We start from the raw sequence: 456982 nt of genomic DNA, 5'->3' as shown, positions 1-456982 counted from the left end.
CTGAACAACAGCACGGTCACCGGAATTGGTCACGACCTTGTCGTTGTTCTTGAGCAGCTGGCTGATTGCCAGTGCGCCGGCGCCGAGGATGGCAATCTTGCCAAGGTCCGAGATGCCGTCATCGTCGTCTTCGACGACCTGATTGGCCGTGGTGTTGAATTCCTGGCTCGAGCTGCGCACATCGCCTTTTTCGATCCGGCGCGTAGTGACATTGCCTTCGCCTTCGCTGCTGGCGGCAGCGGTTTCGGTCTGGATCTCGGCGGCGGCATCGGCCTGTGCCTGACTATCCATTTCCGGCGCCGCATCCTGATCGGCGGCGCGTTCTGCCTGACGTTCGGCTTTGCGCTCTGCTTTACGCTCGGCCTTGCGCTCTGCCTGACGTTCCGCTTTGCGTTCCTCGGCAGTCATCTCCGTGGTCGCTTCGGTCGTGTCGGCATTTTGCTGATTTGCGTCTGCGGCCTGCTGTTGCTCGGTCTCTACAGCCTGCTCCGTTTCAGCGGTTGCTTCCTGTGCGGCAATGGCGTCAGCAGCGGCCTTTTCGGCCTCGGCTTCGCGTTCCGCCTGACGTTCAGCTTTCCGCTCTGCCTTACGTTCCGCTTTACGCTCGGCCTTTTCGGCGGCCTTCTGGGCTTCGGCCTGATTTTCAAGACGCTCTTGCTGTTCGGCCTTTTCCAACTTGGGATCGGCGTCGCCCTGCGCATAGAGCGCGTGCGGCATGGCAAGGGATCCGGCGATCAGCAGCGCCGTCGTGGATTTCAAAACCTGTTTCATCATACTCGTCCTTGTACAAACTAAACTTTCGACGTGTCGGTAAACGCAACGGACGGCGTTGGGTTGCATCACAATCAAGTAAATGCCCGCTTTAAGCGTGCGATCAGGAGTCGAGAAGATCCATAAGACGTTGTTTTTCCCCGTGATCTGCGCTGCGAGATATCTGGGCGGCCAGTTCTTCGAGCGATGCGATGGAATGGCCCGCGCGAAAACTGTCCACATGGGGCAGCATCGCCGCGATGCCGCGGGCCTTTGGCGCGAAGCCATCCCAGCGCAACAGCGGATTGAGCCAGATCAGCCGCCGCGCCGAAAGGTGCAACCGTTCGGTTTCGCGAGCCAGCGCTTCGGGGTCGCCCCGGTCGAGCCCGTCGGTGATCAGCAGCACGACGGCGCCCTGCCCCATCACCCGACGCGACCAGTCGCGGTTGAATTCATGCAGGCAAGCGCCGATGCGCGTGCCGCCCTCCCAGTCCTGCGCATCGGCCCCGGCGGATTTCAGCGCCGCGTCCACGTCGCGGGTGTGAAGGTGACGGGTGATGTTGGTGAGCCTTGTGCCAAAGGTGAAGGCGTGCACCCGCGACCAGCCCGCCCCGCGATTATTGGCGACCGCATGCAGGAAATGCAGGATCAGCCGGGAATACTGGCTCATCGAGCCCGAGATATCGCAGAGCGCGACGAGGTTGGGCCAGCGCGGTCGCGGTTCGCGCCGCGCGAGCGTGCGGAATTCGCCGCCCTGCCGCAGGGAATTGCGCAAGGTGCCACGCCAGTCGATCCGGGGGCCGAGTGGCGCGGCCTGCAAACGTCGCGACAGGATCGGTTTGACCGGCAGGGTCAACCGGGCGAGCATCCGTTTGGCCTCGGCGATTTCCTCGGTGCTCATCTGTTCGAAGTCGAGGCTGCGCAGGCGTTCCTCGCCGGACATGGTCTGGCTCGCGTCGATCTCGATCAGGATCTCGTCTTCGGCGGCTTCGTCGCTGTCGGGCGGTTCCGGCCCCTGCCCGTCGAGCAGCGCTTCGGCTGCGCGTTTCTCCGCCGCGTCGGCGGTGCGCTCCTCCTGCACCCCCCGGATCGCGGGCAGCATCATCGCCATCATGTGTTCGAGATAGCGCGGATCGCGCCAGTAGAGCCGGAACACCTGCGCAAAGACGAGACGATGTTCCGGGCGCGACACGAAACAGGCGTGCAGCACCCAGTAGAAGTCCGCCTTTTCGGTAAAGCCCGCCGCCTCGACCGCGCGGATCGCGTCGATCACCCGCCCCGGCCCGACCGGCAGCCCCGCCTTTCGCAGCGCGCGGGCGAAATGGAGGATGTTCTGCGCCAGTTTCGGGTTGTCCGGCAGATCGAGGGGGATGTATTCGGTCATGCCGGATCGGATATAGGGGGCTCTGCCCCCCCGCGCTTTGCGCGGTCCCCCGGGATATTTTTAACCCAAAGAACCATCAGGCCGGGGCGAGCGAGGCGCGAGCCTGATCGAGAATGCGTTTGGCCTCGGAGCCCTGCAGTTTGCGGATGTCGTCCTGATATTTGAGGATCGCGCCCAGCGTGTCCGAGATCAGTTCGGGGCTGAGATTGATCACGTCGAGGGCGAGCAGGCATTTCGCCCAGTCGATGGTTTCCGCGACGCCGGGTTTCTTGAAGAGGTCCTCGGTCCGCAATTCCTGCACGAATGCGATGATTTCGCGACTGAGGGTTTCGGCGGCTTCGGGGGCGCGGGCCCTGAGGATGTCCAGTTCGCGGTCGAAATCCGGGTAGTCGACCCAATGGTAGAGGCAGCGGCGTTTCAGCGCGTCATGGACTTCGCGGGTGCGGTTGGAGGTGAGGATGACGATGGGCGGTTCGGGGGCCTTGATCGTGCCGATTTCGGGAATGGTGACCTGGAAATCGGAGAGGGCTTCGAGCAGGAAGGCCTCAAACGGTTCATCGGTGCGGTCGAGCTCGTCGATGAGCAGGATCGGGGCGCCGCGCGGATCGGGGCGCATGGCGTCGAGCAGCGGACGTTCGGTGAGGAATTCATCGCTGAAGAGTTCCTCCTGAAGCGCCTTGCGGTCGGCGGTGCCGCTGGCCTCGGCGGTGCGGATCGCCACCATCTGGGCGGGGAAGTTCCATTCATAGACCGCGCTTGCGGCATCGAGACCTTCGTAACATTGCAACCGGATCAGACGGCGGTCGAGACCGGCGGCGAGCGCCTTGGCGATCTCGGTCTTGCCCACGCCTGCCTCGCCTTCGAGAAAGAGCGGGCGGCCCAGTTTCAGCGACAGGAACACGACCGTCGCAAGGGCGCGACCGCAGATATAGTCCTGTCCGGCCAGCATGGTCTGTACCGCGTCGATGGAGTCTGGAAATTTCATGTTGCCTCCCCGTGATCGGGTCAGGAGGCCATGAACCATCGCAGAGGTCAACAGCGGCGATATGTGCCGGGCCGGCGATGAGGCCCGCGTTATTGACGCAACGGACGGCAAATGTCATGAATCGGCAAGAAAATTGCGCCAGGCGCAGCCATGTGGACACCACGGGCAACAGGGGCAGAATGAACAGCGGCGAGGCCAGAGGCGATCTTACGATCACCGCCATCACCTGTGTCAAGGACGAGGGGCCGTTCCTTTTGGAGTGGATCGCCTATCACCGACTGATCGGCGTCACCGACTTCCTGATTTATTCGAACGATTGCAGCGATGGCACTGCCGAGTTGCTTGATGCTCTGGCGGTAAAGGGTGGACTGACCCATCTGCCAAACCCGGCCAAGGGCCGCAATTACCAGATGGAGGCGCTGAAACATGCCAAGGAGTCCGGGCGTGCCGCGCGGTCGGACTGGGTGTGGATCGCCGATGTGGACGAGTTCCTGAACATCCATGTGGGCGATCACACGATTCCGGCGCTGATCGCGGCCTGTGGTGCGGCGCAGGCGATTTCGGTGAACTTCCAGTTTTTTGCCAATGATGGGGTGGAGGCATTCGAGGACAAGCCCGTAATCGCGCAATTCAGCCGCTCGCATAACCCGGATATCTGGTGCGGCGAGATGGCGATCGAGGTCAAGACACTGGTTCGGAAGGATTTTCCTCTGAAGTATTACGGGGCGCACCGGCCGTTCGCGCGCGGCGATGCACGCCCCACTTGGGTGGATGGTTCGGGGCGTGCGGTGCCGCACCGGTTTCTCGTGGCGGCGAACCCGCGACGGATCCGGCGCTTTCCGGCGCGCGGGGCGCGGGAATTTGCGACACTGAACCATTATGCGCTGCGCAGTCTCGACAGCTATCTCGTCAAGAACGACCGGGGCGATGTGAACCGCGAAAACCGTGCGTTCGACGACCGCTATTGGCGCGAGCGCAACGACCCGGCCTGGCGCGACGACAGCATCCGCCGGATGCTGCCCCGGCTCGAGGCGCTGCTGGCCGAGATGAAAAGCGACCCCGAGATCGGTGCGTTGCATGCGCAGGCAGTGGCGCGGCATCGAGCGCGTTGTGCGGAACTGATAACGCAGCCGGGCTATCAGAAAATGCGGGCACAACTGCTGGGCGCGCCGATGCTGCCGCCGCAGGAAGAAGAGCTGCTGCGCGATCTGGGGATCGTCGCGTGAGTGGCGCGACTGTCCGGGGCGCTGGTTGATGCGTATCCTACTGCTGATCGGGCCGGAGGAACGGGTGCTTGCGCCGCTTGAGGCGGTGCTCGGCCAATCTCGCGACGTTCTGCGTGAGAGTGGGATCTGGTATCCCGAGCCGGAGGATCAGGCAAAGATCCTCACGGCGCTGGTGAAGGGCGCAGCGCCCCGCATTCTCAATAGAGAGAAGGCGCCGGATTTTCTGGTGCTGAGCGCGTCGCGACTTGGTTCGACGCTGCATAACCCCGACCAATTGCGGCATCTGCGCGAGGGACTGGAGCGGATCGGGGGCGAGCTGCGGATCGTGGCCCATCTAGATCACCAGTCACGGGCGCTGGCTGGTGTCTATGAAGCACAGGTAATGGCTGGGCGGGTGGCGCCGCTGACGCGCGAGATTAGCCTGTGCGAGCAGCCGGATTGGTGGCAAGCCTGCCTTGCGAGCGCTGGAGACGGCGCGAAAGAGCGGGCCAAGGCCCTGCCTTTCTGGCTGGATTACCGCGCCTTTCTCGCGTTTTGGGAGACGGGGTTTGGCAAAGGTGCCGTTGAAATACGGCCCCGCCCCAGTGATGCGGCCGGAGAGATCGAGGATTTGATCGGTGTCTCGCTGGACCCCACGGCGGGACAGCCTGCCCCGGCCTCGGCGGCGGCCTCGCTGGCGCGGGCGCGGCAATTGAACGGGCTTCTCTGGCAGGTGGTCGCTCGACGCGGCCAACCGATACCTGCCGATGTCTGGCACGGGATGCTGGAAGAGATCGCCGTGGATGGCCCAGCACTAAATCCGGGCAGCCTGTTTCCCGTGGCCGACCGCTTTGCGGCAGACAACACGGCGATAGTGGCGGAGCATCCGCAGCTGGCAACGGCGCTTTCGCCCCCCGAAGCGGGCCCCGAATGGCAGGAGGCCGATCCGGATTTCGGTTTTCGCGCCTCGCAATACCTGCTGGCTTTCATGTGGCGCATCGACCGGGCCATGCGCGCGCCGCGCCGGGTCGAACCGGCCGCTGCGCAACCGGCGGCTCCGAACCCGATCCTGCCGCCGAAAGCGCGCGAGAAATTCGCGAGCCTCGGAAAATCGCCCTTTCGACCGCACAACCGGATCGGATCGGTGGACGAAGAATTGACCGCCCTGCCCTATGACATGCCGCCTCCCCGCGATCTTCCCGCCGGATCCACGGGCCGGGTCATCGTCGGCTGCATGAAGAACGAAGCCCCCTATATCCTCGAATGGATCGCCTATCACCGCGCCATCGGGGTGGATAACTTCCTGATCTATACCAATGGCTGCGAGGACGGGACGGATGAAATCCTTGGCCGGTTGCAGGAGATGGGGGTCGTGCAGCACCGGCTGAACGATGACTGGAAGGGAAAATCGCCGCAGCAATACGCGCTTAACCGGTCGCTGAAAGAGCCGCTGATCGAAAGAGCCGAATGGATCATCCATATCGACGTGGATGAGTTCATCAACGTGCGCTGCGGCAACGGCACGTTGGATGATTTCTTTGCGCTGGTGCCGGGGGCGACGAATGTCGCGATGACATGGCGGCTGTTCGGCCATAACGGCGTGACGGCCTTTGACGATCGGTTCGTCATCGAACAGTTCGACCGGGCGGCGCCGAAATACTGCCCCAAGCCGCATACGGTCTGGGGCTTCAAGACGATGTTTCGCAATATCGGGGCCTACGGAAAGATCTCGTGCCATCGCCCGAACAAGCTGGACGAGACGTTTCGTGACCGGGTGCGCTGGGTCAATGGCTCGGGTCAGGATATGACGGATGAGGCGCGCGACCGGGGCTGGCGCAATTCGCGCGCCTCCGTCGGCTATGACCTGATCCAGGTGAACCATTACGCGCTGCGCAGTGCGGACAGTTTTCTGATCAAACGCCAGCGTGGCCGCGCGCTGCATGTCGACCGCTCGATCGGGCTCAACTACTGGATCCGCATGGACTGGTGCGATCACCGCGACGTCACGATCCAGCGCAACCTGCCGCGCCTGCGTACCGAATACGACCGCCTGCTGGCCGACGACCGCTTGCGGCAGGCCCACGAGGACGGGGTGGCATGGCATCGCGCCAAGGCCCAGGCCCTGCGACAGGAGCCGGAATTTCGCGTGCTTCTCGAACAGGCGGTAAAGATCCGGTTGACGGAAACGGAACGTGCGGCCTATGCGCTGGCTTTGGACATGGAAAGCTGATGGCGGCGCCGGGGGAGAGCCACGCCTTGAAGATACTTGCTGTTCTGACGATCCGAAACGAGGCCGCCTTTCTTGTGGAATGGCTGGCCCATCACCGGGCGGCGGGCGTGACGGATTTCCTCGTCTTCTCGAACAATTGTCAGGACGGCAGCGATGACATGCTTGACCTGATGGACGAGGCGGGCTGGCTGACCCATGTGCGCAACGACGGCCCCTATGACAAGCGCGGCGTGCAGTTCACCGCGCTCAAGATGGCGGAAAACTTCGATATCGTCGCCGGGGCCGACTGGATCGTGACGCTCGACATCGACGAGTTCGTGAATGTGCATGTGGGCGATCACACCCTGCCCGCCCTGATCGACGCCCTGCCCGAGGCGACGGCGATCACCCTGACATGGCGGCTTTTCGGCAATGGCGGCATCGCCAGTTACACGGATGCGCCGGTGACCGAGACCTTCAGGCTTTGTGCCCCCGAGATCATGTACTGGCCGTGGCGCTCGGCCATGTTCAAGACGCTTTACCGCAACAACGGGATCTACCGGAAACTGGGCGTGCACAGGCCGCGGAACCCAGACGAGACCCGGATGCACGAGGCGCGCTGGTTCGACGCGCATGGCCGGGAGCTGCCGCGCCATTTCAAGACGCGCCGCCTGTTCTCGAACTACGGGCAGCCCATGTACAAGCTGGCGCAGCTCAACCACTACCCGCTCGGCTCGATGGAGGGCTTCGTACTCAAGGCCGACCGGGGCCGCGCGGTTCACGCCGAGGATCCGCTTGGGGCCGATTACTGGGTCGACCGGAATTTCAACACCGACACCGACGACAGCATCCTCGCCCTGAAAGCGCCGGCCGAGGCGCTTCGCACAGAGCTGTTCGATATCCCCGGCCTGCGCGATCTGCACGAGGCGGCGGTGCAATGGCGGCATGACCGGTTCCGCATCCTGATGGAACGGGAACCGATGCGCGCGCTCTTTGCGCGGCTGCTGATGACACCGCCGTCGCAACCCCTGACACCGCATACCGCGCGCATGCTTTCGCGCTTTGCAAAACGCGGCAGAAACCGCGCAAATAGCGCGGATGGAAACAAAGCCGGCAGCGATGGCTGATTGTAACGCCACAGAAGGGTAATTTTCAGCATTTTCTGGCCATAACCCCAAGGCCCGGCTAACAAAACCGGGCCGCTGGGAACCATTAAATGCAAGATAATACCAACAATTTCGACACGCCGATGACCGGGCTGGATGCCCGCACCTGGAGGGTGCGGCTGGCCGAACTGGCCGAGGAAATGGGCAGTTACCGCCCGCTGGGAGAGCGCCATTTCGCGACCCTGATCGGCAACCGCAAGACATTGCTTGTGACCTTTGAAACGGTGCAGGGAATCCGGTCGCTTTCGCCCAACGCCCAGCCCTTTGGTTTCGACATGGTCCGCGCCCGGGGCTGGTCGCATCTGGGGCTGATTTCTAGCGGTGACACATGGTTCCGCGACCCCGAGGTCTATGCCTATTTCGACGAGCTGATCGATGACGGTTTTTTCGAGCAGTTCGACCGCGTGCTATTTTACGGCGCTGGTCCCTGCGGCTACGCCGCGGCGGCGTTTTCCGTGGCCGCGCCGGGATCGCGCGTCGTCGTCGTTCAGCCGCAGGCGACGCTGGATGCGCGGATGACTGAATGGGATCCGCGCTTTGTCGAGATGCGGCGCACCTCTTTCACCGACCGCTACGGCTATGCGCCGGATATGCTCGACGCGGCGCATGAGGCTTTCGTGATCTACGATCCGCGTCAGGAGCTGGACGCGATGCATGCCTCACTGTTCCAGCGCCCGAATGTCACGCGGTTGCGGATGCCGCATGTGGGCGCGGCGCTTCAGACGCAGATGATCGAGATGGAAATGCTCTACCCCGTGCTGTCGCTGGCGGGCATCGGCAAGCTGACACCGCGCGGATTCGCCCGGCTGTTCAGGACCCGGCGGCAGAACGCGACCTACCTGCGCAACCTGATGGGTCATCTCGATGCCGAGGACCGGCCCTATCTCAACATGCTGCTCTGCCGGAACGTGACATCGCGGATGAACGCCCCGAAATTCCGCCGCCGGCTGGACCAGCTTGAAAAAGCCGCCGAGGAAGGCGAATTCCGCGCCCCGCCCAACGGCCTCTAGCGCCAAGCGAACTGGCGCAGCCCTTCGGGCTGTGCTAGCAGCGCGACCATGAGCGATACTCTGACCCTGCGCCGTCCTGACGACTGGCATCTGCATCTGCGCGACGGCGACATGCTGCGCGCGGTTCTTCCCGAAACCGCCCGTCATTTCGCGCGTGCGATCATCATGCCGAACCTCGTGCCGCCGGTTGTCACTGGCGCACAGGCAAGCGCCTATCGCGACCGCATCCTTGCCGCCCTGCCCGAGGGCACGGCGTTCGAACCGCTGATGACGCTCTACCTCGCCGAGGACACCGACCCCGAGGACGTGGCCGCGGCCCATGCCAGCGGTCTGGTCAAGGCGGTAAAGCTCTACCCCGCCGGCGCGACGACCAATTCCGCCAGCGGCGTGAGCCATTTCGACCGGGTGCGCCCGGTGCTGGAAAAGATGGCCGAGATCGGCCTGCCGCTTTGCGTGCATGGCGAGGTCACGGCGTCGGATGTCGATATCTTCGACCGCGAGGCGGTATTCATCGACCGCGTGCTCGACCCGATCCGGCGCGCGACGCCGGGCCTGCGCGTCGTCATGGAACATATCACCACCTCGGACGCGGTGGAGTACGCCCGCGCGCAGGGCGACGATCTGGGCGCGACGATCACCACGCATCACCTTGTGATCAACCGCAACCATATCCTCGCCGGGGGGATCAAGCCGCATTACTACTGCCTGCCCGTCGCCAAGCGCGAAAGCCACCGGCTGGCGCTGCGCGCCGCCGCCACCAGCGGCGAGGAGCGGTTCTTTCTTGGCACCGACAGCGCGCCGCATACCGATGCGAACAAGCTGCTGCCCTGCGGCTGCGCCGGGTGTTTCACCGCGACGAACACCATGTCGATCCTCGCCCATGTCTTTGAGGAAGAAGGCGCGCTTGACCGCCTTGAAGGCTTCACCTCGCTGAACGGTCCGGGCTTTTACGGCCTGCCCGTGAACGAGGAGAGCTTAACACTTCGGAAAGGCGAATCGGTCACCTATCCCAAACAGATCGACACGAATGATGGGCCTGTCACGGTATTTGATCCAGGTTTTCCGCTTTCTTGGCGCGTCGAAACAGTCTGACGTGCGCAGGGGATTATTTCCGGGCTAGAAATTGTCTTGCTGATGCGCAGGAATAGTTGCTGCTTGCGCTGTGCAAACACGTAACAATCCGGGATTTTTGGTCTTGTAAGTATTAATTTGCTGTCGTTCTCAACTATACCTGCCGCAGGGACATTCTGGGAGACAGATTTAGAGATGACGACATACACAATCCAAGGCATCCGCGTGGATGTTGAAGACCGCGATCCGGTATCGGTATCCACAACGGAATTGACCGTTGTCGTGCCAGACAACTCTGCCGGATTTTCCTATAAATACCTAGGCCTCGACGACGGCGCGCCGATGGTCGAAATCGAAGACGACCTGATTTTCGGTTCTATCGGTGGCGTGCCGCTGGACCAGTTGAACGGTGGCGAAATCGACGCGTTGATGGCAAGGGTCACCTGGAGCGGCGGCGTAACCACCATTCTTGGTCTTGAATGGGAGTCCGGCAACAATAGCGACGTTCTGACCTATTACGTCCTCGACGGCACGCCTCTCCCCTCGAACCTGAGTTCGGGCGCGGATTGGGAAGCGTTCGACGCCTCCATCCAAGATATAAAACTGCCCTCCGGTATTTTCGCGTCAGATACCAACATCGCATGGACCGAGTTCGACAACGTCTCCTCGACCGAGGACGACGAAATGGGTGGAACGGACGGCAACGACACTCTGAACGGCGGCATTGGCGACGATTACTTCGTGTCGAGCAAAGGCGCCGACACCTACAATGGTGGCGCAGGCTGGGATCAGGTCGCGTTCCATATCGACGATCCGGCAGGCGTATACGCCAACCTCAAGACCGGGCTGGCGGTCGATGGCTGGGGCTTTAGCGATACGCTGAACAGCATCGAGATGCTGCGCGGATCGATGTATGATGACGAACTGATCGGCAGCGACGGCAACGACATCATGCGCGGGGTCAAGGGCCGCGACGATATGGATGGCGGCAAGGGCAAGCACGACGAGGTGCGCTATGACCGTGACGAACGTTACGGCGGCACCGATGGCGTCAAGGTCAATCTCAAGAAAGGCTTTGCCATCGACGGGTTCGGCGACCGCGACAAGCTGTCCAATTTCGAAGACGTCCGTGGCACGATCTACAAGGACAAGCTGATCGGATCGAACGCAAAGAACGAAATCGAAGCCGGTGACGGCAATGACGTGATCAAGGGCCTTGGCGGTCGCGACAAGATCTATGGCGGCATCGGCCGCGACAAGATCGACGGCGGCAAGGGGAAGGACAATCTCTGGGGTGATCGGGGCGCGGACAAGTTCATCTTCAAGGGCAAGTTCGGCAACGACAAGATCAAGGATTTCGAAACCGATAATAAGGGGGAAAAGATCGTCCTCAAGAAAATCGGCGCCATCGAGTCTTTCGACGACCTGATGAACAACCATATCTCGGACGTCAACGGCAGCGCCGTGATCGAGGATGGAAACGGCAATTCGATCACCATCGACGGCATCACGATGTCCGAACTGGCAGCGAACGACTTCCTGTTCTGAAGCATCTGAGAAACCTAAACAAATTGCCCCCGCGCCGGAACAGCGTGGGGGCTTTTCCGTTTTGCGCGCGGACCGCTCTCAAGCCGCCGTTGCAAAACCACACCACTCTCGAAATCGGGGCGAAATCCCGGCCTTTCGATTGACACCCAGAGGGCCATGGGCAATCCAATCCGTTACCGAATGACACGTTCCAAGGCACTGCTCGCCCTTTGGACGGTCGGCCCCGCGATACCGCGTGTTGGCCCGGACCCCGCCCCGCCTGCCACCGGGGCGGGCTTTTCTTTTTTGCGGGGCTGTTCTATGCGCAGGAAACGCCGTTTGCCGCCAACAACAGGACCCCTGCCATGATTCCGACCGCCTTTCCGCCCCGCGAAGAGATTGCCCGCCTGAGCGCGCGGATGCTGCTGGAAATCGGCGCGGTACACCTGAACGCGGACGAACCCTTTACGCTTGCCTCGGGTCTGCCCAGCCCGACCTATATCGATTGCCGCAAGCTGATCTCTTATCCGCGCATCCGCGCGACGCTGATGGATTTCCTGACCGTGACGATCATGCGCGACGCCGGGTTCGAGGCGTTCGACAATATCGCCGGGGGCGAAACGGCCGGCATTCCCTTTGCCGCGCTGGTGGCAGAACGCATGGGCCTGCCGATGACCTATGTGCGCAAGAAACCCAAGGGCTATGGCCGCAACGCCCGAATCGAAGGCGTGATGACCGAAGGCGAGCGCGTGCTGCTGGTCGAGGACCTGACCACCGACGGCGGCTCAAAACTCAGCTTTGTGGACGCGATTCGCGAAACCGGCGCGAGCTGTGCCCATACGGCGGTAATCTTCTATTACGGCATCTTCCCCGAGACGATCAAAACCCTGTCGGATCATGGCGTTCAGCTGCACCACCTCTGCACCTGGTGGGACGTCCTGGCCGAGGCAAAAAGCTCGGGCGCCTTCTCGGAAACGACGCTGTCCGAGGTCGAGACGTTCCTCAACAACCCGCGCGCATGGCAGGACGCCAGACAAAAGAGCTGAGCCTTTTTCCGCCAGTTCAACAGGCAAGTGCCCCGGTGTTTCTGTTGGGGTGACCTACCAGATATTGACCGGTTGACCGGTGCTGATGCAATATAAGTCCTCAAGCCGGGTTCGTTAAAATTATCCACATTTTATACAATTTGCGCCGGCTGCAACGCATGGGCTATGCACTTCGAACCATAGAGAGACCGCGCGGACGCGGCGATTTTCGAGAGGCGACATGAACACGATCACCAGTTTCGACGCGACCGAATCCAAGGCCGAACCGCAGGATGCCATGCCGCATTCCGTCGAAGCCGAGCAGCAGTTGCTTGGGGCGATCCTGAACAACAACGACATTTATGACCGGGTTGCCTCGGTCATCACGGCGGACCATTTCTATGACCCGGTCCATGCCCGCATCTACGAGGTCGCCTCGGCGCGGATCGCCAAGAACCAGCTTGCCTCGCCGGTGACGCTCAAGGCGTTTCTGGAAGACGACGAGGGGCTCAAGGAACTGGGCGGCTCGGCCTATCTGGCCCGGCTGGCAGGGACCGCGATCAGCGCCTTTGCAGTGCGTGACTATGCGCAGATGATCTATGATTTCGCGATCCGGCGCGAGCTGATCGGACTGGGCCACAATATCGCCGACAAGGCAGGCCGCGTGGATGTGGCCAGCGAACCGCGCGAGCAGATCGTCGAGGCGGAACAGCATCTCTACAAACTGTCGGAACAGGGCAAGGCTGAAAGCGGTTTCCAGAGCTTTCTCAAGGCGGTGACGGAGGCGGTCAATGTCGCCAACGCCGCCTACCAGCGCGACGGCGGGCTGGCCGGGATTTCCACCGGTCTGACCGATCTCGACAACAAGCTGGGCGGGTTACACAAGTCTGACCTTCTGATCCTTGCCGGGCGTCCCTCGATGGGGAAAACCTCGCTTGCCACGAACATCGCCTTCAACGTCGCCAAGGCCTACAAGAGGGGCCGCCTGCCCGATGGCACCGAAGGCGCGGTTCAGGGCGGTGTCGTCGGATTCTATTCGCTGGAAATGAGTGCCGAGCAGCTGGCCGGGCGTATCCTCGCCGAAGCCTCGGAGATTTCCTCGCACAAGATTCGTCAGGGTGACATGACCGAGGGTGAGTTCCGCCGTTTCGTCGAAGCGGCAAAGGCGCTGGAAGCCTGCCCGCTCTATATCGACGACACGCCTGCCCTGCCGATTTCGCAGCTGGCCGCACGGGCGCGGCGTCTGAAACGGACGCAGGGGCTCGACGTGCTGATCATCGATTATCTTCAGCTTGTGCGCGGCACCGGCCGGTCCGACAACCGGGTGAACGAGATCAGCGAAATCACCATGGGCATGAAGGCCATCGCGAAAGAGCTGAACATCCCGGTCATCGCACTGTCGCAGCTGTCGCGTCAGGTTGAATCCCGCGACGATAAACGACCGCAGCTTTCCGACCTTCGTGAATCGGGCTCGATCGAACAGGACGCGGACGTGGTGATGTTCGTGTACCGGGGCGAATACTATAAAGAACGCGAAAAGCCTGGCGAAGAGAATGTCGAGGCGATGGCGCAGTGGATCGAAGAGATGGAACGCCTACACGGCAAGGCCGAAGTCGTCATCGGCAAGCAGCGCCATGGGCCCATCGGCACGGTCGAACTGAGCTTTGAAGCGCAGTTCACCCGCTTTGGCAACCTTGTCAAACCCTGGCAACAGGGTGGCGGCGAGGCTGAATTCTGAGCGTAAATCGGGCATACACGCCAAGGTTGAGCGGAATCCCCCAACCCACAGGAATTTGACTGGACAGCACAGACCGGGCTGGGCGCAAATGAACCATGCTGCGCGTGCTCGCCCCTTTCCTGTCCTGTCTCCTGACCGCCACCGGGCTGGCTGCGCAGAACGAGAATCTGGAAGTCGATGTCGAGCTGTTTCTCGCCGTCGACGTCTCCCGCTCGATGTCGCCCTTCGAACTCGAAATCCAGCGCCGTGGCTATGCGGCCGCCCTCGGCAGCGATGAGGTCAAGGACGCAATCGGCGGCGGGATGATCGGACGGATCGCGCTGACCTACGTTGAATGGGCCGGGCAAGGTTCGCAGACCGTGATCATTCCCTGGACGCTGATCGACACCAACGAGCAGGCGGACGAGGTCGCCGAAAAGCTGACCGTGATCTTCAATTACGGGATGCGCCGCACCTCGATCTCGGGTGCGCTGGACTATGCGGTCGAAGCTTTTGAACTGAACGAATTCTCGGGTCTGCGCCGGGTAATAGACATTTCCGGCGACGGGCCGAACAATCACGGTCTGCCCGTGCTGGGCGCGCGTGATGCGGCGCTGGCCAAGGGGATCGTCATCAATGGTCTGCCACTGATGACGCAGGACGAATTCTCCTCACGCTGGGGCATTCCCGATCTCGACGTCTATTACCGCGAATGCGTGATCGGGGGGCCGGGCTCATTCGTGGTGCCGGTGCTGAGCTGGGACCAGTTCGCCGAGGCCGTACAGCGCAAGCTGGTGTTGGAAATCGCCGGAAACGATGTGCCGGCTCAGCACCGGATTATCCCGGCGAGCGGCTATGACTGCCTCGTGGGCGAAAAGCTCTGGCAGCGCAATCAGCGGGACTTTTCCTTGCCTTAAGCAAACTGTCGCTACCTCAACAGGTGTTTGTGCTTGACGCCCCCGCCCCCCGTGTCAAGAACGGCCCCATGAGCACTGGACACCTTACGATCGATCTGGCCGCACTGGCCAGAAACTGGCAAACCCTCGACTCCAAAAGCCGCAGCGAAACCGGCGCTGTGGTCAAGGCCGATGGCTATGGGCTTGGCGCGGGACGCGTCGCGCGGGCACTCGCCGAGGCGGGCGCACGACGCTTTTTCGTGGCCGCCGCCGAAGAAGGCGCGGTGGTGCGGGCCGCGCTTGGGCCGGGGCCGATGATCGGGGTGTTCTCCGGCCATATGGAAGGCGACACGGCGCTGATCCGCGATCATGACCTGACGCCGATGCTGAACTCGGTCGACCAGATGCTGCGCCATGTCGAGGCGCTGCCCGGCCATCCCTTTGGCATCCAGCTCGACACGGGCATGAACCGGCTGGGCATGGAAGCCTCGGAATGGGCGGCGCTGCGCGAGATCGCCCTGTCGCAGAACCCGGTGTTGATCATGTCGCACCTTGCCTGCGCGGATGAGCCGGGCCATGCGATGAACGAGCGCCAGCTTGACACCTTTCTCGACATGACCAGCGGGCTGCGCGTGCCGCGCTCGCTTTCGGCCACCGGTGGCATCCTGCTGGGCCCCGCCTATCATTTCGACCTGACCCGTCCCGGTGTCGGTCTTTACGGCGGCCAGCCCTTTGCCGAGGCCGAACACGTTGTCACGCTCGACCTGCCCGTTATCCAGGTGCGCGACGTGGACCCGGATGAAACCGTCGGCTATGGCAATACTTGGACGGCGAAACAGGCCACCCGTGTGGCGACGATTGCCGCGGGCTATGCGGATGGGCTGTTCCGGGTGATGGGCAACAGCGCCATCGTTTATTCCGGCGCCACCCCCTGCCCCGTGGTCGGGCGCGTTTCGATGGATCTCATCACCGTCGATGTCTCCGCGCTTGAGGGCGACCCGGACTACCTCACAATCCTCGGCCCGCATCAGGGTGTCGACGATCTGGCAGCCGCAGCCGGGACAATCGGCTACGAGGTGCTGACCAACCTTGGCGGGCGCTACAGCCGGAGCTTCGTGAAATGAGCGCCCTGCTGCACCCACTGGCCTTTATCGGGGCGCTCGCCCTTGGAATATGCGGGACCATCGGCAAGGTCGCCATCTTCATGGCGCGCAGTTTCAGCCATATCCTGCGCCCGCCGTTTTACACAAAGGAACTTGGCGTGGCGCTACTGAACATCGGCTGGCTGTCCCTGCCGGTGGTGGGCCTGACTGCGATTTTTACCGGCGGCGCGCTGGCCCTGCAGATTTATTCGGGCGGCTCGCGCTTCAGCGCCGAGGCAGTGGTGCCGCAGATCGTCGCCATCGGCATGGTGCGCGAACTAGGCCCTGTTCTGGTCGGGCTGATGATCGCCGCGCGGGTGACCTCCTCCATCGCGGCGGAAATCGCGACGATGAAAGTGACCGAGCAGATTGACGCGCTGGTGACGCTTTCGACCAACCCGATGAAATACCTCGTGGTGCCGCGCCTGCTGGCCGCGCTGATCACCGTGCCGATGCTGGTCGGGATCGGCGATATCATCGGGATCGCGGGTGGTTATACGGTGGCGGTGCAGAACCTCGGGTTCAACCCCGCGACCTATCTCAAGAACACGGTCAATTTCCTTGAACCGCTCGACGTGATTTCGAGCCTCGTCAAAGGGGCCGCCTTTGGCGTGATCGCCGCGCTGATGGGATGCTACTATGGGATGAAATCCGAACGCGGCGCGCAGGGCGTAGGCCAGGCCACCAAGAACAGCGTCGAAGCCGCCGCGATCCTGATCCTTGCCGCCAACTTCGTGCTGACGGGGATGTTTTTCTAGCAATGATCGAACTCGACAACCTTCATAAACGCTTTGGCGACAATCGCGTGCTGCGCGGGCTGACACTGAACGTGGAGCGCGGCACCTCGATGGTGATCATCGGCGGCTCCGGCACCGGGAAATCCGTGGCGCTGAAATGTATCCTCGGGCTGGTGACGCCTGACAGCGGCACCATCAAGGTCGACGGGCAGGATGCCACCACCGGCGACAGGGACGCGTTCCTCGCCCGTTTCGGTATGCTGTTCCAGGGCGGTGCGCTGTTTGACTCGCTGCCGGTCTGGCAGAACGTGGCCTTTCGCCACCTGCGCGGCTCGCTCAAGAAACCGCAGGCCGAGGCGCGCGAGCTTGCCATAGAGAAACTGCGCCGCGTCGGGCTGAAGCCGGAAACCGCCGACCAGCTGCCCGCCGAACTTTCGGGGGGCATGCAGAAACGCGTCGGCCTCGCGCGCGCCATCGCCGCCGATCCCGAGATCATCTTTTTCGACGAACCGACCACCGGGCTTGATCCGATCATGGCCGGGGTGATCAACGACCTGATCCGCGAGATCGTCGTGGAAATGGGTGCGACCGCGATGACCATCACCCATGACATGACCAGCGTGCGCGCGATTGCGGATAACGTGGCGATGCTGCATGAGGGTGTGATCAAATGGACCGGTCCGGTGTCGCAGATGGATGCCTCGGGCGATCCCTATCTCGACCAGTTCATCCATGGCCGCGCCGAAGGGCCAATCGCTGCCGTCCGCTAAGAGGGCAAGAAAATTCAATTTTCTTGGGAAATTTCTGAACAGAAATTTATCCCGCACCGCGCGGACTTGCGCTTGACCCGCGACCTCAATACCAAGGGTCAACCGCTCCCTGAAAGCCGATCATGCTTCTCCGCCTCGCCAACCTGACGCTGCTGGTTCTGTTCCCCCTCGCCTGGTTTGCACCCTTGATGCGGGCGGGCATCGCGCTGCCGCTGTTCGGCCTGTCGGAAATCAGCGTGATTTCGGGGCTGCAATCGCTCTGGCGCAGCGACGTGATCCTCGCCCTGCTCGTCACCTTCCTCGCGATCTTCGCGCCCTATATGAAAACCATCGGTCTCGCCCTGATCCATTTCGGCATGTTGCGGCGACGCGTACTCCCGGTGCTCGAAGCCTTGGGCAAACTCGCTATGGCTGATGTCTTCCTGATCGCCCTCTACGTGGTCATCGCCAAGGGCATCGGGCTGGCGCGGATTGAAATCGCCTGGGGGCTCTATCTTTTCACGGCCTGCGTGCTCGCCTCTCTGGCGATCAGCCATTTGACGGCCAAACGAACAGGCGGCACAAGACAGCATGGCTAAATCCAAGACTTTCATCTGTTCCGCCTGCGGCGCCACCTCGACCAAATGGTCAGGCCGGTGTGAAGCCTGCGGCGAATGGAACACGATCCACGAGGAAACTCCGCTTTCGGCCGGTCCCGCCTCGAAATCGCTCGGCGCAAAACGCGGCAGCTCCATCCCGCTCACCTCGCTCGCAACCGAGGAAACCCCGCCCCCGCGCACCCATTCCGGCATCGAGGAACTCGACCGCGTACTCGGCGGCGGTCTCGTGCCCGCCTCTGCGATCCTCGTCGGTGGCGACCCCGGCATCGGCAAATCCACCCTGCTCTTGCAGGCCGCCGCACGCTTTGCCGAAAGCGGGCTGAAAACCCTCTATATCTCGGGCGAGGAAGCCTCGGCACAGGTGCGCATGCGCGCCCAGCGTCTTGGCCTTGCGCAGGCGCCGGTGCAGCTTGGCGCCGAAACCAACCTGCGCGACATCCTCACCACGCTCGAAGCCGAACGCCCGCAGCTTGCGATCATCGATTCGATCCAGACCATGTGGGCCGACAATGTCGAAAGTGCCCCCGGCTCGGTCAGCCAGGTTCGCGCCGCCGCCCATGAACTCACCGCCTTCGCCAAACGGCGCGGCACCTCCGTCATCCTCGTCGGCCATGTCACCAAGGAAGGCCAGATCGCCGGCCCCCGCGTCGTCGAACATATGGTCGACACGGTGCTCTATTTCGAAGGCGAACGCGGTCACCAGTTCCGCATCCTGCGCGCGGTCAAGAACCGCTTCGGCCCCGCCGATGAAATCGGCGTCTTCGAGATGACCGGCGGCGGTCTTGCCGAAGTCACCAACCCCTCCGCCCTCTTCCTCTCCGAACGGGGCGAACCCAGCCCCGGCTCCGTCGTCTTCGCCGGCATCGAAGGCACCCGGCCCGTGCTGGTCGAGGTGCAGGCGCTTGTCGCCCCCTCGCCCCATTCGCAACCGCGCCGCACCGTGGTCGGCTGGGATGGCGGGCGGCTCGCGATGATCCTGGCCGTGCTCGAGGCGCGCTGCGGCATCCCCTTCGCCGGGCTCGACGTTTATCTCAACATCGCGGGCGGCCTGAAAATCTCCGAACCCGCCGCCGATCTCGCCGTCGCCGCCGCGCTGCTCTCGGCGCGCGAAGATGCCGCACTTCCGGCGGAAACCGTCGTTTTCGGCGAAATAAGCCTGTCCGGCGCCCTCCGCCCGGCCCCACAAACCGAAAACAGGTTGAAAGAGGCGCAAAAACTTGGTTTTACCTCCGCGATTGCGCCTGCGGGTGGCAAATCCGTTACAGATGGCGGTCTGTCGCTGACCCGCGCCACGGATTTGACAGGTTTTGTTGGCGAAGTATTCGGGGCCGGGTAAAAGCCCCCCATAGACGATTACAAAAAGGCGAAGGCAGCTTATGGAAGGTTTCACCATCATCGACGGGGTGGTCGCGCTGATCATCGTTCTCTCTGCGCTGCTGGCCTACTCCCGCGGCCTGGTACGCGAAGCGATGGCGATTCTCGGCTGGGTCGCCGCAGGCGTCCTCGCCTTTCTCTTCGCCCCGGCGGTCGAGCCCCTGATCCGCGAACTCCCGGTCGTCGGCGAATTCCTCGCCGACAGCTGCGAACTTTCGGTCATCGGTGCTTTCGCAGTGGTCTTCACCATCGCCCTGATCATCGTCTCCTTCTTCACCCCGCTCTTTTCCACGCTTGTCCGCCGCTCGGCGCTCGGCGGTCTCGATCAGGGCTTCGGCTTTCTCTTTGGCGTGGCGCGCGGCATCCTCCTCGTCACCATCGCCTTCTTCGTCTACCAGTCCGTCATGACCACCGAAACGGTCCCGATGGTCGACAACAGCCGCTCGGCGCAGGTCTTCACCCGCCTCACCACCCAGATCGAGGAAAGAAACCCCGAGCAGGCGCTCGGCTGGATCACCCAGCAATATGAATCGCTGGTCGGCAAATGCGCCGCCCCCTCCACGCCAGTCGACACAACGCCGCCCGCAACCGATACCCCCAGCGAATAACCCCACGGTCACCCCGAACTCCACAAGCTCAAACGCCCCCCTTTTCCTCTTGCCGGAAATACTCTCGGGGGGCCCGGGGGGCAGACAGCCCCCCGCCGCGCACAAGCAGCGCAAGGCCGGCGGAATATCCCTGCCGTGGCCCCAAATCCTCGCCAACCGAACCGCAAAGCCCCGCCCATTCCTTTAAAGGGCACAGCGACCTGGCAAAATCTTCACGATTGCCTTCTGCGGTGCGGCAATTTGTGATCCTTTGATGACAGCGGCGGAAAGAGTGACTATGTGGAGGGTAAACAAGCCACCGGATTCGGAGCTGCCCTTGTCCCAGCCGCATATGCCCCCCGCCCACCCCTTTGACGATGACAAGCTCAGGGAAGAATGCGGGATTTTCGGCGTCATTGGTGTCAACGACGCCGCCAATTTCGTCGCCCTCGGTCTTCATGCCCTTCAGCACCGCGGTCAGGAAGCCGGCGGTATCGTCGTGCACCATCCCGAGCACGGGTTCAATTCGGCCCGCCGCTTCGGCTATGTCCGTGACAATTTCACCTCGGCCAGCGTCATGGAAACCCTGCCCGGTCCCATCGGGATCGGCCACGTGCGTTATTCCACCGCCGGCAACAAGGGCAACACCGCGATCCGCGACGTCCAGCCCTTCTTTGGCGAATTCTCCATGGGCGGCGCCGCGATTGCCCATAACGGCAATATCACCAATGCCAACACGCTCCGCCGCGAGCTGATCGAGCGCGGCTCGATCTTCCAGTCCTCTTCGGACAGCGAATGCATCATCCACCTGATGGCCCGATCCATGGGCCGCTCGATCCCCGACCGCATGGAGGAAGCGCTGCGAAAGGTCGAGGGCGCGTTCTCGGTCGTCGCCATGACCCGCACCAAGCTGGTCGGTGTGCGTGACCCGCTGGGCGTGCGCCCGCTGGTGCTTGGCAAGCTCGGCGATGGCTGGGTGCTCAGCTCGGAAACCTGCGCGCTTGACATCATCGGCGCCGAATTCCTGCGCGAAATCGAACCGGGCGAGATGGTCGTGATCAGCGAGCAGGACGGGGTGCAGAGCCATTTCCCCTTCCGCCCCCGCAAGTCGCGCTTCTGCATCTTCGAACATGTCTATTTCTCGCGCCCCGACAGCGTTCTGGGCGGCCGTTCCGTTTATGAAACGCGCGAGGCGATCGGCCGCGAACTGGCCAAGGAAGCGCCGGTCGATGCCGATCTGGTCTGCCCCGTGCCCGACAGCGGCACGCCCGCGGCCATCGGCTACAGTCTGCAATCCGGCATTCCTTACGCGATGGGCATTATCCGCAACCAGTACATGGGGCGGACCTTCATCGAACCCTCCGAGCAGATCCGCAACATGGGCGTCCGGCTCAAGCTGAACGTGAACCGCGCCCTGATCCGCGGCAAACGCGTAATCCTCGTGGATGACTCGGTGGTGCGCGGCACAACCTCGCGCAAGATCAAGGAGATGATCCTTGATGCCGGCGCGAAAGAGGTGCACTTCCGCATCGCCTCCCCCCCCACGGCCTGGCCCTGTTTCTACGGCGTCGACACGCCACAGCGCGAAAAGCTCCTTGCCGCCACCATGAGCGAAGAGGAAATGCGCGAGCACCTTCAGGTCGACAGCCTCTCCTTCATCTCGCTCGACGGTCTTTACCGTGCGGTCGGCGAGGCCAATGGCCGCGACCCGAAACAGCCCCAGTACTGCGACGCCTGCTTCTCGGGCGAATACCCGGTTCGTCCGGCGGATATGCTGGAACAGGGTTTCCAGATGAAAGCGGCCGAGTAACCGGCCTTAAAAGCGCCCGGCGCCGTGAGTTTGGCGGTGCCGGTAGCTCTTCCTACGCCGAACAAGTAGCGCTCCCGCCCCGGCGCGGGTAGCAATCCCGCGCGGTATATGACGATCCTACGTCGGAAGAGTTCAACCGTCAGGTCTTTTGGTCGTCTTCCTCTTTCTCGGCATTGCGCTCATTGTAGTCGCTGGGATCAAACTCTTCGATATCATAGGCCTCTTCGTCTTCCGCAATCCCGGTCACATGTGTCGTGCCGGTCTCTTCGTCATAGACAAGGCCGTAATTCGCGCGGCCGTCGGCCTTGTAGCGCCGAAACTCGTGGATCCCGGCATAGACAAAGGCCGCGGCGAATGGCGTGATGATAAGGGCGGCGATTGTTTGAGCTTCCATGGAAGTCTCCTTCTGCCTGTTCGGTCGACGTCTCTCGGGGCACCGTATCTCCGGGCTCAACCGGGCCAGTCCCATCCTGCGTCGCTGTGTATATGAATAAAAGCTGGCTCATACCTCTGATTTGTCAATCTGCGCGTAGATTCCAGCTACCAAGGCCCATCCAATCAAGTGAAAAAGGGCTTGCATGATCAGAGTGGCGGAGGATTGCGGATAGATAACGTCGGAGGTGGCGAAAGTATTCGGTCGGTCCCTCGTAGCCTTCCCAGCGGATCGCAGGTATGGCGACGTCGCCAGAAGGCACTATGACATCATGTGAATGACCGCTTAATATCTGTTCAGCAACTGGCTCCGTTTTCTTCCCATTCAACGAATTTCGTCTCACCAAAAGACCAAATGAACAGTTTTCCGTCTCTGGAGGCAGTTGCGTGCGGTATGTAAAACATCCGCTCATCCGAATGAAGCGCCAGACCGGCCTTTCGTGCGCGCAAGGCGATAAACTCTCGGGGTTCGATACATTTCAGGCCCTGTTTCTCTGCATCCTGTGCCATGGCCCATCTCCAACTTATCTCAGCGCTCACAGCGACAACCAAATAGGTGGAGAAGCAGGAGAGTAGTGCGAACATAATGGCGGACCAGATTGTATGTTTGCGCAGGACCGTAAAGAGCAAGAAGCAAAGATAGGTCATTATCCCGAGCCAGGCCGGAATCGCTAAGACTTCGTATTTTTCAGCTTCTGTGACAATTAAAAACGGGACTGCCAAAAGCCCTACGCCAAGGGTGAAAACGACGAATAGCAAGCTCAGGGGAAATGCGAACAAGGTAACGATGCATAGAGTGAGGTAGTTCAAAAGAACCGGAATCGTATTTCCCAAGGATGACGTCCTTTTCGAAACGTAAAGCCGAACCAGAAGCTCATTGGCGGTAATAGGATCGCAGTCATGCAGCTATCACTTTCTTGCAATTGCCAGACAACATTCTTCGCCGTCGCCGGAAGCGAAATGATCCGCGTGGCACAAAGGTCCCGTATTCCGGGCCGGTTTCAATAGAGTTACTTTCAAAGCAATCACAGCGATCCGCACCCAGTCGACGACCGGCCAACTGTGGGCCAGAACAGGAAGCAAGCATTGTTCTTTCGTCCAGCGCAGCCCCAAGACCCAAGCCGACGGCCGGTGCAGGAGATACCCCATAAGCAAGCTTCAGCCGAGCCAGCCGGGATGACGCGGCCTCCCCCTTTAACCCAGGATTAATCTTTGAGAAGAGGAGCGCGCAAACGACTCTCTCCCTCATAGGTTTCCATGCCCTCGACATCCGCCCTCGTCGCGCAGACCGCGACCGAGAAGAATGCCCTTCCTTCTGCCGATATCACAGTTATCGGAACTCTGACCTCTCCGAAGGGCGATATTGCCCTCCTGCGTACCCGCAACGGGCGCATTCACCGCGTGCAACGGGGGGATACGGTGTCGGGTCACACGGTTGCTGTCATCACCGAGGGGCAGGTTCACCTCGTGCAGCGCAACATCGCAAAGGTCTACGCGATCCCCTGATCCGGCCCGTTGCGGCATTGGTGGGGCGAAACCGGCGCGGCAGGTCTTGACCTTGCCGGAAATCGCGCCCAAACCCGCGCGCATGACAAAAACAGCCCTGATCACCGGTGCCTCGCGCGGGCTTGGCGCCGCCCTTGCCGAGGCGCTCGCCCCGACCCATCACATCATCGCCGTGGCGCGCACCACCGGCGCGCTCGAAGAGCTGGATGACCGCATCAAGGCGAAAGGCGGCAGCGCCACGCTGGCGCCGATGGACATCACGGTTCCGCAAGCGATGGCGACGCTTTGCCGGGGCATTCACGACCGGTGGGGCACGCTCGATCTCTGGCTGCATACGGCGATCCACGCGGCGCCGCTGTCGCCTGCGCATTTCACCGATACCCGCGACTGGGAGAAATCCATCGCCGTGAACGCGACCGCGACCTCGGTGCTGATCCCCTATATCACGCCGCTCTTGTCCCCCGAGAGCCAGGCGGTGTTCTTCGACGACCCGCGCGCGGGCGAGAAGTTCTTTGCCACCTACGGCGCGACCAAGGCGGCGCAGATCGCGATGGCGAAAAGCTGGCAGGCCGAAACCGTCAAGACCGGCCCCCGCGTCCATGTGCTGACCCCCGCGCCGATGCCCACCGCCACCCGCGCGCGCTTTTTCCCCGGCGAAGATCGCGACGCGCTTGCCAACCCGGCTGACGAGGCCGCGCGGCTGCTTGGCGAACTGAGTCTCTGACGACACGGCGCCTGTGAAACAAGGGCCGCGCCCACCTGTCGCGCGGCTCTTCACTTGCTCCGCCATGCCCGCTCGCCTATCAAGGCGCGAAAAGGGGCAGGCCATGCGAATTCTCATCACCAATGACGACGGTATCCAGGCGCGCGGACTGAAAGCGCTCGACAAGATCGCGCATGAACTGGCCGGGCCGGATGGCGAAGTCTGGACCGTGGCGCCCGCGTTCGAGCAATCCGGCGTGGCCCATTGCATCAGCTACACGCACCCCATGCTGCTCGCCAAGATGGACGAGCGCCGCTTTACCACCGAGGGATCGCCCGCCGATTGCGTGCTCGCCGCGCTGCACGAGGTGATGATCGACTCGCCCCCCGATCTGGTTCTGTCGGGCGTGAACCGGGGCAACAACTCGGCCGAGAACGCGCTTTATTCCGGCACGCTGGGCGGCGCGATGGAGGCCGCCCTGCAGGGGCTGCCCGCGATTGCGCTCTCGCAATACCTTGGCCCTAAGATTTTCGAGGCCGAGAACATGTTCGAAGCGGCCGAGCAGCACGGCGCCGATGTGATCCGCAAGATCCTTGCCAACACGCCCTGCACCGGCGAAGACTACCGGCTGTTCTACAATGTGAATTTCCCCCCCGTCGCCGGGGCCGAGGTCAAGGGCATCCGCGCCACCACGCAGGGTTTCCGTCCCGATACCACCTTTTCGGTCGAGCCGCATAACTCCCCGTCGGGCAAGCGTTTTCTCTGGATCAAGGGCAGCCAGCAACACGTCAACACGGCGCCCGGCAGCGATGCACAGGCCAACCTCGACGGCTATATCTCGGTCACCCCGATGCGCGCGGATCTCACGGCCCATGACGCGCTCGATGCGCTGAAAGCGATTGAATGAGCGGCACCGACCCGGAAACCAAGATGCAGTTTCTCTATGCCTTGCGCTCGCGCGGGGTCACCGACAAACGCGTGCTGAACGCGATGGAAACCATCGACCGGGGCATGTTCATTACCGGGCTTTTCGCCGAACGCGCCTATGAGGACACGCCGCTGCCCATCGCCTGCGGGCAGACGATTTCGCAGCCTTCGGTCGTGGGCCTGATGACACAGGCGCTGCAGATCAATCCGCGCGACAAGGTGCTCGAGGTCGGTACCGGTTCGGGCTATCAGGCGGCGATCCTGTCTCGCCTCGCCCGCCGGGTCTATACGGTCGACCGCCACGCCCGGCTGGTACGCGAGGCGAACGAGGTTTTCTCGCAGCTCGGCTTTGTGAATATCACCGCGATGACGGCGGATGGCTCACACGGCCTGCCCGATCAGGCGCCGTTTGACCGGATTCTGGTCACCGCCGCCGCCGAAGACCCGCCCGGACCGCTCTTGGCTCAGCTCAAGATCGGGGGTATCATGGTCGTACCGGTCGGCCAGTCCGACGCGGTGCAGACGCTGATCCGGGTCCGTCGCGGCGAAGACGGGTTCGATTATGACGAAATTCGCCCCGTCCGCTTTGTCCCCCTCCTTGAAGGTCTGGGCAAGGACGGTACATAAGCGGTACACGAGACCGAAAGCATATGTGCTGCGACCTCCCGGCGAAACAGGGGGGCGCATGTTGAGGAAGCCGAGATGACCAAGTCCACAGGACGCCCTTCATTCCGAATTCTGACCGCCGTTTCCCTGCTTGCCCTGCTCGCAGCCTGCGACGAGCCGCTCGATTTCGACATGCGCGGCAAGATCGGAGCGTTTTCGACGGCCCCCGCGGCCCAGTCGGCAACCGGCACCCGCCCCGCCGCGGACAATCGCGGCGTGATCTCATATCCGAATTATCAGGTGGCCGTGGCGCGTCGCGGCGATACGGTGACCGCCGTGGCCAACCGGGTCGGCCTGCCCGCCTCGGAACTGGCGCGCTACAACGGCCTGACGCCGGGCGATACCCTGCGCGACGGTGAGGTTCTTGCCCTGCCGTCCCGAGTCGCCGAACCCTCGGCCGCGACCGGCGTGGATATTGCCAGCCTTGCAGGGAGCGCTATCGACGCCTCACCCAGCACAAGCAATTCGGTCCAGACCACCGCCCTGCCCCCGGCAGCCGCGTCCAAACCCGCACAGGTGCAGACCGCCGAGCCGGTGCGCCACCGCGTGGCACGCGGTGAAACCGCCTATACCATCGCGCGGCTTTACAATGTGCCGGTCAAGTCGCTGGCCGAATGGAACGGGCTTGGCTCCGATTTCTCGATCCGCGAAGGCCAGTACCTGATGATCCCCGTGGCCGGTGCCGCCGCGCCGAAACCCGCGCCGATCGTCGCCGATACCACGGTGACCGAACCGGGCGAAGGCAGCCCGACACCGCTGCCCCCGAGCGCAGCCAAACCGCTGCCGGCTGAAAAGGTCGCGCCGCGCACCGAAGAGGTCGCCCAGACTGTCACCATCGACAAGCCCACCAAAAATCCCGCGTCGAATGCCGCGATGGGCATGCCGGTGCAGGGCAAGATCATCCGCACCTATTCCAAGGGCAAGAACGAAGGCATCGACATTGCGGCCAGCCCCGGCTCTCCCGTCAATGCCGCCGCCGATGGCAGCGTTGCCGCGATCACGTCAAGCGCCGATCAGGTGCCCATCGTGGTCGTGCGTCATCCCGACAACCTGCTGACCGTTTATGCCAATGTCGAAGGCATCAAGGTCAAAAAGGGCGATACGGTGAAACGTGGCCAGCAATTGGCCGAACTGCGCGGCGGCGACAATGCCTATGTGCATTTCGAAGTCCGCAACGGGTTCGACAGCGTCAATCCGCAGCCCTACCTCGAATAAGGCCCCGGCGGGCGCTTTCAGCCCGCCTGAGCATACTCCGCAACCAGCGTCTTGAACTGCTCCCTCGGTGGGAAGCCCTCAAAGCTGTGCTTGGCCGGGGTCTTGGCCCATGCCAGCTTTTCCTTTGTCACCGTTTCGATAAAGGGCGTGAACCATGACATGTCGTCCAGCATTGTCGGATGCACGTTGACGAAGACATCGTTTCCGGCGATCCGCGTGAACATCCATGCCTTGCAGTCCGGACAGCACATATGGCTCAGCGCCTCGCTGGGCGCTCCGCCGACCACCGGCTCTCCGTCGATAACCTCAAAGGCCCCGACCGGGAACATGGCGGTCAGGGAATAGGCGCTCGCGGCCATCTTCTGACATCCAACGCAGTGACAGGCCGCTGTCATCATCGGCTTGGCCGTGACCCTGATCCGCACCTTGCCGCAGCGGCAGGAACCTTCCATCGGTAGTGACATTTCCCCCATTGCGCTCCCCTCCTCCGGTTTCGCCTTTACCCGATACGTACCCCGTGACGCCCCGCGAGGTCGACAAAGAACTGCCATGCCACCCGGCCCGAACGTGATCCGCGCGTGGCCTGCCATTCAATCGCCTCGGCGCGCAGATCATCCGGGGCCACGTCGACGCCATGCTCCGCGCAATACCGATCGATCATCGCAAGGTATTCGTCCTGCGAACAGGGATGGAAGCCCAGCCACAGCCCGAACCGGTCGGAAAGCGAAACCTTCTCCTCGACCGCTTCCGACGGGCTGATCGCGCTTGAGCGTTCGTTCTCGATCATGTCGCGAGGCATCAGGTGGCGCCGGTTCGAGGTGGCATAAAGAACCACGTTATCCGGCCGCCCCTCGATGCCGCCATCCAGCACCGCCTTGAGCGACTTGTAATGCTCGTCATCATGGCTGAACGACAGGTCATCGCAGAACAGCACGAACCGCTGCGGCGCTTCCCTCAGGTGCGTGAGCAGACGTCCGACCGATGGCAGATCTTCGCGTTGCAGCTCGACCAGTTTAAGATCCGGATTTTCCGCGCAAACCTCTGCATGGATCGCCTTGACAAGGCTCGACTTTCCCATGCCCCGCGCGCCCCAGAGCAGCGCGTTATTGGCAGCGAACCCCTTGGCGAACCGCCGCGTGTTGTCCAGCAGCGTGTCGCGCGACCGGTCGATCCCGACCAAAAGGTCCAGCCCCACCCGGTTGACCACCGGCACCGGCACCAGCCGCTCCGGGTCCACGTGCCACACGAAAGCGGGCGCGCCGCTGAAATCCGGTGCCGGCAGCGGCGCCGGAGACATCCTCTCAAGCGCCGCCGCAATTCTCGTCAGTTGTACTTCACTCACTTGCCGTCTTCCCGCTCTTCGTCGAATTCAGCGGCAAGCGGGTCGTCGAACTCTTCTTCATCGTCGTAATAGCCCTGCGCCCGCAGCTCGGCCTCACGCTTGGTCTCGACCCGGCGCACAAGGAATATCGAAATCTCGTAAAGCCCGTAGACCACCACAAACAGGATGACCTGCGTGATCACGTCCGGCGGCGTCACCAGCGCGGCCAGCACGAGGATGGCCACCACCGCATATTTGCGCACGCCCTTAAGCCCGTCCGCGCTCACCAGCCCGGCCTTGCCCATCAGGGTCAGCAGCACCGGCAGCTGGAAACACAGGCCAAAGGCCACGATGAATTTCACGGTCAGGTTCAGGTATTCCTGCGCCGAGCCCTGGAACACCACGCTCAGCCCCGGCTGCGCCATCTCTGGCTGTGCCACGACCGCCTCGCCCTCAGCGCCGAACTGCTGAAAACCAAGGAAGAAATCATAGGCCAGCGGTGTCACCACGTAAAAGGCAAAGGACGCCCCCAGCAGGAACATGAAAGGCGACGCGATCAGGAAGGGCAGGAAAGCGCCCTTTTCGGACTTGTAAAGCCCGGGCGCCACAAAGCGCCACATCTGCAACCCGATATAGGGAAAGGCGAGGATGAACCCGCCCAGAAGCGAGATCTTGATCGCAACGAAAAAGCCTTCCTGCGGGCTGATGAAGATCAGGTCGCAATCCTGTCCGCGCGTGGCCAGTACCTCGCAAAGCGGGTTGGTCAGGAAATTGAACAGCGGCGTCGCCACGGTGAAACAGATCACCATGCCAACGACAAAGGCGACGACCGAATGGATCAGCCGGTTGCGCAGTTCCGCAAGGTGTTCGATCAGCGGCGCTGCGCTGTCGTCGATGTCGTCATTCGCCATCTGGCTCATTCTTTGGGTCCGGTTGGTTCAGGGCTGGCCGTCTCTGCGGTCACATCGGCCTCGGCCGCATCCGCCTGAGCTGCCGCTTCGGCCGCTTCGCGCGACTTGCGCTCGGCCGCGGCCCGCGCGGTGGCTGCCTTGATCTTCTTCGCGTTCTCGTCCCGGTCCGCGGCCAGCTTGCCGGTCTCGCTCCCGGGTTTGTATTTCTTGGGATCGAACCCGCTTGTCAGATCGCGGGTCGCATCCTTGACGCTGTCCATCGCGCTCGCCATCGGGTTGGAGGCGGTCTTGAGCCCCTTGGCGATGTCGCGCACGCCAGATTCATCCGCCGCATCCTCCATCGCCCGCGAGAACTCCCGCGCCATACCCTTGGCCTTGCCGACAAAGCGGCCGACGTTCCGGAACAGCACTGGCAAATCCTTGGGCCCCACCACGATCAGTGCCACAACGCCGATCAGCAGAAGCTCCGTCCAACCCAGATCGAACATGTCAGATCAGACCTTGTCTTTTTCCGCGTCCGTCGGCGTCACGTCCTTGGCCGCCAGTTCATCCTGTTCCTCGATCTCTTTCGAGCCATCGGAAACGCCCCTCTTGAAAGCGGTGATTCCCTTGCCAACTTCGCCCATGAGCGAGCTGATCTTGCCGCGTCCGAACAGCACCAGCACCACGACCGCGATAAGCAGAAGGCCCGGAAGGCCAATATTATTCAACATGTTCAACTCCTTGTCAGTTCTTATTCGCCTCGTGCCGCAGATCGCGCAGGGGCGTGTTCGGCATCGTTTCTAAATCCGCCCCAGCGCCGGGAAAAGCGCAAACCCGACCGGAGACGCCCCGCCCAAGCCGGTTTTCCGCCGCCTCCCCCTCCCGAAATCGAAACTGACATGTTTTTGTCAGTTGCACTCGACTTCCTGACCCCTTCGGCACAGAATGCCCCCATGTCCCGCGCCGACCGCCTCTTTCAACTCCTAGGCATCCTGCATGACGGCAGGCTGCATCGCGCCGCCGATCTCGCCACCCGCCTCGGCGTCTCGCAGCGGAGCATCTACCGCGATATGGAAACGCTTGCGAAAAGCGGCGCGGCCATCACCGGCACACGCGGCACCGGCTACCGGCTCGGCGATGAAATCCTGCTGCCGCCGCTGAAACTCGCCCCGCCAGAACTCGAAGCGCTCCATCTCGCCCTCGCCATCGTCGCCGAATCGAGCGATCCCGACTTGTCGGCCCATGCCCGCACCCTCGCCCAAAAAATCGACGCCGCCCTGCCCGAGGAACAGACCGCCCCCGCTGATGCTTGGAAAACTGCCGCCCTCCCGGCCGCCCGCGCCGCCCGGAGTTTTTCGCATCTCCCCGCCCTGCGCAGCGCCATCCGCGCCCGCCAGAAACTGCAAGTGACCGAAACCGGCCAGCAGCCCGAAACCATCCGCCCGCTCAGGCTCGAAAACTGGGGTCGCAACTGGATTCTCACCGGCTGGAGCGAGACATCGAACCGTTTCACGCAGATCCGCACCGACCTGATCGAAACCGCCACGCCGCTGCCGGAACTCTTCGTTGACGAACCGGGCCGGCAGCTCTCCGATTTCAACGCCGCCGATTAACGCCAGCCCCGCTGACCGGACGCATTCCCTCTCTCTTCTTTGGGTCAAAAATATCCCCGCCGGGGGCATGGCCCATCGGGCCATTCATCTCACGTGGCGGCGGGAAACACGAAACAACGATCACGCGGAACGGTCAGCCACATCACCTTGCCGGGCTTGGGCAGGAAAACATTCGGCACGGTGGCTTTCAGCACCGACCCGTCGAAATCCATCACGAATTCGACCAGCGATTCATGCCCCATGAAACGCGACCGCTTGACCACGCCCCGCGCCGCCACACCGTCGGTCTCGGTCGGGCGCGGACCGTTGCCGCCCCGGTCGAAATCGATGCGCACATGCTGCGGGCGGAACACGATATCGACCATCGTCCCATCCGCCACGCCCGGCGCAAGAAACTGGCCAAAGGCGGTTTCGGCCAGCGCGCCCGTCACCTCGGCCTGCAACACATTGGCATCGGAAAAGAAGGACACCGCCGCCCGGTCGACAGGGCGGTTGTATACATTGTACGGCGCGCCCTGCTGAACGATCTTTCCGGCACGCATCAGCGCGATCTCGTCGGCCATGCGCATCGCCTCGTCCGGCTCATGGGTGACCAGCAACACGGCGGTATCCTCGTCCTTGAGCACACCAAGGGTCTCATCCCGGATGCCATCGCGCAGCCGGTTGTCCAACCCGGAAAACGGCTCGTCCATCAGCATGATGCGGGGACGCGGCGCGAGCGCGCGGGCCAGCGCAACGCGCTGCTGCTCACCGCCGGAAAGTTCATGCGGGTAGCCATCGATATGGCGCAGCAGGTCGACCCGTTCCAGCAGGCTTTCGACCCGGGCGCGCTTTTTCTCGCGCGACGCGCCGCGCAGACCGAATGCCACGTTATCGGCGACGCTCAGATGCGGGAAGAGCGCGAAATCCTGGAACATCAGCCCGATGCCGCGCCGCTCGGGCGGCACCCGGTAATGGGTGTCGCAGACCAGCTTGCCATCCACCCAGATTTCGCCGCTGTCCTGCATTTCGACCCCGGCGATGATCCGCAGCGTCGTGGATTTGCCACAGCCCGATGGCCCCAGAAGACAGGTCACCTGTCCCGGCAGGATGGTCAGCGACACATCATCCACCACCACGCGCCCCTCGTAGCGGCGCACAAGGTTGCGGATTTCCAGCCGGGGTTGGGTCTTCAGGTCTTGCAAGCGGGCCTCACTGGCGGTGCCGAGCATTTCTGTCGGGTAGAGGCGCGGATAGCAACCCGCAAGCCCCCGCGCAAGTCACTCCGCCGCAGGCAAGAGCGTGAAATCCGCCCGCGCGCACAGCTTTCCGTTCACCTGCATCCCCACCGCATGGCGTCCAGGGCTCAGCCGAAAGGTGGTCGCGTCCCCCTTCAGCCGATGACTCTTTTGCAGGATCAAAGGTTTTCCGGCTGTCAGCTTGCCCTGTTTGAGCTTGAACACCTTGGACCGCTGGCCTCCATCCGGCTTGACGAACCAGATGATGTAATCGACCAGCACCGGCATAGCCTGCGCGCCCGTGATCTCGCACCCGATGTCGAGCGCCTCGCCGATGCGCAGGCTGTCTCGCCCCAGCCGCAGCTTGCATTCCAGATCGGCCTCGGCGTCAAATCCCAGCATCTCAAGCGCGCCGGGATGCCCCGCCTTGATCAGCCCCCGCAGCGCATGGGCCGTCATCCAGGCCAGCTCCTTATCCGCCTGACGTCCTTGGTCCCGCCAATCCGCCAGCCGCGCCAGAACCAGATCCGGTTCCTTCTTGGTGATGTCGTTGAGATGGTTCGCGACCGAACGGGTCACGAAACGCGTCGGGTCGCCATGTAGCCGATCCAGCAGCGGCAGGCCCGCATCAAGCGGCAGCGACACGCCCTGCCCCCAAGGCAGACGCGGCCGCGTCCCTTCACTCACCAGCCGCCGCACATGGTAGTGATCGTCTTCGGCCCAGCCCTCCAGCCGGGCCAGCACAAGATCTGGCCAGCGGTTCAGAAAGGGCCGGATCGCCCATTCCATCGAAAATCGCTGCGTAATCTCGCGCAGCAGGTCCAGCCCGCGATCCGGGTCTTCCAGCCCGGTGTTCACCACCCATTCGCCTAGCGGCGCAAAGATGAAACTACCGAAATCATCGTCGCTTTTCGTCGGGTCCAGCGGCGACGGCAGCGCATTTCTTATCGCCGGACCAACCACTGAAAGATCGCCCGGAATGGCCTCTTCCAGACATTCCGCGATCCATGCGATGCGCGCTTTCAGCTCCAGCTCGGGCAGGCGTTCCATCACCCGCGCTTCGAACCGTGCCGCCCCAAACCCCGGCGCGTCGGAAAAAAGGCCCGCCAGATAGCGGACCCTTTCAAGGTTGAACAACTGGTCTTTCAGGGAAAAACCGCTCGCCATGTCAGATCGTGATGTTCGAGGCCCCGCCATCGATCAGCAGGTTCTGACCAATGATGAACTTCGCCTGCTGCGAGCAGAGAAAGGCGCAGGCCGCACCGAAATCTTCTGCGGTGCCATAGGCGCGGGCCGGGATCGTCGCCTGACGCCGGGCGCGGGCCTCTTCCATCGAGATATTCTGTTCACGGCTCACACCGCCATCAAGCGATTCGGCGCGGTCGGTGTCATGGATGCCCGGCAGAATGTTGTTGATGCAAACCCCCTTGGGCGCCACCTGCCGCGAGGTACCTGCGACATATCCCGTTAACCCGGCGCGCGCGGAATTGGACAGGCCAAGCACGCCGATCGGCGCGCGCACCGACTGGCTGGTGATATTCACCACCCGGCCCCAGCCACGATCCATCATCCCCGGCAACAGCGCCTTCATGAAAGCGATCGGCGTCAGCATGTTCGCATCCAGCGCCTTGATGAAATCGTCACGATCCCAGTCGCTCCAGAGGCCCGGAGGCGGTCCGCCCGCATTGGTCACGAGGATATCGACCTGCCCGGCCACTTCGAGAACCTGCGCCTGCCCCTCGGGCGTGGTCACGTCGCAGGCAACGGTTTCCACATTGACGCCGAAATCCTCGCGGATCGCCGAGGCTGATGCTTCGAGAGCCTCTGCCCCGCGGGCGTTCATGACAAGATCGACGCCGGCCTCGGCCAGAGCGCGCGCGCAGCCCAGACCCAGCCCTTTGCTGCTGGCGCAGACCAATGCCCGTTTACCCTTAATTCCCAAATCCATCGGTTAACTCCTTGTGCACTTTTTAGCAGGACTATCCTCGCAAATGATGTAATGCCAGCTTTTCACCGGTGTCTTGACCACAATAGGTCACATTCATCTCCTAGGAAGAGTGCAACATAAACGACAGACGCAGCCCAAGAAGATGCAGAACTATCCAGAAAGCGCCTTCCAGAACAATGTGATTGCAGCCGATTTCGCGGGTTGCGACCGGCTGTTTACCCAATCCGTTCCGGTTCATGATGCAAGCGCCTTCTGCGCGGTCGAGGGCGTGAACGAAGGGGATTCGCTTTCGGTTCTGGATGAGCTGGTGCCGGACGATGTCTACGTTCTTGCCGCTGGCAGCACCACGTCCAGCCTCGCCTTTCACATGACATCAGGTCACGTGCCGGAAATCGCCGGGTCTTCGGAAACCGGCACCGCCGGAGCATCCCTGCATCTGGATGGCACGGTTACGCTGATGTCTGCGGCGGGGCGGATCGCGCGGGCCATCATCCTCGTCGAAACCGACACGCGCGACCATATCGCGGGAATCTACCTTGCCCCCATCGACCCGATTGCACCCGGCACGCCGTTCAGCATTATCGCGCTGGATCGCCTTTCGACCCGCGCCGCCTTCGATGAGCTGATCGGACATGCAGCAGTCAATCCGGTGATGAAGCCCGCGAAGAACGCCGCGCCTTCCGCCGGTATCCGCGCCTAATCCTCATCCGGCCCGGCATCCTCGCCGTCGTCGTCCGTCGCATCCTCATCCCAGCAGTCCTCCGGCTCTGACTTGCGGGGTTTTCTTCGGGCGCCTTCCTTGATCTCGCGTTCCATCGCTTCGGCCTGCAGCCAGAGCTGAGGAATCGTATCATCCTGAAAATACCGGTCGATTTCGCCCGACAGCAATGCGGTCCAGTACAGCCGCAGCACCATGTTGATACGTGTGCTGTAACCCGGCCCCAACTTGCGGAACCAGCGCACCATGTCGCTGTCGAGCCGAATCGTCACGCGCGTCTTGTGCGGCGTAACCGGGTGCCAATGGTCCAGCGCGTTCCAGTCCACCGGGAGGCTGCGGACCAGCCATTTCTGCTTGATCTCACGCTGAAGCTGCTCAAGCGTCGCCAGCATTTCGCTATGGGCATCCGATTTATTCATCGCGCTCTCCGGTGACTTGGAATCACCCCCGTCTAGAGCGCCAGCGTTAAAGTCGGGCAATGCGAGCGTCCGATGGGTTGCCCGACGGCCTGACAATTCCTTAACGCAAGGCAGGCTGCCGTCCGGTGTACAGGGGGTGTACAGCTTGTGCATCACCAGTGCCGCCGATTTTCTTGCTCTTGGCGAAAACCTTACCTATACGCGCGCTATGCTGGATACCGCTCAAAATCGCCCCGACCTGCCCGCCGAAATTGCCCGGCGGCGCACCTTTGCCATCATCTCGCACCCGGATGCGGGCAAGACCACGCTGACCGAGAAATTCCTCCTTTACGGTGGTGCGATCCAGATGGCCGGACAGGTCCGCGCAAAGGGCGAAGCGCGGCGCACGCGGTCGGACTTCATGCAGATGGAAAAAGACCGCGGGATCTCCGTCTCGGCATCGGCAATGTCTTTCGATTTCAACAACTTCCGCTTCAATCTCGTGGACACGCCCGGCCACTCGGACTTTTCCGAAGACACCTATCGCACGCTGACGGCGGTGGACGCGGCGATCATGGTGATCGACGGCGCGAAGGGCGTGGAAAGCCAGACCCAGAAACTGTTCGAAGTCTGCCGGTTGCGCGACCTGCCGATCCTGACCTTCTGTAACAAGATGGACCGGGAAAGCCGCGACGTCTTTGAGATCATTGACGAAATTCAGGAAAACCTCGCCATCGACGTGACACCGGCAAGCTGGCCAATTGGCCAGGGGCGCGATTTCGTCGGCTGCTACGACATCCTGCGCGACCGGCTTGAACTGATGGACCGCGCCGATCGCAACAAGATCGCGCAAAGCATTGAAATCAAAGGGCTGGATGATCCGAAACTGGCCCAGCACGTTCCCGCTCACCTGCTGGAAAAACTGCAGGAAGAGCTTGAGATGGCGCGCGAACTGCTGCCGCCGCTCGACAAGAAGGCCATGCTCGAAGGCACGCTTACCCCGATCTGGTTCGGCTCGGCGATTAACTCCTTCGGCGTCAAGGAACTGATGGACGGCATCGCCAATTACGGCCCCGAACCGCAGATTCAGGCCGCCACGCCGCGCCAGATTCTTCCTGAAGAATCAAAGGTTTCCGGCTTTGTCTTCAAAGTGCAGGCCAATATGGACCCCAAGCACCGCGACCGCGTTGCATTTGTGCGCATGGCCTCGGGACATTTCAAACGCGGCATGAAGCTGACCCATGTGCGGTCAAAAAAGCCAATGGCAATTTCGAACCCGGTAATGTTTCTCGCTTCCGACCGTGAATTGGCTGAAGAAGCATGGGCTGGCGACATCATCGGCATTCCGAACCACGGCCAGCTTCGCATCGGCGACACGTTAACCGAAGGTGAAGATCTTCGTGTTACTGGTATCCCGTCCTTCGCCCCCGAACTTTTGCAGGGCGTGCGCGCGGGCGACCCGATGAAGGCAAAGCATCTGGAAAAGGCGCTGATGCAGTTTGCCGAGGAAGGTGCCGCAAAAGTGTTCAAGCCCTCGATCGGGTCGGGATTTATTGTCGGCGTCGTCGGAGCCCTGCAATTCGAAGTGCTCGCCAGCCGGATCGAGATGGAATACGGCCTGCCGGTACGCTTTGAACCGTCGCAGTTCACCTCTGCGCGGTGGGTGAACGGTGACAAGCAAGCCATTGAAAAGTTTACCAATGCGAACAAGCAGCATATCGCCACCGACAATGATGGCGACACGGTTTACCTCACACGCCTCCAATGGGACATCGACAGGGTCGAGCGTGACTACCCCGACATCAACCTGACAGCGACCAAGGAAATGATGGTCTGATCGTTTCCAAAGACACTTGCAGGAGGCAAGCAAGCGATTGCAACAACCCTCGCGTGCTGCCATGGTGTTGCCACATTTGCTTTTGTAAACGGGAACGAGAATATGAGTTTGATTGGTAGCACTCTGGAATGGACGACCGTATTCCCAACACGGGACAACGTCTTTTTCGGACCTTACGAGGTGACACCGGGCCCTGGAACCGAAGATTTCGAATTTATCGAAGAAAACGGAATCGACGAAGTCTGGGACATCTCGAAGAACAAGATCGAGATCACATACACCCAGGACGCGCTCGCGGCGAACAAGGATGCGCAGGGCCAGACGGCAACGCATAACGCCGAGATCCTGAGCGATGTCGGCAATACGGTGCAGGATTTCCAAAAAGTAAAGATTCTCTCCAAGCAAACCACGGGACCATGGGACAACTCCATGATCGAGTGGACCGACGATGAGATCGTCATCAATTACATCAATGACGGCGAAGGGATTTCCCTGGTGTCCGGCGATGTTCTGACCCTCAAGGTCGTCTTTGACCGCACCTCCGCTTCGCTCGGCGACGACCTGATGAAGGGCACGGGCGGAAACGACAAGTTCAAGGGTCTCGCCGGCGATGACAAGATCATCGGCCGTGGCGGAGACGACAAGCTGTTTGGCAGCAAGGGTGACGACGTCATCAAGGGAAGCAAAGGCAATGACAAGGTCGTCGGTAACGGCGGCGCGGATTCGCTCTATGGCAATGGCGGCAAGGACAAGCTGGTCGGTGGCAAGGGTAACGATTCCCTGGCCGGGGGCGGCGGTGACGACGTTCTCATCGGCGGCAAAGGCAAAGACGACCTGAAAGGCGGCGGCGGTAACGACAAGTTCGTCTTCAAGAAAGCGACCGGTCGTGACGTGATCGAAGATTTCCAAGACGGCAATGACATGATCGTCTTGAAGAAATGGGGCGTCGACAACTTTGACGACCTCACGATCAAGGATCATGACGACGGTGTCCTTCTGAAAAGCGGCAAGAGCACCATTCTGCTGCAAGACATGGACATTGCCGATATCGGCGCCGATGACTTCATCTTCTAAGGGCCAGTGACCTGGCTGGAAGACCTGAGCAAAAACCGGATGCGGGGCCCCGATGGGGCCTCGTTTCAACTGTAAAGGCCGACGCGTCAGCGATCCTCGGCTTTGCCGCGCATCACCTCGAGCTGGGCTGCCATCGGCTTTACCTTTATCTCGACACCCCCTGCCCCGAAGCCGAACCATTTCTGGCCGAGCACCCCAAGATCCGCGTCATCCAATGCGACGCGCAATACTGGAAAAGACGCGGCATCCAGCGTCCGGCGAAGCATCAGGTCCGCCAGTCCCGCAATGCGACCCATGCCTACCAGCGCAAGCCCGAGGTTGACTGGCTTGCCCATATCGATGTCGATGAATTCCTCTGGCCAGCCGATGACATGGCGAATGCACTTGCCGCCGTGCAAGGGCCCCCGAACGTGGCGCGGGTCCGCCCTGCGGAGTCCCTCGGTGGAAGTTCCAGGCATTTCAAAGCCTTCCTCCCCAATGACGGTAATCGAGACGCAACAGTCGCCGGGCTCTATCCGGAATTCGGCGCTTATGTGAAAGGCGGCTTCCTCAGCCATGTCGTGGGCAAGATCTTTGTCCGGACCGGCCTCGATAACGTGGTATTGCGCATTCACCGCGCCTTTATCGATGCATCGCCCGCCGATGGCACCGAATTGCCCGACGTTGACTTGCTGCACTGCCACGTCGGCGATTGGGAGGATTGGCTGACGGCCTACCGCTACCGCGTCGAAAAAGGCTCTTACCGTGCCGAGCTAAGCCCGGCCCAGCCCCGCGCCCTTGGTGGCGCCACCCTGCACGAGTTGTTTACCTTGCTTGAAGAAGAGGAAGGTATATCCGGCCTCCGCCGTTTCTACGACGAGGTCTGCGCCGATACACCATCGCTGCGCGACCGGCTCTCGGGCCACGGCCTGCTGCTGCACCGCCCGCTTGACCTCGCGGGGGCTATCAACAAACACTTCCCGACATGGCAGGATTGCGTCGCTGACCGTGATAATTGAGCCAGATTGTTTCCGAACAGCCGCCAATGCCCCTGTAAAATAGCAGAAATCCATTGTCGGTTTGACGATCACGCACGATTTTGTTAATGGCAGCGACAAGAGCCATCGTGTGCACTAGCACAGGACCGTACGGGTCCGGCTCCGACCATAGGTGCGGGCCAAGAAAGTGTCCGCAAACAGCGGATACAAATGACAAAATTTTCTGACCTCAAACTGAATCCCAAGGTGCTCAAGGCGATCGAAGAAGCCGGGTACGAAACCCCGACTCCGATCCAGGCTGGCGCCATTCCCCCCGCTCTCGAAGGGCAGGACGTGCTTGGGATCGCCCAGACCGGTACCGGCAAGACGGCAAGTTTCACCCTGCCGCTGATCACCCTGCTGGCCCGTGGCCGCGCCCGTGCGCGCATGCCCCGCAGCCTCGTGCTCTGCCCGACCCGTGAACTCGCCGCGCAGGTGGCCGAGAACTTCGACGTCTATGCCAAGCACGTCAAGCTGACCAAGGCGCTGCTGATCGGCGGTGTCTCGTTCAACGAACAGGACAAGCTGATCGACAAGGGCGTGGACGTGCTGATCGCCACACCGGGCCGACTGCTCGACCATTTCGAACGCGGCAAGCTGATCCTGTCGGACGTCAAGATCATGGTGGTGGACGAAGCCGACCGGATGCTCGATATGGGCTTTATCCCTGATATCGAACGCATTTTCGGGCTGACGCCATTCACGCGCCAGACCCTGTTCTTCTCGGCCACGATGGCGTCCGAGATCGAGCGGATCACCAACACCTTCCTTTCCGCTCCGGCTCGTGTCGAAGTCGCGCGGCAGGCCACAACCGGTGAAAACATCACCCAGGGCGTGGTTATGTTCAAAGGCTCGCGCAAAGACCGCGAGGCCAGCGAAAAGCGCCGCGTCCTACGCGCGATGATCGACGCCGAGGGTGAGAAACTGACCAACGCGATCATCTTCTGCAACCGCAAGATGGATGTGGATATCGTCGCGAAATCGCTCAAGAAATACGGCTATGACGCCGCCCCGATCCACGGCGATCTGGACCAGTCGCAACGGACCCGGACCCTCGAGGGTTTCCGCAATGGCGAGCTCAAGATCCTCGTCGCCTCGGATGTCGCCGCTCGCGGTCTTGATGTGCCAAGCGTCAGCCATGTCTTCAACTTCGACGTCCCCTCGCATGCCGAGGATTACGTGCACCGCATCGGCCGCACCGGGCGCGCCGGGCGCGACGGTGCCGCGATGATGATCTGCGTGCCGCGTGACGAAAAGAACCTCGCCGATATCGAAGCGCTGGTGCAAAAGCAGATTCCGCGTATCGATAATCCGGTCGCCACCTCAAATGACGCGGTTGAACCCGATAGTGCAGAAGAACCCGCGCCGAAAAAGCGCAGCCGCTCCTCCTCTCGCCGCGCCGCCAAAACCGACGCGCCGCAAGAGCCTGCCGAAGCTCCTGCGGCAGAGCCTGCGGAGACACCGCGCAAATCGTCGCGGGGCAAGGGCAGCAAATCCGACAGCGAACGCGGCTCGGGCAAGGTTGTTGGCATGGGCGATCACATGCCCAGCTTTATCGCGCTCAGCTTCGAAGAGCGGCGCGCTGGCTGATACGAAAAACCGCAAGGGCGGCAAACGCCCCTGCGGTAATCATTGAACTGACGATTTCGCGTGGATCAACCCAGCTTGGCATCCATCGTGATATCGGCGTTCAGCACTTTCGACAGTGGACAGTTCTCCTTGGCGGTTTCGGCCGCCTTCTGAAAATCTTCGTCGGAAGCACCGGGCACGCTGGCGGTCACATCCAGATGCACGGCCGTAATGGCGAATCCGCCGTCCTTCTCCTCAAGCGAAACCGTCGCGCGGGTCTCGATTTTATCGGCAACAAGATCGCTCTGCCCGAGGATCATGCTCAGAGCCATCGAGAAACAGCTCGCATGAGCAGCCCCCAGCAGCTCTTCGGGATTGGTCCCCTTCTCACCTTCAAAACGTGTGTTGAATCCGTAGGGCTGGTCACTGAGCACGCCTGTCTCGGTCGAGACATGGCCCTTGCCGTCCTTAAGACCACCCGACCATTTTGCCGATCCGTGTTTCTTGATCATGGCTACCTCCAATTCTGCCGGACGTCATCGCCCGGCTTCTCCCCCCAACGCCTCTCGTCAGGAAAGGTTGCAGGCCCCCGCCAATCCTCTTCTTTGGGTCTGAAATAATCCCGGGGGAGACGCCCAAAGGGCGGCGGGGGCAGCGCCCCCCCTTCCGGCGAAAAGTGAGCATCTCGCCCAAGGCGCAGATCGCAGCAAGAAAAATGCCCGCCCAATCCCTCGGGCGGACAACTTACAGAGTTTTACGCCAGCCGGCTGATGACAATCGTCACTTCCGGCTTCTTTCCGATCTCGCTCTGGGCCGTCTGACGGATCGCGCGACGCAGCGCCTCCTCCAGCGCATCATCGTCGCGCAGAGTCTTTGGCTTGGCACGGCCCAGCAACTGGCTGAGGTCTTCTTCCATCACCTCGACCAGTGGCGCGCGCGAGGATCCGGTTTCCGGCAGGCCCCTGATCTCGCACCACGGGTCGCCCAAAAGTTCGTCTTCCTCGTCAAGGATCAGCGTCACGGTCACGTGACCGTTCAGCGCCATGCGGATCCTGTCGCGCACCACGCCGTCCATCGCGCCGATCTGGACCGAGCCGTCCAGATAGGTGCGCCCGGTCTCGATATATTCGGCGACGCGCAGCTCATTGCCCGACAGGTCCATCATCATGCCATTCACGACAACCATGGACTGCATACCCGAGTCCGACGCGATGCGCGCATGTTCGCGCAAGTGGCGGTGTTCGCCATGCATGGGGATCAGGATCTGCGGCTTGACCAGCGCGTGCAGCCGTTCGAGATCGGGCCGGTTCGCGTGGCCGGAGACATGGTAAAGACCGGATGAATCATCGACCACATCCACGCCTTTTTCCGAGAAGGCGTTGATGATCCGGATTACGCCGCGCTCATTGCCCGGGATCGTCTTCGAGGAAAACAGAAAGAGATCGCCCTCTTTCATCTCGAGTCCCAGATATTTGCCGCGGGCCAGTTGCGCGCTGGCGGCCCGACGTTCGCCCTGGCTGCCCGTCACAAGCAGCATCAGGTTCTCGCGCGGAATATCCTGCGCCGCCTCGGGCGAGACGACACTCGGGAAGTCCTGCAGCACGCCCGTTTCGACGGCGGCTTCGACCATCCGACGCATAGCGCGGCCCAGCAGAACAATGGATCGTCCGGCGCGGGCACCGGCCTCGGCCAGCGTTTTGACGCGGGCGACGTTGCTGGCAAAAGTCGTGGCCACGACCATACCTTCCGCTTGACTGACGAGGTTCACGATCTCGGGACCGACGGTGATTTCCGAGCGCCCGGCAAGCGGCGAGAAGACGTTCGTGCTGTCGCAGATCAGCGCCCGCACCCCGTCCTTGCAGACTTTGGCCCATAAATCGGGATCAAAGGCCTCGCCCACGACCGGCGTGGCGTCCAGTTTGAAATCGCCCGAATGAATCACCCGGCCTTCCGGCGTGTCGATCACGAGCGACGCGGATTCAGGGATGGAATGCGAGATCGGCAGGAAGCTGACGGCAAAAGGCCCGAGCTTGATCTGTTCCGGCCATGCGGACACCGTACGCACCGCGTCTTCGGGATGGCCGAATTCATCCATCTTGCGTCGCGCGATATTGGCGGTGAAGGGGCGCGCATAGACTGGCGCGCCAAGCGCTTGGTAGAAATGGGCCACTGCCCCGATATGGTCTTCATGCGCGTGAGTGATGAATATCCCGTCGAGCCGGTCAGCGCGTTCCTTTAGCCAGGTCATGTCGGGCATGATCAGGTCGACACCCGGTGTGCCGTCCATGTCGGGGAAGGTAACGCCAAGATCGACAAGGATCAGGCGTTCCTTGTCCGGTGCGCCATAGCCGTAGACATAGGCGTTCATACCAATTTCGCCCGCCCCACCGAGAGGCAGGTAGATCAGTCTTTCACTGCTCATCGTTTCAGGTTTTATCCTTGTTATAGGCGTGGATCACGGTCAGGCCGTGCATTGTCAGGTCTTCTTCGAAGAAATCGAACAGCACTTCGCTTTGCTGGAACAGGGGCGCAAGACCACCTGTCGCTATAATTTTCATGTCCGTGTCTCGTTCAGCGCGGATTCTACTGCAAATCTCGCGGACAAGACCGACATACCCCCAAAACACGCCCGACTGCATACATGCAACCGTATTCGTACCGACCACGGCCTGTGGCTTGGCGATATCGACATGCGGCAGGGCAGCGGCGGCCATGTGGAGCGCTTCGAGGCTGAGGTTGACGCCCGGGGCAATGACGCCGCCGACATAGGCGCCGTCGCTCGCGACCACATCAAAGGTCGTGGCGGTGCCGAAATCGACAACGATCAAATCGCCCCCGTGCCGGTCAAACGCGCCGGCAGTGTTCACAAGCCGGTCGGGTCCGACCTGCGTGCCTTCATCGACGCGAGGCGCATGGGGCAGCAGGCATTCCGGCTTGCCGACGACCAGCGGGCGACAGTTGAAGAAACGGTCGGCAAAGACGCGCAGGTTGAACACGACGCGCGGCACGGTCGAAGAGATAATAACATCGGTAATGTCCGGCTCGATTCCGTAGTGCTTGATCAGCGTCGAGAACCACGTGAAATAGGCATCTGCCGTACGCGCATGGTGCGTCGAGGTCCGCAGGGTACAGAGAAATTTCTCGCCGTCCCAGATGGAAAAAACGGTATTCGTGTTGCCACAGTCAATCGCCAACAACATGGGCCAGAGGCTCCTGTTCAGAAAAAGATCTCGGCCGCAGGCAGGCTGACGCGGCCATTGTCCGTCTGTAAGACAAGATTGCCCCGCCCGTCTACCGTTTCAAAGATGCCAGTGGTTTCCGAATTGCTCAGCCGTGCCGTGATCCGCTCACCAATGCGGGCCGCGCGGGCAAGCCACGCCTGCCGGATCGGTTCGAACCCGTAGGTGGTGAACTGGGTTTCATAGCGGTCATAGGCGACGGCCAGATAGGTAAGGAAGTCTTCGGGTGAGACCGCCGCCCCGGTTTCCGAGAGCAGCGACACGGGCCGCACGGCGCCGGGTTCCAAACCTTCCGGGCGGGGCGCATCGGCAAGGTTCACCCCGATCCCTATGGCGAGGTAGTTGCCCTGCCCCGGTGCGCCGGTGCTTTCCAGAAGGATACCGGCGAGTTTGCCGCCGTTCAGCAGAACATCATTGGGCCATTTCAGCGAAAAGCCCTCGGCGCGGCCAGTGACAGTGACGCAGGCATCGAAAAGCGCGAGGGAGGTCACGAAACTGCGCAGGGCAGCCTGTTCCGGCCCGCCGGTTGGTCGGATGACCAGCGTCGCGGCAAAGTTGCCTTTGGGATGGGTCCAGGGCCGTCCTCGCCGTCCCCGGGCGGCGGTCTGGTGCAAGCCAAGGATCCACTCCGGCCCGGTCAGGCCCGGTGCGATCCGGGCCGCTTCGCTAAGCGTGGAATCGACGGTTTCGAAGATTCGACGGCCATAGCCGTCCGGCCAGTCGGTCATCGGGGGCCTCCGTTACAGACAGGCCCCCGGTGTGGATCAGTTGACAAGCGTTGCTGCCGCTGCCGCGGCCGCGCCTTCGACGCCGAACATGTTGACCACGCCCAGCAGCATTATGACAGCCGAAGCCATGAGGAAGACCCAGAGCACGGGCGAGCGGTTGGTTTCCAGCTCGGACCCTTCTTCGCCGAAGTACATGTAGTAGACGATGCGCAGATAGTAGAAAGCACCGATCACGGAGGCGACCACACCGGCCACGGCGAGCCATGCCAGCCCGCCTTCATAAGCGGCCCGCAGAACGTAGAACTTGCCGAAAAAGCCGAGCATCGGCGGCACACCAGCCAGCGAGAAAAGGAGCACCAGCATCGCCAGCGCCCGGCCCGGTTCACGCTTGGAATACAGGTTCAGCGCATTGATATCCGTGACCGGCTGCCCGTCGCGTTCCATCGAGAGAATGAAGGCAAATGTGCCAACATTCATGGTGATGTAGATCGCCACGTAGATCAGCATTGCCTGCACACCGAACACAGTGCCCGCCGCAAGGCCCATCAGGGCAAATCCCATGTGGGTGATCGAGGAATAGGCCATAAGGCGCTTGATGTCGCGCTGACCGATGGCGGCAACGCTGCCGAGGAACATCGAGGCGACGGAGAGCAGCGCGATCACCTGTTGCCAGTCGCTGACGGCGGCACCGAAAGCGTCATGCAGAAGCCGGGCGAAAAGACCCAGCGCCGCTACCTTTGGCGCTGTCGCAAAAAACGCGGTGACCGGGGTCGGCGCGCCTTCGTAAACGTCGGGCGTCCACATGTGGAAGGGCACGGCCGAAACCTTGAAGGCCAGACCGGAAATCAGGAAGATCAGGCCGAAGAGGAGACCAACCGAAACCTCGCCATGGATCGCCGTCTGGATGATGCCCGAGAACAGCGTGGTACCTGCGTAGCCATAGGTCAGCGACGCACCGTAAAGCAGCAGACCGGACGACAGCGCACCCAGCACGAAATACTTGAGACCCGCCTCGGTCGACTTGGCGCTGTCGCGGCGCAGCGAGGCGACAACGTAGAGCGCGAGCGATTGCAACTCGAGCCCCATGTAGAGCGACATCAGGTCTCCGGCGGACACCATCACCATCATGCCCACAACGGAAAGTGCGACGAGAAGCGGATATTCGAACCGCAGCAGGCCGCGACGCTTCATGTATTCCTGGCTCATCACCAGAACGCAGGCGGCGGAAAGCAGGATCGCGATCTTGGCGAAACGCGAAAAACCGTCATCGATGAACATGCCGTTAAAGGCAATCTTGTCGACGCCGCCGGCAGCACCGATCCAAATCGCCAGCAGGACCATAAGGATGCCGGTCACCCAGACAAGCGCGGGGGCGAGCTTGTCCTTGGAGGTATAGACAGCGGCAACCAGCCCGAGCATGGCAAAGACAGCCAGAATGATTTCCGGCAGGATGGTGTTCAGATCAGCCTGGATCATCTACCCGGCCCCCTCAGTTCGATGCGGTCTGCGTCGCGGCCTGAGCCGCGGCAACCGCGTTGTCATAGCTATCGACCAGCGCCGCTGTACTCGGGCTGATGATATCGGTGATAAGCGACGGGTAGACGCCCAGAAGCAGCGTCATCACGATCAGCGGCGCAAAGATGAACCGTTCGCGTGCGTTCATGTCCGAGATCGTCTTGAGGCTTTCCTTGATGAGATCGCCAAAGACCACCCGACGATAGAGCCAGAGCGCATAGGCCGCCGAGAAGATCACACCGGTCGTTGCCACAGCCGCCACCCAGGTGTTGACCTGGAACGTGCCCATCAGCGTCAGGAATTCACCGATGAAGCCCGAGGTGCCCGGAAGGCCGACGTTCGCCATGGTGAACAGCATGAAGACCAGCGCGTAGGCAGGCATCCGGTTCACCAGACCGCCATAGGCGTCGATGTCGCGGGTGTGCATCCGGTCATAGATCACCCCGACGCAGAGGAAGAGCGCGGCCGAGATGAACCCGTGCGAGAGCATCTGGAAGATCGCGCCGTCAACGCCCTGCTGGTTGGCCGCAAAGATGCCCATGGTCACGAAACCCATGTGCGCGACCGAGGAATAGGCAATCAGCTTTTTCATATCCTCCTGCACCAGCGCGACGAGCGAGGTGTAGACAATCGCAATGGCCGACATCCAGAGCACCAGCGGGGCAAGGATTTCTGACCCGACCGGGAACATCGGCAGCGAGAAGCGCAGGAAGCCATAGCCCCCCATCTTGAGGAGGATCGCCGCCAGAACCACGGAGCCCGCGGTCGGTGCCTGAACGTGCGCATCCGGAAGCCAGGTGTGAACAGGCCACATCGGCATCTTCACCGCGAAAGAAGCGAAGAAGGCGAGGAACAGAAGCGTCTGCAGACCGCCGACGATCTGGAAGCCCATCAGGCTGAAGGTTTCGCTGGCAAATTCGTGGGTCAGCAGAACTTCGATATCCGTGGTGCCCGCGTCGGCGAACATTGCCACCATCGCGACCAGCATCAGCACCGAGCCGAGGAAGGTGTAAAGGAAGAACTTGAAGCTCGCGTAGATGCGGTTCGCCCCGCCCCAGATACCGATGATGAGGAACATCGGGATCAGACCGGCTTCGAAGAACAGGTAGAACAGCACCAGATCCAGCGCCATGAAAACGCCGAGCATCAGCGTTTCCAAGAGCAGGAAGGCGATCATGTATTCCTTGACGCGGGTCTTTACATCCCAGCTCGCCAGAATGGTGAGCGGCATGACAAAGGTGGTCAGCATCACGAAAAGGACCGAGATCCCGTCGACGCCCATCTTGTATTGCAGGCCAAGCAGCCAGTCGCTTTGCTCGACGAACTGGAAGCCGGGATCGGCGGGGTCGAATTCAAAATAGATGCCGAGCGAGATCAGGAAGGTGATCGTGGTTGCAAACAGTGCCACCCACTTGGCATTGCGATGCGCCGCGTCGTCTTCTCCGCGCAGGAAGATCGCAAGGATCAGGGCCGCGAGCGCGGGGATGAAGGTGACAATGGAAAGAAGATTGTCCATCAGTTGCCTCCTCCGATCGACATCCAGGTGACAAGCGCGGCTATGCCGAGCACCATCCAGAAGGCATAAGTAAAGATATAGCCGGTCTGTGCGCGGCCCGCGAGCCGGGTGAAGAACGGTACGACATTGAGCGCGACGCCATTCAGGAAGCCGTCGATGATGCTGCCATCACCGCGTTTCCAGAAGACCTTGCCGAGCCCCACGACAGGGCGCACGAAAACCGCGTCATAGATTTCGTCGAAGTACCACTTGTTCTTGAGGAACAGGTACAGCGGACGCTGGTTTTCGGCCAGACGACGGGGCAGTTCCGGGTTCACGATGTAGAACAGGTAGGCAACCGCAAAACCAAGAACCATCGCGATAAAGGGCGAGAGCTTGACCCAGATGTTCGCGGCATGGGCGTTGTCCAGAACGTGGTTGTCCGGACCGAAGTACAGCGCACCGTCACCGGGTTCGCCGCCAAACTGAGCATGATGTTCGCCCGCCTCGCCGTGATCCTCGGTCGCGGCATCCGCGTGGGCGGCTTCTTCGCCTTGGGCCTCTTCGGTCGCTTCTTCGCTGTGACCCGCTTCATCGGTCACCGCATGGTCATCGCCATGGGCCGCGGCCTCGGCGGCCATCGGAATGCCGTAGAACTTACCGATCTGGTCGGCATGGCCGAAGAAGTTGGAATACCACAGCATCCCCGAGAAGATCGCGCCAAGCGACAGGACACCCAGCGGTATCAGCATGACCATCGGGCTTTCATGCGCGTGATCATGCGTATGCTTGTCGCCACGCGGGGTGCCGTAGAAGGTCAGGAAAATAAGGCGCCACGAATAGAAGGACGTGAAACAGGCAGCAACGACCAGCAGCCAGAAGCCATAGGACGACCCGCCGCCCCAGGCGCTTTCGATGATCGCGTCCTTGGAAAGGAAACCGGCAAAGCCGATATGGGTCAGCGGGATGCCGACACCGGTGATCGCCAGCGTGCCGATCATCATCGCCCAGAAAGTATAGGGGATCTTTTTGCGCAGACCGCCATAGTTGGTCATGTCCTGCTCGTGGTGCATCGCGTGGATGACCGAGCCTGCCCCGAGGAACAGGAGCGCCTTAAAGAAGGCGTGGGTCAGCAGGTGGAACATGGCCGCCGAATACATGCCGACACCGGCGGCAACGAACATGTAGCCAAGCTGTGAACAGGTCGAATAGGCGATGACGCGCTTGATGTCGGTCTGCACGAGGCCAACCGTTGCGGCAAAGAATGCCGTTGTCGCGCCAAGCACGGTGATGAAGGCGGTCGCTTCGGGCGCGAATTCCATGATCGGCGACATTCGGCAGACGAGGAACACGCCTGCGGTCACCATCGTAGCGGCGTGGATCAGGGCCGACACCGGGGTCGGGCCTTCCATCGCGTCGGGGAGCCACGTGTGCAGCAGGAGCTGCGCGGATTTACCCATCGCGCCGATGAACAGCAGGAAGGCCACGAGGTTCGCCGCGTTCCATTCGGTCCACAGGAAGGAGACCTGCGTTTCCGCGAGCGTCGAGGCTTCGCCGAAGATGACGTCGAAATCGATGCTGTCGGTCAGGAAGAACAGCGCAAAGATACCCAGCGAAAAGCCAAAGTCACCGACACGGTTGACCACGAAAGCCTTGATCGCGGCCGCGTTGGCCGAGGGCTTGCGATAGTAGAAACCGATCAGCAGATAGGAGGCCACGCCCACGCCTTCCCATCCAAAGAACATCTGGACGAGGTTGTTGGAGGTGACCAGCGCCAGCATCGCGAAGGTGAAGAACGACAGGTAGGCAAAGAAACGCGGCTTGTAGACCTCTCCCTCTTTCCACTGGGGGTCGTGATCCATGTAGCCAAAGCTGTAGAGGTGCACGAGGCTGGAAACCGTGGTGATCACGATCAGCATGATGGCGGTAAGGCGGTCGAGCCGGATGGCCCATTCCGTCGCCAGCGTGCCGGATTCGATAAAACGCAGCACGGTGATGTGCTCGGTCACGCCGTCGAAGGTGAAGAATACGATCCAAGAGAGTAGCGCCGCCAGGAAGAGCAGCCCCGTGGCAACCCATTGCGCGGCGGTTTCGCCGATGAACTTCCAGCCAAAGCCGCAGATCAGCGCGCCAACAAGCGGGGCGAAGAGGATGATGGTTTCCATGTGACGTTAGCCCTTCATCACGTTGACGTCTTCGACGGCGATGGTGCCGCGGTTTCTGAAGAAACAGACGAGGATGGCAAGGCCGATCGCGGCCTCGGCGGCGGCGACGGTCAGCACGAAGAGCGTGAAGACCTGCCCGACAAGATCCCCGAGGAAAGAGGAGAAGGCCACAAAGTTGATGTTCACCGAAAGCAGGATCAGTTCGATGCTCATCAACAGGATAATGACGTTCTTGCGGTTCAGGAACAGCCCGAAGATGCCGATGACGAACAGCGTCGCCGCGACGGTGAGATAATGTTCAAGTCCGATCATGTCGTCCCTCGGTTTCTTTTCCGTGTCGGCCTTTCCGGCCCTTGTCTTGTTTCGCCCCCGACGATGTCGGGATGTTTCGGCCCGTCCCGGGGCCGGGATGTCTGCCGCTAGGTCAGCGGCGGCACCCCGATGTGCCTGCCCTTGTCGGGCGCGACCGCGCCGGAGAGCCGCGCCCGGCGGCGTTTCCAGACCCGGAAGGCCGAGTAGCTGAGCGCCGCCTTGGCGGCCCAGAGCCCGGCAAAGCCCGCGACCCCGACCGAAGCCAGGTGATCGTGGACGATCTGGATCACAGCCCCTGCCCCGGCTTGACGTCGCGAAGCTCCATCGCCTTGGCCGGATCGCGGTACATCTGGGCCAGTACGTTCTGGCGCTTGACGTCCTGACGATGGCGCAGGGTCAGAACGATTGCCCCAATCATCGCGACCAGCAGGATGAGACCTGCAAGCTGGAACAGCAGGAAGTACTGATCATAAAGGATGAGGCCAAGCGCCTGCGTATTGTGTTTGTCGACGGGCATCACCTGCGTGCGCATCGTTTCGGCGGCGGCATTGGATTCCCACGCACCAAAGGCCATGACGAACTGCATTAGGATGATGAGGCCAATCAGCAGGGCCAGCGGCATGTATTTCGCCATCTCCGCCTTGAGCTCGGCGAAATCCACATCAAGCATCATGACAACGAAGAGGAAGAGCACGGCGACCGCGCCCACATAGACGATCACCAGCAGCATCGCGACGAATTCCGCGCCCAGCAGCACGAAGAGCCCCGCCGAAGACAGAAACGCAAGGATCAGCCAGAGCACCGAATGCACCGGCTGTCGCGCGGTGACAGTGAAAAAGCCGCCAAGGATGGCGCTTATCGAAAACAGGTAAAAGGCAAATACGCTCATGTTTCGGGTTCCTCGTTTTCGCCCATAGTCTCTTGCGCAAGATCGAGCGCGCGGGTCATCGCGGGTATGCCCGCAAAAACCGACATCTGACCGATCGTCTCGACGATTTCCTGCTTGCGTGCCCCGGCTTCGATCAGGTGACGCACGGTCTGGCGCACGGCTGTGTCAGCCTGCGCGCCCTGCATGGTGAGCCCGGCCAGCGTCAGCAACAGCCGCGTCTTGGCATCCAGCCCGTCCTTGTTCACCGTGTTGCCGAACCAGAATTCCATCGCTTCCTTGGGCATGGTCGGCCACAGCGCCTCGAACCCCTTGGGCGAGAAGGTTTCAAGCGCGGGATTGAGCGCCCGCGCCATTTCCTGCGCCTGCGTCATCATCGCTTCAAAGGGGTTGCGGGGGTCGCTCATCGGTAGGGCGCATCCAGTTCCAGGTTGCGGGCAATTTCAGCTTCCCAGCGTTCGCCGTTCTCAAGCAGCTTGGCCTTGTCGTAGAACAGCTCTTCGCGGGTCTCGGTCGCGAATTCGAAATTCGGACCTTCGACGATGGCATCCACCGGGCAGGCTTCCTGACAGAAACCGCAGTAGATGCATTTTGTCATGTCGATGTCGTAGCGCGTTGTCCGGCGCGAGCCATCTACGCGTGGTTCGGCATCGATGGTGATGGCCTGAGCCGGACAGATCGCTTCGCAGAGTTTGCAGGCGATGCAGCGTTCTTCCCCGTTGGGATAGCGGCGCAGCGCGTGTTCGCCGCGGAAACGGGGCGACAGCGGCCCCTTTTCATGCGGGTAGTTAATCGTCGATTTAGGGGCCACGAAGTATTTCATGCCGATCCAGAGACCTTTGACGAAGTCGCTGAGCAAGAAATACTTGGCGGCGCGGGTATAGTCGATTTGGGTCATATCAGCTCCCAGTGCTCCAGCGCGCGAAGGCGCCCCAGAACCAGTCGAATTTTGCGGCGAAGGCCACGAAGACCACCCAGACGAGGCTGAACGGGAGGAAGACCTTCCAGCCCAGACGCATCAGCTGGTCATAGCGATAGCGCGGCGTGATCGCCTTGATCATCGAGAAGAAGAAGAACACCAGTCCGATCTTGGCGATCATCCAGAAAATGCCGTCAGGAAGGCCGGGGATCGGCGACAGCCAGCCGCCAAGGAACAGGAGCGAGATCAGCGCGCACATCAGCACGACGGCAACCAGTTCCCCGATCATGAAGAGAAGGAAGGGGGTCGAGGAGTATTCCACCTGATACCCGGCAACGAGTTCCGATTCCGCTTCGGGAAGGTCGAACGGCGGGCGATTGGTTTCGGCCAGCGCCGAGATGAAGAAGAGGATCATCATCGGGAAATGCGGCAGCCAGTACCAGTTGAGCAGACCGAGGTTGCCGTCCTGCGCGTTGACGATGCCGCTAAAGTTCATCGAACCGGTCGAGATGATCACGCCGATGATGATCAGGCCCAGCGAGACCTCGTAAGAGATCATCTGCGCGGCCGACCGGAGTGAGCCGAGGAACGGGTATTTGGAGTTCGACGCCCAGCCGCCCATGATGACGCCATATACTTCGAGCGAGGAGATGGCGAAGACGAAAAGGATTGCCACGTTGATGTCCGAGAGCACCCAGCCATCGTTGAACGGGATCACCGCCCAGGCGACGAGCGCCATGACAAGGCTGATCATCGGCGCAAGGAAGAACACCGCGCGGTCAGCACCAGCGGGCACCACGATTTCCTTGAGGATGTATTTACCGAAATCCGCAAAGCTTTGCAGCAGGCCGTAGAATCCGACCACGTTGGGGCCACGGCGCATCTGGACGGCGGCCCAGATTTTGCGGTCGGCATACATCAGAAATGCCAGCGCCACCAAGAGCGGGACGACGATCAGTAGGATCTGGCCCAGTATCAGCAGCGCGATTCCCGTGCCCGTTGTCGTAAAGAATTCAGCCATAAGTCCTCACACCGTCGGTATCCCGTTTTCCGCGCAGTTTTCGACCACGACTTCGGCGTCGATGGTTTCCAGTCCGCGCGGCAGCGATGGCGAGATGGTGTAAACAGCATCCGCCGCCCACACGCCACCCTTTTCCTGTACTTTTGTGCGCAAATGACGCGCAAATCCGTATCCACGGATCAGCGCATATTGCGCGGCGGCGCATTCCGCATACCCCGCCACATCATTGTCGTTCCGGGCGCCTTTCATCACGACGCCAAACTGCACCAGATCACCATCCAGAAGCCGCGTGTCGACCCCACCATAGACGGGCCGGTAACCCGATCCGCCCGAGGTCGCACCCGCATCGCAGCCGGTCAGGACCAGCGCCGATATGATCGCGGTGCGAATCATTCAGCCGCGATCTGCTGAGCGCGTGCTTTGACGCCTGCGGAAAGTTCCGCCATCAACGCGCTTGCCCGTGCGATCGGGTTTGTCAGGTAGAAATCGGTGATGGCAGGACGGAAGCTCGCCTTGCCCAGTTCACCGGCCTCGAGCTTCTCAACCGCGTTTTCAGGTATTTCGTCCACCTTCGCGAGATGCGGTACGGCTTTGACAAGTTCCTGACGGAGCTGTGCGATGCTGTCGAATGGCAGCACATCGCCGATCTCGCCTGAAAGCGCCCGGAGGATCGCCCAGTTTTCCTTGGCTTCACCCGGTGCGAAACCGGCGCGCTGCGCAAGCTGCGGGCGACCTTCGGTATTCACGAAAAGACCGGTTTCCTCGGTATAGGCCGCTCCCGGCAGGATGATGTCGGCGCGATGCGCGCCGCGGTCGCCGTGGCTGCCTTGGTAGATGACAAAAGCGCCTTCGGCGATGTCGACCTCATCCGCGCCAAGGTTATAGATGACCTCGGCCTCGGACACCTCGGCCATGCCGCCGTCGCAGGTGGCACCGATATCCATCGCCCCGACCCGGCTGGCTGCCGTGTGCAGGATGAGAAGACCGCTATTGGTTGCCTCGGCGATGCTTTGCGCCGCGGCGAGAACGGCCGCACCGTCTGCTTCTTGCAAAGCGCCCTGCCCGACGATGACCATCGAAGATTTTTCGCGGATCTCGTCCGAGCCGCCCATGTCGACAACTTCCTGCAGCGCGGCGCGGTCGTTGCCCATATGGGTGTAGTCAAAGGTCAGGTCCGCCGCATCGCCAACCAGAGCCACATTTGCACCACGGCTCCATGCCTTACGGATACGGGCGTTGAGCACGGGCGCTTCGACCGCCGGATTGGTGCCGATCAGCAGGATGCTTTCCGCCATGTCGATGTCTTCGACAGCGGCGGTACCGACATATGCCCCCCGGTTTCCGGCGGGCAGTTTCGCCCCGTCGGTACGGCATTCGACAACACCGCCCATGCCTTCGATCAGCTGTTTGAGCGCAAAGGCAGGTTCGACAGAGACCAGATCGCCAACGATTCCGGCGACTTTCTTGCCCTTCATAGCGGCGGCAGCGGCGGTCAGCGCCTCGCCCCAGCCCGCTTTGCGCAGCTTGCCGTTTTCGCGGATATAGGGCGTGTCGAGACGCTGGCGCCGCAACCCGTCCCAGACAAAGCGCGTCTTGTCGGAAATCCATTCCTCGTTCACGCCGTCATGGTTGCGCGGCAGGATCCGCATGACTTCGCGGCCCTTGGTATCCACGCGGATGTTCGAACCAAGCGCGTCCATCACGTCGATGCTTTCGGTCTTGCTGAGTTCCCACGGACGGGCGGTGAACGCGTAGGGTTTCGACACCAGCGCTCCGACCGGGCAAAGATCAATGATATTGCCCTGCATATTCGAATTCAGCGTCTCGCCCAGATAGGACGTAATCTCGGCATCTTCGCCGCGACCGGTCTGGCCCATCTGGTGAATGCCTGCGACCTCGGTGGTGAAACGAACGCAGCGCGTACAAGAGATGCAGCGCGTCATGTGGGTTTCGACCAGCGGACCAAGATCCAGATCCGTCGAGGCCCGCTTGGCTTCGCGGAAACGCGAGAAGTCAACGCCATAGGCCATCGCCTGATCCTGAAGATCGCATTCGCCGCCCTGGTCGCAGATCGGGCAATCGAGCGGGTGGTTGATCAGGAGAAACTCCATCACCCCTTCGCGGGCCTTCTTGACCATTGGCGAGTTCGTCTTGACCTGCGGCGCCTGCCCTTCGGGACCGGGGCGCAGATCGCGGACCTGCATCGCGCAGGAAGCGGCGGGTTTCGGCGGACCGCCCACGACCTCGACCAGACACATGCGGCAGTTACCGGCGATCGACAGCCGTTCGTGGTAGCAGAAACGCGGAATCTCGACCCCGACCTGCTCACAGGCCTGGATCAGGGTCATTGCCCCGTCGACTTCGATTTCGGTTCCGTCAATGTTGATCTTGCGGAGGTCAGACATGGTCTATTTCGCCCTCAGTAGCACACCAATCGCGCTGGATTTGGCAATTTCCGCACGCCCAAAGGTGCAGAAGGTTTCAGGTTTGTCATAGGATACGCCGTTCTGAGCGAGGAATTTCTCGCCTTTTGCGCGCATCCGGGCCTTTTCGGTATCGGATTCGACATAGGCCCTGATTTCTTCGTCGCTGTAGCCCAGATCATTAGCCTGGGCCTTGATCTTGCGCAGCGTGTTCAGCGCGCGCAGCACACGCGGGCTGATGTCGTCGCAGCGGTCGCGGATCGCATCGGCAATCGCAACGGCAAACAGCGTATTCTCGATCTCGGGCACATCGCGCAGCGCCGGTCGCGCAGTGGCCGAAACCGGCAGCGCAACGGTGCAGGCGAGCGCGGCGGAGATAACGGTATTGGCAATTCTCATCGGGTTTTCCTTTCGTGTGAAAGGCAAACCTCGGACGAGAATCGTTCCGTTAGGCAATAACAACCGCCCTTGGCCCCGGTGATATGCAAATACCCGCTCACGGATTGCATTCTCCGGCCAGTGTCAGCGTATCGTTCACGACCGGCAATTGCTGCAAGGGTCTGTGCGGCCCGGCGGACCAAATGATCCGCGAGGTGCCGTAGTTCGTGATGCAATAGCGGGTCGCCTCGAATTCGCCAGCCTCGATCGCGCCTTGCGGGGCGAGAGACATGTTCTTGACGGAAACGGTGAAACGCTGACGGTTATCGTCGACTTTGCTCGCCTTGGTCTTGAAGTAGACCCCCTGGAACGCCAGCCGGGTTTCATCGTCCTGGGCACATGCGGACAGGGTCACGGCAAAGGCCGCTACAGCAAGACCACGGCCGGTCTGCCTGACGATTTGAGGCAGTGTTTTCATAATCTTCCGCCTTGCACCGCGCTGTTGCGCTCCGGTCGTTTCGATTGCCTGCATCTACTTCACCCGCGAATGCACCGGTCGGTGCACCTTTTCCTTTTCGATGACGACCATCGAGTCATGAATGTGAAAGCCCGCGAAAGCACCCTCCATGGCCGGGAACCGCAGGCCCTTGCGATGATACCAGTGGTGCATGTCATCCACCATGCGCCGTAGCAAGTTGAAAAAACTGGTTTTTGCCCGGTACCCGCCGCCGTACTTGGGAAAATAGGCGGTGTGAAGATCTTCGATCACATAAGCACCGCCGGGTGAGAGCCGGGGATAGAGGGCCATGAGCGAGGCCTCGATATGTTTCATCCGGTGGCTGCCGTCGTCGAGAATCAAGTCGACGCCGCCCATTTCATCGACCACCTCGGACAGAAACTCGGGATCGGCCTGCGAGCCGATCCGCACCTGCCCCGACTGTCCGTCGTAGCGCGCGCAATCCGGGTTGATGTCGATGCCGAAGATCTTCGCTTCTTTTCCAAAGTATTTCCGCCAAAGCTGCAGCGAGCCGCCGTGATTGACGCCGATTTCGAGAAACCGGACCGCCGTGCCGCGAAATTTTGAGAAATACCGGTCGTAGAGCGGAATATAATGATGCCACTTGTGGACGGTCGCGCCCTCGTTCGAGGCATAGATCTGTGCCAGATCGCCAGCATAGCCATATTTGTCGAGGATATCCCCGGCAATATCGCCATCTTCTTCAAAGCGGAATTTCCTCATCTCCCCAGAACCTTCGTTCTGCGGATGATCCGGTCAGCGCTTTGAGCCCCGAACACCATCTTAGCCCCGCTTGTACACGAGAACGCTGACAGGGGTCCGCCGTGCCGTTTCATCATCGAGCACCGTACAGGTGTTCAGCCTGCTGTAGCTGGTGCCATATTTCGCGGCCAGCGACCGGCGTTTAACATCGGTTTCCAGCTCAGCCGCTTCCCGGACCTGCTGCGCAACCAGTTGGCCGTTTTTCACGCGTTCGTTGGTGATCGCAGCAGCCAGAACCTCATCATAGGAATACGCGGGGCAGCGTCCGACCATTTCCCGCGCGATGGTCCGCACGGCATAATGCTCCGGCGCAGACAGGGCCATCAGTTCGGCCGTGCGCGGGTCGTTCAGATTGGCGCTGCCACCGCAACCCGCCAAGAGAACCAGCCCGACCGAAATGAAAAACTGCCTGCGCATGCCCTGCCCTTACTCTGCCGCGACCGCGCTGACGCGCCCGGTGCGTTTGTGTTTGATGCGATCTTCGATCTCGTTGCGGAAATGACGGATCAAGCCCTGGATCGGCCAGGCTGCCGCATCGCCGAGCGCACAGATCGTATGACCCTCGACCTGCTTGGTCACGTCGAGCAGCATGTCGATTTCCTCGACCTCGGCATCGCCGGTTACCAGACGATCCATCACGCGCATCATCCAGCCGGTGCCTTCGCGGCAAGGCGTACACTGACCGCAGCTTTCATGTTTGAAGAACTTGGAAAGACGCCAGACGGCTTTGATCACGTCGGTGTTCTGATCCATGACGATCATGCAGCCGGTGCCAAAGGACGACTTGTTTTCGCGCATCCAGTCGAAATCCATGATCGCGTCTTCCAGCGCTTCCTTGGGAAGAACCGGGCAGGACGCACCACCGGGGATGATCGCCTTTAGGTTATCCCAGCCGCCGCGAATACCGCCGCCGTGTTTTTCGATCAGCTCGCGCACGGGCAGCGACATAGCTTCTTCGAATACACATGGATTGTTCACGTGACCGGTCAGCGCGAAGAGCTTGGTGCCCACGTTGTTAGGACGGCCAAAAGAGCTGAACCATTCCGGGCCACGCCGCAGGATCGTGGGCACAACAGCAATGGATTCCACGTTGTTAACCGTGGTCGGGCAGCCGTAAAGCCCCGCACCCGCCGGGAACGGCGGCTTCATCCGCGGCATTCCTTTTTTGCCTTCGAGGCTTTCGAGCAGCGCGGTTTCCTCGCCACAGATATAGGCCCCGGCCCCATGCGCCAGATACAGGTCGAAATCCCAGCCGGACTTGCAGGCGTTCTTGCCGATCAGGCCCGCGTCATAGGCTTCGTCGATGGCCGCCTGTAGCGCCTCGCGCTCGCGGATGTATTCACCGCGGATGTAGATGTAGGAGGCATGCGCGCCCATCGCGAAAGAGGCAACCAGCGCCCCTTCGATCAGCGTATGCGGATCGTGGCGCATAATTTCACGGTCCTTGCAGGTCGCCGGTTCCGATTCATCCGCGTTGATCACGAGATAAGCCGGGCGACCGTCGCTTTCCTTGGGCATGAATGACCACTTCAACCCAGTCGGAAAGCCCGCGCCGCCGCGTCCGCGCAAGCCGCTGTCCTTCATCTGCTGGATGATCCAGTCGCGACCCTTTTCAAGGATGCCCGCGGTGCCATCCCAGTGGCCCCGCGCCTGCGCGCCTTTGAGCGTGCGATCATGCATCCCGTAGAGGTTGGTAAAGATCCGGTCCTGGTCTTTCAGCATCTCATTAGCCTTTATCATTCCGGCGTGTGCGCCAGAGATTGTACGTCTGCCAGAGCGCAAAACCGAAACCGGCCAGCGCCATGAGGTCGAACAGGGCTTGGGTCCGGTTGGACCAGCCCAGGATGGACCCGGCGAAATTGGCGCAGATCCAGAGCAAGCCAATCCCGGCTATCAGCAACGCAAGGCGCTGACCCGTTTTTGTCGTCGATCTGGTTTCCGTGCTCATTCTTGAATTGTGCCCTTACGCAGTTTTCTCAGTCTTGGTAGGTGCCGTCTTCTTTGGCGCGGCGCGAGAATTCGGTCTCGCCCCCACCCTGCAATTCCTTGGCCTGTGCAACCCAGTCATCGCGGGTCACGCGGCCTTTGAAACCCTGCAAGTTCTGATCGACCCAGGCGATTTCCTTGTCCGTCCAATTAGCGATCTGGTCGAAATGGTAAAAGCCCATGGAATGCAGCAGGTCTTCGAGTTTCGGGCCGACGCCCTTGATCATTTTGAGATTGTCAGGCTGACCGTCACGTGCGGAATCGAGAGAAGCCGGACGATCCGCGTCATCGGCAACCGGCGTAGCGGCGGGTTTCGCCTTGGCCGATTTCGATTGGGTTGCAGAGTCTTCTGTTACATCCGTCTCTTTTGCGTCAGGTTCGGCCGATTTCGGCTTTCCCTTCTCGACCGCCTGCGCTTCCTGCTCGGTCACGCCGGTTGCATCTGCGGGCTCACCTTCTGCCGGACGTGGTTCATTCCGCGCGACAAGTTCCTCGTTTTCGGCAGCAGCGCCGCCATCCTTTGGATTGTCGCGCCATGGTGTCAGGAGCGGTACCTCGGTACCGTCGATCCGCTTGACCGTGTCGCCGATGTCCACGGCAAGTTGCACCGACGCATTATACTGGGTCCGACCGCTGTCATATTCGGTCAGCGTGACCAGCCCCGAAAGAGGTTCGGAGGCATAGCGGCCGTTCTGTGGGCCCGGAACCGGCACCTTGCCAGCCGCCAGTTCGTCGATGATCTCGCCAAGACGTTCGGCGGTCAGGTCTTCGTAATAGTCCTTGCCGATCTGGGCCATGGGCGCGTTGGCACAGGACCCGAGGCACTCGACCTCTTCCCAGCTGAACTTGCCGTCATCCGACAGCATATGCGGCTTGGGCGCGATCTTTTCCTTGCAGACGGCCATCAGGTCTTCGGCACCGCAGATCATGCAGGACGTGGTGCCGCAGATCTGGATATTGGCAATAGAACCAACCGGTTGAAGCTGGAACATGAAATAGAAAGACGCCACTTCAAGCGCGCGGATATAGGCAAGGCCCAGCATTTCAGCCACGTGCTCGATCGCGGGGCGGGTCAGCCAACCCTCTTGTTCCTGCGCGCGCCACAGCAGCGGGATGATCGCCGAAGCCTGACGGCCTTCGGGATATTTGGTCATCTGCGCTTCGGCCCATTTCTGGTTGGCCGGCGTGAAGGAGAAAGAGTCGGGTTGGTCAGGATGAAGACGACGAAGCATTAGAGAGCGGTTCCTGATGTAACCAGTGCAAGGATCGAGATGCCAAGGGCACCAAGGGCCAGCAGCCCGGTTATCGTGTGTTTGAAGTGCGGCAAATTGCGGCTGCGATAGATCCAGCCATCGTAGAGGCCCATAAAGGCGCAGACGGCAAAGAAAAATGTCGAGAACTTGGCGTTGTCCAATAGCAGGACGCCAAAAGCGAATAGGAACATGACGATATATCGACCGGTCATTACATTCGGCAACAGCTCTGGCCGGTGCGTTGCACGTACCATGGCCGTTTCAGGATCGCGGATAAAGAGGACCGCGTAATAGCCTGTAATGATGACCGTAATGGCCAGCGCGATATATGTGAGTTGCCCCATCATCGATTAGCGGTCGACCTCGCCGAACACGATGTCCATCGTGCCGATGATCGCCGCGACATCTGCAAGCTGATGCCCGCCGGCCACGTGATCCATCGCCTGCAGATGCAGGAACCCGGGTGCACGCAGCTTGGCGCGGTACGGCTTGTTGGTGCCATCGGCAACAAGGTAGACGCCGAATTCGCCTTTGGGGGCTTCGACCGCGCAGTAGACTTCGCCGGCAGGGACGTGGAAGCCCTCGGTATAAAGCTTAAAGTGATGAATCAGAGATTCCATCGAGGTCTTCATATCGGTCCGCGACGGGGGCGTGATCTTGCCCCGTGCCAGAACATCGCCCGGCTCTTCGCGCAGCTTTGCGATGGCCTGCTGGATGATCTTTATCGACTGGCGCATCTCTTCCATGCGGACGAGATACCGATCATAGCAGTCGCCGTTCTTGCCAACCGGGATTTTGAAGTCGAATTCATCATAGCATTCGTAGGGCTGCGAACGCCGCAGGTCCCAAGCGAGGCCCGAGCCGCGCACCATAACGCCGGAGAAGCCGTATTGCTGGATTTCTTCCTCGGTAACGATGCCGATGTCGACGTTACGCTGTTTGAATATGCGGTTTTCGCTGAGCAACCCGTCAATATCGTCAAGCCGTTTTGGAAACCTGTGCGACCAGGCCTCGATATCGTCGATCAGATCATCGGGAAGGTCCTGATGGACCCCGCCGGGACGGAAATACGCCGCGTGCAGACGCGCGCCACATGCCCGTTCGTAGAAGATCATCAGGTCTTCGCGTTCCTCAAACCCCCAGAGCGGCGGCGTCAGCGCCCCCACGTCCATCGCCTGCGTCGTCACGTTCAGCAGGTGGTTCAGAATGCGTCCGATCTCTGAAAAGAGCACGCGGATCAGCGAGGCGCGGCGCGGCACCTGAACTCCGGTCAGCTTTTCGATGGCCAGACACCAGGCATGTTCCTGGTTCATCGGCGCAACGTAATCGAGCCGGTCGAAGTAAGGCAGGTTTTGCAGATAGGTCCGTGATTCCATCAGCTTTTCGGTACCACGGTGCAGCAGGCCGATATGCGGGTCGCAGCGTTCGACGATTTCGCCGTCAAGCTCGAGAACAAGCCGGAGAACCCCGTGCGCCGCAGGGTGTTGCGGGCCGAAGTTGATGTTGAAATTGCGGATCTTCTGTTCGCCTGTCAGGGCGTCTTCGAAACCTTTGGAGCCGTCCATCACTTGGCCTCCGTTTTCTCATCGCCGGGCAGGATGTATTCGGCACCCTCCCATGGGCTCATGAAATCGAACTGGCGATATTCCTGCACCAGTGAGACAGGTTCGTATACGACCCGCTTCTGGGTCTCGTCATAACGAACTTCGGTATATCCCGTAGTCGGGAAATCCTTGCGCAGCGGATGCCCCCGGAACCCGTAGTCGGTCAGGATGCGGCGCAAATCCGGATGACCCGAGAAGATGATGCCGAACATATCATAAACTTCGCGCTCGAACCAATCCGCAGAGGGGTGAACCTCGGTGATCGAGGGCACGAGATCTTCTTCGCGGATCGAAACACGCAGGCGGATACGGTGGTTCTGATACATCGAAAGGAAGTGATAGACGACGTCGAACCGCTTGGGGCGTTCCGGATAGTCGACACCGGTGATGTCCACCAGCGAACTGAAACGGCAAGTCGCGTCCGTTTTCAGGAACTCGACAAAGCCCTTGATGTTGGCCGGGGTCACATCGACGTTCAGCTCGCCATGGGTCACGTCCCAAGACAGAACACAATCCGGGCGCTTCAATTCGATATGTTCGCCCAGTTCCTTGAGTGCATCGCTCATCGTACGATTGTCCCCGTGCGGCGAATTTTCCGTTGCAGCTGCATCAGCCCGTAAAGCAGAGCTTCGGCGGTCGGCGGGCAGCCCGGCACATAGATGTCGACGGGCACGATCCGGTCGCAGCCGCGCACGACGGAGTAGGAATAGTGATAATAGCCACCGCCGTTGGCGCAGGAGCCCATCGAGATCACATAGCGCGGCTCGGGCATCTGGTCGTAAACCTTGCGCAGGGCCGGTGCCATCTTGTTGGTCAACGTGCCCGCCACGATCATCACGTCAGACTGGCGCGGAGAGGCGCGCGGCGCGATGCCAAAGCGTTCGGCGTCGTAGCGCGGCATCGAGGTGTGCATCATTTCGACCGCACAGCACGCGAGACCGAAGGTCATCCAGTGCAGCGAACCGGTCCGCGCCCAGTTGATCAGATCCTCGGTCGAGGTCAGGATAAAGCCCTTGTCCTGAAGATCCTTGTTTAGGCTCTGAACAGCGGTCTCGCCTTCGAAAACAGGCGGCTGGTGCTGGACATCCGCCATGTTGGACGGGCCGGATTTCACGCGCGGGGTCTGATCGCCCTGCCCCTGTGTCCGCGTAACGAGGGCGTCCTGATTGTTATCTACTGCCATTCCAGCGCCCCTTTCTTCCATTCATAGGCAAAGCCGATGGTCAGCACGCCAAGGAATACCATCATCGACCAGAAACCGACCATGCTCACATCCTTGAACGACACGGCCCAGGGGAAGAGGAAAGCGATCTCGAGATCGAAAATGATGAAGAGAATCGAGACGAGGTAGAAACGCACGTCGAACTTCATCCGCGCATCGTCGAATGCGTTGAACCCGCATTCGTAGGCAGACACCTTTTCCGGGTCCGGATTACGGACCGCCAGAACAGCCGCCGCGAGGATCAGGATTGCTCCGAGACCTATTGCGACAGCCAAAAACACCAGAATGGGGAGGTATTCCCGCAACATCTCTTCCACGAGTGGCTCCTTTTGCTACGCACCCCTGAAAGGTTGCGCCGTCAAGTGGCATGTTGACCTTGGCCTTGTGTATCCCTGTGTTCCGGGAGGGTCAACGGGGCCAGACCGCTCTTGATGCGGCTCATATCGCCGCAGAAGCGGAATATGTTCAAATGATTAACACTTTTCGCGCCGCATTGCGGCGAATGCGCGTCTTTACGGCTACGTCACGATCCACGGCGCCTTTTCCTTGCGGAAAAATGCGCCGACTCCCTCGACCGCTTCGGTGGTTTCCCATTGCCGGGCCAGCGCACGAATGGTGCGGTCGATGACCTCTTCATCGATCGTCAGCCCGAAAGAGCGGGCAAGCCGCTTGGATTCGGCCACGGCGCTTGGCGCACAGGAAAGATACGGCACGACCTCGGCTTCGACGGCCTGTTCGAGATGGTCAGGCGCGACGACTCGTGAGATCAGGCCAAGGTCGATCGCTTCGGTCGCGTTAAAGATACGCGCGGACATGAAGACGCGACGCGCCATCGCCTCTCCCATCCGGGCAAGGCAGTATGGGCTAATCGTCGCCGGGATCAGACCCAGCCGGGTTTCAGTAAAGCCAAGCTTGGCGTGATCCACCGCGATGGCGACGTCGCAGACGCTGATCAGACCGAGACCCCCACCAAAGGCGTTCCCCTGAACGGCACCGATAACGGGCTGAGGCAGCGTGTTCATCGCAAAAAGCATGTCAGCGAGCTTGCGCGCTTCTCGATAGCGGGTATCGCCATCTGCCGCCATTTGTTGCTGCATCCATTTCAGGTCGCCACCGGCGCAGAAGGTTTTACCCGCCCCGGTGAGCACAACAACCCGGATCGCGGAATCGGCAGCGATGCTTGCGGCGGCCTCGGTCAGCTCGGCGATCATCCGGCCCGACATGGCATTATGCTTTTCCGAGCGTTCCAGCGTCAGATGCGCGACGCCTCGCTCATCCGTCGTCAGTGAAATTTCTTCAAACATGCGCTTCCTGCTCTCCGCGCATGGAACGGGCCATCTGGGCCGCTTGGCTGATCAAGTCCATGTCGAGACCGGTATCGTAACCGAGCCGCTCAAGATGCGTCGCGACAGCCTCGGTCGCGACATTTCCCGCCGCGCCGGGCGCATAAGGACAGCCGCCGAGCCCGCCAACGGCCGCGTCGAAGACCCTCACGCCAAGGGACAGGGCGGCGTCGATATTGGCGAGCGCGCGGCCGGAGGTGTCATGGAAATGCCCGGCCAACCGCCCCACCGGGATGACATCCCGCACTTTCAACAGCATGCGCGCGATACTGTCCGGGGTGGCCTTGCCCAGCGTGTCACCGAGGGAAATCTCATAGCATCCCATGGCAAAGAGGCGGTCCGCAACCGCAGCCACCTGCGACGGTGCGGTGGGACCGTCGAACGGGCAGTCTGTCACGCAGGATACATAACCCCGAACCGGGAGATCGATATGGCGAGCGGCCTCTAGGATCGGCGCAAAGCGGTCGAGCGATTCCTCGATGCTGGCATTGATGTTGGCGCGGCTGAACCCTTCACTGGCCGAGGCGAAGACAGCGATTTCGTCAGCCTTTGCAGCAAGTGCATCCTCGTAGCCACGCATATTTGGCGTCAAAGCGGCATATCGCACACCATCGGCACGCTTGATACCCAGAAGAACCTCGCCACTGCCTGCCATCTGCGGCACCCACTTGGGGCTCACGAAACTGGCGCATTCGATGCGCTTGAAGCCAGCGTTGCTCAGACAATCGACGAGTTCGATTTTTTCCGAAACCGGAATTTCGCGTTTTTCGTTCTGCAGACCGTCGCGCGGACCGACCTCAAAGATTTCAACATATCCCGTCATGTCAGGTTCTCCCTCTCTGGGCCGGTAGGTCAGATTATCTCCGACCGCGCACCGCCATCTTGATCATTCCAACGCTTCCAGCCGGACCAGCGCTGCACCGCTGTCGACCTGATCGCCCGCCTTGGCCAGCACTTCTGCCACGACGCCATCGCGGGCGGCCAGCAGTGAATGCTCCATTTTCATCGCTTCGAGAACCGCCAGCCGATCTCCCTCGCTGACAGAAGCACCTGTCTCTGCATAGATCGCCTTGACGAGTCCCGGCATCGGCGCTTCGATCAGATTGCCGTCGCCATGACTGCCTGCCACGCGATCAAACGGATCGACCGCTTCAAAAGCGAACCCGTAGCCATCAAACACCGTAACCGTCGATCCGGCAATGGCGAAATCCGGCATTGCCCGGTGGCCCACCAGCCACGTGCCCGAGATGCGTTCGGCGATCACTTTGGCACCATCCACGTCCCAGGCCTGACGGTTCTGCCCTTCGGCATCGACTTTCAGGGTCAGGATTTCTCCCTCCCCTAAAAGCCGGACCGTTTGCGACAAGGGTGACCATAGGGAAAAGCCGCTTTCCCAGCTTGAGTCGACCAGACTGGTTACCGCCATGGCTGCCACTACCGCATGGCGGGGTTCGGGTTCAGGCGCAGAGACGAGTGCGTCGATGTCGCGGCCGATCAAACCGGTATCGACGTCGCCTTTGGCGAATCCCGCGTGTCCCGCGAGCGCGCCCAGAAAGGCGAGGTTGGTGACGGTTCCCCCGACCTTCGTGCCCGCAAGCGCGCGTGAAAGGCGTTTCAACGCGATAGCGCGGGTCGGCCCATGCACGATCACCTTGGCAATCATCGGATCGTACCAGGGGCTGATCACGTCCCCTGCCCGCACGCCGCTGTCGGCGCGGGCATCCGCGGGGAATTCCAGATAGGTCAGCTCACCCGTTGCAGGCAGGAATCCCTTCGGCACGTCCTCGGCGTAGAGGCGGGCCTCGAAGGCGTGCCCGTCGATGGCCAGTTCATCCTGTTGTTTCGGAAGTTCCTCTCCGGCGGCAACCCGCAACTGCCATTCCACGAGATCGACGCCTGTAATCGCCTCTGTCACCGGGTGTTCGACCTGCAGACGGGTATTCATCTCCATGAAATAAAAACGGTCGCTGCGCAGCCCCTCGGAGGCATCGACAATGAATTCCACCGTGCCTGCCCCCTTGTAACCAATGGCTTCGGCCGCGCGCACGGCGGCCTCGCCCATGGCAGAGCGCATTTCCTCGGTCATGCCGGGTGCCGGGGCCTCCTCGATGACTTTCTGGTGGCGGCGCTGCAGGGAACAGTCCCGTTCGAAGAGATGAACCGCGCGCTTGCCATCACCAAAGACCTGAACTTCGATATGCCGGGGCTTGGCGACAAATTTCTCTACCAGCACATCCGTGTTTCCGAAAGCGGTACGGGCCTCACCACGGGCGCTTTCCAGAGCGGCGGCGAAATCGCCGGGCTTTTCAACCTGCCGCATGCCTTTACCGCCACCGCCAGCGACCGCCTTGATCAGAACCGGATAGCCAATTTCGTCGGCACGCTCAGAAAGAAAGGCGTCACCCTGATCTTTGCCATGATAGCCGGGCACGACCGGGACACCGGCCTTTTCCATCAGCGCCTTTGCCGCGTCCTTGAGACCCATCGCACGGATCGCTTTCGCCGACGGGCCGATGAAAACCAGCCCCGCCGCTTCGACCGCTTCGACGAAATCGGGATTTTCGGACAGAAACCCATAGCCGGGATGGATCGCCTGCGCGCCGGTTTCCAGGGCGGCGCGAATGATCACCTCGGCTTTGAGGTAGCTATCAGACGGCGCTGCGCCGCCGATATGGACCGCGTGATCGGCCATCTGGACATGGCGCGAACCGGCGTCCGCGTCGGAATAGACCGCCACGCATCTGACACCCATTCCCCGCGCGGTCTCTATGACCCGGCAGGCGATTTCGCCGCGATTGGCAATCAGAATCGTGTCAAACATCGATCTTTCCTTCGAGGCTGCAGGATGGACCGGGGGCTGTCTGCCCCCGGACCCCCGAGAGTATTTCGTGCAAGAGGAAAAGGCAGATCATGAACCGGTCCTACATGCGGAAGACGCCGAAACGCGTCTCTTTGATCGGGGCGTTGAGCGTAGCAGACAGAGAGAGCGCAAGGACGTCGCGGGTCTTGCGTGGATCGATGATGCCATCGTCCCAGAGGCGCGCGCTGGCATAGAGCGGATGTGATTGGCGAGTGAACATCTCGAGCGTGGGGCGCTTGAATTCTGCCTCTTCTGCCTCGGACCACGTTCCGCCTGAGCGTTCGATGGAATCGCGCCTGACGGTTGCGAGGACTCCGGCAGCCTGTTCGCCGCCCATGACCGAGATGCGAGAGTTCGGCCAGGTCCAGAGGAAGCGCGGGTCATAGGCGCGGCCACACATGCCGTAATTGCCCGCGCCGTAAGAGCCCCCGACGAGCATCGTAATCTTCGGGACTTTTGTCGTTGCAACGGCGGTCACGAGTTTGGCGCCGTGACGGGCGATGCCTTCGGCTTCGTATTTGCGTCCGACCATGAATCCGGTGATGTTCTGCAGGAAGATCAGCGGGATGCCGCGCTGGCTGCAAAGTTCGACGAAATGCGCGCCCTTGGCGGCGCTTTCCGAGAAAAGCACGCCGTTATTGGCGATGATGCCGATCGGACAGCCGCGGAGGTGGGCGAAACCGCAGACGAGGGTTTCTCCGAAGCGGGCCTTGAATTCGTCAAAGCGGGAACCGTCGACGATCCGGGCAATCACCTCGCGGATGTCATAGGGCGTGCGCAGGTCCTTGGGCACCACACCGAGAATTTCCTCGGGATCATAGGCGGGTTCTTCGGAGGGTTGCCAGGCGACGCTGCCGATCTGTTTTCGGTTCAGGCCGCCAACGGCGCGCCGGGCCAGCGCAAGGGCGTGGGTATCATCCTCGGCGAGGTAATCCGCGACGCCGGACAAGCGCGTATGAATGTCGCCGCCACCAAGGTCTTCGGCGGTGACGACCTCGCCGATTGCGGCTTTCACCAGCGGGGGACCGGCAAGGAAGATCGTGCCCTGTTCCTTGACGATGATCGTGACGTCGGACATGGCCGGAACATAGGCCCCACCCGCCGTGCAGGAGCCCATGACAACGGCAATCTGCGGAATGCCCTTTGCGCTCATATTCGCCTGGTTGAAGAAGATCCGTCCGAAATGCTCTCGGTCAGGGAACACCTCGTCCTGATTTGGCAGGTTGGCGCCGCCGGAATCGACGAGGTAAACACAAGGCAGGCAATTTGTTTCCGCTATTTCCTGGGCGCGCAGGTGTTTCTTGACGGACATCGGGTAATAGGTGCCGCCCTTTACCGTCGCGTCATTACAGACGACCATGATATCGCGACCATGAATACGCCCGATGCCGGCAATCAAGCCTGCCGCCGGGGCCGCATCGTCATACATGCCATGCGCCGCCGTTGCCCCGATTTCGAGAAAGGGAGAGCCGGGATCGAGAAGGTTGGCAACCCTCTCGCGCGGTGGCATTTTCCCCCTGCTGACATGACGCTCCCGCGCTTTTTCGCCACCGCCTTCGGCCGCTTTGGCGGCAGCTTCCCGAATCTCGGCCAGCGCCTCCAGATGGGCCGAGACATTGGCCTTGAAATCATCGGAGGTAGGAAGGGCTTTCGATTGCAGTTTCATGTGATCTCCAGATCGATCCGATCGCTGGCGTCATGGCGCCGCTGTTTTTAGGAGCCGGCAAAGCCGGCGTCCTTCGCCGTTCAGGCCATCGCCGACATGAGTTCCCGGCCAACCAGCATCCGCCGGATTTCCGACGTGCCAGCCCCGATTTCCATGAGCTTCGCATCCCGGAAAATACGGGCGACCGGCGCGTCGTTCAGGAACCCTGCGCCGCCAAGGGCCTGAACCGCCTGATGCGCCTGTTTCATTGCCTCCTCGGAAGCATAGAGACAACAGGCCGCCGCATCCTGGCGGGTGACATCGCCGCGGTCGCAGGCCTTGGCAACCTCGTACACATAGGCGCGGGCGGAGTTCATCGCGGTGTACATATCGGCGATCTTGCCCTGCATCAGCTGAAAGTTCCCGATTGGCTGGCCGAATTGCTTGCGTTCGACCATGTAAGGCATGATCTCATCCATGCAGGCGGCCATGATACCGGTTCCGATACCAGCCAGGACGACGCGTTCGTAGTCAAGACCAGACATCAACACCTTAACGCCTTTGCCCTCTTCCCCGAGCACGTTTTCGAACGGAACTTCGCAGTCGTCAAAGATCAACTCGGCCGTGTTCGACCCACGCATGCCCAACTTGTCGAAATGCGGCGAGGTCGAGAACCCCTTGAAGCTTTTTTCGACGAGGAAGGCGGTTATGCCTTTGGACCCCGCATCCGGGTCCGTCTTGGCATAAACGACCAGCGTATCCGCGTCGGGGCCGTTGGTGATCCAGTACTTATTGCCGTTCAACCTATAGTGATCGTTGCGTTTTTCCGCGTGGAGCTTCATCGACACCACGTCCGATCCGGCGCCGGCCTCGCTCATCGCGAGCGCGCCGACATGTTCGCCGGAAACAAGTTTTGGCAGGTATTTTTCTTTCTGCTCCTGCGACCCGTTCAGCTTGATCTGGTTGACGCAGAGATTCGAATGCGCGCCATAGGACAACGAGACAGACGCGCTGGCGCGTGCGACTTCTTCCACGGCGACGGTATGTGCCAAGTAGGACATGCCCGCGCCGCCGAATTCCTCGGGCACAGTCACGCCCAGCATGCCGAGTTCGCCCATTTCTCGCCACAGCTCGGCAGGGAAATTGTTAGACCGGTCGATTTCGGCGGCCATCGGTTTCACCCGATCCTGCGCCCAGCGGTGCACCATTTCGCGCAGCGCGTTCACGTCCTCGCCAAGATCGAATTGCATAGCTGCTGTGAACATACGCCGCCTCCCCGATTTATTGAACACTCGTTCATATCCTACGCTTCCGGTTTCCGCCGGTCAAGCAGAAGGAACAAGAGTGCCGTGGCGGCGTTGTCAGGAAAGATCGAAAGCTGAAAGGAATGAATCATGGCAACGGATCTTAAAGCCGACTTCTGGAAACGGATCGATAATGTACAGGCAGGCCTTCTGACCGCGAGTGGAGAGCGCCCCGTTCCAATGGCGCCGCAAGCCGACGCGGACGACAACGCAATCTGGTTCATTACCGCTGCGGGCACGGACCCCGAAAAAGCCGCCCATGGCGGCGCCGAAGCCGCGTTTTATGTGGCCGATCCCAAAGCAGACATTTATGCGAATGTGGAAGGTCGGCTGGAGATATCGAACGACAGCGAAAAGCTGGACGAGGTATGGAACGCCTTTGCCGCCGCGTGGTTTGAAGATGGCCGTGAAGACGAGGATGTTCGCCTGATCAAGTTCACCCCGCACAAGGCAGAAGTCTGGCTGACGGAAAGCTCTGCCGCGTTCCTCTATGAAGTCGCAAAAGCGAATTTAACGGATGACACGCCGGACGGCGGCGAGCATGGTCAGATCACCTTTTGACTGAAACGAAAGTCTGACCGATGATTAATATCCGCGCCGTTTTCGCCGCCTTGCTGATTTGTGCCGGGCCCGTCTGGGCCGAGGAGGTCGGAGAAGTCGGCGTGGATTGGGTTGGCAATGACATCATGATCGAAGCCATTGCCGACCCCAAGGTCGAGGGTGTGACCTGCCACATCGCATATTTCGACCGCGGGCTGTTCGACCGCCTGTCAAAGGGGAACTGGTTCGAGGATCCCTCCAACGCGTCTATTTCTTGCAGGCAGACCGGACCGATAAAAATCGGAGACATCGACCGCGACGAGGACGGTGAAGACGTTTTTCGAACGTCCCGCTCGATTATTCTGAAATCCTTGCGCGTCAAACGGATCTTTGACGAAAAGAACCAGACGCTGATTTACCTTGCCCACGCAGCTGAACTGACCGACGGCTCCGCCAAGCTGTCGATGTCGACTGTCCCGCTTTACAATTCGGACTGAGGGCTCAGGCCGGTTCCGACTGGAATACCGTGCTTACCTCTGACCGGATGATCCGAGCGATGAGCGCACAATCTTCCTCGCTGAATGTCAGCGGCACGCGCATGTCGAGTATTGCGGACAGGACGCGATCACTCTCTGGCATCGGCGCTGAAGGTGCATATCGCCAGCTGTCATAGCGCGAAGTGAACGCCTTCGGCTCAGACGCACCGAACCATTTCAGCTCGACACCGCGCTGAGCGCATCCCGAAACAACGTCTTCGACCTTTTCCGCCGGCCAGTCTGACAACAGAAACTGGATCGAGGAGCCCACGAAATGTTCTTCCGGGGGACGCTCGACGACCGTAAGACCGGGCGTTTCGCGCAGACCTGCCTCAATGGTCCTGTAGCGCTTGTTCCAGCGTTGGACCTGTTCGGGCAGCGCCGCCAGTTGCGGGCGCAGAAGCGCCGCCCTAAGGTTATCCATCCGTCCGGAGACATTCGGCGTGTCATACTTAATCTGCGCGAAAGTGTCCGGCGCGGGCGCCGCCAGATGGCGTTCGTAGAGCATGTAAGACCCGGACAGGATGATGGCACGCGCGGCCAGTTCTTCGTCATCGGTCACGAGGAACCCGCCTTCGCCCGAATTGATGTGTTTGTACGTCTGGCAGGAATATGCGGCGGCGAGGCCGTGACGCCCGGATGGAACGTCGCGCCAATGCGCCCCCATCGTATGAGCGCAATCCTCGATCACTGCGATACCGTTTCCGTCGCAAATCGCCATCAGCCGGTCCATGTCACAGATATGGCCACGCATATGCGACAGAAGCAGGTAATCCGCCTGATCTGCCTTTGCCTCAAGGTCGGCAAGATCGATTGTAAGGCTCTCGGACACGCCAACGAATACAGGGACAGCCCCCAGCGAAGCGATCGCGCCGGGCACAGGCGCCAGCGTGAAGGTGTTTGTCAGTACCCTGTCGCCCGGTTTGACACCGGCCGCTCGAAGCGCGGTCGCCATGGCGTAGCCCCCCGAAGCAACGGCCACGCAATACCTGGCACCAGTGAATTCTGCGAACTCCTGCTCCAAAAGCGCTGTTTCGCCAAGCTCGTTATCGGCAACGTTGTATCGATGTAACCTCCCGCTTTGCATGATGCGCACGGCGGCTGCGATAGCCGCATCGGGGATCGGTTCTTGCTGGGTAAAACTACCCTTGAAAATCTCTTTCATGCCTCTTTCTGCGCCTGGGCCAAACATGCGTCAAGTGACCTTGCAGGGTTGGTCGGGAACCGCATCGCGACGGCACGAATTTGGCTCACTTCTATGCCGTTGCTTGATCGGCATTTCCGTTGCGTCCGATCAAATTTCCCACCACGTCGGCAAGGTCGGCAAAGTCGTGGAGCAGCGCTTCGGGTTCCAGCGCAGCCATGTCGTCGCCCGCCGGACCAAAGGTCACGAGAACCGAGGGGACCCCGGCGGCGCGCGCCGTATTCCGGTCCGTGTCGCTATCTCCGATCAGAACGCAAAGTGCCGGATCGCCCCCTGCCCGCCGTGCCGCTTCGCGCAGGGGCTCCGGATCAGGTTTGCGCACCGGCAGCGTGTCGGCACCGACCATCGACGCGAATACATCACGCACACCTAAACTCTGCAACAGCTTCTCGGCCAGAGCTTCGGGCTTATTCGTACAGATGCCGACGCCATACCCAAGTCGGCGCAGGGTTTCGACTGCATCCATCGCACCGGGATAAAGCGTTGTGTGGCTGGCGATGTCCTGATCATAGGCTTCCAGTAGGATCGGGTAATACTGATCGACCGTCGCCGCATCGAAGAGCGTAAGCCGGTCCAGCCCTTCGCTCAGCATACGGCGGCCGCCCCGCAAGGCAATCGCGGCATCCTTGACCGGATCAAGTATGTCTCCCAGCCCCATTTCGCGAAAACAATAATTGGCCGAGGCGATCAAATCGCGCGACGTATCGGCAAGCGTTCCATCAAGGTCGAAAATGACCGTCCGCATGAAATCCCCTTCTGTCGGCGTGAATCCGCCTCTGCCTGTTGCAACGTGCAACCTAGATTGATCCCGGCGCGGCTTGCGCCGCGGTATTCAGCGGATAAAACGGTCGGAATCGAAATACAAAGAGAAAACGCCCATGGACACCGCACTTGTCATCCTCGCCGCCGGAAAAGGGACGCGGATGAACTCAGACCTGCCAAAAGTGCTGCATCCGATTGCACAGGCCCCGATGCTGGCCCATGCGATGCGCGCAGGGGCGGCGATTGATCCGGTGCGAACAGTCATCGTGGCGGGCCACGGCGCGGATCAGGTTCGCGCGGCGGTGCAAGAGATCGACGAAGACGCGGTTGTGGTCCTTCAACGCGAGCAGAATGGCACCGCACACGCGGTGGACCAGACGCGGGACGCGCTGGCCGGGTTTTCCGGCGATATCATGGTTCTTTACGGCGATACGCCGTTCATCACCGCCGGGACGCTAAGCGCCATGACAGAGGCGCGCGAACATCATGACCTCGTCGTTCTGGGCTTTGACACCGCTGATATTGCGGCCCGATACGGCAGACTTGTCCTCGAAGGTGACAAGCTCCTGAGGATCGTTGAATACAAAGACGCCACGGATCAAGAGCGCGCCATAAGCCTTTGCAATAGCGGCCTATTGGTTTGCAATTCGGATACCCTTTTCGAGCTGATCGCCGAAGTCGGCAATGAAAATGCCTCGGGAGAATACTACCTGACGGATATTGTCGAACATGCGAATGTACGGGGCTTGAGCGTTACGGCTGTCAAATGTGATGAGGCCGAAACGCTTGGTGTGAATTCCCGCGCAGATCTGGCGGCCGCCGACGCGGTTTTCCAGACAAGAGCGCGTAATTCCTTGCTCGAAGACGGGGTAACCCTGCTTGCACCTGAAACGGTCTACCTTGCCTATGATACGGTCATCGGTCGCGACAGTGTGATCGAGCCGAATGTTGTCTTTGGCCCCGATGTAACAATCGAGTCCAGCGTCACGATCCGCGCTTTTTCGCACCTAGAAGGTTGCCACGTCAGCCGTGGGGCAACCATAGGGCCGTTTGCACGGCTCCGCCCCGGCGCAGAACTTGCCGAGAACACTCACATCGGCAACTTTGTCGAAATCAAGCAGGCAAACATTGCCGAGGGCGCCAAGATCAACCATCTGAGCTATATCGGCGATGCCGATATAGGCGAGAAAACAAATATCGGCGCAGGTACGATCACCTGCAACTACGACGGCGTGATGAAGCATCGCACCGTAATCGGCGCGAACGCATTTATCGGTTCGGACACGATGCTGGTCGCTCCAGTGACACTGGGCGACGGTGCGATGACAGCGTCCGGTTCGGTCATAACAAAAGACGTCGAGGCAGAGGCAATGGCGGTCGCTCGCGCCCGTCAGGTGAATAAACCGGGATTTGCGCGTAAATTGTTCGAAATATTAAAGGCGCGCAAAGCTCAGCAGGGAAAAGGGTAAGAAAGATGTGCGGAATTGTTGGCGTTCTCGGCAAGCATGAAGCCGCCCCGATCCTTGTCGAGGCCCTGAAACGCCTTGAATATCGCGGATATGACAGTGCCGGTATCGCCACGGTGAATGACGGTGTGCTTGACCGTCGCCGTGCTGTCGGAAAGCTCGTCAATCTGTCCGATCTTCTGGTTCACGAGCCGCTGACAGGTAAGTCCGGCATCGGTCACACCCGCTGGGCAACCCATGGCGCGCCAACAGTTACGAACGCCCACCCCCATCAGGCTGGCAAAGTCGCGGTTGTCCATAATGGCATCATCGAGAACTTTCGCGAATTACGCAGTGAGCTGGCCGAAGCCGGGGTGAAATTCGTCACCGAGACGGACACCGAAACCGTTGCGTTGCTCGCCGAGCAATATATGCGCAGCGGTGACAGCCCGACTGATGCCGTGTTCAAGACGCTTGATCGGCTGCAGGGTGCGTTTGCGCTCGCATTCCTTTTTGAAGGTCAGGACGATCTCATCATCGCCGCGCGCAAGGGATCGCCGCTTGCCATCGGACATGGCGACGGCGAGATGTACGTGGGATCGGACGCTATCGCCCTCTCGCCGCTGACCGACCGGATTACTTATCTCGAAGAAGGTGACCGCGCCGTTGTGACCAGGAGTTCGCTGCAAATCTACGATTTGAATGGCGCACCGGTCGAACGCGATATCCAGGAAATCCAGATTGCTTCCGCCCGCATCGACAAGGCGGGGCACAAGCATTTCATGGCAAAGGAAATCTCTGAACAACCGCATGTGATCGCCGAAGCACTGGGGCACTATCTGCCCGCAGGCGGCGGATCGGTCGAACTGCCGGACCCCAGCATCGATTTTTCCAAGATCCAGCGCATGACGATGGTCGGCTGCGGCACCGCCTATTACGCATGCCTCACGGCGAAATACTGGTTCGAGCAACTCGCGCGCCTGCCCGTCGAGGTCGATATTGCTTCGGAGTTCCGTTATCGCGAACCGCCGGTAACCGATGGCACGCTTGCTTTGTTTGTCAGCCAGTCCGGTGAAACCGCCGATACGCTCGCCGCGCTGCGTTACGTTTCCGGCAAGGCAGACAAAATCGTTTCGGTCGTCAACGTGCCGCAGAGTTCAATCGCGCGCGAAAGCGATCTCGTGCTGCCCATTCATGCCGGGGTGGAAATCGGCGTGGCCTCGACCAAGGCGTTCACCTGCCAGCTTACCGTTTTGTTGATGCTGGCACTGAAGGCCGCAGCAGACCGTGGTACGCTAAGCGAGGATGAACTGGCCGATCACGTGGCCACCTTGCGCGGACTTCCCGCCCTGCTTGGCTCGGCGCTGGATGAAAGCGAAAACGTCAGGCGCGCTGCGCAGCAATTGAGCGAGGCGCGGGATGTCCTGTTTCTCGGTCGCGGCCCGATGTATCCTCTCGCACTGGAAGGTGCGCTGAAACTAAAGGAAATCAGCTACATCCACGCCGAAGCTTATGCCTCCGGAGAACTGAAACATGGCCCGATCGCGCTAATCGACAAACATATGCCTGTCGTGGTAATGGCCCCTTGCGACGCGCTTTTCGACAAGACCGTTTCGAACATGCAGGAAGTAATGGCACGTAAAGGACAGGTCGTGCTGATTTCCGACAGCGACGGGATCGCCGAGGCGAGCGACGGCGTATGGTTATCGATCAAGATGCCGAAAATCGCACCGGCCCTGACACCAATTCTTTATGCGATCCCGGCCCAGTTGCTCGCCTATCACACGGCGGTAGCCAAAGGCACAGACGTGGACCAGCCCCGCAACCTGGCGAAATCCGTTACCGTGGAGTGAGCGATGGCCAAGCAATTTCCTGCACTTACCGTAGATCATCGTGTGTTCATCGAACAACAGCACATGTTCTTTTCCGGTTCGGCAGGGCCGAGCGGTCGGGTCAACATTTCGCCGAAGGGCATGGATTCATTACGTATCTTGGGCGAGAACCGCATATTGTGGATGAACCTGACCGGGTCCGGCAATGAAACGGCGGGTCACCTGAAGCAGGATCCGCGCATGACGCTCATGTGGTGTTCTTTCACGCGGCGCCCCCTGATCCTTCGCTGCTATGGCACTGCAGCGACCTATCACCCCGGAGATGAAGGATGGGACAACCGCGCCGTCGAATTTCCCGCTCACCGCAGTGCGCGGCAGATCTACGACGTGACCGTCGACATGGTGCAGACATCCTGTGGTTATGCCGTGCCGTTCATGGATTTTGTGCAGGACCGGGACACCATGCAATCCTGGGTCGACGGAAAATCTGACGAAGACCTGCGCCAATATTGGCGTGACAAGAACACCACTACGCTGGACGGGCAGGAAACCGGTATCCCTGTGTAATTACTCGCCACCTTCTTGCTTGAAAGCGTCCAGAGCGCGCCGGTCTTTTTTGGTGGGCCGCTCTCCAACCCGTTCGACAGGCTTGGCCTGTTCCTCCGATTCAGTGAGATCTTCGTAGAGTGTCTGGGCTTCGGGCGCTGGCCCGCGTCTGTTCCCAATTGCGACTACACGAACGACCCGGACGCGCGCTCCTTGAGTAAAGGTCAGCACGTCTTCGGGAGAAATCACCTGTGATGCCTTACTGACGCGCGTGCCATTCAGCCTGAGGTTGCCGCTGCCGACTTCTTTCGTCGCCAGCGACCTCGTTTTGAAAAATCGGGCATACCAGAGCCATTTATCGACGCGCAGTTTTTCCGACGCGTCGCTCATGGCGATTACTTCTTGTCCTTAAGCCCCATTAGAGCGGCGGCAAAAGGATTATCCGGGTCGATTTTCTTTTCGTTCTTCGGCGGACGAGCAGAGTAATTGCCGCCCGACTGGGGTTTGCCTTTGCCCTGCGGCTTCTTCCCGCGCGGCTTACCTTTACCCTGCGGTGCTTTGCCTGCCCCTGCCCCTCTCGGGCCCTTGGAACGTGCGTTGTGATTGGGCGTACGGCCCCAGGTGAAGGTAAAGTAAACTTCGGTCTCGGGACCGGCAATCTCTGCATCGGCAGCTGTTCCGGGCGCAACCTCTGTTTCCGACATCTCCGGAATTTCAGCCGGAACTTCGGGCTCTTCGGCCTTTTCCTCGGCGATCGGCGCAATCCCGTCTGCGGGAATGTCTGCAGTTTCTTCGACAATATCTGCCGGTGCCGGTGTTTCCGGTGCTTCGACGACTCCGCCAGCCGGCGCATCATCGCCGCGATCCATAACGGGCGTGTCTTCAGATACCGTTTCGTCTTCTGTTCCGGTGCCTGCGGGTGCTTCTACCGGGTCCGGCATGACCTTATCAGCCGGTTTAACCTTCTCCCGCTCACCCCGTTCTGCGCGGTAACCAAGACCACCCATGAGATCGGCGAACTGTTCCAGCGTCATGCCGGTAATCGACAGCATATCGGGTTTCGCTTCAAAGCCAGCGCGGCTGTTTTCGGCCCGCAGCATGTCGGCGAGACGTTCCAACATATCGATACGGATCGCCCGTTCGCCTGCCTCGCGGTAACCACACATGGTATGGTAGCCACCCGGCGCATCCTTGACCGCCGGTACGGTCACCAGACCCGGCGGCGGAGCTTCGGGAAATTCCTGCAGGTTCTTCGCCAGCGCCCAGAGCACAAGCCGAAGCCGGGTCGGTGCAGGCTTGAGCAGCAGCGGCATGAAAATAGTAAACTGGCCAAACCGCATGCCATGCTTGCGCAGCGCGGCCCGTGCATCCTGATCAAGGTCTTTCACTTCCTGCGCCACTTCGGACCGGGGCAAAATGCCGTAGGCTTCGACCATGCGGAACGCAAAGCCCCTTGCGAGGCCGTTCAGAGTTTCATCACGCTGAAGATTCAGCAGCGGCTCAAACAGTGCGGCGATCTTGCGGTCGATGAAATGCTGAAGGCGGCGTTCGACCTTCTGGATGACTTCTGGTCCGGCAACGTCATCAACAAAGACTTCGATTCGCGGCTTCAGCGGCTCAGACCCGGCGACCAGTTTGCCGATCGCACTGTCGCCCCACATAAGGCCACCCTGCTCCGTAAAGTCGATCTCGGTATCGGGGGCATTGTAAAACCGGTCAGCCCGCAGATGGAATTGCGGCGCAAGCGCCTGAAGCGACGCCGATTTCAGCGCCTTTTCTTCTGCACCCGCCGCGCCCTTGTCAGCACGGAAACGGAAACCCTCAAGACGTCCGACAAATTCGCCCTCGACGGTTACATCACCTTTTTCGTTCACCTCGGCCAAAAGGGCCTCCTTTTGTTTGAGCCGGCGCAGAAGTACAGACGTACGCCGGTCCACAAATCTTTGCGTCAAACGCTCATGCAGAGCATCGGACACCCTATCTTCTACAGCGCGTGTATGACCGCGCCAATGGCTTTCGTCCCGCGTCCAGCCTTTGCGTTGAGCCACATAAGTCCATGTGCGAATAAATGCCAGACGTTTGCTTAACGCATCGATATCCCCATCGGTTCGATCGATGCGTTTGATTTGTCGCGCGATCCAATCATCAGGCACCTGACCGTTCTGATGCAGGTGGTTAAAGATGACCTCAAGCAAGGCGGCGTGTTCGGCATGGCTGATGCCACGAAAATCCGGGATACGGCAGACGTCCCAGAGCAGACGAACAGAGACGGCATCGCTGGCGCGGGCCGCGACCTCGGCGCTGGCAGACAAGGTACGCAGCGCTACCAGATCGTCCGCATCGCGCGCCTTGACGAGATTCTCGTTATCGGGCGAGGCTTCGAGCGACCGGATCAGCGCGTCGCAGGAGCCGAATTGCAGACCTGGGTTGCGCCAGTTCAGCTTTTTCAAAGGCGTGAAACGATGTTCCATAATCGCCTGCGCAACACCGTCATCTAGGGGACGCGCCTCGCCGGTGACGCCGAATGTCCCGTGCGACATGCCCCGCCCTGCGCGGCCCGCGATCTGCGCCAGTTCGTTCGGCGCCAAAGGGCGCATGCGGCGACCATCGAATTTGGTCAGAGAGGAAAATGCCACGTGGTCGATATCAAGGTTCAGCCCCATCCCGATCGCATCCGTCGCGACGAGATAATCGACTTCGCCGTTTTGATACAGCGCGACCTGCGCGTTCCTCGTTCGCGGGCTAAGCGCCCCCATCACGACGGCGGCACCGCCTTTCTGACGACGGATCAACTCTGCAATGGCATAGACGTTGTCGACGGAGAACCCAACGATGGCACTGCGCGGCGGCATCCGGCTGACCTTTTTCGCGCCGGAATAGACCAGTTGAGACATGCGTTCACGCTGGACGAAACGTGCCTCGGGCACCAATTCGGCAATCGGCCCCCGCATCGTGTCCGACCCAAGGAAAAGGGTCTCATGCAGTCCCCGTGACCGCAGGAGACGGTCGGTAAAAACATGCCCCCGTTCAGGATCGGCACATAGCTGAATTTCGTCGACCGCAAGGAAATCACACCCCATGCCTTCTGGCATAGCCTCGACCGTACAGACCCAATATTGCGTGCGTGGGGGGACGATCCGCTCTTCGCCGGTGACAAGCGCCACGACCGACGGCCCGCGGATCGCCACGATACGGTCGTAAACCTCACGCGCCAGCAGGCGAAGCGGCAGTCCGATCACCCCGGTACGGTGGCCCAGCATACGTTCGATAGCGTAATGTGTCTTGCCGGTATTCGTGGGGCCAAGGACGGCCATGACCCGTGATGATCCTGTCACCATCTGCTTCCTGACATTGAAGTGAATGGATCGCTCTTAGAGAGACGTACCTTCGATACGTCCCTGTAACCGCTCCACCGCGGCAGCAACAGGTTCGCTGTGCGGATTTATCGCCAGGGCACGCACATAGGCATTATAGGCGCGCTGGGGGTAATCAAAGGTTTCCAACATTGCCCCCAATCCGTAGATCGCATCGTAGTTATTCGGGTTCAGCGCCAGCGCCCGTTCGATATCCGCCATGGCAGGCCCAAACAATTCCTTGGCAAAATAGGCCGACGCACGCGCATGATACCCTTCGGCGAATTCCGGCGCATGATCGGTCAGGGCTGTCAGGTGTTCAATCGCCGCATCCACATCTTCCTGTTCCAGTGCTTCGCGACCACGCTTGAGCAGCAGATCCAACGCCGGAGAGCCACTCTTGCTCCAGAGCGCCTGAAGCTGCCGGTCAAGGCGTTTTGCTTCGGTCGAATCGGCCTTTTTCAGCTCTTCGAGAAGCGCCGCTTCATCTGTTAAATCAGCGGTTTGACTACTCAAAGGTAAGGAATACATGACTAGAGCGAAAGCTGCCGCCACGGTACGTTTGAGATTGGGATGATGAATGCTCATAACGGGTCACAGTGTAACGTGGCGCGCGGCGAAGGCCAGAGACAAGCGTGTCAATTTTTCAACGAGAGGTAAAATATGAGCGAGTTTATGGAGCAGGCGACGGCGGAACTGAACGCCAAGATGGCGGCAGCTGATTTCGACGGCACTGCAAAACTGAATATTTCCGACATGGGCACCATCATGCTCGACGGCACCGGCGCACGGATCGGCGATGAAGAGGCCGACGTGACGCTGACTGCCGATTCCGACACATTCAAATCGATTTTCGAGGGCGACATGAACCCCACGAGCGCCTTCATGACCGGCAAGCTGGCTGTCGATGGCGATATGGGCATGGCGATGAAACTGGCATCGGTGCTGGGCTGATGACACTTGCGCAGGCCCCCTTCTTTGCAGAACTCGCAGATGGTCCCGATGGCGGGGCCGCCTATTGGTGCACTGCCGAAGACGGGGTTCGCCTGCGTGTAGGCTATTGGCCATGTGAAAATGCGCGGGGGACGGTTCTTTTGTTCCCCGGGCGTACGGAATTCGTCGAGAAATACGGACGTACCGCCGGTGAATTAGCCGAACATGGATATGCGACCCTCGCGATCGACTGGCGCGGTCAGGGGATGGCAGACCGCTTGATCGAAGATCGGCGTGTCGGCCATGTCATTGAATTCACCGACTACCAGCGCGATGTACGTGCAGCCCTGAAAGTTGCCGAGGCGCTGGGAGCGCCTAAAGGCTGGCATCTTCTTGGTCATTCGATGGGCGGTGCCATTGGCTTGCGCGCGGCGCTTGAAGGCTTGCCAATCGAAACCTGCAGTTTCACCGGGCCGATGTGGGGCATCTACATGTCCACGCTTGTTCGTCCTTTCGGCTGGGCGCTGCCGCGTATGGCTAACCTCGTCGGTATGGGGACCCGCCTGCCCCCCAGCACCCGCTATGAAAGCTATGTGCTGGTCAATCAGTTCGAAGACAACGTGCTGACCCGCGACCTTGAAACCTATGAATTCATGCGCAATCAGCTAGTCGACAAACCGGAACTGGCGCTAGGCGGGCCAAGCATGATCTGGCTGCGCGAAGGTCTGGAAGAATGCAAATACCTTGCGCGGCAAGCTTCGCCCGATATGCCTTGTCTGACCTTTATCGGTGACAATGAACGTATCATCGACACGGTTGCCGTTCATGACCGGATGCGGCGGTGGCCGAACGGCACGCTGGATGTCGTCCCGAATGCCGAGCACGAGGTCCTGATGGAACGCCCGGAAACCCGCAAGCGGATCATGGAAATGCTCCAGGCGCATTTCGACGGCGCATTCGATCACGGCCAGAACAAGGCGCACTGCGCCTAGATCTCCGGGATTGCTCTGCACATGCGGCGACCTAGGTTTGCCGCATGAGCAAGTCGCAAGTTCTTACTTTCACGGATCGCGGGATCTATTGCCCCGCCGGGGATTTCTATATCGATCCCTGGCGACCGGTTGACCGGGCGCTGATCACCCATGGTCACGCGGATCATGCGCGCCCCGGTCACAACCGATACCTCGCCACGCAGGCCGCCGCGCCGATCCTGAAGCATCGCCTCGGCGACATTCAGCTCGAAACGATATGCTACGGGGAAACCCGCAACATTGACGGGGCCAAGGTATCTTTTCATCCCGCAGGTCACGTCCCGGGTTCAGCACAGATACGCGTCGAGGTGGACGGCGAGATCTGGGTCGTTTCTGGTGATTACAAGCTCGAACCCGACGGGCTGAGCGAGCCTTTCGAGCCCATCAAATGCCACAGTTTCGTGACCGAAAGCACCTTTGGGCTGCCGATATTCCACTGGCAGGCGCAGGATGACATCTCGGCTCAGATAAACGCTTGGTGGCGCACCGCTATAGCCAACGGGATTACCCCGATGCTGGGCGCCTACTCCCTTGGCAAGGCACAGCGCCTTTTGTCACTGCTCGATACGGACATAGGCCCTATTCTCAGCCACGGTGCGGTTGAAAACACGACGGCAATCCTGCGTGAACAGGGCTACAGGCTGCCCGACACGGTTCTGGTCCAGCCCGACACGAAAGGCACCGAATATCCCGACGCGCTTGTCATCGCGCCGCCCGGCGCACTTGGCAGCACATGGGCGCGGCGGTTCGGTAAGGTTTCCACAGGTTTTGCCAGCGGCTGGATGCAGATGCGCGGCGTGCGTCGTCGCCGTTCGGTGGACCGAGGATTCGTCATCTCGGATCACGCCGACTGGGACGGGCTTAACCGCGCAGTGACCGAGACCGGCGCCGAGAATGTCTTTGTCACGCATGGCTACACAGACATCTTCGCGCGCTGGCTAAAGGATCGCGGCCTGAACGCAGGTATCGTCAGCACGGAATATGAAGGCGAAGCGGCGGAAGGCGCAGAGACCGAATGAAACGCTTCGCAAAGCTCTTCAGAGAAATAGATGGCAGCACCAAAACGACGGTGAAGGTGGCGGCCCTTGCGTCCTATTTTCAGGAAGCACCGGATGACGACAGGTTGTGGACGATAGCTCTCTTTTCAGGCCGCCGCCCGAAACGGGCGATCACGACGACCCGTCTCAGGGAGTGGGCCGCGGAAAAAGCGGGCTTGCCGCTCTGGCTTCTCGAAGAATGTTACCCGGTTGTCGGGGATCTGGCAGAAACCATCGCGCTCTTGCTGCCGGAACCAGATGCGGCGCTCGACCTCAGCCTGACGGAATGGATCAATAGACTGCGCGATCTGGCGCAACAGCCCGAAGAAACGCGCAAAACCATCATTCTCGACGCTTGGGACAAGCTGGACACGACCGAGCGGTTTCTGTTCAACAAGCTGATAACTGGCGGTTTCCGCATTGGCGTCAGCCAGAAATTGATGACCCGCGCCCTGTCGCAGGCAACCGGCAAACCCGAGCCCGAACTTGCGCATCGCCTCATGGGTAACTGGACCCCGGACGACACGAGCTGGCATGACCTGATCGAATCCGAAGACGGCTCGACGGACGACTCCAGGCCCTACCCGTTCTATCTTGCCTACGCGCTGGAAGACGAGCCCGACTCGCTGGGATCGCCCGAGCACTGGCATGCGGAATGGAAATGGGATGGCATTCGTGGCCAGCTGATCCTGCGCGGTGGCGAGCAATATCTCTGGTCACGCGGCGAAGAACTGATCACCGACACTTTCCCCGAGTTTTCGCGCGCAAAGGATTTTGTGCCCGAAGGCACGGTACTGGACGGCGAAATTCTCGTCTGGAATGATGGGCCCGAACCGTTCAACGCCCTGCAGAAAAGGCTCGGTCGGAAATCGGTCTCGCGCAAAATGCTCAGTGATTTGCCCGTGGTGCTTTATGCCTACGATCTGCTTGAATTCGCGGGCGAAGACATGCGCCAGCGGCCGCTTGAGGATCGCCGTGCGAAACTGGCCACGATCTTTGATCAGCTGCCGGAGGAAGCGCCCCTTCGCCTTTCTCCGCGACTGCCATTTGCCGCGTGGGACGAGCTCGGCGAACTCCGGGAAACGGCCCGGGACAACCGGGCCGAAGGCCTCATGCTCAAGCGCAACGACAGTCCCTATCTGGCTGGCCGCAAAAAGGGCGACTGGTGGAAATGGAAACTCGCCCCGCTGACCATCGACGCGGTGATGATCTATGCGCAATCGGGAAGCGGACGTCGGGCCAATCTTTTCACCGATTTCACCTTTGCGGTCTGGAACGGCAATGATCTCGTGCCGTTCACGAAAGCCTATTCCGGGCTAAGCGATGAAGAATTCCGCAAAATTACCGCCTGGGTCCGCAAGAATACGCAGCAGCGTTTCGGTCCCGTGCGACAGGTGACACCCGAGCATGTCTTTGAAATCGCTTTCGAAGGCATCCACGCCAGTCCGCGACACAAGTCCGGCGTCGCATTGCGCTTTCCGCGTATCTCCCGATGGCGTCAGGACAAACCCCTGCAAGAGGCGAATACGCTCGATGACCTCAAGGAAATGCTTGCCATTTACGGTTAACCCTTTCCTTCTATTTAACCCCAAGCCACGCGCCATTGTTATCCGATCCGGTGGCGACTAGATGTTGGTCGAACGATAAAAGAGGATTCAGATGTTTCAGCTGCCCTTCCCTGTCCGTGATGCAAATGCCGCCGGTGGTGACAAGAACCTTGGCGACCTGCCCGAATGGGATCTGACCGATCTTTACAGCGACGCAGACGCGCCGGAACTCAAGCGTGACCTCGACTGGCTCGAGCAGGCCTGCGCGTCTTTCGCGACGGATTACGAAGGCAAGCTGGCCGAACTGGATGCCAAGGGCATGCTCGACTGCGTACTGCGCAACGAGCGTATCAACGCCGTGGCCGGTCGTATCATGTCCTTTGCAGGTCTGCGCTATTACCAGCTCACGACGGACGCTGGCCGGGCCAAGTTCCTGTCGGACATGCAGGAAAAGATCACCAATTTTACAACCCCGCTGGTGTTCTTCACGCTCGAATTGAATCGTCTTGACGACGGCCATCTCGACAAGCTTTTTGCCGAAAATCAGGCCCTCGCGCGCTACAAGCCTGTCTTTGACCGCATCCGCGCGATGAAGCCCTATCAACTGAGCGACGAGCTGGAAAAGTTCCTACACGATCTCGGCGTGGTAGGCGACGCATGGGAGCGGCTCTTCGACGAAACCATCGCCGGTCTTGAATTCATGGTCGATGGCGAACCGCTGAACATCGAAGGCACCCTGAACCTGCTGACCGACCAGAACCGCGACAAGCGCGAAGCCGCCGCACGCGAGCTGGCAGATGTCTTTGCCGACAACATCAAGACCTTTGCCCGTGTCCACAACACGCAGGCCAAGGAAAAAGAGGTTCTGGACCGCTGGCGTGGCATGCCCACCCCGCAAACCGGTCGGCACCTCTCCAACCATGTCGAACCAGAGGTGGTCGAGGCGCTGCGCACTGCCGTGGTCAACGCCTACCCGAAACTGAGCCACCGCTATTACGAGCTGAAGCGTAAATGGCTGGGTCTCGACAAGATGCAGGTCTGGGACAGAAACGCCCCGCTGCCGATGCAGACCGAACGCACCGTGACGTGGAGCGAGGCCGAAGAAATGGTCATGTCCGCCTATAACGCTTTCGATCCGCGCATGGGCGAGATTGCCGAGCCATTCTTTCGCAAGGGCTGGATCGATGCAGGTGTAAAACCCGGCAAAGCACCCGGGGCCTTTGCCCATCCGACCGTTACCGAGGTTCATCCCTACGTGATGCTAAACTACCTTGGCAAACCGAGGGATGTGATGACGCTGGCCCACGAATTGGGTCATGGCGTCCATCAGGTTCTGGCCGCCGGTCAGGGCGAGATGCTGTCTTCCACACCTCTGACCCTTGCCGAGACGGCTTCGGTCTTTGGCGAAATGCTGACCTTCCGCAAGATGCTGGACAACGCCAAGACAAATGCCGAGCGCAAGGTCATGCTGGCCGGCAAGGTCGAGGACATGATCAACACGGTCGTGCGCCAGATCGCGTTTTATGATTTCGAATGCAAACTGCATGAGGCCCGCCGCAGCGGAGAACTGGTGCCCGAAGACATCAACGCGCTGTGGATGAGCGTGCAAGGTGAGAGCCTTGGGCCGGCCTTCGAGTTCATGGACGGCTATGAAACCTTCTGGTGCTACGTGCCGCATTTTGTCCACTCGCCGTTCTACGTCTATGCCTACGCCTTTGGCGACGGTCTCGTGAATGCGCTCTACTCCGTCTACGCGGAAGGCAACGAAGGCTTCGAAGAAAAGTATTTCGACATGCTTCGCGCGGGCGGTTCCAAGCACCATAAAGAGCTTCTGGCGCCCTTCGGTCTCGACGCCTCGGATCCGCAATTCTGGGACAAGGGTCTCGACATGATCTCGGGCTTCATCGACGAACTGGAAGCGATGGAAGACTAAGAATGCAAATTTCTTTCCGCCCGCTTGGGCCGGGCGACTATCATATGGTCGCCCATATCGCGGTCGCACCGGAACAGGTGCGGTTTTCCGGCACAGTCGAGGAGGCTTTTGCCTCACCGAGCCCCACGCTGGATTTCTACGCCATCGAGCTCGATGGAGACCCGGTGGGATTCTTCAAGATCGACCTCGATTACCAGCGCGAGCACGACTTTGCCCTACCGGGAGAACTGGGCCTGCGCACCGTCATGCTTGAAACAGCTCAGCAGGGAAAAGGCGTTGCCAGTCAAAGTCTGCGTGCCCTGCCCGCATTTCTGAACAAGCACTATCCCGAGGCAACCAGCCTCGCCCTCACGGTCAATACGGCCAATGCGGGCGCGATCAGGTGCTACATCTCCAGCGGTTTCAGCGACACGGGTGAACTTTACCTTGGCGGTGATCAAGGACCACAGCATGTCATGCGCATGGCACTGACCTAACGCAGTTGGCTGTCCTTGCTGCCGCGGCGGTTGATACCGCCGCGCGCTTTGTAGGACCCATCGCGTTCCTGCTGGCAGTCGATGCACAGTTTCACGCCCGGCAAGGCGATACGACGCTTTTCCGGGATGGGTTCTTCGCATTCGGCGCAATGGGTCAGGCTTTCGCCCGACGGCCCGCGCCGCGATTTCATCCGCGCCAGTTCGTCGTTGATAGAATCTTCGATCTGTTCGCTTACAGCGCCATCGCGCGCCCATCCGCCTGCCATGACCAATCCTCCTGAGAATTGAATGTAAGGCTGACCTTGGATCTTTCCAATACCGTCAATCCGCAACGGCCTTGGCATAAACGGCATCAATGAGCGATTGCGTTGCCTGCGCGTCTTCCAATGACCACGCAAACGGTTTGTCTTCGGCCACGGATCGGCAAAAGGCCTCGACCTGTAACACGTAGTGATTGACGCCCGGGAACCGTTCGACGGTCACCACCTTATCACCATGATGCAGTTCTACTTGGGCTTCGCCGAACACGCCCGCATTAAAAGGCGCGGTTAGCCGGATCACTCCCGCGTCGCCCACGAAACTCATCATCTGCGCCGGGTACATACGCATCGAATTCACCCAGCTTGCCGAGAATGTCTCAAACCGCGCTTCGACTCGCGCCAGCGTATCGACTCCGTTCTCGTAATCGAGATCCGCGTGGGTGATCGCTGTAATCTCTTCACCTGTGGCGAACCTAGTCGATCCATAGGTATAGACACCTATATCAGGTATCGCTCCACCACCCGTTTCAGGCGTGTTTCGGATGTTCCCGGGCTGATCGGCGTTGTTGTAGCTGAACACTCCCTGCACATGCACCAGCTTGCCAATGGCTCCGTCCGCAATCAGCGCTCGTGCGCGCTGCCACTGTGGATGATGCACGATCATAAAAGCCTCGGTTGCAAGCAACCCGGTCCTGTCACGCATCGCAATCAGGGCATCAATTTCGACCGCTTCCATCGCGACCGGTTTTTCACTCAACACGTGCTTGCCCGCCTGCAAAGCCTTCATGGTCCATTCGACGTGAAGCGTGTTGGGCAGGGGAATATAGACCGCGTCGATGTCCGGGTCGCCAAGCAATTCCTCGTAAGACCGATGTATGCGCAGGTCCGGGAAATACGCCTGAAACGCCGAGGCCTTTTCGCTGGATGACGTCGCCAGAGCGGTCAGACGCGCGCCCTTGGCCGAATGAATTGCCGGCGCCATCTGCGCCAGCGCGAAGGCCGAGCCGCCAAGTATTCCCCAGTTCAATGCCATCGCAGCGCTCCATCATTTTACTTGCCCCACAGAGTGAAGCATTTCCCCCCGCGTAACCATTGCCTTTTTCCCATTTCCCAATAGCCTGAGAAAAAAATCGGGGTGATGTTCGCATGCGCAGTGTTGGGAAATGGCTGGGAAGAATTCTCCTGGTTCTTGTGGTGGCGGTTATTGCGCTGCTCTACTTTGGTCCGGGATACGTGGAACGGTCGCGAAACTCGGTTATCGAACACGATCCCTACCCCGTCAGCCCAGAGGCCCGCGCGCTTCACGACACGCTGATCGTCGGGGACTGGCATGCCGACAGCCTTCTGTGGAACCGCGACTTGCTTGCACGTGGCAGCTATGGGCAGGTCGATATCCCCCGCCTTCTCGAAGGCGGCGTCGCGATACAGGCTTTCACGGCCGTCACGAAAAGCCCCTCTGGTCAAAACTATGACAGCAACTCTGCCGAAGCTTCGGATAACATCACTCCCTTGGCGATTGCCCAGCTCTGGCCCATCCGGACTTGGGACAGCCTTTTACAAAGGGCGCTGTACCAGGCTCAAAAGCTTCGCGAATTCGAAAACCGTGCGCCGGACTTACTGAAAATCATCCGCACGCGGAAAGACCTTGAAACGATGCTCGACCTGCGCGAACGCGGCGTCATTATGGTCGGCGGTATCTTGGGGATCGAGGGCGCCCACCCGCTCGAAGGCAAGCTTGAGAACTTGGATGCCATTCAGGCGGCCGGCTACCGTATCGTCGGCCTTCAGCATTTCTTTGACAACGAATTGGGCGGCTCATTGCACGGCGAGAGCGATACCGGACTGACCGAATTCGGCCGGTCCGTCGTGGCCGAAGTTGAAAACCGGAACATGATCCTCGACCTTGCGCATTCAAGCCCACAAGTTGCGCGCGATGTATTGGCTATGACCGACATGCCGCTTGTCGTCAGCCATTCCGGGATACACGGGTTTTGCCCGGCCAAGCGCAACTTTCCCGACGATCTTATGCAAGAGATCGCTGCAACCGGTGGCGTTATCGGCATGGGCTACTGGGCCGAAGTGGCCTGCGACCGCATCGACCCGGCCGGTATCGCCGCTATGATCGTTACGGCCATTGAAACCGTCGGGGAAGACCATGTCTCGCTTGGCTCCGATTTCGACGGCTCGGTCGAGACCGCTTTCGACACGTCCGAACTGCCTGCCCTGACGAGTGCGCTGCTCGACGCCGGTCTGAACCAGACACAGATCGCCAAGGTCATGGGGGAAAACATGCTGCGCGTCCTGCGGGAACGGCTTCCCGCAGAATAATTCGCCGCTCATGTCTTGGTATCGTCAGTCTCAAGGGCCGGCGGACGAAATGCAAAACGCGCGAGCAGTGCAAGGTAGGCAAGCTCGGTTGCCAATACGACCAGCCAGGGCCAGGTAAAGAAAGCTGCGACGAACGCAATCAGTGCGACCATCAGATAGGCCGCCTTGTCGCGGGAAATGCGAAACATCTTCAGCGATGGTGTCGGCACACGCGAAATCATCATCAGCCCGACCGCACAAAGCCAGAAGCCGGTGAACAGGGTAAGGCCCGTGCTCTTCATCTCGGGAAAGATACGCGACAGAACCAACGGCATCAGAACAAGAAGCGCCCCGCCCGGCGCAGGCACTCCGGAAAAGGTCTTGCGCGGCGTGCCCGGCGCGGCTGCCCGGGACATTACGTTGTACCTTGCCAGACGCAGCGCACAGCAGATGCCAAAAATAAGAACGGCAATCCAGCCGACGCTGCGGCTCTCCTGCAGCGCCCAGAGATATAGCAACACCCCGGGTGCGACCCCGAAGTTCAGAAAATCCGCAAGGCTGTCCAGCTCGGCACCAATAGCGCTTTCGCTGCTCAAAAGCCTTGCCATCATGCCGTCAAGACCGTCCAGCACGGCCGCCAAAACGATCAGCGACATCGACAGGACAACATCCCCGTCAAATGCTGCCCGCATGGATGTCATGCCGGCGCAGATCGCGCCCAGCGTCATCAGGTTCGGCAGCAGATACAGCGGTCCGATCGCACGGTTCCTTTTGGCGGGTTTGTCGGTCAGGTTATCTTCGTTCAATCTATTCGCTCCGTGCCTGTCGCGCAGGTTCATCGGCAGTCAGATCGGCCAGAACCGTTTCGCCTGCCACCATGGTTTGCCCCAGCGCCACCAGCGGCGACACTCCTTCCGGCAGGTATACGTCAAGACGCGAGCCGAACCGGATCAGACCGAAACGCTCACCGGTCTGAAGAAATTCGCCTTCGCTGACAAATGGCACGATCCGCCGTGCTACAAGCCCCGCGATCTGCACCACCGGCAAAACGCGCCCGTCTTCGAGACGCAGCAACAGGCTGTTTCGTTCATTGTCTTCGCTGGCCTTATCCAGCGATGCATTCAGAAACTTGCCGGGCCTATAGGCCATCTTTTCAAGGGTCGAGGCAATCGGCGTACGGTTCACATGGCAGTTGAATACAGACATGAAAACGCTGACCCGCATCAAAGGCGTATCGTCGAGGCCAAGTTCCGCTGGCGGCACGGCCGGTTCGATCAACGAAACGATTCCATCGGCCGGAGAAACAATCAGGCCATCACGGACCGGCACGCTGCGGTTCGGGTCGCGGAAAAAGTAGTAGCACCAGACCGTGATACCAGCGCCAATCCAGCCCAATGGCTCCCACAGAAGGAACAGCGCGAGCGTGATTGCCGCAAAAATCGCCACGAAGCGTCGCCCTTCCGGGTGCATCGGCTTGATGAATGTTTCGTGCATTTTCACGGATGGTGTTCCTTTCCTTCGGGTGCCCCTAGCTACAGTTCACTTAGAACGGGATCAACGGATATCGATGTCACAATAAAGAAAGGGCCGGCGACATTGCCGCCAGCCCTTCCATAATTCTATTGATGCCTTGGCTTACGCCTTGGTCAACATGCCTTTTTCACGGGCAAGGTCGCGCATTTCCTTTTGCAGCTTTTCGAACGCCCGCACCTCGATCTGGCGAATGCGCTCACGGCTCACACCATATTCAGCGGACAGATCTTCCAGCGTCACGTTTTCCTCGGCCAGACGGCGCTGAGTCAGAATGTCTTTCTCACGATCATTCAGCACACTCATCGCCTGAGCGAGCAACTCACGGCGCGCGACGAGTTCATCGCGTTCCTCGTAATCTGTGGCCTGGTTGGCGTCTTCGTCTTCGAGCCAGTCCTGCCACTCCATCGTGCCTTCGCCCTCAGAGCCGACAGTTGCGTTCAGCGACGCATCGCCGCCCGACATCCGCCGGTTCATCGAGATGACCTCGTCCTCGGTCACGCCAAGATCGGTCGCGATCTGCTTTACGTTGTCGGGGTGCAGGTCACCCTCTTCGAGCGCGCCGATACGGGCCTTCGCCTTGCGGAGATTGAAGAAAAGCTTCTTCTGCGCCGAGGTCGTGCCCAATTTCACAAGGCTCCACGACCGCAGGATGTATTCCTGGATCGATGCCCGGATCCACCACATCGCATAGGTCGCAAGACGGAAACCGCGTTCCGGGTCAAACCGTTTGACGGCCTGCATCAGACCAACATTTGCCTCGGAAATGACTTCGGCCTGCGGCAGACCATAGCCGCGATAACCCATCGCGATTTTGGCCGCGAGCCGCAAGTGCGACGTCACCATCTTGTGCGCCGCCTCGGTGTCCTGCTCTTCGACCCAACGCTTAGCAAGCATGTACTCTTCTTCAGGCTCGAGAAGCGGAAACTTTCTTATTTCCTGCATGTACCGGTTCAGACCGCCTTCGGGGGTCGGGGCCGGGAGATTTGCATAATTAGCCATGAGATTAGTCCCCCTTGCTTATGTTTATTCTCTTAACATCCCATATGGGTGGCCCGCCAAGGCGGTTCAAGAGACAGGCAACATATGTACCTTAATTTCGGGTAAACACACCCGAAACTATGTGCTCTCACACACATGGGAAGTTCATTTCAGACCCGCACAATCCAGTGGTCAGTTCTGCACAGTCTCTAACTGCTCGATCAACTGCGCCATATCGTCGGGCAAGGACGCCTCAAAGCGTAACTCCTCACCCGACACCGGATGTGTAAAGCCAAGCACCGCCGCATGCAGCGCCTGTCTTGAAAACGCCTGTACCGCCGCTGCGGTTTCATCGCTCAGCGCGCCTTTGGGCAGTTTCCGCCGACCGCCATAGACCGGGTCGCCAACCAGCCCGTGCCCGGCATGGGCCATATGAACCCTGATTTGATGCGTCCGTCCTGTTTCAAGCCAGCACTCGATCCGCGCGATTACCGGCGGCACTCCAAAGCGTTCGACAACGCGCGCCCGCGTCACCGCATGGCGTCCGCCCTGAAACAGGACCGCCTGTCGCTGTCTGTCCGTCTTGTGACGCGCCAGTTGCGTTGTCAGGCAAAGGATGTTTCCGGCTTCAAAGCGCGCGCCCTTGACCCCGCGCAGGCGCGGATCGTTCGCATCCGGCACGCCGTGACACAAGGCCTGGTAGTATCTCTCGACACTGTGAGCTTCGAATTGCGCCGCGAGCCCGTGATGCGCCGCATCGGTCTTGGCAACGACGAGGAGGCCGCTTGTTTCCTTGTCGATCCGGTGAACGATGCCCGGACGTTTGACCCCGCCAACCCCGGACAATTCGCCGCCGAAATGGTGCAGCAACGCATTCACAAGCGTACCCGAAGGGGTCCCGGGCGCCGGATGCACCACCATGCCCGCAGGTTTGTTCACGACAATCAGGTCGTCATCTTCATGGACCATATCCAGCGGAATATCTTCCGGACCGATGTGGCTTTCCTCCGCCTCTTCCAGCGAGATGGAAATCTCAGCCCCCTCCTCGACCCGCGCTTTCGCGTTCACCACGGCGACGCCGTCTACTTGCACCAATCCCTCTTCGATCAAACGAGCGATACGCGTACGCGACAGGGCTGCCTCGTCTGGCACATCCCGGGAAAGCGCCTTATCAAGGCGGGGTGGCGGGTTGTCCGCGATAACGAAAGTAATCTGACGGGTGGCCATGAGTGATCCTTTGAACACGGAATCCGAACCGGCCAACCTGCGCCTCTTGCGGGTGCTGGTCACGGTACTGACGACGGTAATGATTGGCGGGCTTTTAGTGATAGTCGCGCTGTTTGTCATCCGTTTCTCGGCAAGCGCCCCGGTTGTCCCTCAGGCGATCACCCTGCCCGATGGTGTAACCGCCGAATCCTTCACCATGACACCGGGTTGGTACGCGGTGGTTGTCGAAGGCGGCACGCGTATCCTGATCTTCAACCGCAGCAACGGTGAACTAGCACAAACAGTCGACGTAAACGTCACTGCCGACTGACCGAGTAAAGTACGCTTGGTATTTTGAGGATGGTACCGCCTCCCTGGCTTGAACAGGGGACCTCTGGATCCACAATCCAGCGCTCTAACCAACTGAGCTAAGGCGGCACTGAGGGGCGATGTACTCAAGCCGCAAATCGAATGCAAGTCCCCCAGCGCAAGTTCCTGTTCAAAGATCGGTACGCCAGTGCTGTTCCACGACGTCAACGCCAAAGGAGCGCGCCGGTTCGCTCGACATCAGCGTCCACCCGTTGCGCCTGTATAAAGCGCAAGCCGCGCGGTGGCTTTCATGGGTCCATAGCACCATTTCCCTGCACCCGATTTCACGCGCAAACCCCGTACATGTCTCAAGAAGTCTTTGCGCAAGCCCGCTGCCCCGCACTTCTGGCTTTACCAGGAACAGGCGCAGCTTTGCCGTTTCCTCACTGAGCGATACGCAGAAAATACTGCCGAGCCGGTCTCCGTCGCGCTCGGCTATCCAGCCCGACTCGCGGTCCGGGTTATGGTTCTCGACGAAATCCTCAACTATTTCCGCAACCAGATCGCCAAAGCTGTCGTCAAAGCCTTCGTCGCGGGCGTAAAGCTCGCGATGTTGCTGAACGAGCCACTCTGCGTCGGATGGCTCAAAGGATCGAATCACGACTGCGGACATGCCGGATGAAACACCCAAGACCGCTTGATTCTCAAGACAACGCGGGATAGCACCCTCGCTTATTCACGCGAGAGGGACTCATGGGTATCAACAGCGAACGCGACGTCGAGGCGAATCTTCAGATCGGACCGACGGACAAAGGCATGGTGCGCATTTTCGTCGAAGCACAGGGTGTCGAGATACCGATGGATTTCGAACCGGACGAAGCCGAGGAAATCGCAGAAGAGATCCGTGCAGCGGCCAAAGCCGCTCAGTCGATCAGGAAGTAAACCCGCCCGTTACGAATCCCGGGTCACGCAGCGCCTGCAATCGCCGCGCCGCGTGGGTTGCAAATTTCTGAACGATGACTTTCCGGCGGGCCGGCGCGACCTTGTCTTCGGGCGCCATGCGGATGATCTCTGCATCGTAGGAGTCCGCGATGATCAGCCCCGTCTCGTCCGGAAGAAGGTCGGTCGGAAAATCCTGATCGACCGCCCAGAAATACCGGTCGCACCATTCCAGATATCCCTGCCACTTGAAATCCGACTGGAAATCAGCGCGCGATGATTTGCATTCGATGACCCAGATTTCACCTTTGGGTCCCAATCCGATCACATCGACGCGCAATCCGCGTGCGGGTACGAATTCTTCTACGGAAACAAACCCGTGCCCGTGCAGGAACCGGGCAACGCCACGCGCCAAGAGCTGGCCGGGCTTGATATCGGGGGCGAGTAGATTGCTCATGCGCCAAACATGAACAATACGTGAACAAAATTCAAGCCCAAGGTCGGTTCAAGATATGACACGAAGGATCATGGGCGCGGATACAGTTTTTTGACTGGCCCCTTGTCCCGCCCGTCGCGCCAGCCTATGTCAAGCGATGGCGGGTTCTGCCCTTCCCGTGAATGGTAGCATTCCGGTGGCCTTAAGCAAATCCGAGGGAACTGGCTCTGTTCGGATCCTGGTCCGTTTACCTGGTGCCCACCTGTATACACAGGTCCTCGGGAATCAAAGCCTAACGGTTGCGGTGGTCCCGCCACATCGCCTTTTCCAAGGCAGATCACCCGAGACGATTGAGAAACAAAAAAAGGCGCGATCATCAAATCGCGCCTTGTCCTATTTCTATATCGCTCAGGGTCTCAGAACGGCCGACGCTTGTCTTCGACCCGGACGGGAATGGCTACCTCATCCCTGCGCAGACGCACACGCATCCCGCCGCGCGGTTCGTTGTTTTCGCTCATCGACATCACGGCCCAAGCGAATTGCACGCCGGCGAAAACGATGCCATTCATGAACCATAAGAGGAAGAGAGCCAACATACCATCCTGCGACCCAAAGATCAGCGACCGGAGGTTCTGCACATCGAATCCTAGCAGGAGAGCCACGAAACCGCCCGCGATAGCGAACCCGATAGCCGTATGACGCATGTAGAGTTTGACGAGTTCGGGCATGGCAGCCTCCTTTTTCGTAAAATCTTACCTGTCTTGATTACAACCTAATACGTAGACGGTCCGAAAAAAGGGCAAAATTGTGAAAGCGGCAGAATGCCGCTGCGTTATTTGGATCGACGGGAACCCATTGCCGCTCCGCTCCCCGGCTTTAGAAAGCCTCTGGCCGAGCCTCGCGCGCCATGTGGTCAAGAACCGCGTTGACGAATTTCGTTTCCTTGCCGTCGGGAAAGAAAGCGCCGGCGATCTGGACGAATTCAGAGATGACGACACGCGGCGGCGTCTTTGTCTGGGTGATCTCTGCACCGGCAGCCCGGAACAGCCCCCGCAATGTCGGATCGATGCGCCCAATCGGCCATTTGGCAACCAGCGCGCGATCGGTCATCTGGTCGATCAGTGCCTGATTGTTCACAGCATCCTCGACCAACTGCCGGAACAGGTCGATATCCCCATCCAGCATCTCTTCGCCCTCGTAAGTGGCGCCAAAACGGTGGTCGAGAAATTCGCGAATGACGGCTTCTGTCGTCATCCCCGAATGCTCCATCTGGAAAAGCGCCTGCACCGCGTAGAAACGGGAAGCGGATTTCATTTTGCGTTTCTGATTGCCCGACAGGGTCTGGTCCGATGTCATGCGCTTTGGCTCCCGTCATTGCTGCCAGCGATGCGGTAGGTTTCCGAGGACGGCTTGAAGCCCACGCCCTTCGACTGACCCCGCCACTTACGGCTCAACGCGATCAGGTGCAATGCTGCCGCTGCGGCGCCACCACCCTTGTTTTGCTGTACAGGATCGGCACGCACCTCGGCCTGTTTCTTGTTTTCGACCGTCAGGATACCGTTGCCGATGCAGAGACCTTGCAGCCCCATCAGCTGCAAAGCCCGGCTCGAGTCATTGCAGACCGTATCGTAATGCGTGGTTTCGCCCCGGATGACACAGCCAAGCGCGACAAATCCGTCAAAGTTCGAGGTGCGATCGGCAATCGCGATCGCCGTCGGCACTTCCAGCGCGCCGGGCACCTCGATTAATTCGCAACTCGCGCCAGCCGCTTCGATTTCGGCCTTTGCCCCGGCGACAAGGTTGTCGGCGATGTCCTTGTAATAAGGCGCGACGACGATCAGCAGCTTTACCGGCTTGTCGAATTCAGGACGCGGCAGGATGTAATGAGTTTCTGTTCCGGCCATTTCAGCTCTCCGACATGATGGGGCGGGTGCCGATGATCGAGAGCCCGTAGGCATCCAATCCGACATACTTGGTTTGCGGGGAATCGGTCAACAGAACCAGCTCGTGCAGCCCCAGCTTGGACAGGATCTGCGCGCCAAGACCGGTCTGCTTGATCGTACGCGGCCCGTCATCCTCGCGGGCATAGAGCGTCTTTCGCGGTTCGCGGAAAAGGCAGACGACGCCCCGCCCCTCGCGCGCGATGATTTCCATCGCCCGTGGCACCTCATGTACCGAACGCGGGCCGATGCCGAGAATGTCAGACGCTTCGTGCATCGCATGTGTACGGGTAATGACAGGCTCAGGCGTGGTGATATCGCCCTTGATCAACACCACATGTTCGATGCCATGGATCTGGTCGGTATAAAGCCGCATATCCCATTCACCGCCGAATTCGGACTGAACCTTTTGTCGGCTGGTTTCGACCACGAGGTTGTCGTTGCGGCTGCGAAAGGCGATCAGATCCGAGATCGTCCCGATCTTCAGCCCATGTTCGGCTGCAAAGCCGACAAGTTCAGGCAGCCGGGCCATCGTCCCGTCCGGGTTCATGATCTCACAGATCACACCGGCGGGTTTAAGACCGGCAAGGCGCGAGATATCGACAGCGGCCTCGGTATGACCGGCACGCACCAGTACCCCGCCTCGGCGCGCGCGCAGGGGAAAGATATGTCCCGGGGTCGCCAGCGATGCCATCGTATTCTGTTCATTGATCGCCGTCGCCACGGTCAGGGCGCGGTCGGCGGCGGAAATCCCGGTGCTCACACCTTCCCGCGCCTCGATGGACACGGTGAAGGGCGTTTCGTGACGCGAAGAGTTGTTGACCGCCATCATCGGCAACCCAAGGCTGTCGACACGCTCGGCAGTCATCGGCAGGCAGATCAAACCGCGCCCGTGGGTCGCCATGAAATTGATCGCTGCCGCATCGGCAAACTCCGCGGCAATCACAAGGTCGCCTTCATTCTCGCGATCTTCGTGATCGACCAGAATGAACATCCGCCCCTTGCGCGCCTCTTCGATGATCTCCTCGATCGGGCTGATCGAATCGCGAAGATTGGCTTCGACGGGACCGGGGGTTTCAAAACTCATGGCGCAGCCTTTCAGGACAGGGTGCGGCGCAGATAAACCAGCCCCGCAACGATTGCCAGACCTCAGCAGATGATATGCTGTGTTTCAATGCAGACCAAACCAAACGTAATTACACAGCCGCAATGCTATCCCGCACGCTGGTCAAAGTATTGATCGGCAGAAACGTACCCGCCAGCCTTGGCCGCTGCCGTCCAGCTGTCCTCAAGCGGCGCGTCGCCGATCACCAGCACCTGATTGCCCGGCAACCGCCGCGCCCGCATGAAACTCTGTAGCCGCGCCCGCATATCCGACCAGCTGTCGGTAAAGAGAGGTGCCGCTTCGGTCGCGTCGATGACCGGGTTGGCGGCAAGCGCATCCTCGGGCCGTACCGGTCGATGCACGAGTGAAAGTTTCTGCGCCGACTTGATCGCTTCGAGCGCGCGATTGCGATCTTCGGGCATCTTCGCCCCGTTCGCCATGATCCGCAGCGCGTTCGAAGAGAACAGCAGCCCCATGATGTCCTGCCCCGACGTCTGCCGTATCGACGCGTAGGTCTTGTAATCGAGGCCAAGCTCTGCGGCGCGTTTGACCCGCATCCGCACAATCATCAGCGGGATGGTATTGGGCATCAATTTCTGCTGAGCGCGCCGCCACTGATAGCTGCGCCACGTGTGACCCCGCTCCATTGCCGGACCGTTGTTGTGACCGATACCCGCCATCATTCCATCTCCTTCAGCCGCGCGACATAGCGCGCCAAGGTGTCGATCTCGAGGTTGATCGCGTCACCAATGGCCACCTCGCCCCAGGTCGTCACTTCCTTGGTATGCGGGATGAGATTGACGCCGAAATCGCAATCCGAAACCTCGTTCACGGTCAGCGACGTACCATTGAGCGCCACCGACCCTTTCGGCGCGATGAAACGCGCAAGCTCTCGCGGGGCGCGAAAGGTGAAACGCGTGCTATCGCCTTCGTCCCGGATATCCAGCACTTCGGCGGTGCCGTCCACATGCCCCGACACCACGTGGCCGCCCAGTTCATCACCGACCTTGAGTGCACGTTCGAGGTTGAGCCGTTTGCCGACCTTCCAGCCATTCTTGCCGATATTCGTCTTTGACACGGTCTCGGCACTGATCTGCACATCGTACCAGTCAGGTCCAAGATCAATCACCGTAAGGCAGACGCCATCGCTGGCGATCGATGCCCCCATGTCGATGCGGGAGGTATCGTAAGACGTCGAAATCCGCGCCCGCAGATCGCCCTGCTGATCCAGTTCCGCGACCGTTCCAATATCGGTGACGATACCCGTGAACATGCAAATTACTCCTTAATCTCTGTCCTTCATCACGTAACTACAGGACGCCAAGGCGGCAAGTCTGCATCTTGCCAGAATTTGCCGCAGCGGCCATAGTTTCTTTCAACGGGCACAATAAGTGTCGATAGCGAAGAATAAGACGTGAGCAGTCATCAAATGCCAGGCACCAGCCCGCAGGAGCGGGTCTTTCTCTTTCTGCAGGGACCCCATGGGCCATTCTTCGACAATCTTGCGCGAATGCTGGAATCCGCCGGATGCGAAGTCTGGCGCATCGGTTTCAATACGGGTGACCGTGTATTCTGGTCTCGCCGCGACCGCTATATTCCGTTTGATGGCACACCTGATGAATGGGTTCAGGCATTTGCCAAACAAATCGAAGAACACGGCATTACTGATATCGTCCTCTACGGAGATACCCGCCCGATCCACGCCGTCGCCGTGACCGAGGCGAGACGCCGAGGCCTGAACGTGCATGTATTCGAGGAAGGGTACATGCGCCCATACTGGGTAACCTATGAACGGGACGGCTCGAACGGCAACTCGCGGCTCATTGATATGGACGTGGCCGGGATGCGCGCTGCTCTCGACATGAGCGATATCGATAGCCCGCTGCCGCCGTCGCATTGGGGCGACATGCGCCAGCACGTATTCTACGGCGCTCTCTACCACTTCTTTGTCATGTTCATGAACGGCCGCTACCGTAACTTTGCGCCGCATCGCAGCTTGCCGGTATCTCAGGAATTCAAGCTATACCTTCAACGCCTTCTGCTCATGCCGCTTCACAGCCTGGACAGGCGCATTGCGACCCGGCGCATATGCAATGGCGGCTTCCCCTACCACCTCGCACTTTTGCAACTGGAACATGACAGCTCGTTCCAGCAGCATTCACCTTTCTCCTCCATGACCGACTTCCTCGAAGAGATCTTTGAAGGTTTCGCGAGCGGCGCACCGCAACACCATCATCTTGTGATCAAGGCGCATCCCCTCGAAGACGGCCGCCGCCCCCTCAGGAAAGAAACCGACAGGCTGGCCCGGAAACACGGACTCGCAGGCCGCATTCACTACGTGCGGGGCGGCAAGCTGGCCCGGCTTCTGAACGATGCGCGCAGCGCCGTCACCGTAAATTCCACCGCCGCACAGCAGGTGCTCTGGCGCGGGATTCCGCTCAAGGTTTTCGGACGCGCCGTATACGACAAGCCAGAATTCGTCTCGAGCCAGCCCCTGCGCGATTTCTTTCGCGGTGCGACGCGTCCCGATACCCGCGCCTATCGTGATTATCGCCGCTATCTTCTTGAAACCAGTCAGGTTCCCGGCGGTTTCTATTCTTCGCGCGGACGCCGTCAGTTGCTCCGGTTGGTGGTGGACATGATGCTTGCCGCCGAAGACCCTTACGACGCGTTGAAATCCGGCACAGCGGCCCCGCGGCAACAGTTGCAGGTCGTCAAATGAGCTTTCTCCTCTAGGTGCTGGATTTTTATACATGAATCCGGTATCCACTCGGCAAAAGACTGAGGCAGAAAAAAACAGGTCGAGGAGACCGGGCAGTGGCACTCCTTAATAAACGATGGGCTGGACCCGTCGCCATTCTCGTTGTGTTGACGCTTCTGGCCGCTTGCGGCCTGCCTCAGGTCGGCCCGAACAAACGCCAGATTTTCGCGGGCTCCGTTCAGAAAGAAGGCGATGCTTTCATCGTCGCCGTCAATGACCGGGTGACGCGCGCCACAGCGGTCGTTCCTGCCCTTGGCTTTTCGCAATCCCTGATCAGCGCTGGCCAGTTGACATCCGACACCATCCGGCCCGGCGATGTGCTGGGTATGACAATCTGGGAAAACGTCGATGACGGCCTGATTGTCGGGCCCACGGGAAATTCCACCGCGCTCGAAGAGGTTCAGGTCGACAGTTCCGGTTTCATCTTCGTCCCCTACGCGGGCCGCGTGCGCGCTGCCGGGAATACCCCGAACCAGCTGCGCGAGATCATTACCTCGAAACTCGAAGACCAGACGCCCGATCCGCAGGTCGAGGTGCGCCGGATGGCCGGTGACGGATCGACCGTCTCACTGGTTGGTGCGGTGGGTGCGCAGGGTGTCTACCCGATTGAGCGCCCGACAAGAACCCTCAGCGCGATGCTCGCCAAAGCAGGCGGCGTAACGATCGAACCGGAAATTGCCCAGGTCAAACTGCTCCGCAACGGTCAGACCGGCACGATCTGGTTTCAGGATCTTTACAACAACCCGCAACTCGACGTCGCCTTGCGCGGCGGCGACCGCATTCTGGTTGAGGAAGACACGCGCTCTTTCACAGCCCTTGGTGCGACCAGCCAACAGGCCCGTGTCGGGTTTGAATCGCAGGATCTGTCCGCACTTGAAGCCATCGCGCAGGTGGGCGGTCTGGTGCCAAGCGCATCCGATCCGACCGGCGTTTTCGTCTTTCGCAACGAACCGCCGGAAATCGCCAATCAGGTGCTGGGCCGAACCGACCTGCAAGGCGCGCAACGCATCGTTTATGTCCTTGATCTTACCGAACCAAACGGGCTTTTCCTTGCACGGGATTTCGTAATCCGCGATGCCGACACGCTCTATGTGACCGAAGCGCCCTATGCCCAATGGAGCAAGACCATCACCCTGATCACAGGTGCTCTGACCCCCGTCGCCAACGTCGCGACCCTGACCGAATAAAGGTCGAGGCGTGGCCCGACGCCCCGCTGCCAGCAACAAACGGCTCTACGTCTACAACGGGGGATTCCTGGCTCAGAAACGGTTGCGGCGCATGCTGCACCTGGCCGGATATGACATTCGCATCGGCATGCCCTCTGATGGTGACACGGTCGGTATCTGGGGCAACAGCCCAACGGCGCACCGCGGTCTGTCCATCGCAGAAAGAAAACAGGTACCGGTCCTAAGGGTCGAAGACGCATTCCTGCGCTCCCTTCACCCCGGGCGCAGCGGCGACGCACCACTGGGCCTTCTCCTGGATCGGGCTGGCGTCCATTTCGATCCGAGTGTTCCCTCTGACCTTGAAGAGATCCTTGCCAAGAACCCGCTCGACGATTCAGCGCTGCTCGACCGTGCCCGCGATGCGATGTCCCGCATTCAGGAAAACCATCTGAGCAAGTACAACGCCTTTGAACCGGACCAGCCGGTGCCACCGCCGGGTTACGTGCTGGTTGTCGACCAGACGCGCGGCGATGCTTCGGTGACGGCGAGCGGCGCGGATCGGGCCGATTTCATCGAGATGCTCGTCTTCGCGCAGGAAGAAAACCCCGGGGCGAAGATCCTGATCAAGACGCACCCCGAAACAGTTGCAGGCTACCGAGCTGGTTATTTCGATGAAACGGACGCCTCCGACAGGGTAACCCTGTTCACCGAAACCGTCAGCCCTTGGAACCTGCTTCAGGGCGCGGTGGGCGTATACACGATGTCGTCGCAGCTTGGGTTCGAGGCCGTTCTCGCCGGGCACAAACCGCGCGTCTTCGGACAACCCTTTTATGCGGGTTGGGGGCTGACACAGGACGAAAACCCGGTCCCTCGGCGGGAAAGGCGTCTCACCCGGTCACAACTGTTTGCGGGAGCGATGATCCTTTACCCGATCTGGTACGACCGGTATCGCGACCGGCTCTGCGAAATCGAGGATGTGTTGGCGACGCTCGAAGCGCAATCGCGGGCATGGCGCGAGGATCATCTCGGCTGGGTCGCCAGCGGCATGCGCCTGTGGAAACGAAACCACCTGCAAAAGATGTTTGGCCGCGAGAAGCGTGTTGTATTCAGCGACGACATCCAGAACCGCCAGCCAGACGGGCGCCGACATATGGCATGGGCCAGCAAACTGTCAGAACCGACAGGCACGATCACCCGCGTCGAAGATGGTTTTCTGCGCTCGCGGGGTCTTGGGGCGGAGCTCGTGCCGCCACTGTCCCTGATCACGGATGACAAGGGCATCTATTATGATCCCCGCCACCCCAGTCGGCTGGAAGACCTGATTGCCAAACGCAGCACCCTTACCGCCGGGCAAGAACGCCGCGCGGAAAGGCTGATTTCGTCCCTGGCTTCCCAGAAACTCAACAAATACAACCTCGGTGGCGACCTCCCCGATCTTCCCAAGGGCCGACGCATCCTTGTGCCCGGACAGGTCGAAGACGATGCGTCGATCCTGACAGGAGCCAGCGCAATACGTGACAACCTCGCCTTATTACAGGAGGTTCGCGCAGCCGCCCCCGAGGCTGTCATCATCTACAAGCCTCACCCTGACGTTGAAGCATCGCTACGCAAGGGGGCGATAGAGGCCGATCCTCTGACTGATGTGATTGCAAGCAACGCGGATGCTGCCGCGCTCCTTGATATGGTAGACGAAGTCTGGACCATGACCTCGCTTCTGGGGTTCGAAGCGCTCTTGCGGGGCCTGCCAGTCACCACCTTTGGCGCGCCCTTCTATGCAGGTTGGGGGCTGACACGTGATCTGGGCGAAACACCCGACCGTCGACGCGCCCGGCCAAGCCTCAACGGTCTCGTCCACGCGGCCCTGATCGATTACCCAAGGTACCGGGACCCGGTAACCGGCTTGCCCTGCCCTGTCGAAGTAATCGTTGAACGCCTTGCGAGCGGGGATATACCGACGCCCGGACCATTCAACCGAACGATTTCGAAACTTCAGGGGCTCTTTGCCAGCGCGTCGCCGTGGTGGCGCTAGGTCATCGCGCGCTGCCAACGATGCATGACGTCGGGACCGACCGCGCGGGTTTCCAGCAGATCGTATCGCGCCGCCTCCTCAAGCTTGTCCAGTCCAAGCGCGCCAAGCGCGGGCGTCCCCTCGGCGCCGATCGCGAGTCCGGCGGTAAAACCGATGAGTTCATCCACCATGTCCGCCGCCAGAAGAGAGGCTGACAAAGCCGCGCCCCCCTCACAGAAAACCCGTGTAAGTCCGCCTTCGCCGAGCTTGCGTAGCATATCCGCAGCGTCGATCTGGGCACCATCCAAGGCACAGGGAATGAGCTTGGCTTTCATCCCCTCCCACGCCCGCATGCGCTCGGGGTCAACACCTTCACCATAGCAGAGCCACAGAGGAGTTTCAGCAGCCGTCCTCGCAAGGTTGCCCAGCAACGGCACATCCAGACGCCGCGACACGACGACCCGTACGGGCTGATGTTCGACCCCCAGATCGCGCACAGTCAGCGAGGGATCATCGGCGCGCGCCGTCCCTGCACCAACGAGAACAGCGTCATGCCGGGCGCGCATCGCATGAACCATCCGGCGCGCGGCTGGACCCGTTATCCATTTGCTCTGTCCCGTCGCAGTCGCGATGCGCCCGTCAAGACTGCCTGCGAACTTCAACGTGACAAAGGGTCGAGACATCTCGGTGCGCAGCAGAAACCCGGCGTGATCCCGATAGGCTTCTTCCGACAGGACATCCGTCGTGATTTCGATCCCGGCGTCGCGCAGCTTGGCAAAGCCGCGCCCCGCGACCCGCATGTCGCTGTCTTCAAACGGCGCCACAACACGGGACACGCCCGCCGCGATCAAAGCCTCCGCGCAGGGCGGCGTCTTGCCGTGATGCGCGCATGGTTCGAGAGTGACATAGGCGGTGGCACCCTTTGCCGCCGCACCCGCCTGACGCAAGGCTTCGGTTTCCGCATGCGGACGACCGCCCGGCTGCGTCCAGCCCCGACCGACGATCCGGCCACCGTTGACAATGACGCAACCGACTGCCGGATTGGGCCAGCAACGCCCCATGCCGCGCCGCCCCAGCGCGAGGGCCAGCGCCATGTATCTTTCGTCTTGTCGGCTCACTCTTCCGGCATCACCGGCGGGCGAAGTTCATGCACGAAGTCTTCAAAATCATCCGCCGCCTGGAAATTTTTGTAGACGCTGGCGAAACGCACATAGGCCACGGTATCAATCCGGGCGAGCGCCTCCATGACGATTTCGCCAATCTTGCTCGACGGGATATCTGTTTCGCCCATGCTTTCGAGACGTCGTACGATGCCTGAAATCATCTGGTCGATACGCTCGGGTTCAATCGGGCGTTTCTGCATGGAAATCCGGATCGACCGTTCCAGCTTATCGCGGTCGAAATCCTCGCGTTTGCCGGAGGACTTGATGACGACGAGATCACGCAGCTGAACGCGTTCATAGGTGGTGAAACGCCCGCCACAGGCGGGGCAAAACCGCCGCCGTCTGATAGAAACATGGTCTTCCGCCGGACGGCTGTCTTTCACCTGAGTATCGATATTGCCGCAAAACGGACAACGCATGCCGGTCCCCTATTGTCTGCTTTTGGGGCCGCGCCCCCTATGCTCCACATCGACTATAGGGCGCAGGTCACGCATTGTGTAGTGCAATTTCTTCCCCACCATATCCTGTGGCGATCTTGCGACTTTTGGGCCAACGACGACCTCTAACCCCCGAGATGCGCGGCAACTTTCCGGTTATGCGGGGCCTGGCGATGCTCAAAAAGATAGATGCCCTGCCAAGTTCCGAGCACCATCTTGCCGTCACGGACAGGAATGCTCAGAGAGATCGGCAGCATTGCCGCCTTGATATGAGCGGGCATGTCGTCGAGGCCTTCATAGGTATGGCGCAGGTATGACATCGACGGATCACTGGATGGCGGCACCAGCCTGTGGAAAAACGCCGCCAGATCGTCGCAGACCTCCGGATCGGCATTCTCCTGAATGAGCAGCGAACAGGAGGTATGACGCACGAATAGGGTCAGCAACCCGTCCTGCGCCCCCTGCCCCCTCAGCCATTCCGCGACCGGACGGGTGAACTCATAAAGCGCGGCACCGCGCGTTTCGATGGTGAATTCGGTCTGCATCATCGCGTCGCCGGATAGCCGCTAAAATTGCAGATCAAAATTCGAGGTTCTTGCGGTCATAACAATAGTTGCGCGCAAAGGACGCGTTCAGGTTATCGCCCACCTTTTTCATCGACAGGAAAATCCCGGTGTCAGCTTCCTCTCCCGACGGAAGCGAAAGCGAGAACTGGACACTGGATTTCCGATCTGATGTTTGCGGCTCTCCCCTTCCCCGGGTAATGAAAATGCGGTCATTGTTCTGGGCCCCGAGCACGGTCAGCGCATAATCCCCCGCCGCGCACCAATAGTCCGATCCGGCGGAGCCGGGCGCACCGATGACTTCAAAAGATCCATCGGGAAGAGGATTCACCGTCAGCCGGTTGTCCGCGACCCAGGCCATTGCCAGAGCGGGAAGAAACGAAAGTGCGACCGCGCATGTAAGGGTTTTCTTCATTATCTCGCTCCAGTCCTAGGGGTGCCAGATGCCCGGGTCTTCCGGCCCGTTGCCAAAGCAGTATTGCTGCGCCGATCCGGCTCTCATGTTGTCGCCTTCCGCCTTTACCGAGAGCGTATAGCCCGGCTGAGTGCTGACACCTTCGGGAGGAGTAAGCGAGAACTGGACCGCCTTCTTGCCCGGTCGGTTCACACTGGGGCCGATGCCCCGCCAGATATAGACGCGTTGGACGGCTTCGGTTCGCATCTCCCGATAGGCGTAGTCCCCCGCGGAACACCAGAAATCGGCAGCGCTCGAGGCGACATCGTTCACAACTTCGAACACACCTTCGGACACCGGCAGAACCTCTTGCCGATTGAACGATCGCCACGCCTGCCCGGCTTCGGGTATCAAAATGAGGGATGCGCAGGTCAGGGCAAACAGATGTCGGATCATCGTGAACCTCCTTTGGCGTCGCAGTCAGAACAACCTGAAAGGTAATGGGGTTTCAAGGCAAAGCAACATGATCTGCTTCACTTCTTTGGCAGCCATTTGCGGTCGGCGACCGTCCGGCCCCGACGATTTGCCCTGCAAGGGTAACGCAATTCCAAAAGAAAACCGCGCCCCGTATGGATACGAGGGCGCGGTTTGCAGATCTTTATTCTGACTTACTGGTCTAGGAAGGAGCGCAGCTTGCGCGACCGGCTCGGGTGCTTAAGCTTACGCAGCGCCTTGGCCTCGATCTGACGAATCCGTTCGCGCGTCACGCTGAACTGCTGACCAACCTCTTCAAGCGTGTGGTCGGTGTTCATGCCGATGCCGAAACGCATCCGCAGAACCCGTTCCTCGCGCGGCGTAAGCGACGCCAGAACGCGGGTCGTCGTTTCCTTGAGGTTCTCCTGAATCGCGGAGTCGAGCGGCAAGACCGCGTTCTTGTCCTCGATGAAATCGCCAAGCTGGCTGTCTTCCTCGTCGCCGATCGGCGTTTCGAGCGAGATCGGCTCCTTGGCGATCTTCATCACCTTACGAACCTTTTCCAGCGGCATCTGCAGCTTTTCCGACAGTTCTTCCGGCGTCGGCTCGCGTCCGATTTCATGCAGCATCTGGCGACCGGTGCGGACCAGCTTGTTGATCGTCTCGATCATGTGGACTGGGATACGGATAGTCCGTGCCTGGTCCGCGATAGAGCGGGTGATCGCCTGACGGATCCACCACGTCGCGTAGGTCGAGAACTTGTAGCCGCGGCGGTATTCGAACTTGTCCACGGCCTTCATCAGGCCGATGTTACCTTCCTGAATAAGATCAAGGAATTGCAGACCACGGTTCGTGTACTTTTTGGCAATCGAGATCACGAGTCGAAGGTTCGCTTCGACCATTTCCTTCTTGGCTTGGCGGGCTTCTTTCTCGCCCTTCTGGACCTGCTGGACGATGCGGCGGAATTCGCTGATGTCTAGGCCGACATACTGCCCGACCTGCGCCATGTCCGCGCGCAGCTCTTCTACCTTGTCGGTCGAGCGTTCGATGAACATCTGCCATCCACGACCCGGCTTTTCAGCCATTTCGGCCATCCAGTTCGGGTCAAGTTCACGACCGCGATAGGCATCGACGAATTCGCGACGGTTGATACGGGCCTGATCCGCAAGCTTCACCATCGAGCTGTCGATCGACATCACACGGCGGTTGATGCCGTAGAGCTGGTCGATCAGCGCTTCGATACGGTTGTTATGCAGGTGCAACCCGTTCACCAGCTCAACGATTTCGGACCGCAGCGACTGGTAAGTCGTTTCATCGGTAGCCGAGAATGTATCGTCTTCGTTCAGCGTGGCCGAGATCCGGCTGTCCTGCATTTCGGACAGCTGGGCATAATCGTTCGCAATGGTTTCGAGCGTTGCAAGGACCTGATCCTTGAGCGCGGCCTCCATCGCGGCAAGCGACATATTGGCTTGATCGTCCTCGTCCTCATCGTCTTCTTTGGCGATGGGATTGCCATCAGCGTCAAGTTCGGGGCCGGACTCATCCTTGTCTTCGCTCTTGGCGCTATCGCCTGATCCGGCCGCGACCAGCGGCTCTTCGACGTCGCCGTCTTCGTCCAGCTGGTTGCCGAACGTGGTTTCAAGGTCGATCACATCGCGAAGCAGAATGTCCTCGCTCAGAAGTTCGTCGCGCCAGATCGTGATGGCCTGAAAGGTCAGAGGGCTTTCGCAAAGCCCGGCGATCATGGTGTTGCGCCCGGCCTCGATCCGCTTGGCGATGGCGATTTCGCCTTCGCGAGACAGCAATTCGACGCTGCCCATTTCGCGCAGGTACATGCGCACCGGATCGTCTGTCCGATCCAGCTTCTCATTCGTGCCGGAAGACAGCGTGACCTCGCGGGCATCGCTTTGTGCGACAACCTCGGTCGATCCCTTGTTCTCTTCTTCTTCGGCCTCTTCATCCTCGATGATGTTGATGCCCATTTCCGAGAGCATCGACATCACGTCTTCGATCTGTTCGGAGCTGACCTGATCGGGCGGCAGCACCTGGTTCAGCTGGTCATAGGTGATGTACCCCTTTTCCCGAGCCTCACCGATCATCTTCTTGACGGCGGCCTGGCTCATATCCAGGGAAATCTCGGCGTCCTGATCTTCGGTTTTGCTATCGTCGTTGTCTTTCGCGGCCATTCATTGCTCCTGCACGGTCTACGGCGACTCGGGTCATTCTCTGATTCGTTGTAGTGCGAATCAATAGCCTGATCTGGTGATTCGGCCACCCGTTTACCGAGTTTTCTTTTGTTTTTCCTTACAAACAAGCGCTACTGTTGCGATTTGGAGTAACCAATTTGCTCGAGAAGTGCCTCAAAGGCGCTGCGTTCGTCGCGACTGATTCGCGCTCCGTTGTCGCCCGTGTCGTATTCAGTCTTGTCCTGATGCTGCGATCGCATCGCCATGTTCTTCGCCTCTGCAGCCTGGCTCAGGCGCCAGGTCAAAGCCTCATCCGCGAAATGCGAAATGTCTTCGACGGCTTCTGCAATCTCTTCGTCCAATCCGCGTCGGGCACGTAGTTTCGCGAGCTCCTCATCAACTGTCATCTCAGCGAGTTCGACGTCGCCCGCCCTTCGTATCGCAGGATTGATTGCGACATGGCGAAGCGCAAAGAGGTTTTCAAGGGCCTCCTCGCCAATCCTCGCGATTAATTCGTCGCGCAGTTCCTGCGGTCTGGACGATCCCACCCGCAGGATCGCCTCTCGCAGATCGGCGTTCAACGGGTCAGCGCATTCCATCATCTCGACCCCTGCTTCAAATTTCTGGATCACATGCGGCGTCGCGATCAGCGTGGCCAGAATGACGGTTTCGCGCAGGTGAATTTCGGCCTGCTCTCCCGATGCGACCAGTGGCGAGCTGCGGGTCGTTAGCCGGGCGGTCGCGATCGGTTTGCGCCCCGGCACCCACGGCTTGCGCGGCCCGGCCTTTTCCTTGCGGGGGTTGAACAGTTCCCAGCGGAGGTTCTTGATCTCCTGTCCGTAATGCGCGCGGATCGATGGGTCGCGGATCAATTTGATCTTTTCCCGCAGGACCTTGTCGAGCGCGGCCTTGCGTTCGGGGCTGTCGAAAACACGCCCTTCGGTTTCCCGCTGCCACAACAGGCGCACCATCGGCATCGCCTCGTCCAGAACGGCGCGCACCGCGTCCGGCCCCTTGGCGCGCAGCAGATCGTCCGGATCCTGCCCTTCGGGCATCAGCGCAAAGCGCAGCGACTGCCCGGCCTCAAGCAGCGGCAAGGCAAGGTCGATCAGGCGCATCGCAGCGCGCAGCCCTGCCGTATCGCCATCGAGCGCGATGATCGGCTCTGATGAAATGCGCCACAATAACTGCAACTGGTTTTCGGTAATCGCGGTGCCCAGCGGCGCGACCGAAGCCCCGAACCCACCGGTGTCGAGCGCAATCACATCCATGTAGCCTTCGGCCACGATCAGCGGCTGGCCCTTACCTGCCGCTTCGCGCGCAGGGCCGTGATTGAACAGGGTCCGGCCCTTGTCGAAAAGTTCGGTCTCGGGCGAGTTCAGGTATTTCGCGTTGTCGTCCGGGTCCATGGCGCGGCCCCCGAAGGCCACGCAACGCCCGCGCGGGTCGCGGATCGGGAACATGATCCGGTTGCGGAACGTATCATAGGGTTTGCCGCCTTTGGACGACGGCTTGGCCAGCCCCGCTCCAAGGATCAGGTCCTCGGCGATGCCTTTGCCGCGCAGGTGATCCCAGAGTACCTGCCAGCCATTCGGCGCGAATCCGATTTCCCAGCGTTGCAGTGCCTCTTCCCCAAGCCCGCGGCCAGCAAGGTAATCGCGTGCCGGCCCCGCGTTCCCGGTATTGAGCTGCAGCCGGAAGAACCGAACCGCTTCTTCCATGACCTCCGCCAGCTCGCTGCGGCGGTCCATCTTCTTCTGCGCCTGCGGATCGCGGGCGGGCATCGGCATGCCGACCTCGCGTGCGAGGATCTCGACCGCCTCCATGAAGCTGACGTTTTCCGTGTCCTTGATGAATCCGATCGCGTCGCCCTTGGCGTGACAGCCAAAGCAGTAATAAAAGCCTTTGCGGTCATCGACGTGAAAACTTGCCGTCTTCTCGTGATGGAACGGGCAAGGCGACCACATGTCCCCCTTGCCCTGATTGGACTTGCGCGTATCCCACACGACTTTGCGCCCCACCACCTGCGAAAGGCTGGCGCGGCTGCGCAATTCGTCGAGGAACCCGGGTGGAAGACTCATGCTTTGCTATACCATGGTTACAGGCAGCAGGGTCGATTAGTTGGCGAGACAGACTTCTTTCCACGCCGCGCCAAGGTCTTCATTGCGTACGATGCGCATTTTTTTCTCATAGACCCAGGGCGTAATCAGCGGAATCGCCGCGTTGTAGTTCGCGGGCCACGTCGGATTGGTCTGGGCAATGGCGTCGGGCACTTCGCGCTCCTTGACGCGGTCAAGGCGCGCCTGCTGAATCGCGGCAACCACTTGTGACTGGTAGATGCAGCTCTGCTCCTTGCTATCCTCGGCCATGACTGGCGAGGCAAGAAGGGCAGCGGCAAGTACAAGACGGATATTCATTAGGTCACTCCGGAATCAGTTGAACGTTCGCTACCTTAGCCGCGCGCGCCGACAGCTTCCATCGCCCCTTTCAAATCGTGAACGAGTGTCTGCGCCATCGAGCGGAAGACCATGATCTGAAAGCTGTCCGGCCCAAGCCTGGTGATCGACGCCATCATGTGCATCAAATCCGTCCGGACAGTGGATTTTTCCGGAAAGGCGCTCAGCCGCATATCGACCGGCACCAGCCGCGCCAGAACATCCGCGGCCTTTGCCCCCGACAGGCGAACCACCGCCCAGGCATCGCTTTGATCCGTCACGGCGGCGGCATCGCTCAGGCCAGCGTCAGGCACTACCCCCCGCAACAGGAACTGCCCCCGCCCGAACCACAGAACCGATGTCTCGCCATCGGTTTCCGCCCTGTTGACCGGGGGCAATGCAAGACCATGCGCCTTTTGCAAGGCGGCACCCACCGCCTCTTCCTTGCCCGAGAAAGGCATGATCACCGACATCGGCAGCATCTGGCTTTCTTCGATCCGGAGGTCCCCGACCGATACCGGCAGCAAACCCGCACAGGGTGTTTTCGCGACAAGCTCAACCACGGACTCGGCCTCCTTCCGGATCGAACACCACCGGTCCGGTCACTTCGCAAATACATTCGATGCCGCGCAGGTGATCCACCATCTTGATCTTTTCCCCGTGTCTTTCGGCGCCGTTTTTCAGAAAGCCCATTCCCATCATACGGCCCAGCGTCGGCGAATAGGCAACCGAAGTGACATAGCCCTGATCGTTCTCGCGCTCCGGCGCATCTTCGGCGCGGAACAGATGTGCCCCAGCCGTGACCTGCTTAACCTCGCCAACCGGTTTCAACCCTACAAGCTGCTCGCGGCCGGGATCGCACAGCCCCGGACGTTCGGACATGGTCTTGCCGATACAGTCCTTTTTGGCCGAAACCATCCGCCCCATCCCAATGTCAAAGGCCGTCGTGCGCCCGTGAATTTCCGCATGGGTGATGAACCCCTTTTCAACCCGCAGCACATTCAGCGCCTCCATCCCGTAGGCGCCGCCGCCCATCTCCTCGGCACGTTTCACGAGTTCGCGGAACAGGCTGTCGCCATAGCGCGACGGAACCGCCAGTTCATAGGCATGCTCGCCCGAGAAAGAGATCCGGAACAGCCGCGCCGCGATACCGCCCAGCGCAACAGGCCCACAAGCCATAAATGGCCAGTCTTCGTCTTTCAGCGGCGCATCCAGCAACCCGTCGAGCAAGGCGCGCGATTTCGGCCCCGCCACGGCGAACTGCGCCCATTGCTCGGTGACCGAGACAAATGCCACGTCAAGCTCGGGTCGAAGCCCCTGATGCACGAATTCCAGATGACGCATGACCTCGCCGGCCGCCGCCGTCGTGGTGGTCATCAGGAAATGGTTTTCCCCCAGTCGCGCGGTCGTGCCATCGTCCATCACATGCCCGTCCTCACGCAGCATCAGCCCATAGCGGGTCCGACCGACCTTGAGCGTCGAGAACATGTTGCAATAGACGAAATCGAGGAATTCGGCCGCATCCGCGCCCTGAATATCGATCTTGCCAAGGGTCGAGACATCGCAGACGCCCACCGACTCGCGCACCATCCCGACTTCGCGATCACAGGATTCCCGCCATGTGCGTTCGCCCGCACGCGGGAAATAGCTCGGTCGATACCAAAGCCCCGCCTCGATCATCGGCGCGCCCATTTCGACACTGGCGGCATGGCTGGTGGTGAACCGCTGCGGTGCGAACCCCTTGCCCTGCGCCCCTGCCCCCATCGCGGCTATGGACACCGGGCTGTAGGGCGGGCGGAACGTTGTCGTTCCCGTCTCGGGAATCGCGCGACCCGTCACATCGGCCAGAACCGCCAGCGCCGCCACGTTGGAGTTCTTGCCCTGATCGGTCGCCATACCCTGCGTCGTGTAACGCTTCATATGTTCGACCGAGCGGAAGTTTTCCACCGCCGCCTGTTTCACGTCCTTGACGGTCACATCGTTCTGGAAATCGAGCCAGGCGCGCCCCTTGCCCGGCACCGCCCAGAGAGGCGCGATGCGATAGGCACCGTCCTCCGCCGCGGGCAGCGCGACATCGGCGGCTTTCAACCCGATCGCGTCCAGCGCGCGTTTTGCCGCCTCAACACCCGCGCGCAGGCAGGCAGTCGTCGAAAAGGCCCCGTTGCAGGCCCCCGCCACATGCATGCCCGGCACCGCATCCGGGCTGGGAACGAAACTCTGGATACTCTCCCGCCATGTCGGCCGCCCGTTCATATGGCAGGTCAGATGCACCGTCGGGTTCCAGCCGCCGGACATGGCAAGGCAATCGGTCTGGATACGATCCTCGCCCCCCACCGAGCGGATCGTCACATGCTCGAGCCCGGTCCGGCCGCCCGAATCCGATACCATCGCGCCTTTGAACATGCGCACGCCCGGCACGGTTTCGGCGTCGTGGCGGCTGTCGATCAGTGCCGCCACATGCACACCCGCCGCAAGCATATCGCGCACGGTCCGATGCCCATCGTCATTGTTGCAAAACACCGTGACACGCCGCCCCGCGCTTACACCCCAGCGGTTGAGATAGGCCCGAACGGCGCCCGCTGTCATGATCCCCGGCCGGTCGTTGTTGCGAAACGCGACCGGTCGTTCAAGCGATCCGGCAGCCAGCACCGACTGTTTCGCGACGATCCGCCAGAAGCATTCCAGCGGCAAAGCATCCCCGCGCCGCTTCCTGTGATGCCCGACACGTTCCAGCGCCCCGAATGTGCCCTGATCATAGGCGCCTGTCACGGTGGTCCGCGTCATCAACCGCACATTGTCCATCGCCTCCAGCTCGGCAACGATGTCGCCCGCCCAGACATGGCCCGGCTTGTCGTCGATCTCCTCGACCTCGCCCAGCAGACGCCCGCCCATCCGGCTGTCTTCATCGGCGAGGATCACATCGGCCCCGGCCCGGCCCGCTTCCAGCGCCGCCATCAACCCGGCAGGCCCCGCACCGATCACCAGTAGATCGCAAAAGGCAAAGGCCCGCTCATAGCGGTCGCCATTGTTCTCCCCCGAAAGGGCCCCAAGCCCCGCCGCCCGGCGGATCACCGGCTCATAAAGCTTCTCCCAGAAGCTCTTCGGCCACATGAAGGTCTTGTAATAAAAACCCGCTCCCAGGAAAGGCGAAACAAGATCGTTTACCCCCATAAGGTCAACGCCAAGGCTCGGCCAACGATTCTGACTCGTCGCCGAAAGCCCCGGATAGATCTCCTGAACCGTGGCCCGCACGTTCGGCTCCTGCGCCGCCCCGGACCCGACCGTCACCAGCGCATTCGGTTCCTCGCTCCCGGCCGTCAAAACGCCGCGCGGACGGTGATACTTGAACGACCGCCCCATAAGGCGAACATCATTAGCCAGCAGCGCCGAGGCCAGCGTATCGCCCGTAAACCCGCGATAGCGTGCCCCGTCGAACTGGAACGCGACCTCTTGACTGCGGTCGATCAATCCCTTGCCTTCAACCCTCATGACCGCGCCTCCGTAGCCAGTTCCACGCCGGAAATTTCATGGCTCACCGTATTACGCGTCACCACCAGCCAGCCGTTGCAGCCACTCTCATGATACCAAAGCTCCCGCGTCTCCCCGGCTGGGTTCTCACGCAGGTGCACATATTCGTCCCATGCCGCTTCGCCCGCATCCGGTGCCGGGCGTTCAAGCGCCACCGCTGCGCCCTTGTAATAAAACTCGCGCCGATCCCGTTCGCCACATACCGGACAGTTGATCCTCATCGCACAGGCCCCTGCTTCTTCTCGTCAAAAATACGGAAATTCCGCGCTCACGGCTCCCGGCTCAGTGCAGGTTATGCTGCGCGCCGGTGCCTTCCTCGTCCATCAGCCCCACACCGCTCCGGAACCGGTCCAGCCGCAGCTTTGCCGCCACCGGATGCGGTCGATCCGTCGCGATCAGATGGGCAAGACAATTGCCGGATCCCGGCACCGCCTTGAAACCGCCGTAACACCAGCCACAATCAAGGTAGAGTCCTTCGGTATCGGTCTTGTCGATGATCGGCGATCCATCGGGCGTCATGTCCATGATTCCGCCCCAGGACCGCAGCACCTTCGCCTTGCCGATCATCGGCATCAGCGTCATGCCCGCTTCCATCACATGTTCGACCAGAGGCAGGTTTCCCCGCGCGGCATAGGACGCATACATGTCGAGATCACCACCAAAGACCAGCCCGCCCTTGTCGGACTGGCTGATATAGAAATGCCCCATGCCAAAGCTCACCACGTGATCGATCACCGGCTTCAGCCCTTCGGAAACGAAAGCCTGCAAAACATGGCTTTCGATCGGCAGCCGCATGCCCGCCATCGCCGCGACCTGCCCTGACCGCCCGGCGACGACGATCGCGACCTTCTTGGCGCGGATCGCCCCGCGCGAGGTCTGGACACCGCGCACCTTGCCGTTTTCGATATCGATCCCCGTGACTTCGCAATTCTGGATCAGATCGACACCGCGCTGGTCCGCGCCCCGCGCATAGCCCCAGGCCACGGCATCGTGACGCGCCGTGCCGCCGCGCGGATGCAGCAATCCGCCAAAGACCGGAAAGCGCACATTGTTGAAATCGAGAAAGGGCAGATATTTGCGCACCCCTTCCCGGTCGAGCAGGATCGCATCATCGCCCTGGTTGATCATCGCGTTGCCGCGCCGGGCAAAGGCATCACGCTGCCCGTCCGAATGGAACAGGTTGATCAGCCCGCGCTGCGAATGCATCACGTTGTAATTCAGCTCTTCTTCGAGCCCTTCCCAGAGCTTGAGCGAATGCGAATAGAATTCGGAGTTGCCCGGCAGGAAATAGTTGGCCCGCACGATGGTCGTGTTCCGGCCCACGTTGCCGCCGCCGATATAACCTTTTTCCAGCACCGCGATGTTTTTCAGCCCATGTTCGGCGGCAAGGTAATACGCCGTCGAAAGCCCATGTCCGCCGCCGCCAATGATCACGATGTCATATTCGGATTTCGGCTCAGGATCGCGCCAGTGAGGTTTCCACCCCTTGTTACCGGTCAGCCCCTCTTTCAGGACCTTCAGGCCGGAAAAACGCATGTCTTACTCCTTGATCGATCGCTGGCGATAGAACCAACTCACACGCCAAGTATCAATGCCTTGCTGTCGCTGCCCTCTGCCTTTTCGACAAATAATTGTCCGCCTGCGACCGATAGAGGCGCAGATGGATTTTCCCGCTATCTCGGTTGAGCCCAGCCGGGCCGGGGCACGCCCTCCGACCCCGCACCACAGAACCTTTCCTGACGCCTCAGAGGCCCTTGGCGCGATAGCTTGCCGCGACCTTGCCGATACTCACAAGATAAGCCGCCGTGCGCAGATCTTGGACATCGTCCCGCGCATGCCAGACCTCGCGCATCGCCTGATAGGCAACGCGCATCGTGTCATCCAAGCCCGAACGCACCAGTTCCAGTTCATCTGCACCGCGCAGGTACTTGGTCTTGAAATCCGGCGACAGGGTCCAGCCCAGTTCCTTGTCCTTGGAGAGTCTCTCGAGTTCCTCGACGATCAGTTGGTGACGGGCCTCTTCCTGACGCCGTCCCATGCGACCAAAGCGAATGTGGCTGAGATTCTTGACCCATTCGAAATAGGACACCGTCACACCACCGGCGTTGGCATACATGTCGGGAATGATGACCACGCCCTTGTCGCGCAGGATATCGTCGCCACCCGCCGTGACCGGCCCGTTCGCGGCCTCGATAATCAGGGGTGCCTTGATCCTGTCGGCATTTCCCATGTTGATCACCCCCTCCAGCGCAGCGGGGATGAGAATGTCGCAGGCGGATTCAAGCACCTTGTTTCCCTGCTCCACATAGGTGCCGTCGCCATAACCTTTCACGCCGCCATGGGTGGCGATCCAGGATCTGACCGCTTCGACATTCAGACCCTTTTCATCGACCAGGGCACCGTCGCGCTCGATAATGCCCGTTATCAGGGCGCCGTCCTCCTCGGACAGGAACTTGGCCGCGTGATAGCCGACGTTACCGAGACCCTGCACGATGATGCGCTTGCCACGCAGCCCGCCACTCAGGCCGGTCTTTGCGACATCTTCGGGATGACGGAAGAACTCCTGAAGCGCATATTGCACGCCGCGCCCCGTTGCCTCGACCCGGCCCTGAATACCGCCAGCATTGATGGGCTTGCCGGTGACACAGGCGCGCGCGTTGATATCGGTGGTATTCATCCGCGCATATTGATCCGCAATCCATGCCATCTCGCGCTCGCCCGTGCCCATGTCGGGCGCAGGCACGTTCTGGCTTGGATGGATCAGGTCCCGCTTGGCCAGCTCATAGGCGAAACGCCGGGTGATCAGTTCAAGTTCGTGTTCCTCGTATTCCCGCGGATCGATGCAGAGGCCGCCCTTGGAGCCGCCGAACGGCGCGTCCACCAGCGCGCATTTATAGGTCATCAGCGCAGCCAGCGCCTCGACCTCGTCCTGGTTCACGCCCAGCGAATAGCGGATGCCGCCCTTGACCGGTTCCATATGTTCGGAATGCACCGAGCGATACCCCGTAAAGGTATGGATCTGTCCCCGCAGCCGCACCCCGAAGCGGACCGTATAGGTTGCATTGCAAACACGGATCTTTTCCTCAAGCCCGGCGGGCAGCTTCATCAGGGCGACAGCCCTGTTGAACATGAGATCCACACTCTCGCGAAAGCTCGGTTCCTTGGAATGCTGCAACATGGTGCCTCCCTTTCATTCTCCTCAGGGTCAAGTTGAGCCCAGATTTGGCAATCAAACAATGACGACTTAGTGAAAATCTGCCGAAATCCGGCGACGATTCGCTGATTTGCGGGCAAAGGGGTGGCCGGGCGACGCCCTCTTTCTGTCGCTGTTGCCGATCCAGAAACAGAGCGAGACCGACAGGTTGATCGTCGCAGCCCGGTCCGTAAACCCCCAGCTTTAGGCAGTCTTCCGCCCAAATTAGGCCATTATCGACCCGCAAAAAGGCTGGGACGGATTGCACCCAAACGACTTGAGCTGCCCGAGGTCGAAAGAGGTAAGTTATGATCACAAAAGATGACTCGAAAACTACCCTGAAGTTTCCGACGCCCGAAATTGCAAAGGGCAGACTGACCCGCCGACTATGCCGTTTCAAACGGGATGAGAGCGGATCAATCATGATTCTGGCCGTATACATGTTGATCATGCTTTTCATGGTGGCAGGGATCGGCATCGACCTGATGCGATTTGAGCGTGACCGCTCCGCGCTTCAATATACCTTGGACCGCGCGGTTCTTGCCGCGGCTGACCTTGAGCAGACACTGGATCCGACCGCCGTCGTCGAAGACTATTTTGCCAAATCAGGTTATGCCGAGTACCTGACGGGCGTCTATCCAAAAGAGGGCTTCGGCTACCGCTCGGTTTCCGCAACGGCTACGGCAGATGTCGCCACCCAGTTCATGCACATGACGGGCGTCGACTCGCTCTCTGCCGGCGCAAGAGGCACGGCGGAAGAACGTATCGGGGCCATTGAGATCTCGCTCGTTCTAGACCTCTCCGGCTCGATGAACCGCAATAACCGTCTGAACAACCTAAAAGTATCGGCAAAGCAATTCGTCACCACGCTGCTTGGCGGCGTTGACGAACATGGCGCCTCGTCCATTTCGATCATTCCCTACGCCACACAGGTCAATGTGGGTGAATCCCTGCTAAGCAAGTTCAACGTCTCGGAGGAGCACAACTATTCCCACTGCGTGAACTTCATAGCCGAGCAGTTCAAGAAGGCGGATCTGCTGACCACGGACGCCCTTGAACGCACGGCTCATTTCGACCCTTTCACCTATAGCGAAACGCCGATTTCGATGCCGGTCTGCCCGGTTCGCCCCGGCACCGCGATCCTGCCGCTGAACAACAACCTCTCGGAACTGCACGCCTATATCGACAGCATGACCGCCCAGGGGAACACCTCGATCGACATGGGCATGAAGTGGGGCGCGGTGATGCTGGACCCGAGCATTCGTGAACCTGTCAACGACCTGATCGACGAAGGCGTGATCGTGGAAGAATTCGCAGGTCGCCCGCTGGCCTATAACAACGGCGAAGTGCTCAAGATCATCGTGTTGATCTCGGACGGTGAAAACACCGATCAGTATTACCTGAACCCGCATCTGCGCACCGGCGACTCGGATGTCTGGTACAACGCGGATGCCAACCGCTACAGCACCTATCATTCTGAGGGTAATCCCAACTTTTACTGGCCGCACCGCGACGACTGGGAAGACCACCCTTACGGCGACGAGGAATGGGGCGACGCTGTCCGCCTGACCTACCCCGAACTGCTCAATCGTGCGTCGCTTTCCTACATTGCGAACAACATGTACGGCCACACCCACAGCGCTCCGGGCCGGTGGTTCTCGGCGGCCTATGCCAAGCGCGAAGCCTCGGCCAAGAACCAGTTCACCAAGCAGGTCTGCCGTGCCACCAAGGACCAGGGCGTGATCGTCTACACCATCGGTCTCGAAGCGCCCAGGGTCGGTCTCAAGACGCTCAAGGACTGTGCAAGCTCCGACAGTCATTTCTTTGAGGTTGAAGGCCTTGATATTGCCGATGCATTCTCGGCAATCGCGACCTCGATCCGCAAACTGAGGTTGACCCAATGATCCGCTCCATCTCTGCCAAATTGGGCAAGTTCTGGCGCAAGGAAGACGGGCACGCCGTTGTCGAATTCGCGCTTACCTTCCCCGCCATGCTTGTCCTTTTGCTCTCGGGCATCGAACTGGGCATGGTCTCTCTCCAGCACGCCATGCTGGAACGGGCGATGGACCAGACGGTGCGCGACATTCGCCTGAGTACCGGCACCGCGCCGCAGCATGACGAAATCAAACGCCTGCTCTGCGAACGCTCGGGTTTCATCTCGAACTGCAACAACAACATGCTGCTCGAAATGGTACAGCTCAATCCGCGCAACTGGAGCGGTATCTCGGCCACGGCGAGTTGCACCGACCAGTCGGAAGAGGTTCAGCCCAAGGTCGAATTCAAGAATGACGCGCTGGAAAATGACCTCATGATCCTGCGAGCCTGCGTAAAGGTCGATCCAATCTTCCCGACGACCGGGCTTGGCAAGAATGTAGCCAAAGACGGTGCAGGTCAGTTCGCACTCGTTTCCATCTCTGCTTTCGTTCAGGAGCCCAACTAGGTCATGACACGTTCCATCCTGAAAGCTCGCGCCAAAGCATTTATTGACGATCAGTCCGGCAACATCACCGTTGAATTCGTCCTAGCCATGCCCATCCTATTCTGGGCGTTCATGGCCTGCTATGTCTTCTTCGACGGGTATCGCCAGAGTGCGGCCAACCTCAAGGCTGCCTACACCATCAGCGACCTCGTCTCGCGTGAGACCGAAGGCATCAACGACGCATATGTCGACAGCATGTCCAACGTTCTCCAGCTCATGACGCGCGAAAATGCCAAGGTCGACCTGCGCCTGTCGGTCATCCGCTGGGATGAAGAGGACGACCGCTATTACCTCGACTGGTCCGCGAACCGTGGCTTTGAAAGCGCCTTGACCAACGCGAACATCGCAGAGATCGAAAACCGGCTTCCAAAGATGCCCAACAACGAACGGGTGATCCTTGTTGAGACCCACAACCGGTTCATGCCGCTCTTCAACATCGGGCTTGGCGAAGTCAATCTCGACAACTTTGTCTTCACCCGCCCCCGCTTCGTTTCGCAGCTCGTCTGGGAAACGCCCGACGACTATCTTGAAGACAACGCGACGGACGACCCGATTTAATACCTCAAATCGAGCTCATGATGACACCCGCGCCCATTGGTGCGGGTGTTTTCATTTCCGATCCGCGATCATCGCCGCAAGCAGATCGGCCATGACGCGGGACTGGTGTCCGGGCACTACGCCGCCGATCCCGATGCGGCGGCCGAGGCACCACCAGAGGCCGGGCTGCCAGCGCCGCTGACCGGGCGATTTCAGCGTGATCAGAAAGCCGTTCGAGGGTTTGAACGCAAGGAACCCACGGTCAATTGCCTCGATTTGGTCGACCTTCGCTATGACTTCGCCTTCGCTGCTGCGGAGTTCGGTTTCCGTCAGTTCAAGGCTTTGACCGGTCGCGCGCTGCATCTTGCGCGCCGACCAGAACGCCGCCCCACCGATGACGATCAGGGCAAATTGCCATTTCGGCTCGGGCGGCGAGGCAAAGGCGACATAGATCGAGATCATGCCGATCAGGGATTGCATCAGCACCCCCATCCAGCGCCGCACCGGCGATGGTGTCACGACCGCGAGAATTTCCCCGTTCATCCAAGTCTCCTGCCCTGTATCGCCGCGCGTTTAGCCTGAATGACGCGAAGCGAACAGGCTAATTCGCGGTGCCGCGACGGACCGTGACCTCGGCGCCCCGCTCTTCCGGTTCGTCATCGACCATTTCCGCCGGAAAGCCCGGGGCGCGAATGTCGAGCGCGGTCGCGTCCTCGAGACGGCGGATGATGTTCGGCGACAGCTCACGCGGGCCATAGCGGTCGATCCCGTCCTGAAAGATGGAGATGAGCAGAGGGTTGAGATCGAGCGGCACCCCTGCCCTGTCCGCCACCGACTGGAACAGGCCGATGTCCTTGGCGACCAGATCCATGGTGAAGGATATGTCGCGGCTGCCGTTCAGGATCACCTGGCTTTCGGTTTCATGCACAAAGCTGGTGCCCGAGGAGATACGGATCGCCTCGTAGGCGGTGGCAAGATCCATGCCTGCGCCCTTGGCGACGGTCAGCGCCTCCGCGCAGCTTACGAGGTTGGCCGTCGCAAGGTAATTGGTGATTACCTTGAGAATGCTTGCGCTGCCGAGCGCGCCGGTGTGCAGCACCCGCCGCCCCATGATTGTCAGAAGCGGCAGTACCCGGTCAAAGGTGTCGCGGTCGCAGCCCGCGAAGATCGAGATATTGCCGGTATCCGCCCGATGGCAGCCACCCGAGACCGGGCAATCCACCGCCGCGCCGCCCTTTTCGATGACCAAGGCGCCAAGGCGGCGGATCTCGGCCTCATCCGTGGTGGACATTTCGAGCCATGTCTTGCCTTGCGTGACCTCGGGCAGCATTTCCGTCATCACGGCATCCGACGCCGCCGGGCTTGGCAGACAGGTGATGACCACATCACTGTCGCGCATGATAGCCGCCGCGTCCGCCGCCTTCGTTGCGCCCTTTTCCACTGCCTTGTCGACCAGCGCAGAGTTCAAATCGAAAACGCTGACCGCTACCCCGTTCCTGATGAGGCTGCCCGACAGCTTGCCTCCGACATTGCCCAAACCGATAAATCCGACCCGCATATTCCGTCTCCTGACCCTGTTTCACGGTTCAGCCTGCGGGTGGCTGTGCAGCGGTTCACCTCTGTTTGCGACTTTTCCTGTCAGCGAGCTGAGAATTTCGTCGCTCTGCCCATCTTATAACCGATCCCAAATCTGACGGGATTAAGGCAGCGTCCGGTGCGATTTCCGACCAATAAATAAACCATCAAGCGCAATCGGCGATACTGTTTCCGAATACCTCATAAATAACTGGAAAATACGGCCAAAATTGCCATAATCCTCGCAACGAGAACGCTGGCCGCGTAAACAGAGAGCGTGAGTTTTTCACGAGTTTCTTTGTTAATGGCGCGCGGCGGGACGGACATTTACCGGACCCGCCGCACGGTCAGAAAATTTAAGCCGAAACCCTTTGGAGAGCGGTATGATTTCTGTGCACAACCTGTACACCCCCCGTACATCGGCCGAGGATAATTCCATCCTCAATTCAGTCCTTGCACAGGTTTCGTCCGAAGAGGAAAGCACGCCCGAGACGCCGCCAGCCGCGAAACCCGTGCAATGGCGCCTGCCCGGTTTCGAGGGCAAATGCCGGGTTGCAACGAATTTCGGCGATCTGCCGATCGAGGCGCTTCGCAAACGCGACATGGTCAGAACGCTGTCGGGGGCTTATCGCGAGGTAAAATGGGTCGATGCGATCCGGCTTGACGTGGAATTCCTTGAACGCCACCCCGAGGCCGCACCGGTTCAACTGCAACCGAAATCACTGGCCGGTGCCTTTCCGCGTGAAACGATGCTAGTGTCGCCCGGTCAGAGCATCTGTGCCCCGCGCGACGGGGGCAGCAACAGTTTGATGCGGGCGGGCGATCTGCTGAGCCGTCCCAACATCATGCGTGCCCAGCGGGCCGAGGTGACCTATTACCGGTTCCACTGCGGTCAGAATGAAATCATCAGCATTGGCGGCGGGTGGTTCGCAACCGGTCCCGAAGACTGACCTCACTTGCGCGATTGCGCACAGACGGGGTGAAATCGCGCGGATTGATCTGCGCCATTGCAGGTATATCTTGGCGGCAACTGCACTCTTTGAGAGGTTGACCATCATGTCCCTGAGACCAACGCTAGAGACCCGCAAAGCCGTTCCGACCATGGAAGGCGCGGGTGTGAAACTGCACCGGGCCTTCGGTTTTCAGGACCCGTCCGAACTGGACCCGTTCCTGCTTTTCGACGACTTCCGGAATGAACGCCCCGAGGATTTCCTGCGCGGCTTTCCATGGCACCCGCATCGCGGGATCGAAACCATCACCTATGTGCTGTCCGGCACCGTGGAACATGGCGATTCACTGGGCAACACCGGCACGCTTGGCGCGGGCGACGTTCAGTGGATGACCGCCGGGTCCGGCATCATGCATCAGGAGATGCCGCAGGGGAATGCGCAAGGCCAGATGCACGGGTTCCAGCTTTGGGGGAACCTGCCGGCCGCGCAGAAGATGACCGCGCCGCGCTACCAAGACGTGAAGTCGAAAGAGATCCCCGAGGTCATCGACGACGACGGCACCGTGGTGCGCGTGGTCGTGGGTGAATTCTGGGGCAAGACCGGCCCGGTCGACGGGATCGCCGCCGATCCGCAGTATCTTGATATATCGATCCCTGCCGGGGTGAAAAAGACATTCAAGATCGACACTTATCGCCGGGCTTTCGCCTATATTTTCGAAGGCGCTGCGGCTTTTGCGGATGCTTCCGATCCGTCGGGCGTGCTGCTTGAAAAGGAAGTCGCGGGCGAAGAAGTGAACATCCGCGACATGTCGGGCAACCGGACCTTGGTGCGGTTTGGCACAGGTGACGAGGTGACGGTTCAGGCCGGTGAAGAAGGCGTACGCTTTCTGTTGATATCGGGCGCCCCGATTGCCGAACCGGTCGCTTGGCACGGGCCGATCGTGATGAACACGCGCGAAGAGCTGCGTCAGGCGATGGCAGAGCTGCGCAACGGGACGTTCATCCGGCCCGCACACTGATACGACCTGCCGCCGTGCCGGACTGATCCGGTGCGGCGGTTTTGCCTACGCATGGCCCATCGCCTGCCGGACCATGTTCCAGTAGATCGTTTCGACCTCTTCCAGTGAGAGACGCCCGCTGTCGCGATACCATGTATTGATGCCGTTCAGCATGGCGATCACCGCTCGTGTGGCAATCTTGGTATCGGGTATGCTGAAAATCCCTTCTTCCACGCCGGTGCGCAGGACGGCTTCAAGCTCCATCTCGTAGGTGCGGCGCAGATCCTCGATGGCGGCAAAGTTCTCTTCCGTCAGGTTGCGCAGCTCCATATAGGCAATGAAGACCGCCTCGGGTCGGGCGAGGTGGAACCGGATGTGGAAACGCACGAAATCCTCAAGCCGGTCGAGCGTATCGGCAGGCTTTTCCCGCGTGGCGCGGGTTTGCAGAAGCTCGCGCAGGTGCTCTTCCATCAGCGAAAACAGAAGCGTCTGCTTGTCGGGGATGTAGTTATATAGCGCGCCCGCCTGCACGCCGACCTCGCCTGCAATCTGGCGCATGGAGACGGCAGCAAACCCGTGTTGCGCAAAAAGGCTGAGCGCCGTCGTGCGGATACGGGGGCCGGTTATGTCGGAATGTGATCCCTGGGTGCGTGCCATGGCGCGACGATAACTGAACATTCGTTCAGAAAGAAGCCTCGCTTGCCTATTGCCGTAGAAAGGTTCAGAAAACGGTTGGTCACCAGTGAATATCAGGGCATGGCATATGCGGTTTTCTATCCTTCGCGGGCGGGTCGTTATCCTGTTCCTGACGGGACTTTCGCTGGCAGGCTGCATCAATGTGCCGGAACTGGGCGAGCGCAACCTTGGCGCACTGCGGGATGCGGATTACCCGGAGCTTCGCCCGCTGGGTCCGCTGCTCGGCTCCCAGACCGACCCGAGCGAACAATCGCAGGATCTGAGCAACGATCTCATGGCGCGACGCGCCTCGCTTGAGGCACGGGCGGCTAGTCTGCGTGGCGAAGTTCTGAGCCCCGCGGACGAAGAGCGCCTGAAACAAGGCGTCACCGAATAAACCAAAGCGCTGCCACGTTGCACCCTTACGCCGAACCGGCTAAGGCACGTCGAAACGTGGAAAAGAGGATGAAACATGACGACACCATTGCGCCTGGGTATTGCGGGATTGGGCACGGTTGGTGTTGGCGTGGTGCGGATCGTGCGGACGCATGCGGCGCTTTTGCAGGCGCGGACCGGGCGCGACATCCAGATCGCGGCCGTTTCAGCCCGCGACCAGTCGCGAGACCGGGGCATCAACCTTAATCATTACGCATGGGAGAGCGATCCCGTGGCGCTGGCCAAGCGTTACGATATCGACATCTATGTCGAGTTGATGGGCGGCGCCGACGGCCCCGCGCTGGACTCGGTTCGCGCAGCGCTTGAGAGCGGCAAGGACGTGGTGACGGCGAACAAGGCGATGCTGGCGATGCATGGCTTTGAGCTGGCGAAACTGGCCGAGGAAAAAGGTCGAATCATCCGTTTCGAAGCGGCGGTCGCGGGCGGTATCCCGGTGATCAAGGCACTGAACGAAGGCCTTGCGGGGAACGAGATCACCCGTGTCATGGGCGTGATGAATGGCACCTGCAACTATATCCTGACCCGGATGGAAAGCGCCGGTCTGCCCTATGCGACCGTGTTTCAGGAGGCCAGCGATCTTGGCTATCTCGAAGCCGATCCGACGCTAGACGTGGGCGGGATCGACGCCGGGCACAAGCTGGCGCTTTTGTCGGCCATCGCCTTTGGCACCCGGCCCGATTTCAGCGGCATGGAGCTGGAGGGGATCGAGCGGATTTCAATCGACGATATCCGGCAGGCGGCGGACATGGGCTATCGCATCAAGCTATTGGGCGTGGCGCAGCGCACGGGGCGCGGGCTGGAACAGCGGATGCAGCCCTGTCTTGTGCCGATGGAATCGCCGCTGGGCCAGCTTGAGGGCGGCACCAACATGGTGGTCATCGAAGGCGATGCGGTCGAGCAGATCGTGCTGCGCGGCCCCGGTGCCGGACAGGGACCGACGGCAAGCGCGGTGATGGGCGATGTCTGCGATCTGGCGCGCGGTTTCCGCATGCCGACCTTCGGGCGTCCCGCCGATATGCTTGACGAATTGCCCGCCGCGATGTCGAGCCTGCCCGCGCCCTATTACCTGCGCATGGGTCTGATCGACAAACCCGGCGCTCTCGCCAAGATCGCGATGATCCTTGGCAATTCCGGCGTCTCTATCGACCGAATGCGGCAATATTCTCATTCCGCAACCTCGGCCCCGGTGCTGATCGTCACCCACAAGACGACGCGCTCTGCCCTGGATGAGGCATTGGCGGCGATGGAAAGCACCGATGTCATCGCTTCGGCCCCTGTCGCGTTGCGGATTGAAAGCGTATAGAGATCAATAAGATGATGATTGCCCTTCAGGAGATTGCAAATGACCAGTAATGTCGAATTTCATGACCGCATGTTATCGCTGGGCCTTGCCCGTGTCGCGGAACAGGCGGCGCTGGCCTCGGCCTCGCTTGTCGGGCGCGGCGACGAGAAAGCCGCCGACCAGGCCGCGGTAAACGCGATGCGCGAGCAGCTGAACCTGCTGGACATCAACGGCGTGGTCGTGATCGGCGAAGGCGAGCGTGACGAAGCGCCGATGCTTTACATCGGCGAGGAAGTCGGCACCGGCAAGGGACCGGGCGTGGATATCGCGCTGGACCCGCTGGAAGGCACAACCCTCACCGCCAAGGACATGCCCAATGCGCTGACCGTAATCGCGATGGGGCCGCGCGGGTCGATGCTGCACGCACCAGACGTCTACATGGAGAAACTGGCGATCGGGCCGGGCTATCCGCAGGGGCTGGTCACGCTGGACATGCCGGTGGCAACCCGTATCTCGGCGCTGGCGACGGAAAAGGGCTGCGCGCCCAAGGATATCACCGTCTGCATTCTCGAGCGTCCGCGCCACGAGGAGATGATCACCGAGGTCCGCTCCACCGGGGCGTCGATCCGGCTGATCACCGATGGTGACGTGGCCGGTGTGATGCATTGCGCCGAAAGCGCGACCACAGGCATCGACATGTACATGGGCACCGGCGGCGCGCCCGAGGGCGTGCTGGCGGCAGCGGCGTTGAAGTGCATGGGCGGCCAGATCGAAGGCCGGCTGTTGTTCCGCAACGACGACGAAAAGGGCCGCGCGGAAAAGGCCGGGATTACCGATCTGAACCGTGTCTACAGCCGCGACGAGATGGTGACCGAAGACGTGATCTTTGCCGCGACCGGTGTGACCAGCGGTACGCTGTTGCCCGGTATCCGGCGCGAGCCCGGCTGGCTGACCACCACCACCCTGCTGATGCGTTCCAAAACCGGGTCGGTCCGGCGCATGGAATACCGCACCCCGGTCGAGTAAACCGCGACGGGCACCGCCCGGGGGGCTGTCGGAGCCTCCGGCGGGGATATTTTGAAACCCAAAGAAGGGGGGCTCGATCCGGGCCCCTCCTGTTTTCGGGGAGAGGTTGTCTTGGCCTATCTTGGTGTCGAAACATCCCTGACCGGCCGCCGCTGGGTCGGGCCGACCATCGAGGTTGAACGCGCGTCGGAGGCGCTGGAACAGGCGACCGGCCTGCCGCGTCCGCTCTGCCAGGTGCTGGCGCGGCGCGGCGTGCCGGCCTCGGAAGCCATTGGGTTCCTGGCACCGAAACTGCAGGACTTGCTGCCGGATCCTCACCTTTTCAAGGACATGGAAAAGGCAGCGGCGCGCTTCCTTGCGGCAGTCAACCGGCGCGAACGGATCGCGATCTTTGCGGATTATGACGTGGATGGGGGGTCTTCGGCGGCGCTGCTGCTGGTCTGGCTGCGGGCCGTGGGGATCGAGGCGACGCTTTACGTGCCGGACCGGATCGACGAAGGCTATGGGCCGAATGTCGAGGCGATGCAGATGCTGACCGCCGGGCATGACCTGATCGTCTGCGTCGATTGCGGGACCCTGTCACATGAGCCCATCGCGGCGGTCCAGGGCGCCGATGTGCTGGTGATCGATCACCATCTTGGGGGCGAGACGCTGCCCCCTGCCCTTGCCGTCGTGAACCCGAACCGTCAGGACGAAAGCGGTGACCTCGGTTATTTCTGCGCCGCCGGTGTCGTGTTCCTGCTGCTGGTCGAGGTGCGGCGGCAGATGCGGGCCGCCGGCTCGGGGACCGGACCGGACCTGATGGCGATGCTGGATCTCGTGGCACTGGCTACGGTGGCGGATGTGGCGCCATTGATCGGGGCGAACCGGGCGCTGGTCCGGCAGGGGCTGACCGTGATGGCGCGGCGGCAGCGGCCGGGGCTGGTAGCGCTGGCGGATGTGGCGCGTATGGATACGGCGCCGGGCACTTATCATCTTGGTTTCATGCTCGGGCCGCGGGTGAACGCTGGCGGGCGCATCGGCAAGGCGGATCTTGGGGCGCGGCTGCTGGCCAGCGACTCGGAGAGCGAGAGCCGGGCCCTCGCGGCGGAGCTGGACGCGCTGAACACGGAGCGGCGCGATATCGAGGCGAGCGTGCGGGCGGCGGCAATGGCGCAGGCGGAAGAGCGCGGGCTGGATGCGCCGCTGGTCTGGGCGGCGGGCGAAGGCTGGCACCCCGGTGTGGTCGGGATCGTGGCCTCGCGCTTGAAGGAGGCGACCAACCGGCCCGCCATCGTCATCGGTCTTGAAAATGGAATCGGCAAGGGATCGGGGCGCTCGGTCACCGGGGTCGATCTTGGCGCTTCGATCCAGCGCCTTGCCGCCGAAGACCTGCTGATCAAGGGCGGCGGGCACCGTATGGCGGCCGGCCTGACGGTGCGGGAAGACAGGCTGGAAGCGGCGATGGAGCGGCTGAGCGAGCTGCTGGCGAAACAGGGCGCGGGCCAGGCCGGGCCTGCGGATATACGGCTTGACGGGATGGTCATGCCCGGTGCCGCGACACCGGCGCTGATCGAACATATCGAGCAGGCGGGCCCCTATGGCGCCTCGGCCCCTGCCCCGCGATTTGCCCTGCCGGATCTTAAGGTGCGCTTTGCCAAGCGGGTCGGCGAAAGCCACCTGAAGCTGTCGCTGAGCGACGGGATCAACGCAGGAATCGATGCCATTGCATTTGGCGCGTTCGACAGCGCGCTCGGACCCCGGCTGACCGATCACGGCGGCGCGCGGTTCCATTTTGCAGGGCGTCTGGAGATCAATACATGGGGCGGACGCCAGCAGGTTCAACTGCGTCTGGACGATGCGGCGGAGGCCGAAAACAAATAATCTGCGGAAGGTGAATTTTTCTCACTTTTCTCACCGATTTTGTCTTGCGCCTGTCTGCAGCTTTGCCTAATGAGGCGCTCACCAACAGTGGCCCGTTCGTCTATCGGTTAGGACGCCAGGTTTTCAACCTGGAAAGAGGGGTTCGATTCCCCTACGGGCTGCCACTTATCTCCTGAAAGCTTTATTTTGTTGGCGTCTTGGTCCAAATTTGGACCACGAATTTCGGCCCATGGTCCACCTTTCATTTCAGCCATGCGCTTGGAAGCCGCCGTCGCCGCCCCAGGGCGCTGAAATTTCTTCGTGTAGATGCTGGCCGTCTTTGGCTCTGGCCAGCCGAACGAAGCCATCATTTCGTATTCTGTCGCGCCACGCTCAGCCATAAGACTTGCAACCCCTTTCCGAATTCCATGCTGAGAACGCGTTGCAAGCTTCTTTACGACCTCCCGTTTGCCTTTACCCACATCGATCGGGTTTCCCTCCTCATCCTTGGCGTCGATGCAAAGCCCGGTCGCAATGGTCCACTTGCGAACCCGGTTATCAAGTGAGCCGGAGGATGCGAACGGTTTCCCGAGCACGGTGAGCAGATAGGTGTCGCGTTCGTCGTGAAACGCCAATTCCGTAGAAAGAATTTCACCCAAGGGAATCGAAACGAATGCCGAACCCTTTTTCGAAGGTTGCCATTCAAGATAGCGTTCGCCGTCATGCAATGACTCATTGTTTGAGCCGGGGCGATGCATATCGCCAATCCGGCCGTGGCTGTCATAGGCCAAGCAAAACCGAAGCCGCGCCATCGGCTTTGGACCGTGCGTCGCTAAGAATTTTTCAACGTCTTCCACCAACCAAGGGTCCACACCGCCACCGGACACGTGGACGTTCTCCAACCCGAAGACAGGGCTACCCTTGGGATAGCCTCGCTTAACTGCCCATCGATAGACCGCGCGCAGCGCCGTCAGGCATGTGTCAGCGGCGGCCGTGAGGCCTCCGAAACTATCTTGTATGTGAATAAAGCTACTTCCGGGGGATCTGCATCAAGGGCCCCCATGCGCTCGCCGTCGGGATCAAGCGCCTCACAAGCCTGCTTCAATCCGGTCCGACGGCTCGTCAGGGTGCCCTTAGACGAACTTCCAGCGTCAACCTGATTTACTACCCATTTAAGGTTCTTATCACACAATTGATCCGAGAGGAATTCCAGCCTGAGACTACCGTCAGGCTGGACAACCATCGCAGTAGGAGTGAGGCCAACGGCAATCGCGTTCTTGACGGACGCTTGAGTAAGTTTCGGCGCGGACATCCTGGTTCTTCTGACTAACAATCAGGAGGTCGGCTCGTACACAGGTGTCCGGAGGCGATTTTGATCAGGGTTCGATATCTCGGGTTCTGCCACCTTTGAAACAAACCTTAGGTCGATTGCGACCGGTAACCAAGCACTTTGAGGCGTTTTTCGCACCGAAGACGGTCTTTACCGACACAGCAAAAAACCTGCCCACCACGGCGACCAATCGACACCTGCGGCCATTGGCCGGAAGGGACAGCGCTGCTGCGCAGCGTCCCGGAACCATCCGCTCGTGAAACCGCGCAGCGAGATACGATAACAGAACGTCCGCGAGGCGGACGAAACCGTCGTTAGCTCTGGCGTTTGAGGGGGGTCGAGAATACCAGTTACACTTAATCTCATGAGGCGGCGAGATGGAACTCGACAAAGAAACTGTTTGGAGCACGAACGTGAACGACGCGGCGCATGATTTCGCCGAGGCAGTCCGAAGACTGTGTGATGAAATCCAAGTAAACTTGACGATCCGCTGACAAAGATCATGAACGACACAATGACTGAGTTGTGAGATCGAGGTTTCAGCCAGACAGAAATCCGTCAGGCGTTTATTGGTGCGGTTGGTAATCTAGATAGATATGCGGGCGGTGAGGAACGGCGTAGCTGATTGTGTTCTGCTCAGGGCTCCAAGCGGACCTCTGCCCCCGGCACCACAGCGTCCAATACCTTTGCTCGACAATCCCGATCTGGCAATTGCGGGCCTTCTGGCGTCCGGCATGGTGATGGGACTGCCGTTGGCCGTGTTCCTGGTGCTGCCAAGAGTTGCACTGCGGCCGGAAAGCAGGGCCATCGGCATGGGGATCTTCCAAACCTGGCTCTACGTGGGGACCACCTTCATGCCGCCGGTCGCGGGGTGGATGCAGGCGGTCAGCGGATTTCAGGCCTCCCCGTTGACACTCCGCGACGGTTGCCATGCTATCGCAGGCTTTCCGAGCGAGCTCAATTGTCTCCGGAAACCCGCCAGACGATGTCACCGACGTCATCCGCCATCAGGAGCGATTTCCCATCTGGTCCAACTGTAACGCCAACGGGCCGTCCGTAGGCCAATTTCTCATCCTCGGACAGAAAGCCAGAGAGGATATCCCGCGCCGGTCCACTCGGACGACCGTCTTTGAACGGTACGAATATCAGTTTGTAGCCGCTCAACTTTGAGCGGTTCCACGATCCATGTTGGCCGATCACCATACCGGAACCGAAGCCCGGCAACGTTCCTTCGGGCATCCAGCACAGGCCCAGCGATGCGGTGTGGCCGCCGAGCGCATAGTCCGGCGTGATCGCCTTTGCGACCATTTCCGGATCCTGTGGAACGCGATCATCTACGGTCTTGCCCCAATAGCAGTATGGCCAGCCGTAAAATCCGCCATCCTCGACGGAGGTCAGGTAGTCGGGCGGGGTTTCATCGCCAAGTCCGTCCCGTTCATTGACCACTGTCCAGAGTTTGCCCGATACCGGCTCCCACGCCATGCCGACGGCGTTGCGTAAACCAGACGCAAAGATGCGCGCCTGTCCTGAAACGACATCCAGCTCCCAGATGGCCGCGCGACCTTCCTCGGCCTCCATGCCGTCATCCCCGATGTTGGAAAGCGAACCGACACCAGCATAGATTTTGCTGCCATCCGGCGAGACAATCAGGCTACGGGTCCAGTGTCCGTGCGGCTTGAACGCTACCAGTTTCTCTCCTTCCCCGGACAGTGTGGTGTCGCCCGGCGCGTAATCAAAAACTTTGATCCCGTCGGTGTTGCCAAGGTAGAATCGGTTTCCGACCAAGGCCATGCCGAAGGGTTGGTTCTGGTTCTCCACGAATACCTCGCGGATCTCCGCTGTGCCATCCCCGTCAGCGTCGCGCCAAAGCGTGACACGGTTTGCGCTTTCCCCAATTGCCTTGACCCGCCGCATCGTCGCTTGGGCCGCGTGGTCCATCAGCGTCTTGGGCGGCCCGGCCTGCTCCTTGGATTCCGCGATGAGCACATCGCCATTCGGAAGGACCTCGATCCAGCGAGGGTGATCCAAGCCGGTGGCAAAGGCATTGACCTTCAATCCGGGTGCGCAGGTTGGCAGGCGGCCATCTTTCCACCCTTCTGCAACGGGCATCTTCAGGGTCATGATACCCTGTTTGCGCGCGTCAGGAATGTCTGGGTCGGAACCGAACGCCTGATGCGCGGGTAGCCCCCTACGGCGCATGTAGGCAATTGTGCCGCCCACCAATGCGGTTGCTTTTGCAATAAGTTCCATGTCCAAACCTCATTTCTCTCGGCAGACTATCGGAGCTCCTGAGCCAGCGATAGGACTTTCGACTTTGCCACTGAAATCGCAATACCTATCCGCATGCGACGCTATCGGCAGTTGAACTGGCAAAGTGGACTTACAGGTAAAATTGGCCATTGCAGTTGTTCAAAATTGAAACTGGTGCTGCAACGCGCAATACCAATAGCGGAAATGTTTGGTCAGGTTGTAAAAAGACGCCGATAGAGGAACAATTGGTCGCCTGAGTCAGGTGTGTTTCAATCGGTAGCGAAGATCAGAATGGGTCGTCTACTGGAAAAGTCACAGCTGCACTGAATCCGCGGGCTTTTCCAGGCATGGGGGACGTGATTTCCAAAGTGCTGCCAGACTGCTTGCAAAGCCCTTGTACAATTGTAAGGCCGAGGCCAAATCCCTCGGATTTGGTAAGTCCCCGCGAAAACCTTTGCTTAAGACTTTCCAGATCGCTGGCGCTGAGCGCGGCGCAATCGTTGGAAACGACGATAGTACCCGTTTTGCTGGCATCGACAGCTAATTGTGGGCTGCCTTGCGCATGTTTAAGTGCGTTGTCAATAAGGTTGTTAAGAATAATGCCAACGGCATCAGGATCGACTTTGCTGAACCAGACGCCGCGGGGTGGAGAGACGACTAACAGTTCGGGGGAAGGCATACGTGCGCGCAACTCACTCAGCAACAATGTGACAACAGGTGCAATATCACCGTAATCGCTATTGATCCCAAGCCCTGATTGCGCGCGCGACATTTGTAGCAATCGCTCAATCAGGCGCGTCAGTCGTTTAAGGCCATTTTCGATCTCCAATGCGCTTTGTACGGCTTTGGGGTCATCTAATATCGCCCGCAGTCGTTGAACGTGAGAAATACTGATCGCTGCGGGCGTGCGAAGCTCGTGCGCTGCATTCGTGGCAAATTCGCGCTCTGCCGCGATCGTGGCATCAAGCCGCGCCATCATCTTGTCGATTGTATCTATTGCAGGCTCAATCTCTGCAAACGCGCTTCTGCGGTCGATGGGAGAAAGATCGTTGGCATCTTTCGTCGCGATCTCGGCGCTTAGACCGGCAACGACTTTCGCTGCCCGATTGACCGCGAAATAGGCGGCCAGTGCTACGAAGGCCCCCAACAGCAAGAAGCCAGCGATGACGCCGACGACGACATCTGTGATCGCTTCGTTTCGCTCTCGCATAGGGGTTGCTGCTACGACCTTAAACGGCGTGTTGGGCGCATCTACCACGACAATGCGGAAGCCTAATGCGGTGACTAACTCTTCTTCGCTTCGTGCGAAGAAAACGTCATCGTCAGCGCGCGGGGACCGCAGGATCACGTTGCCCGACGGGTCAACGAACCAGAACATCGTCAGTTCATCTTCAGGCAGCAGGCTGGTTTCAAAAAACAAGGGATCAATTCTGTTTCCCGCCATTGACGGATCAAGACCGTCGTTTTGCGCATTCAGAACCTGCAGAACCAGATATGCCTTGCTGGTCAGAGCGATGTCGTGAAGTTCATCGTATTCTTCTTTGACCAAGGAATAGACGAGGACCACACCAAGCACAGCGGCGATTATGCCGGGCAACAACAGCGATGTGATAAGCGTGTTTAACAGGCTGGTTGGGCGTCGGCTCATGGAGACAGCATGTATCCGATACCGCGATGCGTAACGATCAAGTCTTTGCCCAGTTTGGCGCGCAGACGGCTGATATGCGCTTCAAGCGCGTTACTCTCCAGTTCCTCGCCGAAGGCGTAAACCGCGGCTTCCAGGCTGGCTTTCTGCACGATCTTGGTTTTACGCCTTAACAGCGCTTCGAACACTGACCATTCTTTTGCGGTGAGACGGACGGGTTTACCTGCACGTTCAATCCTGTGGTCCGACAAGCAAACCGTTAGGTCACGAAGGCGCACCGTTTGTGCAACTTGGTCGGCGCTGCGGCGGCACACAGTATGAATGCGGGCCTTCACCTCGTCCAGATCGAACGGCTTTATCACATAATCATCTGCACCGCGGTTCAACCCGTCGATCCGATCCGAGACTTTATCGCGTGCCGTGAGAATGATGATCGGCGTGCGAACATGCCGATCGCGCAGCTTACTAAGAAAAGTGAGCCCATCGCCATCAGGTAAATGCAGGTCCAGCAAAACGACATCATATTCCATCGTACTGATGGCGCTTTGCGCCTCGTCCAGTGTGGTGAACCATTCAACGATGTGGAAATCCGCTTCAAGGTGCTCTCGAAGCGGATGGGCAAGCGCTGCCTCATCTTCAATGAGCAATATGCGCATGGGCGGGACAGTGCCTTTCAGAGGTTTTCGACAAGGTATAGTTAAAACCAATGCAGACACCAGTATTGAACAATCTACAAAGAACATACCTGAACAAAATTGGCCGCAAGTTTAATCAGCCTTATCCTCCCCCCGATGTCAGCGCGCGAAAGACAACGCTGGCGATGAAGACACCATTAGCGATGATCACGCACATCGTTGCCAGTGATCCGAGGTCCTTCGCATCACGTGCAAACTCTGCCCAATGGGGGGAAAGGTGGTCGACGATACATTCAATTGCCGTGTTCAGCGCCTCTGCTGCGATTAATGCAAGGAATAGGATAAGTAGGAGGCAGTAATCGCCGATAGTCGCCCCTGCAAGCGCCAGTACCAAAGTGCAAACCGGCAAGGCCAGCAAGATATGGCGGAACGCCGTTTCCTGCCGCAGACGGCGGAGGCCGCCGATGGAATATCCTGCGGCGACGAATAAATGTGCGGCGCCGTGAATGCGTTCGGGTTTGCAACGGGGATTTGGATATAGATCGGTCAATTCGAGGCCACTTTCTGATGGTTCCGGCAGGTTTCGAAAATATCAAGTTCGGGGTTTCGCACATCTGTTTCTATGTCCAGCATTCCCAGAAGAGAGTGGAACAGGTTGTCTTGTGACAGCGGCGCATCCGCCTTGGCAGACAGACAGGCGTTGTCTATGGCGAACTGCTGTTTGAATGTCGGCGACATCCAGAGAATCATGGGCACTTTGGTCTGGTATTCCGGTGCCATGAAATAGGGAGCCCCATGCAGGTATAGCCCGCTTTCCCCCAAAGATTCACCGTGGTCCGACACATAGATCAGCGCCGTGGAAAGCTGGTGCTGCGTTGTCAGAAACTCAATCGTTTCGGCAAGGACGGCATCGGTATAGGCGATGGTATTGTCGTAGGCATTTGTGATCTGTTCCGACGTACAATTCTTAAACTCGGCCCTTCGGCAGGCGGGCGCGAAACGTTCAGCTTCCTCCGGATAGCGAAGATAATAAGTCGGCCCATGGCTGCCGATCTGGTGTAGAACCAGAACCGTGTCCTGGGCGATCGTTTCGGCGAAGTCGCTCAGCTGTTGCAGGAAAATACCGTCCATGCATTCACCCGCCGGGCAATATTCCGCGTTGTCCGTATTGGTAAGCGAACGTTGCGTGACACGTGCCGCGATACCTTTGTCGCCAGTGTTGTTGTCCCACCATTCGACATGCAGCCCGGCATGATCGAACACGTCCAGCACGTTTTGGTGTGATATGCCTTTCTGGAAAGTGTAGTCTTCGCGATTGAACTGCGAGAACATGCAGGGCAATGACGTCGCAGTCGCCGTTCCGCAGGACGTCACATCGTGAAAGCTTGTGACAGGCAGTTGTGCCAGCCGAGGATTTGTGTCGACTGCGTAGCCGTTAAGGCTGAAATTCTGAGATCGCGCCGTTTCGCCCGCGACAACGATAGTCAGCACCGGCTTTCGACCCGGCCCATAGGACGCGCCTTTGACAGCATCTTCGCCAATAGCAGCAACGGTGACATTGGCCGAACGCATCATCATTTTAGCGTAACGGATCGCCCCGACGATCGGCATCCCGGGCTGGAAACTACTCATGTAATCTTTGCGTTCGCGAACAACGGAGGAATAGGTTTTGAGGTCTGTCATCAGCAAACCGGCGGCCAGCGCAAGGCTAAGGGCAGTGGTCAAAATGGGCGTTGCGATGGTTCTAACGGCGCTGAACCGTTTGATCTTAACGCAAGCGACCACAACCGAGGGGACAAGACCGAAAAGCATGACATGGCTGACCAGGTCGATCGTGAACAGGTGTTTAGATTCCGTGATCGTAGTGACCATCACGTTCTGGATCATGTCGCGATCAACGACCACCCCCAAGCTGTCCATGTAATAGGATGTTACAGCACTAAGCAGGATCAGGAAGATGAGGAAGGGTTTGACCGTCCAGGGAAAAGTAAATGGCGCAGAAAGGGTGAGCATCAGGAAGAAGACCGCCGCTACGAACCCGGCAAAGGAGAACGGATGCCCTGAAAAAACCTCAGCCCCGATAGACCAGAACGTTTCGTTGCAGGTCAGGAATATATAGGCCAAGGCGAACACAGTCATCGCGACTGGGGAAAGCGGATAAAGGTTTATCGGCCGTCCGATGGAGCCCTTCAGTTTTTCGATAGGAAGCATCGTGGGAATTTTTCGCTGTTGTTTCAGCGTCACCCAACACGCCAACCTTACCGAAACCTTACGACCGTCCGTTCATGAATTTGTTTTAGGCAGGGCTCGACGCATAGCCGAGATCACCTATGTCCGCACGCAGCAAGGTTTCGCCTATCCTGCCGTGGTCATCGATCGCTTCTCGCGTCGTGTCGTCGGCTTGTCGATGCAGAGCCGACAGACGACGGATGTGGTGCTGCAACCGCTGCTGATGGCGATGTGGCGAAGAAAGCCCAAGGAAAAGGTCTGATCCATTCGGACCATGCCAGCCAATTCACCGGCACGGACTGGGCGGCGTTCATACGGGAACACAATCCGGTACACTCGATGAGCCGCCGCGGAAACTGCCATGACAACGCGGTTGCGGAGAGCTTCTTCAACCTGCTGAAGCGCGAGAAGATCAGGCGATGGACCTACCGAACATGCGAAAAGCCAGGCAGGATGGGATCGACTACGTTGAGATGTTCTACAACCCGAAGCGCAAGCACGACCGGAATGGAATGCCGTCGCCCGTCGACTTCGAGCGGCAGCAGAAACTCAGATACGAAGACGTCCAAGAAACGCGGGGCTATTCAGAGCGAATGTTTTGGAAGGCTGCTTGTGGTTTTTTCTGGGTGACAAATTGAGACAGCCTAGAAGCTTCCCAAGCACGCGATTATGTTTTGGGAAACGCGGATTACTACAATAAAGATGGAGAGATATTAGTTCAAGATATCTTCTCCATATACAAATCGAAGCCTAGCGGCCAAGTAGCTGCGGTTTCAATCTATTCTTTGGATGAAGAAGAGCACTCTCACCTGTACTTTGAGATGTACTTTTCCGCGATTTTGGGCCTGCCGATCTCCTGTTGCCGCATACCTGACATCTCAGGCCAACCGTTGGAACGAATAGACTTCGCCCACCAGGAAGGCTCGGGCATGCACTGGAACGTATTGGTACCCGACCGCGTTTAATTTCGATTCATTTAAAACAAGGGAGAGCGGAATGGCATCGCGCGCAATCTGGAAGGGGCAATTGCGGTTGTCGCTGGTCTCAATCCCCATAGAAATTCATTCAGCCACCAAGACGTCCTCTCGCGTGTCTTTCCGCCAGATTCACGAACCCAGCGGAAAGCCCGTGAAGTACGAAAAGTCGGTGCCCGGCATCGGACCCATAGACGCCAAGGATATCGTTAAGGGCTACGATACCGGCAATGACAAATACATGCTGATCGACCCCGAGGAACTGGACGCGATCAAGCTGGAAACAAAGAAAACCTTCGAACTGGTTCAGTTCGTCGACGCCTGTGAAATCTCTCCCCTATATTTCGACAAGCCCTATTATGTCGTGCCGACCGACGATCTGGCGCAGGACGCCTACCGCGTCGTTCGCGATGCGCTGCGCTCGGCGGGCAAGGTCGGTTTGGGCCAGTTCACCATGCGCGGCAAGGAGTACCTTGGAGCGATCAAGCCCTGCGGTGACGGGTTGCTGCTGGAAACGCTGCATTATGCGGACGAACTGCGCAAAGCCGATCCCCTGTTCGGGGAAATCGCGGATGAAAAGGTGGACAAGGAACTGCTGGAGGTCGCCACCACATTAATCGACCGCAAATCCGGCCCCTTCGATGCCTCGGCGTTTACGGACCATTACGCGGAGGCGCTTCATGAACTGATCGAGGCCAAGCGCAAGAACAAGAAGACGAAAAGCGTTTCGACGGCAGAAGATGATGCACCGTCCGGAGAGAACGTCGTGGATCTGATGGCCGCGCTCAAGGAGAGCGTCAAGAAGAGCAAGGCGTCGGGCAGGAGCACGCGCAAGAAAGCTTCCTGACATGGTGCGCGCCGCCGATCCGCTCGCCGATTACAATGCCCGGCGCGATTTCAGCAAGACGAAAGAGCCTGCCGGGAAGAAGGGCGAGAGCCGCAGCGGGAAGTTGCGGTTTCTTGTACAAAAGCACGACGCCACACGGTTGCATTATGATTTCCGGCTGGAGTGGGAAGGTGTGCTGCTGAGCTGGGCCGTGACGCGGGGCCCCAGCGACGATCCGGGCGAAAAACGCCTTGCTGTGCGGACTGAAGATCACCCGCTGGACTACGGCACATTCGAGGGGACGATCCCTGCCAAGAATTACGGTGCTGGAACCGTGATGATGTGGGACGAAGGCACCTGGCTGCCGGAAAACGACCCCGACAAGGGTCTCAAGGAAGGCAAGCTGGCTTTTACCTTGATGGGTGCGCGGATGAAGGGCAGCTGGACCTTGGTAAGGATGAAGACCAAGGGCGAAAAGCGCGAAAACTGGCTGCTGATAAAGCACCGCGACTCCGTTGCCACTGATGAACCCGACCGGCTGACGGAAAGCTTCGACGTCTCTGTCTCCACGGGCCGTACGATGGAACAGATCGCCAGCGGCGCAAAGGCCAGATCCATCAAGAAGGCCGAGGTCACCACGCAGACCGGCAGGCGCCCGCCCTACCGCGCCCCCCAACTCGCGACACTGGTGTCGGAACCGCCCGAGGGCGATGACTGGATCTTTGAAACAAAATTCGACGGTTACCGTTGCCTTGCGGCCCTCGGCAAGGGCGGCCCCCGGCTCTGGACGCGAAACGGAAAGGACTGGACGGAACAGTTTCACGCGCTTCAAGGTGCCTTCGACCCCCTGCCCTGCAAATCAGCTCTGATCGACGGCGAGGTGATGGCCCGCAACATTACCGGCTCCGCGTTTTCCTCATTGCAATCAGCGCTGAAAGGCGGAAGGCCACTGGTGTTCTTTGCCTTCGACCTGCTGTCGCTCGACGGCACCGACCTGACGAAAGAGCCCCTTCTCGACCGCAAGGAAAAACTGGCCACACTGTTGCAGCATCTGCCAGATGACGGCCCGCTGCGCATGAGCACGCATATCGAGGGTGGCGGTCAGGATCTCTTTGCGCGTGCCTGCAAGACCGGTGCGGAGGGTATCATCGCCAAGCGTGCAGAGGCCTTGTATTCCGGACGGCGCACGAAAGACTGGCTCAAGATCAAATGCACAAGGCGGCAGGAGTTCGTTGTGGGCGGCTACTCCCCCTCCGACAAGAAGGGGCGGCCGTTCGCCTCGCTGCTGGTGGGCGAGAACGGACCGGAAGGATTGCGTTACCGCGGGCGCGTGGGCACCGGCTTTGACGAGGCGGCATTCGACACGCTGACAACGGCCTTCAGGAAGCGCAAGACCAGTCCCTTCGCAGACGTCCCCGCCGAGATCGCCGCCGACGCAAAATGGGTCACGCCTGCCTTGGTGGCGGAAGTGGACTTTGCCGAATTCACCGCAGACGGGCATATCCGACACGGCAGCTACCTCGGCCTGCGCGACGACAAGGACGCAAAGGAGATCAGGTTGGAAACGCCAAAGGGCAGACCCGAAAGCGCCGAGACCACCAAGGTTGCGGGCATTATCATCAGCCACGCGGACCGCGTGATCTTTCCCAAGAAGGATATCACCAAGGGCGACGTAGCGCGTTATTACGACGCCGCCGGTGAACGGCTACTGGAGATCGCGGGCAAACGGCCCCTTTCGCTCTTGCGCCTGCCCGAGGGAATGGAGGGCGAGCAGTTTTTCCAGAAGCATGCCGGGAAAGGCATGCCGAAGGAACTGCACCGTATCGAGATCTCCGAAAGCGACGGCGAAATCGCCACCTACCTCGACGCCACCCGCGCCAGCGCCTTTGTCGCTGGGGCACAGATGGGCACGATCGAATACCACATCTGGGGCGCGCGCTCGGATCGGCTGGACCGACCAGACCGTCTGGTTTTCGACCTCGACCCTGACGAGGGGCTCGGCTGGCCACAGGTCCGTCGTGCTGCATTCGACGTGGCGGACCGGCTGGACGCGCTCGGCCTTGCGTCCGTCCCGGTGGTCAGCGGCGGCAAGGGAGTGCATGTTTGCGTCTGCCTCAAGCGTCGGCAGGAATGGGAAACGGTCAAGCTGTTTGCCAAGACCTTGGCCCATATCATGGCGCAATCGGAACCGGACCGATTCACGGCAAGCATGTCCAAGGCAAAGCGCAAGGGACGCATTTTTATCGACTGGCTGCGCAACGAGCGCGGATCGACGGCTATCGCACCCTACTCAATCAGAGCGCGACCAAATGCTACCGTAGCGGTCCCCGTGACTTGGGATGAGTTGAAAAGGCTGAGTGGCCCGGACACTTTCAGCCTGAAAGCGGCAACAGGACGGCTTGATGCGGACTGTCCTTATTTGAAACGCCTCAACGACCCGGAGTCCCTGACATCAGCAACCATCGATGCACTTTCAAATCTACAGTAGGATGGGTCTTTGCTTCAGCGGGAGGCCCGATCACACCTGCCGCCGGCGGTCATCGAAAGCATGAGTTAAGGCACTTTTCATTGGCTGTACCTCTGGACCCGAACGGTGCCTGTGACATTGGGTTGAAGGGAGACACAGGGCCGCGCCGGATCAGCTGTTCCCTGCCCTTCGCGGACCTTTGTGCCACGTGCAGCGGATGAGCAGTGTCAGCCCAAAGCAACCGTAGGTGCGCGGACTAGAAACGTGACTTGACCCAGCACGCCGGGCAGGTCGTGGTGTTTTGCGACATTAAGCGAAGCCGTCCAAGATATGCAGATATAGGATTTTGCCAGCGGTGGTTCGGTCGAGGCGGACGCGTTGGCGAGGTCACAATACGTAGTTGATTGCATTGTGCCCCATGGCGGTCCGTTGCCATGCCATGGTGCACTAACCTCGTCATCGAAAATCTCGTCATGTCAATGCGGGATCGACGAACTCCCACGCCGCATTAACGCCTAAGCTGTTGGCACGGTACCACCGTCGATCACGTACTCGGTACCCGTGATCGTGCCCGCACGATCCGAAGCGATGAAGGCAATGAGGTTCGCAATCTCTTCCGGCTTCGACGGACGCCCGATCGGTACACCGCCCAGCGAGTCAATGATCATCTGCTTTCCCTGTTCCACGTCCACCCGGTGCTCCGCCGCGAGCCGCTTTGCCAGTTGCACCGAGGATTCCGTTTCGATCCAGCCCGGAGAGACCCGCGCCACGCGCACGCCATTGGGCGACACCTGTTTCGACAGGCTCTTGCTGTAGGTCGAAAGCGCTGCCTTTGCGGCGGCGTAGGCGGTGGTCGCTTCGGGTAGCGGCAGTCGGCTCTGGATCGAGGTGACATGGATCACCACCCCTGAACCCCGCGCCTCCATCTCCGGTAATAGCGCGCGGTCGAGCCGCACTGCCGGCATCAGGTTCAAATCAATCTCTTTATGCCACTCGGCGTCGTCAAGGGCGCGGTAACCGCCGGCCGGAGCCGAGGAGCCACCCAGCATATGTACGACCACGTCCACACCGCCAAGCCGGTCATGCACCGCCCCGGCCACTGCGCCGCAGCCCTCCGGGGTCATGAGATCGGCCGCAACGAACTGCGCCTCCGGCATCTCGGGCGGCCTGGTGCGGGCTGTGGTCAGCACCCGCGCGCCCAGGTCCTGGAAGAGCTTTACCGTGGCGGCTCCGGCACCGCGTGTGCCGGAGGTGATGTGCGCGCGTTTGCCCTCGAGCGTCACGAAAGGGCTCATGGCACGATCTCCAGTTCCGCGATCAGATCGTCCTTCAGTACGAAGAAATACCGCAGGTCGACGGGGCTGCCGGGGAAGTCGCCGACGAGGTGACTGGTGACGACGCTGCGCCCGCCTTCTTCGGCCAGCGAGAAGGGGTCAACCGTGTAGGTGTACTTGGTCGAGGTGGTCGTCCTCCACTGCCGGATCTCGTCTCGACCGGTATAGGTATTGCCCTCGTCCACGACGGTGGCGTCCGGGGTGAAGCATTCCGAGATGGCCCCGGCGTTGCCCTTCTTGTCCGCCTTGAAATAGGCGTCGATGACGTCGGGTAGGTCGATACTCATGGTCATTTCTCCTGTCTTGTCGGTCTGATTGAGGATGTTCAGGTGCGGGTGCCGATCTCGGCGTTCGAGCTCTTCGTGCGCGAAGGAATCTTTTCCGTGGGAACGGAGGTCAGCGCGGCCACGGCATCGACTTGCTCGGGTGCCGCCTGCTCACCCTGCCCACGGAAAGAGTTATCCAGCAGCAGGCGCAGCGAACGGTTGGTTTCCATCGGCAGGAAGGAGATCATGCAGTCCTCTTCGAGCGAGGTCGCCTCCGCCGCCACGACACGGACGTCCTTCAGACCGGCTCGGCCGTGGGTAATAATGTAGTTGTTGTACTGTTCGCGGATCAGCAGCCGGGGATGGCGCATGGTGGCGGGCGCGGGACTGTGCTTGAATGTCCAAAGGAACTTGGCGGAGCTGTCGGGCGATGAGCGCATCAAGGATACGATAGGCTTGGGCTGTCTGCTCAGCGCTGACGAAGAGCTGGTCGTACTGCATTTTTTCAAATCCATTACCGTTCTGTCTCCCAATCTACCGCTTTGACGCCATGCCGATAACCGGGATAAATCGAGATGTGGAATTGCGGATTTCGGGACAATCATCATGTACAAGCTGACGGATTTCGACGCGGTGCTGGCGATCGGCCGGCGGGGATCGTTCCGGGCGGCGGCGCTCGACCTCGGCATGTCGAACAGCGCCCTGAGCAACGCCATCGCCAAGCTGGAAGAGCAGCTTGGTGTGCGCCTTTTCAACCGCACGACGCGCAGCGTCTCGCTGACCGATGCCGGACGGCGCTTTGTCGACCAGGTCAGCCCGGCGCTGCGGGACATTCATCAGGCGCTCGACACGGTACGTTCGCAGCAGGAAACTCCGCGCGGCACGCTGCGGATCAACACCTTCGCCACGGCGGGGCGCGAGTTTCTCGCGCCGCTCGTGCTGGAGTACCTCCGGCGGTTTCCCGATGTCCGGGTCGATGTCGTCACCGAAGGCAACCTGGTCGACATTGTCGCGGAAGGTTTCGATTTCGGGGTGCGCAGCCAGCCGCTTGTTCCTTCCGACATGATCGCCATCCCGATCGGGCCGCTGCGGCGCTACGCAGTGGTAGGCAGCCCCGCCTATTTCGCAGGGCGGTCGGTACCGCAGGTCCCCTCGGACCTACTCGGCCATGCCTGCATCAGAACCCGCCTGCCGAACGGCGGCATGTTCCGCTGGCAGTTCTTATCCGAGGGCGAACCTGTGCAGGTAGACGTACACGGCCCGATCACTCTGGACGAGGCCAGCCTTGCCCGGATTGCCGCGCTGGAGGGGGTCGGTATCGGCTACTTCATGGAATCCGACGTACGTGAGGATATCGAGGCGGGCCGGCTGATTCGCGTACTGGAGGACTGGACCCCGCCGCTGTCGCCCCTGTGCCTCTATTACGCCAGCCGGCGCAACCCGCCTGCGGCCTTCAAGGTCTTCGTCGACCTGGCCCGCGAACTCTCCCGCGGGCGCTAATTTCTCTGGAAAAATGGTTAGAAACTTTAAAAGTTTCCGACCTCTTCCGAAGGGCGCGTTGCGGCGTCTGGAAGCGCCTATCAAGACGCAGGCCCCAAGGAGGCCTATGTCGACGGCAAGATGGTCTCGCACAAAGGCTGGACGGCGTTGACCCGTTTCATGCGAGAATGCCTCGAGTTACTCGGGGCCGAGAGCCGCCACATCTGAAATGGCTCATCCAGGTTAAGACATTGGCCGCCGCAAGTGGCCTCCGTTTCTTTCGCGGCAGGGCCGCCTAGGCGGCGCAGGAATACCCTCCGTCCACGGGCAGGCTGATGCCGGTGACAAAATCCGACGCGGATGAGCACAGGAAGAGCGCGGCTCCGCCCAAGTCCGCCGGTCGGCCCCAGCGTCCCGCTGGCGTGCGCGCCAGAACGCGCTCGTTCAGGTCCGATACCTGCTCGCGGGCCATGACCGTCATATCCGTATCGATCCAGCCGGGCAGGATCGCGTTGACCCGGATGTTGTCACTGGCCCAGGCGGTGGCCAGTGACATGGTCAGTTGCACCACGCCTCCCTTGGCCGCGGCGTAGGGCGCGGACTTGGGCGATCCGAAGAGGGACATGAGCGACCCAATGTTCACGATCTTTCCGCTTCCGCTCTTCACCATCAGGGGATAGGCCGCCTTCGAGACGATGAAGGCCGAGGTGAGATTGCTCGCAATCAGGCCATTCCACTCGGCGACCGAATAGTCCTGCGGCAGTTTACGGTCGTTCGTGCCGGCGTTGTTGATCAGGATGTCCAGCCTTCCGAAACTGTCGACGACGCCTGCCATGATTTTCGCGACGCTCTGCTCGTCTGTCATGTCGCCGTTGAACGCCATCGGGGTCGGGAAGCCTTCGCGGGCAAGAGTCGCAGATGCAGCGGCGTTTTTTTCGCCGTTTCGTCCGACAATCGCAATCGTCGCGCCCGCATCGGCGAGCGCCGCCGCCATGGCGAGACCAATGCCGCCATTGCCACCAGTGACCAGCGCCACCTTTCCGGAGAGATTCATCATGATCGGTATCCTTCTTTCACGGGCGTGTCCCACCTCGGTCCTAGCCCTGACAATCTGGGTGACAAATACAGCTACGCAACCAAAGAATCGCGACGCCTGTAGAATCATTTTGTCAGGCCAAAAGCTTCAGGAATACCGTCTTTGTCTCTATGTATCGGTCAATTATGCTATTTTAGTTGTGGAATTCCCTCTGATTAATAAGACAAAAGACAAAAACTCCTCACCCAGATACGAAAGTGAATATTGATATCTTTTTAACCATATGCCTTATTTGCCCAACCAAAGAGGCGCTGAGCCTCTCCCGGTCCGCTGGAGGAGATGGGCCGGGCATCGACCCTAGGGAGGACAACATGACTTTCGTAAACAGGCTTTCAGGGCTGGCGGTTCTGACCGCTTCGGCGCTTATCCTTGCCGGAGCGGCCATGGCCGCCGACTACAACTGGACGTTCCAGACGTCGGAAACGGCAGGCGAACCGGGGTTCGTCAACAAGCAGAAATGGGCAGAAGAGGTCGGCAAGCTGTCCGGTGGCCGGATCGAGATCGAGATCCTGCCGATAGGCTCCGTCGTGCCCCATACCGACACGCTCGACGCGGTCGGCGCGGGCATCCTGCAGGGTCACCTGACCGACCCCAGCTATTTCACGGGCAAAGACCCGGCCTTCGCGATGATGGGCAACCTCGTCGGCGCGTGGAGCGACCCGTTCGAACTGCTGGGTTTCATGGAGAGCGGCGGCGGCAATGAACTCTACTCCGAACTGGTCGAGCCCTATGGCGTCAAGTTCATCGGCGCGGCGGCAACCGAGCCCGAGGCCTTCGTCTCGCGCGTGCCGATCCGCACGGTCGAGGACCTGAAGGGCGTCAAGATGCGGGCGCCCGAAGGCATGGTCTACGAGATCTTCTCGAAGGCGGGCGCGGCACCGGTGTCGCTTCCGGGATCCGAGATCTTCTCGGCGCTCGACAAGGGCGTGGTGGACGCGGCGGATAACACTGTCTTTGCGACAAACCAGTCGCTCGGCATGAACGACATCGCACATTACCCACTCTACCCGGGCTTCCACTCGCTGCCGATGATCGACGTCTCGATGACGAAATCCATCTGGGACGAGCTGCCCGAGGACCTGCAGGAAATCTTGACCGCCTCGGTCAAGCAGTTCAGCTTCAACCACATCTTCTCGGTCCGGCAGCTTGATGCTGCGGCGGTGGAGAAGGCCAAGGCGAACCCGGAGATCGAGATCATCAACTGGTCCGGCGACGAGCGCGCCAAGTTCCGGCGCATCGCGCAGGAGGAATGGCAGAACTGGGCGCCCAAAACCGAGATGACCCAGCGCTATTACGATGCGGTGACAAAATACCTTCAGGGCCGCAACCTGCTTTGATCCAAGCATAATCCAATAAAGCAGCGCCTGGCCGACTTGCGCCGGGCGCCGTTCTGACAGGCAGGGAGGCGGGCCGAACATGGCCGACGAGAGCGACATCATCAACAAGGTCGAGAACGAGGATTCGGAGATCCGCACGGGCCTCGACCGGGCGATCGCGGGGTCGTCCAAACTCTTCGCATGGGCGATCTTCGTCGCCTTCCTGATCACGGTCATCGAGGTGGTCGCCCGCTATGTGTTTGACAGCCCGACCTTCTGGGCGCACGAGACGACAACCTTCCTGATCGCCGCGATCTTCCTGATCGGCGGCCCGGTGGCACTGGCGCGCGACAAGCACATCCGGGTGCGGATGTTCTACGACGCGGTCGGGCCGCGGCGGCGGCGCTCGCTGGACATCTTCAATTCTATCGTGGCGCTCGTCTTCTTCGCGGGCCTCGCCTATGCGAGCTGGATCATGGTCGGTAAGTCATGGTTCACGCCGACGGGAGCCATGCACCTCGAAGGTACGGGGACCTCGTGGAACCCGCCGACGCCGGCCCTTCTGAAGCTGCTGGTGCTCATCTGCGTGGTTGCTATGTTCGTCCAGACAGTGTTCCACCTGATCGACGCGCTCCAACGCGACACCTCCTCTGTCACGCGCGGAGGCGAATGATGGGGCTGAGTTCTCTCGGGATCGAATACGGATCCTACCTTCTCGTCGCCGCGATCTTCGTTCTTCTTCTCACCGGCCAGCCGCTGGCATGGGTCACGGGGCTGGTCGCGCTGATCTTCACCTTCGGATGGTTCGGGCCCATGGCGCTGCCGCTGGTGACCGCCCGGATCTTCGGTTTCATCACCGAATATTCGCTCGTCGCCATCCCGATGTTCATCCTGATGGCCGCGCTCCTCGACCGCTCCGGCATCGCGCGCTCCCTCTTCAACGGGATGCGCATCCTCGCCGGCCGCCTGCCGGGCGGCGTCGCGGTGCAGACCCTTATCGTGGCGATCCTGATGGCCGCCATGTCGGGCGTCATCGGCGGTGAGATCGTCCTTCTCGGCATTCTCGCCCTGCCCCAGATGCTGCGGCTGGGCTACGACAGGAACCTCTCCATCGGCGTGGTCTGCGCCGGGGGATCGCTCGGGACAATGATGCCGCCCTCGATCGTGCTGATCATTTACGGGCTGGTCGCCAATGCCTCCATCGCCGACCTCTTCATCGCGGCGATCACCCCTGCCCTGCTCCTGCTTGGGTTCTACGTGGCCTACGTGCTGTTTCTCTGCTGGCGGAACCCGAAGCTTGGCCCGCCGATGTCGCGTGAAGAGGCAGAAAAGGAATCCCTCCTGTCTGCTCTTCGATCGGTGGCTGCGCCGCTCTTCATCGTCTTCGTCGTGCTGGGCTCGATCTACGGCGGCATCGCCTCGATCACCGAGGCCGCGGCCATGGGCGTCTCGGCCGTGCTGATCATCGCGCTGATGCGGCGCGAGCTAAACCTCAAGATGATCCAGGATAGCCTCGTCCACACGCTCGAGACCTGCGGGATGATCATCTGGATCGGGATCGCCGCCGCCGTGCTCGTGGGCGTCTACAACCTGATGGGCGGTAACCGTTTCGTCTCGCAGGCGATCCTCGGGATCGAGGCGCCGCCGGTGGTCATTATCATGGTGATGATGCTGATCCTGCTGGTGCTGGGAATGTTCCTCGACTGGATCGGGATCGCGCTTCTGACCCTGCCTATATTCGTCCCGATCGTGGTCCAGCTCGGTTACGACCCGATCTGGTTCGGCATTCTCTTCGCGGTGAACATGCAGGTCTCCTACCTTACGCCGCCCTTCGGCCCGGCCGCCTTCTACCTCAAGAGCGTAGCGCCGAAGGAGATCACGCTGAAGCACATTTACACGGCGCTTTTGCCCTTCATCGCGCTGCAATTGGTGGTTCTCGTGACCATCCTCTTATTCCCGCCAATCGCAACCTGGCTTATATGAAAGCCCTTTGACCATTCGACACGAGGCAAGACAGTTGGACTACACTTTCGAAGAAACCAGTCATGGATCGGCAGTAGATCAGGTCGTGGCCCAGATACGGGAGCTGATCGACACCGATGGGCTGACGGTCGGTGACAAGCTCCCGACCGAGCGCGAGCTCTGCGAACGTTTTGCCACCAGTCGCAACACCGTGCGCGAGGCGATGCGGATGCTGAAGGCCTACGGGATAGTCGACGTGCGGCCCAAAGTTGGTGCGACGATCATCGATGAACGGATGAACCGCGCGCTGGACATCTTTTCATTCAACGTGGCCGAGATCTCGCGCCGGACCTTTGACGATATCCAGGGGTTCCGCGAGTTGATCGAGACCGGCACCGCACTCGCCATCTTTGACGCTGTCACGCCAGAGGACCTCGCAGAACTGCGCGACCTCAACCGCCAGATGGTGCAGGCCCGCAGCGTCGTGGAAGCGTCGGAGTTCGATTACCGGTTCCATATCAAGCTGATCTCCCTGATCGGGAACCGGTCGATCCTCGATGTCTACGGTATCATGAAGCCGGTGATCCTGAGGATTATGCAGCGCGGCAAGACGCGGCGCATCATCGAGGGCGAAACCTACCGTGAGCACGAAAGCGTCCTGAGTGCCATCGAGGAGGCGGACCACCTCGCCTACCAGTACCTCATGCGGACCCATCTCCGGAAAGGCCTTGCAACCTTTTCCGAACAGACTGGCATTCCGGAAAGCAGAACCTGACGAGCAAAACGAGCGAGAGCCGGCGGTCAGCCGGCCGGACAATGGAAATTTAAAACTCTCTGGGAGGAGAAAATGAAACTTAAGACGTTGTTTGCAACGCTGGTGACAGCGACTTTTCTGAGCGGGGGCGTGCTTTATGCCGGCCCCAATGTTGTTTCGGGCCCCGGCGCCGAGCCCGAGTGCTTTGCCCCTTGGGACAAGGACACGACCTTCATGCAATGGTCCGCCAAGGAAGGCCCTTACAAGATCGCCGTGGTGAATGGCTTCGTGGGCAATACATGGCGCATCCAGATGGTGAAGACGGCCAAAGCCTTCGCCGAGGATCCAAGCATCAAGGACAAGATCTCGGAGTTCAAGGTCGTCTCGACCGGCACCGACGCGCCCGCGCAGCTCGGCGCCATCGAGGATTTCATCAACCAGGGCTATGACGCCATCATTACCATCGCCGTGGCGCCCACGGGCTTTGACCGGGTGATCCGCCTGGCCGACAAGAACGACGTCGTGCTTGTGCCCTTTGACAACGTGCTCGACACCGACGCGGTGATGCAGGTGAACGAGGACCAGCTTGCCATGGGCAAGAGATGGGGCGAGTTCATTCTGGCCGAGCTGGACGCCATGGGCGTCGACGGCGGCAAGCTGCTTGAGGTGCGCGGCCTGGCTGGCAATTCGGTAGACCGGGACCGTTCGCAGGCGATCAACGATGCCATCGCGGCGGATGACGGCGACTGGGAGGTGGTTACCGTGGTTGGCAACTGGGACGATGGAACGACGCAGAAGGTTGTGGCCGACGCCATCGCCGTGCACGGCCAGTTCGACGCGGTGATCGGCCAGGGCGGCTCCAACGGGATCGTGCAGGCGCTGAAAGACGCGGGTCACCCGTGGGTGCCTGTCGCAGGCGAGTCGGAGAACGGGTTCCGCAAGGCCATCGCGGAGTATTCCGACGAAGGACTGAAGGGCATTTCAATCGGCCAGTCGCCGGGCCTCGTGGCCGTTGCGATGAAGGCGGCAATCTCGGCGCTGGAGGGCAACGTCATGCCGCAGCTTATCTCGGTGCCGCTGCCGGTAGCCACCTACAAAGACCTCGAGGACGGCAAAAACTACTGGTCCGAATTGCCGGACAACTTCTTCACTGTGAACGAATTTCCGCCCTGTAATGTGAACATTTCGGGGCCGGATATCATGGCAGAGAGCGAAGCCGACACGAACTGAGATCAGGTGGGTGACCGGCCAGCCGGTCACCCCATTCCCTATCCTTCAGGATATGCAGTATGCAAAGACCAATCGTCGAATTGTCTGATGTCTCTATCAGCTTTGCCGGAGTGAAGGCTCTGGAGGGCGTGGATTTCTCATGCCATGCCGGAACTACCCACGGGATCCTTGGCGAGAACGGCGCGGGGAAGTCAACGCTAATCAAAATCATCTCGGGCGTGCTCAAACCCGATACCGGAACCATCGCCCTGAACGGCAAGACAGTCAGCTTCTCCGGCCCCGCCGAAGCTGCGGATGCCGGTATCGTCTGTATGTTCCAGGAGCTCTCGCTGATCCCCGACCTCAGTGTCGCCGACAACATTTCCCTCCAGCGCCCGCCGCGGCGTCTGGGGCTGATCGACAAGCACGCACAGATCGTCCGCGCGGAGGAGCTTCTGTCCCGCGTGCGCTGCGAGGATGTCGATCCGCGCGCCATGGTCCGCGACCTGTCGCTTTCGCGCCGGCAGATGATCGAGGTTGCCAAGGCGCTCGGACGCGACCCCAAGGTGCTGATCCTTGACGAGGCGACCTCGGCTCTCACGCAAAGAGACGTCGAAACGATTTATGGATTGCTCGACGAGCTGCGCGATGACGGGGTCTGCAGCCTCTTCATCAGCCACCGAATGCACGAGATCGATGCCCTTTGCGACCGGCTCTCGGTTTTTCGCAACGGCCATCATGTCGAAACTTTCGCCAAGGGTGAACGCTCGGACGCCGAGATAGTACGCCTGATGATCGGGCGAGACGTCACCGCGAAATTCCCACCGAAGCCTGCCCCCAGAGAGCGCGCGCCGGTGGTTCAGCTCGACGATCTCCGCTGGCAGGACCGGCTCAAGGGCATCTCGCTCACCCTTGGCAAGGGAGAGATCCTCGGCATCGGCGGGCTCGACGGTCAGGGTCAGAAGGAACTGCTGCTGGCCCTATTCGGCGTCCTGAAAGGGGTGGGCGGCACCGTTACTGTCGGGGAAAATAACGGCCTTGCTCCCTCTCCCCATGCGGCCAAGACCGGCCGGAACCGGATCGCGCTCATCCCCGAGGACCGCAAGACCGAAGGCCTGATGCTTTCGCTCTCCATCGCTGACAACATCATCGCCGCCGCACTGGACAAGGTTTCCTCCGGGGCCGTCATCGACCGCGCGCGCCTCGATGCCGCGGTGCAAGATGGGATGGACCGGCTGAGGATCAAGGCGGGCTCAACCGAAGACGCGGTCAAAACGCTGTCGGGCGGGAACCAGCAGAAGGTCGTGCTGGCCAAGTGGCTGATGATCTCCCCTGACGTGATCCTGATGAACGACCCGACGCGCGGCATCGACGTGGGCACCAAGCAGGAGATTTTCCGCATGATGCGAGCGCTGGCGGACGAGGGTAAATCGATTCTCTTTTATTCCTCCGACTACGCCGAGCTGATCGGCTGCTCCGACCGTGCGATCGTGCTCTACGACGGCCAAGTGGTGAGCGAACTGACCGGCGATGCGATCACCGAAGAGGCCATCGTCGCGGCCTCGCTCAACATGCAGGGAGAGATGGCATGACTCGCTGGATCGGACAGAACCGGGGATTCGCCGCCGCGCTGGCGCTCTTCCTGGTGCTCTACCTCTCCTATCACCTGATCCATCCCCGTGGTTTCTCGACCGCGGTTCTTGTCCAGAACTCGAACGAGCTGGTGGCGATCGGCTTTGTCGCCATGGCCCAGACGGTGCCGGTGCTGCTTGGCGGGCTCGACCTGTCGGTCGGCGCGATCATGACACTGGCCGCCTGCGTGGCCTCTTGGCTGCTGGATGGGAGCCCGGTGCAGATCGCGCTGGGCATGATCGCGACACTCGCGGTCGGTGCGGGTTTCGGCCTGATGAACGGTCTGATCGTGGTCTATGGCCGCCTTCAGCCGATCATCGCGACGCTCGCCACGGGGGCCATCGCCATCGGCCTCGCCCTGCTGATCCGGCCGAACCCCGGCGGCAATGTCGACGGCGACCTGAACTGGGCGCTGACCAATTCAATCTACGATTTCGCCGACACCTACGGGATCGCAAACGGTGGCGAAGCCGCGTGGCTGCAACCGTTCATTAACATCCCTGTCCCGCTAATCCTCCTTTTCGGCACAGCCTGCCTTGTCTGGTTGCCCTTCAAGCGTACCGTCACGGGCCGAACCGTCTATGCCGTCGGTTCAGCAGAGGGAGCGGCCTTCGCCTCGGGCCTGCCGATCGACCGGGCCCGGATCGCGGCCTTCACGCTCGCGGGCTTCTTCGCCGCTTGCGGCGGGCTCTACCTTGCGATCCAGACCTCGACCGGCAATGCCGACGTGGTGCAGGCGGGCGCTTATACTCTCAATTCCATTGCCGCGGTAGTCCTTGGCGGCACCGCTCTGCTCGGCGGAACCGGCGGCGTGATCGCCTCGATCCTCGGAGCGATGATCCTGCGGGCAGTGTCCTTCTATTTCCGCATTCTCGACATCGACCCGCTTCTGCAACCGCTGATCGAAGGTATCGTGCTGCTGGCGGCTGTAAGCGCGGTGGCCTTCCGAACCTTCCGCGTGAAGAACCAGCTGGAGCTCTTCCGATGACAGCACTAACTCAGATCCGCCCCGCGGACCGCCCGATCCTGATCGCTTTCGGCTGCACTATACTGATCCTGCTGATCGGCACGGCCTATACAATGTCGACGACCGGCACGGTGCCGCTGTTGCAACCCTCTTACCTGATGCAGCAGTTGCAGATTGGCTCTTTCCTCGGGCTCTGCGCTGCGGGGATGATGCTTGTCATCCTGACTGGCCACATCGACCTCTCCGTCCCTTGGACTGTTACCTCCGCTGCGATGATCGCGACCTCGGTTGGCGGCCCCTGGGCGATCCCGGCGGGGCTCTCGGTGGGGCTCTGCGTCGGATTGGTCAACGGCTTCGGCGTCTCCGTGCTGCGGGTGCCGGCGATGATCTTCACGCTCGGCCTCGACACGGTCCTCCGCGGATTGATGGTCGCCCGCACCGGCGGCTTCGCACCGCAGGATCAGGCCACTCCGGCGATGCTTTACCTGGCCAAGTCAAAGCTCATGGGCGTGCCGGTTGCGCTGTTTGTCTGGATCGCGGTCTCCCTGCTCGTGACCTTCATCCTGACGCGTACAACCTTCGGCCGCGCGCTCTATGCCATTGGTACCAAGGAACGCGCGGCCTGGCTCTCGGGCATCCGTACCCGGGCCGTCGTAACCGGGGCCTTCGTCGGTTCGGGCCTCTGTGCAGCGTTGGCCGGCGTCCTTCTGGCGGGATATTCGGCCAAGGCGTACCAAGGGATGGGCAACAGCTTCCTCCTGCCCGCCATCGCAGCCGTGGTTTTGGGTGGAACGCATATTCTGGGCGGGCGTGGACGCTATGCAGGAACTTTCCTGGGCGTCGTGCTGATCGTCCTACTGAATTCCGTGCTGTCGATCATGCAGATGCCCGAGGCATTGCGGCAGATCATTTACGGTACGGTCATCATCGGCATGCTGCTTATCTACGGGCGCGGAATGAGGGTTTCGGAATGACACAGGACAAGACACTGACGCTGAGCGCGCACGAGATCCTGCCGAAGGACGAAGGGTCCCTGCTCGTCGGCCGAGTCTGGTCGAAGACAGCGAGCGGACCCTGCGTCGTGTTTGTGCGCGAAAGGGAGGTGCTGGACCTCACCCGTGCCGCCCCTACGATGGCGGACCTGCTGGAAATCGATGACCTCGTTGGGGTACTGGAAACCAACGGTCCCTCTCTCGGTCCGCTCGACGGTTTCCTGGATCAGGGCGACGGCAAGGGTAACGCCGGACACCTGCTGGCACCCTGCGACCTGCAGGCCGTCAAGGCGGCAGGCGTGACCTTCGCAGGCTCGATGATCGAACGCGTGATTGAGGAGCGCGCCAAGGGTGACCCGACCCAGGCCCAGGCGATCCGCACAGAGCTGGCCGAAATTCTCGGTGGCAATCTTCGCGGCCTGGTCCCGGGCTCGGACAAGGCGGCCGAGGTGAAGGCCCATCTGCAGAAGGCCGGGCTCTGGTCGCAATACCTCGAGGTGGGGATCGGCCCGGATGCCGAGATATTCACCAAGGCACAGCCGATGTCAGCCGTGGGCTGCGGCGCCGAGATCGGTGTGCATCCCGGTTCGCACTGGAACAACCCGGAACCCGAGGTGGTGCTCGCGATCAACTCGCGCGGTGAAATCCGCGGTGCCACCTTGGGCAATGATGTGAATTTGCGCGATTTCGAAGGCCGCTCGGCTCTGCTGCTTGGCAAGGCCAAGGACAACAACGCCGCCGCCGCCATCGGCCCATTCATCCGGCTTTTCGAGGGGCGTTTTACACTGGAAGACCTGGGTACCCTACGGGTCGGCCTGGAGATCACGGGGGACGACGGTTTTACACTTTCCGACCATTCCGACATGGCCCAGATTTCACGCCAACCTGCCGATCTCGCGGCGCAGCTTCTGAACGCGACTCACCAGTACCCGGACGGCGCGATGCTCTATCTCGGTACGATGTTCGCACCCACCAAAGATCGAGACGGGACAGGGATGGGCTTCACCCACAAGATGGGCGACGTGGTTTCTGTCTCCTCGCCCCAGCTCGGCCGCCTTGTCAATCGGGTCCGCCCCTGCGATGCCGTCGCAGCCTGGACCTTCGGCACGCGCGCCCTGATGGGAAACCTAACGGCAAGGGGGATCTTGCAATGAGCAAACGCCGTCTGCGGAGCCAGGACTGGTTCGACAATCCTGACCATGCCGATTTGACAGCGCTCTATCTCGAGCGCTTCATGAATTACGGGATGACCCCCGAAGAGCTGGCCGAGGGCCGACCGATCATCGGCATCGCGCAATCGGGTAGCGACCTCTCGCCCTGCAACCGCCACCATATCGACCTGGCCAAGCGGGTGCGCGACGGCATCCGCGATGCCGGCGGCATTCCCATCGAATTCCCCACCCACCCGATCTTCGAGAACTGCCGCCGCCCTACGGCGGCGCTCGACCGCAACCTCGCCTATCTCGGCCTGGTCGAGCTGCTGCACGGCTATCCCATTGATGGGGTCGTGCTGACCACCGGCTGCGACAAGACGACCCCCGCCGCGATCATGGCCGCAGCGACCGTCGACATCCCGGCCATCGTCCTGTCCGGTGGCGCGATGCTCGACTCGGTCCACGAGGGCCGCCTTGCGGGCTCTGGCACCGTGATCTGGCAGTCCCGCCGCCGCTATGCGGCGGGAGAAATCGACCGGGCGGAATTTCTGGAGGCAGCGCTAGACTCCGCACCCTCCATCGGACATTGCAACACGATGGGAACGGCCTCTACGATGAATGCCCTCGCCGAGGCAATGGGCCTCTCGCTCACCGGCTGCGCGTCCATCCCGGCCGCCTACCGCGAACGCGGGCAGATGGCCTATCGTACCGGAAAGCGCGCGGTCGAGCTGGTGGAAGAGGACTTGCGCCCCTCGCAGATCCTCACCCGGGACGCGATGCTGAACGCCGTGCGGGTGAACGCGGCCATCGGGGGCTCGACCAACGCGCAGCCCCACCTCGCCGCCATCGCCGATGCCGCAGGCGTGGAGCTGAACCGGGATGACTGGCAGACCTACGGCTACGATATCCCCCTGCTTGCCGACGTGCAGCCCGCCGGGCGCTTCCTGTCGGAACGCTTTCACCGCGCGGGCGGCGTGCCCGCCATCATGTGGGAACTGTCGGAGGCCGGTGTGCTTCAGACCGACTGCATGACCGTCACGGGCCGAAACATTAGCGAGAACCTTAAGGGCCGCGAGGCGAAGGACCGCGAAGTCATCCGCCCCTATGCCACGCCGTTGATGGAACGCGCGGGCTTCCGTGTCCTCACAGGTAACCTTTTCGACTTCGCGATCATGAAGACCTCTGTAATTTCCGAGGACTTCCGGCGCCGTTTCCTTTCGGACCCGGGCAACGAGAACTGTTTCGAAGGCCGCGCGGTAGTATTCGACGGGTCCGAAGACTACCACGGCCGGATCAACGACCCGGCGCTGGACATTGACGAACGCTCGATCCTTGTCATCCGAGGCGCCGGTCCGCTCGGCTGGCCCGGATCTGCGGAAGTGGTGAACATGCAGCCGCCCGACCGGCTGATCCGGGCGGGCATCACGAGCCTGCCGACAATCGGCGACGGGCGGCAATCGGGCACCGCGGACAGCCCCTCAATCGTGCACGCCTCTCCGGAAAGCGCGGAGGGCGGCGGTCTCGCCTGGCTGCGAAGCGGGGACATGATCCGGATCGACCTGAATACCGGGCGCTGCGACATGCTGGTCGACGAGCATGAGATCGCGCAGCGGCAGCGGGAGACGCCACCGGCCACACCCGCCGAACAGACACCATGGCAAAAGATCTACCGGCGAGAGGCGACGCAGCTGAGCGAAGGAGCCACGTTGCGGTCGGCCAAAGGATTTCACCGCATAAGCATGAAGCCGCCGCGACACAATCATTGAGACTTAGCTCTGTGTCCTGAGCGAAAATTCTACCGCAAGGCAGCTCTAGAAAAGTGTTTTCCTGTCGGGTTACTTCCCGGCAGAAGCGGTGCATCGCCGAGGCGACCAAGACGTTGGTCGACTCGGCAAGGTTTAGATGGATGATATTGCTGCAAGTGTAATTTCCGGTTCGGTCGTGCAACCGGTTACCCACAGCTCTGAAATTCTGAAGCTCAGGGCGCCTGCGCGGCATGGCGCGGCGCTTGCTTCCTATAAACGTTATTGCGGGCGGATTTAATTGCACCGAGCTCTTGCACCGCTCGCAATATACGCCATATACCATCCATACAGATGGAGAATGGATGATGAGCAACGTCCGGCAGCTGCGTGACAAGACAGCGGAAAGCGAAAAGATCACTATAAACCTCGGATATGTGGATCTGGGACGTATCGATCTTCTGGTGCAGGAAGGCTTCTACTCAAACAGAAGCGACCTTATCCGAACTGCCATCCGCAACCAACTTGCGAGCCACGACGACCCCGTCACCAAAACCATCGAGCGGCACAGTATGGAGCTTGGCCTGCGCGACTATACCCGGGCCGATCTGGAAGCGGTGCGGGACGCAGGCGAGATCCTGCATATCAAGGTTGTCGGGCTCGTCCGTATCGCGTCCGACGTTTCTGCTGAACTTGCCTTGGAAACCATCGGGTCGATCAACGTGCTCGGCGCGCTTCAGGCAAGCAATGACATCAAAAAAGCGCTTTCCGAGCGCATCACATAACCGAACTCATTCGAGGACTAAAGAAATGAACGACTTTACCGCCGGTGCCATGCGCCGGGCGACGGAATCCCTGCGCGCCAAGGGGATGTCCTCGGCCAACGATCTGGTGCAGCGTACGCTTGCCCAACACGGGCTGTCGGGCGGCCCTGCCCAGAAGACCGGAGGGTCAGCGTCTTCCCTGCCCGGCTTGGATAGCCTTATGGCCCAGTTCGGTCGCGGCAATGCGGAGGTAGATATTCCTCAGGATGCTGAATTCCGCGTGGATGTGTTTTCCGGCAGCACCGGTTCGCGGCAATACCGGACCTATGTGCCCTCCACTTTGGGAGAGAACCCGCCCGAAGGGATCATCTTGATGTTGCATGGATGTACGCAGACGGCCGAGGATTTTGCTATTGGCACCGGCATGAACGATCTTGCCGAGGCACATCGACTGATCGTGATCTACCCCCAGCAGTCCCGGGGCAGCAATGCGCAATCCTGCTGGAACTGGTTCAGCAAGGGCGATCAGAAACGCTACCGGGGAGAACCTGCGATCCTTGCGGGGATCACACGCGAGGCGGTCGTGAAATTCCGAGTTGATGAGAAGCGCGTTTTTGTCGCCGGATTGTCAGCCGGTGCGGCGATGGCAGTTATTCTGGGCATAACCTATCCGGATGTGTTTGCTGCCGTCGGCGCACATTCCGGCCTGCCCTACGGCGTTGCGAGCGACGTGTCATCCGCCTTTTCCGCAATGGCCGGGAATGCTGCCAACGCGCAGCCTCTACCTTCGCATGGCCCGGGGGTGCGCACGATCGTATTCCACGGCGGCGCGGATTCCACCGTACATCCCGGCAACGGCGATAAAATCATGCGCAACGCGATGGACGAAGGCCCGCGCGAAACGCTGGAGACTGAAGAACAGGGCACCATCGGCGGCAAGAGTTTCACGCGCCGGGTGATTTCGACACTCGACGGATCGCCCGCGTTCGAGCAATGGCGCGTCGATCGATTGGGGCATGCGTGGTCGGGCGGGGATTCAGGTGGATCCTATACGGATCCCGAGGGGCCGAATGCCAGCTCCGAGATGGTTCGGTTCTTCCTTGCGGTCGATGGCTCGCAGGTGTGAGAGGTGTCTCTTACACGAGATCAGGGTCAGCTCTGACTTCCCTCGCTTCGGCAAGTCCTCAATAGCCCCCTGCCGCCGGTATCCGGCGGCAGGGATTTGATATCAGGGATCAGCTTTTGACGCTGCCCAGATTCTGCTTTTCAGCCTCGGATTTTGCGGCGTCGGTCACCCGGTTGCCGGCTTCCTTGGCTTTTTCCGTAATAGCCTCGGCCGCAGAAGGGGCAGCGGCGTCGGCGTCGGATTTGACTTCGCGCGCGACCTTGAGTGCCTCGTTGGTCGCCGCATCGGCAACCTTGGCAACCTTTTGGCTTTCCTCGTGATAGATGCGCTCTGCCTCTTCGAAGATGTCATCTCGGGCCTTGCCGAAATAGTGATCTTCGCTCTGGCTGCGCGGGAGGGCCGCTGCCACCGCAGCCCCTGCTGCAACCGCAAGCGCACCCGCGATCAGCGGATATTCGTCAAAAAGGTCTGCCGTTCTTTCGCGACCGCGTTGGGTGTAATCGCCCATCCCATGCCAGGCGTCGAGTGCCCGCTCGCGCGCAGCGATGACCCGCTCTCGCGCTTCCTCGCTGAGGGCTTCCGTGCCTTGGGCAAGCCGGGTGCGCATGTCGGATATTCCGTCGGCTGTGGCACCGGCCGCCCGGCTCGCACCGTCTGCCACGGATCGCGCTGCACCCGAGACGGCCGAAGCCGCCGCCGACGCGCCTGACGCGGCACCCGAGGCTGCACGCTGTCCACCTTCGCCTACAGCCGAAGCCGCACCGGACATCACGCCCTCTTTGTCATCCGAGGTTCCGGCAGACGCACGCGAGGACGCATCGCCAGAATAGTGCGTGGTACCTTTTGCAGAGCCGGATCTGCCGTAGTCGCCCGGTTCTGTCGCCGCACGGGCCCATGACGGCATATCGCCGGTGCCGTAGGTACTTTCGGCCATACGGCGGTTATCGCCGTAATCGCGTGTCTCACGCCGCGACGTGAAGCGCTGTTCGCGCGCCTCTTTCCGCTGGCGTTCGAGATTTCGATCCTGCGGGATCGCCTCATCACGCCGATCATAGGACCCGCCGCTCGCGATTGGGGATTTATCGCCGAACACCATCCAGGCGATGCCTATGCCGGTCAGCGCAAGCGCAACGGGATTGCGCTTGACCGCATCCGCGACGGAACGGCTGATCTCTCCGCCGTTTTCACGGAACTGGTCGCTGAACTGCCGGGCGATGGATTCGACCGAAAAACGGTCCTGAAGATCGTTAAGGGTATCGGCGAGGCCGCTGCGCTCACGCTCGATATCGCGTTCGATTTCTGCAGGGCTTCTGGTATCACTTGTCATTGTAAACTTCCTTTACGGTCTGCGCATCGCGCTTGACGTTTTTTGCAGTCCTAGTGGGTGCCATGCTGCTCATCTTGAGCTCATTGGTGCCCTTGTTCATGAAGAGATAGGCCGCGATCCCGAAGGCGAGGCCCACGATCACGGCGGACCAGACACCGGGGATTCCAGCCTCGGTGAGCGCGCCGACCAGCGCTGCGCTGAGCACGTTCAGAGCAGTGATGGCGAGGACGACAGCCGCTGCAAGCATGCCGATGGCGACAGCAGCAGAGTTCATGTTTTCGCTGACTTCCGCGCGGGCCAGATCGACTTCGCTGCGAACGAGCGAGCTCACGTGGGACAAGGCATCCCCAAGCAGTGTTCCTGCAGATTTTTGTGGATCGACGCTCATACTTTTTCTCCTTCGGTTGCGGATGGGTAGACCGGCCGGGGGTCAGTGTTCTGCGCGGTCGTCATACCAGCTTCAGGGCGCGGCGGCAGCCGGTTTCCCCGGGTGTGACCGGTTTGATATGCCGTGCCAGCAGGCTGCGAGCCATGCTCGCTTGCCTTGGCAAAGCGCGTGGCGACAAACCCAAGCAGGGCGGCGCCGCCAAGAAAGACGAGCGGATTGCGACGTGCGAAACCATTGAGGTCGCCGACCACTTCTCCCAGATCCTTATTGCGGATCGCTTCGGAAGCATCCGCGAGGCCATCAGCAATCTGGCTGAAGGTCCGCTCTTGCGGGGAACCGCTGCGCAGATCGTCGGCGGCAGCACGCAGGGCAGATGCCACATCCTTGACTTCGTCCGCCGCGCCTTCCTTGGCTTGGTTTGCGTAAGTCCCGGCCTCGGCGGTGATCTTTTCCTTGGCATCCTGCGCCGTGGATTTCAGCGACTGCGCCGTATCGGATGCGACTTTCTCGGCGGTCTGCTTGGTATCCATGGCGCCGGGTTCATTTGTTTTGTCGATGGACATAATTGTTACTCCAAATAGAAAGGTTGATGGTTGGTTCGGGAGAAACCGTCATAGCGGTGCGGTTGGTCCCTGTTTTGCGCGAGGCTGAGAACGTCGTGACTTGCCAGACGAGAGGTCTCACGTCTGGCGTTCTCAATCGGCCATCGCGTCGAGATTGCGTGACCGTTCGGCAAGTTCCGACATGTAGGAATCGGATTCGTAGATGTCGTCGAGCGCCTGATCGAGTTTGCTGGCGGCTTCGTTCTCGCCCAGCGCTTCGGCAAAGGCCTTGGTGGTGCCGAAACCCGCGATCCCGTAGTGGCACATGCGCTGGTATTGCGCGATGATCGCCACATCCAATGCTGCGCCCGAAAGGTCGCTGTCGATGGCATGTTTGTGCGCCTCTTTCACGAGGCCTTCCATGCCCTTGCAATGGTCTTTCTTCATCTCGCCGCCGATGTCGCTCAGCAGGCTTTTCAAAGTTTGGGTATGCTCGTCGATCCCGGACTTGGAGGCGCTGAGACGGTCGGACAGGGTGCTGTCCGAAGCTGCGTCGGCAAGCTTGGCGACAGTCTCGGCCATCTGGTTGTTCGCGGACCAGAGATCCTGCAGTTCTTCGATATAGAGATCTTTCAGAGTGGTCATGTCAGTACTCCTTGGTTACGTCATTAAGAGACGGATCGGGTGAAATCGGTGATTTGGGCGGCCAAATCGGCAGGGCACCCGGCGAGGGCGGTGCCACTGGTGACGCCGCTTCTTTTCTGTTGGGCGCCGGCACAGGGCCGGTTGCCGGGCGCGACATTGCCTGCGTCAGCGTCTCGATATGTGCGGGCAATTCATCTACGCGCAGCGGTGTCCACCCGGCCCCGTCGAAAGGCCAGGCAGGCAGCGCCATTTGATTGACCGCAAGCCATTCAGCGGGGGGCAGACCTTCGTCTATGGTATAGGGTCGGCCTACGGTTCTCTGCTGGAGCGCCTCGGCCATCCCACCGGGCGCCCGCCCGTCCAGCCTGCAGGATACACGCACAATAACGTCGCTTGCGTGGCGCACTTTCAACCCGGCCGTCTTGGCGCGCCGAACGATATCTCGGTCTTCGCCGGTGCGGATTTCAGCAAACCCGCCGATGCGGCAATAGGCCGATTTCCGAAACGCGAGGCTTGCGCCCGAGGCTTCGCCGTGATGGGGCATTGGGTTGCAATGATCGGGGGCGTAGCGGTCGACATACCTGAGAACCAGATCTCGGTAGGTGCCTTCCAATGTCCCGTATTCAGCGTTCATCCCTGAAAGAGCGGCCGGATTATCACCGAGAGGTATCGGCAAACCGCAGACGACATCTGCCGTTTGAAGACGCTGGATGGTTCGTTCTAGCCAGTCTCCGGCGACAATGCTGTCGGCATCGCTCGTCAAAATGTATCTCAACGCGGGCATATGGGAGAGCGCATAGTCGGCACCCATCTTGCGGGCCGAACCGACACCGCCTTCGCCTTCCAGTTGGCAGTCAATCACCTTTACCGCGTACGGGGTGTCGCCTGCGATGCGCGCGGTATCGTCGGTCGAGTTATTGACAACAACGACGAGGCGGGCACGGCCAGCCAGTTGCGGGCCGAGGGCGGCGATACAATCGCCAATGCGATCCGCCTCGTTCCGGGCGGGGATAATGATCGCCGTGTCGTGCAGCGCATACGAGGTCATGGTGCGACCTCCGAAATGCCGGCATCGATCCGGTAATCCGTTGTTTGACACCGATTGGTGAAGCGGAACGCCCCTCGACTGGCGTTGGTGAAGATATCAAGCGCCTGCTGTCCGCTGAGCCTGTGGGCTGTATCGCCGAGATACGTGACGCATATGATCTCGGCCCGGGGCCAGTTGTGTGCGATCTGCGCCGCGAGGTAGACGATATCCGATGCATCGAGGAAGTAGAGAAATTCCGAGAGAATGATGAGATCAAATGGCCCACGCGGCAGATCACATGGATAGTAGCCCTTGATGAAGTGAGCGTCCGGATTTTTCTCACGCGCCGCGTTCAAAGCTTTTTCGACGGCATCCATGCCGAGGTAGGCTTTGCAGAGTGGCGCGATGTAACGCGCAAGTTCCCCATTGCCACACCCGATTTCCAACGCCGACGCGTAGGACAACTGGCGTAGCGCGTTCCGTGTCGCCCGAAATCTCTCCTGCTCATAAGCGCTTGTGGCAAAGGCCCAGGGGTCGTCGCTACTGGCGTAAATTTCGTTAAGTCGGTTCAGGGAGACGGATGTCATTCTTGCCTCCAGTAAATTTCATCCTCGAGGATGAATTTCTCGACAAACCGTGGGTCCAGTTGAAAGCCGAGCGGATCATCATCCACGCATTGGCCCATCTGACTTGCATGGGAAAACACAGCCGCCCGCTTGGCCGGACCGTGACGACCGGGAGAAAAACGGATGGCGTTGCGCATCCCCAGAGCCTCATCGAAATGTGGATCGTCCCAGCGCGACCAGACTGGGTATCTGTATTGCGGGACGTCCGGGCACAGGGTGGCCACTTGCGCGGCGATGGCGGCGGTTGCCTTGTGGTCGGCATGGTGATCCTCGACCGCGGTGGCAAAGAGCGCCCCTGCCCCGGTCTGACGGATGATGGCGCAGATCCGGGCGGCGACGATCAAATGATCGCAATCGCCGAGCGCCGCGTCGGGCAGGCCGAGCCACGTGAGGTCGGACGGCGATCCGCCGAGCGCGACAAGCGCCGCTTCCATTTCGGCGCGCCGTCGGTTTGCCAGACGTTCACGCGTCCAGATCCTCGAGCCCGGGTGAGAGGCGGCGCCGTCTGTCATGCAGATCACATGCGCGCCCGCGCCCCTGAAGGCATGAGCCAACAGTGCACCGCAGCCAAGGCTTTCATCATCGGGATGCGGTGCCAAAACCACAATTGGACCAGTGATATCTGCTATCAACTTGCTCAAAGCATCAACTCCCACATGTCAGCCGAGGAGCGAAGGGTGACCTCTGCAAATTGCATCAGCATGGCGTCGCGCGCGGCCTGCCGAAGATAAACCGACAGGTCGCGCGCCTTGCGGTGGCTTTCCGAGTGCGGTTGGAAATGTCCCAGACCGACACTTTGCTGGACCCCGGCGATGACCGAAAGGGCGATCTCCTCGGTCTTTATCCTTGCGGCAATTGCTTGCGCGACCTGCTGCGCATGGGACTGGAACGGACCGGACGCGGCCTTGAGAACAAGGGACGTGCCCGAAAGGGTGCTCATCGCGAGCGCGCCCAGTCTGATCTTTTGCGCTTCGGCCCCAAGCCTGTCCAAAGCGCGCAACTCATCCGCTGCGGCGGCAAGTAACCCGATGGCGCCGCCGATCTGCAATGCTGCGATACGCCAGACACCGCCCACGAAATGCGGCTCGACCGTGTAGTCGCCAGCATTGCCGATCCAGCTGATATCCTCGGTGAGAATTCCGGAGAAATCATAGGTTCCGGAAATCGTCGCCCTCATGCCCGGCATTTGCCAAGAGGATGGATCGGCGCGAGAAGCATCGCTCACGTCGATGAAAGCCATCCGCGAGGCGGACCCGGTGCCAACGGGCACCAACGCGTGCGAAACTATGCCCAGACCCGAGGCGAACTTCTTTCGGCCGGACAGGGTATCCGTTACGTCATCCACGGCCACAGGATCGGTATCGTCGGCCCCCCAGACGCCGCAAAAGCCCCCGACGGCAACCAGTTGGCAGGCGCGGCGATAGGTTTGAGGCGTGCCGTAGATGTCGATCAATTGCAGGGCATTCACGTGTCCCTCCAACAGTCGACCCAATGAAAGGTTCGCCCCGCCGATACGCATGAGTAGCCGCGCAAGTTCTTGCGGGGTCAGACGTTCCACTCCATTCAGCAAATCGTTCTGATGCAGGAGTGCGACGGAAGCGGCGATACCGCCGCCGGTTTCGTCCTCGAGGCGGGCATTTTGTTCGATTTGGCTCAGCACCCTGTCCAAAGACTGGAATGCGTCGTCCCTCCGAGGCGTTGGCATCGCGATCATCGCATCGCCCCTTCCCGCATCGGCACGTCTTGCACCGAAAGCGACGACCAGAGGTAATTTGTCCAGCATCGCGCAACCGAGTGCATTCGGAAAGCCTCCCTCCCCTCGACTTTGGGGAAGTTCGCTTGCCAGTTCTGGATCCGCGCGATGAGACCTTTTACATCGGTTCCGTCAATGCACTGCCCGGCACCGGCGACCTCGTCATTTGCGCCTAGGCCGCGCTGCACCAGAACCGGCGTGCCGACGGCATTGGCCTCGGCAATGACAAGACCGAAGGTTTCGGCAAAGCTTGTCTGCGGGTAGAACAGGCAGAGGGCGCGACGCATGTGACGCAGCAAGGTATTATGCGGCAGTTTGCCGAGGAAATGCACGTTGTCGGGCACCGCACCGCAGGGCCATTTCAGATAGCCGGGGTCCGCGACCATCAGCGTCAGCTCCGGCAGTTCGCGCCGCACTGCATCGAACATCTGCATGACCTCTGCCAGACCTTTGTGGGGCGAACTGGCAAACAACAAACGATTAGTGTCGCGCGGCGTGTTGTCCGGCGCCAGGTCGTTCGAGATTGGATTGTGGATATGCAGGATACGCGGTGTTGGGCCGCCCGCGAGAAATGCTCGCAAACTTGTGGCGTGACTTGCCGAGACGCAGATGACGTCTATGCCCGCCTTATGCAGGGCCGCGCCCATGCGCCGGTTGTGACGTCCGGGAACAACATGCAGCCAAAGCGCGATTGGCACATCGGGCATGGACGCGCGCAGCTTTACTGCCGCTTTCCACGAATTGATGACGATCACCATGTCAGGTTGCCCGGCTGTGTTCAGCCTGTTCATCGGAAGCATATTGCCGGCCGTCGCGCGTTCGCATGAATGGCGTTCGGCCTGAAAATGGGTGATATCGAAACTCCCGTTCAGCGCGAAACTCGTCCGCAAGATTGTCGCCTCGGTCCCGCCGAGACCGCCTGCCATGAGATCGGAGGGCGCATAGGAACGCGGACTAGACGGATCCACGATCGCAATCTGGGGTCGGCTGTACGGGGACTGTTTCATTGTGCGGCGGTCTCATGAAGGGGCGCACCCTTGCAGGCGGCGTAGATACGAGAGAGTGTCTGGCGGGTTGCCGTGGTCTGGGGCAGATCGCGCAACGCGAGGGACTGGGGATTGCTGACAAATGCAATTTCCAGATTGGCGAAATCGATAATCTCGGGGGCGATACGCCCCGAACGTCGCCATTCATCGACCCGCGCCCAGACCATCTGGCGGTCGGCCTTGCGACGCGTGCTGACATAGCCCGATGCTTGCGATTGGGTCAGACTGTCGGTGGTCTCGATCTTCACCAGCAAAAGCTCGGGGATTACCCTGATAATTTCACCGTTCAGGATCAGCCGGTTACGGAACTCGCGATCCTCTTCGATGCAATCGGCAAAGCCCCCGTTTCGTTGCAGTAATTCCTGCCTGAACAACCCCGAATTGATATGTGTCCATTCGCCGGGCACCTGCGACCCCATCTGCAGGTTCGGAAAGACATCGTCACAGAGCGAGAGGTCTTTGCGGATCGCGACGCGGCGCCCGTCGGGCAGGATCAGCTCGTGATGTACCAAGGCCGCAGCAACGCTAAGATCTTCCCCGGCCTGACGGTGTGCCATCTGCCAGTTCAGGCATTCGTCAGCCTTCATGTTCGGTTCGATGAGGGCGCGCACCTGCATCAAAATTTTGTCCCGGTGGGGAAGGTCATCTGAATCGTGGAAGGTTACGGCGTCTCCGTCCGTCAGAAGCAGCCCAGCGTTCTTGGCCCGGGCCGTCCCGACGTTGCGTGCAAGACGGATGTAACTAAAGCTGGGCTGGTCGAAATAACCTTCACAAGCGGCGAAAGTGTCATCGGTGCTGCCATCGTCGATAACCGTAACGCGGGTATTCCACCAAGACTGCGCCAGCGCGGCATCGATGGCATGGCGGATCAGGTGCGCGCGGTTAAACGTAGGAATAATGATATCGACACAAGGGGCGAACGGCGCGGATGTCATGCTGTCGCTCCGTTCATATCGCAGGTCACAACGGACCTGTAATCACGCAACTGGCGACGGGTCAGCAAGGCGGCGGGTAACGGCAGGATCAGGGCAAGAACCGCGCAGAATACCAAGGGTCCCGCCGACCAGGCAGTGGAGAGCACGAATGTCGCCGCGAGAGCCAAAACCACTTGGGCAACTGGTTCATCGCACAACGGCGCAAGCAATTCGGTCGATTTGTTAGTGACATTGAAAGGCGTGCGTTTCGCAAGAACGGCATCCATCGTGGCAACGGCCGATACCGGCGCCAGCGCAAGACGGCAGGAGATCGCGCTGAGAATGACCTGGCGCGAGCGGTTGGCCACGGCACCCCGCCGCATGATGCGAGAACAGATTTCCAGAAGGCTGAGTAGGATGACGGCCGCCGACAGCATCAGGAGGGGCTGGGGAACCGAGTGCGTCAGCAATCCGATCAGCAGAACGGTAGCTGGCAGGAAGGAAAGGTTTACCCACGCGGTCAATTGCGAGCAGATTGCGATGCGCTGATGACCGCGCAACGGTCCGCCGGGCAGGCAAAGGTCCCGGGCATGGAGCATCAGCGTCGCGAGATTGCCGCTCGCCCAGCGGTAGCGTTGACTTTCCAGATCGTTCAGCGACAGGGGCAGCAGGCCCTGCCCCACCACAGTGGCAATGAAACGCCCGGTGTATCTGTTGCGGCACAGGCGCAGGCCCAGCTCGGCATCCTCGGTTGTGGTCGATCCCGACCAGCCGCCAGACGCAATCAGCGCTTGCTTTGAGAGGACCGAGAGCGTTCCGGTCAACAGCATAGCTTCGGCGCAGTCTGCGGTGGTGATATTCGTGCGGAAGTATTCCTCGAGTTCTGCGTCGACGCCGACGGCATTCTTGGTCGACATCCGGTACGCCTGAGGAAACTGTATATAGTCCGCGCCCGAGGACGCGAGAGCCTCCCTCGCAAGGCACAGGAATTCGGGGAAGACACAGTAGTCGGCATCGACCGTGACGATGTGCGTGGCATCAGCCCTGCTGTGTTCAAGCGCGATGTTGAGCGCACCGGCCTTTGCGCCTGACACATTCTCGCGATGAAGAAAGGTGAACCCGTCGCCAAGCTTGGCGCAAAAGGTTTCGATCGGCTTCCAGAGCGCAGGGTTTGACGTGTTGTTGTCGATTACGACTACTTCGAACTGATCACGGGGCCAGTTCTGCGCAGCGAGCGCTCTCAGGGTCTGGATAACCATGTCCGGCGGCTCGTTGTATGTGGCGACATGAACTGAAAAAATAGGATCCGCGCCTTGGCCGTGGGTCGCGGCCGGGCGCTGAACCTGCCGCCACGCCGATATTCTTACTGCGATAAGCGCAACCTGAGCGAGCAACAGAAAAGAACAGGCCGCAATCCCGAAGAGCGGAAACCAAACGAAAATTACCGTCAGGGCAGAACTTGCAATCAGGCAGCGGATCATTGTTCACCCCCAAGGTGTCAAACCATCGCGGAAATTCCGCGGTGTGCCGAAAATGTTGAAGACTTAAGGATCTGCTTCTTGATCCACGAATACAGAACAAAGTTGGGAGCTTTATAGTTCCCACAAATTTTAGTATTTATTTTAATAACTTAAGAGAAAATCGCGCGAGTATAATTCAACTTTGAGAGCGAGGCATTAAACTGGTTATATCGACAACGGGATCAAAGTTAATCTGGCGGAAACCAGCTTACGTCCATGTCGCAATAACGATCCTGAAAATCAGTCTGATCGATCAGGTCATCCTCTCGTAGCAGCCTGATTTCGTTCCCGTTTCTCTTGATGAGTGACTGGTTTTCCATCTTGAGAAGCGTTTTCGAGATATAGACGTTGGTCAACCCAAGGTAGTCAGCAATCTGGCTTTGAGTCAGCGGGAGACGGAATGTGTCCGTCATATCCGTGTTCGTGATCCGTAGTCGCGCGGCCAAGTCGAGCAACATATACCCTACCCGTTCAACCGCGCTCATCCGGCCCATCGCCCGAAGCAGATCGATAAAAACGACATGGTCGCGCAACGCCAGCGTCAGCAGCAAAGCTGACAGTTTTGGCGACGTTCGAAGGATGACATCTAGAGCGGACTTGGGAAACGGGCAAAGCACAACATCCTCTGCCGTGCGCAGCGTTGTTGTAAGATGCTTGAGAGCGACGTCTGGAAATCCGATCACATCACCGGGTTGATGCAGCTTGATAATCTGGCGTCTACCGTCAGGAAGATCCGTGTAACTGAACAGCCAACCGGTCTTGACCACGAACAGTTCCTTGTTCCGGTCGCCGCCTCGATAGACATCCGTACCGTTCTCGTACGACCGCTCGGATTTTTCTATTTCGGCGAGCAGTTCCTTGTCGTGTTCATGAATATCTACGTAATGGCTGAGCTTTTTTACCAGGCAACTTGCTTCTTTGACCATGACTTCCCTCTTGCCCCGCAACACACTTGAACAGTGCGCTCATACGCAGGCATGAGACTATTGTAGCCGTCGCTGCCCCAAAACCAAGTCGGGCTGCCAAAGGGCGTTGTGCCGAGCGCCGAAATCAGAAGATCAAGAGCGTGAGAGAAAGCGCTGTGGCGGAAATGAATATCCACGCCGCCGCGCCAAGCATCAGGGGACGTATCCCCTTGGCGCGGAGCTTGCGTATGTCAGTCTCGAGCCCCATTGCGGCCAGTGCCACGGTCAGCAAGAAGCCGGTCAGAGTGATCAAACCGTCATGAAGTGTGCCCGGCAGGGTCACGATGGAATTCAGCAGGACCATCGCGAGGAAGCCGAAAACGAACCACGGGGTAGGCGCGCGGCCGGTGCCGCCTTCGCCTCCGCGAGACATGAACAGGCCGATGGCAAGGATCAACGGCGCGAGGAGGATCACGCGGCTCAGCTTGGCGACGGTGCCAGTCTGACCGGCGATTTCCCCGCCCTGAAAGGCAGCCGCGACGGCCTGCGCGACTTCATGGATCGCAGCACCAGACCAGAGACCGTAGGTGTCGCTGGAGAGTTGCAGGGAATTGCCGACAACCGGAAAAAGCAGCATCGAGAGCGAGCCAAAAACGGTCACGCAGGCAATTGCATAGGCAACGTCTTCGTCCGTGCCACGGGTAACGGTATTAGTCGCGATCACGGCGGACGCGCCACAGACCGAAGTACCGGCGGCGATCAGTTCGGTCAGTTTGCGTTCGACGCCAAGAACGCGCCCCATCGCTTTGGTGAATAGAAACGTCCCGAGTAGGGTAGTCGCCACGATGGCGAAACCACGCAGGCCGACCTCGCCCAGCTGGGCCAGCGTAAGCTGAAGCCCCAGCAGGATAATTGCCCCGCGCAGCAGTTTTTTCAGCGAAAAGGTGATGCCCGGTGCAACCGCAGGAATGGCGCCGAGCGTATTCCGCCACAGCATGCCAAGCACCATCGCCACGACGAGCGGGCTGAGACCAGGAATGTTAGAGACCCGTTGAACGCCCGTAGCGATGGCCGCGATGGTCAGGGCAAGCGCCAGTCCCGGCGCAATGGCGCCTGCAGTTTTTACAATCGCACCCGCGCGTTTCGGTTCGTCGCCGGTTAGCCGGTCGAGGGTCTGGGTATTCATCTGCGTCTCCGTCTATTCGGAGCGGAATATCCACTTGACGCACCAATCAATCCAGAGAGTTATAATTGTCAAACCGTTCGATTTTACTTATCAATCACTTATGACCCTTGAACAGCTTCGCATCTTTCTGGCTGTGGCGGACCGGCTGCATGTGACCCGCGCGGCGGAGGCGTTGAACCTCACGCAATCGGCAGTCAGCGCTTCGATCTCGGCACTGGAAAATCGGCACGATATCAAGCTCTTTGACCGCGTGGGGCGGCGCATCATCCTGACTGAGGCAGGCGATGCGCTGGTGCCCGAGGCACGCAGGTTGTTGGCCCGCGCCGAGGCTGTCGAGATGGTTTTGGAGGATTTCGCCCAGAACACACGCGGCCGGTTGCGTCTATACGCGAGCCAGACGGTGGCCAATTACTGGCTGCCGCAACGTATGGTGACCCTGCACCGTCAGCATCCTGGGATCGAACTGGACCTACGGGTGGGCAACACGGCGCAGGTCGCGCAGTCGGTCGTGGATGGCGATGCCGATCTTGGGCTAATCGAAGGCGAGGTCACGCAAGGGGAGTTGCAGCGTCAGGTGGTGGCGCGGGATTCGCTAGTGCTTGTGATGGCACGCAGCCACCCATGGTCGGCGCGCCGCGAGGTTCCGGTGACGGATTATGCCACGCAATCATGGGTGTTACGGGAATCCGGCTCTGGGACGCGGTCGGAATTCGAAAAGGTGCTGGTCAAGGCGGGGCTGACCCTTGCCGACCTGAAGATCTCTCTCGAACTGCCGTCGAACGAGGCGGTGCTCGCCGCTGTTGCGGCGGGGGAGTCGCTCAGCGTGATGTCGCGCCGGGCCGCCGTAGCCTCGGGCAAGGCGACGCATATGGTTGATGTGCCGGGCGGCGAGAGACCCTTTGCAGTGCTGACCCATCCTAAACGCTACCGGACGCGGGCCGTGAGTGCGATGATCGAGATATTGTCCGCACCTTAGCGCCGCGCCAATTAGTTCGTCGGGCTAAGAAATTGAAATGCGTCCCCGGAGGTGTCCGGCAAAGACCGTCCATAAAAAGGGCGTTCCTGGTCGAGAAACTCTCAGAAATCAACTTTCTCTTGCTTAGCGGTTCACATTCCCCCCTGCCGCTGTAGATTTATCTGCGCAACAGAATTCAAGGAATACAGATGACCCCAGTGACCAATGCCGACGAAATTTCCGAGATCGCTTTTGGGTTCATGGGATCAAAGGCTCTCTTTGCCGCGCTTGAGGTTGGCGTGTTCACGGCGTTGGAAAAATCGGGGGCTGCTACGGCTGAGGAATTGGCAAAAGATCTCGACGTGCACATTGACCGGATGACGACGCTGCTTACCTCGCTGGTAGGGATCGGACTCATCACGGTTGACGAGGGCAAGTTTTCCAATGCCCCAGCAAGTTCGGCGTTTCTGGTGAAGGGGGCGAAATACGACTTTGGCGATTACCTGCGCCTGCAGGTAGGACGTCAGATGTACGGGCTGCTCGATCAGATCGAAGGCGTGATTTCCGGCGATATGGATAAGGGCGACACCAAGTCCTATGCGCAGTGGTTCTCCGATCCGGAAGAGGCGCGGCTTTATTCCGAAAGCCAGCATGCAGGCTCGTTGGGCCCGGCGCGGCAGATGGCCAAGGCGCTGGATCTCACAAACGCCAAGTCGATGCTGGACGTGGGCGGCGGAACCGGAGCCTATTCGATCACCTTCTGCAAGAACGCGCCGCAACTATCGTCGACTGTGCTCGATTTCCCGAACGTGGCCAAGCTTGGTCGTGATTACGTGGAAAAGGCAGGGCTGTCCGACCAGGTTTCCTATGTCGAAGGCAACGCGCTTGAGGCCGAATGGCCAAAGGGGCAGGACATCGTACTGATGTCCTATCTGTTTTCCGGCGTGCCCGGCGATACGCACAAGCGCTTGATCAAACAGGCTTTTGACGTGCTGAACCCGGGCGGCACGCTGCTGATCCACGATTTCGTGGTGAACGAGGACCGCACCGGTCCCAAGCTGGCCGCGCTCTGGCAGTTGCAGCACACGGCGTTTACGCCCGAGGCACGCTCGCTTGACGATGGCTGGCTGAGCGAGGCGCTGAGCGAGGCCGGGTTCGAGGATGTCTCGGTCGGCACGATGATCCCTGAGATGACGATGCTGGCGACCGGGCACAAACCCTGATCGCCAGGGTATCGGCCCGCCTTCCGGCAGGCCATTTCTTTATTCGGATTCAGCCAGCAGGCTGGCATTTCCCCCTGCTGCTGTCGTGTCGACGCATAGGTGGCGTTCGACCACGTAACGCTCCGGGCAAATGATCTGCGTCTCCAGTGGCGTGATAGCCCCCGGTCGACCGGCCAGCGCTATGCGCAGATCCCGCGTCCAGTCCGAGGCACCGGCAGCGGCCACCGCCGCGACCTCCTTGAGTTCAACCAGATCCCCTGCCCCGACCGTGCCGTCGAAAGCGACAATCGGCACGCCCGCGTCCTTGAGCGCACGCGTTGCCTCAACCGCGCCCGGCGCAGCCACGATGACGCCACAGCCTGCGCCCAGCGCCTGCACGGCCTGTGCCACGGCGATTTCGGCAGTCGGGCCGAGGCAGAGAATCGTGCCCTTAGCATACATGCGCAGCCGGTTGGTTTCGCCCGTCGGCCCGGGCAGCGTCTGCGGGGTCGTGTCGAAGGCTGCCGTTTCCGAGAGTGCCTTGCGAATGATCCCGCCGCGACCGCTCAGCGCGTGACGCAGAACCGAAACCCGGTCGGGTCGTGCCGCCCAGTTGCGCGCGTCGAGCCCGTTGATCGCATTTTGCAGATCCGAGGCGTTGATCGGGTCGGCATCGGGTCCGGGCAGTTCCTCGAGTTTCGCAGTGCGGCGGAAACGGGTCAGGTAAAGCGGACCGCCCGCTTTTGGGCCGGTGCCGGAAAGGCCTTCGCCGCCAAAGGGTTGCGAGCCGACAATCGCGCCGATCTGGTTACGGTTGACGTAGATGTTGCCAACGTTAAGCCGGTCGGTGATATGCTGCACCCGGTCGTCAATCCGCGTGTGCAAGCCAAAGGTCAGCCCGTAACCGCGCCCGTTGATCGCCGCGACGACATCGTCGATTTCACGCGATTTGAAGCTGGCGACATGCAATACTGGTCCGAAAATCTCGCGTTCCAGATCGTCAATTCCGGAGACATCAACGACCGCGGGCGTGACGTAATTCCCCTTGGCGGGAATTTGTATTTTCTTCAGCACCTTGCCGGATTTCTCCTGCGTGGCGACATAGCCCGATATATCGGCCTGTGCCTCGCCGTCGATGACCGGAGAGACATCGATATCGGTGCGCCAGGGATCGCCGATATGCAGTGCGTCCATCGCGCCGTAGAGCATGTGCAGCAGCCTGTCGCGCGCGTCCTCCTGCACGTAGAGCATGCGCAGGGCAGAGCAGCGCTGACCGGCGGACTGGAAGGACGAGATCAGGATGTCGCGCACCGCCTGTTCGGTCAGGGCGGTGGAATCGACGATCATCGCATTGAGACCACCGGTTTCCGCGATCAGCACCGCATTGGGACCGGCGTTTTCGGCCAGAACCTTGTGGATGATCTGCGCCACCTCGGTCGAGCCGGTAAAGCAGACACCGGCGATGTCGGGATCGCTGGTGAGCGGCGCGCCGACCGTCGGGCCATCCCCCGGCAAAAGCTGAAGCGCCGCATCGGGCAGACCTGCCTCGCGCATCATCTGAACGGCGCGGGTTGCAATGATCGGTGTCTGCTCGGCCGGTTTGGCCAGTACCGCGTTACCCGCAGCAAGTGCCGCCGCGATCTGGCCGGTAAAGATCGCCAGCGGAAAGTTCCACGGGCTGATGCAGACAAAGACGCCACAGGCCTCGCCCGGTTCTTCCTGTTCCAGACGTTCCGCCTCATTTGCGTAGTAGCGCAGGAAATCGACGGCTTCTCGAACCTCGGCTATCCCGTCGAGCAGGGTCTTGCCCGCTTCGCGCGTGGCAATCGCGCATAGTTCGGCGATATTGTCCTCGTAGAGATCGGCGACCTTGCGCAGGATGTCTGACCGCTCTTTCGCCGGACGCGCGGACCAGTCGCGATACCCGTCATGGGCCGATTTCAAGGCAGCACTGACTTCCTGAGCCGTAGCCTCCTGCACCTTACCAACCACACGGGCCGGATCGGCGGGAGAGACCGCGTCGCGAGGCGTACCTTGCGGCGCGGGACTTCCCGCCAGCATTGGCGCCGCGTCCCATGTGGCGTCGGCCCATTTTTCCCGCTCTGCCAGAAGCGGCAGGATCGAAGCAGGTTCGTTGACCCGATAGCCCCGCGAATTGGCGCGTTCCGGTGCAAAGAGGTCTCCCGGCAGGCGGATGTTCGGATTGGCGATCTTGCCGCCCAGCGCGAGCACCTCGCTGACCGGGTCCTGCGCGATTTCGCTGGCCGGAATGGTCGTATCGACGATCTGGTTCACAAAGGAGGAGTTCGCGCCGTTTTCAAGCAGCCGCCGGACGAGATACGCCAGCAGGTCGCGATGCGCCCCGACCGGCGCGTAGATCCGGCAGCGGGTGCCTTCGGATTCCTTGACGATGCCGTGGAGGGATTCTCCCATGCCGTGAAGCCTTTGGAATTCAAAGCTTTGCTTGTCATTGCCCGCCATGGCCACGACCGCAGCGCAGGTATGGGCGTTATGCGTCGCGAACTGCGGGTAGATGCGGTCGCGCTTGTCCATCAAAAGCTGGGCGCAGGCCATGTAGCTGACATCGGTGTTGACCTTGCGGGTGTAGACCGGAAAGCCGTTTACCCCGAGTTCCTGCGCCAGCTTGATTTCCGTATCCCAGTAGGCGCCTTTCACCAGACGGACCATGATCTTGCGATCCAACCGTTCCGCGAGCGCGTAGAGCGTTTCGATCACCGGTGCGGCGCGGCGGCCATAGGCCTGCACCACGACGCCGAACCCTTCCCAGCCCGCAAGCTCCGGGTCATCCATCAGCGCCTCGATCACGTCCAATGAGAGATCTAGACGGTCCTGTTCCTCGGCGTCGATGTTGAAGCCGATATTGGCGCGGGCGGCCTGCCGGACGAGGTCACGGGCGCGTGGCACCAGTTCTTCCATCACCTGCGTCTTGTGGGTGGTCTCATAGCGCGGATGCAACGCCGAGAGCTTGACCGAGATGCCGGGGCTGGAGCGCACATCGCCGGTGGCCTGTTTCGCGATCGCCGCGATGGCCTTGGCATAGGCGGCATGGTAGCGCTGTGCATCCTCGTCGGTGCGGGCTGCTTCGCCCAGCATATCGTACGAATAGGTATAGCCCTGCTTTTCGAGTTCACGCGCGTTCTTCATCCCGGATTCGATGGTTTCGCCCAGCACGAACTGACGCCCGAGAATCTTCATCGACTGGCTGACCGCTGTACGCACCACCGGTTCGCCCATTCGCTTGACCAGACCGCGCAGGGCGCGGGTCGGTCCCTTTGGGTCTTCCTCGAGCACCTTGCCGGTCAGCATCAGTGCCCATGTCGAGGCATTGACCAGCGATGACGACGAATGGCCAAGATGCGCCCCCCAGTTCGACGGTTCGATCTTGTCGTTGATCAGCTCGTCAATCGTGTAGGAATCTGGCACCCGCAAGAGCGCTTCGGCCAGACACATGAGGCCTACGCCCTCTTCGGTCGAAAGACCGTATTCGGCGAGAAATGCTTCCATCATGGTGGGCGAGGTTTCGCGCCGCACCCGTTCGACATATTGCGCGCCTGCTTCGGCGATAGACTTGCGTTCCGCCTCGGAGAGGCGAATACGCTGCAGCAGCCCTTCGATGGCGTCGGCTTCGCTGATCTTGTATTGCGAGCGGACGTGCTGGCGCGCGGCATCGGCGCTGGTGGCAAGTTCGGCTTCAAATTTCGTCATATCTGTTCTCCTTCGGTCACGCGGGCAGCTCTTTGGCAGGGTCATGCCCACGTTCGACGGGGATCGGATCGTTGTCCCACCCCTCAACAATGCGATGTTCGGCCTGTTTCAGAAAGAGGCCTGTTGACTATTGTCGGATCTGGAGGACCGTCGGCGGCCTGTGACGCTTGAGACCGGGCAAAAACAAGGCGCCGGAGGGCGGCAGGAAAGCGCCCTGCGTGGGCAGGACCGCGCCCACCTCGCGAACGGTATTGCCGTCTGATGCCGGAAGGAACATCTGCATACCCATCGTGAATCCGAATGCCTCAAGCCTGATGCGCATTAGACATGAGACAGGCGTTACTGCAAGGAAAGCTTTCGACGCGCGTGCTGGCACATCCCGACAAAGACGTCGTTTGCGCGTGCAACCGGCTGAGAGGATTGAGAATTTGCATTGCAGCCGGTCTCGGGTAAGCTGGAGACCGTGTATTGAGCCCATGCGTACAGGTTTGTCAGGAATTAAGTGATGATCAGAGTTGGCGGTATCGGTCTGGCGTTCTTGTTGCTGTCCATCGGCAGCGTGGCGCCGGCACAGGACTTGTTCGAGGGCGACACGCTGACCGGCGAAAGCGAGGACGCGGGAGAGCTGCTGCCGCGCCCCCTACCGGAATTCGACGATCTCTTTACCGATGAGACAGAATCCGGCTCCTACCCGCTGTTCTCTGTTCCCGAACCGGAAAGCGACGCTGTAGAACTCCCACCATTCCCCGGCAACAGCTTTTCCAGCGGGCGGACCATTGTGACCGTCGCCCCGTCGCACCCGCCGATGATCATCGATCCAAAGCCCGCGCGCCCGCCGATCACCAATGCGCCGATGGTGCCGGGCAACCAGCTCTCCGAACGCCATATCGGCCCGAGGCTTTATGATTTCGAATTCCGGGATTACGGCATTCCGGTTATCCCTTACCTGTATCCGGGGCCGATGTTCGGGCCGACACCGCTGCGCGTTCCCGGTGCAGGGCTGATTGCGACGAACGATCTTTACCGCGCGCTGGGAGACGGTCGCCCGGTTCTGCTGATCGACGTGCTGGGGGGCGAGCGTATCATTCCGGGCGCGCGGCGCGCACCGGGGCTGTCGGCCTCTGGCGATTTCGACGACCGGGTGCAGCGGCGGGCGCGACGCTGGCTGGACCGGGCGACCGGCGGGCATCGCGATCTGCCCATCGTTGTCTACTGCGCCGATCCGGAATGCTGGCATGGCTATAACGCGGCGCTGCGCGTGGCCGCCGCCGGGTATCGCAATGTTCACTGGTATCGCGGCGGGTTGCGGGCGTGGGAAATGGCAGGGCTCAACACGGTGCCCGCCGATTTTCGCCCCCGCCGGAACTAGCCCCCTACCCGCCAGTCATGTCGCGCAGGTAAAGCACGTCCCCGTGGCGCGGGACCTGAAAATACCTGTGCGAAGCCAGCCGGAAACCGTTCGCCACCATATGCGCGTCAATGTCTTCGAACTTTGCGCCGCCGTCGTAGATCGGCACGCGCGAAACCTCGCATTTGCACATGTCAAATGACTGAAGACCGGCACCAAGTCCCTCAAGTACCTCGAATTCATGCCCCTGCACATCGACGACAAGCATGGATTTCGTGAACCCCGCGAGATCGATGCCATGCGCCTTGAGGATCTGGGGCAGCGACTGGGAGGCGATTTCGAGGACTTCGCCGCTTTCACCGGCCTCTGGAAAGCGTTGCGACAGAAGGTCGGTCGCCCGGTGAACCGAGGAAGATGCCCCATCGCCCTTGAAGCGATGAAACTGCATGGGCTTGCCCGGTTTCGCCGATACCAGCGCGCATTCGGTCAGGTGCCGGGTCGTTCCCTCGCGTCTGGCCATGTCTGTCACGAGCCGCTTGTAGGTCTCGGGGTCCGCCTCGACCCAGAGTACGGTCCTGGCGCCGCAGCTTTCGTAAAAGCCTGCGTCTTCGCCCCAGTGCGCGCCCACGTGGACGATCAGATCGACCGGGGCGTTTCGCTGCATCAAAAGCTCGTATTTCGACGCCCGTAAGTATTTACGCCAAGCATCAGGAACCGCACGCTTCGCGGCGCGCTCGATCTTTTTGAGCCCCTGCATCCGTATCTCCAACTTCCTCGCAACTTTCTTACCAGCCTGCTTGCACAGGGAAAAGCCATGCCATAAGCCTTTGGCAGACCGGAGGCTGTCATGACTTTTTCGCAACTCGAAGAGCTGAAATCGCTGGCAGATCCGGACAAGGCGGCCGGTATGGCGTCGTACCACAAGGCGCCACGGACTTACCTTGGCATTTCCGTTCCCCAGATTACCGATCTGTCGAAGAAATGGCGTGCCGAGCTGGATGTCGAGGCGCGCGTCGCGCTCGCCGATGCTCTCTGGCAAAGCGATATTCACGAAGCCCGCATCGCTGCGGCCAAGCTGCTGACACAGGCCCGGCTGCGCCCGGATGAAGGCGCATGGGCGCTGATATGTTCCTGGGTGCCGGATTTCGATGCTTGGGCGATTGCCGATCATGCCTGCGATGCCGGACAGCGTCGCCTGCTGGCCAATCCGTCCCGGATCGACACCGTCGAGACATGGACGACCTCGGAAGCCATGTGGACCCGCCGAGCGGCGCTTGTCATCACCCTGCCCTGGACCAAGCAGAACAACCCCAAACCACAGGAGCTAGAGGTGCGTGACCGGGTGCTGGGCTGGGCGGCTGCATATGTGGATGACCAGCAGTGGTTCATTCAGAAAGCAGTCGCCTGGTGGCTGCGCGAACTGTCCAAACACGACACGCCAAGAGTCATGGCTTTTCTCGACGCCCATGGTGACCGGTTAAAGCCCTTTGCCCGCAAGGAAGCCGGCAAATACTTGGCAAAACGATAACCTTTCGGCAGGCCATCCGAACCTGCCGACCAAGACGGCACTTGCCCGGACCCGTCGCGGCGACTACCTATTGGGACATGAACGCTCCCTTGATTGATCCATTCGCTCGCGCGATCACCTATCTGCGCGTTTCGGTTACCGACCGATGTGATTTTCGCTGCGTCTATTGCATGTCCGAAGACATGACCTTTCTGCCCAAGAAAGAATTGCTGACGCTCGAAGAGCTGGACCGGATGTGTTCGACCTTCATCGGGCTCGGTGTCGAAAAGCTGAGGATCACGGGCGGCGAGCCTCTCGTGCGGCGCGGCATCATGACATTTTTTAATTCCATGACGCGGCACCTCGAAAGCGGCGCGCTGAAAGAGTTGACGCTGACCACCAATGGCTCGCAGCTGGAACGCTTTGCCGACGATTTATATGCCGCCGGTGTGCGCCGGGTAAATATCTCGCTCGACACGCTGGATGAGGACAAGTTCGCTGCGATCACCCGTTGGGGCCGCCTGCCCCAGGTCATGCGCGGGATCGACGCGGCGCAGCGCGCCGGACTGCGGGTCAAGATCAATGCAGTGGCGCTCAAGGGATTCAACGAGCCGGAGCTGCCACAGATCACCGAATGGTGCGCCGAGCGCGACATGGACCTGACCTGGATCGAGGTCATGCCGATGGGCGATATCGGCAACGAGGATCGGCTGGACCAGTACTGGTCGCTCAAGGACGTCCGCGCGACCTATGCCGAGAATTACACCGTGACAGATCTCGCCGAACGCTCGGGCGGTCCGGCCCGCTACGTTCGGCTTGAGGAAACCGGGCAGAAAATCGGCTTCATCACCCCGCTCAGCCATAATTTCTGCGAAAGCTGTAACCGGGTGCGCCTGACCTGCACCGGCGAATTGTTCATGTGCCTCGGCCAGGAAGACAATGCCGACCTGCGCGCGCCGCTCAGGGCGCATCCTGATGACGATTCCCCGCTTGAACAGGCGATCAGGACGGCGATTTCGCACAAGCCCAAGGGCCATGATTTCGACTATTCCCGTCAACGGCTCGACGGTCAGATGTCTCGCCACATGAGCCACACGGGCGGCTGATGACCGCGCCTGCCGCATCGACGGCACTGTTCCGCATATACCGTGGGCTGACCCGCGCGGGACTGCCGCTTGCCTTTCGCAGCGTAGCACGCAAACTTCGCGGCTTCGGCGTCAGCGAAGATCGCATTGCCGAGCGGCTGGGCAAGCCAACTGAGCAGCGACCGGAAGGTCCGCTGGTCTGGATCCATGCGGCCAGCGTCGGCGAAAGCCTCGCCGTCCTGACCCTGATCACACGACTTGCCGATCGCCTGCCCGCGCATCATTTCCTGATCACCTCGGGCACCGCCACTTCGGCCGAGCTGATCGCCAAGCGGCTGCCCCCACGCACGCGACACCAGTTCGCCCCGCTGGATTCCGAAGACCCGATCCGCCGGTTTCTCGGCCACTGGCGCCCCGACGCCGCGATCTTCGTCGAAAGTGAAATCTGGCCGCTGATGCTGGTGCGCACCCGCGAAAGCGGCGCCCGGCTTGCGCTCATCAACGCGCGGCTTTCCGAGAAATCCGTGCAGGGCTGGCAGAAGTTCCCCAAGACGGCGGCGTATGTGCTGGAACAGTTCGACCTGTTCCTGACGCAGAACCCCGAGAATTCAGCAAACCTGCGCGCGATGGGGGCCGCACCTGACCGAATCGAAACCGGGTTCAACCTCAAATCGACCTCGGCCCCGCTGCCGGTCGACGATGAGACGGTTTCCACCTTCCGCGAGACTCTGGGTCAGAGGCCCGCATGGATCGCAAGCTCCACCCACCCCGGTGAAGAAGAAATCGTGCTGGCGGCACATCGCAAGCTACTGGAGCGGCACCCGGATCTCTGCCTGATCCTGATCCCCCGCCACCCGGAGCGCCGGGCAGAGATCGGTCAGTTGATCACCAACGCTGGGATGGCATGTGCCAGCCGGTCGCGCGGAGAATGGCCGCAACCGGACCAAGAGGTCTATCTTGCCGACAGCCTCGGCGAGATGGGCACATGGTATGCAACAGCCCCGATTGTCTTGCTCGGCGGTTCTCTCTTGCCCATCGGCGGCCATAACCCCTACGAACCTGCCGATGCAGGTGCTGCCATCCTGACCGGCCCGCATATCCCGAATTTCGCCGAATCCTACGCACCGCTCTTCTCGCTCGGCGCGGCGCAACAGGTCGCCGGTGCAGAGGAAATATTTCATGCGGTCGATCAGCTGCTCAGCAACACCGAAGAACTGGACAAGACGCGCAAAGCCGCCGCCGGTTTCGCCCGGGGCCGCCAGTCTCGCCTCGAAGAGGTCGCCGACACGGTCTGTACCGCCCTGAACCTGGCGCCCTGACATGCCCGAGCTCTTCGTTACCAATTTCAACCGCAACTTCACCGGCGTCTCAGCCACGGCGGCAAATGTGATCCGCCAGCAGATGAAACATCGCGATCTCGCGCTCGTCGGCTATCCGCTGCCCGGCTGCCCAGCCCCCATATCGCTTACCGAGGCCCGTAAACTGTCGCGAAACACCGGCGACCGGCCCTTCGCGATATGGCATGTCCGGCGTAATCCCGAAATGCGCGCCGGGATCTGGGCGCGAGACGTGCTGCGCCTGCCGATCCGGCTGGTCTTTACCTCCGCCGCCCAGCGCCGCCATTCCGCCTACCCGCGCTGGCTGATCTCCCGCATGGATGCGGTGATCGCGACAACCCCGAAAGCGGCTGAATTTGTGCCACATGTGCGCGCCACTGTCCCGCATGGCGTCGATACGGACTTGTTCCACCCGGCTGAAGAGCGGGCAGCCGACTGGCGTAAAATCGGTTTTGGCGGGCGCGCGGGCATTGCAACCATCGGCCGCATCCGGCCCGAAAAAGGCACCGACCGCTTCGTCGAAGCCATGTTGCGCCTGCTACCCGAACAGCCAGACCTCACGGCCCTCGTTCTGGGACGGGCCACGCGCGAACATCAGGCCTTTCTCGACAGGCTCAAGGATAAGATCAACGCCGCGGGGCTCTCCGACCGCCTGTTATTCCCCGGCGAAATCGCGCCGGAAAACCTCCCGGCCCTGCTGCGCTCGCTCTCTCTTGTCATGCAACTACCGCGCTACGAAGGCTACGGCATGGCCCCGCTGGAAGGCATGGCAAGCGGCGTTCCCTTCATCGCAACCGACACCGGCTTCTACCGTCAGTTCTCAACAAATGAGACCACCGGCATCGTCGTGCCAGATGAGGTCTCAGAACGCGCGGCACAAACCGCAACCACCCTCCTCGACAACGCCAGCCAGTTGGAAAGCATGGGCCGGATTGCACGACGAATCGCTGTGGAAAAATACAGTGCGCGAGCGGAGGCTGAGGGCATCGACGCCGTCTACAATACCCTCTGGCAACAAGCCTGACCCCGGGGCGACACGCCCGCTCGCACCTGCTTTTCCTCTTGCCCAAAATACTCCCGCCGGAGGCATCGCGCGCCAGCGCGATCCCCCCGACATCAGGCCGCCGGCATGCGGTTTTCGACGATCTCCGCCCACCAGGAACACCCGGCCGGAATCGCTTCGTCGTTAAAATTATACTCCGGGTGGTGCACCGAAGCGGAATCGCCGTTGCCCACAAGGATATAGGCCCCGGGGCGCTCCTCGAGCATAAAGGCGAAATCCTCGCCCCCCATCACAAGCGCAGCATCGTCGCAATTGCCCGAAACTTTCCGCGCCACGTCGGCGGCGAATTCGGTCTGTTCGTCGGAATTGACCATCACCGGATAGCCACGGATGTAACGTACGTTGACCGTTCCGCCAAAGGTCGTCGCGATCCCTTCACAGATCTCCTTGATCCGGGTTTCGGCAATCTCGCGCATCTCCTTGCTCATGGTGCGCACGGTGCCTTTCAACTGTACCCGCTGCGGGATCACGTTGAACGCCTTGGAGGAAGTCTCGAAAGACGTCACCGACACGACGACCTGGTCAACCGGATCGGCATTGCGGCTGGCGATGGTCTGAAGCGCCAGAACCGCCTGCGCCGACATCACCGTGGTATCGACGGTCTCATGCGGCTTGGCCGCGTGACCACCGCGACCCTCGAATTGGATGTCGAACTGATCGGTCGCCGCAAAGAATGCACCCGGACGGATAGCAAAGCTGCCGACCGGCATCCCGGGCCAGTTATGCATACCATAGACTTCCTGGATGCCCCAGCGTTCCATCAAGCCGTCGTCGCACATTTCCTTGCCGCCGCCGCCGCCTTCTTCGGCAGGCTGAAAGATCACCACCACGGTGCCGTCGAAATTGCGCGTTTCGCTCAGGTATTTCGCCGCGCCCAACAGCATCGCTGTATGCCCGTCATGGCCGCAGGCATGCATGGCATTGGGCGTTTTCGAGGCATATTCGACGCCCGTCTGCTCATTGATCGGCAGCGCATCCATATCCGCGCGCAGACCGATCACCTTGCCCGACCCGTTGCTCTTGCCCTTGATGACACCGACAACGCCGGTGCGACCGATGCCCGTCACGACCTCGTCGCAGCCAAAAGCCTCGAGCCGCTCGGCGACCAGCGCGCTGGTGCGATGGGTGTCGAACAGGATTTCGGGGTTTTCGTGCAGATCTCGTCGCCACGTTGTGATTTCATCCTGCAACTCGGCAAAACGGTTTTTGACTGGCATTTTCAGCTCCTGGACTTTCGGGTGTTTCAGACGACAGGCAGGCGCTTTTCGACCAGTTCTGCGAACCAGCTGCACCCTGCGAGAATCGTCTCGTCGTTAAAATTGTATTCCGGATGGTGCAGCCCTGCACTATCCCCATTTCCCACGAAGATGAAGGCCCCCGGGCGGGCGTTCAGCATATAGGAAAAGTCTTCGCCGCCCATGATCAGCGGCGCTTCCTCGCACCCGCCCGAGACCGAGCGGGCGATGTCGGCGGCAAAGGCGGCCGGTTCATCCGCGTTGATCGTGATCGGCACGTGGCGCAGATATCGGGTTTCGACCATGCCGCCGAATGTCGTGGCGATACCACTGGCAACCTCGGCGATGCGCTTTTCGATCATGTCCTGCATCCCGGGGCTGTGGGTCCGCACCGTTCCACGCAACGCAACCGATTGCGGGATTACGTTGAAAGCATGGCTCGAAGTATCGAACGCCGTCACCGACAGGACGCCCTGCGCGACCGGATCGGCATTCCGGCTGACGATGGTCTGCAGTGCCACGACGATCTGGCTCGCGATGATCACCGGGTCGATGGTCTCATCCGGATGGGCCGCGTGGCCGCCCCTGCCGATTACGTCGATAAAGAACTCGTCCGTCGCGGCCATCACCGGGCCCGGCCTGATCGCGAACTGGCCTACAGGCATACCGGGCATATTGTGCATGCCATAAACCTCGTCGATGCCGAACCGGTCCATCATGCCGTCATCTATCATCGCCTTGGCACCGCTGCCCAGCTCTTCGGCAGGCTGGAAGATGACCGCGACAGTACCATCGAAATTCCGTGTCTCGGCCAGATAACGCGCAGCGCCCAGCAACATGGCCGTGTGCCCGTCATGGCCACAGGCATGCATGACGCCCTCGTTCTGCGACAGGTATTCGGCGCCGGATTGTTCAAGGATCGGTAGCGCATCCATGTCGCCGCGCAGTCCGATCACCTTGCCGCTGGTATCGCTGCGCCCCTTGATAAGCGCGACGACCCCGGTACCGCCCAGACCGCGAACGACCTCGTCGCAGCCGTACTCGGCCAGCTTTTCCGCCACCAACGCGCTGGTGCGGTGGGTTTCAAAGCCAAGCTCGGGATGGGCGTGGATGTCACGCCGGATGGCGGTGATGTCGCCATGCATCTCGGCAAAGCGGTTCTTGATGGGCATTGTGTTACTCCGTTCTTCCGGCCACGGGCGATACGCCGGAATTTACTCCGGCGTTGCTGTCGTGACCGATCATGGCTGCTGCCTCAGGCCGCAGGCAGCCGGTCTTCGACTAGTTCAGCGAACCATGAACAGCCCACCGGAATGATCTCGTCATTGAAGTTGTAGGCCGGGTGATGCACGTGTGCGCCGCCGCCATTGCCAAGAAAGATATAGGCTCCGGGGCGCTTTTCGAGCATGAAGGAGAAGTCTTCGCCCGCCATGATCGGCGAGGTTTCCCGCTCGACCTTGCCGGTCACCTTTTCTGCGATACTGGCGGCGATCTCGGTCTGGTCCTCGTGGTTAACCGTCACCGGATAGCCGCGCTTATAATCGATATCGGCGGTACAGCCATAAGCCTCAGCGGTCGTGGTGATCAGCTTGGTCACCCGTTCCTGCGCCAGATCCCGAACGCCGTTGTCGAGCGTCCGCACGGTGCCGCGCAGCAGCACCGTGTGGGACAGCACGTTAAAGCTCTCGTTATCGCTGCGGAAGGTACAGACCGAAACCACGACCTGTTTCAGCGGATCGACATTGCGCGAGGCGATGGACTGCAACGCGATCAGGCAATGCGCCGCGCCGAGATTCGCATCGATGGCTTCATGCGGGGCTGCCGCATGGCCGCCCTTGCCGGTGATGGTAACTTCGAATTCGTCAGTCGAGGCCAGCAAGGGGCCGCTGCGGATATGAAACGTGCCTTCGGGGTTATTGGGCATGTTGTGCATGCCATAGACCTCCTGAATGCCCCATTTCTCCATCAACCCTTCGTCGCACATGATCTTGCCGCCGGCACCGCCCTCTTCGGCGGGTTGAAAGATCAGCACGACCTTGCCATCGAAATTCCGTGTCTCGCTCAGGTACTTCGCCGCGCCCAGCAGCATCGCCGTGTGGCCGTCATGGCCGCAGGCATGCATCTTTCCCGGATGGGTCGAGGCATAGTCGAGGCCCGTCGCCTCCTCTATAGGCAGCGCGTCCATGTCGGCACGCAGTCCGATGACCCGACCCGATGTGTCGGATTTGCCTTCGATCACTGCCACAATGCCCGTCTCCGCGACGCCGGTGGTGATGTCGGTGATCCCCATTTCTCGCAGCCGTTCCTCGACAAAGGCAGAGGTCTTGGGCAAGTCGAACATCAACTCGGGGATCGTGTGCAGATGCCGACGCCAGCCGGTGATTTCAGCGTGCATCTCGGCGAGACGGTTCTTGATAGGCATTCCCGTTATCCTTCCTGCAAGCGGGCCACCAGACGTTTCATAAAGTCGTGGCCCGCATTGAACTGCTCGATGGTGATGAATTCATTCGGCTGGTGCGCCTGCGCAATATCGCCCGGCCCGCAGATGACCGAGGAATAGCCCGCGTTCTGGAAATGCCCGGCCTCGGTGCCATAGCTGACCACATGTGTCGCATTGTCGCCTGTGATGGAGCGGACAAACTCTTCGGCCAAGCCATTTTCTTCTGGGCGCAGACCCGGCACGTCGAACAGCGGCTCGAGCACGATCTCGGTTTCCGGCTGTTTCGCCTGCATCGCCGCTTCGACCTTGCGCACGTGGTCGATGAAGTGCTGTTTCCAGACCGCCTTATCCTCGCTTGGCAGGACACGCATCTCGATGTCGAACCAGCAATCCTTGGCAGTGATGTTGCGCGCAGTGCCGCCCTTGATATTGCCCACATGCAGCGTGGTGAATGGCGGGTGGAACATCGCGGCCTGATCGGTCGGCGGCGCGTCCTGATTGGCGGTATTCGTGTCGTTCACCCAGTCGATGATCCGGGCGGCCTCCATGATCGCACTGACGCCATACGGCAAAAGCGAACTGTGCACTTCGAAGCCTTTGACGTGGACGGTAAACCCCTGCCCGCCCTTGTGACCGGTCACCGCCTGCATCATGGAAGGTTCCCCGACGATCACAGCGTTCCCGCGCGGCAACACGGGCTGCATCGCCTCGATCAGCGGGGTCGCACCAATGCAGCCGACCTCTTCGTCATAGGACAGCGCAATTTGCAGCGGGCGTTTAACCCCCAGCCGATGCGCTTCGACCAGCGCCCAGATCGCCATTGCGTCAAAACCCTTCATGTCGCAGGTGCCACGTCCGAAGTACTTGCCGTCCTTTTCGACCACCTCGAATGGATCGCTGTCCCAAGCCTGACCGTCGACGGGCACCACGTCGGTGTGGCCAGAGAGGATAACGGCTCCCTCTTCCCAAGGCCCCACATGGGCAAAGAGCGCGGCCTTGGGCTCGTCAGGATGCGGAAAGCGGTGGGCTTCGATGCCGTGGCTCGCGAGGTATTCTTCCACCCAATCAATCAGCGGCAGGTTGCTGTCGCGGCTGATCGTCGGGAATGAGATCAGCTTTTGCATCAGCTCGAATGGCGTCAGATGTTCGGGCATTTCAGTGTCTTTACTATTATGATCCACTCCGGTGCGCGGGGAGGAAATGGGTTCAGTATCCGCTGTCTGTCGTCAGGACGAAATGCCCGGGTTCGACTTCGCGGTACTCGGACGGGGCCGGTGCATAGTCAGTCGGATGAATCGGCGACGGGATCGGTTTGAAATTCAGATCCTTTTCCGTCTTGCGGCGGCGCGGGTCCGCGATTGGCACGGCTTTCATCAGCGCCTGCGTATAGGCGTGCTGCGGGTTCTCGAAGACCCGCGCACGGGGACCGAGTTCGACGATCCGCCCAAGGTACATCACGCCAACCTGGTGGCTGACCCTTTCGACCACCGCCATGTCATGGCTGATGAACAGGAAGGACAGTCCCAGATCGGCCTGAAGCTCCATCATCAGGTTCAACACCTGCGCCTGAACGGACACGTCCAGCGCCGACACGGCCTCGTCCGCGATGATCAGCTTGGGGTTCAGGGCCAATGCGCGCGCGATGGCGATCCGCTGGCGCTGACCGCCCGACATCTCGTGCGGGTAGCGGCGCATGAAGCTGCGCGGCAATTCGACCCGGTCAAAGAGCTTGGCAACACGGTCCTGAATCTCGGATCCACTGGCGATGTTATAGTTGCGCATCGGCTCGGCGACCTGATCGATCAGCTGCATCTGAGGATTGAGCGAGGCAAAGGGATCCTGAAAGATCATCTGCATATCAAGCCGGGCGCGGCGCAACTTGCCCTGATCGAGCCCCAGCACGTCGACCCCGTCGATATTGATTTCGCCGCTCATCGGCTCGACAAGCCGCAAGATCGACCGGCCTGCCGTCGACTTGCCACAGCCGGATTCCCCCACGAGGCTCAGCGTCTGCCCCTTGTTGATCGTAAAGGACACGTCCTCGACCGCGTGCACGTTGGCCACCGTACGCCGAAGGATGCCGCCCTTCACCGGGAATCGGGTGGTCAGGTTCTTGACCGTCAGCAGCGTCTTTTCCGTGCCGGGGATCGATTCGATCTTTTGATCGGCAACGCCCATCAGCTTCATCGGCTCGGGCGCCGGTTTGCCGCGCATCTCGCCAAGCTTGGGAACAGCGGCTAGAAGCGCCTTGGTATAATCGTGCTTGGGATTTTCAAAGATTTCTTCGACGGTCCCCTCTTCAACTTTATTGCCGCGGAACATAACGACGACGCGGTCGGCCATCTGGGCCACGACCGCCATGTCATGGGTAATGAACATTACCGCTGTACCGGTTTCCCGCTTGAGGCGGTCCATCAATGCGAGGATTTCCGCCTGAATCGTCACGTCGAGAGCGGTCGTTGGCTCATCGGCAATCAGCAGACGTGGACGGCAGGCCATTGCCATCGCAATCACCACACGCTGGCGCATGCCGCCGGAAAGTTCGTGCGGATATTGCTTGAGACGGCGCTCCGGCTCGGGGATGCGGACTTCGCGCAGTAGTTCCAGCGCGCGGGCCTCAGCCTGTTTCTTGTCCATATCGCGGTGAACGCGCAGGCCTTCGGTCAACTGCCGACCGACCGTGAAAACCGGGTTCAGCGCGGTCATCGGTTCCTGAAAGATCATGCCGATCTCATTGCCGCGAATATCCCGCATCAGATCCTGTTCGGTCTGTGCCAGATCGATGCTATCGCCTTCCTTACGATTAAAAATTAGGCGGCCGCCCGCAATTTTTCCGCCGCCAAATTCCACCAACCGCATCAGCGAAAGCGAGGAAACCGACTTGCCCGATCCCGATTCGCCAACGATGCAAACGGTTTCGCCCGGGTTTATCGAGAAAGAAACATTTTCAACGCCGACAACGGGACCATCCTTTGTCTGGAATTCCACCCTAAGCTCACTGATTTGCGCAATCGGCTGATCCAGCATCTTCGCCCCGTTGTTTTTGACCTTAGGAACGCTAAGGCGCGGCATTGGCAACTGTCAAACCCTCTCGCTGGGTGACCCAAGGCAAGGCTTGCAATTTTTTCAAACTCTGTTTCGATAGTTTGATATCCGAACGGGGGGCTGGGTAAAGTTAGCGATCAAAGGATTGTTTGGTCGTTTTTCAATACATTAGATCCCGTTCGGAGCGTCTGTATCCGCAGGCTAAGCGGAAAAAACGAGGCACGTATGTGTCCAGCAAGGAGTGTAAAATGAAAAGAAAAGCCCTTTTGTTAGGAGCAATTGCAAGCATGGGCATGGCCCAGGGCGCAATTGCCGAACGGGGATCGGACGGCAACGTCAGCATCATCTATTGGCAGGCGCCGTCGATTTTGAACCCGTTCCTGTCGGGTGGCACCAAGGATGTCGAAGCTTCGAGCATCGTTATCGAACCGCTTGCGCGCTATGACGAAAAAGGCACGCTGACCCCTTGGCTGGTCGACGAGATTCCTACCGTTGAAAACGGCGGCGTGAGCGAAGACCTGACGACCATCACCTGGAAGATCACCCCTGGTATTACATGGTCCGACGGTACGCCCTTCACCTCGAAAGACGTGAAGTTCACCGCTGATTACTGCATGCACCCCGAAGGCGGCTGCGCGCAGGTCACGAAATTCGAAAATGTCGAATCCATCGAAGCCGTTGACGATCTGACCGTCAAAGTGACCTTCTCGGGTCCGACGCCATTCCCCTATGGCCCGTTCGTCGGTGGCGAAAGCCCGATTATTCAGGCAGCGCAATTCGCCGACTGCGTTGGCGCGAAAGCCCCGGAGTGCACCGAAGCAAACTTCAACCCGATCGGAACGGGCCCGTTCGTCGTCGACGAATTCCGCCCTAATGACGTGATCACGCTTTCGGCGAACCCGAATTTCCGTCATCCGGATAAGCCGGCCTTTGCGACCGTGACCTTCAAAGGTGGCGGCGATGCGACGGCAGCCGGTCGTGCGGTCATGGAAACCGGCGAATTCGACTATGCCTGGAACCTCCAGCTTGCGCCCGACGTCATCGCGCAGATGGAAGCAGGCGGTAAAGGCGTTCCGGTTGCAGGCTTTGGCCCGCTGATGGAACGGATCATGCTGAACAACACGAACCCCGACCCGTCGCTCGGGCCGGATGAGCGTTCGGTGATCCGCCCGCATCCGTTCCTGTCGGACCCCGCCGTCTACAAGGCAATGTCGCTGGCAATCGACCGTCCGCTGCTGGTCGAAGTCGGTTACGGTCAGGCAGGCAAGGTGACCTGCAACTGGGTACCGGCGCCGGAAGTTTATGCATCGACCACCTTCGACTGCTCGACCCAGGACATCGAAGGCGCCAAGAAGATGCTGGATGATGCCGGAATCGTCGATACCGACGGCGACGGCGTTCGTGAAAAGGACGGTGTACCGCTCAAGATCCTCTACCAGACCTCGACCAACGCCGTCCGTCAGGACTTCCAGGCGCTGATCAAGCAGTGGTGGAGCGAGATCGGCATCGAATCCGAACTGCGCAACGTCAACTCTTCGGTCTTCTTCGGTGGCGACCCGGGTTCCCCGGATACCTTCCAGAAGTTCTATGCCGACGTTGAGATGTATGCCAACACCTTCAACGGCACCGACCCGCAGTCCTATCTGGGCAACGCGCTCTGCGACAAGGCCCCGACGCCTGCAAGTCAGTGGCAGGGCGAGAACATCTCGCGCTTCTGCAGTGAAGAGTATGACGCGCTGCACAAGGAACTGTCGCAGACGGCAGGCACCGAGGCACGCGCCGAGATCGCCAAGAAGCTCAACGACATCGTGATCGAACAGGGCGGCATGATCCCGCTGGTTCACCGTGGACGTCTTTCCGCACATGCCAACACACTTGGCGGCGTTGTCCTGAACGTCTGGGACAGCGAGCTTTGGAACGTTGCAGACTGGTATCGCGCAGAAGGCTCCTGATCGCCTGACGCGGGGCCCCGGCGTTTCACGCGCCGGGGCCACACCAATATACCGCTCATTTCGGCCCCTGATTTTTCACAGCAGCGGAAAACAGGCTGAAAACCTTACTCTCTCATAGGCGCCGTTGATGCTGACTTTCACCATACGACGTTTGGTACTGGCGATTCCGACTCTGCTGTTCATCAGCCTTGTCATCTTTCTCCTTCTCGAACTTGCACCGGGCGATCCGATGGCCCAGGTGCCCCTGACCGTCCCCCCCGAAGTAAAACAACAGATGCGCGAGGCGCTTGGCCTCGGTGAACCGATACCGGTTCGTTACTGGAAGTGGATCGTCCAGTTCTTTTGGATCGAACCGCAGGTTCTCATAGACAATGTCTTTGGCACCAACCTGACCGAAGGCAAACTCCGCGTGATCTCGTGGCAGACCCGCTCGCCGGTGATGGACATCGTGGTTCAGCGTATTCCCCAGACGCTCTGGGTCGTCGGCACCGCCTATGTGGTCGCCACGCTGATCGCCATTCCGATCGGCATCTATTCCGCCTACCGCCAGTATTCGTGGTTCGATCAGGCCGGGACTTTCGTGTCGATGATCGGCTTTTCCGTGCCGCCGTTCTTCTCGGGTGTTCTGGTGATCGTGATCTTCTCGGTCCAGCTTGGCTGGTTCCCGTCGATCTATGACACGACCCATGTGGTGAACAGCTGGGAAAGCTTTGTCGAACAGCTCCGCCAGATGATCATGCCGGTGATGGTACTGGCGCTTCAGATCACCGCCCAGACCAGCCGCTTCATGCGTGCCTCGATGCTCGACAACCTCAATCAGGATTACGTACGCACCGCCCGCGCCAAGGGGCTTGGCGAATACGCGGTAGTGATGGTGCATGTGCTGCGCAACTCGATGATCCCGGTGGTCACCGTCATCGCGCTTGGCGTGCCTGCCATCTTTGGCGGCGCGATCATCACCGAGCAGGTGTTCAAGGTGAACGGGATTGGCCAGCTGCTGATCACCGCGATCCAGGCCAACGACCTGCCGATGGTGCAGACGCTGACCTTCATCTTTGCCGCGCTGATCGTGATCTTCAACCTGATTGCCGATGTACTCTACGGCATCCTTGACCCGAGGATCCGCTATGACTGATCGTGACCGTCTCGTACCCGACGAAGGCCTCACCCCGGCCTCCGAAGCCCTCCCCGGCGCAGCCGGTCCGCTCAAGATCGACAAGCCACCGCGCAGCCAGTGGGCCGATGTCTGGGACCAATTCAAGCACCACAAGGGCGCCATGGCGGGCGGGATCATCTTTCTCGTCATTGTGCTCACCGTGTTCCTCGGACCGCTTTTCTGGACGCTTGATCCCACGCTGCCCAATATACGGGACCGTAATCAGGGCATGAGTCTCGCGCATCCCTTTGGCACTGACCAGCTGGGCCGCGACATGTTTGCCCGCATGATGGCGGGGGGGCGGACGTCCGTGGCGGTGGGTATTGCCGCCATGCTGCTGGCGCTCTTCCTCGGGTCTTTCGTCGGCGTGGTGGCCGGGTTCTTCAGAAAGCTCGACAGCCCACTGATGCGCCTGACCGACCTGTTCCTTGCCCTTCCGCTCTTGCCGCTGCTGCTGGTCATGATGCTGCTGTTCCGCGAGCCGCTGAACGCGACCTTTGGAACGGAACAGGGGATATTCATCCTGATTGTCTGCGCCATCGGCGTGACAAGCTGGATGCCGACGGCGCGGATCGTGCGCGGCGATGTTCTGGCGTTGAAAGAGCGCGAGTTCGTTCTAGCTGCGCGCTCCATCGGGACGACCAATGCCAAGATGATCACCCGGCATATCCTGCCGAACGTGCTGTCGCCGATCATGGTTTCCGCCACGTTGGGCATTGCCAACGCGATCATCACGGAATCGGCCCTGTCCTTCCTTGGTCTCGGTTTTCCGCCCGACTTCCCCACTTGGGGCCGGCTGCTGTTCGATGCGACCGACTATCTGCAGCAGTACCCGTCGCGTGTTTTCTGGCCGGGCATGGCGATCTCGCTCACCGTGCTGAGCGTCAACTATCTTGGCGATGGTCTGCGCGACGCGCTCGACCCGCGCATTCGCGGACGCTGAAATCAGCCGCGCCGCCGTATTCACCTGCGGCGCGGCCCCTCAATTGCCGTCACGCCCTTGATCATTGCCGGGTTCTGCGCCATCTGAGTGGCCCAACCCCGGATGCGTGAGCTGGCCAATGTTTGAATCTCTTGGTTTCGTCGAAACAACCTCCCGCGAGGCAAGCGTTTGGCTTGGTCTCATGGTGGGTTTTCTCTTTGGCATTCTGGCCGAACGTACGAAGTTCTGCTTTCGCCGCTCTTTGGTCGGTGAAGACCGCCGCGAAGCGATGGGCGTCTGGCTGATGGCGCTGGCTGTCGCCGTGCTTGGCACGCAAGCAGCAGTTGCCCTTGGCTGGATCAGCTTTGCTGAACATCGGTTTCTCTCGCCTTCCCTCCCCGTTCTCGCCATTGCTCTGGGCGGGTTGTTTTTCGGTTCCGGCATGGTGCTGACGCGCGGCTGTATTTCGCGACTGACCGTTCTGACTGGCACGGGCAACCTGCGCGCCCTTACCGTGATCCTCGTATTTGCCACCACCGCCCATGCGACGCTCAAGGGCGTGCTGGCCCCGCTCCGCGTGGGTCTTGGCAGCATGACATTTGAGCTGGGCGAGATCACATCGCTGGCCGCCCTGCCCGGCGGCGGGCTGCTCTGGGCCGGGCTGATCGCTGTCGTCTGCCTTTTCGTGGCACTCCGATCCGGCAACGTCCCGGTGATGCTCGTCCTCGCCGCGCTGCTTGGCCTGCTGGTTCCGCTGGCATGGGTCGGCACAGGGTTCATCCTGTTCGACGAATTCGAACCCATCGCGATGGAAAGCCTCTCCTTCACCTTACCCTCGGCTGAAACGCTGTTCTATGTGGTAGCCTCCAGCGCCATTTCCGCCAGCTTCGGCCCCGGCCTTGTCGGCGGTGTACTGATCGGGGCCATCCTGTCGTCCGTTACCTTTGGCAGCTTTCGCTGGCAGAGCTTTGCCACGCCGCGTCAGACAGGCCGCTACCTGACGGGCGGCGCGATGATGGGCTTTGGCGGGGTTCTCGCCGGTGGCTGCACCCTTGGCGCTGGCCTCTCGGGCGTTCCGACGCTCAGCTTTGCGGCGATCCTCGCCATTCTCTCGATCGCGTTTGGGGGCCTGGCAACCAATGCGCTGCTCAGTCGAGCCGCGCCCGCACCCGCCTGACCATCCACCAGACCAGCAATACGACCGGAATTGTCAGCACTGCCGTCAGCATGGGCTTGCTGATCCCGGTCGCATTAGCCAGCGGATACAGCAGGTAGGACACCAGCGAGACGGCGTAATAGCTGATCGCCACCACCGACAGCCCTTCGACCGTATGCTGCAAGCGCAGTTGCAAATCGGCCCGCCTGTCCATGCTCGCCAAGAGCGCCTGGTTCTGGGCACTGCGCTCCACATCGACACGGGTCCGCAGCAAATCACCGGTGCGGATCGCCCGTTCTGACAGGGCCGAGATCCGGCGTTCGGTCGATTTTACCGTCCGCATGGCAGGCTCATACCGCCGCATCATGAATTCCTGAAAGGTCTGACGCCCGCGAAACCGGGTTTCGCGCAGCGACGCGATCCGCTGGTTCACTAGCGCCTCATAAGCCCCCGTCGCCCCGAACCGAAAAGAAGACGTGGCAGAAAGCGTTTCAACCTCAGCCGAGACCGACAATAGGCTGTGCAGGGTATTCTCCGGCTCGCTTCTTTCCTCTGTCATTGCCACCATAAGCTCCGTCAGGCGCTTTTCCATCTCGCCGATTTGCCCCGACAGGTGACGTGCCCGAGAAAACCCAAGCATCGACATCGACTTGTAGGTTTCGATCTCGCAAAGCCGCTGGACGATACGACCGATGCGCCGGTCACCTGTCTCCGGGTCGACGAACAGTGCAAACCGCATATGGCCCGACGGATCGATCCGGAAATCGCCCGCGATCATTGCCGCGCGTTCCAGCACATATGATGCGGCGAGGCTTTCGGGAACGAACCAGTTAGTCAGCGACGCCTCTATCGCCCGCTCCTCCATCATCGGCATAATATGCATGTTGATCGAGGTGATCCGCTCCCCCGGCGCATTGTCGAGCCAGTCCTTGGGAAAGACCGAGAAATCAACCGGATCAAAGGCCCGGTCGCGCGGCCCGTCAACCAGAACCGAATAGGTCACGAACTCGGTGTGCTGCTCCCACTTGAGCACGTGCCGCCCGATCTGGCCGGAATAATGGATCGCACCGGGCTGCGGATGCGCCACCCCGTGCCGGTCGAGAAGATCAGTCAGATGGGCGAGATCGGCCGCCCGGTCCCGCGCCACCGCATTTTCGCGCCGCTTGATCGCAAGAAAAACTACCGAGGACGGCGCCGACATGATCGGAAAGGGCCGCGCGTGCAGCTCATTGGCCAGTTGATAGCGTAAAGGATGATCGTCGATGGGGGGCATCTTTGCGTCCTTTCCCTGTCACCTTATCCGAGGGCGACCAGAACGCAAACTTAATGTTTTATATCATGTAGTTAACGGAATACAACGGTATACAGCCCCGTCGTGATACCTCGACACCTTCAATCTCTGCGGGTAAGCCCCGCTCCGAACAGGGCTGCCAGATTCGCAAGGCTTTGCTGGTAGGCCGGGTAATCGATCGTCACCATCTTGAGCCCCTTGAGCGCGGCGGTGATCGTCGCGGCAACGCTTTCCGCCTCGGCGGAAAGCTGCACCCGTCCGGCCCGATCTTCGTCGCGCAGCCATTCGGCATAGATCGTTTTCAGCCGCGCTTCTCCGGCAAGGGCGACTTCGTTCGAAATGGACTTGCCCGATTCCAGCAATTCGCGCCCATGGGGTGAGGTCAGCATGTCCTTCATCAGCTGGCCGCCCTGCGCGGCAAAGGCGGCGCTGATCCGTTCGGCGACGCTACCACCTCCTGCCAGCGCCGCTTCCAGTTCCTGCGCCGTCACCTCATAGAAATGCTCGGTCAGCGACCGAAAGATGTCTTCCTTGTTGCGGTAATGCAGGTAAAGCGCGGGCCGCGACATGCCCGCCGCGCGCGCAATATCGTCCATCGAGGTCTTCTTGTACCCATAGGCGGCAAAGGTATTCCATGCGCCAAGCAGGATACTTGTTTGCCTGTGATCTGTACCCATGTCGTTCATGGGAGACTGCCTGACACTTCTATCCATTTTTGTCAATTGACACCCTGACACTTATAGTCCATTTTGTCAAAAGCGAACGTATCGAAGCCAATGCAAAGGATACAAGCAGCCATGTCCACTTCTCTCAAGATCAACGGTAAGACACATGATGTCGACCTGCCAGAGGATGTTCCCCTGCTCTGGGTCCTGCGCGACGAAATCGGCCTGACCGGCACGAAATACGGCTGCGGCGTCGCGGCTTGTGGCGCCTGCACCGTGCACATCGGCGACACCGCCGTACGCAGCTGTCAGGTCGCGCTCGGCGATGTCTGGGGCGATGTCACCACCATTGAAGGTCTGGGCACGCCCGAAACAATGGCCGTAATTCAGGCCGCGTGGGTCGAACATCAGGTCGCGCAATGCGGCTACTGCCAGTCGGGTCAGATCATGCAGGCCGCCGCGCTTCTGGCCGAGAATGACTCACCCTCGGATGAGGACATTGACCTTGCCATGCAGGGCAACCTCTGTCGCTGCGGCACCTATCCCCGCATCCGGGCCGCGATACACGCCGCCTCTGCCAAGATGAAGGAGGTTTAGGCCCATGTCGCGCATCGGTAAAATCGCCCGCCGCTCCTTTCTCATCGGGTCTGCTGCCATCTTTGGCGGCGTCGCTTTCGGCGCCTACAAGATCAACCAGCCCGCCCCGAACCCGCTGAAGCCCTTAACCGGCCAGACCGCGCTGAACCCATTCATCCTGATAGATGCCGAGGGCGTTACCCTGATCGCGCCCCGCGCCGAGATGGGCCAAGGCGTTCACACCACATGGGCGGCGCTCATCGCGGAGGAATTGGACGTGGCGCTGGAAGACGTGCGCGTGCTTCACGGTCCGGCGGGCAAGGCCTATTACAATTCGGCCATGCTGGGCGAAGCCCTGCCCGGCAAGGGCTATGACACCTCGGCCTTCCTCCACAGCGTGGGCGGCGCGCTTGGCCGTATCGGCCGTCTGGTCGATCTACAGCTGACCGGCGGGTCCAGTTCCATGAAGGATGGGTTCGTGCGGATGCGTGAAACCGGTGCCGCCGCTCGTGAAACCCTGAAACAGGCCGCCGCGAACCGGCTTGGCCTGTCCCGCGATGAACTGAAGACCGAGAACGGCATTGTGATCGCTCCCGACGGTAGCCGCTTTACCTATAGTGAGCTGGCCGAAGACGCCGCCGGAATTACGCCCTCGGACGTGACCCTGCGTGACCCGAGCGAGTGGCGTTATCTCGGCAAATCGACGCCTCGCATCGACGTGGTCGGCAAATCCACCGGCACGGCGCAGTTCGGCATCGACACCCGCCTTCCGGGGATGAAATTCGCAGCCCTGCGCGCCAATCCACGCCTTGGCGGCGGCATGAAAGGGTTCGACGCCAGCGCCGCCGAAGCCATGCCCGGTGTCGAAAAGGTGGTAGATCTTGGGAATGCCGTGGCCGTAGTCGCAAACAATACATGGCTCGCGCAGCAGGCGCTCAATATGGTCGAGATCGACTGGGAAGACGCGCCCTACCCGCCCGAGACGGATCAGCTCTTTGACGCCATCGCGCGCAGCTTCGACGAAAAACCCAACTCCGCGATGCGCGATGACGGGGATGCGGAAACCCTGCCCGATGGCGCCACCGAACTGACCGCCGAATACCGCGTGCCTTACCTTGCCCACGCCACGATGGAGCCGATGAACGCGACCGCGCTGCATGATGGGATCGCGCTTGATGTCTGGTGCGGCAATCAGGACCCGATTTTCCAGCAGAGGAAATGCGCCGAACTGGCCGGGATCGAACAGGAAAACGTCCGCATCCACACCACGCTGATGGGCGGCGGTTTCGGACGCCGGGCTGAGCTTGATTTTGCCTCCTACGCCACACTCCTTGCCACCCACATGAAAGGCACGCCGGTTCAACTCACATGGTCGCGCGAGGAAGACATGCGCCACGATTTCTATCGCCCCGGTGCCATCGGCCGTTTCCGCGGCGCGGTAAAAGATGGCCGCGCAGTGCTGCTTGACGGTCAGATCGCGGCGCAGTCGGTGATGGGCCAGTCGCTCAAGCGCTATGCGGGCATTTCGCCAATGGGACCGGACAAGGTGCATGTCGAGGGTGCATTCAACCAGCCCTATGGCATCCCGAACTACCGCATTCGCGGCTATCTGACCGATCTCGCGGTACCGGTCGGATCCTGGCGCTCGGTCGGGAATTCGCACAACGCCTTCTTCCATGAAACCTTCATCGACGAACTGGCCCATGCCGCCGGTCGCGACCCGCTCGATTTCCGGATTGAGTTGGCACAGGGCGTGCACGCGCCGTCCGTCGGCTGCCTCGAAGCGGTGCGCGAGATGTCGGGCTGGACCGGCAAGACACCCGATGGGGTCGGACGTGGCGTCGCTTTTACCTATAGTTTCGGCACCCCCGTCGCCGAGGTGATCGAAGTCGTGGACGAAGACGGCACCATCCGCATCCGCAAGGCCTGGATCGCTTGTGATGTTGGCACCGCGCTTGATCCGTCCATCATCAAAGCACAGATGGAAAGCGGGCTGATCTACGGTCTCTCTGCCGCCTGCTTTGGTGAGATCACTTTTGCCGGTGGCGAGGTCGAACAGTTCAATTTTCCGGACTACGATGCGCTGCGCCTGCATAACACGCCAGAAATCGAAACCCGCATTCTGGAAACCAACCCCTATCTGGGCGGTGTCGGAGAACCGGGAACGCCCCCGTCGATGCCTGCGCTCGGGAATGCCTTGTTCGACCTGACAGGCAAACGGGCGCGCTCCCTGCCCCTGTCGAAGGAATTCGACCTTCTGGCCTGACACTCGGGCGGGTCTGAAGGTCAGCCCAGTTCCATTGTCGCAATAGCCTGCAGGCTGGCGCCGTTTTGTGGGGCCGTGCCGCGATACATGCGGGCCGTTTCGAATCCGGGTTCGAACCCCAGTTCGACAAGCAGGGCGGCGAATGCCTTGCTCTGGGCGGGCAGATCAATGATGACATGTTCACCGGGCACGGCCACCATCGCCGCGCGCGCAAGAGCAAGGCCGCGCGCCGCGTCAGGCGCGATGATCGGACCAAGCTTGACGCCGTCTCGGCATTTTCTCGCAGTAACAAAGCCGACGGTGCTGTCGCTTTCGCACAGTACAAGCGTTTTCCGAGAGCTATCGGGCGCGCACCAGACCGTCAGAAACGTGTCTCTTGCGTACCCGTTCGCCGCCAAGTCGAGCGCGGCGATTGCTTCGGCATCGTCGGTCCGGGCCGAGCGCACCAGAGTCGAGGCTCTGGCCGTCAACCGCCCCTCGTAGCGCGTCGTTGCGCCGCTGCGCTGAAACCCGGACCGGGTGTAATTCGCCTCTTGCGCCGCGACACCATCAAGCCCGACCACACGCTCACCTGCATGTTTCAGGGCATGTTCCCAGAGCGCAAAGGCGATCCCCTTGCCGCGATGCTCGGGCAAGCAGAGGTACAACCCCAGAAAGGCGAAATCGTCCGAATGGTTCACCACTGAAATCGCAGCGACGGGCCGCCCCTCTTTCTCGGCAACAAAGAACCCGTCAGGGTCGGTCGCATAAAAGGCTGTCGCGTCGCCAAGACCGGGGTTCCACCCCTCCGCCGCCGCCCAGTTCAATATCTCTGGCATTTCCTCGGCGAATGCGGTGCGCAGGAGGAAACCACTCATTTCGCAAGCGCCTCTTTCAGCGTACCCGGTATGGAACTGCTGTTGCGAAGGTCCAGCGAGGTCACGAGATCGAGCAGGTGGTTCTTCATCAGTTCTTCGGCCAGTTCCGCGTCGCGATCCGCAAATGCCGAGATCAGCGCATGATGCGCCTGACTTTCACACAGCGCAGCACGGCGCTGCCAATAAAGCGCGATGATAAGCGAAGATCGCGACACCAGTTCCGAGATCATCGTTTCGATAGTTGACTGGTCCGCCATGCGGGCGATCTCGATGTGAAACCGTCCCGACAGGTACAGCGCGCGCCCGCTCTCTCCGGCATCAAGCGCCGCGTGTTCAGCGTCGATATGCGCCTGAAGCGCGCGGATATTGTCATCGGTCATCCGTTTACAGGCAGAATGCGCAGTGCGGGGTTCCAAAAGCGAGCGCGCCTCAAAGACCTCCCGCGCTTCACGCACGGTCGGCTGCGCGACAAAGGCGCCCCGGTTGCGCTTGTGCTGCACCAGATGGCGATGACCAAGGCTTTGCAGGGCAGCGCGTACAGTGGTCCGGCTGATGCCATAGACCTCTCCCAATTCGTCCTCACCCAGTTTCGTACCCGGCGGCAGACGGTGTTCGTGGATCGCCCGTTCAAGATCCGCGGCCACGGCATCGGCTGTTCCCGGCTTTGATTGCAACTCGTTCATAACAGTCTCCAGTCGCGGACGATTCTGCTCTCACGGCGAAATGAGGGCAACCGCAATAGCCGGAGCAGCGGTCGTCGCCATAATTGTATACAATAAAGTTGCAAATTTCGTGCACACGATAGGCGAGAACGGTGAATACTTGTGCAGGGGCAGATTCCGCCGCCGTTTCTGCGCGATTCTTCTGACCTCCTTGCCCGTGGCACGACAAGCTGAGCGCACATCGACCGTTGGAGGCGAACATGCGCACGGGATACGATCTTGAACTGGTGCACCTGACCAAACGCTACGGCGACACCGTGGCCGTGCGCGACATCAACCATGTCTTTTCGCCGGGCAGCTATGTCTGTCTGCTGGGGCCTTCGGGCTGCGGCAAATCCTCGACGCTCCGCATGATCGCCGGACATGAAAGCGTGAGCGAGGGGTCAATCGTGCTGGACGGCTCCGACGTCTCCAGCCTGTCCCCTGCCCAGCGCGGCACCGCGATGATGTTCCAGAATTACGCGCTTTTCCCGCATCTGTCGGTGCGCGACAACGTGGCCTTTTCGCTGCGCATGAAGGGCGTCGACAGAGAAACCCGCCACAAACAGGCCAACGACCTGCTGGATCTCGTGCAAATGTCGGCCTTTGGTGATCGACAGCCCGCGCAGCTGTCGGGCGGCCAGCAGCAGCGCGTGGCCCTTGCCCGCGCGCTGATCACCAAACCCAAGGTGCTGCTTCTGGACGAACCGCTTTCGGCGCTTGACCCGTTCCTGCGCATCCAGATGCGCACCGAGCTGAAAAAGCTCCAGCGCGAGCTGGGCATCATCTTTATTCACGTCACCCACGGTCAGGACGAGGCGCTCGCCCTCGCCGACGAGGTCGTGGTGATGAACAATGCGGTCATCGAGCAGGCCGGCACCCCGCGGGACGTGTTCAACGCCCCGCGCACCGAATTCGTGGCGCGTTTCATGGGCGGTCACAATGTCATCTCGCTGAACGGCGGCAAGGTCGCGCTGCGGGCCGACGATGTCCGTCTTGGCGAAACCGGTTTGCCGGCAACCGTCACCACGGTCGAATACCAGGGCGCGACGGTATCGCTTCTGGCCCGGACCGAGGCCGGAGAAGAGGTCTTTGCGATCCTTCCGGAAGAGTCCTTTTTCAAGGCACCAAAATCCCCCGGCGATGCGGTGACGCTTGCCTGGGACGAGGGGCGGCTGCACCGCCTCCAAGCATGATTTTCAATCCAACAAGGGAAGTATGAAAATGTCCAAGATGAGATACAGCCGTCGCACGATCCTGAAAGGCGGCGTCGCAACCGCTGCCGCAACAGCCTTTCCCGCTCCGATGGTCTGGGCACAGGAAATCAAGGACGTCACCCTGCGCCAGTTCGGCACCGGCGTGTCCAACCTGAACGACGTGGCGCAAAAGGTGAAGGAAGACCTTGGTTTCACGCTGGAAATGACCGCGCTCGATTCCGACAGCGTGACCCAGCGCGCGGCGACGCAGCCCGACAGTTTCGACATCGCCGACATCGAGTACTGGATCTGCAAGAAGGTCTGGCCGACCGGCAACCTGCAGGCGATGGATGTCAGCAAGATCAAGAACTACGACAAGATCGTCGGCATTTTCAAATCCGGCAAGCTAACGCCCGAAAGCGAGATTGCACAGGGCACCGCGCCGCACACCGTGGGCTTTATCCCGGAGCCGGGCGCAAAAACCTTTGCGGATGAACAGACCAACTGGATGACCCTCATCCCGACGATCTACAACGCCGACACGCTTGGCATCCGCCCCGACCTGATCGGCCGCCCCATCGATACATGGGCTGAACTGCTGAACCCGGAATTCAAGGGCAAGGCCTCTATCCTCGACATTTCGTCGATCGGGATCATGGACATGGCGATGGTCTGCGAAGCCATGGGCGAGATCCAGTATGGCGACAAGGGCAACATGACCCGCGAAGAAATCGACAAGACCTTTGCGATCTTTACCGAGGCCAAGCAGAACGGTCAGTTCCGCGCCTTCTGGAAGACCTTCGACGAATCCGTGAACCTGATGGCAAGCGGCGAAGTCGTGATCCAGTCCATGTGGTCGCCCGCGATAACGGCGGTCAAATCACGTGGCATTCCCTGCGTCTACCAGCCGCTGAAAGAAGGCTACCGGAGCTGGGGCGGCGGTATCGGCCTGTCTTCGTCGCTGTCGGGGATCGAACTGGACGCGGCCTATGAATACATCAACTGGTATCTCTCGGGCTGGGTCGGCGGCTACCTGATGCGCCAGGGCTATTACTCGGCCGTGCCGGAAACCTCGAAGGACTTCATGAGCGAGAATGAGTGGGGCTACTGGTTCGAAGGCAAGGAAGCCACCGATATCATCACCTCCCCCACCGGCGACAAGCTGGCGGAAGCCGGCGAGACCCGCGACGGCGGCTCCTTTGAGGAGCGCATGGGCGCCGTGGCCTGCTGGAACGCGGTGATGGACGAAAACCAGTACATGGTGCGCAAGTGGAACGAATTCATCGCGGCGTGATCGTTTCGTAGAAACAAGCGGGGGGCTGTCGGCCCCCCGCACCCCCCGAGAGTATTTCATGCAAGAGGAAAAGGAGGCCCGTCAGATGACGGAGGTCACGCGCGAGTTGGCTTTGCCGGGACCGGTTGACGCCCCGCACCGCAAGAGCATGGGCGCCGGCCTTGTCGGCTGGCTACAGGCCATGCCACTGGCGCTGGTGCTGGTTTTCTTCTTGCTGGCCCCCATCGTGATGATCGTGATCGTCAGTTTCTGGGGAGCAACTGAATTCTCGATCTACCCGGATTTCCAGTTCGACAATTACGCCTTCCTGTTCGGGTCGGACGTGACCTACCGGGTGTTTTTCGCCACGTTCAAATATGCCGTAATCACATGGGCGCTGACGCTGGCGATCGGTTTCACCGTGGCCTATTTCCTTGCCTTTCACGTGCGCAGCCAGTCGATGCAGATCGCCCTGTTCCTGCTCTGCACGATCCCGTTCTGGACCTCGAATATCATCCGCATGATTTCCTGGATTCCGTTTCTCGGGCGTAATGGCATCGCCAACTCGACGCTGATCGACTGGGGGCTGATCGACCAGCCGCTGGAATGGCTGCTCTATTCAGATTTTTCGGTGATCCTTGCCTTTGTGCATCTCTATACGCTGTTCATGGTGGTGCCAATCTTTAACACGATGATGCGGATCGACCCGGTCTTGCTGGAAGCGGCGCGCGACAACGGGGCGAGCGGGTTCCAGAGCCTCGTGCATGTGATCCTGCCGCTGACCAAGCCCGGCATCATGATCGGCACGATTTTCGTGGTGACTCTGGTGATGGGCGATTTCATCACGGTGCGGTTCATGTCCGGTTCGCAACGGGCCAATGTGGGCCGATTGATTTCCAACGATATCAGCTTGCTGCAATACCCGTCGGCGGCAGCGACGGCTGTGATCCTGCTGATCACGGTGCTGATGGTGATCGGGATCCTGCTGCGCTTTGTGAATATCCGGAAGGAGCTTTAAGTCATGGAAAAGCGTCCGCTGAGTTTCTGGTTCCTTGCCGCGTTTTTCGTCCTTTTCGTCCTGTTTCTTTACGGGCCGACGATCACCATTGCGATCCTCAGCTTCCAGGGACCTCAGGGCGGACTGACGTTCCCGATGCGCGGGGCCTCGTTCCACTGGTTCCGTGACCTGTTTCAGGAACAGGCGGTGGGCGATATATGGGGGGCGTTCCGGCGCAGTCTTCTGCTGGGGCTGATGGTCATGGTGACGACGGTGGTCGTGTCGGTGATGGCGGGGCTGGCCTTTCGCAAACGATTTTACGGCTCGGGGCTGCTGTTCTACGTCGCGATCACCTCGCTGGTGATCCCGTCGATCCTGATTTCGCTCGGAATCGGGCTGATCTTCAACCAGCTGGGGTTGCGCGTGCACTGGGCGACGAGCGGTTTCGGGGCGCAGCTGACATGGACCCTGCCCTTTGGGCTTTTGATCATGTTCGCGGTGTTCAACCGGTTCGACAAGAGTTTCGAGGAAGCGGCCCGGGATCAGGGCGCGACCGCCTGGCAGACGATCCGGCACGTGGTGCTGCCGATCATCGCGCCCTCGCTGATCGGGGTGGCACTATTCGGGTTCACGCTGTCTTATGATGAATTCGCGCGGACGCTGCTGACCTCGGGGAGCTACAATACCCTGCCGCTTGAAGTTTTCGGCATGACCACAAACGTGACTTCACCGGTAATCTATGCGCTGGGGACGCTGACGACGCTGTTTTCCTTTGCCATCATCGGGATCTTTCTGATCAGCGCCTGGGTGGTGGGCAAACGGCGGGCGCGGCTTGGGTCGGACGCGGGCAAGGGTGTCTGATGCGGCTGGTGTTCATCAACCCCAATTCGACACAGGCCATGACGGATGCGGTCACTGCCGTGGCGCGCCGAACTTTGCCGGAAGCGGATATCACCGGGCTGACCAATTGCGGCGCGCCGGCGGCCATCGAGGGGGCGGCAGATGGCGAGCTTGCGCTGCCCGGGGTTCTGTCGCTTGTCCGGCGAGCGCGAGAGGCCGATGCGATCGTGATCGCCTGTTTCGATGACACGGGGCTCAACGAGGCGCGCGATGAGTCGGACTGCCCGGTCCTTGGGATCGGTCAGGCGAGTTACCTGATGGCCGAAATCATGGGGCGCCGGTTTTCCGTCGTCACGTCGGTGCCGGTGTCACTCCCTGTGATCCGCGGGAATATCGAGCGATCGGGATTCTCCGGCGATTGCGCCTCGATCCGCGCCAGCGGGCTGCCGGTGCTTGAGATTGACCGTGGGAGCGAGGAAGCCCGCGCGCGCCTGGCCGAGGAGATTCTGCGCGCCCGTGATGAGGATGGCGCCGAGGCGGTGATACTCGGCTGTGCCGGAATGGCCCCGCTGCGCGCGGATCTCGCGGCGCGGACCAGCATGGTGCTGATCGACGGGGTCGCTGCTGCCGCCGTTTTGGCGCAGGCGGCACATCTGGCGGGGTAGGCTTGCGGTCGGGCAGCCGAATAGGGGCGCTGCCCCCGACGCCCGGGCGGGCGTCTCCCCCGGAGTATTTGTCGCAAGAGGAAAAGGGGATTGAGCCAGCTCAAGCCGATTTCGGCAGGGGATGGCGGTGTTTGGAGTCCGCCCAGGCACGGGCGGCGGCTCCGAAGGCCGTGAAGAGCGGGCGCGAGACCGGGTCATCCGCGGCATTCCATTCCGGGTGCCACTGCACGGCGAGGGTGAAGCCCGGCGCATCCCTGACGTAGATCGCTTCGGGAGTGCCGTCGGGCGCATGGCCATCGATCACGATACGGGAACCGGCGGTCTTGATCCCCTGCCCGTGCAGTGTGTTCGTCATCACCTTGGGCGCGCCGAACAGCTGGTGGAAGGGTCCGTTTTCGGTCAGTGTGACCTCGTGCCGGAGGGCAAATTTTTCCTCGAGCGTGCCATCGGGCGGCATGCGGTGATTGCTGCGGCCCGGGAGTTCGCGAATTTCCGGGTAGAGCGTGCCGCCCATCGCGACGTTCACTTCCTGAAAGCCCCGACAGATGCCGAGGAAAGGCTGGCCGCGTTCGACGCACGCCCGCACCAGCGGCAGCACGATCGCATCGCGGGCGCGGTCGAAAGCCCCGTGCGCCTCGGTAGGCGGTTCACCGTATTCCTCGGGGTGGACATTGGCACGGCCCCCGGTCAGGACGAAGCCGTCGCAGCTCTCCATCAGGTCCTCGACCGATACGAGGGCCGGGTCGGCAGGGATAAGCAGTGGAAGTCCGTTTGCCACCCGTGCCACGGCGGTTGAGTTCATCTGGCCACCCGCGTGGACCGGGTACTGGTCGTTCAGGAGATGGACATTACCGATGATACCGATGACGGGACGGGACATAGCCTTGCCTGCTTGTGAGTTAGCCTTGCCTATGTATAGGGAGAGCACCGCCCTTGCAACAAGGGGGCGGTGACGGGATCATGCCTCGCCGGTGAGCCCGGCCGCCTCGATGCCTGCCAATCCGGCAGCCGCATCGTTTTCCGAGGTATCCCCGGTCACGCCCAGCGCGCCGACGACGGCCCCTTTGCGGTCGCGCACCAGAAGGCCGCCCGGCACCGGGACCAGTTGACCGCCGAAGAGCCCGTTGACCGCGCCCATGAAATAGGCCTGCTGCTCGGCCCGGTCCCGCTGGGCGGTGCCGGCCATGCCAAGCATCACCGAGCCATAGGCCTTGCCATGGGCGATGGCAAAGCGGCCCGGCGACGCGCCGTCTTCGCGCTCGAAAGCGATGACGTGGCCGCCCGCATCGAGAACCACCGCAGAGAGCGGTTTCATGTTATTGGCCTTTCCGTGCTCGAGAGCTTTGCGGATCATGGTACGCGCCTTGCGCAGGGAGATAGTCATATCGGGTTCCTTCGGAAATTCTGTCAGCGGGTTCTAGTCAGACGCCTTGAGCTCAAGGCGTCGCGCATGCAGAACCGGTTCGGTATAACCCGAGGGCTGAATGCGGCCCTTGAAAACCAGATCGCAGGCGGCCTGAAAGGCAATGCCGTCGAAATCGGGTGCCATCGGCTGATAGACGGGATCATCCGCGTTCTGACGATCCACGACGGCCGCCATTTTCTGCATCGCTTCCATCACGCGGGTCTCTTCGACCACGCCGTGATGCAGCCAGTTCGCCAGCGCCTGACTCGAGATACGGCAGGTGGCGCGGTCTTCCATCAGGCCCACATCATGGATGTCGGGCACCTTGGAGCAGCCGATGCCTTGATCGACCCAGCGCACCACGTAGCCGAGGATACCTTGCGCATTGTTCTCGATCTCCTGGCTGATCTGCTCATCCGACAGGTTGCGCCCGTGCATGACCGGGATGGTCAGCAGATCGGAAAGGCTGCCGCGTGCGCCACCTGCGCGCAGCTCATCCTGACGCGCCATCACATCCACCTTGTGGTAATGGGTGGCATGCAGGGTCGCCGCCGTTGGCGATGGCACCCATGCGCAGGTGGCACCGGATTTCGGATGGCCGATTTTGGCATCCAGCATCTCGGCCATGCGGTCGGGCATCGCCCACATCCCCTTGCCGATCTGGGCCTTGCCCTGCAAACCGCAGGCGAGACCGATATCGACGTTGCGATCCTCATAAGAGGCGATCCACGGGGTGGATTTCATCTCGCCCTTGGGCAGCATCGGTCCGGCCTCCATCGAGGTATGAATCTCGTCCCCAGTACGGTCGAGGAAGCCGGTGTTGATAAAGGCCACCCGCTGGCGCGCTTCGCGGATACATTCCTTAAGGTTGACCGAGGTGCGGCGTTCCTCGTCCATGATGCCGATCTTGACCGTATTGCGCGGCAGACCAAGGATGTCCTCCACCATATCGAAAATCTCGACGGAGAAGGCGACCTCTTCCGGCCCGTGCATCTTGGGTTTGACAACATAGACCGACCCCTTGGTGGAATTGCCACCGTCGCGCCCGAGATCATGCATTGCGATCATCACTGTGCAGAGCGCGTCCATCAGACCTTCGCCAATTTCGCGCCCTTCGCTGTCGATCACCGCCGGGTTGGTCATCAGGTGGCCGACATTGCGCACCAGCATCAGGGAGCGCCCCTTGAGGGTCAGGCTGTCACCGGTCGTCGTGGTAAAGCTCTTGTCGCTGGCCAGTTTGCGGGTGACCGTCTTGCCGCCCTTGTCAAAGCTTTCCTCAAGATCGCCTTTCATCAGCCCGAGCCAGTTGGCATAGGCAAGCACCTTGTCCTCGGCATCGACGCAGGCCACGGAATCCTCGCAGTCCATGATCGTCGAGACGGCGGATTCCAGCGATATATCAGAGATATGCGCCTTGTCGGTCTTGCCGATCGGATGGTCGGCATCGATTTCGATGGCGACATGCAGGCCGTTGTTGCTGAGCAGGACAGAGGTCGGCGCATTAGCGTCCCCCGTGTAGCCCGCGAATTGACCGGTATCCTTCAGCGCCTGCGTCTTGTCGCCGGATGCGACCTGCAACTGACCGTCATCCACGGAGAGCGCGGTGACATCGGACCACGAACCGTCGGCCAGCGGCACCGCATCGTCAAGAAAGCTCCGCCCCCAGGCGATGACCCTCTCGCCGCGCTCGGCGTCGTATCCCCCAGCCTTGGGCAGATCGCCCAGCGCATCGGTGCCGTAGAGCGCATCATAGAGCGACCCCCAGCGTGCATTCGCCGCGTTCAGCGCGAAACGTGCGTTGGTGATCGGCACCACCAACTGCGGTCCGGGGGTCGTAGCGATTTCGGGATCGGTATTCGTCGTTTCGATGGTGAAATCTTCGCCCTCGGGCAGCAGGTAGCCAATATCGCGCAGGAATGTCTCGTAAGCCTCGGCATCATGGGGCGCGCCCTGACGTTCGACGTGCCAGGCGTCGATCTTTTGCTGGATCACCTCGCGGGTTTGAAGCAGCTCGCGGTTTTTAGGTCCAAGCTCTGCCACCATGCGGGCCAGCCCGGTCCAGAACTGCTCGGCGGAAACGCCGGTTCCCGGCAGCGCCTTGTTTTCGATGAAGTCGACCAGTTCAGCCGCGACAGTCAATCCCTGTCGGTTTTCACGTTGGGTCATATTCCTTGAATTCCTCTGGCGTTTTACGGGGCGGCGGGGCCGTGATGTCGCCAATTAACGCGATAAGTTTCCTATAGGCAACAAGCTCGACCTTTATCTGGCCAAGCAGCAGTTACAAACGGAACAAGAAAAACCCGGCGTCAGCGCGTGGGCTGAGCCGGGTTTTCCATGATTTCGGTATGCCAAATATCAGTCGTTTGCGGGTGCGGTTGTCGCATCGCCGGCAGGAGCGGTCTGCTCGACCGGTGCCGTCACCTGAGGGTTGGTATCGGTGCCGACATCGTCACCGGGTTCCTCATCCCCGTAAAACACTAGCCAACCCACGGTAAGCACGGCCACAAAGACAAAGCATAGCAGGATGCCCCAAAGAGGGCCCCGATGATTGCGGGCTTGCTTTTCGACATTCGTATTGGGAGCGGTCATGATTGCCTCCTGTCACTTAAGCTGTCGCCGGGCAGATCAGCTGTTCCAGCGCGGCAGGGCGCGTGCTTGCAGCACCTGCGTTACAGGAATAACTAACGGGACAGGAAACAGTTCCACCGATAACCCCAAAGGGAGTTGGATATGAAAGACGCCGCGCCGACCACAGTGTATCTCGAGGATTACAAGCCTTTCGGCTACGTGGTCGACTCCGTGCATCTCACCTTTGACCTCGCCCCCAATGCCACCCGCGTCAAAAGCCGGATCGAATTTTCGCCCAACCCCGAGGCTGCCGACCGCCGGTTCTGGCTGGATGGCGAAAAGCTGAAGCTGATCAGTGCCAAGATCGACGGCAAGGACGTCAACCCGGTTTGCACCGCCGAGGGGCTAAGCTGCGACGCGCCGGATGCGCCTTTTGTCTGGGAGGCCGAGGTCGAGATCGACCCCGCGGGCAATACCGCGCTGGAAGGGCTTTACATGTCCAACGGCATGTATTGCACCCAGTGCGAGGCGCAGGGATTTCGCAAGATCACCTATTACCCCGACCGGCCCGACGTGATGAGCGTCTTTACCGTGCGCATCAACGGCGACCTGCCGGTGCTGCTGTCGAACGGCAACCCGGGCAAATCCGGTGACGGCTGGGCCGAATGGCATGATCCCTGGCCCAAGCCCGCCTATCTCTTTGCGTTGGTCGCGGGCGATCTGGTGGCCCATTCCGACAGCTTCACCACCATCGGCGGGCGCGACGTGGCGCTGAACCTTTACGTGCGCCCCGGGGACGAAGGCAAATGCGCCTTTGGTATGGAGGCCCTGAAGAAGTCGATGAAATGGGACGAGGATGTCTATGGCCGTGAATACGACCTCGACATTTTCAACATCGTCGCCGTGGATGATTTCAACATGGGCGCGATGGAAAACAAGGGGCTGAACATCTTCAACTCCTCTGCCGTGCTTGCCAGCCCGGAAACCTCGACCGACATGAATTTCGAGCGGATCGAGGCGATCATCGCGCATGAATATTTCCACAACTGGACCGGCAACCGCATCACCTGCCGCGACTGGTTCCAGCTTTGTCTCAAAGAAGGTCTGACGGTCTATCGCGACAGCCAGTTCACCTCGGATATGCGCTCGGCCCCGGTCAAACGGATCAGCGATACGATCGACCTGCGCGCGCGCCAGTTCCCCGAGGATAACGGCCCCCTCGCCCACCCGGTCCGGCCGGATAGTTTTCAGGAAATCAATAACTTCTACACCGCGACCGTCTATGAGAAAGGCGCCGAAGTGATTGGCATGCTGAAACGGCTGGTGGGGGACGCCGCCTATGCCGAGGCGCTGGATCTCTACTTCGCGCGCCATGATGGACAGGCCTGCACCATCGAGGACTGGCTCAAGGTTTTCGAGGATGTGACCGGTCGCGACCTGACCCAGTTCAAGCGCTGGTATTCGCAGGCGGGCACGCCGCGCGTCAAGGTGACCGAGCATTGGGAGAACGGTACATACCGACTGACCTTCACGCAATCGACCCCGGCCAGCGTGGCCAGCCCTGCACCGCAACCGCAGGTCATCCCGATTGCCGTTGGCCTGATCGGGCCGAATGGAGACGAGGTCGTGGAAACCACGCTTTTGGAACTGACCGAGGAAACGCAGGCTTTTGAATTCAGCGGCCTTTCCGCGAAACCGGTGCCCTCTATCCTGCGCGGGTTTTCCGCGCCGGTGATCCTTGAGCGCGAAACCACCACTGCCGAGCGCGCCTTTCTGCTGGCCCATGACACCGATCCGTTTAACCGCTGGGAAGCGGGCCGGACACTGGCGCTCGAGACGCTGAACGACATGACGCTTGGCGGGGCGGCCCCGAATGCCGCCTATCTTGACGGGATCGTCGCCGTGACGCGGGACAGCAGCCTTGACCCGGCCTATCGCGCGCTGATGCTGGGCCTGCCCAGCCAGTCCGAGCTTGCCGCCGCGCAGGCCGAATCCGGTCATACGCCCGACCCGATGGCGATCTGGAACGCCTGCGAAACGCTGCGCCAGACTCTAGCGGAAAAGCTGCAGGACGATCTGCCGGGGCTGATGGCAGAAATGCGCGTGGAAGCCCCCTATCGCCCCGATGCCGAACAATCCGGCAAGCGGTCGCTCGGCGGCGCGCTGCTGTCGCTGCTGACTCGGCTGGACGGTGGTGAGGAAGCCGCGCGTCAATATGCCGAAGCGGACAACATGACGCTGCAACTCTCCGCCCTCTCCTGCCTCGTGCGGGCGGGCAAGGGAGAGGATGCGCTGCGCCAATTCTACGAACAATGGCAGGGCGACCGTTTGGTGATCGACAAATGGTTCATGCTGCAGGTGCTGAACGCCGCGCCGGACCGCGCGGTCGGTGCTGCCAAGGCATTGACGGAGCACAAGGATTTCAACTGGAAGAACCCGAACCGGTTCCGGGCGACGCTGGGCGCGCTGACCGGCAACCATGCGGGTTTCCACGCCGCCGACGGTGCGGGCTATGCGCTGCTGGCGGACTGGCTGATCAAGCTTGACCCGGTCAACCCGCAAACCGCGGCGCGCATGTGTACCGCCTTCCAGACATGGAAACGCTATGACGCAGAGCGGCAGGGGCAGATGCGCGCCGCGCTGGAACGGATCGCCGCCCAGCCAGACTTGTCGCGCGACACGACCGAGATGGTCTCGCGCATTCTGGGGGCCTGAGCCATGCGTCCGGTCTGTCTCATCACCGGGGCGAGCGGCGGGATCGGTGCCGCCACCGCGCGGCTGGCCGCCGAGCGCGGTTATGATCTGGCGCTCAGCTACAATGGCAACCAGGCCGCCGCCGAAGCGGTGGCTGCTGATGCCCGCAAAGCCGGGGCGCGGGCCGAGATCTACCAGGCCAATGTGGCCAAACCCGTGGATATCGAGGCGCTGTTCACGGCGGTCGACCGCGATTTCGGCCGCATCGACGCGCTGGTGAACAATGCGGGCGTGGTCGATATGGCTGCCCGCGTGACGGACTTTACCCATGACCGTCTGCGCCGCATGTTCGACATCAACGTGATCGGCGCGATGCTGGCCGCGAAAGAGGCAGTGCTGCGTATGCAGGCGCAGGGGTCCGGCGGGTCCATCGTCAATATCTCCTCTGTTGCGGCGCGGCTTGGGTCGGCCAATGAATTCGTCGATTACGCTGCTTCCAAGGCTGCCATCGACACCTTTACCAAGGGGTTGGCGAACGAGGTCGCGACCGACAATATCCGCGTGAACAGCCTGCGCCCCGGTCTGATCGAAACCGAAATCCACGCCAAGGGTGGCGAACCCGACCGGGCCGAGCGGCTGGCCGTGAATGTTCCGATGAAACGGGTCGGCAGGGCGGAAGAGGTTGCCGATGCCGTTCTGTACCTGCTGTCCGATCAGGCCAGCTATGTGACCGGCGCCTTTCTGGACGTCTCTGGCGGGCGGTGAGCGCGCCCTATCGCTTTACCCGCCACGGACGGTCGCGCCGTGCGGTTCTGGCGCTGGTCGCCGTCTATGGTGTGCTTGGCCTGCTGCTGATCGCCTTTGACGCCGCGCCCTGGCTGATCGGCGCCGTCGCCCTGTTCACCCTGCCCGCGCTCTGGGATCTCTGGCGCAACCCCGCCGCCGGGATCATCCTGAGCGACGAAAACCTCGAATGGTTCTCCGGCAGGCTGGACGGAAATGTCGCCCTCGCCCAGATCGACCGAATCCGCATGGATACCCGCTGGGACCTATCGGTGCGCGTCACAATTCTGACACGAGATGGCAAATCACTGCGGCTCCCACCCGAGGCGTTGCCGCCCCATCGGCGGATGGCCGCCGAATTGACCCTGCGAAACGTGCAGATCGAACGGCATCATTTTACCGTATTTTGACATCGAATTTTAGTTAACCCTTTTCTTTTCATAGCGTTAACCAACTTTTGACCTGCCTTGCAAAAGGCCCAAAGGAACGCTGCAAACATCTTAGCTCTGCCATTTTTGCGCCTGAAATCACCTGCATAAACCGGACCAAGTGTCGTGTTACCTCGTGTTCGGATTACCCATGTTCAAGCTGTTACTGCCCTGGCTGGATCGCCTCTTTATCTCTGTCACCACGGCGTTGGAGTCGCTGTGGCTGGCCGCCAGATCCAAGCGATCCGCGAACATGGCGGACGATGAACCGGCGCCGATATATGCCCTGCCCTCGCCCCGTTACGAAGAACATCTGACGATTCCGGTTCGCGACAAGGCGCCGGATGACACCGCGTGGCGCGCGGCACAGGAGCGTGGCCAGTTCCTTGCACGGCAGGAACGCTGGGAAGACCTCGCCCGCGAAATGCGGCTGGCGGATGAAAAACGCGAATGCACGCCCGGTGGTGTCCCGATTGCCGAGCTTCTCGCCTTTGGTGCGCGCAGCGACGTGGTGTTGGCTGCCGAACATGCGCTGCGCGAGGAACGCGCCCCGCGCGACGGCGCCCTGATCGAAGGCATTAAAGGCCTTGAGATCGCCCGCCGCGAACTGGGTAACGACCCGCATATGTCCGCACTGGTGGCGCAGGCGCATCTGGATATCGGCTGGGCGTGGCGCGGCGAAACCGGTCAGGATGAAATCGCGCCGCTGAACCGCAAACGCTGCCTGGCGCATTTCGAACGTGCGACCAAGCTGATGGCCCCGTTCAACGGGCTGGAACTGGACAGTCCCATGGTTGCCGCGACGCAATGTGCCCTGCTGGTCGGTCAGGCCGATGCGGGCGCTCGGGTCAGCGACGATTACGAAGACCTGATCGATCTCGACCCGAACAACCACCGCCACATGCGCGCCCTTGGCTGCCACCTGCTGCCGCGCTGGTTCGGCACCTATGACGAGCTTGAGCTTCAGGCGCGCCGCACCGCGGCCCGGACGCAGGATATATGGGGGGCTGGCGGTTACACCTGGGTCTATTTCGATGCGATGGCGCTGGACGAGGTCGCCTGCGAGCAGGTCGATCTGGATTTCTTCATCGACGGGCTGCACGACATTATCGCGACCCATCCCGAGCAGGAAATGATCAATCTTCTGGCCGCCTTCTGCGCCGTAGCCATCCGGCAGGGGGAAGGCATCAGCGCCCTTGCCGACCAGAACCGCGCCGAAATTGCCGATTGCGCCAACTGGCTGATCCGCGACCACCTCACCGAAGTCCACCCGATGGTCTGGGCCCATGCGCTGACCGGGTTTGACAACAACCTGCGCGTGACCTCGGTCAACCGGTTTGCCGCGCGTGGCAAGCGGTTTGCGCTTCAAGCGATCGGCGAGCTTTTCTGCGAGGAAATCGGGCGCGGCGCGCATATCACCTTTACCCCGCAGGGTCCACGTTATGACGCGACCTGACGCCCCCTTGCTCTGACCCCGTGGCTGGCCTAGAACCCCTGCCAAGCAAGCGGACAAGAGGCCATTCAGATGCTGGACCTGACATACGAGACCCCCAAGCCCAAGGTGATCGCCGGGGCCAAGCACGACTGGGAACTGGTGATCGGCATGGAAGTCCATGCGCAGGTATCCTCCAAGGCGAAACTTTTCTCGGCCGCCTCGACCCAGTTCGGCGCCGAGCCCAATTCCAACGTGGCCTTTGTCGACGCGGCGATGCCGGGCATGCTGCCGGTCATCAACGAATTCTGCGTCGAGCAGGCGGTGCGCACGGGTCTTGGTCTGAAAGCCGAGATCAATCTTGTCAGCGCCTTTGACCGCAAGAACTATTTCTACCCCGATCTGCCGCAGGGCTACCAGATTTCACAGCTCTACCATCCTATCGTCGGTGAAGGTGAAGTTCTGGTTGATATGGGGAACGGTATCGCACGCCTTGTGCGGATCGAACGGATTCACCTTGAGCAGGACGCCGGGAAATCGATCCATGACATGGATCCCAACATGTCCTTTGTCGACCTGAACCGCACCGGGGTCGCGCTGATGGAGATCGTGTCGCGCCCTGATATCCGCGGCCCCGAAGAGGCCGCTGCCTATATCACCAAGCTGCGCCAGATCCTGCGCTACCTCGGCACCTGCGATGGCAACATGCAGAACGGCAACCTGCGGGCTGACGTGAACGTGTCGATCTGCCGCCCGGGCCAGTACGAGAAGTATCAGGAAACGCAGGACTTTTCGCATCTCGGCACGCGCTGCGAGATCAAGAACATGAACTCCATGCGGTTCATTCAGGCGGCCATCGAATACGAGGCGCGCCGCCAGATCGCTATTGTCGAGGCCGGCGGCTCGGTCGATCAGGAAACCCGGCTCTACGACCCGGACAAAAACGAAACCCGGTCGATGCGCTCCAAGGAAGAAGCGCATGACTACCGCTATTTCCCCGACCCCGACCTACTGCCGCTGGAAATCGAGCAGGCCTGGGTGGACGATATCGCCAACAACCTGCCGGAACTGCCCGACCAGAAAAAAGCGCGCTTCATCAATGACTTCGGCCTGGCCGACTATGACGCCAGCGTGCTGACCGCCGATCTGGAATCCGCTGGTTATTTCGAAAAGGTCGCGCAAGGCGGTGACGGCAAGCTGGCCGCGAACTGGGTCATCAATGAGCTTTTCGGCCGTCTCAAGAAGGACGGGCACGACATCACGACAAGCCCGATCGCGCCCGAGCGTCTGGCCAAGATCGTCGCGCTGATCTCCAAGGGCGATATCAGCGGCAAGATAGCCAAGGATGTGTTTGATATCGCTTACACTTCTGACCGCGACCCGGAAGAGATCGTCGAGACCGAAGGCCTGAAACAGGTGACCGATACCGGCGCCATCGAGGCCGCCGTGGACGAGGTGATCGCCGCCAACCCGGCGCAGGTCGAAAAGGCCAAGGCCAACCCGAAACTGGCGGGCTGGTTCGTCGGTCAGGTGATGAAAGCCACCGGCGGCAAGGCCAACCCCAAGGCCGTCAACGATCTGGTTTCGGCCAAGCTGGGACTGTGATTTCCGGGGGGTGACATCTGTGCACCCCCTGTACACCCCCCGTACATCAGCCGTCTGACATTTTCCGGACTCCTGACATTCCCCCTTCTCCTGTTGTCAGGGGATGGGAAAGGTGTGTGAACGGGGTGTTGCCCGGGCGACCGCTGCGCATTAGCGTCAGGGTGACCGAGGAGGCAATTGAATGGACAATAGAACTAGAGCTCTTTGGGAAGCGGTCTCATTAGATGGGTGGATCGGTAAATTTGATGACAGCGGAGTCGCGTCAGTCCACGTTGACGTAGTCTTCAGGAATGGGTCATTCGGTGAAGACCCAACAGTTCCAATTAGATTCAAGATCGCACTCAAACGAGCAGAAGTAGTAGTCAAGATAGGACCCGATCAACCACTCAAGGTGATCAAAAAAAGCATTCAACGCGAAAAATCCTTCGCCGACCCAGTACAAATTGAAGAAACAGTAGCCACCAAAAGCACAGCGCAGGCTCAAGCTATATCAGAATTGAGCGCAGACCTACTTAAATCAAAAATCGGAGCCTCTGGCGAATTTTCGCAGGAAAAAGAATTTCAAATACGTCAAAATAAATCTGTGCAACGCCTGATACAGCAACATTTCACTACGCCCGACTCTCATCCCGCGTGGGAAATTAAGATAACACCGGCATCCGATGAGTACCTTTATGGCGCCCCTTGGGAAGCGGAGGCCGAACCCAGGTTTTCAGTTAAACGGACTTCGGACTTGGTTCCCAACCAAGAAGAAGTCACTATCTGCATAGAAGTGAGATGCCGGCGAGAAGACATCGAAATCCTTGATCTAGAGCAAAAAGATACGGAAAAACAGAGCCGGTTTAGAAGAAAGAAAAATAGTGATGTGAACTTGGCGGCTGCAGAGCAACTTATTAAAGCGGAGCTTGAGAAAGCCGGCTTTCTCGACATCCCGGATTTAGGAGAAAAGCACGCTCGATTACTCATTGCTGACAAACTAATCCTCGAGGACAGCGATGACTGATTGGATACAAAAAGTTATAAAAATCCTGCAGTCAGACTCTGACGATTTGAAGGAGCTCGCTGAAATAGCTGGACATGACCATCGAACTTTTTATAGGGGAGCGAACTTCAGGAACTCCATTCTAAGGGAAGACAGCCTAGAAGGGATCGACGTTAGCAATGCTACGATTAATAATTATAGAATTGCATCTGGGTCAGGCTGGGAGCCAATTCAAACGGCTGTAATGAAGGCGAACTCACTAAGGAGCGCGAGGACTAAACAAGAAAAGGCGGCAATGCTTTCTCTGCTCGACAAGAGGATCGCGCAAGCGGTGAAGGAACGATCTGCCATTGACGCCGCAACCTGCGAAGTCGAAAAGATCGAGATCGAATATCCTGATCAAGAGGCGCGGTTTTATGCCCTGCGATCAGTATCGATGGATTGGGTTGGCCCAGTTCGTCGCGAGGACTCAATTTTTGAACTCGAAGTCGCAATCGAATTGTCTCGCGCATGCTCGAAGTATGCGACGAGCCCATATGAGACCGGCATCGCCATGGACGATCTGGGTATTGCGCTTTGGTCGCTCGGAAAACGAGAAACGGGAACTGCAAGACTGGAAGAGTCCGTCGCAGCGCATCGCGTCGCGCTTGATGAATTCTCACGCGAAACCGAGCCGCTTGACTGGGCCAAGACGCAGAATAACCTAGGTAATGCGCTGCAATCGCTAGGGCAGCGCGAAAACGACACGCAAAGGCTGGAACAGGCCGTCACCGCCTTTCGCGCCGCGCTGGAGGAGCGCACACGGGAAATAGTGCCTCGACATTGGGCCATAACGCAAAACAACCTCGGCACTGCTTTGAATGCCCTTGGGCAACGATACCGCGAGCCGACGTTGCTAGAACAGGCGGTCTTTGCTTACCGGGCTGCGCTTGAGGAACGAACGCGCGAAGAAGCGCCTCTTGAATGGGCCATGACAAAAAGCAACCTCGGCAATGCGCTGAGAGCTTTGGGGGAACACGAACGCGGCACGGAACGTCTGGAAGATGCCCGCGCATGCTTTTGCGCAGCGCTGAAAGAATACACACGTGAAAAGTTTCCGCTGGATTGGGCTACGACCAAAGGTAACCTAGGACGCCTCGAAATCGCGTTTTTCAATAAAACCGGCGACCCGACGCATCTGGATCGGGCCGAGGCACATGTGCGGGCTGCGCGGGAGGTGTTTGCAGAAGGAAATGCGACGCAGTATCTGGGGATGGCCGACCAACAACTCGGATACATCAACCACCTGCGAAAAGGCCCCTCTGCATGACCCCATTCAAATCCAGCTTTCTCACCGTGAAACCGGAGTGGATCGATTATAACGGCCATCTCAACATGGCCTATTACTCGGTGCTGTTCGATCTGGGGGTGGATGATGTCTGGGCGGATTTCGGGCTGGGGCCGGGCTATCGCGAAGAGCGGGGGATGACGACCTTTCTGGCGGAGTTTCACATCCGCTATGTCCGCGAGCTGCATGAGGGCGACCGGGTTTACAGCACGTTCCAGCTGCTCGCGCATGACGAAAAGCGCATCCATTCCTATCAGGAGCTGTTCCACGAGGACGGGTGGCTGGCGGCGAGCGGAGAGTCGCTGCACCTGTCGATCGACCAGTCAGGGCCGAAGGTCGCCCCCTTCCCCGGCGACGTGCAGGAAAAGATCGCAAAAATGGCGCGGGATCATGCGGGCCTGCCGATGCCCGAGGGCGCGGGGCGCAAGGTGCAGCTCCGGCAGCGTTAGGCTCTTTAGCCCGGTGAGATTTGCGGTTAGGTTGCGCGGGTTATCAGCGTCAGGACGATTTAATGCCCATATACGAATACAAGGTGGTGCCGGCCCCCGGCAAGGGAACCAAGGCCAAGGGGGTCAAGACAGCCGAGGGGCGGTTCGCGCTGTCGGTCGAGGCCGAGCTGAACCGGCTGGCGGCGGGCGGATGGGAATACCTGCGCGCGGAACTGCTTCCCAGCGAGGAACGCAGCGGGCTGACCGGATCGGTGACAAACTGGCGCAACGTGCTGGTATTCCGTCGGGCCAAGGGCGGCGCGGCGGGCAATGCGTCGGGAGAAACGGTAGAAGAACGCGGCGCCTCCGCCTTTGCAGCGGCAGCGACACCGGTGCCTGAGGCAAGTGTGCCCGTGGGACCTGCAAAGCGTGGTGGGTCGGAGGAAGACGAGGTTCCCTCGGCACGGCCCGTACCCTTTGGCGCGCCCGAGACGCTGGCGGAGGTAGAGGAAGATGCGGTCAAGGAATCGCCGCTGACCAGCATAGAAAAGGTCGTTCGCCGCAGCACGCCCGACGTCAAGAAAGACAAGTCGGAGTAAGTTTCGCGGGATGCTGTGCCGCAGGTCGTTGCGGTTCTTGCGTAAGCTGCTGTGTGCCTGAACCTTGAGACAGAGATTAAAAGAATCGGCCCCCGCTGCTTTTGACGGGGGCTGTTTCTTTCTTCGTTTAATGCAGGGGCGTTGTTCAAATGTCTTCGGATGCCCGCGCAGCCCCCACGCGCATCGGGCCGGTCGATACAGGGCTTAGACGCCGATATCGAGCGACAGGGCGTGGATACTGCTCACCAGTTCCGGACCAAGCGCCGCATGGACGGCGCGATGCCGCGCAATGCGGGACTGGCCCTTGAATGCCTCTGCCCGGATCATCACATTGAAGTGGCTCTCGCCCCCCTCACGAAAACCGGCATGCCCGCGATGACTCTCACTGTCATCGACCACTTCGAGAGCATCTGGTGAAAAGGCTGCCTCGAGACGGGTCCGGATTGTTTCAGTCACATTCATTTCACTCTTTTGCGGCAAAAAATTCGCCGCCCCCTCTTCTATCTGACGAGACATACTCTAAACTCCGGTCTCCGAGTCGAAAAGATGCGCCGGGAAGGAAAGCTCCATGACTAAACCTGATCCCTTCGGCTTCGACATGTCCGTGTCGTCGGCCAAGAAAAAGAACCCGCGTGGCCGTCGCGGCATGTCCGGCGCCTCCGAAACCTCGGTGCGCCAGTGCGAACATCCCGGCTGCACCGAGGCCGGCAAGTTCCGCGCCCCCAAGGCGCCTGACGTTCTGGACGACTATTTCTGGTTCTGCCAACAGCACGTGCGCGAATATAACCTCAAATGGAACTTCTTTGACGGAACCACCGAGGCAGAGATCAACGCGCAACAGACCAAGGACAAGGTCTGGGAACGCGCGACCAAGCCGATCAGCGATCCGGAAGCCCGCGCCTGGGCGCGGTTGGGCATCGAGGACCCGCATCAGGTACTTGGCGCGAATGCGACGCAGAACCCAGGCAAGCGCGGCGGTGTCACCCAGCGCCGCCTGCCCCCCACCGAACGCCGCGCGGTCGAGATCCTCGAGGCGGGCGACAACTGGACCAAGGCCGAGGTGCGCAAAGCCTACAAGTCGCTGATCAAGGTGCTGCACCCGGATATGAACGGCGGCGACCGGTCGCAGGAAGAACAGCTGCAGCAGGTGGTCTGGGCATGGGACCAGATCAAGGTGAGCCGCAACTTCAAAGACTGATCTTTGGGATCAGAATGTACTTCGGACAGGCGCGCGCAGGGGGCTGCGGGCGCCTTTTTCTTTGGCTTCCGCTTCGTCAAACCCCTTTATTCATTTGCGATTGTCTCTGGCCGGGTGGCTTCGGGGCCGAGCGGGCGCAAGAAGACCTGCATGCCGGGGCGTAGCGTATGGGTGGGGTTTGCCACGATCGCCCAAGCGGTCAGACTGCGCGTTTCGCGGGACACGTCGGCAGAGAGATGGGTAGGTTCGGCAAGCGCGGGATGGTCCCAGCCCGGCGCTAGTTGCACGACCAGATCCACGGTGTCGGCATAGGAATCGATGCTGCTCAGATCGGTGACGCCAAGTTCCAGCAGTCGTTCGGGATAAGGAATTTCATACGCGATGCGCACCGGATCAAGCTGGACAATGGTGGCCAGCACCCCTTTGCGCCCGGTTTCCACGAAGCTGCCACGGCTGACGAAGGGCTTGCTGATGATCCCTGAGATCGGCGCGTGGACCTCGGTGCGGCGCATGTCGATCTGGGCGGCTTCGAGCCGGCTGTTGGCCTCGGTTGCGGCCGCCGAGGCAACCGACAGGGCGACTTTGGATTTGAAATAGCGCGTGTCGGATACGTTCCCGCGTTCCTTGAGGATGAGGTTGCGGTCATGTTCATTTTCCGCGTCTTCAAGGATGGCCTCGGCCTTTTGTGCTACAGCGCGGGCCGCGCGCAGACGCTGGGAGAATTCTGCCTTGTCGAAGGTGAACAGAAGCACGCCTTCGGCGACCGTTTCGCCGGGTTCGAAATGTATCTCGGTCACGACGCCTTCGATCTGGGCGGACACATCCACCCGGTTCAGCGCCTCTACATAACCTGTGTAGAGGGGCTGCTCATCCGCCCATGCAGGAAGCGGGCATGCGAGCATGGCGAGGGAGACAAGGACACTGGCAGCTCTTTTCATGCGAGCCTCCGCCGGGGGACGGGCGACGATGCTTTGCCAGCCGGACGGACAGGCCCTCGGGATCGGGCATGACCTGCCGGTGTTCCGGTTGGCGGGTGTGGGACGCAGCCGGGGTTGCGTCAGTTGGTACGCTCGGCGTTGCTGTTTCGGGTCGCCCCGCCCACACCGGTGATGCGCAGGTTGCGACCATTTTCGAGCAGGACGAAATCCGCCTTGGAGAGAGAGCCTTTCCAGCCGTCGTTGGTTCTTTCCATTGCGGTGGTTTCGTCGCTGTCGGCGATCCGGCTCCATACCAGTTCGGTGCAATCGGCGTTGACGACAAAATCGCCGTAGATGCCGTGATCGCGGAACGAGTATTCGCCGCCAGCCCAAGGGCAGGAATCCTGTGCGAAAGCGGGGGCGGCGGAAAGGCCCAGGAGGAGCGGTACGAAAGTCAGGTGTTTCATGAGATGTCCAGTGCAATCGATTCAAGAAAGGTATTGAAACGCTCTGACCATCGTATTCACCTTAAGGTTGTGTCAAGACACCTTAAGTTGAGAAATGTATTTGCGCCAAGTTCTGCGCCGCCACCAAAGCAGGCAAAGCACATGTCATTGGAAAGGGTAATGAGCGGCTCAGACCGTGGCCGGTTCTTCCCAGTTCAGGTCCGGAGTCTCGCGAAAGGCGAAGCGCGACAGGTGGTCGTCGATGATGAACTTTGCCCGTTCGAGGCCCTCTTCATCCTGAGCCGTGACTGTCACCAAAAGCGCCGCGTCATCGGCCTGCATCTTTGCAGGACCGGGCGGAAGGGCCGCTTTTCCGTTGGTATCATCGTATTCCACGCTGACCTTATGCGCGAAGTGCTTGCAAAGCTGTTTGAGATACTTGGACGCATTGGGCGTTTCAAAACGTGCTGACGCGGAAAGCATGGTCACTCCTTTGAAATCCGATTCTTTCTGTAAGTTATTTTCTTGACCCTCCCGTCGCAAGCGCCTAACCGACAGTCAATCCGAACCCGGCGACGCTCTGCCGGTTCATGTTCCAGTCCGGAGGCCTTGCCAATGATCCCTGCCCTGCTGCGTAACACTCTGGCGGCTCTGGCGCTTTGCGCCCCGGCCTGTCTGGCCGAACCGATCACCGTGGAAACCGCCACCGGCCTCGCAGAACTGCCGCAGCGTCCCGAGCGCATTCTTGCGATGGATGTGCCCGCGATCGACACGTTGACGGCGCTGGGGGTGAAACCTGCCGGGATCGTCGCGCCGACGCATATGGGCTACCTGTCGGATGTGGAAAGCGAACTGCCCGTGGTTGGCACGCTTTTCGAACCCGATTTCGAGCAGATCGCGGCGCTGGGACCGGATGCGATCATCCTTGGGACGCGATCCATCGCGCAGGGCAGGAACCTGAGCAATTTCGGGCCGGTGCTGGACATGAGCATCGGTCTGGATGCAATCGGCGACGGGCTGCAGCGGATTGAGACCTATGGCCGGCTGACCGGCACCGAAGAAAAAGCCGCCGAGATGGCCGAGGTCCTGCGCGACAAGACCGAAACTGCCCGCGCCCTTGTCAAAGGGCAAGGAACGGCGCTGATCGTCATGACCAACGGGCCGAAACTGTCGGTGTTCGGCGGCGAGAGCCGGTTCGGCTGGCTGCACAAGACGCTGGGCTGGCCAGAGGCTGCGGATGACATCGATACCTCGTCCCACGGCGAGGCGATCACCTTCGAATACATCGCCGACAAGAACCCCGATACGCTGATCGTGATCGACCGCGGGCAGGCCATCGGCGGCGCGGTCGAAGGCGCGCGGTCGACGCTGGACAATGCGCTGATCCACGGCACGACCGCGTGGCAGAACGATCAGGTCATCTATCTCTCGCCCGGCGAGATTTATATTGCGGGTGGCGGGTATACCGCACTGAACCGCACGCTCGATCAGTTGATCGAGGCGCTGGGGCCTGAATCCTGATCTGATATGCCCGTTGCCGTGATCCTGCTCGCGCTGGCTGCGCTGGCCAGTCTTTCGCTGTTCGTCGGCGCCATTGACATGAGCCCGGCCGATCTTTGGCGCGACCCCGAGGCGCTGCGGCTGATGTTGGTGAGCCGCCTGCCCCGGACGATGGCGGCGATGCTGGCGGGGGCCTCGCTGGCGGTGACAGGGCAGATCATGCAGGTGCTGGCGCGCAACCGTTTCGTCGAGCCGATGACCGCCGGGGCGGGTCAGAGCGCGGCGCTTGGCATTCTTGCCGCGACGCTCTTTGTGCCGGGCGCACCGGTCTCGATCAAGATGCTGATCGCCGCCGGAGCGACCCTGATCGGGAGCGTCGGACTGTTGCTGATGATCCGCCGCCTGCCACCGACGCGACCATTGCTCGTGCCGCTGGTGGCGCTTGTCTACGGTGGGGTGATCGGCGCGGCAGTAACCTTTGTCGCCTATCAGGGCGATATGCTGCAATTCGTGCAGATCTGGCTGACCGGAGAGCTTTCCGGCGTTCTGCAGGGCCGGTACGAGCTGCTCTGGATTGCCGGGGGCGTGGCGCTGGCGACGTGGTTCATCGCCGACCGGGTGACGGTGCTGGCGCTGGGAGATGCGGCGGGCCGCGCGCTGGGGGTGAACGTGGCTGCGGTGACGGCGGCGGGGCTTGCCGCGATATCGCTGGTCACCGCGCTGACGGTGGTGACGCTTGGCGCGATCCCGTTCATCGGGCTGGTGGTGCCGAACCTCGTGTCGCGGCTGATCGGGGATAACCTGCGTGCCGGGCTGCCGCTGACGGCGAGCCTTGGGGCGCTTTTGGTGCTGGGCGCGGACATGCTGGGTCGGGTGGTGCGGATGCCCTATGAGATCCCCGCCTCGGCCATGACGGGCGTGATCGGCGCGGCGCTGTTCCATGCCCTGATCCTGCGGGAGCCGAAACATGGCTAGGGCGCAGATCTGGCTGGGGCTGGCTTTGCTGGTCTCGATCCTTGACTACCTTTTCCTCGACGCGGTGGGATCATGGGCGTTCATCCTGAGTTTTCGCGCCACCAAGCTGGCGGCGATGCTGCTGGTTGGCGTGTCGCTGGCGGTGGCAACGGTGCTGTTCCAGACAATCACGGCGAACCGCATCCTGACACCTTCGGTCATGGGGTTCGACGCGCTTTATGCCTTTGCGCTGAGCAGCATGGTCTTTACCCTTGGGGCGGCGGGGTATGACGCGATCCCGCAGCCGCTTTTGTTCGCCGCCAACCTGACGCTGATGTCGGGGCTTGGGCTTTTGCTGTTCATGGCGCTGCTGGCCGGGGGGCGTGGCGATATCCTCAAGATGGTGCTGACAGGCATCGTGCTGGGCATCCTGATCCGGTCGATCACCGGGTTCATCCAGCGGCTGATCGATCCGAGCGATTTCCAGACCGTACAGGTCGCGAGTTTTGCACGTTTCACCTTTGTTGAGCCAGTTCTGTTGGGCATGGCGGCGGCGGTGGTGATCCCGGCGCTGGTGCTGGCGTGGCGGATGCGGTTCCGGCTGGATGTACTGGCGCTGGGACCGGAGGCCGCCACCGGCCTGGGCGAGGCACCGAAGCGCGGGCAGAGACAGGCGCTGCTGCTGATTTGCCTGCTGGTCGGCGCGGCGACGGCGCTGTCGGGGCCGATGTCGTCGGGGTTTTCGGGGCCATCTAATTTCTTTGGCCTGATCGTCACCGCGCTTGCGCATCTTCTGATCAAGAGCGAGCGGCACGCCACCCTGCTGCCAGCAACGGCGATGATCGCGGGGATCGTGCTGGTCGGTGGTCAGACGGTGATGGAGCGCGTGCTGCACCTTGCCACCCCCCTGCCCGTCGTGATCGAGCTGATCGGCGGCGCGCTGTTTCTTTTCCTGCTGTTACGGAGACGGGCCGTATGATTTCGATCCGCAATGTAAGCCATGCCATTCACGGCGCGCCAATCCTGCATGACATCTCGATCGACCTGCCGCGCGGCGGGGTGACCGCGCTGATCGGGCCGAACGGGGCCGGGAAATCGACTCTTTTGTCGCTGATCGCGCGGCTGGACAAATTGCAAACGGGCACGATCACTGTGGATGAGCTTGAAGTCGGCAAGGCCGCCGACCGGGTGCTCGCGCAGCATCTGGCAATCATGCCGCAAAGCCTGACCGTATCGGCGCGGCTGCGGGTGGGCGAACTGGTGATGATGGGCCGTTACCCGTGGCATCAGGGACGACCCGGGCCGGAAGATCGCGAGATCATTGCCGCCGCGCTGGAAAAATTCGCGCTGGAGCCCTTGCGGGATCGGTTCCTCGATGCGTTGTCGGGCGGGCAACGGCAGCGAGCGCTTGTGGCGATGGCCTATGCGCAAGGGACCGATTACCTCCTGCTGGACGAACCTCTCAACAACCTCGATATCGCGGCGTCGCGCCACCTGATGGGATTGCTGCGCGAGATGGCGGAACGCGAAGGCAAGAGCATTGTAATCGTGTTGCATGACATCAACTATGCTGCCGCCTTTGCCGATCGGATCGTGGTGATGAGTGGCGGGCGTATCGCGGCAGATGGCGCTCCGGACGAGATCGTGACCGATGGTCTGCTAAGGGAGGTCTTTGACACGAATGCCGAGGTGCGGCTGATCGACGGCAAGCCGGTGGTTCTGGTCTGAGGGATCGACAGGGCGAACGCGGACATTTCCGCGGATGGTGCCGGGCTGGGTTGGTGCGGAGAATCGCGTTTAGTCCGCTGGTTCCAGCCGCGCGGCGCAGAAAGCCGGCACCGATTTTCGACGATCTCGCAAACGGTTTCGCACCTTCCGGTACAGCAATTAACCACGCTTTAAGGACAAAGACCGGAATCCTGTCCAACTGATCCGGCAGCGGAATTTAGCCATCAAATTTACCCTAAAGCGATCACAGTTTCGCCCTGATCCTTGTGCAGTGGAGCGGGAAGAAGCCGTTAAGGTTAACTGAATAAGGGTATTTACATGCTGCTGTCCGGAATATTCGGATCGTCGAATTCGACGCCTCCTGCGTCGAACAACAATAATGCGAATAACAATTCTTCCCCCAACACCGCTGCCGAGACCGAGGAAACCTCGGCCACGTCGGGTAGCACCCAGAGCGGGTCAACAACGCAGACAAGCAACGCCAACAGCGCTCAGGCCGTATCCCAGACCTCTTCGGAGACCGAGACCGGCAACGGCGGATCAGCACAGGCATCGTCCGGAAACGGGAAATCTGCTGCGGCAACGCCCACGTCGGCAAGCGGCAATGCACAAGCGAAAACAACCGAAGCCGCCAAGCCGGATGCGCTGGAGCTGGCCCGTCAGGCGGCGCAGCGCGTGGTGGACGAAGCCAGGACGCAGTCGCTGCTGAGCAATATCGCGCCCGTCGCTGCCTCGGCCGGAGAGTCGAGCAAGTCTTATGCCGTATCCCTGCTGAGCCCGAGCGGCGTGGCAGAAGCCCAGATCAACTCGCCGACACCAGCAAACGCCGAGCCCAAGTCGGCCAAGGCGAAATGATCTGAGATCCGTCAAGCAGATAAAGCCAGTGCCCCGGCTGCCTCTGCTGACGAAACTGACCGGCGACTGTCCCCTCGGCAGTCGCCGGTTTCTTTGTTTACAGCAGCACCAGCCTTATCGCGTAGGCGACGACCCCGACGCAGGCGACACCGCCAAGCCAGAGCAGCAGGAACCAGCCGGTCCGTTTCCACCACATCAGTGATAGCCCTGTTCCGGGTCAAGCTTGCCTCGAAACACCCAGTAGGCAAAACCGGTATAGGCGAGGATCATCGGGATCAGGACGATCGCGCCGACCAGCATGAACCACTGGCTTTTCTCGGGGGCGGCGGCCTCCCACAGGGTCACGCTTGGCGGGATGATATGCGGCCAGATCGAGATACCGAGCCCGAGGAAACAGAGACCGAACAGCGCCAGCGCCAGCACGAAAGGCAGCCAGTCGCGGCCATGGCCGATCAGGCTGCGCGCCAGCGCGATGGCGATGACGGCGACGGCGATGGGCACCGGCGCGGTAAAGAGGATCTGCGGGAAGGTGAACCATTTCGCCCAGTAGATCCCGATCAGGAAGGGTGTCGCGAGGCTGACCAGCACGATGAAACCAACGGTGACCAGCCCGAGGATCCGCGCCATGTTGCGCACCCGGTGCTGGATCTCGCCCTCGAGCTTGAGGTTCAGCCAGCAGGCTCCAAGAAAGGCATAGCCTGCCACCACGGCCAGACCGGTCAGGATGGTGAAGGGGGTGAGCCAATCCCACCAGCCGCCCGCATAGGCGCGGCCCTCAACCTCGATCCCCTGCAGAAGCGCGCCGAGAATGACGCCCTGCGCCATCGACGCGATGAAGGAACCGCCGATAAAAGCGCCATCCCAAAGTTTGCGCGAGAGACGGGTTTCCGTCCGCCAGCGAAATTCGAACGCCACGCCCCGAAAGATCAGCGCCAGCAGCATGGCGATGATCGGCGGATAGAGCGCAGGCAGGATGATCGCATAGGCCAGCGGAAAGGCAGCCATCAGCCCGCCGCCGCCCATGACCAGCCATGTCTCGTTTCCGTCCCAGACCGGGGCGACCGAGTTCATCATCAGGTCGCGGTCCTTTTTCTCGCCAAAGAGAGGGTAGAGGATGCCAAGCCCGAGGTCGAAGCCGTCAAGCACCACGTAGATATAGATCGCCAGCGCGAGGATCAGCGCCCAGACCACGGTGAGATCGAAACTGATACCGAGGTTTTCCATCATTTCGCTCCTGTCCGGGGATCAGCGGTACCGGGCACGGTGCCAGCGGCGCGCATGGGGCCGACTTCCTGTTCGACGCCGGTTTCGCCCTGATGCGGCGGATGGGCCATGAGGCGCAGCAGGAAATAGACGCCCGAGCCGAAGACCGCGAAATAGACGAGGATAAAGGCGACCAGCGAGGTTGCGACGGCGGGTGCATCAAGCGGCGCGACGGAATCGGCCGTGCGCAGGATGTTGTAGACAGTGAAGGGCTGGCGGCCGACCTCGGTCGTGATCCAGCCGGCGGTGACGGCGATAAAGCCGGTCGGCCCCATCACCAGTGCCGCGCGGTGCAGCCAAGTATCGGTATGCAGGATGCCCCGCCAGCGCGAGATCAGCGACCAGACGCCGAGGCCTAGCATCGCAAAACCCAGCGCCACCATCACGCGGAAAGACCAGAAGACCACCGCGACGGGGGGCTGGTTTTCACGCGGGATCGTATCGAGACCGGCGAGCGGCGCGTTCAGGTCGTGCTTGAGGATCAGCGAGGATGCCTTTGGGATTTCGATGCTATAGCGCATTTCCTGCGCGTCCTGGTCGGGGATGCCGAAAAGGATCAGCGGAGCTCCATCCGGGTGGCTCTCAAAGTGCCCCTCCATCGCCATGACCTTGGCGGGCTGGTGTTCCAGCGTGTTCAGCCCGTGCTGGTCACCGATAAAGATTTGTAAAGGCGCGACCACCGCGACCATCCACATCGCCATGGAGAACATGATCCGAACGCCCCGGTTATGGCCGTGGCCGCGCAGGTAATGCCAGCCCGCAACGCCGCCGACCACCAGCGCGGTGGTAAGGTAGGCGGCGGTCAGCGCATGCGCCAGACGATAGGGGAAGGACGGGTTGAAGATGATCGCCCACCAGTCCTCGGGCAGGAACTGGCCGTTTTCACCGATGATATGCCCCTGCGGCGTCTGCATCCACGAGTTCACCGAAAGGATCCATGTGGCCGAGATCGCCGTGCCGACGGCGACCATGAGGCAGGCGAACATGTGCAGGCCCGGCCCCACCCGGTCGCGGCCAAAGAGCATGATGCCGAGGAAACCGGCCTCGAGGAAAAAGGCGGTAAGCACCTCGTAGGCCATGAGTGGGCCGATTACCGGCCCGGCCTTGTCCGAGAAGACCGACCAGTTGGTGCCGAACTGGTAGGACATCACGATGCCCGAGACGACGCCCATGGCAAAGGTAATGGCAAAGATCTTGATCCAGTAGCGGAAGAGCCTGAGGAACCGCTCGTTCCCGGTTTTGAGCCAGAGCGCGTTCAGTACCGCGAGGTACGAGGCAAGTCCGATCGTGAAGGCGGGAAAGATGAAGTGAAACGCGACCGTAAAGCCGAATTGAATGCGCGCGAGCAAAAGCGCGTCGAAGCCCAGAACATGCTCCATAAGGTACCCCTCTTTCCACCGCCTCCCTCTTAGATGAGAGTATAGGCCGAAAGGGATGCGACCCAAGCGCATGCGACAATGCGCGCGGCAACCGTCGCTTGTCGGTGACCGGCGAGGCCGACAAAGCGAAAGGCCGCCTGTTAAAGGCGACCTTTCTGTGCTGTCCGGTTTCAGAGCTAAGGGGTACTTTCGCGATCCACCGGACAACAATACCGACAAATGTCATGCTTATTCGGCGGGCAGAAGCACCCGGTCGATCACGTGGATGACGCCGTTGGACTGGTCGACATCGGCAATCGTCACATTGGCCATGCGTCCCCGTTCGTCCTCGATCATGATCTTGTCGCCTTCATAGCGGGCCTGAAGGGTGCAGCCGCCGACGGTCGGGACCGGGTGGACGCCGCCGTCATCGTCGATCATGCCCTTGATGGCGGTTGACATGGCATCGGCGGAAACCACGTGGCAGGCGAGGATCTTGGCAAGCTGGTCCTTGTGCTGCGGTTCAAGCAGGGTTTCGACGGTGCCGGCCTTGAGCATCGCAAATGCGTCATCGGTTGGGGCGAACACGGTAAAAGGACCGGGACCGGACAGGGTTTCGACCAGACCGGCGGCCTTGACCGCCGCGACCAGCGTTTCGTGATCTGCGGAGTTCACGGCGTTTTCGACGATGTTCTTGTCCGCATACATGGGCGCGCCACCGACCATCGGGTTTTCAGCGGCTTGGGCCGAAAACCCAAGGATGGATACACCGGATACCAGCGCGGCGGTTGCAAGAGTTTTAATCGGTTTCATGAATTCCTCCAATGTTTGATCATGCGGCTTTTGCCGGAGATGCTGCTGATACGGAGGAATTCGGCGGAAAGTTTCAGGCGGCTGAAAATTCTTTGCAAAAAGAGAAAAATATCGTGCCACAGCCGCCTCGCGGCGGTCGAACCCGGCCACCGAGGCCCGTAAAAAGACGCATTTCCGCTGGCCTGCCCCCCCTTGCCCTTGCTGTTGATATGGTGCACGAACGCTTCGTTCGGCTTGGGTTGCCGGACAGATGAGACAAGGACTGATTTCATGGCCGACGGCGCAATCGATATCAATGCAAAGCCAACCGAGGATATTTCGGTAAAGGAAGTGTTCGGGATCGACACGAACATGATCGTAAAGGGCTTTGCCGATCGTACCGACCGCGTGCCGGAAATCGACTCGACCTATAAATTCGACCCGGAAACCACGCTGGCGATTTTGGCCGGTTTCTCCCATAACCGCCGCGTGATGGTTCAGGGGTATCACGGTACGGGCAAATCAACCCATATCGAACAGGTCGCCTCGCGTCTGAACTGGCCGACCGTGCGCGTGAACCTCGACAGCCACATCAGCCGGATCGACCTGATCGGCAAGGATGCGATCAAGCTGCGCGACGGCAAGCAGGTGACGGAGTTCCACGAGGGCATCCTGCCGTGGGCGCTGCGCAACCCGACTGCCATCGTCTTTGACGAATACGACGCGGGCCGCGCCGACGTGATGTTCGTGATCCAGCGCGTGTTGGAACATGACGGCAAGCTGACCCTGCTTGACCAGAACGAGATCATCACCCCGAACAAGTATTTCCGCCTTTTCGCCACCTCGAACACGGTGGGTCTGGGTGATACGACGGGCCTGTACCACGGCACCCAGCAGATCAACCAAGCGCAGATGGACCGCTGGTCGCTTGTCGCGACGCTGAACTACCTGAGCCACGATGCCGAAGTCGCCATCGTCCTGAGCAAGGCGCCGCATTACAACAATGAAAAAGGCCGCAAGACGGTAAGCCAGATGGTGCATCTTGCCGACCTGACACGCGTGGCCTTTATGAACGGTGACCTTTCGACCGTGATGAGCCCACGAACCGTGATTACATGGGCGCAGAACGCTGAGATCTTCCGCGATGTCGGCTATTCCTTCCGCCTGTCCTTCCTCAACAAATGCGACGAGCTGGAGCGCCAGACAGTGGCGGAATTCTATCAGCGCTGCTTTGACGAGGAATTGCCGGAAAGCGCGGCAAGCGTCAGCCTCGGGTGAGTTTCAGGGCCGGTTTCGACCGGCCCTTTTCTTTTGTACCTGCCGGGTCGGTCCGTTCAATTTGAACCGTTCTTGAGGAAATTGCGCTCTACTTGCCGTTTGACCCAACGCGTTTTCGCGCGCAGTCTTTCGGTATGGACTATATTTCGTTTTCGCGGGCCTTGGTTCTTGCGCTTGGCCTGCCTGTCGTTGGTATCTGTGGCGCCCCGCCCGAACGGGGCACGTCCCCTGACCTGCAATTTGCGTTCGCAACCTGTGTCGGGCGCTTCACCGCGCTGATGCAGCATCAATGGCTGACCGGACCGCAGCGCTCGGACGAAACACTACAACAGCAACGCCAGATGATCACCTTGCTTGATGCGGTTACCCCGCCCGAGGACAAGCGACGCGCCATGTCGCAAAGAGTCCAGTCAAAACATGCCTTTGGCAACCTGTTGGCCCGGATCAGGGCCAGCCGGGACCCGGCCAATACGAGATGGGCGCAGAACCGGGTGGAACGAGATATCAATGCCTGCCGGGGGCTGTTGCTTGGGCCTTCCTCCCTGTCACAATCCGGCTGATCACTTGCGCGGCAGGAATATATCTACAAGAGATATTTTTGATATCTTTTGTATATACTTCATTGACCGGTAGGTTTTTTGTCATAGGCTTGTTACATGAACAGGCTTGCAACGTATTTCACTTACGGGTTGGCCCTTGCCGCGTTCACGGTTTCCGTGGCCAAGGCCCTCCCCTCCCAATCTGTCGAAAGAGCAGAGATTTTTGCGACGTGCTCGGGCCGCCTGTCGGCCCTTGCGACCAGACAACGGGCGATGAACGACCCTTCGGCACCGGAGATCGAGCGGCTCAGCGACCAGTTCAGCATGCTGCTTGACGCGACGCTGCCGGATGCGATCCAGCAGGGCGTCGAGGCCACGCAATCGGATCGCTGGCGCAACTCGGGCTGGAGCGAAATGGCGAACCTGCTGGCCGATGTGGACTATAGCGTCGACCAGCGCCGGGTGGACCGCGCGCGCAGCGTTCTGGAAACGCGGCTGGCCACCTGCCGGGCGCTTTTGCTTTAGGCGGCGTGCAGAATTTTCCCGCGGCCTCTATGGTCAAGGGCGGGGAATGGTCTTAGGTTGTTGCCCTGAAGAGCAGCGACCGAAGGCCCCGACATGGCGCAGAATTCCGACAACCCCGCCGATCCGTTCAAGAAGGCGCTGGCCGAGGCCACCAAGGTCATGGCCAACGATCCCGAGCTGAACGTCAGCTATTCCGTCGACCCCTCGGGTCTGTCGGGCGATGCGATGCGCCTGCCGCAGGTCAGCCGCCGGATGACCCGCGACGAGGTGCTGCTGGCGCGCGGCACGGCGGATTCGCTGGCGATGAACCGTAAGTATCACAATGGTCAGACCCACGCGCGCTATGCGCCGCCGGGCGACATGGCACGCGAGCTTTACGAGGCGATGGAGACTGCCCGCTGCGAGGCGATGGGCGCGCGGGACATGCCCGGCACCGCAGGCAATATCGACGTCAAGATTGGCCATGACGCGATGCGGCGCGGGTACGATCAGGTGACCTCGACCGCCGAGGCGCCGCTGGCGGCTGCTGCCGGGTACCTTGTGCGCAACCTCGCCACCGGTCGCGATCTGCCCAAGGGCGCGGATAATGTGATGGAGCTGTGGCGCGATCACATCGAAAAGCAGGTCGGCGGGCGTCTTGAGGTCATCAACGAGATTCTCAACGACCAGTCCGCTTTCGCCAAGTTCACCCGCGCGGTGATCAAGGATCTGGGTTATGGCGACCAGCTGGGCGATGATCCGGACGAACTGGACGACAATCAGGAAGACCAGGCCGAAGAGGATCAGGAAGACGATCAGGAGCCGGAAAGCACCGGCGAGGACGAAAGCGACGATCAGGAAACCGCCGCCGATCCGGAACGATCGCAGGACGAACAGCAGGACCAGGCGGATGCGCAGGTCAGCATGGACGACCTTGCCGATGAGGAAATGGGCGAGGATGCGGAAATGCCCGAGGGCGATGCGCCCTTTGAGCCGCCTGCCCCGCCGCCGGTCAGCGATGCCGATCCGAATTACAAGGTCTACCTTTCGACACATGACGAAGAGGTCAATGCTGAGGACCTTGCCGAACCGGCCGAGCTGGAGCGGCTGCGCGCCTATCTCGACCAGCAGCTTGACCCGCTGAAGGGCGCGGTGTCACGGCTGGCGAACAAGCTGCAGCGCCGTTTGCAGGCACAGCAGAACCGGAGCTGGGAGTTCGACCGCGAGGAAGGTATCCTTGATGCAGGGCGTCTGGCGCGGGTGGTCGCGAACCCGACGACCCCGCTGTCGTTCAAAGTCGAGAAGGACACCGAGTTCCGCGATACGGTGGTGACGCTGCTTCTGGACAATTCCGGCTCGATGCGCGGGCGGCCTATTTCCATCGCCGCGATCTGTGCCGATGTGCTGGCGCGGACGCTGGAACGCTGCAACGTGAAGGTCGAGATCCTTGGATTTACCACGCGGGCGTGGAAGGGCGGACAGGCGCGTGAGGCATGGCTGAACGATGGCCGTCCGCAGCAGCCGGGCCGTCTGAACGATCTGCGCCATATCGTCTACAAGGGGGCCGATGCGCCATGGCGGCGGGCGCGCCCGAACCTTGGTCTGATGATGAAAGAGGGCCTGCTGAAGGAAAACATCGATGGCGAGGCGCTGGAATGGGCGCATCGCCGGATGCTGGCGCGGCGCGAGCAGCGCAAGATCCTGATGGTGATTTCCGACGGTGCGCCGGTCGATGATTCGACGCTTTCGGTGAACCCGGCGAATTACCTCGAGAAGCACCTGCGCGACGTGATCGCCATGGTTGAGAAGCGCAAGATGGTAGAACTGTTGGCGATCGGCATTGGCCATGACGTGACGCGCTATTACGACCGCGCCGTGACGATCACGGATGTGGAGCAGCTGGCCGGCGCAATGACCGAGCAGCTGGCCGCACTTTTCGACAGCGACCCGCGCGCGCGGGCGCGGGTTATGGGGATCAAGAAGGCGAGCTAGCGCTCGCCTTGCCTTCGGCGACCGTATTTGCACCGAGAAGAAGCGCCGGGCGTTTTGCCCGCGCAACGTTTTGCGTTGTTTGAGGGCATGGGTGCGTTGGCGTTCAGGGCGCCTTGGATGCGGTGAAATCGCGCCTTGCGTCCCGGGCTGGTTCGCGATTGGGTACGCGCAAATGACCAAAGAGAGATCGGCCCATGTTTCAGACATTCGAGGTAACCGCACGACCCGAACAGGGGCCCCCGCGACTGGCTGCGCTGCGGGAGGTGATGGAGAGCGAAGGTCTCGACGGGTTTCTGGTGCCGCGAGCGGATGCACATCAGGGCGAATATGTCGCCGCGCGCGATGCCCGGCTGGCCTGGATTTCGGGGTTCACCGGTTCGGCCGGGTTCTGCGCGGCGTTGCGCGACGTCGCCGGGGTTTTCATCGACGGGCGCTATCGCACGCAGGTCAAGGCGCAGGTGGCGGATGTGTTCACCCCGGTACCCTGGCCCGATGTGTCGCTGGTCGAGTGGCTGAAAGAGCAACTGCCCGAGGGTGGCAAGGTCGGCTTTGACCCCTGGCTGCATACTGTGGCGCAGGTCGAGGGCTGGCAGTCCGAGCTGAAGGGCAGCGGCATCGAGATGGTGCAGAGTGCCAACCTCGTCGACCGGATCTGGGAAGACCAGCCTGACCCGCCGATGAATCCGGTCAAGCTGCACCCGCTGGAATTTGCCGGAGAGAGCGCGGCGCGCAAATGTGACCGACTGGGCAAGGATCTGGCGGAGGCCGGGCAGGACGCGGCGGCGATCACCCTGCCGGATTCGATCATGTGGCTTTTGAACATTCGCGGCTCGGACGTGGAGCGCAATCCGCTGGCGCATGGGTTCGCGGTGCTGCATGCGGATGGCATGGTCGACCTTTACATGGCCTCGGCCAAGCTGGGCGATGTGCGCGAGGAACTGGGCGACCGCGTGCGGCAACACGAGCCGGAGGCGTTTCTGGACGATCTGTCCCGGCTTGAGGGCAAGGTGCGGATCGACAAGGGCACGGCACCGCAGATCGTCGCTGATGCGCTTGGCGACAGGGCGGTGGCCGGGGACGACCCTTGCGCCCTGCCCAAGGCGCGTAAGAACGAGGCCGAGATCGAGGGATCGGCGGCCGCGCATCTGCGCGATGCGGTGGCGATGGTCGAACTGCTAAGCTGGCTCGATGCGCAGGCGCCAGGCACTTTGACAGAGACCGAAGTCGTGACCCAGCTTGAGACCTGCCGCCGCCGGGACAATGCGCTTCAGGACATCAGTTTCGAGACGATTTCCGGCACCGGTCCGAACGGCGCGATCATGCATTATCGCGTGACCGAAGAGACCGATGCGCGGCTTGAGGACGGGCATCTGCTGGTGCTGGACAGCGGCGGGCAATATCTGGACGGCACCACCGATATCACGCGGACCATCGCCATCGGTGAGCCGGGCGAGGAAGAACGTGCCGCTTTTACCCGGGTATTGCAGGGGATGATCGGCATGTCGCGGCTGCGCTGGCCCAAGGGGCTGGCCGGGCGCGATATCGAGGCCATCGGACGCCTGCCGCTTTGGCTCGCGGGGCAGGATTTCAACCACGGGCTTGGCCATGGTGTCGGCGCTTACCTGAGTGTCCACGAAGGGCCGCAGAGGCTGAGCCGCGCCAGCACCATACCGCTGGAGCCGGGGATGATCCTGTCGAACGAGCCGGGCTATTACCGTGAGGGGGCCTTTGGAATAAGGATCGAGAACCTCCTCGTGGTGCAGGAGGCCAAACCGCTGCCCGGCGGCGATCCGGAGCGGGAGTTCCTTGGCTGGCGGACACTGACCTTTGTGCCCATCGACCGTCGCCTGATCGTCACCGACATGCTGACGGCGGAGGAACGGGCGTGGATCAACGCCTATCACCGCGAGGTGGCCGAAAAGATCGGCTCGCGTCTGGGCAAGGAGGCAAAACTGTGGTTGGATGCCGCGGTTGCCCCGATCTGACACCTTGGTGTTACGTTCGGCGGGCAGGACGGACGGGCATTCGAGGAGGCATATCATGGCGGATCACATCACGATCGAAAAGGCACCGGGCAAATGGAGCGTGCGTTCGGGCGGGGCTGTGCTTGGCGAATCCGTGAATGCCCTGCGGTTGATCGAGAATGGGTATGACCCGGTGATCTATTTCCCGCGCGAGGATATCGCGATGGCTTTCCTTGATCCGTCGGACAAGACCACCCATTGCCCGCACAAGGGCGATGCGACCTATTTTTCCATCGTGAACAAGTCTTCGACAGTGCCGGACGCGGTCTGGAGCTATGAAGCGCCAAAGGATGCCGTTTCGGACATCGGGGGCTATCTGGCCTTTTACGAGAGCGACATGGTGAAGGTCGAGCAGCTCTGAGACCCGTTAGCTGTGTTCCTCGGCGGCGGTGGCCGCGAGGGCGCGGTTATAGGCCTTGAGCGCATCGATATGGAACAGCGCGCCGATCTGTTCTAGCTCTCCTTCCCTGTTGCGGGTCACGACAGGGAGAAAGGCGACTTCGGCACTGTCAAAAATCGGCATGGCAGCTTCGAGCGAGGCTGACCCTTCGACATAGAGATGCTCCTCGATCATCCGGGCGCAGGCGTCCGGATCGGGAGAGCGGCGATCGCCTGTGGGGCGCATCACCGAACCGGCGCGCAGCTGCGCCAGCAGGTAGGCTTGCGGGCCGGCGGCAAGGTGGATGCCGCGCCGTTCGAGCTGGGTAAGGAAAAAAGACCTGTCGACGATGCGCGAGGCCAGCGCGGTCGACATGGAGACCGACACCATCACCGCCAGACCGATCTGCCAGTCGCCGCTCAATTCAAACACGATGAGCGTGGTCGAAATGGGCGCGCCCAGCACGGCGGCGGCCACGGCCCCCATCCCGGCAAAGGCATAAAGCGTATGCGTGCCGGAAACATCCGGCAGGGTCGCCGTGGCGATCAGGCCAAAGGCCAGGCCAGTCAGTGCGCCGATCATCAGCGAGGGGGAAAAGATGCCGCCGCCCATGCGCCCGCCGAATGTGATGGCAAGCGCCGCCGCTTTGAGCATCGCGTAGATGATGGCCTGATCCAGCAGCAGGCTGCCGGAGAGTGCCCGGTAGGTGGTTTCATAGCCGACGCCGATGATATGCGGGAACCAGATCGCCATCACGCCCAGGAGCGCGCCAGAGGCCGCCGGGCGGAGCCAGCGCGGCAGGCTGATGGCGGTCTGGATGCGGGTGCCCACGTCTTCGGCCCAGAATACGGAATGCATCACAAGAACAGCGACAAGTCCGCAGATCAGCCCGAGGATCAGGAAGGCGGGCAGTTCGACATAGAATTGCAGAGCTCCGGGGGTGTTGAGCACGAATTCGGTCACATCGCCGAATTCGATCCGGTTGATAACCGTCCCGGCGACCGAGGCGATCACGATAGGCGCAAAGGCATGGACCGCGAAATGGCGCAGCACGACCTCGAGAGCGAAGAGCGCCCCGGCGATGGGGGCGTTGAAGCTGGCTGAAACGGCGGCGGCTACCGCGCAGCCCAAAAGGTCACGCCCGGTAATGCCGTCGGCATGGATATAGCGGCAGACATTCGTCGAAATCACGCCCGCCATGTGCACGACCGGACCTTCGCGGCCCGAGGAGCCGCCGGAACTGAGGGTTATGAGCGAGGCGAACATCGAGGCGACCCCTGCCCTGCGTTCCACCCGCCCGTCGCTGAGCGCGGCACCTTCGATCACGTCGGCCACGCTGCGTACCCGCCCATCGGGGGTGAAAAAGTGCAGGATCAGCCCAACGATTAGCCCGCCCGCAATGGGCAGGCAAAGGATCCAGTACCACGGCAGGGAGGCGGCAAAGCTGTGCAGGAAGTGCACGTCTTCGGTTCCGTAAAGAGCCGCCTGCAAGCTGTTGATGCCCTTGCGGAAAAAGACGGCGGCGAAACCGGCGGCGATACCGATGGCAAGGGCGATGAACCAGAACTGGATCTGGCTTGGGCCGCGCCGTCTGAGAACCGTCCAGCCTGCCTGGCAGGTCTTGATGACCTGTAAGACCTGCTCGGATACGGGGTTGGGCTTGGGTGCTGCCATTACTGACTCTGGGACGGGTTACCCCTCTCTAGAATACCCGTTGAGCGTGGGGAACCCGTTATTCCGGCTTGGCTACGCCGCTGTTACCTGAAAGCTCGGCCCCGAGGCGACGAACCTCGCGGATCAGCAGGTCGAGATCGGCCCGGGTGGTGCGATGGTTGGTGATATTCACCCGGATCGCCCGCTTGCCATCAAGCGTCGTGGTCGAGGGCGCGGCGATGCCCTGAAGCTGAAGCTGGATCACGATTTCGTCCGTTAGCGCGTTCTGCTCAGCCACATCGCCCTTACCCGTGTACCTGAAACAGCAAATGTTCATCATGACCGGGGCGAGCAATTCGAGGTCGGATGCGCCTGTAACCAGATCGCCGAGATACGCCGCCTGCGCGCAGTTCTGCGAGATCATCTGGCCAAGTTTCTCGGTGCCATGCTCGGCCAGTTGCGCCCAGATCTTGAGCGCGCGGAAGCCGCGCGACAGTTCGGGACCGTATTCCACCGGCCAAGGGTTACCAGCGGCAAGGCCTCGTTCGGCCCCGACAAGATAGGCGGGGCGGTCGGAAAAGGCGCGGCGATGCGCCTCTTCCGAACGAAGGAGGACAAAACCCGCGTCATAGGTCACGTGCAGCCATTTGTGGAAGTCAAAGGCAAGGCTGTCGGCGCGGGAAAGCCCCGAAAGCCGGGGGCGCACCGTGTCGGACAGGATGGCCGTCGCCCCGAAGGCGCCGTCCACGTGGAACCATATGTCTTCGGCGGCGGCGATATCGGCGAGGGTTTCAAGATCGTCCGTCGCGCCGAGATCGACGCTCCCGGCGGTGCCGATCAGCGCGAAAGGGATCAGACCAGTGGTCCGGTCGGCGGCGATGGCTTCGCGCAGGGCGTCGAGGTCGATCTGGTAATTCTTGGTGATCGGGATCTTGCGGAGGGCGTCGCTGCCCAGCCCGAGCACGTCAAAGGCCCGCGCGACGCAGGCGTGTGTTTGGGTCGAGGTATAACCAACCAGTCGGGCCGCGCCGATGCCCTGCGTCCGGCTGGCGAAATCGAGCACTCGGTCGCGGGCGGCCTTCAACGCGATGATCGTCGCGACCGAGGTGCCCGACACGATCAGACCGCTGGAATCGGCGGGGAAGTCAAAAAGGCCGCGCACCCAGTCGACCACCTGTTTTTCCACATACATCGCGCCGTGGTCGCGCCCGCCGAGGTTCGCGTTCATCGCCACCGCCGCCATTTCCGCGATCACCTGTGACGGCGTGCCCGATCCGTGGACCCAACCGAAAAAGCGGGGATGCGTGTTGCCGACCCCGTAGGGGAGCAGTTCGGTCATCTGACCGGCAACCGCGTCGCCTCCCCTGCCCTTTACCGGCAGATCCGCCTGAAAGCCCGCCTTCAACGCGTCATCAGGCGCGCGCCAGACCGGGCCGTCTCGGGTGGTCTGCATGCGATCCAGCGCCGCGTCGAGCATGTCATGGGCCCGCTTGCGAAACGCCTCCCAGTCTTCGGGATCAAGCGACGTTTCATGCGGGTCGGTCATGCGGTCCTATCCTTGCAGCAATGCCTTGGCGGCGGCGCGGGCTTCCTTGGTGATGGTGTCGCCCGCTAGCATGCGCGCGATTTCATCGACACGGTCGGCTTTCGCGACGGGGATGACGGTCGAGAGTGTCACATCCTCGGCCACCTGTTTCATGACGCGCCAGTGATGCGCACCGCGCGCGGCAACCTGCGGCGAGTGGGTCACGACCAGCACCTGCCCCTTGTCGGCCAGCGCGGCGAGACGGCGGCCCACAGCATCGGCGGTCGCGCCCCCGACCCCTCGGTCGATTTCGTCGAAGATCATCGTGACGCCCGCATTGGTGCCGGTCAGGCAGACCTTGAGCGCCAGCAGGAAGCGGCTGAGTTCGCCGCCCGATGCGATCTTGTTGAGCGGACCGGAGGGCGCGCCGGGGTTGGTGGCGACGGTAAAGGCCACCGCGTCGGTCCCGTCTGGCCCGGCTTCACCCGGGGTGATTTCGGTGGCAAAGACTGCGCGCTCCATCTTGAGCGGGGCAAGCTCGGCCATGATCGCGGTATCGAGTCGTCCTGCGGCCTCGTGCCGCGCGTTGGAAAGTTTCTGCGCGGCCTGTTCGTAATCGGCCTCGGCCTGTTTCAGCGCCTTTTTCTGTGTCGCGAGATCGGCATCGCCCGCATCTAGCGCGGCGAGTTTGGCCCGCAGCTTGTCGCCAAAGTCGGCGAGGTCATCCGGTGCTTCGTTATGTTTGCGCGCAAGGGCGCGGATCGCGAACAGCCGTTCTTCGACCTGCTCCAGCTCGGTCGGGTCGAAATCGAGTGTTTCGAGACTGGCTTCGACGCCCGACTGCGCCTCGGACAGTTCGATCATCGCACGGTTCAACGCGGCAAGCGGGGCGTCCAGCGTGCCATTGGCATGTTCGGCCACCGCATCGAGCCAGCGCAGCGCCTCGGAGAGCGCGGCTTCGGCCCCCTGTTCGCCCATCAGGGCATTGGCGCGGGTGATGTCGGTGCGGATCTTCTCGGCCGCCTGCATCTGGCGGCGGCGCGTGTCGAGATCGCCGTCCTCGCCCGCCTCGGGCGAAAGCGCGTCCAGTTCGGCCACCGCGTGACGGAGGAATTCCTCCTCTTCGCGCACGGCCTGAAGCGCGGCCTCGGTTTCGGCAACGACACGGCGGGCTTCGCGTGCGGCGGACCACGCCTGGCGGGTGACGCGGCGTTCGTCTTCGACACCGGCGAATTCATCCAGCAGGTCACGGTGGCCACGCGGGTTCAGCAGGCCACGGTCGTCATGCTGACCATGGAGTTCGACCAGCGTATCGGACAGACGCCGCAGAACCTCGCCCGAGACGCGGCGGTCGTTGATCCACGCAGTCTTGCGCCCCTCTGAGGTGTTGACCCGGCGCAGGATCAACTCGTCCTCGACCGGCAGGCCGACATCATGCAGCACATGGCGGGCGGGATGCACCTTGGGCAGTTCGAAGACGGCGGTCACCTCGCCCTGCTCCGCCCCTTGCCGGACAAGCTCGGCCCGGCCGCGCCAGCCCAGCACAAAGCCGAGACTGTCGAGCAGAATCGATTTACCCGCGCCGGTTTCCCCGGTCAGGACGTTGAGGCCCGGCTGGAAGGCGATTTCCAGATGGTCGATTATAAGGATGTCGCGGATATCAAGGGCGCGGAGCATGTAAGAGATCCATCGGGAGGGTCACGTTCCCCCGGTTCAGAGCCATTCGCCCTTGATCGACTGACGATAGATACTGGCCAGCCAGTTGTCGCCACGCGCTGTCATCTCAAGCCCTCTGCCGGTCAGCAGACGATAGCTTGCCTCGTACCATTCCGTCGACTTGTAGTTATAGCCGAGAATGGCACCGGCGGTCTGCGCCTCGGCATCAAGACCGAGCGAGAGATAAGCCTCGACCAGACGGTGCAGCGCTTCGGCGGTATGCGTCGTGGTCTGGAAATCCTCGACGACCACGCGGAAACGGGTGATCGCAGCGGCATAGTGGTTCCGCTTGAGATAGTAGCGACCGACTTCCATTTCCTTGCCCGCGAGATGATCGAAGGCGAGGTCGAATTTCAACACGGCGGCCGTGGCGTATTCGCTGTCGGGATATTGCTCGATCACACCGCGCAGGGCCTGCAGCGCCTGAAAGGTCAGGCCCTGATCGCGGCCGACTTCGTCGATCTGGTCGTAGTAGCTGAGCGCAAGGAGATACTGCGCATAGGCGGCGTCTTCCTCGGCGGGGTAGAAATCGAGGTAGCGCTGCGCGGCAGCGCGGCTTTCGGCGTAATTGCGGCCCTGATGCAGCGCATAGGCCTGCATGATCAGCGCGCGTTCCGCCCAGCTTGAGTAGGGATAGAGGCGTTCGATTTCCGAGAAGTAATAGGCCGCGTCACCGGTCCGGTTCTGCGAGAGTTCGTATTCGCCGCGTTCGTAGATCTGATCCGGTGTGAAGGCTTCAAGCGACCGTGTCCGGTCTGCCGCCCCTCCGCCGCCGCATCCGGCCAGAAGCAGCGCCATGAGAACCGCGCCTGCTATTCCGGCCCGTGACCTGCCATACTTCATGCAAAACCACCCTTGTACTCACGACCGGCCCACCCGGTGCGGGTTGGGTCTAGCACATTAATTTCCCGTTCAAAACGGGTTATGGTCATCCTGCAGGGAGAGGTCAACACCATCTGCGCGACGGGGCGGCTTCAGGCGACGTTCGGGATCTCTGCCAGAACAAGCCCCTGCCCCGGCAAACGGGCAGATTGTTCTTCGTCACAGAGAACCGTGCGGACAGCGCCGGGCGTCTGGAAAAGCGCGCGCAGCAGCGTGTTGGTCAGCGAATGACCGGCACGTTCGCCGACATAGCGGCCAAAAATCGGACCGCCGGCGAGCGAGAGATCCCCGAGCGCGTCGAGCATCTTGTGACGCACGGCTTCGTCTTCATAGCGGAAACCGCCCGGGCTGAGGACCTCTTCGCCATCGACGACCACGGCGTTGTCGAGCGTACCGCCGAGGGCCAGACCGTTCGCATGCATCGCGTCCACATCGGCCTGGCGGCAGAAGGTGCGGCTGTCGCAGAGTTCACGGGCAAAGGTGCCATTGTGCATGTCGAGCGTCTTGCTCTGACGGCCGATCGCGGCGTCGGCAAAATCGATATGGAATTCGATTTCGAAATTGTCGCAAGGCAGCAGCGTCGCCTTGGCGCCGTCTTTTTCGACGGTGACTTCCTTTAGGACCTGGAATGCGAGAACCGGCGCGGCAAGGCGGCGGACACCGCGGGCCATGATGCCGCGCACGAAGGGAGCGGAGGAGCCATCCAGGATCGGCACTTCGGGCCCGTCGATTTCGATCAGGGCGTTATGGATGCCGCAGCCAGCCAGCGCGGCCATCACGTGTTCTACGGTGGAAACGGAAACACCGGATTCGTTGACCAGCTTGGTACATAGGGGCGAACGTTCGACCATGTCCCATAGGGCGGGGATCATACCGTTGCCTAGCTGGATGTCGGTGCGGCGGAACCAGATGCCGTGACCTGCGGATGCCGGACGCAGAACCATGCGAATGGTTTCACCGGTGTGAAGTCCCACACCTTCGAAGACTATCGATGTTTTCAACGTATTCTGCACAACAGACCTCGTGAGTGCTTTATCTGTCCGGACCTGCTGTCCGGTGTTGTACAATCAACTAAGTGCAGGGCCTGTTGGTCTCAACTCAATCTTTGCAACCGATTGAAACATCTCTGTAACAAACAGGCAAAACGCCGCCGCGAGCCCGCCAAGCTACTGAATAAAAAAGAAAAAGGCCGCCACATGGGCGACCTTTGATTTATTATATGTTACGAAATTAATTTGCCTGGCGACGCAGGAAAGCGGGAATTTCGATCCGTTCCTGGTCATTGTCAGGCTCTTGTTCGGCCCGTGCGGCGGTTTCTCTCGTGTTCATCGACGGCTGCTGACGCACCGGTTTGATGTTGCGTTCCGGCTGCTGCGGCGTGTCCCCGGCGTGACCGGTCATCCGGTTGATCAGGGAGTTGATGCCAAAGCCCTTGCGCTCGGCCGCGGCAGCGACGCGCTCGTTCAGGTCGGGCGTGCGCTGCGGTGCCTGCTGGTCAGATGCCGGACGTTGCGCGGCGGCTGCGGCCTGAAGACGCTGCAGCGCTTCGGGCGACGGGGTGCCGGGGGCCGGTGCGCGGGGCGCGACGAACGTATCCGGCGTGCTGTCGTCTTCGTCCATCATGTCATTGCGCGGCTGGAACGCCGGCATGGTGGGGCGATAGGCCGGCGGCGGCAGACCGTCGTCTTCCTGAGCGGCGACTTCCTGATGCACAGGCTCGGGCGCTTCGACCGGCGCGGGCGCTTCCACGGCGCGGGGTGCTTCGAAGAGGGTCGGCTCTTCGACGACCTCGGCTGCGACCTGCGGCTCGGCTTCGACGGGCTCTTCGGTGCTGACGGTCTTTTTCAGCGGCTGCGACATGGAACGGCGCGGTACCGGAACCTCGGAAACCTCGGTCGCGTCGATGCCGGTGGCGACGACGCTTACGCGCATGATGCCTTCCATCGCCGTGTCCAGCGTGGAGCCGACGATGATGTTCGCGTCCGGGTCGACCTCTTCGCGGATGCGGTTGGCCGCTTCGTCCAGTTCGAACAGGGTCAGGTCGTGGCTGCCAGTGATGTTGATCAGCACGCCCTTGGCACCGCGTAGCGAGATTTCGTCGAGCAGCGGGTTCGCGATGGCCTTTTCGGCGGCCTGAATGGCGCGATCTTCGCCCTCGGCTTCGCCCGTACCCATCATAGCCTTGCCCATTTCGTCCATCACGGCGCGGACGTCGGCAAAGTCGAGGTTGATGAGACCCGGACGGACCATCAGGTCGGTCACGCCCTTGACGCCTTGGTAGAGCACGTCATCGGCCATCGAGAAGGCCTCGGTGAAGGTGGTCTTTTCGTTGGCAAGGCGGAACAGGTTCTGGTTCGGGATGATGATCAGCGTGTCGACCATCTTTTGCAGCGCTTCGACGCCGTCTTCGGCCTGACGCATCCGCTTGGCACCTTCGAACTGGAAGGGCTTGGTCACGACGCCAACGGTCAGCACGCCCAGTTCGCGGGCGGCCTGCGCGATGATCGGCGCGGCACCCGTCCCGGTGCCGCCGCCCATCCCCGCCGTGATAAAGCACATATGCGCCCCTGCAAGGTGGTCGACGATTTCCTCGATGCTTTCTTCGGCAGCAGCCGCACCAACCGTGGCACGTGCGCCTGCGCCCAGACCTTCGGTGACTTTCACGCCCATCTGGATACGGGCGGTCGCGGCGCTTTGCTGAAGCGCCTGCGCGTCGGTGTTGGCGACCACGAACTCGACCCCGTCGAGCTGCTTTTCGATCATGTTGTTGACGGCATTGCCTCCCGCGCCGCCCACACCAAAGACGGTAATACGGGGTTTCAGATCTTCCTGTCCGGGCATCGAGAGATTCAAAGTCATATCCTGTTTTCCGCCTGTCATTATCGGTTCAAATTGCGTGCCGCCTCTGCCGGACAGCTATATTTAGAAGAACAATATCGCGAAGCACCCCCGACGTCACCTCAAAAACGGTGAATCATACAAAATATGGGTTACCAGCCGGTTGAGCAGGCGGTATTTTGCCAACACTCCAAGATGTTGCGGGCTGTTACGCAAGCGCCACAACAGGATCGGCAACGCGACGGTCGCAGATGGAGAATCAGGACACCGTCGCGACGGTGCAACCTATGGATGTCAGGATGACTGCTCGGCCAACCTATTGGTCTCTTTGGACCTTTCGTTAAGACTAGCAGATCCCGCCGGGGCGGTCACTGTGATTCGACGAAAATCCGGGCTGTCAGGATGAAAAATTCCGCTTTTTCGCCCACGGCTTAACCCGGCTTTTACCAGTTATCGCGGAACCATTTCACGGCGCGCTTGATAGAGCGCCCGGCATAGCGGTCGACCGGAATCTCGAAATCCCACCATTCGTCCTGCGGATGGGCCGCGAAAAGCGCGAGCCCGACTGCCGAGGCGAACCCCGGCCCAGTCGCCGATTGCGGCAGGCCATGAACGCGAAGCGGACGGCCAAGCCGCACCTGCTGACCAAGGATGCGGGTCGCCAGTCCGTCCAGACCCGGTGTCTGGCTGCCGCCCCCGGTCAGGACGATCTGCTGGCTTGGCAGATGGCTGAACCCGGCCGCATCAAGACGTGCGCGGACTTCTTCGAGGATCTCTTCGACGCGGGGGCGCATGATGCCGATCAGTTCGGCTCGGCTGACGCGGCGTCGGTCGTGTTCGTAATCGCCGGTATCGCCACCGATCTCGATCATCTCGCGGTCATCCATACCCGTTGCGTGGACACCACCGTAAAAGGTCTTGATGCGCTCGGCATTGGCCATCGGCACGCCCAGCCCCATCGAGATGTCCTGCGTGACGTGATCGCCGCCCATGCGCACACAGTCGGCATAGATCATGTGTTTCTTGAGGAAAATCGACACCGAGGTCGACCCGCCGCCCATATCGACACAGGCCGCACCCAGTTCCTGTTCGTCTTCGACAAGCGCCGAAATCCCCGCGACATAAGCAGAGTTGGCGATCCCGGCCAGTTCGAGATCGCAGCGCTTGATGCAATGGACGAGGTTCTGGATCGCATCGCCATCCACCGTCAGCATATGCATATCCACGGTCAGCGACTGGCCCAGCTGGCCGCGCGGGTCGTTCAGGCCGGTCCGGTTGTCGAGCGCGAAATTCACCGGCTGGGCGTGCAGCACTTCCCGCCCTGCCCCGTATTCCGGCACGTCGCAGGCGGCGAGTACGCGGGCGACCTCGTTCTCGGTAACCACGTTTCCTTCGAGTTCGACCTCGGCATCCAGACCGTAGGATCGCGGGTTGGCGCCCGAGAAACAGGCAATGACGTGATCGACGCGCAGCTCAGCCATTTTCTGGGCGGCCTGAAGCGCCGTACGAATGGCGCGTTCGGTTTCCTGCATCGCGGTGATTTCGCCGAACTGCACCCCGCGCGAGCGTGTCGTCGCTGCGCCGACCACACGGAAGCCCGACTGCCCGGCGAGAGCGCCGATAGAGTTGTCATCCGACAGCTTGCTCGTCCCGTCGAACCGCAGGACCAGGCAGGCAATCTTGGAACTGCCGACGTCGAGAATCGCAATGACACCGCGTTGCAGCGCCTGCTGGCGCATCTGCCGCATCGCCCGTTGGGATTGGTAAAGATCAATCATCGAATACTGCCCGTTTCTTTATTGGGGTCTTAGTGCCCACTTGTCTCTGCGATCCGCCGTTCACGTTCGCGCCCGTTAATTTCCCTGATATGCCACCAGTCCTTGACCGCCTCGGGGGTCATGCGCAACGTGGGGCGCGCTCCGATGCGCATGTCGACCACGGCCACGTCACGCGATAGCATGTCCTGCGCCTCGCTCAGCGCGATGACCCGTTGTAGCGCCGAAACCGGCTGCTGCGCGGGCAGCATGATGGCCTGATCGCGGTCGAGCGCGACATCCCAGCGCCGTTCGCCGATCCGTACGATCCCGCGCATCCGGTCACCCAGCGGCTTTGCCGCCTGGAACAGAGCCAGCGCCTCGGCCACGTTCTGGTTGGCACCTTTGCCAAGGATCAGCGGCAGGTCGGGCCGTTCGGTACGGCTTGTCAGCGTGTTGATGAAGGTGCCGGTTTCATCCAGCAGCGCCAGCCCCTTGCGCGACCGCCAGATCACCACCGGCTGGCGTTCCACCACATCCACCTGCAGCACGCCACCCGGACGGATGCGCACGATGGCAGATTTCACCGGGTCCAGCCCGGCAATCGTGTCGCGCATGGTTTCGATGTCGAGATCGAAGGAAGAGATCGGAAAGTCGATGGGGAACACGGCGCGGATCTCGTCGGCCAGCGCCGGCCCTGCCCCGTCGATGGCCATCAGTGAGACCATGAATTCGGGACGTTCTTCGATGCTGGTGCGGATATCGGCGATGGTGGTCTGGATCGCGGCGCGACGGTCCGCATCGGCCAGATAAGCGGAAACAACAGCAAAGACGAGCACGAAGGGGATGCCAAGGCGCAGCGCCATACGGATACCAGGCGTCAGCATCCATCGCTGAATACGGTAGCTTAACCGCGAGGGTGCCGGGTCGCTGCGCTGGCGGCGAACCTGTTTCGGACGCATTATCTGTCGCATGAGGCATCCTCGACCAGCCAGCGGCAGAGCGCGCCAAAGGAATGGCCCGCGATTTCGGCCTGTTCGGGGCTGAGCGATGTCGGCGTCATGCCCGGCTGGGTATTCACCTCGAGCAGGATGAGACCATCGGCGCCCCGGGTTTCATCCCAGCGGAAATCGGTTCTTGAAACGCCCCGGCATCCCAGCGCCTGATGCGCGCGCAGGGCATAGTCGAGACACAGGTCGAAGATCTCCTGCGGTATCTCGGCGGGTACCACATGGCGCGACCCGCCCGGCTTGTACTTGGCGTCGTAATCGTACCAGCCGTCGGTCAGGATATCTGTGACGGTCAGGGCCTGATCGCCCATCACCGTCGTCGTCATTTCGCGCCCCGGCGCATAGGTTTCGACCATCACCTGATCGGGAATGTGATCGTCGAGCTGCGGCGGACCGTTGGCAGCTTCGTGCACGAAATAGATCCCGACCGAGGAGCCTTCGCTGTTCGGCTTAACCACGTAGGGCGGCTCGATCACGTGACGTTGCATCACAGTGGCCTTGTCCTCGAGTACCGAATGCACGACTGGCAGGCCCGCACTGGCGAAAGCAGCCTTTGAGCGCTGCTTGTCCATCGCCAGCGCCGAAGCCAGCACACCGGAATGGGTATAGGGAATGCGGAGCCATTCGAGCATGCCCTGCACGCAGCCGTCCTCGCCCCAGCGCCCGTGCAGCGCGTTGAAGACGACATCGGGGGCGACCTCGATCAGCCGCGCGGCCAGATCTGCGGCCGCGTCGATCTCGACGACCTCGTATCCTTCGCCCCTAAGTGCGGTAGCGCATTCGCGCCCCGAGGACAGGGACACCTCGCGCTCGGCCGAGAGTCCGCCCATCAATACCGCCACTTTCCGGGGTGTCCTGCTCGACTGACCCAACGTGAAGTGCCTCAATGTTCCGCGGGCCTATATTGACCCTTTCGGTTGGTTTCCTGCTGTGACGCGCCCGGATTTCTGCCTGATTTTATGGACGCGCCGAGGAAGGGAATGCTTACGGATCACCGACCCGCATGATTTCCCACTCTAGCGTTATGCCACTGGACTCGTAAACCTTTTTTCGCACGTCTTCGCCAAGTGATTCGAGATCCGCGGCTGTTGCGTTGCCGGTGTTGATCAGGAAATTCGGGTGTTTTTCGCTCATCTGCGCCCCGCCAAGCCGGGCGCCGCGCAGACCGGCGTCGTCGATGACCTTCCATGCCTTGAGTTCATGGCTGTCATCCGCGCGGCCCGTCGAGGAAAAACCGGCCGGGTTGCGAAAGGTGGACCCGGCGGAGCGATCCTTGGTGGGTTGCGAGGCATCACGGCGATCAAGCTGCTCCTGCATCAGCGCGTGCAGCTTTTCGGGTTCACCCGCCTCGCCCCTGAGCCTGGCCGATATCAGCACCGCGCCAGCCGGAAGGGTGGAATGGCGATAGCCAAAGGAGAAGTCCTCGGGCGTCAGGGTCACGATTTGCCCCTCACGAGTAATGGCCGTGGCCGAGACCAGAACATCCGCCATGTAGCGCCCGTAGCAGCCCGCGTTCATGCGCATCGCGCCGCCAATGGAGCCGGGGATGGTGCGCAGAAAGGTGAGATCCACGCCCCGGTCCGCTGCCTTGCGCGCCACATGCGCATCGAGCGTCGCCGCGCCTGCGGTGACGGTCAGCCCGTCGATCTCGATCCGGTTGAAGCCACGCCCAAGGCGGATCACCACGCCCCGCAGACCACCGTCCCTCACGATCAGATTGGACCCGACGCCCATCGGGAAGACCGGGATGGCGGGGTCGAGCTGCGCGAGGAAGTCTGCCAGATCCTCGGCATCGGCGGGCTGGAAAAGCCAGTCGACCGGTCCACCGACGCGCAACCATGTCAGGTCTGAGAGCGAACGGTTCGAGGTTAGGGTTCCTCGGGGAGTGGGCAAGTCGGGAGCGGACAAGGCGGATCTTTCACTTCGGATCGGTTGGGCCTTCCCTACAACAGATGGTCGCGGAATTGCCAGTGGGACCTGTGCCATGTCTTGCCGTGTGAGGCTGGTGTCGGAAGGGGCTCTGCCCCGCCGCCCTGCGGGCGACTCCCCGGGATATTTTGGACCCAAAGAAGTGCGGGTTGGTGGAACTGTTGCTTGCGCGGCGTCGGGTACGCCGCGAAACCATGCCTTATAGCAGCGAGAGCAAATAGTTCACTGCAGCCTGTATCGCCACTGACGACGATACGATAATGCCCGCATTCTTTGATAGTCCAGCGACATCCTTGCTGACATCGTGAACCTCGGACAAGGCCTGACGCGCGCCGCGATGCACCCGCAATGTTCTGCTGGCGACCTTGTACAACGCCGTTCGGCGCGCTTCTTCCGGTTGATTTTCATCCGTTGCGATACGGGCGTCTTCGGGCAGTTCTTCTGCCAGATCGCCCTCGGATAGCTCAGCAATCTCATCCGCAGCAACGGTGAGAAGCGCGGATGCATCTGATGGCTCTTGACGCATTTTCATCTGAGCGCGGAGAGCTACCGTTTCACCCACATCATCGTTTGCGCCCGCAACGTCGAGCGCTGCTTCCTGCAATTGCTCGAGAAAGTCTTCGATCAGCGGGTCGCTATCCGGGCATTCCCCTATTGAGACCCGTTTGTGCGTCCGCCGTTCCGCCCGGCGACAGGTATCATATAATTGCATGGGGCGGGGATTGCTGAGTTTCGCGACTTTACGCAGCAATTCGACCTCGGGCATCAATACCGCATAGGGGCCGTTGTCTCCGCCCTGGCCCGCGAATGTATCAGCGGCATACGTCATCTTGGCCTGAATATCGGCAGCCGTGCCTTGCCCCAAATCCGATACAGCTTCGAGCTTCAGCTTATGGGTTTGCGGATCTTCGACTATGCGTTCCGCATTCCGGGTTGATCCGACAGCTAGATCCAGTTGAATTTCTTTTATCGCTTCGGCAGCCGCCTCTGGCCCGGCCTTCCAAACCTCGTCCTCGATCAGCGCGATTTTTTGTTCCAGTGGCCAGTTCGGCGTTTTTCCGGCAAGGATGTCCTCGTACCATTTGACCCAATAGGCCCAGATTTCCGGTCCTTACAGTCCGATTTAGTTAATCCGATAATGTTGGCATCTTTTCCTGCAGCTGTTGCAGCGACATTGACAGCGGTCACGGCCTCCTTAGCAGCATCAACAGCGTACAGGTTGATTCTTGCCGAGGTGTATGCGGCTGTAGCGGCTAAGTGAGCAATCTCTTCGTAGACAACTGAAGGATCAGCAACTGCGCCGGCAGCGACGTTAGCATCAGCCTGCGTTTCGTCTATTCCCTTGCCAGCCAGCCGCGAGATAAGCAAACACCTCAACACCGGAAGCGCCGTTATTCTATGCTTCTGCGCGGGCTCTGTCAGGCTCCACTCCCAGAACAAAGGTAACACCCTAAGGGCTGCGCGCGTGGCGATCTGGATACATTCCTCTCTGGAACGGTCTTCCAGCCATTCTTGCAGGCTATCTCTGTCCTTGATGTCCGCGATTTCCACCATTCCGGCCAGTCTTGACCGGCAGGGTCTTGATTTCAATCTTTATTGCGGTCGCCCAAGCGGTTTTCAAACGTCCGGTGTCCCGTTCGCGCGGCTCCTGATCCAGCGGGTGAGGTAGATGACGGGCCAGCGCAGGACGCTCATCCCCATGACGAGGATCAGGAGGCCGATCAAGGGGCCGTTCTGCCAAGTGACATAACCGAGGATCGGGATGCCGATGGCGATGAGTACATAGGCCGCGCGCCAGTGGTAGTCGCGGCTGGGCAGCATGGCGATCAGGTTTGCCGCGAGTGCCCAGAGTGCGGCGAGGATGAGGGAGAGGCTCATTCCGGCACCCCGGTTTCCTGTCCGCGCCATTTGCGCCAGAAATAGCGCAGCGGGTGGCGGAACATCGAGAGAAAGCCGGCAAGAGCGGCAATGCCCGCGAGCCATCCGAATTCGAGTGTGATTGCCCCGATCAGGACCGGGGCGGCGATCAGCAGTGCCAAACCGGGATTCATCTGCAGCCGCATCGGCAGGAGGGCGACGGCGGTGGCGGCAAAGACCCAGAGGACTGCAAGAAGGATGACGGCGTTCACTGGTCACACTCCCGCTGCTGCGGCCCGTGCACCACGCCGGGTGCCCGTTGTGCGCGCTGCAAGGCGTGCCGCAATGGGATGACCGCTCCCGGCACTAGGCTTCTTTCAGACGCGCGGGGAGCGCGTTGGCCCAGGTGCTGATCGTCCCTGCCCCGAGGCAGACCACCATATCACCCGGTTTGGCCTGTTCGCGGACCAGTCGCGTCAGGTCTTCCTCGGAGACGATGGCGCGGGCGTGGCGGTGGCCGTGGCGGATCAGGCCGGCCACGAGGTCATCTCGCGAGGCGCCGGGGATCGGGTCTTCGCCTGCCGCGTAGACTTCGGCGATGGCGACCACATCCGCCTCGTTGAAGCAGCTGCAGAAATCGTCGAAGAGCGAGGAGAGGCGGGAGTAGCGGTGCGGCTGGTGCACGGCGATGACGCGGCCCTCAGTGGCCTGGCGCGCGGCTTTCAGCACGGCGGCGATTTCCACCGGGTGGTGGCCATAGTCGTCGATGATGGTAACGCCCTCGACCTCGCCCACGCGGGTAAAGCGGCGATTGACGCCTGAGAAAGTGGCCAGCGCGGCGCGGATTTCCTCGGCCTTCATGCCGAGATGGCGTGCCACGGCCACGGCTGAAAGCGCGTTGGAGACGTTGTGATCGCCGGGCATCGGCAGGGAGCAACCCTCGATCACCATTTCATCGGCCTGGAGCGCGATGTCGAAATGGGCGACGCCGTTTTCATATTTCAGGTTAACCGCGCGCACATCGGCCTGCGCATTGAAACCGTAGGTGACGACGCGGCGGTCGGTGATCCGGCCGACGAGACGCTGAACCTCTTCGTGATCGGTGCAGCAGACCGCCAGACCGTAGAAGGGGATATTCGAGACGAAATCGTAGAATCCGTCGCGCAGGGCATCGAAACTGCCCCAGTGCTCCATATGTTCGGGGTCGATATTGGTAACGATGGCGATGGTGGCGGGCAGACGGTTGAAGGTGCCGTCGGATTCATCGGCTTCGACGACCATCCATTCGCCCTCGCCCAGCCGCGCGTTCGAGTCATAAGCGTGGATGATGCCGCCGTTGACCACGGTCGGGTCGAAATTGCCCGCGTCTAGCAGGGTCGCCACCATGGTTGTCGTGGTGGTTTTACCGTGGGTTCCGGCCACGGCCACGTTGGACTTGAGCCGCATCAGCTCGGCCAGCATTTCAGCGCGGCGCACGACGGGCAGACCACGGCGGCGGGCCTCGTCCAGCTCGGCATTGCCGGTCTTGATCGCCGAAGAGATCACGACGACCTCGGCGTTTTCGAGGTTCTCGGCCTTTTGACCTTCGAAGATGGTGGCGCCAAGCTGTTCCAGACGCTGGGTGATTCTCGAGGCCTTCAGGTCAGAGCCCTGCACCGTGTAGCCGTGATCCAGCAGCACTTCGGCGATGCCGGACATGCCGATGCCGCCGATGCCGACGAAATGAATCGGGCCGATATCGAGAGGGAGTTTGGTTGCAGCTTGCATGATCAGGCTTCCATCCATCATTTCATAACCTTCCTTCCGGGCTCAGCGTTCGTAGCAAGGGCGTCGACAAGGGCGACAAGACGTTCCGTTGCATCCGGAGCGCCGACGGAAAGGGCGGCGTTGGCCATCTGCAACGAGGCGGCGGGGTTTTCAAGCAGACTCGCGATCTGCGCGGTAAGGGATTCCGCGTTGAGGAGGCGTTCGGGGATCAGGATCGCCGCGCCCGCATCCACCAGCCCGCGCGCATTGGCGGTCTGGTGATCGCCGGCGGCAGCGGCAAAAGGGATCAGGATCGAGGGCCGCCCGATCACCGTCAGATCGGCGATCGAAGACGCCCCCGCGCGCGAGATCACAAGCTGTGCCTCGGCCATGCGGCTGGGAATATCGTTGAAGAAGGTCTTTACGTCGGCGCGGATGTCGGCCTCGGCATAGGCCTCGGTGACCCGCTCCACATCTTCGGCGCGGGCCTGATGGCTGACGCGCAGGTTGCTGCGTATCGGCTCTGGCAGGCGGGTGATCGCCTCGGGCACCACGTCGGAGAGGATGCGTGCGCCTTGCGATCCGCCCATGACCAGCAACGACATCGGGTAGTCGCCGGGCGGGATATAGCTGGCCCCTGCCCGGTCTAGCACGGCGCCGCGCACGGGGTTGCCGGTATGCACGCCATGAGCCGTCGGTGGCAGCTTGGTCGGTTTGACGCCACAGGCCACATGGGCCACGCGCGAGGCGAAGACTTCGTTCACGCGCCCAAGCACGCCATTCTGTTCATGGATCATGCGCGGCAGTTTCAGCAGGGTCGCGGCGGCAAGCGCCGGGATCGACGGATAGCCGCCAAAGCCCACGACAACCGCAGGCTTGTCACGAAACATCCGCCATGCCGAAGCGATGACGCCCGCCGCGATGCGCGGCGCGACCATCGCACGTTGCATCGCTCCGCCGCGCGCGAAAGTGGCACTGGCGACCTCGACGATCTCGGTCTCTTCGGGGAAGGCACCCGTGTAGCGCGCGCCGCGAGCATCCGTCGACAAGCGCACGCGCCAGCCGCGTTTCAGCATGGCTTCGGCCAGCGCCTGCGCCGGGAACATGTGCCCGCCGGTGCCGCCTGCGGCGATAATCAGCAAGGGTTGGCTCATCTGCCGCGACCACGCAGGATATCGGCGATTTCGCCCTGCGGGCGCGAGCGGGTAAAGGCGAGCAGCATGCCGAGCGCGATGCCCCCGGCAATCAGGGACGAACCGCCGTAGCTGACGAACGGCAAGGTCATGCCCTTTGCGGGCAGCAGACGAACGGCAACGCCCATGTTGATCATCGCCTGCACACCAAAGATGCAGGCCAGCCCGGTTCCGGCCAGCCGGATGAACGGGTCACGCTCGCGCATCAGCCGGAACAGCGAGCGGGTGACGATCAGCGCGTAGAGCGAAATGATCACCAGCACGAGGATCAGGCCGTATTCCTCGGCTGCCACGGCAATGATGAAATCGGTATGCGCATCGGGGAGCGACCATTTCACCTGCCCCTCGCCCACGCCTACGCCAAAGAGACCGCCTTCGCGGATCGCGTTGGTCGCATAGCCAAGCTGGGTGGTTGGGTCGAGATCGGGGGAAAGGAACCCGTCGATCCGCCGGGCAAAGTGTTCGGAATTGGAATAGGCGATGGTGCCGCCCAGCACCACAAGCCCCGCCATTCCGACCAGCAGAACCATCGGCGCGCCGGCCACGAAATACATCACTCCCCAGCCGAACATCACAAGGCAGGCCTGTCCGAAATCGGGCTGCATCGCCAGCATCAGCACGATGGCGACGCAAAGCGAAAAGGACCAGAGTTTGCCCGGAGGACCGTTGATTTCCTGGCTGGCGGCCAGCATCCACGCAGCGGCCACGATGAAGCCGGGTTTAAGGAATTCCGACGGCTGGACGCTTGCAAATCCAAGGCTGTACCAGCGCATCGCGCCCTTGCCGAAATCGGTACCCAGAAACGGCAGCAGTGCGACCGCGACAAACGCGCCGAGGAAGCCGACCACAGCAAGGCGGCGCACCATCACCGGCGACATCATCGAGGTGAGCAGCATGACAATCAGCGCAAGGCCGCCAAAGAACGCCTGACGCTGAACGTAATGGAAAGGTTCAAGCCCGTTGCGCGCAGCAAGCGGCGGAGAGGAGGCGAGCCCGAGAAGCAGCCCGATGACAAACAGTCCAAGCACGCAGGACATCGACCATTTATCGAGCGTCCGCCACCATTTTGGAACAATTGGTTCGCCGCCCCGTTCAGGGACAGCGCCATACACCATCTCAGTCATGGTTCCCGCCGTTTATATCTGCCTCAATGCGCCCCTTTTCGGGGTCTCACCCTTAAGGCTACATCGAAAATTCCGATGCCGCCAGCCTCTTCCTCTTGCCATGCCCATGAAATCGCGCGACAGCGCGGACAGATGAGACGTGAAACGATCATAATCGGTGCAGGTGCGGCCGGGATGATGTGTGCCTCCCATGGCGGGCCGGACACGCTGGTCGTCGACCATGCCCGAAATCCGGGCGAAAAGATCCGTATTTCGGGCGGCGGGCGCTGCAATTTCACCAATATGTACGCCGCGCCGGAAAACTTTCTGTCGCAGAACCCGCATTTCGCCAAATCGGCTTTGGCGCGCTATACCCAGTGGGATTTCATCGATCTTGTCACGCGCCACGGGATCGCGTGGCATGAAAAGACGTTGGGGCAGTTGTTTTGCGACGGCAAGGCGACCCAGATCATCCGGATGCTGCGGGATGAGATGGAAAAGACCGGGGCCGAGCTGTGGCTGCACACGGCGGTGATGTCGGTCCGTCATGGCCCCGAGGGGTTTACGCTCGACCTCGACCGCGAAGGAAAGCGCGTTTCGATTTCGTGTCGCAACCTTGTTCTGGCCACCGGCGGCAAGTCGATCCCCAAGATGGGCGCGACCGGCCTTGCCTATGATATTGCACGAAAATTCGGGCTGGACGTGACCGAGACCCGGCCGGGGCTTGTGCCGTTCACCTTTCCGCCAGAACGGTTCAGCGGCCTTGCGGGAGTCGCCCTCCCCGCGCGGCTGTCCAATGATCGCGCCGGGTTTGACGAAGCGCTTCTGTTCACCCATCGCGGGCTGTCCGGGCCATCGGTACTGCAGATTTCGTCTTACTGGCGCGAGGGCGAAGAGATCCGCGTCGATCTCGACCCCGAGGGCAAACTTTTCGACAGCCTGCGGGACACACGCCAGATTTCGGGGCGCAAAGCGCTGACAACCGAGCTTGCCCGTGCCCTGCCCGCCCGGCTTGTCGATCACCTTGCCGGGGTACTGGACCTATCGGGAAACCTTGCCGACCAGTCCGACGCGGCGCTGCGCGGCATATGCGATGCCCTGCGCGACTGGCACCTGACCCCGTCGGGCAGCGAAGGGTATCGCACCGCCGAGGTTACACTGGGCGGCATCGACACGGATGGGCTTTCGTCAAAGACGATGGAGGCCAAATCCGTTCCCGGCCTTTACGCCATAGGTGAAGCGGTGGACGTAACCGGCTGGCTCGGCGGATATAATTTCCAATGGGCGTGGTCCTCGGGCTATGCGGCGGGCACGGCGATCCGCACCCGCGCTACAGGGTCCTGACCAGCCGCAGCGCGTCGTAGATGGCCGCGTGGGTGTTGCGGGCCGCCACCGCATCCCCGATCCGGAAAAGCTGGAAAGCCGCGTCCGGCTGGCGCGACACTTCTTGCGGGGCTCCGGCGATCAGCGCATCATAATCCACCTCGCCCAGATTGCGCGAGGACTCGCGCAGGTCGAAATACAGGTCTTCGAGCGGCGCGGTGCCATGGTTGACCACCACCTGATCGACCAGCCTTTCGCGGGTCACATCGCTGTAATCCGTGCCGATCGTGGCCTTTAATCCGTTGCCCTCACGCGCCACCGACTCGAGCTTCCATGTCACGGTAAAGGTCACGTCCAGCGGTTGCAGCGCCCACATTGCCGGGGTCAGGGTCATGCCCATGACCTCAGGCGAAAACACCCGGTCGCGCGTCATGATCTCGACTTTGGCACCGGTCGAAGCGATTTTCTCTGCCGCCTGCAAGGCCGCCTGATCGCCGGCGTCGTCATAGATCAGCACGTTCGAGCCGGGCTGCACGTCGCCTGAAAGGATGTCCCATGCAGAAACGACAAGATCGTTGCCCTGCGGCAGGATCTCGGTATGGGCGATACCGCCGGTCGCGACGATCACCACGTCGGGATTTTCATCCATCACCGTGGCCGCATCCGCGAAACTGTTGAAACGAAAGGTGACGCCCAGCTTTTCGCATTCCTCGAAACGCCACTGGATCAGCTGGATCATCTCGGCCCGGCGCGGGGTCTGGGCGGTCAGGCGCACCTGCCCGCCGGGATCGTTGGCTGCCTCATGCACGATCACCTCGTGTCCGCGCGAGGCTGCCACGCGGGCGGCTTCCAGCCCGGCCGGACCTGCCCCGACGATCACGAAACGGCGGGGGGTATCCGCCTTTGCGATTTCATGCGGCTGTTCCAGCTCACGCCCTGTCGACGGGTTGTGAAGGCAAAGCGCCATGCCGCCCTGGTAAATCCGGTCGAGGCAGTAATTCGCGCCGACGCAGGGGCGAATGCGGCCTTCCTCGCCGCGCATGATCTTGGCAACGATATGTGGGTCGGCCATATGGGCGCGTGTCATGCCGACCATGTCGAGCTTGCCGCTGGCCACCGCGTGCCGCGCCGTCGCCACGTCCTGAATCTTGGCCGCGTGAAAGGTCGGAAACTTGGTTTCCGCGCGGATATCCCCTGCGAAATCAAGGTGAGGCGCGCTCGCCATGCCCTGCACCGGAATCACGTTGGTCAGGGCCGCGTCAGTTTCGATATGGCCCCGGATCACGTTCAGGAAATCCACCAGCCCGCTGTCCTTGAGACGGCGGGAAATCTCCATCCCCTCGGCCTTCGCAATCCCACCCGCGAGCATCTCATCCCCGACGTAGCGAATGCCGACGATGAATTCATCGCCGACCCGCTTGCGGATTGCGCGCAGCACGTCAAAGGAGAACCGCATCCGGTTATCAAGACTATCCGCGCCATAAGGCCCGTCCAGATCGTTGGTCAGCGGCGACCAGAATGAATCCATCAGGTGGCCATAGGATTCCAGCTCGATCCCGTCGAGACCTGCCGCCTGCATACGCTCGGCAGCATCGGCATAATCCTCGATGATCCGGGCGATGTCCCAGTCCTCGATCCGCTTGGGGAAGGCGCGGTGGGCCGGTTCACGCTCGGGGCTGGCCGAAACCACGGGTAACCAGTCGCCCACGTCCCATCGGGTGCGTCGCCCCAGATGGGTTAGCTGGATCATCACCGCCGAGCCGTGATCGTGACATTCATCGACCAGCTTTTTCATCCAGCCGACGACCTCATCCTTCCACGCGAGGATGTTGTTGAAGGCGGGCGGACTATCCCGTGCGACCGAGGCCGATCCGGCGGTCATCGTAAGCGCGATGCCTGCCTTTGCCCGCTCTGCGTGATAAGCGCGATAGCGATCCTTGGGCAAGCCATCCTCGGGATAGGCGGGCTCGTGGCTCGTAATCATCAGCCGGTTTCTGAGGGTCAGGTGTTTCAACTGAAACGGCTGTAGGAGCGGATCGGCAGACATGGGCATCTCCTGTGGCGTTGCGCCGACGATTTCGAAAATGTTCATCTATGTCAAGTTTAAGTTCATCAGTGTTCATTTCTCTTGTCGCCGTCAGACGCGCTGGCTATGACTTGCCCATGCAGGATGCGGTTTCATCAGAGGATGCCAAGAGCGGCTGGCGCGGTTCGCGCGAGGTCTGGATGACCGCCGCCAAGTCGGCACTGCTGGAAAACGGGGTGGATGCAGTCAAGATCCAGCCGCTGGCGAGCACGCTGAAACTGTCGCGCACCAGCTTTTACTGGTTCTTCAAGGATCGCGCAGCCCTGCTCGACGCGCTGCTCGACGACTGGGACAATTCGAATACCGGCGCCCTGACCGATGCCTGCGAGGCTTATGCCGAAACCATTGCCGAGGCAGTCCTGAACGTCACAGCCGCTTTTATCGACGAAAACGCTTTCGACCCCCGGTTCGATTTCGCGATCCGAGGCTGGGCACATCGATCGGACAGGGTCAAGGAGCGGGTCACGACGGCGGATGAGGTGCGGCTTGCCGCCCTGCAGGCGATGTTCATGCGCTTTGGATTTTCCGACGCCGAGGCGGATGTGCGTGCGCGAACGATCTACCTCGTCCAGATCGGATATATCTCGCTGCAAACCCGCGAGGATCTGGCGACCCGGCTGACGCGGGTGCCCGCCTATGTCAAAACTTTCTGCGGAGAAGACCCCTCCCCCGGTGAAATGACCCGGTTCAGCGCAAGGCTGGGCGCGGCGATACGGTCCTGACACGCTCACGTTCGCGTGGCTTCAGGGAACCCGGAATAAACTCCATACGTTCAGGGAGACATGGACAAAGGGGAGTTTGCCACCATGGGTTTCAAGGTCGACGACAAGGTTGAGTGGGACTGGGGCCAAGGCACGGCCGAGGGTCGGGTCAAGGAAACCCACGAGAAAAAGATCACGCGCAAGATCAAGGGCAGCGAGGTCACCCGCAATGGTTCTTCCGACGATCCGGCCATCGTGATCGAGCAGGAGGATGGCGACGAGGTCCTGAAACTGGCCTCGGAACTGCGCCACAAATAAAATGAGCACCGAGCAAGCTGTCATTCCCAAGGGGTTGGTCTGGTATCCGGACAACCGCCCCGGCATCACCCGCAAGCGTCACGGGAGCGGGTTCACCTACAAAGCCGCCGACGGCACGACCATCGCGCGCGGGGCGGAACGTGACAGGATATGCGCCCTCGCGGTGCCGCCTGCTTATGAAGACGTCTGGATTTCGCCGCGTGTGAACGGACACCTTCAGGCAACTGGTTACGACGCGCGTACCCGCAAGCAGTATCGCTATCACCCCAAATGGGGCGAGGCCCGGTCAGCTGAGAAATACGACTACCTGCCGCGTTTCGGCCGCGCCCTGCCTGCAATCCGCCGCCGCGTCAGCCGTGATCTGGCGCTTGAGGCCGGCGACGAACGGTTCGCGCTGGCAGCCGCCGTTCTCCTGATCGACCGGCTGTCGATGCGCGTCGGTAACGAAACCTACGCGCGCCAGAATGGTTCATACGGGGCGCTGACATTGAAGCGTCAACATCTCAAACTGACCGACGGCGGGCTGAACCTTGTCTACACGGCCAAGGGCGGCAAGAAGGTGCGGCGCCGCCTGTCTGACCGCAAACTGTTGCGTGTCCTGAACGAGATCCGCGATCTGCCCGGTGCGGAATTACTGAGCTGGACCGAAGAAGACGGCACCGTACGGACCTTGTCGTCGGGGGCGCTGAACGCCTATCTGGCCGAGGCGACGGAAGAACCTTTTACTGCCAAGACATTCCGCACGTGGGCCGGCACACTGGCCGCCTTTGAGGCTGCCGAATCCGGATCAGCGACGATCAAGGCGCTGAGCGAGGCGGCGGCAGAACGGCTTGCCAACACGCCAACCGTCGCGCGCAACAGCTATATCCACCCGACGGTCATCGACCTTGCCGGGAAAGACATGCCAAAGCTGAAAAGCGCGGGTGTGCCGGGGCTGCGTGCTGCCGAGAACCGGTTGCTAAGCCTGATCGAGCGCTGAGACGCAGGCGGCGAAATCGTCGCCGCGCTGCTCGAAATTATCGTATTGGTCAAAGCTCGCGGCTGCCGGGGCCAGCAATACCGTGTCACCCTCTTGGGCATCGGCGGCGGCGCGGGCGACCGCCGTTGCCATGTCCGTGCAGATCTCGGTCGGACAGGTCAGTTGCAAGGCGAAGCCTTCGGCATCGCGCCCGATCACATAGGCCTTGCTGACAGCCCCGACGGAATCCTTGAGCGCGGCGAGACCGCCCTCTTTTTCCAGGCCCCCGCAAATCCAGCGGATGCTCTTAAAGGCCGCAAGCGCCTTGGCTGCGCTGTCAAGGTTCGTCGCCTTGCTGTCATTTACAAAGGTGACGCCATTGCGCGTGGCGATGACCTGGCTGCGGTGGGGAAGCCCGGGATAACTGTGCAGCGCGGTTTCGATGACACGGGGCGCCAGACCAAGCGTGCGCGCCACCGCATAGGCGGCGCAGGCGTTCTGGTGGTTATGCGCGCCGGGAAGCCCCTTGATCTCGCGCAGGTCGATGGAAGCGATCTGCTTGCCCTTGCGGTATTCGGACAGGAAGCCCTTGCGCGAAAACACCTGCCAGCCCGGCCCGGTCAGCTTCGAAGCGACCGAGATCCGGATAACACGGTCATCCGATGGGGCTTCGGCCAATTGCCCGGCAAGGAAAAGGCCCTCGGGTTCATCGACACCGATCACCGCGCGATCCGGGCCGCCCTCGGCAAAAAGGCGGCGCTTGGCCGCGAAATAACCGCCCATGCCTGCGTGGCGATCAAGGTGATCGGGCGAGAGATTGGTGAAAACCGCCACATCTGGCGTAAGCGCCCGAGCCAGATCGGTCTGGTAGCTGGACAGCTCGAGCACCACGACTTCGCCATCGATCGCCGGATCGAGATCGAGCACGCCGCGCCCGATATTGCCCGCAAGCTGGGTCGGACGGTTCACCGACGTCAGGATGTGATGGATCAGCGCAGACGTGGTGGATTTGCCGTTGGATCCGGTTACCGCCACCACACGGGGCGGCGTGTCGAAGCTTTCCCAGTCCTTGGTGGCAAAGGAGCGGAAGAACAGGCCGACGTCATTGTCGACGGGCACGCCCGAGGTCAGCGCCGCCGCGACCACCGGATTCAGAGCGGGGTAGAGATGCGGGATGCCGGGCGAGACGATCAGGGCGGCGACGTCATCGAAGGCCCCCGTCCTGGAAAGATCGGTGCAAGTGAACCCTTCCTCCTCGGCACGGGTCCGCGCGGCGGGATTGTCGTCCCAGCAAACCGGCGTGGCGCCACCGGCGCGCAGAGCCCGCGCGGCAGAAAGTCCCGAACGGCCGAGGCCGAGCACCGCGATTTTCTGATTCTGGACACCTGTGACGGGGATCAAGACGCGTTCCTTTCCGGTCAGCGGGGCAATTGGGGCTCTGCCCCGCCGCGCAATGCGCGGCCCCCCGGGATATTTTCGACCCAAAGAAGCAGGGGCCGGGTCATGGCATCAGCGCACCTTGAGCGTGGCGAGGCCGATCATGGCAAGGATCAGGGCGATGATCCAGAAGCGGATGACAATGGTCGGCTCGGCCCAGCCCTTTTTTTCATAGTGGTGATGGATCGGCGCCATCAGGAAGACGCGCTTGCCGGTGCGTTTGAAATAGAGCACCTGGATGATCACCGATAGTGCCTCTACCACGAAGAGGCCGCCGACAATGGCCAGCACCAGTTCATGCTTGGTTGCCACGGCGATGGCCCCCAGCGCCCCGCCAAGGGCAAGGCTGCCGGTGTCGCCCATAAAGACGGCCGCCGGTGGCGCGTTGTACCAGAGGAAGCCGAGCCCGCCGCCGAACAGCGCGGCGGTGAAGATCAGCAGCTCACCCGTACCGGGCACGTAATGCACGTCGAGATAGTCGGTGAAGTCGACCCGGCCAACCGCGTAGGCGATCACTCCGAGGGTGGAGGCCGCGATCATCACCGGCATGATCGCAAGCCCGTCGAGCCCGTCGGTCAGGTTGACCGCGTTGGCGGATCCGACGACGACGCAGACACAGAAGGGGATATAGAGATAGCCGAGGTTGATCAGCGTGTTCTTGAAGACCGGCAGGGCGAGCTGACCCTGCAATTCAACAGGATGGTTCTGCGCCGCCCACCATGAGGCAGCAATCGCGATCAGCATGCCCAGCGCGAGGCGCAGCTTGCCCGGCACGCCGGAGGTATTCTGCTTGGAGACCTTGGCATAGTCATCGGCGAACCCGATGGCCGCATAGGCCAGCGTCACGAATAGCACCAGCTGGACAAAGGCGTTGTCGAGCCTTGCCCAGAGCAGCGTCGACGTCGCCAGCGCTCCGACGATCAGCAGACCGCCCATTGTCGGGGTGCCAGCCTTGACGAAATGCCCTTCGGGGCCATCATCGCGGATCGGCTGGCCCTTGCCTTGCGTGCGGCGCAGGACGGCGATCAGCGGGCGGCCAAAGATGAATCCGAAAATCAGCGCGGTGAGGAACGCGCCGCCGGCCCGGAAGGTTATGTAGCGGAAGAGGTTGAAGAAATCCCCCCCGTCCGACAATGCGGTCAGCCAATACAGCATTCAGACTGTTCCACCCATGATCATTCTTCCCTGTCGGATATCGGCTGCGCATGACCCATTTTGCGGATCGCGTCAACAATCACCGAGAGCTTCATCGACAGGGAGCCTTTGGCCAGCACGACATCGCCACTGTCGATCCTGTGGCGCAGCCCCGGCTCCATCTCCGCACTTGTTTCTGCCCAGGCGCCGCGCTTGTTTTCGGGCAGCGCCGCGTGAAGATTCTGCATCAGTGGTCCGATGCAATGGACGCAGTCGATACGGTCCATCGCTTCGAGGCTGGCCAGCCCGGCGTGGAGCGAGGCGGCATCCTCGCCCAGTTCCTTCATGTCACCGAGGAAGGCAATGCGCCGCCCGATCTGGACCCGGCCTGTACCGTCGCGTACCGGCGACGCCGCCAGCACGTCGAGCGCGGCGGCCATCGAGGTCGGGTTCGCGTTATAGGCATCGTCGAGCAGATCGATGGAAAGATCGGCTTCGATCGCGTCGAGATGGATGGTTTCGCGGGTGCCTCTGCCGCGATAAGGCTGCCAGCGCCCCAAGCTGAGCGTCGCCAGCGCGAGATCTGCACCAAGCGCTTCGCAGGACGCCAGCGCCCCAAGGGCGTTCATTGCAAAGTGTTTGCCCGGGGTGTTCAGCTTGAACAGGATCGCGTCACCCCGTTTCTGGGCCTGAATGACGGTGGCATCGCCCGAAATCCGCACCTCTTTCAGGATAAAGTCCTGCGCGTTCCGACCAAAGGTCACGACACCTGCGCCGCATTGCGCCGCCTTGTCGGTGAGGATTGCAGCCGTGTCGATATCCGCGTTCAGGATCGCGACACCCTCGGGTTCAAGACCCTCGAGGATAGCGGCTTTTTCCCGAGCTATCCCCTCGACACTGTCGAATGCCTCGAGATGGGCGGCGGCGACGGTGGTGATCATGGCCACATGTGGGCGCGCCATGCGCGCCAGCGGCGCGATCTCGCCGGGGTGGTTCATGCCGATCTCGATCACCGCATATTCGGTGTCAGCCGGCATCCGCGCCAGCGTCAACGGCACGCCCCAGTGGTTGTTGTAACTCGCGACCGAGGCGTGTGTGCGGCCCTGATCCGAGAGCATTTCGTAGAGCATTTCCTTGGTCGAGGTCTTGCCCACGCTGCCGGTGACTGCAATTACGCGCGCCCCGGTACGCGCGCGGCCCGCGCGGCCCAGTGCCTCGAGCCCGGCCTGCACGTCATCGACGATGAGGAGCGGTGCGTCGTCGGGCAGGCCGTCGGGCACATGGCTGACCAGCGCGGCCCCTGCCCCCTTTTCCAGCGCCTGCGCCACGAACTCGTGGCCGTCCCGCGCGGCGCTAAGGGCCACGAAGAGATCGCCGGGCGCAAGCGTTCGGGTGTCGATGGAGACACCACTGACTTGCCAGTCGCCCCGCGCCTTTCCGCCGGTGGCGGTTGCGGCCTCGGCTGCTGTCCAGAGGCTCATACCGGGCGCCCGTCCAGCGCGGCCACCGCGACGCTGGCCTGTTCTGTATCGTCAAAGGGCAAGATGTCGTCTCCTACGATCTGGCCGGTTTCATGTCCCTTGCCCGCGATCAGCAACGCATCGCCCGGTTCGAGCATATCGACGCCGCGCAGAATCGCCTCGGCCCGGTCTGCGACCTCGGTCGCCTGCGGCGCCCCGTTCAGAACGGCGGCGCGGATCAGCGAGGGGTCTTCGCTGCGCGGGTTGTCATCCGTGACGATGACGAGATCGGCGTTTTCCGCCGCGGCGCGTCCCATCAGCGGACGCTTGGCCGTGTCGCGGTCGCCGCCCGCGCCGATGATGGCAATGAGCCGACCCATCACATGCGGACGCATCGCGGACAGCGCGGTAGCGATGGCATCTGGCGTATGGGCGAAATCGACAAAGACAGCCGCTCCATTTTCACGGGTCGCGGCAAGCTGCATACGCCCCCGCACGGTGCGCAAGAAGGGCAGCGTTTCAAACACTTCTTCCGGGTCGTCGCCCGCCGCGATGGCCAGCCCGCAGGCAAGCAGCACGTTTTCCGCCTGAAAGCCGCCGATCAGACCAAGACGAACCTGATGCGGCCTCCCTTCCCAGGTAAAGCGGATGTTCTGCCCGGTGGCATCGAACTGCTGGTTCAAGAGGCTCAGATCGCCAATCGCGTGCCCTGTGGTGATGACCCGTTGGCCACGCGCGGCGGCGATAGCGCGCAATTCCACCCCGCGCGCATCGTCAAGGTTGATTACGGCGGTGCCGTCCTCGGGCAGGACCCGGCGGAACAATCCGGCCTTGGCGGCGAAATAGTCGTCAAAGCTCGCGTGGTAGTCGAGGTGGTCCTGCGAGAAATTGGTGAAGCCCGCCGCGACAAGGCTGACCCCGTCAAGGCGACGCTGCTCGAGCCCGTGGCTCGACGCCTCCATCGCCGCATGGGTCACGCCATGCGCGGCTGCCTCGGCCAGTGCGCGGTGAAGCGTGATCGGCTCGGGCGTGGTATGGGCCAGCGGCGCGCTCCATGCGCCCTCGACGCCGGTGGTGCCAAGGTTGATCGCGCTGTGACCAAGTTCGGTCCAGATCTGACGCAGGAAATTGGTGACAGAGGTCTTGCCGTTGGTGCCCGTCACGGCGACCGTCGTGGCCGGTTGGGCTCCGAACCAGAGCGCCGATGTATAGGCCAGCGTCTGGCGTGGATCCTCGGCCACAATCAACGCAGCTTCCGATGCGGCCAGTTCCTCGGCGGCGATCCGCGCGCCCGCCGCGTCGGTCAGAATCGCATGGGCGCCCATGCGCAGTGCAAACTGGATGAATTCGCCCCCATGCACCTTGGTGCCCGGCAGCGCGGCAAAGAGATGGCCCTCTTTGACATCGCGGCTGTCGACGGAAAGTCCGGTGATTTCAGGGTCTCGCCCGCCACGTGCCGCAAGGGCAAGCTGGCTCAGGCGCTTGGCAGGCCTTTGGTCCGTTTTGCCCATGTTCCTGCCCTCTCTGCCTAGTTCGAGGTCAGGGTTATACCAGCCGCTGCGCGGGGTTCAATATCCGGTCTGAGGCCAAGGAGCGGTGCCACGCGGGCGATCATCTCGGCCGCCACGGGAACCGCCGTCCAGCCCGCCGTCCGGCGCGGTTCGGAGCCCGAATTTTCCGACGGTTCGTCCAGCGTCACAATCAACACATAACGCGGATCGTGCGCCGGGAACATGCTGGCAAAGGTCGCGATCACCTTGTCGTCGTAATAGCCGCCGCGCGGCTTGGGCTTGTCTGCCGTACCTGTTTTGCCCGCCACCGCATAACCCGGAACGTCGCCAAAGCTTGCCGTGCCTTCGGAAACCACCAGCCGCAGCATGTTGCGCGAGGCGGCGGCGGTTTCGGGTGACATCACCTGCGGCCCTTCCTGCGGCATGTCCTGACGCAGCAAGGTCGGCGCCACATAGCGCCCGCCATTCGCAATCGCCGCATAGGCCGAGGCAAGGTGCATCGGGCTGGCTGACAACCCGTGCCCGTAGGAAATCGTCATCGCCGAAAGCTCGGACCAGTTCTTTGGCAAGAGCGGGCTGGCGCCTGAGGCCTCGACGATCTCGACCGGAGTCGGATCGAGGAAACCGAGATGCGACAGGAATTCTCTCTGCCGATCCGCACCGATCTGCTGCGCGATGCGGGCGGTCCCGATGTTAGAGGATTTCACGATGATCTTGGTAACGGACAACTCCTTGCCGTAGTTGTGAAAATCGCGAATACGGAACTTGCCCCAGCGCAGCGGGCCACGGGTGTCGATCACCGTTTCGGGGCCGACCAGCCCCAGGTCCATCGCCTGTGCAACGGCAAAGATCTTGAAGGTCGAACCCAGTTCATACACCCCCTGAACCGCGCGGTTGAACAGCGGGCTGACCGACGGGTCAAAGCCCGAAGTGGGCGGCGCGGGACGATCGTTGGGGTCGAAATCCGGCAGACTCACCAGCGAGATCACCTCGCCCGTATGCACGTCCATAAGGATCGAGGTCGCGCCACGCGCGTTCATGAGCTTCATGCCGCCATAAAGAACACGCTCGGCCGCCGCCTGTACGGTGAGGTCTAGCGACAGCGTCAGCGGCTTGCCGCCGTTGGCCGGATCGCGGAGGTAATTGTCGAATTGCTTCTCGACCCCGGCCACGCCAATCACCTCGGCGGCATCGACGCCTTCCTTGCCGAAAGACGCCCCGCCCAACACATGGGCCGCGAGCGAACCATTGGGATACAGGCGCATTTCGCGCGGGCCGAACAAAAGGCCCGGATCGCCGATATCATGCACCGCCTGTTTTTGTTCGGGACTGATTTTCTTCTTGATCCACACGAACTTGCGCTTGCCGGTGAAATCCTTGATCAGCCGGTCGCGATCCAGATCGGGAAAGATTTTGACCAGCCCTTCGGCCGCCGCGAGCGGATCGACCATAAACGGCGGCTGGGCGTAAAGCGAATGTGTTTCGAAATTGGTCGCGAGGATGCGGCCTTCGCGGTCGACGATGTCGCCCCGTTGCGCCGCGATGGGCGTGCCGATGGCACTTGCCAATGGTTCCTCGGCCTCGGACACGGAAAGCAGACCCATTCGTCCGCCGATAACCGTGAAAGCGCAGAAAAAGAACATGCCAAGGACAAGCAGACGCCCCTCGGCCCGGCTGCGCGCCTTGTCCTGCATCTCGGCATGGCGATGACGCAGGTTTTCACGCATGATCGCGTCCGGGTTTTCACCATTGGCGCGGGCGGAAAGGATGCGTGCAAGCGGGCGTAGGGGGGTGCGGATCATGGCTCCTGCTCTCCTGCCATGGTGGAGACATCAATCGGGTTGGTGATTGGCAACAGCGGCTCGGGCGGATAGCTGACCTCGTCCACGCGGCCGAACTGGTCGGGGCGCAGGGGCAGCAGGCCGAGACGGTCGAAATTCAGCTCTGCCAGCTCCAAAAGTCGGTTCGGACGGTTGAGATAGGCCCATTCCGCGCGCAGCACGCTCAGACGCACCTGCGCGGCACCGATCTGGTGCTGAAGCCGCTGCGTATCCTTAAGGACCTGCTGTGTCGCGTAGTTTTCCCGGTAGGCCCAGAATGCCAGCGCAAAAACCAGCAGCACGGTAAAGACGTAGATCAGGCTTTTCATCTGCGGGCCTCCCTGAGTTGCGGCATCCCAAGTTCATTCGCGTCGATTTCCCCCGCCGGCGCATCGGTGCGCACCGCGACCCGCAGCTTGGCAGAGCGGGAACGCGGGTTGTCGGCCAGTTCCTCATCGTCGGCCGCGATGGCCTTGCGGCTGGTGAGCGTGAATTGCGGGGCATCTTCCTCGGCGGCGGGGGCATAGCGGTTGGCATTGCCGGTCTTGCCCGCCCGCGCGGTCAGAAAGCGTTTCACCATTCGATCCTCGACCGAATGAAAGGACACGACGGCCAGTTTGCCGCCCGGTCTCAAAGCCCGCTCGGCAGCCATAAGGCCCTGATATAATTCACCATATTCGTCATTCACCGCGATACGAAGCGCCTGAAAGCTGCGCGTTGCCGGGTGCGACTGGCCGGGCTTGGCGCGCGGCAGGCAGGATTCAATGAGCTTTGCGAGGCGAAGCGTCGTCGTGATCGGCTCTTCCTCGCGCGCCTTCACGATGGCGCGGGCAATGCGGCGGCTTGCGCGTTCCTCGCCGTAGCGAAACAGGATGTCGGCGATATCCTCTTCGGCCGCGCCGTTCACCAGATCGGCAGCGCTTGGCCCGTCCTGCGACATGCGCATGTCGAGCGGGCCGTCCTTCATGAACGAGAACCCGCGTTCCGCCTGATCGAGCTGCATCGAAGAGACGCCGAGATCGAGCACGATACCGTCAAGGTCGCTGGCATATTCATCCATGCGCGAAAACACACCGGGCTGCATCACCAGCCGGTCGCCATACGTCCCGGCCCAGCCCTTCGCCATTTCAAAGGCCAGCGGATCGCGGTCGACGCCGATCACCTTGTCGGCCCCGGCCTCGAGCAATCCGCGCGTATAGCCACCCGCCCCGAACGTGCCATCCAGCCAGACGCCTGTCACCGGCGCCACCGCCGCCAGCAAGGGGCGCAGCAGCACGGGAACATGGGGTTTGTCAGGATCGTGAGCGTCGTCCTGAGTCATGGCGTCACCCTGCCTCTGGCGCGGCGGGGGCGGCGTCAAGATACATCATGATATCAAAGTCTTCGGGCATCTCGTCGAGAACCGCCTCGGCCTTGGCCTTGTCAGCTTCGTAATCCTCGGGTTTCCAGATCTGAAAGGTGTCGCCCGCGCCCGCAAAGACCGCCATGTCATCAAGACCGATCTTGTTGCGCAGCTTGGCGGGCAGCACGAGACGGCCGGTCTCGTCGACTGTCATCGGGTGGCTCTGACGATGAAACAGGGTCTCCATCATCCGCCGGGGCACAGAGCCGCGCGGCAGGGCGTCGATCTTGGCATCGACCTCTTCGATGGCTTCCATCGTATAGCATTCGAGATAATTGCGGCGGTGGTCGCCATAGACCACGACAAGCTGCGGGTTCTGCCCGGACTGCCAGTCAGGATCACCGGCTTCGAGCACACGACGAAACAGGGCGGGGATGGACACCCTGCCCTTCGTATCGACCTTGTGCTCGCTTTCGCCTCTGAACCTGCGGCTCACCTGCCCTGTCCTTTACACACGCTCCCGCGTCACATTCCGTTCCCCAGAAATGAGAAACGGCGGGTTGATCCGCTGCCACCGATCAACCCGCCGCCCTCGTCCCGCTTAGCGGGGGGTGTCCAGCTGCGCGCGCCACCTGGGGGGATGTCTGCTCGCCCGCGCGCCGGATCCTTTGGTCTGATGAAGGCGTATGGCCTGTATGAAACCTGCTTGTTTTTAGCTTCGGGGTCGTTTGGTGCCCCTATGGGTGTTCGTCTTCATCCGATGACAAAGGGATGCCATGGGAATTCATGGAAATCAACAGTTTTGTTTGACAGGTGAGACGCAAACAGCACCAATGAAGGGCAAAATTTGCCCTTGAAAACAAGACAGGCTGCTCTTTTGGCACAACATATAGTGGAAATGGAGGGGCAGCACGGACTATTATGTGGAAGAGAGCGAAGTGAAAATTTATCCCGTAATTTCCCAGATTTTTTCGGTTCTCACGTCGAAACGCCCAATGTTCGCAAATTGTTCCTGACTTGCAAAGATATTTTCCAAAGAAAGGCCGCGAAAAATCCGGGGTGAAGAGAGCGGCATTCGACTTTGCCCAAGCGTGTCCCATGGTTTCCCACGGTTCCATCCCATGATTTCCCACGGTTCCGTCCCATGATTTACCAAGGGAGCGATCCTTTTTCGTCCGCGCCCGCGCGAGCCGCGACTTTCTCCGACAGAACCTCACGCAATCCATACGAAAACACTTTCCGGAATCACCCTTAAAGAAAAGAAAGTGATTCCCCTTTTCGGAGAATTCGAATCGTTCCGCCGATTCCGTCAGATCGCCAGCTCAGATCCTTACCAAATGACTGACGTCACTCAACGCTACGTAAAGATGACTCATGTGCACAATTTTTACGCGCGTAAAGCCGCTTTGACCGGAATATCGGCACCTTCGAAACAGCGCTAACAGTGTTGACCGGTCAACACTTAGCCTATCCATGCATTTGCTGCATGGCAGCATTGAAAAAGGGTGCGGTTGTGCAGGCGCAGCAATTTGCTAAATTGGTTTCAAGTTAAGGCGCTGGCAACAACGGCACCTTGAAAAGGAACAACGGATCAGGTCCTCCTCTCCTCCTCCCTGGAGGGTCTGTATTTAGCGGCGGCATCACTCTCCTCCCCGATGTCGCCGCCTTTTATAACCGGCCTTACGGCCAAAAGATGCACCTGCGACCGCTCCTCCCTGTGTCGTAGGTGATGCAAGAGAGCGGCGACATCATCCTCCTCCCCGATGTCGCCGCCTTTTGACCCCAGGTCTCCGGACCTGACCGGAATTCGTCTGTGGCCGCTCCTCCCTGTGCCGCAGATGATGCAAGAGCGCGGCGACATCATCCTCCTCCCCGATGTCGCCGCCTTTTGACCCCCCCCCGGCAAACCCGGACCGAAATTAGGAATTCGTCTGTGACCGCTCCTCCCTGTGTCGCAGATGATGCAAGAGCGCGGCGACATCATCCTCCTCCCGATGTCGCCGCCTTTTTTTTTGCGTCCAAGAATATACTTAGCCTTACATGGTCAATCGTTGGTTAGCATGCCGTTTCGGGGGTGACCTTCGCTAACAATCTGCCCGCTCCCTGCCCTTCCCGGCGGCAAGATTGCAGGATCGTGGTAACGCAAAACGGGCCGAAAACACCGGGCACCTCCTGTGCACCATCTGTACACCCCCTGTACATCGCGGGTGCAGCCGCGAGCATGTTTCCCATAGCGTCCCGTTACCGGACATGCCTTATGAAAAGCCGGTCAGTCGGTCCTGCGTGCTTTCAAGCCGCAATAAACTGGATGTTGAGCGCGTTTCGCGCTAGAGTTGTTAACACCACACTCGCGGCACTTGTTCAGACCGATCAAGGATCGAAACGACATGAAGCGAAACACCTTACTGGCCGTGGCAGCGATCATGGCCCTGCAATCAACCCTGACCATGCCGCGTGCGGCGCTTGCGCAAGAGGCAAATGCCTGCCCGGTGGACGGCTGCCTTGTGCAGATTACCTCGGTATCTGCGGAAGGCGACGAACTGGCCCTGACCTTCGAGGCGAATTTCGCCCCGGACATGTCGAAGAACCATATTCATGTCTGGTGGGGCGACCGTTTCACCGTGCGCCAGGTCAGCAATAATGCCGAAACCGAATATGACCAGAAGCAGGGCGACTGGCATCCGACCGACGCCTACCCGGAATATGTGACCACCGGGGCCGCCTCGGTTAGTCAGCGCGCCGAGACCACGATGCTCTGCGTTTCGGCGGCGGATCGGAACCACGATATTCTCGACCCCGAAGCCTTTATGTGTGTCGACACCGCCGCCCTGTTCTGATCGACCCTCGGGATGGAACTTCCGGAATACATCGGCAGGTATGTCGTCCGCCGGCAGATCGCGCGCGGCGGCTTTGCCGTGGTGGCGCTTGCCTGGGACGAAGAACTGGCGGCGGAAGTTGCGATCAAGATCCTTCACTACGATGACGACGACCATGAGGGGCTGAAGCAGCGGTTTGTCGAGGAAGCGCGGCTGTTGCGGCGCATCAAGTCTTACAGCCTTGTCAATGTTCACGACGTTGGACGGCTTGGCGACGGACGACCCTATTTCGTGATGGATTATGCGGACCGGGGAACGCTGACCAACCGGGTTTCCGCGCGCCGGCTGGGTCATGAGGAGGCGACGCGCGGTCTGCCCCCGGATCAGGTGTTGCAGCTTGTCGATGCGCTGAGCGCCGGGCTGGCGGCGATCCACCGCGCCGGGGTGGTGCATCGCGATATCAAGCCGGACAACATCCTGTACCAGTCGATCGGTCCAAGGCTGCGCCCCTCGCCCGTCGGCTCCGAGGCGGAAACCATGGTTTTCTCCGAGCCACCGCCCCCTGCCTTTCAGGGTCAGGGCGAACGGGTAATCATCGGCGATCTCGGGATTGCGACAGACCTTCTGGGCCATGCGCCATCCTCTCTTATCATGGCGGGCACACCGGCCTACATGGCGCCCGAACAGTACGAGGCAGATGGCGGTGCGACTCCGGCGGCGGATGTCTATTCCGCGACTGCCGTACTTTGGCACGCGATATGCGGGGATCGGCCGCCGGAACAATTGGATGGCGGAGACGAGCTGGCGGTGCTGCCCCCGGCGTGGCACGATTTCGTTCAGCGCGGCATGGCGGTGAACCCACAGGACAGGTTCGAGGATATCGACAGCTGGGGGCGCGCCGCGCATGACGCGCTGGCGCTGGTCGCGGCGCATAACCCGGTGGACCGGGGCGATGCGCGCATCGGTCACGCCGATCCGACCACCAGCGCGGAATGCCCCTACCGGGGGCTCAGCGCGTTTCAGCCGGAAGATGCCAACAGGTTCTTTGGCCGCGAGGAGATCGTCGCCGACCTGATCGCCCGGTTGCAGGCGCAGCCCGTGCTGGTGGTTGGCGGACCGTCCGGCAGCGGCAAGAGCTCTCTGGTGCGGGCGGGGTTGATATCCTCGCTGCGACAAGGGGCCATTCCGGGGAGCGAGAACTGGCGGATCGAGCTGTTCACCCCGGGGCGGGATGCGCTGTCGGGCCTCTATTTCCGGCTGCGCGGTGACGACGGCACGACGCGGGTGCGGCTGGAGGAATTCATCGCGCACCCCGGGCTTGCCCGCGAGGTGCTGACGGCCACAGCAAGCGAGCCGCTCTTGCTGGTCATCGACCAGTTCGAGGAGCTGTTCACGCTGAATACGCCCGAACAGGCTGCGGCCCTTGTCACGGCGCTGGCCGCGATCACCGAGCCGGTCGAGAACCCGGTGCGGGTGGTCATCACGATCCGGGCGGATTTTTATGAAATGTGCGCCACGATCCCCTGGCTGGCCGAGGCGGTGAGCCGCAATCAGGTGCTGGTCGGGCCGATGACCCCTGCCGATCTGCGCCGGGCGGTGCTCGAACCGGCGCGGCGGGCGGGCTATTATATAGAGCAGCATCTGGTTGATGCGATCGTAAATGACGCGGGCAGCGATGCGGGCGCCCTGCCCCTGCTGTCCCATGCGCTGGTCGAGACATGGATGCGGCGCATGGGATCGACGCTCACGCTTGAAGGGTATCAGGCCAGCGGCGGCATGGCGGGCGCGGTGCGGCAGACGGCGGATGCAGTTTTCGACACGGTGTTCACGGATGAGGAACGGCGGGTGGCGAAACGGCTGCTGCTTGGGCTGGTAAGTCCCGGCGAAGGCGGGGCGGACACGCGGCGCATCGTGGCGCGGTCCGAACTGGAGAACGACCCGGACGCCGAGGTGCTTGACCGGGTGATCCGCCGTCTGACCGAAGCCCGCCTGCTGACGGTGGATGACGAGACGGTGCAAATCTCGCACGAGGCGCTGCTGCGGTCATGGCCAAGGCTGCGGCGCTGGATCGAGACCTCGCGCGCGGATCTGCGCACCCGGCTGCGGATCATCCAGTTGGCCGAGGACTGGATCGAGGGGGAGCGTGACCCGGAGCTGCTGCTACGGGGTGCGCGGCTTGACTATCTGCACGAATGGTTCGTGAAGAATCGCGACAAGACCGGCGCGCTGGAGAGCGACTTCATCGGCGCGTCAGTTGCGCGGCGCGATGCGGAACAGGCAGCGCAGGCCCAGCGGCGGGCAAGGCGCAGACGCTGGCAGGTTGCGTCGGTCAGCGGGCTGGCGCTGCTGGCGATCGGGGCGACGCTGGCCTCGATCATGGCCTACCAGCAATCGCTGCAGGCCCGGCACAACGCCGAACTGGCCGAGGCGGCGAGCGAACAGGCGCAGGAGAGCTTTGCCAGTGCGCTTGGCGCGGCGGCGGCGGGCTATACGCAGGACGACCCGCTGCTGGCGCTGAATCTTGCGGCGCAGTCGATCACCCGCTCGACCTCTGCCCGGACGACGTTTGACGCGCGGGTGGCCTTGCTTCAGGCGCGGCAGGTGCTGGCAAAGGGCGCACCGGTGCCGCTGGGCGCGCCTGTCGCGGCGGGGGATGCGCTGGCCTTGTCGATATCGCCGGACGGGCGGTTCGTGGTGACCGGCGGGCGCGACGGGACGATCCGGATTGTCGATACGCGCAGCCGCCGCCGCATAGGGACGATGTATGACGCGACCATCGGCGGGATACAGGATATCCATTTCGCGCCGGACGGGCATTCGTTTGGCGCGGTCGGAGACCGGGGAAAGCTGATGGTCTGGCCCTTTGACGTGGGACTGGCAGGAACGCCCATCACCGTCGGGGAAACCAGCGACGTGCTTTGGCGGCTGGCTTTCGACCCGGTGTCAAAGGTGGTGGCGACCTCGGGCGAGGATGGCAATGTGCGGATCTGGCCGCTGGAAGGCGAAACGCTGGGCCAGAGCCGGGTGCTGGCGCGGCGCAGCGGCGGCGATTTCACCTCGGTCGCCTTTGGGCCACGCGGCGATATGGTGGCCGCCGGAAACGGTCTTGGCGAAATTCGCGCATGGTCTTACCCTTCAGGAAAGGAACTGTTTGCGCCGCTTGCCAGCCTGCATTCAAGCGATATCTGGGAGCTGGCCTTTAGCAGCGACGGCAACCTGCTGGCCACGGCAAGCAGCGACGGCAGCGCCTCTGTCGTGTTGCCAGATACCGGCAAGCCATGGGGTCATGCCTTTGAAAGCGAGGACAAGATCGGCGCGGTTGCCTTTCTGCCCGCTGATCGCGCGCTGGTGGCGGGCGGGCCGGATGGCAAGCTGTATTTGCGCGACCTTGGATCGGGCGGGACGGAACTGCGCTCGCCCCCCGGGCATACGCGGCCGATCATCGATATCGCCATTTCACCGGAAGTGCCGCTGGCCGCGACGCTGGGCATGGATCAGCAGATCCGCCTGTGGCGGCTGGGGCCGGTGCCGGAATTATCAAGAGATTTCAAGGTTGCTTCGGGTGCGAAGGCGCGCGGGGTTGCGCTTGGCGCGGAGCGGCTTGCCTATGCGGATACCGCCGGGATCGTGACAACCGTTGGTCTGGACCGGAGAGCTTCTCCAATCGTCCGACCCCTTCATGACAATCAGGTCTGGGCGCTGGCCTATGCGCCGGAAGGCGCTCGGATCGCCAGTGCAGACCGGAACGGGCGGGTGGAGATTTCAGATGCCAATGTGGAGGCGGCGCGGATCAGCCTGCCCGCGCGAGAGGTGCCGGTCTGGTCGCTGACTTTCGATGCGGAGGGCACCCGTCTGGCCGTGGCTTACGAGGATTCCGTGCGCATCTATGATGTCACCACCGGTGAGGTCACCGCCACATTCGAGCCGCCCGAAGGGGATGTGACCCGCGCGGCGCTGGACCGAGGCTTTCACCGGCTGGCGATGGCCACGACGAGCGGCAAGGCCTTTGTCTGGGAAATGGGTAGCGACAAGCGGCCCCTGACACTGGACGTGACGCCTAATATCGTCTGGTCGGTGTCCTTCAGCGCGGACGGAACGACGCTGGCGACCGCTGACAGCGACGAAGTGATCGCGATCTGGTCGATGCCCGAGGGCATCCGCCGCGCGAATTTCAGCGGCCATGTGCGCGGGGCGACGGATGTGCTGCTGCTGGGCGATGGCTCGACGGTGGTGGCCAGCGACCGTGGCGGCGGGTTGCATTTCTGGGACCTGACCTATGACAAGGGGATCGGTCAGATCGCGGCAGCCCATGACGGAGCCATCTGGCGGCTTGCGGCCCATCCGGACGGGCGGCGGTTTGCCAGCGCGGGTGATGATGGGGTGGTGCGGCTTTGGGACCTGTTCAGCCTGCAGAACGCTTGCGATCTGAGCCGCGAGGCGCTTGGGTCGCAGCGGCGCGCGCAGTACCTTGGCGGGCCGGACGCGCCGGACATGTGCCGCGACGACCACGGCAACAATCGATGAGGCGTCTGGTCAAAGGTATTTCGTGGGGATCGCGGTGGTGAATTTAAGCTCTTCCATCGAGATCATCGAATTTATTTTGCTAAACTCCAGCCGTTCGATCATCTTTTTATATACCATGTCATAGGTTGCGATGTCGGGCACCACCACCTTGAGAATGTAATCGACCGAACCGCTGAGCCGGTAGGCTTCGACAACCTCGGGGATTTCGTCCACGAGGTCGCAGAATTTCTTGAGCCATGACATTTCGTGGCGCGGAGTGCTGACGCCAATGAATACGGTCATCGGCACGTTGGCACGCTCCTGATCGACGAGAACCACGCGGCCCTTGATCAGACCCGCTTCCTCCATCCGCTTGATGCGACGCCAGCAAGGCGTCGCGGAAAGACCGACAGACTCGGCGATCGCGCTGATCACCGTGTCGCTGTCGTTCTGGAGGATGTCGAGAATCTGCTGGTCGATCTCGTCAAAGCTGAGACTCTCGACGGGTTTGCTCCCGGTCTTCCTGAGCTTGCCGTTGCTCATGCGGGAATGAACTCGAGGATGACGCCCGAGGTGTATTCCGGCGCGACGGCAAAGCCTGCATCGGTCGTTGAAACGGGAATCGAGGCGCTGGCCATGCAGGCACGGGCCGCTGCCATGTCCGATACCTTGACGCGCAGGCCGGTGAAAGCGCCACGGGGCGTCTGGGCAAGATCGATGGAAGGGTAGAGTTCGGCCATCTTCGCCTCGCTCATCACCATGAGCGGTGCTGAATCGCTGCCGGTGTCGACCGTATATATGTCGTCCGCTTCCGAGACGCTGCCCTCGGCCCAGAGCTTGGCAAAGCCATCGGCATCCTTTTTTGCGTCGTCCGAGATCGCGAGGATCGCGCCTAGGCCGCAGGCGGTGTTGGGATGCACGAGCAGTTCGGGAATCCAAACGGTTTCGGGCGTCTTGTGCTGACACATGAAGACCGATCCGAGCGGCACTATATCGGCGTCGAACATGACGGTAGAGAAAGCCGCCGTGCCGGTGCCACCATCGGGGAGCGGCACGGGGCGTTCAAAGCTGCCGAGACCGTGGGTGCCGAGGCCAAGCTCGGCCAGATCGCTGGCCGCGCCTTCGGCAGTGTCTATGCGGCAGGCGACGGCGTGCAGCCCCTGCCCCTGTTCGGCCAGCGCCTTGCCGCGTTCCGCGTTTCCGGGCGTGGGCAGCAGAAGGCCGAGCAGTTCAAAGTAATCCTCGGGGAACATGATGGTGTAATTGGCCGAGCCCTTGGCCTCGGAATGCAGGCCGCGCGGCGAGAGATTGAAACCAAGCGCTTCGTATTGCTCGGCGGCCTGATCGAGATCGTTCACCAGGACAAAGCAGTGATCGACGCCTTTGACGGGGTGGGACATGTAGGGCTCCTTGTTGCCGGTTCGTCCGGGTTAATGTGGGGTCAACGGCGCACCGGCGCCAGTACGATTTCGTGAACGGCGACCGAAGGGTTCATCCGGGCCACGTAGAGCGCGGTTTCGGCCATATCCTCGGGCTGGATCATCGCCTTCATGGTCGAGACGTCAAACCCGGGGCGGCGGGTGAGCAGCGGCGTCGCGACCTCGGCCGGACAGAGTGCGGTGGAGCGGATGCCGTTCACGCCCTCCTGATCGTTGAGGCTGGCGGAGATATCCGAGAGCGCGTGTTTCGACGCGCCATAAGCAACGCCGCCATTGGCGGAATGAAAGCGGCCAGCCCAGCTTGAGGTGTGGATCATGATACCGTCTTGTTGGGCGCGCATGATCGGCAGGCAGGCGGCAATGACATTGAGCGCGCCGGTCACGTTCACATCGAGCAGACGATCCCAGCTTTCCCAGTCGAGATCCGCCCAGCGCCGCTTGGGGATGTTCAGGCCGGCGTTGTTGCACAGGATCTGGATGCCCTCGCCCCAGTCAGAGACTTGCTGTGCGGCGGCGGCCATGCCGGCCCGGTCGGTCACATCGCCGGGTACGATCAGAGAAGGTGCCTCTTCCGGCAGAGAGGCGGCGACCTCTTCAAGAGATTCCCGGTTGCGTGCGGTCAGGGCAACGCGGTACCCGGCCCCTGCAAAGCCGCGCGCCAGCGCCGCGCCGATTCCGGAACCTGCACCCGTAATCCAAACAGTTTGCAGCATCAGCGTGCCTTTCATATTGTCATTTGCTGAACATCTATACTATGTTTGATGAATATCATAGTATCACATTCTTATCTGGACTAAAAAGTTAGAATGTGAGTTGACGTAGTTGATGAGCTTCCACAAATTAGGCTTACCCCAGCGGAACCTTGCGATTCCGCAGGTAAGCAACCAACAGGGAACTTGGACATGAAGAAGCGACTATCACGTCTCGGCCTCGCCTTTGTTGGCGCTGCGGCGCTTGGAGCGCCCATCGCGACAAATGCGCAGGAGGTAAAAACCGGTGGCACCGCCATCATTCACATGATCTCGGAGCAGCGCACGCTCAACCCCGCGCTGCGCGCCTCGACCGGCGTGTACAACATTTCGGGCAAGATCGTCGAACCGCTGATCGACAAGAGCTATGACGGCTATGAGCCTGTTTTGGCGACGGACTGGTCGAGCTCGGAAGACGGGCTGGCGATCACCGTCAACCTGCGCGAGGGCGTGAAATGGCACGACGGTGAGGATTTCACCTGCGAAGACGTGTCTTTCACCGCTATGAACATGTGGAAGGAACTGCTAAACTATTCCTCGGCGCTTCAGTCCAATCTTGAATCGGTCGACTGCCCCGATCCGCATACGGCCGTTTTCAACTATTCCAAGCCGATGCCGCTTGAGTTGTTCGTCGCGGCGATGCCTGATCTTGGCCACCCGATGCCCAAGCACCTTTATGAAGGCACCGATATCCTCAAGAACGAGCTGAACACAGCGCCCATCGGTACCGGCCCGTTCAAGTTCGTCGAATACGAGCGCGGTCAATACGTGATGGCGGTCAAGAACGAGGATTACTGGCGCGAGGGTTATCCCTATCTGGATCGCATCGTCTGGCGGTTCATCAAGGACAAATCCGCCGCCGCTGCCGCGCTAGAAGCGGGTGAAGTGCATGAATCCGGGTTCATCGGCGTGTCGATGGCGGATGTTGAGCGTCTGTCGGAAGATGACCGTTTCGACGTTGGCACCAAGGGCTATGAGAATAACGTCGCCCACTCGACCGTCGAGTTCAACCACCGCAACCCGATCCTTGCCGATCTGAAGGTACGTCAGGCGATCTATCACGGGCTGGATATCGATTACGCGATCGACACCATCATGCGCGGCTTTGCCAAGCCCGGCCGTGGTCCGGTACCGTCGGCGGGTGGTGCGAACTATACCGATGACGTCAAGACCTATGACTACGATCCTGAGCTGGCCAAGCAGATGCTGGACGAAGCCGGTTATCCGGTGAAGGATGACGGGTTCCGTTTCAAGCTGCGCCACCGTCCGGCACCCTGGGGCGAGTACACCCAGCTTTGGGCCGAGTATTTCGCGCAGGCGATGAAGGAAATCGACATCGACGTGGAGATCCTGACCAATGACGCGCCGGGCTTCCTCAACGGCGTCTATCGTGACCACGATTTCGACACGGCGAACGGCTGGCACCAGTTCCGTTCGGACCCTGCGGTTTCGACGATGGTCTGGCTGCGGTCGGGTCAGCCCAACGGAACGCCCTGGACCAACCAGTTCGGCTGGCAGAGCGACGAGATGGACCAGATGATCGACGATGCGGCCTCCGAGCTTGACCCGGACAAACGCGCCGAAATGTATCACGAGATCCAGAAGAAGGCGATGGAAGAGCTGCCGGTGATCTTTGCCATCGAGCATCCCTTTATCTCGGTCACGTCCAAGAAGCTGATGAACCACCACAATACCCCGCGGTGGAATTCCTCGAGCTGGTACGACCTGTGGCTCGACGAGTGATCTGAAAATCGGGCGGGCCGGATGCGGCCTGCCCACCTCCTCTCTCGAAAGAAGATTGATGAAATTGGCTCTCCCCCCGATCCTGATCTATTCGCTGCGCCGTCTGGCGCAGGCCATACCGGTGATCATCCTGATCATGGTCGGCACCTTCCTTTTGCTTAAACTCGCGCCCGGCGACACGGTCGATGCGCTTGTCGGCGACATGGGCGGGGCGGATGCCCAGTTCATCGAACGATTGCGGGTGGAATACGGGCTGGATCAGCCGGTCTGGGTACAGCTCTGGCGCTATATGGAAAAGCTGGCGACCTTTGATCTGGGCTGGTCTTTCGTTTACGAACAGCCGGTTGCCACCGTTCTGATGGACCGTCTGGGCACTACGCTGCTGCTCATGGCGACCTCGCTCAGCATCGCGTTCACCGTTGGTGTGGCGCTTGGCGCGATTGCCGCGCGGCGGGCCTATTCGCTGACCGATAACGTGATTTCGACGCTTGGCCTGATCTTTTATGCGACGCCGAGCTTTTTCCTGTCGCTGATGATGATGCTGCTGTTCTCGGTGAAACTCGGCTGGCTGCCGGTGGGCGGGATCAAGACCATCGCCGGGTTCTACACCGGTTGGGACCATGTCTGGGACGTGGCCCTGCACCTGATCATGCCGACCGCCGCGCTGTCGCTGATCTACCTCTCCTTCTACCTGCGCCTGATGCGCTCGTCTGTATTGCAGGTGGCCGATCTTGATTTCGTACGTACCGCGCGGGCCAAGGGCGCGGGCGAGACCCGGCTGATGTTCCACCACATCATGCGCAATGCGCTGCTGCCGGTGGTCACCCTGTTTGGCCTGCAATTTTCGACGGTGCTGGGCGGTTCGGTGGTGGTTGAGACCATCTTTACCCTGCCCGGGCTTGGCCAGTTGGCCTATCAATCCGTCATCCAACGCGACATGAACACGCTGATGGGGATCATCTTTCTCTGCTCGATCATCGTTGTCGTCGTGAATTTCCTGACCGACCTGCTTTACGCACGTCTCGACAGCCGGATCGAACTCGCATGACTGTTCTCGATACAGAACTCCGCCCGCCGGAACCCTCGCGCGGCATCGTCTTTTGGCGGCGCTACCGGCGCAACCGCGCGGCGCTGCTGGGGCTTTTCATCTTTGCCGTCGTGGTGCTGATGGCGCTGACCGCCGGGTTTGTCGATCCGGGCGATCCGCTGCGCCGGGCGGGCGATCCGCTGACCTCGCCTTTCGTGGACATGTCGGTGCCGCTGGGGACCGACCAGCTTGGCCGCGATATTCTTTCGGGCCTGTTCTACGGCGCGCGGATCTCGCTTTTGGTGGGCGTGGTTGCGACACTGGTGGCGATTGCCATCGGGGTGATCATTGGGGCGCTTGCCGGGTACTTTGGCGGTTGGGTCGATGACGTGCTGATGCGCGTGACCGAGGCATTCCAGACCATCCCCAACTTTGTGCTGCTGCTGACGCTGGTCGCGATCCTTGGCTCCAAGATCGAGTGGATCACGCTGGCCATCGGGATCGTGAGCTGGACGGCCCCTGCCCGCATGGTCCGGGCCGAGTTCATGTCGCTGAGAAACCGCGAGTTCGTGGATGCGGCGCGGAACCTGGGCGTGTCGAACACCTCGCTGATCTTTCGCGAGATTCTGCCCAACGCGCTGCCGCCGATCATCGTTTACGCGTCGGTTATCATGGCGCTGTCGATCCTGCTGGAAAGCGCGCTTGCCTTTCTTGGTCTTGGCGACCCGAACTATGCAAGCTGGGGCAACATGATCGGACAGGGTCGCGCCGTGCTGCGTACCGCGTGGTACTGCGCCGCAATTCCCGGGATCGCCATCGTTTTGACTGTGCTGTCTTTCTCACTCCTCGGCGAAGGCCTGAACGACGCGCTTAACCCAAGGCAGAAGCAATGAGCGATCACTCCCCTATCCTCGAAATCCGCGACCTGAAGATCGCCCTGCCCGAAGGCTCGGACCGTCCCTTTGCGCTGGACGGGCTGAACCTGACCGTGAAACCGGGCGAGATCGTCTGCATGGTTGGTGAATCCGGGTCGGGTAAATCCCTGTCCGCCGGGGCGATCATGCGCCTGCTGCCGGAGCCGCATGTGCATGTGGCGGGCGGGTCGATCAACTTTCTGGGCGAGGATATCCTTGCCAAGACCGACCGCGAGATGAAGCAGATCCGGGGCAACCGGATTTCCATGATCTTTCAGGAGCCTATGACGGCGCTGAACCCGCAGAAGACCGTGGGCTGGCAGATCGACGAGGTGCTGAAGCTGCATATGGAAGGCAACCGGGCCGCGCGGCGCAAGCATGCCATCGAGATGCTGAACCGGGTGCATATTCCCGATCCGGAGTCGGCCTATAACGCCTATCCGCACCAGATTTCCGGTGGCCAGCGGCAGCGGGTGATGATCGCGATGGCGCTGTCGCTGTCGCCCAAGCTGGTGATCGCGGACGAGCCGACCACCGCGCTGGACGTGACGACGCAGTTACAGATCCTCAAGCTGATCCGCGAGTTGCAGCAAGAGGACGGCGCGGGCGTGCTGTTCATCACCCATGACTTCGGCGTCGTGGCCGAGATCGCCGATCATGTGATCGTGCTGAGGCAGGGCGAAGTGGTCGAACAGGGCGCGGCGGATCAGGTGCTGAACCATCCGCAGCACCCTTATACCCAAGCTCTGATCGCCTCGGTTCCCGATCTGGCGCCGCCGCCGCCGAAACCGGTGAGCACCCTGCCCGTCGTGCTGAAGGGTACCGGGCTGAAAAAGACCTTTGCTGCCAAGGGTGGATTGCTCTCGGGCAAGCGCAAGGCGGTGACCGCCGTGAAAGACCTGAGCTTTGAGCTGCATCAGGGCGAAACGCTGGGCGTCGTCGGTGAATCCGGGTCGGGCAAGACCACGGTGTCACGTCTGGTGACCCGACTGCTTGAGGCTGATGCGGGGGCTGTCGATGTGGACGGCAAGGACCTGCTGGCCTGTTCGCCCTCGGAACTGCGGGGGATGCGCAAGCATATCCAGATGGTGTTTCAGGACCCGATGGCGTCGCTCAACCCGCGCAAACGGGTGGTCGACCTGATCGCGCAGGGCCCTATCGTACATGGTGAGGACCCGGAAAAGGCGCGTGCCCGGGCGCGCGAATTGCTTGAGCTGGTGGAACTCTCCCCTGCCGCCGCGAACCGGTTTCCGCATGAATTCTCGGGCGGTCAGCGCCAGCGGATCGGGATTGCCCGGGCGCTTGCGATGGAGCCTAAGGTGATTGTCGCGGATGAACCGGTTTCCGCGCTGGACGTAAGCGTGCAGGCGCAGGTTCTCAAACTGCTGGCCGATCTGCGCGACCGGATGAACCTTTCGCTGTTGTTCGTGACCCATGACCTGCGGGTCGCGGCGCAACTTTGCGACTGTATCATCGTCATGCAGAAAGGCGAGATCGTCGAGGCGGGCGTGACCGCCGAGGTCTTTGCCGATCCGAAACACCCCTATACCCGCAACCTGCTTTCTTCGATTCCGGGGCGTCACTGGACGCCGCCGGTCCGCAACCCCGATGCTGCCTGAGGTTTGAAAATGTCTATCCAGTTCAACGATATCCGCAGCGCCATCATTGGCGAGGGGTCGGTGATCCCCGGCCCCTTCGGGCCACGCTCGCTGCTTTATGCAGATTATGTCGCCTCGGGGCGGTCCCTGTCCTTTATCGAAGATGCGATCCGCCGCCACGTGCTGCCCTATTATGGGAACACCCATACCGAGACCTCCTTTACCGGGCGGCGTTCGACGCAGTTGCGAGAGTTGGCGCGGGAAAGTGTGCGAAAGGCAGTGGATGCCGATGAAGATCACGCTGTAATCTTTGTGGGATCGGGCGCGACCGGTGCCTCGGACAAGCTGATGCGGGCGCTTTCGTTGCGCGGTCTGGGGGCCGAAGCGGTGATATTTGTCGGGCCGTACGAGCATCATTCCAACGATCTACCGTGGCGCGAAAGCGGCGCCCGCGTGGTGCGCGTGCCGTTGAACGCAAAGGGCAGCATTTGCCTTGAGACGCTTGAGGCTGAACTGGCCGCGAATGAGGATGCGCCGGTCAAGGTTGGTGCCTTTTCGGCCGCGTCCAATGTGACGGGGGTGCGCACCGATCTGCGCGCCATCGCCAAGCTGCTGCATCGGCATGGCGCCTATTGCGTGGCGGATTTTGCCGCTGCCGCCCCCTATCTGCCGGTACGCCTTGCCGAAACCGCGCCCGGTGCGGGCGACCGGATCGACGTCGCGTTTATCTCGCCGCACAAATATCCCGGCGGTCCGGGGGCCTCGGGCATCCTGATCGCGGACCGAACCCTGCTCGACACCACGCGCCCCACGGTTTCAGGCGGCGGCACGGTGTCTTACGTAACGGCGACGGATCATAACTATGTCACCAACCCCGAGCGGCGCGAAGAAGCGGGCACCCCCTCTATCGTCGAAAATATCCGCGCGGGGATGGTGCTGCAGCTCAAGCGCGACATGGACGAGGCCGAGGTCGAAAAGCGCGAAATGGCGCGGACGGTGCAGCTGAACGAAGCCTTGCGGGCGATACCGGGTGTCGAATTGCTTGGTCCCGAGGACGTGCCGCGGATCGGTATCTTTTCCTTCAACATCCGCGTGCGCGGCAAGCTCTTGCATCACAACTATGTGGTGGCCCTGTTGAACGATTTGTTCGGCATTCAGGCGCGCGGCGGTTGTTCCTGCGCGGGTCCTTATGGGCATGAATTGCTGCATATCGACGAGATGACGACGCGGCGCCACGAAGAGGCGGTGAGCCTTGGCCATTCCGCCTTTCGCCCCGGCTGGGCGCGGCTTGGGGTCAACTGGTTCTTTGCCGAGGAAGACGTGGCGCGGATCGCCGCCGCGATCGGCTTTGTCGCGGAACACGGGCTGGCGATGCTGCCCTATTACCGGCTGGATGTGGGCAATGGTGTCTGGCGGGCTCAGCGCCCGATCGACGACGAAGGTCCGGCTTCACTGAGCGAATTGTGGTCCGGCCCCTGCCCGGAGGAGGCCGAGGCGCCGGATTTCGAGACCTGTCTCGCCGAGGCCAAGGCTCTGGCGGCGAAAAGCTGCGAATTGTCCCTGCCCGGCTGTCCGGAACTGCTGGCCGATGAAGAAGCGCTGCGCTGGTTCTGGCTGCCGCATGAGATTGACCGCAAAGAGGTTGCGGCAGGAAAGGTCGCATAATGGAAGCCGTGGAATTCCCCCCGTCGCTTTGGGCGGCGACCGCGCCCGAGCGGAAACTGGCAGCACCGCTGACCGGCAGTGCCGAGACCGACATCGCCATTATCGGCGGCGGTTTCACCGGGTTGTCGGCGGCCATCGAGGCCGCGCGTCAGGGCAAGAGTGTCACCGTGCTGGAAGGCAAGGCGGTCGGCTGGGGCGCGTCGGGGCGCAACAACGGTCAGGTGATCCCGATCCTGACCTCGGCCGAGCCGGACGCCTGGGTCAAACGCTATGGCGCGGCGGGCGAGCGGATGGTCAACCTGATCGGCAATTCGGCCAATATCCTCTTTGACCTCGTGCGTGAATTCGACATGCAGGCCGAGGCGGAACAGAGCGGCTGGTTCCAGCCTGCGCACAGCCCCGGTCGGGTCAAACTTTCGCAGATGCGGGTGGATGCATGGCGGCGCTTTGGCTTCCCAGCCGAGCTGAAATCGGCGGCGGAAACCCGCGAGATACTGGGCACCGATTTCTGGTATGGCGGGATGTATAACCCGACCGGCGGGCATATCAATCCGCTGGCGCTGGCGCGCGGCATGGCCAAGGCAGCCGAGGGACTGGGCGCGGTGATCCATGAATTGTCGCCCGTCACCAGCTACAAACGTGAAGGCGCACAGTGGGTGATCCGCACGCCAGAAGGCACGCTGAAAGCGCGCGCGCTGATCCTGGCCACCAATGCCTATACCGGAGAGCTGATCCCGTCGCTTGCGCCGAGGCTGGCGAAATCGATCGTGCCGGTGCTGAGCTGGCAGATGTCGACGGAACCTCTTGGCGATAACCTGCGATCCAAGATTCTGCCGGGGCGGCAGGCGGTGTCGGACACGCGCGGCGATCTGCGGTTTTTCCGCTATGACGCGCGCAACCGGCTGATCACCGGCGGGGCGGTGATGGGCAGTTATGACATTGCCAACCGCGTCCGACGCAAAGCCGCGCGAAGCCTTGCCGAAGCCTTTCCCGATCTGGGCGTGCCCGAGATGACCCATGTCTGGTCGGGCTATATCGGCATGAACTGGGACCGCTTCCCCCGCGTGCACCGGCTTGGCCCGGATGGATGGGCGTGGATCGGCTGCAACGGGCGCGGCGTCGCGCTTGGCACTGCGCTGGGTCGCGAACTGGCCCGCGCAGCGAGCGGCGTAGACGAGAACGAACTGGCCCTGCCCGTGAGCGAGCCGAAACCCTTTCCGGTCCATGCTGCCGTGCGGCGGCTGGCCCCAACCTATCTGGCCTGGCTGAAACGCAAGGACCTGAGCGAACCGAAATTGTGAGGACATGACCCAATGAGCGCGACAGACACGATTCCCGAAGGCATGGAGATCAACGACATTCCGATCCTGCTGCGCCGCAAGATCGAGGCGATGATCCTGAAACATGTGCTGGATGTCATCACCGAGCGCACCAGCCGCGAAGAAGGCGAAGCGGTGATCGGCGAGACCTGCTCTCGTTCGGCCATCGAACAGGGGCAGCAGCTGGCCGAAGCTCTGGGCCGCGCGCCGGACCTGACAGACTTTGCCGAGATCCAGCCGAACTGGACCCGTGAAGACGCGCTCCGGATCGATATGCTGGAAGCCACCGAAGAAAAGATGGATTTCAACGTCACCCGCTGCCGGTATTCGGAAATGTACAAGGAGATGGGACTGGGCGATATCGGCCACCTGCTGTCGTGCAACCGCGATGGCGATTTCTGCATCGGCTACAACCCGGACATCGAGCTGACGCGCACGCAGACCATCATGAAGGGCGCGAGCCACTGCGATTTCCGTTACCGCATGAAAAAGAAGGAAGCCTGAGGCATGGCCGTTGAAAACTGGGTTGCGAAAGAACTGGAATCCCTCACCGAATTCCGCCGTGACCTGCATCAGAACCCGGAACTTCTCTATGATGTGACGCGCACCGCCGCGACCGTGGCCGAGGCGCTGCGTGCGGCTGGCGTCGACGAGGTGGTCGAAGGGATCGGGCGCACCGGCGTGGTGGGCGTGATCCACGGCCAGAGCAATAAGTCGGGCCGCACCATTGGCCTGCGGGCCGATATGGATGCGCTGCCAATCCACGAGGATACCGGCAAGCCATGGGCGTCGAAGGTCGACGGCAAGATGCATGCCTGCGGTCACGACGGGCATACGACGATGCTGCTGGGCGCGGCCCGGCAACTGGTCGAAAGCCGCGCCTTTGACGGAACGGTCATCGTGATCTTCCAGCCCGCCGAAGAAGGTGGCGCGGGGGCCAAGGCGATGATCGATGACGGGCTGTTCACCCGCTGGCCCTGCAACGAGGTCTACGGGATGCACAACCGCCCCAACCTTCCGGTGGGTGAGTTCACCATCGCCTCGGGGCCGATCATGGGGTCGGTGGACGAGGTGCGGATTTCCATCGAGGGGCGCGGCGGCCATGCGGCGCGGCCTGACGAGACGATTGACCCGCTGCCGATTGCCTCGGCGATCATTCAGGCAGTGCAGACGATCACCTCGCGCACGGTCGATCCGATGGACAATGCGGTGGTGTCGCTCTGCACGATCCATGCGGGCAATGCGTTCAACGTGATCCCGCAGACGCTTGAGATTACCGGCACCGTGCGCACCCTGCGCGAAGAGGTCCGCAGCCATATCGAGGCGCAGCTTTCGGCGATCGTCCCCAACATCGCGGCGGGCTACGGGGCGACGGGCACGCTGGAGTATATCCGTATGTACCCGGTGACCGTGAACCATGAGCGCGAAACCATGCTGGCCGCTGCCGCCGCGCAGGAAGTGGCGGGCGAGAGCAAGGTGTCGCTCGACATGCCGCCGGTTTTGGGGGGCGAGGATTTCTCCTTCATGCTCAACGAAGTGCCGGGCGCGATGATCAATGTCGGCAATGGCCCTTCGGCGGGGCTGCACCACCCGAAATACGATTTCAACGACGAGGTGATTTCGTGGGGATGTTCTTACTGGACGACGCTTGTGCGGCAGCGTCTGCCGCTGGGCTGAGAATGGTAAAGGCCGGTCCCGGGGGCCGGCCTTTTTTCCTTGCAGGCCTTTTGCGGGTTTCCTCGACCTATCGACTACACCTTGCTGATGGAATTGCCGCCATCGGCCAGCATCGCGCTGCCGGTGACAAAGGACGCGTGATCCGAGAGAAGGAACATCGCTGCCCGCGCGATTTCCTCCGGCTTTGCCATGCGTTTCAGCGCGTGGAGGCCTTTCACGAAATCATGAAACGCCTCGTCGTCGCCTGCCATAGGCGTGTGGGTGCCGCCCGGCAGCAGGGCGTTGACGCGGATGTTCTCGGCCCCGTGTTCGGCGGCGAGCACCTGTGTCAGGCCGATCAGCCCGGCCTTGGCGGCGGCATAGGCGGCCATGCCTGGCAGGCCGACCGTGTGGCCGACGAAGGACGAGGTAAAGACGATGGCACCGCCGCCCCGCGCCTGCAGCGCCGGGATCTGGGCCTTTGCGGCGTGGAAGGCGCTGGTCAGGTTGACCTCGATCGCCTCGTTCCATGTCTCTTCGGTCATCGCGGGGACCGGCCCCATCTCGCCGACGACACCGGCGTTGTTGAAAGCCCCGTCGAGCCCGCCGAAACGCGACTGGGCGAGGTCGACGAGATCGGCCGCGTAGCCCGCGTTGCGGACATCGCCGGGAAGATATGCCGCCCTGCCGCCTGAGGCGCGGATTTCCCCTGTCAGGGTTTCGAGCAGCTCGCCACGACGGGCTGCGAGGACCAGCGAGGCGCCGTTGGCCGCGAAGAGCTTAGCTGCCGCCGCGCCGATGCCGCTGCTGGCGCCGGTGATGATGATGGTCTTGTCCGAGAGCATGTGCCGTTCTCCAGTTGTGCTGAACCGGCGGCAGTCTGCGTCGCGGGTGTGAGGGCGGCGACCCGATCCTTGCGGAAAGCAGGGCTAGGCGGACGCGGGCATCGCGCTGCTGTTGCGGCGGATGAAACGGGCGAGCGTTTCCAGATCGTTGGGGAGTTTCGAGACCTGCTCAAGGAGCGTTTCGCGGTCCTGCTGACCGGGCGGGAGTTCGGCCACCTTGCCCGTCGCCTGCTGCACCGTTTCGGCAAACTTGATCGGATGGGCGGTGGACAGGGTAATCATCGGGGACTGCCCGTCGTTGAACTGCTCGGCGACATGCAGGGCGACGGCGGTATGGGGATCGCAGAGGTAGCCGGTCTCAGCATAGCAGGCGAGGATACGCGCCGATGCCTCGGCCTGCGTGGCGCGGCCTGCGTCGAAGATTTCGCCGATGGTGTCGCGCAGCGCTTGCGGCAATTGGTAGGCGTGGCCGGCGGCGAGATCTGTCATCAGGCGCGCAACCAGCGTGGCGTCGCGCCCAGAGGCCTCGAACAAGAGACGTTCGAAATTCGAGGAAATCTGGATATCCATCGAGGGCGTATTGGTTGCGACCACGTCGCGCAGCGCGTGATCGCCGGTGTTCAGCGTGCGGGTCAGGATATCGTTTTCGTTGTTTGCGATGACAAGCCGATCAATCGGCAGGCCCATCAGATGCGCGACATAACCTGCATAGATATCGCCGAAATTCCCGGTAGGCACGCTGAAGCTGACCTTGCGATCCGGCGCACCGAGGGCCGTCGCAGCGGTGAAGTAATAGACCACCTGCGCCATGATGCGGCCCCAGTTGATCGAGTTCACCGCAGAGAGGTTGAACCCCTCGCGCAGGTCGGGGCGGGCAAAGAGCGCTTTCACGAGGTTCTGACAATCGTCAAAGCTCCCATTGAGCGCGATGGCGTGGCAATTGTCGGCGTTCAGCGTGGTCATCTGGCGGCGCTGAAACTCTGAGACCTTGCCATCGGGATACATGAAGAACACATCGACCCGTTTGCTTTCGCAAAAGGCGGCAAGTGCGGCGCCGCCGGTATCGCCAGAGGTTGCGCCGACGATGGTCAGACGCTCTCTGCGCTCCTCCAGCACGTGGTCAATCAGTCGCGCGAGAATCTGCATGGCGAGATCCTTGAAGGCGAGCGTGGGACCGTGAAACAGTTCGAGCAGCCAGTCGTTCGGGCCAAGCTGCACCAGCGGGGACACCGCCGGATGGGTGAACCCGGCATAGGCGTCTTCGATCATCTGTTGCAGGTCGTCCCTCGCGATTTCATCACCGGTGAATTTTTCCATCACCGCGAGGGCGACCTCGGCATAGGGACGACCGCGAAAACCGGCGATTTCTTCGGGGGTGAAGCGCGGCCAGACATCGGGGACGTAGAGACCGCCATCGCTCGCAAGCCCGGTCAGAAGGGCTTCTTTGAAGGTGAGATCGCGGGCTTTGCCACGGGTCGAGACATATTTCATCGGGTTTACCAATCGGGGTGAGAGGTCATGCCTGCCGGGCCATGTCCAGCGAGCGGGCGTGTTCGAGGAAGGCAAAGAGCGCGAGATCGAACTGGTCCGGTTGGTTGAAGAACGGAGCATGGCGACCGTTTGGGATGTCCTGCGGCGCGCCGCGCCAGATATTCCCGTATTTCAGCCGCGCGATGTAGTCGTGGTTGAGGAAGGGATCATCGCTGCCGTTCAGAATGGCGAAAGGGATCTTGCCTTCGGACAGGATCCGCATCTGCCGTGGCCAGTCGATCACGCCCAGACGCGACAGGGCATAGACCCGGGCGCGGCCATCGGTGCGGCGCAGGTTGCGGTGGAGAAAGGCGGATTCCTCGGAGATAGGGGCGGTCGCGCTATTGGCGTAGTTCGTGGCCTCGGTGCGCGAGAAGTACTGCTTGCCCGAGAGAACGAGATGCGAGTCCGGGTTGTAGCCGCGTCCGAAGTCATCGGGCACCATGTTGAGCGGCGGCGTGCCGGAAATGGCAAGCGCCGTAACCGTGACATTACCCCGCGCGGTCAGTTCCATCGCGACATAGCCGCCAAGCGACCAGCCGAACACCGAGACCTCGGTGACACCGCAATCGGCAAGGACCTCTTCGGCAATCTCGGCATAGGCCGAGATGTTGTAGCTTTGCTCGGGGTCGGCATTGGCTGAAACGCCGTGGCCCGGATAGTCAAAAGAGATGACGCGATAGCTGTCGGCAAAGCTGCGGAACTGCTTGTGAAACGCTTCTTTGCAGGCGGAGTTTCCGTGGAGCAGAAGCAGGGCCGGTTTGTCGGCATCCCCGGTATCGGCGACAGAGATCAGACCGTGGGACGTTTGCAGCAGGCGTTCCTGCGCACCGGTCATCGCCTCGCGCGTGGCGGTTTCGCGGCGGCGCAGGCGGGCGATGGCGGAGGAACGCAGGTTGTCCGCGACTTCGCGCAGTTCCTGCAAGGCCGCCCAGAGACCGCCGGGGTAGAAGACCACGACAAGCACGATGGCAAGCGCGATCACGATGTTCTGCCAAGCGCCGAACCCGGCCAGCCATTCCGAGAGGATCGAAACCGCAAAGGCGGCGACGACCGGTCCCCATATCGTGCCGGTGCCGCCGACAAGCAGGATCGACAGCAGGAGCGTCAGGAAGCCCATGCCGAAGGCATCGGGCGAGGCAACGCGCAGGTAGGCGGCATAGAACGCCCCGGCGATGCCGGTGAAGACGGCGCTGGCCATGAGGGTGAGCGCGCGGGTGCGAGCCTCGGATATGCCGCGGGCAATGGCGTAATACTTGTTGTCGCGCAGCGCCACGGCGGCGCGGCCCAGGCGCGAGCGGGTGACATAGTAGAGAAAAGCCAGATTGGCGGCGAGCAGACCCAGACCGAGGAAGTAATACCCGATGCGACCGTCCTTGGAGAGGCGATAATCGCCGATCTGAAGGGTCGGCAGCGTGACCATGCCCGAGGTGCCGCCGGTCACGTCAGACCATGACACCACGACCAGATAGATGAGCTGACCGAAAGCGATGGTGACGAGGATGACATAGACCCCGTCGAGGCGCAGCACCGGGAGCGAGATCAGCAGCGCGACGAAAGCTGCCGTGCCCCCACCCGCGAGGATCGACAGCCAGGGCGAAAAGCCGAGCGTCTTGGCGAGGATCGCGTAGGTATAGATCCCCACCGCGAAGAGCGCCACATGGGCAAAGTTGAACAGCCCGCCATAGCCGAGGCTGAGATCCCAGCTTGTCGCAACGATGGCAAAGACAAAGGCAAGGATCAGGACGTGGCGGAAATAGGTGGCCTCGAAGACAAAGGGGAAGAGGACCAGGACCGCAAAGGCGAGGATCAGCGGCAAGAGGCCCTGGGTCTTGTGAATGGGGGGATCGTAGCGCATGTCAGAGGGTCCTTTGGTATTTGCCGAAGAGCCCTTCGGGCTTGATCAGCAAGACCACGATCATCGTGAAGAACAGAACGGCGGGCGCCCAGTAGAGGCCGACAAAGTATATCGAGAAGGCCTCGAGCAGACCGATGATGAAGGCGGCGTAGATCGGGCTGGAAAAGCGCGCGACGCCGCCGAAAATCACCACGATCAGGGCCTTCATCAGGGGTTCGCTACCCATGGCTGGGTTCATGAAACGGATGGTGCCGATGAAGACGCCCGCGAGACCGGCGGTCACGGCAGAGAGGCCAAGGACCAGCGCGAAATACATCGGCACGTTCAGCCCGAGCAATTGCGCGGCTTCGCGGTTCTGCGAGACCGCACGCATGGCCCGGCCCGGACGGGAATAGCGCAGGAAGGCCCCTACCCCGACAAGGATCGCCAGCACCAGCACCAGCAGGATAATTTCGCTGAGCGCGAGGTGAAAGCCGCCGATGGCCACTTCGCCCTCGGCCATTTTCGGAATCTGCTTGGAGCGCGGCCCCCAGATCACCAGAAGCAGGTTTTCGAGGATGGCGGAGCCTGCAAGGGTGGTGATCACGGTGATCAGCACCACGTCAGAACGGCGTTCGAACGGTTTCACGAGGGTGAGGTGGAGAAAGGCACCGATGGCGAACATCACCAGCGAGGTGGCGATGATGCCCAGCGCCAGCGGCCAGCCAAAGGCGTCGGTGGCCGAGAATTGCCATGCCACATAGGCCCCGAGCGCAATAAAGGCGCCGTGGGCGAAATTGAAGATGCCAAGGGTGGTCCAGACCAGCGACAGCCCGGTTGCCATCAGAGCATACAGCGCCCCGAGCACGATGCCGCCCTTGATGATCGAGAAGAGGGTTACAGGATCCATCAGTGTTGATCTCCGAAAAGGATGGCCATCAGACCGTCGTGGTCAGGCATTTCCTCGCGGCTCATGCGGCCCGAGATGCGGCCGTGATCGAAGAGGTAAAGCGTGTCGATGATCTGCCCGAGGAAGGCGACGTCCTGATCGATCAGGATGATCGGCAGGCCGGTTTCCTTGACCGTGAGGATGGCCGCGCAAAGCTCGGCGCGGATTTTCGGCGAGAGGCCAAGGGTCGGCTCATCGAGGATCAGCAGGCGCGGCGCGGACATCAGCCCGGCTGCGACCGAAACCATCTGGCGTTCGCCGCCCGACAGGAACCGGATCTTGTGATCATTGCGTTCAGCGAGGCGTGGGAAGAGCGATTGGACCTCGGCCAGTGACCAGCCCTTGCGGCCCCGCGCGGCGGTGGTCGAGATCGACAGGGTTTCGGCGACGGTCAGTTCGGGAAACAGCAGGTTGCCCTGCTGGACGTGGATCAGCCCGGCGCGCGCCACCTGTTTCGGGTCCATCCGGCGGCGGGTGACGGCGTCGTAGTTGAAATTGCGCCATTTCCGGCTGCCGCGTTCGCCTGGGCGGTTAAGACGCTGGCCGTCAAAGATGATCTCGCCGCTCCACGGGTCGATGAGACCGCTAAGCGTCTTGAGAAAGGTTGTCTTGCCGTGGCCGTTCGGCCCGAAAATACCGATGCTTTCGCCCTTGGCCACGGTGAGGTCGATGTTGCGGAAAATCTTGATCGGGTCATAGCCCGAGGAAAGACCGCGAACGGAAAGGATAGGATCACTCATGGCTAGCTCCGAGATAGGCGTCGACCACTTCTGCCTGTTTGATCACCTCGGCAGGCAGGCCGTTGGCGATCACCCTGCCCTGATCCAGCACGAGAAGCCGGTCTGACACCTCCATCAGCAGGGACAGGACATGTTCGATGAGAACGACAGTGATGCCGGTGCCGCGAATGGTCAGGATGATCTCTTTCATGCGTTCGATTTCGGGGCCGGTGAGACTTGACGCGGGTTCGTCCATCAGGAGCACGCGGGGTCGAAGCGCGAGTGCGCTCGCGATCATGAGCTGCTTGCGGTAGAAGATCGGCACGGAATCCGCCGCCATGTTCTGCATGGTCGAGGGAAAACCGACGAGGGCGAGGACCTCATTGGCGCGGGCGAGCTGTTGTTCGAAGCTGAGTTTCGGCGCCTGGCTTTCCACCGCCACCAGCACGTTGTCGATGGCGCTGAGCGATCCGAACACGTTTTCCCGCTGAAAAGTGCGTGCGATGCCGGACAGCGAGATTTCATGGGCGCGACGGTCATGCGCGGGTTTGCCATCGAGTTCGACGGTACCCGCGGTCGGACCGAAGGGGACCTTGGTGATGATATTGAAGAGCGTACTCTTGCCGCTGCCGTTGGGTCCGGCGACACCAAAGATCTGGCCCTGCATGACGTCAAAACTGACATCGTCGACCGCTTTGAGACCGCCAAAGCTTTTGGAGAGGCCGCGCGCCGACAGGATGGGTGTATTCATGGGATTTTCCAGGCGAAATGACCTGCCGCGCGAATGGGACACGCGTGACAGGCCGGGGGTCACGGAGGGTGTTATTCGGCGCTCATCCAGGGCGGCAGGCGGAATTCGCCATTCGCATAAGCGTCGGGTTTGATCATCGTCCGTTCGCCATCCCAGAGCTGCCAGAAGGTGACCGGGACGTGATCATCGTCCTGAAGCGCAACATGGGTTTCCGGGTCGAATTCGATGTTGCCCGAGGCGGTCATCTTGTTGGTTTCGCCCAGCGCCTTGCCGATCGCGTCGTGGTCGGTCGGATCGCCGACCTTTTCAAGCGCGTCGAAATAGATGTTGGTCATCTCGTAGAGGCCAACCCCGTAGGTGCCGGTCTCCATACCGAAGCGTGCCTTGTAGGCTGCGACCATTTCCTGACCGTGGGGCCATTTCGGCGTGTCGAGATTGCCGCCGATCAGATTGTAGATGACACCGTTGGCCTTGTCGCCGGTCAGTTCGAGGAATTCCGGAACGGAGGGCGCATATTGCAGGAAGACAAGGCTGTCGCTGGGGTTTTCGAGGAACTGGTTCAGGAACAGCGCTGAGTTGCCCGGCAGATAGTCCGTGTTCACAACGAGGTCGGGATTGGTCTCATTGACCTTGGCGAGGATGACCTTCCAGTCGTTGACTTCACCAAAGGGTACGAGTTCATCCACGACGATGTCCCATCCGCCCTCTTCAAAGCTGGTCTTCATGCCTTCGGAGATGGTCTTGGAATAGGGGTTGTCGGAGGAGATGATCGCGACGGTCTTGTCGTCGATGGTGATCTCGCCATCTTCGCCCAGCGCTTCGACCATTGGCAGGACATCGGTTTCGTACCCGGTAAAGGACGCGGTGAAGGACCAGCAGCAGTTGTAATATTCCGGGTCCTGTGAGGTGATCGCCATGAACCCCGGGCTGGGGCCAGCCGCGATATAGGGCATGTTTTCTTCGGCCATCAGTTCGACTTCGAACATCGAGAGGCTTGCGTAGCCGGTCACGATGACCTCGACCCCGTCCGTACCCAGAAGACGTTCAACCGCGGAGGAGACGTTCGCGGCCGAGTGATCCTTGACGTCCGCAACTTCGATTTCAAAGGTGTGCCCGGCGACGCCGCCCTTGGCATTCGCTTCTTCGACGGCCCAGGTCACGCCCCGGACGAATTCCTCGCCATCCGAGGCAGTGGCACCGGTCAGCGGGGCGAGAACGCCGATTTTCACCACATCTGCCATGGCCGCGCCGGCCAGCAGAGAGACGGTGCTTGCGCTTGCAAGCAGCTGTACAATTCTTGTCATGTTTTTGTGCATCATTGCCTTTTCCCTGTAATTCAGTGCAGGCTGACGCAGAGCAGCACGCTTCTCAACTGGCAGATCTTGCAAAAACAGGGGGTGTTCTGTTCGCTTTTTGACGGGCGCAGCAGCATTCACGGGCAAGACTCCGATGGCCGCGACATTGGGACAGATCGAATTCTTCGACCGGGCGCAGGCAATGCCCTGGAGTGAGATGGCGCGGGAAATCGACGGCTTTCTGGCGCGGGTCGGTCTAGATTTCTACAGCTTCCTGCCGATCCGAAAAGGCGAATTTCCTAAAGGCGATGTGCTGCGCGGGTTGAAGACGAACTATGAGGACGACTGGGTGCAGCGCTATTGCGAGCGCAGCTACAATCAGGTCGATCCGGTCTGCGAGATGGCAGGTTCGGCTCGCAGCCCCTATCACTGGGGAACGGAGAGTTTCCTCGGCAATTTCGAGAAACGTCAGCGCCGCGTGTTCTACGAGGCGCGGGAATATGGCATCCGTTATGGTTTTTCGCTGCCGATCATAAGCGCCGATGGTGGCGTGGCGCTGGTGTCGTTCAGTTCGGACAACCGCAGCACCCTGCGCGACGTGATCAAGACGGAAGGAGCGACGCTACACATGGCATCGCACCAGATCTGCGACAACCTCGTGCGTCCGCGCGAGCCGCGCGAGAGCGAGGCCAACCCGCTGTCGTCGCGCGAACGGGAAGCGCTGGCATGGGTGGCGCGGGGGATGACCAGCGAGGAACTGGCCGATCGCATGTTCCTGTCCGTGTCGGCGGTGAATTACCACCTTGGCAACGCGAGCCGCAAACTGAACGCGCGCAACCGGCATCACGCGGCGCTGCTGGCGCTTGCGGGCGGTTACATCTGAATTTCCGTCAGACCGGAGGGAAGCCGAAGAGATCCTGCGGGTTCGTTACCAGCGCTTTTTGCCGGGTCATCCAGCCAGTCGAGAACCGTGCCGAGCAACTGACCGTTGTCGGGGAATTCGGTATCATGCCCGCCCGTGTCGCAGACCGGTGGCGGACTTTGACCGGAGGGGCACAGGGGATGCACATTGCAGCCAATCCGCGCCGCCAACCAACTGATCTTGGCCCCTCGAGGGTGACTGGCTCCAATCCTTGCAGCGCGGTCCGTCGCCGCCGACGCCGCCGCTCGTTTAACCCTCAGCATCTGGTAAGATGGGCTGGCTCCCGACATTCACTGTCGCGCGCCTGAGCAACGGTGCTGTCTGAGTTCGCTGTCAGGGAAAAGGGCTATCGTTAAACTATTGCCCAAACCCTCGCATTTCGATCTGAGGGCGGTCTTGGCCGCTGGACATCAGACCATCCAAGTTGCCGCATTCCTCACAGCGAAGCTTTTAAATGAGCCGGCCGCAGATCCGGTCAGCTGCAATGCGCCCTCCGTCGTGCGATCTTCGACACCTGTGCGGTTCGTTTCGTCCAGAGACGCAAGCATGCGGGCGTAATCGTCCGGCAGACCCTGTGCCTCGAAACGGTCAGACAGCTCCGCGGCGGAGAGCGCGATGTGACGGATCGTCCGGCCCGTCACGTCTGACAGTATCCGGGCGGTATCCTCATAGCTCAGCGCCTCTGGGCCTGTAAGGATACGGTCATCGTTGATCGGCTCGGTGGAGGTCAGGCAGGCCACGGCGGCGGCCGCGATATCTTCGGCGTCGATGAAGCCTACGCGAGCCATGCCCGTGGCGCTGTAGATTGCATTTTCCTCTCGGACCGTATGGGCGTGGGGCCCGTCCGAGAAATTTTGCATGAACCAGGATGGGCGCAACACAGCCCATTCCGGGGCGGTATCGGCCAGCCAGCCATGAACGCCACCAATCATCGGGCCGCCACGATCCAGCAGGGACGAACTGAGAAGCACGAAACGGCGCCCCCTACGCTTGACCGCTCTTTTGAGGATAGGACGCATGACATAGAGGTGGTCGGTGCGATCCGTCGGTGCCACGAGATAGACTGCAGAGCAGCCTTCGAACGCAGCCACGGAGGCCGTGTCCGCCCAGTCGAAGAAACGGTCCCGCGACCCTGTGGGTGTGCGGGTACCAACGGCGAGTTCGGCTCCTATGGCCGTAAGACGCTCCACTACCCGCTGGCCTGTCTTACCCTTGCCGCCGATGACGAGAATGCGTTCACCCATTTGCCGTCTCCCCGGCATAGGCCATCGCCGCTGACTGCGCGCCGCCGAGGGCCAACAGTGCAACCAGCGGGTTCCAGTAATCGCGATAGTGGCTGAAGCGCCCGTCACGGAGGGTTACGACAGAAATATAGTCCTGGTCATAGGGCAGTCCGGTGGCAATGCCAGAACCGTCGCAGGAGAATTCGATAATCACGGTGTCGTCCGACGGGTGAACCGCATGCAGCGTAAATTCGCCCAGTTTCAGCATCGGCTCAAGCCGCGTCAGGTGATCGGCAAGGGCGTTCATTCCGTCCAGTCGTCGGGGAAGCCCCTCTGGGGTGTAGGGGAATTCAAAGACAACGTCCGGCGTAAGCGGTGCTTCGGCATCCTCTGGTCCGCAGGATCCTGCCGGATCTGCATGCCGAAGCGGCGCGATCAACCGAGATGCGTGCAATCGATGACCGGGTTGCGCAAGCAAGGCGCGAGCGGGCCGAGGACCTTCTGGACCGATGGGTGCGCCGAGGCGAACTACCGAAAAACCTTGACCGAAACCTCGCGCTCGATCTGCTTGTCGCGCCGCAGTACTGGAGGATGGTGGTTCGTGGCGTTACACCGACCTACGCGGAACTGGAGAGGCAGAGCCGTGCAATCGTCGCTGGCCTGACCGCCTGAGGAATGACAGCCACGAAAAACGGAGGGGCGACGAACTTCAGCTTGCAGGTAAGTTGGCTCAACATGGATTTGCAGCGGTAAGGTGTGGCGCCCGTTCGCTTGGCCAAGCTGCCCGGCGCGCCTAGCCAAGATGGACATTGGTCCAATGTCCACATTCAGTTTTTTGGAACCTGTTTCGCCTCTCACCAATCACGAATTCAACTGCAACAATGCAGAAAGATCCCGTTGCTCAGCGCCATCAAAAACAATCGATGTCTCAATTCGGTGGACCTCTTTACGTGACGAGAACTTCTCGACGACAACCCGGTGCAAATGCTTCGTATTCTGCGTAACCAGTTCAACAATTGCATCGTATCTTCCGCTGATCATCCATGCTGACCGGACCTCGGGGAACTTCAGCACGTCCTGAAGGAAACTATCGAGGTTCGACTTCTCATGTTCTGACAACTGGATGAACAAGAACGCCTTCATGGAAAATCCGAGGTGGCCCAGGTCGATGTCAAGATGTGCGCCCGCGATGACTCCACTGTTGAAGAGCCGCTTGGTTCGTTCGTGGACGCTGGATGGCGACAAGTCGACAGCATCAGCCAGCTCTTTGTTTGTTATCCGAGCATTCTTCGACAGGAGCGCGAGGATGCGTCGATCCGTTCGGTCAAATTCCAACTTCACCCTTTTACACCGTAAATGCTTCGTTTGCAGGCAGGTTAACCTAACGGTATCCTGATGTCCAAGCTGCAAGCCAGATATAATTCGGAAAAGGCGTGAAGTATAGGAATAATGCAAGGAACCAAAATGTTTGAAACGAAGATTGCGATAGTCGTGCGTGATGATTTGCTGGACTGGCAGAAACTGAATGTGACCGCATTTCTGACGAGTGGCATTCTCGGCGCGGACTCCGATCTTCTCGGCGAGCGTTATGAGGATGCGGATGGGCAGACGTATCGATCCTTGATCGTTCAGCCAATGATCGTGCTCGTGGCGGACGGAGCGGGGCTGAAAAAGATCCATTCGCGCGCACTGACCCGAGGTGTCGATATGTCGATCTATATCGAGGACATGTTCAAGACCGGCCACGACGCCGCCAATCGCGCCGCAGTTCGAGAATACGGAACGGATGAACTGAACCTCGTCGGGCTTGCCATCCGGGAGGAGAGAAAGACAGTAGACAAGATAACCAAGGGTGCAAAGATGCACCCATGAAGATCCGCACGACGCGGTTTCAATCTGTTATTCGCGCCTCGTTGACGAATGAGACATTTGGGTTCGGATAGGATTTGCAGAGGCTCAGCGCGGCGGGCGCCAAGCAGGTCAGGTTGGATGTCGCTTGCGTCCTGAAACGGGCGGTCCGTGTTTGCACCGGCGCTTTGGCGCGGCGTTTCGTAGTCGTTTCGCCATCGAATACGTTTGACGTCGCGTGGAACGGGTTTGCAAGCTCGCCCCTGCCGCCATGACAATGAACGGCTTCGGAGCCTTTATTCGCGCCGCGAACCTCAATTACCTTGAACATGCTGTGGATCGTCCGGTTGGCGCATCGGGTCATCATCAACCGCCGGGGCGTCGCCGCAAGATTCGATCTGACATGCGCGGCCGCCCGCACGTCGATGATAGACATGCCGCATCCAGGCCCATTGGTGCGTTGGGTCGGCTGAGGTTTCGCCTTGGTCATATCGAGATCAGCGCTTGAAACAATCCCCTTCATCCTTGCTCGAACAACTCCACAAGCATGCCCTCGCTGTCGCGGATGAAAGCGAAGCGCGATCCGCTGCCGTCTGGAACCTCGCGGGGCGGAGCGACGATCTCGACCTGCCGGCCTTGCAGATTGGCCACCGCCACGTCGAGGTCGACCACGCCAAGCGCGAGATGTCCTATCCCGCCGATGCGGAGGTTCGTTTCGGGCTGGCGCCGTTCATCCGACATCGGTGCGGCCTCATCATTCTGAAAGAGTTCGATCCGGATGTTCCCGCGACCGATGAAGGCGGCCTGCACGCCGGGCCAGCCGTAGCTGGAGAGCAGCTCGAAACCGAACGTCTCCCGGTACCAGGCGATGCTCGCGTCGAGGTCGCTCACGGTGGCGCCGACATGGTGAAGGCTGGAAAGGGCAATGGGTTGTGACATATCCTTGATCTCCAATTGCGTAAGGGTGTCGGTCGTTAGAACTGGTGCCTGGGGCCTTTGGATGGGCCGAATGGATGGTCGTATCAAAGAGTCTCATCGAGGCTTCGTGCTCATCCCCGGCATGGGTCGCGCCATATCCATTTCAGATCGACGCTTTTGCCAGAACGGTCCGCATCGGCACCGGGTGGCGGCCCAGAAGGCGGGCGAGCGTCGGGTCGGGGCGATCAAATTCACCCGCGCAGGCCGCGCGGAAATAGCCTAGCATAACGGCGATTGCGGCATCTGGCACACCGTTCTGCCGCGCGCTGAGCTTCATCTCTTCTTCCGAAACCAACTCGCGCACGATGGTGCGGCCCGTCACCTCCGAGGCGAGCCGGGCGAGATCCGCAAGGTCGAGTGTCTCGTTTCCGGTCAGCGGAGGCGTGACGCCATCGATTGTATGCTCCCCTGCGAGCAACCTGGCATCGATCTCGGCGAGGTCGACATGGGTTGTCCAGGCAACCTTGCCGTCCTCGGGGCCGGTGAGAGTCCCTTGCGCGAAACCGTGGGCGTTCATCCCAAGAGCACTCGACGCGTAGAATCCATGACGCAGCGCGGTCCAGGCCAGCCCCGACTGGGCCAGCATCGCCTCGGTGGCCGAGTGATCGCGTCCGGGCGGGAAATGCGACGTCGGCGAAGCGGAGATCTGGCTCGTATAAAGCAGGCGTCCGACGCCGATTTCGCGCGCCACGTCGATCGCCTTGCGATGCTGCGTGAGTGGATCGCCCCCGCTGGCCGCGGCGTTCGAGGAGACAAGCAGCACACGTTCCGCCCCCTCCCATGCGTGGCGCAGGCTGTCGGCATCGTCGTAACTGCCGCGCCGCACGCGGATGCCAGTTGCCGCGAGATCGGCCACCTGCGACGGGTCGCGGGTGCTGATGCCGATCCGATCGCTCGGCACCAGCATTCTGAGGTGATCCAAGACCTTTCGGCCGAGCTGTCCGGTTGCGCCGGTCACGACAAGCATGGCTGTCTCCTTGATGCGAAGCGTGAGGCCGGATGATCCGGCGACGCCATGACAGGGATTTGGCTGTTCTTTGCGCCGGTGACTACTAGGCAATTATCGAATACGCTGTTCTCCATGAAGAACAGTGACTCCCTCGACGATCTTGCCATCTTCCACGCCGTTGTCCGCGAGGGAGGCTTCCGCGCCGCCTCCCGGCGGCTTGGTCTCGCCCCATCGAAGGTCAGCAGCACGATCGCGCGGATGGAGGCGGCGCTTGGCGTCCCCCTGTTGCGTCGTACAACGCGCAGCATGGCGACCACGGACGCCGGCCAAGCGCTGGCCGAACGGATCGGACCGCTTCTGGCCGGGCTCGATGCGGCCCGTGCCGAGGCAGCGGAGACCGCCGAGCTGGTGCGCGGGCGGCTCAAGCTGAACGTGCCGGGGGCTGTGATGCCCGACGTACTGCCGCCTTTCCTCGCCGTGTTCCACGCCCGTCACCCGGAAGTGGAGGTCGAGATCGTGGTGGAGAACGGCATCGTCGACATCGTGGAAGCCGGCTGCGACGCCGGCATCCGCTACGACGAGGTGCTGGCCCAGGACATGGTGTCAATTCCGATTGGGCCGCGAAAGCAGCAGGTCGCGCTTGCGGCCTCGCCGGATTACCTCGCCGCGCATGGGACGCCCCAAACGCCGCAGGATCTGATAAAACACCAAGCGATCCGCTACCGCCTGCCGGGCGGCCCGCTCCTGCCCTGGCAGCTGGTAGAGGACGGCCGGACGATCACAATCGAGCCGATCCCGCGCCTGATTCTCGGCGTCAACGCGATCAACTCTGGTCTCAGTTTCGCGCGCGCTAATATCGGCATCATCGCAACCTTCCGGAACTGGCTGGAGGAGGATTTCGCGGCAGGGGCTCTCTTGCCGGTTCTTCGCGAAAGGTGGGCCGCCCGAACCGGACCCCGCCTCTATTATCCAAGCCGCCACGCTCCGCGGCCCCTGCGTGCCTTCATCGAGGTATGCCAGGATCACCATGAGGGCTGAGCGACAGTAGAGGCGGACACCTTGCGATACCGGGATCATGGGCAGGTCCGTCGAGAAGGTAGAGTGCGAGCGGACGTGGGCTTGCCCGACTGTTCGACCCAGCATATCTCTCAGTCAATGCCGTGTCTGCCGTGTCCAGTTTGCAGCATTGGATCCTGTCGACAAGATTGTGCAGCGGTGGTCTGCATTCGTTCTATCGCCTACCACATTTACCTTTTGAACAATGCACCCGCTCTTTTTCGTCTAGAAACACTGGACGCTCCAGAACACTCAGAAACGACTTTCCCTAGACATGTTACGATCTCTGTAGCCAACAAAAAAGTACTTCATGAAAGGATCACCAAATCGGTACGAGCGCATACTGTCCAAGACCGGTTCATTCCAAAGCATTAAAAAGCACCGGAAAAAATTCCGCATTCCCCTCGAAGAGACAGGCAACTAAACTTTGCGCAGGTCACACAGCAACCTAAATTTGACAGGGGACAAAAAAGTGAAACGAGATGTGTTCTATAAATTCATGCACTGCGAATATGTCAAACTTCTATTCAAAGAAAATATAATTCGGATAGGTACTCTTGATGGATTCAGGGGAACGGAAGAAATTATGATCGGCAAGCAAGGCGACCCGGACAGATTTGGAACCGGCAAACTAAAACCTGGGATAAATGATCCTTTCGAAGGAACAAGCTTCGCCGTACTTCCACATTCATACATCAGCAATATATCTGACCCTACACCAGAAGAGGCAAACGATCTGCGTGCCTTACGAGATGTAGCCGGACTAAACGTTCCTAACGCCTACGACATTCTCATTGAAGACGTAGTTGTTCCAAGACGTATTGACAACCACTACATTTTCTGCGGTTCAAAAACGAAAAGAAAATCTGTGATTGATAGACTAAAACAGGACTCAGCACTTTTTAACGAAAGCGGCAGACCCTACGATACGTGCTTACCAATAATTGATACAAACGCCTTTACACACGAAATTGCAACTTCGCTTGCTAAGTTGGAAAATTGGGCTGATTATCCTAGAACCAATCACGCTGAAGTTACCTACAGAGATATCGTCCAAGACATAAGATCTAAAACCCCGTTGGGGCACTCAAATATTAAGCATGAGGTATTCAGGGACCAACAGGAGTATAGGGTAGCAATACTTAGAAAAATTGAGACTGGAAAGAAGTTTGCAGACATAACATTGGAAGGCGATATCACTAATATTTTCGGCACTCCATTTCCGATCTGATAACTGCCCCCCCGAACAGGTGCGAACGAAACAGAGAAGAGTAACCAGCACTCTCACCGACGAAACTATAATAGTGGGCTAGCTCTAGGCTTTGCTTCAATTGCCGCCAGGCTTGACAGTCGCTGAAGCCAACCCAAGCAAACTTTGAAGGGGCACCAGCAGAGCCAGCTTGGCTAACGATAGACGAATCGGCACGAAGACCACATTGGCATCAAACGGTGCCACTTCTCTTGTGACACTGTGACGTTGACCGTGTGTGGTTAGCGCGTGTAGAAATATACACCCAAACTATTGAAATAAATAAAAAATAATGTCTGGCGGAAGAGGTGGGATTCGAACCCACGGATGCTTTCACATCGCCGGTTTTCAAGACCGGTGCAATCGACCACTCTGCCACTCTTCCATTGCGACCTTGCCGGCGCAACCAGCACCGGTCCGAGAAGATGGCAAGAGCCATGCATCGTTCCGGTGCAGATGGCGGTTTATGCGCGAGACTACATTCAGGCAAGCAAAAAACCGGTAAATCTTATCCAGTTTGGATCAGGAGACTTTCAAAGATCGATTTTAGCCGATATGATTTTGTCAATCGGGGATCATTCACCCCGGAGCAGCAGACCGGAAAACCGGCAGCAGGGCAAAAAGCCCGAAATCAGGCAAAGGACTTCGATGATGAGCGAAGCAGCATTGGGCAGAAGGCGTGGTATCCGTCTGGCGGGTGCCCTACTTGCCACCGCCGCCCTCGGCGCGTGTTCCGAAGGTGACTCGCTGGCTTTCCTGCAACCAAAATCCGAAGGTGTCGAAGTTGCGCGCAACGAAACTTCGACCACAAAGCTGGTTGAAAGGGACGTAGAGGCACCGGACGTATTCTCTGCGACCGAAGCGGGGTTGTGGGACGGGCGGCCATCGCTTGGCGGTGTCTGGGTGGCCCACCCGGATGTTTCGGAACCCGAACGCGTGATCATCCGCAATACCTCGAACGACAAGTTCGTCATTGGTGCTCTTTTCCGGCGAGAGCGGGATATCCCCGGGCCGCGCCTTCAGGCAAGTTCGGATGCCGCCGCGGCGCTTGGGATGCTGGCGGGCGCGCCTGTACAGCTGAACGTCACCGCCTTGCGCCGCGAAGAAGTTTCGCCAGAGCCAACTGCGGCACCTGCAGCTGCAGCGCCGGTAGCCGATGATCCGTCTGATGCAGATGCCGAAATCGCGGATGCTGCAGCTATCGCTATTGGCGACACCGCTGCACCGGTCGAAACCGCGCCGGAAACCGAAGTTCTTGATACCGCGACAGCAACGGCCGCTAACACAGAGCCACCGGCTCCGAAAAAAAGCTGGTTTGGAGCCGGGTTGTTTGGCAAGCGCAACAAGGACGTGGGCGAGCCCCTGAACGCGCTTGACCCGCAGCCCATTGCCGCCTCGGCCCCAAGCGTCGAGACCAAACCGCTGGCCAGCTCTTCTCCGCCACCCCAGAAGTCATCTCTGGACAAGCCCTATGTGCAGATCGGCATATTCAGCGTAGAAGAGAACGCGAATAACACTGCCGATCAGATGCGTAACAATGGCATCGTGCCAACCGTGTTTGAACAATCCTCGAACGGCAAGGAATTCTGGCGGGTCGTCGTCGGCCCGGCGCAATCCAGTTCCGAACGCGCTTCCCTGCTGAAAAAGATCAAGGGAATTGGCTTTTCGGATGCCTATGCCGTGACCAACTGACAGGAGCCTTTTTGGTGACTATTGCTGCCCGTTTCGTTGCCGCGCCGCTCGCGCTCATTTTCTTTGCCCTGCCCGCCTACGCTTTTGATACCAAGGCGCGGGCTGCCTATGTTCTGGACCAGACCACGGGCACCATCCTTATGGACAAGAATGCGCACGAGCCCCTGCCGCCAGCCTCGATGTCAAAACTGATGACGCTTTACGTGGCTTTTGAGGCTATTCGCGACGGCAGGCTGACGCTTGACGAACGCCTTCCCGTGTCCAGCCACGCCATGAGCTACGGCGGCTCGACCATGTTCCTCGATACGCAGGATCAGGTCCGCGTCGAAGATCTGCTGCGCGGCATCATTGTACTGTCCGGCAACGATGCGTGCGCCGTCATCGCCGAGGCACTGAGCCCGGATGGCACGGAACCGGGATTTGCCCGCTATATGACACAGCGCGCCGAGCAGATGGGGCTTGAGAATTCGACCTTCATGAACTCGAACGGTTGGCCTCAGGCGGGTCATCGCATGTCGGTGCGCGACCTTGCGGTTCTCGCGCGGCACCTGATCGAAGATTTTCCGGAATTCTACCCGCTTTTTGCGGAAACGCAGTTTGAATTCGACGGGCGCGCGCCTTCGAATATCAACAACCGCAACCCGCTCCTGAACATGGGTATCGGCGCGGACGGGCTGAAAACCGGTCACACGAACGAAGCGGGCTATGGTCTTGTGGGATCGGCCAAGCAAGGCGACCGCCGTGTCATCTTTGTAATTTCAGGTCTAGACAGCGAGCGCGCCCGGGCAGAGGAGGCAGGCGCCATCGTTAACTGGTCGTTTCGCCAATTTGCCGAAAAAACCGTCGCCAAGGCCGGTGAACCAATCGCCGAAGCAGAAGTCTGGATGGGACGCGAGCAGACGGTAAGCCTTGTTGCTCCGGACGATCTCGAAATTTTGCTGCCCGTTCTTTCGTCGGGACCGCTTACGGCGGAAGTGGTCTATCGCGGCCCGATCGAAGCACCGATCGAACAGGGCCAGCAATTGGCAGAGCTTGTCATTACGCCAGAGGAATTGCCCGAAGTTCGGCTGCCGCTGGTCGCCGAACACGCCGTACCCTACGGAGGCTTTCTGGTTAAAGTCCGCACAGCGGCAGAACTGTTGCTTGCGCGCTTTACTCAAGGACCGGCGGAACAGACGTGACGGACAAGCCTGCCGCGCGGAACACCGGCTGTTTCATCACATTCGAGGGGATCGACGGATCGGGCAAGTCCACGCAGGCACATTTGCTTGCCGAAACGCTGCGTGAGCAAGGCCTTACCGTTCGCCTGACTCGGGAACCGGGCGGATCGCCCGGAGCCGAAGAAATACGCACGCTTGTACTTGAAGGCGATCCCGAACGCTGGTCGGCGGAATCGGAGATACTTTTGTTCACCGCCGCGCGACGCGATCATATCGAACGGACGATCCTCCCCGCCCTTGAGGCGGGAGAGATCGTGATTTGTGACCGTTTCGCGGACAGCACCCGGATGTATCAGGGTCTGTCCCGGGGTGATCTGCGCCAGATGGTCGATCAGCTTCACGAGCTGATGATCGGTCTGGAGCCAGACCTGACGTTGTTGATCGATATGGACCCCGAAACCGGTCTGGACCGTGCGCTTGCCCGCAAGGGCAGCGAGGAACGTTTCGAGGATTTCGGACCGGATCTGCAACGCCGCATGCGGCAGGGATTCCTCGATCTCGCGAAGGAATTCCCGGAAAGGTTCCGCATCGTCAATGGCAACCGCGACGTTGAAACCATTGCTGCACAGCTGGCCGGGATCGTGCTAAAGCACATCGCATGAGTGAAGAGAACGACCGACCGGATCAGGCGCCCGGTGCCCCCCATCCCCGCGATACCGCTCGTCTTATCGGGCAGGATAACGCCGAGAACGCATTTCTCGAGGCCTTTGCCTCGGAAAGGCTTCACCATGGCTGGCTGATCACCGGTCCGAAAGGCGTTGGCAAAGCGACTCTTGCCTGGCGGATTGCCCGTTTCCTGCTGGCCACCCCCGATGCCGAGGCGGACGGCGGTATGTTCGGCGCGCCCCCTCCCCCGACGACCTTGGACATTTCGCCGGACCACCCGGTCTCGCACCGGATGGCCGCCTGGGCCGAGCCGGGCCTTGCCTGCATCACCCGATCCATCAACGAAGATACGAAAAAACTGCGTAACGAGATCGTGGTCGAAGACATCCGTAAACTCGGGAAGTTTTTCGGACTTTCCGCCGCTGACGGCGGGCGTCGCGTGGTGATTGTCGATAGCGCGGACGAGATGAACACAAGCGCCGCGAACGCCTTGCTGAAAATGCTCGAAGAGCCGCCGGCGCGCACGACGCTTTTACTTGTCTCGCATCAGCCGACGCGCCTGCTGCCGACCATCCGCTCCCGGTGCCGTATCCTCAGGCTGTCGCCTCTTGGTCCGGACGATATGGCCGCCGCGCTGGCCCAAACGGGCATCGAGCTGCCGCAGAACAACGATCATCTTGCCGCCCTGGCATCGGGATCGGTTGGGGCCGCCCTGCGCATCGCAGCCCTTGGAGGCATGGAGATGTACGCCGAGCTGGTCGGATTGCTGGCCAGCATGCCGCGCACTGATCGCGGGCGTGCCCTCGCTCTGGCAGAAGCAGCGGCCCAGAGAAACGCAACAGACAAGTTCGAACTGCTTTTGAACATGTTCGATATTCTGATGTCTCGTCTGGCGCGAACCGGAGCAACCGGCGAAGCTCCCCTGCCAGAAGCCTGCATCAACGAGTCCGAAACGCTTCGCTCGCTTGGTGGAAACGCTCAAAAAGGCCGCGCATGGGCGGAAGTTTCTGCCGAGATCACGGCGCGCACCCGGCATGGCAAGGCGGTGAACCTTGACCCCGCCTCTCTTGTCCTAGATACGGTCTTCAAGATGCAGGAGACCGCTGCCCGCTAGGGCCGTCTCATCGCAACGGCACGCGTCGCGCGACCAAAGCAAGCCAAGAAGACACCAAGGCGTATGACTCAGACACCAGAAATTACCGATAGCCATTGTCATATCGACTTTCCCGATTTTGAGAACCAGGTTGAGCAGATCATTGAAAATGCGGCCGACGCTGGCGTAACCCGCATGGTGACGATCTGCACGCGGCTGAAAAACGAACCGAAAGTTCGCCAACTTGCCGAGGATCATGCGCCCGTTTTCTATGCCGCCGGTACGCACCCGATGAGCGCCGCCGAGGAACCGCTGACCTCGGTGGAGGAACTGGTCAAATTGGCGCAGCATCCCAAGTTCGTTGGGATCGGAGAAACGGGTCTCGATTACCACTACACCGCCGAAAGCGCCGAGATCCAGAAGCAATCCTTGCGAATTCACATTGCCGCAGCGCGGGAAACGCAGCTGCCGCTGATCATTCATTCGCGCGCGGCCGACGAGGATATGGCGCAGATCCTCACCCAAGAATTCAAGGCCGGTGCTTACCCCTGTGTGATGCATTGCTTTTCTTCCGGGCCCGAACTGGCCAAAGCCGCAATCGATCTGGGGTTCTACCTGTCCATGTCAGGCATCGCGACCTTCCCGAAAAGCCAGGAGGTGCGCGACATCTTTGCGGCCGCGCCGGTGGACCGCATCCTTGTCGAAACGGACAGCCCCTATCTGGCGCCGAAGCCATTCAGAGGAAAGCGCAACGAACCTGCCTATACGGTGCACACGGCAAAGGTAGGCGCCGAGCTTTTCGGCATGGATTACCCGAGCTTTGCCGCCCAGACGCAGGAAAATTTTGATCGCCTCTTTGCCAAGGCCGCGAAATACAAGGACGCTGCCTGATGGGAGAAATGCGCTTTACCATCCTCGGGTGCGGGTCTTCCGGCGGGGTTCCAAGACTGGGCGGTCACTGGGGCGACTGCGATCCGACAAACCCCAAGAACACCCGGCGCAGATGTTCGATGCTGATCGAGAGGGACGGGCCTGATGGTACGACCACGGTTCTGATCGACACGACTCCTGACCTGCGACAGCAGCTTTTGGATGCGAAAATCGGCAAGCTCGACGCCGTCGTCTACACGCATTCCCATGCCGATCACGTGCACGGGATTGATGACCTCCGCATGATCGTCTTCAACATTCGCGCTCGACTTCCCGTCTGGGCGGATGGCGACACGCAGAACGCGCTGTTTTCCCGGTTTGGATATGCCTTCGTACAACCCGAAGGCTCACCCTACCCTCCGATCCTCGAGATGAAGACCATTGACGGCCCCTTTGAAATCGACGGACCCGGCGGCAAGATCGACCTCAGGCCGTTCCGCGTCGCCCACGGCTCTATCGACAGTCTCGGGTTCCGCATCGGCGATCTTGTCTATCTGCCGGATGTGGCAGAAATCTACGACGAATCCTGGAGCGCGCTCGAAAGGCTGGACTACTTCATCGTCGACGCGCTGCGGCGCGACCCTCATCCCACGCACGCGCATCTTGCGCGAACGCTCGAATGGATCGAACGTCTGTCCCCCGCAAATGCGGTCCTCACCAATATGCATATCGATCTCGACTACGAGACGGTGACGCAGGAAACTCCATCGAACGTCAGCTGCGCCTATGACGGCATGACGATCCGCATTCCCGTATAAGATCAGGATCGAACCTTAATGTTCCAGAGCCTGATCGACGTCATCCTGCCTGTCTTTCTGGTGATCGGCGCAGGCTATGGATGTACCCGGGCCGGATACCTGAACGCGGAACATATCAACGGTCTGATGAAGTTCACGCAGGGCTTTGCCGTGCCCTGCCTGCTCTTCAATGCGATTTCACATATCGATCTGGCTTCGGGCTTTGACCCGCGGCTGCTCGCGTCGTTTTACATCTCGGCCGCCTTGTGTTTTTCAGTGGGCATCACCGGTGCGCGCCTGCTTTTCAAACGCGACTGGGAAGACTGCGTGGCAATCGGATTCGCCTGCCTTTTCTCAAACTCGGTCCTGCTTGGCCTGCCCATCACCGAGCGCGCATTTGGGCCCGAAGGATTAACCGGCAACTACGCGATCATCGCCTTCCATGCGCCATTTTGCTACGGCCTTGGCATCACGGCTATGGAGCTGGTGCGGGCGCGCGGCAAATCCAGCGGCGCTTTTGTCGGAGCGGTCTTTTCGGCGATGTTCCGAAATGTGCTCGTGATTGGGATCGCGATGGGCTTCATCGTCAATATCTCGGGTTACACTATTCCGACCGTCGTGGACGACGCACTCGCGCTCATCATCCGCTCCGCCCTGCCCTGTGCGCTTTTCGCCCTTGGCGGTGTGCTTGTTCAGTATCGGCCCGAGGGCGATTTCCGTGCCATTGCGTTTGTGTGCACAATTTCCCTGATGCTGCACCCTGCCCTTGTCTGGGCCTTCGGGACAGCCACGTCGCTCAAGCAGGACCTTTTCCGCTCGGCGATAATGAACTCCTCGATGGCACCCGGCTTCAACGCCTATATCTTCGCCAATATGTACGGTCGCGCCAAACGGGTCGTGGCTTCATCGGTTCTTATCGCCACGGGTACCTCGCTCGTCACCGTCTGGTTCTGGCTGATTATGCTGGGGGCGCATTAGGGCGCAGGATCGAGGAGCGCCCGCAGAGGTGCCATCTCGCCCGCCCTCATGCGGCCGTCTTTTTGGATGAACAGCCCGCGGATCTCGCTGCCGGATACCACAACCCTGTCACCCACCTTTCCCTCATACCCAAGCGTCAGGGTCTTGTCGCTCCACTTTTCGATGGACAGGACCAGAGACATCTCATCCCCCTCTACCGCCGGGGACGGGAAGTTGGCTTTGACGTCGATCAGGCCGATTCCCTTGGCACCAAGCTGTGCACAGATCGCCTTGTGGCCCCCTGCCCGTTCGGCGAGGAAAGTATGAAAGCAGCGATCAAACCAGCGGAAATAATTCGGATAGAAGACAATCGCAGCCGGATCGCAATGACCGAAACTGATGCTGATCGGCAGTGTGAATTCGCCCAACTTGATGTCCTTCCGTTTTGCCACTGGTCACGATACGTCCGGTCCTAGCCCAAGGCCAGCAGGTTTGAAAACCGGGCAGTTCGAGTTTAGCGTTTCTAAACGTTTGGAACGCGCGGTGTGCCCCAAAGCATGGGATGAAACGAACCGTGCATGCCTTCCCGAAAGAGCAAAATCACTCAGGAAGAACGGCGGTCGCCTCTATTTCCACCAAAGCCTCGTCCTCAACAAGGGCAGCGACAACGACCATGGTCATTGCAGGGAAATGATACCCCATGACTTCACGGTAGGCACGTCCTACGTCAGCCTGCCGCTTCACGTATTCCTGCTTGTCCGTGACATACCATGTCAGCCGAGCGATATCTTCAACGGCTCCGCCTGCAGACGTAACCACATCGCGAATATTCAGCAGCGCTTGGCGCATCTGTCCGATGAAATCGGAGGTCTCGAACACCTGATCCGCGTTCCAGCCGATCTGACCGCCGACGAACAACACGCGACCTTCGGCGAGAATGCCATTTGCATAGCCTTTTGCCGGCTTCCATCCTTCGGGATGTACGGTGATCGCAGCCATTACGGAGTCTCCCTCATCATGCAGGGCGATTTTTCCCGTCTCGCCGAGAAACTTCAAGCCTAAAATATATTTTCGGCAGAGTGACGTTCTGGGCGTGCTGTTACGACACAGGGGAATGCTTGTAGAAGTTGGTCAGAAAACCTTGAAGGTCATGGTCGTCAAAGACCTTTCTATGCCTTCGATATCAAGCAGATGGTCGTTAATGAACTTGCCGACATCGGCATCCGCGGGGATGTAGAGTTTCATCAGAAGATCGAAATCGCCGCTGGTCGAATAGAGTTCAGAATGAATTTCACGCAGAGCGATGGCTTCGGCCACCTTGTAGGTTGTGCCCGGTTTGCAACGAATCTGAATGAAGACGCAGGTTGACATGACAAGGCCCCTATCTTGGTTCTTCAGGCAACCTGACACGCGGAACTTGGACAAGCAATCCCCGCCACGGGGGAGCTGAAGGAAATGCAGAAATCCATTGGATTGGCTCGGCACGCTCCCTATAAGTCCGCAACAGCCAAGGAAATTGACCATGCGACGCGCCGAAATCAGCAGAAAGACAGCAGAGACGGAAATCTCCGTGAAGATCAATCTTGACGGCACCGGTACCTATGACAACCGGACCGGCGTCGGGTTCTTCGATCACATGCTGGACCAACTGGCGCGCCATTCGCTGATCGACATGGAAATCAGCGCCAAGGGTGACCTGCATATCGACGATCACCACACGGTTGAGGACGCTGGCATCGCGCTTGGCCAAGCCCTGTCCGAGGCGCTGGGTGACAAGCGCGGCATCCGCCGGTACGGGGAATGCCACCTGCCGATGGACGAGGCACTGGTGCGCTGTGCGCTCGACCTTTCGGGGCGTGCATATCTGAGCTGGGGGGTCGATATGCCGACACCCAAGATCGGTACTTTCGACACGGAGCTTGTCCGGGAGTTCTTTCAGGCATTTGCGGGGAATGGCGGCATAACCCTGCATGTTGACCGGATTCACGGTTTCAACAGCCATCATATTGCCGAAGCAGCCTTTAAATCGGTTGCCCGAGCCCTGCGACTTGCCGTCGAACAGGACCCGAGAAAATCCGACGCCGTGCCCTCGACCAAGGGCACTCTCTGAAACTTGTGCTGCCGAAGATCGCGCTGGCGCGCGATGCCTCCGGCGGGGATATTTTTTGACCCAAAGAAGGAGGCCGGTCATCGAGAGCGGCGCTTCTGTTGATCGGGAAAACTACGATGCTGACCGCGATAATCGACTATGAAAGTGGAAACCTGCATTCTGCGGAGAAGGCATTTCAGCGTATGGCGCGCGAAGTGGATGCGGGTGACGTTATCGTAACGGACAAAGCCGAAATCGTCGCCAAGGCAGATCGGATCGTTCTGCCCGGTGACGGTGCCTTTCCGGCCTGTGCGTCATCTCTGCGCGGACATTCCGGCGTGTTCGACGCGTTGGTGGAGGCTGTCGAGATCAAAGGCAGGCCGTTCCTTGGCATTTGCGTCGGCATGCAATTGATGGCGACCCTCGGGCGCGAATATGAAGAGACAACGGGGCTGAACTGGATCGAAGGCGAGGTCATCAAGATCAAGCCGACGACCCTAGATTTGAAAGTGCCGCACATGGGGTGGAATGATCTGGTGATCGACGGGGAACACCCTATTTTCGACGGTATTTCGACTGGCGACCACGCATATTTCGTACATTCCTACCATTTTGTCGTCTGGGACAAGATGCAGCGCCTGGCTCATGTGGATTACGGTGGGGAGGTGACGGCCATCGTGGGACGTGACACCATGTTGGGCATGCAGTTCCACCCAGAGAAAAGCCAGCAGACCGGATTGCGGTTCATTTCGAACTTCCTGCGCTGGCGCCCCTGACTTGGGGCACCAGTCGAAGAGGCGCGTCCTAATCAACCCGCTTCCATGTCTGTTTTGAGCAGATGAGACCGCCGGCGACACAGCCGCGCAACGCGAGACTGTCGCCTTCAAGTGCCATTTTTCCGATGTAGATCTTGTCGTTGGAGGGCCGCCAGACCTTTCCGGCGTAGGTTCCATCGCCATTTGGGACCATGTCTATCACGACAGTTTTTCCAAGATTGGGAGAGGCATATTCTCCTTGCTCATTGAAGGTCTTTACGAACACGCCGCAGATCGCAGCGCCGCAGGGGGCCATCTCGACGATTGCGTATGCGCCTGCATCGACTTCGGTCTGCCAACGGCCCTCGAGCGGGTCGGCCAGAGCAACGCCAGTTCCCGCAAGGAAAGCAAAGACGCCGGCAATCAAATGTTTCATTTTTCACTTCTCCCCTTTTCCGCAACATCTCTGAGCCTGGATCCGCGATCAAGTCAGAAGGCGCCACGGCGTTGCAATTCGTGAAGCGGTTGTGCATAGCACGCGGGCCTCGGTCTGCTTTGCGAGGTAATACGATCCGAACCTTCAGGAAGACGACATGATTCTCTATCCGGCGATTGATCTGAAAGATGGCGCAGCCGTTCGGCTTTTGCGCGGAGACATGGAAAAGGCGACGGTTTTCAATACCGATCCTGCGGCGCAGGCGCTCAGCTTCGTAGAAGCCGGGTGTCAGTGGCTACACCTCGTCGACCTTAATGGCGCCTTTGAGGGCAAGCCGGTCAATGCTGTCGCCGTGGAAGCAATTCTAAAGCGCTGTGACGTGCCGGCGCAGCTTGGCGGTGGCATCCGGGACATGGCGACCATTGAAAACTGGATCGATTGCGGCCTCGCGCGTGTCATTCTCGGGACCGTTGCCGTTGAGGACCCGTCACTGGTGAAACAGGCCGCCCGCGAATTCCCGGGTCAAGTGGCTGTGGGGATCGATGCGCGCAATGGCAAGGTTGCAACGCGCGGCTGGGCCGAAGAAACCGATGTGAGCGCCACGGAACTTGCGAAATCCTTTGAGGATGCGGGTGTTGCCGCGATCATTTACACGGACATCAACCGCGATGGCGCCATGGAAGGACCGAATGTGGAAACGACAATGGAACTGGCCAATGCGGTTTCCATCCCTGTCATCGCATCCGGCGGCGTAAGCTCACTGGCGGATCTCAAAGCGCTTCGCGATTGCGGCGCGAAGCTCGACGGTGCCATCTCGGGAAGGGCCTTGTACGACGGTGCTCTCGACCTCGCGGAAGCCATCAAATTGCTGAACGAGTAAGCCTGAAGTCCAGTATGATCCGGTCAAGCGGCCATCGGCAGATCGTCCTCGCCCTGCCTATAGGCCAGATTGAACCGGATCCAGACATCCCCGTTCTCGTCCGGATCCATCGTGGCGACGATTGTGGGCACCAGGACAAAATCATGAGGGGTTCTGGCGAATCCCGACGGCGCGCCAGCACGAAAAGCCATTTGAGCCGGCGCTGAAATTTCAGCTGGCGTTTCCGCATGATCTCCAGAAGCTTCTCCAACTATATAAGCGCCTGCGGCAACTACGGATTGCTTCAGCCGATCCATCGTTTCGGGTACTGAGCCTTTGGCGATGAACACTTCGAGTTCACAACTTTTCGGATTGGCCATGACGGCAAGAACAGTCTCAATCAGGTCGTTTTCCATGTTAGAACAAGCCTCGGATAGTTTCTTGATTGTTTTACTCTTCATGCTCAAAACGACTTGCCTGTGGATATCGTTCCAATGCAGGTGGTTGACATTGCCGTGACAGGACGGTCAACCAAGGCAAAACCCTGAAGGTATAGAATGCTCAAGACACGCATCATCCCCTGCCTCGATGTCGCCGACGGGCGGGTCGTGAAAGGTGTCAATTTTGTCGAATTGCGGGACGCCGGGGATCCGGTCGAATCTGCCAAGGCCTATGACGCGGCCGGGGCAGACGAGCTGTGTTTTCTCGACATTCACGCCACGCATGAAAACCGGGGAACGATGTTTGATGTGGTGCGCCGCACGGCCGAGCAGTGCTATATCCCGCTGACCGTAGGCGGTGGCGTCAGAACCCGTGAAGATGTCCGTGATCTGCTGTTGGCCGGCGCTGACAAGGTGTCTTTTAATTCGGCCGCAGTCGCGCGTCCGGAAGTCATTGCCGAGGCATCGGCCCACTTTGGCAGCCAGTGTATCGTTGTGGCCATCGACGCAAAAACCGTAGCGCCAGGCCGCTGGGAAATTTTCACCCATGGTGGACGTCGGCCCACCGGCATCGATGCCGTGGAATTCGCCCGCCTGGTAGAAGAAAAAGGCGCAGGTGAAATCCTTTTGACCTCTATGGACAGGGACGGCACCCGTGCTGGATTTAACCTTCCCCTGACCAAGGCCATTTCGGACGCAGTTGACATCCCGGTCATCGCATCTGGCGGTGTTGGTACACTCGATCACCTCGTCGAAGGCGTCACGCTAGGTGGCGCAAGCGCCGTTCTGGCGGCGTCCATTTTCCACTTCGGCGACTTTACAATTGCAGAGGCTAAAAAGCACATGGCCGATGCAGGCATACCGATGAGGCTGACATGAGCGTTCTGGAAGAACTTGGCGCGACGATATCTGAGAGGCGTAACGCCTCGCCGGATAGCAGCTGGACAGCGCGTTTGCTTGCAAGCGGCCCTGAAAAATGTGCCGAAAAGTTCGGGGAGGAGGCTGTAGAAGCCATTATCGAAGCCGTAAAGGGCGACAAGGCGCGTCTGACGGCAGAAGCGGCCGATGTTCTTTACCATCTGCTCGTTATGCTGGCTTCGCGGGATGTGACCCTTGAGGAAGTTCTGGCGGAACTGCAGCGTCGGCAATCGCAAAGTGGCATTTCCGAAAAGGCGTCCCGGGCTACGAAGGAGCCCGACCAAGAAAATTGAATTTTCTTGGGAAATTTCTGAACAGAAATTTCAAACCACTAAAGCTTGGACGAAATGATACCGGTGGCAAAACCTCCCATGCGTAATTCGCCGAACAGCCGCTGGTACTCGATCTTGGGACAGCGATCCTGGATCACCTTCACACCCCGGTCTTCGGCTTTTTGCGCAGCATCCGGATTCGTAACCCCGATTTGCATCCAGATGGCTTTCAATGTCGGAAATTGGTCGAGGGCTTCGTCGACAATGGGCGGCACAGCTTCGGACCGGCGGAAGATGTCGACCATGTCTACGGGTCGATCAATGTCAGACAGGGATCCGATAACGGTCTTGCCAAAAAGCGTTTCTCCCGCGTGCCTGGGGTTTACCGGAATAACGTCGTAGCCTTTGAGCGAGAGGTAGCGTGCAACGTAAAAGCTTGGACGCACCGGATTGGCCGAAACGCCGACAACGGCAATGACGCGCACGCTCGTCAAAACGGATTTGAGAAATTCATCGCTGTAATCTGTCATGGTGAAATTGCTACCCCTATCCTTCGCAAGAAAAAAGCGCCCAAAGCGAACTTTGGGCGCGAGGTACGGAACGAGGGACAGTAAAATGATGCGCAGGAGTTCCGGCCTGCGATCAATGGACAAATAAGCAACATATTCGACAAAAAAAGACCGGATCGCGAAACTGTGAGAATCAACGTTTGTACAACGCAGGCCAGTTCAGGTTCGCCTTCTGGATATTCGCCTCGGACTCCTGCGACCATTCCTGAAGAATACGTTCGTCATGCATGACGTAAAGCCGCCCGCCAACGATCTGCCAATTAAGGGGGTCACCTGAAACCAGCAGGCCGCGAGAAACGCCATAGGCGCAATGCCCGCCATAACGCGGTGCATAGGCGCGTGGATTGGCTTCGAATCTTTGCAGATTTTCGGTGCTGGCAAAGTACCAGATCGCGCCTTTCCACATGATCTTCTTGTCCGAATGACCCCGCGTCGCCTCGTGCCGGGTGAAATATGCGACCGTGTCATATCCCTGCAGCGCCACGCCATTGGGGGCATGGAAGGCCGACTGCTCCGCCAGCACGGGGCGAACCAGTCCAAACAGGATCACGGTGATCAATATCGCAAGAACGCGCATGGGGTCTCTCTTTGGCTTTGACTACAAGATGCTCTCTTGCGCGCACGCTGGGAAGGTCGGTTACGCCGATGTGACCCTGGCACAAAGGTCTTGTGAACTTTGTTACACTGTCGAGCTTCGCCCACCTACCACGTGACAGCCACTGCAGTCTTACGGCATCTGACTACCCGCTTCAGTGCAGGGTGGCATAGAGCGCCACCGCAGCGGCATTGGAAACGTTGAGGGAGCCGAACGCCCCGGCTGCAGGAATGCGGACAAGCATATCCACCGTTTCCTTTGTCTTTTGCCGCAACCCCGGCCCTTCCGCCCCAAGCACAAGCGCAACCGGCCTTTCCTTGTTGCCTGCGAGCGCCTCACCGACCGTGTGTTCCGCTTCGCCATCAAGGCCGAGAACCAGATACCCGGCGCCCTGCAGTTCGATGATGGCGTCGGCGAGATTCCGCACTTTCAGATACGGCTGTCTCTCAAGTGCCCCGCTGGCCGTTTTGGCCAGAGCGCCCGTTTCCGGCGCAGAATGATGCCGCGTGCCGATCACGGCGCTGGCCCCTAGCACTTCCGCGCTTCTCAGAACTGCCCCGACGTTATGCGGGTCCGTCACCCGATCGAGAAGAATCAGCCGTGGCACCTCTGCGCCGATCGCCACATCCATCAGGCTGCCCCAGTTCAGCGGTTTCACTTCAAGTGCCGCACCCTGATGCACGGAACCGGGATCTATCGGTGCGGAGAACTTCCGGGGGTCCGCCTGTTCCACGGTGACACCAGACTGGGCAATCGCATCCTCAAGCTTGTCCTGCGCGTTCTTGGTGACGATCAAGCGCAGCTTTTCCCGCTTGGGGTTCAGTAAGGCATCGCGCACCGCGTGCAGACCGAACAGCCACACAGTTTCGGCCGACGCCGCCTTTTTGGCCTGCTCCTTTTCGACCACCCACTTAGGTTTTTTCATAGCTATTCTCCCTGCGTTCCAGGCTTTTTTCAGGATACGTCATTTGGCCGGATTTTCCTGTTGACGCCTCTAGAGTGCGCTTGTAATCACGCCCCCACGTCGGAAGCAATGCGCATCCGACAGTGGGCGACAGGCCGCAAGGTGTGGCAGGGGACTGTAACTCCCTCGCGGAGACGCACGCCTGGTTCGATTCCAGGGTCGCCCACCATTTTCTCAGATCTTCCAGCATTCAGAACAACCCTGCCCCGCAGCAACCTGCTTATTTGCCACAGATAATCCCGGCAATTGGCAAAGACGCCGGAAATCAAAGTCAAAAATTGACGGGACCCCGCCGGTTCAGTATCGCAAGCAGACCGCTATCGGCAGTTCTGGAGGTGGTCATGAAGGTTATTCTTCACGCTGGCGCACATCACACGGACAGCGACCGGCTGCTCAAGAGTCTGTTGAAAAACAAGCAGGAGTTTTCCCGGAACGGAATTGCGGTGCCGGGTCCGGGCAAATATCGTACACTGATCAAGGAATCTTTCGTTGCCCTGGATTCCGCCGCCCCTGCCGATGACGCCAGGGACGTGATCGTCGATGCCATCCTCGACGAAGAAAAAGCCGACCGCCTGATTCTATCCAATACCCACTTCTTCGGATCACCCCGGTTCGCTCTGGGTGACGGCAAGCTCTACCCACTGGCCACCCGGAGGCTGCGACAGGCGCAGCAGTTGTTTGCGGGGGACAGCCTTGAGCTGTTCCTGGCCATCTGCAATCCTGCGACCTTTCTGCCAAACGTGATGAGCAATGCCTCCAAGCGTCAGCAGCAGGATCTGCTTCTCAACAATCCGGCAAGAGAGATCCGGTGGAGCGATATGCTCAAGCATGTCCGCTCCATTCTTCCGGATCTTCAGGTGACAGTCTGGTGTTACGAGGACTCGCCTTTTATCTGGTCCGACATCCTAAAAAGCTTTGCAGGCTTGGCCACTGCCAAGCACCTGAAAGGCCGGTTCGATCTGCTGGATGACATCATGTCCGAAGCGGGCCTCAAACGGCTTCGCGCCTACCTTGCGTCCAAGCCCGAACTCACCGACCGCCAGATTGCCAAGGTGATTGCTGCCTTCCTCGAAAAATACGCCATTCCGGAAGCAATCGAAGAAGAACTGGACTTGCCCGGCTGGACTGACGAACTGGTCGATGAGTTGACGTTCCTATACGACCATGACGTCTCAAAGATCGCCCAGATAGACGGAATCCGTTTTCTAGGCCCTTGATTTGCTTCTGCGCATGCCCGCCGCACGAATGAAAAGCCCCGGGGCAAGAATACGCCCAGACATCCGGCTGCCATCTCAGACGGAATGACAGGAAAGTTCACGACCAGTGACGGCAGATCAAACCGTCACCGGCAGGCCCAGCCCCCACTGATCACCACTAAAGAAACCTCTGCATAAGAAAATCGGGCCCCGTTTCCGAGACCCGTTGTCAGCGATACGCGTCAAGAAAAACGCGACCCGATGGCACAAGCCTTAGCTCATGCCCAGCGCTTCCTTGTACATCTCGATAACCGCCTCTTCTTCGGCGATATCATCCTTGTCGCGCTTTCTTAGCGCGATGATCTTACGGAGCGCTTTGACGTCGTAACCACGACCTTTTGCCTCGGCGAAAACTTCCTTGATCTGCTCGGCAATATCTTTCTTTTCCTGCTCCAGACGTTCGGCGCGTTCCACGAACTGCCTTAATTCACCTGCGGTTACGGAATAGGTAGTATCTTCGCTCATGCTGGTCCTCTGCCTCTAAGGGTCCAATTTATTTCGGGCGTTCCTCACCCGCTGCGACTGTCGAATACGAAAGACTGCGCTTGGTGCCGCCCCTGTTCTCACCCGGACCCAAGAATATAGGCCCGCCGCATCGCCAATTTCACCGTTTCGGATACCGGCAGCGATGACGTTTCGCAAGTCAGGATCAGCAGTTGCGACAAGCTTGCGCCAAACGCCCCGATCCGCTAGGCGAACGCTGGATAAATGAAGGAGTTCGTCATGTTTGAGATCATGATCTGGGGCGGTGCGGCTCTTTCGCTGGCAGGGTTGGCCGGACTGATCTGGTGTATCCTCCGGGTCGCACGCGCCCGTCGGGCGGGGCTCAGCGAAAACGAACTCCGCGCAGCCGTAGCAGCGGTTCTGCCCCTCAACCTCGGGGCATTATGTCTTTCCGTCATCGGTTTGATGCTTGTAGTGGTTGGCGTGATCCTGAGCTGATCACGCCGGGGCCGCCCAAGTTAATCAGAGCGGCATATTGTCAAAGCGGCTTTCAATCGCCTCATCCAGCAGGACCGCATTGAGATTGCGAAGACGTGCCGGAACATGCTGTCCACTACGATCGAGACGTTCCAGCACGCGGCTGAGCTGCGGCTGCAACTCAAGCCGTTTGGCCCCTCTTGATGCGACGATTGTCGCTTCCAGTTGCCGTGCGGTCTGAGATAATTCCTGATCGGTCATGTCTTCCTCCCCTTTTAACATTAGCCTTGCCCCTCCTCCGGCAAACCTCATGTCGCATGCACTTTAGCATAGCCGTTTGAGATTTCTCGCCTTGATTTGTGACTCGCTGCACATCGGCGAAATCCCGGCTATAAGGCGATATACTACAAAGTGTTTACAGACCCTTAATCAGAACTCGCGAGGTGACGCCACCCCGCGTCAGCCGTTAAATTTTCACCACACGCCGAATCATGGTTGAAACATATTCATAAAATGATATATGTTTGACGAAAGATGGAGATCGCTCATGAAACCTGACGTTACCGCCTTTTTTGACGAAGCAACAAACACAGTATCTTACGTGGTTCGCGACCGGAGTGGCAGCGCCTGTGCGATCATCGACAGCGTGCTCGATTTCGACAATGCGGCGGCCCGGACGGACACCAGCTCGGCTGACAAGATTATCGAATTCGTGCGCAGTAATGATCTGTCGACTGAATGGATCCTCGAAAGCCATGTTCACGCCGACCACCTGTCCGCCGCCCCCTATCTTCAGGAAAAGCTCGGCGGAAAGATCGGTATCGGCGCCAACATCACCACGGTTCAGGAAACCTTTGGCAAGGTTTTCAACGAAGGCACCGAATTCCAGCGTGACGGTTCGCAATTCGACCAGCTGTTCGAAGATGGCGACAGTTTCCACATTGGCCAGATGCGGGGCGATGTGCTCCATACGCCCGGCCACACCCCCGCCTGCCTGACCTATGTGATCGGTGACGCCGCCTTTGTCGGCGATACCCTGTTCATGCCCGATTTCGGAACGGCGCGATGCGACTTTCCAGGCGGCTCCTCGGAAACGCTGTACAATTCGATCCAGAAGATCCTCGCTCTTCCGGATGAAACCCGGATCTTCGTGGGCCATGACTACAAGGCGCAGGGACGGGATCACTATGCCTGGGAAACAACGGTGGGTGAGCAGAAAGAGCTGAACATCCACATCGGGCATGGCCGCAAACTGGAAGATTTCAGGAAACTGCGCGACGACCGGGATGCGACGTTGGGCATGCCCCGCCTGATCCTGCCTTCGATTCAGGTCAACATGCGGGCGGGCAACATGCCAGAGCCCGAACCGAATGGCGACATCATGCTAAAACTGCCGCTGAACAAGCTTTGAGCGCGATTAACTGGAAAGTGCGATCATGTTTATGGACTGGATCTGGGGCCTTTTGGGCGGCCTGATGATAGGCGCTGCTGGCGCTCTTTACCTCCTGGGCAACGGCCGCATCATGGGCGCCAGCGGCATCATCGGCAGAATTGTCGATGCGAAGGGATCTCAGGCATTCGAGGCCGCCGCCTTTGTCGCGGCCATGATCGCAGTTCCCGCTGTGATCGCCCTGATCTGGCTTCCCGGGACTGAGACGCATCTCACGAGTGACTGGGTGATCATCGCCGTGGCCGGACTTCTGGTGGGACTCGGTACGAGAATCGCGAACGGATGCACCTCCGGGCACGGCGTCTGCGGCATGTCGCGTCTCTCTCCCCGCGGGATCGTCGCCACATTGGTGTTCATGGCCTCCGGCATCGCGAGCGTTGCCCTCTTCCGTCATGTTCTGGAGATCATCTGATGCGCATTTTATTCGCAATACTCTCGGGCGGGCTGTTCGGTGCCGGCCTCCTGCTTTCCGGCATGACCAACACGAACAAGGTGCAGGGCTTTCTCGACCTGTTTGGCAACTGGGACCCCACGCTTGCCTTCGTGATGGGCGGCGCGATGATTCCCATGGCGATTGCCTGGCAGATGACCAAATCCCGCACGCCGGTCATTGGCGGGTCTTTTCCGGAAATGCCTGCGACTGAATTTGACCGTCGCCTGATCACCGGTTCCGTTCTCTTCGGACTTGGCTGGGGTCTCGCGGGGCTTTGCCCCGGACCGGCCATCGCTTCCCTCTCCTATGGCGGCACAGGCGGGTTCCTGTTTCTGGCTGCAATGCTGATCGGAATGCGCCTCGCTCCGACCGCGTCGCGGTATCTGGACAGCCGTTCCGCCGCAGCGTAAGGATCGACGCCATGGATGCACGCAAAATCACCGACCGCTATCATGTTTCTCCGCAGATCGATCCCGAGGAAGCTCAGGCTATCGCGGACGCTGGATACAGCACGATCATCTGCAACCGGCCCGATGGCGAAGTGCCTCCTTCGCATCAGTCGGCGGCCGTAAAAGCGGCGGCCGAAGCGGCAGGGCTCAAGTTCGAGGTTCTCGAACTGACCCACCAGACGATGACCCCAGAAAACGTGGCGCGGCAACGCGCCATGATCGAAGCATCGGAAGGCCCCGTTCTGGCTTATTGCGCGTCCGGCACCAGATGCTCGGTGATCTGGGCGCTTAGTCAGGCAGGCACCCGCCCGACGGACGAAATCCTGTCGGCGACGAGCAACGCTGGCTACCAGCTTGATCATCTGCGCCCAATGCTGGACCAGATCGCCCAGAGCAAGGCTTAGGCCAGTCTAAATATCGGGGAATTTGATCTCGGGCGGAGCGTCTTCCTCGTCCAGAGGCAGTCCCGCGAGCGCTGATATTTCGGCGGCGGCATCTTCGGTGCTCATATCGGGCAAATCCGCATCATCGTCGAAACCCGCCATTGGCGGAAAATCCATCTCTTCCGGTATTGAAGGTGGGCTGCCCGGCTCGGGCAGGTTTCCCATCGGCGGCATCTCGGGCATGGACGGCATCGCATCAGTTTCCGGCAGGTCCGCCAGACCGCCAAATCCGCCCTCTTCGACTGTGCCCGGAAAATCCGGCAGCGTCGGCATGTCCAGCGTTACCCCAAGATTGTCCCCACCGGCCATCAGGTTGTCGGCTTCAAAACCGGGACCCTCTTCGATTTGGCGCAACTGCTGCTGTGACGGACAGTTGATCCGGACAGCTTTCCACCCGCCCGCCTGGCCCAGATGAGCCGTCGCAATCTTATTGCCTTCGATACTCAGCAGTTCCACCGCTTCCATGCGCGGATCGACCAACGGAATAAGATCGTCCGGCTTCAGCTCGTTCAGTTCCTTGAGCGAAAGTTTGAGGCGGGCGATCACCACATTCAATTCTGCGGTCGCGGCTCCTACTGCACGTTCCATTTTTGCAGACACGGCAGGTTCGGACGTTACGTCTTTCTGCGCTGTTTCAACTTCGTCCGGCAGTATCAGGGTCATCGCGCCCTGGCGCACACCGGCAGCGAAGTCGAGCTGAAGTTCGAAAATGCGGAATTTTTCGGCATCAACGGCCAAGGTGAGGGAGCGGAGATTGGCTGTCATCGCGCCAAAGCGAAACCCCTCGAGGCACTTTTTGTCGGGCTCGAAATCACAAAGATCTGCGGAACGCTTTATCAGTGCGTCCACCAGAGGCGCCATCATGGCCGCGTCGGTGCCGGTAAAGGGTCGCTCGCCCGGATCCGCATTCGTTACCCTGCCCATGGTCTGTTGCTGAGTCAACGCGGCAAGACTGCTCCGGTCGACGCAGATGGCACCGGTCGCCCCCATCGGCCCGTCAAGAAGCAGCAACATGCGTTCTTCATCCACATGATCGCCAAGATTCTCCTGCGCGGCACGGGCCTGTGTCGCGCCGATGATGGCGATGGGCAACCCAAACTCATCCCGAGCCGCCCGCGCAAGCCCAAGCCGCAGAGCTCGTAAAGCGGTGCGCCCCTCAACCTTGGGATCGTCGCGCCCCGCGGCAACTTTGCGATGAATGACTGACTCTGGTGTGGCTGTCATTGCCTCCGACCTGCCGATTGCCGTTACCCCGCCACCGGGTCTAAGCAGGTATCGTTACCATTAACTTTACAACGCCCTCTTCATCCTTTGATTTCTCCCTTTGTCGGCAACGTCACCCGAAAGCCCGCCCCCGACTGTCCCGCCAAATACACGACATCCCCGCCGAGGCGCTGCATGATCTCCCGGCAAATGGCGAGCCCTAAACCCGCGCCGCCCGCTTTCTCAGCGCTTACCCGGGCGAATTTCTCAAAGACCATCGCCTGCGCTTCGGTCGGGATGCCCGATCCGTTGTCAACCATGTCCACGACCACATTGTCCCCTGCCGTCCTTGCCGTGATCCTCAACTGCGGCTGACCGGCATCGCAGTATTTCAGGGCATTCGTGATTAGGTTGATGAAAACCTGTGCCAAACGGTCCAAATCCGAATAAAGCGGAATACGCTCAGACGCTTCATCGCGTACGACGTCAAGGCTGCCGTCCGCCCCGGCGAGGGCCGAAACGATGGAATGGTCGAGAACATCCTTCACGTTCCCCGGTCGCATATTAAGGCTGACCTGCCCGCTTTCCAGAACGCTGAGATCAAGCAGATCGTTCAGAAGCCGGGTCAGTCGCAGCGCTTCGTCATGGATGATCGTCGCGTATTTCCGTTTGTCCGCCTCGCCGAGATCGGACGCGTCTCGCAGAATTTCCGAAAAGGCCCTGATCGACGTCATCGGCGTGCGCAATTCGTGGCTCACCTGGCTCAGGAATGTGTCCTTCTGAAGCGATATCTGCGTGAGCTTTTCATTCGCTTCTCTCAACTTTCGAGCTGTACGGCTCAATTCCTCGGACTGCGCTTCAAGCTGCGACGAATACTCCAGCATCTGCGCGGATTCATCCGCCACGGCCAGAAGATCCTGCACCGAGACAGAGCTTCCCCCTACAATCTGACCGATCATCGCGTGGGCGGTAGCCGCCCCGACAGATCCGGCCAGCTGTCGCTCAAGCCGTTCAAGAAATTCCGGCGTCGGTTCAGGGAGTTGCCCATACTCCCCTTGAAGGGCAGCTTCGCGTTGAAACAGATCGCGCGCATCCTGCGTACCCAGAATACGCTGTGTCATGACCATCAGATCCTCGCTCTGCGCCACTGAGCCGGTCCAGCCCCGGGGACCGGCGGAATGTTCAAAGACATTGACGAACTGCGCCCCCTGAAGGCGCTCAACCGGGTTCGGGAAACTCGCGACCGACACGATAAAAAATGCCAGCGTGTTCAGCGTCAGGCTCCAGAGCACGCAATGCTCGATTGGATCCATTCCCGTGATTGAAAACAGCGCATGGGGTCGCAGGGCTGCGATGCCGAACAGCCCTTGCTCCATCACATGCTGAGGAATGAGCCCCGATCCGAGCCCCGGCAAGAGCAGAGAGAACATCCAGATGCCGAACCCGACGCTCAGCCCCGCAATAGCGCCAAGCCGGGTTGCACCGCGCCAAAACAGCCCGCCCACCAATGCCGGCAATATCTGCGCGATCCCGGCAAAAGAAATCAGCCCGATCGACGCCAGCGCCGCGCCGCCGCCCGACATTTCGTAATAGGCAACGCCCAGCACCATGATCGCGCCAATGGAAACCCGGCGGGACAAGAGCACGATCTTGCGAACGTCGCCGGACTGGGACGCCTGCTGGGTCTGTGACGACAGCCAGATCGGCATGACGATCTGGTTCGACACCATCGTCGAAAGCGCCATCGCCGCCACGATCACCATCGATGTGGCCGAAGAAAACCCGCCGAGGAAGGACAACATGGCAAGACCTTCCCTGCCCTGGCTCAGCGGAATGGTCAGCACAAACAGGTCCGGGTTCGACCCGGCCGGCATCAGCTCAAGTCCGATAGCCGCAATCGGCACGACAAAAAGGCTCATCAGCAAAAGGTAAAGCGGAAAAGCCCAGGCCGCCGTTCTCAGATGCCGTTCGTCATCGTTTTCGACCACCATGACCTGGAACATGCGCGGCAGGCAAACAAAGGCTGCCGCCGCGAGAAAGGTGATAGACGCCCAGCGCCCACCGTCCACCTGCCAGCGGCCAATCTCCGAGGCATCGATGCGCGCCATGGTCGCCTCTATCCCTCCGGAAACCTGCCAGACGACAAAAACACCGACCGCAAGCAGGGCCACGAGCTTTACCACCGCTTCGATGGCGATTGCCATGACGACGCCATGGTGGCGTTCATTTGCGTCAAGATTACGTGTACCGAACAGGATTGCGAAAACCGCCAGTCCCGCCGCCACCCAGATGACGGTAGCCCCCACCCTGTCATCCGAGCCTGGATCAGCATCGGCGAAAATCGAAAACGAGAGGGTAATTGATTGCAATTGAAGCGAAATATACGGCGTCACCCCGATCACGGCGAGGATCGTGACCCCAATGGCAAGCGTGTTTGACTTGCCATACCGTGACGACAACAGGTCGGCGATGGACGTCACCCTGTGGCTACGCCCGATCCGGACCAATTTACGCAGTCCCCACCACCATCCGATCATCACCAATGTGGGACCAAGATAGATCGTGACGAATTCCAACCCGGACCGGGCGGCATATCCAACCGCCCCATAAAACGTCCAGGCGGTACAATAGATCGATAGCGACAGGGTGTAGATCAAGGGCGAACGCAGCCAGGTGCTGCGCCCGCGCGCGGCCAGCCGGTCGGCCACGAAGGCCACGAGAAAAAGCAGGATTACGTAGCAAAAGCAGACCGATAGCAGCAGGTTCAGCGACGCCATCAGTCGATCTCACGTTGGTCCGACTTCGCCCAGCTCCTTGTCACAAGACCAAACAGCGCGATGGCAAGGATCAAGCCGCCCCAGACGCCGAACAGATAGAGTATCGCGCTCGAGGTCTGGACCTTTTCGCTCTCGTCCCCCACCGGCCAAAGCAGTGGCACCATGAACAACCCGGCGCCGAATATCGGCATCAGCCGCGCGACTTCGCTTAGGCGGCGGCGGCGGTAGCTCTGCCGTTCGAGAAACAGCGTCGGCCCCCGGGGTGTCTCGCCTCCCCGCCGCTCACTCATGAACGAGAAGCCTGCGCCACAAGATCGCGAACCGCCGTCAGGACTTCGGTATTCGAAAAGGGTTTCGTCATGAAACGGCTGACCCCTGCCTTTTCAGCCATATCCCGGTCCCGCGATTGACCCCGCGCTGTCAGCATAAGCACAGGCAGACCGGCCAGTTCGACGATCTCGCGCAGGTCCCGCAGAATATCCATGCCGCTTCTGCCGGGCAGCATCATGTCAAGGATGACAAGATCAGGTTTGGCTTCTTGCACCACTTCCACAGCATCCGTCCCGTCGGAATGCGTGTTCACGTTCCATCCGTCCCGCGTCAGCAGGAAACGTATCGCTTCGATGATGTTTGGCTCATCCTCGATCAGCAAAACTCTTCGGCTCATTGATCGTCACTCCTCCCCAAGTGCTGCGCAGATCTGCGCCGATCAAGCAATAAATTGCCGTTTTTCCTGCAACTCTAGGCAAGCTTCCTCGGGCTTGTCAAAAGTCTTGACGCAAAACCGAAGGTTCACGTCGCGCAATGCAGCGCTGTCTCGGGCAGACGCGACATGTACTTCCCAGTCGAACCGCACCGCTTGCCGGCTCCTCGTCGCCGGGCTTTGGCAAGATGAGCATTACAGAATGGTACAAGGGATTTTCCGTCAGGTCAGGCGTGTTCACAGGCCAGGACTGGGCGTAGCAGGTAAATCCGGCTCCGCCTCTTCCTGCCTGAACCACATCCCGCCGCAAGGCGACCAAGGGGCGGTTCAGCGCAAGGAACAAGGGCCAGAGCGGGCAAGGCACGCCGAAACGCGGCATGGCGAACCCCTCGACGTTTTTGCGCAGCAACATGCCGCCGGAGCTGTCACAAATCACCAGCCCCGCCCCCTGTGGCACAACCGTTTCGGGCATAGCTGCAATGCGTCGCAAGACTTCGGGTATGTCGGCCCCGAATTCACCCGCCAGTTGCGCAGGATCGGGCCCCAACTTTGCGCAGGCTTCGGAAAACGGCTTCAGCGGCAAGGCAAGCGCGTCCGAGCGGTATTGTCTCAGGAAATCCACCGCAATCCGTCGCGACGCGCGCGAGGCCAGTTCGGATCGTCCCTCGACCAATTCTTCCGGCGTCTTGAGCCCTTCTTCCAGTTCCGGAAAATGATAGCCCTGCGCGGCACAGAATGCTTCGGCTTCTTCGCGGGGGATACTGCCGGGGTTCTCGCTCCTGTCGCTTTCATCCAGATAGGAAACCAGTGTCTTGCTGCTTTCGGCCAGTCGCAGGCTGTCTTCGTTCAGGTTGCGGTGAAAACGGTCACGCCATTTCGGCTCTAGATCGCCTGTTTCGGCAAGGATCGAAGCCGTCGACCGGATCGACGCCGCAGTTGAAAGCACCTCGTGCAGCGAAGCGGCAAGGTCCGGGTCATGCGATAACCGGTCCGACAGGATATCGACGGTACGCTCAAGCGACGCGATCCTGCGGTGCGACTGCGCAAGAACCTGCGCCCAGCCCGGAAACCGCCCCGCAAATTCATCGACCCTTTCGGTTTCCGCCTGCACCTTGTCCGCATCTGCGGCCGCCTCACGCAGGGTCGAGATCAGCGCAGCCTCCGCCCCTTCCGAGAGCATAGAGGGTTCGACCCCCAGTACATGGGCTATATTGACAAGTAGTTTGCCACCGATTCTGCGCCGGTTGTGTTCGATCAGATTGAGATACGAGGCCGAAATCCCCGCCTCTCGCGCCAGTTCGGCCTGACGCATACCCGCGATCAGCCGTCTCTCGCGGATACGTCCGCCCGTCAGGGTGTCTCTTGCCACACTTGCTCCCCCGCTTTGTCAGGCAATTTCAAAGGGTTTCTGCATCGCAACATAACTAATTTTACAAGAAGCGCGCCGCCTATGTACATTTATTGACAAAATTATCGTTCACAACAAGGGGCTTATTGCGAAGTTTTCGGAACTGTCCTCTTATTTGATTTGCACATACGTGCCTGTGTCGCGTTCGTTGAGGAGCGTCGCGATGCGTTTTTCGAAAAGGGAGGATATTCATGTCCAAATATGATGTCACACGTCGGGGCGTGCTGAGAACCGGCGCTATAGCCGGCGCTGGCTTTGCTCTGCCGACATACCTGCGCGCTCAGGAAAGCGGTTATTTGAACGCCCCTACGGGCAGCACGGTTACACTTGGTTTCAACGTACCCCAGACCGGCCCCTATGCCGACGAGGGCGCTGACGAACTGCGCGCCTTTGAACTGGCGGTCGAGCATCTCAACGGCGAAGGCGACGGCGGCATGCTGAATACCTTCAGCTCCAAGTCGCTCAGCGGCAGCGGCATCCTCGGCAAGAAAGTCGAATTTGTCACCGGCGATACGCAAACGAAATCGGACGCAGCCCGCGCATCCGCCAAGTCGATGATCGAAAAAGACGGTGCGATCATGATTTCCGGCGGTTCGTCCTCGGGTGTGGCCGTCGCGGTTCAGGGTCTCTGCCAAGAAGCAGGCGTCATCTTCATGGCTGGCCTGACCCATTCGAACGACACCACCGGTAAAGATAAGAAGGCCAACGGTTTCCGTCACTTCTTCAACGCCTATATGTCGGCCGCCGCGCTGGCGCCGGTTCTCAAGAACCTCTACGGCGACGACCGCCGCGCCTATCACCTGACGGCGGATTACACCTGGGGCTGGACCCAGCAGGAATCCATCGCCGCCGCGACCGAGGCAATGGGCTGGGAAACCGTCAACAACGTGCTGACGCCCCTGGCGTCGACGGACTTCTCGTCCTACATCGCGCCGGTGCTGAACTCTGGCGCAGACGTGCTGGTTCTCAACCACTACGGCGGCAACATGGTCAACTCGCTGACCAACGCCGTCCAGTTCGGTCTGCGTGAAAAGCAGGCCAACGGCAAGAACTTCGAGATTGTCGTTCCGCTCTACTCCGAGCTGATGGCGAAAGGTGCCGGCAAGAACATCGCAGGCATCGTCGGCTCCCAGAACTGGGACTGGAAACTCGAAAACGAAATGGGCGACAAATACGCTGGCACCAACGCCTTCGTGAAATCCTTTGGCGAGAAATACGGCTTCCCGCCGTCGCAGGCCGCCCAGACCTGCTATGCGCAGACGCTGCTCTACGCGGACGCGGCCGAGCGTGCAGGCACCTTTAACCCCTGTGCAATCGTGGAAGCGCTCGAGGGATACGAATTCGACGGCCTCGGCAATGGTCCGACATCCTATCGTGCTGAAGACCACCAGTGCTTCAAGGACGTTGTCGTCGTGAAGGGTGCGGCTGATCCCGAGGACGAATTCAACCTCGTGGAAATCGTCGAAGTCACACCTGTCGAGCAGGTCACCTACGAGCCCGATCACCCGATGTTCGCCGGTGGCGAACTGGGTCAGTGCAACCCCGGCGCATAAGAACCGGATCGCATTGTTCAGGGCGGGTTTCAGCCCGCCCTGACGCGCTGACTGGTGGGCTGTGCGCGAAAGCCGCCTGCCGCGCGATCAATGATAAGTAACCATTGGGGGCAACGTCATGGACGCCATCATCCTTCAACTACTCAACGGCTTGGACAAAGGGTCCGCCTATGCGCTCATCGCGCTAGGCCTGACGCTGATTTTCGGCACGTTGGGGGTCGTCAACTTCGCTCATGGCGCGATCTTCATGATCGGCGCATTCTGCGCCGTCACGCTGAGCAAACTCTTCAACCTCAGCCATAAATCATCGGAGCCCACGGGCACCGATTTCCTCGGCAACCCGAAATACGAGGACATCCTCTACGTAAAAGATTGGTTCGGCGAAAGTTTCGGCGCCTGGATGATCGATTGGTCAGTGCCGCTGGCCGTCATCTTTGCGATTCCGATCATGGTCGGTCTTGGCTTTCTGATGGAGCGCGGCCTTATCAAGCATTTCTACAAACGCCCCCACGCCGACCAGATCCTCGTGACCTTCGGTCTTGCCATCGTGCTTCAGGAGATCATCAAGTATTTCTACGGTGCCAACCCGATCCCGACGACCGCCCCCGAAGCCTTTCGTGGCAGCTTCGATTTCGGCGTCCTGCTCGGGTTCGACCCGAACGCCATCATCTACCCCTACTGGCGACTGGTCTATTTCGGCTTCTCCGCCCTGATCATCGGCGCGGTCTTTGCCTTCCTGCAATTCACCACGTTTGGCATGGTTGTGCGCGCGGGCATGGCAGATCGTGAAACGGTCGGCCTACTCGGCATCAACATCAACCGCCGCTTTACTATCATGTTCGGCATCGCGGCTGCCGTGGCGGGCCTCGCAGGTGTCATGTACGCGCCGATCAACTCCCCAAACTATCATATGGGAATGGACTTCCTCGTGCTGAGCTTCGTGGTGGTCGTGGTCGGCGGCATGGGCTCCCTGCCGGGCGCCGTGCTGGCGGGTTTCCTGCTTGGTATTCTCGAAAGCTTCGCCTCGATGAACGAGGTCAAGAACGTCCTGCCCGGCATCGACCAGATCATCATCTACCTCGTTGCCATCATTATCTTGCTGACACGTCCGCGTGGCCTGATGGGTCGCCGTGGCGTGATGGAGGAATAAGCCCATGCTCGGTCTCACCGCCAAGGATACGACGCTGCTGATCATCGTGGCCATCCTGACCCTGTTCGCACCGTTCATCCTGAACCCGTTTCCCACCGACAGCGCGATGGCACAGTTCAACGCGGGCTATCCCGACCTGATGCAGCGTTTCGTGATCTTCGGGATCTTTGCCATCGGCTTCAACATCCTCTTCGGCCTGACCGGCTATCTCAGCTTCGGTCACGCCGCCTTCCTCGGGGTCGGCAGCTATTCCGCCGTCTGGATGATGAAACTGCTGACCATGAACGTGATCCCCGCGATCGTCCTTTCGGTCATTGTCGCAGGCCTGTTCTCGGTCGTCATCGGCTATATCTCCCTGCGCCGCTCTGGTATCTACTTCTCGATCCTGACGCTCGCCTTTGCGCAGATGTCCTATAACCTCGCCTACTCGGTGCTCACGCCGGTCACCAACGGTGAAACCGGTCTCCAGATCGCCCTCGACGATCCGCGCATCCTCGACGGCGCAAACGCGCCACAATACCCGAACCTGTTCGGGACCGAGATGAACGACGCTGTGACCATGACGCTTGGCCCCTGGGCCTTTACCTTCTCGGTCGGCTACTACGTCTGCGCGATCATCATGATGCTGGCCTTCTACCTGTCGATCCGCATTTTCCGCTCGCCCTTCGGCATGATGCTGCGCGCGGTCAAATCCAACCAGCAGCGGATGAACTACACCGGCCTCAATACCCGCCCCTACACGCTGGCCGCCTTTGTCATCTCGGGCATGTATGCCGGTCTTGCCGGTGGACTCATGGCCTCGATGGACCCGCTGGCCGGGGCCGAACGGATGCAATGGACGGCAAGTGGTGAAGTCGTGCTGATGACCATTCTGGGCGGTGCGGGCACCCTGATCGGTCCGGTCGTGGGCGCGGGTTTCATCAAGTATTTCGAGAACATCTTCTCGAAGATCAACGACTCGATCCTGCACCAGTGGTTCTCTTTCATGCCGGAAGGCATCGAGGACCTGCTCGTCTTCCTCGTCCACCCCTTCATTGGCAAGGGCTGGCACCTGACGCTTGGTCTTTTGTTCATGCTGGTCGTGATCTTCCTGCCCGGCGGTCTTGTCGAAGGCGGTCAGCGCCTCAGCAAGATGTTCCGTCGCAAGGCCAAGACGTCGGACGAAAAGACCGACGGCAAAACCTCTCCCGCCGAATAGGAGCGCATCATGGGTATTCTTGAAATCAAGAACGTCAACAAGCGCTTCGGCGGTTTGCAGGCACTTGGCAACGTCAACCTCTCGGTCGCGGAAAACACGGTTCACGCGATCATCGGCCCGAACGGCGCAGGTAAATCGACCCTGCTCAACTGCCTCGTCGGCAAGCTGATCCCGGATACCGGGTCGGTCATGTTCGACGGGCAGTCGGTGCTGGGCCGGGCCCCCTACGAGATCAACCAGATGGGGATCAGCCGCGTGTTTCAGACGCCCGAGATCTTTGGCGATCTGACAGTGATGGAAAACATGCTCATCCCTTGCTTTGCCAAGCGTGACGGGGCGTTTGAGATGAACGCGCTGGCGTCCATGTCAAAACAACGCGACATCATGGAAAAGGCCGAACAGATGCTGGTCGACATGAACATGGCCGACAAGCGGCACATGCACGCGGCCTCCATGTCGCGCGGCGACAAGCGTCGGCTTGAAATTGGCATGTGCCTCAGCCAGGAACCGCGCCTCCTCTTGCTCGACGAACCGACTGCGGGCATGGCGCGCGCAGACACCAACAACACCATCGACCTGCTCAAACAGATCAGTGCCGAACGCGACATTACCATCGCCATCATTGAACATGATATGCATGTGGTGTTCAGTCTCGCGCAGCGGATCACCGTTTTGGCGCAGGGCACACCGCTGGTCGAAGACACACCGGAAAAAATCAAGGGCCACCCCAAGGTACGCGAAGCTTACCTCGGCGAGAGCGCATAAGGAGAAGACCTCATGAACGTCAAACCGGACTTTTCCAAACACGCCAATCAGGCAGAAACCGCCCCCGCCTTCCTCTCGGTCTGGGACGTGCACGCCTATTACGGCGAGAGCTACATCGTCCAAGGCGTCAACTTCAACGTCCACGAAGGCGAGATCCTCGCCCTTCTGGGCCGTAACGGTGCAGGCAAGACATCGACGCTACGGGCGATTGCCCGGCTTGGCGATCCGGAAATCAAAAAGGGCGAGATCTGGCTGGACCACCAGCCCCTGCACAGCATGTCCAGCTATCAGGCGGCCACCGCCGGACTAGGTCTCGTACCCGAGGATCGCCGGATCATTCCTGGTCTCACGGTCGAGGAAAACCTGCAATTGGCGCAGATTGCCCCCCCTATCGGCTGGTCGATCGAACGGGTCTATGACCTGTTTCCCCGTCTGGGCGAACGTCGCCGACAGGAAGGTGTGACGCTTTCGGGCGGCGAACAGCAGATGCTCGCAATTGCCCGGGCGCTTTGCCGCGACATCAAGGTCCTGCTTCTCGACGAACCCTACGAAGGTCTCGCCCCGGTGATCGTGGATGAAATCGAGAAAACCCTTATCACCATCAAGGAACTCGGTATCACCACGGTGATCGTCGAACAGAATGCCGTGCGGGCGCTGGAACTGGCTGACCGATCCGTTATCCTTGACACGGGCAGCGTCGTTTTCGACGGTTCCGCCGCCGAGGTTCTTCAGAACAAGGAACTGCGCGAGGAATATCTCGCCATCTGAATTTAGTCAGTCCTGCAGTGTCAGCAGGTTCGATTAATAATCAAATCCATCTCATTTCGGCGTCCCTGGCGGGGCGCCATTTTCGTTTCGTTAACTCCCTGCGGTCAAAGTAACAAACGGGTGAGGGCTCCTAACCGATGATGGAGCAATGAAATGCAAATATCGTATGGCGTTCCTATCGTGGCCCCGCAGATTACGGGCCATCCCGCAGGCTTACCGGCTGACGCGCCACCGCCGGACACCGACAAGAAAGTGACTGAGGCTTCTGCCAAGTCAGAAAGCGACAGTGCTAGCTCGCGCGACACTTCCAGCGAGGAAAGCACGCCTCCAACCGCGATGCAGCGGAAAATCATGGAGATACTGGAACAGCAGGCCGAAGAACTTACCTAGCGAATCTTTACTATTTCTCTGTCATATTGCGGCCGAATGGCGACCCGGGCGTCACCCGTTTCCTTTATCACGCGCACAGGAACGGTGCCCCGGGTAGAATACATTGACTACTTATGACGCCCAGGCTGACACCCTTGGCCGTCACACGCATGTCTCGGATCTCGACCGGGACGAATGGTTAACACGCCCGCCCGCAAGGAAATTCTCGCCCGAACTGTCCCGGCGCCACAGGCGCGAGCGGGTCTTTTCAGGCTGGCAGCACCCCGCCCTGAATTGCGCGAATTCATGGTTGCGCAAACTTATTCCGGGCCAAGGACGCTTTTCACCCCTTTGGTCATGCCCTATAAGCGGGCATCAGTGAAAGGCCCGCGCCAGACAGGCCGTGCAGAACCGGTCGAGGAAACCATGACAGAACAGAAACACGACTCGGATGTGGCGTTTATCAAAGCCCTCGCGGAATTGCTCCGTGAAAACGATCTGACCGAGCTACAAGTAAAACGCGAATACGGCGAAGACGATGCTCTGAACGTGCGCGTCAGCCGTATGCAACCGGCTCCCGCCGCCGTGGCCGCTCCTGCGCCGGCACCCATCGCGGCTCCGGCCAGCGCATCCGCTGCTGCACCGGCTGCAGCTCCTGCCGCCCCCGAAGCAAGCGAAGATCCCGCAAGCCATCCGGGCGCGGTAACCTCGCCCATGGTCGGCACGGTCTACATGCAGCCCGAACCCGGTGCGCCTGCATTCATCAGCGTCGGCGCAAGCGTTTCCGAAGGCGACACCCTGCTGATCGTCGAAGCCATGAAGACGATGAATCATATCCCCGCGCCCCGCGCCGGTACGATCAAGCGCATCCTCGTCGAGGACGGCGCCGCGATCGAATATGGAACCCCCCTTGTGATTATCGAATAAGGCATTCAGATGTTTGATAAAATCCTGATTGCCAACCGCGGGGAAATTGCCCTTCGCGTAGTACGTGCCGCCCGCGAAATGGGGATTGCCACCGTCGCGGTGCATTCGACTGCCGACAGCGACGCGATGCATGTGCGCATGGCCGATGAATCGATCTGCATCGGCCCCCCGCCCAGCCCGCAAAGCTATCTCTCGATCCCGGCGATCATGTCGGCCTGCGAAATCACCGGCGCTCAGGCAATCCACCCCGGCTATGGGTTTCTCTCCGAGAACGCCAATTTCGTGCAGATCGTCGAAGACCACGACATCGCTTTTATCGGCCCGACCGCCGAGCATATCCGCATCATGGGCGACAAGATCACCGCCAAGGACACGATGAAGGCGCTCGGCGTGCCTTGCGTACCCGGCAGTGACGGCGGCGTTCCCGATCTTGCGACCGCCAAGAAAATCGGCGACGAAATCGGCTACCCGGTCATCATCAAGGCAACCGCCGGTGGCGGTGGTAAGGGCATGAAAGTGGCACAAAGCGCCGCTGACATGGAACGCGCCTTTCAGACCGCCCGCGCCGAAGGCAAATCGAACTTCGGCAATGACGAAGTTTACATCGAGAAATACCTGACGACACCGCGCCACATCGAAATTCAGGTGTTCGGCGACGGCAAGGGCAAGGCTGTGCACCTTGGCGAACGTGACTGTTCGCTGCAGCGACGTCACCAAAAGGTTTTCGAAGAGGCACCCGGTCCGACCATCACCGTTGAAGAGCGCGCGCGTATCGGCAAGGTCTGCGCCGACGCCGTGGCCAAGATCAACTATGCCGGCGCGGGTACGATCGAATTCCTCTATGAGAACGGTGAATTCTACTTCATCGAGATGAATACCCGGCTTCAGGTTGAACACCCGGTGACCGAGGCGATCTTTGGGGTCGACCTTGTACGCGAACAGATCCGCGTGGCCGCTGGACTGCCGATGTCCTTCACGCAGGACGATCTCAAGATCAACGGCCATGCGATCGAAGTGCGCATCAACGCAGAGCGGCTTCCGAACTTTTCGCCCTGCCCGGGCAAGATCACCCAGTATCACTCGCCGGGTGGTCTTGGGGTACGGATCGATTCAGCGCTCTACGATGGATATTCGATCCCACCCTATTACGATAGCCTGATCGGCAAGCTGATCGTGCACGGTCGCGACCGTCCCGAGGCGCTGGCCCGTCTGAATCGCGCCCTGTCCGAGCTTATCGTGGATGGCGTCGACACGACTATCCCGCTGTTCAACGCCCTTCTCGAGGATGCAGACATCCATAAAGGCAGCTACAACATCCACTGGCTGGAACATTGGCTGGAGACGAAACTCGCCGACGGGTAAACACGATATCACCCGTCTTGGGCTGCATCTGGTACCTGTCCAACCATGAGACTGACTCCAGAACTTCTTCTTGAAGGCTATTCCATTGGTATCTTCCCCATGGCCGAGCATAGGGAAGATACCGACGTCTTCTGGGTCGACCCCAAGCGTCGTGGCATCATTCCGCTCGACGGTTTCCGGATTTCCCGTTCGCTCGCACGCAAGATGCGCCGCACCCCCTTTCGGATCTCGACGGATGAGGATTTCGCCGGGGTGGTCGATGGCTGCGCGGATCGGGCCGAAACATGGATAAATGCCGACATCCGAGAGCAATACCTCACCCTTCACCGCAACAACCACGCGCATTCCCTTGAAGTCTGGGAAGATCAGGAGCTTGTCGGCGGCGTCTACGGGGTGGTGCTTGGATCGGCCTTCTTTGGCGAAAGCATGTTTTCCCGTCGCACAGATGCCTCCAAGATCGCGCTTGCCTATCTCGTGGACCGGCTGCGCGAGGGGGGATTCACGCTGTTCGATACCCAGTTCAGCACCGCTCATCTTGCATCGCTTGGGGGGCAGGAAATCAGCCGCGCCGCCTATCACCGTATGCTAAGAGACGCTGTGCGCCGCGAGGCGGATTTCACCGCCCCCAAAATTCCGTCAGCTCAGGACGTGATACAGCGCAATACCCAGATATCGTAACGACTGTGATCCAGCGCATTCAGCGCTGGGGCAGAGGCAATCATCCAGCCCCGAAACGCGACGCTGGCTTTTTCGGGCTCGTGGATCGTCAGATAGGCATAGGCATCGCCGGTCGGGTTATCCGTCGGGTAGCGACAATCGGAAAGCTCGACTTCCATACCGAAAACGGCGCGACCGCCTCCGGAATATATTTCGACATCGACCGTCTGGCCATTCACCTTGTCCAGCCCGCGCAGTACGGCGCCTTGCCCCGAGGTGACCTGAACCCGATCCTGAAGATGGGCCTCGCCCGGCAGTACGAATGCCAGAAGCGCAGCGGCGATAAGTCGGATCACTCTTCCGAGTCCCCTCCGCTGCCGGCAACGAACTGCACGAGCAGCGAGATCAGGCTGACAGCGCCCTGAGTATCCTCAATTTCATCACCAGGCGCGAAATAATCCAGCGAACCGCCCGGATTGATCTCGACGAAATTGCCACCCAGCAGCCCCTCTGAGGCAACAATGGCCGCACTGTCATCGGGAATTTCAATACCTTCCCGCACAGAGATGGTCGTCACGGCGCGGTAGGTCTGCGTATCGAGTTCGACGCCGGACACGGCTCCGATCTTTACCCCGGCAAGACGCACATCGGTCCCGACCGAAACGCCTTCGAGCGAACGGAACGAAGCGGTAAGATCATAGCCGGAAGTGGACGTGCCAAGACCGGTTGTCTGGGTCGCATAAAGCGCGAATGCGGCAGCAGCCGCGAGAACGACGCCGCCCGTCACGACTTCGGTGATGTTGTAGCTTGCCATGTTATGCTCCGTCAGGGCTTTATTCGGGGCTCCAAGCCTCGTAGTCCTTGCGCTCTACCGGGTTCATGCGGCGAATAGAACCGGCAGGCGCATAGGCCAGATCGGTGCCAGTCAGGTTTTCCTGGTGCGGCTTTTCCCAGACCTTGTGAACAAGGGGTTTGTCGGTCGGTGGCTGCTTCCACGTCCGGTGCAGCCATCCATGCCAGTCCGGATCAACCCGGCTGGCTTCGATCTCACCATTGAAGATGACCCAGCGCTTGGTGTCGTCGACGTTACGGTAGAACACGTTCCCCTGCGAATCCTCGCCCACCTTGACGCCTTTGCGCCAGGTAAAGATCTGGGTGTTGAGTGTCTGTCCGTTCCACCAAGTCACGGCCCGCAGCAAAGTATTCAGGATTCCCATAGGCATCTCCGTAGGTCTTTCCGTGATATGGCTCAATTTACCGCCGAGGTCCAGAGAATAGCCCCGTTCCAGCCAAGAGGACGCACCCTGTGGCAAGGCTTGGCCCAAGCAAGGCAAGCGAACGTTAAAGCTTCGTTGCTGCTCTCGTTTTCGAGTCGCAAAAGCAGCCTAGCTTTCCTCCGGCAAAAGCGCGGTCACCTCGATTTCGATCCGGTATTTCGGATCGATCAACCCGCATTCGATCATGGTCGCCACGGGCGGATTATCTCCGAATACTTCGCGCAGCACGGGCCAGCAGGGTTCGAATTCTTCGCGATCCGGCAACATGTATGTGACACGCAGCACGTCGGCAAAAGAAGCACCCGCTTCGGTCAGGGCGCGGTCAATGATGTTCAGAGCATCGCGACACTGGGCAACGACGTCATCGCCCTGCCCCACCGTGCCCGCGACATGAACAAGGCCGCCAGCGACGACGGCCCTGCAATATCCAACTTTGGATTCAAATGCTCCGCCAGAATGTATCCGCCGGATGGACATTTCTTAACCCGCCGAGGCCGAGTCTTTCTCGGTGTCCGCGTGGATCATCAACGGTGCGGCGTCGGATGTGACGGCCTCTTCGTTGACGACCACCTCGGTCACGCTGTCGAGCCCGGGAAGGTCGAACATGGTATCGAGCAGGATGTCCTCGAGGATCGAGCGAAGCCCACGTGCGCCGGTTTTGCGTTCGATGGCACGCTTGGCGATGGCGGTCAGCGCATCGTCGGTAAAGGTCAGCTCGGTATCTTCCAGTTCGAAAAGACGCTGGTACTGCTTTACCAGCGCGTTCTTGGGCTGGGTCAGGATCGTGACAAGCGCATCTTCATCCAGATCTTCGAGCGTCGCGAGAACCGGCAGACGACCAACGAATTCCGGGATCAGGCCGAATTTGAGCAGATCTTCGGGTTCGAGGTCCTTGAACACTTCGCCCACGCCACGTTCGTCATTGTCGCGCACATCGGCACCGAAGCCCATTGCGCTTCCCTTGCCACGCTGAGCAATGATCTTGTCCAGTCCGGCAAAGGCGCCGCCGCAGATGAACAGGATGTTCGTGGTGTCCACCTGCAGGAACTCCTGCTGCGGATGCTTGCGCCCGCCCTGCGGCGGAACAGAAGCCACGGTGCCTTCCATCAGCTTGAGCAACGCCTGCTGCACGCCCTCGCCCGAAACGTCGCGGGTAATCGAGGGGTTTTCGGACTTGCGGGTGATCTTGTCGACCTCGTCGATATAAACGATGCCGCGCTGCGCGCGTTCGACATTGTATTCGCTCGACTGAAGCAGCTTGAGAATGATGTTCTCGACATCTTCACCCACGTATCCGGCTTCGGTAAGCGTGGTTGCGTCCGCCATGGTGAACGGCACGTCCAGAATCCGCGCCAGCGTCTGCGCCAGCAGGGTCTTGCCGCAGCCCGTCGGGCCAATCAGCAAAATGTTGGACTTTGCGAGCTCGATATCGCTGCCAGCTTTCTGGGCATGGTTCAGTCGCTTGTAGTGGTTGTGAACGGCCACGGAGAGGACCCGCTTGGCCGTCGCCTGACCGATCACGTAATCATCGAGCACATCGCAGATATCCTTCGGGGTCGGGACCCCGTCGGTGGACTTGAGCCCCGATGCTTTGGTTTCTTCGCGGATGATGTCCATGCAGAGTTCGACGCATTCATCACAGATGAACACGGTCGGACCCGCAATCAGCTTGCGCACCTCGTGCTGGCTTTTGCCGCAAAAACTACAGTAAAGTGTGTTCTTGCTGTCGCCGCCTGAATTCGTTGCCATACTATACCTTTCGGCTTCGATAGATCATCGTCGCGCCCCGAGTTCGGGACAGGTCCACCCACTTCGCATCCAGCTTAGGACAGCCAACCGGGCACCACAATCGCAAATTATGTCGCTCGCGGGCCGGTGTTTCCGAGTGCGTCAAAAAGCGACGATATTAACTTTTAGCCTCTGCGGCCTCTTCCCGGCTCTCCACGATCTCATCGATATGGCCCCATTCCTTGGCTTCTTCGGGGGACATGAAATTGTCGCGGTCGAGCGCCTTTTCCACTGCTTTCTTGGTCTGACCCGTATGCTTGACGTAGATGTCGTACAACCGATCCTTTAGTTTCTGTGTCTCGGCCGCGTGGATCATGATATCCGACGCCTGGCCCTGATAGCCGCCCGACGGCTGGTGCACCATGATACGGCTGTTGGGCAGCGAGAAGCGCATACCCGGCGCACCACCGGCAAGAAGAACGGATCCCATCGAGGCGGCCTGACCGATGCAAAGGGTTGAAACCTTTGGCTTAATGTATTGCATCGTATCGTAAATCGACAGGCCCGACGTCACCACACCGCCCGGTGAGTTAATGTACAGGCTGATTTCCTTCGACGGGTTCTCTGCCTCGAGATGCAGCAGCTGCGCAACGACCAGATGGCTCATCCCGTCGTGGATAGGCCCGTTGATAAAGATGATCCGCTCCTTCAGCAGGCGCGAAAAAATATCATAGGCACGTTCGCCGCGGCTGGTCTGCTCAACCACCATCGGGACGAGGTTCATGTAGGTGTCAACGGGATCGAACATTTCGGTCTGCCTCTATTTATGGATCAAGCGGGAGGATACCCGACGAAGCGTCACATGAGTCTTATGCTCGCCCTGAGGGGCCTGCAAGGGGGAGCGCGCTTTCTGTTCTCCTGCGTTCGGATCAACGCATAGCTGTATGACTGCATGGTTAATTAGGTTCACGCAGAGGACACAATTATATTACTTACGCGAAATTGTGCCGCCGGACGGGTCGCAAGACGGGCCAATCGCGCAGAATCGCCCGGCTTCAGGTCTATCCGCCCGTGACTTTCACATTGTCCCTATCGGCAACATGAACGGTACCTTGCCCGGCGATATGATTTTCGACCACATCCCAGATCGGCGGTCCTTCGGTGCCTTCGTTCACGCTGGCCCATCCGGCGACCACATAGGATTTCTCCGGATCGATCGCCTCACCGGTGCTCAACAGGGTGAGGTCGGAGATCCGCTCTCCCTGTGGTTTGGAAATATCGATGGCATAGGACAGCCCCCCGGTCCGCACCATGTCACCACCCTGCTGATAATAGGGATCTGGGTTAAAGATGTTATCGGCCACATCCTCGAGCACGACCTTCAGGAATTCGCCGGTCATCTCGCTGCGATAGGCCTCGGGATAGCTCATCGAGGTGACGTTCCAGATATCTTCCCGCGTGATGTCCTGCCCGGGGATCAGGCTTGGCCCCCAGCGTACGCCGGGGCTCAACGCGATCTGGGCATCGCGCTCGGACAGAAGCGCGTCACAGATCAGATCGTCCCACGAGCCGTTGAAGTTACCCCGCCGGTACAGCAGCGAGTCGGTCTGTCCGATCACTTCGCGCAACTCGGGTTCAAAGGGCGCACGCTGTTCATCGATCAGCCGCGCCATCTCTGGATCGGGCGTAATGACGTCGGAAAAGATAGGGATCAACCTGTGGCGAAATCCCATCATCTGGCCGTCGCGCACGTTGAGATCGACGCGGCTTACGAATTTCCCGTTAGAACCGGACGCGATCAGGATGGTGTCGCCCACCAGCACCGGTTCGGGTAACGCATCATGAGTATGACCGGTCAGGATCACGTCGATCCCCTTCACGATGCCGGCCATTTTCTTGTCCACGTCAAAGCCGTTGTGCGACAGGCAAACAACAAGTCCCGCCCCTTGCGCCCGAACCTCGTCGACGATTTCCTGCATGTGTTCGTCACGAATGCCAAACGAATACTCGGGGAACATCCAGCCCGGATTGGCAATTGGCGTGTAAGGAAAGGCCTGCCCGATCACGGCAATCTTTACACCGCCGCGCTCGAAAAATTCGTAAGGTTTGAACAGTTCAGCGGGTTCATCCCATTCCGCGTCGAAAATGTTCTGGCCCAGCGCCGCGAAAGGCAGGCCGCTGACCAGTTCCTGAATGCGGTCGCTGCCCAACGTGAATTCCCAATGAAAGGTCATCGCGTCAGGCCGCAGGGCGTTCATCACGTTGACCATGTCCTGGCCCGCCGTGTGATGGCAGGTGTAGGACCCGTGCCAGGTATCGCCTCCGTCCAGCAGCAGGGCCTCGGGACGGTCGGCGCGGATGCTGTTGATCACGGTCGCCACCCGGTCCAGCCCCCCCATCCGGCCATAGCCTTTGGCCAGAGCGGTAAAGTCATCATAGGTCAGGGCGTAGTTCGACGGGCTGCCATCCTCAATCCCGTAAAGCGCGCGAAAAGCGGCACCCGTCACATGCGGCACCTCGCCCCGGTTCGGGCCGACACCGATGTTCACCTCGGGTTCGCGGAAGTAGATCGGTTTTAGCTGGGCATGGATATCGGTCACGTGGATCAGCGTAACATTGCCGAAGCTGTCGAATTCCAGCAATTGATCCTGCGTCAGCGCCTGTTGCGCGGCCAGTCGCGACCAGTTGCCAAAGCCCGAGCCGCCGATCAACGCCGAAGCAGCCATCGACGCTTGCAGGAAATCTCGTCGTGAAATCATAAAATTACTCCCGTCGCGCCCGCTGGGGGCGGCACAAAACCGCCCCGCCGCGTCACGACGGGGACGTGATCAGTTACGCACCGACGGCGCTTCGACCGACAGACCGTTACCGCGGCTTGCCACGTAAAGCTCAAGCGCGATGAACTCTTCGCTGCCCGGATTGAAGGTCTCGGCCCGCGTGTCGCGCACGCAGCCCTTGAACCGTGCATGGGCGGTGTTCAGCTTGGTATTCTTCAGTCGGTACACCGGGAACCCGTTGACCTGCCCCTGACTAAGGTGATCGGCACGGATCATGTTGCCATAGTTGTTTTCGTGGCAATTCGCGCAGCTAAGTTCCAACTGGCCAAAGCGCGTGTAATACAGCTCTTTGCCCTTGGCCCACATGGATTGTGCAGGTCCGTCGATTGCCACATCCACCGGCATGCCGCGCGACGGCACGCTGATCAGCGCCTCCATCGATGCCATCTTGCCGCTGGTATAGCCCCAGGGTTCCGCGCCCATCTGCTCGGTCCGGCAGGCGTTGATCTGCGTGACCAGCGTGCGCACTTCGCCCGCTTCCTCGTTCCACTTGGGATAGACCGCCCGCACGCCCTTCATCGATTCCATCACGTCGCCATGACAGGAGGAGCAGGATTTCTCCGCCGAGCCTTCGACCTTGTCCCAAGCGTCCATCGCCTGATCGACAAAGACAAAGGCCGGGTTGTCGAAATCATCCATCTGCAACGCCTGGGTTTCATCGGTGCGGTATTTCCACCCCGAATAGATCGTATCCAGACCTTCCAGATGCGACGGCGCGGCTGTCTCGGTGACCATCTCGATCTCACCATTGACCACTAGCTTGGCGTCTTCATCCGCCATAGCAGGTGCGCCAAACGCGATAAGAAAAGACGATGCAATCGCCGTCAGTGGATAAATATTCTTCATCTTGCCCTCCCGCCGGACCGGTGAACCGGATCAGCCAATAGTGACGGATTTCTTCTCTTCGTAGACCGAGCCGTCGTCATCGTACCACGTGAACACGAACTCGCCCGCTTCGGGTACGGTCGCCTCGAACTGGAAATACGGGTTGGTCGAAATCGCCGGTTCCATCGTCACGTCGATCACCGTTTCGCCGTTGAAGGTGCAGGTGAAACGGTTGATGATCGAACGCGGAATGGTGTTGCCGTCATCGTCCTTGCGCTGACCGCTTTCCATCTTGTGGCTGATCAGGGTCTTGATCTCGATGACCTCGCCCGCCGAAACGCTCGAGGGAACCTTGACGCGGGGTTTTACACCGGATGCCATGATTTTATCCTTTCGATTGAGGTGCGCGGATCAACCGCCACAGCCGCCGATTGTAACTTTGATCAGCTTTGTCGACTGGGCAAAGCTGCCATCTTCCAGCTTGGCCACGGCGACGACATTCTGCGTTTCTGCCAGACGGATACGGGTCGAGGCCGCGCGGCTGCCGGCCAGCGGGCCAAAGGCGAATGCCGCAACCGGCGGTGTCGGGTTGCCCGTGGCATAGACCCGGATCTCGCTGGCGCCCGGGGCCGAAACCTCGATCGGCACGGTATTGCCGTTTTCGGCGATCTCGGGCGCGGTCAGCGTGACCCCGTCCTGCGCCAGATCGGCGCCGCCGGTGAATTCGGCGATCATTTCATCGGCCGTCGCGGCAAAGCCCCGCAGCGGCAGCATGCTCAGAGCGGCGGCCCCTGCCCCGAGGGCGAGCGTTTCGCGTCGTGAGAATTCCATTGTGTGACTCCTTGCAAACAGGTGACCGGCGCTGGCGCGGGGTCTACTCATCCTTCATCGTCATGAGAAAGGCGACGACATCCTCGATCTCTTCCGCGCTCAGCATCGGCGGAAGCGGTTCCGATGCGGCCTTGCCGGTAAACTCATCCCCGGGCCGGATGTAGCCCGAGGTTTTGTAGAACGACGGCATCATCGATTCATAGAACATTTCCTTGGCATTGGCGACGATCCCGCGCAGCTGCGCCTCGCTCCAGCGGCTGCCGGCACCGTCAAGCGACGGGCCGACCGTGCCCTGAAACGGCAGATCGGCAAGCGCCGAGACCTCGTGGCAGGCGATGCAATTGCCCGCGCCCTTGTTCATGATATCAGGCCCGTTGGCGGCATTGCCCGGCGCACCTGTCAGGGACTGTTCGACGGCCCCGTCCTCAAAGACCACGTCGGCGGGGGCCACGACGCCATCGGCGGCGGCCATCGTTGCAATAAGGCCAAGTGCCGCTGCGGCGGCCAGGTTCAGCGTTTTCATTGGTGTCCCCTCAGTCGCATCAGGATCCGGCCGTTCTGCCTTGTGATCCATGTCTCAATCCGTGCGCCCATCGTCGCGCTCTTTGACGCGCCGCGCATGGTAGCGCTGGAAATCCTCTCCATCGTCAAGTTCATAACGTTTTTCGTTCACCCAAGTAAACATGTCGATCGTGGTGCCGGGTCCAAAGGCGCCGGGCATCACCGCCACCGCCGCCTGCGCGGCTGTCTCGCCTTCGGGTACCTCTTCCGGCATAAACATAATGGTTGGCGTGAACATAACGTTCCACCGCCGGGCCATGTCTTTTTCGCTCATCGCCTCGCCATCGAAATCCGTCACTTCCGTGTCACCGTGAAGGTTAAGCTGCACAACGAAGTAGTTCTTGCGGATATAGCTGTCGATCTCGGGTCTCGGGAAAACCTCGGTGTGCATCTTGGTGCAGTAGATGCAGCCGCGCTGTTCAAAGAAAAGCACCAGTCGCTTTCCTTCTTCGTTAGCCTCGGCCAGATCCTCGCGCAGGTCCTTGAAGGTGTCGCGCATCCAGTCGGTCTTATGCAGACCGTCATCGCCCATCTCGACCGCATGGGCCGGTGAAATCAGCAACAGGGCAAGAGTGGCTGCAAGCAGATGTTTCATGTGGCTCCTCCTTCGCTGGGCCTATCCTATGCTGAGAAAGCCCGGAAACCAACGGATCATTGCATCGGCGATCACGTTTACGCTCCCGGTGGCGATCAGCACGGCAAAGACGATCAGCATCACGCCCATACCTTTTTCCACCCAGGCAAAGGCCGCGCGATGGCGTTGCACCCAGGCAAGAAAGGGTTTCGCGAATAGGGCCGCCACCACGAAAGGTGCCGTCATTCCAATCCCATATACCAAAAGCAGCAGCCCGCCGCGCCAGATATCGCCCATGCCGCTTGCGATCATCAGGATCGAGGCCAGCGCCGGGCCGACGCAGGGCGTCCAGCCAAATCCAAAGGCCAGCCCCATCAGGTAGGCGCCGATCAACGTACTGGGTTCGGCGCTGCTCTCCAGCCGGGCTTCGCGGTACAGAAGCGGCACGCGGATCACCCCGAGGAAGTGCAGGCCAAAGACCACAAGGATCGCGGCCGCCACGTAGGAAAGCGGCGTAAGGTACTGGCCGAAAAGCGATCCCAGCGCCGTCGCACCCATGCCCAAGAGCACGAAAACTGTCGTCACGCCAAGCGCGAACAGCACCGAGGACAGCAGAAGACGCCGCTGCGCCCCGGGCGCGATCTCTCCATCGCCGCGCAATTCGGCCATCGACAGCCCGCCCATGTAGGACAGGTAGAACGGCACCATCGGCAGCACGCAGGGCGTGAAAAAGCTGAGTAAACCCGCGAAAAGCGCGCCTAAATAGGATATGTCCAGCATTGCCCGCCTCCCCGCCCAGCATCGCAGGCAGCTTGAATTCATGAGCCTCCGGAAATATGTTTACCTTTCCGTCGACGCAAGCACCATCGGCGGGATGGAGGCCTTGATGCATGCAGGGATAACCCGACTTGGGATCGCGATTGTCGCCGTCCTGACCTTTCCCTTTGCTGCCGTCGCGGCCGAGCTTGTCATGGTCGAGGAAAAAGGCTGTATCTGGTGCGCACGCTGGAACGCCGAAATCGCGCCCGCCTATTCCAAAACCGCCGAGGGCCGCTTTGCGCCGCTGCGCCGCGTGGACATCAACGACATGCCGGAAGATCTCGAAATCGACCGCCGTGTCGCGTTCACGCCGACCTTTCTGCTGGTTGAAGACGGCAAGGAACTTGCCCGTATCGAAGGCTATCCGGGCGCCGATTTCTTCTGGCCGATGCTGACGAATATTCTGACACAGAACACTGATTTTACGGGGGAAAAATCGTGAGAACGCTTATCGCGGCGACGCTGTTCGCCTTTTGCCACGTCCCGTTTGCGGCGGCCGACGACAGCCCTTTCGTGAGCGAGGAGGTGCTGAAGCCCGAGCTTGCCCTCGAGATGGCCGAGGCGGCCATGACCACGTGCCGCGATCAGGGATACCAGGTGGGCGTGACGGTCGTGGACCGCTCGGGCATTCCGCAGGTTTTCCTGCGCGACCGCTTTGCCGGGCTTCATGTCTACGAAACCTCCCGCCGCAAGGCCTGGACCGCTGTCAGCTTTCGCACCTCGACGTCCGAACTCGCGGTAGCAACCGAGCCGGGCAAACCCTCAGCCGGGATACGTCAGTTGAGCGAGGCTCTGCCGCTGGGCGGCGGGCTGGTGGTTTACCAAGGTAATGGCAGCATCGTCGGCGGCATCGGTGTATCGGGCGCGCCAGGTCCCGATCTTGACGATGTCTGTGCCCAAGCCGGAATTGATGCGATTGCCGACCGGATCGCTTTCTGACGCGTCAATCGGTGGCTGAATACCCCAAAAGCCCCAAAAATGCGATGCACAAGCTGTACACCCCCCTGTACACCCTCTGTATGACATCCGTCAGACATTCCGGCTGAAAGTGGGCTAAGCTACGCGGGAATGCCCTCTGGGCCTGCGTCACATGTCCGCCTGTCGAAAAGAGAAGACAGAGTTCATCATCATGGCGTTACCGACTGACGAATAGAATACTCCGGGGATTCTCTGCCTAACCTGAGAGTCCAATCGCAGCCAAGTGACGGAGCCGGCATATGGATCGCGAATCCTTTTTCCTAGACCCGGAATTCGGCAACAAAGCGGAAGCTTTCGAAGCCTATGATGACGTTCCCACCAACCCGAACCTGATCCGCACCATCGGCGATGTCATCAACGCCCGCTATGGCCGTCGCGATCTGCTGCGCGGTGCACTGGCGGTGACCGCCACGACCGCGCTCTTTGGTACCTCGGCCATCGTCGCGCCGCGTCAGGCAGGCGCCAAACCGAATGGGCCACGCTATGATTTCGAAGAGCTGACATTGGGCAACGACGAACACCACCATATCGCCAAAGGCTACGATGCCGATGTGCTGCTGCGCTGGGGCGATCCGATCACCGCGGACGCGCCGGCCTTTGACGTGATGAACCAGAGCGCCGAGGCGCAGTTGAAGCAGTTCGGGTATAACAACGATTACGTGGGCTTTACTCCGCTGGACGACGACGGCGCACGCGGGTTGCTCTGCGTTAACCACGAATACACCAATGAAGAGGTCATGTTCCCCGGCATCGGACGGCAGGACAAAGTGGCCTATGCCGATATGACGAAAGAGCTGGTCGATATCGAGATGGCCGCGCATGGCGGCACGGTGGTCGAAATCGCGCGGGGAGCTGATGGTAAATGGGCGCTGGTACGCGACAGTCGGTATAATCGCCGCATCACCCCGCTGAACACCGAAATGATGCTGGACGGTCCCGCTGCCGGGCACGCACGTTTGCAGACGAACGATGACCCGACCGGCACGCGTGTTATCGGGACGCTCAACAACTGCGCGGGCGGCATGACGCCCTGGGGCACCTACCTGATGGCAGAAGAGAATTTCCACGGGTATTTTTGGACCGACAGGTTCGATGCCGCAGGCAATCTAGAACTGGATGAAACCCTGCCGGAAGCCGCATCCTATGACCGCTATGGCGTGCCGGGCATGTGGTTCAACTGGGGGCAGTATTATGACCGGTTCAACATCGACAAGGAACCGAACATGCCGAACAAGTTCGGCTGGGTGGTCGAGGTCGATCCGCGCGACCCCGACGCGATGCCTGTCAAGCACACGGCTCTGGGCCGGTTTTGCCACGAGGGCTGCGAAACCACCGTCTCTGCCGAAGGTCGGCTGGTTGTCTATTCCGGTGACGACAACCGGTTCGACTATATCTACAAATATGTCTCGACCGGCACCGTTTCGGACGACGCCGCCGCCAATTCCGCCCTGCTGAGCGATGGCGTGCTTTACGTCGCGCGGTTTGACGAGGATGGCAGCATTGTCTGGATGCCGCTGGTGCATGGTACAGGCCCGCTGACCGCCGAGAACGGGTTCAACGATCAGGGCGACGTACTGATCGACGCGCGCCGGGCGGGGGATGTTCTTGGCGCGACGCCGATGGATCGCCCCGAGGATGTGCAGCCGCGCGGCGATGGCACTGCCTTTGTCATGCTGACGAATAATTCACGGCGTAAGGCCGGGCAGATCGACGCGGCGAACCCGCGCCGCAAGTCACGCTTTGGTCATATCATCGAAATCAAGGAAGCCGGTGGCGACCATGCGGCCGAAAGCGGCACATGGTCGATCGTCGTCAAATGCGGCGATCCCACGCTGGCCGAGGTGGGGGCGGAATGGCACCCCGAGACCTCGGCGAATGGCTGGTTCGGCTGCCCCGACAATTGCGCCATCGACGCGGATGGGCGGCTTTGGATTGCGACCGATCAGGGCGACGACTGGGCGAAGACCGGCAAGTCGGACGGGCTTTACGCGCTTGAAACCGAAGGCGAGCAGCGCGGGCTGTCGCGGCTATTCTTCCGCTGCCCGGTGGGCGGCGAGATCTGCGGGCCGTATTTTACCGGCGATGGCGAGACGCTTTTTCTTTCGGTGCAGCACCCGGGCACCGACGGCACCAAGGATTTCAAAGGCTTCGAGCGGGAATCGACATTCGAGGACCCGGCCACCCGCTGGCCCGATTTCGACCCGAACATGCCGCCGCGCCCGTCGGTCGTTGTCGTGACCAGACAGGGCGGCGGCAAGATTGCGGTCTGACCTGATGTGAGACATGTGAAAAGGCCCCCGCGACTGGGGGCCTTTCTATTGCTGTAGGTGTGCGCCTCGGTTCAGGACTTGGCGCAGGACACGATGGTTTCGGCCATCTCTTCCAAAAGCTGCGGATAAAGCGCCGGTCCCGGTTGCAGCGCGCTGCCAAGCGGATCGAGCGTCTTGATCTCGATCCCCTGCCCGTCCAGCATCGCGTCGAGCAGACGGGTGTCGAACTGCGGTTCGGCAAAGGCGCAGGACAGCCCGCCTGCCGTCACCTTTTCCCTGAACTGCTTGAGCCGTGCCGGACCGGGGTCGGCTGCATCGCCAAGGCTGACCGCGCCGGTCGAGTGAATGTCAAACCGATGCTCGAAATACTGGAAGGCATCGTGAAGCGTCACGAACTCGATTGATCCGAGGCTTTCAAGCTGGCCGGTCATGCGGCTTTCAAGCTCTTCGAGCGCCTTATCTGCACTGGCGGCATTGGTCGCGTAGGTTTCCGCATTATCGGGGTCAAGCTCGGCCAGTTCCGTTGCAATCGCGGCAAGCCAGGCGCGGGCAATTTCCGGATCGAGCCAGGCGTGCGGATCGGTGCCTTCGTGGTGGTGCCCGCCCTCTGCATGGTCGTGCTCGGCATGCTCATCGTGATCATGCTCTTCGTGATCATGTTCGGCGTGATCATGGTCATCGTGGTCGTGATCGTCATGGTCGTGATCGTCATGGTCGTGATCTGCGTGATCGTGCCCGTCATGTTCATGCTCTTCGTGGTCATGGTCATCGTGCCCGTGATCCGCCCCGCCCTCTGCACGTTCGAAGTGATCTCGGAACTCGAGCAATTCGAGCCCGTCCACCTTCAGCAGGGCCAGTTCACTGGCGCTGTCGGAAAGGGAGGCGAGCGGTTTCGACAGCCATGGCGTCAGCTCGGGCCCGACCCAGACGACGAGATCGGCGTTCTGAAGCGCCCGCGCCTGTGACGGGCGCAGCGCGTAGGTATGCGGAGAAGCGCCGGGCGTCACGATCAGATCCGGCGTGCCCAGATCGCCCATGACCATCGCGACAAGCGAATGGATCGGAGCGATGTCGGTTGCGACCTGCGGCGTTTCGGCGATTGCCGGTGCGGCTGCAATGGCACATGCAAGCGCCAGCGGTTTGCGGATCATCCTGAGTCTCCTTATTCTTCGACAGGACCGCTTGATAACCGTGATGTTATAACATATCAATACGTGAAGTTGACCCGGAGAGGAGATTCCGAGCATGAAGACCATCGGATTCGATTCACATAACCATGACGCCTGTATTTCCGACGCGCTTGGAATCGCGACGGATATCTGCGCGCAGCAAAAGCTGCAGTTCACCCCGGTGCGCCGGCGGGTGCTTGAGATCCTGTTACACGAACACCGGGCGATGGGCGCCTATGACATCCTAGAAGTTCTGTCCTCGGAGGGGCTGGGTTCGCAGCCGCCGGTGGTCTACCGGGCGCTGGATTTCCTTGTAAAACATGGGCTTGCACATCGGATCGAGGGCCTGAACGCCTATACCGCCTGCGCGCATCTGGATCACGAGCATGTTCCGGCCTTTCTGATCTGCCGGACCTGCAAGGCGGTGGCCGAGACCGATACGGGTATCGCACAGGGCCGGCTTGGGCAGGCGGCGGCCAGCGCCGGGTTCACCATCGAAAAGGTCGTGGTCGAAGCGGAGGGCCTCTGTCCGAACTGCACCGGGGCCGCCGCATGACTGCCGCCGCATCGCCGGTGATCGAAGCGCAGCATGTCTCGATCCGGCTGGACGGGCGGATGGTGCTGCAGGACGTGTCGGTGGCGATCCAGCCGGGCGAGATCGTGACGATTGTCGGGCCGAACGGATCTGGGAAGTCGTCGTTTCTCAAGGCCCTGATCGGGGCGGTGCCGCTTGAGAGCGGCGACATCCGGCGCGCGCCGGGGCTGCGCATAGGCTATGTGCCGCAGAAGCTTGCGATTGATGCGAGCCTGCCGCTGACTGTGCTGCGTTTCCTTGCCCTGCCCCGCAATCCGGGCCGCGCGCGCCTGCAGGAAGCGCTGGAAGCGGCCGAGGTAGCGGATCTGGGCAACCGGCAGATGACCGACCTGTCGGGCGGACAATTGCAACGCGTTCTGCTGTCCCGGGCGCTTCTTGAGCGGCCCCAGCTTTTGCTGCTGGACGAGGCGACGCAGGGGCTGGACCAGCCCGGTTCCGCGGCGTTCTACCAGCGGATCGCGGACGTCCGCGAGGCACTGGGCTGTGCGGTGGTGATGGTAAGCCATGACCTGCACGTGGTGATGGCGGCGTCCGACCGGGTGCTTTGCATGAACGGGCATATCTGTTGCCAGGGCGCGCCCGAGATCGTCGCCAGCGCGCCGGAATACCGGGCCCTGTTCGGCACCGGTACGCAAGGGGCGCTGGCGCTTTACCGCCACCAGCACAGTCACAGCCACGATCATGTCCACGAAAATGGGCATCACGGTCATGACCACCCGCATGATCACGACCATCACCACCACGAAAGCAGCCACTGATGCTGGACGATTTCCTTGTGCGCGCGGCACTGGCCGGGCTGGGCGTCGCGATTGCCGCCGCACCGCTGGGTTGTTTCGTGATCTGGCGACGGATGGCTTATTTCGGTGAGGCAACGGCCCATGCGGCGGTGCTTGGGGTGGCGCTGGCGCTGGCCCTGTCCCTGCCGCTTGTGCCGATGATCCTGCTGGCGGCGCTGGCGATGGCAAGCTGCGTGACGCTTTTGACCGGGCGTGGTTACGCGGTCGATACGGTTCTTGGCGTGACCGCCCATACCGCGCTGGCCGCCGGGCTGGTGGCGGTGTCGTTGCTGACGGATGTTCGGCTTGACCTGATGTCATTCCTTTTCGGGGACATCCTTGCGGTGGGCCGGATGGACCTGCTGACCATCTGGGGCGGCGTTCTGCTGGTTCTGGGACTGACCTTCTGGCGCTGGTCGCCGCTTTTGATGGCGACGCTGAACCCCGACCTGGCGCGGGCCAGCGGGATCGACCCGCGACGCGAAGAGCTTGGCCTGACGCTGGCTTTGGCTCTGGTGGTGGCGGTGGCGATCAAGGTGGTTGGCGTTCTGCTGATCACCGCGCTGCTGGTGATCCCTGCGGCGGCGGCCCGTCCGCTTGTGCGCACCCCCGAAGCGATGGCCGTGGTGGCCGCCCTGATCGGGGCTTGTTCCGCGCTTGGCGGGCTTTGGGCGGCCTTCATTCTCGACGCCCCCACCGGCCCGAGCATCGTCTGCGCGGCGGCGGTGATCTTTTCCATCACCACCGTCTTTGGCGCTCTGACCCGGCGTTAGCCTGCCTGGCCACCGGTGATGGCCCGGGTGGCCAGCACGCCGATGGTTGCCGAAGTCCCTGTCAGCAAGGTGCCCCATGTCAGGTCTGTCGCGACCATGCGCCAGCTCCACCCCTGCAGGGTCGCGAGATTGGTGAATTCGTAGGTCCCGTAGCCAAGTGCGCCGATCAGCGCCGCTGAACCGAACACCCAGAGGAGCGGTTTGTCCTGCGTGATGCCGGGCCAGCTGACGAACCAGAGCAGGCAGGCCACGTAGAAGGCGTAAAACACGACGGCCGGTCCGAAACGCGGGCTGTCGAGCAGCATCTCGCCGATGTCACGTTCAAAAGTCGGTTTTACGATGTAGCGAAGCCCCAGCATATCGAGTCCGAGGAAGACGGCGAAGGTGATGATGTAAAGAATGATGACGGTCATGAATGGCTCCTGCTTTCAGAATGATACGCAGAGGCCGGGCTTGTGGTTCACTCTTTAACGGCATCCACCGTTTCGACCTGCGCCCAGACCGGCAGGTGATCCGAGGCAAGCCGCGCCGCACCGTCGCGCACGACGCCCATTTTCGCGATGCGCAGGGACGGACCATGGGCAAAACGGTCGAGCCGGGCGATGGGTCGCGCGCTGTGAAAGCTGAAACCGGGAGAGACCACGTTCAGCCGCCCCTCCCACGGTTCGAAACCGGCGGAGCCGGACCATTCGTTGAAATCGCCCGCGACCAGCGCATGATCCCGGTGATCGCCAAGATGTTGCAGGATGGCATTCATCTGCCGCTGACGCCAGACGCGCAGCAGGCCGAGATGCGCGCCCACCAGCACGAGGCCCGCCACCGAGACCATCACCGCGCCGCGCGGTTCGAGCCCCGGCAACTCGAACTGTTCGGTCGCCTCAATCGGCAGGTCGCGCCGCACCAGCACCGCATTCCCGTGCCAGCCAAGGCTGACATCCGTACCAAGTTCGGCCACGACATAATCCGTCTCACGCTCGATCAGGTTGCGCGGCAGGGCCGAGGGGCGTGCGCCAAGGCGCAGATCAGCCTCTTGCAGGATCACCACGTCGCCCGCGATGTCGTTCAACACCTGAAGAATGCGCGCCGGGCGGCGACGGCGGTCGCGCCCCACGGCCTTGCGAATATTGTAACTGACGATCTTCATACCTCTGACCTTGTGCTTGCGATCAGAGGATCGGGCTGAGCAGCCGCGCCACCGGCGCGCCGATCCGGATATAGAGTTTCTGAGCGGAAAGGTTCTTTTCCAGCAGATAGCTGTCTTGCATGTCATCCTCCAGCATCCGGGCCACATCCTGCGCGAACTCGGGAGAATGGACCAGAATCATGGATTCAAAATTAAGCCGGAAAGAGCGATTGTCGAAATTTGCGCTGCCGATTGCAGCAACATCGTCGTCGATGAGCACGACTTTCTGATGCAGGAAGCCCTTGGTGTAACGATAGACCTTGACCCCGACGGCGCGGATTTCGTCGAAGAAGGAAAAGGCCGCGAGCCAAGTGAGATAGTGATCGGGCGTATTCGGCACCATGATCCGCACGTCGCAGCCGCGCAGCGCCGCCGCCTTGAGCGCCGAGAGGGAATCGATATCCGGCACGAAATAGGGCGAGGCAATCCACACCCGGCTTTGCGCGGCATTGATGGCCGAGAAATAGAACAGCGCCCCGGTGTCGATTTCGTCGCTAGGCCCCATCAGCAGGGTCAGCGCCTCGACGTTGGCGGGTTCGGCCTCGGGCGCCCACATGAGATCGTCGGTGATATGATCGCCCGAGGCCCAGTGCCAGTCTTCCGCATAGCCAAGCTGGAGCTGGCTGACCACTGGCCCGCGAAGCGCGAGATGGGTGTCGCGCCAGTGCCCGTAATGCGAATCTGCGCCGACATAGGTATCCGACACGTTATGGCCGCCGATGAAACCGATGCTGCCGTCGATCACCACGGTCTTACGGTGGTTGCGGAAATTGATGTGCCGACGCGAGCTGGGGCCGCGGTTCTCGCTCGGGTCGAGAAAACGCACGCCGTTTTCGACCAGCCTTTGCTGGTAGCTTCGGGGCAGCCCGTAGCTGCCGACCCCGTCGCAGATCACTCGCACATTTACACCACGCTCGGTCGCTGCAATAAGACGATCCGCCAGCGCGTTGCCAAGATCGTCGTCGGCGATGGTGTAGAACTGCACGAGCACATAGGTCTCGGCCGCGTCGATGGCAGCAAAGATCGCGTTAAAGGTCTCTTCCCCGTCGATCAACAGGCGCACATCGTTACCGGCGACCACCGGCATGCGCACCAGCCGTTCAAACCGGAAAAGCCGCGAGTCGGGGTTGGCGGAATCGGGCGACACCGGTTCGGCCGAGAGGCGTTCGCTGATCAACCGGCGCGAGCGGCGGCGGGATTCGGTATAGGAATGCAGCTTGTGATGGCCAAAGACCATATAGGCGGGCACGCCGAACCACGGGGCGGCCAACAGGAAGATTACCCATGCCACCGCGCCCTGAGGCGTCCGGGCCGAGCTGATCGCACGCCAGACGCAGAGGCCGACAATGATGACGGCGAGTACCCCGAGAAAGGCGGACCAGATGACCGTCAGCGACAAGGTGCGGATCCATTATTGCGCATGTCCTTTGCCTAGCGCGAAAAAAGCGGATCCGCCACTGGAAAGCGCGGGGGCGGTGCCGGGTCAGGCGACGACCGAGAGGTCCGGTGCCGTCCGCATCGGCAGGGTGAGCCTTGCGTGCGTAGCCGGACGATCTTGCGTGAGGAAGATGATGGCAGGGTTGGCCACATTCTCGCGCGTGATCGTGTCCGCCAGCGTATCGGCGCGGCAGGTTACGATCTGCTGGCTGGCGCGCTGCGCGTTGCTCACGATCCGGACCGCGACCGCATCGGCCAGACCGGCATCTTCCAGCGTGGCCTGAATCTCGGGCGCGGCCTGCACGCCCATATAGACGGCGACGTTGCTTCCCTGCCGGATATGGGAAAGCCAGTTGGCGCCTTCATCCCCCTCGCGCCGCCGCGCGGTGGTGAGGACGAGCGAATCCGTGCGTCCGCGTTCAGTGAGGAAACCACCAAGCGCCGCTGCCGCAGCACTTGCCGAGGTGACGCCGGGGACGATTTCATAGTCGATGCCGGCCTCGCGCAGGGCGTCGGCCTCTTCAGCCCCGCGGGCAAACACACCGGGATCGCCGCATTTCAGGCGCACCACGCGCTTGCCCTGACGGGCGGCGGAGACCAGCACGCTGTTGATACGGTCCTGCGGCCATGAATGGCAGCCCGGTGCCTTGCCCACATAAACACGTTCGGCATCGCGGCGGGCGAGTTCAAGGATTTCCGGGTCGATCAGCCGGTCGTAAAAGATGATATCGGCCTCTTGCAGGCGTTTGACGCCGCGCAGGGTGATCAGGTCGCTCGACCCCGGCCCTGCCCCGACCAGGGCCACCGGCGCGGTGCATTCGGTCGGGATCTCGCCGGTTTCGATGGCCTGTTTGATCTTGAGGGCGGCATGGGCTTCCTCTCCCCGGGCATGGGTGCGGCGGACCTCTCCTCCAAACACCCACGCCCAGAGGTCGCGGCGCGCGCGAGGGGAGAGGCGCGTTGCCGCGAGGTCGCGGAGCCGGCCTGCAAGCGCCGCAAGATCGCCCAGACGCGGTTCGAGCGTTTCCTCCAGCCGGGTCTTGATCTGGCGTGCCAGAACGGGCGCGGTACCTTCGGTGCCGATGGCGACAACCACCGGATCGCGGTCAACGATGGAGGGGGTGATCGCCTCGCAAAAATCAGGCCGGTCGACCACGTTGACCAGCACCCCGGCGGCGCGGGCCAGAGCGTGCAGCGCGGCATCGGTTTCGGCGCATTCGGTGCAGATAAAGGCAAGCGCGGCACCGCTGAAGCTTTGTTCGGTGATAGGGCTGGCATCCCATTCGACGCGGCCAGCGCGGTGCAGCGCGGCGAGTTCGGGATCGAGTGCCGGGGCCAGAAGGCGAATGGTTGCCTCGGTCTTGAGGATCAGGCGGCATTTCTGCGCGGCCTGCTCACCGCCACCGGCAATCACGACCGTCCGGCCGTTCATGCGCAGGAACATCGGGAATGTCTTCATGTCGGCTTCCTTTCAGATTGGGCTATTCAGCCGCGAGCGGGGTTTTCGACGCGAGGATCAGCGCCGCGAGTTCGGGTTTGCAGGAGCCGCAATTGGTCCCTGCGCAGGTGGTCTTGCCGAGGGTTTCGACGTCATGCGCCCCGGCGGCGATGGCGTCGCGCAGGGTGTTGATGCCGACCGACATGCAGGAGCAGACGATTGCGCCCGGGTCGGGCATATCCGCCGAGGGACGCCCGGTAAGCGCCTGAAGCGGCGGGGTTTCCGTCCCGATCAACTCGATGGCATGGGAGCGTGCCAGTGCCACCGGTTCGCTACTTACAAAGAGCAGCGCGCGCAGGATGCCGTTTTCGCTGATCGCCACGCGGGTCTGGCCCGTGGCCGTATCGCGAAACTGACTGGCGGTGCCGCCGGTGATCCCGGTCACGGCGCGCAGCACGGATTCCGCGTCGTCCGAAATATCCGTGGTCCCTGCGAGTTCGGCACGGGCGCCGGTGGGGGTCGGCGATGCGGCGAAATAGGCGAAACCGGGGATCAGGTCGGTATCGGCGGCGACAAAGGCGTACCATCTGGCGTCGAACCGCGCGACATCCACGCGCGCGCCCTTGAGCGCGGGCTGGCCCGAGACCGGGTCGCAGACCGCGCCGACCGAGCTGTTTACCCATGCCGCCGAGCTGCGCTGCCGGGTCCAGTGCATCGGGGCGAAGATCTCGTTCCGGCGCACCTTGGGTGAGACAAGCGCGCGGAAGAGACCACTGCCGCCGTTGGTGGCGCTGATCTGAACGATGTCGGCGGGTTTTACGCCGATTTCGGCTGCGTCCTTTGGGTGGATTTCCACGAAGGGCTCCGCCAGATGGGCGGCAAGGCGCGGGGATTTTCCGGTGCGGGTCATCGTGTGCCATTGGTCGCGGATGCGCCCGGTGTTGAGGCGGAAACCGTCGCGGCTGTCAGGTTCGGGCGGGGTGATCGCCACCATGCGGGCCTTACCGTCCGCGTGGTAGAATCCGCCCTTTGCAAAGAAGCGCTTAGCCCCCTGCCCGCTTGCCGGGACCGGCCATTGCACCGGGGATAGGGTTTCGTAGCCTGCCTCGCCCAGCCCGGCGAGACCGGTCAGGTCGAGATCGCGTCCAAACCTTGGACCCAGCGCGGAAAGCCGGGCATATTCGTCGAAAATCTCGGCAGGCAAGCGGTAGGCAAAAGCATCCGCCCAGCCCATGCGGGCGGCCACGTCGCAGATGATCCGCCAGTCGGGGCGCGCCTGTCCCGGCACCGGCAGAAAGGCCCGCTGGCGCGAGATGCGGCGTTCGGAATTGGTGACGGTGCCGTTCTTTTCTCCCCAGCCAGCAGCGGGCAGCAGCACATCGGCCAGATCGCCCGTGTCGGTGCGTGCCATGATGTCGCTCACAACGGTAAAGGGCACGCGAGCGATGGCCCGCGCCACCCGGTCAGCATCAGGCAGGCTGACGGCCGGGTTGGTCGACATGATCCAGAGCGCCTTGATCCGCCCGCTTTCGCAGGCATCGAACAGGTCGACCGCCTTGAGACCTGGCGTCGTGCAAATGGTCGGGCTGTTCCATGCCTGTTGCACGGCGGAGCGATGATCGGGGTTTTCGATGTCGAGATGGTTGGCGAGCATATTGGCCAGCCCGCCAACCTCGCGCCCGCCCATCGCGTTGGGTTGCCCGGTGACCGAGAACGGCCCCATGCCGGGACGACCGATGCGGCCCGTCGCGAGGTGGCAGTTGATGATCGCGTTGACCTTGTCGGTGCCGCAGCCGGACTGGTTCACCCCTTGCGAATAGATCGTGACGGTCTTTTCCGTGCTGGCCCAGAGGGTGTAGAATTGGGCGAGCTCATCAGGGGAAAGGCCGGTGGCGGCGGTGCTGGTGGCGCGGGCGCTAGCGAGGGCCGCGTCGAAGCCGATTACGTGCTCGGTTAGATAGGTGTGGTTTAGGTGGCCGGTCTTGGCGAGATGCGCCAGCAGACCGTTGAAGATCGCGGCGTCACCGTCGGGCGCGATTTGCAGGTGCAAGTCGGCCAGGTCCGAGCTGGCGGTGCGGCGCGGATCGATATTGACGACGCGCATGTGGGGCCGTGACGCCTTGGCCGCCGAGATACGCTGGTGCATGACCGGGTGGCACCACGCGAGGTTGGAGCCGACCAGCACGATGAGGTCGGCCTGATCGAGGTCTTCATAAGTGCCGGGAACGGTGTCCGTGCCAAAGGCGCGTTTGTGTCCGGCGACCGACGACGCCATGCAAAGTCTTGAATTCGTGTCGATATTCGCCGAGCCGATGTAACCTTTCATCAGCTTGTTTGCGACGTAGTAATCCTCGGTCAGCAACTGGCCCGAGACATAGAAGGCGACCGAGTCCGGCCCGTAGGCGCGGATCGCGGCGCTGAACTGGGTCGCTATGAGATCGAGCGCCTCGTCCCAGCTTGCGTCCCTGCCACCGATCCGGGGGGAGAGAAGACGGCCCTTGAGATCAATGGTCTCGCCCAGCGCCGCGCCTTTGGAGCAGAGCCGGCCGAGATTGGCCGGATGCTTTGGGTCGCCCTTGATCGTGCCGTCGGGCGCGGCCATAACCCCGCAGCCAACGCCGCAATAGGGGCATGTGGTGCGCGTGCTCATGCCGCCGAACGGGCGCGCAGGAACGCGCCGTCCAGCAGGATGCGGCCGTGTTCGACGCGCGCGGGATAGGTCGTCACCTGCCCTTCGTCCGGCCCCTGAACCAGCCCGGTTTCAAGCGAGATGACCCAGTTGTGCAGCGGACAGGTGACGGCGGCACCATGCACGATGCCCTCGGCCAGCGGACCCTTTTTATGCGGGCAGGTGTTGTCGAGCGCAAAGACCTTGTCATCGGCCGTGCGGAACACTGCAACGCAGCCCGCGCGGGTCTTGACCACCCGCGCCCCGCGCTGGGGCACGTCGTCGAGCGGGGCGATATCGATCCAGTCGCTCATTCCGCGGCCTCCAGCGTGAGGTTCGCAAGCGGTTGATAAGTTTCCGCTTTTGTCTGGGCATGTTCGGCCCACGGGTCGATCTGGTAGACGCTTTGCGAGATCCCGAAGCGTTCGACCAATGCGGCGCGTTCGGAAAGATCATCGACGATGCGTTTCTTGATCCAGTCGAGCCCGACCTTGGCGATAAACTTGTAGGGGCGGTCGAGATACTTGGCGTTTTCGCGGTAAAGCTGGACAAAGGCGATAGTGAGCGCCATCACCTCTTCCTCGGTTGCGACCTGCGCCAGCGGCTGGATTTCCTTGAGGTCCATGCCCGCCGCGCCGCCGACGCCGATCTGGTAGCCGCTGTCGACACAGACGATGCCGACGTCCTTGCAGGTCGCCTCGGCGCAGTTCCGGGGGCAGCCCGAAACGCCCATCTTGACCTTGTGAGGTGTCCATGACCCCCAAAGCGCCTTTTCCAGCTTGATGCCAAGCCCGGTGCTGTCCTGCGTGCCAAATCGGCAGTGTTCGGTGCCGACACAGGTTTTCACCGTGCGCAGCCCCTTGGAATAGGCGTGGCCGGAGACCATGCCCGCCGCGTTCAGATCGGCCCACATGGCGGGAAGGTCCTCTCCCCTGACGCCCAGAAGATCGATGCGCTGGCCACCGGTGACCTTGACGGTCGGCACGTTGTACTTGTCCGCGGCATCGGCGATGGCACGCAACTCGCGGGCGTTGGTGATGCCGCCCCACATGCGCGGCACAACCGAAAACGTGCCGTCCTTCTGGATGTTGGCGTGTTTGCGTTCATTGATGAACCGGCTTTGCGGGTCGTCCTTGTATTCAATCGGCCAGTCCGCGAGCAGGTAATAGTTCAGCGCCGGGCGGCAGACGTGGCAGCCATCGACGGTTTTCCACGCGCATTCCTGCCAGACCGCAGCCATGGATTTCAGCTCCTGGCTTTTGATCATGCGGCGCACGTCCTCGTGGGTGAGATCGGTGCAGCCACAGATCGGCTGGGCCGTGGGCAGGACGAAGTCATCGCCCAGCGTGACGGCGAGCACCTGTTCGACGAGACCGGTGCAGGTGCCGCAAGAGTTGCTGGCCTTGGTGACCGCCCGGACCGCGCCAAGATCGGTCGCGCCACCCTCGATCGCTTCGACGATCTTGCCCTTGCAGATGCCGTTGCAGCCACAGATTTCCGCCTCAGGCGGTAAGGCTGCAACGGCCGCTAAAGGGTCCAGCGGGGCACCTCCCTGATAGGCAGGGCCAAAGATCACCGTTTCGCGCATCTCGGCGATATCCGTCTTGTCGCGGATCAGGCCGAAGAACCAGTTGCTGTCGGCAGTGTCGCCATACATGACCGCGCCGACGATGCGGTTGTCCTCGACCACGAGACGGCGATAGACGCCTCGGCCCGGATCACGGAAGACGATGTCTTCACGTCCCTCCCCTTCGGCGAAATCGCCCGCCGAGAAGAGATCGCAACCGGTTACCTTGAGCTTGGTCGAAAGCTCTTTCTGCTCGAAGGCGGCGGCTTCGTTCAGCAGGGTTGCTGCGGCCACTTTTGCCTGATCGTAAAGCGGTGCGACCAGACCAAAGATCGCGCCATTATGTTCGACACATTCACCGACGGCGAGGATATCCTCATCCGAGGTCACCATCTGGTCGTCCACATGAATACCGCGCCCGACGGCCAGCCCATTATCGGCGGCGAGCTTGGTGTTCGGGCGAATGCCGACGGCCATGACCAGCAGGTCGCAGGGCAGTTCGGTGCCATCGTCGAGCAAGAGCGCGCGGACATGGCCGTTTTCGCCGAGGATTTCCTTGGAGTTGGCGCTGCACCGCACGGTAATGCCCTTGTCCACCAGCGCCTTGCGCAGCAGATAGCCCGCCGCCTCGTCAAGCTGGCGTTCCATGAGGTGACCCATGATATGAACCACGGTCACATCGGCCCCGCGTGCGGCCATGCCTGCGGCCGCCTCGAGCCCGAGCAGCCCGCCGCCGATCACGACGACCTTGTTGCCGGTGGTCATGGACATCATGCGCTGGGTATCTTCGAGATCGCGATAGGCAATCACGCCTTCCAGGTCATGGCCCGGCAGCGGGATGATAAAGGGGTTCGAGCCGGTGCCAAAGACCAGCTTGTCATAGGGCAGCACGTCGCCATTGGCGGCGGTGACGGTTTTCGCTGCACAGTCGATATGATCGACACGCTCACCGAACCGGCAGGTCACACCATGCGCAGCATACCATGCGTCGTCATGGGTGACGATTTCCTCATAGGTCTTTTCACCGGAGAGCACCGGGCTGAGCATGATGCGGTTGTAGTTGCCGCGCGGCTCGGCGTTGAAAAGGGTGATGTCATAGGCATCGGGGTTGGTTTCGACCAAATGTTCGATCATCCGGCCCGAGGCCATCCCGGCGCCGATCACGATGAGTTTCTGTCTCATGCCGCACCTCCCGTCCCGAGAGGGCTGCGGGTGCGGATCGTATCAGCTACTAGGGCAGTTCCGCGACCATCAGATCCGAGATATTCTGATAGGCCTTGGCCCAGGCATCGTGTTCCTTGCGTGTCATTTTCCCGGCGGATTGCTCCTCCAGCGCGTAGAGAAGTGCCGCGCCGACCACAGGCAGATGCACGGAAACCGCACCGTAGCCGACGTGCCGTCGCGCCATGCTGGCCACGGCCAGTTCCAGTTTGTCCGGCTGGTTCAGGTGCTTGACGATAAACGCCAGCGTATCCGCCAGTTTTTCCCGCTGCGCGCGCATATCCTCGGGGAAGAGATCCCGCACTTCGGGTGCCAGATCGAAAAGCTTGTCGTAGAAGGATTTGGCGACGCTGTGCTTGACCGGGTAGACGCGTGCAAAATTCGCTTGCAAAGCCTTGATCTCGTCGGGGGTCATGTGCGCGCTCCAGCCGTGACGGCGCGAGCAAACACCCAAATTGTTGAGAAAGCGTTAGGGTCATCAACTTACTCCGCTGCAATCGAAGCCGGTTTCGGCTTTGGCGTGGCGCCATGTTCATATTCCTCAAGGAAATCGAGCACTTCCTTGCGGTAACGGTAGTAATCCGGGTGCGCGAGCAGGGCGCCACGGGTCCGGGGACGGGGAAGATCGACATCGACGATCCGGCCGATGGTGGCATGCGGGCCGTTGGTCATCATGACCACGCGGTCGGCCAGCAGGATCGCTTCGTCCACGTCATGGGTCACGCAGATCGCGGTGACCTTGGTGCGGGACCAGACCTCCATCAGCACCTCCTGCAGCTCCCATCGGGTGAGGCTGTCGAGCATGCCGAAAGGTTCGTCGAGCAGCAGCAGTTTCGGCGAGAGCGCGAAGGCCCGCGCGATGCCGACGCGCTGTTTCATGCCGTTCGACATCGATGCCGCATTGGCGTCCATCGCATCGCCAAGCCCCACCCGTTCGAGGTAGTATTCGACCACATCCTGACGTTCGGCCTGACTGGCCTTGGGATAAACCTTGTCCACGCCGATGGCGACGTTCTCCTTGGCGGTGAGCCATGGAAAAAGGTTCGGCGACTGGAACACCACGGCGCGTTCGGGATCGGCGCCTTCGACATGGCGGCCATCAAGCTTGATCGCGCCTTTCGAGATCGCGTTCAGACCGGCGGCCATGGTCAACACGGTGGACTTCCCGCAGCCGGAATGGCCGATCAGCGAGATGAATTCGCCGCGATTGACCTTGAGATCGAAATTCTCGACCACGGTGAGCGGCCCCTTGGGCGTTGGATAGACCTTGTGAAGCTGCGAGAAGTCTAGGAAGCGGTCCTCGATCAGACCCTCCTGCGCCTCGGCCACCGCGGCGGGAATCCCGTGTATCGGCGTGACATTCGGCAGTTGCCGCGTGCCTTCGACCTTGGCCTCGATGCCCACGTCCATCAGGTACCTCGTGACCCGGGCGCGCAGCGCCTTGAAGCTCGCGTCGTCATTCATGTCATGACGGTCGCGGGGGCGCGGGATTTTCACCTCGACCGGATCGGCCAGCGTGCCATCGGGATTGAGCGGCACGATGCGATCGGCCAGCAGGATCGCTTCGTCCACGTCATTGGTGATCAGGATGCAGGTCTTTTTATCCTGTTCCCAGATATGCAGGATCTCGTCGGCGAGGTTGGCGCGGGTCAGCGCATCGAGCGCCGAGAGCGGTTCGTCGAGCAGCAGAACCTCGGGGTTCATGGCCAGCGCCCGGGCAACCGCGACGCGCTGGCGCATACCGCCCGAAAGCTCGGACGGGCGGCGGTGCATCGCGTGGCTGAGGCCGACCATCTGCACGTAATGGGCCACCTTGTCGGCGCGCTCTTTCTTGGAGAGCTTTGGAAACACCGCATCGACCGCCAGAGCGACATTGCCCGCGACCGTGAGCCAGGGCATCAGCGAGTAGCTTTGAAAGACCAGCCCGCGTTCCGGCCCCGGTTCGGTGATCGGCTTGCCTTTGAAGGTGACAGTGCCGGTATCGGGTTTCTGCAGGCCCGCGATCATGTTCATCAGGGTGGATTTCCCAGTGCCGGAAAATCCGAGGATGGCGAGGAATTCGCCCTCGCGGACATCGAGGGTGATGTCGCGGAGGACTTCGACACGGTTGGTGCCTTCGCCGAAGCCCTTGGAGACGTTGTTGAAGCTGAGGATGCTCATACCGCTCACCGCTGTGCCGAGTAGGTAAAGGCGGACTGGATCGCGTACATGACCCGGTCGAGCAGGAAGCCGATGATGCCGATGGTAAAGACGGCGACCATGATCTTGGCCAGCGATTGCGACGAGCCGTTCTGGAATTCATCCCAGACGAATTTGCCAAGGCCGGGGTTCTGGGCGAGCATTTCGGCGGCGATCAGCACCATCCAGCCCACACCAAGGGACAGGCGCAGCCCGGTAAAGATCAGCGGCAGGGCCGAGGGCAGGACCAGCTTGGTGATCTTGGTCCAGGTGTTCATCTTGAGCACCTTGGAGACGTTGACCAGATCCTTGTCAATCGAGGCCACGCCCAGCGCGGTGTTGATCAGCGTCGGCCAGAGCGAGCAGAGCGTCACGGTGATGGCCGAGACCAGAAAGGATTTGGTGAACCAGCCGTCATTGGTGACGTAGACCGCCGAGACAACCATCGTCACGATGGGCAGCCATGCCAGCGGCGAGACCGGTTTGAAAATCTGGATCAGCGGGTTGATGGCCGCGTTCGCAGTGGCGCTGAGACCGGCGAGGATGCCAAGCGGGATGGCGATGAGGGCGGCGATCAGGAAGCCAAAGAACACGGTTTTTATCGAGGTCCAGATCTGCTGATAATAGGTCGGGTTGCCGGTGTAGGTGCGAAACTTGACGCGATCTTCCTTGCCCGCCTCGATCAGTTTGGCGTTGCGTTCGTCCTGACGGGTGTAGAAAGCGGCCTCTTTCTTGCGCTCGCGGATCGCGTCCTCGTTCAGGTTTACCGCCTGCTCCCAGACTTGGGCTGGGCCGGGAATGGCACCAAGCGAGGTTTGGACAGTGGGCGCGAGGGCCGACCATGCGGCGAGGAAAAGCACGATGGCCAGAAGCGGTACACCAAGCAGGCGCCAGACTTCGGCGGCCTGGGCCCGCGGGTTGTCACCGGCGGCGGCCTTGAGAATCGGCGTCATCCAGGAAAGACCAAGCACCTGGAACCAGGTATCGGCCTTGTTGATGCGGGTGAAGGTGCGGGCCCGACGGGCCTCGCGTGCTTCGTCATGCAATGCTTGCGGGTCAATGGCGGTCATGGATCCAAGTCCTTGTGGGTCGGAGACTGGCGGGATTGGCGGGCTGGCGGTGGCCCCTGCATGATGCGCGCAGGGGCCGTGTCGGGCTTAGCCTTCGACCTGGTTGCCGACGACTTTCTGGTCGCCCTTCAGACCGATCGGCAGGCTGTCGAGATAGGCGTTGGGCTGACGGCCGTCGTAGGGAATACCGTCGATCACGTCCTCGGCCGGGGTCGGTGCCTTGAAGCCATCGCTGTCCCATGGGAAGTCGGCTTCAGCCGCGAGGCCCTCATCCACCAGCATGCGCGCGGCTTCGAGATAGATCGCGGGCTTGTAGACGCTGGCGGCGGTGTCGAAATACCACTGGTCGGATTTCGCTTCGGAAATCTGGCCCCAGCGGCGCATCTGGGTGAGGTACCAGATCGCGTCCGAATAGAAGGGATAGGTCGCGTTGTAGCGGAAGAACACGTTGAAATCCGGGACTTCGCGGGTGTCGCCCTTTTCGTATTCAAAGGTGCCGGTCATCGAGTTCGCGATCACCTCTTCATCCGCGCCGACATATTCTGAGCGGGACAGGATCTCGACCGCTTCGGCGCGGTTGGCGTTGTCGTTTTCATCGAGCCAGATCGCGGCGCGGATCAGCGCCTTGGTCACGGCGAGCGCGGTCTGCGGGTTTTCCTCGACGAAGTCGGCGGACATGCCGAAGACCTTTTCGGGGTTGTTCTTCCAGAGTTCATAATCGGTGATGACCGGTACGCCGATGCCCTTGAACACGGCCTGCTGGTTCCACGGTTCACCCACGCAATAGCCATAGATCGTGCCGGCCTCCATCGTGGCGGGCATCTGCGGCGGCGGCGTCACCGACAGCATCACGTCGGCACCGATCTGGCCGGTAATGTTGTCATCCGAATAATAGCCGGGCTCAAGACCGCCCGCTGCCAGCCAGTAGCGGAGTTCGTAATTGTGGGTCGAAACCGGAAAAACCATGCCCATGTTGAAGGGCTTGCCCTGATCCTTGTAGCTTTCGACCACCGGCTTGAGCGCGGCGGCGGAGATCGGGTGCTGAGGGCGGCCATCTTCCATGGTCGGGACGTTCGGCTTCATCTGGTCCCAGATTTCATTGGAAACGGTGATGCCGTTGCCATTCAGGTCCATTGAGAAAGGCGTTACGATATGCGCCTCGGTGCCGTAACCGATGGTGGCGGCGAGCGGCTGACCGGCCAGCATATGTGCCCCGTCAAGCGTACCGTCGATCACCCCGTCTAGCAGCACTTTCCAGTTGGCCTGAGCGACCAGCGTGACAAACAGACCCTCGTCCTCGAAGTAGCCGTTTTCATAGGCCACGGCGAGCGGTGCCATGTCGGTCAATTTGATAAAGCCAAATGTGAGCTCGTCCTTTTCGACGTCCAGCATCTCGGCCGAGGCACTGCCCGCGATCACAAAGCTCGCTGCGACGGCCATTCCAAAAACGTTTTTCATGCGGTTCATCCCGTTGATAGAAAACAAAAAAAGCCGTACGATTTGACCACGCGCAGATGCGGTGAAATTCAAATCGAGCGGCTTTGCTCTTATTTTGGTGAGACCCCCATCATCGGGGGAAGGTCAGAAGCAGCGGTGCTTCGTTAAACCTAAATTGAAGAGTCCGGTTCAAAACGCAACAGGTTTTTGAAAAAACCGCGCCAAGGATGCTGCGACGCAGCTTTCTGCACGTTTTCTAGACAGAAAATCGCTTAAAAGTCGAAAATCTGACCATCGAAAAAGGCATCCGCCGCCAGAATCATATGGCCGTGGCGCGAGGCGACGGCGGTGCGATTCCGCATCGCGCCCTCGACCTTGGCCGAGGCGCCGGGCAGGTCGACCCCTGCCCCGCCGAGGTGCTGGCGATAGAGATCGGGGCGGAAAACCGACTGGCCCTCGGCGATGGTTTGCTTCGGATCAAGCCCATGAATGCGGGCGATCTGGGCGGAAATCCACGCCGCCTGACTACGCCACGGAAAGGTCGCGGCGCCGCGCTGGAACTTGAGGAAACCGGGCACCGATTGCGCGGGCACGCCGGGCCGTGTCACGATATTGCCGGAGAGCGCGCGGTCGATGGCCTCATCCGGCAGGTCGAGATGTTCGCTGCGCGACAGGATTTCACAAGCCAACGGCTGGTTGTCGGGCGTGTCGAGCCAGTCGGCAGCGCGATAGATCGCCCGCATCAGCCGCCCGGTAACGTCAGGATGTTCCTCGACCCAGTCATGGCGCAGGCCCAGCACCTTTTCCGGCGAAACAGCCCAGATCGCACAGCCCGGCAGGATCAACTCTCCTGCACCGCGGTCGACGGCGACCGAGCCCCAGGGTTCGCCGACCACGAACATGTCGAGTTCCCCCTGCCCGACCTTGTCGGCCATCAGCGGTGGCGGGGTGGTGATGATCTCAAACTCGGGCACGCCGGTGTCGATGCCCGCGAACCAGTATTCGAACAGCAGCCGATGCATCGAAAAGGGAAATGGCACGCCGACCCTAAGCGGTCCCATGGCGGCGGACATCAGATGCGCGGCGGTGCCGAGCGGGTCCTGAAAGATGCCTGACCAGCCATTGGCCCGCATCCGCGCCGCAAGATCGGATGACACGCCGAAAACATCGCCATTGACCGACAGCACCATCGGCGCATCGATCCGGCATTTCACGCCGCTGAGGCCCAGCGTCATGGCAATCGGCATGGGCGAAAGCATATGCGCCGCGTCCAGATGCCCAAGCGCAAGAAGATCGCGCAGCGCCGCCCATGAGGGCTGCCGCAGCAGGTTCAGCTCAAGCCCTTCGTCCGACGCGAATTTCAGTTCGCGCGCGATGATCAGCGGCGCGGAATCCACCAGCGGCACGTAGCCGCAATTCAGATGACGCTTGCTCATTCCAGCATGTCCGCCGCAGTGACCAGCGCCTCGGCCACGTCGATCAGCTTACGCCCCTTGTCCATCGCCGTCTTGCGCAAGAGGTTATAGGCGTCTTCCTCGTTCAGACCGCGCGCGCGCATCAGCACACCCTTGGCCCGGTCGATGGTCTTGCGGTCGGCCAGCGCCTGTTTCGCCGCGTCAAGTTCCGTGCGCATCTGGCTCATGACCTGAAATCGCGCGATGGCGGTCTTGAGCACCGGCTTGATCCGGTCGGCCTGCATGTTACCGACCACATAGGCGCTGAGCCCGGCGGCCATCGCGGCCTTGGTCATGTCATCGTCGGATTGATCCACAAACATTGCCACCGGCCGCCGCTTTGCATCCGACGCGGCGCTGACCTGTTCCAGCAAGTCACGGCTGGGATTGGCGAGGTCGATGAGAACCAGATCGGGATCGGTTTCCGACAGGCCCTGGCTAAGCCCGCCGGTATTGGCCAGCACGGTGACATTGGCCCAGCCGCCTTCCCGCAAGGCCTGCGAGATTTCCTCTGCGCGCGACGCATCCGGTTCAACGACCAGAATCTTGAGGTTCATGTTCATGGTATCGTTCTAGATGCCGCAGCGCGGCAAGAATAGCTGGCTCACGCAGGGAAAGCGCGGCCCGGGGCAGAAACCGGAACTGCATCGCGGCGCAAGCCGGATTTTTAAGCGAAACAGCAGCAGTTCATCAAAGCCAGCGCGGCTCAGCCACCCATACGGCGCAGTATCTGCATGGACAGGGTTTGCAAGGCCCGCCCGGTGGCATCGGCGATGGCCCCTGCCCCGGTGCCGCTGATCGGCTGGACGATGTCGAACCGGCTGATGCGTTCACGCACGACGAGATCGGGCGAGCCGATCGCGAATTGCCCGGTCAGCCGGAAGGTCCCGTCGGTCTGAGCCACCATCTGTTCAACGCGGACTTCGACGCGGGCATGGGGCGGTTCGGTGAGCGGCCATGGTTCGGTCATCGCCGCCGCGTTCGACCCTGTATCGAGATTGCGCGCGAGCATCAGGGTAAAGCCGCGTACCGGGTTATCGGCCCAGATCGCGTTGGCGACGGGGCGCAGCGCGCCATCCTCGGATTGCACCATGATCTCGGCCGAAGACACGTAATCCGGCAACGTCACGTCGCGCACCTCGATGGTCGAGAGCGGCACCCGCACCTGCTGCGTCGGGGCCGGTGTGTCGATCAGGTAGCGCCCCGATGTCGCGCCGCAGCCTGCTAGGACGGCGATGGCGGCTAGGGAGACGAGGCTTTTTCTGAGACGGGTCATCAGGTCACTTTCCGAACAAAAGGGAATTGGGGCTGCGCTCAATTTCGCGGGCGAGCGAATTGACAGTGCGCGCGGCGGCGCTGATTTCGCGCAGCATGGTCAGGGTTTCGCGGTTGAAATCCGACCGATCGCCATAGGCAGCGATCAGGCGTTCCGAGCGTGCCAGAAGCGCATCGAGCCGCTGGGTGAGTGCCGGCAGATCGGCAGTGGCTGTTTCCAGTGACTCGGCCGCCCCTTGTGCGGAGGCGAGCGCCGAATTGGCGTTTTCGACCGCACCGCCTTCGCGCAGGTCGGCAAGGATTGTGCGCACCTCATCAAGCGCGGCGCTGACCGAGCTGGGCAGGTTGCGCGCCTGTTCCGTGTCGATCAGGCGGTCGGCACTGTCGAGGAAACCGGTGGCGGCATTCATGACCTCGTCGGCAGGAAGCCCCTGCACCTTGGCGCTAAGCGCGCGCAGATCCTCGATCAGCGGGGGCAGGCTATCCGAGGTGGCGGTGACGCTGGCCAGCGTGGCATCCGCGTTTTCCAGCGTGTTTACAAGCTGTGCAATCGCCCCCTGTCGGTTGATTTCTGCAACGGTGCTGCGCAGTTCTTCGATGGTGCCGCGCAGCTCGCCCGGGATCGCCTGCGTATCCTCGCCACCGATGAAATTACGCGCATCGCCCAAGAGCGCCGTGATCTGTTCCGGCACCGCACGGGTGGCCTCATCGCTTGCGACCGCCTGAATACTGGCAAGGGTGTTGGTGGCCTGCGCGATCAGCTCTTCGATCTTGAGGCTGTTGACCCGCTTCATCACCCCTTCGAGGGTGGCGTTGATATCCTGGAAATCTGTCGGGACACTGGGGATTTTCGGAAAAGGCTCAGCGTCCAGATCCAGCGCCGCTTCCCCCGCATCCTCGATTTCAACAAGTTCGACGATCAGTGATGAGGAAAGCAGGTTGGCCCGTTGCAAGCGGGCACGAACCCCGTTCGCGACGGCGGAACCGATAAAGTCATAAACGTCGTCGGCTGTAGCTTCGGCATCAAGGCCCATCAGCTGCGGATCGATCCGAAGCGTCACCATCTGCTGCACCTGAAGATCACGCCCGGTGTCGTTCATGAAGGCGGCGATGGTTTCGATCTCACCGATCTTGAGACCTTCGTAGAGCACCGATGCACCGGGGGCGAGGCCCGAGACCCCGTCCTCGAATACGGTCGACATGCGCACCGTGTTGGTCGAAACGCGCGCAAAGGCGTTTTCACGGGCCGTTGCCTCGTCAGGGTAGAGTTCGTAATCCTGCCCGGGTTCAATCGCCTCGCCGCCCGAAAAGAAGGTGTTGAAGGCAATCCCCCCGCTGATCAGTGCCGCAAAACTACCCACGTCGAGTTTCAGCCCATCGGCGCCGAAAGAGACCTGAAAACCGGAGGTGTCCCAGAAGCGGGTCGCGGTGGTCAAGTATCTGTCATGGGGCGACTCGATAAAGGCGTCGACCGTCACCACCGAACCGTTCTCGCTAAGCTGCGGGCTTTCGGTGCGCCCGACCTGCACACCGCGATAGAAGACGGGCGATCCTGCGGACATGATGTTTCCATCCGCCGTACGCAGGGTCACGCGGGTGCCTTTTTCGTTATTGTCGATCAACGGGCGACTTTCGAGACCGGTGAACCGGGTCTGCTTTTCGCCGGGTGTGCCGTCCCAGTTGCCCTCGATGTAAACGCCCGACAACACGGTCGACAGGCCGCTGACCCCTTCGGCGGTGACTTCGGGACGGACCACCCAGAATTGCGAATCGGCATCCATGAACGGAGCGACGGCCTTTTCGACCCTCGCCGAAACGATCACCTTGGACAGGTCAGACGAGAAGTTGACCGCATCGACCGTGCCGATAACCACGTCGCGGTAACGCAGGGTGGTTTCACCCGCCGCGACGCCAGAGGCGTTTTCGAATTCGATATGTATCAACTCGCCCTGATCGCTGTAGCTGCGCCACGCGATGAAGAGCGTGACGGCAAGCGCCAGCAGAGGAAATAGCCAGACCATGGAAATATTCCGCCAAGGCGGCGGCTTGCCGTGGTTGACCTTCATCGTTGCGGGGCTTGGGGTATCGGTCATTCAGTTGCGGCCTCTTCCGCGTCCCATATCATTCTGGGGTCAAAGCTTTGGGCAGATAGCATGGTAAAGACAACCGACAAAGCGAAGGAGATCGCCGCGATTCCCGGATGGATGTTGGCGACAAAGTTGAACTGCACCAGCGAAGACAGGATAGCCACCACAAAGACGTCAATCATCGACCATCGGCCGATGAATTCGACCACTTCGTAAAGAACCTGGCGGCCATGGTCGGACATGGTCGCGCGGTGGCGCACGCTGTAGGCGAGATAGGCGATGGCGATAAACTTGCCGACCGGGATCATGATCGAGGCGAAGAACACCACCCCCGCAACGAAGTAGGAATGATGGTCGATCAGTTCGATCACGCCGCCGAGGATCGTGTTCTTGTATTCCGTGCCCAACGTATTGGTGATGAGCATCGGGTAGAGGTTGGCCGGGAAATAGATGATCAACCCGGCGATCCACCACGCCCAGACCCGTTGCAGGCTGGTGGTGTCGCGGCTTGAAAGATGCGCACCACAACGTTCGCAGCGCTCGACGCCCTGCACATGCACGCGACCGCAGCCGGTGCAGGCGACAAGCCCGGCCTGTCGGGCGGTCAGGAGCGGCGTTGGGTTTCCAGCGTTTTCCAAATCGTCAACTTGCACATGAATGTATCTTTGATGGTGGTCACCAGCACCAGCGCCACCAGCGCCCAGAAGGCAGGGCCAACCGAGACTGTCGCCATCCCGGCGATCTTGACCAGCGCTACGGCGACCCCGACGATAAAGATCTCGGCCATCGACCATGGCCGCAGGGTCTGGGCGAGCCGAAAGGCACGTGCCGCGTGGGAACGCGCCGGACGGTCGAAGATCAGCGGGCCGATGGCATATATGATCGCCATGAGCCGCACCGCCGGCAGCACCACGACGAAAGCAGCGACCGCGAAGGTCAGCGGCAGCAGCATGCCATCGGAAAAGGCCATGATCGCATCAAGCACCGAGCTGTGCTGTTCAAGCCCAGAGGCGCTCAGGTCGAGAAAGGGAAAGAAAACCACGGCGATCATCAGGATCAGCGCGGTCACCGCCAGTACCACGATCCGCGTCATCGCTCCGCCCTTCGGAGCCATCAGGATCTCGTTGCAGCGCATGCATCTTGCGCGCGCACCTTCAGGCACGTCCTGCAAGTGATGCAGCGTGTCACAGTTCGGGCAGGCAACAAGTTCGGACGGATCGAGCCGCGTCTCGGTCACGGAGTATCTCTCATGCAGGCAGTTTATCCTTGGATCGAACCGGTTACCAGCCGACATAGGGCGCCGCCGCAGTTGGGAAAGCCGTGCATATCGATTGCAGGCACCGGGACCGATCTACATGACAACAAAGTATCCGATCGAACCGACCGTGCCGAGAAACAGAAAAGCGAGCAGACAATAAAGCCCATCCCGCACCAGCAGGCCCAGTGCAAAGAGAACCACGGCCGAGCCAAGCAGCGAGGAACTGAACGGCACGAGTTCCAGAAGAGGCATCACCGCACCGCAAACAAGGCAGGCGGTTTCGGTTACCCAACGGGCGGGACGACGCACCAAAAGGCGTAACCTCTTGCGCGAATGGCGATCGAGAAAGGCAGCCGGCCGCTCCATTTTTTCGGTGGCCGTGCGCAACTTATCCGAAGGGATGCGTTGCTTCATCAGCCATTGTGGCAGCCATAGATGGTCCCGGTTGAACAGCATCTGGATCGAGACGATCGCGATCAGCAGGCCGCAAATGCTCGAAAACAGCGGTATGCCCGAGAGCGGGGTAACCACAGCCAGGGCGGGTGCCATCAGCACCGGCACGAACGACGCTTCGCCCAGCGACTTTATCGCTTCCTGAAGCGATGTTTTTTCGCCCGTGGCCGCATTGCGCAGCGAATCCACGATATCGCTCACCGAACCTGGCCCAGTTGCCTCTGGCATCGCGCCCGTCTGATCAAAACTTGTTGACATGCGTGGATAACGCCGCCTTTTTCATCTGGTTCCCGCCATTAGCGGGCTATTCGGGCCGACGGCGTAAATTCCCGGCTGCGCGCCATTCAAGCTGGGCCAGTCCGGTGATAGAGATGCTTAAAGCCGCCAGAATTCAAGGATCAAGAGCGTGAACGACCTGAAACGCGACCTGCTGACCACAAGCCATTGGGGTGCTTACCGTATCGACCGCGAGGGCGGGCGCGTGACCGGCTTGCGCGCTTTCGAGGAAGACAGTGATCCCTCGCCCATCGGGCAGGGCATCGTCGACGTGCTGGATGCGCCGACCCGGATTTCGCAGCCGATGATCCGGAAAAGCTGGCTAGAGGGTGGTCCGGGCACCGCCGGAGACCAACGTGGCAAAGAGGCCTTTGTGCCTGTCAGCTGGGCCGAGGCAAGCCGTCTGGTGGCGGGAGAGCTTGACCGGGTGCGCCGCGAACACGGCAATCAGGGAATCTATGCCGGGTCCTATGGCTGGGCCAGCGCCGGACGATTCCACCATGCGCAAAGCCAGATGAAACGCTTCCTGAACTGCATCGGTGGGTTCACCCGCTCGGTGAACACATACAGTTATGCCGCCGCCGAAGTGATCGTGCCGCATGTGCTGGGCAGTTTCTTTGACCATCTGGCCCGGACCACAAGCTGGGAGTCCATCGCGGAGAACTGCGAGCTGTTCGTGGCCTTTGGCGGCGTGCCGTTGAAGAACGGGCAGATCTCCCAAGGTGGACTGGGCAATCACGTCCAGAAAGCTGGCGTTCTGAAAGCGCATGAGAACGGCGTTGCCTTCGTGAATATCTCGCCGCTGCGTTCGGACATAATGGAGGATGCGGACGCGGAGTGGCTGACGCCCCGTCCCTCTACCGATGCCGCGCTGATGCTGGGGCTTGCGGGGGTGCTGCTTGAGGAAGGCCTGCACGACGCGAACTTTCTTGATCGCTACACGGTCGGGTTTAAGCAGCTTGCCGATTACCTGCGAGGCGAAGAGGACGGCATCGTCAAGAATGCCGACTGGGCGGCCGGTATCTGCGCCCTGCCCGCCGACAAAATCCGAGAACTTGCCCGGACGATGGCCGCGAAACGCACGATGATCTCGGTAAGCTGGTCGCTGACCCGACAGGATCACGGCGAGCAACCCTATTGGGCCTCCATCGCGTTGGCGTCGATGCTGGGTCAGATGGGCCAGCCCGGCACCGGTATCGGTTTTGGCTATTCGGCGATGAACTATCTTGGCGCGACCCGGCGCGAGGTCGACTATGCCGCTTTTCCGCAGGGTCAGAACGGGGTGAGCGATTTCATCCCCGTCGCACGGGTGACCGATATGCTTGAAAACCCCGGCGCAGCTTACGACTACAACGGCCAGCGCCGCACCTATCCCGATATCAAGCTGGTGTGGTGGTCGGGCGGCAACCCGTTTCACCATCATCAGGACCTGAACAGGATGCGGCGCGCCTGGGCGCGGCCTGAAACGATCATCGCGAACGAATGGTGCTGGAACGCGCTGGCAAAACACGCAGATATCGTGCTGCCCTGCACCACGACGATGGAACGCTCGGACATCGCTCTGACCTCGCGCGATCCCTACCAGATGGTGATGGACCGGGTGATGGAACCGGTCGGACAGGCGCGCGACGACCATGACATCTTTCGCGGTATCGCGGCGGAGATGGGCGTCGAGGAGGCCTTTACCGAGAACCGCAGCCCCGAGGAATGGCAGCGCTGGATCTATGACGTGTCGCGCCAGCAGGCAGCGCGCAGCGGGGTCGAGATGCCAAGCTGGGATACTTTCCAACGCGACGGCTGGTTCCGAGTCCCGCCGCCGGAAAAGCCAACGGTGATGATGGATGAATTTTACGCCGATCCCGAGGCAAATCCGCTAAAGACGCCCAGCGGCAAGATCGAACTGTTTTCCGAGAGGATTGCCGGGTTTGCCTATGACGATTGCCCCGGCCACCCGTCGTGGATGGAGCCGCGAGAATGGCTGGGATCGGCCCCCGAAGGCGCTTTGCACATGATTTCCAACCAGCCGCGCACCAAGCTGCATTCGCAACTGGACCATGGCTCGGTCAGCCGCGCGGATCGTATCCAGGGGCGCGAACCGGTGCTGATGAACCCGGAGGACGCAAAAACGCGGGGGTTGAGCGAAGGCCAGATCCTGCGGGTCTATAACGCGCGGGGCGCCTGCCTTGCGGGGCTACGGATCAGCGACGAGATCATGCCCGGTGTCATCCAGATCAGCACCGGCGCGTGGTACGATCCCGATGGCGATACCTGCCGTCATGGCAACCCGAATGCGGTGACGCTCGACAAGGGCACGTCGCGCCTTGCGCAGGGACCGACCGCGCATTCCTGCCTTGTGATGGTCGAAGCCTTTGACGGCCCCCTGCCCGACACGCAGGCCCATGTGCCGCCGGAAATCCTGCCCGCGCGGGGCTGAGGATCAGCTTTCCGCCGCGACCTGCGCGGGAAACCGGATCGACACGCAGAGACCGGGCGCATTGTCCGACAGTTGCATGCTGGCCTCGTGCAGTTGCGCCACGACCGAGACGAAGCTGAGGCCAAGCCCGCTGCCCGGCGTGTTGCGGCTGCGGTCGAGACGGTAGAGGCGTTGGACGACCTTTTCCGCCTCCGCCTCGGGGATGCCGGGGCCGGTATCGGCCACGTCTAGCACGACCTCTTTGGCGTCTTGCCGCAATCGCACGGATATCTCAGAGCCCGCGGGCGTATGGCGGATCGCGTTTTCGATCAGGTTCGCCATGAGTTGCAACAGCAGGTTCCGTTCTCCAAGGACCGGCGCGACATCGGGGGCGCATTCGACCGTCAGCTTGTGGCCGCTGTCGCTGACCATCGGTTCGTAGAGTTCGACACAGGTTTCTACAAGCGCGCCCATATCGAGCCGGGAGAATTGCGACTTGGGTGAGCCGGATTCGATTTGGGCGATCTGCAGAAGCGCGTGAAAGATCGACACGATGCGTTCCAGTTCCTCATTCGCCGCATCGACCAGTGCGCGCGACTCGCCATCGAGATGCGGGTCGCGGGACAGGTCATCCAGATGCACGGCGACGCGCTGGATCGGCGTTTTCAGGTCATGCGCGATATCCGAAGACACCTGCCGCAGCGAATTGACGGAGCTTTCCTGTGCCCGTGCCATCTGGTCGATCTTGGCGCCGATTTCGGCAAGGTCGTCGGTCCACCCCTCGCCCGGCCGCACCCGCGCCGCAAGGTTACCAGAGGTCAGTTGATCGAGCGTTCGTCCGACCTGCTGGACATGCCGCGCCCCGCGCCGGGCAAGATAATAGCCACCGCTCAGCGCGATCAGAATGGTCGGAAGCAGGCTGAGGACGAGGATGTTGAAAAACACGCCACGCAGGGCGGTGATCTCGCTTCGGGATCGCGCCACCGTCAGCTGCCCGCCATAAAGCCGGGTTGTCAGCGCGAGGTACTGGCCGTGCAGCTGCGGGCTATTCTCGTCAAAGGACACCACGTGATAGCCTTCACTGTCGCGCTTGATCGCCGCGTTGCCAAAACGGCGGCGGGTCGGGGTTACATAGCTGAGGATCATGCGTTCGGGGTCGGTTTCTGCGGCCTCGGCCTGCACTAGTCTGGCGAGCGCATTGGCGCTTGGCGCGGCGCGGAACCCGGCGAGGTCCTGCGTCAGATCGGCCCGCATCGCCTGTTCCATAGAACGCTGGGTGAAGACATAGCTGGCCCCAAGGCTCAGCAGGCTGACGGCGGCAAAAACAAGGACCAGACCAAATGCCAACCGCAGCGGCATGGAGCGCAGCAGGGAAGGTCTGCGCACGCTCATGCGTCGATCCGGTAACCCGCGCCACGCACGGTCTTGATCAGCTCGGTCTCGAAAGGCTTGTCCACCTTGGCGCGCAAGCGGCTAATATGGGTTTCTACCACGTTCGTGCCCGGATCAAAGCTGATGTCCCAGATCGCCTCGAGCAGCATGGTGCGCGTTTGCACCCGCCCCTTGCGGCGCAGCAGGTGCTCCAAAATGGCGAATTCGCGTGGCAGCAGGTCGATCTCTGTCCCGCTGCGGGTGACGCGGCGCGAGATCAGATCCATTTCCAGATCCCCGGCCCGCAGCACACTTTCCCGGTCGATAGATTGCGGGCGGCGCGACAGGGCCGCGACGCGCGCCGAAAGCTCCCCAAAAGCGAAGGGTTTGACGAGGTAATCGTCACCCCCCGCGTTCAGCCCCTCTATCCGGTCATCGACGCTGCCGAGCGAGGTCAGGAACAGGACCGGCGTCAGGTTGCCCGCGCCGCGCAGGGTCTTGACCAGCGTCATGCCGTCGATTTCGGGCAGCATTCGGTCGACGATCATCACGTCATAAGTACCCGAGGTCGCTTGTATCAGCCCCTCGCGCCCGTCTGCGACGAGATCCACGCTCGCCCCTTCCTCGCGCAGGCCGCGGGCGATGTATTCTCCGGTTGTCACGTCGTCTTCCACGACAAGCAGTTTCATCATCCACCTCGCAGTCCGGTCCCGCGTCACGGGCGCCCGGGATCATCAGTTAGGCGCTGTCGCGCTTTCTATCCAGTCACATGCGCCGATCAGTTGCCTGTTTGGAAATTACAAATAGTCAATCCTGCCGGAAAATCCGCAGCTAACATATTTGTATAGTTCCGCGAAGATGGCTGTGAGGATCGGGGTCCAGATAGGGTGCAGAGTTTTTGAGGAACGGAGTATCCCATGATCACTACGAAAAGCACACGTCTGGCCGGGGTCGTCCTGAGCGCCGCGCTGGCCTCTACCAGCCTTGTCGCGGTATCGGCCCAGCCAGCCCTGGCCGTTCCGGCAGGCGGCTACGGCGATCTGGTCGAGCAGGTCTCTCCCAGCGTCGTCTTTATCGAGGTCACCGAAAAGGCCGGTGAAGCCACAACCCCGCAACTGCCCGAGAACATGCCCGAAGAGTTGCGCAAGCAATTCGAGAAGATGATGCCGCAAGGCGGCGAGCGCGCTCCGATGCACGGGGTCGGCTCCGGGTTCATCATTTCCAGCGACGGACTGGTTGTCACCAATCACCACGTCGTCAGCGGCGCTGACAGCGTCAAGGTCAAACTATCGGACGGGCGCAGCCTGTCTGCCGAAGTGATCGGCAGCGATCCACTCACGGATGTCGCTCTGCTGCGGATCACCGCCGACGCGGATCTCCCCGCGGTTGCCTTTGGTGACTCGGATGAGATGCGCGTCGGTGACGAAGTCGTCGCGGTCGGGAACCCGTTCGGCCTTGGCGGCACCGTCACCTCGGGGATCATCTCGGCCAAGTCGCGTAACATCAACGCAGGCCCCTACGATGATTTCATCCAGACCGATGCCGCTATCAACCGGGGCAACTCGGGCGGGCCGCTGTTCAACAATGACGGCGAGGTTATCGGCATGAATACCGCAATCTTCTCGCCCGATGGCGGGTCGGTAGGCATCGGTTTCGCCGTACCGTCCGACCTTGTCCGCGACATCGTGGCCGACCTTGAAGACGACGGGAATATCACCCGCGGCTGGCTCGGTGTGCAGATCAAACCGATGTCGCAAGAGATCGCTTCGGTGCTTGGCTACGACATGCCGAAAGGTGCCGTGATCGAAAAAATCAGCGATGACAGTCCTGCGGACAAGGGAGGGTTGAAAAACGGCGACATCATCCTTTCATTCAATGGCACGGACATCACCGAATTGCGCGACCTCACCCGCGCGGTGGCGGGAACCACGCCGGATCAGAAAGCCCAAGTTGTGGTCCTGCGCAAAGGCAAGGAAGTCACCGAAGAGGTGACGGTGGGCACGCTGGGAGAAGAGAACGCCTGAGCGAAACCATCGTAGCGTCCGACCCGGTATTACTCCATCGGGCCGGACGCAAAATTCGGGGGTGAAATCCGTACACCGTCTGTGCACCCCCTGTGCATCGGCGATACACCAGACGTAACGAGTTTCTTAAGGGCCAGCCAAAGCGGGCTGTTAATTTCGGCGCAAAAATCGCAGCGACCTTGTCCCATTCCGTCCTGCGAGAAGTTGACCGCTCCGTCCCGCCAGCCCTGTTAGAAGCAGGCCGCGCCTCCCCTCGGGGCGCGGCCTTTAACTTTTTCAGACCTTGAGTTCGCGCAGGATAACGTTGGTCTGGGCGCTGCTGACGGCAGGCAGGCGAAACAGCACCTCTTCGAGAAAGGCGTTATAGGCGGTGATGTCGGCGCAGCGCACGCGGATGTGGTAATCGGCCTGGCCGGTGGTCGCGTAACATTCCTGGACCTCGCCGCGCTGAATAATCGCACGGTTGAAGGCGCGGACACCTTCGGGATCGTGGCGCACAAGCTGCACGTGGATGATTGCGTGAAAGCTTTCGCCCATCCGGCCGCGATCGAGCACCGCACCGTAGCCGGTGATGATACCAGCCTCTTCGAAAGCGCGGACACGACGCCAGCAAGCCGAGGTCGACATGCCGAGTTTCTCGGCCAGTTCGGCGTTGGTCAGGCGGCTGTCCTGTTCCAGCAGGGCCAGCAACTGGCGGTCTTTGTGATCCAGGTTCATGCGAATTTCTATACCGAAGATTTATCACTTATCGACAGGAAAAATCACAAACCAAGCAAAATCCGCAAATCCTGGCAGGAAATTCCACTCGGGACCGGGTATCATACCCTGATATGCGGGCGGGAGCACCCTGCCCAAGGAGGAGCCAGCATGTCCGAGCCACGCCCCACGTTTCGATCCTATCAACTGTCCGACCGCTATGACCTTGAAACCGGTCGCGTTTTCCTGACCGGCACACAGGCGCTGGTGCGGATCATGTTCGACCAGGCACGGCGCGACCGGGCGGCGGGGCTGAACACGGGCGGGTTCGTTTCGGGCTATCGCGGCTCGCCACTTGGCGGGCTGGACCTTGAGATGTGGCGCGAGCGCAAGCGGCTTGAGACGGAAAAGATCACCTTCCTGCCTGCGGTGAACGAAGACCTTGGCGCGACGGCGGTGCTTGGCGCGCAGCAGGCGCCCCTTAGCCCGGGTTGCGAAGTCGATGGGCTGTTTTCCATGTGGTACGGCAAGGGACCGGGCGTGGACCGTTCGGGCGATGCGCTGCGCCACGGCAACGCCTATGGCTCTTCGCCCAAGGGTGGCGTGCTGGTGGTGGCGGGCGATGACCACGGCTGTGTCTCCTCGTCCATGCCGCACCAGTCGGACGTGGCATTCATGTCGTGGTTCATGCCGACGCTGAACCCGGCGAGCATCGAGGAATACCTGAGTTTCGGGGAATACGGCATTGCCCTGTCGCGCTATTCCGGCACATGGGTCGGGTTCAAGGCGATCTCGGAAACCGTGGAATCCGGGCGGTCTGTCGAAATACCCGCCGACCGGGAATTCACCCTGCCCGAGATCGACCTGCCGCCGGGGGGGCTGCATATCCGCGGTTCTGACCTGCCGTCGGCCGAAATCGAAACCCGGATCGGGCACAAGCTGCGCGCGGTTGAGGCGTTCGTCGAGGCGAATCCGATTGACCACGCGATCTATGATCTGCCCGAGGCGCATTACGGGTTTGTTACCACGGGCAAGGGGCACCTTGATCTGATGGAGGCGCTGCGCCTGCTGGGGCTTGATGAGGACGCCTGCCGCCGTCTGGGGATCGACATCTACAAGGTCGGCATGGTCTGGCCGCTGGCACGGCGCGATGCGCTGGCCTTTGTGAAGGGCAAGCAGGAAGTGCTGGTTGTCGAGGAAAAGCGCGGCATTATCGAAAGCCAGTTCAAGGAGTATTTCTATGACTGGCCGGGCGACAAGCCGCAGAAGATGGTCGGCAAGCACGATGCTGCCGCGACGCGCGACCTGATCCCGTGGACGGGAGAACTCACCCCGCTGGCGCTGGTGCCGATTGTCGCCGAACGGTTGGATGCGTTCTTTCCGGATGAAAACCTGCCCGCCCGCGCCGCCGCGCTGACCGAGGAAAAGCCGCCGGTGCTGAACGTCTCCGGCGCGACGCGGACGCCCTATTTCTGTTCCGGCTGCCCGCATAACACCTCGACCAAGGTACCCGAGGGCAGCAGCGCGATGAGCGGCATCGGCTGTCACGTGATGGCAAGCTGGATGAACCGCTCCACCGGCGGTTTCGCGCAGATGGGCGGCGAAGGCGTGCCGGTGGCCGTTGCGCAAAAATTCAACGGAAACAAGCACGTGTTCCAGAACCTTGGCGAAGGGACTTGGTATCACTCGGGCTCCATGGCGATCCGCCAAGCGGTCGCGGCCAAGGCGAACATCACCTACAAGATCCTTTACAACGATGCCGTGGCGATGACCGGTGGCCAGCCCGTCGACGGGCCGGTGAGTGTCGACGGCATCGCGTGGAACGCGCGGGCCGAAGGGGTTGACCGGATCGCGCTGGTCAGTGACGCGATTGAAAAATTCACCAAGGGCGATTTCCCGCCGGGTACGTCCTTTCACGACCGCGAAGACCTCGACACGGTCCAGCGCGAGCTTCGCGACATCAAGGGCGTGACGGTGCTGATCTACGAGCAGACCTGCGCCACGGAAAAACGCCGCCGGCGCAAGCGCGGCACGATGGAAGATCCGGACAAATTCGTGATGATCAACGATCTGGTTTGCGAAGGATGCGGCGATTGCTCGGTCCAGTCGAATTGTCTGAGCGTCGAGCCGGTGGAAACCGAATTCGGGCGCAAGCGGCAGATCAACCAGAACACCTGTAACAAGGATTTCTCCTGCGTGCAGGGCTTCTGCCCCAGTTTCGTGACCGTTTCGGGCGTGAAGCGCCGCAAGAAGAGCGGCGCGGATGTTGATCTGGCTGGGTTATTGGCCGAGATCGACGCCCCTGCCCTGCCCGCTCTGGATGAACCGTTCGATTTGCTGGTGACGGGCGTGGGAGGCACCGGAGTTGTAACGGTTGGTGCGCTGGTGACGATGGCTGCGCATCTGGAAGGAATGGGGTCGAGCGTGCTGGATTTCACCGGTTTCGCGCAGAAATTCGGCACGGTGCTGAGCTATATCCGTCTGGGCCGCAGCCCCAATGATATTCATCAGGTGCGCATCGAAAACGCAGGCGCGGACGCGGTGATCGGCTGTGACGTGGTGGTGTCCTCGGCGCCCAAGGCCTCGGCCCATTATCGCCGGGGCAGCCGGATGGTGCTGAACACGGCGGCGATGCCGACCGGCGATCTGGTGTTGAACCGCGATGCGGATCTGAAGATTGGGCAGCGTGAAAAAGTTATCGCGGCGACCGTCGGAGAGGAGAACCTCTCGGCGCTGAACGCCAACCGTCTGGCGGAAAAATTGATGGGCGACAGCGTGTTCGCGAACGTGATGATGCTGGGCTTTGCCTGGCAAAAGGGTCTGGTGCCGGTCAGCGAAGGCGCGCTGAAACAGGCGATCCTGCTGAACGGGGTCGCGGTGGAGAAGAACGCGCGCGCCTTTGATCTGGGCCGGGTGATGGCGGCCAACCCGGAGGCGCTTGAGCGGGAAGAAGAAAAGCCCGTCGAGACGGTGGATGACCTGATCGCGCGGCGCGCGGCCTTCCTGACCGACTATCAGAACGCGGCCTATGCGGAAAGTTACCGTTCGCGGCTTGAGAAACTGCGCGTGGCGATGCCGGGCGATGAAATGGCCCTGCGGGCGGCGGCCGTGTCGCTATTCCGGCTAATGGCCTACAAGGACGAATACGAGGTCGCGCGGCTGATGACCCAGACCGGGTTCGAAGACCGTCTGGCCGCAGAGTTCGAGGGTGACATGAAGGTGAGCTATCACATGGCGCCGCCCTTCCTGCCCTCGGCCCGGGACACGCGGGGCCGCCCGAAGAAAAAGACTTTCGGCGGCTGGATGACGCCCGTTCTGCGCGGCCTCTCGGGCATGAAAGGCCTGCGCGGTACCGCTTTTGACCCGTTCGGATACACGGCGGACCGCAAGCTGGACCGCGCGCTTATCGACTGGTTCGACGGGGTGATGGCCTATGCCGCCCAAGCGGATGTGCCGGAAGAAGTCCGCCGCGAATTGCTCGCCGCGCCGCAGGAAATCCGGGGCTATGGCCCGGTGCGCGAGAAGGCCGCGGAAGAGGTGCAGGCGAAGGTGGCCGGGTTGATGGGCAGAGGGAGTTGAGCGGGCGATTTAGGAAAAACCATCAGTTTCTTTCGTATTGGTTCACACGCAAAAAACTGGACCTTCTCTGCGGGATTACATCCCGGCAGCCAAATCAGGTGGTGGCCAATCCGCACCCAGGCGTCGCAGTAATTTGCGCAATGAGCCCGGTCATCAGGTTGGACAGGGTTTGGTCATTGCTCTCAATTGCCTCATCTCGTGTTTCTGTAATTGTCGAAAGAAAGTCGTCCCATGTTGCGATTTTCAGTTGGAGACGATCGTGAACATCCCGAACCTTCGCCGCATGCACCTCTAAGAGCTTTCTCAGCCGAGACTTGTCGGTGTCCGTAAAGATCTTTTCCCAAGACCGGGCGTGTTCCGGCGGATCGTCGAGCGACAGATCCTTCCGAGTACGAGCGACGGATTTCTTTGGAACGATATAGAGCAAAGCAACATTCGCTTTGCTCCCATACAGTGCCTCTTCAAGGGCAATCTGCGTGCAATACTTCAGCAGCTGCTCCATGGAGGTGCGTGCCAAAAGCTTCATCTCCATCGCGACGACGGCATCTGGCGCGACATAGAAACCGTCATGTTGAGTGTATTGATTTGGTGCGAGTTCGGAGTGCCGAGCGACCACCTCACGACCGATCACTTCGATAGGGCCATCGGTTTCGATTCCAAACGGTTTAAAAAATGCCTTTGAAAGAAAAGTATCTGGAGCTATTCCAAGGCCGATCTCGATGACCTGGTTCAGAAGCTCTTCGTCGCGATTAAGGCCGGCTCGCCATTCTTCGGATGTAAAGGGTCTTGTATAGAACCTCGGGTTCTTCGGTACGTCCTGACTTGGAACGACATACCCTGAACCATCTGAGTTCGGAGTAGACTGTACGGAATGCAGCCCCAACTTCCTCGGGGACCAGTAAAGCTGCTCCCAGCTGTCAAAAACTTTTTTATTCCAAGCCATATTCACCCTTCCCGGCATTTATTCAAAAAACAAATCTTCAAATAGTAGCTTGGAACTCAATTATACATGTTTCAACTTATTCTTACGGTGGTTTTTCTGGCCCTGAAGCAAGCACAAAAGGGGATCCGCGCATGTCGCGCTGATCCGCTGGTTTGGCGGGTCAGTCTCAGAAATCCACGCTCTGCCCTGCTTTGGTGTCTTTCGCGCGGTCCAGAACGTGCTGCGCGGCGGCGAGGTCTTGGGCGGCGACGCCGAGGGAGCGGTAAGCGGTGAGCTGGTCGGCGTCTGCGCGGCCCTGGATCTTGTCTTGCAAGAGCGCGCCGATTTCGCCTTTCAGCTGGTCGGCGCTGAACTTGCCGGCGGCGATCATCTCGACGACTTCGCCCGCTTGCGCGAGGGTCGAGGGCGTGTAATCCACCCAGATTGAAGCCTTGAGGACAAAGTCGTCGTCGACTTCCCGCATGGAGGGGATCGAGGAGCCGACGACGTTGACATGGCAGCCTTTCGGCAGCCAATCCGCATTCAGGATAGGGGTGGGCGACGCGGTGACCGTGCAGACGATATCGGCCTCGGCCACGGCGGCCTGCATGTCGTCACCGGGGGTAAAGGTGATGCTCGGGTATTTCGCCTTCGCCGCCTTGCAGAACGCCGCGGCTTTTTCTGCGGAGCGGCCTGCAACGGCGACCTGCGTGATCGGGCGCACGGCGCAGATCGCGTCGAGGTGATGTTCGGCCTGTTCGCCGTTGCCGAGGATCGCCAGGCGGGTCGCATCCTCACGGGCGAGGGCGCGGGTTGCGACGCCGCTTGCGGCGGCGGTGCGGATCGCGGTCAGCAGGCTCGCGTCCATCATCGCCACGGGCGCGCCGGTTTCCGGTTCGAACAGCAGGTAGGCGCCGCGATGCGAGGACAGGCCCCGCGCCGGGTTACCGGGAAACAGGCTGATCAGTTTGATCCCGAAACAGGCCGGGTCGTTCATCGCGCCGGGCATGATGCCCATCTTGTTAATGCCGCCGACCGGCATGATGGACCGCAGCGGCAGTTCCGCGCCACCATTCGAGACAGTGCGCATGGCGCGGTCGACGACTTCGATCGCCTCGCGCATGGGCAGCAGTTTCGCCACGTCGTCATGAGAGAGAATGATCACAGGCTGCGCTCCTGTTCCTGTCCCCAATCGGGGCCGGTGACGTCAAGGCCCATCACCTGTTCAAGCAGGGCGGTATAGGTGTCGGGCCGCGCGATATAGGGGAAGTGGCCGCCCGAGAGATAGCGATAGGCGACGGAGGGCGAGAGCCGCGCGCGCACCCCGGCACGCATGTCCGGCGGGATCAGCGGATCGTCATCGGCCTCGATGGTCACGATGTCGCTGGCCGGGATGGCGGGCGGGGGCAGTTCCGGGCCGGTCTTGGTGGCGTTGAGACGGGCGCGAAGCTCGGCCTCGGGGATGCGGCCGCCGACCTCCATCAGCAGAAGGTCAACCACGTCGGATTGCTCGGGATGCGCTTCGCGCCACTGGCCGAGACCATTGCCGAACCCGGCGCGGATGTCTTCGATGGGGGCGTTTATCAGGTCGAGCGCATAGGGCATGCGAGTCGAGATTCCGACAACCGTATCGAGCGTGTTGGCGGCGAGCAGTTTCGTCATCCGTTCAGGCGCGGCACCGGCCAGATACTGGGCAACATAGCCGCCGAGCGACGATCCGAGCACCGCCGCCTTGTCGATGTTCAAATGATCCATCAGCGAAACGAGATCGCCCGCCCAGTCGGCGATACCTCCGGTCGCTGGATAGGTGGCGGCGACAATGCGCAACCGGCCCTTGAGCGCCTCGATCTGCTGCCAGAACACGTCGCAACGGCCTAGCGTGCCCGGGATCAGCAGCAGGACAGGGCCCTGCCCCACGTCGATATAGCCCCATTCGCGCCCGTTCAAGGTGATCCGCTGTTCGGGATGTTCAGCGGCGAAAGCGTCGCGCGACTGGATCAGGGGGTTGCTCATGCAAAGGGCTCCTCGACAGCCGGCCAGTAATCGCGGGCGCGGCGGGTATAGGGGATATTGGCATAGTCCGGCGTGATCGCGCCGGGCGTGGCCACGGGTATGACCTTGGCCGCGATGGGGTTGAACCCGGCTTGGTAATGGTTTGAGGATTTTACGCAGACATAGCGGCGCTGCGACAGGTCGATGCCCAGTTGCTCGAAGGCTTCGGGGTGGAAGGTCTGGCTGCGCACGTCATTCAGCACGATGTCGATGCCGTTGTATTCCACCCAGACCGCATTGCCAATCGGCGCGGGCAGTTTGCCGAAACGCTGGGTGAGTCCCGAGGAGCATTTCTTGACCGTCACCGTGAGGTCGAGCGGATCGCCGGACATTGGGCCGAATTTGCCGCCAATGCGCAGATCGAGCGTCGCGCCCTCGCCCGCTTCCTGACAAATACGGACTGCGCCGGGATCGTAGAACAGGCCGGTGGCAATCGAGGTCATGCCGCGTTCGATCATCGCACGCAGGAGGAAAGTGGCATCCGAAGGCGCACCGCCGCCCGCGTTGTCCGATACATCGGCCAGCACGATGGGGCCTTTGGGTTCGGCCTCGGCTATGTCGAGTGCGCGTTCGATATCGGGCATGTCGATACGCAGGCTTTCCCGCATGTCAAAGAGCTTTTGCCCCAGCTGCTGGGCGACGGTCGCCGCCTGATTGGTGTCGCCGTCGCAGATCGCCAGCGCGCGGGCGCCGACGCGGGGATGATCGCCCCACGGGAAGCTATGGGCCAGCGACAGCGAGAGGATGCCGTCCTTGCCTTCGCGTTCGCTCATCTCGTCGACGTATTTGCGCATCGGGCCGGAGGGTGTCGGCATGGCGAGAATCATTTTGCAGTCGTAATCGCGCATGACCGGGTTGGTCTTGCCCTCGGCGGCGTCACGGGCAAGGCGGAACAGGTCCTCGGCGCGTTCCGGCACGTCCACATGGGGGTATTCCTTGAAAGCCACCAGCAGCGTGGCTTTTTCCATCATCAGGTCAGTGAGGAAGCAATGCGGGTCGAGCAGCCCGCCGATCACCGCATCGGGCGAGACCTCTCGCAGATGGGCGATCAGGTCGCCTTCGCAATCGTCATAGCCATCGGCGATCATCGCCCCGTGCAGGGCGAGCAGGATCACGTCGGCTCCACCTGCCATTTTCAGATCCTCGACGATTTCATCGCGGAACCCTTCGTAAACGGATTTCACCGTCAGGCCGGAGGGCTGCGCATGGGCAGAAAGGCTTTCCACCACCTCCCAGCCCAGTTCCTCGGCCCGCTCGCGCCAGATGAACATCGGGCCGGTCCAGTAGTGCTGGACGTCCTGCGTCGCGTCGCCGTGATGGATCGAGCCTTCGACAAAGCTCGCCATGCCGGTCGGGATTGGGGAAAAGGAATTGGTCTCGGTGCTGAGACCGGCGATGAAGAGTTTCATGTCTTAAACCTTGGTTGCGGGGGTCGCCTGGACGGCGGGTGCGGCAGCCGTATCGGTCAGCCGCATCAATGTGAGCGCGAGGCAATGGATTACGATCAGAACGAAGGCGAGCGGCACGGAGACGGTAAACCAGATCATCGACACGTCGAGCATCTCGGCGCTTCGGTTCAGGGACCGGCCAAGGAAACCGCGCAGCGGGTTCATGCGCCCGTCAAAGATCGAAAACCAGATGACCGGGACCGCGAAGAGCAGCACGCCGACCATCCGGATCAGGGTGAGCACCGCGCCGAAAGCACCCGTCTTGAGCTGCATGTCGGGAAACAGCGTCGGGTCTGCCTTGGCACGAAAGGCGCAGGACGCGCCGAGCATACCGGCCCAGACCATCGCCCGGCGGGCAAGTTCCTCGGTCCAGATCGGCGGGGAGTCCAGTACGTAGCGGGCAATGACCTGCCAGCCTGCGGCATAGATCATCACCAGCACGGCCAGGACCGCGCCCCAGAGCGCGATCCTGTTCAGGGCTGCGGACAGCCGGTCGAGGGAAAGGGCCAGCGTCCGCAACGGATTATTTACCCATCGCCTTTTCCCATTCAGCGATCTGCTCTTTGCTCAGCAGTTCGCTTTCATAGGCGGGGCCTGAGGCGGCGCGGAATTCTTCGCGTGCGGCCTGATCGAGGGTTTCGACCTGAACACCTGCTTCCTTGAGCTGGTCGATCACCTTGTCCTGCGTGCCGAGCCAGTCACGGTTGGCCTTGTTTGCAGCGGCGACCGCGTCATCGACGATGGCCCGGTCCTCGTCCGAGAGACCCTGATACCAGTCCTCGGAGGCAATCGCGATCCGCAGCGAAGGCGTGACAGCGGCGTCGGTAAAGAACTTGATGAAGTCGGTGTGGCCGAACAGGAGCGGCACGAAAGCCGGGTTCATATAACCATCGGCAACCCCGGTCTGCAGCGCGTTCGGCACTTCGGCCCAGCTGACGATGGTGCCATCCGCGCCCCATGCCTTGTAGAGGTCGATCTGGGATTCATCGAGGGCGCGCATCCGCAGGCCTTCCATGTCCGAGACCGATTTCACCGGCTTCTTGGTGTTGAAAATGCCCGATGACTGGCCGACCGTATCGACAGCCAGAACGCGGACGCCTTCGGGGGTTGTCGCCTCGTTGATCTTGGCGAGCATGCCGCCTTCTTCCAGCGCCTTGTCCACCTGTGCCATGTCTTCGAAGAAATAGGGCAGACGCAGGCCGTAGATGGTATTGTCGATCGAACCGACGATGTTCAGCGGAGACATGGAGACTTCGAGCAGGCCCTGGCTGATCTGGTCGAAGAGTTCATCGTCGCCGCCCAGCGCGCCGCGCTGGTATTCCTCGGCCTCAAGCCCGTGTTCGTTGAGGTATTCGCCAAAGGTATGAGCCCAGACATAGCTGCCCGAACCTTCGAGATCCGGCGGGCTGTCCAGCGCGATCTTGACTTGGGCCTGCGCTGCCTGCGCGGCAAAGGCCATGGCAGCGGCCATGACAGTGGTTTTCAGAAAGGTGCGTTTTTTCATTGGGTTGAACTCCTCTGTTGATACGTTTTTCGCTTTGATGGTTTTTTTATCGTGAGCGGTGAATTCGATTTATGATTTTTATCCTCCAGCCAAACCAAAAGCTTGCGGCAGCCAGAGGCTAATTTTCGGGAAGGCGATCAGCAGCCCGAGCACCAGCATTTCGGCAAAGACAAAGGGCAAGGTGGCGCGGGCAAGCTTCCAGTAGTTAACGCCTGTGACGGTCGAGACCACCAGCAGGCAGCCACCCATCGGCGGCGAGATCAGCCCAATGCAGAGATTGAAGCAGATGACGATGCCAAGATGGACCGGATCGGCGCCCTGTGCCAGCGCGACGGGGGCAAGCAGTGGCACAAGCAGCGCCAGCGCGACGGGAATGTCCATCACCATGCCCGCGACGATGAAGATCAGATTCATCAGCAGCAGATACCCCACCGGGCCGAGGCCAAGGGAGGTGACGGTATCCGAGATCGCCTCGGGGATGCGTTCAAGCGCGCCGAGGTGCCCGAGTGCCGAGACCGCGCTGATAATGATGAAGATCGACCCCGAGAGCATGGCGGTGCGTTGCAGACCCTCGACGATCGAGGCGCGGGTGAGGCCGTCATAGAACCAGCCCGCGAAAAGCGCGACCACAACGGCAACGGCGGCGGCCTCGGTCGGGGTCATCCAGCCAAGCACGATGCCGCCAAGGATGATCACCGGCAGCGCGAGGGCGGGCAGGGATTTGACCAGCGTCGGCAAAAGCGGCGGCATGTCCTCGCGCGCGACGCGGGGGTGATCCTGTGCCGAGGCATAGCCCGCGTTCATCACGATCAGCACGGCTGCGAGCAGCAGGCCCGGTATGATCCCGGCAAGGAACAGCGCGGTAACAGAAGTGCCCATCAGCGCGCCGTAAAAGATCAGGATGATCGAGGGCGGCACGATGGGACCGATGATCGACGATGCGGCGGTGACAGCGCTGGCATAGGTCAGCGTATAGCCGCGCTTGGTCATTTCGGGGACCAAAGTGTTCGAGAGCGCCGCCGCATCGGCAACGGCGGAACCCGAGATACCGGCAAAAAAGACGCTGGTGAGGATGTTCACATGCCCCAGCCCGCCCCGCAGGCGTCCGACCAGCGCCATGGAGAAATTGATCAGCGCGCTGGTGATGCCGCCCCGGTTCATCAGCTCTCCGGCAAGGATGAAGAGCGGCATGGACATGAGAGCGAAGACGTCGATCTTGGAGAAGATCTGTTGCGGCAGGATGGCAAGATAGCGAGAGTGATCGGTCGCGAAATAGGCCAGAACCGTGGCACCGCCGATCACATAGGCGATGGCCAGCCCCGAAGCGAGCAAGACGAGAGCAGCGACGGGGACAAGGGCGATCATGCGGCCATTCCTGCACGGGAGCGGGTGAGGCTCTGCTCGGTTACACCCTCGCGCGCGATGTCTTCGGGGATCGGCTGCCCCATCACAAGCGCGGCGGCGGTGCGGCCTAGCGCGGGGGCCGACTGGATGCCGTATCCGCCCTGCCCCGCGAGCCAGAAGAAGCCCGGCGCCGCCGGATCATAGCAGGCCATCGGGTCGCCATCGGGCAGGAAACTGCGCAACCCGGCCCATTTGGATTCTATGCGGCGGATCTGCAGGTCGAAGGCGGTTTCGATGCGGTCGATGCAGATGGCGACATCCATCTCGTCGGGCTGAGCGTCGCAGGGCGCAGAGGGCGTTGCGTCGGCGGGCGAGATTAGCAGCTTGCCCGCGTCGGGTTTGACATAGAATTCCTCGTCCACGTCCACGGTCATCGGCCAGGGATCGGGGTTGATGCCCGAGGGCGCCGATACGATCAGCGCGGTGCGGCGCTTTGGGACCAGCCCGGCGGGGGAAAGACCGGCGAGCTTGGCGATTTCATCGGCCCATGCCCCGGCGGCATTCACGACGACGGGCGCGTGAAAGCTGCCCTTGCTGGTCGAAACCTCCCAGTCAAGACCGGCGGACAGGCCCAGCACCTCGGCACGGGTCTCGACAACACCGCCGGCTGCACGGAAGGTTTTCAGATAATGCTGGTGCAGCCCGTTCACATCGATGTCGGCCGCGCTCTTGTCCAGCAGGCCAGCGCTTGCATAACCGGGACGGACCAGTGGCAGGGCATCGGCCACGGCCTGAGCGGAGATCCGGGTAACGGCATCGCCGAGTTCTTCCTGCATATGCGCAAGACTGTCGCCCTGATCGTCGCGCGCGAGAAAGATCACGTCGCGCGGGTGCAGCAGTGGATGGTCGAGATAGGCGCTTTGCGGGTTATGAAAGAACCGGGCCGAAGCGCGCGACAGGGCACGGATCACCGGCGGACCGTAGGTTTCGGTGAAGAGTGCGGCGGAGCGCCCGGTAGTATGGTATCCCGGCTGGCTTTCGCGTTCGAGCAGCAGCACCTTTTGATGTGGGGCAAGCTCGGCGGCCACGGAAGCCCCGGCGATACCGGCACCGATCACGATGCAATCAAATCGGGTCTCTGCCTGCGCCATCGGTCCCCCAGCGGATCTAGTTCGACTCGGAGGCTAGCACCCGTTTTCCAATTGGAAAAGAGTAAATTTTCTCATTGGAAAATCGCGCTTGGCGCGGCGGGCGTTCGGACTTATCATGTGTCCATGACAATGACCGCGCAACCTTCGAGCGATGCTCAGGAAATTGGCGAACGCGAAGCTTTCGGGCATCGCGCGCGGCAGCTCCGCATAGAAAAAGGCTGGACTTTGGCCGAATTGGCCGAGCGTTCGGGCCTTGCGATTTCGACGATTTCCAAGGCGGAACGGGGGGTTATCGCCCTGACGTATGACCGGCTGTCATCGCTGGCCGCAGGCCTTGGCGTCGACATGTCGGCGTTCTTTTCCGATTCCGGGGAGAGCTTTGCCAAGGGCAGCTTTGCCGTGGCGCGAAAGGGCGAGTTCGAGCGGCAGGAGACCACGCATTACGTCTATGAGATGCTGTTCCCCGAGGTCTGGAACAAGTCGATGCTGCCAATGATGGGCACGCTCAAGGCGCGCGAATTGCACGAATTCGAAGAGTTTGTGCGCCATCCCGGTCAGGAATTCCTGACGGTGATGGAAGGTGCGGTGACGGTGCATCTGGAAGGGCGCGAGCCTGTGCGGCTGGAAGCCGGGGACAGCATCTATTTCGACAGCGCGCGTGGCCATCTTTACGCGTCGAACGGCGATGAGGATGCGCGCATTCTGGTGGTCTGCACCGCCTGATTACTTTGTCTCCGGCGCCGAGCCGAGCGATTCAAGGATCGGGCAATCGGGCCTTTCATCGCCCGCACAGCATCGCACCAGATCGGACAGTGTATCGCGCATCTCGCGCAGGTTGGCGATTTTCGCGTCGATCTCGTCGAGATGATGCTGGGCGATATCCTTGACCTCGGCGCTGGTGCGGGTTTCGTCCTCGTAGAGGTGCAGCAGGTTACGACAATCCTCGATAGAGAACCCCAAGCCCCGCGCCCGGCCCAGAAAGGCCAGCTTGTGCAGGTCCTGTTCGCGGAAGGCGCGGTAGCCGTTCGAGTCACGCTGCGGACGGACGAGGCCGATATCCTCGTAATAGCGGATGGTTTTGGCCGGAAGGCCGGACCGGGCGGCGACGTCTCCGATATTCATGAGCTTTCTCCTTTATTCACCGGGAACCGGGATCATCCGGTCTGCCACACTCGTGTCGTCTTCTCGCAGCGCCGGCTGGATGCGGCGCAGGCGCAGGGCGTTGCTCACCACGAAAACCGAGGAAAGGGCCATCGCGCCCGAGGCCAGCATCGGCGAAAGCAGGCTGCCCCAGACCGGGTAGAAGACGCCCGCGGCCACCGGGATCAGCGCCGCGTTATAGGCAAAGGCCCAGAACAGGTTCTGGCTGATGTTGCGCATGGTCGACTGGCTAACCGTTACCGCGTTGACAAGACCGGCCAGATCGCCGGACATCAGCACCACGTCGGCGGCTTCGATGGCAACATCCGTGCCAGTGCCGATGGCAAGGCCGGTATCGGCCTCGGCCAGCACCGGGGCGTCGTTGATCCCGTCGCCAACAAAGGCGACCGGCCCGTGTTCCTCGCGCAGGGATTTCACGGCAGCGACCTTGGTTTCGGGGGTGGTTTCGCTGATGACCTCGTCGATGCCGAGCTGGTTGGCGATGGCGCGGGCGGTCATGGCATTGTCGCCGGTGATCATCGCGATTTCAAAGCCTTTCGCGCGCAGCGCCTCGAGCGCGGCAGGCGTGCCGGGTTTGATCGGGTCAGAAACGCCGATGGCCGCGACTGCCCAGCCATCGACCGCCACGTAGAGCGGGGTCGCCCCGGTCGAGGCGAGCTTGGCCCCTTCGCCCGCCAGATCGCCCAGATCGATCTTTTGCGCGCTCATGAACCGGTCGGCGCCAACGAGGATGCGCTGTGCGTCGATTTGCGCCTCGGCGCCCATGCCGGTGTGGGACTGAAAGCTTTCGGGGTTGGGCAAGGTCAGGCCGCGGGACTTGGCCGCGCGGAGGATCGCGCCCGCGATCGGGTGTTCGGAGCGGGATTCGACGGCGGCCGCAAAGGCCAGCACCTTGTCTTCGTCCCAACCCTGCGCGGTGTGCAGCGTGGTCAGCTCTGGACGGCCCCGGGTCAGCGTGCCGGTCTTGTCGAGCGCGATGACGCGGGCCTCGCGCAGGGTTTGCAGCGCCTCGCCCTTGCGAAACAACACGCCGAGTTCGGCGGCGCGACCGGTGCCGACCATGATCGAAGTCGGCGTCGCCAGACCCATCGCGCAGGGACAGGCGATGATCAGTACGGAAACAGCGGAGACCAGCGCGAGGTTGAGCGCGGGGTCGGGTCCGAAGAAGAACCAGACAGCGGCGGTGATCGCGGCGAGGGCCATCACGATGGGCACGAAGATGCCGGTGACCTTGTCGACAAGGCTCTGGATCGGCAGTTTCGCTCCTTGCGCGGTTTCCACCATCTGCACGATCCGGGCGAGGACAGTATCGGCACCGACCGCACTGGCCCGGAAACTGAAAGCGCCGCTGCCATTCAGCGTGCCGCCAACCACATCGGAACCGGCGGTCTTTTCCACCGGGACCGGTTCGCCGGTGATCATGCTTTCATCGACAAAGGAGCGGCCCTCGCTCACCGTGCCGTCGACCGCGATCCTTTCACCGGGACGCACGAAAATGAGGTTACCCTTGCGGACCTCGGCGAGCGGGAGTTCGACCTGCGCGCCGTCGCGTTCGACCGTGGCGTGCTGCGGTTGCAGCCCGATCAGTCGTTCGACCGCTTCGCCGGTGCGGCCCTTGGCGCGAGCTTCGAGCGTACGGCCGAGCAGGATCAGGGTGACGATGACGGCGGCGGCCTCGAAATAGACGGCGCGCGTGCCGATGGGAAAAAGCTGCGGAGCAAAGAGCGCGAGGGTCGAATAGCCCCATGCGGCGGAGGTGCCGAGCGCGACAAGCGCGTTCATTTCCGGCGCGCCGCGCAAGAGCGCCGGTACGCCGTGGCGGAAAAAGCGCCGTCCCGGTCCGATCAGAACGGCGGTGGTCAGAACGAACTGGATGATCCAGCTGATGTCGCGGGCCGTGCCCTGCCCCAGCCAGTGGTGCAGCGCAGGGATGACATGCGGCCCCATGCCCAGAACGAAAACAGGCGCGGTGAGAATGGCCGCGATAAGGGTATAGCGGCGCAGATCGCGGTATTCATCCTGTTTCCTGTCAGTTTTGTGCGGCTGGTCCGGAGCGATGACCAATCCGGGATAGCCCGCGCCGGTGGCGGCGCTTGTGAGAGCTTCGGGGATGCCCGCGCTGTTGATATGGGTGACCTCGGCCTGCCCGGTCACGAGGTTGACCTTGGCCGACGTAACACCCGGCACAGCGGCCAGCGCCTTTTCGACCCGCCCGACGCAGGAGGCGCAGGACATGTTCGCAATCTCGAGCCGGGTTTGAGCCATCGCCGCAGGGTATCCGGCCTTTTCCAGCGCTTCGGTGACGGGCGTCAGGCTGGCATTGTCATCCAGTTCTACATTCGCCCGCGCATTGGCGAGGTTGACCGAAGCGCCGGTGACGCCCGGTGCGCTGCCGATGGCCTTTTCCGCCCGCCCCACGCAGGAGGCGCAACTCAGATTGCTGACCGGAAAAGAGATGGTGCGGGACATGGAACCCCCAGTGATGTGCCGTTACAGCAAGTCACATAAGGGTTCCAGCAACTGGAAGGTCAAGGGATGCCGGATAAATCAGTACGATTTTATACGGCATCCCCTGTTTTAAAGCGCAGCGGGCCGGCATTTGGCCCGGGCGGCGAGAGCGATTATGCCTCCCAGGTGATCTCGCCGCCGCAGAGCGTCAGCGCGGCGCGGGCAGTGCCGATCTGCTCGGCTTCGAGGCTTTCGAGATCGGCGTCCATCACGACCACATCGGCGAGCATGCCGGGCGCCAGCTTGCCCAGACGGTGTTCATCGAATCCGGCGTAGGCCCCGCCCATCGTGTAATCGAACAGCGACTGCATCAGGTTGGAGGCATGGCTTGGGTGATCGGGATGCCACGGCTTGCGGGTGACAGCGGCCTGAACGCCGCGCATCGGGTCGATATCGGCGACGGGCCAGTCCGAGGCAAAGGCGATCGGCACGCCTTCGTCGCGCAGGTATTGGACCGGGAAAGACCACGGCCAGCGCTCTTTGCCGACCTTGCTGGTCCAGGGTTCCAGCGGGAAGTCGAGCGCGCCCGGCGGGTGTTGGGGTTGCATCGAGGCAATCACGCCGAGTTCGGCAAACCGGTGAAGATCATCGGGATGCAGCACCTCGATGTGTTCGATCCGGTGACGCGAGTCGCGTTTGCCGTTGGCCTTTTGCGCGGCCTCGTAACCGTCAAGCACCCGACGCACGGCCGCGTCACCGATGGCGTGGACGGCGATTTGCAGCCCGTGCTTGTCGGCTTCGGTCGCGGCCTCGTTGAAACGCTCCACGCTATGCAGCGGGTCGCCGCGCCAGCCGGGCTGATCCGCGTAATCCTCGACCATGACAGCGGTGCCACTGTCGATGACACCATCCATGAACATCTTGACGCGGCCCGAGCGCAGCCGGTCGCTTTTGTAATCCGTCGTCATCTGGCGGGCGACTTCGAGCGAAGAAATGGGTTTGGAGGGCGTCAGGTGGAACGGAATTTCCGTCCGGCACAGCAATTCGCCCCGCTTTTCCAGCGCATCCAGCAGTTCGAGCTGGTAGATATTGCCATCCATGTTGTGCAGCGAGGTGAACCCGTAGGAGGCGCAGTATTTCAGCCCCTCAAGCATCACGGCCTCGTCCTCGGCCCGCTCGGCTGCCGTCACGTTTTCGGGTTCATCGCCGGTCAGACCAAGATTTTCGCGCCCGCCCGACGTGCGCAGGACCATGACATGCCTGTAGGCCTCGAATTCGCGCAGTTCACCGGTGGCAGTGCCGTCGCTGCCCATCACGACCTCGTTGCCAAGGGGCACGTCCCGGCCATTGATCAGCCCTGCCTTTTCCATCGCGATGGTATTGGCGAAGGCGGTATGATGGTCGGCAGCGATCACGACCAGCGGGCGATCCGAAATGACCTGGTCCAGTTTCTGACGGGTGATCGACTCTTTGTCGCCGAAAAGGGTATACATCGCCCCCTTGCAGATCAGCAGGCCTTCATCCGGGTTCGCCTTGGCAAAAGGCAGGACTTTTTCGCGCAGCGCGTCGAGACCCTGAACACGGTCGAGCTGGCACAAACGCAGACCATAGGCACCGCTGAACAGATGCAGGTGCGCCTCGACCATGCCCGACATGACCGTCTTGCCCTGCGCGTCGAAACGGCGGGTGTTCGGCCCGACGAAAGCCTCCATCTCGGCCTTTTCCCCGACGCCCAGAATAAGGGCACCACCGAGCGCGATGGCATCGGCGCGGGGTTTCGCGGGGTCCATCGTCAGGACTTTTGCGTTTTCTATTATGAGGCTGGCCTCGGTCATGTTCGGCTCCTTGATGTTTTCGCCGGAACGCTAGCACGCGATCTTTTCAATTGAGAAGCTGAAGCGCGTTTGAACGAGCGCACAAAAAAGCGCAGGCGCGGCGCCTGACTTGGGGGCAGGAGAAGAAAAGCCAAGTATATTGCTTGATCAATGAGGAAACAGGCGCTTAGATTTGATCAAAACCGGACGCAAAAATTTTGATCAAATTCGAAATCAAAGACGGTTCGGAACAACTGGGAGTATCAATATCGTGCCAGAAACCGCACTCAAGACCCGTCCCGCCACAGCCGAATCGGAGACCGCCGTCGATGTGATCGGCATCTCGAAACTGTTCGGAAGCAATCAGGAAATCCGCGCGCTGGACGATGTGTCTGTTGCGATCCGCAAGAACGAGTTCTTTACACTGCTGGGACCATCAGGCTGCGGAAAAACAACGCTGCTGCGGGTAATCGCCGGGTTCGAACCGCCCACGAGAGGGTCACTGCACCTTGGCGGGCGCGATATCTCGCGGCTTGCGCCGAACCAGCGACCGATCAACACGGTGTTCCAGAATTACGCGCTGTTCCCGCATATGAGCGTGGCCAATAACATCGCCTTCGGCCTTGAGATGCTGGGCAAACCCAAGAATGACATCCGCGACAAGGTCACGGAAATGCTGCAGCTTGTGCGCATGGAAGAGCTCCGTTCGCGACGGACCTCGGAAATCTCCGGCGGTCAGCAACAGCGTGTGGCGCTGGCCCGGGCGCTGGCACCGCAGCCCGAAGTTCTGTTGCTTGACGAACCGCTCAGCGCGCTTGATCTCAAGCTACGCAAGGAAATGCAGATCGAGCTGAAACGTCTTCAGAGCGAGACCGGCCTGACATTCATCTTCGTGACCCACGATCAGGAAGAAGCGCTGACCATGTCGGACCGGATCGCGGTGATGAACGCGGGCAAGATCCTTCAGGTCGGCTCGCCGCGCGAGATCTACGCTCATCCCTCGGAACGGTTCGTGGCGAATTTCATCGGCGAGTCGAATTTCCTCAACGCGCATCTGTCGGGCAACCGCGTCACGCTGGAAGCGGGCGGCGGAACCTATGAAGCCATCGCGCCAGAGGGCGTCCCGGATGGCAAGGTCAGCGTTCTGGTACGCCCCGAACATGCGAGCGCCCGCCCCGGTGAGGCCGCTGGCGAAGAGCTGGCGGCGACGGTCGAAACGGTGGTGTACTCGGGCGATGCGACATCGCTGCACCTGCGGCTGAAGACCGGCGAGACGCTCAAGACCAAGATGCCGAACGGCCCCGAGCAGAGCACCGCCTTTGGCGAAGGCGACGCGGCGGCCGTGACCATCGCGCCCGGCGCCGTCACCGTTCTGAAGGACTGAGCGATGAGCGATATGGCCCTCAACACACCGCCCGAACCCGGCGCGCTGGAACTGGAAGAAGCGCGGCAGGACAATCGCTCGCGCTGGCTCTTGGCGCTACCCGCCCTATTGATTATCGGCTGTTTCGCGACCCTGCCCCTGCTGGTGATGCTGGTCTACGCGTTCCTGACGCCCGGCGATTACGGCAACGTGGTCTGGAAATTCTCGACCGACGGGTGGGTTGCGGTGCTGCTGCAGCGCGACATCTTTGACGACACGCTGATGTGGGCCGATGCGCATTTGTCGATTTTCTGGCGCAGTTTGCGGCTGTCGCTGATCACTACGGTTCTGACGCTGGTCTTTGGCGTGCCGACCGCGTGGTTCATCGCCACACGTCCGCGCGAAAAACGACAGTTCTGGCTGTTTCTTGTCACTGTACCGTTCTGGACCAACCTGCTGGTGCGCACGATTGCCATTCAGGAACTGATCCGTTCCGAAGGGGTGATCAACCTGATCCTGCTGAAAATCGGGATCATCGACGAACCGATCCAGATGATGTTCACCGATTTCGCCATCGGGTTCGGCATGACCTATGTCTACCTGCCGCTGATGGTGCTGCCGGTCTATGCCGCCGTGGACAAGCTGGATTTCCGGCTGGTCGAGGCGGCGCATGATCTTTACGCCGGGCGCTGGACCGCGTTCCGCCGGGTAATTCTGCCACTGATCAAGCCGGGGATCATCGCCGGATCGATCCTTGTCTTTATCCCCTGCCTTGGGGCCTATGTGACGCCGCGCGTGCTGGGCGGCGGCAAGAACCTGATGTTCGGCAACCTGATCGAGCTGCAATTCGGTGCGGGCCGCAACTGGCCGCTGGGCGCGGCGCTGTCGCTGACCCTGATGGCCATCGTGATGGTCGCCCTGATCTATTATGTGCGGGTAACCTCGCGGGAGCGCGAAGATGTCTGATACCACCCTGAGCGGCAGCAAGATCGAAACCGAAACCGTTGTCCCCGCCGCAAGCGGAAAGAAGGCGCCAAAGGGGTACAGCGTCAGCACCCTGCCCGGTTTCTCGGTCATCGCGATCTTTACCTTTTTCGCGCTTTATGCGCCGATCATGATCCTTGTGCTTTATTCCTTTAACGCGGGCACCTCGCTTGCGATTTGGGAAGGATTCTCGCTGCGCTGGTACGCGCAGGCGGCGGGAAATGAGCGGGTGATCGACGCGGCGATCCGGTCGCTGATCCTTGCTGGGTCGGCGGCGACGATTGCCAGCATCAGTGCGACAATGGCCGCGCTGGCGACCACGCGGACGCGGCGGTTCAAGGGGCGCACGATGATCTATGCGCTGATCAACCAGCCGCTGATGGTGCCCGAAATCGTGACCGCCGTTGCGCTGCTGATCGTTTTTGCCTGGATCAAGGTGATGACCGGTTACACCAGCCTGCTCTATCTGGTCGCCGCGCATACGGCATTCTGCATCCCCTTTGCCTACCTGCCAATCCGGGCGCGTCTTGAAACGATGGATGACACGCTGGAGGTGGCCGCGCGCGATCTTTATGCCTCGCCCATGCAGGTATTCCGCCGGGTGACGCTGCCGCTGATGTGGCCGGGGATCATCGCCGGGTTCATGCTCGCCTTCGTGATTTCGCTGGATGACGTGGTGATCACAGAATTCGTGAAATCCGCCGGACAGGAAACCATTCCGACCTATATGCTGGGCCAGCTGCGCCGCGTGGTCACGCCTGAAGTCAACGCGATTTCGACCATCATCCTTGTGTCGGGTGCTGTTCTGGTATCGCTGTTTTTCTGGGTTAGCCGCGAACGCCGCTGACCTTTCCCGATACCGGCCGAAAAGAGCCGGGATAAAACAAAAACAACCAACTCAACATGGAGTGTTACTTGATGAAAAAACTGTTTGCAGCCGCTTCCGTTCTGGCGCTGGGCGCGACCGGCGCCATGGCGCAGGAACTGAACATCTATAACTGGGGCAACTACACGAACCCCAAGCTGATCGAGAAATTCGAGGCTGAAACCGGCATCGACGTCACCATCACCGATTACGACAGCAACGACACCGCGCTGGCCAAGGTCAAGGCGGGCGGCCACGGTTTTGATATCGTCGTGCCCTCGGCCACCTATGTGCCGATCTGGATTTCCGAAGGCCTGCTTGAAGAAACCCGCCCCGATCAGATGGAAAACTTTTCCAACATGGATCCGGTCTGGATCGATGTGCCATGGGATGAAGGCCGTCATTACACCGTGCCGTGGCAGTGGGGCACGACCGGCGTCGCGGTTAACACCAAGTATTACGATGGCGACATCGATACCTCGGCCATCTTCATGGACCCGCCGGAAGAGCTGAAGGGCAAGATCAACGTCGTGCCGGAAATGGGCGACGTGATGGGCCTTGCGATCATGTATTACGGTGGTGAGCCCTGCACCAACGATAAGGAAATCCTCAAGCAGGTGCGTGACGGTCTGGTTGAAGCAAAGAAAAGCTGGCTTGGCATGGATTACGGCAACATCGAGAAATTCGCCAAGGAAGACGTCTGGGCGGGTGTGAACTGGAACGGCTCGACCTTCCGTATGCGTCTGGCGAATGAAAACATCGCCTATGGCTATCCGAAAGAAGGCTACGTCGTCTGGATGGACTCTGTCGCGGTTCTGAAGGACGCACAGAACATGGAAGAGGCCAAGACTTTCCAGAACTTTATCATGAAACCGGAAAACGCCGCGCTGATTTCGGAATTCGCGCGCTATGCCAACGGCATCAAGGGATCTGAAGAATTCATGCCCGAAGACATGAAGACCGCGCGTGAGATCAACATCCCGGAAGAGTTGAAGGACAAAGGCACCTTCCTGCCGACCTGTGACCCCGACACGCAGGCGCTTTACACTCGCATCTGGACCGACTTGCAGAAGTAAAGTCCGACGCGCAGGTTATGACGGCGGGCGGTCCTTGGGCCGCCCGTTTTGCTTGGGGTGAGTGGATATGAGGTCATGCGGGAAGTCTGGGGACGCAAGACATCGTCCAACGTGCAGGCGGTGATGTGGTGCGTTGGCGAATTAGGCCTGCCCTATCGCCGTCACGACATCGGCCACCAGTTTGGTGGGACGGATACCGACGCCTTTGGCGCGCTGAACCCGAACCGCACCGTGCCGGTCCTGCCGCACGGGACAGATCCGCCGTTGTGGGAAACCGGCGGCCCGCGTTTCGGGAACATGTCATGGTGTCCTACGAAGAACTGCACCTTTGAGGCGTTACTTGCCCCAGCGTCCCCCGCCGTCGATATCGACAACCGTACCGGAAAGGTAATGCACCTGGTGTGAGGCCAACATGACCGCGAGGGCTGCGACTTCTTCGGCTGACTTCGGACGGCCAAAAGGGTAATTCGCGGGGTCGACAAGCTCTTCCCAGCGGTCCGGGTCGCCCCATTTCTGATCCGCGGTCTGTTTCAGGCGGTCGATCATACGGTCGGTCTTGGTGATCGCGGGGTTGATCCCGAAGACACGCACGTTATCCGCCGGGGTGGCCGCGCCGAGTGCGCTGGTGAACCCGATCAGCCCGGCATTTGCCGCCGCGCCGATGATATAGGACGGGCGCACCGCCCTGCCCCCCATGCCGATGATGTTGATGATCGTGCCGGACTTGCGGGCGCGCATCTGCTCGGAGAACAGCTTGCACAGGTGGACGTAGCCCCAGAACTTGAGATCCATACCCTCGCGCCAGTCGTCCATTCCAAGCGCTTCGATTGGGCCGGACTTGATTGCCCCGGCATTGTTGACAAGGATATCGACGGCAGCGGCCTCGCCGAAAAGCGCAAGCCGGCCTTCATCTTCGGACAGGTCGGCGGCGATAAAACCCGCTTCGCTCCCTGTTTCGGCGCGGATCTGTTCCGCCGCCTTGGCGAGCGCCGGCTTAGTGCGCGACACCAGCGTTACGCGCGCGCCTTCGCGGGCGAAGGCCATCGCCGTCGCGAAACCGATCCCCTTGGAGCCGCCCGTCACGAGAACGTGCTTGTCGATAAGTTTAAGATCCATGTCTGTCCCGTTCTTTGCTGACCGGGTTCGCCCGGCAGGTCTAAGTCACGACGACCTTGCCAGCTTTGTGAGGGCGCGTGCAACGTGTCGTCGGCCCTGCCCCGTCAGTTCGCCACGGAATAGGTCTTGCCACCGGTGCGTTGCCAGCCCGTTTCGCCAAGGGTGAAGTCGGTGGTCAGACGGTGCACGAAGCGTTCGGTCTCAGGCAGGGCGACCCAGCGCTCTACCCGAAGGTCGCGCCCGTCAATGTCGAGAATGGCGAAATCATTGTCCTGATCGCGCAACCTTGTCGAAAGCCCGGTCCCGGCGTGAATCTGGAGGATATTGGAATGGCCCGAATTGGTTTTGTAAGGCTCGGTCCACCATGAATGGAGATGGCCCGATAGCAGGATATGCGCCCCGCATTCGGACAGTTTTTCAAGAGCGCTTTCCGCGCCGATCATGCCATCCTTGGAGGATCCGGGTGGGTGCCGAAACGGGTGATGGGCGACGATAACGTTGATTCTATCCTCGTCGCCATCGCCAAACATCCGGCAGAGGCGACGGGTGGCGTGTCCGGTCATGCGACCGCGCTGCCAACTCCACCGCGTGACCGTGTTGAGCCCGAAAATTCCGACGTTGTCAGTTACGATCTGGGGTTCGAGATTCCGGTCGATCCAGTGACGGTAGCGCGAGAACGGCTTGAACATGCGCAGGAAAGGCCGGTGCAATGGGATGTCATGATTACCCGGCACCACGATCATCGGCAGCTCTATCCGGTCAATAAAAGAACGCGCGGCACGGAATTGGCTATGACGCGCGCGCTGGGTCAGATCACCGGAAAGAGCGACCACATCGGCTTTCGACCCGTTGATCGTGTCGATCAGCGGAGCAAGAAGCTCTGGCCGGTCCCGACCGAAATGAAGGTCGGAAAGATGCAGTATCCGTTTCATACCTACCAGTCTGGCTCAGGGTACGATCACGTTCAACGCGTCATGCAGAACTCGCAGGCGGAAGGGCGAGAGCATCCGCTCTTTTTCCCCGTCGCGGGCAACAAGCCTGTGGGCATGCAGCGTTTCTATCAGGATTTCCTCACCGCATATCAGGGTAAAGTCCCGATCCGCCTGAAGCGTGCGACGGGCCAGTTTGAATGCAAACTTGACCATTTCGAACCTCCCGCAGTCCTTTGCGAGATAGAGGGCAAACTGGCCGTTGCGGACGGCATCGGCACCTTCAAGGCGGAATTCTTCGAGCTGGTAGGCGCTGTTGGCCGCAAAGGCCAGCGGCGTCTTCATGCGGTAGACAGTACCATCCACTGTAACCCGCATCGACTGCGGCTTGTTCACGGTCAGCAGCGCCTTAATGACGGACCAGTGTGCCGCGATCCGGCTTCGGCCCCAACGGCGGTAAACATCTTCGCGCTGGTCAAGGATGGCCGGATAGGCGCCAAGACTGGCGTTGTTCAGAAAGACCCGGTCATTGATCGTGCCGACATTCACGGCCTTGCTCCGGCCCACTTCGATCAGGCGCAGGGCGTCTTCAAGTTCATCGGGAATATCGAGGCTGCGGCTAAAGTAGTTGAATGTGCCTGACGGGATCACGCCCATGACCTTGTCCGTGCCAGCGAGTGCGCCCGCAACGGTGGAGATGGTGCCATCCCCGCCAGCCACGACCACCGTTTCAAAAGGGCCAGCAGCGACTCGCTGCGCGATCTCCTGAATATCCGAGCCCTTGCTCACCCTTTCAAACCGGGTCTTGCCGGGCTGACGCTTCAGCCATTCCTCGAGCTGGCTGACCTGCTCCGAGGCCTTCCCTTTGCCTGACTTGTCATTCGCGATCAGACAGATTGACGATTCCTTTTGCCGTGTGTCGTGGTACAAAAGCTTTACTCCGAAAATGCTCCGCGCCGGTTCGGCCGACAAGTCGATAGAGCGTTGCGATCACAACACGGCAGGGCCTTGACTGGTTCCGCCACAGCGCGATTTGCCAAACTCTGCTGGCATATGCGCTTTGTGCTGTTTATCGCTGTTTGACGGGATAAAATGGCGACGATCTGTGAAACGGGCAGCAAAACGGGGCGTTCGGCCTTTGCACTGTGTCGGCACGGGTCAGAACGCCGGGGCGGAACAGGCTGGGATCAAAGGTTGAGAAAACGCACGCATATCGAGGATGACACCCTGTCGGCAGAGGCCGGGCGGAACGAGCGGCAATTCATCACCTCGCTTTACCGGGGCCTCGAAGTCCTGCGGGCCTTTCGTGCCGATGACCGGTCAGGGCTTTCCAACGGCGATCTGGCGGAGCGGACCGGTCTGCCCAATTCCACGGTATCCCGGCTGACCTATACACTGCTGCAGACCGGCTACCTGACATACGATGCCGAAACCGGGCGTTATCGCATGGGCGTCCCGGTGCTGAGCCTTGGATATGCCTGCCTGAGCGGGATGCCGATCAGGGAAGCCGCTCAAGGGTATATGCAGACCCTGGCCGACAGTTGCGGCGAAGGCGTGATGGTGGCACTAGGCGGGCGCGATGCGCTTACGATGACCTATGTTGCCTGCGCGCGGTCGCGCAGCGTCGTGTCGCTTCAGCTTGGGGTGGGATCACGGATTTCTCTGGCGCGGTCGGCGATGGGACGCGCCTATCTTGCAGCCTGTTCCGAGGAGGAGCGGGCGGAGGCGCTGGAAGATCTTGAACGACACGCCGACCCGGATCTCTGGCCGTCGATCCGGGCGGGGATCGACGATGCCCGCGCCCAGATCGAGGATCGCGGTTTCTATGCGAACCTCGAAAAATGGCATACCGGTGTTAACGCCGTGGCTGTGCCCTTTCGCAGCCAGAGTGACGAGCCGTTGATGGCCTTTAACCTTGGCGGGCCTGCAAGTTTTCTGCCGCAGGACCGGCTCATCGGCGAATTCGGACCGCGACTTGTAGCGCTGGCCGAAACCATGAGCCACAGAGTGCCAAGGGCACGCTAAAGCTCTATCCGAGAGTTTGTCCCGAACGTTAGTGTCGGGCATTGCGGAACAGCGTTCCACTGAGTAGCTTGCCGTCAAATTGACGGCTGCGGTACGCTGCCGTTCCAGGAGGAGAGATTCAAGATGACCATGCCCGACACCCTGAAACACCTGCGCCTGCCCGTAATCGGCGCACCGCTTTTCATCATTTCCAATCCGGATCTGGTGATCGCCCAGTGCAAAGCAGGTGTGGTCGGCTCTTTCCCTGCGCTGAATGCCCGCGAGAAGGAAGGCGAGCCGATTGAGCTGGAACGCTGGCTGACGCGCATTACCGAAGAGCTTGACCGCTATAATCAGGCCAATCCGGACACTCCTGCCGCCCCCTTTGCCGTCAACCAGATCGTTCACCGGTCGAACACCCGGCTGGAGCGCGACGTCGAAATCTGCGCAAAGTTCAAGGTGCCGGTCTGGATCACCTCGCTTGGGGCGCAGGAATGGGTGAACGAGGCGGCGCATGGCGCGGGCGGCATCACCATGCATGATGTGATCAACAACAAGTTTGCCAAGAAGGCGATTGAAAAAGGCGCGGACGGTCTGATCGCGGTGGCAGCGGGGGCCGGTGGTCACGCCGGGGCATTGTCGCCTTTTGCGCTGGTGCAAGAAATCCGGTCGTGGTTCGACGGACCGTTGTTCCTTTCGGGGTCGATTGCGCGCGGCGACAGCATACTTGCGGCGCAGGCGATGGGCGCGGATGGCGGCTATGTCGGATCGGCCTTTATCGCGACCGAAGAAGCCAACGCGGTTGAAGGCTACAAGCAGATGGTTGTTGAGGGCAGTGCCAATGACATCGTCTATTCAGATCTCTTCACCGGCGTTTGGGGTAATTATCTAAAGCCTTCGATCTCGGCGGCGGGGATGGATCCGGAGAACCTTGAACGGTCCGATCCCTCGGCGATGAACTTTGGCGACGGCGGTGCCAAGCCGAAAAGCTGGAAGGAAATCTGGGGATCGGGGCAAGGGATCGGCGCGGTCGACAAGGTGGTGCCAGCTGCCGAATTGATTGCCCGGCTGAGCCGCGAATACGAGGCGGCAAAGGCCCGTTTGACCAATATAACGGCAGCCTGAGCGCCGGGCGAAAGGTCCGGAGCCATTCACATTTCCGTTCAGTCACGGTTAATTTACTGTACCCCCTGATTAGAAACGACGATCAGGGGTTAACTGCTTCAAAGACCTCGAAAAATGAATTTCAAGGGTCGGCACTGAAATATTTCAATTTATACGCGAACTTTAGCCTATAAATTCAACCTGTCGGCTAATTTTAGCCGGGTGTTAACAGACGGGCTGGATTAGTCGCCTCCAAGTAACAAATGATTAACCTAACGCCCCTTGGGAACTAATCCCCGAGCAGAGAGTTGGGCGTGTCCGGATGAAAAACACTAGGAGTAGATAAATGATCCGCACAGTTACGATTGCACTTCTTTGCAGCACCGCTGCATCCGCAGCGTTGGCCGGCAACGCTGATCCGGCACCGGCAGAGCCGGTTGTGTATACCCCGCCGCCGGTTGTTAAGCCCTTCTGGGAAGGTGGCTATGTAGGTGCACAGCTCGGCTATGCCTACGGTGAATTCGACCTTGGCGGCAGCTTTGACAACGACAGCGTCATCGGGGGTCTGACCGCAGGTTACCTGTGGAGCCTCGGCAACAACTGGTACCTCGGGCCGGAATTCCAGTACGACTGGGCCGACGTTTCGATCACTGACCCCGGCACCGGTCAAACGGCGTCCTTCGACAGCATGGCGCGCCTCAAGCTGATCGCCGGTTACGAGATGGGCAACGGCCTGCTCTACGGTTCGCTCGGTTATGCTTATTCCGACTTTGACGGCGTTGGTAACTTCTTCAACGACAGCGGCGATAGCTATGTTGTCGGTCTGGGTTACGACTGGCGTGTGGGTGAGAACTGGACGGTCGGTGCAGAATACATGTACCACTCGTTTGACAGCATCGGTAACGGTGGCGGCGACGTGGACGTGAACACGATCCACATCAAAACCTCGTACCGCTTCTGATCGGTTTTCCGGCAGGCCTCCCCGCTTTAATTACCTCGTAAGCGGGTCGGTCTGCCGGGACTTGCCGAAGGCAGGGCCGCCGCGCATTCGCGAGCGGCCCTTGTTGTATCATGTCACCGTTTCGAGTTCGCGCCGCAGCGCTTTGCGGTCGGGTTTGCCGACGGGCGTATGGGGCAATTCATCGCGGAATTCGAGGTGGCGCGGGATTTCGTGACGGCCGAGCTTGTCCTTGAGGAATTCCTGCAGCTCTTCGAGCGCAAAGGGTTTGGCACCGTTGTTAAGCTGCACAAACACCTTAGCGCTTTCGCCGCGATAATCGTCCGGCACGCCGATGGCGATCGCTTCGGACACATCGGGATGCTGGTGAACGGCATTTTCGATCATCAGAGGGTAGACGTTGAAGCCGCCGGACAGGATCATGTCCTTCTTGCGGTCGACGAGGTAGAAATACCCGTCTTCGTCCATGTAGCCGATGTCGCCCGTCAGGAACCACCCGTTGGAGAAAGAGTCGGCGGTTTCCTTTGGTTTGCCCCAGTATTCGGCAGTGACATTGGGTCCTTTCACCACCATTTCGCCGGTCATGTTCGGACCGAGATCCTTGGTCGGATCTTCGACATCGACAATTTTCAGGTCGATCCCTGGCAGCGGTACGCCGATGGTGCCCAGTTTTTCGTCGGGCATGTCGCGCGGCACGGCGGTACCGGCAGGGGAGGTTTCGGTCATGCCCCATCCGCCCAACAGTTTCAGACCGGTCAGCTTCTTGATGCGGTTATAGACTTCGACAGGCAGCGGCGCCCCACCCGACCCGACATATTCCAGTGAACTGAGGTCGCGCTTTTCGATATCGGGGAGCTGCAGGATCGCGATCCATGTCGTCGGCACACCGCCGAAGGAAGCGATCCGCTTTTCCTCGATCTCCTTGACCGCCTGTGCCGCGTCATAGCGCAGGCGGAGATGGATGGTGCCGCCTTCATGTACGCGTTTCAAAAGCCCAACCGTCAGCCCCATGATGTGGAACAGCGGCGAATAGACGAGCGAGGATTTCCCCGGCTCGGCGGAGCTGTCGTTTTTCGTGTTTTCGGAATAGATCTGAACCGCCGCGGTCAGGTTCGCGTGGGTAAGCACCGCCGCCTTTGGCACCCCTGTCGTGCCGCCGGTATATTGCAGCAAGGCCATATCCTGCGGGGTCACGGGCACCGGATCATAAGTCGCATTCTCATGGCCGGCGAGAAACTCCTGTACGCCCATCGCGCCATCGAACACCGGGCAGTCGCGGCCCATGGCCGATACCGGATCGGGACACTGGACCAAAAGCGGGGTCTCGCCGCTGGCGAGCAAGGGCTTGAAATGGCTCGCCAGTTCCGGCGTGGTCAGCGTGACCGCGACCTTGGCGCCGCTGTCCTTGAGCTTGTGTGCAATTTCGCGGTCGGCATCGAGCGGGCTGATATGGGTCACCGCCGCCCCCGCCGCGATGACGCCAAAGAAGAAAATCGGGTGCCACGGGCAATTCGGCAGGTGCAATGCAACGCGGTCCCCCTTGCCCACGCCCTTGGCCTTGAGCGCCGAGGCTACCTGCCCCGCCAGACGCCGCATCTCGGCAAAGGTATAGGACTTGCCGTAATACTCGATCAGGACGGTGTCGGCATAGCTGTCGAAAGCCCGGCTCATCATTTCGGTCCAGGTCGTCACTTCCGGCTGGAAGTTCGTGGACACGCCGGTTTCATAGTGTTTGTGCCAAGCGCGCTCGCCCGGCCGCGAAATATTACTCATGATTTCCTCCCGCGGTGCGGAATTATGTTTCGCACCTGCTGGGAGGCTAAAAGCTAGAATCGCTTCGGGCAAGCATCCTATTAAAGGAATTCCGACAAATTTCCGCCCGTTGGCCTACATCTGCCTGAGATTGCCCCACATGGGCAAAATTCTTATGGCTAACAGGCCGCAAGTTGAGCGGCATCAAGAACGCGAGGCCGCAGTGTGACGGTAACGATTGCAGGCGAAGAGATCCACCTTAAGACAACACTGGTCTCCTTTCTGACCGGGATCGCCGGGGGTTTCGCGGCCAAAGCGATGGGATTTCCCCTGCCAATGTTGCTTGGCTCGGTTGTTGCGGTTGGCGCGATTTCGATTTTCGGATTCAAGGTGGGCGGTCACCCACCGCGCATTCCGTTCTGGCTGCGGCTGTTCTTTGTCCCGATCATCGGTTTGTCGATTGGCGCGTCCTTTACGCCGGACATATTCGAGCAGGCGCGCAGTTGGTGGCCATCGCTGCTGGCGTTGGTGATCTATATCCCGCTGGCGCATTTCATCGGCTATCAGGGGTTTCGCCGTATCGGCAAGCTGTCGGGAACTACGGCCTATTATGCGGCGGTGCCCGGCGGGCTGATGGAATCCATCGCCATGGGCGAAGAAAATGGCGCGGATGTGCAGGTGCTGACGGCCCTGCAGTTCATGCGGCTGATCCTGACCGTGATGCTGGTGCCGCTGGCCTTCACCATCCTGAGCGGCGATGCGGTCGGCTCTGCCGCCGGCGCTGTCATTGGCGGGTCGCGTGGCGTGCTGGATGCGCCCGAGTTGTTCTGGCAGGCGATTGTCGGGCTTATCGGCTATTTCGGAGGGCGTCGGTTGCGCCTGCCCGCCTTTGTCATCACCGGGCCGGTTCTGGCCTCGGGTCTTGCACACCTGAGCGGGCTGCTCACCGCCGCGCCGCCCGGCTGGCTGATACAGGTCACGCAGCTTGTTATCGGTGTGGCGCTGGGCACCCGGTTCGTCGGGATGCGGCCAAAGACCTTTGGCCGCGCCCTGTTGCTTGCGTTTCAGAACATGGTTTTCACCATGTGCCTTGCGATGCTTTTTGCCGTCGTGCTGCACGAGATCGTAGACGAGGATATCAATGCAGTCGTGTTGTCCTTTGCCCCCGGCGGTCTCGCAGAGATGTCGCTTGTCGCGCTCTCGCTGCACGTTTCGGTTCTGTTTGTCACCGCGCACCATGTGCTGCGCATCGTGCTGTCGGTCACGGTGGCCAAGACCTTTGCCCACCGTGTACCGCCCGACCGCTAGTTGTAGAAGTAATCCGGCAACCAGAGGGCAATGCCCGGGATCACGATGATCAGGAACAACCCGACCAGCGTGACGAGCACGTAGGGAATGACCGAGCGATAGATATCGCCCATAGTCACATCCGGTGGCGCCACCCCTTTCAGGTAGAAGAGGTTGAAGCCAAAGGGCGGGGTCATATAGCCGACCTCCATCATGATAATGAAGAGGATACCGAACCAGACCGGGTCAAACCCGGCCGCCTGAACGACAGGCAGGAATACCGGCAGGGTGATCAGCATGATCCCAACCGGGTCCAGCACCATCCCGAACAGGAACAGCACGAAGAGCATGAAGGCCAGCGCGCCCCATTTCCCGCCCGGAATAAACTCCATCAGGTGCTGGATCAGACTTTGCGCCCCCAGCGCCGTATAGGCGGTCGAGAAAGCGTGTGCTGCAAAAAGGATCCACATCACAAGCGCGGTCAGCTTCAGCGTAGAGATGGACGCCTCGTGGATGACTTTCCACGAGAGCTGGCCGTTGATCAAAGTCGCGACCATCGCACCGAAGACGCCGATGGCTGCCGCTTCGGTTGGTGTTGCGAAACCGCCGAAGATCGCGCCCAGAACGATCACCACGATCAGGATCGGCAGGATCACCGATTTCAGCGAGGCGAATTTCTGACGCCAGTTCGCACGCTCTTCCGGTGGCAGCGAAGGACCAAGCTCTGGCTGTATCCAGCAGCGCACGCCGATATAGATCGACACAAGTACGAAGAGCAGGATCCCCGGACCGACGCCCGCCGCAAAGAGACGTCCGACCGAGACCTCGCTTAGCAGCGAGTAGAGAACCATAAGGATCGACGGCGGGATAAGGATACCCCAGCCGCCGCCCGCGTTGATCGCCCCGAGCGCCAGTTTCTTGTCATAACCGCGTTCAAGCATCTTGGGCAGCGCGATGGTGCCCATGGTCACCACGGCGGCGCCCGAGATGCCGGACATGGCCGCGAAGATCACGCAGATCAGCACCGTACCGATGGCCAGACCGCCGCGCAGGCCGCCCCACCACTGGTGCATCATGTCGTATAGATCGTTCGCCACCCCCGATTTTTCCAGCAGGATCGCCATGTAGACAAACAGAGGGATGGCCATGAGCGTCGGGTTCGACATGGTCTCCCACATTTTCGAGGCCAACAGGTAGAACCCGATGGTGCCCATTTCGAAATAGAGGAAGACAACCGAGATCCCGCCCAGCACGAAAGCGAGCGGCGTGCCCAGCAGGACAAAGAGAAGAAGGGAGCCGAAGAACAGCAGTGTAAGGATTTCAACGCTCATTTATTATACCTCGCCGCCGGTTTCGCTATCGGCCAGCTTGCCAAAGGTTTCTTCATCGACGGGCAGGCCCATCAACACGCGCACATCCGCCCAGAGACGGACAAAGCCCTGCAACAACAGCAGGATGGCGGCCACGGGGATCAGCGATTTCGTGGGCCAGAGCGGCGCTTTCCAGGTAGAGTTCGACCGTTCCATATCGGCAATTGCCTCGGAGGCGATGTCATAGCCCTGCCAGAGCAGCACCCCGACAAAAAGCAGAAACAGCGGCCACGTGATGATATCAATCAACGCCTTGCGCTTGGTCGAGAAGGAGCCGTAGAGGATGTCGACGCTGACGTGCCCGCGTTCGGCCAGCAGGTAGCCGCCGCCGATAATCGCGTAGACGCCAAAGATCAGCGTTGCCAGTTCAGCAGTCCAGATGGCGGGCTGCCCCACCAGATAGCGCATCACCACATCCGCCAGCAGCAGTGCAAAGATGATCAGCACCGCCAGCGATACCCATTTGCCGATCAGCCTGTTGAACCGCGTTATACTCCGAGCAAGCGCCTGCATCGCCCTGCCTCCCCATGGTCGTGAATGTCATGCCAGCTCTCCCGGCCCGGTGATCATACCGGCATTTCGGGGGATCGGCCAAAGAAACGGGGCGGTACGCTGCACCGCCCCATCCGAAGGAACTGTCAGATCCGTTTAGATGTAGCCGAAATCCGTCATCAGCTCGCGATAGATATCCGCAGCCTTGGCAGCGCGTTCGCCTTTTTCGGCCTCTTTCGCCAAAATGTCCTTGGACGCGTTCGACAGCATTTCCAGCACGTCGTCCGGCAGGGTGATAACCTCGATACCATTCTCGGCAACACCAGAGGCCAGCGCGACGGCCTCTTGATGCTGGTATTCCTGCGAGCGCAGGAAGAAGCGGTTCTGCATCGAGTCGATCAGCGCGGTGCGCAGATCGTCGTCCAGCGCTTCCAGCTGATCCATGTTCACCGCATAGGCATCGGTCGTCATGCCGAGACCCGGCTTGCAGTGGAATTTGCAGACTTCCCAGAGCGACATGGACTTGGCACCGATCGCTGCGCCCCAGTGCGCGCCATCGACAACACCCGAGCTGAGCGCCTGATAGAGTTCCGAACCCGGCACATATTGAGGCGCGGCCCCGGCCGCGGCAAGGTAGTCGATCATCGTACCCGACGACCGGATCTTGAGACCGCGGAAATCGTCGGCGGATTCGATGCGCTTGGAGACGACCATCTCGACCGGCAGCACCTTTTCCGCCATCAGCATGACGCCTTCTTTATTCAGATCTTCGTTGACCAGATCCTCGAGCCCGAGGTTCTTGATCGCGTGCTGTAGCTGCCAGCTCTCACGGAACGTGCCCGGAATGCCGTAAACAAAGGATGCGGCCTGTGCCTGGTCCTGGATATAGGACGGCGACAGCGTCGCCATCGGCACCACGCCCTTGCGCAGGATGTTGTAGATATCCGGCCCCTTGGCGAATTCACCGGCACCAAGCGGTTCGAGCTTGAACGCGCCGTCTGTGCGCTCTTCGAGCACGGTGGCCAGAACGCCAAGGCTGTCGGTGAACGAGCTGGACGCCTTGGGCCAGTGCGACTGAACGCGCCAGGTTACCTTGCCCTGTGCGATCCCCTTGCCGACGAGTGCCGGCGTGGCGATTGCGCCCAGTGCGGCCCCCCGCAACATGCTCCGGCGATTCAGCATTGATGATGAAGCGGTCATAATGTCCTCCCTTGGCTAACCGAGTGGAACTATTTTCCGCATTGCGAGAAATGTAAACACCGGTAACGCATTAGACCGCCCGAACCCGCATAAAAAAATCGTGCTTGGGCTGCCCGGTATGGGCGATCGACGGGCTATTTCCGCAGTGCGGGACGCTTTAGCCGACCTGCCGCCCATGCGACCAGACTCCGCGCAGCGAAGCAACACCTTCGACAGGCCTGACACGGACCAGATCGGCGCGCAAGCCTTCGGCGATCCGCCCCCGGTCATCCAGCCCGGTCGCACGCGCCGGGGCCGAGGTGACAGTGGCAATGGCGCGCGGCAGATCACCCCAGAGATCGGCAAGCCGCAGCGCCGCGCTCATCAAAGCCGAGGGCACGTAGTCCGATGAAAAGATATCAAGCAGGTCGAGCCGCGCCAGTTCTTCCGCCGCCACGTTGCCGGAATGCGAGCCGCCGCGAATCAAGTTGGGCGCGCCCATCATTACGGCGATACCATTGTCCTTGCAGGCCTGCGCCGCCTCGACCGTGGTCGGGAACTCGGCCAGCCGGATACCGTGGGCAGCGCTGGTGGTGACGTGACCGGTATCGGTGTCGTCATGGCTTGCCAGCACGGCCCCGAAACGCGCTGCCGCCGCAACGGCCGCTGTCTCATGCGCCGCTCCCAAGCGTTCGCGGGTCGCCACCTGATGCGCCACATGCTCTTCGAACTGGTCGTCCGACAACCCATGCTTGCCGCAGACATAGGCCCTCAGCTTTTCCAGATCGCGGAACTGACGCTGCCCCGGCGTATGGTCCATGATCGACACGATTCCGACCCTGTCCTCGGCGCCGAACTTGTCCAGTTCCTCGGTCAGGGTTTCCGAACAGACCTCGGCCCGCAGGTGGAGAAAATGGCTGATCCTCAGCAGGCCCCGCGCACGCATGTCCAGCAACTCGCTGGCAAGGGGCCGGGCGTATTCGCGATAGTTCGTCCGGTTGTTCGACACGACCGAACCAACCCTCAGAGCGTCGAAAACTGTCGTAATGCCGGTGCTGGCCAGTTCCCCGTCATGGGCGATGATCGCCGCACCGTGCGGCCAGTCGACCTTGGGCCGGGGCTGGATATGCCGTTCGAGATTGTCGGTGTGCAATTCGATCAGCCCGGGGATCAGCAGGTCGCCGTCGCAATCCACCGCCCCTGCCCTCGCGCTGCGCCCGGTATCGACGGCGGTGATCATCCCGTCGCTGACACAGACCGTGCCGCGCACGACCTCGTTTTCAAGCACCAGATCCGCGTTGGTCAGGATCATCTCGCTGGTTTCATATCTCATCTGCATCGTTCATGCCTTTACCGGTGACAGTAGCGCCAAAACCGCCGCGACGGCGTTTTCTAGCGGGCCGGAATTGTCAATTTCCACAAGCGGAAGCGCGGTTTTCAGGGGCATGGCCGCCCGGGCCAGCCGCTGTTGAATATCTTCAGGAGTTTCACGGCCACGGCCCGCAAGACGCTTGGCAAGAACCGCCGCATCCGCCGTGACGTGCAATACCGTGAGACCGGGGATCTTCTGCGCGGCCTCCTCAAGTACCGCCCGCGAGGTGTTGAACATCACGTCCCGCCCCCGCTGCGCCTCCGTCAACTCGCTTGCCGGAATGCCGTATTTCAACCCATGCGCCTGCCAGTGCAGAACAAACTCGCCTTGTGCCAGACGCCGGTCGAAATCCTCCGCCGTGACAGGCTCGAAATCTTCGCCGCCTGCATCCGCGCGCCGGGTAATGACGCGCCGCACAAGATGCAGTTCCGGCTGCGCCGCCAGAACAGCCGCCATCAGGCTGTCCTTGCCCGCGCCGGACGGGCCAACAACGGCAAAGACTCGCCCCGCCATCATGCAGCCCTTGGCGTGAAACGCGATACGTCGATCTCGCGGTCGGCAACCCGGGCGCGGGCCTCCTCGTCGTGAAAGATCCCGATGATCGCTGCCCCCCGCGCCTTGGCCTCGTCAATCAGATCCAGCACCGTCGCGCGATTGGCGGCATCGAGGCTCGCGGTCGGCTCATCAAGCAACATGGCCGGAAATACATGCGCAAATCCACGTGCGATGTTCACGCGCTGCTGTTCGCCACCGGAAAAGGTTGTCGGCGACAGTTCCCACAGGGTTTCGGGTATCCGCAACCGGGTCAGCAACTCCCGCACCCGTGAAACTGCAGCCGAGCGCTCCATGCCAACAGCAAGCATCGGTTCGGCCACCACGTTCAGAGTCGCGACCCTAGGCACCACGCGAAGAAACTGGCTCACGTATCCCAGCGTCTCGCGCCGCAGCTTCAGGATCTCACGAGGTTCAGCCGTCGCAACATCCACATCGCCCACGATAATAGATCCCGATGCCGCAAGGTAATTGCCATAGATCATCCGCATCAGGGTCGACTTGCCCGCCCCAGACGATCCTGTCAGCGCCACGCATTCGCCGGGTGCGACCTCCAGATCGGCCCCCTCCATCACCGGTATCACCGCCCCGCCCTGATTGTGCAAAGTGAATGTCTTCGCAACATTTCTGACCGATATCATCTTCTTCTTGCTCCAAATACTCCGGGGGAGTCCGCGCCTCCGCGCGGACGGGGGCAGCGCCCCCATTTTCAAACCTGCAGAACCGAACTGACCAAAAGCTGCGTATAGCCATGCTGCGGATCGTCCAGCACCTGGTCGGTCAGCCCAGTTTCCACCACATGCCCGGATTTCATCACCATCAGCCGGTCCGCCAGCAGGCGCACCACGGCCAGATCATGGGTCACGATGATCGCCGAAAGCCCCATCTCGCGTACAAGTCCACGCAGCAGGTCCAAAAGCCGCGCCTGCACGCTCACATCCAGTCCGCCGGTCGGCTCATCCATGAATACCAGCCGCGGCCCGGTCACAAGGTTGCGCGCGATCTGCAAGCGCTGCTGCATGCCGCCGGAAAATGCGCCGGGGCGATCGTCGACACGGTCCTCGGCAATTTCCACGCGGTCGAGCCAGTCGATCGCCTGCTCGCGGATGTTCCCGTAGTGCCGCGCGCCCACGGCCATCAGCCGCTCACCGACATTGCCCCCGGCCGAGACACCCATGCGCAGCCCGTCGCGGGCATTCTGATGGACAAAAGCCCAGTCGGTCCGCCCCAGCATCCGCCGTTCGGGTTCCGACATTTTCAGCGTATCCTTCAGACCATCGGCGCGCGTGTTGAACAGGATCTCGCCTGCGTCCGGGGCAAGGTGTCCGGCCAGACAGTTCAGCAGGGTCGACTTGCCCGAGCCGGATTCGCCAACTATCCCGATCACCTCACCGGGATAGAGGTCGAAATTCACATCCGTACAGCCGATCCGCGCCCCATAGGTCTTGCGGATATCGCGCACTTGCAAAAGCGGTGTAGCGGGGGTGCTCATTCTGCGGCCTCCGTGAATGGTGCGGATTGCGCACCACGATGGCCTTCGGCCTGGCGGGTTGCGCAGTAGTCGGTGTCGGAGCAGACGAACATGCGCCCGCCCGCGTCATCCATGATCACCTCGTCGAGATAGGTATTTTCGGCCCCGCACAGCGCACAGGGATGATCCGCCTTGGAGGGGTCAAACGGATGATCCTCGAAATCGAGACTGACGACCTTGGAATAAGGCGGCACCGCATAGATGCGCTGTTCGCGCCCTGCGCCGAACAATTGCAAGGCCGGGCTTTCCAGTCTCGGGTTGTCGAATTTCGGGATCGGGGACGGATCCATGACATAGCGCCCCTCGACCTTGACCGGATAGGCATAGGCGGTCGCGATCTCACCGTGCCGCGCGATATCCTCGTAAAGCTTCACGTGCATCAGCCCGTATTCCTCAAGCCCGTGCATCTTGCGGGTCTCTGTCTCGCGCGGTTCCAGAAAGCGCAGGGGTTCCGGTATCGGCACCTGATAGACAAGGATCTGGTCCTCGGTCATCGGGGTTTCCGGAATCCGGTGGCGAGTCTGGATCACCGTGGCCTCGGTTGTGTGTTCCGTGGTCTCCACACCCGCCGTACGCTCGAAAAACTTGCGGATCGAGACCGCGTTGGTCGTATCATCCGCGCCCTGATCGATCACCTTGAGCCGGTCCGAGGGCGTCAGACAGGCGGCTGTTACCTGTACACCACCCGTCCCCCAACCATAGGGCATCGGCATCTCGCGGCTGGCAAAAGGCACCTGATAGCCGGGAATGGCGACGCCCTTGAGAATGGCTCGACGGATCATCCGCTTGGTCTGCTCATCGAGATATGCAAAGTTATAGGCATCAGTTTCGACGCCCGGTCGCTCCTCAGTCATGGGTCGCGCTCCTGTTGAAAGGATATCCGATGAATCCGGTGAGTTTCTGTTCCGGTCTGGCCGTTGGCCTTGCGTTTCTTGGCGTTGCCTTTGTCGCCGGGCAGCGCAGTAGGGGCAAAGAAAAACAGCTCATTCCGCCGCCTCCTTGTAACTCGCCTGCGCCTCGGCCCGCATCCGCCGCACCAGCTCCAGTTCCGACTGGAAATCGACGTAATGGGGCAGCTTGATGTGCTCGAGAAAACCTGTCGCCTGAATATTGTCCGAATGGGACAGCACAAATTCCTCGTCCTGTGCGGGTGCGCCGACATTGTCCTCGCCCAGTTCTTCCCAGCGCAGCGACCGGTCCACCAGCGCCATTGATATCGCCTTGCGCTCGGTCTGGCCAAAGACCAGCCCGTAGCCGCGTGTAAATTGCGGCGGCTCGGTCTTGGATCCGGCGAACTGGTTGACCGTTTCGCATTCGGTCAGGTCGATTTCGCCGATCTCGACCGAGAACCCCAGCTCGGCGATCTCCATTTCGACCGGCACCTTGCCGATGCGCAACTCGCCCACGAAAGGGTGGTTGCGCCCGTATCCGCGCTGGGTCGAATAGGCCATGCCAAGCACAAAACCTTCATCGCCCCGGGTCAGCGCCTGAAGCCGCAGCGCCCGGTTGGCGGGATATTCCATTGGCGCGCGGGTCATGTCGGGCGGAGTCTCGTCGCTGGGCGTCTCTTCCTGGATCAGCCCATCGCGATTGAGGAATTCCGTTATGCGCGGGGTTTCCTTGCGCTCGGCATCGACCTCTTGCGCACGCGGCGTTTCACCTTCGGCGGCCAGTTTGAAATCCAGCAGACGGTGCGTGTAGTCGAAGGTCGGCCCAAGCACCTGTCCGCCCGGGGCATCCTTGAACGTGGCAGAAACCCGACGGTCGCAGATCATCGCGCCGGTATCGACCGGTTCGGAATGGCCGATGCGGGGCAGCGTGGTGCGATAGGCGCGGATCAGAAAAATCGCCTCGATCAGGTCGCCGCGCGACTGTTTGATCGCCAGCGCGGCGAGGTCGGGATCGTAAAGCGAGCCTTCGGCCATGACCCGGTTCACCGCCAGTTTCATCTGTTCGCGGATCTGGGCCACCGAAAGTTCCGGCACGGCAGGGTCACCGCGCCGTTCCTCGGCCAGCCATTCATGCGCATTGTCGATGGCGCGCTCGCCCCCTTTGACGGCAACATACATCAGGCAGCCTCCACCTTGGTCGAGCGCGGCAGGGCGGCCAGCCGCTTCCCCGCGCAAAAATAGAAATCGAGCCCGAGGGGGAACAGGGCGCGGTTGGTCCGGAAAATTTCAACCTCGGGGAGCGAAAGCTGGGCGGTGGTTTCAATGCCCGGGCCGGAGAGGACGGCCCCATTGTTAGAGAGGTCCGGCATTTCGACGATCAGGGTGGCCGAACGGTCGGGATATTCGGCATTGCCAATCCGGAAACGCTCAAGCGGCGAAAGTGCGGCCCAGTCTCCAAGCGCGAATTGCGCCTCTTCCGCCTTGACCAGCGGCGCGCCGATGTGGAAAGCGACCCAGTCGCGCATAGCCGGACTATCAACGCCCGGTGCAAGGTAGAGCGGTGTTTCCGCATCGCAAAGCGTGAGCAGCAGCACAGCAGCGGCGGTGGAAACCGGCGCGGGCGCGGTTCCGCCACTGACGGTTTCGATCTTGCCGGGCCGGGCCATCGCGTTCAATGCCGCGCGAAATCCGGCAGCGGAGTCTATTGGCGGGTTGGCAAACCCGCCGGTAAGCGCCTCTGTCTGCATCAGTCTTCTCCCCTGACCATGGTAAAGAAATCGACCTTAGTGGCGGCGGCTTTGGCTGCGCGGGTCGCGATCTGCGCCTCGCGTTCCGCTTCCAGCGGGTCGAGCACGCTGGCGCGCAAATCGGATGCACGATCCGTCTGCATCATCGCATCGACCAGAGCTGCGCGCTGGGCGTGCGCCTTGTCGCGGCCCTGCACGTAGGCATGACCAACCTCGCCACTTTCCAGCCGCAGGGCACAGCGCGTCACTGTCATCTCGCCCAGATTGAAGGGCGCACCGGTGCCCCCCATGCGACCACGTACCATGACGCCGCCCGCCTCGGGCACACGAAGCCAGGTGAAATCCGGCACGTCGCTGGCCTTGTCCATCAGGGCCGCAAGCCGCGCGGGGCTGGATTTGGCCAGAAGGCCCATCCACGCCTGACGCTCGGTTTTTTCTTGTTCAGCTTTCGCCATCTAGACACCTTGCAGATTTGTCTAAGAAACTATACAACTAGACAAATCATACGCTCTCCCCTTTGCCGGGGCAAGCCCGGTTAGATGAAGATTTGGTAACAAGATGACCCGAACACCCGTCTGGAAATCCATCGCCGCCGCTCTTGAGGCGGATATTGCCGCCGGGCACTACGGCGCGGGCGACAAGCTGCCAACCGAAGCAGCGCTGGCCAGCCGGTTTGGCGTCAACCGGCATACGGTCCGACGCGCTCTTGGCGATATGAGCGAGCGCGGCATCCTGCGATCGCGCCGGGGCGCCGGCGTTTTCGTCGAAGCGCCGCCGACCGAATACCCGATTGGCAAGCGCGTGCGATTCCACCAAAGCATCCGCGCCACCGGGCGATTGCCACAACGTCGCGTGCTGCGGCTTGAGAGCAGGCCCGGCGATGCGGGAGAGACAAAGGCGCTTGAGCTTGACGCCGGGTCCATGGTGATCGTCTGCGAAGGCTTGTCGCTGGCGGGTGAAACGCCCATTGCGCATTTCATCTCGGTCTTTCCGCAGGATCGGCTTCCCGGCATGTTGCACACGCTGTTAGAGGTCACTTCGGTCACCGAAGCGCTGAAACTGAACGGTGTGGCAGATTACGTGCGGCGCGAAACGCGGGTCACGGCGGAAATGCCAAGCGCGACGCAGGCGCTGCATCTGCGGCTGCGCGAGAGCGATCCGCTGGTCAAGACGGTTGGCATCAACGAGGATATGGAAGGCAACCCCGTCGAATACGGGCAAACATGGTTCGCGGGCGACAGGGTGACCCTGACCTTCAGCAACGACTAGGCGTTTTCGTAGCGATCAAGGAATGCCTCGGCCTTGAGGCTGCGGAAATCGTCAAGCCGGTCGCGCAAGGTCTGATGATCCCAGTCCCACCATGCCAGCGCGATCAGGCGCTCGGCGATTTCGGGCGGTTGGCGCAGGCGTAACGGCTTGGCCGGAATGCCCGTCACAATGGTGTAGGGCGCGACATCCTTGGTGACGATCGCGCCCGAGCTGATCACCGCGCCATGGCCGATTGTGATCTCTGGCTTGATCTGGGCGTTGTGGCCGATCCAGGTATCGTGACCGATGACCGTCCGACGCGCGCGGCGGTGCTCGAAAAACGCGGTATCGTCCTCGGCGTCTTCCCAGAGATCCGAGGAGCGGTACATGAAGTGATGCAGGCTGGCCCTGTCGAGCGGATGATCGGTGGCCCCGATCCGCACGAAGCTGGCGATATTGGCGAACTTGCCGATGGATGCATTGGCGATGTCGCAGTAGCGGTCGCAATAGGAATAGTCGCCGAATGTCGAATAGGCGACGCGGCCGCCTTTCTTGACTTCGCAATACCGGCCGAATTCCGAGCCGGTGATATCGCAATCCGCCTCGATGCGGGGGGTGTCCTTGCTGAGCATTTCCGTCCTGATCTTACTTGTCGCCCTGGATCAGCCGCTTGCGCAGCCAGCCCGACAGACTGTCCATCGCCATGACCATAAGCACGACCAGCACGATGTAATAGGTGACTTCTTCCCAGTCCTTCTGGGTAATCATCGCCTGCGTCAGCAAAAGCCCGATACCGCCCCCGGTGATCGCGCCGATGATCGTCGCGCTGCGAGTGTTGGATTCGAAATAATAGAGCACCTGGCTGAGCAGCACCGGCGTGACCTGCGGAATGACACCAAAGCGATACCGCTGAAGCGTCGAGGCGCCGGTAGAAGAGATGCCCTCGATCTGCTTGTTATCCACATTTTCCAGCGCTTCGGAGAACATCTTGCCAAAGCTTCCCGTGTCGGTGAGCAGGATGGCGAGCGAGCCCGTAAGCGGCCCGGGGCCCAGCGCGCGGGACAGGAGAATCGTCCAGATCAACCCGTCAACGCCACGCAGGAAATCGAAAATCCGACGCGTGACAAAGCGCAGCGACCTGAGCGGTGCAAAGTTCTTGGCCGCGATGAAGGCGACCGGCAGGGCGACGATGGCCGCACCGAACGTACCGAGAAAGGCCATGAGAACGGTTTCGAACAGCGCCCAGGCCACATCGGAATGCCGCCACATGGCGTTGTGCCAGAAATCCTGCCAAGCGCCGACCATGTTGGACCGCGCCGGGTCGAACTGCGGGCCAAACAAGATCTCGGAGAAACCGTGACCGAAATAGGGGCTGTCGAGCGTGAAAAAGAATAGCTCCCATCCGGCGAAGTAGCGGAACACCTCGGTCCGGTTACGGGTGAGCGAGACGCGCCCGGCCTCCGTCGTGATGTTGAGCCGAGTGCGCGAGGCAGAGATCCAGTCCGGCGCATCTTCACCAAGGTTCGTCACGATGTCGCGCCCGTCGACACGCGCTTCGATCATCCCGAAGCCCGGCACGTCATAGCTAAGCGCGTTTTCCGGCAGGAAGGTCACGACATGTCCATTGCCAAGGTCGATCACCTGCGTGGCGCCCCGCATTGCAACCCAGTCGGGTTCCTGACCGGGCGCATATTCGCCCTTGCGTTCACCTTCGATGGCGACAGTCACCTCGCCGCTGCGGTTGTCGCGAGAGACATGGGTCTTGTAGCTCACCATATCCGCGACAAGGGTGCGGGCATTGTCCAGACGCGCGCGCTCGGCCAGTCCCGGCACGTCGAAGGCAAAGAAGACATAGACCAGATAGGCGATGATGACGGCGGGCAGCGCCAGCGCCATGAGCTTCTTGCGCTGGAACAGGTTGTCGGCGCGGGCGTAGAGGGCAGCGTCGGCCATCAATGTGCCTCCTGATGGATCAGGCGTTGACGGACGTAACCGGACAGCTGATCGAAGATGACGATAGTGAGGAAGAGAAGTATGAAGATCGCGGCGGCTTCGTCGAACTTGCCCTTGCCCCAGGACATGGCATTACGCAGCTCGTAGCCGATGCCCCCTGCCCCGACAAAACCAAGGATCGCCGAAGCGCGGATGTTGATCTCGAAACGCAGCAGCGCATAGCTGAAGTAGTTGGGCGACACCTGCGGCACCACGCCGAACCACATGCGCTGGAACCATGTGGCCCCGACGGAATGAAGCCCTTCGACCGGTTTCAGGTCGGCATTCTCGTTTACTTCGGAAAACAGCTTGCCCAGCGCGCCGGCGGTGTGAAAGGCAATGGCGATCATCGCGGGCACCGGACCGCCGCCGAGGATAAAGATCAGCACCAGCGCAATGACGATTTCCGGCACCGCGCGCATAATGTCCATCACACGGCGAAACAGCGGAATGGCGCGCGGCCAAAGGGCCAGCCCCCGGGTCGAGAGCAGCGACAGGATGATCGCGAAAAGCGCGCCGATCAGCGTCGAGGCCGCCGCGATATTGATGGTTTCCAACAGCGCCGGGAAGAACTTCACCAGATGTGCTGGCATCAGGTGCAACTTGGTCGAGGCGTCCGCGACCACGTCGGCTGGAAAATCGAGAAGTTGCGGCAGGCCGGCCCAGAATCCGCCCGCGTTGCGTTCATCGGCGAGCATGAAACCCGAAATCAGCATCAGCACGAAGACCGCCAGCATGATGCCGCCGTAAAGTCGTTTTCGCTGGATCATCGCCACATAGGTGTCGCGGGGATGAGAATGGGCCGTGCTCTCGGTCAGGTTCGCCATACAATGCTCGCAGAATTAAAATGACCGGGCCCCGAGGGAGGCGCCCGGTCTGGAAAAAAGCCGTTTGCTTAGTTGCTCTTGGCCTTGCGTGCTTCGATGATCGACAGGTAGGCGTCGTGGGTGATGGGGTCAAAACCCAGCGATTCCCCGGCAGCAACGCCATAGGCGCATTCCGGATCGGTTTCGTGCAGACCGTCAACCAGAGCGACCATCTTTTCCTTGACGTCAGCAGGCAGCGAGCTGCGCAGCACAACCGGGCCTTCGGGGATCGGCTTGGAGCGCCAGATTTCGACCAGATCATTCATGTCCACGAGACCGGCATCAACCGCCTTGCGCAGCGCGCCAGAGTTGTAGCCGTCTTCCCATGCGCCCTGACCATCGGCCCAGGTCACACCGCCGTCGACATCGCCGTTGTTAACGGCAACGATGGTCTGCTCGTGACCGCCGGTGAACTTGACTTCGCCAAAGTAATCGCCGCTTTTCATCGAGGCACCGGTTTCGGCGGGGATTTCGATCGAGGGGATCAGGTAACCCGAGGTCGAGTTGGGATCACCAAAGCCAAAGACCTTGCCCTTCATGTCTTCGAGCGAGGTGATGCCGCTGTCCTTGCGGGCAAAACCGATGGAATGATAGCCGTAGGAGCCGTCGAGGTTGATCTTGACGAGGACCGGCTCGACCACTTCGGGGTCGGACAGGTAAACAGCCGCGTAGCCCGAAGCACCCAGCCATGCCATGTCGAGCGTGCCGCCGAGCAGGCCCTGGATCACGCCATTATAGTCGGCGGGTGCGAAGAGTTTAGTGGGAACGCCCAGCGTTTCTTCGGCATAGGTGGCAAGGCATTCGTTCGATGCCAGACGGTCCTGCGCGTTTTCGCCGCCCAGCAGACCGATGCGGAATTCGGTGATTTCCTGAGCTGCAACCGAGCCGGCAAGGGCGGTGGTCGCAAGCGCTGCTGCGATGAGTTTTTTCATAGGTCTTCTCCGTTGGTTACCGCCCCGTCCCGGGGTCGGATCAGTTGAAAGGGTAAGCGTCAGACCGCCACTTCCGCCGCGCGGATTTCGGGCGTGTGGTCGCGGATTTCGGTGGATGTGGCCGCCTCGGAAAAATCGGCGCCAGCACCATAGATGTCGCGCGCGACACCGGTGGTGAGCTGTTCGGGCGTTCCGTCGAAAACGATACGGCCGTCGCGCATCCCGATAACCCGGTCACAATAGCGCCGCGCCGTATCCAGCGTATGAAGGTTGGCGATGACCATGCGGCCGTCCTCGTCATGGATGCGACGCAGGGATTCCATGACCACCTGCGCATTCATCGGGTCGAGCGAGGCGATAGGTTCGTCCGCAAGGATGATCTTGGGATCCTGCATGAGGGCGCGCGCAATGGCGACGCGCTGCTGCTGGCCGCCGGAAAGCGCCTCGGCCCGCTTGGCCGCATGATCGACGATGCCGAGCCGCTCGAGGATATCGATGGCACGGTGGATGTCGTCGCGCGGGAACAGGTTGAACATCGAAGTGAAATTCGAACGGCGGTTCAGCGTGCCGTGCAGCACGTTCGACACCACGTCCATGCGCGGCACCAGATTGAACTGCTGGAAGATCATCGCGCATTCGGCCTGCCAGGCGCGCTTGGCCTTGCCGGTCAGCGAAAGGACATTGCGTCCCTCAAAGTTCAGCTCGCCCGAACTTGCATCTGTCAGCCGGTTCATCATGCGAAGGAAGGTGGACTTGCCTGCCCCGGAGCGTCCGATGATTCCCAGCATCATGGACCGGTCCACGTTAAAGGACGCTTCATCAACAGCGGTATTCGCCCCGAAGCGTTTGGTCAGTTTTTCGACAGACAGCATTCAGCACCCCATTCGTTCCGGCGCCACCGCTAGGGCGTTTGGGTCACTGCTTTGTGTCGGTTCTGCTAAAGTTTCGTGACATGGGGCGTCTAGCCTGTGGACAAGTCGGTGCAGCACGCGAGCGCGCCCAGAAAGAGGTCAGTTTACGACTTGCTGCTTGATAAAAGGCATTTTTGCAGATGCGCTCTTGGGAAGAGCCATGGCCTGCGCTAGGCTTTCCGGGAACGGCCCGGAAACAGGAACGGTGCCGCGCAGGAATGACAGAAATATGAAGCAACCTCTTCCGATTCTCGTCTTTACGGATCTGGACGGAACCTTGCTTGACCATCACGGCTACAGCTACGCCCCTGCCCTGCCCGCGCTTGACGCGATTGCCGCACTTTCCGGAGGCGTGGTGCTGGCGAGTTCGAAAACCGCCGCGGAAATCGCACCGTTGCGCGACGAACTTGGCCTGTCGGACTGGCCCGCCATCGTGGAGAACGGCGCAGGATTGCTCGAAGCCGGAACCCGTGCCGGAGACGACGCAGGGGATTATGCGGAGATAAGGTCGATCCTTGCCTCCTTGCCTCAAAACCTTCGATCCCCATTCCGTGGGTTCGGAGATATGAGCGCAAATGAAGTCTCCGACGCGACCGGCCTATCCGAAGCGCAAGCAGCCCTTGCAAGAGAGCGGCGCTATTCGGAACCGGGCCTATGGTCCGGATCCGAAGCAGATCGCGAAAGCTTCATCGCCGCCCTGTCCGATAAAGGCATCTCTGCCCGTATGGGGGGCCGGTTCCTGACCCTGTCGCTTGGCCACACGAAAGCCGACCGGATGGATGCCATCATCGACAGGTTCCGACCCGCGCACAGCGTTGCGCTTGGTGACGCGCCAAACGATGTCGAAATGCTGGACCGGGCGGATTTCGGCTATATCGTCGCCAACCCCGATGCCGCACCCCTGCCTCGGCACAACGGCGAAGACGAAGGCCGCATCCGGCGCACCGAATTGCCGGGACCGGCGGGCTGGAATGCCGCCATCCTTGATCTACTATCAGAATTGCAATTGCTTACGGAGATCGGGTGACATGTCTGACTTTCATCAAAACGGCAATGTCGCCACGCTCCACAATCTGCGCACGCAATCGCTTGCGGAACTCAGCTATGAGCTCGAGATTTTTTCCCAGTCCCGAAAAATCACCCTAATCCTGCCCTGCCTGTTCTCGGAACTCGAGGGCGAGGCGATGCCGCATATCCTCGAAGAGCTGAAAAAGGTTCCCTACCTGCACCGGATCATCATCGGGCTGGACCGGGCGGACGCCGCGCAATATCGCCGTGCCTGCGAATTTTTCTCTGCCCTGCCGCAGAACCATATCGTTCTTTGGAACGACAGCCGGCGCATGCGCGAACTCGAACAGCGGCTCGCTGACATCGGGCTTGCGCCGAACGAACCCGGCAAGGGTAAGAACGTCTGGAGCTGCCTTGGTTACCTGATTTCCTGTGCCGATAGCTCTGTCATGGCGATCCACGACTGCGATATCCTGACCTACACGAATGAAATGCTCGCGAGGCTGGTGTATCCGGTCGCCAATCCGACCTTTCCCTATCAGGTCGCCAAGGGATTCTATCCGCGCATCGGCGAAGGCAAGCTGAACGGGCGGGTCACACGGCTCTTGGTGAGCCCGCTCCTGATGGCGCTGAAACGGGTGATCGGGGATCGCGATTACCTCGATTACCTGCGCTCTTTCCGCTATCCGCTATCCGGGGAATTCGCGATGCGGACCGGAATCCTGCCAGATCTGCGCATTCCTTCGGACTGGGGGCTGGAAATCGGCATCCTGTCCGAAGCATGGCGCAACCTTGCGCCGCAGGCGGTCTGTCAGGTGGAGATCGCCGATGCCTATGATCACAAGCACCAGACACTAAGCGAGGAAGATGCCTCGACCGGGCTGTCGCGCATGTCCACGGATATTTGCAAATCGATCTTTCGCAAGCTCGCGGCGGATGGAACGGTCTTTACGTTCCACGTCTTCCGCACGCTGAAGGCCACCTATTACCGCTGCGCGCTCGACCATCTGGACGCCTATTATAATGACGCGCAGATGAACGGGCTAAAGCTCGATCGCCACCGCGAGGAACAGACGATCGAACTCTTCGCGGAAAACCTGATGCGGGCTGGTCAGATTTTTCTGGAAAACCCGCATGAGACGCCTTTCATCTCTACCTGGAACCGGGTCCATTCGGCGGACCCGAGTTTCCTGCATGACCTGAAAGCGGCGGCAGCAGCAGATGTGGCCGAGTTCAGCGCCTAAACGCTGCACCCGGCACTCTTCTTACTCGGCCCGGCGACGACGGCGCGCACCAAGACCGATCAGCCCCGCAAGCCCCGCGACCATAAGGGGCGCCGTACCGGGAAGCGGGACAGCCGCCATGTCCGGCGTGTCGGGAACCACAATCGCAGAGTCATTCGCAGCGGTCAGGATGTTATAGCCCAAGACGCCGTGGGTACCGTAGAGCTGAAGGTAAAGATCACCGGCAAAGTCATCGTCCAGTTCAAGCGTGAATGTCTGGTCGTTGCTCTGGTTGTAATAGTTGAAATCGACGGTCCCGAGGGTCTTGCCTTCCCATGCGCTATACTTGAGCGGCGTCGTCGACCACATGATCTTGCCGCCGGCGGAAAAGCTGTAGTCCTGCTTGCCGAGCGTGCTGAAGGTGAGTTTGATTTCCTGCGCGCCCGACCCGAGGCCGGAAAACGCGAGGAAATCGTAATCATTAGCGCCCGACCATGTGCCCGAAACCGAACCGGTGCCGGTCGCGATTGCGGTGAAGTTCCTCCAGTCACCGGAGAAATCGCCGCCCGACACATCCGTTTCGGAAACGGTGCTGGCCGTTGCAGGAAGCATGGAGCAGGAAAGAAGTGCAGCTGAAACAAGGCTGCGGAAGAGTACGCGGGACATGGGGACCACTCGGAAACAGGTGTTGAACGCTTGCGCTAACGCACCCCGGAGGTTGAAGCAAGCCAACCGTTGTTCGCGCCACACATCAGGAAACAATTTCGCCTTTTGCCCAGAATTGCCTTAGGAAAAAACACAATACAGCCAGGTCACGCTGCCCCGGCGCTGCTCAGTCACTGTCTTGGCGTCGATTCGTGATCCAGCGGCACTGATAGGGGGCCATGCAGACCTGCTCGCTCAGCGGATCGATCACGTCGCCCGACAGGATATCGACCCAGTCCTCGCCATCGATCAGATTGATGGACGCCGGGGATATCTCGACGGTCTCACCACTGACATTATGCAGCGCAAAGATCGACTGGTCACGGTCAAGGCTCTGCCGCCAGAGACCAAACAGCCGATCATCATCCAGTTTCAGCGTAAACTGCGTGGCGTTGGGATGAAAACCCGGCTGTTTCGCGCGCAGCTTCAGACGGTTCGACATAGCGTTCAGCACACGGGCCTGCGGCGAATCAGGCGCGTTCAGCAAGGCCAGCAGCGACGGATAGTCCCAGCGATGACGGTTGATTGCCCGGTTCATGCCGCGCCGCTCGACCTGTTCGTGATCGTTCGGCGTTGCCAGCAGAGAATGGATGTAAAATGCCGGTATCCCCTCCATCGACATTACGATTGTCTGCGAGCAGATGAACCTTTCGAAATGCAGATCGTCCGTGCCTCCAAAGGTCGAGGCGAGTGCGTCGTAAAAGGTGGTGTTCAACTCATACGGAGACTGCCCACCATCTGGCAGCGCGCGCATCGAAACAAGGCCGCCGTTGGCAACAACCGTATCGATCATGCGCTGTTTTTCATCCTCGGGCAGAACACCTTCGGCTGGGCGCATCCCAATCCCGTCATGGCTGGCAGTAAAGTTGAGATAGGCACAGCCAAGCTGGGCCGGGGGCATTGCGGTGGCCCATCGGTGCAGGTAGCGCGCGGTGCCCGACATCATCGCATGAAGGATCAGCGGCGGTAGCGGGAAGTTGTAAACCGCGTGCGCTTCGTTGCGATTGCCGAAATAGCTGAGGTTCTCCGTGCGCGGCACGTTGGTTTCGGTCAGCAGAACCACCGGCTCGACCGTGAAATCACAAAGCAGCCGCAGCAGGCGGATGATTGCATGAGTCTGCGGCAAATGGATCGACGGTGTGCCCACCTCTTTCCAGATAAAGGCCACCGCATCCAGCCTGATTATCCGCACGCCATTGTCCAGATGCAGCCGGATAATGCGCAGGAATTCAAGCAGAACCTCCGGATTGCGGAAATCGACGTCGATCTGGTCATGGCTGAACGTACACCAAACGTAGCGGGTGCCGTGTACCGTTTCGACCTCTTGCAAGAGAGGCGTCGTCCGCGGGCGCACCACGTCCGAAAGATCATCCTCGGGCGAGGCCTCGAAAAAAAACTTGTCATAGGGCGCGATGCCCTGCCGGTAGGAATTGAACCACGGCCCTTGGCTCGAGACATGGTTCAGAACCAGATCGGACATGAGGTGGAATTCACTGCCGATCCGGTTGATATCGGCCCAGTCGCCAAGCTGCGGATTGACGCTTCTGAAATCGGTCACGGCAAAGCCGTCATCCGAGGTGAAGGGAAAGAACGGCAGGATGTGAACACCGTTAACGACGCCCTTCAGCCGGGTGCGCAGAAAATCATACAGCAGATCGAGTGGCTTGTGTTTCCCGTCCAGCAGCGAATTGCCATAGGTGATGAGCAGTGCATCTTGCTCGGACCAGAGATTGTTCCCCGGCGTGCGTGATCGTTTGCGCTGATGCGTACCCTCGGGCCAAAAGGCGGCTACCATCTGTCGCGCCAACATCACGGTGTCCTGATCGGGATAGATACTGTCGAGAAGACCCTTGATCTTCTGGTCGACGGAATGCGGCGGGCTAATCATCAATCAGCGGGTCCGATCTGTTGAATGCCCGGCACCCCGGGTCGAAAAAGGGGCGGGCCATTCGTCCAGCATAAAAATCCGCGACCGGCGATCAATCACTGTCCCGCTCAGTTGCGTCATTTTGCATCACCGACGGGTTAGCCTGATGTTTTTTCAATCGAAATCCGGACGTTCACGCGCTTGCTCCAGGTTCATGGCGCAAGAGCAAGATCCGCCCCATCCCAGTAGAACAGGTATTCACAGGGGTTGCGCCCATCGGCGTCGCACTGTCCCACCGAACCACCGGTGATGATGCCGGTATTGCCATTGTTCAACGGGATCAGCTTTACGCCCAGCGCCAGCAGATTCTTGGGCTGCCCGGTGACCGGGTAGTCCGAGCTGATGAAGACGTCCGCCGAGCACATCGAGGCACCGCAGAAAGGCCGCGCAGGGGCGCTGACGCATTCAACCTCACGCCAGTCGAGCACCACGTCCTCGATGCCATCGCCATCGATATCGCCGCTGAGTAAGTAGTTCTCACCGGTGGTGGCATCACCGTTGCACCCCTCGACTATCGTTCCCTCGGCCACTTGGCGCAGATCCACGCCGCCATCTGACTGTTCCTGCGGCTCCGGGGGCGTGCCATCCCAGGATATACCGCTGCTTTCGAACATCGATTGGCAATACCCGAGCAACTGGTCGTATCCGGTGGCAAAGCCCGCTGCCGGAATAGGTTCACGGCCCTCGTTGGTGATGATCTCGAACCCGGGACTTGCGGCCATGGATTGCAAAAGCGCGTCCTGCGCCGCGATCCGGGCCTCCCACGTCCCGAACAGTTCATTCCAGATCAACTCGGGGATGCGGTAGCCCTGCGCCCCGGTGCCTATGATGACATCTTGCCGTTTGAATTCGCTTTGTGGCGCCGGAATATGGCTCATGCCGATGTAAAGTATCAGGGTGTTGGGCGCGGAGATATCAGGCTCCATGTTCCCGGTCTCCTGTGGCGAGAGGCCCTGCGGCGATCTTTCACCGCAAACGAGGCTCATCTCGACCCCGGCAGGCGCGTTCAGAAAGCCTGCGAAATATGATCCGTCGTCACTGGTCTGCAATTGCCAGCCCTGTGCGGCCAGCGCGCTGGGAAAAAGCAAGAGCAGTGAAATCAGCAGTCTATTCATGTTCAATCCGCCGTCCATCCGCCGTCGATAAGCATCGAAGTGCCCGTCACCATCGCCGAAGCGTCGCTCGCAAGATAAAGAGCCGCCCCCATGATATCCGAAACTTCGCCCACCCGGCCAAGTTTGATCTTGTCCTCGATCCAGGCCACCTGATCGGGGCGCGCAAAGGTCGGCGCGGTGAGCGGTGTGCTGATGAAAGTCGGCGCAATCGTATTCACGCGGATATCGTAGTCGGCCCATTCCAGCGCCATCGCCCGGACCATGCCTTCGAGCCCCCATTTCGAGGCACAGTAAAGCGTCCGTTCTCGGCCACCCACGTGGCCCATCTGGCTCGAGATATGGATGATCGAGCCCGGCTTGCCCGCGTCACGCAGCGCAGTCGCGCAGGAGGTCGAAAGAAAGTAGGCCGCCCGCAGGTTCAGCGAGATGACCCGATCGAATTCCGCAGGCGAGGTGTCAAAAGCAAGACCCGGAAAGGTGGTCCCGGCCGCATTGACCACCACGTCAAAGACCTGCCCCTCAAGCGCGGTTTCCATCGCATCCAGATCGGCGAGATCGAGCGGCAGGGCCTCGGCGGACCAGCCCTTATTGGTCATCGCCTCGACGGTTTCGTGCAGTCGTTCAGCCCCGCGCGCGGCGCAGACCACATGCGCTCCGGCATCGGCAAGCGCGACAGCACAGCCCTGCCCGATCCCCGAGGAAGCACCGGTTACAAGCGCGATCCTGCCATCCAGTCGTTGCGAGGGCGGCGTGGGCAGATCTGTCATGAAGGGGTTTTCCTGTTGCAATCAAGCAATCTTTTGCCCAAGCCGCGTAACGTTGCAACCGCGCGTTGCCGCGATCTTCAAAAATACCGGACAAATGCTATCGGCGGCCCATGGCTTTCCTCGACGCGGCGTTTGGCGGATAAGGAAGCAGATCCGAAGGAGAGCATCATGACCGGCAGAACCTATTATGCACCTCAGGGCGGTCACCCCGGTCAGGAGCAGCTTCTGACCGACCGCGCGATGTTCACCGAAGCCTACGCGGTCATTCCCAAGGGCACCCTGCGCGATATCACCACCAGCCGGTTGCCACACTGGGAGGACACCCGGCTTTGGGTCATCGCGCGCCCTTTAAGCGGTTTTGCCGAAACCTTTTCCCATTACGTGATGGAAGTCGCGCCGGGCGGGGGCAGTTCACGCCCCGAACCGAACAGGCAGGCCGAGGCGGTGCTGTTTGTCGTCGAAGGCAATATGCATCTGACGATTTCCGGTGACGAACATGCGATGGAGGCAGGCGGCTATGCCTTTCTGCCGGCAGGCTCGGACTGGAGCCTGCGCAACACATCCGACGCGCCGGTCCGGTTTCATTGGATCCGCAAGGCTTATGAGGCCGCCGAAGGTATCGAGCCCCCCGAGGCCTTTGTCACCAGCGACGCGGCGGTGGACCCCATCGCCATGCCCGGCACCGAGGGGCGCTGGGCCACGACCCGGTTCGTGTCGCCCGAGGACATGCGCCACGACATGCATGTGACCATCGTGACGTTTCAGCCCGGCGGGGTCATTCCCTTTCCTGAAACACACGTGATGGAGCACGGATTGTATGTTCTGGAAGGCAAGGCGGTCTACCGGCTCAACCAGGACTGGGTCGAGGTCGAGGCCGGCGACTACATGTGGCTGCGCGCCTTTTGCCCACAGGCCTGCTATGCAGGCGGTCCGGGGCCGTTTCGCTACCTTCTCTACAAGGACGTGAACCGGCACATGCGGCTTGGATCGCGCTGACGCGCGATGCCTCCGGCGGGGATATTTTTAAACCCAAAGAAAGGGATGGGCTCTGATAAGCGACAGGTTGCCCATTGAGGCCCGCCGCGCTTGGTGACATGAGAGGCGCATGCGTATCGCGATCAATGGATTCGGCCGTATCGGCCGCACGATTCTGCGCCAGGTTCTGAGCGAGCCGGCGCGCGGGATCGAGGTTGCGCGGATCAATGATATCGCCACGCCCGAGATGTGCGCCTACCTGTTCCAGTTTGACAGCACCTTTGGTCCTTATCCCGGGAAAGTGGAGGCCCGGGACGGCCTGCTGATCTTGGACGGGCGCGGGATGACGCTGAGCCGGGCGGATAATCTGTCACAGATCGACCTGTCCGGTGTTGACGTGGTTCTGGAATGCACCGGGATTGCCCGGACCTCGGATGTGGCGCGGCGCGGGCTGGCGGCGGGCGCGAAGTCGGTGCTGATTTCCGGGCCCTCTCCGGCAGCCGAGTTGACGCTTGTGCGTGGTGCGAATGACGCGTTGCTGGGAGATGAACGGGTTATCTCCAATGCCTCCTGCACGACCAATGCGCTGGCGCCGCTGGTTCGGGTGCTGGATGAGATTGGCGGCGTTGAACGTGGTCATATGACGACCATTCACTGCTATACCAACAGCCAGCCGATGGTGGATGCGCCGCGCGACGACTTCGCGCGTAGCCGGGGCGGCGCGCAGTCAATGGTGCCCACCACGAGCAGCGCTATGCATTTGATCGACGAGGTCCTGCCCGAACTCGCGGGGCGTCTCACCGGATCGGCCCTCCGCGTTCCGGTGGCAAGCGTGTCGGCCATCGATCTTGTGGTGCAACTGCGTGACGCGATGAGCGCGGATGTCTTCGATGAAGCACTGCGTGAGGCTGTCACGGCTTCGCCGGTGCTTGGCTGGACGGATCAGCCGCTTGTCTCATCGGACCTGCGGGCGCGCCCCGAGTCGCTGGTGGTGGCCGGACCGGAGACTCGTTTCGTTGACGGGCAGGCGCGGGTTTTTGGTTGGTATGACAACGAGTGGGGCTTTTCAGCCCGCATGCTTGACGTGGCGGCGATGCTGGCCGCTCGGGGGTAGCAACGCGCCGGACCTTTTGCCCGGCGCGATTGGCTTAGTTCTTCGAGAACCGACCGGTGGCCTGACCGGACAAACCGCCTGAGACTTCCTCGGTCGATTCTTCGTAGAGTTCTTCGGGCAGCAGCAGATTGAGGACGATTGCAATCAGGGCGGCTGGCAGGATGCCCGACGCGCCGAGTATGCGCAGAGAATCCGGTAGGTGCTGCAGGGCGTTGGGCGCGCCGGGGGCAAGGTTCATCACCTCGAGCTGCAGGCCAAGCCCGACGGAGAGCGCCACGGCGAAGACCACCATGTTGCGTCGGTTCCAGTTTACATCCGACAGCATTGAAACCCCCGAAGCCACCACCATCCCGAACATGACGATCACGCCACCGCCCAGAACTTCGATCGGGACGGTGCGGATCAGGCCGCCGACCTTGGGCACCAGCCCGCAGAAGATCAGGAAGAGCGCGCCGATGGTGACAACATGGCGGCTCATGACGCCGGTCATCGCGATCAAACCGACGTTCTGGGAAAAGGAAGTATTGGGTAACCCGCCAAAGACACCGGCAATCGCACTGCCGATCCCATCGGCAAAGGTGGCACCACGGATTTCGCTATCGGTGGCTTCGCGCCCTGCCCCGCCCTTGGTGATGCCCGAGACGTCTCCGACGGTTTCGACGGCCGAAACAAAGGCCATCAGGCAGAAACCGATGACCGCAGCCAGCGAGAATTCGAACCCGTATTTCAGCGGCATGGGGAGCGCGAAGGCTGCGGCCCGTTGCCAGCTTGTCGCGATGCCATCGAAGGTGATCATGCCGACGCTCAGCGCGTAGAGATAGCCGACGATGATGCCGACCAGAACCGCCGAAACCGACAGGATGCCGCGGGTGAAGAATTTCACCCCAAGCGTCACGAAGATCACGACCAGCGCGGCAGACCAGCTGCGCAGGCTGCCATAGCTCTCGGCGCCCGAAGCCTTGGCCGGGACGCCTCCGGCCGCGTATTCGATGCCGACCTTGACCAGCGCAAGACCGATCATCGTGACGACCAGCCCGGTCACCAGCGGTGGCAGGGCAAAACGGATCTTGCCGATCACCGTGCCAAGCAGCGCATGGAACAGACCGCCAAGGATCACCCCGCCGAAAAGCGCGGCAAGGCCATCGACACCTTTACCCGCAACCAGCGGGATCATGATCGGAATGAAGGCAAAAGAGGTGCCCTGCACGATGGGCAGCGCCGCCCCGACCGGGCCGATGGTGATGGTCTGAAGCAGGGTCGCGACCCCGGCAAAGAGCATCGACATCTGGATCAGGTAGAGCAACTCCGGGAAATCCGGCGAGTTCGAGCCAAAGCCGAAACCGGCGGCACCGGCAACGATAATGGCCGGCGTGACGTTTGAGACAAACATCGCCAAAACGTGCTGGATGCCCAGCGGCACGGCCTTGTAAAGCGCGGGCGTGTAGTTCGGATCGCGTAGCTGTTCTGCGGTCCCCAGAGAAGTATCAGCCATTTCATGTCCCTTTTGTTGGTTTGCCTGCCGCCTCTTGCCGGGCGGTCGCGGCTTCATTCGATCATGTACGGTTCCTCGAACCAGTGTTCTTCCAGATTGCTGCCGGGGCCGATCCGGTCGACCACGGCGAAAAGGCCCGGCGCGTGCAGTGGCGTCAGAACCCCATGCCACGTGCCCCGGTGAAAGTTGATGACTTGTCCCACCTCGGTGCGAAACGCCTGCGGCTGGCCCGGCGCGCCGCCCGCGTCCGGCGCGACCACCACCAGAAAGGAATGTTCGCTCATCGGGATGAAGGTCTGGCTGCCATCCGGGTGACGTTCGACCATGTCGAGCTTCAGCGGCAGGCTGCGCGGCTCGGCCTTGAACAGGCTGATCCCGGCGCGACCGTCGGAAAAGTCGAGATTGGCGCGGTCGTGAAACCGGCCACAAAACCCCTGATTGATGATCTTATCAGGTGCACCCACAATATCGATCAGGTCGCCAAAAGCGGCAAACGCTTCGGCATCCATCGCTTTGATCGCAACGGTGCGGCTCATCGCAGCATGTCTCGCAACCGGATTTCCGCGATGCGTTCGACCTGCTTGCAGGCGGTCGCCAACTCCTCTGCGGGCGCATTGTTCAGACGTTCGCGGAACGCGGCCATGATGCTGGTCTTTGTATTGTCCCGCACCGCGATGATGAAGGGAAAGCCGAACTTGGCGGTATAGGCATCGTTCATCTCGGTGAAGGCGGCACGCTCTTCGTCGGTCAGTGCATCAAGGCCCGCCGAGGCCTGTTCCGCCGTCGATTCCGCCGTCAACCGTTTAGCCGCGGCCAGTTTCCCGGCAAGATCGGGATGCGCCTTGAGCACGCCGAGGCGTTCTTCATCGCTTGCAACGCGAAAAACACGGGCCAGCGCGTTATGCACGCCGGTCGCGCTATCATGGGCCGGACCAAGCTCAAGCGCCCAAGCACGTTCTGCGATCCATGGCGAATGCTCGAAAACGCCGCCGTAGGTGGCAACGAACTGGTCCCTGTCCATCTGGTGCGAACGGGTCTGCTCAACCGGGGGATGGGTCGCCGCCCAATGCTCGGCAATCTGCAGCCGGGTAGCAAACCAGACGTTGGAATGGCTCTGCGCATGTTCAAGGAAACGTGCCAGCGCGCGGATACGCCCCGGTCGCCCGACAAGGCGGCAATGCAAGCCGATGGACATCATTTTCGGCTGGCCTGCCTCGCCTTCCTCGTAAAGCGTATCAAACGTATCGCGCAGGTAGGCAAAGAACTGGTCACCCGAATTGAAACCCTGCGGTGTCGCGAAACGCATGTCGTTGCAATCGAGCGTATAGGGCACGATGAGCTGGTCGCGATCCCCCACCTTCATCCAGTAGGGCAGATCGTCGTCATAGGTATCGGCCACGTAATCGAACTGGCCTGTCTCAGAAGCAAGCCGCACGGTGTTGATCGAAGTCCGCCCCTCGTACCAGCCGCGCGGGGCTTCGCCAGTGACCTCGGTGTGCAGGCGGATCGCCTCGGCAATGGCCGCGCGTTCCTCGTCTTCGGGCATGTCCTTGTGTTCGATCCATTTCAGCCCGTGGCTGGCGATCTCCCAACCCGAAGCCTGCATCGCTGCGACCTGTTCGGGCGCACGGGCAAGCGCTGTGGCCACGCCATAGACGGTGATCGGCAGATCGCCCAGCAGACGGTGCAACCGCCAGAACCCGGCGCGTGCTCCGTATTCGTAGATGGATTCCATGTTCCAGTGACGCTGGCCGGGCCATTGCGCCGCGCCGACGATCTCGGACAGGAATGCCTCGGATGCGGCATCCCCGTGGAGGATATTGTTCTCGCCGCCTTCTTCGTAGTTCAAAACGATCTGCACGGCGATACGCGCGCCGCCGGGCCATTTCGGATCCGGCGGGGTTGCCCCGTAGCCGATCATGTCACGTGGATATCTATTCATAAGTCCTCTCGGGTATGGGCCGTTTCTAAGCCATTTTCCCAGGCGCGGTTTCAAAAATGTGCAATAACACTGTCAAAAACTTCGCGTTTGCACAAAGCTGCGTCCTGCGTCACACAAAACCCGTGGCTCTGGAGGCAATCATTTGACCGGCTATCTGACGACCCATGTTCTCGACACCGCCCGTGGCTGCCCGGCGCAGGGAATCCGTATCGAACTTTATCGGATCGACGGCAGCGATGCCGCCCATATCGCCACTGTTTCAACCAATGACGACGGGCGCACCGACACGCCGATCCTGCCGAAAGAGCATTTCGCCACCGGCACTTACGAGCTGCGTTTTCACGTGGGCAACTACCTGGACCAGCACCCGGTCAAGGATGGCACGCCACGCTTTCTCGACATGATCCCGATCCGCTTCGGCATGTCCGAAGCGGCGCATTACCACGTGCCGCTGCTGCTCTCCGCTTTTGGCTATTCGACCTATCGCGGTAGCTAGACCGGGAAGGTCAGTACAAGACTGCTGCCGTTTTCATCCAACGAGGACTCCAAGGTGCCGTCCAGTTGCGACGCAGCGGCTTCAAGAAGGCTACGGCCCAGCCCGGAGACACCCGACTCGTCTTTGACCCGCACGGCATTGCCGACCCCGTCATCACGGCACTCCAGTTGCAGGCCCCCGTCCGCCTGACGTGACAGGCGCACGTAGATGACGCCCGCACGATCATCCGGAAAGCCATGCTTTACCGAATTCGCAATAGCTTCGCTGACGATCACGCCAAGCGACGCGGCCTTCTCGGCGCCGAATTCTACAGGTTCGGACGAGAGTTCAATGGTAACATTCGCAGGCACCGACAGACGCAGATGCCCGACGATCCGGTCGAGATAACTGTCCAGCGACATGAATTTGTCAGAACTGGATACCTGCATTTCGGTATGAAGCGCGGAAATCGCCTGAAGCCGACGCTGGATCGCCTCGATCGCTTCGGTCGCAACCGGATCGGTGATCTGGCGCGCATAGAGCCGCATCACCGAAGAAACGGATTGCAGAGAATTCTTGAGGCGATGGTCCATTTCCTTGCGCAGGACTTGTTGCTCCCGCAGCGCCTTGCGCAATTCCAGTTCCTTCATAGCCTGCCGCGCCAGCACTCGAAGCGTATCGCGCTGCATCTCGTCCAGCACACGCGGTTTTTCATCAAGCACACAAAGTGTACCAACAGGGTGGCCGTCCGCCGTCACCAACGGCGCTCCCGCGTAGAAACGCATGGATCCCTCGCCGATACACAGCGGGTTCTGCGAGGTGCGCGCGTCGAGCCAGGTATCCTCGATCTCGATAACGCCGTCGTCATACATGACCCGCGAACAGATCGAGGAATTCAGGTCCGTCTGATCCTTGTCAAAGCCGGTCTTGGCCTTGAACCACTGGCGGTCCTCATCGACAAAGCTGACCAGCGAAACCGGCGCTCCGCAAATGCGTGAAGCGAGCATAACCAGATCATCGAACTCAGCCTCGCGCGGGGTGTCGAGCACATCGAGGCTGCGCAAAGCCTGAAGCCGTTCATTTTCCGAGTTTGTAAAGTCCATTTCCGATGCCCGTACCCAGTCGCCCTACAAACTCATATCTTCTAATCATTTAGGCTTAAAGCCTGCTTTCGCACTATGACACAGAGGTTTTAGAATGGTCCGTGACGCGTTTCTCGGCCTCTTTAACAATCTTTCCGATACGCTCCACCGTGTAATCCATGAACAGACGCGTCTTCGGGTCCTGATGGCGGCGATGCGTGTAAAGGCAGGCCATCTGCACCGGCGTCGGTGGTGTGTCGCCCGCCACCACGACCAGCGCGCCCGACAGCAGATGTTCGGCGATCTCGAAAACAGGTTTCATGACCACGCCGCGCCCGTTCAGCGCCCAGTCGGTTAGCACGTCACCGTCATCGCATTCGCATCGTCCGGTGATGGCAAATTTCTGCGGCCCGTCCGGCGTCAGCAGCTTCCATTGAAATTCGGTCGCGCCGGGAAAGCGAAGGTTCAGGCATTCATGCCGGTCGCTGATAAGGTCCTGCCCCGTCGCTGGGTGCCCGCGCCGGTCGATATATTCGGGCGAAGCGCAAAGAACGCGCCGACAGTCCGCGATCTTGCGGATCCGCAAAGTGCTATCCGCTGGTTCCCCAAGAAAGAACGCAAGATCAAGACCTTCGGTGGTCAGGTCGACAACGCGGTCGCTCAGCCGCAACCGGATATCAATCTCGGGATAGCTGTCGAGAAAATGCCCAACCTGCGGCGCGATCAACCGCCTGCCCATACCCAGCGGCGCCGCGACATAAAGCGATCCGCGGGGATTGTCGGTCAGGCTCATGACCTCGGCCTCGGCCTGTTCGACCTTCTCCAGAACGGAACAGGCCCCGCCATAAAAGGCCCGCCCCTGCTCTGTCGGGGTCAGGTTGCGCGTCGTACGCTGGAACAGCCTGACGTTCAGATGGTTTTCCAGCTGCGAAATCCGCGCCGAGGTCACGGCGGGCGAAATCCGCAGATCGCGTCCGGCGGCGGACATGCTTCCCAGCTCATAGACCCGCACGAAGGTCCGGATGTTATCGAGGTATGACATCTTTTCGATATTTTTGAGAGTTTCCAGAACTACCCCGGATTAACGAATAATATCGGCGATGGCCAGCTTTCGCTACGTGTCACGATGCCGTGATCCTGCAACCCTGAATTCCGTGCTCTGCGATTAGGCGGCACGGACTCTCGTTTAAGTTGATTTCACCGGCTGGACGGCCTGTCAATCCGTGCTAACCTACCTTGAAGGTTTCATGCCCCTAGGTAATCTTGGGGTCGGCGACTGGTGGCCATGGAACAGGTTGGGTGGTGCATTGCATAAGAAAATTAACTTTCAGAATCCGGGTTTTATCCGTCGTTTTTCTGGATCAATCGGCTCTTTTGCCGCGATCGCCGCCCTAAGCCTGCCCTTGCCGCTGCACGCACTCGAAACCGGCTTTTCCGCGCCCGGCGCGCCCGACGAACTTGCCGAGGCGCTCGAGAACAGTTCTGCCGCGCTCTCGGCCGATGAAACCGGTCTGACCAGCCCGCAGGAAATCCTTGCCGCCGCGCTGGCCGACTATCGAACCATGGTTCAGATCCTTTACGACAGGGGCTATTTCAGCCCCGAGGTCAGCATCCGCGTCGACGGACGCGAGGCTGCCGACATCCCTCGTGTCACGGTCCCCAAAAGCATCAACCGCGTTGAAATCCGGGTAAAAACAGGGCCGGAATTCCGGTTTGGCAAGGCAAGGGTCGCGCCTCTCGCCCCGGAGACTGAGCTGCCCGAGGATTTCTCGCCGGGCAAACCCGCCGGAACCGGGATCATCCGCGAAGCAACCTTCGAAGGGCGCGACGGCTGGCGCAACATTGGCTATGCCAAGACCGAAATCGGAAATCAGAGCATCGTCGCCAACCACCAGCGGTCGACGCTGGATGCTGATATCGAACTTATCCCCGGCCCCAAGCTGAGGTTTGGACAGCTCAGCGTTCGCGGCAACCAGCGCATGCGCGCCGAGGCGATCCAGCGCATCGCGGGCCTGCCCTGGGACGAAACCTACAGCCCCGAAACGGTGCGCAAGGTCGGCGACCGTCTACGGCGTACCGGCACCTTCAAATCCGTACAGATCATCGAAGATGAAACACCCAATCCGGACGGCACGCTCGATTTCACCGCCGAGGTGACCGAACAGCCCCTGCGCCGCATTTCGCTGGGTGGCGAAATCCAGTCGACCACCGGCGTTGATCTGTCGGCGACTTGGATTCACCGCAACCTGTTCGGTGCGGCCGAACGGCTGCGGCTCGAAGCCGAGATTCGCAACATCGGTGGCGATGAAGAGATCGATGGCCGTCTGGGCTTCCGACTCGACAACCCGGCGCGGCTGGGGCCGGACAACAACCTCTTCTACCTCGGCTCTCTCGAACGGTTCGAACGCGAACACTATCGGCTTGACCAGTTCGAGCTTGGTGTCGGGGTCCGGCGCGTCTTTTCCGACGAGCTTGTCGCCGAAGCCACCCTGCTCGCTAGCGTTGGTCGGTCCAATGACGCCTACGGTGACGACCGCCAGTTCAACATGATCAAGCTGCCCTTCTGGGCCGAATACGACCGGCGCGACAACCCGACCGATGCCACACGCGGTTATTACGTCAACGGCACCGTGACCCCGTTTGCGGGCTTTGGCGGCAGCACCTCTGGCATCGCCGCCAAGATCGACGGGCGCGCCTATTACAGCCTGACCGAAACCGGTTCAATCGTGCTGGCCGGGCGATTGCAGCTTGGCAGTGTCGCGGGTGGCGCACCAGCGACGATCTCTCCCGATCTTCTGTTCTTTTCCGGCGGGTCGGGCACGGTTCGCGGCCAACCCTATGAATCGCTTGGTATTCCTGTCGGCAATGACGTGGCGGGCGGACGCTCTTTCCTCAACGCCAGCGCCGAAGTACGCGCCCGCGTCACGGCCAAAATCTCGGTTGTCGGCTTTTTCGATTATGGTGCGGTCGACAGTTCCAGCTTCATCAGCAGTGACGCCTATTCCCACTCCGGCGCCGGCCTTGGTGTGCGCTACGACCTTGGCGGCTTTGGCCCGATCCGGCTTGACCTCGCCCTGCCCGTCGACGGCCCGACCGATGACGGGCTGCAATTCTACATCGGCATAGGACAGGCATTCTGATGCGTATCTCCGCCCTCGCCCGCTCATTCCTGCTGCCCCTTTGCCTGACATGGGCTCCGCTGCCCGTCGCGGCACAGGTCGAAAATACTGATACCGGCGGCTTCATCGACGGGCTCATCGAAAACGCTCTCTCCGGCGATAACCGCAGCGTTCAGGTCATTGGTCTGAATGGGGCGCTCAGCTCCACCGCGACCATCGAGCAGATCATCATCTCCGACGACGACGGCGTCTGGCTGACCCTGACCGGTGCAGAACTCGACTGGACTCGCTCCGCGCTTTTGCGCGGGCGGCTCTCGATCCAGAACCTGTCCGCCGAAAGCATCGAGGTGACACGCCGCCCAGGCCCCACGACCGCTGTGGACGAAGACCTGCCTACCGCCGAGGCGCAGCCGTTCCAGATCCCGGAACTGCCGGTCGCGGTGAACATCGAAAGCCTGCGCATTGACCGCATCAGCCTTGCCGAACCGGTGGCTGGCACGGCAGCAGAGCTATCCGTCGAAGGTAACCTGACGCTGGCAGACGGTGCGCTCGATACCGATCTGGCCGTCAACCGGCTTGATCGCGACAATGACAGGATCACGCTCACCGCAGGTTTCGCCAATGAAACCAACGAGATCGTTCTCGACCTCGACATCTCCGAGGAAGAAAACGGCCTGATTTCCGGCCTGCTTGGTATTCCCGGCCGACCCTCGGTCGAACTGACCGCCGCCGGACGCGGCCCGGTCAGCGACTTTACCGCCGATCTCAGCTTAGCCACCGACGGCACCCAAAGAGTGACAGGTCAGGTGACCCTGAACGAAGCCAGGGGCGGCGGAACCGCATTCGGCGCGACGATCGAGGGCGACCTGACCCCGATGCTCGATCCGAAGTTCCACGAATTCTTCGGCGAAAATGCCCGCATCGCCGTAACAGGCGAAACCGGCACCGACGGCAGCCTGAGCATTCCGCAATTCTCGATCGCATCCAGCGCACTCGACCTGAGCGGTGAATTCGGTCTCGCCCCCGGCGGCACCATTTCCCGCGTCATGGTGCAGGGTGAAATCGCCCCGGCAGAAGGCGCCACGGTGACTTTGCCCACCGGCGAACCGGCAACCAGCATCCAGCGCCTCGATATCGCGGGCGGCTTTGACGCGGACGAGGGAAACCAGTGGGATCTGGTGGCCCGTGTTGTCGGCCTCTCGCGCCCCGATGTCGAGATCGGCAACCTGACACTCACCGGCAGCGGTACCTTGCAACAGGGCGATGCCACATCGCTTTCCGGTGAGATCGATGCCCGCGCGCAAGAGCTTTTGTTTACCGATGGCAAGCTGCAACAGGCCGTAGGCGAGGCGATCCAGCTTGTCGGCCAGTTCGGTTGGCAATCCGGCGGTACGCTCGACCTGACCGAGGTCACCCTCACCGGCACAGATTATAGCGCCTTCGCGACCACTCGGATCGACGGGTTGAACAGCGGCTTCCGACTTGACGGCTCCGCCGAGGTCAATGCCGAGGATCTGTCGCGATTTTCCGGCCTTGCCGGTCGTTCCCTCGGCGGCGCAATATCCGCGCAGGTCGAAGGTCAAGGTTCACCGCTCGGCGGGTCCTTCGATGTCCGCCTCAGCGGCAATGCCCGCGATCTGGAAACCGGGATCGAACAGGCCGATGCCGTGATCGGCGGCGAAACCACCATCCTTCTGGATGCCGCACGCGGAACGGATGGGATCACCCTGCGGGAATTCGAGCTGAACGGCGAAGCCCTGACCGCGAACGCAAATGGCAGCGTGAGTTCAACCAACAGCAGCTTTACCTTCGAGGCCGCGCTTGACGATCTTGGCCGTGTGCTGCCCGAAGCCCCCGGCCCTGTCACGCTGAACGGCGACGTCACCCACCAGAACCAGACGATTTCCGGGCAGGTCAGTCTCCGCGCCCCTCAGGATACCAGCCTCGATCTCGGTGGCTCCTACACTGCCGACGGTGTCGTGGACACGACCTATCAGCTCGTCGTTGGCGAGTTGCAGGCCTTTATCCCGCAGATCCAGGGCTCGCTGAGCGCCGAGGGCGAAGCCGAGCGAAACGAACAGTCGAACTGGACGGTAACCAGCACACTCGGCGGCACTGCCGGTCTCGACAGCACGCTCGAAGCCAGTTTCGATGAAACCACCGGCACTGCCGAGATCGATTTCAACGCAGGCTTGGAACGTCTTGAGCGGCTTGTGCCGCAACTCGTCGGCGATATCACCGCACGCGGTCAGGCCGAACGTACCGCCGCCCGCGAATGGCGCGTGACGGCCAATACCGGTGGTACGGTCGGGATCAAAGGCGATTTCGACGGCACCTACGAGGAAGAAACCGGCATAGCCGACCTGAACTTTGATGCGGCCTTTGAACGGCTCGAACGGCTCGTCCCGCAACTCGTCGGCACTATCACCGCGCGCGGCACCGCCAGCCGCTCGGAAGAGTCCGTGTGGCAGGCCTCGGTCGAAACCGGCGGTACAGCGGGCGTGCAAGGTCAGTTCGATGGTAGTTTCGATCAGGTTTCGGGCGCGGCTGAACTTGACCTTGACGCGGTATTCGAACGGCTCGAACGTTTCGTACCGCAGCTTCAGGGCAATGTATCGGCGCGTGGCCGTGTCGAAAGATCCGAAGAACTCACATGGACCGCCAGCCTCGACACTGGCGGCAGCGCCGGGATCAGCGGCAATTTCGACGGCAGTTTCGAAGAACCGACAGGCGCGGCATCGCTTGACCTCGACGCCAATTTCGAACGCCTGCAACGGCTTGTGCCACAGCTCGAAGGCAATATCTCGGCACGCGGCAATGTCGAAAGATCCGAAGAACTCACATGGACCGCCAGCCTTGAAACCGGCGGCAGCGCCGGGATCGGCGGCAGCTTCGACGGTAGCTTCGAGGAACCGACCGGCGTCGCCGCGCTCGATTTCGACGCGACATTTGAGCGTCTGCAACGATTTGTGCCCCAGCTTGCGGGGGATGTCTCGGCCAAGGGACAAGCCAGCCGGTCGGCCGAGCAGCAATGGAACGTCAATTTTGTCACCGATGGTTCGGCGGGCATCGCCGCGACATTAGACGGGGATTTCGACGAAACCAGCGGCGACGCTTCGGCAACCTTCGACGCGACCGTGGAACGCATCCAGCGGCTCGTGCCGGAATTCGCGGGCACCCTTACCGCCTCGGGCGAGGCCAGCAAATCCGGCACCGTCTACAGCATCACCACCTCTGCCTCCGGTCCCGGCGGTATCGTCGCGGATGTGGACGGGTCCTATGATCAGGCCAGCAACCAGGCCGATATAGAAGCGACTGGACAGGCCCAGCTTGGCCTCGCCAATGCATTCATCAGCCCCAATTCCTTGCGCGGATTGGTTAGCTTTGACCTCTCAGTCAACGGCCCTCCCGCAGTTGAATCGGTCAGTGGCACGGTCAGCACCTCGGGCGCGACAGCGGTTGTCGCCTCGGTCGGCAAAACGCTCACCGGCATCAACACAACCGTGAACCTCTCAGGCGGTTCGGCCCAGATCTCCACCACCGGCGCGCTCAGCGACGGTGGCCAGTTCCGTGTCTCGGGGCCGGTCAGCCTCGCCGCGCCCTACAATGCCGGTATCGACATTCAACTGCTCAACCTCATCATCAAGGACAACATCAGCTTTGAGACGGTGGCGAACGGGAACGTCAATATTAACGGCGCGCTGCTCGGTGGCGCCACTATCGGCGGGCAGATCAACTTTGGCGAAACCCGCATCAATATCGCGGCCGCTTCCGGGTCTGTCAGCGCGGCACCGATCCCCGAAATCCGCCACGTGGGCGAAAGTGGGGCCCAGCGGGCCACCCGCGCCCGCGCCGGTCTGATCAAGACCAGCAGCGGCAGCTCGGGACCCGTCTATAACCTCGACCTCACGATGAACGCCCCGAACCGGATCTTCGTGCGAGGCCGGGGTCTGAACGCGGAACTGGGCGGTCAGGTGCTGGTGCGCGGCACCACCGCCAATGTCGTTCCCTCGGGTGGCATTTCGCTGATCCGTGGGTATTTTGACATCCTCGGGCGGCGGCTGGAACTAGATGAAGGTCAGGTCCAGCTGGCCGGCTCGCTTGAACCTTTCCTGAATTTCGTCGCCTCCACTTCGACCTCAGAAGGCGAAGCCACGCTGACCATCAGCGGCCCCGCCAGCCAGCCCGCGATCGAGGTCACCTCGTCACCGGAACGCCCCACCGAAGAAGCGCTGGCGCTTTTGCTGTTCGGGGACAAGTTCGAAGATCTATCGCCCCTTAAGATTGCCCAGCTCGGGGCGCAGCTCGCGACCCTCGGCGGCGCGGGCGGCGGTCTGGTCAACTCAGTACAAGAAGGGCTTGGCGTGGATTCATTCGATGTCGGTACCGATGACGACGGCAACGCACAGGTCGGCGTCGGCGGCTATATCTCGGAAAACATCTACTCCGACGTCTCGGTCAATGCCAAAGGCGATACCGAAGTGAACCTTAACCTCGACATCACCGACAGCCTCACCGCCAAGGGGTCGGTCGACAGCGAGGGCGAAACCGGGCTGGGTCTGTTCTTTGAAAAAGATTACTGATCCAGAAATGCACGGCAACGTCGAGAGTAAGTAATGGATTTCACTACCCGCCCCGAGATTACCGGCACCTTCGGCATGGCCACGTCGACCCACTGGATCGCCTCGGCGGTCGGTATGGCGATGCTGGAAAAAGGCGGCACCGCCTTTGATGCAGCTGTTGCGATGGGTTTCGTGCTGAACGTTGTGGAACCGCATCTGAACGGACCGTTGGGCGACTTGCCCGCCCTGATCTGGCCTGCGGGTGACGCTACGCCAACGGTGATCTGCGGACAGGGGGTTGCGCCTGCTGGTGCCACCATCGACCATTACCGCAGCGAAGGGCTCGATATGATCCCCGGTTCGGGCCTGCTCGCAACGGTTGTTCCCGGCGCTTTCGATGCATGGATGCTGATGCTGCGCGATCACGGCCACCTGTCGCTTCGCGAGGTCCTCGAACCCGCGATCCACTATGCGCGTCAGGGCCATCCGGTGCTCGCCCGGGTCTCGGCAACCATCTCCGGCCTCAGCCGGTTCTTCCGCGAGGAATGGCCCACCAGCCACGCTACGTGGCTTCCCGGCGGCAAGGCCCCTGCCCCCGGCAGCCTGTTCTGCAACCCCGAGCTTGCCACGACATGGGAACGGATCGTATCCGAGGCTGAAAATACCTCCGGTCGAGAGGCACAGATCGACGCGGCGCGCCGTGTCTTCTCGCAGGGATTCATCGCCGAAACCATCGACGACTGGATGCGTGAAGCCTGCGTGATGGATGCCGCCGGTGGACGTCGCAAGGGAGTACTCACCGGGCAGGATATGGCCGACTGGCAGGCCAGTTACGACACGCCGCTCACCACCGATTACCATGGGTGGGAGGTCTTCAAACCCGGCTACTGGACACAAGGCCCGTCGCTCCTGCAATCGCTGGCCACCCTGCGCGGCGTGGACCTTCAGACCGCGTCTCCTGCCGAGTTCGTGCACCAGATCACCGAAGCGATGAAGCTGAGCTTTGCCGACCGTGAGGCCTATTACGGCGACAGCATGGACATGGGCACTGCCCGCGAGGCGCTGCTCATCGAAAATTACGCCGCCACCCGCCGCGCCCTGATCGGCGAACAGGCATCGCTCGACCAGCGCCCCGGCATACTGTCCGGCTACGAAGAGCTGGCCAAGGCCGCCATCGCCCGCGCAGCCCGCAAGCCAGAGGTTCCCGCTGGCACCGGCGCGGGTGAACCGACCATGGCGCATCTCTCGGAAAAACGCGGTGACACCGTGCATCTCGACGTGATCGATCGCTGGGGCAACATGGTTTCGGCCACGCCTTCCGGCGGCTGGCTGCAATCTTCTCCGGTGGTGCCCGGCCTTGGCATGCCGCTCAATTCGCGCGCCCAGATGTTCTGGCTGGACGAGGGTCTGCCGACCTCGCTTGTGCCGGGCAAACGCCCGCGCACCACGTTATCGCCGTCAATGGCGCGAGACCCGGATGGCGGCCAGTTCGCTTTCGGCACGCCCGGCGGCGATCAGCAGGATCAATGGCAGCTCATCTTCCTGTTGCGGCTGGCGCACCAGACCGCCAACCTTCAGGAAGCCATCGACGCGCCGCTCTTTCACACCGCGCATTTCACGGCCTCCTTCTACCCGCGCGTCGCGGAACCCGGCCACCTGATGATCGAGCCCGGTTTTGGCAAAGACGTTCTGGACGATCTCGCGTCTCGCGGTCACCGGCTCGACATTGCCGCGCCATGGACCGTCGGTCGCCTGACCGCCGCTGCGCGCGATAGGGATGGAATGATGCGAGCGGCGGCAACGCCGCGCCTGATGCAGGCCTACGCCATCGGGCGCTGACTG

441 protein-coding genes, 4 tRNA genes and 2 pseudogenes (2 of these 447 only partly in view) are annotated in these 456982 nt (G+C 60.9%); 186 read left to right on the top strand and 261 right to left on the bottom strand.

All coding sequences use genetic code 11. The features are described from left to right. The 3 genes from ACU0FH_RS14745 to ACU0FH_RS14735 all read right to left on the bottom strand — a co-directional run. Positions 1-771 carry the 5' portion of an OmpA family protein gene (locus ACU0FH_RS14745; protein WP_446195408.1) on the bottom strand. The gene continues 762 nt to the left of window position 1, outside the view, so 771 of the gene's 1533 nt are visible here — the first part of the coding sequence; its start codon is at positions 769-771; the stop codon falls past the left edge of the window. Positions 772-874: 103 nt separating this feature from the next. Next, positions 875-2134 (bottom strand): vWA domain-containing protein, encoded by a 1260-nt coding sequence (locus ACU0FH_RS14740; protein WP_446195407.1) that lies wholly within the window; start codon positions 2132-2134, stop codon positions 875-877. A 76-nt stretch (positions 2135-2210) separates the two neighbouring features. Further along, positions 2211-3119: an AAA family ATPase gene (locus ACU0FH_RS14735; RefSeq protein WP_446195405.1), complete on the bottom strand. Its 909-nt coding sequence runs from the start codon at positions 3117-3119 to the stop codon at positions 2211-2213. Between the two features lie 179 nt (positions 3120-3298). On the opposite strand from ACU0FH_RS14735, the gene ACU0FH_RS14730 reads away from it, so the two are divergent. The 16 genes from ACU0FH_RS14730 (at position 3299) to purF (ending at position 21964) form a co-directional block, all read left to right on the top strand. Beyond that, complete coding sequence (locus tag ACU0FH_RS14730) at positions 3299-4345, top strand: glycosyltransferase family 2 protein (RefSeq protein ID WP_446195404.1); 1047 nt, start codon at positions 3299-3301, stop codon at positions 4343-4345. A 28-nt stretch (positions 4346-4373) separates the two neighbouring features. Next, positions 4374-6554 (top strand): glycosyltransferase family 2 protein, encoded by a 2181-nt coding sequence (locus tag ACU0FH_RS14725; RefSeq protein WP_446195402.1) that lies wholly within the window; start codon positions 4374-4376, stop codon positions 6552-6554. Between the two features lie 26 nt (positions 6555-6580). Further along, positions 6581-7660 carry a glycosyltransferase family 2 protein gene (locus ACU0FH_RS14720; RefSeq protein WP_446195401.1) on the top strand — a complete coding sequence of 360 codons (1080 nt, stop codon included), beginning with the start codon at positions 6581-6583 and terminating at the stop codon, positions 7658-7660. Positions 7661-7749: 89 nt separating this feature from the next. After that, entirely contained in the window at positions 7750-8709 is a 960-nt protein-coding gene (locus ACU0FH_RS14715) for a phosphoadenosine phosphosulfate reductase (RefSeq protein WP_446195400.1), read from the top strand. 48 nt (positions 8710-8757) lie between these two features. Next, positions 8758-9801, top strand: coding sequence for a dihydroorotase (gene pyrC / locus ACU0FH_RS14710; protein ID WP_446195399.1), 1044 nt, complete (start codon positions 8758-8760; stop codon positions 9799-9801). Positions 9802-9975: 174 nt separating this feature from the next. Further along, positions 9976-11328, top strand: a complete 1353-nt coding sequence (locus tag ACU0FH_RS14705; protein ID WP_446195398.1) for a calcium-binding protein — start codon at positions 9976-9978, stop codon at positions 11326-11328. 344 nt (positions 11329-11672) lie between these two features. Beyond that, complete coding sequence (locus tag ACU0FH_RS14700) at positions 11673-12353, top strand: orotate phosphoribosyltransferase (RefSeq protein WP_446195397.1); 681 nt, start codon at positions 11673-11675, stop codon at positions 12351-12353. Positions 12354-12573: 220 nt separating this feature from the next. Continuing rightward, positions 12574-14070, top strand: a complete 1497-nt coding sequence (locus ACU0FH_RS14695; protein WP_446195396.1) for a replicative DNA helicase — start codon at positions 12574-12576, stop codon at positions 14068-14070. A 95-nt stretch (positions 14071-14165) separates the two neighbouring features. Continuing rightward, complete coding sequence (locus ACU0FH_RS14690; RefSeq protein ID WP_446195395.1) at positions 14166-14966, top strand: DUF1194 domain-containing protein; 801 nt, start codon at positions 14166-14168, stop codon at positions 14964-14966. Positions 14967-15034: 68 nt separating this feature from the next. Further along, positions 15035-16069 carry an alanine racemase gene (gene alr, locus ACU0FH_RS14685; RefSeq protein WP_446195394.1) on the top strand — a complete coding sequence of 345 codons (1035 nt, stop codon included), beginning with the start codon at positions 15035-15037 and terminating at the stop codon, positions 16067-16069. Beyond that, a complete protein-coding gene (locus tag ACU0FH_RS14680; protein ID WP_446195393.1) occupies positions 16066-16845 on the top strand; it encodes an MlaE family ABC transporter permease in 780 nt (259 codons plus the stop codon). The genes alr and ACU0FH_RS14680 overlap by 4 nt, the downstream gene beginning before the upstream one ends. 2 nt (positions 16846-16847) lie before the next feature. Then, positions 16848-17594, top strand: a complete 747-nt coding sequence (locus tag ACU0FH_RS14675) for an ABC transporter ATP-binding protein (protein WP_088635147.1) — start codon at positions 16848-16850, stop codon at positions 17592-17594. A 122-nt stretch (positions 17595-17716) separates the two neighbouring features. Continuing rightward, positions 17717-18172, top strand: coding sequence for a paraquat-inducible protein A (locus tag ACU0FH_RS14670; RefSeq protein ID WP_238369083.1), 456 nt, complete (start codon positions 17717-17719; stop codon positions 18170-18172). Then, positions 18165-19529, top strand: coding sequence for a DNA repair protein RadA (gene radA, locus ACU0FH_RS14665; RefSeq protein WP_446195391.1), 1365 nt, complete (start codon positions 18165-18167; stop codon positions 19527-19529). The genes ACU0FH_RS14670 and radA overlap by 8 nt, the downstream gene beginning before the upstream one ends. Before the next feature lie 40 nt (positions 19530-19569). Beyond that, positions 19570-20175 carry a CvpA family protein gene (locus tag ACU0FH_RS14660; protein WP_238369085.1) on the top strand — a complete coding sequence of 202 codons (606 nt, stop codon included), beginning with the start codon at positions 19570-19572 and terminating at the stop codon, positions 20173-20175. A gap of 331 nt (positions 20176-20506) precedes the next feature. Further along, the gene (gene purF / locus ACU0FH_RS14655; protein WP_446195617.1) at positions 20507-21964 is read left to right on the top strand and encodes an amidophosphoribosyltransferase; all 1458 of its coding nucleotides are present in this window, start codon (positions 20507-20509) and stop codon (positions 21962-21964) included. A gap of 139 nt (positions 21965-22103) precedes the next feature. Here the strand turns inward: purF and ACU0FH_RS14650 are convergent, their stop codons facing one another. Both ACU0FH_RS14650 and ACU0FH_RS14645 read right to left on the bottom strand, forming a co-directional pair. Then, positions 22104-22358 carry a hypothetical protein gene (locus ACU0FH_RS14650; protein ID WP_446195390.1) on the bottom strand — a complete coding sequence of 85 codons (255 nt, stop codon included), beginning with the start codon at positions 22356-22358 and terminating at the stop codon, positions 22104-22106. Positions 22359-22693: 335 nt separating this feature from the next. Next, the gene (locus tag ACU0FH_RS14645; RefSeq protein ID WP_446195389.1) at positions 22694-23230 is read right to left on the bottom strand and encodes a hypothetical protein; all 537 of its coding nucleotides are present in this window, start codon (positions 23228-23230) and stop codon (positions 22694-22696) included. Between the two features lie 423 nt (positions 23231-23653). Between ACU0FH_RS14645 and ACU0FH_RS14640 the strand changes: the two genes are divergently transcribed. The 5 genes from ACU0FH_RS14640 (at position 23654) to ACU0FH_RS14620 (ending at position 27413) form a co-directional block, all read left to right on the top strand. After that, positions 23654-23902, top strand: a complete 249-nt coding sequence (locus tag ACU0FH_RS14640; protein ID WP_088635153.1) for a hypothetical protein — start codon at positions 23654-23656, stop codon at positions 23900-23902. An 82-nt stretch (positions 23903-23984) separates the two neighbouring features. Further along, positions 23985-24626, top strand: coding sequence for an SDR family NAD(P)-dependent oxidoreductase (locus tag ACU0FH_RS14635; RefSeq protein ID WP_446195388.1), 642 nt, complete (start codon positions 23985-23987; stop codon positions 24624-24626). A gap of 103 nt (positions 24627-24729) precedes the next feature. Next, the gene (gene surE / locus ACU0FH_RS14630; protein WP_446195387.1) at positions 24730-25512 is read left to right on the top strand and encodes a 5'/3'-nucleotidase SurE; all 783 of its coding nucleotides are present in this window, start codon (positions 24730-24732) and stop codon (positions 25510-25512) included. Continuing rightward, a complete protein-coding gene (locus tag ACU0FH_RS14625; RefSeq protein ID WP_088635155.1) occupies positions 25509-26159 on the top strand; it encodes a protein-L-isoaspartate(D-aspartate) O-methyltransferase in 651 nt (216 codons plus the stop codon). The genes surE and ACU0FH_RS14625 overlap by 4 nt, the downstream gene beginning before the upstream one ends. A 75-nt stretch (positions 26160-26234) precedes the next feature. Next, a complete protein-coding gene (locus tag ACU0FH_RS14620; protein ID WP_446195386.1) occupies positions 26235-27413 on the top strand; it encodes a LysM peptidoglycan-binding domain-containing protein in 1179 nt (392 codons plus the stop codon). A 17-nt stretch (positions 27414-27430) separates the two neighbouring features. On the opposite strand, the gene ACU0FH_RS14615 is transcribed toward ACU0FH_RS14620, so the two are convergent. Genes ACU0FH_RS14615 through ACU0FH_RS14595 form a run of 5 tightly spaced genes read right to left on the bottom strand, consistent with a single transcriptional unit; the run spans position 27431 to position 30358 of the window. Further along, positions 27431-27886, bottom strand: a complete 456-nt coding sequence (locus ACU0FH_RS14615) for a GFA family protein (RefSeq protein WP_446195385.1) — start codon at positions 27884-27886, stop codon at positions 27431-27433. 26 nt (positions 27887-27912) lie between these two features. Then, a complete protein-coding gene (locus ACU0FH_RS14610; protein WP_446195384.1) occupies positions 27913-28755 on the bottom strand; it encodes an ATP-binding protein in 843 nt (280 codons plus the stop codon). Then, positions 28752-29645 (bottom strand): twin-arginine translocase subunit TatC, encoded by an 894-nt coding sequence (tatC, locus tag ACU0FH_RS14605; protein ID WP_238369533.1) that lies wholly within the window; start codon positions 29643-29645, stop codon positions 28752-28754. Before tatC ends, ACU0FH_RS14610 begins: the two co-directional genes overlap by 4 nt. A 5-nt stretch (positions 29646-29650) precedes the next feature. Continuing rightward, on the bottom strand, positions 29651-30133 hold the full coding sequence (tatB, locus tag ACU0FH_RS14600; protein ID WP_446195383.1) for a Sec-independent protein translocase protein TatB: 483 nt from the start codon (positions 30131-30133) through the stop codon (positions 29651-29653). 6 nt (positions 30134-30139) lie between these two features. Then, positions 30140-30358, bottom strand: a complete 219-nt coding sequence (locus ACU0FH_RS14595) for a twin-arginine translocase TatA/TatE family subunit (protein WP_446195382.1) — start codon at positions 30356-30358, stop codon at positions 30140-30142. Positions 30359-30580: 222 nt separating this feature from the next. Here ACU0FH_RS14595 and ACU0FH_RS14590 point away from each other — a divergent pair, with 222 nt between their 5' ends. Next, the gene (locus tag ACU0FH_RS14590; RefSeq protein WP_446195380.1) at positions 30581-31240 is read left to right on the top strand and encodes a helix-turn-helix transcriptional regulator; all 660 of its coding nucleotides are present in this window, start codon (positions 30581-30583) and stop codon (positions 31238-31240) included. Between the two features lie 89 nt (positions 31241-31329). Here the strand turns inward: ACU0FH_RS14590 and ACU0FH_RS14585 are convergent, their stop codons facing one another. Genes ACU0FH_RS14585 through ACU0FH_RS14575 form a run of 3 tightly spaced genes read right to left on the bottom strand, consistent with a single transcriptional unit; the run spans position 31330 to position 34405 of the window. Beyond that, positions 31330-32451 carry an ABC transporter ATP-binding protein gene (locus ACU0FH_RS14585; RefSeq protein ID WP_446195379.1) on the bottom strand — a complete coding sequence of 374 codons (1122 nt, stop codon included), beginning with the start codon at positions 32449-32451 and terminating at the stop codon, positions 31330-31332. Between the two features lie 48 nt (positions 32452-32499). Beyond that, on the bottom strand, positions 32500-33624 hold the full coding sequence (locus tag ACU0FH_RS14580; protein ID WP_446195377.1) for a hypothetical protein: 1125 nt from the start codon (positions 33622-33624) through the stop codon (positions 32500-32502). A gap of 1 nt (position 33625) precedes the next feature. Further along, positions 33626-34405: an SDR family oxidoreductase gene (locus ACU0FH_RS14575; protein ID WP_446195376.1), complete on the bottom strand. Its 780-nt coding sequence runs from the start codon at positions 34403-34405 to the stop codon at positions 33626-33628. Between the two features lie 142 nt (positions 34406-34547). Here ACU0FH_RS14575 and ACU0FH_RS14570 point away from each other — a divergent pair, with 142 nt between their 5' ends. Continuing rightward, positions 34548-35105, top strand: coding sequence for a hypothetical protein (locus ACU0FH_RS14570; protein WP_446195375.1), 558 nt, complete (start codon positions 34548-34550; stop codon positions 35103-35105). On the opposite strand, the gene ACU0FH_RS14565 is transcribed toward ACU0FH_RS14570, so the two are convergent. Next, entirely contained in the window at positions 35102-35542 is a 441-nt protein-coding gene (locus ACU0FH_RS14565) for a BrnA antitoxin family protein (protein ID WP_446195374.1), read from the bottom strand. The two genes, ACU0FH_RS14570 and ACU0FH_RS14565, sit on opposite strands and share 4 nt — an antisense overlap. 208 nt (positions 35543-35750) lie before the next feature. Between ACU0FH_RS14565 and ACU0FH_RS14560 the strand changes: the two genes are divergently transcribed. The 5 genes and pseudogenes from ACU0FH_RS14560 (at position 35751) to ACU0FH_RS14540 (ending at position 41038) form a co-directional block, all read left to right on the top strand. Further along, positions 35751-37358, top strand: a complete 1608-nt coding sequence (locus ACU0FH_RS14560) for a peptide chain release factor 3 (protein ID WP_446195616.1) — start codon at positions 35751-35753, stop codon at positions 37356-37358. Between the two features lie 102 nt (positions 37359-37460). Beyond that, on the top strand, positions 37461-38432 hold the full coding sequence (locus tag ACU0FH_RS14555) for a calcium-binding protein (RefSeq protein WP_446195372.1): 972 nt from the start codon (positions 37461-37463) through the stop codon (positions 38430-38432). 11 nt (positions 38433-38443) lie between these two features. Next, positions 38444-38740: pseudogene (locus ACU0FH_RS14550) on the top strand (glycosyltransferase family 2 protein); the annotation flags it as partial. Between the two features lie 225 nt (positions 38741-38965). Then, positions 38966-39430 (top strand): hypothetical protein, encoded by a 465-nt coding sequence (locus ACU0FH_RS14545; protein WP_446195371.1) that lies wholly within the window; start codon positions 38966-38968, stop codon positions 39428-39430. Positions 39431-39619: 189 nt separating this feature from the next. Beyond that, positions 39620-41038 (top strand): DEAD/DEAH box helicase, encoded by a 1419-nt coding sequence (locus ACU0FH_RS14540; protein ID WP_446195369.1) that lies wholly within the window; start codon positions 39620-39622, stop codon positions 41036-41038. Between the two features lie 65 nt (positions 41039-41103). Here ACU0FH_RS14540 and ACU0FH_RS14535 read toward each other — a convergent pair whose 3' ends face one another. The 32 genes from ACU0FH_RS14535 to ACU0FH_RS14380 all read right to left on the bottom strand — a co-directional run bounded on the left by ACU0FH_RS14535 (position 41104) and on the right by ACU0FH_RS14380 (position 70555). Beyond that, entirely contained in the window at positions 41104-41529 is a 426-nt protein-coding gene (locus ACU0FH_RS14535) for an OsmC family protein (RefSeq protein ID WP_446195367.1), read from the bottom strand. A 242-nt stretch (positions 41530-41771) separates the two neighbouring features. Beyond that, a complete protein-coding gene (locus tag ACU0FH_RS14530; protein ID WP_446195365.1) occupies positions 41772-43439 on the bottom strand; it encodes a ribonuclease J in 1668 nt (555 codons plus the stop codon). A gap of 4 nt (positions 43440-43443) precedes the next feature. After that, entirely contained in the window at positions 43444-44217 is a 774-nt protein-coding gene (locus tag ACU0FH_RS14525) for a type III pantothenate kinase (protein WP_446195363.1), read from the bottom strand. A gap of 17 nt (positions 44218-44234) precedes the next feature. Then, the gene (locus tag ACU0FH_RS14520; RefSeq protein WP_446195361.1) at positions 44235-44984 is read right to left on the bottom strand and encodes a biotin--[acetyl-CoA-carboxylase] ligase; all 750 of its coding nucleotides are present in this window, start codon (positions 44982-44984) and stop codon (positions 44235-44237) included. Between the two features lie 36 nt (positions 44985-45020). Further along, positions 45021-46460 (bottom strand): NADH-quinone oxidoreductase subunit NuoN, encoded by a 1440-nt coding sequence (nuoN, locus tag ACU0FH_RS14515; RefSeq protein ID WP_238369110.1) that lies wholly within the window; start codon positions 46458-46460, stop codon positions 45021-45023. 13 nt (positions 46461-46473) lie between these two features. Beyond that, positions 46474-48015 (bottom strand): NADH-quinone oxidoreductase subunit M, encoded by a 1542-nt coding sequence (locus ACU0FH_RS14510; RefSeq protein ID WP_446195359.1) that lies wholly within the window; start codon positions 48013-48015, stop codon positions 46474-46476. Continuing rightward, a complete protein-coding gene (gene nuoL, locus ACU0FH_RS14505) occupies positions 48015-50159 on the bottom strand; it encodes an NADH-quinone oxidoreductase subunit L (protein WP_446195357.1) in 2145 nt (714 codons plus the stop codon). The genes ACU0FH_RS14510 and nuoL overlap by 1 nt, the downstream gene beginning before the upstream one ends. A 6-nt stretch (positions 50160-50165) precedes the next feature. Beyond that, entirely contained in the window at positions 50166-50471 is a 306-nt protein-coding gene (gene nuoK / locus ACU0FH_RS14500; RefSeq protein WP_088635177.1) for an NADH-quinone oxidoreductase subunit NuoK, read from the bottom strand. 107 nt (positions 50472-50578) lie between these two features. After that, the gene (locus tag ACU0FH_RS14495) at positions 50579-50761 is read right to left on the bottom strand and encodes a hypothetical protein (RefSeq protein WP_446195355.1); all 183 of its coding nucleotides are present in this window, start codon (positions 50759-50761) and stop codon (positions 50579-50581) included. Continuing rightward, entirely contained in the window at positions 50758-51360 is a 603-nt protein-coding gene (locus ACU0FH_RS14490) for an NADH-quinone oxidoreductase subunit J (RefSeq protein ID WP_446195354.1), read from the bottom strand. The genes ACU0FH_RS14495 and ACU0FH_RS14490 overlap by 4 nt, the downstream gene beginning before the upstream one ends. Continuing rightward, complete coding sequence (locus tag ACU0FH_RS14485; protein ID WP_088635180.1) at positions 51357-51764, bottom strand: carboxymuconolactone decarboxylase family protein; 408 nt, start codon at positions 51762-51764, stop codon at positions 51357-51359. The genes ACU0FH_RS14490 and ACU0FH_RS14485 overlap by 4 nt, the downstream gene beginning before the upstream one ends. Further along, positions 51761-52255, bottom strand: coding sequence for an NADH-quinone oxidoreductase subunit NuoI (gene nuoI / locus ACU0FH_RS14480; protein WP_446195353.1), 495 nt, complete (start codon positions 52253-52255; stop codon positions 51761-51763). The genes ACU0FH_RS14485 and nuoI overlap by 4 nt, the downstream gene beginning before the upstream one ends. A gap of 1 nt (position 52256) precedes the next feature. Then, entirely contained in the window at positions 52257-53297 is a 1041-nt protein-coding gene (nuoH, locus tag ACU0FH_RS14475; protein WP_446195352.1) for an NADH-quinone oxidoreductase subunit NuoH, read from the bottom strand. Between the two features lie 6 nt (positions 53298-53303). Then, positions 53304-53690, bottom strand: a complete 387-nt coding sequence (locus ACU0FH_RS14470) for a hypothetical protein (protein WP_446195351.1) — start codon at positions 53688-53690, stop codon at positions 53304-53306. Beyond that, positions 53687-55702, bottom strand: coding sequence for an NADH-quinone oxidoreductase subunit NuoG (gene nuoG / locus ACU0FH_RS14465; RefSeq protein WP_446195350.1), 2016 nt, complete (start codon positions 55700-55702; stop codon positions 53687-53689). Before nuoG ends, ACU0FH_RS14470 begins: the two co-directional genes overlap by 4 nt. Before the next feature lie 3 nt (positions 55703-55705). Continuing rightward, a complete protein-coding gene (locus tag ACU0FH_RS14460; protein ID WP_446195349.1) occupies positions 55706-56119 on the bottom strand; it encodes a DUF5333 domain-containing protein in 414 nt (137 codons plus the stop codon). A gap of 97 nt (positions 56120-56216) precedes the next feature. Next, a complete protein-coding gene (locus tag ACU0FH_RS14455) occupies positions 56217-56576 on the bottom strand; it encodes a hypothetical protein (RefSeq protein WP_446195348.1) in 360 nt (119 codons plus the stop codon). A 54-nt stretch (positions 56577-56630) separates the two neighbouring features. After that, positions 56631-57338 (bottom strand): class I SAM-dependent methyltransferase, encoded by a 708-nt coding sequence (locus ACU0FH_RS14450; RefSeq protein WP_446195346.1) that lies wholly within the window; start codon positions 57336-57338, stop codon positions 56631-56633. Between the two features lie 60 nt (positions 57339-57398). Further along, positions 57399-57794 carry a hypothetical protein gene (locus ACU0FH_RS14445; protein WP_238369120.1) on the bottom strand — a complete coding sequence of 132 codons (396 nt, stop codon included), beginning with the start codon at positions 57792-57794 and terminating at the stop codon, positions 57399-57401. Between the two features lie 9 nt (positions 57795-57803). Further along, a complete protein-coding gene (nuoF, locus tag ACU0FH_RS14440) occupies positions 57804-59099 on the bottom strand; it encodes an NADH-quinone oxidoreductase subunit NuoF (RefSeq protein ID WP_446195345.1) in 1296 nt (431 codons plus the stop codon). 4 nt (positions 59100-59103) lie between these two features. Further along, positions 59104-59325, bottom strand: a complete 222-nt coding sequence (locus ACU0FH_RS14435; protein WP_446195344.1) for a DUF5337 domain-containing protein — start codon at positions 59323-59325, stop codon at positions 59104-59106. A gap of 28 nt (positions 59326-59353) precedes the next feature. Next, positions 59354-60595 carry an NADH-quinone oxidoreductase subunit E gene (locus tag ACU0FH_RS14430; protein ID WP_446195343.1) on the bottom strand — a complete coding sequence of 414 codons (1242 nt, stop codon included), beginning with the start codon at positions 60593-60595 and terminating at the stop codon, positions 59354-59356. Then, entirely contained in the window at positions 60595-60963 is a 369-nt protein-coding gene (locus ACU0FH_RS14425) for a hypothetical protein (RefSeq protein WP_446195342.1), read from the bottom strand. Before ACU0FH_RS14425 ends, ACU0FH_RS14430 begins: the two co-directional genes overlap by 1 nt. A gap of 3 nt (positions 60964-60966) precedes the next feature. Beyond that, positions 60967-62181 carry an NADH-quinone oxidoreductase subunit D gene (locus ACU0FH_RS14420; protein ID WP_238369125.1) on the bottom strand — a complete coding sequence of 405 codons (1215 nt, stop codon included), beginning with the start codon at positions 62179-62181 and terminating at the stop codon, positions 60967-60969. Then, on the bottom strand, positions 62181-62786 hold the full coding sequence (locus ACU0FH_RS14415; RefSeq protein ID WP_238369126.1) for an NADH-quinone oxidoreductase subunit C: 606 nt from the start codon (positions 62784-62786) through the stop codon (positions 62181-62183). Before ACU0FH_RS14415 ends, ACU0FH_RS14420 begins: the two co-directional genes overlap by 1 nt. Beyond that, positions 62783-63313, bottom strand: coding sequence for a NuoB/complex I 20 kDa subunit family protein (locus ACU0FH_RS14410; RefSeq protein WP_088635266.1), 531 nt, complete (start codon positions 63311-63313; stop codon positions 62783-62785). The genes ACU0FH_RS14415 and ACU0FH_RS14410 overlap by 4 nt, the downstream gene beginning before the upstream one ends. 80 nt (positions 63314-63393) lie before the next feature. Beyond that, positions 63394-63759 carry an NADH-quinone oxidoreductase subunit A gene (locus ACU0FH_RS14405; protein WP_238369127.1) on the bottom strand — a complete coding sequence of 122 codons (366 nt, stop codon included), beginning with the start codon at positions 63757-63759 and terminating at the stop codon, positions 63394-63396. 201 nt (positions 63760-63960) lie between these two features. Then, the gene (locus ACU0FH_RS14400; protein WP_446195340.1) at positions 63961-64746 is read right to left on the bottom strand and encodes a crotonase/enoyl-CoA hydratase family protein; all 786 of its coding nucleotides are present in this window, start codon (positions 64744-64746) and stop codon (positions 63961-63963) included. Further along, a complete protein-coding gene (locus tag ACU0FH_RS14395; protein ID WP_446195339.1) occupies positions 64739-65608 on the bottom strand; it encodes a hydroxymethylglutaryl-CoA lyase in 870 nt (289 codons plus the stop codon). Before ACU0FH_RS14395 ends, ACU0FH_RS14400 begins: the two co-directional genes overlap by 8 nt. 63 nt (positions 65609-65671) lie before the next feature. After that, positions 65672-67606 (bottom strand): acetyl/propionyl/methylcrotonyl-CoA carboxylase subunit alpha, encoded by a 1935-nt coding sequence (locus tag ACU0FH_RS14390; protein WP_446195337.1) that lies wholly within the window; start codon positions 67604-67606, stop codon positions 65672-65674. Positions 67607-67706: 100 nt separating this feature from the next. After that, positions 67707-69311 (bottom strand): carboxyl transferase domain-containing protein, encoded by a 1605-nt coding sequence (locus ACU0FH_RS14385; protein ID WP_446195336.1) that lies wholly within the window; start codon positions 69309-69311, stop codon positions 67707-67709. 80 nt (positions 69312-69391) lie between these two features. After that, on the bottom strand, positions 69392-70555 hold the full coding sequence (locus tag ACU0FH_RS14380) for an isovaleryl-CoA dehydrogenase (RefSeq protein WP_446195335.1): 1164 nt from the start codon (positions 70553-70555) through the stop codon (positions 69392-69394). A 129-nt stretch (positions 70556-70684) separates the two neighbouring features. On the opposite strand from ACU0FH_RS14380, the gene ACU0FH_RS14375 reads away from it, so the two are divergent. Both ACU0FH_RS14375 and ACU0FH_RS14370 read left to right on the top strand, forming a co-directional pair. After that, on the top strand, positions 70685-71155 hold the full coding sequence (locus ACU0FH_RS14375) for a pyridoxamine 5'-phosphate oxidase family protein (RefSeq protein WP_446195334.1): 471 nt from the start codon (positions 70685-70687) through the stop codon (positions 71153-71155). A gap of 20 nt (positions 71156-71175) precedes the next feature. Next, positions 71176-71631 carry a CreA family protein gene (locus ACU0FH_RS14370; RefSeq protein WP_446195333.1) on the top strand — a complete coding sequence of 152 codons (456 nt, stop codon included), beginning with the start codon at positions 71176-71178 and terminating at the stop codon, positions 71629-71631. A gap of 4 nt (positions 71632-71635) precedes the next feature. Here ACU0FH_RS14370 and ACU0FH_RS14365 read toward each other — a convergent pair whose 3' ends face one another. Continuing rightward, positions 71636-72835, bottom strand: a complete 1200-nt coding sequence (locus tag ACU0FH_RS14365; RefSeq protein ID WP_446195332.1) for a DegT/DnrJ/EryC1/StrS family aminotransferase — start codon at positions 72833-72835, stop codon at positions 71636-71638. Positions 72836-72926: 91 nt separating this feature from the next. Beyond that, the gene (locus ACU0FH_RS14360) at positions 72927-73619 is read right to left on the bottom strand and encodes an HAD-IA family hydrolase (protein WP_446195330.1); all 693 of its coding nucleotides are present in this window, start codon (positions 73617-73619) and stop codon (positions 72927-72929) included. A 133-nt stretch (positions 73620-73752) separates the two neighbouring features. Between ACU0FH_RS14360 and glmU the strand changes: the two genes are divergently transcribed. Genes glmU through ACU0FH_RS14345 form a run of 3 tightly spaced genes read left to right on the top strand, consistent with a single transcriptional unit; the run spans position 73753 to position 77480 of the window. Next, positions 73753-75105, top strand: coding sequence for a bifunctional UDP-N-acetylglucosamine diphosphorylase/glucosamine-1-phosphate N-acetyltransferase GlmU (gene glmU, locus ACU0FH_RS14355; RefSeq protein WP_446195328.1), 1353 nt, complete (start codon positions 73753-73755; stop codon positions 75103-75105). Between the two features lie 5 nt (positions 75106-75110). Next, positions 75111-76934, top strand: coding sequence for a glutamine--fructose-6-phosphate transaminase (isomerizing) (gene glmS / locus ACU0FH_RS14350; RefSeq protein ID WP_446195326.1), 1824 nt, complete (start codon positions 75111-75113; stop codon positions 76932-76934). Between the two features lie 3 nt (positions 76935-76937). Then, on the top strand, positions 76938-77480 hold the full coding sequence (locus ACU0FH_RS14345) for a pyridoxamine 5'-phosphate oxidase family protein (protein WP_446195324.1): 543 nt from the start codon (positions 76938-76940) through the stop codon (positions 77478-77480). Here ACU0FH_RS14345 and ACU0FH_RS14340 read toward each other — a convergent pair whose 3' ends face one another. The 3 genes from ACU0FH_RS14340 to ACU0FH_RS14330 are packed head-to-tail and all read right to left on the bottom strand — an operon-like array spanning position 77481 to position 81400. After that, positions 77481-77849, bottom strand: coding sequence for an RNA-binding S4 domain-containing protein (locus tag ACU0FH_RS14340; protein ID WP_446195322.1), 369 nt, complete (start codon positions 77847-77849; stop codon positions 77481-77483). 5 nt (positions 77850-77854) lie between these two features. After that, a complete protein-coding gene (locus ACU0FH_RS14335; RefSeq protein ID WP_446195320.1) occupies positions 77855-80797 on the bottom strand; it encodes a helicase-related protein in 2943 nt (980 codons plus the stop codon). A 33-nt stretch (positions 80798-80830) separates the two neighbouring features. Continuing rightward, positions 80831-81400: a tetratricopeptide repeat protein gene (locus tag ACU0FH_RS14330; RefSeq protein WP_446195318.1), complete on the bottom strand. Its 570-nt coding sequence runs from the start codon at positions 81398-81400 to the stop codon at positions 80831-80833. Positions 81401-81475: 75 nt separating this feature from the next. Between ACU0FH_RS14330 and ACU0FH_RS14325 the strand changes: the two genes are divergently transcribed. The 6 genes from ACU0FH_RS14325 (at position 81476) to ACU0FH_RS14300 (ending at position 87769) form a co-directional block, all read left to right on the top strand. Beyond that, positions 81476-81766 (top strand): SCP2 sterol-binding domain-containing protein, encoded by a 291-nt coding sequence (locus ACU0FH_RS14325; protein WP_238369142.1) that lies wholly within the window; start codon positions 81476-81478, stop codon positions 81764-81766. After that, positions 81766-82737 carry an alpha/beta hydrolase gene (locus ACU0FH_RS14320; RefSeq protein ID WP_446195315.1) on the top strand — a complete coding sequence of 324 codons (972 nt, stop codon included), beginning with the start codon at positions 81766-81768 and terminating at the stop codon, positions 82735-82737. The genes ACU0FH_RS14325 and ACU0FH_RS14320 overlap by 1 nt, the downstream gene beginning before the upstream one ends. A gap of 44 nt (positions 82738-82781) precedes the next feature. Beyond that, a complete protein-coding gene (locus ACU0FH_RS14315) occupies positions 82782-83795 on the top strand; it encodes a ligase-associated DNA damage response exonuclease (RefSeq protein WP_446195314.1) in 1014 nt (337 codons plus the stop codon). Next, entirely contained in the window at positions 83792-85381 is a 1590-nt protein-coding gene (locus ACU0FH_RS14310) for an ATP-dependent DNA ligase (RefSeq protein ID WP_446195313.1), read from the top strand. Before ACU0FH_RS14315 ends, ACU0FH_RS14310 begins: the two co-directional genes overlap by 4 nt. 91 nt (positions 85382-85472) lie before the next feature. Further along, the gene (locus tag ACU0FH_RS14305) at positions 85473-87293 is read left to right on the top strand and encodes a M3 family oligoendopeptidase (protein ID WP_446195311.1); all 1821 of its coding nucleotides are present in this window, start codon (positions 85473-85475) and stop codon (positions 87291-87293) included. A 2-nt stretch (positions 87294-87295) separates the two neighbouring features. After that, positions 87296-87769: a GNAT family N-acetyltransferase gene (locus ACU0FH_RS14300; RefSeq protein WP_446195310.1), complete on the top strand. Its 474-nt coding sequence runs from the start codon at positions 87296-87298 to the stop codon at positions 87767-87769. Here ACU0FH_RS14300 and ACU0FH_RS14295 read toward each other — a convergent pair. Beyond that, positions 87766-88035 (bottom strand): DksA/TraR family C4-type zinc finger protein, encoded by a 270-nt coding sequence (locus ACU0FH_RS14295; protein ID WP_238369148.1) that lies wholly within the window; start codon positions 88033-88035, stop codon positions 87766-87768. The two genes, ACU0FH_RS14300 and ACU0FH_RS14295, sit on opposite strands and share 4 nt — an antisense overlap. Before the next feature lie 55 nt (positions 88036-88090). Continuing rightward, positions 88091-89062, bottom strand: coding sequence for a Gfo/Idh/MocA family protein (locus tag ACU0FH_RS14290; protein ID WP_446195309.1), 972 nt, complete (start codon positions 89060-89062; stop codon positions 88091-88093). Positions 89063-89175: 113 nt separating this feature from the next. On the opposite strand from ACU0FH_RS14290, the gene ACU0FH_RS14285 reads away from it, so the two are divergent. Continuing rightward, positions 89176-90357 (top strand): dipeptidase, encoded by a 1182-nt coding sequence (locus ACU0FH_RS14285; RefSeq protein ID WP_446195308.1) that lies wholly within the window; start codon positions 89176-89178, stop codon positions 90355-90357. An 8-nt stretch (positions 90358-90365) separates the two neighbouring features. Here the strand turns inward: ACU0FH_RS14285 and pssA are convergent, their stop codons facing one another. The 4 genes from pssA to ACU0FH_RS14265 form a co-directional block, all read right to left on the bottom strand. Further along, on the bottom strand, positions 90366-91142 hold the full coding sequence (pssA, locus tag ACU0FH_RS14280) for a CDP-diacylglycerol--serine O-phosphatidyltransferase (RefSeq protein WP_446195307.1): 777 nt from the start codon (positions 91140-91142) through the stop codon (positions 90366-90368). A 1-nt stretch (position 91143) separates the two neighbouring features. Next, positions 91144-91836 carry a phosphatidylserine decarboxylase gene (locus ACU0FH_RS14275; RefSeq protein ID WP_446195306.1) on the bottom strand — a complete coding sequence of 231 codons (693 nt, stop codon included), beginning with the start codon at positions 91834-91836 and terminating at the stop codon, positions 91144-91146. A 135-nt stretch (positions 91837-91971) separates the two neighbouring features. Continuing rightward, positions 91972-92868: an RNA polymerase sigma factor RpoH gene (gene rpoH / locus ACU0FH_RS14270; protein WP_238369153.1), complete on the bottom strand. Its 897-nt coding sequence runs from the start codon at positions 92866-92868 to the stop codon at positions 91972-91974. A 171-nt stretch (positions 92869-93039) separates the two neighbouring features. Then, positions 93040-94074 carry an RluA family pseudouridine synthase gene (locus tag ACU0FH_RS14265; protein WP_446195305.1) on the bottom strand — a complete coding sequence of 345 codons (1035 nt, stop codon included), beginning with the start codon at positions 94072-94074 and terminating at the stop codon, positions 93040-93042. On the opposite strand from ACU0FH_RS14265, the gene ACU0FH_RS14260 reads away from it, so the two are divergent. Continuing rightward, positions 94073-94384, top strand: a complete 312-nt coding sequence (locus tag ACU0FH_RS14260; protein WP_446195304.1) for a DUF6476 family protein — start codon at positions 94073-94075, stop codon at positions 94382-94384. The two genes, ACU0FH_RS14265 and ACU0FH_RS14260, sit on opposite strands and share 2 nt — an antisense overlap. A gap of 30 nt (positions 94385-94414) precedes the next feature. On the opposite strand, the gene ACU0FH_RS14255 is transcribed toward ACU0FH_RS14260, so the two are convergent. Continuing rightward, positions 94415-94491 (bottom strand) — tRNA-His (locus ACU0FH_RS14255). Between the two features lie 61 nt (positions 94492-94552). Further along, positions 94553-95035, bottom strand: coding sequence for a GNAT family N-acetyltransferase (locus ACU0FH_RS14250; RefSeq protein WP_446195303.1), 483 nt, complete (start codon positions 95033-95035; stop codon positions 94553-94555). Positions 95036-95115: 80 nt separating this feature from the next. Here ACU0FH_RS14250 and ACU0FH_RS14245 point away from each other — a divergent pair, with 80 nt between their 5' ends. Then, on the top strand, positions 95116-95304 hold the full coding sequence (locus ACU0FH_RS14245) for a DUF6324 family protein (RefSeq protein WP_238369157.1): 189 nt from the start codon (positions 95116-95118) through the stop codon (positions 95302-95304). On the opposite strand, the gene ACU0FH_RS14240 is transcribed toward ACU0FH_RS14245, so the two are convergent. The 7 genes from ACU0FH_RS14240 to ACU0FH_RS14210 form a co-directional block, all read right to left on the bottom strand. Further along, positions 95294-95758, bottom strand: a complete 465-nt coding sequence (locus ACU0FH_RS14240) for an MmcB family DNA repair protein (protein WP_446195302.1) — start codon at positions 95756-95758, stop codon at positions 95294-95296. The two genes, ACU0FH_RS14245 and ACU0FH_RS14240, sit on opposite strands and share 11 nt — an antisense overlap. 395 nt (positions 95759-96153) lie before the next feature. Further along, positions 96154-96465 (bottom strand): hypothetical protein, encoded by a 312-nt coding sequence (locus ACU0FH_RS14235; RefSeq protein WP_446195301.1) that lies wholly within the window; start codon positions 96463-96465, stop codon positions 96154-96156. Between the two features lie 148 nt (positions 96466-96613). Then, complete coding sequence (gene nusB / locus ACU0FH_RS14230; RefSeq protein ID WP_446195300.1) at positions 96614-97093, bottom strand: transcription antitermination factor NusB; 480 nt, start codon at positions 97091-97093, stop codon at positions 96614-96616. Further along, complete coding sequence (locus ACU0FH_RS14225) at positions 97090-97641, bottom strand: 6,7-dimethyl-8-ribityllumazine synthase (protein ID WP_446195299.1); 552 nt, start codon at positions 97639-97641, stop codon at positions 97090-97092. Before ACU0FH_RS14225 ends, nusB begins: the two co-directional genes overlap by 4 nt. A gap of 1 nt (position 97642) precedes the next feature. Further along, positions 97643-98764, bottom strand: a complete 1122-nt coding sequence (gene ribB, locus ACU0FH_RS14220; protein WP_238369162.1) for a 3,4-dihydroxy-2-butanone-4-phosphate synthase — start codon at positions 98762-98764, stop codon at positions 97643-97645. A 125-nt stretch (positions 98765-98889) separates the two neighbouring features. Further along, the gene (locus tag ACU0FH_RS14215; RefSeq protein WP_446195298.1) at positions 98890-99465 is read right to left on the bottom strand and encodes a hypothetical protein; all 576 of its coding nucleotides are present in this window, start codon (positions 99463-99465) and stop codon (positions 98890-98892) included. Further along, entirely contained in the window at positions 99462-100055 is a 594-nt protein-coding gene (locus ACU0FH_RS14210) for a riboflavin synthase (RefSeq protein ID WP_446195297.1), read from the bottom strand. The genes ACU0FH_RS14215 and ACU0FH_RS14210 overlap by 4 nt, the downstream gene beginning before the upstream one ends. 156 nt (positions 100056-100211) lie before the next feature. On the opposite strand from ACU0FH_RS14210, the gene ACU0FH_RS14205 reads away from it, so the two are divergent. The 3 genes from ACU0FH_RS14205 to ACU0FH_RS14195 all read left to right on the top strand — a co-directional run bounded on the left by ACU0FH_RS14205 (position 100212) and on the right by ACU0FH_RS14195 (position 104738). Further along, positions 100212-101504, top strand: coding sequence for a capsule biosynthesis protein (locus ACU0FH_RS14205; RefSeq protein ID WP_446195615.1), 1293 nt, complete (start codon positions 100212-100214; stop codon positions 101502-101504). Positions 101505-101599: 95 nt separating this feature from the next. Continuing rightward, on the top strand, positions 101600-102730 hold the full coding sequence (locus tag ACU0FH_RS14200; protein ID WP_238369166.1) for a polysaccharide biosynthesis/export family protein: 1131 nt from the start codon (positions 101600-101602) through the stop codon (positions 102728-102730). A gap of 10 nt (positions 102731-102740) precedes the next feature. After that, positions 102741-104738 carry a capsular polysaccharide biosynthesis protein gene (locus tag ACU0FH_RS14195; RefSeq protein ID WP_446195296.1) on the top strand — a complete coding sequence of 666 codons (1998 nt, stop codon included), beginning with the start codon at positions 102741-102743 and terminating at the stop codon, positions 104736-104738. Here the strand turns inward: ACU0FH_RS14195 and ribD are convergent. The 13 genes from ribD to ACU0FH_RS14130 all read right to left on the bottom strand — a co-directional run bounded on the left by ribD (position 104735) and on the right by ACU0FH_RS14130 (position 119075). Continuing rightward, positions 104735-105835 carry a bifunctional diaminohydroxyphosphoribosylaminopyrimidine deaminase/5-amino-6-(5-phosphoribosylamino)uracil reductase RibD gene (ribD, locus tag ACU0FH_RS14190; protein WP_446195295.1) on the bottom strand — a complete coding sequence of 367 codons (1101 nt, stop codon included), beginning with the start codon at positions 105833-105835 and terminating at the stop codon, positions 104735-104737. The genes ACU0FH_RS14195 and ribD overlap by 4 nt on opposite strands. After that, the gene (gene nrdR, locus ACU0FH_RS14185) at positions 105832-106299 is read right to left on the bottom strand and encodes a transcriptional regulator NrdR (protein WP_088635235.1); all 468 of its coding nucleotides are present in this window, start codon (positions 106297-106299) and stop codon (positions 105832-105834) included. Before nrdR ends, ribD begins: the two co-directional genes overlap by 4 nt. Before the next feature lie 143 nt (positions 106300-106442). Further along, complete coding sequence (locus ACU0FH_RS14180; protein ID WP_446195614.1) at positions 106443-106862, bottom strand: secondary thiamine-phosphate synthase enzyme YjbQ; 420 nt, start codon at positions 106860-106862, stop codon at positions 106443-106445. A gap of 34 nt (positions 106863-106896) precedes the next feature. Then, on the bottom strand, positions 106897-107295 hold the full coding sequence (locus ACU0FH_RS14175) for a hypothetical protein (protein WP_446195294.1): 399 nt from the start codon (positions 107293-107295) through the stop codon (positions 106897-106899). Between the two features lie 15 nt (positions 107296-107310). Next, positions 107311-107730, bottom strand: coding sequence for a hypothetical protein (locus ACU0FH_RS14170; RefSeq protein ID WP_446195293.1), 420 nt, complete (start codon positions 107728-107730; stop codon positions 107311-107313). Positions 107731-107942: 212 nt separating this feature from the next. Continuing rightward, positions 107943-109934 (bottom strand): RNA polymerase sigma factor RpoD, encoded by a 1992-nt coding sequence (rpoD, locus tag ACU0FH_RS14165; protein WP_446195292.1) that lies wholly within the window; start codon positions 109932-109934, stop codon positions 107943-107945. A gap of 131 nt (positions 109935-110065) precedes the next feature. After that, the gene (gene dnaG, locus ACU0FH_RS14160; RefSeq protein ID WP_446195291.1) at positions 110066-112015 is read right to left on the bottom strand and encodes a DNA primase; all 1950 of its coding nucleotides are present in this window, start codon (positions 112013-112015) and stop codon (positions 110066-110068) included. Between the two features lie 36 nt (positions 112016-112051). Continuing rightward, positions 112052-112351, bottom strand: a complete 300-nt coding sequence (locus tag ACU0FH_RS14155) for a hypothetical protein (RefSeq protein ID WP_238369172.1) — start codon at positions 112349-112351, stop codon at positions 112052-112054. Positions 112352-112386: 35 nt separating this feature from the next. Next, on the bottom strand, positions 112387-112932 hold the full coding sequence (locus ACU0FH_RS14150; RefSeq protein ID WP_446195289.1) for a sarcosine oxidase subunit gamma: 546 nt from the start codon (positions 112930-112932) through the stop codon (positions 112387-112389). Next, on the bottom strand, positions 112925-115858 hold the full coding sequence (locus ACU0FH_RS14145; RefSeq protein WP_446195288.1) for a sarcosine oxidase subunit alpha family protein: 2934 nt from the start codon (positions 115856-115858) through the stop codon (positions 112925-112927). Before ACU0FH_RS14145 ends, ACU0FH_RS14150 begins: the two co-directional genes overlap by 8 nt. Then, positions 115855-116118, bottom strand: a complete 264-nt coding sequence (locus tag ACU0FH_RS14140; protein WP_446195287.1) for a sarcosine oxidase subunit delta — start codon at positions 116116-116118, stop codon at positions 115855-115857. Before ACU0FH_RS14140 ends, ACU0FH_RS14145 begins: the two co-directional genes overlap by 4 nt. Before the next feature lie 61 nt (positions 116119-116179). Then, a complete protein-coding gene (locus ACU0FH_RS14135) occupies positions 116180-117433 on the bottom strand; it encodes a sarcosine oxidase subunit beta family protein (protein WP_446195286.1) in 1254 nt (417 codons plus the stop codon). 208 nt (positions 117434-117641) lie between these two features. Next, on the bottom strand, positions 117642-119075 hold the full coding sequence (locus ACU0FH_RS14130) for a Glu/Leu/Phe/Val family dehydrogenase (RefSeq protein WP_446195285.1): 1434 nt from the start codon (positions 119073-119075) through the stop codon (positions 117642-117644). 437 nt (positions 119076-119512) lie between these two features. Here ACU0FH_RS14130 and ACU0FH_RS14125 point away from each other — a divergent pair, with 437 nt between their 5' ends. Genes ACU0FH_RS14125 through ACU0FH_RS14115 form a run of 3 tightly spaced genes read left to right on the top strand, consistent with a single transcriptional unit; the run spans position 119513 to position 122127 of the window. Further along, entirely contained in the window at positions 119513-120994 is a 1482-nt protein-coding gene (locus ACU0FH_RS14125; RefSeq protein ID WP_446195284.1) for a TadE/TadG family type IV pilus assembly protein, read from the top strand. Continuing rightward, entirely contained in the window at positions 120991-121530 is a 540-nt protein-coding gene (locus tag ACU0FH_RS14120) for a TadE/TadG family type IV pilus assembly protein (protein WP_446195282.1), read from the top strand. Before ACU0FH_RS14125 ends, ACU0FH_RS14120 begins: the two co-directional genes overlap by 4 nt. A gap of 3 nt (positions 121531-121533) precedes the next feature. Continuing rightward, positions 121534-122127 (top strand): TadE/TadG family type IV pilus assembly protein, encoded by a 594-nt coding sequence (locus tag ACU0FH_RS14115; protein ID WP_446195280.1) that lies wholly within the window; start codon positions 121534-121536, stop codon positions 122125-122127. Positions 122128-122178: 51 nt separating this feature from the next. Here ACU0FH_RS14115 and ACU0FH_RS14110 read toward each other — a convergent pair whose 3' ends face one another. After that, positions 122179-122649, bottom strand: coding sequence for a hypothetical protein (locus tag ACU0FH_RS14110; RefSeq protein WP_446195279.1), 471 nt, complete (start codon positions 122647-122649; stop codon positions 122179-122181). A gap of 58 nt (positions 122650-122707) precedes the next feature. After that, positions 122708-123664 carry an NAD(P)-dependent oxidoreductase gene (locus ACU0FH_RS14105; RefSeq protein ID WP_446195278.1) on the bottom strand — a complete coding sequence of 319 codons (957 nt, stop codon included), beginning with the start codon at positions 123662-123664 and terminating at the stop codon, positions 122708-122710. 400 nt (positions 123665-124064) lie between these two features. Here ACU0FH_RS14105 and ACU0FH_RS14100 point away from each other — a divergent pair, with 400 nt between their 5' ends. Together ACU0FH_RS14100 and ACU0FH_RS14095 are read left to right on the top strand one after the other, a co-directional pair. After that, the gene (locus tag ACU0FH_RS14100) at positions 124065-124631 is read left to right on the top strand and encodes a Hint domain-containing protein (protein WP_446195277.1); all 567 of its coding nucleotides are present in this window, start codon (positions 124065-124067) and stop codon (positions 124629-124631) included. A 106-nt stretch (positions 124632-124737) separates the two neighbouring features. After that, a complete protein-coding gene (locus ACU0FH_RS14095) occupies positions 124738-125649 on the top strand; it encodes a pirin family protein (protein ID WP_238369184.1) in 912 nt (303 codons plus the stop codon). A gap of 45 nt (positions 125650-125694) precedes the next feature. On the opposite strand, the gene ACU0FH_RS14090 is transcribed toward ACU0FH_RS14095, so the two are convergent. Next, the gene (locus ACU0FH_RS14090; RefSeq protein WP_446195276.1) at positions 125695-126285 is read right to left on the bottom strand and encodes a TetR/AcrR family transcriptional regulator; all 591 of its coding nucleotides are present in this window, start codon (positions 126283-126285) and stop codon (positions 125695-125697) included. Between the two features lie 106 nt (positions 126286-126391). Here ACU0FH_RS14090 and ACU0FH_RS14085 point away from each other — a divergent pair, with 106 nt between their 5' ends. The 5 genes from ACU0FH_RS14085 (at position 126392) to ACU0FH_RS14065 (ending at position 131094) form a co-directional block, all read left to right on the top strand. Further along, the gene (locus ACU0FH_RS14085; RefSeq protein WP_446195275.1) at positions 126392-126700 is read left to right on the top strand and encodes a hypothetical protein; all 309 of its coding nucleotides are present in this window, start codon (positions 126392-126394) and stop codon (positions 126698-126700) included. Positions 126701-126775: 75 nt separating this feature from the next. After that, positions 126776-128062: a homoserine dehydrogenase gene (locus ACU0FH_RS14080; protein ID WP_446195274.1), complete on the top strand. Its 1287-nt coding sequence runs from the start codon at positions 126776-126778 to the stop codon at positions 128060-128062. 39 nt (positions 128063-128101) lie between these two features. Beyond that, positions 128102-129067, top strand: coding sequence for a class II fructose-bisphosphatase (gene glpX, locus ACU0FH_RS14075; protein WP_446195273.1), 966 nt, complete (start codon positions 128102-128104; stop codon positions 129065-129067). 111 nt (positions 129068-129178) lie between these two features. Further along, positions 129179-130930 (top strand): single-stranded-DNA-specific exonuclease RecJ, encoded by a 1752-nt coding sequence (gene recJ, locus ACU0FH_RS14070; protein ID WP_446195272.1) that lies wholly within the window; start codon positions 129179-129181, stop codon positions 130928-130930. Between the two features lie 89 nt (positions 130931-131019). Continuing rightward, a tRNA-Glu gene (locus ACU0FH_RS14065) sits at positions 131020-131094 on the top strand. A gap of 2102 nt (positions 131095-133196) precedes the next feature. On the opposite strand, the gene ACU0FH_RS14060 is transcribed toward ACU0FH_RS14065, so the two are convergent. From ACU0FH_RS14060 to ACU0FH_RS14040, 5 genes are all read right to left on the bottom strand, one after another. Next, complete coding sequence (locus ACU0FH_RS14060) at positions 133197-134489, bottom strand: PQQ-dependent sugar dehydrogenase (RefSeq protein ID WP_446195271.1); 1293 nt, start codon at positions 134487-134489, stop codon at positions 133197-133199. A gap of 286 nt (positions 134490-134775) precedes the next feature. Continuing rightward, positions 134776-136137: a sensor histidine kinase gene (locus tag ACU0FH_RS14055; RefSeq protein WP_446195270.1), complete on the bottom strand. Its 1362-nt coding sequence runs from the start codon at positions 136135-136137 to the stop codon at positions 134776-134778. Beyond that, positions 136134-136790 (bottom strand): response regulator transcription factor, encoded by a 657-nt coding sequence (locus ACU0FH_RS14050; protein WP_446195269.1) that lies wholly within the window; start codon positions 136788-136790, stop codon positions 136134-136136. The genes ACU0FH_RS14055 and ACU0FH_RS14050 overlap by 4 nt, the downstream gene beginning before the upstream one ends. Before the next feature lie 121 nt (positions 136791-136911). Then, positions 136912-137319, bottom strand: a complete 408-nt coding sequence (locus ACU0FH_RS14045) for a diacylglycerol kinase (RefSeq protein ID WP_446195268.1) — start codon at positions 137317-137319, stop codon at positions 136912-136914. Further along, entirely contained in the window at positions 137316-138980 is a 1665-nt protein-coding gene (locus tag ACU0FH_RS14040; RefSeq protein ID WP_446195267.1) for a phosphoethanolamine transferase, read from the bottom strand. The genes ACU0FH_RS14045 and ACU0FH_RS14040 overlap by 4 nt, the downstream gene beginning before the upstream one ends. A 103-nt stretch (positions 138981-139083) precedes the next feature. Here ACU0FH_RS14040 and ACU0FH_RS14035 point away from each other — a divergent pair. The 3 genes and pseudogenes from ACU0FH_RS14035 to ligD form a co-directional block, all read left to right on the top strand. Next, positions 139084-139564, top strand: a pseudogene (locus tag ACU0FH_RS14035) (IS3 family transposase); the annotation flags it as partial. Between the two features lie 430 nt (positions 139565-139994). Next, positions 139995-140819, top strand: coding sequence for a non-homologous end joining protein Ku (gene ku / locus ACU0FH_RS14030; RefSeq protein WP_446195266.1), 825 nt, complete (start codon positions 139995-139997; stop codon positions 140817-140819). Position 140820: 1 nt separating this feature from the next. Further along, positions 140821-143286 carry a DNA ligase D gene (gene ligD, locus ACU0FH_RS14025; protein WP_446195265.1) on the top strand — a complete coding sequence of 822 codons (2466 nt, stop codon included), beginning with the start codon at positions 140821-140823 and terminating at the stop codon, positions 143284-143286. A gap of 494 nt (positions 143287-143780) precedes the next feature. On the opposite strand, the gene ACU0FH_RS14020 is transcribed toward ligD, so the two are convergent. Genes ACU0FH_RS14020 through ACU0FH_RS14010 form a run of 3 tightly spaced genes read right to left on the bottom strand, consistent with a single transcriptional unit; the run spans position 143781 to position 145380 of the window. Next, a complete protein-coding gene (locus ACU0FH_RS14020; RefSeq protein WP_446195264.1) occupies positions 143781-144560 on the bottom strand; it encodes an SDR family oxidoreductase in 780 nt (259 codons plus the stop codon). Beyond that, complete coding sequence (locus tag ACU0FH_RS14015) at positions 144557-144886, bottom strand: nuclear transport factor 2 family protein (RefSeq protein WP_446195263.1); 330 nt, start codon at positions 144884-144886, stop codon at positions 144557-144559. The genes ACU0FH_RS14020 and ACU0FH_RS14015 overlap by 4 nt, the downstream gene beginning before the upstream one ends. Positions 144887-144924: 38 nt before the next feature. Beyond that, positions 144925-145380 (bottom strand): hypothetical protein, encoded by a 456-nt coding sequence (locus tag ACU0FH_RS14010; RefSeq protein WP_446195262.1) that lies wholly within the window; start codon positions 145378-145380, stop codon positions 144925-144927. A 91-nt stretch (positions 145381-145471) separates the two neighbouring features. Here ACU0FH_RS14010 and ACU0FH_RS14005 point away from each other — a divergent pair, with 91 nt between their 5' ends. Beyond that, complete coding sequence (locus ACU0FH_RS14005) at positions 145472-146365, top strand: LysR family transcriptional regulator (RefSeq protein WP_446195261.1); 894 nt, start codon at positions 145472-145474, stop codon at positions 146363-146365. A 274-nt stretch (positions 146366-146639) separates the two neighbouring features. Here the strand turns inward: ACU0FH_RS14005 and ACU0FH_RS14000 are convergent, their stop codons facing one another. Next, positions 146640-147401 carry an SDR family NAD(P)-dependent oxidoreductase gene (locus ACU0FH_RS14000; RefSeq protein WP_446195260.1) on the bottom strand — a complete coding sequence of 254 codons (762 nt, stop codon included), beginning with the start codon at positions 147399-147401 and terminating at the stop codon, positions 146640-146642. Positions 147402-147751: 350 nt separating this feature from the next. On the opposite strand from ACU0FH_RS14000, the gene ACU0FH_RS13995 reads away from it, so the two are divergent. The 12 genes from ACU0FH_RS13995 (at position 147752) to ACU0FH_RS13940 (ending at position 161058) form a co-directional block, all read left to right on the top strand. Next, complete coding sequence (locus ACU0FH_RS13995; protein WP_446195259.1) at positions 147752-148777, top strand: TRAP transporter substrate-binding protein; 1026 nt, start codon at positions 147752-147754, stop codon at positions 148775-148777. A gap of 79 nt (positions 148778-148856) precedes the next feature. Beyond that, positions 148857-149429: a TRAP transporter small permease subunit gene (locus tag ACU0FH_RS13990; protein WP_446195258.1), complete on the top strand. Its 573-nt coding sequence runs from the start codon at positions 148857-148859 to the stop codon at positions 149427-149429. Beyond that, complete coding sequence (locus ACU0FH_RS13985; protein WP_446195257.1) at positions 149426-150739, top strand: TRAP transporter large permease; 1314 nt, start codon at positions 149426-149428, stop codon at positions 150737-150739. The genes ACU0FH_RS13990 and ACU0FH_RS13985 overlap by 4 nt, the downstream gene beginning before the upstream one ends. 34 nt (positions 150740-150773) lie before the next feature. After that, a complete protein-coding gene (locus ACU0FH_RS13980; protein WP_446195255.1) occupies positions 150774-151493 on the top strand; it encodes a FadR/GntR family transcriptional regulator in 720 nt (239 codons plus the stop codon). Between the two features lie 72 nt (positions 151494-151565). Continuing rightward, complete coding sequence (locus ACU0FH_RS13975; RefSeq protein ID WP_446195254.1) at positions 151566-152702, top strand: sugar ABC transporter substrate-binding protein; 1137 nt, start codon at positions 151566-151568, stop codon at positions 152700-152702. A 59-nt stretch (positions 152703-152761) separates the two neighbouring features. Next, positions 152762-154273 (top strand): sugar ABC transporter ATP-binding protein, encoded by a 1512-nt coding sequence (locus ACU0FH_RS13970; protein ID WP_446195252.1) that lies wholly within the window; start codon positions 152762-152764, stop codon positions 154271-154273. Further along, on the top strand, positions 154270-155301 hold the full coding sequence (locus ACU0FH_RS13965; protein ID WP_446195251.1) for an ABC transporter permease: 1032 nt from the start codon (positions 154270-154272) through the stop codon (positions 155299-155301). Before ACU0FH_RS13970 ends, ACU0FH_RS13965 begins: the two co-directional genes overlap by 4 nt. Beyond that, positions 155298-156254, top strand: coding sequence for an ABC transporter permease (locus ACU0FH_RS13960; protein ID WP_446195250.1), 957 nt, complete (start codon positions 155298-155300; stop codon positions 156252-156254). The genes ACU0FH_RS13965 and ACU0FH_RS13960 overlap by 4 nt, the downstream gene beginning before the upstream one ends. Beyond that, entirely contained in the window at positions 156251-157426 is a 1176-nt protein-coding gene (locus tag ACU0FH_RS13955; protein WP_446195249.1) for a fumarylacetoacetate hydrolase family protein, read from the top strand. The genes ACU0FH_RS13960 and ACU0FH_RS13955 overlap by 4 nt, the downstream gene beginning before the upstream one ends. After that, positions 157423-159192 carry an IlvD/Edd family dehydratase gene (locus tag ACU0FH_RS13950; RefSeq protein ID WP_446195248.1) on the top strand — a complete coding sequence of 590 codons (1770 nt, stop codon included), beginning with the start codon at positions 157423-157425 and terminating at the stop codon, positions 159190-159192. Before ACU0FH_RS13955 ends, ACU0FH_RS13950 begins: the two co-directional genes overlap by 4 nt. A gap of 344 nt (positions 159193-159536) precedes the next feature. Beyond that, positions 159537-159953, top strand: coding sequence for a CopG family transcriptional regulator (locus ACU0FH_RS13945; RefSeq protein ID WP_446195613.1), 417 nt, complete (start codon positions 159537-159539; stop codon positions 159951-159953). 25 nt (positions 159954-159978) lie between these two features. Further along, entirely contained in the window at positions 159979-161058 is a 1080-nt protein-coding gene (locus tag ACU0FH_RS13940) for an extracellular catalytic domain type 1 short-chain-length polyhydroxyalkanoate depolymerase (protein WP_446195246.1), read from the top strand. 109 nt (positions 161059-161167) lie between these two features. On the opposite strand, the gene ACU0FH_RS13935 is transcribed toward ACU0FH_RS13940, so the two are convergent. The 13 genes from ACU0FH_RS13935 to ACU0FH_RS13875 all read right to left on the bottom strand — a co-directional run bounded on the left by ACU0FH_RS13935 (position 161168) and on the right by ACU0FH_RS13875 (position 172937). Further along, positions 161168-162385, bottom strand: coding sequence for a DUF3618 domain-containing protein (locus ACU0FH_RS13935; protein ID WP_446195244.1), 1218 nt, complete (start codon positions 162383-162385; stop codon positions 161168-161170). Then, a complete protein-coding gene (locus tag ACU0FH_RS13930) occupies positions 162375-162773 on the bottom strand; it encodes a phage holin family protein (RefSeq protein WP_446195243.1) in 399 nt (132 codons plus the stop codon). The genes ACU0FH_RS13935 and ACU0FH_RS13930 overlap by 11 nt, the downstream gene beginning before the upstream one ends. Further along, positions 162770-163336 carry a hypothetical protein gene (locus ACU0FH_RS13925; RefSeq protein WP_446195242.1) on the bottom strand — a complete coding sequence of 189 codons (567 nt, stop codon included), beginning with the start codon at positions 163334-163336 and terminating at the stop codon, positions 162770-162772. The genes ACU0FH_RS13930 and ACU0FH_RS13925 overlap by 4 nt, the downstream gene beginning before the upstream one ends. 132 nt (positions 163337-163468) lie before the next feature. Further along, a complete protein-coding gene (locus ACU0FH_RS13920) occupies positions 163469-163960 on the bottom strand; it encodes a YciE/YciF ferroxidase family protein (RefSeq protein ID WP_446195241.1) in 492 nt (163 codons plus the stop codon). A 1-nt stretch (position 163961) separates the two neighbouring features. Continuing rightward, the gene (locus ACU0FH_RS13915) at positions 163962-165008 is read right to left on the bottom strand and encodes a glycosyltransferase (RefSeq protein ID WP_446195240.1); all 1047 of its coding nucleotides are present in this window, start codon (positions 165006-165008) and stop codon (positions 163962-163964) included. Then, positions 165005-165574, bottom strand: a complete 570-nt coding sequence (locus tag ACU0FH_RS13910) for an SAM-dependent methyltransferase (RefSeq protein WP_446195239.1) — start codon at positions 165572-165574, stop codon at positions 165005-165007. The genes ACU0FH_RS13915 and ACU0FH_RS13910 overlap by 4 nt, the downstream gene beginning before the upstream one ends. After that, positions 165571-166254, bottom strand: coding sequence for a PIG-L deacetylase family protein (locus ACU0FH_RS13905; RefSeq protein WP_446195238.1), 684 nt, complete (start codon positions 166252-166254; stop codon positions 165571-165573). Before ACU0FH_RS13905 ends, ACU0FH_RS13910 begins: the two co-directional genes overlap by 4 nt. After that, positions 166251-167396 carry an acyl-CoA dehydrogenase gene (locus ACU0FH_RS13900; RefSeq protein ID WP_446195237.1) on the bottom strand — a complete coding sequence of 382 codons (1146 nt, stop codon included), beginning with the start codon at positions 167394-167396 and terminating at the stop codon, positions 166251-166253. The genes ACU0FH_RS13905 and ACU0FH_RS13900 overlap by 4 nt, the downstream gene beginning before the upstream one ends. Further along, positions 167324-168373: a glycosyltransferase family 4 protein gene (locus ACU0FH_RS13895; protein WP_446195236.1), complete on the bottom strand. Its 1050-nt coding sequence runs from the start codon at positions 168371-168373 to the stop codon at positions 167324-167326. Before ACU0FH_RS13895 ends, ACU0FH_RS13900 begins: the two co-directional genes overlap by 73 nt. Further along, positions 168370-169347, bottom strand: coding sequence for a glycosyltransferase family 2 protein (locus ACU0FH_RS13890; protein ID WP_446195235.1), 978 nt, complete (start codon positions 169345-169347; stop codon positions 168370-168372). The genes ACU0FH_RS13895 and ACU0FH_RS13890 overlap by 4 nt, the downstream gene beginning before the upstream one ends. Then, entirely contained in the window at positions 169344-170807 is a 1464-nt protein-coding gene (locus tag ACU0FH_RS13885; RefSeq protein WP_446195233.1) for a glycosyltransferase family 2 protein, read from the bottom strand. Before ACU0FH_RS13885 ends, ACU0FH_RS13890 begins: the two co-directional genes overlap by 4 nt. A 227-nt stretch (positions 170808-171034) precedes the next feature. Beyond that, entirely contained in the window at positions 171035-171772 is a 738-nt protein-coding gene (locus ACU0FH_RS13880; protein ID WP_446195232.1) for a Crp/Fnr family transcriptional regulator, read from the bottom strand. Positions 171773-171896: 124 nt separating this feature from the next. Beyond that, a complete protein-coding gene (locus ACU0FH_RS13875; protein WP_446195231.1) occupies positions 171897-172937 on the bottom strand; it encodes a YeiH family protein in 1041 nt (346 codons plus the stop codon). A 100-nt stretch (positions 172938-173037) separates the two neighbouring features. On the opposite strand from ACU0FH_RS13875, the gene ACU0FH_RS13870 reads away from it, so the two are divergent. Beyond that, the gene (locus tag ACU0FH_RS13870; protein WP_446195229.1) at positions 173038-173913 is read left to right on the top strand and encodes a LysR substrate-binding domain-containing protein; all 876 of its coding nucleotides are present in this window, start codon (positions 173038-173040) and stop codon (positions 173911-173913) included. Between the two features lie 188 nt (positions 173914-174101). Then, positions 174102-175115, top strand: a complete 1014-nt coding sequence (locus tag ACU0FH_RS13865) for a methyltransferase (RefSeq protein ID WP_446195227.1) — start codon at positions 174102-174104, stop codon at positions 175113-175115. A 39-nt stretch (positions 175116-175154) separates the two neighbouring features. Here ACU0FH_RS13865 and putA read toward each other — a convergent pair whose 3' ends face one another. After that, a complete protein-coding gene (gene putA, locus ACU0FH_RS13860) occupies positions 175155-178820 on the bottom strand; it encodes a bifunctional proline dehydrogenase/L-glutamate gamma-semialdehyde dehydrogenase PutA (RefSeq protein ID WP_446195226.1) in 3666 nt (1221 codons plus the stop codon). Positions 178821-179325: 505 nt separating this feature from the next. Between putA and ACU0FH_RS13855 the strand changes: the two genes are divergently transcribed. After that, on the top strand, positions 179326-180189 hold the full coding sequence (locus ACU0FH_RS13855) for a rhodanese-like domain-containing protein (protein ID WP_446195225.1): 864 nt from the start codon (positions 179326-179328) through the stop codon (positions 180187-180189). A gap of 4 nt (positions 180190-180193) precedes the next feature. Here ACU0FH_RS13855 and ACU0FH_RS13850 read toward each other — a convergent pair whose 3' ends face one another. Beyond that, on the bottom strand, positions 180194-180925 hold the full coding sequence (locus ACU0FH_RS13850) for an FkbM family methyltransferase (RefSeq protein WP_446195224.1): 732 nt from the start codon (positions 180923-180925) through the stop codon (positions 180194-180196). A gap of 90 nt (positions 180926-181015) precedes the next feature. On the opposite strand from ACU0FH_RS13850, the gene ACU0FH_RS13845 reads away from it, so the two are divergent. The 4 genes from ACU0FH_RS13845 (at position 181016) to ACU0FH_RS13830 (ending at position 185121) form a co-directional block, all read left to right on the top strand. Further along, a complete protein-coding gene (locus ACU0FH_RS13845; protein ID WP_446195223.1) occupies positions 181016-181696 on the top strand; it encodes a DNA alkylation repair protein in 681 nt (226 codons plus the stop codon). 77 nt (positions 181697-181773) lie between these two features. Further along, entirely contained in the window at positions 181774-182781 is a 1008-nt protein-coding gene (gene moaA, locus ACU0FH_RS13840) for a GTP 3',8-cyclase MoaA (protein WP_446195612.1), read from the top strand. Continuing rightward, complete coding sequence (locus ACU0FH_RS13835; RefSeq protein ID WP_446195222.1) at positions 182781-184079, top strand: 3-deoxy-D-manno-octulosonic acid transferase; 1299 nt, start codon at positions 182781-182783, stop codon at positions 184077-184079. Before moaA ends, ACU0FH_RS13835 begins: the two co-directional genes overlap by 1 nt. 1 nt (position 184080) lies before the next feature. Then, positions 184081-185121, top strand: coding sequence for a glycosyltransferase family 4 protein (locus tag ACU0FH_RS13830; protein WP_446195221.1), 1041 nt, complete (start codon positions 184081-184083; stop codon positions 185119-185121). A gap of 92 nt (positions 185122-185213) precedes the next feature. On the opposite strand, the gene ACU0FH_RS13825 is transcribed toward ACU0FH_RS13830, so the two are convergent. The 5 genes from ACU0FH_RS13825 to ACU0FH_RS13805 form a co-directional block, all read right to left on the bottom strand. Continuing rightward, positions 185214-186377, bottom strand: a complete 1164-nt coding sequence (locus tag ACU0FH_RS13825; RefSeq protein WP_446195220.1) for a M20 aminoacylase family protein — start codon at positions 186375-186377, stop codon at positions 185214-185216. A 26-nt stretch (positions 186378-186403) separates the two neighbouring features. Continuing rightward, positions 186404-187567 carry a M20 aminoacylase family protein gene (locus ACU0FH_RS13820; protein ID WP_446195219.1) on the bottom strand — a complete coding sequence of 388 codons (1164 nt, stop codon included), beginning with the start codon at positions 187565-187567 and terminating at the stop codon, positions 186404-186406. An 83-nt stretch (positions 187568-187650) separates the two neighbouring features. Next, entirely contained in the window at positions 187651-188817 is a 1167-nt protein-coding gene (locus tag ACU0FH_RS13815; RefSeq protein ID WP_446195218.1) for a M20 aminoacylase family protein, read from the bottom strand. 5 nt (positions 188818-188822) lie between these two features. After that, complete coding sequence (argE, locus tag ACU0FH_RS13810; protein WP_446195217.1) at positions 188823-189989, bottom strand: acetylornithine deacetylase; 1167 nt, start codon at positions 189987-189989, stop codon at positions 188823-188825. Between the two features lie 52 nt (positions 189990-190041). Beyond that, entirely contained in the window at positions 190042-191862 is a 1821-nt protein-coding gene (locus tag ACU0FH_RS13805) for an ABC transporter ATP-binding protein (RefSeq protein WP_446195216.1), read from the bottom strand. 266 nt (positions 191863-192128) lie between these two features. On the opposite strand from ACU0FH_RS13805, the gene ACU0FH_RS13800 reads away from it, so the two are divergent. The 4 genes from ACU0FH_RS13800 (at position 192129) to ACU0FH_RS13785 (ending at position 197087) form a co-directional block, all read left to right on the top strand. Further along, positions 192129-193832 carry a peptide ABC transporter substrate-binding protein gene (locus ACU0FH_RS13800; protein WP_446195215.1) on the top strand — a complete coding sequence of 568 codons (1704 nt, stop codon included), beginning with the start codon at positions 192129-192131 and terminating at the stop codon, positions 193830-193832. 127 nt (positions 193833-193959) lie between these two features. Continuing rightward, positions 193960-194967, top strand: coding sequence for an ABC transporter permease (locus ACU0FH_RS13795; RefSeq protein ID WP_238369254.1), 1008 nt, complete (start codon positions 193960-193962; stop codon positions 194965-194967). Further along, on the top strand, positions 194960-195931 hold the full coding sequence (locus ACU0FH_RS13790) for an ABC transporter permease (RefSeq protein ID WP_446195213.1): 972 nt from the start codon (positions 194960-194962) through the stop codon (positions 195929-195931). Before ACU0FH_RS13795 ends, ACU0FH_RS13790 begins: the two co-directional genes overlap by 8 nt. Positions 195932-196049: 118 nt before the next feature. Next, a complete protein-coding gene (locus tag ACU0FH_RS13785; RefSeq protein WP_446195212.1) occupies positions 196050-197087 on the top strand; it encodes a YeeE/YedE family protein in 1038 nt (345 codons plus the stop codon). Here ACU0FH_RS13785 and ACU0FH_RS13780 read toward each other — a convergent pair. Together ACU0FH_RS13780 and ACU0FH_RS13775 are read right to left on the bottom strand one after the other, a co-directional pair. Beyond that, the gene (locus ACU0FH_RS13780) at positions 197059-198339 is read right to left on the bottom strand and encodes a DUF3422 family protein (protein ID WP_446195211.1); all 1281 of its coding nucleotides are present in this window, start codon (positions 198337-198339) and stop codon (positions 197059-197061) included. The genes ACU0FH_RS13785 and ACU0FH_RS13780 overlap by 29 nt on opposite strands. 119 nt (positions 198340-198458) lie before the next feature. Then, positions 198459-199043: a TetR/AcrR family transcriptional regulator gene (locus tag ACU0FH_RS13775; RefSeq protein ID WP_446195210.1), complete on the bottom strand. Its 585-nt coding sequence runs from the start codon at positions 199041-199043 to the stop codon at positions 198459-198461. A gap of 111 nt (positions 199044-199154) precedes the next feature. Between ACU0FH_RS13775 and ACU0FH_RS13770 the strand changes: the two genes are divergently transcribed. After that, positions 199155-199619, top strand: coding sequence for a (2Fe-2S)-binding protein (locus tag ACU0FH_RS13770; protein WP_446195209.1), 465 nt, complete (start codon positions 199155-199157; stop codon positions 199617-199619). A 4-nt stretch (positions 199620-199623) separates the two neighbouring features. Further along, positions 199624-201864 carry a molybdopterin cofactor-binding domain-containing protein gene (locus tag ACU0FH_RS13765; RefSeq protein ID WP_446195208.1) on the top strand — a complete coding sequence of 747 codons (2241 nt, stop codon included), beginning with the start codon at positions 199624-199626 and terminating at the stop codon, positions 201862-201864. A 20-nt stretch (positions 201865-201884) separates the two neighbouring features. Here ACU0FH_RS13765 and ACU0FH_RS13760 read toward each other — a convergent pair whose 3' ends face one another. Beyond that, positions 201885-202721, bottom strand: a complete 837-nt coding sequence (locus tag ACU0FH_RS13760; protein ID WP_446195207.1) for a GNAT family N-acetyltransferase — start codon at positions 202719-202721, stop codon at positions 201885-201887. After that, positions 202718-203404: a GntR family transcriptional regulator gene (locus ACU0FH_RS13755; RefSeq protein WP_088633291.1), complete on the bottom strand. Its 687-nt coding sequence runs from the start codon at positions 203402-203404 to the stop codon at positions 202718-202720. Before ACU0FH_RS13755 ends, ACU0FH_RS13760 begins: the two co-directional genes overlap by 4 nt. A gap of 239 nt (positions 203405-203643) precedes the next feature. Here ACU0FH_RS13755 and ACU0FH_RS13750 point away from each other — a divergent pair, with 239 nt between their 5' ends. From ACU0FH_RS13750 to ACU0FH_RS13730, 5 genes are all read left to right on the top strand, one after another. Beyond that, entirely contained in the window at positions 203644-204618 is a 975-nt protein-coding gene (locus ACU0FH_RS13750) for an ABC transporter ATP-binding protein (protein ID WP_446195206.1), read from the top strand. 28 nt (positions 204619-204646) lie between these two features. Continuing rightward, positions 204647-205912 carry an ABC transporter substrate-binding protein gene (locus ACU0FH_RS13745; RefSeq protein WP_238369264.1) on the top strand — a complete coding sequence of 422 codons (1266 nt, stop codon included), beginning with the start codon at positions 204647-204649 and terminating at the stop codon, positions 205910-205912. Between the two features lie 148 nt (positions 205913-206060). Next, a complete protein-coding gene (locus ACU0FH_RS13740; RefSeq protein WP_446195611.1) occupies positions 206061-206909 on the top strand; it encodes an ABC transporter permease in 849 nt (282 codons plus the stop codon). Positions 206910-206912: 3 nt separating this feature from the next. Continuing rightward, on the top strand, positions 206913-207749 hold the full coding sequence (locus ACU0FH_RS13735) for an ABC transporter permease (protein WP_446195205.1): 837 nt from the start codon (positions 206913-206915) through the stop codon (positions 207747-207749). Next, a complete protein-coding gene (locus ACU0FH_RS13730; RefSeq protein WP_446195204.1) occupies positions 207749-208393 on the top strand; it encodes an aspartate/glutamate racemase family protein in 645 nt (214 codons plus the stop codon). Before ACU0FH_RS13735 ends, ACU0FH_RS13730 begins: the two co-directional genes overlap by 1 nt. A 100-nt stretch (positions 208394-208493) precedes the next feature. On the opposite strand, the gene ACU0FH_RS13725 is transcribed toward ACU0FH_RS13730, so the two are convergent. The 4 genes from ACU0FH_RS13725 to ACU0FH_RS13710 form a co-directional block, all read right to left on the bottom strand. Next, a complete protein-coding gene (locus ACU0FH_RS13725) occupies positions 208494-209273 on the bottom strand; it encodes a gamma-glutamyl-gamma-aminobutyrate hydrolase family protein (protein WP_446195203.1) in 780 nt (259 codons plus the stop codon). A gap of 78 nt (positions 209274-209351) precedes the next feature. Beyond that, positions 209352-209777 carry a GlcG/HbpS family heme-binding protein gene (locus ACU0FH_RS13720; protein ID WP_446195202.1) on the bottom strand — a complete coding sequence of 142 codons (426 nt, stop codon included), beginning with the start codon at positions 209775-209777 and terminating at the stop codon, positions 209352-209354. A gap of 33 nt (positions 209778-209810) precedes the next feature. After that, on the bottom strand, positions 209811-211964 hold the full coding sequence (locus ACU0FH_RS13715) for a malate synthase G (RefSeq protein WP_446195201.1): 2154 nt from the start codon (positions 211962-211964) through the stop codon (positions 209811-209813). A gap of 189 nt (positions 211965-212153) precedes the next feature. Beyond that, entirely contained in the window at positions 212154-212387 is a 234-nt protein-coding gene (locus tag ACU0FH_RS13710; RefSeq protein ID WP_446195200.1) for a hypothetical protein, read from the bottom strand. A 141-nt stretch (positions 212388-212528) separates the two neighbouring features. Here ACU0FH_RS13710 and pepN point away from each other — a divergent pair, with 141 nt between their 5' ends. The 9 genes from pepN (at position 212529) to ACU0FH_RS13665 (ending at position 222644) form a co-directional block, all read left to right on the top strand. Then, entirely contained in the window at positions 212529-215081 is a 2553-nt protein-coding gene (pepN, locus tag ACU0FH_RS13705) for an aminopeptidase N (RefSeq protein WP_446195199.1), read from the top strand. Positions 215082-215084: 3 nt separating this feature from the next. Continuing rightward, positions 215085-215825: an SDR family oxidoreductase gene (locus ACU0FH_RS13700; RefSeq protein WP_446195198.1), complete on the top strand. Its 741-nt coding sequence runs from the start codon at positions 215085-215087 to the stop codon at positions 215823-215825. Continuing rightward, complete coding sequence (locus ACU0FH_RS13695; protein WP_446195197.1) at positions 215822-216253, top strand: hypothetical protein; 432 nt, start codon at positions 215822-215824, stop codon at positions 216251-216253. The genes ACU0FH_RS13700 and ACU0FH_RS13695 overlap by 4 nt, the downstream gene beginning before the upstream one ends. A 169-nt stretch (positions 216254-216422) precedes the next feature. Next, entirely contained in the window at positions 216423-217727 is a 1305-nt protein-coding gene (locus ACU0FH_RS13690; protein ID WP_446195196.1) for a hypothetical protein, read from the top strand. A gap of 69 nt (positions 217728-217796) precedes the next feature. Continuing rightward, the gene (gene gatB, locus ACU0FH_RS13685; protein ID WP_446195195.1) at positions 217797-219308 is read left to right on the top strand and encodes an Asp-tRNA(Asn)/Glu-tRNA(Gln) amidotransferase subunit GatB; all 1512 of its coding nucleotides are present in this window, start codon (positions 217797-217799) and stop codon (positions 219306-219308) included. A 181-nt stretch (positions 219309-219489) separates the two neighbouring features. Continuing rightward, complete coding sequence (locus ACU0FH_RS13680) at positions 219490-220311, top strand: hypothetical protein (RefSeq protein ID WP_446195193.1); 822 nt, start codon at positions 219490-219492, stop codon at positions 220309-220311. 274 nt (positions 220312-220585) lie between these two features. Next, on the top strand, positions 220586-221599 hold the full coding sequence (locus tag ACU0FH_RS13675; RefSeq protein WP_446195192.1) for a tetratricopeptide repeat protein: 1014 nt from the start codon (positions 220586-220588) through the stop codon (positions 221597-221599). Next, positions 221596-222066, top strand: coding sequence for a thioesterase family protein (locus ACU0FH_RS13670; protein WP_446195191.1), 471 nt, complete (start codon positions 221596-221598; stop codon positions 222064-222066). Before ACU0FH_RS13675 ends, ACU0FH_RS13670 begins: the two co-directional genes overlap by 4 nt. Positions 222067-222128: 62 nt before the next feature. Then, on the top strand, positions 222129-222644 hold the full coding sequence (locus tag ACU0FH_RS13665) for a DUF4177 domain-containing protein (RefSeq protein ID WP_446195190.1): 516 nt from the start codon (positions 222129-222131) through the stop codon (positions 222642-222644). A gap of 204 nt (positions 222645-222848) precedes the next feature. Here ACU0FH_RS13665 and ACU0FH_RS13660 read toward each other — a convergent pair whose 3' ends face one another. After that, positions 222849-223106 (bottom strand): BolA family protein, encoded by a 258-nt coding sequence (locus ACU0FH_RS13660; RefSeq protein WP_446195610.1) that lies wholly within the window; start codon positions 223104-223106, stop codon positions 222849-222851. 106 nt (positions 223107-223212) lie between these two features. Here ACU0FH_RS13660 and ACU0FH_RS13655 point away from each other — a divergent pair, with 106 nt between their 5' ends. Then, positions 223213-223842, top strand: coding sequence for a DnaJ domain-containing protein (locus tag ACU0FH_RS13655; RefSeq protein WP_238369279.1), 630 nt, complete (start codon positions 223213-223215; stop codon positions 223840-223842). 86 nt (positions 223843-223928) lie between these two features. On the opposite strand, the gene ACU0FH_RS13650 is transcribed toward ACU0FH_RS13655, so the two are convergent. The 3 genes from ACU0FH_RS13650 to ACU0FH_RS13640 all read right to left on the bottom strand — a co-directional run bounded on the left by ACU0FH_RS13650 (position 223929) and on the right by ACU0FH_RS13640 (position 225688). Next, entirely contained in the window at positions 223929-224780 is an 852-nt protein-coding gene (locus tag ACU0FH_RS13650; protein ID WP_446195187.1) for an efflux RND transporter periplasmic adaptor subunit, read from the bottom strand. A gap of 119 nt (positions 224781-224899) precedes the next feature. Continuing rightward, a complete protein-coding gene (locus tag ACU0FH_RS13645; protein WP_446195186.1) occupies positions 224900-225226 on the bottom strand; it encodes a hypothetical protein in 327 nt (108 codons plus the stop codon). Positions 225227-225394: 168 nt separating this feature from the next. After that, complete coding sequence (locus ACU0FH_RS13640; RefSeq protein WP_446195185.1) at positions 225395-225688, bottom strand: DUF2218 domain-containing protein; 294 nt, start codon at positions 225686-225688, stop codon at positions 225395-225397. A 132-nt stretch (positions 225689-225820) separates the two neighbouring features. On the opposite strand from ACU0FH_RS13640, the gene ACU0FH_RS13635 reads away from it, so the two are divergent. The 5 genes from ACU0FH_RS13635 to ACU0FH_RS13615 all read left to right on the top strand — a co-directional run bounded on the left by ACU0FH_RS13635 (position 225821) and on the right by ACU0FH_RS13615 (position 230242). Continuing rightward, positions 225821-226726: a siderophore ABC transporter substrate-binding protein gene (locus ACU0FH_RS13635; protein ID WP_446195184.1), complete on the top strand. Its 906-nt coding sequence runs from the start codon at positions 225821-225823 to the stop codon at positions 226724-226726. A gap of 6 nt (positions 226727-226732) precedes the next feature. Next, positions 226733-227680 carry an ABC transporter permease gene (locus tag ACU0FH_RS13630; RefSeq protein WP_446195183.1) on the top strand — a complete coding sequence of 316 codons (948 nt, stop codon included), beginning with the start codon at positions 226733-226735 and terminating at the stop codon, positions 227678-227680. Next, positions 227673-228638 (top strand): iron chelate uptake ABC transporter family permease subunit, encoded by a 966-nt coding sequence (locus ACU0FH_RS13625; protein ID WP_446195182.1) that lies wholly within the window; start codon positions 227673-227675, stop codon positions 228636-228638. The genes ACU0FH_RS13630 and ACU0FH_RS13625 overlap by 8 nt, the downstream gene beginning before the upstream one ends. Next, complete coding sequence (locus ACU0FH_RS13620; RefSeq protein WP_446195181.1) at positions 228635-229387, top strand: iron ABC transporter ATP-binding protein; 753 nt, start codon at positions 228635-228637, stop codon at positions 229385-229387. The genes ACU0FH_RS13625 and ACU0FH_RS13620 overlap by 4 nt, the downstream gene beginning before the upstream one ends. A gap of 318 nt (positions 229388-229705) precedes the next feature. Beyond that, entirely contained in the window at positions 229706-230242 is a 537-nt protein-coding gene (locus tag ACU0FH_RS13615) for a hypothetical protein (RefSeq protein WP_446195180.1), read from the top strand. A 97-nt stretch (positions 230243-230339) separates the two neighbouring features. Here the strand turns inward: ACU0FH_RS13615 and ACU0FH_RS13610 are convergent, their stop codons facing one another. The 4 genes from ACU0FH_RS13610 to ACU0FH_RS13595 form a co-directional block, all read right to left on the bottom strand. Further along, positions 230340-230438 carry a DUF2474 family protein gene (locus ACU0FH_RS13610; RefSeq protein ID WP_088633316.1) on the bottom strand — a complete coding sequence of 33 codons (99 nt, stop codon included), beginning with the start codon at positions 230436-230438 and terminating at the stop codon, positions 230340-230342. Further along, entirely contained in the window at positions 230438-231469 is a 1032-nt protein-coding gene (gene cydB, locus ACU0FH_RS13605; protein ID WP_446195179.1) for a cytochrome d ubiquinol oxidase subunit II, read from the bottom strand. The genes ACU0FH_RS13610 and cydB overlap by 1 nt, the downstream gene beginning before the upstream one ends. Continuing rightward, complete coding sequence (locus ACU0FH_RS13600; RefSeq protein WP_238369288.1) at positions 231466-232884, bottom strand: cytochrome ubiquinol oxidase subunit I; 1419 nt, start codon at positions 232882-232884, stop codon at positions 231466-231468. Before ACU0FH_RS13600 ends, cydB begins: the two co-directional genes overlap by 4 nt. Positions 232885-233112: 228 nt before the next feature. Beyond that, positions 233113-233676, bottom strand: a complete 564-nt coding sequence (locus ACU0FH_RS13595; RefSeq protein WP_446195178.1) for a fasciclin domain-containing protein — start codon at positions 233674-233676, stop codon at positions 233113-233115. A gap of 11 nt (positions 233677-233687) precedes the next feature. Between ACU0FH_RS13595 and ACU0FH_RS13590 the strand changes: the two genes are divergently transcribed. The 7 genes from ACU0FH_RS13590 to ACU0FH_RS13560 all read left to right on the top strand — a co-directional run bounded on the left by ACU0FH_RS13590 (position 233688) and on the right by ACU0FH_RS13560 (position 240353). Continuing rightward, positions 233688-233930: a hypothetical protein gene (locus ACU0FH_RS13590; RefSeq protein ID WP_446195177.1), complete on the top strand. Its 243-nt coding sequence runs from the start codon at positions 233688-233690 to the stop codon at positions 233928-233930. Between the two features lie 16 nt (positions 233931-233946). Beyond that, complete coding sequence (cobS, locus tag ACU0FH_RS13585; protein ID WP_238369291.1) at positions 233947-234933, top strand: cobaltochelatase subunit CobS; 987 nt, start codon at positions 233947-233949, stop codon at positions 234931-234933. 134 nt (positions 234934-235067) lie between these two features. Continuing rightward, on the top strand, positions 235068-235493 hold the full coding sequence (locus ACU0FH_RS13580; RefSeq protein ID WP_446195176.1) for a hypothetical protein: 426 nt from the start codon (positions 235068-235070) through the stop codon (positions 235491-235493). Between the two features lie 96 nt (positions 235494-235589). Beyond that, positions 235590-235997 (top strand): hypothetical protein, encoded by a 408-nt coding sequence (locus ACU0FH_RS13575; RefSeq protein ID WP_446195175.1) that lies wholly within the window; start codon positions 235590-235592, stop codon positions 235995-235997. Positions 235998-236090: 93 nt separating this feature from the next. Further along, on the top strand, positions 236091-237968 hold the full coding sequence (gene cobT, locus ACU0FH_RS13570) for a cobaltochelatase subunit CobT (protein WP_446195173.1): 1878 nt from the start codon (positions 236091-236093) through the stop codon (positions 237966-237968). A 194-nt stretch (positions 237969-238162) separates the two neighbouring features. Then, entirely contained in the window at positions 238163-239953 is a 1791-nt protein-coding gene (locus tag ACU0FH_RS13565; RefSeq protein WP_446195172.1) for an aminopeptidase P family protein, read from the top strand. A 55-nt stretch (positions 239954-240008) separates the two neighbouring features. Then, complete coding sequence (locus tag ACU0FH_RS13560) at positions 240009-240353, top strand: DUF427 domain-containing protein (RefSeq protein ID WP_446195171.1); 345 nt, start codon at positions 240009-240011, stop codon at positions 240351-240353. Positions 240354-240359: 6 nt separating this feature from the next. Here ACU0FH_RS13560 and ACU0FH_RS13555 read toward each other — a convergent pair whose 3' ends face one another. From ACU0FH_RS13555 to ftsW, 17 genes are all read right to left on the bottom strand, one after another. After that, positions 240360-242045 carry a chloride channel protein gene (locus tag ACU0FH_RS13555; protein WP_446195169.1) on the bottom strand — a complete coding sequence of 562 codons (1686 nt, stop codon included), beginning with the start codon at positions 242043-242045 and terminating at the stop codon, positions 240360-240362. A 58-nt stretch (positions 242046-242103) separates the two neighbouring features. Next, positions 242104-243570: a pyridoxal phosphate-dependent decarboxylase family protein gene (locus ACU0FH_RS13550; RefSeq protein ID WP_446195168.1), complete on the bottom strand. Its 1467-nt coding sequence runs from the start codon at positions 243568-243570 to the stop codon at positions 242104-242106. A gap of 6 nt (positions 243571-243576) precedes the next feature. Then, positions 243577-245226 (bottom strand): DNA repair protein RecN, encoded by a 1650-nt coding sequence (gene recN, locus ACU0FH_RS13545; protein WP_446195167.1) that lies wholly within the window; start codon positions 245224-245226, stop codon positions 243577-243579. 36 nt (positions 245227-245262) lie between these two features. Continuing rightward, entirely contained in the window at positions 245263-246108 is an 846-nt protein-coding gene (locus tag ACU0FH_RS13540) for an outer membrane protein assembly factor BamD (RefSeq protein ID WP_088633328.1), read from the bottom strand. 131 nt (positions 246109-246239) lie between these two features. After that, the gene (gene lpxC / locus ACU0FH_RS13535; RefSeq protein ID WP_446195166.1) at positions 246240-247160 is read right to left on the bottom strand and encodes a UDP-3-O-acyl-N-acetylglucosamine deacetylase; all 921 of its coding nucleotides are present in this window, start codon (positions 247158-247160) and stop codon (positions 246240-246242) included. Positions 247161-247377: 217 nt separating this feature from the next. Beyond that, positions 247378-249006 carry a cell division protein FtsZ gene (gene ftsZ, locus ACU0FH_RS13530; protein WP_446195165.1) on the bottom strand — a complete coding sequence of 543 codons (1629 nt, stop codon included), beginning with the start codon at positions 249004-249006 and terminating at the stop codon, positions 247378-247380. Positions 249007-249428: 422 nt separating this feature from the next. Continuing rightward, positions 249429-250763, bottom strand: a complete 1335-nt coding sequence (gene ftsA, locus ACU0FH_RS13525; RefSeq protein WP_238369303.1) for a cell division protein FtsA — start codon at positions 250761-250763, stop codon at positions 249429-249431. A 29-nt stretch (positions 250764-250792) separates the two neighbouring features. After that, positions 250793-251713: a cell division protein FtsQ/DivIB gene (locus ACU0FH_RS13520; RefSeq protein ID WP_446195164.1), complete on the bottom strand. Its 921-nt coding sequence runs from the start codon at positions 251711-251713 to the stop codon at positions 250793-250795. Next, positions 251701-252579 carry a D-alanine--D-alanine ligase gene (locus ACU0FH_RS13515; protein ID WP_446195163.1) on the bottom strand — a complete coding sequence of 293 codons (879 nt, stop codon included), beginning with the start codon at positions 252577-252579 and terminating at the stop codon, positions 251701-251703. The genes ACU0FH_RS13520 and ACU0FH_RS13515 overlap by 13 nt, the downstream gene beginning before the upstream one ends. A 154-nt stretch (positions 252580-252733) precedes the next feature. After that, a complete protein-coding gene (gene murB, locus ACU0FH_RS13510) occupies positions 252734-253657 on the bottom strand; it encodes a UDP-N-acetylmuramate dehydrogenase (RefSeq protein WP_446195162.1) in 924 nt (307 codons plus the stop codon). A gap of 220 nt (positions 253658-253877) precedes the next feature. Beyond that, positions 253878-254507: a hypothetical protein gene (locus ACU0FH_RS13505; RefSeq protein WP_446195161.1), complete on the bottom strand. Its 630-nt coding sequence runs from the start codon at positions 254505-254507 to the stop codon at positions 253878-253880. 188 nt (positions 254508-254695) lie between these two features. Continuing rightward, positions 254696-255232: a hypothetical protein gene (locus ACU0FH_RS13500; RefSeq protein WP_446195160.1), complete on the bottom strand. Its 537-nt coding sequence runs from the start codon at positions 255230-255232 to the stop codon at positions 254696-254698. 63 nt (positions 255233-255295) lie between these two features. Then, positions 255296-255556 (bottom strand): DUF2484 family protein, encoded by a 261-nt coding sequence (locus ACU0FH_RS13495; protein ID WP_446195159.1) that lies wholly within the window; start codon positions 255554-255556, stop codon positions 255296-255298. After that, positions 255553-255807 carry a DUF2484 family protein gene (locus ACU0FH_RS13490; RefSeq protein WP_446195158.1) on the bottom strand — a complete coding sequence of 85 codons (255 nt, stop codon included), beginning with the start codon at positions 255805-255807 and terminating at the stop codon, positions 255553-255555. The genes ACU0FH_RS13495 and ACU0FH_RS13490 overlap by 4 nt, the downstream gene beginning before the upstream one ends. A gap of 94 nt (positions 255808-255901) precedes the next feature. Beyond that, on the bottom strand, positions 255902-257302 hold the full coding sequence (gene murC / locus ACU0FH_RS13485) for a UDP-N-acetylmuramate--L-alanine ligase (protein ID WP_446195609.1): 1401 nt from the start codon (positions 257300-257302) through the stop codon (positions 255902-255904). Positions 257303-257319: 17 nt separating this feature from the next. Then, positions 257320-258435, bottom strand: coding sequence for an undecaprenyldiphospho-muramoylpentapeptide beta-N-acetylglucosaminyltransferase (gene murG, locus ACU0FH_RS13480; RefSeq protein ID WP_446195157.1), 1116 nt, complete (start codon positions 258433-258435; stop codon positions 257320-257322). Continuing rightward, the gene (gene ftsW, locus ACU0FH_RS13475; RefSeq protein WP_446195156.1) at positions 258432-259598 is read right to left on the bottom strand and encodes a putative lipid II flippase FtsW; all 1167 of its coding nucleotides are present in this window, start codon (positions 259596-259598) and stop codon (positions 258432-258434) included. The genes murG and ftsW overlap by 4 nt, the downstream gene beginning before the upstream one ends. A 132-nt stretch (positions 259599-259730) precedes the next feature. Between ftsW and ACU0FH_RS13470 the strand changes: the two genes are divergently transcribed. Further along, the gene (locus tag ACU0FH_RS13470) at positions 259731-260921 is read left to right on the top strand and encodes an NAD(P)/FAD-dependent oxidoreductase (RefSeq protein WP_446195155.1); all 1191 of its coding nucleotides are present in this window, start codon (positions 259731-259733) and stop codon (positions 260919-260921) included. Here ACU0FH_RS13470 and ACU0FH_RS13465 read toward each other — a convergent pair. Next, a complete protein-coding gene (locus ACU0FH_RS13465) occupies positions 260908-262947 on the bottom strand; it encodes an oxidoreductase (RefSeq protein WP_446195608.1) in 2040 nt (679 codons plus the stop codon). The genes ACU0FH_RS13470 and ACU0FH_RS13465 overlap by 14 nt on opposite strands. A 116-nt stretch (positions 262948-263063) precedes the next feature. Between ACU0FH_RS13465 and ACU0FH_RS13460 the strand changes: the two genes are divergently transcribed. Genes ACU0FH_RS13460 through ACU0FH_RS13450 form a run of 3 tightly spaced genes read left to right on the top strand, consistent with a single transcriptional unit; the run spans position 263064 to position 264984 of the window. Beyond that, a complete protein-coding gene (locus ACU0FH_RS13460; RefSeq protein ID WP_446195153.1) occupies positions 263064-263708 on the top strand; it encodes a TetR/AcrR family transcriptional regulator in 645 nt (214 codons plus the stop codon). 60 nt (positions 263709-263768) lie between these two features. Then, positions 263769-264005, top strand: a complete 237-nt coding sequence (locus ACU0FH_RS13455; RefSeq protein WP_446195151.1) for a DUF2945 domain-containing protein — start codon at positions 263769-263771, stop codon at positions 264003-264005. A gap of 1 nt (position 264006) precedes the next feature. Then, positions 264007-264984: a DNA topoisomerase IB gene (locus tag ACU0FH_RS13450; RefSeq protein WP_446195150.1), complete on the top strand. Its 978-nt coding sequence runs from the start codon at positions 264007-264009 to the stop codon at positions 264982-264984. Here ACU0FH_RS13450 and murD read toward each other — a convergent pair. The 8 genes from murD to mraZ all read right to left on the bottom strand — a co-directional run bounded on the left by murD (position 264964) and on the right by mraZ (position 274163). Continuing rightward, positions 264964-266364 (bottom strand): UDP-N-acetylmuramoyl-L-alanine--D-glutamate ligase, encoded by a 1401-nt coding sequence (murD, locus tag ACU0FH_RS13445; protein ID WP_446195149.1) that lies wholly within the window; start codon positions 266362-266364, stop codon positions 264964-264966. The genes ACU0FH_RS13450 and murD overlap by 21 nt on opposite strands. 108 nt (positions 266365-266472) lie before the next feature. Further along, a complete protein-coding gene (gene mraY / locus ACU0FH_RS13440; RefSeq protein ID WP_088633344.1) occupies positions 266473-267555 on the bottom strand; it encodes a phospho-N-acetylmuramoyl-pentapeptide-transferase in 1083 nt (360 codons plus the stop codon). Between the two features lie 20 nt (positions 267556-267575). Continuing rightward, on the bottom strand, positions 267576-269015 hold the full coding sequence (locus ACU0FH_RS13435; RefSeq protein ID WP_446195148.1) for a UDP-N-acetylmuramoyl-tripeptide--D-alanyl-D-alanine ligase: 1440 nt from the start codon (positions 269013-269015) through the stop codon (positions 267576-267578). Beyond that, complete coding sequence (locus tag ACU0FH_RS13430) at positions 269012-270505, bottom strand: UDP-N-acetylmuramoyl-L-alanyl-D-glutamate--2,6-diaminopimelate ligase (RefSeq protein ID WP_446195147.1); 1494 nt, start codon at positions 270503-270505, stop codon at positions 269012-269014. The genes ACU0FH_RS13435 and ACU0FH_RS13430 overlap by 4 nt, the downstream gene beginning before the upstream one ends. Before the next feature lie 17 nt (positions 270506-270522). Further along, positions 270523-272307, bottom strand: a complete 1785-nt coding sequence (locus ACU0FH_RS13425) for a peptidoglycan D,D-transpeptidase FtsI family protein (RefSeq protein ID WP_446195146.1) — start codon at positions 272305-272307, stop codon at positions 270523-270525. Beyond that, a complete protein-coding gene (ftsL, locus tag ACU0FH_RS13420) occupies positions 272304-272654 on the bottom strand; it encodes a cell division protein FtsL (protein WP_088633348.1) in 351 nt (116 codons plus the stop codon). Before ftsL ends, ACU0FH_RS13425 begins: the two co-directional genes overlap by 4 nt. After that, the gene (gene rsmH / locus ACU0FH_RS13415) at positions 272651-273646 is read right to left on the bottom strand and encodes a 16S rRNA (cytosine(1402)-N(4))-methyltransferase RsmH (protein WP_446195144.1); all 996 of its coding nucleotides are present in this window, start codon (positions 273644-273646) and stop codon (positions 272651-272653) included. The genes ftsL and rsmH overlap by 4 nt, the downstream gene beginning before the upstream one ends. Before the next feature lie 4 nt (positions 273647-273650). After that, complete coding sequence (gene mraZ / locus ACU0FH_RS13410) at positions 273651-274163, bottom strand: division/cell wall cluster transcriptional repressor MraZ (protein WP_238369322.1); 513 nt, start codon at positions 274161-274163, stop codon at positions 273651-273653. 1891 nt (positions 274164-276054) lie between these two features. Here mraZ and ACU0FH_RS13405 point away from each other — a divergent pair. Together ACU0FH_RS13405 and ACU0FH_RS13400 are read left to right on the top strand one after the other, a co-directional pair. Next, complete coding sequence (locus tag ACU0FH_RS13405) at positions 276055-276504, top strand: hypothetical protein (RefSeq protein ID WP_446195143.1); 450 nt, start codon at positions 276055-276057, stop codon at positions 276502-276504. Positions 276505-276516: 12 nt separating this feature from the next. Further along, positions 276517-281007: a WD40 repeat domain-containing serine/threonine protein kinase gene (locus ACU0FH_RS13400; protein WP_446195142.1), complete on the top strand. Its 4491-nt coding sequence runs from the start codon at positions 276517-276519 to the stop codon at positions 281005-281007. Between the two features lie 9 nt (positions 281008-281016). Here the strand turns inward: ACU0FH_RS13400 and ACU0FH_RS13395 are convergent, their stop codons facing one another. Genes ACU0FH_RS13395 through ACU0FH_RS13385 form a run of 3 tightly spaced genes read right to left on the bottom strand, consistent with a single transcriptional unit; the run spans position 281017 to position 283138 of the window. Then, positions 281017-281529, bottom strand: coding sequence for an Lrp/AsnC family transcriptional regulator (locus ACU0FH_RS13395; protein ID WP_088633354.1), 513 nt, complete (start codon positions 281527-281529; stop codon positions 281017-281019). Further along, the gene (locus ACU0FH_RS13390; protein WP_446195141.1) at positions 281526-282386 is read right to left on the bottom strand and encodes a VOC family protein; all 861 of its coding nucleotides are present in this window, start codon (positions 282384-282386) and stop codon (positions 281526-281528) included. Before ACU0FH_RS13390 ends, ACU0FH_RS13395 begins: the two co-directional genes overlap by 4 nt. A gap of 41 nt (positions 282387-282427) precedes the next feature. Beyond that, the gene (locus ACU0FH_RS13385; protein WP_446195140.1) at positions 282428-283138 is read right to left on the bottom strand and encodes an SDR family oxidoreductase; all 711 of its coding nucleotides are present in this window, start codon (positions 283136-283138) and stop codon (positions 282428-282430) included. Positions 283139-283327: 189 nt separating this feature from the next. Between ACU0FH_RS13385 and ACU0FH_RS13380 the strand changes: the two genes are divergently transcribed. The 8 genes from ACU0FH_RS13380 to ACU0FH_RS13345 are packed head-to-tail and all read left to right on the top strand — an operon-like array spanning position 283328 to position 293117. Further along, on the top strand, positions 283328-284917 hold the full coding sequence (locus ACU0FH_RS13380) for an ABC transporter substrate-binding protein (RefSeq protein ID WP_446195139.1): 1590 nt from the start codon (positions 283328-283330) through the stop codon (positions 284915-284917). 58 nt (positions 284918-284975) lie between these two features. Beyond that, positions 284976-285965 carry an ABC transporter permease gene (locus tag ACU0FH_RS13375; RefSeq protein WP_238369328.1) on the top strand — a complete coding sequence of 330 codons (990 nt, stop codon included), beginning with the start codon at positions 284976-284978 and terminating at the stop codon, positions 285963-285965. Then, complete coding sequence (locus tag ACU0FH_RS13370; protein ID WP_446195138.1) at positions 285962-286837, top strand: ABC transporter permease; 876 nt, start codon at positions 285962-285964, stop codon at positions 286835-286837. The genes ACU0FH_RS13375 and ACU0FH_RS13370 overlap by 4 nt, the downstream gene beginning before the upstream one ends. Further along, entirely contained in the window at positions 286834-288477 is a 1644-nt protein-coding gene (locus ACU0FH_RS13365; RefSeq protein ID WP_446195136.1) for an ABC transporter ATP-binding protein, read from the top strand. The genes ACU0FH_RS13370 and ACU0FH_RS13365 overlap by 4 nt, the downstream gene beginning before the upstream one ends. Positions 288478-288486: 9 nt before the next feature. Then, positions 288487-290121, top strand: coding sequence for an aminotransferase class V-fold PLP-dependent enzyme (locus tag ACU0FH_RS13360; RefSeq protein WP_446195135.1), 1635 nt, complete (start codon positions 288487-288489; stop codon positions 290119-290121). Further along, entirely contained in the window at positions 290121-291422 is a 1302-nt protein-coding gene (locus tag ACU0FH_RS13355) for an NAD(P)/FAD-dependent oxidoreductase (RefSeq protein WP_446195134.1), read from the top strand. Before ACU0FH_RS13360 ends, ACU0FH_RS13355 begins: the two co-directional genes overlap by 1 nt. A gap of 12 nt (positions 291423-291434) precedes the next feature. Continuing rightward, a complete protein-coding gene (locus tag ACU0FH_RS13350) occupies positions 291435-291944 on the top strand; it encodes an L-2-amino-thiazoline-4-carboxylic acid hydrolase (RefSeq protein ID WP_446195133.1) in 510 nt (169 codons plus the stop codon). A gap of 3 nt (positions 291945-291947) precedes the next feature. Then, complete coding sequence (locus ACU0FH_RS13345) at positions 291948-293117, top strand: M20 aminoacylase family protein (protein ID WP_446195132.1); 1170 nt, start codon at positions 291948-291950, stop codon at positions 293115-293117. A 74-nt stretch (positions 293118-293191) separates the two neighbouring features. Here ACU0FH_RS13345 and ACU0FH_RS13340 read toward each other — a convergent pair whose 3' ends face one another. The 7 genes from ACU0FH_RS13340 to ACU0FH_RS13310 form a co-directional block, all read right to left on the bottom strand. Then, positions 293192-293941 (bottom strand): SDR family oxidoreductase, encoded by a 750-nt coding sequence (locus ACU0FH_RS13340; protein ID WP_446195131.1) that lies wholly within the window; start codon positions 293939-293941, stop codon positions 293192-293194. Positions 293942-294025: 84 nt separating this feature from the next. Next, positions 294026-295432 carry a threonine synthase gene (thrC, locus tag ACU0FH_RS13335; RefSeq protein WP_446195130.1) on the bottom strand — a complete coding sequence of 469 codons (1407 nt, stop codon included), beginning with the start codon at positions 295430-295432 and terminating at the stop codon, positions 294026-294028. A gap of 25 nt (positions 295433-295457) precedes the next feature. Beyond that, positions 295458-297329, bottom strand: a complete 1872-nt coding sequence (locus tag ACU0FH_RS13330) for an alpha/beta fold hydrolase (protein WP_446195129.1) — start codon at positions 297327-297329, stop codon at positions 295458-295460. A gap of 1 nt (position 297330) precedes the next feature. After that, positions 297331-298218 carry a branched-chain amino acid ABC transporter permease gene (locus ACU0FH_RS13325; RefSeq protein WP_446195128.1) on the bottom strand — a complete coding sequence of 296 codons (888 nt, stop codon included), beginning with the start codon at positions 298216-298218 and terminating at the stop codon, positions 297331-297333. Continuing rightward, positions 298218-298997 (bottom strand): ABC transporter ATP-binding protein, encoded by a 780-nt coding sequence (locus ACU0FH_RS13320; protein ID WP_446195126.1) that lies wholly within the window; start codon positions 298995-298997, stop codon positions 298218-298220. Before ACU0FH_RS13320 ends, ACU0FH_RS13325 begins: the two co-directional genes overlap by 1 nt. Then, a complete protein-coding gene (locus ACU0FH_RS13315; RefSeq protein WP_446195125.1) occupies positions 298990-299727 on the bottom strand; it encodes an ABC transporter ATP-binding protein in 738 nt (245 codons plus the stop codon). The genes ACU0FH_RS13320 and ACU0FH_RS13315 overlap by 8 nt, the downstream gene beginning before the upstream one ends. Before the next feature lie 71 nt (positions 299728-299798). Beyond that, a complete protein-coding gene (locus ACU0FH_RS13310) occupies positions 299799-301046 on the bottom strand; it encodes an ABC transporter substrate-binding protein (RefSeq protein WP_446195124.1) in 1248 nt (415 codons plus the stop codon). Positions 301047-301176: 130 nt separating this feature from the next. Between ACU0FH_RS13310 and ACU0FH_RS13305 the strand changes: the two genes are divergently transcribed. After that, positions 301177-301905, top strand: coding sequence for a LuxR family transcriptional regulator (locus tag ACU0FH_RS13305; RefSeq protein WP_446195123.1), 729 nt, complete (start codon positions 301177-301179; stop codon positions 301903-301905). Between the two features lie 449 nt (positions 301906-302354). On the opposite strand, the gene ACU0FH_RS13300 is transcribed toward ACU0FH_RS13305, so the two are convergent. Together ACU0FH_RS13300 and ACU0FH_RS13295 are read right to left on the bottom strand one after the other, a co-directional pair. Beyond that, complete coding sequence (locus tag ACU0FH_RS13300) at positions 302355-303188, bottom strand: ergot alkaloid biosynthesis protein (RefSeq protein ID WP_446195122.1); 834 nt, start codon at positions 303186-303188, stop codon at positions 302355-302357. After that, a complete protein-coding gene (locus tag ACU0FH_RS13295; protein ID WP_446195121.1) occupies positions 303181-303606 on the bottom strand; it encodes a nuclear transport factor 2 family protein in 426 nt (141 codons plus the stop codon). Before ACU0FH_RS13295 ends, ACU0FH_RS13300 begins: the two co-directional genes overlap by 8 nt. Here ACU0FH_RS13295 and ACU0FH_RS13290 point away from each other — a divergent pair. After that, complete coding sequence (locus ACU0FH_RS13290) at positions 303543-303839, top strand: TetR-like C-terminal domain-containing protein (RefSeq protein WP_446195119.1); 297 nt, start codon at positions 303543-303545, stop codon at positions 303837-303839. The genes ACU0FH_RS13295 and ACU0FH_RS13290 overlap by 64 nt on opposite strands. A 189-nt stretch (positions 303840-304028) precedes the next feature. On the opposite strand, the gene ACU0FH_RS13285 is transcribed toward ACU0FH_RS13290, so the two are convergent. Beyond that, positions 304029-304508: an Lrp/AsnC family transcriptional regulator gene (locus tag ACU0FH_RS13285; RefSeq protein WP_446195117.1), complete on the bottom strand. Its 480-nt coding sequence runs from the start codon at positions 304506-304508 to the stop codon at positions 304029-304031. Positions 304509-304631: 123 nt separating this feature from the next. Between ACU0FH_RS13285 and ACU0FH_RS13280 the strand changes: the two genes are divergently transcribed. Then, positions 304632-305039, top strand: coding sequence for a DUF2000 family protein (locus ACU0FH_RS13280; RefSeq protein ID WP_446195115.1), 408 nt, complete (start codon positions 304632-304634; stop codon positions 305037-305039). Between the two features lie 19 nt (positions 305040-305058). On the opposite strand, the gene ACU0FH_RS13275 is transcribed toward ACU0FH_RS13280, so the two are convergent. From ACU0FH_RS13275 to ACU0FH_RS13265, 3 genes are all read right to left on the bottom strand, one after another. After that, positions 305059-305451, bottom strand: a complete 393-nt coding sequence (locus ACU0FH_RS13275) for a hypothetical protein (protein WP_446195113.1) — start codon at positions 305449-305451, stop codon at positions 305059-305061. 83 nt (positions 305452-305534) lie between these two features. Beyond that, positions 305535-305954 (bottom strand): VOC family protein, encoded by a 420-nt coding sequence (locus ACU0FH_RS13270; protein ID WP_446195111.1) that lies wholly within the window; start codon positions 305952-305954, stop codon positions 305535-305537. A 142-nt stretch (positions 305955-306096) separates the two neighbouring features. Next, positions 306097-306960: an NAD(P)H-binding protein gene (locus tag ACU0FH_RS13265; RefSeq protein WP_446195109.1), complete on the bottom strand. Its 864-nt coding sequence runs from the start codon at positions 306958-306960 to the stop codon at positions 306097-306099. A gap of 48 nt (positions 306961-307008) precedes the next feature. On the opposite strand from ACU0FH_RS13265, the gene ACU0FH_RS13260 reads away from it, so the two are divergent. Both ACU0FH_RS13260 and ACU0FH_RS13255 read left to right on the top strand, forming a co-directional pair. After that, on the top strand, positions 307009-307980 hold the full coding sequence (locus ACU0FH_RS13260; RefSeq protein ID WP_446195107.1) for a LysR family transcriptional regulator: 972 nt from the start codon (positions 307009-307011) through the stop codon (positions 307978-307980). A gap of 490 nt (positions 307981-308470) precedes the next feature. Beyond that, positions 308471-309229 carry a hypothetical protein gene (locus ACU0FH_RS13255; RefSeq protein WP_446195105.1) on the top strand — a complete coding sequence of 253 codons (759 nt, stop codon included), beginning with the start codon at positions 308471-308473 and terminating at the stop codon, positions 309227-309229. Between the two features lie 315 nt (positions 309230-309544). Here the strand turns inward: ACU0FH_RS13255 and ACU0FH_RS13250 are convergent. Further along, positions 309545-309632 (bottom strand) — tRNA-Ser (locus tag ACU0FH_RS13250). A gap of 266 nt (positions 309633-309898) precedes the next feature. Here ACU0FH_RS13250 and ACU0FH_RS13245 point away from each other — a divergent pair. The 7 genes from ACU0FH_RS13245 (at position 309899) to ACU0FH_RS13215 (ending at position 316503) form a co-directional block, all read left to right on the top strand. Then, a complete protein-coding gene (locus ACU0FH_RS13245) occupies positions 309899-310939 on the top strand; it encodes an SPOR domain-containing protein (RefSeq protein ID WP_446195103.1) in 1041 nt (346 codons plus the stop codon). Positions 310940-310953: 14 nt separating this feature from the next. After that, positions 310954-312120: a D-alanyl-D-alanine carboxypeptidase family protein gene (locus ACU0FH_RS13240; RefSeq protein WP_446195101.1), complete on the top strand. Its 1167-nt coding sequence runs from the start codon at positions 310954-310956 to the stop codon at positions 312118-312120. Beyond that, positions 312117-312761 (top strand): dTMP kinase, encoded by a 645-nt coding sequence (gene tmk / locus ACU0FH_RS13235; protein WP_446195099.1) that lies wholly within the window; start codon positions 312117-312119, stop codon positions 312759-312761. Before ACU0FH_RS13240 ends, tmk begins: the two co-directional genes overlap by 4 nt. Further along, positions 312758-313879 carry a DNA polymerase III subunit delta' gene (locus ACU0FH_RS13230; RefSeq protein ID WP_446195097.1) on the top strand — a complete coding sequence of 374 codons (1122 nt, stop codon included), beginning with the start codon at positions 312758-312760 and terminating at the stop codon, positions 313877-313879. The genes tmk and ACU0FH_RS13230 overlap by 4 nt, the downstream gene beginning before the upstream one ends. 63 nt (positions 313880-313942) lie before the next feature. Beyond that, the gene (locus ACU0FH_RS13225) at positions 313943-314749 is read left to right on the top strand and encodes a TatD family hydrolase (RefSeq protein ID WP_446195096.1); all 807 of its coding nucleotides are present in this window, start codon (positions 313943-313945) and stop codon (positions 314747-314749) included. Beyond that, positions 314749-315546, top strand: coding sequence for an MBL fold metallo-hydrolase (locus ACU0FH_RS13220; RefSeq protein ID WP_446195095.1), 798 nt, complete (start codon positions 314749-314751; stop codon positions 315544-315546). The genes ACU0FH_RS13225 and ACU0FH_RS13220 overlap by 1 nt, the downstream gene beginning before the upstream one ends. An 18-nt stretch (positions 315547-315564) precedes the next feature. Beyond that, positions 315565-316503 carry an AEC family transporter gene (locus ACU0FH_RS13215; protein ID WP_446195094.1) on the top strand — a complete coding sequence of 313 codons (939 nt, stop codon included), beginning with the start codon at positions 315565-315567 and terminating at the stop codon, positions 316501-316503. On the opposite strand, the gene ACU0FH_RS13210 is transcribed toward ACU0FH_RS13215, so the two are convergent. The 3 genes from ACU0FH_RS13210 to ACU0FH_RS13200 form a co-directional block, all read right to left on the bottom strand. Continuing rightward, positions 316500-316910, bottom strand: a complete 411-nt coding sequence (locus tag ACU0FH_RS13210; RefSeq protein WP_446195093.1) for an acyl-CoA thioesterase — start codon at positions 316908-316910, stop codon at positions 316500-316502. The genes ACU0FH_RS13215 and ACU0FH_RS13210 overlap by 4 nt on opposite strands. 172 nt (positions 316911-317082) lie before the next feature. Further along, positions 317083-317481 carry a RidA family protein gene (locus tag ACU0FH_RS13205; RefSeq protein ID WP_238369359.1) on the bottom strand — a complete coding sequence of 133 codons (399 nt, stop codon included), beginning with the start codon at positions 317479-317481 and terminating at the stop codon, positions 317083-317085. A gap of 132 nt (positions 317482-317613) precedes the next feature. Further along, positions 317614-317853 carry an Lrp/AsnC ligand binding domain-containing protein gene (locus tag ACU0FH_RS13200; protein ID WP_238369360.1) on the bottom strand — a complete coding sequence of 80 codons (240 nt, stop codon included), beginning with the start codon at positions 317851-317853 and terminating at the stop codon, positions 317614-317616. 151 nt (positions 317854-318004) lie between these two features. On the opposite strand from ACU0FH_RS13200, the gene hisB reads away from it, so the two are divergent. Together hisB and hisH are read left to right on the top strand one after the other, a co-directional pair. Then, complete coding sequence (gene hisB, locus ACU0FH_RS13195) at positions 318005-318592, top strand: imidazoleglycerol-phosphate dehydratase HisB (protein WP_446195091.1); 588 nt, start codon at positions 318005-318007, stop codon at positions 318590-318592. Between the two features lie 116 nt (positions 318593-318708). Continuing rightward, entirely contained in the window at positions 318709-319347 is a 639-nt protein-coding gene (gene hisH, locus ACU0FH_RS13190; RefSeq protein WP_446195090.1) for an imidazole glycerol phosphate synthase subunit HisH, read from the top strand. A 28-nt stretch (positions 319348-319375) separates the two neighbouring features. Here hisH and ACU0FH_RS13185 read toward each other — a convergent pair whose 3' ends face one another. Next, positions 319376-319762, bottom strand: a complete 387-nt coding sequence (locus ACU0FH_RS13185) for a DUF2147 domain-containing protein (RefSeq protein WP_446195089.1) — start codon at positions 319760-319762, stop codon at positions 319376-319378. Between the two features lie 157 nt (positions 319763-319919). Here ACU0FH_RS13185 and hisA point away from each other — a divergent pair, with 157 nt between their 5' ends. Beyond that, positions 319920-320642, top strand: coding sequence for a 1-(5-phosphoribosyl)-5-[(5-phosphoribosylamino)methylideneamino]imidazole-4-carboxamide isomerase (gene hisA, locus ACU0FH_RS13180; protein ID WP_446195088.1), 723 nt, complete (start codon positions 319920-319922; stop codon positions 320640-320642). Positions 320643-320665: 23 nt separating this feature from the next. Here the strand turns inward: hisA and ACU0FH_RS13175 are convergent, their stop codons facing one another. After that, a complete protein-coding gene (locus ACU0FH_RS13175) occupies positions 320666-321037 on the bottom strand; it encodes a hypothetical protein (RefSeq protein WP_446195086.1) in 372 nt (123 codons plus the stop codon). A 141-nt stretch (positions 321038-321178) separates the two neighbouring features. Here ACU0FH_RS13175 and hisF point away from each other — a divergent pair, with 141 nt between their 5' ends. Together hisF and ACU0FH_RS13165 are read left to right on the top strand one after the other, a co-directional pair. Then, positions 321179-321940 carry an imidazole glycerol phosphate synthase subunit HisF gene (hisF, locus tag ACU0FH_RS13170; protein ID WP_446195084.1) on the top strand — a complete coding sequence of 254 codons (762 nt, stop codon included), beginning with the start codon at positions 321179-321181 and terminating at the stop codon, positions 321938-321940. Then, complete coding sequence (locus ACU0FH_RS13165) at positions 321937-322272, top strand: phosphoribosyl-ATP diphosphatase (RefSeq protein WP_238369367.1); 336 nt, start codon at positions 321937-321939, stop codon at positions 322270-322272. Before hisF ends, ACU0FH_RS13165 begins: the two co-directional genes overlap by 4 nt. Before the next feature lie 38 nt (positions 322273-322310). On the opposite strand, the gene ACU0FH_RS13160 is transcribed toward ACU0FH_RS13165, so the two are convergent. The 3 genes from ACU0FH_RS13160 to rlmB all read right to left on the bottom strand — a co-directional run bounded on the left by ACU0FH_RS13160 (position 322311) and on the right by rlmB (position 324340). Further along, positions 322311-322781: a CoA-binding protein gene (locus ACU0FH_RS13160; RefSeq protein ID WP_446195607.1), complete on the bottom strand. Its 471-nt coding sequence runs from the start codon at positions 322779-322781 to the stop codon at positions 322311-322313. A 172-nt stretch (positions 322782-322953) separates the two neighbouring features. After that, positions 322954-323397, bottom strand: coding sequence for a YHS domain-containing (seleno)protein (locus tag ACU0FH_RS13155; RefSeq protein ID WP_446195082.1), 444 nt, complete (start codon positions 323395-323397; stop codon positions 322954-322956). Between the two features lie 172 nt (positions 323398-323569). Then, entirely contained in the window at positions 323570-324340 is a 771-nt protein-coding gene (rlmB, locus tag ACU0FH_RS13150; protein WP_446195080.1) for a 23S rRNA (guanosine(2251)-2'-O)-methyltransferase RlmB, read from the bottom strand. A gap of 124 nt (positions 324341-324464) precedes the next feature. On the opposite strand from rlmB, the gene ACU0FH_RS13145 reads away from it, so the two are divergent. Both ACU0FH_RS13145 and ACU0FH_RS13140 read left to right on the top strand, forming a co-directional pair. Next, positions 324465-324548 (top strand) — tRNA-Tyr (locus ACU0FH_RS13145). A 172-nt stretch (positions 324549-324720) separates the two neighbouring features. After that, on the top strand, positions 324721-325596 hold the full coding sequence (locus ACU0FH_RS13140; RefSeq protein ID WP_446195079.1) for a hypothetical protein: 876 nt from the start codon (positions 324721-324723) through the stop codon (positions 325594-325596). 252 nt (positions 325597-325848) lie between these two features. Here the strand turns inward: ACU0FH_RS13140 and ACU0FH_RS13135 are convergent, their stop codons facing one another. Then, positions 325849-326100, bottom strand: coding sequence for a DUF2312 domain-containing protein (locus ACU0FH_RS13135; protein ID WP_088633413.1), 252 nt, complete (start codon positions 326098-326100; stop codon positions 325849-325851). A gap of 258 nt (positions 326101-326358) precedes the next feature. Here ACU0FH_RS13135 and ACU0FH_RS13130 point away from each other — a divergent pair, with 258 nt between their 5' ends. Then, positions 326359-326577: a hypothetical protein gene (locus ACU0FH_RS13130; RefSeq protein ID WP_446195077.1), complete on the top strand. Its 219-nt coding sequence runs from the start codon at positions 326359-326361 to the stop codon at positions 326575-326577. Positions 326578-326601: 24 nt separating this feature from the next. Here the strand turns inward: ACU0FH_RS13130 and ACU0FH_RS13125 are convergent, their stop codons facing one another. Then, positions 326602-326817 carry a hypothetical protein gene (locus ACU0FH_RS13125; RefSeq protein WP_144389767.1) on the bottom strand — a complete coding sequence of 72 codons (216 nt, stop codon included), beginning with the start codon at positions 326815-326817 and terminating at the stop codon, positions 326602-326604. A gap of 286 nt (positions 326818-327103) precedes the next feature. On the opposite strand from ACU0FH_RS13125, the gene ACU0FH_RS13120 reads away from it, so the two are divergent. From ACU0FH_RS13120 to ACU0FH_RS13105, 4 genes are read left to right on the top strand one after another with little or no spacing between them, the layout of a single operon-like run. Beyond that, a complete protein-coding gene (locus ACU0FH_RS13120; protein ID WP_446195076.1) occupies positions 327104-327967 on the top strand; it encodes an MBL fold metallo-hydrolase in 864 nt (287 codons plus the stop codon). 25 nt (positions 327968-327992) lie between these two features. After that, on the top strand, positions 327993-328418 hold the full coding sequence (locus tag ACU0FH_RS13115) for a YeeE/YedE family protein (RefSeq protein ID WP_446195073.1): 426 nt from the start codon (positions 327993-327995) through the stop codon (positions 328416-328418). Then, complete coding sequence (locus ACU0FH_RS13110) at positions 328418-328849, top strand: DUF6691 family protein (RefSeq protein ID WP_446195072.1); 432 nt, start codon at positions 328418-328420, stop codon at positions 328847-328849. Before ACU0FH_RS13115 ends, ACU0FH_RS13110 begins: the two co-directional genes overlap by 1 nt. 11 nt (positions 328850-328860) lie before the next feature. Further along, complete coding sequence (locus ACU0FH_RS13105; RefSeq protein ID WP_446195071.1) at positions 328861-329292, top strand: TIGR01244 family sulfur transferase; 432 nt, start codon at positions 328861-328863, stop codon at positions 329290-329292. Between the two features lie 6 nt (positions 329293-329298). Here ACU0FH_RS13105 and ACU0FH_RS13100 read toward each other — a convergent pair whose 3' ends face one another. From ACU0FH_RS13100 to ACU0FH_RS13080, 5 genes are all read right to left on the bottom strand, one after another. Beyond that, a complete protein-coding gene (locus tag ACU0FH_RS13100) occupies positions 329299-330555 on the bottom strand; it encodes a FliM/FliN family flagellar motor C-terminal domain-containing protein (protein ID WP_446195070.1) in 1257 nt (418 codons plus the stop codon). Positions 330556-330635: 80 nt separating this feature from the next. Beyond that, entirely contained in the window at positions 330636-333311 is a 2676-nt protein-coding gene (locus ACU0FH_RS13095) for an ATP-binding protein (RefSeq protein ID WP_446195069.1), read from the bottom strand. Beyond that, the gene (locus tag ACU0FH_RS13090) at positions 333311-333601 is read right to left on the bottom strand and encodes a hypothetical protein (RefSeq protein WP_238369376.1); all 291 of its coding nucleotides are present in this window, start codon (positions 333599-333601) and stop codon (positions 333311-333313) included. The genes ACU0FH_RS13095 and ACU0FH_RS13090 overlap by 1 nt, the downstream gene beginning before the upstream one ends. After that, on the bottom strand, positions 333598-333978 hold the full coding sequence (locus ACU0FH_RS13085) for a response regulator transcription factor (RefSeq protein WP_446195068.1): 381 nt from the start codon (positions 333976-333978) through the stop codon (positions 333598-333600). Before ACU0FH_RS13085 ends, ACU0FH_RS13090 begins: the two co-directional genes overlap by 4 nt. 97 nt (positions 333979-334075) lie before the next feature. Further along, the gene (locus tag ACU0FH_RS13080) at positions 334076-335383 is read right to left on the bottom strand and encodes a helix-turn-helix domain-containing protein (RefSeq protein WP_446195067.1); all 1308 of its coding nucleotides are present in this window, start codon (positions 335381-335383) and stop codon (positions 334076-334078) included. Between the two features lie 230 nt (positions 335384-335613). Between ACU0FH_RS13080 and ACU0FH_RS13075 the strand changes: the two genes are divergently transcribed. From ACU0FH_RS13075 to aat, 9 genes are all read left to right on the top strand, one after another. Then, positions 335614-336975: a substrate-binding protein gene (locus ACU0FH_RS13075; RefSeq protein ID WP_238369379.1), complete on the top strand. Its 1362-nt coding sequence runs from the start codon at positions 335614-335616 to the stop codon at positions 336973-336975. A 118-nt stretch (positions 336976-337093) separates the two neighbouring features. Then, positions 337094-338125, top strand: a complete 1032-nt coding sequence (locus tag ACU0FH_RS13070) for a branched-chain amino acid ABC transporter permease (protein WP_446195066.1) — start codon at positions 337094-337096, stop codon at positions 338123-338125. Positions 338126-338129: 4 nt separating this feature from the next. After that, positions 338130-339323, top strand: coding sequence for a branched-chain amino acid ABC transporter permease (locus ACU0FH_RS13065; protein WP_446195065.1), 1194 nt, complete (start codon positions 338130-338132; stop codon positions 339321-339323). Positions 339324-339332: 9 nt separating this feature from the next. Then, positions 339333-340088 carry an ABC transporter ATP-binding protein gene (locus tag ACU0FH_RS13060; protein ID WP_446195064.1) on the top strand — a complete coding sequence of 252 codons (756 nt, stop codon included), beginning with the start codon at positions 339333-339335 and terminating at the stop codon, positions 340086-340088. Between the two features lie 12 nt (positions 340089-340100). Next, positions 340101-340856: an ABC transporter ATP-binding protein gene (locus ACU0FH_RS13055; protein WP_238369383.1), complete on the top strand. Its 756-nt coding sequence runs from the start codon at positions 340101-340103 to the stop codon at positions 340854-340856. Positions 340857-341009: 153 nt separating this feature from the next. After that, complete coding sequence (locus tag ACU0FH_RS13050; protein ID WP_238369384.1) at positions 341010-341246, top strand: hypothetical protein; 237 nt, start codon at positions 341010-341012, stop codon at positions 341244-341246. Between the two features lie 405 nt (positions 341247-341651). Then, complete coding sequence (gene accB, locus ACU0FH_RS13045; RefSeq protein WP_238369545.1) at positions 341652-342152, top strand: acetyl-CoA carboxylase biotin carboxyl carrier protein; 501 nt, start codon at positions 341652-341654, stop codon at positions 342150-342152. 9 nt (positions 342153-342161) lie between these two features. Next, a complete protein-coding gene (gene accC, locus ACU0FH_RS13040; RefSeq protein ID WP_446195063.1) occupies positions 342162-343514 on the top strand; it encodes an acetyl-CoA carboxylase biotin carboxylase subunit in 1353 nt (450 codons plus the stop codon). Positions 343515-343559: 45 nt separating this feature from the next. Next, the gene (gene aat, locus ACU0FH_RS13035; RefSeq protein ID WP_446195062.1) at positions 343560-344192 is read left to right on the top strand and encodes a leucyl/phenylalanyl-tRNA--protein transferase; all 633 of its coding nucleotides are present in this window, start codon (positions 343560-343562) and stop codon (positions 344190-344192) included. Here aat and ACU0FH_RS13030 read toward each other — a convergent pair. The 13 genes from ACU0FH_RS13030 to ACU0FH_RS12970 all read right to left on the bottom strand — a co-directional run bounded on the left by ACU0FH_RS13030 (position 344156) and on the right by ACU0FH_RS12970 (position 353584). Next, positions 344156-344524, bottom strand: coding sequence for a DUF2155 domain-containing protein (locus ACU0FH_RS13030; RefSeq protein ID WP_446195606.1), 369 nt, complete (start codon positions 344522-344524; stop codon positions 344156-344158). The genes aat and ACU0FH_RS13030 overlap by 37 nt on opposite strands. After that, positions 344524-344985: an outer membrane lipid asymmetry maintenance protein MlaD gene (gene mlaD / locus ACU0FH_RS13025; RefSeq protein WP_446195061.1), complete on the bottom strand. Its 462-nt coding sequence runs from the start codon at positions 344983-344985 to the stop codon at positions 344524-344526. The genes ACU0FH_RS13030 and mlaD overlap by 1 nt, the downstream gene beginning before the upstream one ends. A 19-nt stretch (positions 344986-345004) precedes the next feature. Next, a complete protein-coding gene (locus ACU0FH_RS13020) occupies positions 345005-345388 on the bottom strand; it encodes an NADH:ubiquinone oxidoreductase subunit NDUFA12 (RefSeq protein ID WP_238369388.1) in 384 nt (127 codons plus the stop codon). A gap of 168 nt (positions 345389-345556) precedes the next feature. Beyond that, positions 345557-345925 (bottom strand): RidA family protein, encoded by a 369-nt coding sequence (locus ACU0FH_RS13015; RefSeq protein WP_446195060.1) that lies wholly within the window; start codon positions 345923-345925, stop codon positions 345557-345559. A gap of 3 nt (positions 345926-345928) precedes the next feature. After that, positions 345929-347197 carry an ATP-dependent Clp protease ATP-binding subunit ClpX gene (gene clpX / locus ACU0FH_RS13010; protein ID WP_446195059.1) on the bottom strand — a complete coding sequence of 423 codons (1269 nt, stop codon included), beginning with the start codon at positions 347195-347197 and terminating at the stop codon, positions 345929-345931. Between the two features lie 157 nt (positions 347198-347354). Then, the gene (locus ACU0FH_RS13005) at positions 347355-347984 is read right to left on the bottom strand and encodes an ATP-dependent Clp protease proteolytic subunit (RefSeq protein ID WP_446195058.1); all 630 of its coding nucleotides are present in this window, start codon (positions 347982-347984) and stop codon (positions 347355-347357) included. Between the two features lie 253 nt (positions 347985-348237). Continuing rightward, positions 348238-349935: a thiosulfohydrolase SoxB gene (gene soxB / locus ACU0FH_RS13000; RefSeq protein ID WP_446195056.1), complete on the bottom strand. Its 1698-nt coding sequence runs from the start codon at positions 349933-349935 to the stop codon at positions 348238-348240. A gap of 69 nt (positions 349936-350004) precedes the next feature. Then, complete coding sequence (gene soxA / locus ACU0FH_RS12995; protein ID WP_446195054.1) at positions 350005-350859, bottom strand: sulfur oxidation c-type cytochrome SoxA; 855 nt, start codon at positions 350857-350859, stop codon at positions 350005-350007. Between the two features lie 30 nt (positions 350860-350889). Beyond that, positions 350890-351219, bottom strand: coding sequence for a thiosulfate oxidation carrier complex protein SoxZ (gene soxZ, locus ACU0FH_RS12990; RefSeq protein ID WP_088633438.1), 330 nt, complete (start codon positions 351217-351219; stop codon positions 350890-350892). A 30-nt stretch (positions 351220-351249) separates the two neighbouring features. Continuing rightward, complete coding sequence (soxY, locus tag ACU0FH_RS12985) at positions 351250-351669, bottom strand: thiosulfate oxidation carrier protein SoxY (RefSeq protein ID WP_088633439.1); 420 nt, start codon at positions 351667-351669, stop codon at positions 351250-351252. A gap of 43 nt (positions 351670-351712) precedes the next feature. Beyond that, positions 351713-352192, bottom strand: a complete 480-nt coding sequence (gene soxX / locus ACU0FH_RS12980; protein ID WP_446195051.1) for a sulfur oxidation c-type cytochrome SoxX — start codon at positions 352190-352192, stop codon at positions 351713-351715. A gap of 54 nt (positions 352193-352246) precedes the next feature. Further along, entirely contained in the window at positions 352247-352825 is a 579-nt protein-coding gene (locus ACU0FH_RS12975; RefSeq protein ID WP_446195050.1) for a thioredoxin family protein, read from the bottom strand. 21 nt (positions 352826-352846) lie between these two features. Beyond that, the gene (locus ACU0FH_RS12970; RefSeq protein ID WP_446195049.1) at positions 352847-353584 is read right to left on the bottom strand and encodes a cytochrome c biogenesis CcdA family protein; all 738 of its coding nucleotides are present in this window, start codon (positions 353582-353584) and stop codon (positions 352847-352849) included. A gap of 40 nt (positions 353585-353624) precedes the next feature. On the opposite strand from ACU0FH_RS12970, the gene ACU0FH_RS12965 reads away from it, so the two are divergent. From ACU0FH_RS12965 to ACU0FH_RS12955, 3 genes are all read left to right on the top strand, one after another. Beyond that, positions 353625-354065, top strand: a complete 441-nt coding sequence (locus ACU0FH_RS12965; RefSeq protein ID WP_446195048.1) for a hypothetical protein — start codon at positions 353625-353627, stop codon at positions 354063-354065. After that, on the top strand, positions 354062-354562 hold the full coding sequence (locus tag ACU0FH_RS12960; protein ID WP_446195046.1) for a GlcG/HbpS family heme-binding protein: 501 nt from the start codon (positions 354062-354064) through the stop codon (positions 354560-354562). The genes ACU0FH_RS12965 and ACU0FH_RS12960 overlap by 4 nt, the downstream gene beginning before the upstream one ends. Positions 354563-354840: 278 nt before the next feature. After that, positions 354841-356871 (top strand): PhoX family protein, encoded by a 2031-nt coding sequence (locus tag ACU0FH_RS12955; protein WP_446195045.1) that lies wholly within the window; start codon positions 354841-354843, stop codon positions 356869-356871. Between the two features lie 71 nt (positions 356872-356942). On the opposite strand, the gene ACU0FH_RS12950 is transcribed toward ACU0FH_RS12955, so the two are convergent. Beyond that, positions 356943-358022 carry a zinc ABC transporter substrate-binding protein gene (locus tag ACU0FH_RS12950; RefSeq protein WP_446195043.1) on the bottom strand — a complete coding sequence of 360 codons (1080 nt, stop codon included), beginning with the start codon at positions 358020-358022 and terminating at the stop codon, positions 356943-356945. A gap of 94 nt (positions 358023-358116) precedes the next feature. Here ACU0FH_RS12950 and ACU0FH_RS12945 point away from each other — a divergent pair, with 94 nt between their 5' ends. The 3 genes from ACU0FH_RS12945 to ACU0FH_RS12935 are packed head-to-tail and all read left to right on the top strand — an operon-like array spanning position 358117 to position 360184. Further along, positions 358117-358596, top strand: coding sequence for a transcriptional repressor (locus tag ACU0FH_RS12945; RefSeq protein WP_446195041.1), 480 nt, complete (start codon positions 358117-358119; stop codon positions 358594-358596). Further along, on the top strand, positions 358593-359393 hold the full coding sequence (locus tag ACU0FH_RS12940) for an ATP-binding cassette domain-containing protein (protein ID WP_446195039.1): 801 nt from the start codon (positions 358593-358595) through the stop codon (positions 359391-359393). Before ACU0FH_RS12945 ends, ACU0FH_RS12940 begins: the two co-directional genes overlap by 4 nt. Next, complete coding sequence (locus ACU0FH_RS12935; protein ID WP_446195037.1) at positions 359393-360184, top strand: metal ABC transporter permease; 792 nt, start codon at positions 359393-359395, stop codon at positions 360182-360184. The genes ACU0FH_RS12940 and ACU0FH_RS12935 overlap by 1 nt, the downstream gene beginning before the upstream one ends. On the opposite strand, the gene ACU0FH_RS12930 is transcribed toward ACU0FH_RS12935, so the two are convergent. The 18 genes from ACU0FH_RS12930 to ACU0FH_RS12845 form a co-directional block, all read right to left on the bottom strand. Then, positions 360181-360597, bottom strand: coding sequence for a DUF2177 family protein (locus ACU0FH_RS12930; RefSeq protein WP_446195035.1), 417 nt, complete (start codon positions 360595-360597; stop codon positions 360181-360183). The two genes, ACU0FH_RS12935 and ACU0FH_RS12930, sit on opposite strands and share 4 nt — an antisense overlap. A 47-nt stretch (positions 360598-360644) precedes the next feature. Next, positions 360645-361328 (bottom strand): endonuclease/exonuclease/phosphatase family protein, encoded by a 684-nt coding sequence (locus ACU0FH_RS12925; RefSeq protein ID WP_446195034.1) that lies wholly within the window; start codon positions 361326-361328, stop codon positions 360645-360647. A gap of 22 nt (positions 361329-361350) precedes the next feature. Further along, positions 361351-362766 carry a cardiolipin synthase gene (cls, locus tag ACU0FH_RS12920; RefSeq protein ID WP_446195032.1) on the bottom strand — a complete coding sequence of 472 codons (1416 nt, stop codon included), beginning with the start codon at positions 362764-362766 and terminating at the stop codon, positions 361351-361353. Positions 362767-362850: 84 nt separating this feature from the next. Then, positions 362851-364263: a siroheme synthase CysG gene (cysG, locus tag ACU0FH_RS12915; protein WP_446195031.1), complete on the bottom strand. Its 1413-nt coding sequence runs from the start codon at positions 364261-364263 to the stop codon at positions 362851-362853. Positions 364264-364285: 22 nt separating this feature from the next. Continuing rightward, on the bottom strand, positions 364286-366892 hold the full coding sequence (locus ACU0FH_RS12910; RefSeq protein WP_446195030.1) for a nitrate reductase: 2607 nt from the start codon (positions 366890-366892) through the stop codon (positions 364286-364288). Beyond that, positions 366889-367224, bottom strand: a complete 336-nt coding sequence (gene nirD / locus ACU0FH_RS12905) for a nitrite reductase small subunit NirD (RefSeq protein ID WP_446195028.1) — start codon at positions 367222-367224, stop codon at positions 366889-366891. Before nirD ends, ACU0FH_RS12910 begins: the two co-directional genes overlap by 4 nt. Further along, positions 367221-369659 (bottom strand): nitrite reductase large subunit NirB, encoded by a 2439-nt coding sequence (gene nirB, locus ACU0FH_RS12900; RefSeq protein ID WP_446195027.1) that lies wholly within the window; start codon positions 369657-369659, stop codon positions 367221-367223. The genes nirD and nirB overlap by 4 nt, the downstream gene beginning before the upstream one ends. A 49-nt stretch (positions 369660-369708) precedes the next feature. Next, positions 369709-370113 carry a globin domain-containing protein gene (locus tag ACU0FH_RS12895; protein WP_238369413.1) on the bottom strand — a complete coding sequence of 135 codons (405 nt, stop codon included), beginning with the start codon at positions 370111-370113 and terminating at the stop codon, positions 369709-369711. Positions 370114-370181: 68 nt separating this feature from the next. After that, the gene (locus tag ACU0FH_RS12890; RefSeq protein ID WP_446195026.1) at positions 370182-371858 is read right to left on the bottom strand and encodes an ABC transporter ATP-binding protein; all 1677 of its coding nucleotides are present in this window, start codon (positions 371856-371858) and stop codon (positions 370182-370184) included. Between the two features lie 5 nt (positions 371859-371863). Next, positions 371864-372946 carry an ABC transporter permease gene (locus tag ACU0FH_RS12885; RefSeq protein ID WP_446195025.1) on the bottom strand — a complete coding sequence of 361 codons (1083 nt, stop codon included), beginning with the start codon at positions 372944-372946 and terminating at the stop codon, positions 371864-371866. 87 nt (positions 372947-373033) lie between these two features. Beyond that, entirely contained in the window at positions 373034-374386 is a 1353-nt protein-coding gene (locus ACU0FH_RS12880; protein ID WP_446195605.1) for a CmpA/NrtA family ABC transporter substrate-binding protein, read from the bottom strand. 269 nt (positions 374387-374655) lie between these two features. Continuing rightward, positions 374656-375819 (bottom strand): CmpA/NrtA family ABC transporter substrate-binding protein, encoded by a 1164-nt coding sequence (locus ACU0FH_RS12875; protein WP_446195024.1) that lies wholly within the window; start codon positions 375817-375819, stop codon positions 374656-374658. Further along, positions 375816-376400 carry an ANTAR domain-containing response regulator gene (locus ACU0FH_RS12870; protein WP_238369418.1) on the bottom strand — a complete coding sequence of 195 codons (585 nt, stop codon included), beginning with the start codon at positions 376398-376400 and terminating at the stop codon, positions 375816-375818. Before ACU0FH_RS12870 ends, ACU0FH_RS12875 begins: the two co-directional genes overlap by 4 nt. 143 nt (positions 376401-376543) lie before the next feature. Beyond that, positions 376544-377113: a PqiC family protein gene (locus ACU0FH_RS12865; RefSeq protein ID WP_446195023.1), complete on the bottom strand. Its 570-nt coding sequence runs from the start codon at positions 377111-377113 to the stop codon at positions 376544-376546. Positions 377114-377117: 4 nt separating this feature from the next. Beyond that, on the bottom strand, positions 377118-379205 hold the full coding sequence (locus ACU0FH_RS12860; RefSeq protein ID WP_446195022.1) for an MlaD family protein: 2088 nt from the start codon (positions 379203-379205) through the stop codon (positions 377118-377120). Continuing rightward, positions 379202-379837 carry a paraquat-inducible protein A gene (locus tag ACU0FH_RS12855; RefSeq protein ID WP_446195604.1) on the bottom strand — a complete coding sequence of 212 codons (636 nt, stop codon included), beginning with the start codon at positions 379835-379837 and terminating at the stop codon, positions 379202-379204. Before ACU0FH_RS12855 ends, ACU0FH_RS12860 begins: the two co-directional genes overlap by 4 nt. Next, on the bottom strand, positions 379804-380493 hold the full coding sequence (locus ACU0FH_RS12850; RefSeq protein ID WP_446195021.1) for a paraquat-inducible protein A: 690 nt from the start codon (positions 380491-380493) through the stop codon (positions 379804-379806). The genes ACU0FH_RS12855 and ACU0FH_RS12850 overlap by 34 nt, the downstream gene beginning before the upstream one ends. Before the next feature lie 57 nt (positions 380494-380550). Continuing rightward, a complete protein-coding gene (locus ACU0FH_RS12845) occupies positions 380551-381138 on the bottom strand; it encodes an exopolysaccharide biosynthesis protein (protein ID WP_446195602.1) in 588 nt (195 codons plus the stop codon). 178 nt (positions 381139-381316) lie between these two features. Between ACU0FH_RS12845 and ACU0FH_RS12840 the strand changes: the two genes are divergently transcribed. Then, the gene (locus ACU0FH_RS12840) at positions 381317-383620 is read left to right on the top strand and encodes a molybdopterin guanine dinucleotide-containing S/N-oxide reductase (protein WP_446195020.1); all 2304 of its coding nucleotides are present in this window, start codon (positions 381317-381319) and stop codon (positions 383618-383620) included. Between the two features lie 3 nt (positions 383621-383623). On the opposite strand, the gene ACU0FH_RS12835 is transcribed toward ACU0FH_RS12840, so the two are convergent. Both ACU0FH_RS12835 and ACU0FH_RS12830 read right to left on the bottom strand, forming a co-directional pair. Continuing rightward, positions 383624-384991, bottom strand: coding sequence for a sensor histidine kinase (locus tag ACU0FH_RS12835; RefSeq protein WP_446195019.1), 1368 nt, complete (start codon positions 384989-384991; stop codon positions 383624-383626). After that, entirely contained in the window at positions 384988-385659 is a 672-nt protein-coding gene (locus tag ACU0FH_RS12830) for a winged helix-turn-helix domain-containing protein (RefSeq protein ID WP_238369548.1), read from the bottom strand. Before ACU0FH_RS12830 ends, ACU0FH_RS12835 begins: the two co-directional genes overlap by 4 nt. 228 nt (positions 385660-385887) lie before the next feature. On the opposite strand from ACU0FH_RS12830, the gene ACU0FH_RS12825 reads away from it, so the two are divergent. Then, positions 385888-386994 carry a Do family serine endopeptidase gene (locus ACU0FH_RS12825; protein ID WP_238369425.1) on the top strand — a complete coding sequence of 369 codons (1107 nt, stop codon included), beginning with the start codon at positions 385888-385890 and terminating at the stop codon, positions 386992-386994. 276 nt (positions 386995-387270) lie between these two features. On the opposite strand, the gene ACU0FH_RS12820 is transcribed toward ACU0FH_RS12825, so the two are convergent. Continuing rightward, a complete protein-coding gene (locus ACU0FH_RS12820; RefSeq protein WP_446195017.1) occupies positions 387271-387711 on the bottom strand; it encodes an Lrp/AsnC family transcriptional regulator in 441 nt (146 codons plus the stop codon). A 150-nt stretch (positions 387712-387861) separates the two neighbouring features. Here ACU0FH_RS12820 and ACU0FH_RS12815 point away from each other — a divergent pair, with 150 nt between their 5' ends. After that, on the top strand, positions 387862-391269 hold the full coding sequence (locus ACU0FH_RS12815; protein ID WP_446195016.1) for an indolepyruvate ferredoxin oxidoreductase family protein: 3408 nt from the start codon (positions 387862-387864) through the stop codon (positions 391267-391269). 94 nt (positions 391270-391363) lie between these two features. Here ACU0FH_RS12815 and ACU0FH_RS12810 read toward each other — a convergent pair whose 3' ends face one another. The 8 genes from ACU0FH_RS12810 to ACU0FH_RS12775 form a co-directional block, all read right to left on the bottom strand. Next, positions 391364-392212, bottom strand: a complete 849-nt coding sequence (locus ACU0FH_RS12810; protein ID WP_446195015.1) for a hypothetical protein — start codon at positions 392210-392212, stop codon at positions 391364-391366. A gap of 166 nt (positions 392213-392378) precedes the next feature. Beyond that, positions 392379-393356: an ornithine cyclodeaminase family protein gene (locus tag ACU0FH_RS12805; RefSeq protein ID WP_446195014.1), complete on the bottom strand. Its 978-nt coding sequence runs from the start codon at positions 393354-393356 to the stop codon at positions 392379-392381. After that, entirely contained in the window at positions 393353-394204 is an 852-nt protein-coding gene (locus ACU0FH_RS12800) for an alpha/beta fold hydrolase (RefSeq protein ID WP_446195012.1), read from the bottom strand. The genes ACU0FH_RS12805 and ACU0FH_RS12800 overlap by 4 nt, the downstream gene beginning before the upstream one ends. Then, positions 394201-395652 (bottom strand): M81 family metallopeptidase, encoded by a 1452-nt coding sequence (locus ACU0FH_RS12795; protein WP_446195011.1) that lies wholly within the window; start codon positions 395650-395652, stop codon positions 394201-394203. The genes ACU0FH_RS12800 and ACU0FH_RS12795 overlap by 4 nt, the downstream gene beginning before the upstream one ends. A gap of 3 nt (positions 395653-395655) precedes the next feature. Next, positions 395656-396210, bottom strand: a complete 555-nt coding sequence (locus ACU0FH_RS12790) for a TRAP transporter small permease (protein ID WP_446195010.1) — start codon at positions 396208-396210, stop codon at positions 395656-395658. Between the two features lie 4 nt (positions 396211-396214). Beyond that, positions 396215-397195, bottom strand: coding sequence for a TRAP transporter substrate-binding protein (locus ACU0FH_RS12785; RefSeq protein ID WP_446195009.1), 981 nt, complete (start codon positions 397193-397195; stop codon positions 396215-396217). A gap of 78 nt (positions 397196-397273) precedes the next feature. Further along, positions 397274-398560 carry a TRAP transporter large permease gene (locus ACU0FH_RS12780; RefSeq protein ID WP_446195008.1) on the bottom strand — a complete coding sequence of 429 codons (1287 nt, stop codon included), beginning with the start codon at positions 398558-398560 and terminating at the stop codon, positions 397274-397276. Then, positions 398557-399690 carry an NAD(P)/FAD-dependent oxidoreductase gene (locus ACU0FH_RS12775; RefSeq protein ID WP_446195007.1) on the bottom strand — a complete coding sequence of 378 codons (1134 nt, stop codon included), beginning with the start codon at positions 399688-399690 and terminating at the stop codon, positions 398557-398559. Before ACU0FH_RS12775 ends, ACU0FH_RS12780 begins: the two co-directional genes overlap by 4 nt. Before the next feature lie 123 nt (positions 399691-399813). Here ACU0FH_RS12775 and ACU0FH_RS12770 point away from each other — a divergent pair, with 123 nt between their 5' ends. Next, entirely contained in the window at positions 399814-400413 is a 600-nt protein-coding gene (locus tag ACU0FH_RS12770; protein WP_446195601.1) for a helix-turn-helix domain-containing protein, read from the top strand. Here ACU0FH_RS12770 and cueR read toward each other — a convergent pair whose 3' ends face one another. From cueR to ACU0FH_RS12755, 3 genes are all read right to left on the bottom strand, one after another. Further along, a complete protein-coding gene (gene cueR / locus ACU0FH_RS12765; protein ID WP_446195006.1) occupies positions 400414-400812 on the bottom strand; it encodes a Cu(I)-responsive transcriptional regulator in 399 nt (132 codons plus the stop codon). Positions 400813-400824: 12 nt separating this feature from the next. Further along, complete coding sequence (locus ACU0FH_RS12760; protein WP_446195005.1) at positions 400825-403320, bottom strand: heavy metal translocating P-type ATPase; 2496 nt, start codon at positions 403318-403320, stop codon at positions 400825-400827. A gap of 152 nt (positions 403321-403472) precedes the next feature. After that, complete coding sequence (locus ACU0FH_RS12755) at positions 403473-405134, bottom strand: amidohydrolase (RefSeq protein ID WP_446195004.1); 1662 nt, start codon at positions 405132-405134, stop codon at positions 403473-403475. A 250-nt stretch (positions 405135-405384) separates the two neighbouring features. Here ACU0FH_RS12755 and ACU0FH_RS12750 point away from each other — a divergent pair, with 250 nt between their 5' ends. From ACU0FH_RS12750 to ACU0FH_RS12730, 5 genes are all read left to right on the top strand, one after another. Further along, positions 405385-406497 (top strand): ABC transporter ATP-binding protein, encoded by a 1113-nt coding sequence (locus tag ACU0FH_RS12750; protein WP_446195003.1) that lies wholly within the window; start codon positions 405385-405387, stop codon positions 406495-406497. A gap of 3 nt (positions 406498-406500) precedes the next feature. Then, complete coding sequence (locus ACU0FH_RS12745) at positions 406501-407442, top strand: ABC transporter permease (RefSeq protein WP_238369440.1); 942 nt, start codon at positions 406501-406503, stop codon at positions 407440-407442. Continuing rightward, on the top strand, positions 407435-408307 hold the full coding sequence (locus tag ACU0FH_RS12740) for an ABC transporter permease (RefSeq protein WP_446195001.1): 873 nt from the start codon (positions 407435-407437) through the stop codon (positions 408305-408307). Before ACU0FH_RS12745 ends, ACU0FH_RS12740 begins: the two co-directional genes overlap by 8 nt. 71 nt (positions 408308-408378) lie before the next feature. Further along, complete coding sequence (locus tag ACU0FH_RS12735) at positions 408379-409401, top strand: ABC transporter substrate-binding protein (RefSeq protein WP_446195000.1); 1023 nt, start codon at positions 408379-408381, stop codon at positions 409399-409401. A 75-nt stretch (positions 409402-409476) separates the two neighbouring features. Next, entirely contained in the window at positions 409477-409806 is a 330-nt protein-coding gene (locus ACU0FH_RS12730) for a glutathione S-transferase N-terminal domain-containing protein (protein WP_446194999.1), read from the top strand. Here ACU0FH_RS12730 and ACU0FH_RS12725 read toward each other — a convergent pair. The 3 genes from ACU0FH_RS12725 to ACU0FH_RS12715 form a co-directional block, all read right to left on the bottom strand. Continuing rightward, the gene (locus tag ACU0FH_RS12725; RefSeq protein WP_446194997.1) at positions 409738-410517 is read right to left on the bottom strand and encodes a short-chain dehydrogenase/reductase; all 780 of its coding nucleotides are present in this window, start codon (positions 410515-410517) and stop codon (positions 409738-409740) included. The genes ACU0FH_RS12730 and ACU0FH_RS12725 overlap by 69 nt on opposite strands. A gap of 104 nt (positions 410518-410621) precedes the next feature. Further along, on the bottom strand, positions 410622-411449 hold the full coding sequence (locus tag ACU0FH_RS12720) for a metallophosphoesterase family protein (protein ID WP_446194995.1): 828 nt from the start codon (positions 411447-411449) through the stop codon (positions 410622-410624). A 15-nt stretch (positions 411450-411464) separates the two neighbouring features. Then, the gene (locus ACU0FH_RS12715) at positions 411465-412376 is read right to left on the bottom strand and encodes a diacylglycerol/lipid kinase family protein (RefSeq protein ID WP_446194993.1); all 912 of its coding nucleotides are present in this window, start codon (positions 412374-412376) and stop codon (positions 411465-411467) included. Positions 412377-412640: 264 nt separating this feature from the next. On the opposite strand from ACU0FH_RS12715, the gene ACU0FH_RS12710 reads away from it, so the two are divergent. The 3 genes from ACU0FH_RS12710 to ACU0FH_RS12700 all read left to right on the top strand — a co-directional run bounded on the left by ACU0FH_RS12710 (position 412641) and on the right by ACU0FH_RS12700 (position 415515). Beyond that, positions 412641-413471, top strand: a complete 831-nt coding sequence (locus tag ACU0FH_RS12710; protein WP_238369447.1) for an IclR family transcriptional regulator — start codon at positions 412641-412643, stop codon at positions 413469-413471. A gap of 123 nt (positions 413472-413594) precedes the next feature. Beyond that, positions 413595-414575 (top strand): NAD(P)H-dependent flavin oxidoreductase, encoded by a 981-nt coding sequence (locus ACU0FH_RS12705; protein ID WP_446194990.1) that lies wholly within the window; start codon positions 413595-413597, stop codon positions 414573-414575. A 325-nt stretch (positions 414576-414900) separates the two neighbouring features. After that, positions 414901-415515, top strand: a complete 615-nt coding sequence (locus ACU0FH_RS12700; protein ID WP_446194988.1) for an outer membrane protein — start codon at positions 414901-414903, stop codon at positions 415513-415515. Positions 415516-415623: 108 nt separating this feature from the next. Here ACU0FH_RS12700 and ACU0FH_RS12695 read toward each other — a convergent pair whose 3' ends face one another. Further along, a complete protein-coding gene (locus tag ACU0FH_RS12695) occupies positions 415624-417285 on the bottom strand; it encodes an AMP-binding protein (RefSeq protein ID WP_446194986.1) in 1662 nt (553 codons plus the stop codon). A gap of 204 nt (positions 417286-417489) precedes the next feature. Between ACU0FH_RS12695 and ACU0FH_RS12690 the strand changes: the two genes are divergently transcribed. Next, positions 417490-418572: an AbrB family transcriptional regulator gene (locus ACU0FH_RS12690; RefSeq protein ID WP_446194984.1), complete on the top strand. Its 1083-nt coding sequence runs from the start codon at positions 417490-417492 to the stop codon at positions 418570-418572. On the opposite strand, the gene ACU0FH_RS12685 is transcribed toward ACU0FH_RS12690, so the two are convergent. The 11 genes from ACU0FH_RS12685 to phnG all read right to left on the bottom strand — a co-directional run bounded on the left by ACU0FH_RS12685 (position 418569) and on the right by phnG (position 428140). After that, the gene (locus ACU0FH_RS12685; RefSeq protein ID WP_446194982.1) at positions 418569-419882 is read right to left on the bottom strand and encodes a TRAP transporter large permease; all 1314 of its coding nucleotides are present in this window, start codon (positions 419880-419882) and stop codon (positions 418569-418571) included. The genes ACU0FH_RS12690 and ACU0FH_RS12685 overlap by 4 nt on opposite strands. 3 nt (positions 419883-419885) lie before the next feature. Further along, positions 419886-420434: a TRAP transporter small permease subunit gene (locus ACU0FH_RS12680; protein WP_238369453.1), complete on the bottom strand. Its 549-nt coding sequence runs from the start codon at positions 420432-420434 to the stop codon at positions 419886-419888. A gap of 135 nt (positions 420435-420569) precedes the next feature. Further along, positions 420570-421613 carry a TRAP transporter substrate-binding protein DctP gene (gene dctP, locus ACU0FH_RS12675; protein ID WP_446194977.1) on the bottom strand — a complete coding sequence of 348 codons (1044 nt, stop codon included), beginning with the start codon at positions 421611-421613 and terminating at the stop codon, positions 420570-420572. A gap of 157 nt (positions 421614-421770) precedes the next feature. Beyond that, positions 421771-422931, bottom strand: coding sequence for an alpha-D-ribose 1-methylphosphonate 5-triphosphate diphosphatase (locus tag ACU0FH_RS12670; RefSeq protein ID WP_446194976.1), 1161 nt, complete (start codon positions 422929-422931; stop codon positions 421771-421773). 3 nt (positions 422932-422934) lie between these two features. Further along, entirely contained in the window at positions 422935-423477 is a 543-nt protein-coding gene (gene phnN / locus ACU0FH_RS12665) for a phosphonate metabolism protein/1,5-bisphosphokinase (PRPP-forming) PhnN (RefSeq protein WP_446194974.1), read from the bottom strand. Continuing rightward, on the bottom strand, positions 423477-424157 hold the full coding sequence (gene phnL / locus ACU0FH_RS12660; protein WP_446194972.1) for a phosphonate C-P lyase system protein PhnL: 681 nt from the start codon (positions 424155-424157) through the stop codon (positions 423477-423479). Before phnL ends, phnN begins: the two co-directional genes overlap by 1 nt. A 68-nt stretch (positions 424158-424225) precedes the next feature. After that, positions 424226-425008, bottom strand: coding sequence for a phosphonate C-P lyase system protein PhnK (gene phnK / locus ACU0FH_RS12655; protein ID WP_446194970.1), 783 nt, complete (start codon positions 425006-425008; stop codon positions 424226-424228). Then, on the bottom strand, positions 425005-425901 hold the full coding sequence (locus ACU0FH_RS12650; RefSeq protein ID WP_446194968.1) for an alpha-D-ribose 1-methylphosphonate 5-phosphate C-P-lyase PhnJ: 897 nt from the start codon (positions 425899-425901) through the stop codon (positions 425005-425007). Before ACU0FH_RS12650 ends, phnK begins: the two co-directional genes overlap by 4 nt. Before the next feature lie 129 nt (positions 425902-426030). Continuing rightward, the gene (locus ACU0FH_RS12645; RefSeq protein ID WP_446194966.1) at positions 426031-427116 is read right to left on the bottom strand and encodes a carbon-phosphorus lyase complex subunit PhnI; all 1086 of its coding nucleotides are present in this window, start codon (positions 427114-427116) and stop codon (positions 426031-426033) included. Next, a complete protein-coding gene (gene phnH, locus ACU0FH_RS12640; RefSeq protein ID WP_446194964.1) occupies positions 427116-427685 on the bottom strand; it encodes a phosphonate C-P lyase system protein PhnH in 570 nt (189 codons plus the stop codon). The genes ACU0FH_RS12645 and phnH overlap by 1 nt, the downstream gene beginning before the upstream one ends. Beyond that, complete coding sequence (gene phnG, locus ACU0FH_RS12635) at positions 427685-428140, bottom strand: phosphonate C-P lyase system protein PhnG (protein WP_238369462.1); 456 nt, start codon at positions 428138-428140, stop codon at positions 427685-427687. Before phnG ends, phnH begins: the two co-directional genes overlap by 1 nt. A gap of 103 nt (positions 428141-428243) precedes the next feature. Between phnG and phnF the strand changes: the two genes are divergently transcribed. Beyond that, on the top strand, positions 428244-428954 hold the full coding sequence (gene phnF, locus ACU0FH_RS12630) for a phosphonate metabolism transcriptional regulator PhnF (RefSeq protein WP_446194961.1): 711 nt from the start codon (positions 428244-428246) through the stop codon (positions 428952-428954). Here phnF and ACU0FH_RS12625 read toward each other — a convergent pair. From ACU0FH_RS12625 to phnC, 5 genes are all read right to left on the bottom strand, one after another. Further along, complete coding sequence (locus ACU0FH_RS12625; RefSeq protein WP_446194960.1) at positions 428951-429565, bottom strand: chloramphenicol acetyltransferase; 615 nt, start codon at positions 429563-429565, stop codon at positions 428951-428953. The genes phnF and ACU0FH_RS12625 overlap by 4 nt on opposite strands. Positions 429566-429578: 13 nt before the next feature. Further along, positions 429579-430886, bottom strand: coding sequence for a phosphonate ABC transporter, permease protein PhnE (gene phnE / locus ACU0FH_RS12620; protein WP_446194958.1), 1308 nt, complete (start codon positions 430884-430886; stop codon positions 429579-429581). Beyond that, entirely contained in the window at positions 430886-431752 is an 867-nt protein-coding gene (gene phnE / locus ACU0FH_RS12615; protein WP_446194955.1) for a phosphonate ABC transporter, permease protein PhnE, read from the bottom strand. The genes phnE (ACU0FH_RS12620) and phnE (ACU0FH_RS12615) overlap by 1 nt, the downstream gene beginning before the upstream one ends. A 68-nt stretch (positions 431753-431820) precedes the next feature. After that, positions 431821-432723: a phosphonate ABC transporter substrate-binding protein gene (phnD, locus tag ACU0FH_RS12610; RefSeq protein ID WP_446194953.1), complete on the bottom strand. Its 903-nt coding sequence runs from the start codon at positions 432721-432723 to the stop codon at positions 431821-431823. 59 nt (positions 432724-432782) lie between these two features. Further along, positions 432783-433595 (bottom strand): phosphonate ABC transporter ATP-binding protein, encoded by an 813-nt coding sequence (gene phnC, locus ACU0FH_RS12605; RefSeq protein WP_446194951.1) that lies wholly within the window; start codon positions 433593-433595, stop codon positions 432783-432785. 268 nt (positions 433596-433863) lie between these two features. Here phnC and ACU0FH_RS12600 point away from each other — a divergent pair, with 268 nt between their 5' ends. Then, a complete protein-coding gene (locus ACU0FH_RS12600) occupies positions 433864-434661 on the top strand; it encodes an HAD-IIB family hydrolase (RefSeq protein WP_446194949.1) in 798 nt (265 codons plus the stop codon). 1 nt (position 434662) lies between these two features. Then, positions 434663-435886, top strand: a complete 1224-nt coding sequence (locus ACU0FH_RS12595; RefSeq protein WP_446194947.1) for a glycosyl transferase — start codon at positions 434663-434665, stop codon at positions 435884-435886. 21 nt (positions 435887-435907) lie between these two features. On the opposite strand, the gene ACU0FH_RS12590 is transcribed toward ACU0FH_RS12595, so the two are convergent. The 4 genes from ACU0FH_RS12590 to ACU0FH_RS12575 form a co-directional block, all read right to left on the bottom strand. Next, the gene (locus ACU0FH_RS12590; RefSeq protein WP_446194945.1) at positions 435908-436531 is read right to left on the bottom strand and encodes a PEP-CTERM sorting domain-containing protein; all 624 of its coding nucleotides are present in this window, start codon (positions 436529-436531) and stop codon (positions 435908-435910) included. 166 nt (positions 436532-436697) lie between these two features. After that, positions 436698-438458, bottom strand: a complete 1761-nt coding sequence (locus ACU0FH_RS12585; RefSeq protein WP_446195600.1) for a sugar phosphorylase — start codon at positions 438456-438458, stop codon at positions 436698-436700. A 191-nt stretch (positions 438459-438649) separates the two neighbouring features. After that, on the bottom strand, positions 438650-439612 hold the full coding sequence (locus ACU0FH_RS12580; RefSeq protein WP_446194943.1) for a hypothetical protein: 963 nt from the start codon (positions 439610-439612) through the stop codon (positions 438650-438652). Between the two features lie 2 nt (positions 439613-439614). Continuing rightward, the gene (locus ACU0FH_RS12575; RefSeq protein ID WP_446194941.1) at positions 439615-440379 is read right to left on the bottom strand and encodes an SDR family NAD(P)-dependent oxidoreductase; all 765 of its coding nucleotides are present in this window, start codon (positions 440377-440379) and stop codon (positions 439615-439617) included. A gap of 168 nt (positions 440380-440547) precedes the next feature. Between ACU0FH_RS12575 and ACU0FH_RS12570 the strand changes: the two genes are divergently transcribed. Both ACU0FH_RS12570 and ACU0FH_RS12565 read left to right on the top strand, forming a co-directional pair. Next, positions 440548-441375: a bifunctional allantoicase/(S)-ureidoglycine aminohydrolase gene (locus ACU0FH_RS12570; RefSeq protein WP_446194939.1), complete on the top strand. Its 828-nt coding sequence runs from the start codon at positions 440548-440550 to the stop codon at positions 441373-441375. A 109-nt stretch (positions 441376-441484) separates the two neighbouring features. After that, entirely contained in the window at positions 441485-442468 is a 984-nt protein-coding gene (locus ACU0FH_RS12565; RefSeq protein WP_446194938.1) for a type I glyceraldehyde-3-phosphate dehydrogenase, read from the top strand. Positions 442469-442502: 34 nt separating this feature from the next. Here ACU0FH_RS12565 and ACU0FH_RS12560 read toward each other — a convergent pair whose 3' ends face one another. From ACU0FH_RS12560 to puuE, 3 genes are read right to left on the bottom strand one after another with little or no spacing between them, the layout of a single operon-like run. Beyond that, the gene (locus tag ACU0FH_RS12560; protein ID WP_446194936.1) at positions 442503-443960 is read right to left on the bottom strand and encodes a uracil-xanthine permease family protein; all 1458 of its coding nucleotides are present in this window, start codon (positions 443958-443960) and stop codon (positions 442503-442505) included. 53 nt (positions 443961-444013) lie between these two features. After that, on the bottom strand, positions 444014-444496 hold the full coding sequence (locus ACU0FH_RS12555; protein ID WP_446194934.1) for an ureidoglycolate lyase: 483 nt from the start codon (positions 444494-444496) through the stop codon (positions 444014-444016). After that, the gene (puuE, locus tag ACU0FH_RS12550; RefSeq protein ID WP_446194933.1) at positions 444493-445902 is read right to left on the bottom strand and encodes an allantoinase PuuE; all 1410 of its coding nucleotides are present in this window, start codon (positions 445900-445902) and stop codon (positions 444493-444495) included. The genes ACU0FH_RS12555 and puuE overlap by 4 nt, the downstream gene beginning before the upstream one ends. Before the next feature lie 142 nt (positions 445903-446044). Between puuE and uraH the strand changes: the two genes are divergently transcribed. Next, positions 446045-446398 (top strand): hydroxyisourate hydrolase, encoded by a 354-nt coding sequence (gene uraH, locus ACU0FH_RS12545; protein ID WP_446194931.1) that lies wholly within the window; start codon positions 446045-446047, stop codon positions 446396-446398. On the opposite strand, the gene ACU0FH_RS12540 is transcribed toward uraH, so the two are convergent. Beyond that, positions 446395-447480, bottom strand: a complete 1086-nt coding sequence (locus ACU0FH_RS12540) for a histidine kinase dimerization/phosphoacceptor domain -containing protein (protein WP_446194929.1) — start codon at positions 447478-447480, stop codon at positions 446395-446397. The genes uraH and ACU0FH_RS12540 overlap by 4 nt on opposite strands. 73 nt (positions 447481-447553) lie before the next feature. Next, entirely contained in the window at positions 447554-448501 is a 948-nt protein-coding gene (locus ACU0FH_RS12535; protein ID WP_446194928.1) for a LysR family transcriptional regulator, read from the bottom strand. Between the two features lie 205 nt (positions 448502-448706). On the opposite strand from ACU0FH_RS12535, the gene ACU0FH_RS12530 reads away from it, so the two are divergent. The 3 genes from ACU0FH_RS12530 to ACU0FH_RS12520 are packed head-to-tail and all read left to right on the top strand — an operon-like array spanning position 448707 to position 456979. Beyond that, positions 448707-450599: an autotransporter assembly complex protein TamA gene (locus tag ACU0FH_RS12530; protein ID WP_446194927.1), complete on the top strand. Its 1893-nt coding sequence runs from the start codon at positions 448707-448709 to the stop codon at positions 450597-450599. After that, positions 450599-455161, top strand: a complete 4563-nt coding sequence (locus tag ACU0FH_RS12525) for a translocation/assembly module TamB domain-containing protein (RefSeq protein ID WP_446194926.1) — start codon at positions 450599-450601, stop codon at positions 455159-455161. The genes ACU0FH_RS12530 and ACU0FH_RS12525 overlap by 1 nt, the downstream gene beginning before the upstream one ends. A gap of 33 nt (positions 455162-455194) precedes the next feature. Next, positions 455195-456979 carry a gamma-glutamyltransferase family protein gene (locus tag ACU0FH_RS12520; protein WP_446194925.1) on the top strand — a complete coding sequence of 595 codons (1785 nt, stop codon included), beginning with the start codon at positions 455195-455197 and terminating at the stop codon, positions 456977-456979. Here ACU0FH_RS12520 and ACU0FH_RS12515 read toward each other — a convergent pair. Next, positions 456961-456982 carry the 3' end of a glucokinase gene (locus tag ACU0FH_RS12515; RefSeq protein ID WP_446194924.1) on the bottom strand. It continues 947 nt past the right edge of the window, so the window shows 22 of its 969 coding nt (coding positions 948-969); the start codon falls outside the window, past its right edge; the stop codon is at positions 456961-456963. The two genes, ACU0FH_RS12520 and ACU0FH_RS12515, sit on opposite strands and share 19 nt — an antisense overlap.

The sequence above is a fragment of the Heliomarina sp. genome, from assembly GCF_052826185.1.
This window is presented reverse-complemented; position numbering and strand designations above follow the sequence as displayed.

Bases quoted from the DNA above. Each gene is read 5' to 3' on its own strand.
- ACU0FH_RS14740 (WP_446195407.1), bottom strand. From the start codon at position 2,134: ATGACCGAATACATCCCCCTCGATCTGCCGGACAACCCGAAACTGGCG.
- ACU0FH_RS14735 (WP_446195405.1), bottom strand. From the start codon at position 3,119: ATGAAATTTCCAGACTCCATCGACGCGGTACAGACCATGCTGGCCGGA.
- ACU0FH_RS14730 (WP_446195404.1), top strand. From the start codon at position 3,299: ATGAACAGCGGCGAGGCCAGAGGCGATCTTACGATCACCGCCATCACC.
- ACU0FH_RS14725 (WP_446195402.1), top strand. From the start codon at position 4,374: ATGCGTATCCTACTGCTGATCGGGCCGGAGGAACGGGTGCTTGCGCCG.
- ACU0FH_RS14715 (WP_446195400.1), top strand. From the start codon at position 7,750: ATGCAAGATAATACCAACAATTTCGACACGCCGATGACCGGGCTGGAT.
- pyrC (WP_446195399.1), top strand. From the start codon at position 8,758: ATGAGCGATACTCTGACCCTGCGCCGTCCTGACGACTGGCATCTGCAT.
- ACU0FH_RS14705 (WP_446195398.1), top strand. From the start codon at position 9,976: ATGACGACATACACAATCCAAGGCATCCGCGTGGATGTTGAAGACCGC.
- ACU0FH_RS14700 (WP_446195397.1), top strand. From the start codon at position 11,673: ATGATTCCGACCGCCTTTCCGCCCCGCGAAGAGATTGCCCGCCTGAGC.
- ACU0FH_RS14695 (WP_446195396.1), top strand. From the start codon at position 12,574: ATGAACACGATCACCAGTTTCGACGCGACCGAATCCAAGGCCGAACCG.
- ACU0FH_RS14690 (WP_446195395.1), top strand. From the start codon at position 14,166: ATGCTGCGCGTGCTCGCCCCTTTCCTGTCCTGTCTCCTGACCGCCACC.
- alr (WP_446195394.1), top strand. From the start codon at position 15,035: ATGAGCACTGGACACCTTACGATCGATCTGGCCGCACTGGCCAGAAAC.
- ACU0FH_RS14680 (WP_446195393.1), top strand. From the start codon at position 16,066: ATGAGCGCCCTGCTGCACCCACTGGCCTTTATCGGGGCGCTCGCCCTT.
- ACU0FH_RS14675 (WP_088635147.1), top strand. From the start codon at position 16,848: ATGATCGAACTCGACAACCTTCATAAACGCTTTGGCGACAATCGCGTG.
- ACU0FH_RS14670 (WP_238369083.1), top strand. From the start codon at position 17,717: ATGCTTCTCCGCCTCGCCAACCTGACGCTGCTGGTTCTGTTCCCCCTC.
- radA (WP_446195391.1), top strand. From the start codon at position 18,165: ATGGCTAAATCCAAGACTTTCATCTGTTCCGCCTGCGGCGCCACCTCG.
- ACU0FH_RS14660 (WP_238369085.1), top strand. From the start codon at position 19,570: ATGGAAGGTTTCACCATCATCGACGGGGTGGTCGCGCTGATCATCGTT.
- purF (WP_446195617.1), top strand. From the start codon at position 20,507: ATGCCCCCCGCCCACCCCTTTGACGATGACAAGCTCAGGGAAGAATGC.
- ACU0FH_RS14650 (WP_446195390.1), bottom strand. From the start codon at position 22,358: ATGGAAGCTCAAACAATCGCCGCCCTTATCATCACGCCATTCGCCGCG.
- ACU0FH_RS14640 (WP_088635153.1), top strand. From the start codon at position 23,654: ATGCCCTCGACATCCGCCCTCGTCGCGCAGACCGCGACCGAGAAGAAT.
- ACU0FH_RS14635 (WP_446195388.1), top strand. From the start codon at position 23,985: ATGACAAAAACAGCCCTGATCACCGGTGCCTCGCGCGGGCTTGGCGCC.
- surE (WP_446195387.1), top strand. From the start codon at position 24,730: ATGCGAATTCTCATCACCAATGACGACGGTATCCAGGCGCGCGGACTG.
- ACU0FH_RS14625 (WP_088635155.1), top strand. From the start codon at position 25,509: ATGAGCGGCACCGACCCGGAAACCAAGATGCAGTTTCTCTATGCCTTG.
- ACU0FH_RS14620 (WP_446195386.1), top strand. From the start codon at position 26,235: ATGACCAAGTCCACAGGACGCCCTTCATTCCGAATTCTGACCGCCGTT.
- ACU0FH_RS14615 (WP_446195385.1), bottom strand. From the start codon at position 27,886: ATGGGGGAAATGTCACTACCGATGGAAGGTTCCTGCCGCTGCGGCAAG.
- tatC (WP_238369533.1), bottom strand. From the start codon at position 29,645: ATGGCGAATGACGACATCGACGACAGCGCAGCGCCGCTGATCGAACAC.
- tatB (WP_446195383.1), bottom strand. From the start codon at position 30,133: ATGTTCGATCTGGGTTGGACGGAGCTTCTGCTGATCGGCGTTGTGGCA.
- ACU0FH_RS14595 (WP_446195382.1), bottom strand. From the start codon at position 30,358: ATGTTGAATAATATTGGCCTTCCGGGCCTTCTGCTTATCGCGGTCGTG.
- ACU0FH_RS14590 (WP_446195380.1), top strand. From the start codon at position 30,581: ATGTCCCGCGCCGACCGCCTCTTTCAACTCCTAGGCATCCTGCATGAC.
- ACU0FH_RS14585 (WP_446195379.1), bottom strand. From the start codon at position 32,451: ATGCTCGGCACCGCCAGTGAGGCCCGCTTGCAAGACCTGAAGACCCAA.
- ACU0FH_RS14580 (WP_446195377.1), bottom strand. From the start codon at position 33,624: ATGGCGAGCGGTTTTTCCCTGAAAGACCAGTTGTTCAACCTTGAAAGG.
- ACU0FH_RS14575 (WP_446195376.1), bottom strand. From the start codon at position 34,405: ATGGATTTGGGAATTAAGGGTAAACGGGCATTGGTCTGCGCCAGCAGC.
- ACU0FH_RS14570 (WP_446195375.1), top strand. From the start codon at position 34,548: ATGCAGAACTATCCAGAAAGCGCCTTCCAGAACAATGTGATTGCAGCC.
- ACU0FH_RS14565 (WP_446195374.1), bottom strand. From the start codon at position 35,542: ATGAATAAATCGGATGCCCATAGCGAAATGCTGGCGACGCTTGAGCAG.
- ACU0FH_RS14560 (WP_446195616.1), top strand. From the start codon at position 35,751: ATGCTGGATACCGCTCAAAATCGCCCCGACCTGCCCGCCGAAATTGCC.
- ACU0FH_RS14555 (WP_446195372.1), top strand. From the start codon at position 37,461: ATGAGTTTGATTGGTAGCACTCTGGAATGGACGACCGTATTCCCAACA.
- ACU0FH_RS14540 (WP_446195369.1), top strand. From the start codon at position 39,620: ATGACAAAATTTTCTGACCTCAAACTGAATCCCAAGGTGCTCAAGGCG.
- ACU0FH_RS14535 (WP_446195367.1), bottom strand. From the start codon at position 41,529: ATGATCAAGAAACACGGATCGGCAAAATGGTCGGGTGGTCTTAAGGAC.
- ACU0FH_RS14530 (WP_446195365.1), bottom strand. From the start codon at position 43,439: ATGAGCAGTGAAAGACTGATCTACCTGCCTCTCGGTGGGGCGGGCGAA.
- ACU0FH_RS14525 (WP_446195363.1), bottom strand. From the start codon at position 44,217: ATGTTGTTGGCGATTGACTGTGGCAACACGAATACCGTTTTTTCCATC.
- ACU0FH_RS14520 (WP_446195361.1), bottom strand. From the start codon at position 44,984: ATGACCGACTGGCCGGACGGCTATGGCCGTCGAATCTTCGAAACCGTC.
- nuoN (WP_238369110.1), bottom strand. From the start codon at position 46,460: ATGATCCAGGCTGATCTGAACACCATCCTGCCGGAAATCATTCTGGCT.
- ACU0FH_RS14510 (WP_446195359.1), bottom strand. From the start codon at position 48,015: ATGGACAATCTTCTTTCCATTGTCACCTTCATCCCCGCGCTCGCGGCC.
- nuoL (WP_446195357.1), bottom strand. From the start codon at position 50,159: ATGGAAACCATCATCCTCTTCGCCCCGCTTGTTGGCGCGCTGATCTGC.
- nuoK (WP_088635177.1), bottom strand. From the start codon at position 50,471: ATGATCGGACTTGAACATTATCTCACCGTCGCGGCGACGCTGTTCGTC.
- ACU0FH_RS14490 (WP_446195354.1), bottom strand. From the start codon at position 51,360: ATGAGCGTATTTGCCTTTTACCTGTTTTCGATAAGCGCCATCCTTGGC.
- ACU0FH_RS14485 (WP_088635180.1), bottom strand. From the start codon at position 51,764: ATGAGCGACCCCCGCAACCCCTTTGAAGCGATGATGACGCAGGCGCAG.
- nuoI (WP_446195353.1), bottom strand. From the start codon at position 52,255: ATGACCCAAATCGACTATACCCGCGCCGCCAAGTATTTCTTGCTCAGC.
- nuoH (WP_446195352.1), bottom strand. From the start codon at position 53,297: ATGGCTGAATTCTTTACGACAACGGGCACGGGAATCGCGCTGCTGATA.
- ACU0FH_RS14470 (WP_446195351.1), bottom strand. From the start codon at position 53,690: ATGATTCGCACCGCGATCATATCGGCGCTGGTCCTGACCGGCTGCGAT.
- nuoG (WP_446195350.1), bottom strand. From the start codon at position 55,702: ATGTCTGACCTCCGCAAGATCAACATTGACGGAACCGAAATCGAAGTC.
- ACU0FH_RS14460 (WP_446195349.1), bottom strand. From the start codon at position 56,119: ATGAGAATTGCCAATACCGTTATCTCCGCCGCGCTCGCCTGCACCGTT.
- ACU0FH_RS14455 (WP_446195348.1), bottom strand. From the start codon at position 56,576: ATGAAAACACTGCCTCAAATCGTCAGGCAGACCGGCCGTGGTCTTGCT.
- ACU0FH_RS14450 (WP_446195346.1), bottom strand. From the start codon at position 57,338: ATGAGGAAATTCCGCTTTGAAGAAGATGGCGATATTGCCGGGGATATC.
- ACU0FH_RS14445 (WP_238369120.1), bottom strand. From the start codon at position 57,794: ATGCGCAGGCAGTTTTTCATTTCGGTCGGGCTGGTTCTCTTGGCGGGT.
- nuoF (WP_446195345.1), bottom strand. From the start codon at position 59,099: ATGCTGAAAGACCAGGACCGGATCTTTACCAACCTCTACGGGATGCAT.
- ACU0FH_RS14435 (WP_446195344.1), bottom strand. From the start codon at position 59,325: ATGAGCACGGAAACCAGATCGACGACAAAAACGGGTCAGCGCCTTGCG.
- ACU0FH_RS14430 (WP_446195343.1), bottom strand. From the start codon at position 60,595: ATGCTTCGTCGTCTTCATCCTGACCAACCCGACTCTTTCTCCTTCACG.
- ACU0FH_RS14425 (WP_446195342.1), bottom strand. From the start codon at position 60,963: ATGATGGGGCAACTCACATATATCGCGCTGGCCATTACGGTCATCATT.
- ACU0FH_RS14420 (WP_238369125.1), bottom strand. From the start codon at position 62,181: ATGGACGGCTCCAAAGGTTTCGAAGACGCCCTGACAGGCGAACAGAAG.
- ACU0FH_RS14415 (WP_238369126.1), bottom strand. From the start codon at position 62,786: ATGAGCGATGCACTCAAGGAACTGGGCGAACATATCGAATTGAAGCGC.
- ACU0FH_RS14410 (WP_088635266.1), bottom strand. From the start codon at position 63,313: ATGGCGGATGTCCAGCACCAGCCGCCTGTTTTCGAAGGCGAGACCGCT.
- ACU0FH_RS14400 (WP_446195340.1), bottom strand. From the start codon at position 64,746: ATGTTTGAAGAAATTTCACTGACGACGGATGAGCGAGGCGTCGCGCAT.
- ACU0FH_RS14395 (WP_446195339.1), bottom strand. From the start codon at position 65,608: ATGACGGGATATGTTGAAATCTTTGAGGTCGGTCCGCGCGACGGTCTG.
- ACU0FH_RS14390 (WP_446195337.1), bottom strand. From the start codon at position 67,606: ATGTTTGACACGATTCTGATTGCCAATCGCGGCGAAATCGCCTGCCGG.
- ACU0FH_RS14385 (WP_446195336.1), bottom strand. From the start codon at position 69,311: ATGAAACTGCAATCGAAAGCCCTTCCTACCTCCGATGATTTCAAGGCC.
- ACU0FH_RS14380 (WP_446195335.1), bottom strand. From the start codon at position 70,555: ATGTTCACAGCAGCTATGCAATTCGATCTTGGCGAGGACGTGAACGCG.
- ACU0FH_RS14375 (WP_446195334.1), top strand. From the start codon at position 70,685: ATGGCAACGGATCTTAAAGCCGACTTCTGGAAACGGATCGATAATGTA.
- ACU0FH_RS14370 (WP_446195333.1), top strand. From the start codon at position 71,176: ATGATTAATATCCGCGCCGTTTTCGCCGCCTTGCTGATTTGTGCCGGG.
- ACU0FH_RS14365 (WP_446195332.1), bottom strand. From the start codon at position 72,835: ATGAAAGAGATTTTCAAGGGTAGTTTTACCCAGCAAGAACCGATCCCC.
- ACU0FH_RS14360 (WP_446195330.1), bottom strand. From the start codon at position 73,619: ATGCGGACGGTCATTTTCGACCTTGATGGAACGCTTGCCGATACGTCG.
- glmU (WP_446195328.1), top strand. From the start codon at position 73,753: ATGGACACCGCACTTGTCATCCTCGCCGCCGGAAAAGGGACGCGGATG.
- glmS (WP_446195326.1), top strand. From the start codon at position 75,111: ATGTGCGGAATTGTTGGCGTTCTCGGCAAGCATGAAGCCGCCCCGATC.
- ACU0FH_RS14345 (WP_446195324.1), top strand. From the start codon at position 76,938: ATGGCCAAGCAATTTCCTGCACTTACCGTAGATCATCGTGTGTTCATC.
- ACU0FH_RS14340 (WP_446195322.1), bottom strand. From the start codon at position 77,849: ATGAGCGACGCGTCGGAAAAACTGCGCGTCGATAAATGGCTCTGGTAT.
- ACU0FH_RS14335 (WP_446195320.1), bottom strand. From the start codon at position 80,797: ATGGTGACAGGATCATCACGGGTCATGGCCGTCCTTGGCCCCACGAAT.
- ACU0FH_RS14330 (WP_446195318.1), bottom strand. From the start codon at position 81,400: ATGAGCATTCATCATCCCAATCTCAAACGTACCGTGGCGGCAGCTTTC.
- ACU0FH_RS14325 (WP_238369142.1), top strand. From the start codon at position 81,476: ATGAGCGAGTTTATGGAGCAGGCGACGGCGGAACTGAACGCCAAGATG.
- ACU0FH_RS14320 (WP_446195315.1), top strand. From the start codon at position 81,766: ATGACACTTGCGCAGGCCCCCTTCTTTGCAGAACTCGCAGATGGTCCC.
- ACU0FH_RS14315 (WP_446195314.1), top strand. From the start codon at position 82,782: ATGAGCAAGTCGCAAGTTCTTACTTTCACGGATCGCGGGATCTATTGC.
- ACU0FH_RS14310 (WP_446195313.1), top strand. From the start codon at position 83,792: ATGAAACGCTTCGCAAAGCTCTTCAGAGAAATAGATGGCAGCACCAAA.
- ACU0FH_RS14305 (WP_446195311.1), top strand. From the start codon at position 85,473: ATGTTTCAGCTGCCCTTCCCTGTCCGTGATGCAAATGCCGCCGGTGGT.
- ACU0FH_RS14300 (WP_446195310.1), top strand. From the start codon at position 87,296: ATGCAAATTTCTTTCCGCCCGCTTGGGCCGGGCGACTATCATATGGTC.
- ACU0FH_RS14295 (WP_238369148.1), bottom strand. From the start codon at position 88,035: ATGGCAGGCGGATGGGCGCGCGATGGCGCTGTAAGCGAACAGATCGAA.
- ACU0FH_RS14290 (WP_446195309.1), bottom strand. From the start codon at position 89,062: ATGGCATTGAACTGGGGAATACTTGGCGGCTCGGCCTTCGCGCTGGCG.
- ACU0FH_RS14285 (WP_446195308.1), top strand. From the start codon at position 89,176: ATGCGCAGTGTTGGGAAATGGCTGGGAAGAATTCTCCTGGTTCTTGTG.
- rpoH (WP_238369153.1), bottom strand. From the start codon at position 92,868: ATGGCTAATTATGCAAATCTCCCGGCCCCGACCCCCGAAGGCGGTCTG.
- ACU0FH_RS14260 (WP_446195304.1), top strand. From the start codon at position 94,073: ATGAGTGATCCTTTGAACACGGAATCCGAACCGGCCAACCTGCGCCTC.
- ACU0FH_RS14265 (WP_446195305.1), bottom strand. From the start codon at position 94,074: ATGGCCACCCGTCAGATTACTTTCGTTATCGCGGACAACCCGCCACCC.
- ACU0FH_RS14250 (WP_446195303.1), bottom strand. From the start codon at position 95,035: ATGTCCGCAGTCGTGATTCGATCCTTTGAGCCATCCGACGCAGAGTGG.
- ACU0FH_RS14245 (WP_238369157.1), top strand. From the start codon at position 95,116: ATGGGTATCAACAGCGAACGCGACGTCGAGGCGAATCTTCAGATCGGA.
- ACU0FH_RS14240 (WP_446195302.1), bottom strand. From the start codon at position 95,758: ATGAGCAATCTACTCGCCCCCGATATCAAGCCCGGCCAGCTCTTGGCG.
- ACU0FH_RS14235 (WP_446195301.1), bottom strand. From the start codon at position 96,465: ATGCCCGAACTCGTCAAACTCTACATGCGTCATACGGCTATCGGGTTC.
- nusB (WP_446195300.1), bottom strand. From the start codon at position 97,093: ATGACATCGGACCAGACCCTGTCGGGCAATCAGAAACGCAAAATGAAA.
- ACU0FH_RS14225 (WP_446195299.1), bottom strand. From the start codon at position 97,641: ATGGCCGGAACAGAAACTCATTACATCCTGCCGCGTCCTGAATTCGAC.
- ribB (WP_238369162.1), bottom strand. From the start codon at position 98,764: ATGAGTTTTGAAACCCCCGGTCCCGTCGAAGCCAATCTTCGCGATTCG.
- ACU0FH_RS14215 (WP_446195298.1), bottom strand. From the start codon at position 99,465: ATGATGGCGGGTATCGGTCACAACAACGGTCCGGCAATGGAGCGGGGT.
- ACU0FH_RS14210 (WP_446195297.1), bottom strand. From the start codon at position 100,055: ATGTTCACGGGTATCGTCACCGATATTGGAACGGTCGCGGAACTGGAT.
- ACU0FH_RS14205 (WP_446195615.1), top strand. From the start codon at position 100,212: ATGCCAGGCACCAGCCCGCAGGAGCGGGTCTTTCTCTTTCTGCAGGGA.
- nrdR (WP_088635235.1), bottom strand. From the start codon at position 106,299: ATGCGTTGTCCGTTTTGCGGCAATATCGATACTCAGGTGAAAGACAGC.
- ACU0FH_RS14180 (WP_446195614.1), bottom strand. From the start codon at position 106,862: ATGCAGACCGAATTCACCATCGAAACGCGCGGTGCCGCGCTTTATGAG.
- ACU0FH_RS14175 (WP_446195294.1), bottom strand. From the start codon at position 107,295: ATGAAGAAAACCCTTACATGCGCGGTCGCACTTTCGTTTCTTCCCGCT.
- ACU0FH_RS14170 (WP_446195293.1), bottom strand. From the start codon at position 107,730: ATGATCCGACATCTGTTTGCCCTGACCTGCGCATCCCTCATTTTGATA.
- rpoD (WP_446195292.1), bottom strand. From the start codon at position 109,934: ATGGCCGCGAAAGACAACGACGATAGCAAAACCGAAGATCAGGACGCC.
- dnaG (WP_446195291.1), bottom strand. From the start codon at position 112,015: ATGAGTCTTCCACCCGGGTTCCTCGACGAATTGCGCAGCCGCGCCAGC.
- ACU0FH_RS14155 (WP_238369172.1), bottom strand. From the start codon at position 112,351: ATGAATATCCGTCTTGTACTTGCCGCTGCCCTTCTTGCCTCGCCAGTC.
- ACU0FH_RS14145 (WP_446195288.1), bottom strand. From the start codon at position 115,858: ATGAGGGTTGAAGGCAAGGGATTGATCGACCGCAGTCAAGAGGTCGCG.
- ACU0FH_RS14140 (WP_446195287.1), bottom strand. From the start codon at position 116,118: ATGAGGATCAACTGTCCGGTATGTGGCGAACGGGATCGGCGCGAGTTT.
- ACU0FH_RS14135 (WP_446195286.1), bottom strand. From the start codon at position 117,433: ATGCGTTTTTCCGGCCTGAAGGTCCTGAAAGAGGGGCTGACCGGTAAC.
- ACU0FH_RS14130 (WP_446195285.1), bottom strand. From the start codon at position 119,075: ATGTTGCAGCATTCCAAGGAACCGAGCTTTCGCGAGAGTGTGGATCTC.
- ACU0FH_RS14125 (WP_446195284.1), top strand. From the start codon at position 119,513: ATGATTCTGGCCGTATACATGTTGATCATGCTTTTCATGGTGGCAGGG.
- ACU0FH_RS14120 (WP_446195282.1), top strand. From the start codon at position 120,991: ATGATCCGCTCCATCTCTGCCAAATTGGGCAAGTTCTGGCGCAAGGAA.
- ACU0FH_RS14115 (WP_446195280.1), top strand. From the start codon at position 121,534: ATGACACGTTCCATCCTGAAAGCTCGCGCCAAAGCATTTATTGACGAT.
- ACU0FH_RS14110 (WP_446195279.1), bottom strand. From the start codon at position 122,649: ATGAACGGGGAAATTCTCGCGGTCGTGACACCATCGCCGGTGCGGCGC.
- ACU0FH_RS14105 (WP_446195278.1), bottom strand. From the start codon at position 123,664: ATGCGGGTCGGATTTATCGGTTTGGGCAATGTCGGAGGCAAGCTGTCG.
- ACU0FH_RS14100 (WP_446195277.1), top strand. From the start codon at position 124,065: ATGATTTCTGTGCACAACCTGTACACCCCCCGTACATCGGCCGAGGAT.
- ACU0FH_RS14095 (WP_238369184.1), top strand. From the start codon at position 124,738: ATGTCCCTGAGACCAACGCTAGAGACCCGCAAAGCCGTTCCGACCATG.
- ACU0FH_RS14090 (WP_446195276.1), bottom strand. From the start codon at position 126,285: ATGGCACGCACCCAGGGATCACATTCCGACATAACCGGCCCCCGTATC.
- ACU0FH_RS14085 (WP_446195275.1), top strand. From the start codon at position 126,392: ATGCGGTTTTCTATCCTTCGCGGGCGGGTCGTTATCCTGTTCCTGACG.
- ACU0FH_RS14080 (WP_446195274.1), top strand. From the start codon at position 126,776: ATGACGACACCATTGCGCCTGGGTATTGCGGGATTGGGCACGGTTGGT.
- glpX (WP_446195273.1), top strand. From the start codon at position 128,102: ATGACCAGTAATGTCGAATTTCATGACCGCATGTTATCGCTGGGCCTT.
- ACU0FH_RS14060 (WP_446195271.1), bottom strand. From the start codon at position 134,489: ATGGAACTTATTGCAAAAGCAACCGCATTGGTGGGCGGCACAATTGCC.
- ACU0FH_RS14055 (WP_446195270.1), bottom strand. From the start codon at position 136,137: ATGAGCCGACGCCCAACCAGCCTGTTAAACACGCTTATCACATCGCTG.
- ACU0FH_RS14050 (WP_446195269.1), bottom strand. From the start codon at position 136,790: ATGCGCATATTGCTCATTGAAGATGAGGCAGCGCTTGCCCATCCGCTT.
- ACU0FH_RS14040 (WP_446195267.1), bottom strand. From the start codon at position 138,980: ATGCTTCCTATCGAAAAACTGAAGGGCTCCATCGGACGGCCGATAAAC.
- ku (WP_446195266.1), top strand. From the start codon at position 139,995: ATGGCATCGCGCGCAATCTGGAAGGGGCAATTGCGGTTGTCGCTGGTC.
- ligD (WP_446195265.1), top strand. From the start codon at position 140,821: ATGGTGCGCGCCGCCGATCCGCTCGCCGATTACAATGCCCGGCGCGAT.
- ACU0FH_RS14020 (WP_446195264.1), bottom strand. From the start codon at position 144,560: ATGAGCCCTTTCGTGACGCTCGAGGGCAAACGCGCGCACATCACCTCC.
- ACU0FH_RS14015 (WP_446195263.1), bottom strand. From the start codon at position 144,886: ATGAGTATCGACCTACCCGACGTCATCGACGCCTATTTCAAGGCGGAC.
- ACU0FH_RS14010 (WP_446195262.1), bottom strand. From the start codon at position 145,380: ATGGATTTGAAAAAATGCAGTACGACCAGCTCTTCGTCAGCGCTGAGC.
- ACU0FH_RS14005 (WP_446195261.1), top strand. From the start codon at position 145,472: ATGTACAAGCTGACGGATTTCGACGCGGTGCTGGCGATCGGCCGGCGG.
- ACU0FH_RS14000 (WP_446195260.1), bottom strand. From the start codon at position 147,401: ATGATGAATCTCTCCGGAAAGGTGGCGCTGGTCACTGGTGGCAATGGC.
- ACU0FH_RS13995 (WP_446195259.1), top strand. From the start codon at position 147,752: ATGACTTTCGTAAACAGGCTTTCAGGGCTGGCGGTTCTGACCGCTTCG.
- ACU0FH_RS13990 (WP_446195258.1), top strand. From the start codon at position 148,857: ATGGCCGACGAGAGCGACATCATCAACAAGGTCGAGAACGAGGATTCG.
- ACU0FH_RS13985 (WP_446195257.1), top strand. From the start codon at position 149,426: ATGATGGGGCTGAGTTCTCTCGGGATCGAATACGGATCCTACCTTCTC.
- ACU0FH_RS13975 (WP_446195254.1), top strand. From the start codon at position 151,566: ATGAAACTTAAGACGTTGTTTGCAACGCTGGTGACAGCGACTTTTCTG.
- ACU0FH_RS13970 (WP_446195252.1), top strand. From the start codon at position 152,762: ATGCAAAGACCAATCGTCGAATTGTCTGATGTCTCTATCAGCTTTGCC.
- ACU0FH_RS13965 (WP_446195251.1), top strand. From the start codon at position 154,270: ATGACTCGCTGGATCGGACAGAACCGGGGATTCGCCGCCGCGCTGGCG.
- ACU0FH_RS13960 (WP_446195250.1), top strand. From the start codon at position 155,298: ATGACAGCACTAACTCAGATCCGCCCCGCGGACCGCCCGATCCTGATC.
- ACU0FH_RS13955 (WP_446195249.1), top strand. From the start codon at position 156,251: ATGACACAGGACAAGACACTGACGCTGAGCGCGCACGAGATCCTGCCG.
- ACU0FH_RS13950 (WP_446195248.1), top strand. From the start codon at position 157,423: ATGAGCAAACGCCGTCTGCGGAGCCAGGACTGGTTCGACAATCCTGAC.
- ACU0FH_RS13945 (WP_446195613.1), top strand. From the start codon at position 159,537: ATGAGCAACGTCCGGCAGCTGCGTGACAAGACAGCGGAAAGCGAAAAG.
- ACU0FH_RS13940 (WP_446195246.1), top strand. From the start codon at position 159,979: ATGAACGACTTTACCGCCGGTGCCATGCGCCGGGCGACGGAATCCCTG.
- ACU0FH_RS13935 (WP_446195244.1), bottom strand. From the start codon at position 162,385: ATGACAAGTGATACCAGAAGCCCTGCAGAAATCGAACGCGATATCGAG.
- ACU0FH_RS13930 (WP_446195243.1), bottom strand. From the start codon at position 162,773: ATGAGCGTCGATCCACAAAAATCTGCAGGAACACTGCTTGGGGATGCC.
- ACU0FH_RS13925 (WP_446195242.1), bottom strand. From the start codon at position 163,336: ATGTCCATCGACAAAACAAATGAACCCGGCGCCATGGATACCAAGCAG.
- ACU0FH_RS13920 (WP_446195241.1), bottom strand. From the start codon at position 163,960: ATGACCACTCTGAAAGATCTCTATATCGAAGAACTGCAGGATCTCTGG.
- ACU0FH_RS13915 (WP_446195240.1), bottom strand. From the start codon at position 165,008: ATGACCTCGTATGCGCTGCACGACACGGCGATCATTATCCCCGCCCGG.
- ACU0FH_RS13910 (WP_446195239.1), bottom strand. From the start codon at position 165,574: ATGACATCCGTCTCCCTGAACCGACTTAACGAAATTTACGCCAGTAGC.
- ACU0FH_RS13900 (WP_446195237.1), bottom strand. From the start codon at position 167,396: ATGCTGGACAAATTACCTCTGGTCGTCGCTTTCGGTGCAAGACGTGCC.
- ACU0FH_RS13895 (WP_446195236.1), bottom strand. From the start codon at position 168,373: ATGAAACAGTCCCCGTACAGCCGACCCCAGATTGCGATCGTGGATCCG.
- ACU0FH_RS13890 (WP_446195235.1), bottom strand. From the start codon at position 169,347: ATGACATCCGCGCCGTTCGCCCCTTGTGTCGATATCATTATTCCTACG.
- ACU0FH_RS13885 (WP_446195233.1), bottom strand. From the start codon at position 170,807: ATGATCCGCTGCCTGATTGCAAGTTCTGCCCTGACGGTAATTTTCGTT.
- ACU0FH_RS13880 (WP_446195232.1), bottom strand. From the start codon at position 171,772: ATGGTCAAAGAAGCAAGTTGCCTGGTAAAAAAGCTCAGCCATTACGTA.
- ACU0FH_RS13875 (WP_446195231.1), bottom strand. From the start codon at position 172,937: ATGAATACCCAGACCCTCGACCGGCTAACCGGCGACGAACCGAAACGC.
- ACU0FH_RS13870 (WP_446195229.1), top strand. From the start codon at position 173,038: ATGACCCTTGAACAGCTTCGCATCTTTCTGGCTGTGGCGGACCGGCTG.
- ACU0FH_RS13865 (WP_446195227.1), top strand. From the start codon at position 174,102: ATGACCCCAGTGACCAATGCCGACGAAATTTCCGAGATCGCTTTTGGG.
- putA (WP_446195226.1), bottom strand. From the start codon at position 178,820: ATGACGAAATTTGAAGCCGAACTTGCCACCAGCGCCGATGCCGCGCGC.
- ACU0FH_RS13855 (WP_446195225.1), top strand. From the start codon at position 179,326: ATGATCAGAGTTGGCGGTATCGGTCTGGCGTTCTTGTTGCTGTCCATC.
- ACU0FH_RS13850 (WP_446195224.1), bottom strand. From the start codon at position 180,925: ATGCAGGGGCTCAAAAAGATCGAGCGCGCCGCGAAGCGTGCGGTTCCT.
- ACU0FH_RS13845 (WP_446195223.1), top strand. From the start codon at position 181,016: ATGACTTTTTCGCAACTCGAAGAGCTGAAATCGCTGGCAGATCCGGAC.
- moaA (WP_446195612.1), top strand. From the start codon at position 181,774: ATGAACGCTCCCTTGATTGATCCATTCGCTCGCGCGATCACCTATCTG.
- ACU0FH_RS13835 (WP_446195222.1), top strand. From the start codon at position 182,781: ATGACCGCGCCTGCCGCATCGACGGCACTGTTCCGCATATACCGTGGG.
- ACU0FH_RS13830 (WP_446195221.1), top strand. From the start codon at position 184,081: ATGCCCGAGCTCTTCGTTACCAATTTCAACCGCAACTTCACCGGCGTC.
- ACU0FH_RS13825 (WP_446195220.1), bottom strand. From the start codon at position 186,377: ATGCCAGTCAAAAACCGTTTTGCCGAGTTGCAGGATGAAATCACAACG.
- ACU0FH_RS13820 (WP_446195219.1), bottom strand. From the start codon at position 187,567: ATGCCCATCAAGAACCGCTTTGCCGAGATGCATGGCGACATCACCGCC.
- ACU0FH_RS13815 (WP_446195218.1), bottom strand. From the start codon at position 188,817: ATGCCTATCAAGAACCGTCTCGCCGAGATGCACGCTGAAATCACCGGC.
- argE (WP_446195217.1), bottom strand. From the start codon at position 189,989: ATGCCCGAACATCTGACGCCATTCGAGCTGATGCAAAAGCTGATCTCA.
- ACU0FH_RS13805 (WP_446195216.1), bottom strand. From the start codon at position 191,862: ATGCTGGATCAGCCGATTGCGCAAATCAGTGAGCTTAGGGTGGAATTC.
- ACU0FH_RS13800 (WP_446195215.1), top strand. From the start codon at position 192,129: ATGAAAAGAAAAGCCCTTTTGTTAGGAGCAATTGCAAGCATGGGCATG.
- ACU0FH_RS13795 (WP_238369254.1), top strand. From the start codon at position 193,960: ATGCTGACTTTCACCATACGACGTTTGGTACTGGCGATTCCGACTCTG.
- ACU0FH_RS13790 (WP_446195213.1), top strand. From the start codon at position 194,960: ATGACTGATCGTGACCGTCTCGTACCCGACGAAGGCCTCACCCCGGCC.
- ACU0FH_RS13785 (WP_446195212.1), top strand. From the start codon at position 196,050: ATGTTTGAATCTCTTGGTTTCGTCGAAACAACCTCCCGCGAGGCAAGC.
- ACU0FH_RS13780 (WP_446195211.1), bottom strand. From the start codon at position 198,339: ATGCCCCCCATCGACGATCATCCTTTACGCTATCAACTGGCCAATGAG.
- ACU0FH_RS13775 (WP_446195210.1), bottom strand. From the start codon at position 199,043: ATGAACGACATGGGTACAGATCACAGGCAAACAAGTATCCTGCTTGGC.
- ACU0FH_RS13770 (WP_446195209.1), top strand. From the start codon at position 199,155: ATGTCCACTTCTCTCAAGATCAACGGTAAGACACATGATGTCGACCTG.
- ACU0FH_RS13765 (WP_446195208.1), top strand. From the start codon at position 199,624: ATGTCGCGCATCGGTAAAATCGCCCGCCGCTCCTTTCTCATCGGGTCT.
- ACU0FH_RS13760 (WP_446195207.1), bottom strand. From the start codon at position 202,721: ATGAGTGGTTTCCTCCTGCGCACCGCATTCGCCGAGGAAATGCCAGAG.
- ACU0FH_RS13755 (WP_088633291.1), bottom strand. From the start codon at position 203,404: ATGAACGAGTTGCAATCAAAGCCGGGAACAGCCGATGCCGTGGCCGCG.
- ACU0FH_RS13750 (WP_446195206.1), top strand. From the start codon at position 203,644: ATGCGCACGGGATACGATCTTGAACTGGTGCACCTGACCAAACGCTAC.
- ACU0FH_RS13745 (WP_238369264.1), top strand. From the start codon at position 204,647: ATGTCCAAGATGAGATACAGCCGTCGCACGATCCTGAAAGGCGGCGTC.
- ACU0FH_RS13740 (WP_446195611.1), top strand. From the start codon at position 206,061: ATGGGCGCCGGCCTTGTCGGCTGGCTACAGGCCATGCCACTGGCGCTG.
- ACU0FH_RS13735 (WP_446195205.1), top strand. From the start codon at position 206,913: ATGGAAAAGCGTCCGCTGAGTTTCTGGTTCCTTGCCGCGTTTTTCGTC.
- ACU0FH_RS13730 (WP_446195204.1), top strand. From the start codon at position 207,749: ATGCGGCTGGTGTTCATCAACCCCAATTCGACACAGGCCATGACGGAT.
- ACU0FH_RS13725 (WP_446195203.1), bottom strand. From the start codon at position 209,273: ATGTCCCGTCCCGTCATCGGTATCATCGGTAATGTCCATCTCCTGAAC.
- ACU0FH_RS13720 (WP_446195202.1), bottom strand. From the start codon at position 209,777: ATGACTATCTCCCTGCGCAAGGCGCGTACCATGATCCGCAAAGCTCTC.
- ACU0FH_RS13715 (WP_446195201.1), bottom strand. From the start codon at position 211,964: ATGACCCAACGTGAAAACCGACAGGGATTGACTGTCGCGGCTGAACTG.
- ACU0FH_RS13710 (WP_446195200.1), bottom strand. From the start codon at position 212,387: ATGACCGCTCCCAATACGAATGTCGAAAAGCAAGCCCGCAATCATCGG.
- pepN (WP_446195199.1), top strand. From the start codon at position 212,529: ATGAAAGACGCCGCGCCGACCACAGTGTATCTCGAGGATTACAAGCCT.
- ACU0FH_RS13700 (WP_446195198.1), top strand. From the start codon at position 215,085: ATGCGTCCGGTCTGTCTCATCACCGGGGCGAGCGGCGGGATCGGTGCC.
- ACU0FH_RS13690 (WP_446195196.1), top strand. From the start codon at position 216,423: ATGTTCAAGCTGTTACTGCCCTGGCTGGATCGCCTCTTTATCTCTGTC.
- gatB (WP_446195195.1), top strand. From the start codon at position 217,797: ATGCTGGACCTGACATACGAGACCCCCAAGCCCAAGGTGATCGCCGGG.
- ACU0FH_RS13680 (WP_446195193.1), top strand. From the start codon at position 219,490: ATGGACAATAGAACTAGAGCTCTTTGGGAAGCGGTCTCATTAGATGGG.
- ACU0FH_RS13675 (WP_446195192.1), top strand. From the start codon at position 220,586: ATGCTTTCTCTGCTCGACAAGAGGATCGCGCAAGCGGTGAAGGAACGA.
- ACU0FH_RS13670 (WP_446195191.1), top strand. From the start codon at position 221,596: ATGACCCCATTCAAATCCAGCTTTCTCACCGTGAAACCGGAGTGGATC.
- ACU0FH_RS13665 (WP_446195190.1), top strand. From the start codon at position 222,129: ATGCCCATATACGAATACAAGGTGGTGCCGGCCCCCGGCAAGGGAACC.
- ACU0FH_RS13660 (WP_446195610.1), bottom strand. From the start codon at position 223,106: ATGAATGTGACTGAAACAATCCGGACCCGTCTCGAGGCAGCCTTTTCA.
- ACU0FH_RS13655 (WP_238369279.1), top strand. From the start codon at position 223,213: ATGACTAAACCTGATCCCTTCGGCTTCGACATGTCCGTGTCGTCGGCC.
- ACU0FH_RS13650 (WP_446195187.1), bottom strand. From the start codon at position 224,780: ATGAAAAGAGCTGCCAGTGTCCTTGTCTCCCTCGCCATGCTCGCATGC.
- ACU0FH_RS13645 (WP_446195186.1), bottom strand. From the start codon at position 225,226: ATGAAACACCTGACTTTCGTACCGCTCCTCCTGGGCCTTTCCGCCGCC.
- ACU0FH_RS13640 (WP_446195185.1), bottom strand. From the start codon at position 225,688: ATGCTTTCCGCGTCAGCACGTTTTGAAACGCCCAATGCGTCCAAGTAT.
- ACU0FH_RS13635 (WP_446195184.1), top strand. From the start codon at position 225,821: ATGATCCCTGCCCTGCTGCGTAACACTCTGGCGGCTCTGGCGCTTTGC.
- ACU0FH_RS13630 (WP_446195183.1), top strand. From the start codon at position 226,733: ATGCCCGTTGCCGTGATCCTGCTCGCGCTGGCTGCGCTGGCCAGTCTT.
- ACU0FH_RS13625 (WP_446195182.1), top strand. From the start codon at position 227,673: ATGGCTAGGGCGCAGATCTGGCTGGGGCTGGCTTTGCTGGTCTCGATC.
- ACU0FH_RS13620 (WP_446195181.1), top strand. From the start codon at position 228,635: ATGATTTCGATCCGCAATGTAAGCCATGCCATTCACGGCGCGCCAATC.
- ACU0FH_RS13615 (WP_446195180.1), top strand. From the start codon at position 229,706: ATGCTGCTGTCCGGAATATTCGGATCGTCGAATTCGACGCCTCCTGCG.
- ACU0FH_RS13610 (WP_088633316.1), bottom strand. From the start codon at position 230,438: ATGTGGTGGAAACGGACCGGCTGGTTCCTGCTGCTCTGGCTTGGCGGT.
- cydB (WP_446195179.1), bottom strand. From the start codon at position 231,469: ATGATGGAAAACCTCGGTATCAGTTTCGATCTCACCGTGGTCTGGGCG.
- ACU0FH_RS13600 (WP_238369288.1), bottom strand. From the start codon at position 232,884: ATGGAGCATGTTCTGGGCTTCGACGCGCTTTTGCTCGCGCGCATTCAA.
- ACU0FH_RS13595 (WP_446195178.1), bottom strand. From the start codon at position 233,676: ATGAAACCGATTAAAACTCTTGCAACCGCCGCGCTGGTATCCGGTGTA.
- ACU0FH_RS13590 (WP_446195177.1), top strand. From the start codon at position 233,688: ATGTTTGATCATGCGGCTTTTGCCGGAGATGCTGCTGATACGGAGGAA.
- cobS (WP_238369291.1), top strand. From the start codon at position 233,947: ATGGCCGACGGCGCAATCGATATCAATGCAAAGCCAACCGAGGATATT.
- ACU0FH_RS13580 (WP_446195176.1), top strand. From the start codon at position 235,068: ATGGACTATATTTCGTTTTCGCGGGCCTTGGTTCTTGCGCTTGGCCTG.
- ACU0FH_RS13575 (WP_446195175.1), top strand. From the start codon at position 235,590: ATGAACAGGCTTGCAACGTATTTCACTTACGGGTTGGCCCTTGCCGCG.
- cobT (WP_446195173.1), top strand. From the start codon at position 236,091: ATGGCGCAGAATTCCGACAACCCCGCCGATCCGTTCAAGAAGGCGCTG.
- ACU0FH_RS13565 (WP_446195172.1), top strand. From the start codon at position 238,163: ATGTTTCAGACATTCGAGGTAACCGCACGACCCGAACAGGGGCCCCCG.
- ACU0FH_RS13560 (WP_446195171.1), top strand. From the start codon at position 240,009: ATGGCGGATCACATCACGATCGAAAAGGCACCGGGCAAATGGAGCGTG.
- ACU0FH_RS13555 (WP_446195169.1), bottom strand. From the start codon at position 242,045: ATGGCAGCACCCAAGCCCAACCCCGTATCCGAGCAGGTCTTACAGGTC.
- ACU0FH_RS13550 (WP_446195168.1), bottom strand. From the start codon at position 243,570: ATGACCGACCCGCATGAAACGTCGCTTGATCCCGAAGACTGGGAGGCG.
- recN (WP_446195167.1), bottom strand. From the start codon at position 245,226: ATGCTCCGCGCCCTTGATATCCGCGACATCCTTATAATCGACCATCTG.
- ACU0FH_RS13540 (WP_088633328.1), bottom strand. From the start codon at position 246,108: ATGAAGTATGGCAGGTCACGGGCCGGAATAGCAGGCGCGGTTCTCATG.
- ftsZ (WP_446195165.1), bottom strand. From the start codon at position 249,006: ATGACTTTGAATCTCTCGATGCCCGGACAGGAAGATCTGAAACCCCGT.
- ftsA (WP_238369303.1), bottom strand. From the start codon at position 250,763: ATGATTGATCTTTACCAATCCCAACGGGCGATGCGGCAGATGCGCCAG.
- ACU0FH_RS13520 (WP_446195164.1), bottom strand. From the start codon at position 251,713: ATGCGACAGATAATGCGTCCGAAACAGGTTCGCCGCCAGCGCAGCGAC.
- ACU0FH_RS13515 (WP_446195163.1), bottom strand. From the start codon at position 252,579: ATGGGCGGACTCTCGGCCGAGCGCGAGGTGTCCCTGTCCTCGGGGCGC.
- ACU0FH_RS13505 (WP_446195161.1), bottom strand. From the start codon at position 254,507: ATGACGTATGCCGCTGATACATTCGCGGGCCAGGGCGGAGACAACGGC.
- ACU0FH_RS13500 (WP_446195160.1), bottom strand. From the start codon at position 255,232: ATGGTGGAAATCGCGGACATCAAGGACAGAGATAGCCTGCAAGAATGG.
- ACU0FH_RS13495 (WP_446195159.1), bottom strand. From the start codon at position 255,556: ATGAGCCTCTCCCTCATCCTCGCCGCACTCTGGGCACTCGCGGCAAAC.
- murC (WP_446195609.1), bottom strand. From the start codon at position 257,302: ATGCAAGCTGCAACCAAACTCCCTCTCGATATCGGCCCGATTCATTTC.
- murG (WP_446195157.1), bottom strand. From the start codon at position 258,435: ATGAGCCAACCCTTGCTGATTATCGCCGCAGGCGGCACCGGCGGGCAC.
- ftsW (WP_446195156.1), bottom strand. From the start codon at position 259,598: ATGACTGAGATGGTGTATGGCGCTGTCCCTGAACGGGGCGGCGAACCA.
- ACU0FH_RS13470 (WP_446195155.1), top strand. From the start codon at position 259,731: ATGAGACGTGAAACGATCATAATCGGTGCAGGTGCGGCCGGGATGATG.
- ACU0FH_RS13465 (WP_446195608.1), bottom strand. From the start codon at position 262,947: ATGTCTGCCGATCCGCTCCTACAGCCGTTTCAGTTGAAACACCTGACC.
- ACU0FH_RS13460 (WP_446195153.1), top strand. From the start codon at position 263,064: ATGCAGGATGCGGTTTCATCAGAGGATGCCAAGAGCGGCTGGCGCGGT.
- ACU0FH_RS13455 (WP_446195151.1), top strand. From the start codon at position 263,769: ATGGACAAAGGGGAGTTTGCCACCATGGGTTTCAAGGTCGACGACAAG.
- ACU0FH_RS13450 (WP_446195150.1), top strand. From the start codon at position 264,007: ATGAGCACCGAGCAAGCTGTCATTCCCAAGGGGTTGGTCTGGTATCCG.
- mraY (WP_088633344.1), bottom strand. From the start codon at position 267,555: ATGCTGTATTGGCTGACCGCATTGTCGGACGGGGGGGATTTCTTCAAC.
- ACU0FH_RS13435 (WP_446195148.1), bottom strand. From the start codon at position 269,015: ATGAGCCTCTGGACAGCAGCCGAGGCCGCAACCGCCACCGGCGGAAAG.
- ACU0FH_RS13430 (WP_446195147.1), bottom strand. From the start codon at position 270,505: ATGGGCAAAACGGACCAAAGGCCTGCCAAGCGCCTGAGCCAGCTTGCC.
- ACU0FH_RS13425 (WP_446195146.1), bottom strand. From the start codon at position 272,307: ATGATCCGCACCCCCCTACGCCCGCTTGCACGCATCCTTTCCGCCCGC.
- ftsL (WP_088633348.1), bottom strand. From the start codon at position 272,654: ATGAAAAGCCTGATCTACGTCTTTACCGTGCTGCTGGTTTTTGCGCTG.
- rsmH (WP_446195144.1), bottom strand. From the start codon at position 273,646: ATGACTCAGGACGACGCTCACGATCCTGACAAACCCCATGTTCCCGTG.
- ACU0FH_RS13405 (WP_446195143.1), top strand. From the start codon at position 276,055: ATGAAGCGAAACACCTTACTGGCCGTGGCAGCGATCATGGCCCTGCAA.
- ACU0FH_RS13400 (WP_446195142.1), top strand. From the start codon at position 276,517: ATGGAACTTCCGGAATACATCGGCAGGTATGTCGTCCGCCGGCAGATC.
- ACU0FH_RS13395 (WP_088633354.1), bottom strand. From the start codon at position 281,529: ATGAGCAACGGCAAGCTCAGGAAGACCGGGAGCAAACCCGTCGAGAGT.
- ACU0FH_RS13390 (WP_446195141.1), bottom strand. From the start codon at position 282,386: ATGTCCCACCCCGTCAAAGGCGTCGATCACTGCTTTGTCCTGGTGAAC.
- ACU0FH_RS13385 (WP_446195140.1), bottom strand. From the start codon at position 283,138: ATGCTGCAAACTGTTTGGATTACGGGTGCAGGTTCCGGAATCGGCGCG.
- ACU0FH_RS13380 (WP_446195139.1), top strand. From the start codon at position 283,328: ATGAAGAAGCGACTATCACGTCTCGGCCTCGCCTTTGTTGGCGCTGCG.
- ACU0FH_RS13375 (WP_238369328.1), top strand. From the start codon at position 284,976: ATGAAATTGGCTCTCCCCCCGATCCTGATCTATTCGCTGCGCCGTCTG.
- ACU0FH_RS13370 (WP_446195138.1), top strand. From the start codon at position 285,962: ATGACTGTTCTCGATACAGAACTCCGCCCGCCGGAACCCTCGCGCGGC.
- ACU0FH_RS13365 (WP_446195136.1), top strand. From the start codon at position 286,834: ATGAGCGATCACTCCCCTATCCTCGAAATCCGCGACCTGAAGATCGCC.
- ACU0FH_RS13360 (WP_446195135.1), top strand. From the start codon at position 288,487: ATGTCTATCCAGTTCAACGATATCCGCAGCGCCATCATTGGCGAGGGG.
- ACU0FH_RS13355 (WP_446195134.1), top strand. From the start codon at position 290,121: ATGGAAGCCGTGGAATTCCCCCCGTCGCTTTGGGCGGCGACCGCGCCC.
- ACU0FH_RS13350 (WP_446195133.1), top strand. From the start codon at position 291,435: ATGAGCGCGACAGACACGATTCCCGAAGGCATGGAGATCAACGACATT.
- ACU0FH_RS13345 (WP_446195132.1), top strand. From the start codon at position 291,948: ATGGCCGTTGAAAACTGGGTTGCGAAAGAACTGGAATCCCTCACCGAA.
- ACU0FH_RS13340 (WP_446195131.1), bottom strand. From the start codon at position 293,941: ATGCTCTCGGACAAGACCATCATCATCACCGGCGCCAGCAGCGGCATC.
- thrC (WP_446195130.1), bottom strand. From the start codon at position 295,432: ATGAAATATGTCTCGACCCGTGGCAAAGCCCGCGATCTCACCTTCAAA.
- ACU0FH_RS13330 (WP_446195129.1), bottom strand. From the start codon at position 297,329: ATGCGCTACGATCCCCCCATTCACAAGACCCAGGGCCTCTTGCCGCTG.
- ACU0FH_RS13325 (WP_446195128.1), bottom strand. From the start codon at position 298,218: ATGGATCCTGTAACCCTCTTCTCGATCATCAAGGGCGGCATCGTGCTC.
- ACU0FH_RS13320 (WP_446195126.1), bottom strand. From the start codon at position 298,997: ATGAGTGATCCTATCCTTTCCGTTCGCGGTCTTTCCTCGGGCTATGAC.
- ACU0FH_RS13315 (WP_446195125.1), bottom strand. From the start codon at position 299,727: ATGAATACACCCATCCTGTCGGCGCGCGGCCTCTCCAAAAGCTTTGGC.
- ACU0FH_RS13310 (WP_446195124.1), bottom strand. From the start codon at position 301,046: ATGATGCACAAAAACATGACAAGAATTGTACAGCTGCTTGCAAGCGCA.
- ACU0FH_RS13305 (WP_446195123.1), top strand. From the start codon at position 301,177: ATGGCCGCGACATTGGGACAGATCGAATTCTTCGACCGGGCGCAGGCA.
- ACU0FH_RS13300 (WP_446195122.1), bottom strand. From the start codon at position 303,188: ATGGGTGAACGCATTCTCGTCATCGGCGGCAAGGGTAAGACAGGCCAG.
- ACU0FH_RS13280 (WP_446195115.1), top strand. From the start codon at position 304,632: ATGTTTGAAACGAAGATTGCGATAGTCGTGCGTGATGATTTGCTGGAC.
- ACU0FH_RS13275 (WP_446195113.1), bottom strand. From the start codon at position 305,451: ATGTCTATCATCGACGTGCGGGCGGCCGCGCATGTCAGATCGAATCTT.
- ACU0FH_RS13270 (WP_446195111.1), bottom strand. From the start codon at position 305,954: ATGTCACAACCCATTGCCCTTTCCAGCCTTCACCATGTCGGCGCCACC.
- ACU0FH_RS13265 (WP_446195109.1), bottom strand. From the start codon at position 306,960: ATGCTTGTCGTGACCGGCGCAACCGGACAGCTCGGCCGAAAGGTCTTG.
- ACU0FH_RS13260 (WP_446195107.1), top strand. From the start codon at position 307,009: ATGACAGGGATTTGGCTGTTCTTTGCGCCGGTGACTACTAGGCAATTA.
- ACU0FH_RS13245 (WP_446195103.1), top strand. From the start codon at position 309,899: ATGAGCGAAGCAGCATTGGGCAGAAGGCGTGGTATCCGTCTGGCGGGT.
- ACU0FH_RS13230 (WP_446195097.1), top strand. From the start codon at position 312,758: ATGAGTGAAGAGAACGACCGACCGGATCAGGCGCCCGGTGCCCCCCAT.
- ACU0FH_RS13225 (WP_446195096.1), top strand. From the start codon at position 313,943: ATGACTCAGACACCAGAAATTACCGATAGCCATTGTCATATCGACTTT.
- ACU0FH_RS13220 (WP_446195095.1), top strand. From the start codon at position 314,749: ATGGGAGAAATGCGCTTTACCATCCTCGGGTGCGGGTCTTCCGGCGGG.
- ACU0FH_RS13215 (WP_446195094.1), top strand. From the start codon at position 315,565: ATGTTCCAGAGCCTGATCGACGTCATCCTGCCTGTCTTTCTGGTGATC.
- ACU0FH_RS13205 (WP_238369359.1), bottom strand. From the start codon at position 317,481: ATGGCTGCGATCACCGTACATCCCGAAGGATGGAAGCCGGCAAAAGGC.
- ACU0FH_RS13200 (WP_238369360.1), bottom strand. From the start codon at position 317,853: ATGTCAACCTGCGTCTTCATTCAGATTCGTTGCAAACCGGGCACAACC.
- hisB (WP_446195091.1), top strand. From the start codon at position 318,005: ATGCGACGCGCCGAAATCAGCAGAAAGACAGCAGAGACGGAAATCTCC.
- hisH (WP_446195090.1), top strand. From the start codon at position 318,709: ATGCTGACCGCGATAATCGACTATGAAAGTGGAAACCTGCATTCTGCG.
- ACU0FH_RS13185 (WP_446195089.1), bottom strand. From the start codon at position 319,762: ATGAAACATTTGATTGCCGGCGTCTTTGCTTTCCTTGCGGGAACTGGC.
- hisA (WP_446195088.1), top strand. From the start codon at position 319,920: ATGATTCTCTATCCGGCGATTGATCTGAAAGATGGCGCAGCCGTTCGG.
- ACU0FH_RS13175 (WP_446195086.1), bottom strand. From the start codon at position 321,037: ATGGAAAACGACCTGATTGAGACTGTTCTTGCCGTCATGGCCAATCCG.
- hisF (WP_446195084.1), top strand. From the start codon at position 321,179: ATGCTCAAGACACGCATCATCCCCTGCCTCGATGTCGCCGACGGGCGG.
- ACU0FH_RS13165 (WP_238369367.1), top strand. From the start codon at position 321,937: ATGAGCGTTCTGGAAGAACTTGGCGCGACGATATCTGAGAGGCGTAAC.
- ACU0FH_RS13160 (WP_446195607.1), bottom strand. From the start codon at position 322,781: ATGACAGATTACAGCGATGAATTTCTCAAATCCGTTTTGACGAGCGTG.
- ACU0FH_RS13155 (WP_446195082.1), bottom strand. From the start codon at position 323,397: ATGCGCGTTCTTGCGATATTGATCACCGTGATCCTGTTTGGACTGGTT.
- rlmB (WP_446195080.1), bottom strand. From the start codon at position 324,340: ATGAAAAAACCTAAGTGGGTGGTCGAAAAGGAGCAGGCCAAAAAGGCG.
- ACU0FH_RS13140 (WP_446195079.1), top strand. From the start codon at position 324,721: ATGAAGGTTATTCTTCACGCTGGCGCACATCACACGGACAGCGACCGG.
- ACU0FH_RS13135 (WP_088633413.1), bottom strand. From the start codon at position 326,100: ATGAGCGAAGATACTACCTATTCCGTAACCGCAGGTGAATTAAGGCAG.
- ACU0FH_RS13130 (WP_446195077.1), top strand. From the start codon at position 326,359: ATGTTTGAGATCATGATCTGGGGCGGTGCGGCTCTTTCGCTGGCAGGG.
- ACU0FH_RS13125 (WP_144389767.1), bottom strand. From the start codon at position 326,817: ATGACCGATCAGGAATTATCTCAGACCGCACGGCAACTGGAAGCGACA.
- ACU0FH_RS13120 (WP_446195076.1), top strand. From the start codon at position 327,104: ATGAAACCTGACGTTACCGCCTTTTTTGACGAAGCAACAAACACAGTA.
- ACU0FH_RS13115 (WP_446195073.1), top strand. From the start codon at position 327,993: ATGTTTATGGACTGGATCTGGGGCCTTTTGGGCGGCCTGATGATAGGC.
- ACU0FH_RS13110 (WP_446195072.1), top strand. From the start codon at position 328,418: ATGCGCATTTTATTCGCAATACTCTCGGGCGGGCTGTTCGGTGCCGGC.
- ACU0FH_RS13105 (WP_446195071.1), top strand. From the start codon at position 328,861: ATGGATGCACGCAAAATCACCGACCGCTATCATGTTTCTCCGCAGATC.
- ACU0FH_RS13100 (WP_446195070.1), bottom strand. From the start codon at position 330,555: ATGACAGCCACACCAGAGTCAGTCATTCATCGCAAAGTTGCCGCGGGG.
- ACU0FH_RS13095 (WP_446195069.1), bottom strand. From the start codon at position 333,311: ATGGCGTCGCTGAACCTGCTGCTATCGGTCTGCTTTTGCTACGTAATC.
- ACU0FH_RS13090 (WP_238369376.1), bottom strand. From the start codon at position 333,601: ATGAGTGAGCGGCGGGGAGGCGAGACACCCCGGGGGCCGACGCTGTTT.
- ACU0FH_RS13085 (WP_446195068.1), bottom strand. From the start codon at position 333,978: ATGAGCCGAAGAGTTTTGCTGATCGAGGATGAGCCAAACATCATCGAA.
- ACU0FH_RS13075 (WP_238369379.1), top strand. From the start codon at position 335,614: ATGTCCAAATATGATGTCACACGTCGGGGCGTGCTGAGAACCGGCGCT.
- ACU0FH_RS13070 (WP_446195066.1), top strand. From the start codon at position 337,094: ATGGACGCCATCATCCTTCAACTACTCAACGGCTTGGACAAAGGGTCC.
- ACU0FH_RS13065 (WP_446195065.1), top strand. From the start codon at position 338,130: ATGCTCGGTCTCACCGCCAAGGATACGACGCTGCTGATCATCGTGGCC.
- ACU0FH_RS13060 (WP_446195064.1), top strand. From the start codon at position 339,333: ATGGGTATTCTTGAAATCAAGAACGTCAACAAGCGCTTCGGCGGTTTG.
- ACU0FH_RS13055 (WP_238369383.1), top strand. From the start codon at position 340,101: ATGAACGTCAAACCGGACTTTTCCAAACACGCCAATCAGGCAGAAACC.
- ACU0FH_RS13050 (WP_238369384.1), top strand. From the start codon at position 341,010: ATGCAAATATCGTATGGCGTTCCTATCGTGGCCCCGCAGATTACGGGC.
- accB (WP_238369545.1), top strand. From the start codon at position 341,652: ATGACAGAACAGAAACACGACTCGGATGTGGCGTTTATCAAAGCCCTC.
- accC (WP_446195063.1), top strand. From the start codon at position 342,162: ATGTTTGATAAAATCCTGATTGCCAACCGCGGGGAAATTGCCCTTCGC.
- aat (WP_446195062.1), top strand. From the start codon at position 343,560: ATGAGACTGACTCCAGAACTTCTTCTTGAAGGCTATTCCATTGGTATC.
- mlaD (WP_446195061.1), bottom strand. From the start codon at position 344,985: ATGGCAAGCTACAACATCACCGAAGTCGTGACGGGCGGCGTCGTTCTC.
- ACU0FH_RS13020 (WP_238369388.1), bottom strand. From the start codon at position 345,388: ATGGGAATCCTGAATACTTTGCTGCGGGCCGTGACTTGGTGGAACGGA.
- ACU0FH_RS13015 (WP_446195060.1), bottom strand. From the start codon at position 345,925: ATGTCCATCCGGCGGATACATTCTGGCGGAGCATTTGAATCCAAAGTT.
- clpX (WP_446195059.1), bottom strand. From the start codon at position 347,197: ATGGCAACGAATTCAGGCGGCGACAGCAAGAACACACTTTACTGTAGT.
- ACU0FH_RS13005 (WP_446195058.1), bottom strand. From the start codon at position 347,984: ATGTTCGATCCCGTTGACACCTACATGAACCTCGTCCCGATGGTGGTT.
- soxB (WP_446195056.1), bottom strand. From the start codon at position 349,935: ATGATTTCACGACGAGATTTCCTGCAAGCGTCGATGGCTGCTTCGGCG.
- soxA (WP_446195054.1), bottom strand. From the start codon at position 350,859: ATGAAGAATATTTATCCACTGACGGCGATTGCATCGTCTTTTCTTATC.
- soxZ (WP_088633438.1), bottom strand. From the start codon at position 351,219: ATGGCATCCGGTGTAAAACCCCGCGTCAAGGTTCCCTCGAGCGTTTCG.
- soxY (WP_088633439.1), bottom strand. From the start codon at position 351,669: ATGGAATTCTCACGACGCGAAACGCTCGCCCTCGGGGCAGGGGCCGCC.
- soxX (WP_446195051.1), bottom strand. From the start codon at position 352,192: ATGAAAACGCTGAACCTGGCCGCCGCAGCGGCACTTGGCCTTATTGCA.
- ACU0FH_RS12975 (WP_446195050.1), bottom strand. From the start codon at position 352,825: ATGAAACATCTGCTTGCAGCCACTCTTGCCCTGTTGCTGATTTCACCG.
- ACU0FH_RS12970 (WP_446195049.1), bottom strand. From the start codon at position 353,584: ATGCTGGACATATCCTATTTAGGCGCGCTTTTCGCGGGTTTACTCAGC.
- ACU0FH_RS12965 (WP_446195048.1), top strand. From the start codon at position 353,625: ATGAGCCTCCGGAAATATGTTTACCTTTCCGTCGACGCAAGCACCATC.
- ACU0FH_RS12955 (WP_446195045.1), top strand. From the start codon at position 354,841: ATGGATCGCGAATCCTTTTTCCTAGACCCGGAATTCGGCAACAAAGCG.
- ACU0FH_RS12950 (WP_446195043.1), bottom strand. From the start codon at position 358,022: ATGATCCGCAAACCGCTGGCGCTTGCATGTGCCATTGCAGCCGCACCG.
- ACU0FH_RS12945 (WP_446195041.1), top strand. From the start codon at position 358,117: ATGAAGACCATCGGATTCGATTCACATAACCATGACGCCTGTATTTCC.
- ACU0FH_RS12940 (WP_446195039.1), top strand. From the start codon at position 358,593: ATGACTGCCGCCGCATCGCCGGTGATCGAAGCGCAGCATGTCTCGATC.
- ACU0FH_RS12935 (WP_446195037.1), top strand. From the start codon at position 359,393: ATGCTGGACGATTTCCTTGTGCGCGCGGCACTGGCCGGGCTGGGCGTC.
- ACU0FH_RS12930 (WP_446195035.1), bottom strand. From the start codon at position 360,597: ATGACCGTCATCATTCTTTACATCATCACCTTCGCCGTCTTCCTCGGA.
- ACU0FH_RS12925 (WP_446195034.1), bottom strand. From the start codon at position 361,328: ATGAAGATCGTCAGTTACAATATTCGCAAGGCCGTGGGGCGCGACCGC.
- cysG (WP_446195031.1), bottom strand. From the start codon at position 364,263: ATGAAGACATTCCCGATGTTCCTGCGCATGAACGGCCGGACGGTCGTG.
- ACU0FH_RS12910 (WP_446195030.1), bottom strand. From the start codon at position 366,892: ATGAGCACGCGCACCACATGCCCCTATTGCGGCGTTGGCTGCGGGGTT.
- nirD (WP_446195028.1), bottom strand. From the start codon at position 367,224: ATGAGCGACTGGATCGATATCGCCCCGCTCGACGACGTGCCCCAGCGC.
- nirB (WP_446195027.1), bottom strand. From the start codon at position 369,659: ATGAGACAGAAACTCATCGTGATCGGCGCCGGGATGGCCTCGGGCCGG.
- ACU0FH_RS12895 (WP_238369413.1), bottom strand. From the start codon at position 370,113: ATGACCCCCGACGAGATCAAGGCTTTGCAAGCGAATTTTGCACGCGTC.
- ACU0FH_RS12890 (WP_446195026.1), bottom strand. From the start codon at position 371,858: ATGAGCATCCTCAGCTTCAACAACGTCTCCAAGGGCTTCGGCGAAGGC.
- ACU0FH_RS12885 (WP_446195025.1), bottom strand. From the start codon at position 372,946: ATGACCGCCATTGACCCGCAAGCATTGCATGACGAAGCACGCGAGGCC.
- ACU0FH_RS12880 (WP_446195605.1), bottom strand. From the start codon at position 374,386: ATGGCCGTCGCAGCGAGCTTTGTGATCGCGGGCAGTGCCTCGGCCGAG.
- ACU0FH_RS12875 (WP_446195024.1), bottom strand. From the start codon at position 375,819: ATGAGCAAGCGTCATCTGAATTGCGGCTACGTGCCGCTGGTGGATTCC.
- ACU0FH_RS12870 (WP_238369418.1), bottom strand. From the start codon at position 376,400: ATGAACATGAACCTCAAGATTCTGGTCGTTGAACCGGATGCGTCGCGC.
- ACU0FH_RS12865 (WP_446195023.1), bottom strand. From the start codon at position 377,113: ATGACCCGTCTCAGAAAAAGCCTCGTCTCCCTAGCCGCCATCGCCGTC.
- ACU0FH_RS12860 (WP_446195022.1), bottom strand. From the start codon at position 379,205: ATGACCGATACCCCAAGCCCCGCAACGATGAAGGTCAACCACGGCAAG.
- ACU0FH_RS12850 (WP_446195021.1), bottom strand. From the start codon at position 380,493: ATGTCGGCTGGTAACCGGTTCGATCCAAGGATAAACTGCCTGCATGAG.
- ACU0FH_RS12845 (WP_446195602.1), bottom strand. From the start codon at position 381,138: ATGCCAGAGGCAACTGGGCCAGGTTCGGTGAGCGATATCGTGGATTCG.
- ACU0FH_RS12835 (WP_446195019.1), bottom strand. From the start codon at position 384,991: ATGAGCGTGCGCAGACCTTCCCTGCTGCGCTCCATGCCGCTGCGGTTG.
- ACU0FH_RS12830 (WP_238369548.1), bottom strand. From the start codon at position 385,659: ATGAAACTGCTTGTCGTGGAAGACGACGTGACAACCGGAGAATACATC.
- ACU0FH_RS12825 (WP_238369425.1), top strand. From the start codon at position 385,888: ATGATCACTACGAAAAGCACACGTCTGGCCGGGGTCGTCCTGAGCGCC.
- ACU0FH_RS12820 (WP_446195017.1), bottom strand. From the start codon at position 387,711: ATGAACCTGGATCACAAAGACCGCCAGTTGCTGGCCCTGCTGGAACAG.
- ACU0FH_RS12815 (WP_446195016.1), top strand. From the start codon at position 387,862: ATGTCCGAGCCACGCCCCACGTTTCGATCCTATCAACTGTCCGACCGC.
- ACU0FH_RS12810 (WP_446195015.1), bottom strand. From the start codon at position 392,212: ATGGCTTGGAATAAAAAAGTTTTTGACAGCTGGGAGCAGCTTTACTGG.
- ACU0FH_RS12800 (WP_446195012.1), bottom strand. From the start codon at position 394,204: ATGAGCAACCCCCTGATCCAGTCGCGCGACGCTTTCGCCGCTGAACAT.
- ACU0FH_RS12795 (WP_446195011.1), bottom strand. From the start codon at position 395,652: ATGAAACTCTTCATCGCCGGTCTCAGCACCGAGACCAATTCCTTTTCC.
- ACU0FH_RS12785 (WP_446195009.1), bottom strand. From the start codon at position 397,195: ATGAAAAAACGCACCTTTCTGAAAACCACTGTCATGGCCGCTGCCATG.
- ACU0FH_RS12780 (WP_446195008.1), bottom strand. From the start codon at position 398,560: ATGATCGCCCTTGTCCCCGTCGCTGCTCTCGTCTTGCTCGCTTCGGGG.
- ACU0FH_RS12775 (WP_446195007.1), bottom strand. From the start codon at position 399,690: ATGGCGCAGGCAGAGACCCGATTTGATTGCATCGTGATCGGTGCCGGT.
- ACU0FH_RS12770 (WP_446195601.1), top strand. From the start codon at position 399,814: ATGACAATGACCGCGCAACCTTCGAGCGATGCTCAGGAAATTGGCGAA.
- cueR (WP_446195006.1), bottom strand. From the start codon at position 400,812: ATGAATATCGGAGACGTCGCCGCCCGGTCCGGCCTTCCGGCCAAAACC.
- ACU0FH_RS12760 (WP_446195005.1), bottom strand. From the start codon at position 403,320: ATGTCCCGCACCATCTCTTTTCCGGTCAGCAATCTGAGTTGCGCCTCC.
- ACU0FH_RS12755 (WP_446195004.1), bottom strand. From the start codon at position 405,134: ATGACCGAGGCCAGCCTCATAATAGAAAACGCAAAAGTCCTGACGATG.
- ACU0FH_RS12745 (WP_238369440.1), top strand. From the start codon at position 406,501: ATGAGCGATATGGCCCTCAACACACCGCCCGAACCCGGCGCGCTGGAA.
- ACU0FH_RS12740 (WP_446195001.1), top strand. From the start codon at position 407,435: ATGTCTGATACCACCCTGAGCGGCAGCAAGATCGAAACCGAAACCGTT.
- ACU0FH_RS12735 (WP_446195000.1), top strand. From the start codon at position 408,379: ATGAAAAAACTGTTTGCAGCCGCTTCCGTTCTGGCGCTGGGCGCGACC.
- ACU0FH_RS12730 (WP_446194999.1), top strand. From the start codon at position 409,477: ATGCGGGAAGTCTGGGGACGCAAGACATCGTCCAACGTGCAGGCGGTG.
- ACU0FH_RS12725 (WP_446194997.1), bottom strand. From the start codon at position 410,517: ATGGATCTTAAACTTATCGACAAGCACGTTCTCGTGACGGGCGGCTCC.
- ACU0FH_RS12720 (WP_446194995.1), bottom strand. From the start codon at position 411,449: ATGAAACGGATACTGCATCTTTCCGACCTTCATTTCGGTCGGGACCGG.
- ACU0FH_RS12705 (WP_446194990.1), top strand. From the start codon at position 413,595: ATGACCATGCCCGACACCCTGAAACACCTGCGCCTGCCCGTAATCGGC.
- ACU0FH_RS12700 (WP_446194988.1), top strand. From the start codon at position 414,901: ATGATCCGCACAGTTACGATTGCACTTCTTTGCAGCACCGCTGCATCC.
- ACU0FH_RS12695 (WP_446194986.1), bottom strand. From the start codon at position 417,285: ATGAGTAATATTTCGCGGCCGGGCGAGCGCGCTTGGCACAAACACTAT.
- ACU0FH_RS12685 (WP_446194982.1), bottom strand. From the start codon at position 419,882: ATGAGCGTTGAAATCCTTACACTGCTGTTCTTCGGCTCCCTTCTTCTC.
- ACU0FH_RS12680 (WP_238369453.1), bottom strand. From the start codon at position 420,434: ATGCAGGCGCTTGCTCGGAGTATAACGCGGTTCAACAGGCTGATCGGC.
- dctP (WP_446194977.1), bottom strand. From the start codon at position 421,613: ATGACCGCTTCATCATCAATGCTGAATCGCCGGAGCATGTTGCGGGGG.
- ACU0FH_RS12670 (WP_446194976.1), bottom strand. From the start codon at position 422,931: ATGCAGATGAGATATGAAACCAGCGAGATGATCCTGACCAACGCGGAT.
- phnN (WP_446194974.1), bottom strand. From the start codon at position 423,477: ATGGCGGGGCGAGTCTTTGCCGTTGTTGGCCCGTCCGGCGCGGGCAAG.
- phnL (WP_446194972.1), bottom strand. From the start codon at position 424,157: ATGATATCGGTCAGAAATGTTGCGAAGACATTCACTTTGCACAATCAG.
- phnK (WP_446194970.1), bottom strand. From the start codon at position 425,008: ATGAGCACCCCCGCTACACCGCTTTTGCAAGTGCGCGATATCCGCAAG.
- ACU0FH_RS12650 (WP_446194968.1), bottom strand. From the start codon at position 425,901: ATGACTGAGGAGCGACCGGGCGTCGAAACTGATGCCTATAACTTTGCA.
- ACU0FH_RS12645 (WP_446194966.1), bottom strand. From the start codon at position 427,116: ATGTATGTTGCCGTCAAAGGGGGCGAGCGCGCCATCGACAATGCGCAT.
- phnH (WP_446194964.1), bottom strand. From the start codon at position 427,685: ATGCAGACAGAGGCGCTTACCGGCGGGTTTGCCAACCCGCCAATAGAC.
- phnG (WP_238369462.1), bottom strand. From the start codon at position 428,140: ATGGCGAAAGCTGAACAAGAAAAAACCGAGCGTCAGGCGTGGATGGGC.
- phnF (WP_446194961.1), top strand. From the start codon at position 428,244: ATGACCCGAACACCCGTCTGGAAATCCATCGCCGCCGCTCTTGAGGCG.
- ACU0FH_RS12625 (WP_446194960.1), bottom strand. From the start codon at position 429,565: ATGCTCAGCAAGGACACCCCCCGCATCGAGGCGGATTGCGATATCACC.
- phnE (WP_446194958.1), bottom strand. From the start codon at position 430,886: ATGGCCGACGCTGCCCTCTACGCCCGCGCCGACAACCTGTTCCAGCGC.
- phnE (WP_446194955.1), bottom strand. From the start codon at position 431,752: ATGGCGAACCTGACCGAGAGCACGGCCCATTCTCATCCCCGCGACACC.
- phnD (WP_446194953.1), bottom strand. From the start codon at position 432,723: ATGAAAAAACTCATCGCAGCAGCGCTTGCGACCACCGCCCTTGCCGGC.
- phnC (WP_446194951.1), bottom strand. From the start codon at position 433,595: ATGCTGTCTGTCGAAAAACTGACCAAACGCTTCGGGGCGAATACCGCT.
- ACU0FH_RS12600 (WP_446194949.1), top strand. From the start codon at position 433,864: ATGAAGCAACCTCTTCCGATTCTCGTCTTTACGGATCTGGACGGAACC.
- ACU0FH_RS12595 (WP_446194947.1), top strand. From the start codon at position 434,663: ATGTCTGACTTTCATCAAAACGGCAATGTCGCCACGCTCCACAATCTG.
- ACU0FH_RS12590 (WP_446194945.1), bottom strand. From the start codon at position 436,531: ATGTCCCGCGTACTCTTCCGCAGCCTTGTTTCAGCTGCACTTCTTTCC.
- ACU0FH_RS12585 (WP_446195600.1), bottom strand. From the start codon at position 438,458: ATGATTAGCCCGCCGCATTCCGTCGACCAGAAGATCAAGGGTCTTCTC.
- ACU0FH_RS12580 (WP_446194943.1), bottom strand. From the start codon at position 439,612: ATGAATAGACTGCTGATTTCACTGCTCTTGCTTTTTCCCAGCGCGCTG.
- ACU0FH_RS12575 (WP_446194941.1), bottom strand. From the start codon at position 440,379: ATGACAGATCTGCCCACGCCGCCCTCGCAACGACTGGATGGCAGGATC.
- ACU0FH_RS12570 (WP_446194939.1), top strand. From the start codon at position 440,548: ATGACCGGCAGAACCTATTATGCACCTCAGGGCGGTCACCCCGGTCAG.
- ACU0FH_RS12565 (WP_446194938.1), top strand. From the start codon at position 441,485: ATGCGTATCGCGATCAATGGATTCGGCCGTATCGGCCGCACGATTCTG.
- ACU0FH_RS12560 (WP_446194936.1), bottom strand. From the start codon at position 443,960: ATGGCTGATACTTCTCTGGGGACCGCAGAACAGCTACGCGATCCGAAC.
- ACU0FH_RS12555 (WP_446194934.1), bottom strand. From the start codon at position 444,496: ATGAGCCGCACCGTTGCGATCAAAGCGATGGATGCCGAAGCGTTTGCC.
- puuE (WP_446194933.1), bottom strand. From the start codon at position 445,902: ATGAATAGATATCCACGTGACATGATCGGCTACGGGGCAACCCCGCCG.
- ACU0FH_RS12540 (WP_446194929.1), bottom strand. From the start codon at position 447,480: ATGGACTTTACAAACTCGGAAAATGAACGGCTTCAGGCTTTGCGCAGC.
- ACU0FH_RS12535 (WP_446194928.1), bottom strand. From the start codon at position 448,501: ATGTCATACCTCGATAACATCCGGACCTTCGTGCGGGTCTATGAGCTG.
- ACU0FH_RS12530 (WP_446194927.1), top strand. From the start codon at position 448,707: ATGCCCCTAGGTAATCTTGGGGTCGGCGACTGGTGGCCATGGAACAGG.
- ACU0FH_RS12525 (WP_446194926.1), top strand. From the start codon at position 450,599: ATGCGTATCTCCGCCCTCGCCCGCTCATTCCTGCTGCCCCTTTGCCTG.
- ACU0FH_RS12520 (WP_446194925.1), top strand. From the start codon at position 455,195: ATGGATTTCACTACCCGCCCCGAGATTACCGGCACCTTCGGCATGGCC.